407 protein-coding genes, 9 tRNA genes, 1 other RNA gene and 3 pseudogenes (2 of these 420 only partly in view) are annotated in these 456068 nt (G+C 61.6%); 241 read left to right on the forward strand and 179 right to left on the reverse strand.

All coding sequences use genetic code 11. From position 1 onward, the window contains the following. Together KCX70_RS07680 and KCX70_RS07685 are read right to left on the reverse strand one after the other, a co-directional pair. Positions 1–891 carry the 5' portion of an SLC13 family permease gene (locus KCX70_RS07680; RefSeq protein WP_249121715.1) on the reverse strand. Its footprint begins 411 nt before the window's first position, so the window shows 891 of its 1302 coding nt (coding positions 1–891); its start codon is at positions 889–891; its stop codon lies off the left edge, out of view. A 29-nt stretch (positions 892–920) separates the two neighbouring features. Continuing rightward, positions 921–1754 carry an amidohydrolase family protein gene (locus KCX70_RS07685; RefSeq protein WP_212619783.1) on the reverse strand — a complete coding sequence of 278 codons (834 nt, stop codon included), beginning with the start codon at positions 1752–1754 and terminating at the stop codon, positions 921–923. Positions 1755–1965: 211 nt separating this feature from the next. Between KCX70_RS07685 and KCX70_RS07690 the strand changes: the two genes are divergently transcribed. Beyond that, entirely contained in the window at positions 1966–2703 is a 738-nt protein-coding gene (locus KCX70_RS07690; RefSeq protein WP_212619784.1) for a GntR family transcriptional regulator, read from the forward strand. Between the two features lie 105 nt (positions 2704–2808). Here the strand turns inward: KCX70_RS07690 and KCX70_RS07695 are convergent, their stop codons facing one another. The 5 genes from KCX70_RS07695 to KCX70_RS07715 all read right to left on the reverse strand — a co-directional run bounded on the left by KCX70_RS07695 (position 2809) and on the right by KCX70_RS07715 (position 5099). After that, entirely contained in the window at positions 2809–3195 is a 387-nt protein-coding gene (locus KCX70_RS07695; RefSeq protein ID WP_212619785.1) for an ester cyclase, read from the reverse strand. Positions 3196–3220: 25 nt separating this feature from the next. Next, positions 3221–3529: a putative quinol monooxygenase gene (locus KCX70_RS07700; RefSeq protein ID WP_212619786.1), complete on the reverse strand. Its 309-nt coding sequence runs from the start codon at positions 3527–3529 to the stop codon at positions 3221–3223. Between the two features lie 205 nt (positions 3530–3734). Further along, positions 3735–3962, reverse strand: a complete 228-nt coding sequence (locus KCX70_RS07705; protein WP_212619787.1) for a DUF2798 domain-containing protein — start codon at positions 3960–3962, stop codon at positions 3735–3737. Further along, the gene (locus tag KCX70_RS07710; RefSeq protein WP_212619788.1) at positions 3959–4558 is read right to left on the reverse strand and encodes a flavodoxin family protein; all 600 of its coding nucleotides are present in this window, start codon (positions 4556–4558) and stop codon (positions 3959–3961) included. The genes KCX70_RS07705 and KCX70_RS07710 overlap by 4 nt, the downstream gene beginning before the upstream one ends. A gap of 43 nt (positions 4559–4601) precedes the next feature. Then, positions 4602–5099, reverse strand: coding sequence for a DUF2938 domain-containing protein (locus KCX70_RS07715; protein ID WP_212619789.1), 498 nt, complete (start codon positions 5097–5099; stop codon positions 4602–4604). An 82-nt stretch (positions 5100–5181) separates the two neighbouring features. On the opposite strand from KCX70_RS07715, the gene KCX70_RS07720 reads away from it, so the two are divergent. Then, complete coding sequence (locus KCX70_RS07720) at positions 5182–5610, forward strand: helix-turn-helix domain-containing protein (RefSeq protein WP_212619790.1); 429 nt, start codon at positions 5182–5184, stop codon at positions 5608–5610. A 169-nt stretch (positions 5611–5779) separates the two neighbouring features. Beyond that, positions 5780–6799 (forward strand): sterol desaturase family protein, encoded by a 1020-nt coding sequence (locus KCX70_RS07725; RefSeq protein ID WP_212619791.1) that lies wholly within the window; start codon positions 5780–5782, stop codon positions 6797–6799. A gap of 9 nt (positions 6800–6808) precedes the next feature. On the opposite strand, the gene KCX70_RS07730 is transcribed toward KCX70_RS07725, so the two are convergent. Together KCX70_RS07730 and KCX70_RS07735 are read right to left on the reverse strand one after the other, a co-directional pair. Continuing rightward, on the reverse strand, positions 6809–7297 hold the full coding sequence (locus KCX70_RS07730) for an RNA methyltransferase (protein WP_212619792.1): 489 nt from the start codon (positions 7295–7297) through the stop codon (positions 6809–6811). A gap of 77 nt (positions 7298–7374) precedes the next feature. Further along, positions 7375–8433, reverse strand: coding sequence for an SDR family oxidoreductase (locus KCX70_RS07735; protein ID WP_212619793.1), 1059 nt, complete (start codon positions 8431–8433; stop codon positions 7375–7377). Between the two features lie 88 nt (positions 8434–8521). On the opposite strand from KCX70_RS07735, the gene KCX70_RS07740 reads away from it, so the two are divergent. Further along, positions 8522–8905 (forward strand): winged helix-turn-helix transcriptional regulator, encoded by a 384-nt coding sequence (locus tag KCX70_RS07740; RefSeq protein WP_212619794.1) that lies wholly within the window; start codon positions 8522–8524, stop codon positions 8903–8905. 71 nt (positions 8906–8976) lie between these two features. Next, positions 8977–9945, forward strand: coding sequence for an alpha/beta fold hydrolase (locus KCX70_RS07745; RefSeq protein ID WP_212619795.1), 969 nt, complete (start codon positions 8977–8979; stop codon positions 9943–9945). Positions 9946–10055: 110 nt separating this feature from the next. Here KCX70_RS07745 and KCX70_RS07750 read toward each other — a convergent pair whose 3' ends face one another. Continuing rightward, complete coding sequence (locus KCX70_RS07750; RefSeq protein WP_212619796.1) at positions 10056–11159, reverse strand: DUF2855 family protein; 1104 nt, start codon at positions 11157–11159, stop codon at positions 10056–10058. 73 nt (positions 11160–11232) lie between these two features. Here KCX70_RS07750 and KCX70_RS07755 point away from each other — a divergent pair, with 73 nt between their 5' ends. The 4 genes from KCX70_RS07755 (at position 11233) to KCX70_RS07770 (ending at position 15025) form a co-directional block, all read left to right on the forward strand. After that, a complete protein-coding gene (locus tag KCX70_RS07755; RefSeq protein WP_249121716.1) occupies positions 11233–11868 on the forward strand; it encodes a TetR/AcrR family transcriptional regulator in 636 nt (211 codons plus the stop codon). A 374-nt stretch (positions 11869–12242) separates the two neighbouring features. Continuing rightward, a complete protein-coding gene (locus KCX70_RS07760; protein WP_212619797.1) occupies positions 12243–13217 on the forward strand; it encodes a TRAP transporter substrate-binding protein in 975 nt (324 codons plus the stop codon). Further along, positions 13214–13711, forward strand: a complete 498-nt coding sequence (locus KCX70_RS07765; RefSeq protein WP_212619798.1) for a TRAP transporter small permease — start codon at positions 13214–13216, stop codon at positions 13709–13711. Before KCX70_RS07760 ends, KCX70_RS07765 begins: the two co-directional genes overlap by 4 nt. 9 nt (positions 13712–13720) lie before the next feature. Beyond that, positions 13721–15025: a TRAP transporter large permease gene (locus KCX70_RS07770; RefSeq protein WP_249121717.1), complete on the forward strand. Its 1305-nt coding sequence runs from the start codon at positions 13721–13723 to the stop codon at positions 15023–15025. A 293-nt stretch (positions 15026–15318) separates the two neighbouring features. Here the strand turns inward: KCX70_RS07770 and tcyN are convergent, their stop codons facing one another. The 8 genes from tcyN to KCX70_RS07810 all read right to left on the reverse strand — a co-directional run bounded on the left by tcyN (position 15319) and on the right by KCX70_RS07810 (position 22982). After that, positions 15319–16077, reverse strand: a complete 759-nt coding sequence (gene tcyN / locus KCX70_RS07775; RefSeq protein WP_212619799.1) for an L-cystine ABC transporter ATP-binding protein TcyN — start codon at positions 16075–16077, stop codon at positions 15319–15321. Beyond that, on the reverse strand, positions 16077–16745 hold the full coding sequence (gene tcyL, locus KCX70_RS07780) for a cystine ABC transporter permease (RefSeq protein ID WP_021207640.1): 669 nt from the start codon (positions 16743–16745) through the stop codon (positions 16077–16079). The genes tcyN and tcyL overlap by 1 nt, the downstream gene beginning before the upstream one ends. Next, complete coding sequence (gene tcyJ / locus KCX70_RS07785; RefSeq protein WP_212619800.1) at positions 16742–17539, reverse strand: cystine ABC transporter substrate-binding protein; 798 nt, start codon at positions 17537–17539, stop codon at positions 16742–16744. The genes tcyL and tcyJ overlap by 4 nt, the downstream gene beginning before the upstream one ends. A gap of 109 nt (positions 17540–17648) precedes the next feature. Further along, positions 17649–18647, reverse strand: a complete 999-nt coding sequence (locus KCX70_RS07790; protein WP_212619801.1) for a D-cysteine desulfhydrase — start codon at positions 18645–18647, stop codon at positions 17649–17651. 152 nt (positions 18648–18799) lie between these two features. After that, positions 18800–20182: a tripartite tricarboxylate transporter permease gene (locus tag KCX70_RS07795; RefSeq protein ID WP_102846190.1), complete on the reverse strand. Its 1383-nt coding sequence runs from the start codon at positions 20180–20182 to the stop codon at positions 18800–18802. Further along, entirely contained in the window at positions 20179–20661 is a 483-nt protein-coding gene (locus tag KCX70_RS07800) for a hypothetical protein (protein ID WP_212619802.1), read from the reverse strand. The genes KCX70_RS07795 and KCX70_RS07800 overlap by 4 nt, the downstream gene beginning before the upstream one ends. Before the next feature lie 111 nt (positions 20662–20772). Continuing rightward, complete coding sequence (locus tag KCX70_RS07805) at positions 20773–21699, reverse strand: hydroxymethylglutaryl-CoA lyase (RefSeq protein ID WP_212619803.1); 927 nt, start codon at positions 21697–21699, stop codon at positions 20773–20775. After that, positions 21696–22982, reverse strand: coding sequence for a hydroxymethylglutaryl-CoA reductase, degradative (locus KCX70_RS07810; RefSeq protein ID WP_212619804.1), 1287 nt, complete (start codon positions 22980–22982; stop codon positions 21696–21698). The genes KCX70_RS07805 and KCX70_RS07810 overlap by 4 nt, the downstream gene beginning before the upstream one ends. A gap of 120 nt (positions 22983–23102) precedes the next feature. On the opposite strand from KCX70_RS07810, the gene KCX70_RS07815 reads away from it, so the two are divergent. Continuing rightward, the gene (locus tag KCX70_RS07815; protein ID WP_102846186.1) at positions 23103–24473 is read left to right on the forward strand and encodes a PLP-dependent aminotransferase family protein; all 1371 of its coding nucleotides are present in this window, start codon (positions 23103–23105) and stop codon (positions 24471–24473) included. Between the two features lie 18 nt (positions 24474–24491). Here KCX70_RS07815 and KCX70_RS07820 read toward each other — a convergent pair whose 3' ends face one another. From KCX70_RS07820 to KCX70_RS07835, 4 genes are all read right to left on the reverse strand, one after another. Further along, positions 24492–25382, reverse strand: coding sequence for a LysR family transcriptional regulator (locus KCX70_RS07820; RefSeq protein ID WP_212619805.1), 891 nt, complete (start codon positions 25380–25382; stop codon positions 24492–24494). Between the two features lie 260 nt (positions 25383–25642). After that, a complete protein-coding gene (locus KCX70_RS07825) occupies positions 25643–26107 on the reverse strand; it encodes a DUF1348 family protein (protein ID WP_212619806.1) in 465 nt (154 codons plus the stop codon). 189 nt (positions 26108–26296) lie between these two features. Then, positions 26297–28360, reverse strand: a complete 2064-nt coding sequence (locus tag KCX70_RS07830) for a pyridoxamine 5'-phosphate oxidase family protein (RefSeq protein WP_212619807.1) — start codon at positions 28358–28360, stop codon at positions 26297–26299. Between the two features lie 47 nt (positions 28361–28407). Beyond that, a complete protein-coding gene (locus KCX70_RS07835) occupies positions 28408–29025 on the reverse strand; it encodes a glutathione S-transferase family protein (RefSeq protein ID WP_102846182.1) in 618 nt (205 codons plus the stop codon). 291 nt (positions 29026–29316) lie between these two features. Here KCX70_RS07835 and KCX70_RS07840 point away from each other — a divergent pair, with 291 nt between their 5' ends. Continuing rightward, positions 29317–30060, forward strand: coding sequence for a class I SAM-dependent DNA methyltransferase (locus tag KCX70_RS07840; RefSeq protein WP_102846181.1), 744 nt, complete (start codon positions 29317–29319; stop codon positions 30058–30060). A 168-nt stretch (positions 30061–30228) separates the two neighbouring features. On the opposite strand, the gene KCX70_RS07845 is transcribed toward KCX70_RS07840, so the two are convergent. The 4 genes and pseudogenes from KCX70_RS07845 to KCX70_RS07860 form a co-directional block, all read right to left on the reverse strand. Further along, positions 30229–32196 carry a methyl-accepting chemotaxis protein gene (locus tag KCX70_RS07845; RefSeq protein WP_102846180.1) on the reverse strand — a complete coding sequence of 656 codons (1968 nt, stop codon included), beginning with the start codon at positions 32194–32196 and terminating at the stop codon, positions 30229–30231. Between the two features lie 324 nt (positions 32197–32520). Further along, positions 32521–32871 carry a TfoX/Sxy family protein gene (locus tag KCX70_RS07850; protein ID WP_102846179.1) on the reverse strand — a complete coding sequence of 117 codons (351 nt, stop codon included), beginning with the start codon at positions 32869–32871 and terminating at the stop codon, positions 32521–32523. Between the two features lie 255 nt (positions 32872–33126). Further along, positions 33127–33823: pseudogene (locus KCX70_RS07855) on the reverse strand (GNAT family N-acetyltransferase). Between the two features lie 208 nt (positions 33824–34031). Next, positions 34032–34754: an FMN-dependent NADH-azoreductase gene (locus KCX70_RS07860; protein WP_212619808.1), complete on the reverse strand. Its 723-nt coding sequence runs from the start codon at positions 34752–34754 to the stop codon at positions 34032–34034. Positions 34755–34871: 117 nt separating this feature from the next. On the opposite strand from KCX70_RS07860, the gene KCX70_RS07865 reads away from it, so the two are divergent. Beyond that, positions 34872–35771 carry a LysR substrate-binding domain-containing protein gene (locus KCX70_RS07865; RefSeq protein WP_212619809.1) on the forward strand — a complete coding sequence of 300 codons (900 nt, stop codon included), beginning with the start codon at positions 34872–34874 and terminating at the stop codon, positions 35769–35771. Between the two features lie 61 nt (positions 35772–35832). Here the strand turns inward: KCX70_RS07865 and KCX70_RS07870 are convergent, their stop codons facing one another. Together KCX70_RS07870 and KCX70_RS07875 are read right to left on the reverse strand one after the other, a co-directional pair. Then, a complete protein-coding gene (locus KCX70_RS07870; protein ID WP_212619810.1) occupies positions 35833–36690 on the reverse strand; it encodes a DMT family transporter in 858 nt (285 codons plus the stop codon). Between the two features lie 347 nt (positions 36691–37037). Then, positions 37038–37562 (reverse strand): hypothetical protein, encoded by a 525-nt coding sequence (locus KCX70_RS07875; RefSeq protein ID WP_212619811.1) that lies wholly within the window; start codon positions 37560–37562, stop codon positions 37038–37040. Positions 37563–37971: 409 nt separating this feature from the next. Here KCX70_RS07875 and KCX70_RS07880 point away from each other — a divergent pair, with 409 nt between their 5' ends. Together KCX70_RS07880 and KCX70_RS07885 are read left to right on the forward strand one after the other, a co-directional pair. After that, the gene (locus KCX70_RS07880; protein WP_212619812.1) at positions 37972–38544 is read left to right on the forward strand and encodes a TetR/AcrR family transcriptional regulator; all 573 of its coding nucleotides are present in this window, start codon (positions 37972–37974) and stop codon (positions 38542–38544) included. Next, positions 38541–39530, forward strand: a complete 990-nt coding sequence (locus tag KCX70_RS07885) for a DMT family transporter (RefSeq protein WP_212619813.1) — start codon at positions 38541–38543, stop codon at positions 39528–39530. Before KCX70_RS07880 ends, KCX70_RS07885 begins: the two co-directional genes overlap by 4 nt. A 79-nt stretch (positions 39531–39609) precedes the next feature. On the opposite strand, the gene KCX70_RS07890 is transcribed toward KCX70_RS07885, so the two are convergent. From KCX70_RS07890 to KCX70_RS07910, 5 genes are all read right to left on the reverse strand, one after another. Continuing rightward, a complete protein-coding gene (locus KCX70_RS07890) occupies positions 39610–40785 on the reverse strand; it encodes a GGDEF domain-containing protein (RefSeq protein WP_212619814.1) in 1176 nt (391 codons plus the stop codon). Between the two features lie 380 nt (positions 40786–41165). Then, complete coding sequence (locus KCX70_RS07895) at positions 41166–41624, reverse strand: ABZJ_00895 family protein (protein ID WP_212619815.1); 459 nt, start codon at positions 41622–41624, stop codon at positions 41166–41168. Positions 41625–41730: 106 nt separating this feature from the next. Further along, positions 41731–42135, reverse strand: a complete 405-nt coding sequence (locus KCX70_RS07900; protein ID WP_212619816.1) for a hypothetical protein — start codon at positions 42133–42135, stop codon at positions 41731–41733. Continuing rightward, entirely contained in the window at positions 42132–43394 is a 1263-nt protein-coding gene (locus KCX70_RS07905; protein WP_212619817.1) for a hypothetical protein, read from the reverse strand. The genes KCX70_RS07900 and KCX70_RS07905 overlap by 4 nt, the downstream gene beginning before the upstream one ends. A 303-nt stretch (positions 43395–43697) precedes the next feature. After that, the gene (locus KCX70_RS07910) at positions 43698–44315 is read right to left on the reverse strand and encodes a hypothetical protein (protein ID WP_212619818.1); all 618 of its coding nucleotides are present in this window, start codon (positions 44313–44315) and stop codon (positions 43698–43700) included. Positions 44316–44435: 120 nt separating this feature from the next. On the opposite strand from KCX70_RS07910, the gene dndB reads away from it, so the two are divergent. Genes dndB through dndE form a run of 4 tightly spaced genes read left to right on the forward strand, consistent with a single transcriptional unit; the run spans position 44436 to position 49389 of the window. Beyond that, entirely contained in the window at positions 44436–45527 is a 1092-nt protein-coding gene (dndB, locus tag KCX70_RS07915) for a DNA sulfur modification protein DndB (protein WP_212619819.1), read from the forward strand. Positions 45528–45557: 30 nt separating this feature from the next. Beyond that, a complete protein-coding gene (gene dndC, locus KCX70_RS07920; protein WP_212619820.1) occupies positions 45558–47039 on the forward strand; it encodes a DNA phosphorothioation system sulfurtransferase DndC in 1482 nt (493 codons plus the stop codon). A 2-nt stretch (positions 47040–47041) separates the two neighbouring features. Next, the gene (dndD, locus tag KCX70_RS07925) at positions 47042–49030 is read left to right on the forward strand and encodes a DNA sulfur modification protein DndD (protein WP_212619821.1); all 1989 of its coding nucleotides are present in this window, start codon (positions 47042–47044) and stop codon (positions 49028–49030) included. Next, positions 49027–49389 carry a DNA sulfur modification protein DndE gene (dndE, locus tag KCX70_RS07930; protein ID WP_212619822.1) on the forward strand — a complete coding sequence of 121 codons (363 nt, stop codon included), beginning with the start codon at positions 49027–49029 and terminating at the stop codon, positions 49387–49389. The genes dndD and dndE overlap by 4 nt, the downstream gene beginning before the upstream one ends. A 14-nt stretch (positions 49390–49403) precedes the next feature. Here the strand turns inward: dndE and KCX70_RS07935 are convergent, their stop codons facing one another. The 4 genes from KCX70_RS07935 to KCX70_RS07950 form a co-directional block, all read right to left on the reverse strand. Then, on the reverse strand, positions 49404–49877 hold the full coding sequence (locus KCX70_RS07935) for a hypothetical protein (RefSeq protein ID WP_212619823.1): 474 nt from the start codon (positions 49875–49877) through the stop codon (positions 49404–49406). Continuing rightward, positions 49874–51598 carry an ATP-binding protein gene (locus KCX70_RS07940; RefSeq protein ID WP_212619824.1) on the reverse strand — a complete coding sequence of 575 codons (1725 nt, stop codon included), beginning with the start codon at positions 51596–51598 and terminating at the stop codon, positions 49874–49876. The genes KCX70_RS07935 and KCX70_RS07940 overlap by 4 nt, the downstream gene beginning before the upstream one ends. A 77-nt stretch (positions 51599–51675) precedes the next feature. Then, positions 51676–52929: a ribonucleotide-diphosphate reductase subunit beta gene (locus KCX70_RS07945; RefSeq protein WP_212619825.1), complete on the reverse strand. Its 1254-nt coding sequence runs from the start codon at positions 52927–52929 to the stop codon at positions 51676–51678. 530 nt (positions 52930–53459) lie between these two features. Further along, a complete protein-coding gene (locus KCX70_RS07950; RefSeq protein WP_212619826.1) occupies positions 53460–56354 on the reverse strand; it encodes a ribonucleoside-diphosphate reductase subunit alpha in 2895 nt (964 codons plus the stop codon). A 932-nt stretch (positions 56355–57286) separates the two neighbouring features. Here KCX70_RS07950 and KCX70_RS07955 point away from each other — a divergent pair. Both KCX70_RS07955 and KCX70_RS07960 read left to right on the forward strand, forming a co-directional pair. Beyond that, complete coding sequence (locus KCX70_RS07955) at positions 57287–58009, forward strand: winged helix-turn-helix domain-containing protein (RefSeq protein WP_102846165.1); 723 nt, start codon at positions 57287–57289, stop codon at positions 58007–58009. Continuing rightward, on the forward strand, positions 58006–59625 hold the full coding sequence (locus KCX70_RS07960) for an ATP-binding protein (protein ID WP_102846164.1): 1620 nt from the start codon (positions 58006–58008) through the stop codon (positions 59623–59625). Before KCX70_RS07955 ends, KCX70_RS07960 begins: the two co-directional genes overlap by 4 nt. 295 nt (positions 59626–59920) lie before the next feature. Here the strand turns inward: KCX70_RS07960 and KCX70_RS07965 are convergent, their stop codons facing one another. After that, positions 59921–60634, reverse strand: coding sequence for a 4'-phosphopantetheinyl transferase family protein (locus KCX70_RS07965; RefSeq protein WP_102846163.1), 714 nt, complete (start codon positions 60632–60634; stop codon positions 59921–59923). Positions 60635–60988: 354 nt separating this feature from the next. Further along, complete coding sequence (locus KCX70_RS07970) at positions 60989–61891, reverse strand: HTH-type transcriptional regulator ArgP (protein WP_102846162.1); 903 nt, start codon at positions 61889–61891, stop codon at positions 60989–60991. A 123-nt stretch (positions 61892–62014) separates the two neighbouring features. Here KCX70_RS07970 and KCX70_RS07975 point away from each other — a divergent pair, with 123 nt between their 5' ends. After that, positions 62015–62641, forward strand: coding sequence for a trimeric intracellular cation channel family protein (locus KCX70_RS07975; RefSeq protein WP_102846161.1), 627 nt, complete (start codon positions 62015–62017; stop codon positions 62639–62641). 144 nt (positions 62642–62785) lie between these two features. Then, on the forward strand, positions 62786–65539 hold the full coding sequence (locus tag KCX70_RS07980; RefSeq protein WP_212619827.1) for a response regulator: 2754 nt from the start codon (positions 62786–62788) through the stop codon (positions 65537–65539). Between the two features lie 640 nt (positions 65540–66179). On the opposite strand, the gene ggt is transcribed toward KCX70_RS07980, so the two are convergent. Then, positions 66180–67970, reverse strand: a complete 1791-nt coding sequence (gene ggt, locus KCX70_RS07985) for a gamma-glutamyltransferase (protein ID WP_212619828.1) — start codon at positions 67968–67970, stop codon at positions 66180–66182. Between the two features lie 202 nt (positions 67971–68172). On the opposite strand from ggt, the gene cysM reads away from it, so the two are divergent. From cysM to KCX70_RS08015, 6 genes are all read left to right on the forward strand, one after another. Then, positions 68173–69075: a cysteine synthase CysM gene (cysM, locus tag KCX70_RS07990; protein ID WP_021207671.1), complete on the forward strand. Its 903-nt coding sequence runs from the start codon at positions 68173–68175 to the stop codon at positions 69073–69075. Positions 69076–69108: 33 nt separating this feature from the next. Then, complete coding sequence (gene rlmD, locus KCX70_RS07995; RefSeq protein WP_212619829.1) at positions 69109–70464, forward strand: 23S rRNA (uracil(1939)-C(5))-methyltransferase RlmD; 1356 nt, start codon at positions 69109–69111, stop codon at positions 70462–70464. A 99-nt stretch (positions 70465–70563) separates the two neighbouring features. Continuing rightward, positions 70564–72810 (forward strand): GTP diphosphokinase, encoded by a 2247-nt coding sequence (gene relA / locus KCX70_RS08000; RefSeq protein WP_021207673.1) that lies wholly within the window; start codon positions 70564–70566, stop codon positions 72808–72810. 350 nt (positions 72811–73160) lie between these two features. Next, entirely contained in the window at positions 73161–73991 is an 831-nt protein-coding gene (gene mazG / locus KCX70_RS08005) for a nucleoside triphosphate pyrophosphohydrolase (RefSeq protein WP_212619830.1), read from the forward strand. A gap of 104 nt (positions 73992–74095) precedes the next feature. Next, on the forward strand, positions 74096–74635 hold the full coding sequence (locus tag KCX70_RS08010; RefSeq protein WP_021207675.1) for a DUF2058 domain-containing protein: 540 nt from the start codon (positions 74096–74098) through the stop codon (positions 74633–74635). A 184-nt stretch (positions 74636–74819) separates the two neighbouring features. Then, positions 74820–74975 (forward strand): hypothetical protein, encoded by a 156-nt coding sequence (locus KCX70_RS08015; RefSeq protein ID WP_021207676.1) that lies wholly within the window; start codon positions 74820–74822, stop codon positions 74973–74975. A gap of 2 nt (positions 74976–74977) precedes the next feature. On the opposite strand, the gene KCX70_RS08020 is transcribed toward KCX70_RS08015, so the two are convergent. Continuing rightward, positions 74978–75652: a phosphoribosyltransferase gene (locus tag KCX70_RS08020; RefSeq protein WP_212619831.1), complete on the reverse strand. Its 675-nt coding sequence runs from the start codon at positions 75650–75652 to the stop codon at positions 74978–74980. Between the two features lie 3 nt (positions 75653–75655). Beyond that, the gene (locus KCX70_RS08025) at positions 75656–76987 is read right to left on the reverse strand and encodes an erythromycin esterase family protein (protein WP_212619832.1); all 1332 of its coding nucleotides are present in this window, start codon (positions 76985–76987) and stop codon (positions 75656–75658) included. 183 nt (positions 76988–77170) lie between these two features. Between KCX70_RS08025 and KCX70_RS08030 the strand changes: the two genes are divergently transcribed. Next, positions 77171–77404, forward strand: a complete 234-nt coding sequence (locus tag KCX70_RS08030) for a hypothetical protein (RefSeq protein ID WP_021207679.1) — start codon at positions 77171–77173, stop codon at positions 77402–77404. A gap of 7 nt (positions 77405–77411) precedes the next feature. Here KCX70_RS08030 and pdeM read toward each other — a convergent pair whose 3' ends face one another. From pdeM to KCX70_RS08055, 5 genes are all read right to left on the reverse strand, one after another. Then, positions 77412–78068 carry a ligase-associated DNA damage response endonuclease PdeM gene (gene pdeM, locus KCX70_RS08035; protein WP_102846155.1) on the reverse strand — a complete coding sequence of 219 codons (657 nt, stop codon included), beginning with the start codon at positions 78066–78068 and terminating at the stop codon, positions 77412–77414. 226 nt (positions 78069–78294) lie between these two features. Next, the gene (locus tag KCX70_RS08040) at positions 78295–80904 is read right to left on the reverse strand and encodes a ligase-associated DNA damage response DEXH box helicase (protein ID WP_212619833.1); all 2610 of its coding nucleotides are present in this window, start codon (positions 80902–80904) and stop codon (positions 78295–78297) included. 553 nt (positions 80905–81457) lie between these two features. Then, a complete protein-coding gene (locus KCX70_RS08045; RefSeq protein WP_212619834.1) occupies positions 81458–83167 on the reverse strand; it encodes an ATP-dependent DNA ligase in 1710 nt (569 codons plus the stop codon). Between the two features lie 172 nt (positions 83168–83339). Continuing rightward, positions 83340–84353, reverse strand: coding sequence for a ligase-associated DNA damage response exonuclease (locus tag KCX70_RS08050; protein WP_021207683.1), 1014 nt, complete (start codon positions 84351–84353; stop codon positions 83340–83342). A gap of 233 nt (positions 84354–84586) precedes the next feature. Next, positions 84587–85141 carry a hypothetical protein gene (locus tag KCX70_RS08055; RefSeq protein WP_102851099.1) on the reverse strand — a complete coding sequence of 185 codons (555 nt, stop codon included), beginning with the start codon at positions 85139–85141 and terminating at the stop codon, positions 84587–84589. A 226-nt stretch (positions 85142–85367) separates the two neighbouring features. On the opposite strand from KCX70_RS08055, the gene KCX70_RS08060 reads away from it, so the two are divergent. The 4 genes from KCX70_RS08060 (at position 85368) to mdoH (ending at position 92745) form a co-directional block, all read left to right on the forward strand. Beyond that, a complete protein-coding gene (locus KCX70_RS08060) occupies positions 85368–85907 on the forward strand; it encodes a DUF3087 domain-containing protein (RefSeq protein ID WP_212619835.1) in 540 nt (179 codons plus the stop codon). A gap of 229 nt (positions 85908–86136) precedes the next feature. Beyond that, positions 86137–88428, forward strand: coding sequence for a beta-glucosidase BglX (bglX, locus tag KCX70_RS08065; RefSeq protein WP_212619836.1), 2292 nt, complete (start codon positions 86137–86139; stop codon positions 88426–88428). Between the two features lie 254 nt (positions 88429–88682). Further along, positions 88683–90200 (forward strand): glucan biosynthesis protein G, encoded by a 1518-nt coding sequence (locus KCX70_RS08070; RefSeq protein ID WP_212619837.1) that lies wholly within the window; start codon positions 88683–88685, stop codon positions 90198–90200. Then, the gene (mdoH, locus tag KCX70_RS08075) at positions 90193–92745 is read left to right on the forward strand and encodes a glucans biosynthesis glucosyltransferase MdoH (protein WP_212619838.1); all 2553 of its coding nucleotides are present in this window, start codon (positions 90193–90195) and stop codon (positions 92743–92745) included. The genes KCX70_RS08070 and mdoH overlap by 8 nt, the downstream gene beginning before the upstream one ends. Positions 92746–93675: 930 nt before the next feature. On the opposite strand, the gene KCX70_RS08080 is transcribed toward mdoH, so the two are convergent. The 6 genes from KCX70_RS08080 to KCX70_RS08105 all read right to left on the reverse strand — a co-directional run bounded on the left by KCX70_RS08080 (position 93676) and on the right by KCX70_RS08105 (position 98443). After that, entirely contained in the window at positions 93676–94368 is a 693-nt protein-coding gene (locus tag KCX70_RS08080) for a c-type cytochrome (RefSeq protein WP_212619839.1), read from the reverse strand. A gap of 14 nt (positions 94369–94382) precedes the next feature. After that, positions 94383–95267 carry a copper resistance protein B gene (locus KCX70_RS08085; RefSeq protein WP_249121735.1) on the reverse strand — a complete coding sequence of 295 codons (885 nt, stop codon included), beginning with the start codon at positions 95265–95267 and terminating at the stop codon, positions 94383–94385. A 115-nt stretch (positions 95268–95382) separates the two neighbouring features. Next, positions 95383–95697: a hypothetical protein gene (locus KCX70_RS08090; protein WP_212619841.1), complete on the reverse strand. Its 315-nt coding sequence runs from the start codon at positions 95695–95697 to the stop codon at positions 95383–95385. An 11-nt stretch (positions 95698–95708) separates the two neighbouring features. Next, positions 95709–97562: a copper resistance system multicopper oxidase gene (locus KCX70_RS08095; protein ID WP_212619842.1), complete on the reverse strand. Its 1854-nt coding sequence runs from the start codon at positions 97560–97562 to the stop codon at positions 95709–95711. Between the two features lie 150 nt (positions 97563–97712). Next, positions 97713–98156, reverse strand: coding sequence for a DUF411 domain-containing protein (locus KCX70_RS08100; RefSeq protein ID WP_212619843.1), 444 nt, complete (start codon positions 98154–98156; stop codon positions 97713–97715). A gap of 23 nt (positions 98157–98179) precedes the next feature. Continuing rightward, positions 98180–98443, reverse strand: coding sequence for a heavy-metal-associated domain-containing protein (locus KCX70_RS08105; protein ID WP_212619844.1), 264 nt, complete (start codon positions 98441–98443; stop codon positions 98180–98182). A gap of 233 nt (positions 98444–98676) precedes the next feature. Here KCX70_RS08105 and KCX70_RS08110 point away from each other — a divergent pair, with 233 nt between their 5' ends. The 3 genes from KCX70_RS08110 (at position 98677) to KCX70_RS08120 (ending at position 101325) form a co-directional block, all read left to right on the forward strand. Then, positions 98677–99360, forward strand: coding sequence for a heavy metal response regulator transcription factor (locus tag KCX70_RS08110; RefSeq protein WP_212619845.1), 684 nt, complete (start codon positions 98677–98679; stop codon positions 99358–99360). Beyond that, on the forward strand, positions 99357–100721 hold the full coding sequence (locus KCX70_RS08115; protein WP_212619846.1) for a heavy metal sensor histidine kinase: 1365 nt from the start codon (positions 99357–99359) through the stop codon (positions 100719–100721). Before KCX70_RS08110 ends, KCX70_RS08115 begins: the two co-directional genes overlap by 4 nt. Before the next feature lie 148 nt (positions 100722–100869). Beyond that, on the forward strand, positions 100870–101325 hold the full coding sequence (locus tag KCX70_RS08120; protein WP_212619847.1) for a hypothetical protein: 456 nt from the start codon (positions 100870–100872) through the stop codon (positions 101323–101325). Positions 101326–101361: 36 nt separating this feature from the next. On the opposite strand, the gene trhA is transcribed toward KCX70_RS08120, so the two are convergent. Next, positions 101362–101979: a PAQR family membrane homeostasis protein TrhA gene (gene trhA, locus KCX70_RS08125; RefSeq protein ID WP_212619848.1), complete on the reverse strand. Its 618-nt coding sequence runs from the start codon at positions 101977–101979 to the stop codon at positions 101362–101364. A gap of 29 nt (positions 101980–102008) precedes the next feature. Continuing rightward, positions 102009–102695 carry a DUF4197 domain-containing protein gene (locus tag KCX70_RS08130; protein WP_212619849.1) on the reverse strand — a complete coding sequence of 229 codons (687 nt, stop codon included), beginning with the start codon at positions 102693–102695 and terminating at the stop codon, positions 102009–102011. A 329-nt stretch (positions 102696–103024) separates the two neighbouring features. On the opposite strand from KCX70_RS08130, the gene KCX70_RS08135 reads away from it, so the two are divergent. Continuing rightward, a complete protein-coding gene (locus KCX70_RS08135; RefSeq protein ID WP_212619850.1) occupies positions 103025–103462 on the forward strand; it encodes a TerB family tellurite resistance protein in 438 nt (145 codons plus the stop codon). A gap of 121 nt (positions 103463–103583) precedes the next feature. Here KCX70_RS08135 and KCX70_RS08140 read toward each other — a convergent pair whose 3' ends face one another. The 4 genes from KCX70_RS08140 to KCX70_RS08155 form a co-directional block, all read right to left on the reverse strand. Further along, positions 103584–103856 (reverse strand): hypothetical protein, encoded by a 273-nt coding sequence (locus KCX70_RS08140; RefSeq protein ID WP_212619851.1) that lies wholly within the window; start codon positions 103854–103856, stop codon positions 103584–103586. Positions 103857–104048: 192 nt separating this feature from the next. After that, positions 104049–106517: a glycerol-3-phosphate 1-O-acyltransferase PlsB gene (plsB, locus tag KCX70_RS08145; protein ID WP_212619852.1), complete on the reverse strand. Its 2469-nt coding sequence runs from the start codon at positions 106515–106517 to the stop codon at positions 104049–104051. 156 nt (positions 106518–106673) lie between these two features. Then, positions 106674–107243: a cysteine hydrolase family protein gene (locus tag KCX70_RS08150; protein ID WP_212619853.1), complete on the reverse strand. Its 570-nt coding sequence runs from the start codon at positions 107241–107243 to the stop codon at positions 106674–106676. 101 nt (positions 107244–107344) lie between these two features. After that, positions 107345–107659: a hypothetical protein gene (locus KCX70_RS08155; protein ID WP_212619854.1), complete on the reverse strand. Its 315-nt coding sequence runs from the start codon at positions 107657–107659 to the stop codon at positions 107345–107347. Between the two features lie 258 nt (positions 107660–107917). Here KCX70_RS08155 and KCX70_RS08160 point away from each other — a divergent pair, with 258 nt between their 5' ends. The 4 genes from KCX70_RS08160 to KCX70_RS08175 all read left to right on the forward strand — a co-directional run bounded on the left by KCX70_RS08160 (position 107918) and on the right by KCX70_RS08175 (position 111913). Then, on the forward strand, positions 107918–108841 hold the full coding sequence (locus KCX70_RS08160) for an ABC transporter ATP-binding protein (protein WP_212619855.1): 924 nt from the start codon (positions 107918–107920) through the stop codon (positions 108839–108841). Continuing rightward, the gene (locus KCX70_RS08165; protein ID WP_212619856.1) at positions 108838–109569 is read left to right on the forward strand and encodes an ABC transporter permease subunit; all 732 of its coding nucleotides are present in this window, start codon (positions 108838–108840) and stop codon (positions 109567–109569) included. The genes KCX70_RS08160 and KCX70_RS08165 overlap by 4 nt, the downstream gene beginning before the upstream one ends. Before the next feature lie 9 nt (positions 109570–109578). Continuing rightward, positions 109579–111414 (forward strand): GldG family protein, encoded by a 1836-nt coding sequence (locus KCX70_RS08170; RefSeq protein ID WP_212619857.1) that lies wholly within the window; start codon positions 109579–109581, stop codon positions 111412–111414. Between the two features lie 289 nt (positions 111415–111703). Then, a complete protein-coding gene (locus KCX70_RS08175; protein ID WP_014852307.1) occupies positions 111704–111913 on the forward strand; it encodes a cold-shock protein in 210 nt (69 codons plus the stop codon). Between the two features lie 213 nt (positions 111914–112126). Here KCX70_RS08175 and KCX70_RS08180 read toward each other — a convergent pair whose 3' ends face one another. Further along, entirely contained in the window at positions 112127–113782 is a 1656-nt protein-coding gene (locus KCX70_RS08180; protein ID WP_212619858.1) for an electron transfer flavoprotein-ubiquinone oxidoreductase, read from the reverse strand. Positions 113783–114288: 506 nt separating this feature from the next. Between KCX70_RS08180 and KCX70_RS08185 the strand changes: the two genes are divergently transcribed. From KCX70_RS08185 to KCX70_RS08215, 7 genes are all read left to right on the forward strand, one after another. Then, the gene (locus KCX70_RS08185; RefSeq protein WP_021207707.1) at positions 114289–115038 is read left to right on the forward strand and encodes an electron transfer flavoprotein subunit beta/FixA family protein; all 750 of its coding nucleotides are present in this window, start codon (positions 114289–114291) and stop codon (positions 115036–115038) included. Next, positions 115039–115968: an electron transfer flavoprotein subunit alpha/FixB family protein gene (locus tag KCX70_RS08190; RefSeq protein ID WP_212619859.1), complete on the forward strand. Its 930-nt coding sequence runs from the start codon at positions 115039–115041 to the stop codon at positions 115966–115968. It begins immediately after the preceding gene. 126 nt (positions 115969–116094) lie between these two features. Continuing rightward, positions 116095–116919: a substrate-binding periplasmic protein gene (locus KCX70_RS08195; RefSeq protein ID WP_212619860.1), complete on the forward strand. Its 825-nt coding sequence runs from the start codon at positions 116095–116097 to the stop codon at positions 116917–116919. Between the two features lie 31 nt (positions 116920–116950). Continuing rightward, entirely contained in the window at positions 116951–117280 is a 330-nt protein-coding gene (locus KCX70_RS08200; RefSeq protein ID WP_102851069.1) for a DUF4398 domain-containing protein, read from the forward strand. After that, on the forward strand, positions 117277–118083 hold the full coding sequence (locus KCX70_RS08205; RefSeq protein ID WP_212619861.1) for an OmpA family protein: 807 nt from the start codon (positions 117277–117279) through the stop codon (positions 118081–118083). The genes KCX70_RS08200 and KCX70_RS08205 overlap by 4 nt, the downstream gene beginning before the upstream one ends. Positions 118084–118208: 125 nt before the next feature. Further along, positions 118209–119639 (forward strand): PLP-dependent aminotransferase family protein, encoded by a 1431-nt coding sequence (locus tag KCX70_RS08210; protein WP_102851067.1) that lies wholly within the window; start codon positions 118209–118211, stop codon positions 119637–119639. Positions 119640–119661: 22 nt separating this feature from the next. Beyond that, a complete protein-coding gene (locus KCX70_RS08215; RefSeq protein ID WP_212619862.1) occupies positions 119662–120210 on the forward strand; it encodes a hypothetical protein in 549 nt (182 codons plus the stop codon). A gap of 14 nt (positions 120211–120224) precedes the next feature. Here the strand turns inward: KCX70_RS08215 and KCX70_RS08220 are convergent, their stop codons facing one another. Both KCX70_RS08220 and KCX70_RS08225 read right to left on the reverse strand, forming a co-directional pair. Then, positions 120225–122816 carry a bifunctional diguanylate cyclase/phosphodiesterase gene (locus KCX70_RS08220; RefSeq protein ID WP_212619863.1) on the reverse strand — a complete coding sequence of 864 codons (2592 nt, stop codon included), beginning with the start codon at positions 122814–122816 and terminating at the stop codon, positions 120225–120227. A 111-nt stretch (positions 122817–122927) separates the two neighbouring features. Then, complete coding sequence (locus KCX70_RS08225) at positions 122928–123095, reverse strand: DUF2897 family protein (protein WP_021207714.1); 168 nt, start codon at positions 123093–123095, stop codon at positions 122928–122930. Positions 123096–123243: 148 nt separating this feature from the next. On the opposite strand from KCX70_RS08225, the gene pyrF reads away from it, so the two are divergent. Next, positions 123244–123939, forward strand: coding sequence for an orotidine-5'-phosphate decarboxylase (gene pyrF, locus KCX70_RS08230; RefSeq protein ID WP_212619864.1), 696 nt, complete (start codon positions 123244–123246; stop codon positions 123937–123939). 58 nt (positions 123940–123997) lie between these two features. Here the strand turns inward: pyrF and KCX70_RS08235 are convergent, their stop codons facing one another. Next, on the reverse strand, positions 123998–125002 hold the full coding sequence (locus tag KCX70_RS08235; protein WP_021207716.1) for an NADP-dependent oxidoreductase: 1005 nt from the start codon (positions 125000–125002) through the stop codon (positions 123998–124000). Positions 125003–125214: 212 nt separating this feature from the next. Between KCX70_RS08235 and KCX70_RS08240 the strand changes: the two genes are divergently transcribed. Next, positions 125215–125976, forward strand: coding sequence for an SDR family oxidoreductase (locus KCX70_RS08240; protein ID WP_102851063.1), 762 nt, complete (start codon positions 125215–125217; stop codon positions 125974–125976). Between the two features lie 519 nt (positions 125977–126495). On the opposite strand, the gene KCX70_RS08245 is transcribed toward KCX70_RS08240, so the two are convergent. After that, on the reverse strand, positions 126496–127683 hold the full coding sequence (locus KCX70_RS08245; RefSeq protein WP_212619865.1) for a benzoate/H(+) symporter BenE family transporter: 1188 nt from the start codon (positions 127681–127683) through the stop codon (positions 126496–126498). 546 nt (positions 127684–128229) lie between these two features. On the opposite strand from KCX70_RS08245, the gene fliE reads away from it, so the two are divergent. The 18 genes from fliE to flhB all read left to right on the forward strand — a co-directional run bounded on the left by fliE (position 128230) and on the right by flhB (position 143720). Then, complete coding sequence (gene fliE, locus KCX70_RS08250) at positions 128230–128559, forward strand: flagellar hook-basal body complex protein FliE (protein ID WP_021207719.1); 330 nt, start codon at positions 128230–128232, stop codon at positions 128557–128559. 14 nt (positions 128560–128573) lie between these two features. Continuing rightward, on the forward strand, positions 128574–130358 hold the full coding sequence (gene fliF, locus KCX70_RS08255; protein WP_212619866.1) for a flagellar basal-body MS-ring/collar protein FliF: 1785 nt from the start codon (positions 128574–128576) through the stop codon (positions 130356–130358). Beyond that, complete coding sequence (gene fliG / locus KCX70_RS08260) at positions 130351–131370, forward strand: flagellar motor switch protein FliG (protein WP_021207721.1); 1020 nt, start codon at positions 130351–130353, stop codon at positions 131368–131370. The genes fliF and fliG overlap by 8 nt, the downstream gene beginning before the upstream one ends. A 17-nt stretch (positions 131371–131387) precedes the next feature. Next, positions 131388–132164 (forward strand): flagellar assembly protein FliH, encoded by a 777-nt coding sequence (gene fliH, locus KCX70_RS08265; protein WP_212619867.1) that lies wholly within the window; start codon positions 131388–131390, stop codon positions 132162–132164. Further along, the gene (fliI, locus tag KCX70_RS08270; RefSeq protein WP_021207723.1) at positions 132154–133512 is read left to right on the forward strand and encodes a flagellar protein export ATPase FliI; all 1359 of its coding nucleotides are present in this window, start codon (positions 132154–132156) and stop codon (positions 133510–133512) included. Before fliH ends, fliI begins: the two co-directional genes overlap by 11 nt. 3 nt (positions 133513–133515) lie before the next feature. Continuing rightward, complete coding sequence (gene fliJ, locus KCX70_RS08275) at positions 133516–133968, forward strand: flagellar export protein FliJ (RefSeq protein WP_021207724.1); 453 nt, start codon at positions 133516–133518, stop codon at positions 133966–133968. Positions 133969–134136: 168 nt separating this feature from the next. After that, a complete protein-coding gene (locus KCX70_RS08280) occupies positions 134137–134442 on the forward strand; it encodes an STAS domain-containing protein (protein WP_021207725.1) in 306 nt (101 codons plus the stop codon). After that, positions 134442–136148 carry an ATP-binding SpoIIE family protein phosphatase gene (locus tag KCX70_RS08285; RefSeq protein WP_212619868.1) on the forward strand — a complete coding sequence of 569 codons (1707 nt, stop codon included), beginning with the start codon at positions 134442–134444 and terminating at the stop codon, positions 136146–136148. Before KCX70_RS08280 ends, KCX70_RS08285 begins: the two co-directional genes overlap by 1 nt. A gap of 60 nt (positions 136149–136208) precedes the next feature. Further along, positions 136209–136535, forward strand: coding sequence for an Hpt domain-containing protein (locus tag KCX70_RS08290; RefSeq protein ID WP_102851501.1), 327 nt, complete (start codon positions 136209–136211; stop codon positions 136533–136535). Positions 136536–136656: 121 nt separating this feature from the next. After that, on the forward strand, positions 136657–137886 hold the full coding sequence (locus KCX70_RS08295; RefSeq protein WP_212619869.1) for a flagellar hook-length control protein FliK: 1230 nt from the start codon (positions 136657–136659) through the stop codon (positions 137884–137886). Between the two features lie 334 nt (positions 137887–138220). Further along, complete coding sequence (fliL, locus tag KCX70_RS08300) at positions 138221–138751, forward strand: flagellar basal body-associated protein FliL (protein WP_212619870.1); 531 nt, start codon at positions 138221–138223, stop codon at positions 138749–138751. Positions 138752–138763: 12 nt separating this feature from the next. Further along, complete coding sequence (fliM, locus tag KCX70_RS08305) at positions 138764–139735, forward strand: flagellar motor switch protein FliM (protein ID WP_021207730.1); 972 nt, start codon at positions 138764–138766, stop codon at positions 139733–139735. Between the two features lie 39 nt (positions 139736–139774). Beyond that, positions 139775–140245: a flagellar motor switch protein FliN gene (gene fliN / locus KCX70_RS08310; protein WP_021207731.1), complete on the forward strand. Its 471-nt coding sequence runs from the start codon at positions 139775–139777 to the stop codon at positions 140243–140245. Between the two features lies 1 nt (position 140246). Then, complete coding sequence (gene fliO / locus KCX70_RS08315) at positions 140247–140666, forward strand: flagellar biosynthetic protein FliO (RefSeq protein WP_212619871.1); 420 nt, start codon at positions 140247–140249, stop codon at positions 140664–140666. Further along, positions 140666–141442 carry a flagellar type III secretion system pore protein FliP gene (gene fliP, locus KCX70_RS08320; protein WP_021207733.1) on the forward strand — a complete coding sequence of 259 codons (777 nt, stop codon included), beginning with the start codon at positions 140666–140668 and terminating at the stop codon, positions 141440–141442. The genes fliO and fliP overlap by 1 nt, the downstream gene beginning before the upstream one ends. Before the next feature lie 19 nt (positions 141443–141461). Further along, on the forward strand, positions 141462–141731 hold the full coding sequence (fliQ, locus tag KCX70_RS08325) for a flagellar biosynthesis protein FliQ (RefSeq protein ID WP_021207734.1): 270 nt from the start codon (positions 141462–141464) through the stop codon (positions 141729–141731). A 36-nt stretch (positions 141732–141767) separates the two neighbouring features. Then, on the forward strand, positions 141768–142547 hold the full coding sequence (fliR, locus tag KCX70_RS08330; RefSeq protein ID WP_212619872.1) for a flagellar biosynthetic protein FliR: 780 nt from the start codon (positions 141768–141770) through the stop codon (positions 142545–142547). A gap of 36 nt (positions 142548–142583) precedes the next feature. Next, entirely contained in the window at positions 142584–143720 is a 1137-nt protein-coding gene (gene flhB, locus KCX70_RS08335) for a flagellar biosynthesis protein FlhB (protein WP_021207736.1), read from the forward strand. Between the two features lie 488 nt (positions 143721–144208). Here the strand turns inward: flhB and sodC are convergent, their stop codons facing one another. After that, positions 144209–144730 carry a superoxide dismutase family protein gene (gene sodC, locus KCX70_RS08340; protein ID WP_212619873.1) on the reverse strand — a complete coding sequence of 174 codons (522 nt, stop codon included), beginning with the start codon at positions 144728–144730 and terminating at the stop codon, positions 144209–144211. Between the two features lie 235 nt (positions 144731–144965). On the opposite strand from sodC, the gene flhA reads away from it, so the two are divergent. The 15 genes from flhA (at position 144966) to KCX70_RS08415 (ending at position 159784) form a co-directional block, all read left to right on the forward strand. Further along, a complete protein-coding gene (gene flhA, locus KCX70_RS08345; protein ID WP_102846140.1) occupies positions 144966–147086 on the forward strand; it encodes a flagellar biosynthesis protein FlhA in 2121 nt (706 codons plus the stop codon). Positions 147087–147102: 16 nt separating this feature from the next. After that, positions 147103–148383 (forward strand): flagellar biosynthesis protein FlhF, encoded by a 1281-nt coding sequence (flhF, locus tag KCX70_RS08350; RefSeq protein WP_212619874.1) that lies wholly within the window; start codon positions 147103–147105, stop codon positions 148381–148383. A gap of 91 nt (positions 148384–148474) precedes the next feature. Continuing rightward, entirely contained in the window at positions 148475–149305 is an 831-nt protein-coding gene (gene fleN, locus KCX70_RS08355) for a flagellar synthesis regulator FleN (protein WP_102846138.1), read from the forward strand. Positions 149306–149319: 14 nt separating this feature from the next. Continuing rightward, the gene (gene fliA, locus KCX70_RS08360) at positions 149320–150045 is read left to right on the forward strand and encodes an RNA polymerase sigma factor FliA (RefSeq protein ID WP_102851048.1); all 726 of its coding nucleotides are present in this window, start codon (positions 149320–149322) and stop codon (positions 150043–150045) included. 114 nt (positions 150046–150159) lie between these two features. After that, positions 150160–150534: a chemotaxis response regulator CheY gene (locus KCX70_RS08365; protein ID WP_172830728.1), complete on the forward strand. Its 375-nt coding sequence runs from the start codon at positions 150160–150162 to the stop codon at positions 150532–150534. 23 nt (positions 150535–150557) lie between these two features. After that, positions 150558–151352 carry a protein phosphatase CheZ gene (locus KCX70_RS08370; RefSeq protein WP_102851047.1) on the forward strand — a complete coding sequence of 265 codons (795 nt, stop codon included), beginning with the start codon at positions 150558–150560 and terminating at the stop codon, positions 151350–151352. A 12-nt stretch (positions 151353–151364) separates the two neighbouring features. Then, positions 151365–153539 (forward strand): chemotaxis protein CheA, encoded by a 2175-nt coding sequence (locus tag KCX70_RS08375; RefSeq protein WP_212619875.1) that lies wholly within the window; start codon positions 151365–151367, stop codon positions 153537–153539. A 49-nt stretch (positions 153540–153588) separates the two neighbouring features. After that, positions 153589–154695 carry a protein-glutamate methylesterase/protein-glutamine glutaminase gene (locus KCX70_RS08380; protein WP_212619876.1) on the forward strand — a complete coding sequence of 369 codons (1107 nt, stop codon included), beginning with the start codon at positions 153589–153591 and terminating at the stop codon, positions 154693–154695. Further along, a complete protein-coding gene (locus KCX70_RS08385) occupies positions 154695–155435 on the forward strand; it encodes a flagellar motor protein (protein WP_212619877.1) in 741 nt (246 codons plus the stop codon). The genes KCX70_RS08380 and KCX70_RS08385 overlap by 1 nt, the downstream gene beginning before the upstream one ends. Positions 155436–155586: 151 nt before the next feature. Next, complete coding sequence (gene motD / locus KCX70_RS08390) at positions 155587–156414, forward strand: flagellar motor protein MotD (RefSeq protein WP_212619878.1); 828 nt, start codon at positions 155587–155589, stop codon at positions 156412–156414. 88 nt (positions 156415–156502) lie between these two features. Then, positions 156503–157291 (forward strand): ParA family protein, encoded by a 789-nt coding sequence (locus KCX70_RS08395; protein WP_021207748.1) that lies wholly within the window; start codon positions 156503–156505, stop codon positions 157289–157291. A gap of 86 nt (positions 157292–157377) precedes the next feature. Next, positions 157378–158214: a CheW domain-containing protein gene (locus KCX70_RS08400; RefSeq protein ID WP_102851043.1), complete on the forward strand. Its 837-nt coding sequence runs from the start codon at positions 157378–157380 to the stop codon at positions 158212–158214. An 86-nt stretch (positions 158215–158300) separates the two neighbouring features. Beyond that, entirely contained in the window at positions 158301–158780 is a 480-nt protein-coding gene (locus tag KCX70_RS08405) for a chemotaxis protein CheW (RefSeq protein ID WP_212619879.1), read from the forward strand. 3 nt (positions 158781–158783) lie between these two features. Beyond that, positions 158784–159197 carry a DUF2802 domain-containing protein gene (locus KCX70_RS08410; protein WP_102851042.1) on the forward strand — a complete coding sequence of 138 codons (414 nt, stop codon included), beginning with the start codon at positions 158784–158786 and terminating at the stop codon, positions 159195–159197. 146 nt (positions 159198–159343) lie between these two features. Then, entirely contained in the window at positions 159344–159784 is a 441-nt protein-coding gene (locus KCX70_RS08415; protein WP_212619880.1) for a rhodanese-like domain-containing protein, read from the forward strand. On the opposite strand, the gene KCX70_RS08420 is transcribed toward KCX70_RS08415, so the two are convergent. Both KCX70_RS08420 and KCX70_RS08425 read right to left on the reverse strand, forming a co-directional pair. Further along, entirely contained in the window at positions 159765–160088 is a 324-nt protein-coding gene (locus KCX70_RS08420) for an EscU/YscU/HrcU family type III secretion system export apparatus switch protein (RefSeq protein WP_212619881.1), read from the reverse strand. The genes KCX70_RS08415 and KCX70_RS08420 overlap by 20 nt on opposite strands. Beyond that, the gene (locus KCX70_RS08425) at positions 160085–161608 is read right to left on the reverse strand and encodes a flagellar hook-length control protein FliK (protein WP_212619882.1); all 1524 of its coding nucleotides are present in this window, start codon (positions 161606–161608) and stop codon (positions 160085–160087) included. The genes KCX70_RS08420 and KCX70_RS08425 overlap by 4 nt, the downstream gene beginning before the upstream one ends. A 132-nt stretch (positions 161609–161740) precedes the next feature. Here KCX70_RS08425 and ccmA point away from each other — a divergent pair, with 132 nt between their 5' ends. From ccmA to KCX70_RS08500, 15 genes are all read left to right on the forward strand, one after another. Beyond that, positions 161741–162376 carry a cytochrome c biogenesis heme-transporting ATPase CcmA gene (ccmA, locus tag KCX70_RS08430; RefSeq protein WP_212619883.1) on the forward strand — a complete coding sequence of 212 codons (636 nt, stop codon included), beginning with the start codon at positions 161741–161743 and terminating at the stop codon, positions 162374–162376. Beyond that, entirely contained in the window at positions 162373–163044 is a 672-nt protein-coding gene (gene ccmB, locus KCX70_RS08435) for a heme exporter protein CcmB (protein WP_021207756.1), read from the forward strand. Before ccmA ends, ccmB begins: the two co-directional genes overlap by 4 nt. A 151-nt stretch (positions 163045–163195) precedes the next feature. After that, a complete protein-coding gene (locus KCX70_RS08440) occupies positions 163196–163951 on the forward strand; it encodes a heme ABC transporter permease (RefSeq protein ID WP_212619884.1) in 756 nt (251 codons plus the stop codon). Continuing rightward, entirely contained in the window at positions 163948–164124 is a 177-nt protein-coding gene (gene ccmD, locus KCX70_RS08445) for a heme exporter protein CcmD (RefSeq protein WP_021207758.1), read from the forward strand. Before KCX70_RS08440 ends, ccmD begins: the two co-directional genes overlap by 4 nt. Then, the gene (gene ccmE / locus KCX70_RS08450; RefSeq protein WP_021207759.1) at positions 164121–164588 is read left to right on the forward strand and encodes a cytochrome c maturation protein CcmE; all 468 of its coding nucleotides are present in this window, start codon (positions 164121–164123) and stop codon (positions 164586–164588) included. The genes ccmD and ccmE overlap by 4 nt, the downstream gene beginning before the upstream one ends. Then, entirely contained in the window at positions 164585–166558 is a 1974-nt protein-coding gene (locus KCX70_RS08455; protein WP_212619885.1) for a heme lyase CcmF/NrfE family subunit, read from the forward strand. The genes ccmE and KCX70_RS08455 overlap by 4 nt, the downstream gene beginning before the upstream one ends. 1 nt (position 166559) lies before the next feature. Then, positions 166560–167090 carry a DsbE family thiol:disulfide interchange protein gene (locus KCX70_RS08460; protein WP_212619886.1) on the forward strand — a complete coding sequence of 177 codons (531 nt, stop codon included), beginning with the start codon at positions 166560–166562 and terminating at the stop codon, positions 167088–167090. Next, the gene (locus tag KCX70_RS08465; protein WP_212619887.1) at positions 167087–167560 is read left to right on the forward strand and encodes a cytochrome c-type biogenesis protein; all 474 of its coding nucleotides are present in this window, start codon (positions 167087–167089) and stop codon (positions 167558–167560) included. Before KCX70_RS08460 ends, KCX70_RS08465 begins: the two co-directional genes overlap by 4 nt. Continuing rightward, on the forward strand, positions 167557–168774 hold the full coding sequence (gene ccmI / locus KCX70_RS08470; RefSeq protein WP_212619888.1) for a c-type cytochrome biogenesis protein CcmI: 1218 nt from the start codon (positions 167557–167559) through the stop codon (positions 168772–168774). Before KCX70_RS08465 ends, ccmI begins: the two co-directional genes overlap by 4 nt. A gap of 23 nt (positions 168775–168797) precedes the next feature. Continuing rightward, positions 168798–169226 carry a hypothetical protein gene (locus tag KCX70_RS08475; protein WP_080656825.1) on the forward strand — a complete coding sequence of 143 codons (429 nt, stop codon included), beginning with the start codon at positions 168798–168800 and terminating at the stop codon, positions 169224–169226. A gap of 132 nt (positions 169227–169358) precedes the next feature. Further along, on the forward strand, positions 169359–169655 hold the full coding sequence (fliT, locus tag KCX70_RS08480) for a flagellar protein FliT (RefSeq protein ID WP_021207764.1): 297 nt from the start codon (positions 169359–169361) through the stop codon (positions 169653–169655). Between the two features lie 355 nt (positions 169656–170010). After that, complete coding sequence (locus tag KCX70_RS08485) at positions 170011–171480, forward strand: sigma-54 dependent transcriptional regulator (RefSeq protein ID WP_021207765.1); 1470 nt, start codon at positions 170011–170013, stop codon at positions 171478–171480. A 69-nt stretch (positions 171481–171549) separates the two neighbouring features. Then, the gene (locus KCX70_RS08490; RefSeq protein WP_212619889.1) at positions 171550–172782 is read left to right on the forward strand and encodes a sensor histidine kinase; all 1233 of its coding nucleotides are present in this window, start codon (positions 171550–171552) and stop codon (positions 172780–172782) included. 4 nt (positions 172783–172786) lie between these two features. Then, positions 172787–174187 carry a sigma-54-dependent transcriptional regulator gene (locus tag KCX70_RS08495; protein WP_212619890.1) on the forward strand — a complete coding sequence of 467 codons (1401 nt, stop codon included), beginning with the start codon at positions 172787–172789 and terminating at the stop codon, positions 174185–174187. 61 nt (positions 174188–174248) lie between these two features. After that, complete coding sequence (locus tag KCX70_RS08500) at positions 174249–174917, forward strand: thiopurine S-methyltransferase (RefSeq protein WP_212619891.1); 669 nt, start codon at positions 174249–174251, stop codon at positions 174915–174917. Between the two features lie 116 nt (positions 174918–175033). Here KCX70_RS08500 and htpX read toward each other — a convergent pair whose 3' ends face one another. From htpX to KCX70_RS08515, 3 genes are all read right to left on the reverse strand, one after another. Continuing rightward, positions 175034–175906 (reverse strand): protease HtpX, encoded by an 873-nt coding sequence (htpX, locus tag KCX70_RS08505; RefSeq protein WP_212619892.1) that lies wholly within the window; start codon positions 175904–175906, stop codon positions 175034–175036. 115 nt (positions 175907–176021) lie between these two features. Further along, the gene (locus KCX70_RS08510; protein ID WP_212619893.1) at positions 176022–176465 is read right to left on the reverse strand and encodes a hypothetical protein; all 444 of its coding nucleotides are present in this window, start codon (positions 176463–176465) and stop codon (positions 176022–176024) included. 6 nt (positions 176466–176471) lie between these two features. Next, a complete protein-coding gene (locus KCX70_RS08515) occupies positions 176472–177683 on the reverse strand; it encodes a pyridoxal phosphate-dependent aminotransferase (protein WP_212619894.1) in 1212 nt (403 codons plus the stop codon). Between the two features lie 262 nt (positions 177684–177945). Between KCX70_RS08515 and msrB the strand changes: the two genes are divergently transcribed. From msrB to KCX70_RS08530, 3 genes are all read left to right on the forward strand, one after another. Next, the gene (msrB, locus tag KCX70_RS08520) at positions 177946–178344 is read left to right on the forward strand and encodes a peptide-methionine (R)-S-oxide reductase MsrB (RefSeq protein ID WP_212619895.1); all 399 of its coding nucleotides are present in this window, start codon (positions 177946–177948) and stop codon (positions 178342–178344) included. 32 nt (positions 178345–178376) lie between these two features. Next, complete coding sequence (locus KCX70_RS08525; protein WP_212619896.1) at positions 178377–178859, forward strand: glutathione peroxidase; 483 nt, start codon at positions 178377–178379, stop codon at positions 178857–178859. 69 nt (positions 178860–178928) lie between these two features. Further along, positions 178929–179807 (forward strand): ATP-binding protein, encoded by an 879-nt coding sequence (locus tag KCX70_RS08530; RefSeq protein WP_212619897.1) that lies wholly within the window; start codon positions 178929–178931, stop codon positions 179805–179807. Between the two features lie 196 nt (positions 179808–180003). Here KCX70_RS08530 and KCX70_RS08535 read toward each other — a convergent pair whose 3' ends face one another. Next, positions 180004–180687 carry a glutathione S-transferase family protein gene (locus tag KCX70_RS08535; protein ID WP_212619898.1) on the reverse strand — a complete coding sequence of 228 codons (684 nt, stop codon included), beginning with the start codon at positions 180685–180687 and terminating at the stop codon, positions 180004–180006. Between the two features lie 123 nt (positions 180688–180810). Beyond that, positions 180811–181578: a hypothetical protein gene (locus KCX70_RS08540; RefSeq protein WP_212619899.1), complete on the reverse strand. Its 768-nt coding sequence runs from the start codon at positions 181576–181578 to the stop codon at positions 180811–180813. Positions 181579–181792: 214 nt separating this feature from the next. Here KCX70_RS08540 and KCX70_RS08545 point away from each other — a divergent pair. The 6 genes from KCX70_RS08545 (at position 181793) to KCX70_RS08570 (ending at position 183773) form a co-directional block, all read left to right on the forward strand. Further along, positions 181793–181868 (forward strand) — tRNA-Glu (locus KCX70_RS08545). A 17-nt stretch (positions 181869–181885) separates the two neighbouring features. After that, a tRNA-Gly gene (locus tag KCX70_RS08550) sits at positions 181886–181961 on the forward strand. Positions 181962–182373: 412 nt separating this feature from the next. Then, positions 182374–182703 (forward strand): ArsR/SmtB family transcription factor, encoded by a 330-nt coding sequence (locus tag KCX70_RS08555; protein WP_212620303.1) that lies wholly within the window; start codon positions 182374–182376, stop codon positions 182701–182703. Then, the gene (locus KCX70_RS08560) at positions 182700–183134 is read left to right on the forward strand and encodes a YeeE/YedE family protein (RefSeq protein ID WP_212619900.1); all 435 of its coding nucleotides are present in this window, start codon (positions 182700–182702) and stop codon (positions 183132–183134) included. Before KCX70_RS08555 ends, KCX70_RS08560 begins: the two co-directional genes overlap by 4 nt. A 2-nt stretch (positions 183135–183136) precedes the next feature. Then, the gene (locus KCX70_RS08565; protein WP_212619901.1) at positions 183137–183556 is read left to right on the forward strand and encodes a DUF6691 family protein; all 420 of its coding nucleotides are present in this window, start codon (positions 183137–183139) and stop codon (positions 183554–183556) included. A 16-nt stretch (positions 183557–183572) separates the two neighbouring features. Next, complete coding sequence (locus KCX70_RS08570) at positions 183573–183773, forward strand: YgaP family membrane protein (RefSeq protein ID WP_212619902.1); 201 nt, start codon at positions 183573–183575, stop codon at positions 183771–183773. Between the two features lie 90 nt (positions 183774–183863). Here KCX70_RS08570 and KCX70_RS08575 read toward each other — a convergent pair whose 3' ends face one another. Together KCX70_RS08575 and KCX70_RS08580 are read right to left on the reverse strand one after the other, a co-directional pair. Beyond that, positions 183864–185654, reverse strand: coding sequence for a SulP family inorganic anion transporter (locus KCX70_RS08575; protein ID WP_212619903.1), 1791 nt, complete (start codon positions 185652–185654; stop codon positions 183864–183866). 63 nt (positions 185655–185717) lie between these two features. Then, entirely contained in the window at positions 185718–186581 is an 864-nt protein-coding gene (locus KCX70_RS08580; protein ID WP_212619904.1) for an MBL fold metallo-hydrolase, read from the reverse strand. A 365-nt stretch (positions 186582–186946) separates the two neighbouring features. On the opposite strand from KCX70_RS08580, the gene KCX70_RS08585 reads away from it, so the two are divergent. After that, positions 186947–187876, forward strand: a complete 930-nt coding sequence (locus tag KCX70_RS08585; protein WP_212619905.1) for a ZIP family metal transporter — start codon at positions 186947–186949, stop codon at positions 187874–187876. Between the two features lie 95 nt (positions 187877–187971). On the opposite strand, the gene KCX70_RS08590 is transcribed toward KCX70_RS08585, so the two are convergent. Continuing rightward, a complete protein-coding gene (locus tag KCX70_RS08590) occupies positions 187972–188958 on the reverse strand; it encodes an NAD(P)/FAD-dependent oxidoreductase (protein WP_212619906.1) in 987 nt (328 codons plus the stop codon). Positions 188959–189484: 526 nt separating this feature from the next. On the opposite strand from KCX70_RS08590, the gene ffs reads away from it, so the two are divergent. From ffs to efp, 3 genes are all read left to right on the forward strand, one after another. Next, an RNA gene (gene ffs, locus KCX70_RS08595) (signal recognition particle sRNA small type) lies at positions 189485–189581 on the forward strand. 165 nt (positions 189582–189746) lie between these two features. Beyond that, entirely contained in the window at positions 189747–190886 is a 1140-nt protein-coding gene (gene earP, locus KCX70_RS08600) for an elongation factor P maturation arginine rhamnosyltransferase EarP (protein ID WP_212619907.1), read from the forward strand. A 43-nt stretch (positions 190887–190929) separates the two neighbouring features. Further along, positions 190930–191496 (forward strand): elongation factor P, encoded by a 567-nt coding sequence (gene efp, locus KCX70_RS08605; RefSeq protein ID WP_212619908.1) that lies wholly within the window; start codon positions 190930–190932, stop codon positions 191494–191496. A 1005-nt stretch (positions 191497–192501) separates the two neighbouring features. Here efp and KCX70_RS08610 read toward each other — a convergent pair. Continuing rightward, the gene (locus tag KCX70_RS08610) at positions 192502–193950 is read right to left on the reverse strand and encodes an SLC13 family permease (protein ID WP_212619909.1); all 1449 of its coding nucleotides are present in this window, start codon (positions 193948–193950) and stop codon (positions 192502–192504) included. Between the two features lie 248 nt (positions 193951–194198). Further along, the gene (locus tag KCX70_RS08615; protein ID WP_212619910.1) at positions 194199–195548 is read right to left on the reverse strand and encodes a class II 3-deoxy-7-phosphoheptulonate synthase; all 1350 of its coding nucleotides are present in this window, start codon (positions 195546–195548) and stop codon (positions 194199–194201) included. Positions 195549–195665: 117 nt separating this feature from the next. Here KCX70_RS08615 and KCX70_RS08620 point away from each other — a divergent pair, with 117 nt between their 5' ends. Then, a complete protein-coding gene (locus KCX70_RS08620; protein WP_021210186.1) occupies positions 195666–196415 on the forward strand; it encodes a spermidine synthase in 750 nt (249 codons plus the stop codon). Positions 196416–197246: 831 nt separating this feature from the next. Further along, positions 197247–198908, forward strand: coding sequence for a DEAD/DEAH box helicase (locus KCX70_RS08625; protein ID WP_102846123.1), 1662 nt, complete (start codon positions 197247–197249; stop codon positions 198906–198908). Between the two features lie 528 nt (positions 198909–199436). Here the strand turns inward: KCX70_RS08625 and KCX70_RS08630 are convergent. Next, on the reverse strand, positions 199437–199877 hold the full coding sequence (locus KCX70_RS08630) for an REP-associated tyrosine transposase (RefSeq protein WP_212619911.1): 441 nt from the start codon (positions 199875–199877) through the stop codon (positions 199437–199439). 565 nt (positions 199878–200442) lie between these two features. Between KCX70_RS08630 and ihfB the strand changes: the two genes are divergently transcribed. From ihfB to KCX70_RS08720, 18 genes are all read left to right on the forward strand, one after another. After that, positions 200443–200727 carry an integration host factor subunit beta gene (gene ihfB, locus KCX70_RS08635; protein WP_019340642.1) on the forward strand — a complete coding sequence of 95 codons (285 nt, stop codon included), beginning with the start codon at positions 200443–200445 and terminating at the stop codon, positions 200725–200727. 119 nt (positions 200728–200846) lie between these two features. Continuing rightward, on the forward strand, positions 200847–202154 hold the full coding sequence (locus KCX70_RS08640; RefSeq protein ID WP_212619912.1) for a Wzz/FepE/Etk N-terminal domain-containing protein: 1308 nt from the start codon (positions 200847–200849) through the stop codon (positions 202152–202154). A gap of 824 nt (positions 202155–202978) precedes the next feature. Continuing rightward, positions 202979–204259: a Wzz/FepE/Etk N-terminal domain-containing protein gene (locus tag KCX70_RS08645; RefSeq protein ID WP_212619913.1), complete on the forward strand. Its 1281-nt coding sequence runs from the start codon at positions 202979–202981 to the stop codon at positions 204257–204259. Positions 204260–204390: 131 nt separating this feature from the next. Next, on the forward strand, positions 204391–206109 hold the full coding sequence (locus KCX70_RS23260) for an MBL fold metallo-hydrolase RNA specificity domain-containing protein (protein WP_249121720.1): 1719 nt from the start codon (positions 204391–204393) through the stop codon (positions 206107–206109). A gap of 64 nt (positions 206110–206173) precedes the next feature. Next, complete coding sequence (tviB, locus tag KCX70_RS08655; protein ID WP_212619914.1) at positions 206174–207451, forward strand: Vi polysaccharide biosynthesis UDP-N-acetylglucosamine C-6 dehydrogenase TviB; 1278 nt, start codon at positions 206174–206176, stop codon at positions 207449–207451. Positions 207452–207515: 64 nt separating this feature from the next. Next, positions 207516–208538, forward strand: coding sequence for an NAD-dependent epimerase/dehydratase family protein (locus KCX70_RS08660; protein WP_212619915.1), 1023 nt, complete (start codon positions 207516–207518; stop codon positions 208536–208538). 2 nt (positions 208539–208540) lie between these two features. Beyond that, positions 208541–209707 carry a lipopolysaccharide biosynthesis protein gene (locus KCX70_RS08665; protein WP_212619916.1) on the forward strand — a complete coding sequence of 389 codons (1167 nt, stop codon included), beginning with the start codon at positions 208541–208543 and terminating at the stop codon, positions 209705–209707. Further along, entirely contained in the window at positions 209704–210939 is a 1236-nt protein-coding gene (locus KCX70_RS08670; RefSeq protein WP_212619917.1) for a glycosyltransferase, read from the forward strand. The genes KCX70_RS08665 and KCX70_RS08670 overlap by 4 nt, the downstream gene beginning before the upstream one ends. After that, entirely contained in the window at positions 210932–212026 is a 1095-nt protein-coding gene (locus tag KCX70_RS08675) for a hypothetical protein (protein ID WP_212619918.1), read from the forward strand. Before KCX70_RS08670 ends, KCX70_RS08675 begins: the two co-directional genes overlap by 8 nt. After that, on the forward strand, positions 212023–213141 hold the full coding sequence (locus KCX70_RS08680; RefSeq protein ID WP_212619919.1) for a glycosyltransferase family 4 protein: 1119 nt from the start codon (positions 212023–212025) through the stop codon (positions 213139–213141). Before KCX70_RS08675 ends, KCX70_RS08680 begins: the two co-directional genes overlap by 4 nt. Beyond that, positions 213138–214388, forward strand: coding sequence for a glycosyltransferase family 4 protein (locus KCX70_RS08685; RefSeq protein WP_212619920.1), 1251 nt, complete (start codon positions 213138–213140; stop codon positions 214386–214388). The genes KCX70_RS08680 and KCX70_RS08685 overlap by 4 nt, the downstream gene beginning before the upstream one ends. Then, a complete protein-coding gene (locus tag KCX70_RS08690) occupies positions 214385–215242 on the forward strand; it encodes a dTDP-4-dehydrorhamnose reductase family protein (protein ID WP_212619921.1) in 858 nt (285 codons plus the stop codon). The genes KCX70_RS08685 and KCX70_RS08690 overlap by 4 nt, the downstream gene beginning before the upstream one ends. A gap of 20 nt (positions 215243–215262) precedes the next feature. Continuing rightward, the gene (locus tag KCX70_RS08695) at positions 215263–216273 is read left to right on the forward strand and encodes a polysaccharide biosynthesis protein (RefSeq protein ID WP_212619922.1); all 1011 of its coding nucleotides are present in this window, start codon (positions 215263–215265) and stop codon (positions 216271–216273) included. Beyond that, complete coding sequence (wecB, locus tag KCX70_RS08700; protein WP_212619923.1) at positions 216266–217393, forward strand: non-hydrolyzing UDP-N-acetylglucosamine 2-epimerase; 1128 nt, start codon at positions 216266–216268, stop codon at positions 217391–217393. The genes KCX70_RS08695 and wecB overlap by 8 nt, the downstream gene beginning before the upstream one ends. Before the next feature lie 19 nt (positions 217394–217412). After that, positions 217413–218372, forward strand: a complete 960-nt coding sequence (locus KCX70_RS08705) for a UDP-glucose 4-epimerase family protein (protein WP_212619924.1) — start codon at positions 217413–217415, stop codon at positions 218370–218372. Between the two features lie 100 nt (positions 218373–218472). Then, complete coding sequence (locus tag KCX70_RS08710; protein WP_212619925.1) at positions 218473–219492, forward strand: MraY family glycosyltransferase; 1020 nt, start codon at positions 218473–218475, stop codon at positions 219490–219492. After that, positions 219489–220070: an acetyltransferase gene (locus KCX70_RS08715; protein ID WP_212619926.1), complete on the forward strand. Its 582-nt coding sequence runs from the start codon at positions 219489–219491 to the stop codon at positions 220068–220070. Before KCX70_RS08710 ends, KCX70_RS08715 begins: the two co-directional genes overlap by 4 nt. Before the next feature lie 95 nt (positions 220071–220165). Beyond that, positions 220166–222169 carry a polysaccharide biosynthesis protein gene (locus KCX70_RS08720; RefSeq protein ID WP_212620304.1) on the forward strand — a complete coding sequence of 668 codons (2004 nt, stop codon included), beginning with the start codon at positions 220166–220168 and terminating at the stop codon, positions 222167–222169. A 349-nt stretch (positions 222170–222518) separates the two neighbouring features. Here the strand turns inward: KCX70_RS08720 and KCX70_RS08725 are convergent, their stop codons facing one another. Together KCX70_RS08725 and KCX70_RS08730 are read right to left on the reverse strand one after the other, a co-directional pair. After that, the gene (locus tag KCX70_RS08725) at positions 222519–223454 is read right to left on the reverse strand and encodes a hydroxymethylglutaryl-CoA lyase (RefSeq protein ID WP_212619927.1); all 936 of its coding nucleotides are present in this window, start codon (positions 223452–223454) and stop codon (positions 222519–222521) included. Between the two features lie 773 nt (positions 223455–224227). Continuing rightward, positions 224228–225430: a CaiB/BaiF CoA transferase family protein gene (locus tag KCX70_RS08730; protein WP_212619928.1), complete on the reverse strand. Its 1203-nt coding sequence runs from the start codon at positions 225428–225430 to the stop codon at positions 224228–224230. Positions 225431–225605: 175 nt separating this feature from the next. Here KCX70_RS08730 and KCX70_RS08735 point away from each other — a divergent pair, with 175 nt between their 5' ends. Together KCX70_RS08735 and KCX70_RS08740 are read left to right on the forward strand one after the other, a co-directional pair. Continuing rightward, the gene (locus KCX70_RS08735; RefSeq protein WP_212619929.1) at positions 225606–226505 is read left to right on the forward strand and encodes a LysR family transcriptional regulator; all 900 of its coding nucleotides are present in this window, start codon (positions 225606–225608) and stop codon (positions 226503–226505) included. 147 nt (positions 226506–226652) lie between these two features. Further along, positions 226653–227654, forward strand: a complete 1002-nt coding sequence (locus KCX70_RS08740; protein WP_021210156.1) for a TRAP transporter substrate-binding protein — start codon at positions 226653–226655, stop codon at positions 227652–227654. A gap of 924 nt (positions 227655–228578) precedes the next feature. On the opposite strand, the gene KCX70_RS08745 is transcribed toward KCX70_RS08740, so the two are convergent. Further along, positions 228579–229904 carry a DUF2254 domain-containing protein gene (locus tag KCX70_RS08745; RefSeq protein WP_212619930.1) on the reverse strand — a complete coding sequence of 442 codons (1326 nt, stop codon included), beginning with the start codon at positions 229902–229904 and terminating at the stop codon, positions 228579–228581. Positions 229905–230152: 248 nt separating this feature from the next. Here KCX70_RS08745 and acs point away from each other — a divergent pair, with 248 nt between their 5' ends. Then, the gene (gene acs, locus KCX70_RS08750; protein ID WP_212619931.1) at positions 230153–232108 is read left to right on the forward strand and encodes an acetate--CoA ligase; all 1956 of its coding nucleotides are present in this window, start codon (positions 230153–230155) and stop codon (positions 232106–232108) included. A gap of 45 nt (positions 232109–232153) precedes the next feature. On the opposite strand, the gene KCX70_RS08755 is transcribed toward acs, so the two are convergent. The 3 genes from KCX70_RS08755 to KCX70_RS08765 form a co-directional block, all read right to left on the reverse strand. After that, positions 232154–233275 carry a mechanosensitive ion channel family protein gene (locus KCX70_RS08755; RefSeq protein ID WP_212619932.1) on the reverse strand — a complete coding sequence of 374 codons (1122 nt, stop codon included), beginning with the start codon at positions 233273–233275 and terminating at the stop codon, positions 232154–232156. A 150-nt stretch (positions 233276–233425) separates the two neighbouring features. Beyond that, entirely contained in the window at positions 233426–233779 is a 354-nt protein-coding gene (locus KCX70_RS08760) for a rhodanese-like domain-containing protein (RefSeq protein ID WP_102850996.1), read from the reverse strand. Positions 233780–234779: 1000 nt separating this feature from the next. Then, positions 234780–234869 (reverse strand) — tRNA-Ser (locus tag KCX70_RS08765). A gap of 231 nt (positions 234870–235100) precedes the next feature. On the opposite strand from KCX70_RS08765, the gene KCX70_RS08770 reads away from it, so the two are divergent. The 5 genes from KCX70_RS08770 (at position 235101) to KCX70_RS08790 (ending at position 239917) form a co-directional block, all read left to right on the forward strand. Further along, on the forward strand, positions 235101–236405 hold the full coding sequence (locus tag KCX70_RS08770; protein ID WP_212619933.1) for an HD-GYP domain-containing protein: 1305 nt from the start codon (positions 235101–235103) through the stop codon (positions 236403–236405). Positions 236406–236532: 127 nt separating this feature from the next. Next, positions 236533–237228 (forward strand): crotonase/enoyl-CoA hydratase family protein, encoded by a 696-nt coding sequence (locus KCX70_RS08775; RefSeq protein ID WP_212619934.1) that lies wholly within the window; start codon positions 236533–236535, stop codon positions 237226–237228. A 118-nt stretch (positions 237229–237346) separates the two neighbouring features. Continuing rightward, the gene (locus KCX70_RS08780) at positions 237347–238567 is read left to right on the forward strand and encodes an aspartate aminotransferase family protein (RefSeq protein ID WP_212619935.1); all 1221 of its coding nucleotides are present in this window, start codon (positions 237347–237349) and stop codon (positions 238565–238567) included. 65 nt (positions 238568–238632) lie between these two features. Next, positions 238633–238920, forward strand: a complete 288-nt coding sequence (locus KCX70_RS08785; protein ID WP_021210148.1) for a hypothetical protein — start codon at positions 238633–238635, stop codon at positions 238918–238920. Further along, on the forward strand, positions 238892–239917 hold the full coding sequence (locus KCX70_RS08790; protein ID WP_212619936.1) for a succinylglutamate desuccinylase: 1026 nt from the start codon (positions 238892–238894) through the stop codon (positions 239915–239917). The genes KCX70_RS08785 and KCX70_RS08790 overlap by 29 nt, the downstream gene beginning before the upstream one ends. A gap of 757 nt (positions 239918–240674) precedes the next feature. Here KCX70_RS08790 and KCX70_RS08795 read toward each other — a convergent pair. Together KCX70_RS08795 and KCX70_RS08800 are read right to left on the reverse strand one after the other, a co-directional pair. Beyond that, on the reverse strand, positions 240675–241022 hold the full coding sequence (locus KCX70_RS08795; RefSeq protein WP_021210145.1) for a YgaP family membrane protein: 348 nt from the start codon (positions 241020–241022) through the stop codon (positions 240675–240677). 120 nt (positions 241023–241142) lie between these two features. Continuing rightward, positions 241143–243179 carry a S9 family peptidase gene (locus tag KCX70_RS08800; RefSeq protein WP_212619937.1) on the reverse strand — a complete coding sequence of 679 codons (2037 nt, stop codon included), beginning with the start codon at positions 243177–243179 and terminating at the stop codon, positions 241143–241145. A 459-nt stretch (positions 243180–243638) separates the two neighbouring features. Here KCX70_RS08800 and fadB point away from each other — a divergent pair, with 459 nt between their 5' ends. From fadB to KCX70_RS08825, 5 genes are all read left to right on the forward strand, one after another. Next, positions 243639–245786, forward strand: a complete 2148-nt coding sequence (gene fadB / locus KCX70_RS08805; RefSeq protein WP_212619938.1) for a fatty acid oxidation complex subunit alpha FadB — start codon at positions 243639–243641, stop codon at positions 245784–245786. 17 nt (positions 245787–245803) lie between these two features. Next, positions 245804–246979, forward strand: coding sequence for an acetyl-CoA C-acyltransferase FadA (fadA, locus tag KCX70_RS08810; protein ID WP_212619939.1), 1176 nt, complete (start codon positions 245804–245806; stop codon positions 246977–246979). Between the two features lie 77 nt (positions 246980–247056). Next, positions 247057–247284, forward strand: a complete 228-nt coding sequence (locus KCX70_RS08815; RefSeq protein WP_021210141.1) for a DUF1653 domain-containing protein — start codon at positions 247057–247059, stop codon at positions 247282–247284. A 307-nt stretch (positions 247285–247591) separates the two neighbouring features. Then, on the forward strand, positions 247592–250201 hold the full coding sequence (gene topA, locus KCX70_RS08820; protein ID WP_212619940.1) for a type I DNA topoisomerase: 2610 nt from the start codon (positions 247592–247594) through the stop codon (positions 250199–250201). A 146-nt stretch (positions 250202–250347) separates the two neighbouring features. Next, positions 250348–250866 carry a DUF6586 family protein gene (locus KCX70_RS08825; RefSeq protein ID WP_212619941.1) on the forward strand — a complete coding sequence of 173 codons (519 nt, stop codon included), beginning with the start codon at positions 250348–250350 and terminating at the stop codon, positions 250864–250866. Positions 250867–250899: 33 nt separating this feature from the next. Here the strand turns inward: KCX70_RS08825 and KCX70_RS08830 are convergent, their stop codons facing one another. Next, entirely contained in the window at positions 250900–251739 is an 840-nt protein-coding gene (locus KCX70_RS08830; RefSeq protein WP_212619942.1) for a DMT family transporter, read from the reverse strand. A 159-nt stretch (positions 251740–251898) separates the two neighbouring features. On the opposite strand from KCX70_RS08830, the gene KCX70_RS08835 reads away from it, so the two are divergent. Beyond that, positions 251899–252135, forward strand: a complete 237-nt coding sequence (locus tag KCX70_RS08835; RefSeq protein ID WP_021210136.1) for a hypothetical protein — start codon at positions 251899–251901, stop codon at positions 252133–252135. A gap of 71 nt (positions 252136–252206) precedes the next feature. Here KCX70_RS08835 and sulA read toward each other — a convergent pair whose 3' ends face one another. Both sulA and lexA read right to left on the reverse strand, forming a co-directional pair. Further along, the gene (sulA, locus tag KCX70_RS08840) at positions 252207–252689 is read right to left on the reverse strand and encodes an SOS-induced cell division inhibitor SulA (protein WP_212619943.1); all 483 of its coding nucleotides are present in this window, start codon (positions 252687–252689) and stop codon (positions 252207–252209) included. Positions 252690–252782: 93 nt separating this feature from the next. Continuing rightward, the gene (gene lexA / locus KCX70_RS08845; protein ID WP_102846096.1) at positions 252783–253391 is read right to left on the reverse strand and encodes a transcriptional repressor LexA; all 609 of its coding nucleotides are present in this window, start codon (positions 253389–253391) and stop codon (positions 252783–252785) included. A 194-nt stretch (positions 253392–253585) separates the two neighbouring features. On the opposite strand from lexA, the gene KCX70_RS08850 reads away from it, so the two are divergent. The 8 genes from KCX70_RS08850 (at position 253586) to KCX70_RS08885 (ending at position 260552) form a co-directional block, all read left to right on the forward strand. Next, the gene (locus KCX70_RS08850) at positions 253586–254293 is read left to right on the forward strand and encodes a TetR/AcrR family transcriptional regulator (protein ID WP_021210133.1); all 708 of its coding nucleotides are present in this window, start codon (positions 253586–253588) and stop codon (positions 254291–254293) included. 39 nt (positions 254294–254332) lie between these two features. After that, complete coding sequence (locus tag KCX70_RS08855) at positions 254333–254857, forward strand: L,D-transpeptidase (RefSeq protein ID WP_212619944.1); 525 nt, start codon at positions 254333–254335, stop codon at positions 254855–254857. 16 nt (positions 254858–254873) lie between these two features. Beyond that, positions 254874–255872, forward strand: coding sequence for a beta-N-acetylhexosaminidase (gene nagZ, locus KCX70_RS08860; protein WP_212619945.1), 999 nt, complete (start codon positions 254874–254876; stop codon positions 255870–255872). A 14-nt stretch (positions 255873–255886) separates the two neighbouring features. Further along, entirely contained in the window at positions 255887–256624 is a 738-nt protein-coding gene (locus KCX70_RS08865) for an S-methyl-5'-thioinosine phosphorylase (RefSeq protein WP_212619946.1), read from the forward strand. Positions 256625–256776: 152 nt separating this feature from the next. Next, entirely contained in the window at positions 256777–257274 is a 498-nt protein-coding gene (locus tag KCX70_RS08870) for an LEA type 2 family protein (protein WP_392603798.1), read from the forward strand. Positions 257275–257282: 8 nt separating this feature from the next. Then, positions 257283–257474: an SEC-C metal-binding domain-containing protein gene (locus tag KCX70_RS08875; protein ID WP_021210128.1), complete on the forward strand. Its 192-nt coding sequence runs from the start codon at positions 257283–257285 to the stop codon at positions 257472–257474. Between the two features lie 7 nt (positions 257475–257481). Beyond that, on the forward strand, positions 257482–257946 hold the full coding sequence (locus KCX70_RS08880) for a DUF2489 domain-containing protein (RefSeq protein WP_212619948.1): 465 nt from the start codon (positions 257482–257484) through the stop codon (positions 257944–257946). Between the two features lie 68 nt (positions 257947–258014). Next, a complete protein-coding gene (locus KCX70_RS08885) occupies positions 258015–260552 on the forward strand; it encodes a penicillin acylase family protein (RefSeq protein ID WP_212619949.1) in 2538 nt (845 codons plus the stop codon). A gap of 178 nt (positions 260553–260730) precedes the next feature. On the opposite strand, the gene tsaA is transcribed toward KCX70_RS08885, so the two are convergent. Then, entirely contained in the window at positions 260731–261429 is a 699-nt protein-coding gene (tsaA, locus tag KCX70_RS08890; RefSeq protein ID WP_212619950.1) for a tRNA (N6-threonylcarbamoyladenosine(37)-N6)-methyltransferase TrmO, read from the reverse strand. Between the two features lie 372 nt (positions 261430–261801). On the opposite strand from tsaA, the gene betT reads away from it, so the two are divergent. The 5 genes from betT (at position 261802) to KCX70_RS08915 (ending at position 269261) form a co-directional block, all read left to right on the forward strand. Continuing rightward, a complete protein-coding gene (gene betT, locus KCX70_RS08895) occupies positions 261802–263871 on the forward strand; it encodes a choline BCCT transporter BetT (RefSeq protein WP_212619951.1) in 2070 nt (689 codons plus the stop codon). 92 nt (positions 263872–263963) lie between these two features. Beyond that, positions 263964–265436, forward strand: a complete 1473-nt coding sequence (betB, locus tag KCX70_RS08900) for a betaine-aldehyde dehydrogenase (protein ID WP_212619952.1) — start codon at positions 263964–263966, stop codon at positions 265434–265436. A gap of 54 nt (positions 265437–265490) precedes the next feature. Beyond that, on the forward strand, positions 265491–267167 hold the full coding sequence (gene betA, locus KCX70_RS08905) for a choline dehydrogenase (RefSeq protein WP_212619953.1): 1677 nt from the start codon (positions 265491–265493) through the stop codon (positions 267165–267167). Between the two features lie 459 nt (positions 267168–267626). After that, positions 267627–268718, forward strand: a complete 1092-nt coding sequence (locus tag KCX70_RS08910; RefSeq protein ID WP_212620305.1) for a calcium:proton antiporter — start codon at positions 267627–267629, stop codon at positions 268716–268718. A gap of 24 nt (positions 268719–268742) precedes the next feature. Next, on the forward strand, positions 268743–269261 hold the full coding sequence (locus KCX70_RS08915; RefSeq protein ID WP_212619954.1) for a nucleoside 2-deoxyribosyltransferase: 519 nt from the start codon (positions 268743–268745) through the stop codon (positions 269259–269261). Between the two features lie 54 nt (positions 269262–269315). Here the strand turns inward: KCX70_RS08915 and KCX70_RS08920 are convergent, their stop codons facing one another. The 4 genes from KCX70_RS08920 to KCX70_RS08935 all read right to left on the reverse strand — a co-directional run bounded on the left by KCX70_RS08920 (position 269316) and on the right by KCX70_RS08935 (position 273490). Beyond that, a complete protein-coding gene (locus KCX70_RS08920) occupies positions 269316–269981 on the reverse strand; it encodes a TetR/AcrR family transcriptional regulator (protein ID WP_212619955.1) in 666 nt (221 codons plus the stop codon). Positions 269982–270233: 252 nt separating this feature from the next. Next, a complete protein-coding gene (gene rimO / locus KCX70_RS08925; RefSeq protein ID WP_212619956.1) occupies positions 270234–271556 on the reverse strand; it encodes a 30S ribosomal protein S12 methylthiotransferase RimO in 1323 nt (440 codons plus the stop codon). A 170-nt stretch (positions 271557–271726) separates the two neighbouring features. Then, on the reverse strand, positions 271727–271867 hold the full coding sequence (locus tag KCX70_RS08930; RefSeq protein WP_212619957.1) for a helix-turn-helix transcriptional regulator: 141 nt from the start codon (positions 271865–271867) through the stop codon (positions 271727–271729). 33 nt (positions 271868–271900) lie between these two features. Beyond that, positions 271901–273490, reverse strand: coding sequence for a sensor domain-containing diguanylate cyclase (locus KCX70_RS08935; RefSeq protein ID WP_212619958.1), 1590 nt, complete (start codon positions 273488–273490; stop codon positions 271901–271903). A gap of 257 nt (positions 273491–273747) precedes the next feature. On the opposite strand from KCX70_RS08935, the gene KCX70_RS08940 reads away from it, so the two are divergent. Together KCX70_RS08940 and KCX70_RS08945 are read left to right on the forward strand one after the other, a co-directional pair. Further along, complete coding sequence (locus KCX70_RS08940; protein WP_102850960.1) at positions 273748–275226, forward strand: ATPase domain-containing protein; 1479 nt, start codon at positions 273748–273750, stop codon at positions 275224–275226. Continuing rightward, positions 275219–275638, forward strand: coding sequence for a response regulator (locus KCX70_RS08945; RefSeq protein WP_180984011.1), 420 nt, complete (start codon positions 275219–275221; stop codon positions 275636–275638). The genes KCX70_RS08940 and KCX70_RS08945 overlap by 8 nt, the downstream gene beginning before the upstream one ends. Before the next feature lie 22 nt (positions 275639–275660). Here the strand turns inward: KCX70_RS08945 and KCX70_RS08950 are convergent, their stop codons facing one another. The 19 genes from KCX70_RS08950 to KCX70_RS09040 form a co-directional block, all read right to left on the reverse strand. Next, complete coding sequence (locus KCX70_RS08950) at positions 275661–276731, reverse strand: acyltransferase family protein (RefSeq protein WP_212619959.1); 1071 nt, start codon at positions 276729–276731, stop codon at positions 275661–275663. Between the two features lie 47 nt (positions 276732–276778). After that, positions 276779–277777 carry a glycosyltransferase gene (locus tag KCX70_RS08955; RefSeq protein WP_021210097.1) on the reverse strand — a complete coding sequence of 333 codons (999 nt, stop codon included), beginning with the start codon at positions 277775–277777 and terminating at the stop codon, positions 276779–276781. 91 nt (positions 277778–277868) lie between these two features. Then, positions 277869–278093, reverse strand: a complete 225-nt coding sequence (locus tag KCX70_RS08960) for a hypothetical protein (protein ID WP_212619960.1) — start codon at positions 278091–278093, stop codon at positions 277869–277871. Positions 278094–278119: 26 nt separating this feature from the next. After that, positions 278120–278449 carry a hypothetical protein gene (locus KCX70_RS08965; protein ID WP_212619961.1) on the reverse strand — a complete coding sequence of 110 codons (330 nt, stop codon included), beginning with the start codon at positions 278447–278449 and terminating at the stop codon, positions 278120–278122. A gap of 30 nt (positions 278450–278479) precedes the next feature. Further along, on the reverse strand, positions 278480–279697 hold the full coding sequence (locus KCX70_RS08970; protein ID WP_021210094.1) for a glycosyltransferase family 4 protein: 1218 nt from the start codon (positions 279695–279697) through the stop codon (positions 278480–278482). A 126-nt stretch (positions 279698–279823) separates the two neighbouring features. Then, positions 279824–280942, reverse strand: a complete 1119-nt coding sequence (locus tag KCX70_RS08975; RefSeq protein ID WP_102850953.1) for a glycosyltransferase family 4 protein — start codon at positions 280940–280942, stop codon at positions 279824–279826. Between the two features lie 45 nt (positions 280943–280987). Further along, on the reverse strand, positions 280988–282313 hold the full coding sequence (locus KCX70_RS08980; protein WP_212619962.1) for a hypothetical protein: 1326 nt from the start codon (positions 282311–282313) through the stop codon (positions 280988–280990). Further along, positions 282310–283638: a hypothetical protein gene (locus KCX70_RS08985; RefSeq protein ID WP_102850951.1), complete on the reverse strand. Its 1329-nt coding sequence runs from the start codon at positions 283636–283638 to the stop codon at positions 282310–282312. Before KCX70_RS08985 ends, KCX70_RS08980 begins: the two co-directional genes overlap by 4 nt. Next, positions 283583–284842, reverse strand: a complete 1260-nt coding sequence (locus KCX70_RS08990) for a glycosyltransferase family 4 protein (protein ID WP_212619963.1) — start codon at positions 284840–284842, stop codon at positions 283583–283585. Before KCX70_RS08990 ends, KCX70_RS08985 begins: the two co-directional genes overlap by 56 nt. A 21-nt stretch (positions 284843–284863) precedes the next feature. Beyond that, positions 284864–285394 (reverse strand): transcription/translation regulatory transformer protein RfaH, encoded by a 531-nt coding sequence (gene rfaH / locus KCX70_RS08995; RefSeq protein ID WP_212619964.1) that lies wholly within the window; start codon positions 285392–285394, stop codon positions 284864–284866. A 49-nt stretch (positions 285395–285443) separates the two neighbouring features. Next, on the reverse strand, positions 285444–286184 hold the full coding sequence (locus KCX70_RS09000; RefSeq protein ID WP_212619965.1) for a WbqC family protein: 741 nt from the start codon (positions 286182–286184) through the stop codon (positions 285444–285446). Positions 286185–286203: 19 nt separating this feature from the next. Then, a complete protein-coding gene (locus KCX70_RS09005) occupies positions 286204–288414 on the reverse strand; it encodes a polysaccharide biosynthesis tyrosine autokinase (RefSeq protein WP_212619966.1) in 2211 nt (736 codons plus the stop codon). Positions 288415–288457: 43 nt separating this feature from the next. Next, positions 288458–289381, reverse strand: coding sequence for a glycosyltransferase family 2 protein (locus tag KCX70_RS09010; protein ID WP_212619967.1), 924 nt, complete (start codon positions 289379–289381; stop codon positions 288458–288460). A 7-nt stretch (positions 289382–289388) separates the two neighbouring features. Further along, positions 289389–290909 carry a lipopolysaccharide biosynthesis protein gene (locus KCX70_RS09015; RefSeq protein ID WP_212619968.1) on the reverse strand — a complete coding sequence of 507 codons (1521 nt, stop codon included), beginning with the start codon at positions 290907–290909 and terminating at the stop codon, positions 289389–289391. A gap of 23 nt (positions 290910–290932) precedes the next feature. Further along, positions 290933–292114: a DegT/DnrJ/EryC1/StrS family aminotransferase gene (locus tag KCX70_RS09020; protein ID WP_212620306.1), complete on the reverse strand. Its 1182-nt coding sequence runs from the start codon at positions 292112–292114 to the stop codon at positions 290933–290935. 59 nt (positions 292115–292173) lie between these two features. Beyond that, on the reverse strand, positions 292174–292890 hold the full coding sequence (locus tag KCX70_RS09025; protein WP_212620307.1) for a hypothetical protein: 717 nt from the start codon (positions 292888–292890) through the stop codon (positions 292174–292176). 828 nt (positions 292891–293718) lie between these two features. Continuing rightward, positions 293719–293795: transfer RNA gene (locus KCX70_RS09030), tRNA-Met, on the reverse strand. A gap of 175 nt (positions 293796–293970) precedes the next feature. Continuing rightward, positions 293971–294047: transfer RNA gene (locus KCX70_RS09035), tRNA-Met, on the reverse strand. A 45-nt stretch (positions 294048–294092) separates the two neighbouring features. Next, the gene (locus KCX70_RS09040) at positions 294093–294302 is read right to left on the reverse strand and encodes a hypothetical protein (protein WP_212619969.1); all 210 of its coding nucleotides are present in this window, start codon (positions 294300–294302) and stop codon (positions 294093–294095) included. 160 nt (positions 294303–294462) lie between these two features. Here KCX70_RS09040 and KCX70_RS09045 point away from each other — a divergent pair, with 160 nt between their 5' ends. The 3 genes from KCX70_RS09045 to KCX70_RS09055 all read left to right on the forward strand — a co-directional run bounded on the left by KCX70_RS09045 (position 294463) and on the right by KCX70_RS09055 (position 296163). Next, positions 294463–294783, forward strand: coding sequence for a hypothetical protein (locus KCX70_RS09045; protein ID WP_212619970.1), 321 nt, complete (start codon positions 294463–294465; stop codon positions 294781–294783). A 23-nt stretch (positions 294784–294806) separates the two neighbouring features. After that, complete coding sequence (locus KCX70_RS23265; protein ID WP_249121721.1) at positions 294807–295106, forward strand: hypothetical protein; 300 nt, start codon at positions 294807–294809, stop codon at positions 295104–295106. Positions 295107–295188: 82 nt separating this feature from the next. Next, the gene (locus tag KCX70_RS09055; protein ID WP_212619971.1) at positions 295189–296163 is read left to right on the forward strand and encodes a tRNA dihydrouridine synthase; all 975 of its coding nucleotides are present in this window, start codon (positions 295189–295191) and stop codon (positions 296161–296163) included. Here the strand turns inward: KCX70_RS09055 and KCX70_RS09060 are convergent. Then, positions 296160–296906 (reverse strand): SDR family oxidoreductase, encoded by a 747-nt coding sequence (locus KCX70_RS09060; RefSeq protein ID WP_212619972.1) that lies wholly within the window; start codon positions 296904–296906, stop codon positions 296160–296162. The genes KCX70_RS09055 and KCX70_RS09060 overlap by 4 nt on opposite strands. A 115-nt stretch (positions 296907–297021) precedes the next feature. Here KCX70_RS09060 and KCX70_RS09065 point away from each other — a divergent pair, with 115 nt between their 5' ends. Continuing rightward, positions 297022–297468, forward strand: a complete 447-nt coding sequence (locus tag KCX70_RS09065) for an Hsp20 family protein (protein WP_212619973.1) — start codon at positions 297022–297024, stop codon at positions 297466–297468. Between the two features lie 78 nt (positions 297469–297546). Here KCX70_RS09065 and KCX70_RS09070 read toward each other — a convergent pair whose 3' ends face one another. Both KCX70_RS09070 and KCX70_RS09075 read right to left on the reverse strand, forming a co-directional pair. Further along, on the reverse strand, positions 297547–300444 hold the full coding sequence (locus tag KCX70_RS09070; RefSeq protein WP_212619974.1) for an EAL domain-containing protein: 2898 nt from the start codon (positions 300442–300444) through the stop codon (positions 297547–297549). 125 nt (positions 300445–300569) lie between these two features. Then, positions 300570–301436, reverse strand: coding sequence for a LysR family transcriptional regulator (locus KCX70_RS09075; protein WP_212619975.1), 867 nt, complete (start codon positions 301434–301436; stop codon positions 300570–300572). A 169-nt stretch (positions 301437–301605) separates the two neighbouring features. On the opposite strand from KCX70_RS09075, the gene leuC reads away from it, so the two are divergent. The 14 genes from leuC (at position 301606) to KCX70_RS09145 (ending at position 318230) form a co-directional block, all read left to right on the forward strand. After that, complete coding sequence (gene leuC, locus KCX70_RS09080) at positions 301606–303033, forward strand: 3-isopropylmalate dehydratase large subunit (protein WP_212619976.1); 1428 nt, start codon at positions 301606–301608, stop codon at positions 303031–303033. A 10-nt stretch (positions 303034–303043) separates the two neighbouring features. Continuing rightward, a complete protein-coding gene (gene leuD, locus KCX70_RS09085) occupies positions 303044–303691 on the forward strand; it encodes a 3-isopropylmalate dehydratase small subunit (protein WP_021208069.1) in 648 nt (215 codons plus the stop codon). 36 nt (positions 303692–303727) lie between these two features. Beyond that, entirely contained in the window at positions 303728–304492 is a 765-nt protein-coding gene (locus KCX70_RS09090; RefSeq protein ID WP_212619977.1) for a class I SAM-dependent methyltransferase, read from the forward strand. 38 nt (positions 304493–304530) lie between these two features. Next, the gene (leuB, locus tag KCX70_RS09095; RefSeq protein ID WP_021208067.1) at positions 304531–305613 is read left to right on the forward strand and encodes a 3-isopropylmalate dehydrogenase; all 1083 of its coding nucleotides are present in this window, start codon (positions 304531–304533) and stop codon (positions 305611–305613) included. Between the two features lie 183 nt (positions 305614–305796). Beyond that, positions 305797–306909, forward strand: a complete 1113-nt coding sequence (asd, locus tag KCX70_RS09100; protein ID WP_102850936.1) for an aspartate-semialdehyde dehydrogenase — start codon at positions 305797–305799, stop codon at positions 306907–306909. A 486-nt stretch (positions 306910–307395) separates the two neighbouring features. Further along, positions 307396–310101, forward strand: coding sequence for a FimV family protein (locus tag KCX70_RS09105; RefSeq protein ID WP_212619978.1), 2706 nt, complete (start codon positions 307396–307398; stop codon positions 310099–310101). A gap of 2 nt (positions 310102–310103) precedes the next feature. Then, on the forward strand, positions 310104–310967 hold the full coding sequence (gene truA / locus KCX70_RS09110) for a tRNA pseudouridine(38-40) synthase TruA (RefSeq protein WP_021208064.1): 864 nt from the start codon (positions 310104–310106) through the stop codon (positions 310965–310967). Positions 310968–311102: 135 nt separating this feature from the next. Continuing rightward, positions 311103–311726, forward strand: a complete 624-nt coding sequence (locus KCX70_RS09115) for a phosphoribosylanthranilate isomerase (RefSeq protein ID WP_212619979.1) — start codon at positions 311103–311105, stop codon at positions 311724–311726. A gap of 222 nt (positions 311727–311948) precedes the next feature. Then, positions 311949–312842, forward strand: a complete 894-nt coding sequence (gene accD, locus KCX70_RS09120; protein WP_021208062.1) for an acetyl-CoA carboxylase, carboxyltransferase subunit beta — start codon at positions 311949–311951, stop codon at positions 312840–312842. Further along, a complete protein-coding gene (gene folC / locus KCX70_RS09125) occupies positions 312839–314143 on the forward strand; it encodes a bifunctional tetrahydrofolate synthase/dihydrofolate synthase (protein WP_212619980.1) in 1305 nt (434 codons plus the stop codon). The genes accD and folC overlap by 4 nt, the downstream gene beginning before the upstream one ends. Then, positions 314136–314759, forward strand: a complete 624-nt coding sequence (locus KCX70_RS09130) for an SPOR domain-containing protein (RefSeq protein ID WP_249121722.1) — start codon at positions 314136–314138, stop codon at positions 314757–314759. Before folC ends, KCX70_RS09130 begins: the two co-directional genes overlap by 8 nt. Before the next feature lie 110 nt (positions 314760–314869). Further along, positions 314870–315382 (forward strand): CvpA family protein, encoded by a 513-nt coding sequence (locus tag KCX70_RS09135; protein WP_212619981.1) that lies wholly within the window; start codon positions 314870–314872, stop codon positions 315380–315382. A gap of 82 nt (positions 315383–315464) precedes the next feature. Further along, the gene (gene purF, locus KCX70_RS09140; protein WP_102846078.1) at positions 315465–316970 is read left to right on the forward strand and encodes an amidophosphoribosyltransferase; all 1506 of its coding nucleotides are present in this window, start codon (positions 315465–315467) and stop codon (positions 316968–316970) included. Between the two features lie 48 nt (positions 316971–317018). After that, positions 317019–318230 carry an O-succinylhomoserine sulfhydrylase gene (locus KCX70_RS09145; RefSeq protein WP_102846077.1) on the forward strand — a complete coding sequence of 404 codons (1212 nt, stop codon included), beginning with the start codon at positions 317019–317021 and terminating at the stop codon, positions 318228–318230. 185 nt (positions 318231–318415) lie between these two features. Here KCX70_RS09145 and gspD read toward each other — a convergent pair whose 3' ends face one another. Both gspD and KCX70_RS09155 read right to left on the reverse strand, forming a co-directional pair. After that, complete coding sequence (gene gspD / locus KCX70_RS09150) at positions 318416–320686, reverse strand: type II secretion system secretin GspD (protein ID WP_212619982.1); 2271 nt, start codon at positions 320684–320686, stop codon at positions 318416–318418. A 3-nt stretch (positions 320687–320689) separates the two neighbouring features. Continuing rightward, positions 320690–321325 carry a type II secretion system protein N gene (locus KCX70_RS09155; RefSeq protein WP_249121723.1) on the reverse strand — a complete coding sequence of 212 codons (636 nt, stop codon included), beginning with the start codon at positions 321323–321325 and terminating at the stop codon, positions 320690–320692. A 359-nt stretch (positions 321326–321684) separates the two neighbouring features. On the opposite strand from KCX70_RS09155, the gene KCX70_RS09160 reads away from it, so the two are divergent. The 4 genes from KCX70_RS09160 (at position 321685) to KCX70_RS09175 (ending at position 324709) form a co-directional block, all read left to right on the forward strand. Further along, positions 321685–321761 (forward strand) — tRNA-Asp (locus KCX70_RS09160). Between the two features lie 315 nt (positions 321762–322076). Continuing rightward, complete coding sequence (locus KCX70_RS09165) at positions 322077–323516, forward strand: cytochrome ubiquinol oxidase subunit I (protein ID WP_212619983.1); 1440 nt, start codon at positions 322077–322079, stop codon at positions 323514–323516. 2 nt (positions 323517–323518) lie between these two features. Beyond that, on the forward strand, positions 323519–324526 hold the full coding sequence (cydB, locus tag KCX70_RS09170; protein WP_021207503.1) for a cytochrome d ubiquinol oxidase subunit II: 1008 nt from the start codon (positions 323519–323521) through the stop codon (positions 324524–324526). Positions 324527–324550: 24 nt separating this feature from the next. After that, positions 324551–324709: a DUF2474 domain-containing protein gene (locus KCX70_RS09175; protein WP_021207502.1), complete on the forward strand. Its 159-nt coding sequence runs from the start codon at positions 324551–324553 to the stop codon at positions 324707–324709. Positions 324710–325068: 359 nt separating this feature from the next. Here KCX70_RS09175 and KCX70_RS09180 read toward each other — a convergent pair whose 3' ends face one another. Both KCX70_RS09180 and KCX70_RS09185 read right to left on the reverse strand, forming a co-directional pair. Next, a complete protein-coding gene (locus KCX70_RS09180; protein ID WP_102846074.1) occupies positions 325069–326106 on the reverse strand; it encodes an AraC family transcriptional regulator in 1038 nt (345 codons plus the stop codon). Beyond that, positions 326103–327110: a carbon-nitrogen hydrolase gene (locus tag KCX70_RS09185; RefSeq protein ID WP_212619984.1), complete on the reverse strand. Its 1008-nt coding sequence runs from the start codon at positions 327108–327110 to the stop codon at positions 326103–326105. Before KCX70_RS09185 ends, KCX70_RS09180 begins: the two co-directional genes overlap by 4 nt. Before the next feature lie 220 nt (positions 327111–327330). Between KCX70_RS09185 and KCX70_RS09190 the strand changes: the two genes are divergently transcribed. From KCX70_RS09190 to KCX70_RS09210, 5 genes are all read left to right on the forward strand, one after another. Beyond that, the gene (locus KCX70_RS09190) at positions 327331–329361 is read left to right on the forward strand and encodes an NADPH-dependent 2,4-dienoyl-CoA reductase (RefSeq protein WP_212619985.1); all 2031 of its coding nucleotides are present in this window, start codon (positions 327331–327333) and stop codon (positions 329359–329361) included. 195 nt (positions 329362–329556) lie between these two features. Then, positions 329557–329988 (forward strand): nuclear transport factor 2 family protein, encoded by a 432-nt coding sequence (locus KCX70_RS09195; protein ID WP_102846072.1) that lies wholly within the window; start codon positions 329557–329559, stop codon positions 329986–329988. A gap of 173 nt (positions 329989–330161) precedes the next feature. Next, complete coding sequence (locus KCX70_RS09200; RefSeq protein WP_102846071.1) at positions 330162–331523, forward strand: chromosome partitioning protein ParA; 1362 nt, start codon at positions 330162–330164, stop codon at positions 331521–331523. A gap of 5 nt (positions 331524–331528) precedes the next feature. Beyond that, positions 331529–332482 (forward strand): 1-aminocyclopropane-1-carboxylate deaminase/D-cysteine desulfhydrase, encoded by a 954-nt coding sequence (locus KCX70_RS09205; RefSeq protein WP_392603844.1) that lies wholly within the window; start codon positions 331529–331531, stop codon positions 332480–332482. A 22-nt stretch (positions 332483–332504) separates the two neighbouring features. Continuing rightward, positions 332505–333611, forward strand: coding sequence for a cyclic nucleotide-binding domain-containing protein (locus tag KCX70_RS09210; protein WP_212619986.1), 1107 nt, complete (start codon positions 332505–332507; stop codon positions 333609–333611). Between the two features lie 18 nt (positions 333612–333629). On the opposite strand, the gene chrA is transcribed toward KCX70_RS09210, so the two are convergent. Together chrA and KCX70_RS09220 are read right to left on the reverse strand one after the other, a co-directional pair. Beyond that, the gene (chrA, locus tag KCX70_RS09215; protein WP_212619987.1) at positions 333630–334850 is read right to left on the reverse strand and encodes a chromate efflux transporter; all 1221 of its coding nucleotides are present in this window, start codon (positions 334848–334850) and stop codon (positions 333630–333632) included. Positions 334851–334939: 89 nt separating this feature from the next. Beyond that, the gene (locus KCX70_RS09220) at positions 334940–335869 is read right to left on the reverse strand and encodes a DUF1853 family protein (protein ID WP_212619988.1); all 930 of its coding nucleotides are present in this window, start codon (positions 335867–335869) and stop codon (positions 334940–334942) included. 201 nt (positions 335870–336070) lie between these two features. Here KCX70_RS09220 and KCX70_RS09225 point away from each other — a divergent pair, with 201 nt between their 5' ends. The 8 genes from KCX70_RS09225 (at position 336071) to KCX70_RS09260 (ending at position 346681) form a co-directional block, all read left to right on the forward strand. Further along, complete coding sequence (locus tag KCX70_RS09225) at positions 336071–336958, forward strand: NAD(+) kinase (protein WP_021207492.1); 888 nt, start codon at positions 336071–336073, stop codon at positions 336956–336958. Next, entirely contained in the window at positions 336958–337917 is a 960-nt protein-coding gene (locus KCX70_RS09230) for a metallophosphoesterase (RefSeq protein WP_212619989.1), read from the forward strand. The genes KCX70_RS09225 and KCX70_RS09230 overlap by 1 nt, the downstream gene beginning before the upstream one ends. After that, positions 337918–338775, forward strand: coding sequence for a rhomboid family intramembrane serine protease (locus KCX70_RS09235; protein WP_212619990.1), 858 nt, complete (start codon positions 337918–337920; stop codon positions 338773–338775). Between the two features lie 125 nt (positions 338776–338900). Then, complete coding sequence (locus KCX70_RS09240) at positions 338901–339176, forward strand: YeaC family protein (protein WP_021207489.1); 276 nt, start codon at positions 338901–338903, stop codon at positions 339174–339176. Continuing rightward, positions 339176–340009 carry a DUF2797 domain-containing protein gene (locus tag KCX70_RS09245; protein ID WP_021207488.1) on the forward strand — a complete coding sequence of 278 codons (834 nt, stop codon included), beginning with the start codon at positions 339176–339178 and terminating at the stop codon, positions 340007–340009. Before KCX70_RS09240 ends, KCX70_RS09245 begins: the two co-directional genes overlap by 1 nt. Positions 340010–340290: 281 nt before the next feature. Then, the gene (pepN, locus tag KCX70_RS09250) at positions 340291–342948 is read left to right on the forward strand and encodes an aminopeptidase N (RefSeq protein WP_212619991.1); all 2658 of its coding nucleotides are present in this window, start codon (positions 340291–340293) and stop codon (positions 342946–342948) included. A gap of 271 nt (positions 342949–343219) precedes the next feature. After that, positions 343220–344314 (forward strand): YCF48-related protein, encoded by a 1095-nt coding sequence (locus KCX70_RS09255; RefSeq protein WP_037003599.1) that lies wholly within the window; start codon positions 343220–343222, stop codon positions 344312–344314. 12 nt (positions 344315–344326) lie between these two features. Then, positions 344327–346681, forward strand: a complete 2355-nt coding sequence (locus KCX70_RS09260; protein WP_021207485.1) for an efflux RND transporter permease subunit — start codon at positions 344327–344329, stop codon at positions 346679–346681. A 431-nt stretch (positions 346682–347112) separates the two neighbouring features. On the opposite strand, the gene nuoN is transcribed toward KCX70_RS09260, so the two are convergent. The 17 genes from nuoN to nirB form a co-directional block, all read right to left on the reverse strand. Next, positions 347113–348579, reverse strand: coding sequence for an NADH-quinone oxidoreductase subunit NuoN (nuoN, locus tag KCX70_RS09265; protein ID WP_212619992.1), 1467 nt, complete (start codon positions 348577–348579; stop codon positions 347113–347115). Between the two features lie 8 nt (positions 348580–348587). Then, a complete protein-coding gene (gene nuoM, locus KCX70_RS09270; protein ID WP_212619993.1) occupies positions 348588–350117 on the reverse strand; it encodes an NADH-quinone oxidoreductase subunit M in 1530 nt (509 codons plus the stop codon). Between the two features lie 22 nt (positions 350118–350139). Continuing rightward, positions 350140–351984 carry an NADH-quinone oxidoreductase subunit L gene (nuoL, locus tag KCX70_RS09275; protein WP_212619994.1) on the reverse strand — a complete coding sequence of 615 codons (1845 nt, stop codon included), beginning with the start codon at positions 351982–351984 and terminating at the stop codon, positions 350140–350142. Then, positions 351981–352289 (reverse strand): NADH-quinone oxidoreductase subunit NuoK, encoded by a 309-nt coding sequence (gene nuoK, locus KCX70_RS09280; RefSeq protein WP_031310892.1) that lies wholly within the window; start codon positions 352287–352289, stop codon positions 351981–351983. Before nuoK ends, nuoL begins: the two co-directional genes overlap by 4 nt. Positions 352290–352292: 3 nt before the next feature. Beyond that, entirely contained in the window at positions 352293–352793 is a 501-nt protein-coding gene (gene nuoJ / locus KCX70_RS09285; RefSeq protein WP_021207480.1) for an NADH-quinone oxidoreductase subunit J, read from the reverse strand. A 169-nt stretch (positions 352794–352962) separates the two neighbouring features. Further along, entirely contained in the window at positions 352963–353511 is a 549-nt protein-coding gene (gene nuoI / locus KCX70_RS09290; protein WP_102850908.1) for an NADH-quinone oxidoreductase subunit NuoI, read from the reverse strand. A 12-nt stretch (positions 353512–353523) separates the two neighbouring features. After that, the gene (nuoH, locus tag KCX70_RS09295) at positions 353524–354519 is read right to left on the reverse strand and encodes an NADH-quinone oxidoreductase subunit NuoH (protein ID WP_021207478.1); all 996 of its coding nucleotides are present in this window, start codon (positions 354517–354519) and stop codon (positions 353524–353526) included. Continuing rightward, positions 354516–357221: an NADH-quinone oxidoreductase subunit NuoG gene (gene nuoG, locus KCX70_RS09300; protein WP_212619995.1), complete on the reverse strand. Its 2706-nt coding sequence runs from the start codon at positions 357219–357221 to the stop codon at positions 354516–354518. Before nuoG ends, nuoH begins: the two co-directional genes overlap by 4 nt. A 97-nt stretch (positions 357222–357318) precedes the next feature. Further along, positions 357319–358668: an NADH-quinone oxidoreductase subunit NuoF gene (gene nuoF, locus KCX70_RS09305; RefSeq protein WP_212619996.1), complete on the reverse strand. Its 1350-nt coding sequence runs from the start codon at positions 358666–358668 to the stop codon at positions 357319–357321. Next, entirely contained in the window at positions 358665–359159 is a 495-nt protein-coding gene (nuoE, locus tag KCX70_RS09310; protein WP_102846065.1) for an NADH-quinone oxidoreductase subunit NuoE, read from the reverse strand. Before nuoE ends, nuoF begins: the two co-directional genes overlap by 4 nt. 1 nt (position 359160) lies before the next feature. Beyond that, positions 359161–360942, reverse strand: a complete 1782-nt coding sequence (gene nuoC, locus KCX70_RS09315; RefSeq protein WP_212619997.1) for an NADH-quinone oxidoreductase subunit C/D — start codon at positions 360940–360942, stop codon at positions 359161–359163. Between the two features lie 62 nt (positions 360943–361004). Continuing rightward, positions 361005–361679, reverse strand: a complete 675-nt coding sequence (locus KCX70_RS09320) for a NuoB/complex I 20 kDa subunit family protein (protein ID WP_021207473.1) — start codon at positions 361677–361679, stop codon at positions 361005–361007. Between the two features lie 10 nt (positions 361680–361689). Then, on the reverse strand, positions 361690–362097 hold the full coding sequence (locus tag KCX70_RS09325; protein ID WP_102850905.1) for an NADH-quinone oxidoreductase subunit A: 408 nt from the start codon (positions 362095–362097) through the stop codon (positions 361690–361692). Positions 362098–362352: 255 nt separating this feature from the next. Further along, positions 362353–363111 carry a uroporphyrinogen-III C-methyltransferase gene (gene cobA, locus KCX70_RS09330; protein WP_212619998.1) on the reverse strand — a complete coding sequence of 253 codons (759 nt, stop codon included), beginning with the start codon at positions 363109–363111 and terminating at the stop codon, positions 362353–362355. Between the two features lie 71 nt (positions 363112–363182). Further along, positions 363183–365882 (reverse strand): nitrate reductase, encoded by a 2700-nt coding sequence (locus KCX70_RS09335; RefSeq protein WP_212619999.1) that lies wholly within the window; start codon positions 365880–365882, stop codon positions 363183–363185. Between the two features lie 50 nt (positions 365883–365932). Then, positions 365933–366259: a nitrite reductase small subunit NirD gene (nirD, locus tag KCX70_RS09340; protein ID WP_212620000.1), complete on the reverse strand. Its 327-nt coding sequence runs from the start codon at positions 366257–366259 to the stop codon at positions 365933–365935. Between the two features lie 44 nt (positions 366260–366303). Next, the gene (gene nirB, locus KCX70_RS09345) at positions 366304–368754 is read right to left on the reverse strand and encodes a nitrite reductase large subunit NirB (protein WP_212620001.1); all 2451 of its coding nucleotides are present in this window, start codon (positions 368752–368754) and stop codon (positions 366304–366306) included. Between the two features lie 485 nt (positions 368755–369239). Between nirB and KCX70_RS09350 the strand changes: the two genes are divergently transcribed. After that, on the forward strand, positions 369240–369551 hold the full coding sequence (locus KCX70_RS09350; RefSeq protein ID WP_212620002.1) for a class I SAM-dependent methyltransferase: 312 nt from the start codon (positions 369240–369242) through the stop codon (positions 369549–369551). Positions 369552–369575: 24 nt separating this feature from the next. On the opposite strand, the gene KCX70_RS09355 is transcribed toward KCX70_RS09350, so the two are convergent. The 12 genes from KCX70_RS09355 to KCX70_RS09410 form a co-directional block, all read right to left on the reverse strand. Further along, the gene (locus KCX70_RS09355; protein ID WP_212620003.1) at positions 369576–371249 is read right to left on the reverse strand and encodes a bifunctional protein-serine/threonine kinase/phosphatase; all 1674 of its coding nucleotides are present in this window, start codon (positions 371247–371249) and stop codon (positions 369576–369578) included. Between the two features lie 91 nt (positions 371250–371340). Beyond that, positions 371341–372552, reverse strand: a complete 1212-nt coding sequence (locus KCX70_RS09360; RefSeq protein WP_212620004.1) for an MFS transporter — start codon at positions 372550–372552, stop codon at positions 371341–371343. Positions 372553–372912: 360 nt separating this feature from the next. Further along, positions 372913–373356, reverse strand: a complete 444-nt coding sequence (locus KCX70_RS09365) for a thioesterase family protein (protein ID WP_212620005.1) — start codon at positions 373354–373356, stop codon at positions 372913–372915. A 272-nt stretch (positions 373357–373628) separates the two neighbouring features. Beyond that, entirely contained in the window at positions 373629–374207 is a 579-nt protein-coding gene (locus KCX70_RS09370; RefSeq protein ID WP_021207457.1) for an ANTAR domain-containing response regulator, read from the reverse strand. A 14-nt stretch (positions 374208–374221) separates the two neighbouring features. Next, a complete protein-coding gene (locus KCX70_RS09375; RefSeq protein WP_212620006.1) occupies positions 374222–375448 on the reverse strand; it encodes a CmpA/NrtA family ABC transporter substrate-binding protein in 1227 nt (408 codons plus the stop codon). A gap of 680 nt (positions 375449–376128) precedes the next feature. Then, entirely contained in the window at positions 376129–377754 is a 1626-nt protein-coding gene (locus KCX70_RS09380; protein ID WP_212620007.1) for a BatD family protein, read from the reverse strand. Next, the gene (locus tag KCX70_RS09385; protein ID WP_212620008.1) at positions 377751–379478 is read right to left on the reverse strand and encodes a VWA domain-containing protein; all 1728 of its coding nucleotides are present in this window, start codon (positions 379476–379478) and stop codon (positions 377751–377753) included. Before KCX70_RS09385 ends, KCX70_RS09380 begins: the two co-directional genes overlap by 4 nt. Next, positions 379475–380488 (reverse strand): vWA domain-containing protein, encoded by a 1014-nt coding sequence (locus KCX70_RS09390; RefSeq protein WP_212620009.1) that lies wholly within the window; start codon positions 380486–380488, stop codon positions 379475–379477. The genes KCX70_RS09385 and KCX70_RS09390 overlap by 4 nt, the downstream gene beginning before the upstream one ends. Continuing rightward, complete coding sequence (locus KCX70_RS09395) at positions 380481–380975, reverse strand: DUF4381 domain-containing protein (protein WP_212620010.1); 495 nt, start codon at positions 380973–380975, stop codon at positions 380481–380483. Before KCX70_RS09395 ends, KCX70_RS09390 begins: the two co-directional genes overlap by 8 nt. Beyond that, positions 380972–381940, reverse strand: coding sequence for a DUF58 domain-containing protein (locus KCX70_RS09400; protein ID WP_212620011.1), 969 nt, complete (start codon positions 381938–381940; stop codon positions 380972–380974). Before KCX70_RS09400 ends, KCX70_RS09395 begins: the two co-directional genes overlap by 4 nt. Continuing rightward, on the reverse strand, positions 381940–382899 hold the full coding sequence (locus tag KCX70_RS09405; RefSeq protein ID WP_021207450.1) for an AAA family ATPase: 960 nt from the start codon (positions 382897–382899) through the stop codon (positions 381940–381942). The genes KCX70_RS09400 and KCX70_RS09405 overlap by 1 nt, the downstream gene beginning before the upstream one ends. Positions 382900–382952: 53 nt before the next feature. After that, entirely contained in the window at positions 382953–383129 is a 177-nt protein-coding gene (locus KCX70_RS09410; RefSeq protein WP_165788458.1) for a hypothetical protein, read from the reverse strand. 137 nt (positions 383130–383266) lie between these two features. Here KCX70_RS09410 and KCX70_RS09415 point away from each other — a divergent pair, with 137 nt between their 5' ends. Further along, positions 383267–388114, forward strand: a complete 4848-nt coding sequence (locus KCX70_RS09415) for an NAD-glutamate dehydrogenase (RefSeq protein ID WP_212620012.1) — start codon at positions 383267–383269, stop codon at positions 388112–388114. Between the two features lie 146 nt (positions 388115–388260). On the opposite strand, the gene KCX70_RS09420 is transcribed toward KCX70_RS09415, so the two are convergent. Next, positions 388261–389184, reverse strand: a complete 924-nt coding sequence (locus KCX70_RS09420) for a DUF6685 family protein (RefSeq protein WP_212620013.1) — start codon at positions 389182–389184, stop codon at positions 388261–388263. A 158-nt stretch (positions 389185–389342) separates the two neighbouring features. Here KCX70_RS09420 and KCX70_RS09425 point away from each other — a divergent pair, with 158 nt between their 5' ends. Then, complete coding sequence (locus KCX70_RS09425) at positions 389343–389579, forward strand: DUF2835 domain-containing protein (RefSeq protein ID WP_212620014.1); 237 nt, start codon at positions 389343–389345, stop codon at positions 389577–389579. 94 nt (positions 389580–389673) lie between these two features. Beyond that, complete coding sequence (locus KCX70_RS09430) at positions 389674–390705, forward strand: quinone-dependent dihydroorotate dehydrogenase (protein ID WP_212620015.1); 1032 nt, start codon at positions 389674–389676, stop codon at positions 390703–390705. A gap of 104 nt (positions 390706–390809) precedes the next feature. Here the strand turns inward: KCX70_RS09430 and rmf are convergent, their stop codons facing one another. Then, the gene (gene rmf, locus KCX70_RS09435) at positions 390810–391025 is read right to left on the reverse strand and encodes a ribosome modulation factor (RefSeq protein ID WP_021207445.1); all 216 of its coding nucleotides are present in this window, start codon (positions 391023–391025) and stop codon (positions 390810–390812) included. Between the two features lie 351 nt (positions 391026–391376). Between rmf and rlmKL the strand changes: the two genes are divergently transcribed. Next, complete coding sequence (gene rlmKL, locus KCX70_RS09440) at positions 391377–393557, forward strand: bifunctional 23S rRNA (guanine(2069)-N(7))-methyltransferase RlmK/23S rRNA (guanine(2445)-N(2))-methyltransferase RlmL (protein WP_212620016.1); 2181 nt, start codon at positions 391377–391379, stop codon at positions 393555–393557. Positions 393558–393652: 95 nt separating this feature from the next. On the opposite strand, the gene dacB is transcribed toward rlmKL, so the two are convergent. Continuing rightward, a complete protein-coding gene (gene dacB, locus KCX70_RS09445; protein ID WP_212620017.1) occupies positions 393653–395113 on the reverse strand; it encodes a D-alanyl-D-alanine carboxypeptidase/D-alanyl-D-alanine endopeptidase in 1461 nt (486 codons plus the stop codon). 272 nt (positions 395114–395385) lie between these two features. Here dacB and KCX70_RS09450 point away from each other — a divergent pair, with 272 nt between their 5' ends. Continuing rightward, the gene (locus KCX70_RS09450) at positions 395386–395730 is read left to right on the forward strand and encodes a YggL family protein (RefSeq protein WP_021207442.1); all 345 of its coding nucleotides are present in this window, start codon (positions 395386–395388) and stop codon (positions 395728–395730) included. Here KCX70_RS09450 and KCX70_RS09455 read toward each other — a convergent pair. The 6 genes from KCX70_RS09455 to KCX70_RS09480 all read right to left on the reverse strand — a co-directional run bounded on the left by KCX70_RS09455 (position 395720) and on the right by KCX70_RS09480 (position 400913). Further along, positions 395720–396814 carry an FUSC family protein gene (locus KCX70_RS09455; protein ID WP_212620018.1) on the reverse strand — a complete coding sequence of 365 codons (1095 nt, stop codon included), beginning with the start codon at positions 396812–396814 and terminating at the stop codon, positions 395720–395722. The two genes, KCX70_RS09450 and KCX70_RS09455, sit on opposite strands and share 11 nt — an antisense overlap. A gap of 5 nt (positions 396815–396819) precedes the next feature. Then, the gene (locus tag KCX70_RS09460; protein WP_212620019.1) at positions 396820–398151 is read right to left on the reverse strand and encodes a deoxyguanosinetriphosphate triphosphohydrolase; all 1332 of its coding nucleotides are present in this window, start codon (positions 398149–398151) and stop codon (positions 396820–396822) included. Positions 398152–398337: 186 nt separating this feature from the next. Then, complete coding sequence (locus KCX70_RS09465) at positions 398338–398640, reverse strand: hypothetical protein (RefSeq protein ID WP_021207439.1); 303 nt, start codon at positions 398638–398640, stop codon at positions 398338–398340. Further along, entirely contained in the window at positions 398637–399017 is a 381-nt protein-coding gene (locus KCX70_RS09470; protein ID WP_021207438.1) for a phage holin family protein, read from the reverse strand. The genes KCX70_RS09465 and KCX70_RS09470 overlap by 4 nt, the downstream gene beginning before the upstream one ends. 17 nt (positions 399018–399034) lie before the next feature. Then, positions 399035–399436, reverse strand: coding sequence for a DUF883 family protein (locus tag KCX70_RS09475; protein WP_102850878.1), 402 nt, complete (start codon positions 399434–399436; stop codon positions 399035–399037). A gap of 223 nt (positions 399437–399659) precedes the next feature. After that, positions 399660–400913 carry an OprD family porin gene (locus KCX70_RS09480; protein ID WP_021207436.1) on the reverse strand — a complete coding sequence of 418 codons (1254 nt, stop codon included), beginning with the start codon at positions 400911–400913 and terminating at the stop codon, positions 399660–399662. 401 nt (positions 400914–401314) lie between these two features. Between KCX70_RS09480 and KCX70_RS09485 the strand changes: the two genes are divergently transcribed. Further along, the gene (locus KCX70_RS09485; protein WP_102846049.1) at positions 401315–401557 is read left to right on the forward strand and encodes a glutaredoxin family protein; all 243 of its coding nucleotides are present in this window, start codon (positions 401315–401317) and stop codon (positions 401555–401557) included. Between the two features lie 171 nt (positions 401558–401728). Here KCX70_RS09485 and KCX70_RS09490 read toward each other — a convergent pair. From KCX70_RS09490 to mobA, 3 genes are all read right to left on the reverse strand, one after another. Beyond that, positions 401729–401805, reverse strand: a tRNA-Pro gene (locus KCX70_RS09490). Positions 401806–401909: 104 nt separating this feature from the next. Next, the gene (locus KCX70_RS09495) at positions 401910–402131 is read right to left on the reverse strand and encodes a YgdI/YgdR family lipoprotein (protein WP_021207434.1); all 222 of its coding nucleotides are present in this window, start codon (positions 402129–402131) and stop codon (positions 401910–401912) included. Positions 402132–402177: 46 nt separating this feature from the next. Beyond that, positions 402178–402780 carry a molybdenum cofactor guanylyltransferase MobA gene (gene mobA / locus KCX70_RS09500; protein WP_212620020.1) on the reverse strand — a complete coding sequence of 201 codons (603 nt, stop codon included), beginning with the start codon at positions 402778–402780 and terminating at the stop codon, positions 402178–402180. A gap of 66 nt (positions 402781–402846) precedes the next feature. Here mobA and moaB point away from each other — a divergent pair, with 66 nt between their 5' ends. The 3 genes from moaB (at position 402847) to KCX70_RS09515 (ending at position 405813) form a co-directional block, all read left to right on the forward strand. Further along, positions 402847–403386 (forward strand): molybdenum cofactor biosynthesis protein B, encoded by a 540-nt coding sequence (gene moaB / locus KCX70_RS09505; RefSeq protein ID WP_212620021.1) that lies wholly within the window; start codon positions 402847–402849, stop codon positions 403384–403386. Then, the gene (glp, locus tag KCX70_RS09510) at positions 403386–404597 is read left to right on the forward strand and encodes a gephyrin-like molybdotransferase Glp (protein WP_212620022.1); all 1212 of its coding nucleotides are present in this window, start codon (positions 403386–403388) and stop codon (positions 404595–404597) included. Before moaB ends, glp begins: the two co-directional genes overlap by 1 nt. A 184-nt stretch (positions 404598–404781) precedes the next feature. Next, positions 404782–405813, forward strand: a complete 1032-nt coding sequence (locus tag KCX70_RS09515) for an acyltransferase family protein (RefSeq protein WP_212620023.1) — start codon at positions 404782–404784, stop codon at positions 405811–405813. Positions 405814–405905: 92 nt separating this feature from the next. Here the strand turns inward: KCX70_RS09515 and KCX70_RS09520 are convergent, their stop codons facing one another. Further along, complete coding sequence (locus tag KCX70_RS09520; RefSeq protein WP_212620024.1) at positions 405906–406214, reverse strand: I78 family peptidase inhibitor; 309 nt, start codon at positions 406212–406214, stop codon at positions 405906–405908. Positions 406215–406390: 176 nt separating this feature from the next. On the opposite strand from KCX70_RS09520, the gene KCX70_RS09525 reads away from it, so the two are divergent. Both KCX70_RS09525 and KCX70_RS09530 read left to right on the forward strand, forming a co-directional pair. Beyond that, positions 406391–406792 (forward strand): PA2779 family protein, encoded by a 402-nt coding sequence (locus KCX70_RS09525; RefSeq protein ID WP_021207428.1) that lies wholly within the window; start codon positions 406391–406393, stop codon positions 406790–406792. Next, positions 406789–407739, forward strand: a complete 951-nt coding sequence (locus KCX70_RS09530; protein ID WP_212620025.1) for a PA2778 family cysteine peptidase — start codon at positions 406789–406791, stop codon at positions 407737–407739. The genes KCX70_RS09525 and KCX70_RS09530 overlap by 4 nt, the downstream gene beginning before the upstream one ends. Here the strand turns inward: KCX70_RS09530 and KCX70_RS23275 are convergent. Beyond that, positions 407735–408154, reverse strand: a pseudogene (locus tag KCX70_RS23275) (FAD-dependent oxidoreductase); the annotation flags it as partial. The gene KCX70_RS09530 and the pseudogene KCX70_RS23275 overlap by 5 nt on opposite strands. Before the next feature lie 171 nt (positions 408155–408325). Between KCX70_RS23275 and KCX70_RS09535 the strand changes: the two are divergent. The 10 genes from KCX70_RS09535 (at position 408326) to KCX70_RS09580 (ending at position 416144) form a co-directional block, all read left to right on the forward strand. After that, positions 408326–408402, forward strand: a tRNA-Val gene (locus KCX70_RS09535). A 226-nt stretch (positions 408403–408628) separates the two neighbouring features. Continuing rightward, on the forward strand, positions 408629–410551 hold the full coding sequence (gene thrS / locus KCX70_RS09540; RefSeq protein ID WP_212620026.1) for a threonine--tRNA ligase: 1923 nt from the start codon (positions 408629–408631) through the stop codon (positions 410549–410551). Beyond that, entirely contained in the window at positions 410551–411102 is a 552-nt protein-coding gene (gene infC / locus KCX70_RS09545) for a translation initiation factor IF-3 (RefSeq protein ID WP_019339385.1), read from the forward strand. The genes thrS and infC overlap by 1 nt, the downstream gene beginning before the upstream one ends. Positions 411103–411164: 62 nt before the next feature. Then, positions 411165–411359 (forward strand): 50S ribosomal protein L35, encoded by a 195-nt coding sequence (rpmI, locus tag KCX70_RS09550; protein WP_019339386.1) that lies wholly within the window; start codon positions 411165–411167, stop codon positions 411357–411359. A 27-nt stretch (positions 411360–411386) separates the two neighbouring features. After that, on the forward strand, positions 411387–411743 hold the full coding sequence (rplT, locus tag KCX70_RS09555) for a 50S ribosomal protein L20 (RefSeq protein ID WP_019339387.1): 357 nt from the start codon (positions 411387–411389) through the stop codon (positions 411741–411743). 166 nt (positions 411744–411909) lie between these two features. Further along, positions 411910–412926, forward strand: a complete 1017-nt coding sequence (gene pheS / locus KCX70_RS09560) for a phenylalanine--tRNA ligase subunit alpha (protein WP_102850870.1) — start codon at positions 411910–411912, stop codon at positions 412924–412926. 37 nt (positions 412927–412963) lie between these two features. Next, the gene (pheT, locus tag KCX70_RS09565; protein ID WP_212620027.1) at positions 412964–415342 is read left to right on the forward strand and encodes a phenylalanine--tRNA ligase subunit beta; all 2379 of its coding nucleotides are present in this window, start codon (positions 412964–412966) and stop codon (positions 415340–415342) included. A gap of 3 nt (positions 415343–415345) precedes the next feature. After that, positions 415346–415648, forward strand: coding sequence for an integration host factor subunit alpha (gene ihfA / locus KCX70_RS09570; protein WP_003282572.1), 303 nt, complete (start codon positions 415346–415348; stop codon positions 415646–415648). Further along, a complete protein-coding gene (locus KCX70_RS09575) occupies positions 415629–415985 on the forward strand; it encodes a MerR family transcriptional regulator (protein ID WP_021209994.1) in 357 nt (118 codons plus the stop codon). Before ihfA ends, KCX70_RS09575 begins: the two co-directional genes overlap by 20 nt. 82 nt (positions 415986–416067) lie before the next feature. Further along, a tRNA-Pro gene (locus KCX70_RS09580) sits at positions 416068–416144 on the forward strand. Positions 416145–416213: 69 nt separating this feature from the next. Here KCX70_RS09580 and KCX70_RS23280 read toward each other — a convergent pair. The 4 genes and pseudogenes from KCX70_RS23280 to imuA form a co-directional block, all read right to left on the reverse strand. Continuing rightward, positions 416214–416488: pseudogene (locus KCX70_RS23280) on the reverse strand (tyrosine-type recombinase/integrase); the annotation flags it as partial. Positions 416489–416770: 282 nt separating this feature from the next. Next, positions 416771–419848 carry an error-prone DNA polymerase gene (locus KCX70_RS09585; protein WP_102846042.1) on the reverse strand — a complete coding sequence of 1026 codons (3078 nt, stop codon included), beginning with the start codon at positions 419846–419848 and terminating at the stop codon, positions 416771–416773. Further along, positions 419845–421257 carry a Y-family DNA polymerase gene (locus KCX70_RS09590; protein ID WP_212620028.1) on the reverse strand — a complete coding sequence of 471 codons (1413 nt, stop codon included), beginning with the start codon at positions 421255–421257 and terminating at the stop codon, positions 419845–419847. Before KCX70_RS09590 ends, KCX70_RS09585 begins: the two co-directional genes overlap by 4 nt. Positions 421258–421264: 7 nt before the next feature. Continuing rightward, the gene (gene imuA / locus KCX70_RS09595; protein WP_021209892.1) at positions 421265–421882 is read right to left on the reverse strand and encodes a translesion DNA synthesis-associated protein ImuA; all 618 of its coding nucleotides are present in this window, start codon (positions 421880–421882) and stop codon (positions 421265–421267) included. Between the two features lie 339 nt (positions 421883–422221). Here imuA and ccoN point away from each other — a divergent pair, with 339 nt between their 5' ends. The 11 genes from ccoN (at position 422222) to rpsA (ending at position 437692) form a co-directional block, all read left to right on the forward strand. Beyond that, a complete protein-coding gene (gene ccoN, locus KCX70_RS09600; protein WP_021209891.1) occupies positions 422222–423658 on the forward strand; it encodes a cytochrome-c oxidase, cbb3-type subunit I in 1437 nt (478 codons plus the stop codon). A gap of 141 nt (positions 423659–423799) precedes the next feature. Continuing rightward, positions 423800–424369, forward strand: a complete 570-nt coding sequence (locus KCX70_RS09605; RefSeq protein ID WP_102850864.1) for an RBBP9/YdeN family alpha/beta hydrolase — start codon at positions 423800–423802, stop codon at positions 424367–424369. Between the two features lie 65 nt (positions 424370–424434). Continuing rightward, the gene (locus KCX70_RS09610; RefSeq protein WP_021209889.1) at positions 424435–425076 is read left to right on the forward strand and encodes a peroxiredoxin; all 642 of its coding nucleotides are present in this window, start codon (positions 424435–424437) and stop codon (positions 425074–425076) included. Between the two features lie 232 nt (positions 425077–425308). Then, positions 425309–426385: an S-methyl-5-thioribose-1-phosphate isomerase gene (mtnA, locus tag KCX70_RS09615; protein ID WP_102846038.1), complete on the forward strand. Its 1077-nt coding sequence runs from the start codon at positions 425309–425311 to the stop codon at positions 426383–426385. A gap of 203 nt (positions 426386–426588) precedes the next feature. Then, a complete protein-coding gene (gene gyrA, locus KCX70_RS09620; RefSeq protein ID WP_212620029.1) occupies positions 426589–429393 on the forward strand; it encodes a DNA gyrase subunit A in 2805 nt (934 codons plus the stop codon). Positions 429394–429531: 138 nt separating this feature from the next. Continuing rightward, positions 429532–430617, forward strand: coding sequence for a 3-phosphoserine/phosphohydroxythreonine transaminase (serC, locus tag KCX70_RS09625; protein WP_212620030.1), 1086 nt, complete (start codon positions 429532–429534; stop codon positions 430615–430617). Then, positions 430617–431714 (forward strand): prephenate dehydratase, encoded by a 1098-nt coding sequence (gene pheA, locus KCX70_RS09630; RefSeq protein WP_102846035.1) that lies wholly within the window; start codon positions 430617–430619, stop codon positions 431712–431714. Before serC ends, pheA begins: the two co-directional genes overlap by 1 nt. A gap of 83 nt (positions 431715–431797) precedes the next feature. Beyond that, positions 431798–432907: a histidinol-phosphate transaminase gene (gene hisC, locus KCX70_RS09635; RefSeq protein WP_102846034.1), complete on the forward strand. Its 1110-nt coding sequence runs from the start codon at positions 431798–431800 to the stop codon at positions 432905–432907. Between the two features lie 32 nt (positions 432908–432939). Beyond that, a complete protein-coding gene (locus KCX70_RS09640) occupies positions 432940–435150 on the forward strand; it encodes a bifunctional prephenate dehydrogenase/3-phosphoshikimate 1-carboxyvinyltransferase (protein WP_212620312.1) in 2211 nt (736 codons plus the stop codon). Continuing rightward, complete coding sequence (gene cmk / locus KCX70_RS09645) at positions 435147–435833, forward strand: (d)CMP kinase (protein WP_021209882.1); 687 nt, start codon at positions 435147–435149, stop codon at positions 435831–435833. The genes KCX70_RS09640 and cmk overlap by 4 nt, the downstream gene beginning before the upstream one ends. 173 nt (positions 435834–436006) lie before the next feature. Further along, positions 436007–437692: a 30S ribosomal protein S1 gene (gene rpsA / locus KCX70_RS09650; protein WP_019339331.1), complete on the forward strand. Its 1686-nt coding sequence runs from the start codon at positions 436007–436009 to the stop codon at positions 437690–437692. Positions 437693–437869: 177 nt separating this feature from the next. Here the strand turns inward: rpsA and KCX70_RS09655 are convergent, their stop codons facing one another. Continuing rightward, positions 437870–438313, reverse strand: coding sequence for a MarR family winged helix-turn-helix transcriptional regulator (locus KCX70_RS09655; protein WP_021209881.1), 444 nt, complete (start codon positions 438311–438313; stop codon positions 437870–437872). Positions 438314–438393: 80 nt separating this feature from the next. Between KCX70_RS09655 and KCX70_RS09660 the strand changes: the two genes are divergently transcribed. Together KCX70_RS09660 and KCX70_RS09665 are read left to right on the forward strand one after the other, a co-directional pair. Next, positions 438394–439560, forward strand: a complete 1167-nt coding sequence (locus KCX70_RS09660; protein WP_212620031.1) for a PLP-dependent aminotransferase family protein — start codon at positions 438394–438396, stop codon at positions 439558–439560. 39 nt (positions 439561–439599) lie between these two features. Continuing rightward, entirely contained in the window at positions 439600–440202 is a 603-nt protein-coding gene (locus tag KCX70_RS09665; protein ID WP_212620313.1) for a glutathione S-transferase family protein, read from the forward strand. 72 nt (positions 440203–440274) lie between these two features. Here KCX70_RS09665 and folE read toward each other — a convergent pair whose 3' ends face one another. The 4 genes from folE to KCX70_RS09685 all read right to left on the reverse strand — a co-directional run bounded on the left by folE (position 440275) and on the right by KCX70_RS09685 (position 442572). Beyond that, a complete protein-coding gene (gene folE, locus KCX70_RS09670; protein WP_021209878.1) occupies positions 440275–440820 on the reverse strand; it encodes a GTP cyclohydrolase I FolE in 546 nt (181 codons plus the stop codon). A 114-nt stretch (positions 440821–440934) separates the two neighbouring features. Further along, complete coding sequence (locus tag KCX70_RS09675; RefSeq protein ID WP_212620032.1) at positions 440935–441492, reverse strand: Smr/MutS family protein; 558 nt, start codon at positions 441490–441492, stop codon at positions 440935–440937. An 83-nt stretch (positions 441493–441575) separates the two neighbouring features. Next, positions 441576–441893 (reverse strand): hypothetical protein, encoded by a 318-nt coding sequence (locus KCX70_RS09680; RefSeq protein ID WP_212620033.1) that lies wholly within the window; start codon positions 441891–441893, stop codon positions 441576–441578. A gap of 85 nt (positions 441894–441978) precedes the next feature. Continuing rightward, positions 441979–442572 carry a cysteine hydrolase family protein gene (locus KCX70_RS09685; protein WP_102850856.1) on the reverse strand — a complete coding sequence of 198 codons (594 nt, stop codon included), beginning with the start codon at positions 442570–442572 and terminating at the stop codon, positions 441979–441981. Between the two features lie 190 nt (positions 442573–442762). Between KCX70_RS09685 and prmB the strand changes: the two genes are divergently transcribed. Further along, the gene (prmB, locus tag KCX70_RS09690) at positions 442763–443686 is read left to right on the forward strand and encodes a 50S ribosomal protein L3 N(5)-glutamine methyltransferase (RefSeq protein WP_212620034.1); all 924 of its coding nucleotides are present in this window, start codon (positions 442763–442765) and stop codon (positions 443684–443686) included. Positions 443687–443713: 27 nt separating this feature from the next. On the opposite strand, the gene KCX70_RS09695 is transcribed toward prmB, so the two are convergent. Together KCX70_RS09695 and KCX70_RS09700 are read right to left on the reverse strand one after the other, a co-directional pair. Then, positions 443714–444502, reverse strand: a complete 789-nt coding sequence (locus KCX70_RS09695) for a hypothetical protein (RefSeq protein WP_212620035.1) — start codon at positions 444500–444502, stop codon at positions 443714–443716. Between the two features lie 64 nt (positions 444503–444566). Next, positions 444567–445532: an alpha/beta hydrolase family protein gene (locus tag KCX70_RS09700; protein ID WP_212620036.1), complete on the reverse strand. Its 966-nt coding sequence runs from the start codon at positions 445530–445532 to the stop codon at positions 444567–444569. A 154-nt stretch (positions 445533–445686) separates the two neighbouring features. Between KCX70_RS09700 and aroC the strand changes: the two genes are divergently transcribed. From aroC to KCX70_RS09735, 7 genes are all read left to right on the forward strand, one after another. Continuing rightward, a complete protein-coding gene (gene aroC, locus KCX70_RS09705; protein WP_212620037.1) occupies positions 445687–446778 on the forward strand; it encodes a chorismate synthase in 1092 nt (363 codons plus the stop codon). Between the two features lie 75 nt (positions 446779–446853). After that, positions 446854–448005: an MFS transporter gene (locus tag KCX70_RS09710; protein ID WP_212620038.1), complete on the forward strand. Its 1152-nt coding sequence runs from the start codon at positions 446854–446856 to the stop codon at positions 448003–448005. Beyond that, positions 448002–448622 (forward strand): methylthioribulose 1-phosphate dehydratase, encoded by a 621-nt coding sequence (locus KCX70_RS09715; RefSeq protein ID WP_212620039.1) that lies wholly within the window; start codon positions 448002–448004, stop codon positions 448620–448622. The genes KCX70_RS09710 and KCX70_RS09715 overlap by 4 nt, the downstream gene beginning before the upstream one ends. 86 nt (positions 448623–448708) lie before the next feature. After that, positions 448709–449254, forward strand: coding sequence for a 1,2-dihydroxy-3-keto-5-methylthiopentene dioxygenase (locus tag KCX70_RS09720; protein ID WP_021207935.1), 546 nt, complete (start codon positions 448709–448711; stop codon positions 449252–449254). A 2-nt stretch (positions 449255–449256) separates the two neighbouring features. Beyond that, a complete protein-coding gene (gene mtnC, locus KCX70_RS09725) occupies positions 449257–449940 on the forward strand; it encodes an acireductone synthase (RefSeq protein WP_102850849.1) in 684 nt (227 codons plus the stop codon). Positions 449941–450020: 80 nt separating this feature from the next. Then, positions 450021–450230: a PLD nuclease N-terminal domain-containing protein gene (locus tag KCX70_RS09730; protein WP_021207933.1), complete on the forward strand. Its 210-nt coding sequence runs from the start codon at positions 450021–450023 to the stop codon at positions 450228–450230. Between the two features lie 3 nt (positions 450231–450233). Continuing rightward, a complete protein-coding gene (locus KCX70_RS09735; protein ID WP_212620040.1) occupies positions 450234–450425 on the forward strand; it encodes a PLDc N-terminal domain-containing protein in 192 nt (63 codons plus the stop codon). 166 nt (positions 450426–450591) lie between these two features. On the opposite strand, the gene KCX70_RS09740 is transcribed toward KCX70_RS09735, so the two are convergent. After that, on the reverse strand, positions 450592–451560 hold the full coding sequence (locus KCX70_RS09740) for a DNA-3-methyladenine glycosylase family protein (RefSeq protein WP_212620041.1): 969 nt from the start codon (positions 451558–451560) through the stop codon (positions 450592–450594). 167 nt (positions 451561–451727) lie between these two features. Here KCX70_RS09740 and speE point away from each other — a divergent pair, with 167 nt between their 5' ends. Next, entirely contained in the window at positions 451728–452588 is an 861-nt protein-coding gene (gene speE / locus KCX70_RS09745) for a polyamine aminopropyltransferase (protein WP_102850846.1), read from the forward strand. 336 nt (positions 452589–452924) lie between these two features. Continuing rightward, on the forward strand, positions 452925–453266 hold the full coding sequence (locus tag KCX70_RS09750) for a ribonuclease E inhibitor RraB (RefSeq protein ID WP_021207929.1): 342 nt from the start codon (positions 452925–452927) through the stop codon (positions 453264–453266). Here KCX70_RS09750 and KCX70_RS09755 read toward each other — a convergent pair whose 3' ends face one another. Beyond that, positions 453267–454235 (reverse strand): LysR family transcriptional regulator, encoded by a 969-nt coding sequence (locus tag KCX70_RS09755; RefSeq protein ID WP_102846029.1) that lies wholly within the window; start codon positions 454233–454235, stop codon positions 453267–453269. 104 nt (positions 454236–454339) lie between these two features. On the opposite strand from KCX70_RS09755, the gene KCX70_RS09760 reads away from it, so the two are divergent. Next, positions 454340–455095 (forward strand): sulfite exporter TauE/SafE family protein, encoded by a 756-nt coding sequence (locus KCX70_RS09760; RefSeq protein ID WP_021207927.1) that lies wholly within the window; start codon positions 454340–454342, stop codon positions 455093–455095. Between the two features lie 12 nt (positions 455096–455107). Here the strand turns inward: KCX70_RS09760 and KCX70_RS09765 are convergent, their stop codons facing one another. Continuing rightward, a protein-coding gene (locus KCX70_RS09765; protein WP_212620042.1) for an MATE family efflux transporter crosses the window boundary here: on the reverse strand, positions 455108–456068 show its 3' portion. The gene runs 437 nt beyond the window's last position; only the last 961 of its 1398 coding nucleotides appear in the window; its start codon lies off the right edge, out of view; the stop codon is at positions 455108–455110.

A 456068-nucleotide genomic window follows, 5' to 3' on the forward strand; every position in this document is an offset into this window, starting at 1 on the left:
GCCGCAGATCATGATCAGCGTGGCCCAGGGCACCGAGGCCATGGCCTTGCGCTCGTCGCCCAGCTTCAGCAGCAGGGCGATGACCGAAAACAGGCTGGCGATCAGGCCGATGTCCATCTTCGAATTGATGAACGTGACGGTCGAGTTATCGGGCAGGGCAATGTGCGCGATCGGCGCCGCCAGCACGATGGCCATCATCGTCAGCGTCAGCCACAGCGTCGTCTTCTGCTCGCGGTTCAGCGGCGTCGGCTCGGCCGCAACATAGCCCGACGCTTTCATCGCCTTGCCATGCCCGGTCAGGAACACCAGCACGGAAATCACCAGCAGCGGGATCACCAGCGTACTGACGAAGATGCCCGCCGCGTTGATGAAAGCGTCGTTTTCCGGGATGCCGGCGTTGACCATCAAGCCGCGGAAGATGATGCCGCTCTGGCTGGAAACGAAGTTGGCCCCGCTCAAGGCGCCGTAGTTCACCGCCATCCCGCCAGCGATCAGGCTCATGCCCGTACGCTCGCAAAGCAGCAGGGTGATCGGCGCCATGAACGCCAGCACCGTGTAATAACCGGCGCCCATCGCGGAGATCACCGTCGCGGTGAAGAACACCGCGAACGGCAACAGCTGCGGCACCGATCGGCAGTGATAGATCAGATGCTCGGCCAGCTTCTCCAGGGTGCCGTTGACCGTGGCGAAACTGTAGAACAGGCAGACCGAGAAGATGATGAAGAAGATCTTCAATGGCCACATGCTGATGACCTCGGACGGGCTGAGGCCCATACCGAAACAACCGATCAGGTAGGCGAAGGCGATGGCGAACAGACCGATGTTGATCTTGGTCTTGTAGCCAAGGGCGACGGCGACAACGATTGCCGCGACCACGAGCAGGCTCATCATGATGAAAGTCCTATTGTTGTTATGAACGTTTAGCGGGAAACGCCGAAGCCGAACAGCTTCGCCGGGTTATCCATCAGCACCTGGGCGCGCTCGCCCGCGTCCGGCAGCAGTGCCTCGATGAAGGCGACCTGCCGGTCGTAGTCGGTGTGATCTTCGAACTGGGTGTTGGGCCAATCGCTGCCCCAGAGGAATCGCTCGATGCCGCCGCTGGCCTCACGCGCCTGTGCCAGTACTCGCGAGGCTTCGGCCAGCCCTGAATGGCTGCGGTAGGGCGCCGACAACTTGAGCCATACGCGCTCCTCTGCGAGCAACTCGAGAAAGGCCTGGTGGCTGGGCTTCTGGACATCGATGCCACCATTCGGCAGGCCGAAGTGATCGATGACCACCCGGACGCCGCACGCCAGGATCGATGCCGCAACCAACGCCACGTCGTCAATGCCGCGCTGGATTTCGACCTGCCAGCCACGCGACGCCAGCCGCTTGAACAGGGCCTGCCAGACGGGGCCGCTGTAGTCGGTCAATGACTTGCCGATGAGATTCAGGCGAATGCCCACCACACCGGCCTCGGCCAATTCGTCCAGCTGCGCCTCGCTGATCTGTGCATCGACCACCGCGACGCCGCGCAGGCGCTGCGGATAGCGACGGAGCGCATCGAGCATGAACTGGTTGTCGGTGCCGAGAAAACTCGGCTGGATCAGCACGCCGTGCGACAGCCCGTTGCGATCGAGGTGCTCGAGGTACTGCTCCACCTGCGCATCGTAATGCGGGCTGTAACGGCGGTCCGGCGCCATCGGCAGATCCTGGTGGAAAATGTGAGCGTGGGTGTCCACGCCGGTGAGGGCGGGCGGTTGAAGGCCGGTCATAAGCAAAATAACCCTGTCGATTTGTTGTTGTGACGCGCGTCTTCGGGCGCCGAGGTCAGGTCGCGAAACGCAAGCCGAAGCCCGTTGTCATACCTTCGTACTGACAACTAGTCATATATATGAATAGTTGACCATATATGCAGCGGTGGATATCTGTCAATCGACGGGTCAGTGGTAGAGTGATTGTGCTAACAACAGGACCGATACAAAGATGAATGCCTCGACACTCGGATACGACGAGCGCTTGCCGCTCTATCAACGTCTGCGGGAAGAAATGCTGGCCAAGATCGCGGCGGGCGAGTGGACGCCCGGTGCACCCATTCCGACCGAAGCGGAACTGACCAAGCTCTATGGCGTGGCCATTGGCACGGTGCGCAAAGCAGTGGATACGCTGGTCAACGAAGGCTTGCTGTTGCGCAGCCAGGGGCGCGGTACTTTTGTGCGCCGCCCCAACTTCGATGCCTCACTGGCGCGATTTTTCCGGCAGGTCAACGCCAGCGGCGGGCGCGAAATCCCCACCAGCCGAATCTTGTCCAAGACGCTGCAAAAGCCGTCGCAGCGAGTCGCGACGGCACTCGAGTTGGAAGAGGGCGAGCAGGTCGTGCACATGGAGCGCTTGCGCATGATTGAAGGCCGCACCCTGTTTCACGAGGACATCTGGCTGCCTGCCACGCGCTTTGGTGCGCTGTTGGAGATCGATTCCGAACAGTTTGGCGAATTGCTCTATCCGTTTTACGAGCAACAGTGCGGGCAATGCATCGCCTCGGCCAAGGAAACCCTTACCGTCGGCGCTGCCGACCGCGCCATGGCGAAAACCCTGTCGATCGACGAGGGCGCGCCGGTCGTCACCATCGAGCGCACGGCCCTGGGCTACGACCGGTCTGCACTGGAATACCGTATCTCCCGCGCGGCGGCCGAGGGATTTCGCTATCAGATCGATATTTCCTGAGGCGAGCTCAGGCAAGTCGGGCTAACGGTCTATGCGGCTTGCCAGCCCCGCTTCATCGTCTTGGCGATGCAATCGACCCGCAACCCTGATCGCACACCTTGGGTGCTAGACCTGAGCGCCAACCGCCGCCTTATCGATCACTGACCAAACGTGCCGAATCTTTCCATCGTGGAATTCGTAGAACACGTTCTCGCTGAAGGCGACCCTCTTTCCATTGACCGGAAAGCCGAACAGCATGCCTGCCGGCGTGCAGTCGAACAGCAGCCGACACGCCACATGTGGCGGCTCGACTGTCAGCAGGGCGATATCGAAATGCAGATCCGGGATCGTCCGGAAGTCTTCCTCGAGCATCCTGCGATAACCCACCAGCCCGACTCGCTGACCGTTGTACTGCACCTCGTCATCGACGAAACGGTCCAGCTCCGGCCAGTTCTGATCATTCAAGCAGGCGATATAGCCGCGGTAGCGATCGGTGAGCTCGGCGCCGGTCATGGTTGTCCTCCAGGTTGCACGTGAGTCAGCCATACAGGCTAGTGCCAAGCCCATAACCGCCAACGGGCTGGGTCTCGAAGCGCTCGCCGAAACCGCTAATGAGCGGCTTGCCGCGTGAAATGGCTTGCTGAACCGAGGGCAATGACAAGGAAGCCTGATGGCTGTGTTGGTTGTCCCACACCTCGGTCACCCAGATGGCATCAGGATCAGTGGGGTCTTGCGCTACCACATAGCTAAGGCAACCCAGCATGCCGCTGATACCCTCAATGAGAATGGAGGCCAGCGCGTCACGCTGACCTGACACAACGTTAATCTTTGCAATCAGACCGTACATGGTTGTGGTGTCTTCGCTGATGAACGAACGATTGAGCCTAGCAGAGCCGCCGCATCGGTCGGGGCCGTAGGGTGGAAAACGGCGAAGCCTTTTCCACGCGTTATTTCCAGCCCATATCGTTGCTATAGCGTTGGCCACGCGAGCCGACGGTCGCGCTGTACAGACGTGGCGTTGCAGCTCGCCACGTCTGGCTCGGACCTGCCAATCAATCGTTCCTGACCAGTCGCTCGACCGCGCGACGGGCCAATGGCGTGACCACCAGCACCGCAGGAAAGGCGAACAGCCAGGCGGCCAGCCATGCGCTGATCCAGAGCTCGAAAAAGCCGGGCACCGGGCCCGTCGCACGCAGCGTCGAGATGCCGGACACCATCAGCGACATGAACCCGGAAAGCAGCAGGGCGAACAGCAGCGGGGCGTATCGACGGGCGATCATGAGCGTGCCTCCCGCTTCGCGGCGAATGGTGGCTGGCCATGCAGGCGCAGCAGGGTCTCGGCGAAGTGTTGGCCGAACATCCGCGCTGTCTTGATATCGCCCGGCGCGAAGGCATCGGACGCCGACTGCTTGTCAGCCTGTGCCATCAGCCCGGACCAGGAGCCCAGGCGATTGGCAGCCTCCTCATAAGGCACGCCCTGATGCTGCTCAGGGAGGATCGGGTTGCCCACCCAGAGCATCCCGTGCTGCATGCAGAAGGTGAACATCGACAACAATGTCGACTGTTTGTCTCCGGCCGGTAGCGAGGATACGGTGAAGCCGGCGGCCAGCTTGCCGCGTAGTTGTTGCGTGCGCCACAGCGGCCCGGTGGCATCCATGAACGCCTTGACCGGCGCGGATACGCCACCCAGATAAGTCGGCGAGCCGAGGATATAACCGTCGAACGGCAGCACTGTGTTGGGCGCTGAGACAAGCGCCCCGGCCTCGAGCAGCTGCGCTTCGATGCCGGGCACCTGGCCGATACCTTCGATGATCATTCGGGCGATGTGCGCGGTGTGTCCATGGGCGCTGTGGTAGATGACTGCGATCTGTGTCATGGCGTGCTCTCCAACTGCTTTTCGTGGGTAAGAAGTGGCTCGTTCATTTCAGCCAGCCGTCGAGCGCGACGGCGGACAGGTACAGGCCGAGTCCGAACACGCCATGATTGGCCAAACTGCGCAGGCAATTCTTCAGCGGCGTGGGCGTCCGGCGCGCGGCGAAGCCGGAGCCCATGGCGGGCTGGATAAGGAACAGGGGGACAATGACGGTGGCGAGCCCCATCGTCAGTGCCGGCAACAGGGTCGGTTCGACGGCCCATGCGCTGCCTTGAAGGGCGAGCAGCAGCGCGGCGAAGGCGATACCGGTGGCGTAGTGCAACAGCCAGCCGAGAGCCAGTTCGCCTCTGATGGGATGCGATCTGGCGATCGCCGCATGCCTAAGCTGACCGCGCAGCAAATGGCCGCCCCAGCGCCCAATGAAAGCGAAGTTGAGTGTCGTCACACCCAGACGGTTGAGGACCATCAACCACAGGTCCATGACCGCGGTGGCGCCGATACCGAGGCCGCAGGCCAGAATGAGTGAGTGCGTCAGTGATGTCATGAAAGCCTCCCGCTGATTGACCGATTGGTGTTTCGGCGCGACTCTACGAGTTCAAGTGAACTTGAGGTCAAGGGGCTTGCTCATGGATATTTCAGACGTGGCCAGGCGTTCCGGCGTACCAGCGTCGGCGCTGCGCTTCTACGAAGAAAAGGGGTTGATCGCCTCGCTCGGCCGCCCGGGCGAACGGCGCCGTTTCGCGCCGCAGGTGCTCGATCAGCTGGCGTTGATCGCGCTCGGCCAGTCGGCCGGTTTCACGCTCGAGGAAATTCGCGCGATGTTCGCGCCGAACGGCAAACCCAACATCGACCGCTCCATGCTGGCGGCCAAGGCCGATGAACTGGACGCTACCATCAGGCGCCTTCGCGCCATGAGCAAAGGCCTGCGCCACGCCGCCGCCTGCCCTGCACCCAGCCATGCCGAATGCCCCACCTTCCAGTGTTTACTCGGCGCGGCGGTGCCGGGAACCCGCAAGCGCGGGCGCGCCATGCGCGCCCGTCATCCGGAGAAATGATCACATAAGTTCACGGCAGCCAAGCGTTAATCACGGCTTGCCCTGTCGCACGCTCATCTGTACGTCACCGGCGCCGCCCTGCGTGCTCTCATGGTGATAGTTATTCGCATATACGAGCGATTCAGGTTCAACCTATAATCCGCGACGTTTTCTTTGAGGCGGCCTGTTCATGGGCGTTCTTGAATTCCTTCATTACGTCGTGATCGCACCGGTCGTCGACCAGTTCACCAAGATCTTCGATCTCAACGGCCGCATCGGCGTGCTGTTTCTATGCCTTTCATACGCCGTGGCCTACGGCCTGTTTCGCTACCGCAAACAGCACGGGCTGACCGATGCGGGCTCGTTCTGGCAGTTCATTGGCGGCAATGCTGTGCACTGGCATCCCTCGGCACTGCTGGACTATCGCTACTACCTGATGCGTGGCGTTCTCAAAGTGGTGCTGGTGATCCCCATCGTCGGACTGGTAGATCCGCATATCCTGCGTTCAGCGGATTACATGGGCTTCTTCACCAACCTCTGGGGCGCACGGCCGCAGCTCGGGCAGACGCTGTGGCTGTCATTGCTGTACGGGCTGGGCGTTTTCCTGATCAGCGACTTCACCCACTACTGGGTACACCGTGCGTTTCATTGCCGCTGGCTGTGGGCGTTTCACAAGGTCCATCACTCCGCGCCGGTGATGGTGCCGGTGACGGCCAGCCGCGTGCATGTTCTGGAAAAGGTCGTCGGCAAACTGGTCGACGTCATTTTTCTCGGTGCCTATGCTGGGGCGTTCTGGTACGCCTGTGGCGGGGAGATCAGCCGCTACACCCTGTTCGGCGTGACCTACCTGGTATTCATCTTCAACGCACTGGCGTCCAACTTGCGCCACAGCCATGTCTGGCTGTCATTTGGGCCGCGGCTCGAGCACGTGCTCAACAGCCCTGCGCAGCACCAGATCCACCACAGCGATGCGCCGAGGCACTTCCACAAGAACTTCGGCACCAACCTGTCCATCTGGGACTGGATGTTCGGCACGCTCTACGTCACCACGTCCAAGCCGGAAGAGATCCGCTTCGGCACCGCCGAGCAGGATTCGCACCGCTACCTGACGCTCTACAGCCTGATCGTCACGCCGTTCGTGGATATCGCCCGCCAGTCATGGCCGGCCAAGCGACCGCTGACGCCCCGGGGGAGGGCGCCCGAAGCGTGACGGCAGTGCTCATGAGCCCTTCGTTGCGGCTCCGAATTGCGGGCCGGAGCGGGTGTTGTTGCCCTTGGCCAATCGGTCGTAAAGCACAACGTTCACCGTCGCCGCGAGGTTCATGCAGCCGTTGGTGGGGATGTAGACCACGTCTTCGCACCAGTCGCGGATCTCCTTGCTGAGCGAGCCGTCTTCGGCGCCGAAGATGTACAGCGCGCGATCCGGATGCGTGTATTCGGGAAGGGCGCGCGCACCCTCGACCAGCTCCACGGCGACTGGCACGCAACCGAGCGGCAGGATCTTGCGCAGGTCATCGATGTTGATCAGCGGAATGTCCTGATGGACCTTCTTGGTGTCGGTGATGAAATCCTTGGCGCGGTCGTAGCGGGTGCCGGTGTAGAACACCGAGGCGGCGCCATAGCAGCCCGCCGCACGCATGATCGCCCCCACGTTGGAGGGCGATTTCGGGTTGCTCAGGCCGATGCAGGCATATCGTTTGTTGCTCACAAGGGAGGACTCGTGCGGAAAACGCGCGAGTATACGGGACAGCCCAGTCGTGGGTGGTTCGGGAGTACCGGCTCCGATCAGGGGATGAGTTTGCTGGCGCGCAACGCCGAGAACACATTGAAGAACGCCTCGTCACTCGCCTGGTAATCCACGAAGCCTAGCTTTCGGCTCTTCGACATGTCCGTCACGACCTCGATGGGCCGCCCCAGATCGGCATCGGTGTGCCAGGGCGAGATGAGTTTGCCGATGTCCGCTTCGGCCAGGCCGAACTGCTTCGAGATGTCTTTCCAGACATCCGCGTCGCCCGCCATCTGCTGCTCCAGCGGCGCAGGGCCGTCGAACGGAGCCGCCTCGATGCCGAACCACTCGGCAATGCGCGACCACATCCATTGCCAGCGGAACACGTCACCATTAACGATATTGAACGCCTGATTGGCGGCCGCCGGCGTGGTCGAGGCCCAGCGCAAATGCTTGGCGAGCTGGCCTGCATCGGTCATGTCGGTCAGGCTGTTCCACTGAACTTCCGAGCCCGGAAAGCGGAATGGTCTACCGGTGAAGCGGCAGATCGAAGCGTATACAGCCAGCGTGGTCGCCATATTCATTGCGTTGCCGACCGCGACACCGGTGATGGTATGAGGCCGGTGGACGCTCCAGGTGAAGCCGTCACGCTCTGCCGCTGCAAATACCTCATCTTCCTGGGCGTAATAGAAATTTTCGACGTCCAGACGACCCTGCTCCTCACGAAACGGCGTTTGTGGCAGCGAGCCCTTGCCGTAGGCTTCGAACGGGCCGAGGTAATGCTTGAGGCCGGTGACCAGCGCTACATGGCGTACCGAGCCGGCAGGGCGGACCGCTTCGAGCACGTTGCGGACCATCTGCGCGTTGACGCGGATATTCTCCGCCTCGCTGGCCTGGCGCGCCCAGGTAGTCAGGAAGACGTGGGTGGGCGCGACGGTGCTCAGCTGCGATGCCAGCGTCGACGGGTCCAACAGGTCCGCGCTGATCGGCGTCACGCCCGCTTCGGCATTCGGCCGCCGCGCCAGTCCGGCAACCGCCCAGCCTTCTTTGGCCAGCAGGCGCGACACCGCGCTGCCAACGATTCCACTCGCGCCGACCACCAGTGCTTGATTTGTCATGTTCAGACCCCCACAAAACGAAACAGGCTTGCACCTTACCCACTCGAAAATTCCGATCCAAGTCGGCACCAAATGGTAACCATCCCCCATGCAACCGGGCTCTGACGAAGAACAATGGCGCGAAGACTGTGCGCCGCGGCGCGTGCTCGAGATCTTCTCGACCAAGTGGACCAGCATGATTCTGCACACGCTGCATGCGCGGCACGACGGCATCGCCCGCAGTGGCGCGCTGCATCGAAGCCTGCCGGGTATCTCCAAGAAGATGCTGGTGCAGACACTGCGCGAACTGGAGTCGAGCGGGCTGATCGAGCGACATACGCTCGATACGGTACCGCCCGCGGTGAGCTATGCGCTTTCGCCTCTGGGCAAGCTCATGGTCCAGCCCATCGAGATGATCTACGAGTGGGCGAGGCAGAACTCAGCCGCCCTCGATCAGCTGCAGCCGAGGCCGACGTCCCGCAGGCGTGGGTAGCTTCGGTAAAACTGCACCGGCTAGGAACAGCTGAGACCCGATCTTGAGAACGACTACCCGGAGAACCGCTCATGTCACTGCCGTTACTGCTCCGTAGTGCTCTCGCCCTGGCGGCGTCAGCCGTCTATATCGACCATCGCAGCCGCAAGAGCGAGGAAGATCATCCGCCGACAGGCCGCTTCGTGGAAGTGGACGGCGTGCGGCTGCACTACATCGAGAAAGGGCGGGGCCGGCCGCTGGTGATGTTGCACGGCAACAGCTCCATGGCCGCCGATTTCGAGCTCAGCGGGCTGGTGGACATGGCGGCAGCACGGTATCGGGTCATCGTGTTCGATCGCCCTGGCTACGGTTACAGCGAGCGACCAGAAGACCGATGCTGGACGGCGACCGAACAGGCCCGTCTTTTCAGTCAGACCTTTGCGGCAGTCGGGGCTGAGCGGCCGCTAGTGCTTGGGCATTCCTGGGGCGCCATGGTGGCCGTTGCCCTTGGGCTGGATTTCCCAGAGGCCATAGCCGGGTTGGTGCTGGAGTCCGGCTACTACTACCCGAGTGTTCCGCTGGCGTTGCCACCGTCAATTCCCGTCATTGGCAACGTGCTGCGCTACAGCGTTTCGCCGCTGGTAGGCCGAGCCCTGTGGCCGGTTCTCCTCCGGCGAGTATTCGCTCCGGCCCCTGTGCCAGAGCAGTTCCAAAACTTTCCGATCTGGCTGGCGCTGCGCCCCTCGCAGCTTCAGGCGAGCCTGGCGGAACTGGCCCTGACCAACGCAGTGGCCGAGGCACTGGGCAAGCGTTATGGGCAGCTGGCGGTACCGACGCTGATCATCGCCGGACGCGGAGATCGGCTGGTAAACACCGAACCCCATTCGGTGCGCTTGCACGCCGAGGTGCCCCACACCGAGCTACGTATCATCGACGGCCAAGGCCATATGCTGCACCACACGCGGCCGGAGGCGGTCCTCGAGGCGATTGACCGGGTAGCGGAAAAGGTCGATGGGCAGCGCGATGCGTCTTCTGATGAAGGGAAGGGTGTCGCGCCCTGAGCAGGGCCCCCCGCCACTGTGGGGTGGGGACAAGCCATACCAGATCCACCAGCTGAGTGTGCTGGCGTGCTGAGTTCGGCTGGCGTGACGGTTACGGCAGCGAGGCGTCGCTAGTCGAGTATCACGGCGTGGCCTTCAAGCGGATTGATGTTGCCTTTGATCAGCGACTCGGCCAGCGATTGTGCCGCTTCCAGACCGGCATGCTCGTTGACTTGCATCCAGGGCTGCTGCGCATCGCTTACCCGAGCGATAAACGCGAGCTGCGCCTCGTTGAAGCGGCGGGTTACCTCGGCTGCGCCCCAATCGGCGTTGCGTTTCTTGATCTGATAAGGCGCGAAATAGGGCTGTGGCTGAGGACCACTTAGCGCCTGGTCGGGTTCTGCGTAGTCCTGGTTCTGTGCCGATCCGGCATAACAGTCATAGACCAGCGAATCCTTGAAATGCGCGTGGACCTGCTGCCGAAGTGTGGCGCTGCCTGAGAAGTCCACGTAGAGCGTCGGTACGCTCGGGTCAAGCGAGCCGAGCTGATCGTAGCTGAGCGCTTGGCGATAGCAGCCGAGGGTTTGTACGAAGTCGGTATTACCGGAGGAGGTCAGGCCGATCACCTGCACGGCCGGGTTGTCTTGCAGGCAGAACGCCGTGCCGTACGCCGTCTTGCTCGATGCGCTGGACACCACAATCTTCCGCGCACCGAAGAAGGCGTTGTCGTCCAGAAAGTCCGCCAGCATGAACGAGGTGATGAACAACGGACGCAGCAGCATCTGGTAGTTCTCATTCTCGGCTCGATAGGCCGCATCGGTGCCGATGCGTTGGTACTGGTTATAAGCCGATGTTAGCTCCAGTCGATGCTCCGCACCGTCGTAGAAACCGCGTTCGGACACCCGCACCGGCTGCATGACGATGTGGCTGGCGATCGGCCAGAAGCCATAGAAGCGCTCGCTCTTCGCCAGGCCCTCGACGGTGCTTTCAACGACCTCCGCGAATCCCCACGCGGGCATGTGAAACCAGTCAGCATCGCCGCTCGGAAAGAAGTCCCAGTAGCGCAGGTGAGGGGTTTCGCCGAACGCTGCGTAGGTGACGTTGTTCGTCGTCAGGGCCAGTCGGCTGATACGCAGCAGAGCTTCGCCGGCCTTCAGCTCAGGCATCGGCTGGGTCTGAATGCGGGTCTGTTCCATGTCTTTCTTGTTGTTTTGCAACTGGCGGATGACGCTCATCAATGGCACCTTTTGCTTGGTAGTCGAGTACACCGACTCTAGCCTTTCCGTTTTACCGCCGGGTTCGGATTTCATGAGCAAACCATTGCCGAGCGCCAAGCCGCTCAAGCGGCCTACTCAAGCGCGCGCCAAGTTTACCGTGCAGGCGATTTACGACAGTTATGTTCGGATCTGGCAGCGAGATGGCTGGTCTCGCCTGACCACTCGAGCCGTTGCACTGGAAGCTGGCGTGGCCATTGGCACCCTTTATGACTACTTCCCCAGCAAGCAGGCGCTGCATTCGGGATACGTGCGCTATTGCATTGAGCAACTGCTGGAGGCGATCGACGAACACGCAGTAAAGCCGACTGCGATTGCCTGGACCCTGCGCGTCCAGCGCATGGTTCGAACGCTTGCTGGCGTTGATTCCCGTCTGCCCTGGTTTCACCCGGACATGCTCGAACTGGAAACACTGGTTGCCGAGCCCAAGCACCAGCTCCGGGTATACGAGGACCTGTTGGGCGCCTGGCAGCGAGTGATCGACGCGGCGACCGACCTCCCGGTAAAGCCGGACGCCGCAACCCTGGAGGCGCTGCATCTATCGGTCTGGGGTGGGCGCCGCTACGCCATGCTGGTGCAGCTTGAGCCGGCACGTATGGAGGACTGGGCTGGCTGCATGGAGCAGCTATGTCTGCGCACGCTGGAAGGCCCGAGCGGCTCGGCCGGATAGCTGTCAGTAATGACTGAAGGCGGTTAAGAAGTGGCCTGCGGCTCGGCGCGTTATGGACAGCAGGCCTTTTAGGCAGCCGCTCAAGACTACGTCCTCGCACCTGAACCGCATCTCCTCGCTGAGCTAGCCGTTGCGACCATCTTGCCTATACCGCGAAACGCGACGCTCACTGGCAATTGGCCGTCGCTTTTCCGGCTAATGGCGCCATCAGATAGCCCGTAAGCTCAATCGAAGCGCTTTTCGCATCCGGCTCTTTAAAGGCGGGCGGATTTTGGCCGCAGGCTACGTAACGCCCGGATCGCGAAGCGACATTGCCAGCCACCGAGGACGGAAACGTGAATACGACTGCGACGCGTGCTTGTACATGGAAGACGATGGCTCTGGCGGTCTGCCTGGGGCTTGGCTTGAACACCGCAATGGGGGCGCCGAAGCTGGATTTTTCCAGCGAGTACAACGCCGGCTCCATCCACGTCGAAGGGGACAGCTACTTCGTCCAGCAGGTCGAGGAACTGGCTGGCGATGACGTGGACATCACCCTGCACATGGGTGGCAGCCTGGGCTACAAATCGCCCGATCACTTCTACGCCGTGGCGGACAACGCGGTGCAGATCGCCGATACCCTGGCGGCGTTCTTCGGTGGGGTGGACCCGATCCTGCTGCTGTCATCGCTGCCATTCATCGTCGACAACATCGACGAGGCCAAGGCGCTGTACGACATCGCGCGTCCGGAATATGAAAAGGTCTTCGCCAAGAACGATCAGATCCTGCTCTATTCGTCGCCGTGGCCGCCTACCGGGATCTGGGCCAAAAAGCCCATCGTGTCCGCCGAAAGCCTGAAGAACCTGAAAATCCGCACCTTCGACCGCACCGGCACGCAAGTCTTCAAGGAAGCCGGTGCGGCGTCCATCAGCCTGGCCTGGGGCGACGTCGTTCCGCAACTGGCAACGGGCGGCATCGAAGCGGTGTTGACCTCGGCCGACCTCGGCGCGGCTGCCAGCTTCTGGGAGCAGCAGAGCGATTTCAGCGGCGTGCAGTACGCCGTTCCGCTGAACATGGTGCACATGAACAAAGAGGCCTTCGACGAGCTGTCCGAGAAGGCGCAGGCGGCGATCCTCGAGGCGGCCAAACGCACTGAGGCGCGCAATTGGGAGGCGGTGCGCAGCCGCGTCGCGGCCAACTACGAAACGCTCGCCCAGCACAAGGTGGCGATCCACGACCCGATTCCGGCCGACTTCCGCGAATTCCTCGGCAATGCCGCCAAGCCTGCAGTCGCCGAGTGGCTGGAGGACACCGGTGAGCGAGGCCAGCAGGTGATGACCGCGTTCGATGCGTGGAAGGCCAAGCAGTGATCCGGACCCTGGCGCGTCTGTCGAGCGGGCTCAACCGCCTCGGCGCCGGCGTCAGCATGCTGATCATCGTCTATATGCTGGGCCACATCCTCACCGAGGTGGTGCTGCGGCTGTTCAGCCAGTCCACCTACGTGCTCGATGAGTTCATCGGCTACGCCGTGGCCGCGATGATCTTCCTCAGCCTGCCGTATGCGCTGGAGCAGGGCGGATTGATCCGCGTCTCGATCCTGCTCGAGCGTCTGGCGCCGCGTTGGCGCTGGCCGCTGGAGATGGTCGCCACGCTGGGCACGCTGGCGGCATTCGGGCTGGTGGCTGTCATCTGGTTCAAGGGCGTGCAGCGCAGCTATCAGCGCAATCTGATCAGCGACACCATGGCGCAGACGCCGCTGTGGATTCCCGAGTCGGCCGTGCTGGTCGGCCTCTGCATGCTCTGCCTGACTCTGTTGGTGCGCGCACTGGTGATACTGCAACAGCGCGGCGACTATCGCGCCTAAGGAGCAAGCATGGAGATGATCGGAGTCGCGCTGGGCGTCGTCGCGATCCTGCTGACCACCCTGGCGCTCGGCGTATGGGTATTCGCCGCGCTGGCCCTGGCGGCGATTCTTTCACTGTGGGGCTTCGGCGGTTTCGGGTTCGAGCGCATCGGCCTGATGATGTCGAAAATCCTGTTTCGCGCAAGCAACAGCTGGGAGCTTGCAGCGATTCCCTTGTTTATCCTGATGGGCGAGCTGATCTTCCGATCGGACATTTCGGAGCGCTTGTTCCGGGGCCTGGCGCCCCTGACGCGTTACCTGCCGGGTGGGCTGTTGCACACCAATGTGTTCGGCTCGACGCTATTCGCCTCGGTCTGCGGCTCCAGTGCGGCGACCACCGCCACGGTGGGCAAGATCACCACGCGAGAACTGGCGAGCCGCGGCTACAACCGCGACCTGTCGCTCGGCTCGCTGGCCGGCGCAGGCAGTCTCGGGCTGCTGATCCCGCCTTCGATCATCATGATCGTCTATGGCGTACAGGCCGAGGTGTCGATCATCAAGCTGTTCATGGCGGGGCTGCTGCCCGGCCTTATGATGGCGGCGCTGTTTTCGGCGTTCATCATCATCCGGGCCGTCGCGAACGCCAAGGTCGCGCCTCGGGAACCTCGCGGCGACACCAGCCTGCTTGCCGCGCTGGGGCTGCTGACGCCGATCCTGCTGCTCATCGGCCTGGTCATCGGGGCCATCTACAGCGGCATCGCGACCCCGTCGGAGTCGGCCGCCATTGGCGTCACGGCCTCGCTGTTGCTGCTGGCGGCCGAGCGGCAATTGAGCGTCGCGCTGATCCTCGATGCGCTCAAAGGCACGCTGCTGACCTCCGCCATGGTTTGCAGTCTGCTGGTGGCAGCGGCGATGCTGTCGGCGGCCATGGCCTACCTGCATCTGCCCCGCGAGCTGGCGGCCTGGATTGCCGCTCAGCAGCTATCGCCGGTGCTGCTCTTGCTGGCCATCGCGCTGTTCTACGTGCTGCTGGGGATGTTCCTCGACGGCATCTCACTGACCGTCATGAGCTTGCCGATCACCCTGCCGGTGATCGTTGCCGCCGGCTACGATCCGATCTGGTTCGGCGTGTTCCTGGTGATCATGGTCGAGCTCGGGCAGATAACCCCGCCGGTGGGTTTCAATCTGTTCGTCATCCAGTCTCTGTCCGGCGAGCCGATAGGCCGTGTGGCCATGGCGGCGCTGCCGTTCTTCCTGCTGATGTGCCTTGCCGCCGCACTGATTACCGGCTGGCCGCAAATAGCGCTGTGGCTGCCTGAGGTGCTGAGCGGATGATGAGGGGAGGGTACGTGGCCTCTGTCTCGCGGGGCGGCGTTCCCGTGTGAGCCAACTGCGCATTGGTGCGCTCGGTGTTTGATCGAATCGACGTTGAGGGTGCTGCGCTGGCATCGCATGTGCGTGGGTTTCGGTCGTTAAGGGTCGGCATCTACCGCTCCCAAGCGGTGAGCCAAGCTTTACTCGCAAGCGGCTTGGCGTTCCGGGCTCAGCAGCTATGACGATGCGACTATGGCGCAGTTGACTCGACTCAACGTGACGTCAGATTCCCGCGCTAGCAGCCGAACAAAGTTTTAGCCCGCTGGATGGTCGCCGATGAACTTGCTGAGGAACTGCCGTGTGCGTTCGTGCTGCGGTGCGCTTAGCAGCTGCCTGGCGTCGCCCTGTTCGATGATCACCCCGTCGTCGATGAAGATCGCCCGGTCGGCCACATCGCGGGCGAAGCCCATCTCGTGGGTGACGATAACCATGGTGCGCTTTTCCTCAGCCAGGCCGCGGATGGTCGCGAGCACTTCGCCGACCAATTCCGGATCGAGCGCCGAGGTTGGTTCGTCGAACAGGATCACGTCCGGCTGCATGGCCAGCGCGCGGGCAATCGCCACGCGCTGTTGCTGGCCGCCGGAGAGGCGCTTGGGATAGGCGTCTTCCTTGCCACTCAGACCGACCTTGGCCAGCAGTTCGCGGCCGCGCTCAACGGCCTGGCCGCGCGGCTCTTTCTTTACCTGCACCGGACCTTCGATGACGTTCTCGAGGGCGGTGCGATGGGGGAACAGGTTGAAGTTCTGAAACACGAAACCGACGTGCTGGCGCAGCTGGCGGATCAGCCCTTGCTGCGCCTTGAGCGGTTTATCGGCGTCGATGTGGATCTCACCGACGCTGATCTGTCCGCCGCTGGGTTGCTCCAGCAGATTGAGGCAGCGCAGCAGGGTGGTCTTGCCCGAACCGCTGGGGCCGATGATCGCCAGCACTTCGCCGGGGGCTATGTCGAGGTCGATGCCTTTGAGCACCTCCTGGCCCTTGAACGATTTTTTCAGGTTGCGCACGGAAATCATCAGGCGTCCTGCTCGTGGCGGTTGACCCGGTCTTCCAGGCGACCCTGGAAGTACGCCAGCACGCTGGCCAGCAACCAGTAGATCAGCGCGGCGGCCAGGTACATGGTGAAGATCTCGAAGGTGCGGGCGGTGATCAGCTGCGCCTGGCGGAACAGCTCGGGCACCTGGATGGTGGCGGCCAGGGCGGTGTCCTTGACCAGCGAGATGAAGCTGTTGCCCAGTGGTGGCAGGGCAGTGCGTGCGGCCTGCGGCAGGATGGCCCGATACAGCGTCTGCGCGCGGCTCATGCCGATACTGGCGGCCGCTTCCCACTGGCCACGGTCGATGGAGGCGATGGCGGCGCGCAGGATCTCGGCGGTGTAGGCCGCCATGTTCAGCGAGAAGCCGATCAGCGCGGCCGGCAGCGGATCGAGCTGGATGCCCAGTTGCGGCAGGCCGTAATAGATCATGAACAGCTGCACCAGCAGCGGCGTGCCGCGGAAGAACGACACGTAGATCCGCGCCAGCCACTGCAGCGGCCAGTAACCGTAAAGCCGTAGCAGGGCCAGGCCGAAGCCCAGCAGCAGGCCGAAGAACATCCCGCCCAGGCTCAGCACCACGGTCCACCACGCGCCCTTGAGCAGGAAGGGCAGTGAGTGCAGCACCAGCTGCAGGCTGCTGTCGATCATTGCGTGACGTCAGCCCCGAACCATTTCTCGGAAAGCCGTTTCAGGGTGCCGTCGGCGCGTAGCTTCGCAATGGCCTCGTCGATGGCGGCGAGCAGTTGCGGGTTGCCCTTGCGCAGGGCAATTCCGGACTCCTGGCGAGAGAAAGCGTCACCAGCCACGGCCAGCCGATCGCCGGTTTTCTCGACCATCTCGAAGGCGGCCAGACGGTCGACCAGAATCACGTCGATGCGGCCGACGTTGAGGTCCTGGAACTTGGTCGGGTCGTCATCGTAGGTGCGGATATCCGCCTGTGGCACGTTCTCCTTGAGCCACTGCTCGTAGTTGGTGCCGAGACCGACGCCGACCTTCTTGCCGGCCAGGTCAGCCGAACTCTTGATGCTCTCGGCATCGGCCTTGCGGGTGAGTGCCTGGATGCCTGAGACGGTGTAGGGCGCGGAGAAGTCGTACTTCTGCTTGCGTTCCTCGGAGATGGTCACCTGGTTGATCACCACATCCAGACGCTTGGATTCCAAGGCGGCGAGGATGCCGTCCCACTTGGTCGGCTGGAACTCGGCCTTGACCCCCAGCTCCTTGGCCAGGGCGTTGGCGAAATCGACTTCGAAACCGGTCAGCTGACCGCTTTCATCCTGATAGTTGAAGGGCGGGTAGGTGCCTTCCAGGCCGACCTTGAGGGTGCCGTTGGCCTTGACCTCATCCAGCAGATCGGCGGCGAACACCGGCGTGAACAGGCTGGCACCGAGCAACAGACTCAGGGTGCCGAGCAGGAAACGACGACGCGGAGTGATGAATTTCATGGGAGGCCTCTAGGTGGGCAGGGAAGTCGGTCAACTCTAAGGGCTGATCTTTATTCAATAAAATAATTAGAAATTATCTTTACCTTAGTTATGGAAATATCGCGTGCGCTCAGAGTGCCCATGGATGATAAGCGAATAGCGCCGGGGCACCACCGGTATGCAGGAACAGCAGCGGACCCCGGCCGGGGAAGGCTCCGCGGGCGATACCGTCGAGCAAGCCGGCGAAGGCCTTGCCGGTGTACACCGGGTCGAGTAGCACGCCTTCCTGCTCGGCAAGCAGGCGGATTGCGGCCAGCGTGCCGGCATTCGGCTCGCCGTAGCGCGGGGCGAAGTACTGGTCCCACAGTTCGATTTGCAGCCCCGTCGGCACATCGACGCCGAGCAGCTCGGCGGTGCGTTGCAGCAGACCGTCGACCTTGGGCCGCTGAGTCGCATCCGGGCGCGATACGGTGACCCCGATCACTCGGCTGCCCGGCCGCGCAGATTCCAGCGCCAACGCCAGGCCACTGTGGGTTCCGGCGCTGCCGGAGGCGAGCAGCACCGCGGCGAAATCCTCGCCGCTGCGGTGCATTTGCTCGGCCAGCTCCAGGCCGGCGCGCACATAACCCAGGGCGCCGAGCGCATTGGAGCCACCGATGGGCACCACATAAGGTTTGCGCCCGGCGCTGCGCAGGCGCTCGGCGGCGGCCAGTAGCAGCTCGTCGGCGTTATCCAGGTTAGCGACAGCTTCGACTTCGGACCCGAACAGGTCGAGCAGCAGGCGGTTGCCGTTGGCCAGATAACTACCCTCGGCAGTGCCCAGAGGATTTTCCAGCAGTGCCAGGCAGCCCAGACCGAGCCTGGCCGCCAGCGCCGCGGTCTGGCGTACGTGGTTGGACTGGATGGCGCCGGCGGTGACCAGCACATCCGCGCCCTGCGCCAGGGCATTGGCGCCCAGGTATTCGAGCTTGCGCACCTTGTTGCCACCGAGGGCTAGCGGAGTGAGGTCGTCGCGCTTGATCCAGATATCTCGACCCAAGTGACGTGACAGACGCGGTAAGTGTTCCAGCGGCGTGGCACCGGCAATCAGTTCGAGGCGAGGGAAGCGGGCGAGGGCGTCGGTGAGCATGGGAGCAGGCTTCTGCGCAGAGATAATTGATCACTTTAGAAGGCAATCCAGAGTTGCAACAAGCCGATATCCCCCTATCGCCTCGCCTTGAGTGGGCGGCGAGGCGAGCACGGGAACCTTGGCGAAAGCCTGCGTGTATTTCTGCGGAGCCCTCAGCCCAAGGCCAGTAGTGCCGGCACCGTCAACACTGCCGTATAGAAGCCCATGAACTGCACGCCGATGTTGAAGCCCAAAAAGCGTGAAAGAAAACCGCCAAGCAGCCCTACGGTAAGAATCACCATCAGGCCAAGCAGACCACCTTCCCACATACCTATCACCAGGATCAGCCCGACAAAGGTGGCGATGACCGCTTCGTGGCTGACCTTGCGCGACACAAACGATGCCGCACGGTGTGCGAAATTCATCGAGAACGGATAGGCAATCAAGATAGCGATGATCACGGCCAGCATCCCGTAACCGAGAAACTCCCAGCTACTCATCAAGGTATGCAGGTTGTTGATTTCCCCGGTGGCGCTATCGACCGAAAAGCGCGGCGGTGCATTGAACAGCGGGGCAGCTGGGCCTGCGGCGACCGGGCTCAATGGCAAACCAAAAGCAATCAGCGGAATCAGCGCCTCTGCGATGTAGGTCGCCTCGGTAACGCCGTTGCGTGCCGTGATGACGGTCGTCAGGCGATGGTAGGCATGCTTGATCCGTGACCCGACCACTTCGCCCATGATCACGGTCATGGCCACCGGACTGAAGACGAAGGTCGCACTCGACACCGCGGCGGTGGCCAGCGTCATGCGAGTCTGTCGCTTGTCGAGTACCTTCAGCGGGTTCGGGAAATATCCGCCCCAGCTCTTCACATCGGGCGACAAGGAGAATACGCGGACGCTGTCGCGCTTCATGCGCACACGCTCGCCCGGCGACATCAGCGCGAACAGCGACGCGATAAGGGGGCCGATCGCGATGCCGAGAAAATAACTCACGCCCAGCTTCACGCCATGCTGAGCAGTCAGGGTCTGCAACGCGACGATGACGAGGACGAAAGGCACCAGGGTGAATACCGAGGCCCAGCGACCGGCTGAGAAGTAGGCAATCAGAAGGGCGGCGCAGAGGAACACCCAAGGTGAGAACTGTTTGATCACGTCGCCAAACGGCGCCAGCAACACCGCGAAAAGCACCGACAAAGGTACGGCAACGAGCGCTGCGATCGCACCGCCCGAGATCATTTTGCGAAGCGCGATATGAGGCACGCCCAGTTTTCGCAAGTAGTTCGCTTCAGCCATCAATGGCGTGGCCATGGTGTCGCCCGGGATGCCCAGCAAGGCGGTTGGAACCGCGTGGGTCATATGCTTGGCGACGGCGCCCGCGAGAAAGAAGGTGAACACACCTTCCGGCGGCACCCCAAGCAACACCACCAACAGCGTCAACGGCGCCAGGGTAGTGGTTTCGTCGCTACCGGAGATCAGGCCAATGGCGGCAAACACTACGGCACCTATCAGCCCCATACCGAAGGCAACAAGGATTTGGTCGAGTAGGCCTTCCATCATGTACGCCCTCCACTCAGGCTGACTTGCTGCGCTGAAAGTGCATCGACAGAGGCGGTTGTCTTTCCGGTCGCTCGGGCGTCCCTGGTCTCAGCCTCACGGAAGAGGTCGTAGAGAGCCAGCTCACGCAGTTCGGCTACCACTTCGGGAGGCAGCTCATCCAGCCGTCCGAGGGTGCCATGCTCGGCAGTCAGTTCAGCGAGCACCTGCTGACGGAAGGTTGGGTCCGCCAGATCTTCGACGACTTCGCGCTTGGGCTTGAACAGCGTCGCGCTGATTACGCCGCCTGCCAGGCAACCCAGAATGCCGGTAAGCATCGCGTAAGCTCGTGCCATTTGCTCGGACTCGACCACGCCGAGGAGCAGATGCTGCGCAATGTAGAAGGTGCCGAGACTGACCACGGCGCCAATGACGATAGACGCCATCAGGTGACCACTATCGACGGTGTCACCCCATACTTCATAGAGTTCGGGCTTCTTCATGGTTGTGCCTCCAGCATGGGGGCGAAGCACAGCACACGCGAGTCGGTCGGTTGGTATTCCATCGTGTTTCTCCTGCCCTGATGGGCTTTTGTTGTTATCGAGAAAAGCGCGTCAGCTCGGTATACGGTCGCCCGTTCGTCCTCGCCTTACGTTGATTGCCCTTGCTGTACTCGAAGCGGTCATCCGGCCCAACTCTCTGTCGATGAAGGTGCCGGATTCCACCAGTGCGTGCAGGTTCACACCGGTCCGCAGGCCCAGCCCTTCGAGCAGGTAGACGACGTCTTCCGTTGCGACATTGCCAGTGGCGCCTGGCGAATAGGGGCAGCCGCCCAACCCCGAAACGGAGCTGTCGAACACCCGGATCCCGGAATCCAGTGCGGCATACAGGTTGGCGACCGCCATGCCGTAGGTGTCATGAAAGTGCCCGGCCAGCGCAGCGAGCGGCATCTCGGAGGCGCAAGCCTCGATCAAGGCCTCCGTCTTGTAGGGCGTGCCGGTGCCGATGGTGTCGCCGAGGCTGACGTCATGGCAGCCCATCTCGTACAACGCGGTGCTGACTCGCACCACATCGGCCGTCGCGATGTCGCCGGAGAGGGGGCAGCCCAGCACGCAGGAGACGTAGCCGCGCACCGCTACGCCAGCTTCCCTGGCTTTAGCCAGCACCGGCTTGAAGCGGTCAAGGCTCTCGGCAATGGAACAGTTTATGTTCCGCTGTGAGAAAGCTTCCGAGGCGGCTGCGAACACGGCGACTTTCCGACAGCCAGACGCCAGGGCAGCCTCCAGGCCTTTCTCGTTGGGCACCAGCGCGCTGTAAGTCACCCCGGGCAACGGCGCAAGGCAACGCATGACCTCATCGGAACCAGCCATCTGCGGCACCCACCGGGGCGAGACGAACGCACCTACTTCTATGTCGCGCAGGCCTGCCGCGGCAAGCCGCTCGATCAGCCTGATGCGAGTCTCGACGGGCAGTACCTGCGGCTCGTTCTGCAAACCGTCGCGCGGGCCTACCTCGACCAGCCTGACCGCATCGCTGCTCATAGCCCACGCTTCTCGTTGAGCAGCGCTTCGGCACGGTCCGCGCGCACATCCTTGGCCTCAACCATGCGCTTGACCAGCCAATCGACTTCTTCGCCACGCGCACCGGCTGACAGCGCGATGTTGCGCGCATGCAGCGCCATGTGGCCGCGCTGAATGCCCTCGGTCGACAGGGCGCGCAGGGCACCCAGGTTTTGCGCCAGACCGACAGCAACCGCGATTTCCGCCAGGTCCTGAGCCGTTTTCACGCCGAGGATGCGAAGCGATAGCTGTGCCAGCGGATGGGTCTTGGTCGCGCCGCCGACCAGGCCCAGCGGCATGGGCATTTCGATGGTTCCAACCAGATGGCCGCTACCGTCCTTTTCCCAGGTCGTCAGCGAGCCGTAGTGACCGTTGCGACAGGCATAGGCGTGTGCACCCGCTTCCACGGCGCGCCAATCGTTGCCGGTGGCGACCACCAGCGGATCGATGCCATTCATGATGCCCTTGTTGTGAGTCGCAGCCCGGTAGGGGTCGATGGTGGCGAAGGTGTACGCGTCGATGATGCCTTCGATGACATCCGAACCCTTGTACTCCGCAGTATCCAGATGTTCTGGAGCGATCCGTACCTGGGCCCGCGCCAGACGCAGGTCGGCCAAGTTGGACAGGATTCGCAAACGCACTTTGCCGCCGGTGAGCTCTTCGATCAGCGGTGCTACGGCTTCGGCCATGGTGTTCACCGTATTGGCGCCCATGGCGTCGCGCACATCGACAATCAGGTGCGCAACGAGCATCGGCCCTCGCGGACTCTCGATAAAGGTATGCACTTCGATGTCCCGGCAACCGCCGCCCAGCTTGTTCAGCAACTGGTCCTTGCTGTTGGCCAGGGCGACGATCTCATCCTTGTTGCGCAGCAGGCTGAGGCGGGCATTGTAGGGATCGTCAACGCCCACGATCTGGACCTGGGCGCGCATCAGCGGCTCACTGCTGGAGGTCAGGAAGCCGCCGGCCGGGCGTGCCAGCTTAGCCATGAAGGACGCGGCGGCGACGATAGAAGGCTCCTCGACCACCAGTGGGATCAGGACATCACGGCCGTTGATTTGGAAGTTGCTAGCGATCGCATAGGGCAACTCGAACCTGCCCACCACGTTTTCGATCATTCCATCCGCGATTTCGATCGGCAGCGCACCAGCCTCGCGCAGCAGGGCGGAGTCGGCGTCGGACAACGAGAGAAGTTTTTGCAGGTGCTCGAGGCGTTGTGAAGGTGTGAGGTTACGGAACTGCGACAAGCGAGAATCGATGGACATCAAGGTGCTCCTGAGGAGTCGGTTGTTCTTGGATGCGCCAACGTTAGCCTCATCTGTAACCTTGAAAGAAGGTACAGTTTCGCGAGACAGTTCCAGACCTGTACCCCATCGGAACCCAACATGGCTCGTCAGACGCTTTCGCAGAAGGTTGCCGCCTCGATTGCGCAGCAGATCACCGATGGCGCATTCAGAAGCGGGGATAAGTTGCCTTCGCTGCGCGAGTACATGCGCTTGCATCGATACTCGAAGAACACCGTTATCACCGCCTATGAGCACCTCGCGTCTCAAGGGCTGGTCGAAGCTCGCCACGGACGTGGCTTTTTCGTTTGCGACGTGCCGGCAGCCCCTCTGGAAGATGACGAGTCCGAACCCTACACCCGCGCGCTGGACACCATTTGGATGATGCGTCAGCAATTCGTCCGCGAACCCGGCCACTCCCACCTGGGTGAAGGTTTTCCGCCGGTGGAGTGGCTGATGGACATGCGCCTGGACAAGTTTCACCGTCAGGTCGTGCGAGGCGGGGTTACAACGCTGTTTCGCTATGGCACGCGGCTTGGCAACCCAGGTTTGCGCCAGCGGCTGATCCAGAAGCTTGCCGATTACGCCATTACCGTCTCGCCCAGACAGGTCGTCACCACACTGGGTGCCAACCATGGCATGGACCTGATCATCCGCCGCTACGTCAAGCCGCGGGACATCGTGCTGGTAGAGGATCCGGGTTACTACCCCCTGTTCGGCAAGTTGCAGCTTCAAGGCGCACGCATGCTGGGCGTGCCTCGCCAGGCGGACGGCCCCGATCTGGACGCACTGGAGCGTATCCTCAAGCGGCACAAACCCAAGGTGTTCTTTCTGCAATCGGTTGGCCATAACCCAACCGGCTCCGATCTGTCGTCAGCCAAGGCTCTTCGGTTACTACAGATCGCAGAGCGGCACGATCTGCTCATTGTCGAGAACGACGCCATGGCTGACTTCAAACCAAGCTCGTCGGTCAAACTATCGGCGCTGGATCAACTGAACCGCACGCTGTATCTGGGCAGCTTTTCCAAGTCGATCTCGGCGGCTCTACGGGTCGGCTTTATTGCCGGCAGCAAACAGCGCATCGAGGAGCTGGCCGACCTGAAGATGCTCCTGCATAACAGCGGCGCCGAATACAGCGAGCGCACCATCGATGTGATCCTGGGCGAAGGCCACTTCCTCAGGCATTTGGCGCGCCTGCAAGACCGCCTCCGAGACGCCACCAGACGTGGGCTCGAGATCCTCGACGAACTCGGCGCCGAAGTTTTTTGCCGCCCGGAGCAAAGCCTCTACCTCTGGGCGCGCTTTCCGGGTATCGACGATGCCAACAGCCTCACCCGGCACTGCTTGAGTAAAGGTGTGATGCTCGCACCGGGTTCCATCTTTGCCGTCAACCGCAATGTTCCCGTCTCGTGGACCCGACTGAACGTCGCCTATCTGGACGACCCTGCTTTCCGGAAAAGCCTGGAAACATAGAAGAGCCGCTATGAGCCGTCAGTTGAACAGTGGATTCTCCCGCAGCCGCGCAACGGCCAGGTCGACGAACGACCGTACCTTTGCCGGCGCCTGCCGGCCTTCCGGGTACAACACGTGGATGGGCAGCGGGGGTTCTTCGAAGTCGCTGAGTACGATGTGCAGTTCGCCGTCGCGCAACGCGGGGCCGATCTGGTAGAGCAGTACCCTCGTCAGGCCCCAGCCGGCTTTGGCCGTCGCGATCGCCGCTTCGTTGGTATTGCACTGCAGGACAGGGTCGATGACGACGCGCTGGCCGTGCGCAAAACGCCATTCCGGGGAGGCCCAGGCGCTGCTGGACGCGACGATGCGGTGATGCTTGAGATCGGCCGGTTCTGCGGGTACGCCGTGGGTTTGCAGATACTGCGGCGACCCGCAGACGACGCGACGCACGGTGCCGACCTGGATCGCGGTGAAACCCGAGTCGGGTAGATGGCCGATCCGCACGGCGACATCCATGCCCTCATCCACGATGTTCACCGGGCGATCGATAAAGAATGTCCTGGCGTGCATGTTCGGATGCGCATCGAGATATTCCGTCACGATGGGCAACACATGGATTTGCCCGAACATGGCGGACGCCGTGACCGCCAGGGTGCCGGACGGCGCCTTGTAATGGCCGGCCGCGGCGGATTCTGCTTCGGCGATGTCGCTCAGTATGCGGCGACAATCATCGAGGTAGCGGCGTCCCGCTTCGGTGGTCTTGACCGACCGGGTGGTGCGGACGAACAGGCGCGCGCCGATCAGCTCCTCCAGGGCCGCCACGGTTCGGGTAACTGCCGGCGCACTCAGGTGCATCTGGCGCGCCGTTTTTGCAAAGCTTTCCGTTTCCGCGACCTTGACGAACACGCGCATCGCCAACCAACGATCCATTCCTTGCCCTCTTTTCCGTCAGGCAGCCTTCAGGCAGCGCTCGGGTCGTTCTTCGGATGCTGTCGGAGCAGCGCGCCATAATAGGCTGGACGCGGCGACGCAGCGACTTGGGCGCAGGGCAGGCGCCGGAGCCGAGCGGCCGGGCTTGTTGCCATATGAACAATCTTGGCGATACCGATCCGGGCCGCAGGGTTCCGAAAGGCCTGACGAGTACCCCGGCCGGAAGTTGGCGGATCGCTATCGAGCCCCAAGATCGCGCCTCAAAAACCAAGGTCGCTGAGACCGGGATGGTCGTCTGGCCGGCGCCCCAGTGGCCAGCGGAATTTGCGATCCGCTTCGGTAATCGGCAGCTCGTTGATACTGGCGTGGCGCACGCTCATCAGGCCGTCCTCGGCGAACTCCCAGTTCTCGTTGCCATAGGCGCGAAACCAGTGGCCGCTATCGTCGTGATATTCGTAGGCATAGCGGACTGCGATGCGATTGCCCGTAAACGCCCAGAGCTCCTTGATCAGGCGGTAGTCGAGCTCGCGGTTCCATTTGCGCACCAGGAAGGCCTCGGCCTCGGCACGGTTCGTCACGAACTCCACGCGGTTTCGCCAGCGGGTATCGGGCGTATAGGCCAGCGCCACCTTGGCGGGGTCGCGACTGTTCCAGCCGTCTTCGGCAAGGCGCACCTTTTCGATGGCGGTCTGTTCGGTGAACGGCGGTAGCGGCGGGCGGGACATAGCAAAACTCCTCAAGTGAACGGAAGGATGACCACGAACGGCAGCCGGTCCTTTCCTGCATCGGAACAAGCAGGCGGTTGGCTGGGTGCTGCCGATAGTTCTATTCAAGCGGATCCGGATCCTGTTTGCCGAGTACCATGCAGCGCGGGGCGCTTCGGGGCACGTGGCAATCAGGCGGACAGCAGTGCGTCAGAGTGCAAGCTGGATTCGGTTTTCCTCCTCGGTTTCCTGCTCGGCAGGTACTGCGCAACAGATGAGCACCTCGTCGTCGTCAACCTTGGCGGTGGGATGCTTCACGTAGGTCACCGTGCCCTTGAGCAGCTTCGTTCGACAGGTTCCGCAGCTGCCAGCGCGACAGCCGAATTCAGGCGCGAGGCCACGCGCTTCGGCCAGCTCCAGCAGCGTGCCGGTCTCCGGTGTCCAGCGCGCCTCCTTCAGCGAATCTACGAAGACCACCGGCACCGCCTGGGTCGCCGGTGGCAATTGAGCAGGAGTGGCTGCGGCCGCATCGCTCGTGCGGATTAACGACGCCGGCCCAAACGCCTCGGCGTGAATGCGCTCATCGACAATGCGATAGCCGCGCAGGCCGTCGTATAGCGCCTGCGTGAACGGCGGTGGGCCGCACAGGTAGAACTCGTAGTCGCCGAAGGCGAGAAAACGGCTGAGCAGCGGCATGTCGATGCGACCCGAGGCGTCATAGTCGATGCCCGCCCGAGCGTCACGGGTGTCGCTCAACACGCGGACGAGCCTTACAGCGCCCTGTGCGGCGGCGATCAGCTCTGCCAGTTCCTGGTCGAAGGCGCGGTCCTGCTTGGAACGTGCGGCATAGAACAGCGTGGCGGGGCGGATCCGTTGCCTGCGCAGCCCCTCGTAGACCAGGTGGCGGAGCATGGCGAGCATCGGCGTGATCCCCACACCCCCGGCCAACAGGACCGCTGGCCGAGTCCCATGCGCATCTAGCGTGAAGTCGCCCGTCGGCGCGCGTGCCTCCAGCGTGCTTCCCACATGCAGGCGTTCATGCAGATACCGGGACACCGCCCCATCGCGTTTGACGCTGATACGGTAAGCCCCATCGGAAGGGGCGACCGACAGCGTGTAGGTACGGATAAGCGCCTTGTCCTGGCCTGGAAGCCGCACGCGAATGGGCAGGTGCTGACCGGCCAGGTGTGGCAACCCTGCGCCGTCCGCCGGGACCAGATGAAACGACCGGATCGTTGCGCTTTCCTGAACCACCTGCGTCACTTTCAGGGTTCGCCAGTCGTCCAGGAATCGAGCTGCGCGCAGCCGCTCGTGCGCATGCTGCCAGTCGCCGGTCATCAACGAGCTGTCGGACCAACCACCGTCCTGGAAGGCCCACCGCAGCGCAAGGCCGGCGGGCCTGCGCACGATTTTCCGTGCGCGGAACGTCCAAAGCCGCTCGGCGCCTTGAAATGCCGCTATTTCCGGTGACTCGAAGATCACTTCGGCCTCGCCGGTCATCTGGAGCATGTCCCCCGTCTCGAAGTCGACGAACAGCAGCCCAGCCTTGCCGTTGAGCACGATGTTGCCAAGCGTGGCGAAGAACAGATTGCCGTTGAAGTCCGGAATCGTCAGCGCGCCGTCCTCGGACACCCGAACGAAACCGGCCTTGCCGCCCCGATGGGAAACATCGACCTGACGGCTGGCGCCTCGATCAGCATAGGAGGTCACGAAAAACGCATCCGCCTGCTCGATCAGCGCACGGGCCGCCGGGTCAAGCGTCGCGAGTTGTTCGACCTGCCCGGTGAAGGGCTCGTCGGGATCCCTGGCAACGGTGAAGTCGCGCAGTTGGATATAACGGGGGCAATTGCCAAAGCTCTGGTCGACCTCGACCCTGAAGTCAGGATCGGTGATCGAGAGAATGCCGTTCATACGGTTGCGGCGCCGCGTATGCATCTCAATGCCCAACAGGCCGACCGCGGCGCCTTCGACCAAACCACGGCCCGCTGGATCTCCAGGAGCCGGGCGGGCTGCGATGTCGAGCGTCGTTCGCGTCGGCGAGGCCATGAAGCCCTGCCTGCCTTCCAGAAAGGTCGCCCAGGCATCTCCCTGGTCGTCCACGCTGCCCATCACGATGAACGGAAGCTGGGCGTAAAACTCGCGATGCTGGTCGGGCATGAAGTCCCGCGCGACACGCGGACCAACCGCTTCCATTCGTTCCGCCACGCCGAGTTTTTCCTGGATGAGTTTCTCGCCCGCGTGCCAGACGGCTGATTGATGCGATGGCTCGGCCATTTCTGTCTCTCCGGTAGCTGGAAGCGGGTGGGGCGCCCTGGGTCCGCTTATGCCTTGGCGGTCAGCCCGGCAGGGGTTTGGGCGAAGGGAACGAAGCCTGGCAGCGCTTCGATGCGACGGAGCAAGCGATTGACGGCGGGGTAGGCGGACAGGTCGACGTTGCCCTCCGGTGCGCGGGCGATGTAGCTGTAGATCGCGACGTCGGCGATGGTCGGGTGATCGGCAGCCAGCCAATCGCGGTCGGCCAGGTGCTGTTCCAGCTTGCCGAGCAGGGCATGCGCGCGGCCGATGACTTCGTCGGCGTTGAACCCGGCGCCAAACACCGTGATCAACCGGGCCGCTGCCGGTCCATAGGCGAGCTCGCCGGCGGCTACCGACAACCAGCGCTGAACACGTGCCGCACCCAGGGCATCTTCCGGTAACCAATCGCTCCGGCCGGCTTTCTTGGCGAGGTAGACGAGGATGGCGTTCGAATCGGCGATGTCGACGCCGTCATCTTCCAGTGCCGGCACCTGGCCGAATGGGCTGATGGCAAGAAACTCGGGCTTTTTGTGAGCACCGGCTTGAAGGTCGACTTCGACCAGCTCGTGTTCGAGGCCAAGCAGCGATGCGAAAAGCACCACTCGGTGAGCATGACCGGACAAGGGATGGTGATGGATTTTCATGGTTCGGCTCCTGGGCTTATCGGGCCGGGTGTATCCCGATCCGTGCCGAGAGTGTGTGACCGAACTGTTTTTTGAGGAATATCGCTTCTAGGTACTTCTTTGTTTCACCTGCTGGAACAATCCTGTTATTCCAGCTCGAGCCACTGGCGGATTGGGCGCTGGCGCGACGCACCTTCGTAGGCTCAAGCGCACATTTCGTCCGGTGGCAGGGCACATGATTGACGGGCGATTTTCCCGCGGCCCGGATATGATGCGCGCCCCTCAACGCTCCCGCTCGATCAGCAGGCCACCATGCCCGGCAATGCGCTCTATACCGACCTGTCGGGTTACTACGATCTGATGTGCGCCGATATCGATTACCGCGCACAAAGCCACTGCATCCAGCGCTTGCAACAGCTGTTCGGCAACGGTGGCCGGCGCCACCTGGACCTCGCCTGCGGGACCGGGCCGCACGTGCGCCACTTCATCGATGCCGGATTTGCCAGCGGTGGGCTCGACATCAACCAGCCGATGCTCGACCGGGCCGCGATACGTTGCCCGGAAGCGCGCTTCGTTGCGCAGGATATGTGCGGTTTCAGCCTGGATCGGCCGGTCGATCTGATCACCTGTTTCCTGTATTCCATCCACTACAGCGGTGGCGTCGAACGTTTGCAGGCCTGTATCGCCAGCGTGCATGGCGCTCTGGCCGCTGGCGGGCTGTTCTGCTTCAACGCCGTCGACAAGCACAGCATCGACAACCGCTCGTTCGTCTCGCATAGCGCCGGGCACGCCGACGGCCTGTTCACCTTCAGCTCCGCTTGGTACTACGCGGGCGCTGGCGAGCGACAGTCGCTCAGGCTGCGCATCGAGAGAACCGTCGCCGAGCAAAGCCAGGTCTGGCACGACGAGCACGCCATGGTGGCGGTGAGTTTTGTCGAATTGGAAGAGTTGCTGGCGCCGTACTTCGACGTCCATGTGCTCGAGCATGATTACGAAAGGATCGTTCCGCGCGAAAGCGCGTCCGGCAACGCGCTTTTCGTCTGCGTAAAGCGCTGATAGCCAAACGCGGTCCCGCCATTGCGGCGTGGTCGTTTCAGGAGGTCCAGCGCCGCTCCGAGACTGGCGACACGGCACGCGACTCTGGCCACGTGCTGGTTCAGGCCATGCCGAGCGGGGTCAGTCGCCAGGACTGACGCCGCGCTCGGGCAACGACCGCTTCGAGCCTTACTGCGTACGGAACCGCCCGACCAGCTGCCGGAGTGCGCTGCTGAGCTGACGCTGCTCCTGGGAGTAGCTTTCGACTTCCGAGGCTTGGCTGGACACCTGCGCAACCGCATCGCTGATGGCGACCACGTTCCGGTTGATGTCTTCGGTCACCAGGTGCTGTTCCTCGGTGGCGGTGGCGACCTGCGTGGTCATGTCGCGGATCGTCTGCACGGCATTCTCGATGTCCTCGAACGCCCCCATCACATCGCCCGCCAGCTCGATGGCCTTGCTCGACTCCGTCAGGCTGTGATCCATGCTCGCTGTCACCTCACTGATGCGGCTGACCAGCAGGTTGAGGATCTTGTTGATCTCACCGGTGGAATCCTGGGTCCGCTTGGCCAGGTTGCGCACCTCTTCGGCCACCACGGCGAAGCCGCGTCCCTGTTCGCCAGCGCGTGCCGCTTCGATGGCGGCGTTGAGCGCCAGCAGGTTGGTCTGTTCGGCGATCTGCTGGATGGTCGACAGGATGGTGTTGATGCTCACCGTCTCGCGTTCGAGCTCGCGAATCACCTTGCTCGAACCCTGGATGCTGGCGCCAAGATCGTTCACCCCCGCGGTACTGCGGGCGATGACCTCCTTGCCATTGCGCGTCGCATCCAGGCCCTGCGCGGAGACTTCCGCCGTCCTCACGCAGTTGTGTGCTACCTCGTTGGCGGCCGAGGCCATCTCGGTCACGGCGGTGACAATCTGCTCCACCGCGCTGGACTGACGCTGCAAGCTGTCCGACATGGCGGTGGTGCGGTCGTTGGTCTGGCTTGAAACACCATCGATGCTGACGGCGTTTTCCTTGATGACGGTGATCATCGATTGCGTCGACTCGATGAACTGGTTGAACCACTTCGCCAACTCGCCGGTTTCGTCCCGGGCCAGCACGGGGAGCCGATGAGTCAGGTCACCTTCGCCCTGGGCGATGGTGCGCAGCCCGTCCTTGACCAGGTTGATCGGCGTGACGATACGGTTGGCGAACACGACCCCGGCGATACCGAACAGCACCACCAGCACGGCGCAGGCGACCAGTGTCATCCAGGCTAGTTTATGTGCGCCGGCCAGGATCTCGTCGACCTGCATGAAACCGATGAATTTCCAGCCCAGGGTGGGCGAGGTGAAGACGTTGGCGAGGTAGTCGACGCCATCGATATTCACCTCGATCACACCGTTTTCGGTTTGCTTGATGGTCGAGAAGTAGTCACCCGAGAGCTCGCCGAGCTTCTTGAAGTTGTTCTTGGGCTGGTGGCCGTCGACCAGCAGGGTGCCGCTGCTCTCCACCAGCATGAAGAAACCGGTCTCGCCAAAGCGGATTTTTTGGACCATGTCGGTCAGCGACTTTAGCGACACGTCCGTCGCCACGACCCCGGCAAACTGGCCCGCCTTGTCCTTGAAGGCTTTGATCACCGAGACGTAGACCGCGTCGTCCGGTTCCCAGTAATAGCCGTCGAGGCGCGTCAGTTGGAAATTGGCGTCCTTGCCCAGGCCGAACCAGGGGCGCCCCCGCGGATCCCAGCTGCCGTAGTCGCCGGTGCCCGGCCATTCCACGTAGCCGCCCTTGGTGTCGCCCATGTAGACATAGCCGAAGGACGGGTTGTTGTTACCGATGCCGGAGAAGTAATCGAAGATGTCTTTTTCGCGGCCGCCATTGGCCGTGGCGACCGCGCCCGGTTTGCGGGGCGAGCCGGAATAGACGGTCAGCTCGCCACTCTCGGTGTCGCGGACGGCGGCGTAGTCGGCCATCGCCGACACGGTGTGATTAACCGAATCGAACAGGGTCACGAAGGTATTGTCGACCAGCTTGACGTCCAGGCTGCTGGTCTCCTCGAACTGGAGCTTGGCTTCCTCGGTGACGTTGCGGATGGTGAACAGGGCCACGACAAGGACTGGAACAAGCGTCGCGACCAGAAGACTTGCTAGCAACTTGTGTTTGATTTTCATCGTTCAGTGGCCCCTGGCCAGTTCGTCGAGACGTCCGCGCCGACCTGCGCTTCGTTCTTCAGGGAGCCCTTCACGCAATCCGATGCGCTTTGCCGCCGTGCGAGGCGAGCGGTGCCAAGAGGTTATCGGCAACCTGTGATAGCGGCTTGAGGGCAGGTCTCTGCGATTTTTAAGTCCGGCGAGATGCGCAGATGCGGGGGGTACTTCCATCGCGCGCGACACGCTCGTCAGCGCAACATGATCGGCGCGCCGGTTCGCTCCATCGACCGCGCGATTAGCCTTGCGAGAAGCCTTGGGTTGACCGAAATCGCTAACCGGCTGCCGCTAGTCTTTCGCGGCGTCTGGCTTCTTCTTGCGCGGTCGGGGTGGTTTGGGAGCGGGTAGCACCCTGGCGGTTTCGATCACCAGACGGCGCAGTGCGTCGGCGTCATCCAGCAGCTCGTCGGCTACCGGATAGTTCTTGGCGCCGGGGTAGGGCGGGCCTTGGGGCAGCTCCGGCGCGAGGGCGAGCGCCGCCTCGGAGGGTTTGATGAACAGGCTGTTGTCGCAGACGAAGGCGACCACCTTCGCGTCCAGATAAAGCGCGTACTCCCCGAACATTTTCCGATAGGTCAGCCGGTTCCCGAGGCCGATCTGCTCCGCCACGTAGTCCACGAAGTCTTTATCGGTGGCCATCTGTATTCCGTCGCGTGAAGAGTTAGGCAATTTCGGGTGCGTCACGGGCGAGCCCGCTCGGTGGCGCGCGTTAGCCTGCCACCGAATGCCAATCCTGCAACGCCTGCACGGCGTCGATGAGCTAAACCCGAACCAGGTGAAGCTTAGCACCCAGCGGCAAGGAAACAGGCGGTTGGAAACGGCAAGCTTTCCGATCGGCAGGGCGCGGCTGCTCCTATGCTCGGCACGCCGTACACGGGCGGCCGTTTTGCTCCGTCAATGCAGGCGCGTCGCCGAGGCGCAGGTCTGAATCAGGTATTCCGCCTGCTGCGCCAGCTCATCGAGCAGGGCATCGCGCTGCTTCTCGGCATCGCTCATGGCGTCCGCGCCGTGCTGCTTCACCAGGTAGGTGTGAATCTGCCGGACCTCCTCGGACTGGAAAATCGGCTGCAGATCCTGCACCGCCACCACACCGCTGGACGCCTGGTTACGGTTGTTCATCACCACTTGCGGGCCTCGAGCCGTCAACGGCATGAAGCCCCAGCGCTTCGAAGTACGGCACCTTGCCGGCTACGCATGCCACTTCCGCGTGGGGATAGCGCGTTATCATCGCCTCGACCATCGCCCGGCCGATGCCCTGGCGGCGATGGCTCGTCTGCACGGCCAGGTAGAGCAGCACACAGGCCTCGGGGTCGTCCACATAAGGCAAATACAGCGCAAAGCCCAGCAGGCGGGCCGGGTCTTCGGCATCCAGCGCCATAATCAGTTCAGGCTTGCCCGGTTGCGCGCCGTCCATGCTGTCCAGATAGCGGTGCACCTCTAAACCCACCACGTACTGATACAGCTGGTACAGCGGATTGCTCGGCGTGAGCGAAACCGGGCTGATGTCGCTGAGGTAGTCCACCACCATCTGCATCACCTGGCTCTTCATCGATTCCGGCGGCGGGGTGCACAGGTAGGAGAGGGTGAACATGGGCGGGCTCCGACGGGCTTAGGAAAGGCCGCCATTGTAGCGGGCAGGGATGAGGCGCTGAGCCTTCAACAGTTGCCTATCGTGTCCAGGAAGATCCGATTCAAAGCCGGCGACAGCGCCAAACGGCGCTGAAGGCTACCGGGTTGCTGAATTTTTCGGAGCAAGCAGGGGCTGTTTCGCAGAACCGTTGCGCTTCCCGGACCAGGTCCTAGACGGGCTCGGCCTGTCGTGGGTGAGCCAAGCTCGGTGTGGGATCCTCAAGTTCCGTCTGAAGCTCCCGCACCAACGCATCGACCTCACGTAGCGCCTGTTCCACCGAAGCAGCCAGCACCTCACCGCCGGTTTCCTGGCCTTCGATCGCGATCTGATGGAAGCGAGTGATACCGATAAAGCCGAGCGCCGTCACCAGGTTCGGCTCCAGATGGTTCATATGCGCCATTTCCCCGCCGGGCCCGAAGCCGATGCCGCCTCGTGCCGTGAGGATGACCGCGTGCCGTGGTCGGTCAGCCAACAGGGGGACGTAGGGATCCGGTAGCTTGCTTTCGTCGACCTCGATTGTCCGGCCGGGGCGCACGATCTGGTCGATCCATGCCTTGAGTGCCGCGGGCATGCCGAAGTTGTACAGCGGCGTGCCAATGACCAGCACATCGGCGGCAATCAACTCGTCGACCAGCTGGTCGCTCTCGATCAGCGTCTCCTTCATCCAGGGCTCTCGGCGTTCTTCCGGGGTGAAGGATGACGCGATCCAGTCATGGCTGGTGAAAGAAGGCCGGTTCTGGCCGATGTCCCGGTAGGTCACGCTGTCCTGGGCGCGGCGGGCCAGCCACTGGCTGACGAAGCGGTGGCCGAGGTGGCGGCTGTGGGAACCGTGCTCGTCCCTGCCGGCAAGGCCGGGGCGGGCGCTGGCATCGAGGTGCAGAAGGTGTGTCATGGTGAGTCTCCTCTGTGACTGAATTCATCTGTCATTCGCGGTAGACCCAGACTAGGTTTAGGCTCTGTGGGCGACAAACGACCATTTCTTTCGGTTATAGATGAGGAAAACTCAGCCATGGCGCATCGCTGGTTACCTTCGCTTTCCGCCCTGCGAGCCTTCGAAGCGGCCGCCCGCCATGAGAGCGCCAAGCAGGCTGCCGAGGAGTTGAACGTCACCGCCACGGCCATCAGCCACCAGATTCGTTCGCTGGAAGAGTCACTCGGTGTTGCGCTGTTTCTGCGCAAACCCAGGCAGTTGGCACTCACCGTCCAAGGCCGTGAGTTGCAACAGACCCTGGAGACGGCATTCGACAGCATCAGCGCAACGGTCGAGCGCCTCAGCGCGGGGCCCTGCCGCCAGGCGATCACGCTTACCACCACGCCGGCCATCGCCGTGCGCTGGCTGGTGCCCTGGGTCTGCATGCTGCGTGAATCCCATCCCGATATCGATCTGCGCTTCCATACCTCCCACGAGCCGGTGGCGCTGGATGGCGTTACGGCGGATATCGCCATCCGCTACGGCGATGGCCGCTGGCCAGGGCTGGTGGCCGAAAAGCTGATCGACAACACCTTCGTCCCGATCTGCAGCCCATTGCTGGGCCTTCGCGCCGCCGCCGACCTGCCCAACCACCCGCTGATCCACTTCCGCGCCCGGGGCGCCACTTCCGCTCCGATTCACTGGTCGTCGTGGCAGAAGCTGGCCAATGTGCCGGGGCTGGATGTCAGTGCCGGGTTGGCCTTCTCCGACGAGACCCACGCCATCTCAGCCGCCATCGGCGCGCAGGGTGTGGCCTTGATGAGCCGTCAGTTGATCGAGGACGAGGTGAGGGCAGGCCGGCTGATGCAGCCGTTCGGGCCGGAGATGGAAGGCAAGCCGTTTCACCTCGTGTACCCGGAGAGCCGCCGGGACGATCCGACGGTGCTGGCCGTGCGAGACTGGGTCATGGCGGTGCCGGGTGGGGTGTGTGAGCTGTAGCGGCGTGGGCGGATGAGGCGTTCATCCCCGTTCAGCTGTTTTCCGGTTCTACGCGGCTCGCTCAGGCCGGCAGCGCGGCGCGTGGGCGCAAGGTCAGGCTGGCATGTACCACCAGCGTTGCGATAACCAGCGCACCGCCGTATAGCGTCGCGCTAGCGGGCGTCTCCTGCAGGAAATACCAGACCCAGAGTGTGCCCAGCACGCTTTCCAGCAGATAGAACAGGGCCACCTCGGCGGAGGGCAGATAGCGGGTCGCGTTATTGATCAGCAGCGTGGCCAGCGGCATCTGGACCAAACCCATGACCACCAATGCCCAGTAGCTCGTGGCTTCCAGACCGAACGGCTGGGCCTTGGGCCAGGCGATCAGCGCGGCCGCCAATCCACCGAGCGCAATGAGCGGCATCCGCTCGATGGCAGGGTGGCGGCGTAGCAACGTAAGGTTGGCGCCCACGGCTGCCGACGAGAGCAGCGCATAGCCATTACCGGCCAGATCCGTCGGCGTGAAGGCCCCGGCAAATACAATCATGATCCCCAGCCCCGCCACGCCGATCGCGAGCCAAGTGTGCAGCCCCACGTGCTCACGTAAAAAAAACCGCGTGAATAGCGCTGCGAACAGCGGCGCCGTGCTGAGGACCACCACCACGTTGGCGACCGTGGTATGGATGACCGCCAGCACGAAGAAGATCGAAATCAAAGCCAGTAACAAGGCCGAGCCGGCGCTGATCAGCGGTTGCGCCTTGAGGCTGGCCCGGCTTCTGGCGGTCAGCGAAAACACGCCCAGCGCCAAGAACATCAACAGACCGCGCCAAAACACGATGCTCCAGCCATCCGCCTGCGCCAGACGCACCAACAGACCATCGAAACTGAGTACGACGATGCCGCTCGTGACGAGCAACAAACCGCGTGCTTGATCGTTCATCTGTTGTCCTCGGCGTGTCGTTGACGGGTGTTTTGTCATTGCCTGGACGCATGATCGAAGTAGGTCGCGCCAGACGCTTTACCGATGATGGCCTCGGTTGTCTCCTCGAAGTAGCCCAGAAACGCCACGGGCACTGCGGTTCGCGACCTTAGTGCCCGAGATACGTAGCCAGTGGAGTATTAGCTGAAGGTGAGCGAAGCGAGTCAAGTGACTAGCGTGTGAGGCGATACCTTCTGGTCGGGATCAAGGAAAGCGTGTTGGTGCTGAACGATGAGCCAGCGCTCAGCAAAATCCGTAGGGTGGAAAACGGCGGAGCCTTTTCCACGCGTTACTTCCAAGCTACCTCGCTAAGCCGAACGTCCCGCATCTTGGTTTGGTCGTGATGTGAGGCTCTTTGTCTTGGCTGCAAGCACAGCAGCCTGAATCGCGCTCAGCGTGTTCTTGCCCGCCGGGTATTCAAACACTTTGCTCTCAGCCAGGGTGTAAACACGCTCGCCGTTGTTCAGCGTGACCTGCAGAAAAGCCAGGTGATCCGTCCACGAGCGATACCGGCGCACCATGAACAGGCTGTGTTTGGAGGTGACCGAGCGAATGCGGGTCAAGGGTATTTGCCGGTGACCCGCGTCGCGGGTAATCACCAGCTCATCGTTATGGATAAACGCTGGGCCACAGTTCTTGACCTGGACATATTCAACGGCAAAACGGCCCCACAGCATAAAAAGCACCGGCACAACCACCCATATCTCGGCGCGCTTCATGTCGGGCAATGCGAACAAGAACATAACGCCGACTGCCACGAAAATGGCGAGCGTAACGAATCGGTAGAAATAGACGTTTTGGAATTCCATAAGGCTTAGGAAGCGGGTGTCCATACGCGTGTTATTCCTCGAAGTCGCTTTAGCGCGCTGATGGGCTTTGGAGGAATTTGAGCAGAGTAGAACGCTGGCTGCGCTATCCAATCGTGAGAAATGTGGTTTGTCCCTCTGTTTCTCGCAGGTACGCCTCGACTGACGTTCGGCCGCAGCTTTGAGTCGCCAATATCAAGGCATTGCGCCCCACGCCGTGCCAGGCGAAGCACGTGGATGATGCCGGGTAGCGTGTGGCGCAGATGCGGGCGGGCAGGGATAGGAAATAATCTGTCCCTTTTCTCCCATTTCACTAGCGACTGTGGTCGGCGTGCCGCCCAGGTCGTTTTCGTCCGGCATTGAGGTCGCGTTTGGCATTCATCAAATCTTACCGGTCAGTATAGTCGCCTCCATATCCACATCGGAGAGTCGACCAATGGATAAAACCCGCGAGCGCCTCGTTGATGCCGCGCTAACTCTTTTTGTCTCGCAGGGCGTGCACATTACCGGTGTGGTGGCGATCGCAGCGTTGGCAGGCGTGACGAAAATGACCCTGTACAGTCATTTCCCTTCCAAGGACGCGCTGATTGTTGCGTGCCTTGAAGAACGTGACCGTCGCTGGCGTGAGGAGGTAGCGAGCACCTTAGCGAAGCATGCCGAACCGGTTGACGGCATGCTCGCCTTCTTCGATTTGTATGAGCGCTTTCTGCTGCGCGACAGCGGCCGTGGCTGCCTGTTCGTCAACAGCGCAGCTGAATTCCCATCATGCAGTCACCCGGTCCGTTTGGCCGTGAGCCGGCATAAACAAGGGATTCGTGACAACCTCACTGCGTTGGCCGCCAGAGCAGGCGTTAGCGATCCGGCGTCGATTGCCGATGGGCTGTTCATCTTGTTGGAGGGTAGTTTTGTCAGCGGCGCCATGGGCGAGACCGCTCGGCTATTCGAGACCGCAAAACGCGTGGCACTTTGCTGGATCACAGCGCAACGCCCGCATGAGTTGAGCGCATGAAGGTAGGCCTGCTCGCAGCGATTGCTGCCACGTTTTCCTGGTCGCTGCTCTACATCTTTCCAAGCCTGATCGGCGATTACAGTCTGTTCGACCTCGCTGTGGTGAGCTATGGCTTCGCCGGGCTGGGTAGCCTGCTGGTTTTGTACACGTACCGCAGCGAAGTCAAGAAACTCACTTCGACCGACTGGGCCTGGGCCGCGCTCTTGGGCTTTCTTGGCTACATCGGTTATTTCTTTCTGATCACTACCGCCGTCTTGGCAGCCGGGCCTGTTATCCCTCCGGTGATGATGGGTTCTGTTCCTATCGTTCTCGCCATTGCCGGCAACATGCGCAGCGCCAGCGTGCCTTGGCGCACCATTGCCGGACCATTGATGGTGGCGGCGTTGGGGATAGGCCTGTTCAACTTGAGCGTGTTCGATTTCAGCGATGCGGCGCAGATGCGTACTACCAGTTCGATACTGCTTGGGCTATTTGTCTCTCTGCTGGCAATCGCATCCTGGACTGGCTTCGGCTTGTTGAACGAAAGCGCCCTAGCCCGACGTTCAGGCATGTCACCCATGCTTTGGTCCGCCATGCTGATTTTTATGTGCAGTGTAGAGATGCTGGCTTTCATCCCGGTGGGGCTGTATCTGGACCTCTCCAATTTCGCGGACCAACCGAGTGGCTTGGCTGGTACCGATGCGCTTCTCATATGCGGCGCGATTCAAGGGCTTGGCGCTACGCTCGCCGGTGCCTGGGCGTGGTCAGTCGCAACCCGTCGCCTGCCGCTGGCGCTCAGCGCGCAGCTGATTGCCAGTCAAACGCTCTACGCAACCGCACTAGGCCTGTTCGTCCATCACCGCTGGCCTTCTGCTGCCGAAGCAATCGGGACAGGCTTGCTGTTCTTAGGCGTGGTATGGGCCATTCAGGCGTTCTATCGCAGGCAAGCACGTACTGACAGCGTCGGCGGCAGTCCTGAGCGACTCATGGCTAACAAAACGACATGATGCTGCCAGCGCTAGGGCATCGGTTTCGCCATGCGAGCGGGTTCCTTTTGTCAGTCGCGACAAAGTAGCCAACTGCGGGTCAAGCCCCGTCCGCGGATTGGCTCATCAAGCTGCGATCAGTCAGGCGGATGCTGTTCCGCCCGCCGCGCTTGGATTCGTACAACGCCACGTCGCCCTGCTCGATTAGCGCCGCAAGGCTGGCGGGAGACTGATCAAACACACTGACGCCGATACTCAGGGTGACAGGCTTCGGCGTGGCGAAATGCTGATTCGCGTTGTCATGGAAACGCTTTCGCAGCCCGTCGCCCAGCGCCACGATTCGTTCACGGGTAGCGTCGCCCAGCAGAATCACGAACTCATCACCACCCAGTCGCGCCGCCAACGAGCCTCCAGGCAGGACTGCACGAATCATCTCGCCCAGGGCGATCAGCAGCCGGTCGCCCGCCGCATGGCCATGCAGATCGTTAACAAGCTTGAAGTTGTCGATATCGATCAGCAGCAGTGCCCCCGGACGAGCAGGCGAGGCCTCGCGTAGCAAACGTGGCGCCCTTGCCTCAAGAGCGCGGCGGTTATACATGGCGGTCAGCGGGTCCCGCGCGGCCAGCCGCTCGATTTGCCTTTCCCTGCGGTAGCGCACGGTGCCGGTCATCGACAGTGCGATCAGCATGATCGCCATCACCCCTTCGACCAGCGAGATCTGGACGATCGTGCCGCCGAATACCGAGAGATCGATCAGCGTGCCCGGGACCAGCGGCGGAATCATCTTGGCGAAGTAGAACAGGCTGTGCGCCAGCAGCACATACCGCAGCTGCGCCGCACCGGCGCCCAGTGACTTGTCCCGTGAGCGCAGCAGCAGACTCGCCCTGAGCGTCGGCAGCGCGACCAGAAGAGAATTCAACAGCAGGATGACCTTCGACCAGATCTGCTCGCCTGGCAGTAGCAGCAGTGCGGCCCAGGCGACGAATATCAGATACCAGCCGCGCGACAGGCGCACGCTCCTGAACCGCGCGACACCCAGCAGAAACAGCCAATGCGCAGTCACCAGCAGACCATTGGCGAACCAGATCCCAATCAGGAGCAACCCGCTGACACGCAGCAGGGCGAGCGTCGAGCCGACACTGATCAAGGCGAAGCCCGCACTCCAGAACAACAGCGACGGCTCACGAACGGCCCGCCACTCGACGGCCTGATACAACGCAGCCGCCAACGCGAGGGCGACGGAGAGCGTCAACATGGTGATCGGGTCGAGTGCCATGGGTGAAGCCTGTTGATTGCGATGGAAATGACAGTGCTAGCGGAGCCACGGTTTGTCGAAGCGTGGGGCAACGAGAAGTAGTCGGCCACGAGGCCAGGCGCTTGAATCGAATACGACGACTGGCAGACGCGCTGCTCCAGGGCCGGTTACCCGCCAGGACAGTGCTAGTAGGTAGGCACCGTTTAATTCATATGGGTAACTGGCACGAGTCTGTCGCACCCACGAATGAGGAAACGGACGCGACCGGGCGCTGCCCATCAGGTTCAGCGCTGGAGGAACTCTGCCGCTCAAAAGCAGAGCGGGTTGCTTTGAGTCTTGGCACTAGCCCGACTAATGGGTGTTCCCTTTTTTGAAAAATGACCGGGCCAAACAATGTGGCGCTACGCTTTTGCTTGAATTCTCATGGCTAACTTGTTCGCATGCCATCCAAACGAGAGATTTAGCATTAAGTAATAGAACGCAGTCACCGCGCTTATAATGATGAGCCACGTCGGCGTAGAGAGCGTGGGAAGAGCTTTGGTTGTTTCAGTAATCCCTTTTGGGCCTAATACAACGGAAATCAATATGGCTACGCCGGCGATCGATATGGCAACTGATGATAATAGGCAGCCTAATATCAACTTGTTTTTTTCTCTCTTGTCTGGCGCTCTTTTGTTGATTGCTACAAATTGATTAGAGGTAATAATGGATGCGCCCATAAGCATTGCTATGTTTGCTCCGGAGCCGAGGTCAATATCGAAGCCGTATGCAAGTACGTTGAAAAATAGCATTAATGCTGCGTTTAGCAATGCAAACAAGCCTACATATTTAACAACAGGTATCTCGTTTTTAGATGTCATGGAACGTCCTTGTATTTCATCGTTTGATTAGCAGGTGAGCTAGATTCATGTATGTGAGTCAATTGCAAAGCGATCAACGTTAGGGTGTTGATCGCTGGTGTCTCCTTCAATCTGACGTGAGCTTCAGCAGGCCGACTGCGAGAAGCAGCCAAGCCATCCCGGCGAAGCAGAGCCACCAGGCCACTACCATGCGGCGTTTAATGAAGTGGGGGAGATTGCGTAGTTCGCTTTCCAATAGGTCTCCCCGGTTTATGTGACCTTTGGGGAACAATGCGATAGCTGCCAAACTGCTGGTTAACACAAAACGGGAGTAAAGGCCGCTGTCACCCCAAAGCATTTTCTGTCTAATCACGTATCCGCTGTTTGGAAACGTATGGAGTATCGTGTCGAGATTTCGGTAGGCCATTACAAGAATCATGAGCAGGCCTGAGAACCCGATTGCGAAAGGGGCTAAAAGAAAGGTGATTTGAAGGTCTAACGGCCAGGTTTCAAACCATGTGCTGAAGTTCAATGCTTACTCCCCTCATAAATCTTCTCGCCCGCAAGTTCTCCAGCCCATCCGCCACCGGCCCCACCAGCAACCGAAGCTCCGCCAACCACTACCAGACCGCAGGCAACACCGCCCAGTCCGCCTGTCGCAATTCCAAGGGCGACGCAAATCGAACCCGCCGCTGGGCTAGCAAGGGCCACAGCTAGCGCTCCACCACCCAGCGCCCCAGCAAAATTACCCGTCTCGGTAAACCGAATCTTCTGACATGCCTGGGTTTCGCCTGCCTGGCACACCTCTTGGACCTTCAATAATGAGGCCGTCCCGCCAAGAGCGACACCAACGTAGCCGCCATACTTGAGGTACGTCGCCGCCTTGGCAATTTCATTCATGTGGGTCGCGTATCCGGGAATCTGGCCTGGCGCGCCGCCCTTGCTCCAATGATGCACCAAGCTACGGGTGGAAATACCGAGATCCTGGCGCAGGGTTGGGTAGTTGCCCAGTCCCAGTTGCTTGCCAAGAAAGGTCGCCTTCAGCTGATTGTCGAGCTGGCGGTACAGCTGCTGGCGGGACGTGAAGAACTGCTGACTGCGCAGATGGCCATGCGCTGCATACTCGCGCTGATGGAGGTACTCGATATCATGCAGCGTGTTCTCGATCTGCTTCAAGCCGTTCCCGAGCACGTCGGTGCCGAGCCCCAGCGACGCGCTTGCGCCGCCCACCATCAAAGCGATTTCGGCTTGATGGTCAGCCATGAAATTGGCTTCGCTCTCGCTCAATGACTCCAGAGCCGCGCGCACCTCGGCGGCGGCCGCCATCAGGTCAGCTTCTTCACGTGAGCACGCGGTTGGATTGATCAGGTTGCCGAGGACAAACATTTCACCGGCTTTGAAGCCCTTCGCAAAGGTCGGATTCAGCGCCTTGATGCGATTCACCAGATGTTTGTGCGGCGCGTCGGCGAACAGCCTGGCAAGCACCTGCTCACCGGACATGCTGCGCGGTACCCGGTAGAAGCCGGGCGGCAAGGCCTCGGGAACCTTGAGCAAATCGGGCGGCGGCCAATCCGACAGTTCTGGAGCGGCTTCGACCTTTTGCTCCCAGGCGGCAAATGAGGCGCCGCCGTTGCCTGGCTTGATTTTCGGCAACTCGGCCTGTCGGCCCCAGCCATGATCAGGTAGCCAGCTCGAATCGCGGCTGCCGGTGCTGTCAGGCTTCCAGCCGGTGTCCAGATCCCAGCCCTGATCGAATGGGTAGGTCGCGTCTTTGAGGGTGTCCGTCCCCATGAAAATCTTCCCTGTGCTGTTGAACCGGGCCGCAGTCTATCTGTTTGACGGCCTTGGCTAACCCGCCCTTGTTCACGAAACTTGTGCTGGAAACCGCTGGAGGCTGTTCCGTTCGGGTCAAGGGTATGCCACGCAATACTACGCGGCGAAACCTTTTGGCAGCGCTTATGTAGGTCGTCGGGACTCAGCGCGAAATAGAAGGGTGAGCGTATATTTGTTGCCTTGTATTCTCCCATAGGAAACTCGGGCGATCGAATCCAAACAAAAAAATAGATCCTCGCATCACCAGATATGCTTGCGGCTTTAAGCCTTTTTCTTGAGTCGCCTGTTAGCAGCTACTATTTCTAGTAGTATTTCTTCTTGTATGCTGCTGAGAGCTTTTTTTTGCGCTTCGATTTCTATGACAAATTTTTCTATTTCGGTAGTTTGATTAACGACGTGTTGTTCGGCGAAATCAAAAATTTTTTTTCTCAGGTTTGTACTGCTATCTCTGTATAAATCTATTTTCTCAGCTAAGGAAGCTTCGCCTAATGAGCTAAGCATAAAAGAAGCTTTTCTCACGTTGGCTATGTTCTCGTATACAGCTTCTGACGCGGCTATCCATTTGCTTTCGAAGCTGCTACTGGTTGGCTGATTTTTCGCATACTTATCGAGCAGCTTCATATGAAGGAAAAAAAATAAATTGATATTGTCTGAATACTGAAAAAAATAATCTGCGCTTAGGAATAGACGACTTACATCTTGTTCGGCTAGTTTTTCGATGGTTACTCTTCGGGCGTGACTTCGTATTGTTCCGTAGCTGAGCAAAATCGCTGCTAGCGGAACAGCTATTTGCGACGCAGCAAGAATGTAATCTATGTAAGTCTTTTGCGTAGCTTCGTTGACAAGAATGCGCAGCTGGTTGAAGTCAAGGTCAAGCATGCCGGAGGCCTCGGTGGAGCAATCGATGGCATAGGATACCTGATGTGGTAGCTGGTGTTTGGCTCTTGATGCTGGTTGTTTGTTTGTAAATAGACAAACAACTTTGGTAAGCTGCGCGCCATGACCAGCACCTTCTCCTATACCTTCCCGGCCATCCGCGGCGTCCAAGCGGGTCGGGAGTACTACGTCTCGATGTGCCCCTTGCGATTGCTGCCGAGGCTCTTCGTTTTCGACAATGAAGAGCTCGTGCCGGAGCTCAGGGCCCAGCGTTCGATCAACCTGTCCCGGGTCCCCGAAATTGCGCGGTACATCGTCGCAAACCCCGAAAGCTACACGTTCTCTGCCATCACCGCTTCGGTAGACGGGCAGGTTTCGTTTGAGCCGGTGGGGAGCGGGAGCACCAACGCATTCCGCATGGGAACGTTGTCCATTGATATGGATGCACGTTTCGTTGTGAACGATGGGCAGCATCGGCGTGCTGCGATTGAGCAAGCGCTGGCTGCTAAGCCTGAGCTCGGGGACGAGACCATTGCCGTGGTGTTCTTCCATGATCGTGGTCTAGAGCGCTGCCAGCAGATGTTTGCCGACCTCAACCGGCATGCAGTCAAGCCGTCGCCATCGTTGAGCATTCTTTATGACCATCGTAGCGCTGCGGGCAACGTTGCGAAGCACCTGAGCCTTTCCGCAAATGTCTTTCGAAACCTTATAGAAACCGAGCGCTCATCCTTGTCACAGAGGTCGCGCAAGTTGTTCACGTTGAGCGCGCTGAATTTTGCTGTCATGGAGATGTGTACCGAGAAGGACCTTGAAGATTTCCAAACCGCCTCAACCAAGTGCATGGAATTTTGGGAAGCGGTTGGTGAACGGATTCCCGAGTGGGTGCATGTGCGGAACGGGAAAATGACCGCAGGCGAGGTCCGCCAGGATTTCATCCATTCTCACGCCATCGTGCTTCAGGCGTTAGGTCGGGTTGGTAAATGCATCTATCGGGATGGAAAACCTGATTTGACTAAAGCGCTGGCCGGTCTCTCTGGATTTGATTGGTCCCGCAAGAACAGCTCGTGCTGGGAAGGGCGGGCCATGGTTGGCGGCCGGATGTCCAAGAACAGCCAAAACGTGACCCTCACGTGTAACCGGATCAAAACTGCCTTAGGGCGGCCGCTCTCGCCTGAAGAGCAAAACGTCGAAAACGCTTTCCTTGCCGCTCGGTAAGGTGACCCAGATTTAATATCGGATGGCCCAATGACTCCTCCTGAGTCCATCATTCAAGAAATCCAGAACATCTATCTATCCGACTCTATGCCCTGGATTGTCGGCTATAGCGGTGGGAAGGATTCAACCGCATCGCTCCAGCTTATCTGGAATGCCGTGGCTGCGTTGCCAGCTGAGCAGCGCACCAAAGAAATTCACGTCATCAGTACTGACACTCTGGTTGAGAACCCGGTAATTGCTGCTTGGGTCGCCGGCTCGTTGAAGACAATGGAATATGAGGCCGAGCGCCAAGGGTTGCCGTTTGTACCCAGGCGACTAACACCATCCTTGGAAAGCCGCTTTTGGGTGAACCTCATTGGTAAAGGCTATCCAACCCCGCGCAATCGGTTCCGTTGGTGTACTGACCGACTGAAAATCAGTGCTTCCGAGAAGTACATCCAGGACCTGTCTGAGGCGAATAACGAAGCGATCTTGGTGCTGGGACAAAGGCGTGGCGAGAGTGCTGCTCGTGACAAGGTCATGGACGTATATAGCGGCAGCTCTCGCGACCGTTTGAGCCGTAACGGCAATCCAAAACTTTCCCGCGTATGGGTCTATTTGCCCATCGAAACGTGGAGCAGTGACGATGTCTGGATGTACATCCTGACGGAGCCAAACCCGTGGGGTGTCGATAACCAAGATCTGTTCGATATTTACAAAGGCGCCACGCCCGATGCGGAGTGCCCCGTCGTCGTCGATAAATCCACGCCTAGTTGTGGCGACAGCCGCTTCGGTTGCTACGTTTGCACCATGGTGTCTCAGGACAAGTCCATGGGCGCGATGATTCAGAATGACGAGCAGAAATCATGGATGCAGCCGATTCTGAATTTCCGTAATAACTATCTGACCATCCACGACTGGGACAAGCGGGACTTCCAGCGCATGAACGGCCGGATCAAGATCATGAACGAGCGTGATGAGCTGATTCACGGCCCTTATCTTCAAGATTACCGCGCCACATTGCTTGAAGAGCTGCTACGCACCCAGAAAACGGTGCGTGCAGCCAAAGTGCCAGGTCACGATCAGATCGAGCTGATTCCATTGGAGGAAATGGACGCGATTCGTCGAATCTGGGTTGAGGAAAAGGGCGAAATCGAGGACCTGGTGCCGCAGATCTATCAGCGTGTCTTTGATGAGCCTTATCCAGGTAAACCGCTTGAGCAGCACCCGCTTGAGCCAGAAGACCTTGGGATATTGAAAGAGGTAGCTGCGGAGCTCGATCCTGAGGCTGCAGATCGGCTCTACCGACTGACGCGTAACCTTTTAGGTGTGCAGTTCCAGTCGATGCAATCTCAAAAACGCTCTTTGCATCTGGATCGTCTAGACGCCGTTCTTAAGGCGAATGCATTCCGGACGGAAGAGGAGGCGTTGGCCTTTGCTGTTAAGCATAAACACATGAGCGAGAAAGATGAGCCAGTTTCAGATGATGAGGTTGAGTTGATCCCGCACGTCCAAGAAGAAGTTGAAGCATAAGCATGGCCAAGCTGACGATTAACCAGATTTCAATTCAAAACCTTGGCCCTTTTCGCGAGCAGCAAAGCTTTGACTTCAGCGTGAACGCGAGCCGCCCCGTTATCTTGGTCAAGGCACTTAACGGAAGCGGAAAAACGACTTTGCTGACGTCGCTGCAGATCGGCTTGTATGGGTATAAAGCTGTCAACATCGCTCGCCGCTCTGAGTACGATCAGTTGGTGTCTGGGCTGCAGCGTAAAGACGCTACGGGTAACGCTCGAATCGACATCGCGCTAACCATCGAGCGGGGCGCTGACCTCCAAACGCTAACCCTCAGGCGTGAATGGATCCCGCGCGAATCGGGTTTACGTGAGATTTTCAAGGTCTACCAACACGGTTTCGAAGACATTGCCCTAACTGAAGACTGGGATGAATTCATCAATAGCATTCTCCCGGTTGAGCTCGTTCACCTGTTCCTATTCGATGGCGAAAAGATCGAAGCGCTGGCCAACCCAGAGCGGTTGCCACAGCTGCTGCGTCGCGCAACCGAGGTTTTTCTTGGCCTCGGCGGTATTGACGCGTTAGCCAGCGATCTCAAGGCGGTTGCGCGCCGAGCTGGCGGCAAGAAAGCCGTAGCGGGTGAGCTGAGCGAAGCGCAAACGCAGTTGGAGCAATATGGGCAACAGCTGGATCAGATCAACGAACGCATAGCGATGCTCACGCAGCAGCAGGCTCTGGCGCGTACAGAGTTGGATGATGCCCAGCGCAAAGCACAAATCTTTGCAGTAGAGGCGCAGCGGAGTGGTTTGCAAGCGTATCAGCAGGCCGCCGAGCTCAAGGGGCGCCTGGAGCTGTGTAAGGAACGGCACAGCCAGGCGCGGGCCGCACTGGTCTCGGCATTGGAAGACCCTCTTTTACCGTTGGCTTGGCTCGGACCGTTATGGAGCAGCTATAAAACGCAGTGGGAGATGGACAAGCAAGCCCAGAACGCAGTGCTACTGAGTGATGAGTTCATCAAGCGCGATCAACGCATCCTCGCCGTATTAGAAGCCCAGGCTCCGCAGGCACGGCAGGCCGTGGCGGATCTGCTTAAACAGGACCTGCAGGTATTTGAGGCCGCGAAACAGCATAAGCCCGTACTCTTGCCCAGCGGTAATCCAGCAGAGATCGAGCCGCTATTAGAACTGGCCAAAAAACAGCTGAAACAAGCACAGTTAGCGGTCGAGCAGGCTCAGCGAGATGTAGATAAAGCCCAGAAGGCAGTCGATCAGATTCCTGACAAGGAACAGTTATCCGGCGTGTTTGCGGATATGCAGAAGTACACGCAAGCCGTTTCAGACGCAGAGCTGAAATTGCGTGGGCTGGCAAAAGAGTTGGATGAAGCGCGGACCAGCCAAAACCACTTTGAAAACCGGCTTAACACTGCCCGCCAGAAGCTACGTGCAGAATCAAAAGAAAGTGAATTTCAGCTTCATAGCCTCGAGGCCGCAGAGCGTGCTAAGACGGCTCTGCTTGTATTTCGTGAGCGACTATTGGCCTCTAAGGCGCAATGGCTTTCAGAAATGATCACGGCAGAGTTCAAGCAACTGCTGCGCAAGCGCAATCTAATTTCCCGAGTGACAGTGGAACCCCAAACCTATGCGGTATCCATTGAAGACGTGAATGGCCACAGCTTACCTATGGAACGCTTGTCTGCGGGCGAGAGGCAGATTCTCGCTATTGCCGTGCTTAGCGCATTGATCAGCGAGCGAAAGGGGCGCTTCCCTGTTGTGGTAGATACTCCGTTGGCCCGGCTGGATCGCAAACATCGTGAGGCACTGATCCATAACTTCTTTGCCAAGGTATCTCATCAGGTGTTAGTGCTTTCCACTGATGAAGAGGTAGAGGGCAGCGTGCATACCGCTCTGGAACAGCATATGAGCCGTGAATACGCGCTTACCTTTGACGATGAAAGTCGCCGCAGCATTGCCAATGTAAAAGCCCATCAGCTCCAGCTGGAGGCCGCCTTGTGATTGATCGAATTCGCCTAACCGCAGCAGCCAAGATTCAGCTTTCGACACTTAAACGTAAGACAGGTATAGAACACTACAACTCTATTTGTAGGCATGCGTTGTGCTTGTCTCTAGCTAATCCAACTATGCCTCCCGATGAAGATTTTAATTTTAATGGCGGAATAGAAATTGACTGGAGAGTGTTTGCTGGGGGTTATGAAGATCTCTATTTGAATCTTATATTGATGCGCATGAAGAGCGATGATATAAAAAATACCGCTGATAGTTTAAGAAAAGTTTGTGCCTCCCATATGCATCGTGGGTTGTCTTATCTAGCCGGTAAAGGAGATGACCACATCATAGACTCGTTAATGCTTTGAGGTGCCAAGCCGCTCTAAAGAGCGGCTTTTTTCAGATATTTTTGATATTCATCTATTACGGTTCTTATGGCATGCTCGGCGAAAGACTCAACATCAAAACCAAAAGAAATTCTTGGTGATCTTTTAGTTGACCTTGAGAGAAGTTTTTTAGGTTGTCCAAATGAGTTCTCATTGAGGTGGAATAGCCTATGTATTTCGTCCTCAATGGCAAGGCGAGCAAATTTTCGTTTTCGCTCGTCTTCCCTGTCTATAACTTCACAATGAAGCCCGATATAGACGAACTCTCCGTCGTATGGTGAGCAGTTAGTTGCAGAAAACTCTTTTCTGAGCTTTTCAGAGAATGAGCTGTCAGCTTTGCTTAAATGACTCCCCCAGCGAGATGTTGGTAGTATTCCAGTTTCGCCGATATACGCATGGTCTGACGTGAATATAGCGTATAAGTAGGAGCAATTACGGAAACCCCACACTGTCCCGCAGTGGTATATCATTCCCCCTCCTGGTTTTCATAGGTCCAATCCACAAGAAAACTGTCGATGTTTTTATGAAAGCGACGAAAAGCATTCTCTAGTTTTTCAGTGTCTATGTCTGTCTCATGGTTGAATACGTTGTTTTCTGCGACAGCGGCAGAAAAAATTAGAGCTTCAATTGTGAGTCGCTCCTTTGTTCCATCTTCAAACCGGCTGATGAATTCCTCATAAAATGGGTGACTTTTGTTTATGTATGTATAAACACCCTCTACAGAGTCAAAATATGCTTTCCAAAGCTGCCGGGCAGGTATAGTGTCCGAATACCTGATTTTCTTGAAACTAGTGTCAGAGTCTTCGTGTTGTTTGAGCGGGTCTTTAGCTTCTTCTGCATTAAGTTCTTTAAGCGCTTCGCGCTGCTTTTTTTGCTGCCTTTCAAGTGTTAATTTGTTTGGAGCGCCTTTGTCTGCTTCTTGCGGGTCGTCTTCTGAAACGTCACGCAGTGTGAGATTGAAAGTCTCGCCTTCTCCATGTCGGGTTTTTATTTTTTCTTGACACGCTTGACGTATCTCTTTTGCTGTTCTTATTGCTTGTTTAACTATCTTTTCCAGAGTCCCTAATATTTCATCATCAATTTCTAGGCGCTGTTTTGAAACGTCTACATGAAGTATGTCGTCGTGTTCATCAAGTATTTCAAATCGAAAGCGGACGTTAATGTCATCTTTTGTTATAAGTGGTTTTCCGCTCGGTCCTTCAAGACTGTCACCCCATCGAATTAGCCTGCCGTTCCGATATATGAAGAATCCGCTATTCTCTCGTGAGATTTGATATGCTTTTACCTGCTGCTTATCTTCGGAAGATAGCGGTGAAGACTCGCCGGCCATGCTCGCTTGGGGGAAAGCTACAGCTTTTACTCTTATAGGGGGGAGGTCATTCTCGTACTTGTCCTTAAATGAGTCCCAATCTCTGTCCAATACCAAATAGGGGCTTACGAAATCGTATGTTTCTGGATCCCAGCCTGTGTGTTTGGAAGCTTCATCCAAGAAGAGTAAGTCTTTAGGTTGAATATCATCATATTCTTCGTCGGAGTTGTGTGGTGATACCCTTAGTTTTATTTTTAGTGGCTTTGCCTTCTGCAGAAAAGAGTAGTAGACGACACCGAGTCGGTCCCTTAGCTTGGTTACCGTTGAGCCGGGAGAGGACTGATTAATATTTTCGCAGCCAGATATTTCTACGATGGTTCCTGACTTCTTACTGAGTAGTCTTTCACTATTTTTAACCTGTTCGGGTGTTAGTTCTTTTTGTATTATTGAAAGTCGTCCTAATTCTTCTATCTTCTCAAGGTCGAATACGTATTTATTTGAAATTATGCCGTCTTTTTTACTGATGATGCTTATGCGTGTGCCGAGTGATAGGCCTGCTGCCTTAAGGCCCATTCCGTATTTTGAAAGACTGTTTGGTTTGTAGTTTCGATCTGAGCCAAGTTTGAAGGCATTTATGATTTCACCGTGATCCATTCCGCGACCGTTATCGATGATCTGATAATAGCGGACACTGTTTCTTGACTTTAAGGTTCTACCTTCTCTAAGTTTCAGTGTTACGAATACTTCCGTAGCATTCGCTGTAACTGAGTTGTCAATAATGTCCATGACAGCGGTGTGTGGTTCATACCCAATTTTTGATATCGCCTCGCAGACTCTTAGTGCGTCAAATCCGACCTCTACTTCCTTTTCTTTTGTGCTCATCTTTTTTCCTATATATAAAAAACCCCGCGTAGCGGGGTTTGAATTTCTGCCCCATCCATGTAGGCATTTTCTCTAAATCAATCCCAGCTCAACGCTCCACCCGTCTGGTACTCAATCACCCGCGTTTCAAAGAAGTTCTTCTCCTTCTTGAGGTCCATGATCTCGCTCATCCATGGGAAGGGGTTGGTGGTGCCCGGATATTCCTCTTTCAAACCAATCTGCGTCAACCGACGGTTCGCGATGAACTTGAGGTAGTCCTCCATCATCGAGGCGTTCATGCCGAGCACGCCACGGGGCATGGTGTCGCGGGCGTATTCGATTTCGAGCTGCGTACCCTGGAGGATCATCTGGGTCGCTTCGTCCTTCATGGCGGCGTCCCACAGGTGTGGGTTTTCGATCTTGATCTGGTTGATCACGTCGATGCCGAAGTTCAGGTGCATGGACTCGTCGCGCAGGATGTACTGGAACTGCTCGGCGGTGCCGGTCATCTTGTTGCGGCGGCCCATGGAGAGAATCTGGGTGAAGCCGCAGTAGAAGAAGATGCCTTCCAGGACGCAGTAGTAGGCGATGAGGTTGCGCAGGAACTCTTTATCCGTCTCGACGGTGCCGGTCTGGAAGGTCGGGTCGGAGATGGAGCGGGTGTACTTGAGGCCCCAGGAGGCCTTCTTCGCGACGCTCGGGATCTCGTGGTACATGTTGAAGATTTCGCCTTCATCCATGCCCAGCGACTCGATGCAGTACTGGTAGGCGTGGGTGTGGATCGCCTCTTCGAAGGCCTGACGCAGGATGTACTGGCGGCATTCGGGGTTGGTGATCAGGCGGTACACGGCCAGCACCAGGTTGTTGGCGACCAGGCTGTCGGCGGTGGAGAAGAAGCCGAGGTTGCGCTTGACGATGCGGCGCTCGTCCTCGGAGAGGCCGTCCGGGCTCTTCCACAGGGCGATGTCGGCGTTCATGTTCACTTCCTGCGGCATCCAGTGGTTGGCGCAACCATCCAGATACTTCTGCCAAGCCCAGTCGTACTTGAAGGGGACGAGCTGGTTGAGGTCGGCGCGGGCGTTGATCATCTGCTTGTCGCCGACGTGAACGCGGGCGGATTCGCCTTCGAGTTCGTCCAGGCCTTCCTGGATGTCGAGGTCGTCGAGGGCCTTCTTGGCGCGGGCGACGGCAGCGGAGTCGTCAGAGGCTACGGCGCGGGCTTCTTCGACGGAGCCGGCGGCGTCCTGGTCGAGTTTGGCGGGGGCTTCGTTGCTGGTGGCAGCGGCTAGTGGGGCGGCGGGCGCGGCGGCAGTGGTGGTGTCTTCTTCGTCGAATTCGTCCCAGCTCAGCATGGCGGTTTCTCCTGATTGGGGACCGGCGAGGCCGGTCGGGAATGTTCTGGGCTTTTGTGTGTGCACGCAAAAGCGGGGTGTTGTTGTTGGGGAGGGTGGTGGTGCCCTGCGCCCTTTGTGTTCTGTATCAGGTCGGGTTTGGGCCCGGCCTTTGTGTTGTCTGGTGGGGCTTGCCCCTCACCCTAGCCCTCTCCCCGGAGGGGAGAGGGGATTGGATTTGAGGTGGCCCTCGGCTATGCGTTAACTCGGCTGGTGAGTTGGCGGATAGCGGATCGCGAGCGAGGACTAGGCGTCCCCGACTAGGCGTCCCCGACTAGGTGTCCCCCTCGCTCCTACAGGTCCGGGTTGAGCTAAAGCCTCGGAGCAGCGCTTTTTCAGCGGCGGCTCGGTGCAAGCGGTTTCCAGAGCGAGGCAGCGCTAGGCGCCTGGCGGGTCGGAGCCCCTGAGCGTACGCATGTACGTGATGGGGGCCGGCCTGCCCGGCAACAACGCGCGGTCCGCTCTGGGGACCGCGACTTTCAACTACTTACTTATTGGCAGGCTTCACAGTCTGGCTCATCAATGGCACACGCCTTGGGTACCGGAGCCGGGCCGGCTGCCATCTCTGGTGCTGGCGCAGCCTTGGCCGGCGCAGCGCTGGCGCCGCTGTTGCCACCGCTGGACACGGCGTTGAGCTTGCCGGTGTTGACGGTGGACTTCTCGGTGCTGGTCGCGGCCAGGGCACGGAGGTAGTAGGTGGTTTTCAGGCCACGGTACCAGGCCATGCGGTAGGTCACGTCCAGCTTCTTGCCGCTGGCGCCGGCGATGTAGAGGTTCAGCGACTGGGCCTGGTCGATCCACTTCTGGCGGCGGCTGGCGGCATCGACGATCCACTTGGTTTCCACTTCGAAGGCGGTCGCGTAGAGGTCTTTGAGCTCCTGCGGGATGCGCTCGATCTGCTGCACGGAACCGTCGTAGTACTTGAGGTCGTTGATCATGACCGCGTCCCACAGGCCGCGCGCCTTGAGGTCGCGAACCAGGTAGGGGTTGATCACGGTGAATTCGCCCGAGAGGTTCGATTTCACGTACAGGTTCTGGTAGGTCGGCTCGATGGACTGCGACACACCGGTGATGTTGGCGATGGTCGCGGTCGGCGCGATGGCCATGATGTTCGAGTTGCGGATGCCGTTCTTGACGCGGGCGCGGACCGGCGCCCAGTCCAGGGACTCGGTCAGGTCGACGTCGATGTACTTCTGGCCACGCGCTTCGATGAGGATCTGCTGCGAATCCAGCGGCAGGATGCCCTGGCTCCACAGCGAGCCCTGGAAGCTCTGATAGGCGCCACGCTCGTCGGCCAGGTCACAGGAGGCCTGGATGGCGTAGTAGCTGACCGCTTCCATGGACTTGTCGGCGAAGTCGATGGCGGCATCGGAGCCGTAGGGGATGTGCTGCAGGTACAGCGCGTCCTGGAAGCCCATGATGCCCAGGCCCACCGGGCGGTGCTTGAAGTTGGAGTTCTGCGCCTGCGGCACCGAGTAGTAGTTGATGTCGATGACGTTATCGAGCATGCGCACGGCGGTGCGTACGGTGCGGGCGAGCTTCTCGGTGTCGAGCTTGCCGTTGACGATGTGCTTGGGCAGGTTGATCGAGCCCAGGTTGCAGACGGCGATCTCGTCCTTGTTGGTGTTCAGCGTGATCTCGGTGCAGAGGTTGGAGCTGTGCACCACGCCGACGTGCTGCTGCGGGCTGCGCAGGTTGCACGGGTCCTTGAAGGTCAGCCACGGGTGGCCGGTTTCGAACAGCATGGAGAGCATCTTGCGCCACAGGTCTTTGGCCTGCAGGGTCTTGTAGTTCTTGATCTTGCCGTATTCGATCAGGGCTTCGTAGTACTCGTAGCGCTCCTCGAAGGCCTTGCCGGTGAGGTCGTGCAGGTCGGGTACTTCGCTCGGTGAGAACAGGGTCCACTTGCCGTCGTCGAAGACGCGCTTCATGAACAAGTCCGGAATCCAGTTAGCGGTGTTCATGTCGTGGGTGCGGCGACGGTCGTCACCGGTGTTCTTGCGCAGCTCGAGAAATTCCTCGATGTCCAGGTGCCAGGTTTCGAGATACGCGCAGACCGCGCCCTTGCGCTTGCCACCTTGGTTGACCGCGACGGCGGTGTCGTTGACCACTTTCAGGAAGGGCACGACGCCCTGGGATTTGCCGTTGGTGCCCTTGATGTACGCGCCCAGCGCGCGCACCGGGGTCCAGTCGTTACCCAGGCCGCCGGCGAACTTGGAGAGCAGGGCGTTATCGCGGATGGCGTCGTAGATGCCGCCCAGGTCGTCCGGCACGGTGGTCAGGTAGCAGGAAGACAACTGCGGACGCAGGGTGCCGGCGTTGAACAGGGTTGGCGTGGAAGCCATGTAGTCGAACGACGACAGCAGGTTGTAGAACTCGATGGCGCGGGCTTCGCGCTGTTCTTCCTCGATGGCCAGGCCCATGGCGACGCGCATGAAGAAGATCTGCGGCAGCTCGAAGCGGACGTTGTCCTTGTGGATGAAGTAGCGGTCGTAGAGCGTCTGCAGGCCGAGGTAGGTGAACTGCTGGTCCTGCTCGTGGTTGATCGCGGCGCCCAGCTTGGCCAGGTCGAATTCCTTCAGGCGCGGGTCGAGCAGTTCGAACTGAACGCCTTTTTCCACGTAGGCCGGCAGCGCTTTGGCGTAGAGGTCAGCCATTTCGTGATGAGTGGCGGACTCGGCGACTTCGAGGAAGCTCAGGGCCTCGGCGCGCAGGGTGTCCATCAGCAGGCGAGCGGTGACGTAGGAGTAGTTCGGCTCACGCTCGACCAGGGTACGGGCAGTCATCACCAGGGCGGTGTTGACGTCGGTCTGCTCGACGCCGTCGTACAGGTTCTTCAGGGTTTCTTTCTGGATTAGCGCGCCATCGACTTCTTCGAGGCCTTCGCAGGCTTCGGTGATGATGGTGTTCAGGCGGCCCAGATCCAGCGGCGACAGGCTGCCGTCGGCGCGCTTGATGCGGATGCTCGGGTGGGCATCGACCGGTACGTCGACCGCGCCGCGCTTGCGCTCCTGGCTGCGCGATTCACGGTAGATCACGTAGTCGCGGGCGACTTTCTGTTCGCCGGAACGCATCAGGGCCAGTTCGACCTGGTCCTGGATTTCCTCGATATGAATGGTGCCGCCGGAGGGCATGCGGCGCTTGAAGGTAGCGGTGACCTGCTCCGTCAGGCGTGCGACGGTGTCGTGAATGCGCTTTGATGCGGCGGCGCTACCGCCTTCCACTGCGAGAAACGCCTTGGTGATAGCGACGGTGATCTTGTCATCGGTATAGGGGACGACCGTACCGTTGCGCTTGATCACGCGCAGTTGGCCCGGCGCGGTGGCGGCCAGGTCCAGCGTGCTGTCGGCGGCGTGCGGGTTCTCGCGAATGGACTCGTTCTGCATGGGGTCTCCGGATTCTCTCTGTCTCGGTAGCACGTTAGGTGTCAGGCCTGCTTTGTGGGCGGCCTTGATCGGGTCTTGCGTGTCTCGTATTGCATGAACCATGCCCCGGCGAACCGGACCATGGGTAACTCAAACTGGAAACGATCCGGCACCCGGGGAGGTGGCGAATCGAATGTGCCGAAGCATAGTCAGGCGTTGTGAAGTTCACAACCTCAAAACACAACATGTAGTGTGATGCACTTGGCGCGTGCGCTACTGCTGGGCTTGAGCAAAATCAACGTTGGGCTGCGCAGGGTCGCGGTCTGCGGCGGCGATCCATCGCGCCAGGTGCGGGCGCGAGCCGGGTAAAAACCAGAGCGAATTATTTTGCTTGCTTTTTTCGGCGTTTGTGTCTGTTTGGCTTTTGACACCCAACATATGGGGTAAAAGGCCGCTGGAGCGACACGATAGTGTCGGTTCAGGCACAGTGCAAGGCGCTGAAAATGAACAACCTGTGGATAAGATGTGGGCGAGCTGTGCGCGATAGAGGCGCAGCCCGCGCCGTTTCGGGGCTGCACGGGGTTCGGATGAAATGCGCGTCGACTGACGCATTCGGGCGCCTGGCGACGCTCCAGGAAAAACACTATATGTGGTGTTTTGTCAAAGACGGATTTATTGCGTTTTGCAGCCTTTTGGGGTGCCGTCTCGACGGAGTGGGCATGAATGCTGGCCTTTTGCCTGGAGAGCCATTGACGGTAGAGATTCGGCTAGCCGCTGCGACGGCGGCCAACAGGGGCGTCGCGTCTACCTGTGTCCTGGCTGGTCCGTGATGTCGAGGCGTTTCCCATGGCGACGCCGCACTGAATGCGGCGGCTGTCAGCAGCATGTCTACGGCTGCCATCTGGCCGCGCCCTGACGCTACAATGCCGGCCGGTGTATCGGGAGGGCGCGTGGTGGATCAAGAGTCTTGGAACATCCTGATTGTCGAAGATGACCAGCGGTTGGCCGAGCTGACCCGTGAATATCTGGAAAGTAACGGCATGCAGGTCTCGATCGAGGCGAACGGTGCCTTGGCGGCCGAGCGCATCATCGCCGAGCGGCCGGATCTAGTCGTGCTCGATCTGATGCTGCCGGGTGAGGATGGCCTGTCCATCTGCCGCAAGGTGCGCGATCGCTACGACGGCCCGATCCTGATGCTCACAGCCCGCGCCGACGACCTCGATCAGGTGCTGGGGTTGGAAATCGGTGCCGACGACTATGTCTGCAAGCCGGTCCGCCCGCGGTTGCTGCTGGCGCGTATCCGCGCGCTGCTGCGGCGTCGTGAAGGCACCGAAGCCGCGTCGCCCAGCACGACCAAGCGCATCCAGTACGGCCCGCTGGTGGTCGATAACGCGCTGCGTGAGGCCTGGTTGCGCGGCGAGGGTATCGAGCTGACCGGTGCCGAGTTCGACCTGCTCTGGCTGCTGGCGTCCAACCCGGGGCGGACCCTGTCCCGCGAACAGATCTTCGCCGAACTGCGCGGCATCGAATACGACGGCCAGGACCGTTCCATCGATGTGCGCATTTCGCGCATCCGGCCGAAGATCGGCGACGACCCGGACCATCCCCGACTGATCAAGACGGTACGTGGCAAGGGCTACCTGTTCGTTTCCGAAGCGGCCGAAGCGCTGCAGTGAATTCGATCTTCCTGCGCATCTACGGCGGTGTGCTTGCCGTGTTGGTGCTGGTCGGGCTGCTCGGGGCTGGAGGCCTGCACCTGCTCAACGAGGTGCGCGCCGATCATCATCGCGAGGCGCTCGCCGCCGGCACCTTTCGCCTGATGGCGCACAACATGAGCAGCATGACGCCCATCGAGCGGCGGCAGGCGGCGAACCTCTGGGGGCGCCTGCTGGGCATCCCGCTGCGGGTGCGCACGCTGGAAGACGTCAGCCTGGAGAGCCGCCTGGAAACCCGACTCCTGCGCGGGCAGGTGTTGGTCGAACCGCTGCGGCCGGGAAGTGTGACGATCTTTTCCCTGGTCAGCGCCGAGAACCATCTGGTACTGACCGGCGAGGTGGAGCAGCTCAGCGAACAGCTGGCGCGGGCCACCATCTACCTGTTGATCGACGAGCTGATCCGCTACCCCGAGGCCGAACAGCCCCAGCGCCTGGCCGAGCTCAAGGCCGCCCGCGGCTTTGGTTACGAGCTGGAGTTGCTGACCCGCGACAGCGCCAGCCTGGATGACGACCAGCGCCGCCGACTGGACGAGGGCGACACGGTGATGGCGCTGGTGGGCGGTGGCGAAGCCGTTCAGGTTTATGCGGCGGTGTCCGGCACTCGCTGGATCATGTCGCTGGGGCCGCTGTATCAGCTCAATCCCTATCCGCCTCAATTGCTGGTAGTGATCGGCGTGCTCGGCCTGTCCCTGATCGGGCTGACCGTCTACCTGCTGGTACGGCAACTGGAACAGCGCGTACGCGGCGTCGAGCGTGCGGCCACGCGGATTGCCGGCGGGCATCTCGAAGCGCGGGTACCGGATGCCGGAACGGATTCGGTCGGGCGCCTGGCCAAGGCTTTCAACGGGATGGCCGCTCATCTGCAGCGTCTGCTGGCGGTGCAGCGGGAGATGGTCAGCGCGGTCGCGCACGAGCTGCGCACACCGGTGGCGCGTCTGCGCTTCGGCCTGGAAATGGCCGCCGAGGCGCAGACGCCGGAAGCCCGCAGTCGATACTTAGAGGGAATGGATGGCGACATCGACGACCTCGATCGGCTGGTCGACGAGATGCTGGTCTATACGCGACTGGAACGCGGCTCGCCGGAGCTGACCTTTCAGGCGGTGGACCTCGGTGCGTTGGTGGATCAGGTGATCGGTGAGCTGGCGCCGTTGCGCGCCGATGTTCACGTCGAGCGGGGCCCCTGTACGGTTGCGGCCGATGGCGATAGCTCGGTCGAGGCCGAGCCGCATTACTTGCGTCGGGCATTGAGCAATCTGGTCACCAATGCCATGCGTCACGCCGATAGCCGCGTGCAGGTGAGTTTTGCCGTCGATGCCGAACGCGCCAGCCTGAGCGTCGACGACGACGGGCCCGGCGTGCCGGAGGAAGCCTGGGAAAAGGTCTTCACGCCCTTTCTGCGCCTGGACGACAGCCGTACGCGCGCCTCGGGCGGCCATGGGTTGGGGCTGTCCATCGTGCGGCGGATTTCCTACTGGCATGGCGGCCGCTCGCAGATTGGCCACAGCGAACTGGGCGGCGCCCGCTTCAGCCTGGTGTGGCCGCGTAGACAGACAGGGTCGCGACTCCCTGCGCAATGATCGGCCGGGGCGCGGCTCTTGAGGTTGCAGCGATGGGTTGCACCCATCCTACGGACGGAACTCATTGGCCGCGCCACGCACGTAGGATGGGTGAAACCCATCAAGCCACTGTTGCGGCCGCGTAGACAGACGGGGTCGCGGCTTCCTGCGCAGTGATTGGCCTATGCGCGGCCCTGGCGTTTGCAGGCGATGGGTTGCACCCATCCTACGAGGGAATTCATCGACCGCTCCCCACACTTAGGATGGGTGAAACCCATCAAGGCACGACTCAAGGATCCGTCGGGCTCGAAGGCAGTCAGACCGGAACGCCGACAAGGCTCAGCACATAGTCCTCGAACCGGGCGAACTGGCCGTCCAGTTCTGTGCCGGTTTTCCATTCGTCAGAGAGGTCGTTGAGCAGACGCAGGCGCGCGCGGCCGTCGGCGCCCTGGTGAATCAGCTCCGCTTCCTGGAAATAGAAGCGCGTCTTGACCAAGGGATAGAGGGCCTTGAACAGGCTTTCCTTGATCGAGAACGTCAGCGTCACGCGCAATGCCCGCTGCGTTTCGTCGAGCTCGGCCCAGCGTTGCAGTTCCCAAGGGGTGAGAATTTCCTCTGCCAGCCGCTCGGCCCGTGCGGCGGGTAGCAGCCGCTCCACATCGAGCCCGAGCCCGCGCCATTGCTCGCTGCGCGCCGCCACCACCGCGGCCCAGCCAGCGCCGTGGGTGATGGAGCCGACCACCCCGCTGGGCCAGCAGGGCGCGCGGTCTTCACCGACTGCAACAATGGACGGCACGCCGGTGGTTGTGCGCAAGGCTTCATAGGCGCAGATGCGCCCGGCCAGAAACTCCGTCTGGCGTTTGTTGACCGCCTTCATCGGCGGGATGCCCCAGCGGACGAAATCTTCCGGATCGAGCCGGTCAGGATCGAAACGGGTGCTTAGCAGCCGTACGCCGGAAAGGGCGAACGGCAGCGGCCAGTGATCCTGCAGCGGCGTGCAACAGGCGGGATGTCGGGGAGGGCGGTTCATGCCGGTCAGTGTGCCTCAGCGAGGTGGCAACGTGCAGGGGGGGTGAATCTTTGCTTCGACCTGTTCGCGAGCCAGCTCGCCTGTACGGCTATGGCTTCTGTAGGAGCGGGCTCTGCCCGCGATCGGCGGTCCGGTGTGTGCCGAGGCTACGAGTCGCAGGCAGAGCCTGCTCCTACAGTAAACGTCGGGATAACCGAACCACGATAGTTCGGCCGACGATCGACCATGCCTCAATAGCCATATTTTGCGAGCCAGCTCGCCTGTACGGCTATGGCTTCTGTAGGAGCGGGCTCTGCCCGCGATCGGCGGTCCGGTGTGTGCCGAGGCCACGGATAAAACGTGGCGGCAGGCGGATCAGTTGCCTTCCGGCCGGGCGAGGATTCTGGGAGCGGCTTCGATGATCTGCCGCGACAGGTTCTCCATCCGCGGCGACTGGACTTTCCAGGTGTGCCAGTAAAGCGAGATGTCCAGCGGTGCATCGGCAGCCAGGTCGACCACCGCACCCTGGGCCAGCGCGTCATGCAGCAGCGGTTCCGGCACCATGCCATAGCCCAGCCCGTAGCGGATCGCATTGAAGCGCGGCTCGGCGCCGGGCACATAGTGGCAGGGGTAGGCGCCCTCGGGCAGGCCCAGCTCGCGCAGCAGGAAAGACGAGGTCAGGCGATCCTTGCGGGTGTAGGCGACCACGGGCGCCTTGCGCGCGGCATTGCGGTTCATCCCGTAGGGGAAGTATTGCTGGCGAAACGCGGCGGACGCGACCAGACGATAGCGCATGCTGCCCAGCGGGCTCGCCGTACAGCCACGCATTGGCTTGGGTTCGGTGCTGATGCAGCCGATCGCCAGGCCCGTCTCGAGCAGGCTGTAGGTATGGTCCTGGTCCTCGACCGTCAGGTCCAGCAGCACCCGTTCACGAATCAGCACGTCGGCCAGGGCCGGGAAAAACCAGGTGCCGAGGCTGTCGACGTTAAGGGCGGCCACCACCACCAGCGCCGCATCGCTGCGCTCGGCCAGATCCGCCATCAGGTCGGCTTCGAGCAAGGCGGCGCGCTTGAGGTACTGCAACAGCCGCTGACCGGTTTCGGTCGGGCGACAGGGCCGGCTACGCACTACCAATGCATTGCCCAGGGCGCTTTCCAGGGCGCGCACGCGCTGCGAAATTGCCGGCGGCGTCAGGTGCAGGCGCAGCGCCGCTTGCTCGAAGCTGCCGGTTTTGATGACCGCGCGAAAGGCTTCGGTCTGTTTGGGGTCGAGATTCAAGCCCTCGGTCCTCAGGTTAAGTAAATATTTGCATAGCCTAATTTTGCTAAATCACACCGATTAAACCCGAGTGTGCCCCATAATTGCGCGCTTTCCTCTCGCCTGCCCCTTTGGAGTTCCGCTGTGACGCTGCTGCACATCATCTACCTGATCGCCATTACGGCCGAAGCCATGTCCGGCGCCATCATGGGCATGCGCCGGGGCATGGACCTGTTCGGCATCTGCATGCTGGGCACGGTCACTGCGCTGGGCGGCGGCACGGCGCGTGATGTGCTGCTGGGGCACTATCCGATCGGCTGGATTGCTCATCCCGAGTATCTGGGTTTCACGGTCGGCGCGGCCATTGTCACCGCCATGATCGCTCGGCACATGCATCATCTGCGGCAGGTGTTTCTGCTGGTCGACGGCCTGGGCCTGGTGGCTTTCACGGTCATCGGTTGCGGCGTGGCGATGGACATGGGGGCGCATCTGTCGATCGTCGTGCTGGCCGGAGTGATTACCGGCGTGTTCGGCGGGCTGCTGCGCGACATCCTCTGCAACCGGGTACCGATGGTGCTGCGGCGTGAACTGTATGCCACGGTGGCGCTGTTCACCGGCGTGCTCTACGTCAGCTTGCTATGGCTGGGTGTCGGTAACTCCATCGCTTCGCTCGCCACGCTCTGTGCCGGTTTCCTGTTCCGGGTGCTGGCGATGACCTTCCAGTGGAAACTTCCCCATTTCCAGGTGCGCGACATTCGCGGGCTGGACTGACCGCCACGGTCCACCCGGCCCGGCATCGGCCCGGCATCGGCCCGGCATCGGCCAGTTTCCTTCCGACGGTCGCCGGCTCTGGTATGCAGATTCCAGGCTGGCGAGCCGCTACACTAGCGGCCTGGCAACCAGGGGAATGGATCCGTGCTGAAAGACCTAGGAATCAAGAGTCGCGTGCTGGTGCTGATACTGCTGCCCAGCACGGTGCTGGCGGTGGCGCTGGGCGTCTACTTCACGTGGATGCAGTTGTCGGAAATGCGCCACCAGCTCGACGAGCGCGGCAAGCTCATCGCCGAACAGCTGGCTCCCCTGGCGGCGCCGGCGATGGCTCAGGGCTATGGCAAGCGCCTGCAGCGAATCCTCAACCAGGTGCTGGACCAGCCGGACGTACGCGCGGTAACGGTGCTCGACGCCGAGCGCTATCAGCAGGCCCACGCCGGGCCGAACATGATCACCCCCTCGCCGCCGACGGACCCCGAGGCGCTGACCCAGGTCAGCAGCGTCGACACCACGCGCATCCTCCTGCCGGTACTCGGCAAGCATCTGAACCTCGCCACGGACAACCCGAACGACGATCTTCGTCCGATCGGTTGGCTGGAGCTGGAGCTGTCGCACCAGGGCACCTTGCTGCGCGGTTATCGCAGCCTGTTCACCAGCCTGCTGCTGATCGGGGCGGGGTTGATCATCACCGCACTGCTGGCGCTGCGCATGAGTACCGCGATCAGCAAACCCCTGCACAAGGTCAAGGTGGCGGTGGCGCAGCTCAAGGATGGCTACCTGGAAACCCGGCTGCCGCCGCTCGGCAGCCATGAAATGGATGAGGTCGCGGCGGGCATCAACCGCATGGCCGAGGCGTTGCTCAGTGCGCGCGAGGAGTTGCAGCAGAGCATCGACCAGGCCACCGAGGACGTGCAGCAGAACCTCGAAACCATCGAGATCCAGAACATCGAACTGGACCTGGCGCGCAAGGAGGCCCTGGAGGCCAGCCGCATCAAGTCCGAGTTCCTGGCCAACATGAGCCATGAGATCCGCACCCCGCTCAACGGCATCCTCGGCTTCACCCACCTGCTGCAGAAAAGCGACCTGACGCCGCGTCAGCAGGATTACCTATCGACCATCGAAAAGTCCGCCGACAGCCTGCTCGGGATCATCAACGAGATTCTCGACTTCTCGAAGATCGAGGCCGGCAAGCTGGTGCTCGACAGCATCCCGTTCAACCTGCGCGATCTGATCGAGGACACCCTGACCATTCTCGGCCCGGCGGCGCACGCCAAGCATCTGGAGCTGGTCAGCCTGATCTATCGCGATACGCCGCTGTCACTGATCGGTGATCCGCTGCGCATCAAGCAGGTGCTGACCAACCTGGTCAGCAATGCCATCAAGTTCACCAACGAAGGCACGGTGGTCGTCCGGGCCATGGTCGAGGACGAGCGTGCCGATCGTGCGCAGCTGCGCATCAGCGTGCAGGACACCGGCATCGGCCTCACGGATCAGGACCTGCGCGCGCTGTTCCAGGCATTCAGCCAGGCGGACAACTCGCTGTCGCGCCAGCCGGGCGGGACCGGACTCGGGCTGGTGATTTCCAAGCGCCTGATCGAGCAGATGGGCGGCGAAATCGGAGTCGACAGCATTCCGGAGGAGGGCTCCGAGTTTTGGATCAGCCTGAGCCTGCCCAAGGCCCGTGACGATATCGAAGATCTGCCGCGTGCGGCGCTGCTGGGGCGGCGGGTCGGCCTGCTCGAGCAGCATCCGCTGGCCCGCCAGGCGTTGCAGCATCAGCTGGAAAGCTGCGGGCTGGAGGTCTTGCCGTTCGATTCCCTGGACCTGTTGCAGGGTGCGGTGGCCGGAGCGCAAGCGAGCGAGCAACCCATCGAGATCGCTGTGCTCGGCGTTAGCCACCGTGAAATCCCGCCGCAGCAGTTATGCCAGCGGCTATGGGATTTCGAGGCGTTGGGCTGCAAATGCGTGGTGCTCAGCCCGACCAGCGAACAGGCGCAGTACCACGAAGCGCTGCCCGAGTCCCATACCCATGCGCAGCTGCAGAGCAAACCGGCGTGCACCCGCAAGTTGCAACGGGTGCTGCTGGATCTGCTGCGCCCGCCGCAAGCGCTGGGCGAGAGCCTTGCGCTGCCCGAAACACGCCCGCCGCGCGTCCTTTGCGTCGATGACAACCCGGCTAACCTGTTGCTGCTCGAAACCCTGCTCACCGACATGGGCGGAGACGTCGATGCGGTGAGCAGCGGGGCCGACGCACTGGAGGCGGTCAAGCGCAAGTCCTTCGACCTGGTATTCATGGACGTGCAGATGCCGGGGATGGACGGGCGCCAGGCCACCGAGGCGATCCGCCAGTGGGAAGTCGAGAACGGCCAGCCACCGTTGCCGGTGATCGCGCTCACTGCGCATGCGCTATCCAACGAAAAGCGTTCGCTGTTGCAGAGCGGGCTGGACGACTACCTGACCAAGCCCATCAGCGAGCGGCAACTGGCCCAGGTCATCTTGAAATGGACGGGGCTGCCGCTTGCGCGAAGCTTTCTCGCCGCGCCGGCCGAAGTGCTGCTGCCGGAAAATGATCTCAAGGTGCTGGACGCCGAGGAGGGACTGCGCCTGGCCGCCGGCAAGGCCGATCTGGCGGCGGATATGCTGAGCATGCTGCTGGCGTCGCTGGAGGATGACCGGCAGATCATTCGCCAGGCGCGCCAGGCCAATGACCGGCAAGCGATGATCGATCGCGTGCACCGCTTGCATGGCGCCACGCGCTACTGCGGCGTTCCACAGCTACGGGCCGCCTGCGAGCGCAGCGAGACACTGCTCAAGCAGAACCACCCGAGCGCGGCCCAAGCAATGGACGAACTCGACAACGCCATCGAGCGCCTGGAAGTCGAAGCCCGCGTCGTCTAGCGCGGCATCGCCACCCATTCATTCGCCCCGAGGTCGGGCCTCCCACAAAAAAGCGGGCCTGAGCACGGCTTCATGTGGGAGCCCCCCGCGGCGAATGGGCTCGACGCAAGCACGAGGCCCGGCGTGGTCCGGTCAGCGGTGCCAACCCATTCGGCCCGAGGTCGAGCCTCCTACAGGAGACGAGGCCTGAACGCCGCCCTTGTGGGAGTCGCGCCCTCGCGGCGAATGGGCTCGGCGCGCACGTGCGGCGCGGTTGATCTGATCAGATGCTCCCAACATCGTCCGCCCCGAGGTCAGGTCTCCCATAAAAAAGGTGAGCTGAGCACCGCTTTCGTGGGAGGCGCGCCCCGCGGCGAATGTGCTCGGCGCGCACAAGAGGCTCGGGTGACCGATAAGGTGGGCCCAATCCTGTCCGCCCCGAGATCGGCGCCCCAAAAAACAAGCTGGGCCTAAGCACGGCTTCATGTTGGAGCCGCGCCCCCGCGGCGAGGGCTCGATGCAAGCACGAGGCGCGGCGTGATCCACTCAGGCGTGCCTAATCCCATTCGGCCTCGAGATCGGGCCCCACAAAAAAGATGGCCCTGAGCACGGCTTTTGGGAGGCGCGCCTCGCGGCGAACGGGCTCTGCGCCACCCGTGGGCTATTCGCCCATCACCACGCCTTCGCGCCGCGGATCGGCGCCGCCGAACCAACCGCTGCTGGTGCGTTGTATTGCCTGCAATCCGCTGGTCATCTCGGCTTCGTTGACCTGATGCCCACGGGCTTCGAGCGCCTTCACCGTGGCCTCGGGGAAGCGGCCGGCTTCGAGAACGGTCGGGCCATTGAAGCTGCCGAAGTTCGGCAGGTCTATTGCCCGCTGTGCATCCAGGCCCCAGCCATACATGCCCAGCAGGGTCTTGGCGGTGAAGTGAATGATCGCCGCGCCGCCGGGCGAACCGACGCTGGCCAGGAACTGGTCGCCCGCGGCGTTGAATACCAGGGTCGGGCTCATGCTGGAGCGGGGACGCTTGTTCGGCTCGACCCGGTTGGCCACCGGTGTGCCTTGCGCGTCACGCGGCTCGAAGGCGAAGTCGGTCAGTTCGTTGTTCAGCAGGTAGCCGCCGGGCAGGCCGGTACCGCCGTCGTTGAGCAGGCGCGAGCCGAAAGCCTGTTCGATGGTGGTGGTCATCGCCAGGGCATTGCCTTGCTCGTCGACGATGCTGATATGGCTGGTGCCATATTCCGGCTGCTCGCGCTGCGGGGCGAAGGCGAGCGGCATATCGCCCGGGTCGCCGGCTTCGGCGGTGCCCATGCTGCGCGGGCCGATCAGCTCGGCGCGCTGCTTGAGGTACTTGGGCGCCAGCATGCTGTTCCAGGTGCGCCCCGGCACTGGGACGAAATCAGGGTCGGCGATGTACTTGGCCCGGTCCGCGTAGGCCAGGCGCGAGGCCTCGGTGTAGCGGTGCAGAAACTCTGCCGATGGCACGCCCTGATCCAGCGCCGGCAGCGGCGACAACTGCTCGAGTATCCCCAGGATCTGCATCTGTGTGAGGTGCCCGGAGGATGGCGGTGGGAATCCGCAGACCTGATAACGCTGCTGCCAAAGGTTGCACAGCGCATCGCGTTGGCGCGGTTGATAGACCTCCAGATCGCTCAGGGTCATGGCACCGGCGTTGTCCTGTTCATTGACCTGCTGGACCAGCGCCTGGGCGTTGGCTCCGCGGTAGAAAGCGTCGCTGCCGTTGTCGGCGATGTTGCGCAGCAACTGGGCCAACGCTGGGTTGCGCAGGCGATGGCCCGCTGGCCACGGCGTCCCGTCGGGCTGGTAGTAAAAGGCCGCCGAGGGTGGGTTGTTGCGAAGCGCCGGATCGCTGGCGAGCAGGCCATGCAGCCGTGGACTGATTTCGAAGCCGTCTTCGGCCAGGCGAATGGCCGGCTGCAGCAGGTCCCGCCAGGGCAGTTTGCCGAACTGCCGGTGCGCCTGCTCGAGCATCTTGACGGTGCCCGGAACTCCCACCGAGCGACCGCCTACAACGGCCTGCTGAAAGTCCATCGGGGTGCCGTCGGCCTTCATGAACAGGTTTTCGTCCACCGCGGCAGGGGCGGTTTCACGCCCATCCAGCGCCGTTACCTGCGCGCCATCCCAATACAGCAGAAAGGCGCCGCCGCCGAGCCCGCTGGACTGCGGTTCGACCAGACTCAAGACCATCTGCACGGCGACTGCGGCATCCAGCGCGCTGCCGCCGGCCTTGAGAATCTGGTACCCCGCCTCGGTGGCCAGGGGGTTGGCCGCAGCCACGGCGAAGCGCTCCGTTGCCCAGCCGGGTTTGGCGTTGTAGCCACTGGAGGCCTCAGGGGCGGGCGGGATGCGGTTGGCGGAGTCGGGGGCGGAACAGCCGGCCAAGCCGGTGAGCAGAAAGGTGAAGACCAGTGCGAGCGGGCCGAGCGGCATGGGCGGGTTCCTTGTGGACGCGGGATAGACGTGTTGCTTATAGACCTAGACTACTGACCACTATCTGCCAAGCTCGATCGCTACGTTTGTTCCGCACCGCGTTCTTTCGCTTGGGCTTCGACGCAGGCCGAGTGGTCTGCCCGTGCCCGGTCGTTGCCGGTATCATGTGCGCCTTCCAAATGCCGCTCGGTTCATCGACGCCATGACAATTCAGTACCCGACCATTGCCGATTGCGTCGGCAACACGCCCCTGGTTCGCCTGCAGCGACTGCCCGGCGAAACCAGCAACACCATCCTGGTCAAACTCGAGGGCAACAACCCCGCCGGCTCGGTCAAGGATCGCCCGGCGCTGTCGATGATCGCCCGGGCCGAAGCGCGTGGCGACATCAAGCCCGGCGATACCCTGATCGAAGCCACCTCCGGCAATACCGGCATCGCGTTGGCCATGGCCGCGGCCATCAAAGGCTACAAGTTCGTGCTGATCATGCCGGACAACTCCAGCGCCGAGCGCAAGGCGGCGATGACCGCCTACGGCGCCGAGCTGATTCTGGTGAGCAAGGAAGAAGGCATGGAGGGCGCTCGCGACCTGGCGGTCAAGATGGCGGCCGAAGGGCGCGGCAAGGTGCTCGATCAGTTCGCTAATGGCGATAACCCCGAGGCGCATTACAGCAGTACCGGCCCCGAGCTCTGGCAGCAGACCGGCGGTGGCATCACCCATTTCGTCAGCTCCATGGGCACCACCGGCACCATCATGGGCGTGTCGCGCTACCTCAAGGAGCAGAATCCGGCGGTCCAGATCATCGGCCTGCAGCCGATGGAAGGCGCATCGATTCCCGGCATCCGCCGCTGGCCGCAGGAATACCTGCCGAAAATCTACCAGTCCGAGCGTGTCGACCGCATCGTCGACATGTCGCAGGACGAGGCCGAGCGCGTCATGCGCCGCCTGGCCCGCGAAGAGGGCATCTTCTGTGGTGTGTCGTCCGGCGGTGCGGTGGCGGCTGCGCTGCGCCTGTCCGAGGAAGTCGAGAACGCAGTGATTGTCGCGATCATCTGCGACCGGGGCGACCGCTACCTGTCGACGGGCGTGTATGACGAACCCAATTGACCCGTCCACGCCCAGTCAAGGCGGTATTCGCTAATGGCCAAACGTAGCGGCGGTTTGCGCTTCCAGCCCAGTGGTGGCGAGAAGAAGCCGCAGATCCCGACCGGCAAGAAACAGCGGCTGGGTATCGAGCGGCTGGCCAATGATGGTCGTGGCATTGGCTTTATCGAAGGACGTACCTGGTTCGTCGAGGGCGCCTTGCCTGGCGAAACGGTCGAGGCGCGGGTGCTGGGCGCGCGCAGCCAGGTCGTCGAGGCGCGTAGCGAGCGGGTGCTGACCGCCAGCGAGCAGCGCCGCCTGGAACCCTGTCCTCACGCGCGCGTCTGCGGAGGCTGCAACCTGCAGCATCTGCCCGCAGGCGACCAGCTCGCCCTGAAACAGCGCAGTCTCGCCGAACAGCTGTCACGCCTGGCGAACATCGAGCCGACAACCTGGGCGGCGCCGCTCAGCGGCCCGGAGTTCGGCTATCGACGGCGCGCCAGGCTGGCGGTGCGCTGGGATAACAAGGACCGCCGCCTTGACGTCGGTTTCCGGGCCAGTGCCAGCCAGGACATCGTCGCTATCCGTGAATGCCATGTGCTGGTACAGCCCTTGCAGGCGCTGCTGCCGGCATTGCTGACGACGCTGCACGCGATGGACAAGCCTCAGGTGATCGGTCACCTGGAATTGTTCAGCGGCACCGCCGAGGCTGTGCTGGTGCGCCACACGGCTGCGCTGGCGGCGACGGATCTGCAGCGTCTGGAGACCTTCGCCCGGGAACAGGGCGTGCAGCTGTGGCTGCAGGGCGAAGGAGGGCCTCAGCCGTTGGAGCCCGCCTACACGCTGGGCTACCGGTTGCCGGCCTGGGATCTGGAGCTGGCCTGGCGGCCGGGCGACTTCGTCCAGGTCAACGCTCCGGTGAACGGGGCGATGGTGGCGCAGGCACTGGAATGGCTGGCACCGCAAGCGGGCGAACGGGTGCTGGACCTGTTCAGTGGGTTGGGGAATTTCACCTTGCCCTTGGCGCGTATCGGTGCGCAGGTGGTGGCGGTGGAAGGCAGCGAGCAGATGGTCGAGCGCGCCCGCACCAATGCGGAGCATAATGGTCTGGATGGGGCGCACTTTTATCAGGCGGACCTGTCGAAGCCGCTTGTCGAGGCGCAGTGGGCCGAGGGTGGCTTCGCGGCGGTCCTGCTCGACCCGCCACGTGACGGGGCGCTGGAAATAGTCCGGCAGATGACGACTTTAGGCGCAAGGCGCGTGGTCTATGTTTCATGCAACCCTGCGACACTGGCGCGTGATGCGGCCGAGCTCGTTCGTCAGGGGTATCGACTCGAGCGGGCCGGCGTGCTGGACATGTTTCCACAAACCGTCCACGTCGAAGCGATGGCGCTGTTCGAGCGGCCGGCGTAGCGCGGAATTTTCGGCAGGCGATAGGCCTGCGGTTCAATCGACCGGCTCCGAGAAAGCCGGCGTATGACGCATACGATGCGTAGAAGGGAAGGTAGATAGATGGTCCAGGTCAGAGCGCTTCAGCCGATCAACACCGACGGCAGTATCAATCTCGAAGGCTGGCTCGATCATGTGCTGGGGATGGACCCGGCACTCGACCGCGACGCACTCAAGCAGGCCTGCGAGTTCGCCCGAGCGGCCGAACAGCAGGCCAACGCGGCGCAGAATCTGTGGAGCGAAGGTACCTCCAGTTACCAGACGGGGCTGGAGATCGCCGAGATACTGGCCGATCTCAAGCTCGACCAGGACAGCCTGGTGGCCGCGGTGATCTATCGTGGTGTACGCGAAGGCAAGATCCAGCTGGCCGAGGTCCATCAGCTGTTCGGCCCGGTGGTCGCCAAGCTGATCGAAGGGGTGCTGCGCATGGCCGCCATCAGTGCCAGCCTCAACCCGCGCGAGTCGCTGGTGCTGGGCACCCAGACCCAGGTGGAAAACCTGCGCAAGATGCTGGTGGCGATGGTCGACGACGTGCGCGTCGCGCTGATCAAGCTGGCCGAGCGCACCTGCGCCATCCGCGCGGTGAAGAACGCCGATGACGACAAACGCCATCGCGTTGCCCGCGAGGTCTTCGACATCTACGCACCGCTGGCTCATCGCCTGGGCATTGGGCACATCAAGTGGGAGCTGGAGGATTTGTCCTTCCGCTACCTCGAGCCCGAGCAATACAAGCAGATCGCCCAGCTGCTGCACGAGCGACGCCTCGATCGCGAGCAGTACATCCAGAACGTGGTGCAGCAGCTCAAGGACGAATTGACCGCCACCGGCATCCATCCGGAGATCGACGGGCGTGCCAAGCACATCTATTCGATCTGGCGGAAGATGCAGAAGAAAGGTCTGCAGTTCAGCCAGATCTACGACGTTCGCGCCGTGCGAGTACTGGTGCCCGAAGTTCGCGACTGCTACACCGCGCTGGGCATCGTGCACACCCTGTGGCGGCACATTCCCAAGGAATTTGACGACTACATCGCCAACCCCAAGGAAAACGGCTATCGCTCGCTGCACACCGCCGTGCTCGGACCGGAAGGCAAGGTACTGGAAGTGCAGATCCGCACCCAGGCCATGCACGAGGAAGCCGAACTGGGCGTCTGCGCGCACTGGCGTTACAAGGGCACGGACGTCAATTCCAGTTCCAACCACTATGAAGAGAAGATCGCCTGGCTGCGTCAGGTGCTCGAATGGCACGAAGAGCTGGGCGATATCGGCGGGCTGGCCGATCAGCTGCGTGTGGATATCGAGCCCGACCGCGTCTACGTCTTCACCCCGGACGGCCATGCCATCGACCTGCCCAAGGGTGCCACGCCGCTGGACTTCGCCTACCGCGTGCACACCGAGATCGGCCACAACTGCCGCGGCGCCAAGATCAATGGGCGCATCGTGCCGCTCAACTACAGCCTGCAGACCGGCGAGCAGGTCGAAATCATCACCAGCAAGCACGGCTCGCCAAGCCGGGACTGGCTGAACCCGAACCTAGGCTACATCACCACCTCGCGCTCGCGGGCGAAGATCGTCCACTGGTTCAAGCTCCAGGCCCGCGATCAGAATGTCGCGGCCGGCAAGGCGCTGCTCGAGCGCGAGCTGGGTCGTCTCGACCTGCCGCCGGTGGACTTCGACAAGCTGGCGGAAAAGGCCAACCTGAAGACCGCCGAGGATATGTTCGCCGCGCTCGGTGCCGGTGACCTGCGTCTGGCGCAGCTGGTCAACCAAGCGCAGCAGTTAGTGGAGCCGGATAGTCATGCGGCCGATCAGCTCGAACTGATCCCTCGCCGCCCCACCAGCACCAAGCCGGGCAAGCGTGGCGATGTGCAGATCCAGGGCGTCGGCAACCTGCTGACGCAGATGGCCGGCTGCTGCCAGCCACTGCCGGGCGACCCCATCGTCGGCTACATCACCCTGGGCCGCGGGGTCAGTATCCATCGCCAGGATTGCGCCTCGGTGCTGCAACTGGCCGGGCGCGAACCGGAGCGGATCATCCAGGTCAGCTGGGGTCCGATCCCGGAGAAAACCTACCCGGTCGACATCACCATCCGCGCCTACGATCGTTCCGGGTTGCTGCGTGACGTTTCGCAGATCCTGCTCAACGAGCGGATCAACGTGCTGGCCGTCAACACCCGTTCGAACAAGGAAGACAGTACGGCGCAGATGACCCTGACCATCGAGATCCCCGGGCTGGATGCGTTGGGACGGTTGCTGAGCCGGATCTCTCAGTTGCCCAATATCATCGAGGCCAAACGCCAACGCACTGCCTGACCTGCTGCGCTCGGCCATACGGCGTTGCAAGCCTGCTGAAAAATGCTCATTGGCAACAGCCAACTCCGCTTTTTCGGTTGGGCTTCGCCTAGCCAGCTCTTCGCTCGCGACGCTCGGGGCCAGACGCACGAACGAGGTATATCGGAGATGGCAGCCAACTCCGCTTTTTCAGCAGGCTGCGCCTTGTCTGGCCTTCGCTCGCAACGCTCGGGTAGCTGGAAAAGCTCGTAACACCGTAGGGTGGGTGTCACTTTTTTACATCCACCATGACGACGCTGCGGTGGATGGGTGAAGCGTCATCCACCCTACAATGGGCTCAGCTTCGATCTCAGGCTTTTACCGAGGAATCCATGTACCAACTCAACGACCTGCTGCACCTGATGGCCCGGCTACGTGATCCGCAGCATGGCTGCCCGTGGGATTTGCAGCAGGATTACGCCAGCATCGTGCCGCATACCCTTGAAGAAGCCTACGAAGTGGCCGATGCCATCGAAAGCGGCGACTTCGATCACCTGCCAGGCGAGCTGGGCGATCTGCTGTTTCAGGTCGTCTATTACAGCCAGTTGGCAAAGGAAGAAGGGCGCTTCGAGTTCGACGCGGTGGTCGACGGGATTACCTGCAAGCTGTTGCGTCGGCACCCGCATGTCTTTCCTGATGGCGATCTCTACGGCTCGCCCGAGCTGCCCCGCCTCGACGAGGCGCAGATCAAGCAGCGTTGGGAGGAAATCAAGGCAGAGGAACGCGCGGAGAAATCCGCCGCGCCGGAGCAGTTGTCGTTGCTCGACGATGTGCCCAGCGCGCTGCCCGCCCTGAGCCGTGCCGCCAAGTTGCAGAAACGCACCGCCCAGGTCGGCTTCGACTGGCCGGATGCTTTGCCGGTGGTGGACAAGGTGCGCGAAGAACTGGACGAAGTGCTCGAAGCCATGAGCGAGGACGATCCCGAGGCGATCGCCGAGGAAATCGGTGATCTGCTCTTCGTCGTGGTGAATCTGGCGCGGCACCTTAGAGTCGATCCGGAAAACGCCTTGCGCGCGGCCAACCGCAAATTCGAGCGCCGCTTCCGTTTCATCGAGCAAGCCTTGCGAGACAGCGGACGGGCCATCGAGAATTGCGACCTGGAGACACTCGACGCGCTGTGGGGCGAGGCCAAGAAAGGCGAACGTTCGCCTTCCTGCGGCTAGCCGCGAGGGTGGATGTCGCTTTTCACATCCACCACAATGCGCTTCAACGCCGTTACGCATGTTTACCCTGCGCCATTTTGAATTCACCACGAGACGAGCCGAACATGAGTCTTTCCCTTCGCGATCAGCTGCTCAAAGCCGGGCTGGTCAATGAGAAGCAGGCCAAGCAGGCCGGCAAGCAGCAGCAGAAACAACAGCGTCTGGTAAAGAAAGGCCAGATCGAAAAGGACGACTCCCAGCGTGAAGCGGCGCTCAAGGCACAGGCCGAGAAGCTTGCCCGTGATCAGGAGCTGAACCGTCAGCAGCAGGAAAAGGCCGCGCAGAAGGCGCGTACCGCGCAGATCAAGCAGCTGATCGAGACCAGCCGCCTGCCCAAGCTGACCACCGAGGATTACTACAACTTCGTCGACGACAAGAAGGTCAAGCGCCTGTCTGTCAACAAGCTGATGCGCGACAAGCTGTCCAGCGGCTCGCTGGCCATCGTCCGGCACGGTGGCGGTTACGAGGTGATCCCGCGCGAGGCGGCGCTGAAGATTCAGGAACGCGATCCGCGCCGCATCGTTCAGCTCAACACCCAGACAGAAGCTCCGGACGCGGACGATCCCTACGCGGCCTACCAGATCCCCGACGATCTGATGTGGTAAGGCTCGCCGTCAGCTCGCTGGCAGCTGCGCGCTACCGGTCATGAGGTCGCTCGCGCACCGGTAGCGCCGCGTAACCCTTAGGTGCGTGCGTTCCATGCCCGACGGAAGGATGGATTTATGCCGTCTGACCGCGCTCTACTGCTATAGCCCATCCGGGCTTGTGGACCAGCAGGAGGACAGCGACATGGAAACCCATCCTTACGCGGACGAACTCGACACCTTCAGCTTGCAGGCCAACGGTGTACCGGGCGACCCGGAAGAGCCCGGCGTGCCGGACTTGCCCAGCGAACCCGGCGAGCCGACCATTCCGGATCAGCCACCACCCGCGCCGGTCGCCTGATCTTACGGCGAAATCCGAGACGCCCGAGCGAGCAGGTCGACCACCTGCTCGTCCGGTGTCTGTTCGAAATTACCGTAATGGCGACCCACGCCAATGAACGGCTCCGGCATCGCCAGACACAGCAACTCGTCCACTTCCGTCTTCAGCATCTCGATCACGTCCCGCGGGCCCACCGGCACAGCCAGCACCACGCGGCTCGGTTTGGACTGCTTGAGCCCTTTGAGTGCTGCCCGAACCGTGGCGCCGGTGGCGATGCCATCATCGATCACGATGACGCAGCGACCGGTGATCACCGGCGCCGGCCGGTCGCCGCAGTAGCGATGCCGGCGGCGCTCCAGTTCAGTCAGTTGGCGCTGCATTTCCTCCTCGAACCAGTTTGGCGGCGGAGCGACCTGGTTGAGCAGTTCCTGGTTGATGACCCATTTGGGCTCGGCGCCATCGATCACCGCGCCCAGCGCCAACTCCTCGTTTCCCGGCGCGCCGATTTTGCGTACCAGCACCAGGTCCAGTGGCGCGCCGAGACGCTGAGCCACTTCGAAAGCAACCGGCACGCCGCCGCGCGGCAACGCGAGTACCAGGGGATTCTGCTCACACAGGTGATACAGCGCCTCGGCCAGCTCCTGGCCGGCATGGCTGCGGTCGCGAAACAGATAGGATTCAGACGTGAACGCGCGCATGGCTCACTCTCCGAACGGGTAGGTATCCGGAACGATTTCGTCGTCGATCTGCTGAGGGCCGATAGGCGTCACCGCGGTGGTCTGCTCCAGCCAGATCAAGGCGTCGAACTGTTCGGACAGTATGGCCTGGAAATAGTGACTCTGGCGTTCGGTGGCCGGCCGGTAGATGACACCGATCGCGCGTTCCAGGCGTGGTCTGGCCAATGCCTGGCGCAACGACGTTTCGTTTCGCCAGCTGGTCAGTGATGCCGCGATGCCGGTCCGCAGGAACAGGTTTTCCCAGCTGTCCGGACGGGAGGGGCGGACCTGCTTGATCTGCATGGGCTCATCCCAGTTGTCCGCCGCTGCCACCTCGCCGCGGTCGGTGGCCATGCCGATGAGCACGGCGTCGCTGCCGAAGGCGGTCCGGCATAGCTCGCCGATGTTGAATTCGCCGCCCCAGCCCATGGACGTCGATGCCGCGTTGCCGATATGCGAGTTGTGCGCCCATACGATGGCCTTGGCATCGTCGCCGCGATGCTCCAGCAGCGCGCGCAGGGTATCGAACATGTGTCGGTCGCGAAGATTCCACGACTCGGCGGATCCCTGGTACATGGCGCGGTAATACTGCTCGGCGGCCATCACGACGCGGGCGTTGCGCTCGGCGTTGAAGAAGCTGCCACCGTCTCGCTCCAGATAGCGCAGCCGCTGGTCGAGCAGCGCGCGCAACTGCTCGACTACCTGGTCTTCACAGGAGGGCTCGCCGAGCATCACCTTGTGGCCATAAACCGCCGGCTCTTCATGCCAAGGGCTCAGGCAGCCGTAGCGGCGGCGCGCGGCGCTGGCAGCCTGCGGATCGACGCGGTCCAGATAATCCAGCACTTCACGGATCGAAGAGCCGAGGCTGTAGACGTCCAGGCCACGAAACTCTGCGCGCCGCTCGGGCGCCAGCCCCTCGTTGTGACTGCGCAGCCAACTGGCGAAGTCGGCGACTTCCCGGTTGCGCCACATCCAGGTCGGGAAACGCTTGAAGCCTTCTTCGACCCAGGTCGGCGGTTGCTGGTGACGCACGTACCGGTCGATCTTCGCCGCATCCGGCCAATCCGCCTCGGCGGCGATGATGTTGAATCCGTGGCGCTCGACCAGTCGTCGGGTAATTTGCGCGCGAGCGCGATAGAACTCGGAAGTGCCGTGGCTGGCCTCGCCGATCAGCACCACCCGTGCGTCGGCGAACTGGTCGAAGTGCTCGGCGAACAGCGGGTCGTCCAGCGCCGGTAATGGTGTGGCGTGGTGGCGCAGCAGCTCGAGCAGTTGTTCATCGCTGGTTTCGGTAGGGCGTTGGCGTGATCGGATCATGGCCGCGTCTCCTGGTCTGCTCTTACCGATGACCGACGCTGGATGCCCCTGTTCAGACCGTTCGGCAGGTCGTCCGAACAAGCGTAAGCGGCAGAACTGAACCCGACGGGCTAGTCTCTAAGCAAGGCGACGTCGATATCGGCAAACGAATTTTGCCGAAGGCGCTAGAACAAGGGGGTAGTCATGACGACCTGGATCATCGCGTACAGCAAAGACGGCAATACATCCATCATCAGGACCGAGTCCGATCACCAGCCGGATATAGACGAGGCAGTAGCGCTGGTTACGCAAAAGGCGGAACAGGAGTTTGCCGGAGAGGAAGATGCCTACGAGCATGATCCGGATATCGAGGAAACGCCGGCAACCCGTCTGGCCGAGCGCTTCGGCATCACCGTAACCGGAATCTCCCAGGCCTGATTGCCGATCAGGTCACCTGCCACACCTCACCATCTCCAACCACGAACAGACGCCGACCCGGGTTGGCGTCGACCTCCAGCATGCCGGTGAAGCCGCCGAAGGCGGGCAGCAGGCTCAGCCGCTCGCCAATGCAGAAGCAGGGCAGGCGCAACGACTGGCGCCCGCGTCCGTTCAGGCGAAATGCCGGATGCAGATGGCCCGCGAGAACGTGGTGGGTGGGGTGCGGATCGGGTTCGTGCTGCAAGGCGAACGGGCCTAGCAGCAGCGGCTCGGGGACGACGGTCATGCCCAGCGTAACGGGCGGGTCACCGGCTCGGCGGTCGTGATTGCCACGGATAAGTGTGATCGCCAGCGAGGCGTGATCGGCCCGCCATTGATGCAGCCGAGCCAGAACAGCCGGTGTCTGGGATTCGGGCGCGTGCAGGAAGTCGCCAAGGAAAATCAGCTGGCGGCAGCTGTAGCGCGCCAATAACAGGTCCAGACGTAGCAGATTGCTTTGCGTGGTGCCGTGCGGCACCGGTTGGCCGAGCCGGCGGTAAGCGGCCGCTTTGCCGAAATGGATATCGGCCACCAGCAGCGCCTGTTGGTCCGGCCAGTAGATGGCTTTGTCGCCGAGCAGCCATAGCTCGGTCTGTTCCAGTTCGATGGCCAGGTGCGAAGTCATGGCGGCATTTTATCGTGCGCGGGTGATGGTTCCCATGTCAGGTATCGGACCAGTCTCGACAACGGCCTGGCATTGGCTGCCTTCTGATGTTGTGGGAGGCCCGCCCCGGGGCGAAGCTTTTGCTTTGGAGGGGGGTAGAAGATCTGCTTTCGCCGCGAGGGCGCGCCTCCCACGGGCCGTGGTGCGCCGTTGCTCTTCGTGGGAGGTACGCCTCGGGGCGAAGCGGTTAGGGTTTCCGCTTTTTCAAGCGCGGCGTGCCGTCCTTGGTGGCGCGGGGTTTTCGTTTGGGGGCGGTTTCGCGTTCGACCGCAATGTTGGCGTCCGCTTCCGGCTGGTAGCCGCCGGGCCCGGCGGCCTTGTCTAGGTCGGCGACCATGCGGCGGATGCGGTCGGCCAGTTTTTCCGAGGTCATGCTTTCGCGGAAGCGCTCGACCATCAATGGGAAGGCCAGCGGCGTGGTGCGTTTGACGACATGTACGTCTAGCTGACGTTGCTGCAAACGGCTCAGGGTCTGCTCCAGGCGCTCGACCTCCAGCTCCTGGCGCAGCACTTCTTCCTCGGCCTGGGTCAGCAGCAGGTTGGCCGGGTCGTACTGGCGGAATACGTCGAAGAACAGCCCGCTGGAGGCCTGCAGCTGCCGCGCGCTTTTTTGCGCACCGGGGTAGCCGGAAAACACCAGCCCGGCGATGCGCGCGATCTCGCGGAAGCGCCGACGGGCCAGCTCTCCGGCGTTGAGGCTGGCGAGCACGTCGTGCAGCAGGTCGTCCCGGGTGAACAGCGCCGGCGTCAGCCACTGCAGCCAATCCACTTCGGTCGCCGAGAGCAGTTCGAAACCGTAGTCGTTGACCGCGATGGAAAAGGTCAGCGGCTGTCGTTGGCCCATCCGCCACGCCAGCAGGCTGGCCAGGCCCAGGTGCACGTGGCGGCCGGCGAAGGGGTAGAGGAACAGATGCCAGCCCTCGCGCGACTTCATCACCTCGGCCAGCAGCGTGGTTTCGGTGGGCAGCGCCGACCAGTCCAGTTGTACTCGTAGCAGCGGCTCGACCAGTTGCATCTCGGCGCTCTCGAACCGGCCACGCGACGCCGCACCGAGCTGCTCGACCACCGCATCGGCCAGTTCGCTCGATAGCGGCATGCGCCCGCCATTCCAGCGCGGCACGGCGGCCTTCCTGCCGGTGGCGCGGCTGACGTAGGCGGTCATGTTCTCGACCCGCACCAGCTCCAGCAGCCGGCCGCCGAAGAGGAAGTTGTCACCGGGGCGCAATCGGGCAATGAAGCCTTCCTCGATGGTGCCTAGCGAGCGACCGCTGCCGCCCTTGGCCCAGAATTTCACCGTCAGGCTGGCGTCGCTGACGATGGTACCGATGCTCATGCGATGGCGCAGGGCGACGCGGCGGCTGGGGACCGTCCACAGCCCGGTCTCGTCCGGCTCGACGCGCTGGTAGTCCGGATAGGCCGTCAGTGAATGCCCGCCGTGGCGGACAAAGGCCAGTGCCCATTGCCAGTGGTCCTCGGTGAGATCGCGATACGACCAGGCCTGACGCACTTCGGCGAACAGCTCATCGGGCCGAAAGCCGCCGCCCAGCGCCATGCTGACCAGGTGCTGCACCAATACATCGAGCGGACGATGCGGTGCGCTGCGGGCTTCGATACGGCGTTCGGCGATGGCCACCTGGGCGGCGGCGGCTTCCACCACTTCGAAACTGTGCGTCGGCACCAGCGTGACCCGCGAGGTCCGACCGGGCGCATGTCCGGAGCGGCCCGCGCGTTGCATCAGCCGCGCCACACCTTTCGGCGAGCCGATCTGCAGCACCCGCTCGACCGGCAGGAAGTCGACCCCGAGATCGAGGCTCGAAGTGCAGACCACGGCCTTCAGCGCGCCTTGCTTGAGGCCCAGTTCGACCCAGTCGCGTACCTCCCGCGCCAGCGAGCCGTGGTGCAGGGCGATGAGTCCGGCCCAGTCGGGACGCGTTTCGAGAATCGCCTGGTACCAGATTTCCGACTGCGACCGGGTGTTGGTGAAGACCAGCGTGGTGGCGGCCGAGTCGATCTCCTCGACCACCTGCGGCAGCATGCGCAGCCCGAGATGACCGGCCCAGGGGAAGCGCTCGATACTTGGCGGCAACAGCGTGTCGACGCGCAGGTCCTTGTCGACCTTGCCTTGCACCAGCTTGCCGTCGCCGGGGTATAGCAGCACGTCCAATGCGTGAGGCTGATTGCCCAGGGTGGCCGACAGGCCCCAGATAATCAGCTCCGGCATCCACTGGCGTAGCCGCGCCAGCGCCAGTTGCAACTGCACGCCACGCTTGTTGCCCAGCAATTCGTGCCACTCATCCACGACCAGCATGCGCAGGCCGGCGAATGCCTGGCGTGCGTCGGCGCGGGTAAGCAGCAGGGTGAGGCTTTCCGGCGTGGTGACCAGTGCGGACGGCAACCTCCGACCCTGGCGCGCCCGCTCGGCACCACTGGTATCGCCGGTGCGTAGTCCGATGCTCCAGTTGACGCCGAGATCATCCAGCGGGGCCTGCAGGGCGCGGGCCGTGTCGGCCGCCAGGGCGCGCATGGGGGTGATCCAGAGGACGGTGAGTGGTGCCTGTTTGTCTGAAAGTTTGACAGGCGTCTGCGGAGCCTTCGCGGGCAAGCCCGCTCCTACAGAAGCGAAACGATCGAGCGCGCCCAGCCAGACGGCGTAGGTCTTGCCCGAGCCTGTGGTGGCGTGAAGCAGGCCGGATTCGCCTTGGTCGACCGCTTGCCAGACTTCGCGTTGAAAGGGAAAGGGCTGCCAACCCCGACTGGCGAACCAGCGTTCGCTCAGGAGGCCGGGTGCGTCATTCATTGGCCAGCCTCTTGGAGGTGGGCCACGCGCGTATACCCGCTAGCAGCGCGTGTCGCCTGGCACACCGTGCCCGTTCGCGGTCGAGACCGCTCCCACGGTGGGTGTGGATTGCTCGGCCTGTGGGAGCGGTCTTGACCGCGAAAAAGAGGCTGCCCGTGCCTACCGAGTCGGGCTCGGCGCTTATGCCAGCGGCTCTGTCCGCTCGCGTTCTCCGCGTAGCAACAGCTGTCGCTATGCCCCGTGCCCGTTCGCGGTCGAGACCGCTCCCACGGTGGGTGTGGATTGCTCGGCCTGTGGGAGCGGTCTTGACCGCGAAAAAGAGGCTGCCCGTGCCTACAGAGTCCAGATCGCCGCTTATGCCAGCTGCTCTGTTCGGTCCTGTTCTTCGCATAGCAACAGTCATCCCCATGCTCCGTGCTTATTCGCGGTCGAGACCGCTCCCACGGGGTATGTGGACTGCTCGGCCTGTAGGAGCGGTCTTGACCGCTAAAAGAAGGCTGCTCATGTCTACGGAGTTCGGACCAACGCTTATGCCAGGGGAATGCTCTGCCGGTCATCCCAACAATTCCTTTAGCGTTTCCAGCGTGTCGGCTTCATCCACCGGTTTGTCGAGGCGCCAGCGCAGCATGCGCGGGAAGCGCACGGCGATGCCGCTCTTGTGGCGGCTGCTGGCGGCGATGCCTTCGAAGCCGAGTTCGAACACCAGCGTCGGGGTCACGCTGCGGACCGGGCCGAATTTTTCCACGGTGGTCTTGCGCACGATGGCGTCGACCTTGCGCATCTCCTCGTCGGTCAGCCCGGAATAGGCCTTGGCGAAGGGCACCAGCTTGCGCTCGGGATCGCCCGGTTCGCCGTCCCATACCGCAAAGGTGTAGTCGGTGTAGAGGCTGGCGCGGCGGCCGTGGCCGCGCTGGGCGTAGATCAGCACGGCGTCGACGGAGTACGGATCAATCTTCCACTTCCACCAGACGCCGACATCCTTGGTCCGGCCGACTCCGTACTGGGCGGCGCGTGCCTTGATCATCATGCCTTCGACGCCGCGCGCCCGAGACGCCTCGCGCTGTTGCGCCAGATCGGCCCAATCATGACCGGTCACCAGTGGCGAGAGCATCAGTCGCGGGTTGGGGCAGTTGGCGACCACCTTTTCGAGCTGCTGCCGGCGCTCACGGTGTTCACGTTGGCGCCAATCGTCGCCCTGCCACTCCAGCAGGTCATAGGCGAGGACGGCCACGGGCGCGTCCTGAAGGACCTTGGAGGTCAGATTCTTGCGACCGATACGCTGCTGCAGCAGGGCGAAAGGCTGTACGCCAAAGCGTTCGGTGTCTCCCGCAACATCGCCATTCGGCTGCTCGAAAAGTTCTGTCGCGGGCTCGCCGGGTGCGTGCTTCCAGACCAGGATCTCGCCGTCGATCACCGTGCCGTCCGGCAGGCAGCCGGCCAGTTCGCAGAGTTCCGGGAAGCGCTCGCTGACCAGTTCCTCGCCGCGCGACCAGACCCAGATCTGCCCGTCGCGCTTGACCAGCTGGGCGCGAATGCCGTCCCACTTCCATTCGATGAACCAATTGTCCGGCGCGCCGAGCAGCGTATCGAACTCTTCCACCGGCTCCTGCAACGGGTGGGCGAGAAAGAACGGGTAGGGCTGGCCGCCGCGCTGGGCATGCTCGTGTTCGGATTCGTCGGCTATCAGTGCACGGTAGCCCTCGGCGCTCGGACGGTGCGACAGATCGGTGTAGCCCACCAGCCGCTGCGCCACGCGCTTGGGGTCCAGATCGACCAGCGAGGCCAGCGCCCGCGTCACCAGGAGTTTCGATACGCCGACGCGAAAAGCGCCGGTGATCAGCTTGATGCAGACCATCAGGCTCAGCCGATCCAGCTCGGCCCAGAGTGCAGGAAGACGTTCGGCCAGCTCTTCCGGTGGCAGGCCGCGCAGGGGCAGCAGTTTGTCCTGCATCCACACGGCCAGCCCGTCGTCCGAGCTGTGTTCGGCCTCGGGCATCAACAGCGAGATGGTTTCGGCCATGTCGCCGACCGCCTGGTAGCTCTCCTCGAACAGCCACTCCGGCAAGCCCGAGGCCTGCATGGCGGTTTCGCGCAGCACGCGGGTCGGCACCAACTGACGCGGTCGGCCGCCGGCGAGGAAGTACACCGCCCAGGCGGCATCGGCCGGATCGGCGTCGCGAAAATAGTCGCGCATGGCAGCGAGCTTGGCGTTGCTCGAGGTGGTGGCGTCGAGGCGGCTGTAGAGGGTGGCGAAGGCTTTCATATCCAGGCACCTGCAACTACGAAAGCCTTTTCGCAAGCGAGCTTGCTGCTACAGGGGTGGCGTCGTGCTTCGGTGTAGGCGCGATTCGGTAGGCGCCAGCGCGTTGCTGAAGCCGGTGACTGCGGGTCGCGAGCAAAGCCGCTCCCACTGGAGATCGATGCGTAATAAGGCATCATTCGGCCTCCTGAGTGGCATCGTCCTCTTCACCGTATTCGGTCTCGAAGGCCTGGGCATCGAGGCCGCGCATTTCGCGCAGGTAGCGCACCAGCACCGGGACCGAGCCGTGGGTCACCATCACCCGCTCGGCGCCGGTCTGCTCGATGGCCCAGAGCAGGCCGGGCCAGTCGGCGTGGTCGGAGAGCACGAAACCTCGGTCGACGCCACGCCGCCTTCGTGTGCCGCGTAGCATCATCCAGCCGCTGGCGAAGGCGTCGGCATAGTCGCCGAACCTCCGCATCCAGGTGCTGCCGCCCGCCGACGGCGGGGCGAGGATGATGGCCTGCTTCAGGCGCGGGTCGCCTTTTTTCAGGTCGCCGGCATAGACGGTCGGGGGCAGGTAGATGCCGCCTTCGCGGTAGACCTTGTTCAGCGGTTCGACCGCACCATGGACGACGATGGTGCCGATGCTTTCATCGAGCCCGTGCAGGATGCGCTGCGCCTTGCCGAAGGCGTAGCAGAACAGCACGCTGGCGCGCCCGGCCGCGGCGTTGGCGCGCCACCAGTCGTTGATTTCGCGGAACACCTCGGCCTGCGACGGCCATTTGTAGATCGGCAGGCCAAAAGTCGATTCGGTAATGAAGGTGTGGCAGCGCACCGGCTCGAAGGGCGCGCAGGTGCCGTCCGGCTCGACCTTGTAGTCACCCGACGCGACCCAGACCTCACCCTTGTATTCCAGCCGCACCTGCGCCGAGCCGAGCACATGGCCGGCGGGGTGGAAGCTGAGCCTTACGCCGTGATGCTCGATGGATTCACCATAGGCCAGCGTCTGCAGCGGCATGTCGGCGGCGATGCGTGAGCGCAGGATGCCTTCGCTGTCGCGGGAGGCCAGGTAGTGGCCCATGCCCCAGCGCGCATGGTCGCCGTGGGCATGGGTGATGACGGCTCGGTCTACCGGGCGCCAGGGATCGATGTAGAAATCACCGGGCGGGCAGTAGAGGCCTTCGGGGCGGGCAACGACGAGGTCCATGGATACAGGCACTTTACGGGCTTGTAGGGTTGGAGCACGGCGCAGCGCTGCGAGTTCGCTTGGGCGAGTGGTGCGCCTTGGCGAAGCCCGCTCCGGGCGAAGCTTTTGCGTCAGATGGGGCAGTAGACCCTGCATTCGCCGCGAAGGCGCGCCTCCACGGGGCGGGGGCCATTGCTCTGACGGGTGGGGTGGGTGGCGTCCCGCTGCGGTCCGCCAAACACTGGATGCGGCTATCAATCCACCAGTTTCAGATGCGAGGTATCCGGCGGTGGCACGTCGCTGGCGCGGCGGCGCTCGCTCATGTCGCTGCCCACCGGCGCCAGGCTGAACTGCGAGAGATCCACTGCCGGGGGCACGGCTTCGGGACGGGCGTCCTGCAGGTCGGCACCCGCTGGGGCGATGCCGAAATCGGGCGCCTGGACGTCGACGAAGGCCGCCATATATTCGTCGCGTGGGGCGACCTGCAGGGGTTTGCGCGCCGCACCGTCCGGCATGGCTGTCGGTGCTGCTGCGGGCTCCTGCGCAGGCGGCGGGGCGAGTTCGATTTCCTCGACTTCCACCGGCATCGGCCGGACCTCGGCGATGGCGCCGGCGCGCGCCATGGCCTGGCGGTACTTCTCGACGCTGGCATGGTCGAGGTCCTGCTTGATCACGATGCGCCGGCCGGAGAACAGCACCGCGATCCGCTGGGCGTCGGCCTGGAACAGACGAGCCAGATTGGCCTCGACCTGCTCGAGGGTGGCGCCTGGGGCGAGCTCACCGGAAAACGAGATCTCGTAGCGGCTCATGATTCTGGGTCCTTTGTCTGGGCAGCGGCGATTCGGTGATCATAGTGGCTGCGATGGGTGCATGAAAGTCCGCTTCGTTAGCCGCGTCACGCCTTCGGCAAACGGCGCACACGAACGCGGACGACCGAAGCTATCGCTGTCCGGCGTCAGCTCCTCGATGGCTGGCTGGGCGATAATGCGGCCCCGGCGATTGCCTGCTCAACCTGCTAACCCAAGGATCGCGAACATGGTGGTATTCGAAATCAAGCCCCTCAATCCCGAGGCCTATCGGCAACAGACGCGTCGCAGCACGCTGGTGGTAGTGGCGACCTTCGCGGTGCTGGCGATGGGGCTGGCCACGCTGGCCGTCGCGCTGTTCGGCGAGCCGGGCGCGGACAACCTGCGCTGGAACATCGTAGGTGTCGTGCTCGGGTTGCTGCTGACCGCCGCGCTGGTGCGCTTCGTCTATTGGACAAAGCCCTGGATGGCCAGCGCCGCCTACGGTTGGAAACTCAAACGCAGCCTGATGAGCGTGACCAACCTCATGCACCACGTGACGGCGGGGGTAGAGGCGGGCGATCCCGCGGCGATCAAGCTGCTGCGCTTCTATCACCTCGGCCTGACACAGATGCATCAGCTCGATGGCAACAGTGCGTCGCTTGGAGAGGTGCAACGTGACATCGACCGGCACCGCGACCTGATGGAAGCACGTGGGCTGGACCCCGATCAGCGCGCCCTGGATGACGCCTGGCTGGGCTCGGTGAGGCGTTTCGCCGCGCTGAAATAGCGCAGGCGCCCCGCGCGGTCGCTGTTTCGTCGTGCCTCGGCCCGGCGGGCTCGTTCCGCGCCGGGTTCAGGCCCCGCGGTGGCGGCCCGTGCATGCGTCAATACCTGCGCGTTGCGCTCGCATATGACTGGTTGCAAGCCCGCGGAATATCCATACTCAGCAGCTGTTCGAGCCGGCCCACGCCGGCTTCGGTGGTTCGCTCAGCCTCAGGCCAAGGAATATCCAAACGATGAAACCGCTGTATCTGCTTGGCCTGATGGCCGGCCTGTCCCTGCAATCGATTGCCGCCGAGCCTCCATCCCCTTTGCTGGACGACAAACCGGCCTTCATCGCCAGCCTCATCGAGAAGATGACGCTGGATGAGAAGATCGGCCAGCTGCGCCTGATCAGTATCGGTGGCGACATGCCGCGCGAGCGCATTCTCGAGGAGCTGGCTGCCGGCCGCATTGGCGGCACCTTCAATACCGTCACTCGAGGGGACAACCGGCCGATGCAGGAAGCGGCGTTGCGCAGCCGGCTTCACATTCCGATCTTCTTCGCCTACGACGTGGTGCACGGGCACCGGACCATTTTCCCCATCGGCCTGGGCCTGGCGTCGAGCTGGGATCTGGAGGCCATCGCCACCAGCGGTCGCGTGCAAGCCATCGAAGCCAGCGCCGACGGGCTGGACATGACCTTTGCGCCGATGGTCGACATCTCCCGCGATCCTCGCTGGGGGCGGACATCCGAAGGCTTCGGCGAAGACCCTTACCTGGTGTCGCAGATCGCTCGTACCATGGTTCAGGGCTATCAGGGCAAATCACCGGCCGCGGCGGACAGCGTGACCGCGAGCGTCAAGCATTTCGCGCTCTATGGTGCGGTGGAAGGCGGCCGTGACTACAACGTGGTGGACATGAGCCCGATGCGCATGCACCAGGACTTCCTGCCACCGTATCGCGCAGCCATCGATGCGGGGGCGGGCGGCGTGATGGTCGCGCTGAACTCGATCAACGGCGTGCCGGCCAGCGCCAATACCTGGCTGTTGCAGGATCTGCTGCGGCGCGACTGGGGCTTCAAGGGCGTCGCGCTCAGCGACCATGGCGCGATCAGCGAGCTGATTCGCCATGGCGTGGCCAAGGACGGACGCGAGGCGGCGCGGCTGGCGATCAAGGCCGGCATCGACATGAGCATGGCCGACTCGCTGTATCTGCAGGAGCTGCCGGGGCTGGTGAATTCGGGCGAAGTCGGTATCGGCGAGATCGATGCGGCGGTGCGCGAGGTGCTGGGTGTGAAGTACGACATGGGGCTGTTCCATGATCCGTTCCGCCGCATCGGCTCGGCGAAGGATGACCCTGTCGACGTCAACGCCGAGAGCCGCCTGCACCGCAAGGCCGCCAGGGAAGTGGCGCGCCAGTCGCTGGTGCTGCTGGAAAACCACGACCGCACGCTGCCGCTGGCCAAGCGCGGGACCATCGCGCTGGTCGGCCCGCTGGCCGATTCGCCGATCGACATGTTGGGCAGCTGGTCCGCCGCCGGCGTCGCCAAGCAGTCCGTGACGCTGCGTCAGGGCATGCTCGACGCGCTGGGCTCGAACGCCGAGCTGAGCTATGCACGAGGCGCCAACATCACCGATGACAAACACATGGTCGACTACCTGAACTTCCTCAACTGGGACAACCCGGAGGTGGTGCAGGACCCGCGCTCGCCGGCGGACATGATCGCCGAGGCGGTGGCTGTGGCCGAGCGCGCCGATGTCATCGTCGCCGCGGTGGGCGAATCTCGGGGCATGTCCCACGAGGCCTCGAGCCGCACCAGTCTGCAGATTCCCGAGAGCCAGCAGGCGCTGCTGAGGGCGCTGAAAAAGACCGGCAAGCCGCTGGTGCTGGTGCTGATGAACGGCCGCCCGTTGGATCTGAACTGGGCCAAGGCGAACGCCGATGCGATCCTGGAAACCTGGTTCAGCGGCACCGAAGGCGGGCACGCCATTGCCGACGTGCTGTTCGGCGACTACAACCCCTCCGGCAAGCTGCCGATATCCATCCCGCGCTCGGTGGGCCAGATCCCTACCTACTACAACCACCTGCGTGTCGGCCGCCCCTATGTCGAGGGCAAGCCGGGCAACTACACCTCGCAGTATTTCGAAGAGCAAACCGGGCCGTTGTATCCCTTCGGCTATGGCTTGAGCTATAGCCAGTTCGAGTTGTCCAAGCTGCGGCTGTCGAGCCCGACGATGGCGCGCAACGGCGAGCTGGACGTCAGCGTGACGCTCAAGAACGCCGGCCCGCGGGACGGCGCCACTACCGTGCAGTTATACCTTCGTGACGAGGTGGCCTCGGTCATTCGCCCGGTCAAGGAACTCAAGGCATTTCGCAAGGTCGCCCTCAAAGCGGGAGAGGCACGTGAGATCCGCTTCCGGCTCAGTGAGAATGACCTGGCATTCGTCAACGCACAGTTGCAGCGCGTGGCCGAACCAGGCGAGTTCGAGGTGCAGGTCGGGCTGGATTCGGAGCAGGTGGAGCATGCCAGCTTCACCTTGCAGTGAGCCTCTTCGCAGCTTGTCGCCCGGGCCGTGCTGAAGCCTGAAAAAGCCTTCAACGAGTAGCTATCCGGCGCTTGTGCGGCATGGGATGATTTGCCGCTTCGCTTGTTCGCGCAGGGAATCATTTCCCGTTGCGGTAGACCAACGAGGGCAAACCGGGCCGCAAAGCGGCCAGCGGTAATCGTGATAGCTCAGGAGGCGATGTGTCACGTACCTTTCAACTCGAAACAGGCGCTCGCAGTAGTCGAGCGCTCCGAATGACGCTGAGTGTGTGCCTGGGGCTGTTCGCCAGTTCCAGCTGGGCATTCAGCCTCGACGATGTGGCAACCAAGGCTGAAAAGCTCGCAGCGCAAGGCTACGAAGCACCGAAGAGCAACCTGCCGCCAGTCTTTCGCAACATGGCGTTCGGCGACTATCAACAGCTGCGTTTTCGCGGCGACAAAGCCCTGTGGCATGACGCGCCGACACCGTTCGAGCTGCAGTTCTACCATCAGGGCATGCACTTCGACGTCCCGGTGACGATCAACGAGATCACCGCCGACGGCGTCGAGGAAATCCGCTACGAGCCCGAGATGTTCGATTTCGGCAAAGTAGAGGTCGATCATGCTGCGCTGGAGAACCTCGGTTTCTCCGGCTTCAAGGTGCTTTATCCGCTGAACAAGGCGGACAAGGCCGACGAACTCATGACGCTGCTCGGTGCCAGCTATTTCCGCGTGGTCGGCAAGGGCCAGGTGTATGGCCTGTCGGCGCGCGGCCTGGCGATCGACACGGCATTGCCGTCAGGCGAGGAGTTTCCGCGGTTCCGTGAGTTCTGGATCGAGCGGCCAAAGGCCGATCGGCGCAACCTGGTGATCTATGCGCTGCTCGATTCGCCACGTGCCACTGGCGCCTATCGGCTGGTGGTCACACCGGGCAAGGACAGCACTGTGGACGTGAAGGCGCGCGTCTATCTGCGTGAGCCTGTGGAAAAGCTCGGTATCGCGGCGCTGACCAGCATGTACCTGTTCGGCTCCAACCAGCCGAGCGACCTGCTCAACTACCGCCCGCAACTGCACGATTCCGAAGGGCTGGCCATTCACACCGGGGCCGACGAATGGATCTGGCGCCCGCTGAACAATCCCAAGCGCTTGGCCATCAGCAGTTTCAGCGTCGAGAACCCGCGCGGTTTCGGCCTGCTTCAGCGCACCCGTGACTTCGGCCGCTACGAGGATCTGGACGACCGCTACGACCTGCGTCCCAGCGGTTGGGTCGAGCCCAAGGGCGACTGGGGCAAGGGACGGGTCGAACTGATCGAGATTCCTACGCCTGACGAAACCAACGACAACATCGTGGCCTTCTGGGTGCCAGATCAGCGCCCCGAGCCCGGTCAGTCACTGGACCTCGACTATCGCCTGCACTTCACCATGGACGAACCGGCAGTGCACGATCCTGCTTTGGCCTGGGTCCAGCAGACGCGGCTGTCCACCGGCGACGTCAAGCACTCGAACCTGATCCGCGAGCCGGACGGCAGCACTGCGCTGATCGTCGACTTCGTCGGCCCGAATCTGGCGGAGCTGCCGGCGGACGCGCCGGTGAGCACTCGTGTCAGTGTCGACGACAATGCCGAACTGGTGGAAAACAACCTGCGCTACAACCCGGTGACCAAGGGCTGGCGTCTGACCTTGCGTATGAAGATACGCGACCCGAAACGTCCGGTTGAATTGCGCGCAGCGCTGGTGGATGGCGAAAAGACGCTCTCCGAAACCTGGAGCTATCAGATTCCGACCCATGAATAATCCAGTGGAGTCTTCGCTTACGGACGACTATGTCGGCCAGCTGCCGATCGATGCCGAGCAACGTCAGGCGCTGACTCGCGAGGTCGAACAGGCCGGTGGCGAGCTGCCGGCCGTGCATCGGGCCCTGGCTCACAGTGGCCCGACGGACGGAGCCGAATCGGAGGGCGATGAGTTCCTGGCTTCGGTCGCCGCGCGGCTGAAGCTCGGCTGGGGCGATACCCTCGAGCGTGCCAAGGCGCTGGCGAGCGACCATCAGGGACGCACCTGCATCCGCTCGACGCCGCCCATCGTGCGCACCCGGATGGTCCCCGAGCCATGGCACACCAACATATTGCGGCTCAGTTGGTGGCGCTTCTTGCGCAAGAAGAACCGCACCGTCGAGATGCCGCCGCCCCAGCTCGTGGATCGATCGGGCTGGCGCAAGGTGGCAGCCTTCCGGCGCACGACGCTGCTGATCCTGATGCTGGTGCAAACCGTGATCGCCACTTGGCACATGAAATCGGTACTGCCATACCAGGGTTGGGCGCTGGTTAATCTGCAGGAGGTGTTCGACCAGCCGCTGCAGGAGTCGGCGCGGCAGATTCTTCCTTACCTGGTGCAGACCAGCATTCTGTTGCTGTTCGCGCTGCTGTTCTGCTGGGTTTCGGTGGGTTTCTGGACGGCGCTGATGGGCTTCTTCCAGCTGCTCAAGGGCCATGATCGGTACAACATCTCCGCCAGCACCCTCGGTGACGAGCCGATCCCCCGTGAGGCGCGCACCGCGCTGGTGATGCCGATCGCCAACGAAGACGTGCCGCGGGTGTTCGCCGGGCTGCGCGCGACCTATGAGTCGCTCAAGGCGACCGGGCAGATCGAGCATTTCGATATTTTCGTCCTCAGCGACAGTAACGATCCCGATACCTGTGTTGCCGAGCAGAAGGCCTGGCTGGAAGTGTGCCGGGACGTCGACGGCTTCGGCCATATCTTCTATCGCCGCCGTCGCCGTCGAGTGAAGCGCAAAAGCGGCAACATCGACGACTTCTGCCGTCGCTGGGGCAGTAGTTATCGCTACATGGTGGTGCTCGATGCGGACAGCGTGATGAGCGGTGATTGCCTGACCAGCCTGGTGCGGCTGATGGAAGCCAATCCCGGTGCCGGCATCATCCAGACCGCGCCGAAAGCCTCGGGCATGGACACGCTGTATGCGCGCATGCAGCAGTTCGCCACCCGGGTCTATGGGCCGTTGTTCACCGCCGGGCTCAATTTCTGGCAGCTGGGCGAGTCCCATTACTGGGGCCACAATGCGATCATCCGGGTCAAACCCTTCATCGAGCATTGCGCCTTGGCGCCGCTGCCGGGCAAGGGCGCCTTCGCCGGCGACATCCTGTCCCACGACTTCGTCGAAGCGGCGTTGATGCGCCGGGCCGGCTGGGGCGTGTGGATCGCTTATGACCTGCCGGGCAGCTACGAGGAATTGCCGCCCAACCTGCTCGATGAGCTGAAGCGCGACCGCCGCTGGTGCCACGGCAACCTGATGAACTTCCGGCTGTTTCTGGTCAAGGGCATGCACACGGTGCATCGTTTCGTGTTCCTGACGGGTGTGATGTCCTATCTGTCGGCGCCGCTGTGGTTCACCTTCCTGGTGTTGTCCACCTGTTTGCTGGCGATTCACACGCTGATGGTGCCGGAGTATTTCCTGCAACCGAACCAGCTATATCCGCTTTGGCCGCAGTGGCATCCGCGGGAAGCCATTGCCCTGTTCTCGGCGACCCTGACCCTGCTGTTCCTGCCCAAGCTGCTCAGCGTGCTGCTGATCTGGATTCAGGGCGCGCAGGAATATGGCGGACGGATCCGGGTACTGCTGTCGATGCTGCTGGAGAGCCTGTTTTCCATGCTGGCGGCACCGGTGCGCATGCTGTTTCACACGATATTCGTGACGGCTGCGTTTCTCGGTTGGTCGGTGCAGTGGAATTCGCCTCAACGTGCCGACAATGCCACGCCCTGGGGTGAGGCTTTGCGTCGGCATGGCTCGCAGATGGTGCTGGGCGTGCTCTGGACGGTGCTGGTGGGCTGGCTAGATCCGGCTTTTCTGTGGTGGTTGGCGCCGATCGTGGTGTCGTTGATCCTGTCGGCTCCAGTGTCGGTGCTTACCAGCCGCACCGGGCCGGGTCTGGCGGCGTTTCGCCGTAAGCTGTTCGTGATCCCCGAGGAGTTCAATCCGCCACAAGAACTGGCCTCGACCGATCGCTACACACGCCAGAATCAGGACAACGCCCTGCATGACGGCTTCCTCGCGGCGACGGTGGATCCAATCTATAACGCCCTGGTCTGTGCCATGGCACGAGCGCGTCACGCCAAGATCGTCCCGGGCGCCGAGCAGTTGCGCGAGCAGCGCATGCAGCAGATTCTCGATGCCGGCCCCAACGGAGCGGCCGAGGCCGCGCGCTGGCGTTTGCTGAACGATCCGGACGGGATGGCGCACCTGCACCAACGGGTCTGGCAGGACGATCGCTACCAGGCGTGGCGTGAGGCCTACCAAAAGCCCCAGCAACCGGAAACGCCCTGACTGCCAAGCTCGCGGTCGAGACCGCTCCCACAGGTGACCTAGCTGTTGAGTCGTTTGTGGGAGCGGTCTTGACCGCGAAAAAAACTCTTCTGTCGGCGTTATGGCGTTTGGTCAAGGAGGGGCTGGGTGTCATGTCTAGCCCAGCGACTCGCCGAGGCCGTGCGTGCGCTAACGTCTGGAAAGCTCGCGGTCGAGACCGCTCCTACGGGTGACGTAGCCGTTGAGTAGTTTGTGGGAGCGGTCTTGACCGCGAAAAAAACTCCTCCGTCGGCGTTATGGCGTTCGGTCAAGGAGGGGCTGGGTTTCATCTAGCCCAGCGGCTCGCCATGCCGTGCGTGCGCTAACGTCTGGAAAGCTCGCGGTCGAGACCGCTCCTACGGGTGACGTAGCCGTTGAGTAGTTTGTGGGAGCGGTCTTGACCGCGAAAGAAACTCCTCAGTCGGCGCTATGGCGTTCGGTCAAGGAGGGGCTGGGTGCCATGCCTGGCCCAGCGACTCGCCGAGGCCTTGCGTGCGCTGAACACCTGGAAAAGCTCGCGGTCGAGACCGCTCCCACGGTTGGCCTAGCCGTTGAGTAGTTTTCTTGACCGCGAAAGAAACTCCTCAGTCGGCGTTATGGCGTTCGGTCAAGGAGGGGCTGGGTGTCATGGCTGGACTAGCGACTCGCCATGCCGTGCATGGGCTGAACGCTGGAAAAGCTCGCGGTCGAGACCGCTCCTACGTTAGGCCTAGCCGTTGAGTAGTTTGTGGAAGCGGTCTTGACCGCGAAAAAAACTCCTCCGTCGGCGTTGTGGCACTCGGTCCAGGAGATACTGGGCACCATGACTGGCCCAGCGACTCGCCGGGCCGTGCGTGCCGCTAGACGCTTGGAAAAGCTGGCGGTCGAGACCGCTCCTACGGGTGGGCTAATGTGGAAGGCTTCCACGATTGGCTACTCGTGGACGGCCCCGTGGGAGTGTTCGCTGCCGTCGGCATGCTGATGCACGTGGGGGCTGTTTTGCGGTTCGGCCAGTTGATGGACGTCTGACGGTTGTTGGCCACCGTGGCCAGCGTCTTCGCCGGCATGCGGGTGGTCGGCTGGGTGCGGCATCGATTTGCCGCCCCCGTGCTGGTGGCCTTCGCTGGTTGCTATCAGCGTCTGGTATTCCAGCGCAGTCAGCGACGGCAGCTGTTCCAGCAGGGCGACCAGACCCCATATGTATGGATCGGACATGCTTCTGCCCCAGGCGGGCATGCCGCTGGATCTGATGCCATGTTTGATGACCCAGAAGTCGCTGGCCGGGTCGTGGGTGCGGTTGGGGTTGGTGAGGTTCGGCGGCGACGGGTAGAGATTCTGGCTCAGTTCCGTGCCGTCCATACCAGGGGCGAGATGGCAGCCGACACACATGGCGTCGTAGTTACCCGCTCCTGATCGGATCAATTGCGGATCGCCCAGATCGGGCGTTTCGATCCCGCTGGCACGGGTTGCGATGGAGCGCTCTCGAACGGTTTCCAGCAACATATGGACCGATGGGCTATGTGGTCGGTCAGCGGCGACGTCGATCAGGCCGGAATACACCACGCCCGCTCCGATCAGGAAGATAGTGAAGGCGGCCAGCAGCAATGTCGTCAGGGTTTTAAGCATTATTCGGCGTGTTCTCAGAACCAGAATCGGACGCCCGCCACCAGGCGGGCCTCGTTTGTGTCTTCACCTTCGGCACGCCGCAGGTCGGCGCTGTCGCCGTAAGTACGGCTCCAGCTTACTCCCAGGTAAGGTGCGAATTGTCGACTGATTTCGTAGCGCAAGCGCAATCCTGCGCTGGCCTCGCTGAGACCCGAGCCGACACCGCGTGATTCGTCATTGCGGCCATACAAATTGAGTTCGGCATTGGGCTGCAACACCCAGCGCTGTGTCAGCAGAACGTCGTAATCGGCTTCCAGGCGCAGCGCGGTCTGGCCAGCCTCGCCGATGAAAGCCGTGACTTCGGTTTCCAACCCATACAGCGGCATGCCCTGCACGCCGAAGGCTGCCCAGGTTTGCGGTGAGCCGGGTTCGAAGTCCTGGCGAATGCCGGCGACGGTCTCCCACCAAGGGCTGACGGCATGGCTCCAGAGCATCTGCAGTTCGGCCTCTTCGGTGTGGCTGTTGCTGCGTTCGCCTTCGGAGCGGAACGCCAGGCGATCGACGTCACCGCCGAACCAACCGGAGAGATCCCAGGCCAGCGCACTGCCGTCGTCGGCATCCTGCCATTCCAACTGATCGGCGAGGACAAAAAAGTTCGAGCCGCCCTGATGCATCTGGTGCGGCGGCAAGTCGGGGAATGCCGCCGCGCGCTCCGTGTCGCGAATCGTCGGGACCGGCGAGCGAGTTTCCCGGCCTGGCGGAATGCCAGTTGCCGGCGGGTGGGTGGCAGTTCCCTGTGATGCGGAGCCGTGGTGCATGTCGCCATGACCCATGGCCTCATGATCCATGGCCTCGTGGTTCATCTGGCCATGATTCATCTGGCTGTGATCCATCGGCGCAGCATGACCGGCGTGGTCCATGGTTTCCTGCGCCTGGCTCGTCGCAGCGGCCAGACTCAGGGCGATGGCAAGAGGCAGCCGACCGGATCGTGGAACGACCACTTGCCTCGCCTGGACGCTATGTTTGGATCGCCCGTCAGTGATCATGCTGCTGGCCCTGTTCGCCACCCTTGGGCCTGTCGTGGTCCATCTGGCCGTTGCCCATGTTGCCGTGGTTCATGTGGCCATCGCCCATATGTTCCTCGTGCATCTGCATCATCTCGTCGTGATCCATGCCCTGCATCATGCCGCCTTGTTGCGGCTTGGGTTGCGTTGCGTGCGGGGCGGCCTCGGCGCTGGGTGCTTCCTCGGCGTGATGTCCGTCGTGTTCGTTTTGCGCAGGGGCGGCGCTCAGTTGTAGGGCGGCGAACAGGCCAAAGGCGAGTAGGGCGCTTTGCTTGAACGGGGTCATGAGGCTCTCCTTCATTCTTCGACGCGGACTTCACGGAACATTCCGAGATCCATGTGCATCAGCATGTGGCAGTGGTAGGCCCAGCGGCCGAGGGCGTCGGCCGTGACGCGGTAGCTGCGTCTGGCGCCGGGTGGCATGTCGATGGTGTGCTTGCGCACCTTGAAATTGCCCTGCTCGTCTTCCAGGTCGCTCCACATCCCGTGCAGATGGATGGGGTGATGCATCATGGTGTCGTTGACCAGCACGAAGCGCACCCGCTCGCCGTAGGTCAGGCGAACCGGTTCAGCATCGGCGAAGGGGATGCCATCGAACGACCAGGCGAAACGCTCCATGTGGCCGGTCAGGTGCAGTTCGATGGTGCGTGTCGGCTCGCGGCCGTCCGGGTCGGGGAAGGTGCTGCGCAGGTCGGCATAGGTCAAGACACGGCGCCCGTTGTCGCGCAGTCCGATGCCGGGGTCGTCCAGTTTGGCGACCGGCATCATGGTCTGCATGTCCACCAGCGGATTGCCGGTTTCGCTGGCCGGGTGGGTCTGCATCGGGCTGTTGCTCATGGCACCGCCATGGTCCATGGCCGAGTGGTCCATGCCGGTCATTCCCGCATGATTCATTTGTCCATGATCCGTTTGCGAGTGGCCCATCTGCGCGTGGTTCATCTCACCGTGATTCATCGCTTCGTGCCCGGTGGCGCCTGGGGCCATCGGCTGCTGCGCTCCGGCAGCATGCGAGCCGTGATCGCCATGGCCCATGTCGCTCATGCTCAGTTCGGGGCGGGGATCGGGTTGCGGCACCGGCGCGCTCAGCCCTTGGCGCACGGCCAGGGTGCCGCGGGCATAACCGCTGCGGTCCATGGACTGGGCGAACAAGGTATAGGCGTCCTGGCTGCCATCCGGGGCGACGATGACATCGACCGTTTCGGCCACGGCCAGGCGCAGCTCGTCGACCTCTACCGGTTCGACAAGCTGGCCGTCCACCGTGACCACGGTGAGCTTGAGGCCAGGGATGCGGAAGTCGAAGTAGGTCATCGCCGAGCCGTTGATCAGCCGCAGGCGAATGCGCTCGCCGGCTTCGAACAGGCCGGTCCAGTTGCCGTCCGGTACCTGGCCGTTGAGCAGGTAGGTATAGGTTTCACCGCTGACATCGGCGAGATCGGTCGGCGACATGTTCATCTTCGCCCAGGCCCAGCGGTTGCTTAGCGTGTCGCTCCAGCCCTGGTCGGCCACGTCATCGATGAAGTCCCCCAGCGTGCGCCGGCCGCGGTTGTAGTAGTCAGCCTGTTTTTTCAGCTTGGCCAGCACTCGCGCGGGGCTCTCGTCGGTCCAGTCGCTGAGCATCACCACATAGTCGCGATCGTAGGTGAATGGCTCCGGCTCTCTGGGGTCGATGATCAGCGGGCCATAGACGCCGAGTTGCTCCTGGAAGGCTGAATGGCTGTGATACCAGTAGGTACCGCTCTGCTTCACTTCGAAGCGGTATTCGTACAGGCCGCCCGGTGCGATGCCGGCAAAGCTGAAGCCGGGCACGCCGTCCATGTTGGCCGGCAGCAGGATGCCGTGCCAGTGGATCGAGGTGTCCTGCGGCAGGCGATTGCGCACGCGCAGCGTCACGATGTCGCCTTCGCGCCAGCGCAGCAGCGGGCCGGGGATGCTGCCGTTGATGGCCAAGGCGGTGCGCTCGCTGCCGCTGAAGTTGACGCTGAGCGAGTCGATGGTGAGGTCGAATTCGGTGCCGGACAAAATCTCCTGGTCATCCGTCTGACCGGGCCGGTCCAGCGCCCACACGGGCTGGCGCCACGCGCCCAGGCCAGCGACGACGCTGCCTGCTGCAAGGGTCTTGATGAAGGTTCGGCGCGACGCTATGGACTGCATGATGTTCCTGTCGATTTAGCGGGGCGGGTCGCCGTCATGCGCCTAAGGGTTGCCGGTGGGGCAGGGGCGGGCCTGTTCGGCGTCGTTCAAATGGCAGGCGGGCGGCTTCGCCGACCCGCCTGTGTCGCTGAGCGAGCAGAGCGGCGGGACTCAGTCCGCCGGATAATCCGCCATCACCACATCCTTGCCCTCTTTGGTCAGGCCGATCACCTGATAGGCCTGGGCGGGCTGGCCGTAATCCATGCCGGGTGAGCCGGCCGGCATGCCGGGTGCCGCTACGCCGAGCAGGTCCTGGCGACGCTGCAGCTCCTGGATTTGCGCCACCGGCACGTGACCTTCGACGAACTTGCCGTCGATCACACCGGTGTGGCACGACCCCAGCCGCGGCACCACGCCCAGTTTCTGCTTGACCGCGCTCATGTTGGCTTCGACGTGATCGCGCACCTCGAAGCCGTTGGCCTGCAGGTACTTGATCCAGTCTTTACAACAGCCACAGTTGGCGTCGCGATGAACGTCAATGACCTGGGCGGCCTGGACGCTACCGGCCATGAACAGCGCGGCAATGACAGCAAGTTTGGATCGGGTGATGGCCATGAAACACTCCCGTTTTAATGAAATCAGCGACAGCCGCAGCCGCTGCCGCAACCCCTGGCGGGTGCTGCGGCGGGGCTCGCCTGGCTGGCGAGTTGCGCCGGGTAGCCGGCGTCGTTCAATGCGACGAGCAGCGCGGTGCTGTCGGCGCCGCCTTCGACGCGAACAAGGCCGCTCTGGAGGTCGACGTCGATCGCCTCGACACCCGCGATGGCATTCAATGCCTGGGTGGCGTGCCGAACGCAAGCGCCGCACGTCATGCCCTGTACCTGAAGTTTGATGGAGCTCATGGGAAGTCCTCCGCAGTAACCGGACCATCCGGCTTTGGATGGATCTTCAACCTTGCCCTTGTGGCAAGGTCAAGCCGCCTTCGCATGGCGTTCGATATGGCTTCGACGATAGCGCGGCAAGGCTTTCGACAAGCTGAGCGGAACATTACTTTTCTGTCAGCTTGTGGTTCCCGCTGTAGGTTGTCGGCACACTCTGGGTAATGCCTCGAAGCACGTCTTGAAAGGATGAATCGATGAAACTGCTGGTCGCCGAAGACGAACCGAAAACCGGCACCTACCTGCAGCAAGGCCTGAGCGAGGCGGGGTTTTCCGTCGACCGCGTCACCCGTGGCACCGATGCGCTGCAACATGTCCTGAGCACGCCCTACGACCTGCTGATCCTGGATGTGATGATGCCGGGGCTGGACGGCTGGGAAGTGCTGCGCATGGTGCGTGCGGCGGGGCAAGACGTGCCGGTGTTGTTTCTCACCGCGCGTGATCGCGTAGAGGACCGGGTCAAGGGCCTGGAGCTGGGAGCAGACGATTACCTGGTCAAACCCTTCGCTTTTTCCGAGTTGCTGGCGCGGGTGCGCACGCTGCTGCGCCGGGGCAGCGCAGCGGCATTGCAGACGCAACTGAAAATCGCCGATCTCGAAGTGGACTTGCTCAAACGTCGCGCCATACGTGCCGGTCAACGCATCGACCTGACCGCCAAGGAATTCGCTTTATTGGAGCTGCTGCTGCGGCGGCGCGGCGAGGTGCTGCCCAAGTCGCTGATCGCCTCGCAGGTCTGGGACATGAATTTCGACAGCGACACCAACGTCATCGAGGTGGCGATTCGAAGGCTTCGCGCAAAGATCGATGATGACTTCGAACCCAAGCTGATCCACACCGCGCGCGGCATGGGCTACATGCTCGACGAGCCGAATGCGCCATGACGCGGCTGTCCCTCACGGCCCGGCTCAGTCTGATGTTCATGCTGGCGGTGACCGGTGTGCTGGCTGCGGCGGGCTTTTTCTTCAAGCAGTTGAGTCAGCATCACTTCGATCAGCTTGACCGGCATGCGCTGGAAGAGAAGCTACAGGCCAGCCGAAAGCTGCTGGAGGGGCTCGACGACCTGTCCGGTTTCGACGCCATGCGCCCGCAGCTACAAGCCTTGCTGGGCGGCCACAGTGAGCTGACGGCGCAGATCTTCGATGCCGAGGGGCGCCTGTTGTTCGCCGATACGGGCGGGGGGCGGCTGGTTGGCAATCACCCATATTCGACTGTCGATGGTGAGCTGCAGCGCGATGGCCGCGTTTGGCAGCGCAAGACCGGCGAGGTGGAGATTGCCGGGCAACCCCTGAAGATCGTGCTGGCGCTCGACGTTACCGCCCACAAGGTGTTCTTTCAGACCCTTACGGGCTGGCTCTGGGCTGGGTTGGTGCTCTGTGCGCTGATCAGTGGTGTGCTCGGCTGGTTACTGGCCCGCAGTGGGCTGCGCCCGCTGCGCGAAGTCACGCAGGTAGCGGCGTCGGTGTCGGCCAAGTCGCTGACCGAGCGCATCCCGGTCGAGTCGACACCGGCCGAGTTGCAGCAATTGGTGCTGGCCTTCAACGCGATGCTGGCGCGGTTGGAGGATGCCTTCGTGCGGCTGTCGAACTTCTCCGCGGATATCGCCCATGAGCTGCGCACGCCGCTGTCCAATCTGATGACGCACACCGAGGTGGTGCTGACGCGCGCGCGTAGCAGCGAGGACTATCGGGAAAACCTCTATTCCAATCTGGAAGAACTGCGGCGCATGGCGCGCATGATCGACGACATGCTGTTTCTGGCCAAGGCCGACAACGGCCTGCTCATCCCGAACGCGCAACCCATTGCGCTGAACGACCTATGCCGCCAATTGCTGGAGTTCTATCAACTGACGGCTGACGAGCGCGGCATTCGCTTCGAGTTGTCCGGCCATGGCCAGATCGAAGGCGATCCGCTGATGCTGCGCCGGGCATTGTCGAATCTTCTGTCCAATGCGCTGCGCTATACGCCGGACGGCGGGGTCGTTCACCTGGGCATCGTGTCCGATCAGGTTGGGGTAGCGCTCAGCATTGGCAATCCGGGCGCGACCATCGGCGAAGAACATCTGCCGCGGCTGTTCGACCGCTTCTACCGGATCGATCCGGCACGGCGCGAGGGCAATCCGAGCAACGCCGGGCTGGGGCTGGCGATTACGCGTTCGATTGTCGAGGCGCATCAAGGCGAGATCCGTTGCAGCAGCCGCGACGGCTGGACGACGTTCGATATTCTGTTTCGCCGGCGCGCCTGATCGCCGCCCGGCGTCGATTCTTCTTTGCCGACACGCAGCACTGGTCAATCACGACCGCGCATGGTTGCATCGGGGCGCTGCCGTCCTGCTCGACAACATGTCCGGAGATCGTGCCGGGCAACCTTCTACCGCGGCGCAGGGAGGAATCATGAACATCGAACGATGCGAACACCTTATCGACTGGACCAGCCAGACCCATACGCGCCTGTCCAGCTGCATGAGCGAAGCGGCAGAGGAACGCAGCGACTCGTTGGCGAGGATGCTGCTGGTCTACCTGGCGCAGCATGAGCAGGAGCTGACCCGCACCATCGCCCGGATCAAGGAACACGCTGACCCCCGTGCGCTCCATACCCGGCTGCACGATGCGGTTCAGGGCGACACGCTGGCGCTGGATCTCGACAGCGAGGCCTACGCACGGATGAGTGTTGATGAGATCTCACGTGAAATCTTCGCCATCCACAATCAGATCATCGACCTGTACCGTTCGCTCGAGACGCGCCCCGGCCTCGATCGGGCGCGCGAGCTGCTGGGGGAAATGCTGCAGTTGGAAGAGCACGAAACCATGCGTCTGGCGCAGCAGGTCAATCGCATGCATGAGCTCTGAACGATCGGCTGTGGGGCTCGGTCGATCAGGCAGGCATCAGACCACGTAGCGCAGGATCGCCACGAAATGCAGCAGGCTGCCGACCATGACGAACAGGTGCCAGATGCCGTGCCAGTGGCGGAAGCGCTGATCGTAGGCGAAGAAGACGATACCCGCGGTGTACGACACGCCGCCGGCGACCAGCCAGGTGAAGCCGGCGGTGCCGAGCGCGGCGAGCAGCGGCTTGACCGCCACCAGCACGATCCAGCCCATGACCGCGTAGATGACGATGGATAATACCCGCGCTTCCGAGCGCGGTTTGATTTCCTGCAGCATGCCGATCACCGCCAGCGACCAGACGATGCCGAACAGCCACCAGCCCCAGGCGCCACGCAGAGTAACCAGGCAGAAGGGTGTGTAGCTGCCCGCGATCAGCAGGTAGATCGACAGGTGATCGAGCTTCTGCATGACCGCTTTGGCGCGTCCTCGGACGCTGTGATAGACCGTCGAAGTGCTGTAGAGCAGCACCAGGGTGAACCCGTAAATGGCCACGCTGACGATCTTTGCGACATCGCCATCCATGGCGGCCAATACCAACAGCCAGACTGTTCCGATCAGCGCCAGAACGCCGCCGGCCAGGTGCGTCCAGGCGTTGAATTTTTCTCCGTGATACATCGGTGTTCAGCCTCGACCCGCTCCCGCAGTCAATTGCCCATCAGCACGCCGAAGACCTTCTTCGCCACGCTGGTGGCCGCCTGCGCCGGGTTCTGGCGGATACTGGCTTCCTGCTCGGCGATGACGGTGAACAAGCCATCGAGGGCCTGTTCGGCCACGTAGCCCTCGACCGTGCCGTACTTGGCATCGACCGCGCCGAGGCCGGAGGCTTTTCCGGCCAGCGCATTGTATTGCTGGGCGACGCCGACCTTGTCGGTGGCCTGCTTGATGATGGGCAGGAACTTGGCGCGGATCTGCTCGCGGCTGGTCTTGTTCAGGTACTGGGTCGCCGAGTCATTGCCGCCGGCCAGGATTGCCTTGGCATCGGCCACGGTCATCTTCTTTACCGCGTCCAGCAGCAACGCCTGCGCCTGCGGAACCGCAGCTTCGGCTGCCTTGTTCATGCCGTTTTCCAGTTCCTCGACCTGGGCGCCCATGCCCATCATCTTCAGCATGCGCGAGGCCTTGCCGATGTTGCCCGGCAGCTCGATGCGCACGTCCGGGTCGTTACTGAAGCCGCCCGGTCGGCCGAGCTGCTGCACGGCGACTTTCGCTCCCTGGCTCAGCGCGTCTTTCAGCGCCTCGTTGGCATCGCCCTGGCTAAGATCGGACAGCGAAAGCGCCCAGGCGCTGGCGGAGAGCATCAGACCGGTGAGCAAAGCAGTGGTGCGCAGCATGGGGAATCCTCTGGAGTGGTGCAGCAGGCAGGTGCAGAGCTTAAAACGCCAGGCACGGCGTGCCAAACGATGGCGGCAGCTTGTACCGGCCGTTTCGGAGGTGCAAGCCTGCGAAATCGACGGACGAGACGGGCCGCCGACCGTACCAGGCGATGCCGGCGCGTGTTCGATCGCAGCCAGGGTGGCATCATCAGGCTCGCCGTCGGCAATCCGCTCGAGCGTCAGCTCGATCCGAGAGCATCCGCTACGCACTGACCGACGAGATAACGGCGACGAACACTTTCCGAGGCTAGCGGATTCGAACACCAACATGTGCAGAGGGGATGAACATGCTGAAAGCACTCAAGGCGCTGTTCGATAGCAGCGGTGACGATCACCATACGCCACACGGCGTTGAAGTGGCCGCGGCGGCGCTGCTGATCGAGCTCGGCCGTGCGGATTACGAAAGCGACCCGGATGAGCGAAAAGCAATCATCGACGCCATCCGCCAGGGCTCGGGACTGCAAGACGACGAGCTCGACTCCCTGGTTGACGCTGCGCAGGCGTCGGCCGAGCGATCGACCTCGCTGTACGAATTCACGTCGCTGATCAACGCGCAGTATTCGCTGGACGAAAAAGTCGCGCTGATCGCGGCGCTATGGCGCGTCGCCGTCGCCGATGGCGACATCCACAAATACGAAGAGCATCTGATCCGTCGCATCGCCGATCTGCTGTATGTGCCGCATTCGGAGTTCATACGCGCCAAGCTGCAGGTACTCAGCACCTGAGTTGCTGCTCGGGCCAGTCGGTTCGCACCGCAGCCGGCAGCATAAACGCGCTCAGGTTTGATCGTCGGACAACCTCCCAGCGGGTCAGAACTCGAAAGCACCCGGATCGCACTGCCGGTCGTCACGCGGGCTGCCACGCGGTTTCGCAGCTGTCCGCGAAGTAGCCCACCGCGTGTTGACCACTCGGCAACGGCATCATGGCCCAGGGTGTGCCATGGATGACCGTGTTGACGTGCGCGATGCGGTTGCCACGACCATCGACCTGCGCGCGCAGCGGGTAGAGCGGAACCGGCGAACGGGCAACGGAGGAGGGCGTGAGGTTCGTCAGGCTGGGCGTTGCGCAACCGCCCAGACCGACAACCAGCGACAAGGCGATCACACGGGTGCGTGTCATACAGGGCCCTTTCGGTAGAAGTCCGAAGAATTTTTGTCGGGTCGCCTGCTGATTATGGGTGTCGTGCTTGTCGGCGAATGAACGTTTCGGCATTAAGCCTAAGCGCCATTAGCGTGGTTTCCAATGACGGCCTTGCGGTCGGACGCCCATGCTTGAGCGTCCCGTCGCCGTCCCGATCAGTCGGTTAGCTGTTCATTCGTCGTGTCGCTCCAGCGCCACCTGGCGAATCGATAAACGAATCTCGGCGGGCAATACGCGCTTGGCGACACCTTCGGCCAGCTCACCGAGCTTATCGTGGTAGCCGAGCTTGCCAGCATCGTCCTGGCGCAGCACATCCTGATCCTGCAGGCTTTTGATGAAGTGTCGGAACAGGCTCTTGTCGAAGAACTCGGGCGCGTTCAGGCCATGCAGGATCGACAGCCGCTGGGCCATGATCGTGCAGAGCGTTTCCAGTTCTTCGGCGTCGAGCGTGTTCTGACCGCTGTTGAGCAGCAGCGAAATCGCCATGTAGAAGCGTTGCAGGGTCTGCACGATGACCCGCGCCAACAGCGTCAGCAGCACGAACTGGCGCGAGCTGGGAGCTGGCCGCACATAGGTCTCGCCGTCGAGCTTGAGCAGGCCCTGCTCGACGAAGGCGGCGAGCCACCGATCGATCACGGCCTCCAGTTCCTCCGGCTCCCAGCGAATGAACAGCTCGGCGCGCAAGTACGGGTACAGCGCTTCGGTAAAGCGCAGGATCTGTTCACGGCTGATCCGCGAACTGCTCTGGAAGAAGCTCGCCAGCAGCGCCGGTAGCGCGAAGATGTGCATCACGTTGTTGCGGTAGTAGGTCATCAGGACGGCATTTTGCTCGTCCAGGTAGAGGATGTTGCCCAGCGCATCCTTCTGTTCGGCGAGCAGGCCGAGTTCCTTCACGTAGCTGATCAGCGCCTCGCCATTGCCGTCCGGCAGCGTGGTGTGGGGCGAGTAGGGCACGGCGCGCAGCAGGTTCTGGTAGAGGTCGAGGATACGCGCCAGCGAGCGGCGATCCAGCGCCTGGCGGCTGGTGGAAAGCATGGCCAGGGCCACCAGGTTGACCGGGTTGACCGCGGCCGCCTCGTTGAGCCGCTGGGCGATGCGCTCGGACAGCTTGTTGGTGGTCTCGTTGAGCCAGTCGGGGCGGAAGTTCGGTGCCAGGTCCTGCTGGCGCCAGCCGGGCTGGTGTTGCTCCAGAAACTCGTTGAGCTTCAGCGGCTCGCCGAAATTCACCCAGACCTGCCCGAAGCGCTGCTTCAGCGCACCGATGACCTTGAAGATGTCGAAGATCGATTCCTTCTTCTTCGCCGCGCCGCGCAGCTCGCCGAGATAGGTGCGGCCTTCCAGCACCCGCTCGTAACCGATGTACACCGGCACGAAGAGAATCGGCAGGCGCGATGAACGCAGATAGCTGCGCAGGGTGATGGCGAGCATGCCGGTCTTCGGCTGCAACATGCGCCCGGTGCGCGAGCGCCCGCCCTCGACGAAGTACTCCACCGGAAAGCCGCGGCTGAACAGCGTGTGCAGGTACTCGTTGAACACCGAGGTATAGAGCGGGTTGCCCTTGAACGAACGGCGCATGAAGAAGGCACCACCGCGGCGCAGCAGGCTGCCGACCACCGGCATGTTGAGGTTGATACCCGCGGCGATATGCGGTGGGGTCAAGCCGTTACGGAACAGCAGGTAGGACAGCAACAGATAGTCGATATGGCTGCGGTGGCACGGCACATAGATGACTTCGTAGCCATGCACCGCATCCTGCAACGGCTCCAGATGATTGACCCGGATGCCGTCGTAAATCTTGTTCCAGAACCAGGACAGCACTACCTCGAGAAAGCGCACGGCCGTGTAGGCATAGTCGGAGGCAATTTCGTTGCCGTAGCGCAGGGCGCGGGCTTCGGCCTTTTCAAGCGGGATGTTTTCGCGCTCGGCTTCGTCCTTGATCGCCTGCCGTACCTGCGGAGCGTGCACCAGGCCCTTGACCAGGTTGCGGCGGTGCGAAAGATCCGGACCGATGACGGCGGTCTTCTGGTTGCGGAAATGCACGCGCAGCATGCGATGGGCCATGCGCAGGGTGCGCTCGTGGCCCTTGTTCTGGGCCACCAGTTCGTTGAGCTGGATCGGCGTGGAGAACTGCACGCGGGTCTTGCGGCCGAGGATGACGATGCTCATCAGTTTGCGCAGGCGTCCGGTCACGGCCCAGCTGTCGGCGAACAGCAGCTTCCAGGGACTGGTTTCGCGTGCCGGGTTCTGGCCCCAGAACACGCTCACCGGAATGATCTGGGCGTTGTCCACTGCGTTGTGTTCCAGTGCGCCAACCAGGCGAACCAGCGGCTCGGGGGTGACCATCCCTGTGCGCCGGCCGAACCAGCTGGCCGCTGGATTAAGGAAAATGAACGCCGCGGGCTCCACATGATCACCCACCGCCACTGCAGCGACCGGCCGCGGCAGGCCGGCCTTGCTGCACTCGTGGTCGAGTACCGCCAGATCGCTCAGCGAGGCGCGCTGCAAGACATAGAACACTGGCTTGCTGCGATCCAGTTTGAGCGTAAAGGCGGACTGGTTGATGGTCTCGGAACGTACCCAGACGTAGAGCACACGGCGCAGCAGGGAAAAGATCAGACGGCGAACGGGAGAGCGGGTCATACGGCAGATTCGACTGTGAAAGGGTTGATACCCTCGAAGGGCGCAAGTGTGCCGCATGCGGGTTGTAGGCAAAAGGGCAGAGATGTGTGCGTCGGCTTGCGAACGGGGGTGGCCCTATCAGCCGGACGGCAATCCACGTGCTTCTTCGAGCGGCCGCTACGAGGCGCTCTGTTTGACGGCGTCGAGCGGTAGCCATCTCTGCGAACTGACGACCTTTGCATATTCCCCGTCCAGGCTAGCCAGCGACATGTCGTGTACCGCTTCGGCGCTGCGTAACCGGCCACGATAGTCCCGCTTGGCGAAGGTGAAACAGGCATCTTCGACTACGTAGGTCTTAAGGCCCCTGCAACCCGCGGTTCGCGCTGTCGCCTCTACCGAGTTGTTCGTCGCGGCGCCGGTGACGACGATCGAGCCAACGCCCAGTTGCGTCAGGATCGCTTCGAGGTCGGTTCCGGTGAACGCGCAAGGTGTAGCTTTTTCGATGACTGTTTCGTTCTGGTTGGGCTGGAACGTCGGCTTGAATTCGAAGCCGTCCTGAAAAGGCCAGAACACCGACTCGGGCTCGGTTGATCGGTGTCTGACATGGATCACCGGCCTTTGCTGCCCACGCCAATGCGTGAGCAGGGCGAGAATCGCCGCCTCCGCGTGCGGGTTGTTACGCTGGCCCAGCTTGGGATGATCGATACCTTTCTGCTGATCGATCACCAGGAGCGCCGCATCTTCCATTCGTTTTGGGTCCACCTAGATGAAGCTTGCATAGCTCTGCCGTTGATTGTTCGCGGTCGTTATGAGCGGGGCAGGGCGATGCGATGAATGTGTTCGAGCCGCTAGTCATCTGAAAAGATTTGCTGGGCCATATTGTCGACCACCACCGGACTGTCGAAATAGGTGACTGACGGATCGGTGCCGTATTTCTCCTGCACGAAGGCCCTCCAGCTGTCGGTATACATGGCCTGCGCGTCGGCTCGCGAATTCCACAGGTAGATGCCGCCGACGGTGCTCCCGTCTTCGGAAATCACATAGTGCTTGCGGATCAGCCCGGTCACGCCCTGGTAGGTCGGGACGGTGCTGAGGAATATGGCGCGCGCTTCATGCCGCGTGATGGGCTTGGGCAACCGGAATGCGGTGATGGCTATGATCATTCGGATCTCCTGCGCAGGGTTCGAATTCTCGAGGTGTCGCGTCGGCAGTGGCCCTCCGCGCGTAACATCTGGCCAATCGCGGCGCGTCTCGCCGTGCTCGGGCTGCTCAAGAATAGTCGAGGCCGCGCGCTTTGCCTGCGTGATTGCCGCAGGACTGCCCTTGCCGGTTGCAATGCCCGCCGCGCTCTTTTTATAGTCCGGCCCGCATTGGGCCCGTCTTTGCCGAGTTCGGTCGTGGGTCCGTCATGGGTGAGAACGATGATCGAACTGAAGAATCTGACGAAACGATTTGCCCAGCACACCGCGGTGGATGCGTTGTCATTCACTGTCCAGCCCGGCGAAGTGCTCGGTTTTCTGGGTCCCAATGGGGCTGGCAAGTCCACCACCATGAAGATGCTGACCGGCTTCCTGGCGCCGACGTCCGGCACGGCGAGCATCTTTGGCTGCGACATCCGGACCCGAACGCTACAGGCCCAGCGTCAGATCGGCTACCTGCCGGAGGGCGCGCCCTGTTACGGCGACATGACGGTGCGCGGCTTTCTCGAGTTCATCGCCGAGGTGCGCGGCTATCGTGGCGCGGACAAGCGCGTCCGGGTCGATACGGCAGCGGGGCAGGTCGAGTTGGAGACAGTGCTGGGGCAGAGCATCGAGACCCTGTCCAAAGGCTTCAAGCGTCGCGTCGGCCTGGCCCAGGCGATCCTGCATGATCCGCGCGTGTTGATCCTCGATGAGCCCACGGATGGTCTGGACCCGAACCAGAAACATCAGGTGCGCGAGCTGATCAGCGGGCTGGCGCAGGACAAGATCGTCATCATTTCCACCCATATCCTCGAAGAGGTTACCGCGGTCTGCACCCGTGCGGTGGTGATCGCCGGTGGGCGGCTGGTGGCCGATGACACGCCCTTCGAACTGGAGAGCCGTTCGAAGTATCACCAGGCCGTGACCCTGGTCAGCGATGAGCCGTTGGACGACGTTGCGCTGGCGGCGTTGCCGGGCGTGGCCGGTATCGAATTCAACGAGCGTGAGCATAGCCTCACGTTGCTGGCCAAGCCCGGCGAAGTGATCTTCCCGCTGGTCAATGCATTGATAACTCAGCAGGGCTGGGCAGTCAGGGAGCTGGACGTGGAGCGTGGCCGCCTGGATGAAGTGTTCCGAACCTTGACCCGTGGGGAGGCGCTATGAGCCAGTTGCCGGTAGTCTTCAAACGCGAGCTGGGCAGCTATTTCGCGACGCCGCTCGCCTATGTGTTCATCCTGATCTTCCTGGTGCTGTCCGGGGTGTTCACCTTCTACCTGGGCGGTTTCTACGAGCGCGGCCAGGCGGACCTCATTCCGTTCTTCAGTTTCCATACCTGGCTTTACCTGTTCCTGATTCCAGCCATCGCCATGCGCCTGTGGGCCGAGGAGCGCAAGTCGGGCTCCATCGAATTGTTGATGACCTTGCCTATCACCCGTTTCGAGGCCGTCACCGGCAAGTTCCTGGCGGCCTGGGTGTTTGCCGGCATTGCCTTGCTGCTGACCTTTCCGATGATCATTACCGTCAATTACCTCGGCGAACCCGATAACGGCGCGATCGTTACCGGCTACTTCGGTAGCTGGTTGCTGGCGGGCGCCTTCCTGGCGATCGGCTCGTGCATGTCGGCGTTGGCGAAGAACCAGGTGATCGCCTTCATTCTGGCTGTCAGCGTGTGTTTCCTCTTTATCGTCAGCGGCCTGCCGATGGTGCTCGATGCATTCGCCTGGGCGCCGCGGTGGCTGGTCGACGCGGTCGCTTCGCTGAGCTTTCTGATTCGCTTCGACGCCCTCAGCAAGGGCGTCATCGACCTACGCGACCTGCTGTATTTCGTCACGCTGATCATTGCCTGGCTGGCCGCCACTGCCGTGGTGGTCGATCTGAAGAAAGCGGCATAAGGAAGTCCCATGAAACGAGTGATGTATTCGGGTGCCGGGTTGCTGCTGATCGCCTTGGCTTTCCTGCTGTTCAACGCCTTCTCCGGCCTGGTGTTCACCCACGCGCGGCTGGATTTGACCGAGCAGAAGCTCTACACCATTTCCGAAGGCACCAAGACCATCCTCGAGGGGCTCGACAAGCCCATCGAGCTGGATTTCTTCTATTCGGACGAGGCGACCAAGGGCCTGGTCGCGCTGCGCAACTATGCGCGGCGCGTGGAAGAACTGTTGCGTGCCTACGAGCGCGAGTCCGGCGGCAAGTTGAAACTGCATGTCGTCGACCCGGAACCCTTTTCCGAAGAGGAAGATCGCGCTGCCGAACTCGGGCTGCAGGCCGTGCCGCTGAACCAGGGAGGCGACAAGGTCTATTTCGGACTCGCCGCGACCAACGCCGAAGGCCGCACGCAGAGCATCCCCTTCTTCGCGCTGGATCAGGAGGAATTTCTCGAGTACGAACTCAGCCGCCTGGTACAGAGCCTGGCGTCGCCGCAGATGCCCGTCGTCGGTGTGCTTTCGGACTTGCCGATCACCGGTGGATTCGACATGCGTACCCAGCAGGCGACCCCGCCCTGGACGGTATTGGAACAGATTCGCCAGCTGTTCCATATCGAAAGCCTGGAGCGCAACGTCGACATGATTCCGGCCAATGTGTCGGTACTCATGTTGGTGCATCCCAAGGCGCTGCCGGAGCCGACGCTCTACGCGATCGACCAGTTCGTCATGCGGGGCGGCAAACTGCTGGTATTCCTCGATCCGTACAGCGAGGCCGACCCGGGTATGGGGTTCATGCCGGGAGAACCTGGCGATGGCAAGGGCTCCAATCTGAGACCGCTGTTGAAGGCCTGGGGCGTGCACATGGCGCCTGATCAGGTGGTGCTGGATGCGGCCAATGCCATGTCCGTGGGCGTGGGCGAGGAGCGGCGGCCGGTCCGGCATCCGGGCTGGCTGAGCCTGCCGCAGCAAACCATGGATACCGATGATGTCACCACCGCTTCGCTGGAAAGCCTGACCATGGCGACTGCCGGCTTTCTCGAACCGCTGGAAAACGCCACGACCCGTTTCACTCCGCTGATTCAGAGTTCCACGTACGCCATGCCGATCGAGGCGCAGCGTTTTGCCACGCTGGAAAACCCCGAGGTGCTGTTGCGTGATCTCGAGCCTACCGGTGAGCGCTATACGCTTGTGGCGCGCATCCAGGGCCCGGCGCGTTCCGCCTATCCGGATGGCATCGAAGGCCGCAAGGACGGCCTGAAGGATAGCGCCAGCATCAACGTCATCGCCGTGGCGGATACGGATCTGCTGGCCGACCGCATGTGGGTGCAGGTACAGGATTTCTTCGGCCAGCGCATGCCGCAGCCCTGGGCCGACAATGGCACCTTCGTGGTCAACGCACTGGACAACCTGTCCGGCACCGACGCCTTGATCAGCGTCCGCTCACGAGGCCGCTTCGCCCGGCCGTTCGTGGTCGTCGAGGAGCTGCAGCGGCAGGCCGAGAACCGCTTCCGCGAGAAAGAGGAGGCGCTGCAACAGCGTCTGGCCGCGACCGAGGCGCAGCTTGCTGAATTGCAGGGGCCGAACGCTGACGGTGCGATAGAACTCACCGCCGAGCAACAGGCTGCGCTGCAGCGCTACATGCAGGAAAAACTGCGGATTCGCAAAGAGCTGCGCGAGGTACGTTACCAGCTCAACGCCGATATCGATGCGCTGGGGCGTCTGCTCAAGTTCTTCAACATTGCGCTGGTGCCGCTGGTATTGACCTTGGGCGTGTTGCTGACCTGCTTGTGGCGTCGGCGCAGAACGGCATGATTGCCGCGGCTCTCCGCGGCAAGGGGAGCCGTACTGGATGGGCGGTGGTGGCCGGTTCGCGAATCGGCCACGGCCGCGCGGCCAAATACCGGTGACGTGGCGGCGTGAAGGTCTAAAAAAACCCGGAGACGGGAAAAATCCTTGTTCTATACTCGTCCGTCGATTGTTCTGAAACATCCTTGTCACGCCTGCTTGGCTATAGTCACTGCCGTTAGGCGGCCTGCAAGTGCTTCAGGCCGATCGTCCCTCCCCAAGCGGGGAATAATAAGAATCGAGTTGGAGAAGTAGGATGGCTGAGCGCGAAACCGGAACCGTCAAGTGGTTCAACGATGCCAAGGGCTATGGATTCATCCAGCGTGGCAGCGGGGCGGATGTATTTGTTCACTACCAGGCTATTCGTGGCGAAGGCCACCGCTCTCTGGCTGAAGGCCAGCAGGTGGAGTTTTCCGTGACCCAGGGCCAGAAAGGCCTGCAGGCCGAGGATGTGGCCGGGCTCTGATCACCGCAGCGGAGCATGAGTCGGTCGCTGACCGCCTCGAGATGCTGACAAAGCCCCGACCCAGGTCGGGGCTTTTGTTTTTTGCGGCTGTCGGCAGGCCGCCAGGGGGCGATGGCGAGCCGTCATACTCAGCGCATTTTCATCGCGCTAGAAACACGAAACCCCGCCACAGGGCGGGGTCCGTCGTCGCTTCGCAGCGCGTTGTCGCGGTTGTTACATGTTGGGGTAGTTCGGCCCGCCGGTGCCTTCCGGCGCTACCCAGGTGATGTTCTGAGACGGGTCCTTGATGTCGCAGGTCTTGCAGTGCACACAGTTCTGCGCGTTGATCTGGAAGCGCTTGCTGCCATCGTCATTGTCCACGACTTCGTAGACGCCAGCCGGGCAGTAACGCTGGGCAGGCTCGTCGTACAGCGGCAGGTTGCGCTCGATCGGAATGCTAGGGTCGATCAGCTTGAGGTGAACCGGCTGCTCTTCTTCGTGGTTGGTGTTGGAGAGGAATACCGAGCTGAGCTTGTCGAAGCTGAGCTTGCCGTCAGGCTTGGGGTAATCGATCTTCTTCGATTCGGCCGCTGTTTTCAGGCAGGCGTAATCCGGTTTGATGTCGTGCAGCGTGAACGGAATCTTGCCACCGAAAATGTTCTGGTCGATGAAGTTGAAAGCGCCACCCTTGACCGCGCCCCACTTGTGGATCGCCGCGCCGAAGTTGCGGCTGGCATACAGCTCCTGATACAGCCAGCTGGCTTTGAAACCTTCCTCGTAGCCGGTCAGCTCGTCACCGCCTTCACGACCGGCAAACAGGGCGTCCGCCACCGCTTCGGCGGCCAGCATGCCGGACTTCATCGCGGTATGGCTGCCCTTGATCTTGGCGAAGTTCAGCGTACCGGCATCGCAACCGATCAATGCGCCACCGTTGAAAACCATTTTCGGCAGCGAGTTGATGCCGCCTTTGGCAATGGCGCGCGCGCCGTAGGAGACGCGCTTGCCGCCTTCCAGGTACTGCTTGATGACCGGATGATGCTTGTAGCGCTGGAACTCATCGAACGGGGAGAGGAACGGGTTGCTATAGGACAGATCGACGATCAGACCGACCACGACCTGGTTGTTCTCCAGGTGATAGAGGAACGAACCTCCGGTATTCGCATCGTCCAACGGCCAGCCGGCCGTGTGCACGACCAGGCCTTGCTCGTGCTTGGCAGGATCGATATCCCAGAGTTCCTTGATGCCGATCCCGTAATGCTGCGGATCGACATTGGCGTTGAGCTGGAAACGGTTGATCAGTTGCTTGCCGATATGGCCGCGACAGCCTTCGGCGAACAGCGTGTACTTGGCCCGCAGCTCCATGCCTGGGGTGTACATGCCTTCTTTCGGATTACCTTCGCGGTCGACGCCAAGGTCGCCGGTGACGATGCCGCGCACCACGCCCTGTTCGTCGATCAGCGCTTCCTGGGCGGCGAAGCCCGGGTAAATCTCGACACCGAGGTTCTCCGCCTGCTGGGCCAGCCAGCGGCACAGGTTGCCCAGGGAAATGATGTAGTTGCCTTCGTTATGCATGGTTTTCGGGACCAGTGCATTGGGCAGCTTGCGCGCGGCTTCGGCGCTCTTGAGCAGGTAGATGTCGTCTCGCTTGACCGGGGTGTTCAGCGGCGCCTCGAGCTCTTTCCAGTTGGGGAACAGCTCGTTCAGCGCGCGCGGCTCGAACACGGCACCAGATAGGATGTGGGCGCCTACTTCGGAACCCTTCTCAACGACGCAGACGCTGATCTCCTTTCCGGCATCGGCGGCTCGTTGCTTCAGTCGGCAGGCAGCGGACAGGCCCGCGGGGCCGGCGCCGACGATAACTACGTCGAATTCCATGTATTCGCGTTCCATTGGCTATCTCCTACTCAAGGCTTGATTGTTTTATAGATAGTGGAGGGCTGGATCGGGTCCCTGATCAAGCCGAGCTGGCGCATTATATATAGACGCCCGGATGGGTCCAATACAAACGTTTGTTTGAATTTTTCGTCAGCCTGTTAGAATCCGGAAACTGCGGCTCATCAGGCCGGGTGAAAACGTAGCGAGCGACAGTTAGGCAACGCGGAAACAGGCGAGGAAGCGGACTGGGCTCGCACGCGAGTTTACGGGTTGTAATAAGCATTCCGACTGGGCTCGCAAACGAGCGTGTTTTAACGCGGCATAACCGAGCGCGGTAGTTTTCACACGGCCTGTTATGGCGGGTCATTCGCATTGTTGACCCCGGCTTACGGCTGCAGTCAAGATACGGGCAGTTTTGTGCTCGCCGAACAGGTCCAATGGCTGAGTTGACGGCCTGGACCTCGAGCATGGCTCGGTTCGCCTCAGCGAAATTCTATTCACCGGAGAGTAACGAGGAATCCATGAAGATTCTTGTAGCTGTCAAACGAGTGGTCGATTACAACGTCAAGGTCCGCGTCAAGGCGGACAACTCCGGCGTCGACCTCGCCAACGTCAAGATGTCGATGAACCCCTTCTGCGAAATCGCCGTGGAAGAAGCCGTACGCCTGAAAGAGAAGGGCGTGGCTAGTGAAATCGTCGTGGTTTCCATCGGACCGACCGCTGCGCAGGAGCAGCTGCGTACCGCACTGGCACTGGGTGCCGATCGGGCGGTGCTGGTCGAGTCGACCGAAGAGCTCAACTCGCTGGCCGTGGCCAAGCTGCTCAAAGCCGTCGTAGACAAGGAGCAGCCGCAGCTGGTCATCCTCGGCAAGCAGGCCATCGACAGCGACAACAACCAGACCGGCCAGATGCTGGGTGCGCTGACCGGGTTTGCCCAGGGCACCTTCGCCTCGAAAGTCGAAGTGTCGGGTGACAAGGTCAGCGTCGAGCGTGAAATCGACGGCGGCGCGCAGACCGTTTCGCTGAACCTTCCGGCCATCGTCACCACCGACCTGCGCCTGAACGAGCCGCGCTACGCCTCGCTGCCGAACATCATGAAAGCCAAGAAGAAGCCGCTGGAAGTTCTGACTCCGGACGCGCTGGGTGTATCCACCACCTCCACCGTCAAGGTCCTCAAGGTCGAAGCGCCAGCTGCACGCAGCGCCGGTATCAAGGTCAAGTCCGTGGAAGAACTGGTCGAGAAACTGAAGAACGAGGCGAAGGTAATCTAAATGACTATCCTGGTTATCGCTGAACACAACAATGCCGTCCTGGCTGCCGCCACGCTCAACACCGTGGCCGCCGCGAAAGCCATCGGTGGTGACATCCATGTGCTGGTCGCTGGTAGCGACTGCGCAGCCATCGGTGAAGCCGCTGCGAAAATCGAAGGCGTCTCCAAGGTACTGGTTGCCGACAACGCCGCCTACGCTCACCAGTTGCCCGAGAACGTCGCGCCGCTGATCGCCGAGCTGGCCAAGAATTACAGCCACGTGCTGGCCGCGGCTACTACCAATGGCAAGAACTTCCTGCCACGCGTCGCGGCGCTGCTGGATGTCGATCAGATTTCCGAAATCATCGCCGTTGAAAGTGCCGACACCTTCAAGCGTCCGATCTATGCCGGCAATGCCATCGCCACCGTGCAATCCAGCGCACCGATCAAGGTCATCACCGTTCGTTCGACCGGTTTCGATCCGGTGAACGCCGAAGGCGGCTCGGCGTCTGTCGAGCAGGTATCGGGTGCTGGCGACGCTGGTGTTTCCAGCTTTGTCGGTGAAGAGCTGGCCAAGTCCGATCGTCCCGAGCTGACCGCGGCGAAGATCGTCGTGTCCGGCGGCCGTGGCATGCAGAACGGCGACAACTTCAAGCACCTGTACTCGCTGGCCGACAAGCTCGGCGCTGCGGTCGGCGCTTCGCGCGCCGCGGTCGATGCCGGCTTCGTGCCGAACGACATGCAGGTTGGCCAGACCGGCAAGATCGTCGCGCCGCAGCTGTACATCGCCGTCGGCATCTCCGGTGCGATCCAGCACCTGGCCGGCATGAAGGACTCCAAGGTGATCGTTGCGATCAACAAGGACGAAGAGGCGCCTATCTTCCAGGTCGCCGACTACGGCCTGGTGGGCGATCTGTTCGAGATCCTGCCGGAGCTCGAGCGTCTCGTCTGACCGAGCCGCTGCCAAACAAACCCGCTCTCGTAGCGGGTTTTTTGTGGGCGCTCGCGTGCGACTAGCGATGGTAAGATCGCCAGGCGCTCACCGGCGCCAGTCCGAGTCCCAATTCAGAGGTTTTCCATGCGCTGTGCCGTTTCGCTGACATTCGCCTTGACCGCCTTGTTGTTGGCGACGCCTTTCGCGGCGAACGCGGCGGCAGCCAAGTGCGATCGGCTGATCGCAACCGGTGGCGCGAACAATCCACCGTTTCTATGGCGCGATCCGCAGAATCCCAAGCGTCTGGTGGGCGCGAATGCCGACCTGCTGAAGCAGATCACCGACTCGCTGGGGCTGAAACTGGAGCTGCTGTACACCGGGAACGCCGAAAAAGCCTTGGAAGAAGTTCGCAGCGGTCGGGTGGACCTGTTGGCCGATGCGGTGATCGACGTGCAGCAACTGGCGTATCTGGATTTCATCCATCCTCCAATTGCTGAGCTGCAAACATCGGCGTGGGTACGCAACGAGCCTGGCTTTCTCTACTCCAGTCGCGACGAGCTGGCAGGTCACTCAGGCACCTACGTCGCCACGACGCGCTTCGGTAGCGAGTTCCGGACCTACGCCGACAAGCACCTGCGTCTGCGTACCGCTCCAAGCCTGGCCGAGGCTGTGCAGGGGCTTTTGGCGGGCAAGTCCGACTACGTGCTGCATGAACGCTACAACGCCATCGCGCAGGCCGGTCGGCAGGGCTGGCTGGACAATATCCAGCGACTGGAACCGCCGGTGAGCCGGAGTGGGATGCATTTCGCGGTGGCGCACGACTCTGCGTGCAACGGGCCGTGGTTGCGCGGACAGCTGGCGATAAAAATGACAGAATTGCGTGCCGCCGGCGTGCCGCAACAGCTGCTGGTAGACAATCTCGAACGCTGGAAGCAGCAACCGGCATCGACAAGCAACTCGCAACGCTAGGACCTCTCCCTTGAACAAACACCTTTCCTGCATGCTCGGGCTATTGGCGTTGGCCGGTTGTGTCAGCGATCCCGCACCGACTGAACAGTTGCGTCTCACCGAGCAGGCGCTGACGCTGGCGCGCTCGGCAGGCGCCTCGGAGCAGACACCGGAGCTGGTGCTGGCAGAAGACGAGTACGCGGCTGCGATGGCGGCGATGCGGGACGAAGACTTCCGAAAGGCACGGCGGCTTGCCGAAAGGGCGGAGTTGGACGCCCGGCTGGCGGAGGCCAGCGTAATTAACGATAAGCGTGATCAGGAGCTGGCCGAGTTGCAGCGACGCATCGCGCGGCTACGTGAACAGTTGGGAGATCTGCGGTGAGAGCGGTGCTTTCTATTCCCGTGTTGCTGGTAGCGCTGGCTGGGCTCCAGGGTTGTGCTTCGCAGGCGTCCCGCCAGCAACTGGAACAGGCGACCTTGGCGTTCCAGAGTGTCGGTGACGATCCGCAGACGCTTCACGATGCACCGAAAGATGTGATGCGAGCTGCCGAATCGCTGGAGCGGGCCAATCGCTTTGCCGACTACTGGGGCGGCGATGCGGACGTCGAGCATTATGCCTATCTGAGCCAGCGTTACAGCGAGATCGCCCGCCAGCACAGCGAGCAGATTCAGAAGCAGCGGCGTGCCACCCAATTGGCGATGGAGCGGGAGCGCTTGCGTCAGGCGCTGCAGGAGGCGCGCTTGCTCGATGCCCAGCAGCAAGGTCGCTTGCTGGAGGATCAGATGGTCAGTCTGGCTGCGGCGGAAACCGATCGTGGCCTGGTGATGACGTTGGGCGATGTACTGTTCGAGGCTGCCAGCGCCGAGCTCGGCCCTTCGGCCAATCGCACGCTGCTCAAGGTCGTGCGTTTCCTGCAGCTCAATCCCAAGCGCAGGGTGAGGATCGAGGGCTACACCGACAATCGAGGCGACGCGGCCGAGAACCTGGCTCTGTCCGAGGCTCGGGCGCAGGCGGTGAGCGATTTCATGCAAAGCCTGGGGATCGACGGCGCACGCATGGAGGTGGTGGGTTATGGCGAGCAGCACCGCGTCGCCGAGAACGCCTCGGCGCGTGGGCGGGCGCAGAATCGGCGGGTCGAGATTCTGTTTTCCGATGAGCAGGGCCGTCTCAGCAGCCCGCGTTAATTTCCCGTGTATCGTTGCGCTGACCAAAGGTAACGGACTGTGTCGGCGAGTTAGCCGTTAACTGTATTGGTCGAGCATAACAGTGTTGGACTACTGTTATGGTTCAGTTGGCGGGGACGGACGTTATGACCAATCTGTTGCTTTATCAGCGCATCGCACATCAGCTCGCCGAAGACATCCGGCGAGGGGTTTATCGCCCGGGCGAGCGTGTGCCTTCGGTGCGCAAGATGAGCATGCAGCTCAACGTCAGCCATGCGACCGTGCTGCAGGCTTACGCCAATCTCGAAGACCAGGGGATGATCCGGGCGCGTCCGCAGTCCGGCTTCTATGTTCATCACACGCCGGCACTGACCGCGCCGACCCCTGATATCGCTCAGGTCGAGCGGCCGACGCTGGTCACGCGCAGCAGCATCATCAACCAGGTGCTGAGCGAGTCACGCCGCGATGGTCTGATTCCGTTGGGCGCCGCCGTGCCCCATGTGGATTACCTGCCGGCGCGTGCGCTGCATCAGCAACTGGCCAAGGTGACCCGCTTCCAGAGCCAGCGTGCGTTCAGCTACATGTTCAGCCCCGGTTACGAGCCGCTGCGCCGGCAGGTGGCGATCCGCATGCGCGACGCCGGTGTGGTCGTCGGACCGGATGAAGTGGTGATCACTCATGGTTGCGTCGATGCGCTGCAGATGTCTCTTCGGGTTTTGACCAAGCCCGGCGACCTGATCGCGGCGGAATCGCCCAGCTACTACGGCCTGTTGCAACTGGCCGATCTGCTTGGGCTCAAGGTCATCGAAATTCCCTGCGATCCGGATACCGGGCTCAGCCTCGAAGCGCTGCAGCTGGCGGCCAGTCAGTGGCCGATCAAGGCGCTGGTACTGACGGCGCGCCTGAGCAATCCGCTTGGCGGCAGCGTCCCCGACGCGCGGCAGAAGCAGTTGCTGAAGTTGGCGGCGAATTTCGACATCCAGATTGTCGAAGACGATATCTATGGTGAGTTGTTGTTCGATGTGGGTTCCATCAGGGCGCTCAAGTCCAACGATGTGGACGGACGAGTGATCTACTGTTCTAGCTTCTCAAAGACGATTTCGCCTGGGGTACGCATTGGCTGGATCATTCCCGGGCGCTACCGTGACGAAATTCAGCGCTTGCAGACGTTCAGCACGCATTCGGCGTGCAGCGTGACGCAGATGGGTGTTGCGGCGTATCTGGAGAACGGCGGCTATGATCGCCACCTGCGTTACATCCGCCACGAATACCGGAAGAACCTCAGTGCCTTCCAGTTGGCCGTGCAACGTTATTTCCCGGAGGGCACGCAGATGACGCGACCCACCGGTGGCTTCATTCTCTGGGTCAGTCTGCCTGCTCGGGTGAATACCAAGGAGCTGCACGTTCAGGCGCTCAAGCGCGGCATCAGCATTGCGCCGGGCTTGATCTTCAGTAACACCGAGCAGTTCAATCATTGCGTGCGGCTCAATTGCGGGTTGCCTTGGACGGCAGAGGCTGAGCGAGCACTGAAGACACTCGGCGAGCTGGCGGGGGACCTTTGCCGGCAATCGAACTGACAGGATCGAGGAGGCGTTGGCCATGAAATGCTTGAGTTTGCTGCTTGCGCTTCCCTTGTTGGTCGCCTGTGACGGGGACAAGCTGCCACCGCAGCCAGGGCCGCCGGCCAAACCCAAGGTGGAAACCACGGCCACTGACGCCAAGCCACTGAGCACCCTCGAACCTGCGGCTACCGAACACGCCAACCGCGATGCACGCAAGCCCCCGGCCATCGAGATTGAGCTCGATCCGGTCGTCGATGAGGAATCCGAGCGGCTGCCGTCAGAGCAGGTCGCTCCCGCGCCGCCCAAGCCGGTGGCGGCGGCACCGGCGAGCCCGAAGAAGAAGGTCGCGCCCGAACGTGTCGAGTTGCCCGAGGCCGAGCTTGACCTGAGTCTTCCGGAGGACTGGGCCAAGGAACTCGAACCGGGGCACGGGGAAGATACCGCCTCGATGCAGTTGTTGCCGCCGTTGTTCGAATCGCGGGAAGCCAACAACTCGGTGCAGATGAGTGGACGCCTTCTACAAGGCTTGCAGGAGGATGATCCGCTGATCGATGGGGCTGAAATCAATTTCGAACTGAAACGCTGAGTTGGTTCGACGCGCTAGCGCACCGGGTTGCAGCTCGGGATCGCTTCGTTTTCGACGTTCGCCAGCAAAGCCCGCAAGGCGTCCGCCGGAAGCGGGTAGCTCATGTGAAAGCCCTGCATTTCGCTGCAGCCGTCGGCAACCAGGCGCATCAACTGTTCCGAGGTCTCCACGCCCTCGGCCGTGACGCGCATATCCAGGCCGCGACCGAGGTCGATGAGTGCCTTGACGATGGAATGATCTTCGCTCGAATGCGTCATGCCCACGACAAAGCTGCCGTCGATCTTGATCGTGTCGAACGGGTAATGGCGCAGGTTGTTCAGGGAGGAGTAGCCGGTGCCGAAGTCATCCATCGCCAGGCGTACGCCGATGCTCTTCAATTCGTTGAGCACATCCAGGGTGCGGCGGTTCTCCTGCAGCAGCGCCGTTTCGGTGATTTCCAGCTCAAGACGGTGGGCTGGCAGCCCGCTTTCTCGCAGTACGCTCTGAACCAGATCGGGGAGCACATCGTTGCGTAGCTGCAAGGGCGACAGGTTGACCGAGATCATCAAGTCTTCGGCCCAGCCGCTGGCCTCGGCGCATGCCTGACGCAGCACCCATTCGCCGAGCGGAACGATCAAGCCGGTTTCTTCGGCCAGCGGAATGAAGTGCTCAGGTTGCAGCAGGCCGCGGCTCGGGTGGCGCCAGCGCAGCAGCGCTTCGGCACCATTGATGCGCATGCCTTCGCTGAAGTAGCGCGGCTGGTAATAGACCACGAACTGACCATCGACGATGGCCTCGCGCAGTTCGTCCTCCTGGCGGCGCCGCTCGAGCAGGCGCTGGTCCATATCGCTGCCGTAGAACCGCCAGGTACCACGACCATCGGATTTGGCTTGATACAGCGCGATGTCGGCGCAGCGCAACAGTTCGCTGGCCAGGTTGGTGTCAGTCGGCGCCATGGCGATGCCAATACTGGCGCCGATATGAATCTGTTTACCTTCATAGATGAAGGGCTCGCTGATCGCCTCGACGATACGGGCGCAGAGCCTCTGGACATCCTCGTTGTGTTGCAGACGGCTCATGACCAGGACGAATTCGTCGCCGCCCAGCCGTGCCACCAAGTCGTCGCCGCGGGTGCATTGCTTGAGGCGATCGGATACCCCGACCAACACTTCATCGCCCGCACCATGGCCCAGCGTGTCGTTGACCGGCTTGAAGCGGTCCAGGTCGATGTACAGCACGGCCAGTCTGGATCCGCTGGTGAGCGTGGACAGTTTGCTGTCCAGATAGTCGCGCAGGCGGTTGCGATTCGGCAGGCCGGTCAGGGCGTCATGCTGCGACAGATACTGCACCCGCGCCTGGGCTCGGGTCTCCTCGGTGATGTCGCTTGCCGTGCCCCGGTACCCCAGCAGCGTGTCGTCCCGGTAGATGGCCCGTGCGGACAACCGGCAGTTTCGCTCGCAGCCGTTGGCCGCCTGATAGCTGCAGCGCAGCGGTGCGCGGTGTGGCGCGGCCAGCCAGTCGTGCAGCGCGGCCTGATCGCTGATCAGCAGATCGATCAAAGGGTGGCCAATCCAGGCGGAAGGCTGATGCCCGGTGATTTCCTCGAATCGATTGGAGAGATAGGTTAGACGCGCGTTCTGATCGGTCTCCCAGATCCAGTCCGATGCGGCTTCCGCCACGTCGCGGAAACGCTCTTCGCTGGCTGCCAGTGCCTTGCGGCTACGGGATAGTCGCTCGTAGTTGGCGTCCATGAACCTGACGGTCTTGAGCGCTTGACGCAGCAGCAGCCAGGCCAGGATGCCAAGCCCCAGCGTGACCGCAGCCAGCACCGGCAAGGTGATCCAAAGCAGGTAGTGCCCCGGCTGAGACAGATCCCAGGTAAACGCCTGGGGCGTCCCGTCGACCCTCTGCAGGGTGAGCGATGCGTCATGGCCGCGGGTCGTCCGTTCATCGACACGCAGGCCTTCGACCGTATAGTGCTCGCCCAGCTGAATCAGCTGTTCGGCATCCAGCACATCGACGAAAAGCAGGGTCGAGGCGGGACGGTCCATCGGCTCGACATCACTCCCGCCCGGTATCATCACGGCTGCGGCAACCATCGCCGGATGCCCGTCCGCCGTTAGCAGACCGACCACGGACTCATCATCTTCAACGGCTTCGCGGGCTTGCCCGAGCAACGTCTCCAGACCGCCACCGAGCCATTGGCGCGCGTCGACCTCGACCAGCTCGCCGTGGATGACCGAGTAGGTCGTTTCGCCATCGCTCGCGATGACCAGCAGCCCCTCATAGCCGAAGTCGTTATAGAGAGACGGGCCGAGGTTTTCCTCGTCATAGGCCCAGGCGGTATTCACCCGCTTGCTCAGATTGGCATAGGCGTCGCCCCAGAATGCGTTGTCGGTGACTTGGCGGGCCATGTTGCGCTGGCGCGCCTCGAAGGCCTTGCCGACCAGAGCGGTTTGCTGCGTCAGCGCATCGCGGTCGATGGTACGTGCGATATGAATGATCGCCACCGCGGCGGCGATCAGCGCAGCAGCCAGCACACAAGCGATACCGGGCAGGATACGCTTCGAGAATGTCGCTTGGGCTTTGGGGTTGCTGACTTGGATCGACGACGGTTCCGACGGCATTGAGGCTTCCTTGAGGAAGGCAGAATCATCTCTTGTATGAAGGCCAAAAGCCATCTTTGACTGATGGGTCAGCTATTTTCGCGGGTTATGCGGGCCCAGGGCCCGATCGAGCTACCTGTTGCGCGCGTCTTCGGCGTCCGCTTCGGCGTTGCGCTGGGCGATCCGTCGTTTCTGCTCGTCGGTCAGTGGGATTTTCCGGGCATCCGCGCGCAAGGCCATCAGCCCGCCAACGATCATGCCGAGGACCAGGACCAGCAGTAACCAGATATACCAAGGCATGTCTTTTCTCCTGATGATTTTTTGCGCGTGCTTCACCTTACTCCACGCTGTTCAGCCGCGCCATGGCGTGCCCGAACGGCTCAACGAACGGGCGGCCTCGATGAGTATTTTCTGCGACAATGCGCGCCGAAATTGCAGAGGAATGCTCATGTCCTGCCAGACCCCCATCATCGTTGCGCTCGATTTTCCATCCCGTGATGCCGCGCTGGCCTTGGCCGCTCAGCTCGACCCGGCGCTATGCCGCGTCAAGGTCGGCAAGGAACTGTTCACCCGCTGCGGTCCGCAAATTGTCGAAGCGCTGCAACTTAAGGGATTTGAGGTGTTTCTCGACCTGAAATTCCATGACATCCCCAACACCACGGCAATGGCGGTCAGCGCCGCAGCGGAGTTGGGTGTCTGGATGGTCAACGTTCACTGCTCCGGCGGCCGGCGGATGATGGCCGCGTGTCGCGATGCCCTGGACAAGGTAAACGGGCCCAGGCCGTTGCTTATCGGCGTCACGGTATTGACCAGCATGGAGCAGGCGGACCTGGCCGATATCGGCCTCGATCTGGAACCACAGCAGCAGGTGCTGCGTCTGGCAGGACTGGCGGCGGACGCAGGCCTCGACGGTCTGGTCTGCTCGGCGCAGGAGGCGCAAGCCCTGAAGGCGCGTTTCGCGCAGTTGAGTCTGGTCACCCCGGGTATTCGACCGGCCGGTAGCCAGGCGGACGATCAGCGGAGGATTCTCACCCCGGCCGAAGCCATGGCCGCGGGATCGGATTATCTGGTGATTGGCCGCCCGATCGCGCAGGCAGCCGATCCGGCCCGGGCGTTGGCTGTGGTGGTCGGCGAGCTGGCCTAAGCCGTGTCGTACAGACGGTCGTCGCGCCTGCGACAACCGTCTGCGCTGGCGACAAAGGTCAGCTGACCTTCAACACCAGCTTGCCGAAATTGCCGCCGGTGAACAGCTTCATCAGCGTATCCGGGAACGTTTCCAGGCCTTCGACCACGTCTTCCTTGCTCTTCAACTCGCCGCTCTGCATCCAGCCGGCCATGTCTTTCATGGCTTCCGGATAGCGCGAGACGTAATCCATTACCACCATGCCTTGCATGCGCGCACGGTTGACCAACAGCGACAGGTAGTTGGCCGGCCCCTTGACCGCTTCCTTGTTGTTGTACTGGCTGATGGCACCACAGATGACGATGCGCGCGCCTACGCCGATGCGGGTCAGCACCGCATCGAGGATGTCGCCACCAACGTTGTCGAAATAGACATCGACGCCCTTGGGGCATTCACGTTTCAGGCCCGCGGCGACGTCTTCGCTCTTGTAGTCGATGGCGGCATCGAAGCCCAGTTCGTCGACGAGGAAACGGCACTTGTCGGCTCCGCCGGCGATGCCCACGACGCGACAGCCTTTTATCTTCGCGATCTGCCCGGCAACACTGCCCACCGCACCGGCCGCACCGGAGATCACCACGGTTTCGCCCGCCTTGGGTTCACCCACCGACAGCAGGCCGAAATAGGCCGTCATGCCGGTCATGCCCAGCGCGGACAGGAAGCGCGGCAGTGGCGCCTGGTTCGGGTCGACTTTGTAAAACCCTTTCGGCTCGCCGAGAAAATAATCCTGAACACCGAGCGCACCGTTGACGTAGTCGCCTTCGGCGAATCCCGGATGCTGGGACGCGATGACCTTGCCCACGCCCAGCGCACGCATCACCTCACCGATACCGACCGGCGGGATGTAGGACTTGGCGTCGTTCATCCAGCCACGCATGGCGGGGTCGAGCGACAGGTACTCGTTCTTGACGAGAATCTGGTTCGGGCCGAGCTCGCCCAGCGGTTTTTCGACGAACTCGAAGGTGTCGCGGGTCGGAGCGCCGACTGGGCGCTTGGCCAGAAGGAACTGGCGGTTGGTCGTGTCCATGAATACCTCTGAGGTGGGCAAAAGCTTGGTGTAGCCCGTCGAGCTCGGCTCTGCAAGCATGGCAGGAAAGCTGGAATGCACTGGCATCCGCCTGAGTGATATCGCCACATGTCTGTTAAGTCGCATGGGGGATAGCGGTATAAACATGACCGCTGCGTGGCTTGTGGTCACGTTAGGACTCGCAAGCTTTTCAATCGATAAGGGTATTGAGCATGAGCATGTCTTTTTCCGGTCAGGTGGCGTTGGTAACAGGGGCGGCGGCCGGCATTGGTCGCGCGACGGCACTGGCGTTTGCCCGGCAAGGGCTTAAGGTCGTGGTGGCCGACCTTGACGAAACGGGCGGCGCCGCCTGTGCCCAGGCCATTCACGACGCCGGTGGCGAGGCATTGTTTGTTCGTTGCGATGTCACCCGCGACGCGGACGTCCAGGCGATGGTCGAACAAGCCGTGGCACGCTTCGGCCGCATCGACTATGCCTTCAACAACGCCGGGATCGAGATCGAGCAGGGGCGCCTGGCCGAAGGCAGCGAGGCTGAGTTCGACGCCATCATGGGCGTCAACGTGAAAGGCGTCTGGCTGTGCATGAAGCATCAGTTGCCGGTGATGCTGGCTCAGGGCGGCGGTGCGATCGTCAATACCGCATCGGTTGCCGGCCTGGGCGCGGCGCCGAAGATGAGCATCTACGCGGCATCCAAGCACGCGGTGATCGGGCTGACCAAATCCGCAGCGATCGAATACGCCAAAAAGAAGATTCGGGTCAACGCGGTCTGTCCGGCTGTGATCGATACCGACATGTTCCGCCGTGCCTACGAAGCCGATCCGCGCAAGGCCGACTTCGCCGCGGCCATGCACCCGGTCGGGCGCATCGGCACGGTGGAAGAGATCGCCGCCGCGGTGCTCTATCTCTGTAGCGACGGCGCCGCGTTCACCACAGGGCATGCGCTGGCGGTCGACGGCGGCGCAACGGCTATCTAACGCCGCCGGACCCAAAAGCGCTTCTACAAGGGCTGGGCCGAACCCGTGGGAGCGGTCTCGACCGCGAATGGGGGCGGCACCGTAGCGAAAAGATCGCGGTCAAGACCGCTCCCACCAGCGCGGCGCTGAACCCTGTAGGAGCGGTCTCGACCGCGAACGGGGGCGGCATCGTAGTAAAAGATCGCGGTCAAGACCGCTCAGACAAGCGCGGCGCTGAACCCTGTAGGAGCGGTCTCGACCGCGAAAGGGGCGGCATCGTAGTAAAAGATCGCGGTCAAGACCGCTCCTACAAGCGCGGCGCTGAACCTGTGGGAGCGGTCTCGACCGCGAAAGGGGCGGCATCGTAGTGAAAAGATCGCGGTCAAGACCGCTCCTACAAGCGCGGCGCTGAACCCTGTGGGAGCGGTCTCGACCGCGAAAGGGGCGGCATCGTAGTGAAAAGATCACTATCAAGACCGCGCCCAAACACCGGCTACTCAGAGTCTTGTTGGCCGGTTTGTCGAATCCAACCTCAGCGCCTCAGGCCCGCTTGTTAAGAATCAACAAGGTAAGCCCGCCGGCAATCAGCCCCCACAGCGCTGCCCCGATGCCGAACAGCGTCAGCCCAGACGCCGTCACCATAAAGGTGATCAGGGCGGCGTCGCGCTCATTGGGCTGCTGCATGGCCTGGGTCAGGCCCGAACTGATCGAGCCGAGCAAGGCCAGGGCGGCGATGGACAACACCAGCGCCGCTGGAAACGAGGCGAACAACGCAGCGAGCGTGGCGCCGAATATGCCGGCGATACCGTAGAAAACCCCGCACCAGACGGCGGCGGTGTAACGTCGGGTCGGGTCCGGGTGCGCCTCCGGTCCGCTGCAGATGGCCATGGTGATCGCCGCCAGATGAATACCGTGGGAGCCGAACGGAGCCAGCAGCACCGAGGCGATTCCGGTAACCGAAATCAATGGCGAGGCCGGAACCTGATAGCCCTCGGCGCGAAGTACGGCCAGGCCGGGCATGTTCTGTGACGCCATGGCGATTACGAATAGCGGAATGCCGATGCTGAAGATCGCAGCGATCGACAGCGACGGCGTGGTCCAGACCGGCACCGCTATCTGCAGGCTCAGCTGGCGGAAGTCCAGCAGACCCAAGGCCGCCGACAACGCGCAGCCGACCAGTAGCGCCGACAGCACCGCATAACGGGGGGCGAGCCGTTTGGCCAGCAGATAGCTGAAGAACATCGCCAGTACCAGTAGCGGCTGAACCTTGACGGCACGAAAGATCTCGCTGCCGATGTTGAACAGCACGCCCGCCAGCAACGCCGCGGCCAGCGAGGCGGGCACCTTTCGCATCAGCCGCTCGAAGCTGCCGGTCAGGCCGCAGAGCGCGATCAACAGCGAGGCGAAGATAAAGGCGCCGATCGCTTCAGCGTAGGGAACGCCGGGCAGGCTGCTGATCAGCAGCGCCGCACCGGGGGTCGACCAGGCGATGACCACCGGCGTGCGGTAGCGCATCGACAACCCGATGCTGCAAATCGCCATGCCGATGGACAGCGCCCAGATCCAGGAAGAAATCTGCGCGCTGCTGAGCCCGGCCGCTTGCCCAGCCTGAAACATCAGCACTAGCGAACTGGTGTAGCCGGTGAGCATGGCTATAAAGCCCGCCACGATGGTGGATACCGAACTGTCGGCGAATGGGCGGGCTAACGAACGGGGGGCGGCCGGCATGGAGTGTCCTGTGGGTTGTTCGACGGCCTAGCCTAGGGGGCTCGGCCGGGCGCGTCACGGTACAGTGGGCGGGAAGATGAGTGTTACAGCGGGAGTCGGTAAGTCGCGATCGTTCACACCGCCCCTTTCGCGGTCGAGACCGCTCCCATGGGTTCGGCGTGGCCCTTGTAGGAGCGGTCTTGACCGCGATCTTTTACTGCGGTGTCGCTCCCTTTCGCGGTCGAGACCGCTCCCACGAATTCGGCGTGGCCCTTGTAGGAGCGGTCTGACCGCGATCGTTCACTCCGGTGCCGCCCCCTTCGCGGTCGAGACCGCTCCCACGGGTTCGGCGTGGCCCTTGTAGGAGCGGTCTTGACCGGTCTTTTTACTCCGTGGCGTCATCACCATCCAAGCTGTCCAGCCTCCAGCCTCCAGCCTCCAGCCTCCAGCCTCCAGCCTCCAGCCTCCAGCCCGATTCCAACCTCGCCTTCGAAGCTGGCACCGATGTTGCTATTACTCCTGTGCGCGCTGCGAGGCGTCAAGAAAACCGCAGCTGTTGGAGGAATGATGAGTCAGGGTATCGAATTCAATCGCTTGATGCTGGAAATGCGGGCCATGCAGACCGATGCAATGGCGCGCTCCAAGCCGGTGACCGCAGCCCCGGAGGTTGGCGCGCCGAGCTTTTCCGACATGCTCGGCCAGGCGGTCAACAAAGTGAACGAAACCCAGCAGGCTTCCAATCAAATCGCCACCGCTTTCGAGATGGGCCAGGGTGGCGTCGATCTGACCGAAGTGATGATCGCCTCGCAGAAGGCCAGTATTTCTTTCCAGGCCATGACCCAGGTGCGTAACAAGCTGGTCCAGGCGTATCAAGACATCATGCAGATGCCGGTTTAAGGCAGGGTTGAATAATGGCTGAAGCGCTTAGCAAAGTACCCGTGCCGGTCGATTCGGATGCGCCGAAGAAGCCGCTCCTGGGCCTGTCGTTCCTGGAAAACCTCTCCGAAATGTCGATGCTGCGGCAGATCGGTCTGCTGGTCGGGCTGGCTGCGAGCGTGGCCATTGGCTTTGCCGTGGTGCTCTGGTCGCAGCAGCCGGACTATCGTCCGCTGCTTGGCAGCCTCGCTGGGATGGACGCCAACCAGGTGATGGAGACCCTCGCCGCCGCGGACATTTCCTATACCGTCGAGCCCAATTCCGGCGCCTTGCTGGTCAAGGCCGACGATCTTGCCCGTGCGCGGCTGAAACTGGCCAGCGCCGGTATTGCGCCGACCGACAGCAACATCGGCTTCGAGATTCTCGACAAGGATCAGGGCCTCGGCACCAGCCAGTTCATGGAAGCGACCCGCTATCGCCGCGGTCTCGAAGGTGAGCTGGGGCGCACCATTTCCAGCCTGAACAACGTCAAGGGCGCTCGCGTGCATCTGGCGATTCCAAAAAGCTCGGTGTTCGTGCGGGACGAGCGCAAGCCCAGCGCGTCGGTACTGGTAGAGCTGTATCCGGGCCGCAGCCTCGAGCCGAGCCAGGTGATGGCGATCATCAACCTGGTCGCCACCAGCGTGCCCGAGCTGACCAAGTCGCAGATCACCGTGGTCGACCAGAAAGGCAACCTGCTGTCCGATCAGCAGGAACTGACCGAGCTGAGCATGGCCGGCAAGCAGTTCGACTACAGCCGGCGTATGGAAAGCCTCTACACCCAACGCGTGCACAATATTTTGCAGCCGGTGCTGGGCAGCGGTCGCTACAAGGCGGAGGTATCGGCCGACGTCGATTTCAGCGCCGTGGAGTCCACCTCGGAAACCTTCAATCCTGATCAACCGGCGCTACGCAGCGAGCAGAGTGTCAGCGAACAGCGCCAGAGCAGCCTCGGGCCGCAGGGCGTTCCGGGTGCGCTGAGCAACCAGCCTCCGGGCCCGGCAACCGCGCCGGAAAATGCAAAAGCCGGGCAAGCCGCTGCTGCTGGTGCCGTGGCGCCGGGGCAACCGCTGCTGGACGCCAACGGTCAGCAAATCATGGATCCGGCGACTGGCCAGCCGATGCTGGCGCCTTTCCCGGCGGACAAGCGTGAGCAGGCGACTCGCAACTACGAACTGGATCGTTCGATCAGCCACACCAAACAACAGCTGGGTCGCCTGCGCCGCCTGTCGGTGGCCGTGGTGCTCGACGATCAGGTGACGGTTTCGGCGGATGGCCAGACCACGCGAGTACCGCGTAGCGCCGAAGAATTGGCGCGCTTCACTCGCCTGGTGCAGGACGCTGTCGGTTTCGACGCCAGCCGTGGCGACAGCGTCAGCGTGATCAACGCGCCGTTCGCTACCGATTCGCTGGACGATGCGTTCGTCGATATCCCGTTCTACTCGCAACCCTGGTTCTGGGATATCGTCAAACAGGTACTCGGGGTGCTGTTCATTCTGGTGCTGGTGTTCGGTGTGCTGCGGCCTGTACTGAACAACCTGACCAATGCCGGCAAGGGCAAGGAGCTGCAACCGGTCGGTGATGCCGAGCTGGGCGACATGGACGGCGTGGATGGTGGGCTGGCCAGTGATCGGGTCAGCCTGAGCGGGCCGCAGAGCATTCTGCTGCCGAGCCCGACCGAGGGATACGATGCGCAATTGAATGCCATCAAGAATCTGGTAGCAGAAGATCCGGGCCGGGTGGCTCAGGTCGTCAAAGATTGGATCAACGCAGATGAGTGATGCTCGAGTTCCCGCCAACAAGCTGAACAAGGTCGACAAGGCCGCGATTCTCTTGCTTTCGCTGGGTGAAGCCGATGCCGCGCAGGTCCTGCGTCATTTGGGACCCAAGGAGGTCCAGAAGGTCGGGACGGCGATGGCGCAGATGCGCAACGTGCAGAAGACCCAGATCGAGCAGGTGATGAGCGAGTTCGTCGAGACGGTTGGCGACCAGACAGGCCTTGGCGTGGGCTCCGATGGCTATATTCGCAAGATGCTCACCCAGGCACTGGGCGAAGACAAGGCGGGCGGGCTGATCGACCGCATCCTGCTGGGCGGCAACACCAGCGGGCTGGATAGCCTCAAGTGGATGGAACCGCGCGCCGTGGCCGACGTGATCCGTTATGAGCACCCGCAGATCCAGGCGATCGTGGTCGCCTATCTCGATCCCGACCAGGCGGGCGAAGTGCTGTCGCATTTCGACCACAAGGTGCGGCTCGATATCGTCTTGCGCGTATCGTCGCTCAATACCGTGCAACCGGCGGCGCTCAAGGAGCTGAACCTGATCTTAGAGAAGCAGTTCTCTGGCAATGCCAACACCACGCGCGCGACGCTGGGTGGCGTCAAGCGTGCGGCGGACATCATGAACTTCCTCGACAGCTCGGTCGAAGGTCAGCTGATGGACGCCATCCGCGATGTGGACGAGGACCTGTCCTCGCAGATCGAGGACCTGATGTTCGTCTTCGACAACCTGGCCGATGTCGACGATCGGGGCATCCAGGTGCTGCTGCGTGAAGTATCCTCCGACGTCCTGGTGCTGGCGCTCAAGGGCGCCGATGAAGCTATCAAGGAAAAGATCTTCAAGAACATGTCCAAGCGTGCCGGCGAGTTGCTGCGCGACGACCTCGAAGCCAAGGGGCCGGTGCGGGTCAGCGAAGTCGAAGGCGCCCAGAAAGAAATCCTTACCATCGCCCGCCGCATGGCCGAAGCCGGAGAAATCGTGCTCGGTGGCAAGGGCGGCGAAGAAATGGTCTAGCAAGGCACTGAGAGCGAATGTCCAAGGAAAACCCAAGCGATGTGATCCGCGCGAAGGACGTCAACGTTTTCGACCGCTGGGCCTTGCCGAGTTTCGATCCGCATGGTGTCGAGCTACCGGAACCAGAGGCTGCGCACGAGCCTGCCGCCGAGCAGGAACTGTCGCGCAGCGAGGATGTTCCGGTTGAAGAAGTCAAACCGCTGACGCTCGACGAACTCGAAGCGATTCGCCAGGAAGCCTATAACGAAGGTTTCAGCACCGGTGAGAAGGACGGCTTTCATGCCGGCCAGCTCAAGGCCCGTCAGGAAGCCGATGCGACGTTGGCGCCCAAGCTTGCCAGCCTCGAAAAGCTGATGACGCAGTTGCTCGAACCCATCGCCGATCAGGATCGCAACATCGAGCACGCCATGGTCACCTTGGTCGGCCAGCTGGCGCGGGAGGTGATCCAGCGTGACCTGTTGATCGACTCCAGCCAGATTCGCCAGGTGCTGCGCGACGCGCTCAAGTTGCTTCCCATGGGCGCCAGCAACGTGCGTATTCATATCAATCCGCAGGATTTCGAGATGGTCAAGGCGCTGCGTGAGCGGCACGAAGAAACCTGGAAAATCATCGAGGACAGTGACCTGATGCCAGGGGGCTGTCGGATCGAGACCGAGCAAAGTCGGATTGACGCGAGCGTCGAGACACGTCTGGGCCAGGCCATCAGCCAGCTGTTCGAGCAGCAGCGGGAGAACGCCACCAGCCCACCCGAAGCTGATCTGCATCTAGATCTGGACACCCCCGATGCGCCTTGATCGAACCAGTTTCGCCAAACGCTTCGAAACCTATGGCGAGGCGATCAAGCTACCCAGCCAACCGATCCTCGAGGGTCGGTTGTTGCGTATGGTCGGACTGACACTGGAAGCCGAAGGGCTGCGCGCCGCAGTCGGCAGCCGTTGCCTGGTAATCAACGAAGACAGTTACCACCCGACCCAGGTCGAAGCCGAGGTCATGGGCTTCGCCAGCGGCAAGCTCTACCTGATGCCGGTCGGCAGCCTGGCCGGTATCGCCCCGGGGGCGCGTGTCGTGCCGCTGGCCAATACCGGACGCCTGCCGATGGGTACCTCGATGCTTGGACGGGTGCTCGACGGTGCCGGTCGCGCGCTGGATGGCAAGGGCGGGATGAAGGCCGAGGACTGGGTGCCGATGGACGGCCCGCTGATCAACCCGCTCAAGCGGCACCCGATCAGCGAGCCGCTCGACGTCGGCATCCGCAGCATCAACGGGCTGCTTACCGTCGGCCGCGGCCAGCGCCTCGGCCTGTTCGCCGGTACCGGTGTCGGTAAGTCGGTGTTGCTCGGCATGATGACGCGTTTCACCGAGGCCGACATCATCGTGGTCGGGCTAATCGGTGAGCGGGGCCGCGAGGTCAAGGAATTCATCGAGAACATCCTTACCGAAGAAAGCATCAAGCGCTCGGTCGTGGTTGCCTCGCCAGCCGACGATGCGCCGCTGATGCGCTTGCGTGCGGCGATGTATTGCACCCGCATCGCCGAGTATTTCCGCGACAAGGGCAAGAACGTCCTGCTCTTGATGGATTCGCTGACCCGCTTCGCCCAAGCCCAGCGTGAGATTGCCCTGGCCATCGGCGAGCCGCCAGCGACCAAGGGCTATCCGCCTTCGGTGTTCGCCAAGCTGCCAAGCTTGGTGGAGCGCGCCGGCAACGCGGAGGCGGGTGGCGGATCGATCACCGCGTTCTATACGGTGTTGTCCGAGGGGGACGATCAACAGGATCCGATCGCCGATGCTGCGCGTGGTGTGCTTGATGGGCACTTCGTGCTGTCTCGCCGCCTGGCTGAGGAGGGGCACTATCCAGCCATCGACATCGAGGCTTCCATCAGCCGGGTCATGCCACAGGTGGTCAGTGCCGAACATATGCGCAATGCCCAGCGCTTCAAACAGCTCTGGTCGCGCTTTCAACAGAGTCGCGACCTGATCAGCGTCGGTGCCTATGTACCCGGTGGCGATCCGGAGACCGACCTGGCCATCGCCCGTCAGGCGGAGATGGTGCGCTACCTGCGTCAGAGCCTGGACGAGGCCGAGCACCTGCCACAGAGCGAGGCCTTGCTGGCCGGTGTGTTCAACCCCAGGGCGGCGAGCTAACCCTTGCCGAGCAGTCGCGCTGCACGTCTGGCGCCGGTGATCGACCTGGCCGAGCGTGCCGAACGTGAATCCGCCAAGCTCTTCGGCCAGGGTCAAGCGCAGCTGTCCCAGGCCGAGGGCAAGCTCGGTGAGCTGCGCCAGTATTTCGCCGACTACCAGCAGCAATGGCTGAGCCAGGGCAGCCAGGGGGTGTCTGGTCAATGGCTGATGAACTACCAGCGTTTCCTTTCCCAGCTCGAGTCGGCGATCGCCCAGCAGCAACGCAGCGTCGATTGGCACCGCAACAATCTCGACAAGCTGCGCGAGCAATGGCAACAGCGGCGTGCGCGGCTCGATGGTTTGCGCAAACTGGTCGAACGCTATCTCCAGGAGGCACGAACGGCTGCCGACAAGCGCGAGCAAAAGATCCTCGATGAATTTTCCCAACGCCTGGCCGGTCGACCCAAACAGGATTGAAGCTTGCTGAGCCGTGCTTTGGGTGCTAAATCTTCATTAGCTCGCTTGCTATGGTGCGGCTGATCACTCAAAGCGCAGAAGCCGCGAGCTAGGCGCCTCACGCGATTCGGCAAAGTCCCTTCAGCCAGTACGGCAACCACGTCATTCGGTTTGGATCAGGAGTGCTACATGACCATCAGTTCACAGCTATCGGCAGATGGACAAGAGCTGACGATTACCATCCAGGGGCGCTTCGATTTCAACACCCATCAGGCCTTTCGCGATGCGTACCAAGGCGCAGGCAGCTCGCCTCGGCGGTATGTGGTCGACCTCAGCGGGGCGACCTACCTGGACAGCTCCGCCCTGGGCATGTTGCTGTTGCTGCGTGATCACGGAGGCAGTGACAAGGCCGACATACGCCTGATCAATTGCAGTCCCGACGTACGAAAGGTGCTTTCGATCTCGAATTTCGAACAATTGTTCGCGATCGCCTGATGCCTGGTCGGCTCTCCATACTCATCGCCGAGGATGGTGCGGCCGACCGCATGCTGTTGGCCGCCATCGTCGGGCGGCAGGGGCATCGGGTGACCACTGCGGCCAACGGTGCCGAAGCGGTACGGCAATTCGAGCTCGAGCGGCCCCAGTTGGTGTTGATGGATGCCCTGATGCCGGTCATGGACGGCTTCGAGGCCGCGCGGCGAATCAAGGGACTGGCTGGCAACGAGCTGGTGCCGATCATCTTTCTCACTTCGCTGACTGAGAACGAGGCGCTGGTACGCTGCCTTGAAGCCGGCGGCGACGACTTCATCGCCAAACCATACAACCCGATCATTCTCGAAGCGAAGATTCAAGCCATGCACCGCTTGCGCCGGTTGCAGGCCACGGTTCTGGAACAGCGCGATCTGATCGCACGACGCAATCTGCAATTGCTCGACGAGCAGCGCGCGGCCAAGAGTATTTTCGACAAGGTGGCACATGCGGGCTGCCTGGATGCACCCAACATCCGCTACCGCCAGTCGCCCCGGGCGCTATTCAACGGTGATCTGCTGCTCGCCGCCGAGGCGCCTGCCGGTCGCATGTTCGTGCTGCTGGGCGATTTCACCGGCCATGGGCTTCCCGCGGCGATCGGCGCGATGCCGCTGGCCGAGACCTTCTATGGAATGACCGCCAAGGGCTATACGAGCAACGAGATCCTGCGTGAGATCAATGCCAAGCTGAAGTTCATCCTGCCGGTCGAGATGTTCTGCTGCGCGGCCTTGCTGGATATCAATCTCAGGCAGGGCGTGTTGCGGGTATGGAACGGAGGGTTGCCGGACGGCTATCTGCTCAAGGGCGCGGCCGGTCGCCGAGTGGCGTTGCCTTCCAGGCATTTGCCGCTCGGGATACTCGAGGCGTCCGCATTCGACGATGGCTTCGAAACCTTTCCACTGGCCATTGGCGATCGGCTGCTGCTCCTGTCGGACGGGATTCTCGAAAGCTCCAACGCCGATGACGAGCTGTTCGGCGAGCAACGGTTGCTGGCGCTGCTGGATGCCAACGACGACCCGTCGATGCTGTTCGACGAAGTGCAGCAGGCGCTACTCGCGTTCAACGGTCAAATGCTTGACGATTCGAGCCTTGTCGAAGTGTCCATGGTCGGGGACACGGCGTCGGGCTGGCATTCACAGCCGGACGCCCGCTCGCCAGGCACGGGTTCGCAGCGGCCGAGGGACTGGTCGGTCGGTTTCGATCTGCGTCCGAGCAGTCTGCGTACCGCCAATCCCTTGCCGATGACCATGCAGCTGCTGCTGCAGATCGCTCCTCTGCGTCACCGGGCCGGGACCATTTACGCCGTATTGACCGAGCTTTACGCCAATGCCCTCGAGCACGGCGTGCTGTTGCTCGATTCAGCCTGGAAATGCGATGCCGAAGGCTTCTCCCTGTATTACCAGGAACGTCAGCGGCGGCTCGATGCGCTCGACGAAGGCTTCGTTTCCATCGATCTGAGCGTCAAGTCGGAAGGGGAGGCGGGGCATCTGCGCATCGGTGTGCGCGACAGCGGCCCCGGGTTTGACGTGCAGCGGACGCTGGACAAGCAGTATTGCGCCGAATGCCTGGGCGGGCGGGGCCTGCGCATGATTCGGCAGATGAGCGATCGCTTTTACTGGCAGCCGGACGGCAAGCTTCTGAACGTGGAGTTCCATTGGGCCGGTCGTGCATAATCGGCCCACTTTCCAGCCAGGAGCCGACCCGTGGTCGACCACCTCGACAACCGCGTGCTGATGACCCTTCAGGACGTCATGGAGGGCGAATACCCGGTACTGCTGGATACCTTTCTCACGGATTCGGAGGAACGGCTACGCCTGTTGCAGAACGGCTGTATGCGCGGTGACGCGGAGGATCTGCGCCAGGCTGCGCACAGCTTCAAAGGCAGTTGCAGCAACATGGGCGCTGCGTTGCTGGCGGAACTTTGTCGCCAGTTGGAGGACATCGCCCGGTTGGGGAGGCTCGCTGACGCCCCCGAACTGATCGAGCGTATCGAGCGTGAGTTCGCCATCGTCCGGATTCTCTGCCGGGCGGAACGCCAGCGCTACGGCGGGCCGGGCTGATTTTCTGACTCTACTGCATGTCACGACAGGCCAGCCGGATGGCGTGCCCGCTCGGATCCTAGCCAGATGGCCCGTTGTTTGCTTAAGCAAGCACACGTCATAACCCTGAGCGGAAAGATCCATGGCCGTTTCCCCCGATCTATTGCTTAACATCAAGGCGCCCGCCGCTGCCTCCAAGGCCGCCAACGCATCCAGCAAGTCCGCCTCTCAGCCCAGCAGGGACGAGGCTTCCAGCTTCGCCAACGTTTACGCCAAGGAGCGTCAGGCCAAACCCGCTGAGCGTCAGGATGGCGCGGCAAAGCCCGCCGCTGGCAAGAAGACTGGCGAACAACCGAGTCAGGAAACCGCCAAGGCCGACGGCAATGAACAGCCACCGGTGGCGGAGACCGGCAACGCGCTGCCAACCGAAGCCGAGCCGACCGACGACGAAGTGCTCGGCGACGAGATCGAACTCGACCCGCTGCTGCTGTTCGGCATGGGCGGGCAGGCGCCGAACGACGCGCCCTTGCCGGAAACGCCGATGCCTACAGGCAGCGATTTCGTCGTAGGCCTGGTCCAGCTACCGACAAGCGTTTCGGACGGTGAAGCAGAACCGGCGTCGGCCGGGCAGGGCTCGGCCGATATACGGCCCGCGACTCAGAACAACCCGTTGTCCGCCCTTGCCGGGGTGGAAGAGACCGCCACGGACACCCAGGAAGCGCTACCAGCGGCCTTGCTCGCCGGCGAGGTGTCGACCGACGAATCCGAGGAGCCATCCCTGGAGGAAGCGTTCGGTGAGTTGCTCGACAAGCTGGATGCGCCGAAAGAGAGCCGCAGCGGTGGCCCCGACCTGCCGGTCAACCGGCTGAATCCGTTGGCTGAGGCGATCACCCAGCAGCAACAGACCCAGCAGGTGCAGCGACCGGTCATGGTGCCCGGGCAACCGGTGCAGATGCAGCAATCCGGTTGGAGCGAGGCGGTGGTCGACCGGGTGATGTGGCTGTCCAGCCAGAACCTCAAATCTGCCGAGATCCAGCTCGATCCGGCTGAACTGGGCCGCATGGAAGTCCGCATCGATATGCACAAGGACCAGACCCAGGTGACCTTCGTCAGCCCTCATGCCGGGGTGCGTGACGCGCTGGAAGGGCAGATGCAGCGTCTGCGTGACATGTTCAGCCAGCAGGGAATGAGCATGGACGTGAACGTCTCCGACCAGTCTCGTGGCTGGCAAGGCGAGGGCGGGAGCGAGTCGCGTGGCAGGGGCACGGCTGGCGCCCTGGGCGACGGCGATGAAGAGGTCGTACAGGGGACGATGGAGATCGCCAGCAGTCGCGCCGGGGGCGATAGGGGCATGGTGGATTACTACGCCTGACGCTGGCAGCTGGCGATGGTTGGACTGGCGAAGAACCTGCGAGCATCTTCGGCCTGGCATTCAACCTGATGTCCGTTTTAGCTTTTCAGCCGGCAGGCTGGCTGGGTTCAGCGCGTGAGGCCGAGCGTAGCGCGGCGGTTATCCATCACCGCTGCTTACGCCCGGCTTTTTTATGCCCGCCCCGAGCCGAAAGGGGCGCACAATTGGCCCGCAAATCGACTCGCGGCGCATGGCGGCCGTTTACGGCGCTACTCGCCTGGCTGATACTTTGGCATAGCAGTTGCTCGTAACACATTGAAAACGGGTGAACCACCCGTAATGACGGAAATTTGGCATGGCTAAGAAACAAGGACCTCCAGACGTAGCGAGTCCCGCAGCTCCGAGCGAAGGAAAGGGCAAGCTCAAGCTGATCATTCTGATCGTGCTCGGCTTGCTGTTGGCGGTCGGGCTGTCGGTCGGTGGCACCTTTTATTTCATGTCGCGAGGCGAATCCAAGCCACCGGCCGATGAAGCGGGCGAAGACCATTCGACGCCACAGCGACAGGTGGCGGTCTACGAGGTGCTGGCACCGGCGTTCATCGTCAACTTCGCCAATGCGGGCGGGCGTCAACGTTATATGCAGGTGAGCGTGGCCCTTATGTCGCGTGATCAGGCGGCGCTCGATGCGCTCAAGGAACACATGCCGCTGCTACGCAATCAATTGGTTATGCTGTTTTCCAGCCAGGAGTTCGCCACGCTGATGACGCCGGTCGGGCAAGAGATGCTTCGGCAAAAAGCGACCGCCAGCGTCCAGGAACTGGCGCAGAAGGAAATCGGCAAGCCTGCGATCGAGCAGGTGCTGTTCACCAACTTCGTATTGCAATAGGGGGCGTGTTAGATGGCTGTTCAAGACCTGCTCTCGCAAGACGAGATCGATGCGCTCCTGCACGGGGTTGACGACGGTCTGGTCGATACCGAAAGCGATGCCGAGCCGGGCAGCATCAAAAGCTACGACCTGACCAGCCAGGACCGCATCGTCCGTGGGCGCATGCCCACGCTGGAAATGGTCAATGAACGTTTTGCCCGCTACACCCGCATCAGCATGTTCAACCTGCTGCGCCGCTCGGCCGATGTGTCCGTGGGCGGAGTACAGGTGATGAAGTTCGGCGAATACGTTCATTCGCTGTACGTCCCGACCAGCCTCAATCTGGTGAAGATCAAGCCGCTGCGCGGCACCTCGTTGTTCATTCTCGACGCCAAACTGGTATTCAAGCTGGTCGACAACTTCTTCGGTGGCGACGGCCGTCATGCCAAGATCGAGGGGCGCGAGTTCACGCCGACCGAGCTGCGTGTCGTACGGATGGTGCTGGACCAGGCCTTCGTCGATCTGAAGGAAGCCTGGCACGCGGTGCTCGACGTCAATTTCGAGTACGTGCATTCGGAGGTCAATCCGGCGCTGGCCAATATCGTCAGTCCCAGTGAAGTGGTGGTGGTGTCGACCTTCCACATCGAGCTGGAAAGCGGTGGCGGCGACTTCCACGTCACCATGCCGTACTCGATGATCGAACCGATCCGCGAAATGCTCGACGCCGGCTTCCAGTCCGATGTCAGCGATCAGGACGAGCGCTGGATCAATGCGCTTCGTGAGGACGTGCTCGACGTCAAGGTGCCGCTCAGTTCGACGGTGGTGCGCCGCCAGCTCAAGCTGCGCGACATCCTGAACATGCAGCCAGGCGACGTCATTCCGGTGGAAATGCCGGAAGACATGATCATGCGTGCCAATGGCATGCCGACCTTCAAGGTCAAGCTGGGCGCGCACAAAGGCAACCTGGCCCTGCAGGTGCTTGAATCGGTCATGCGACCTCGTTGATTCAGCTCTAACCCATTTTCAGCCGGTCGAGGATTAGCGATGGCAGACGAACACGAACATACCTCCGCAGAAGAACAGGCGCTCGCCGACGAGTGGGCATCTGCGCTTGCCGAAGCGGGCGACGCCAACCAGGACGATATCGATGCCCTGCTGAACCAGGGGCCGGCAGCGAAACCAGCGCCGCCGCGTGCGCCGCTGGAGGAATTCGGTAGCGCGCCGAAATCGGCGGGCGTACCGGCTGGGCTCGAGGGTCCGAATCTTGACGTGATTCTCGACATCCCGGTGTCGATCTCGATGGAGGTCGGCAGCACAGAGATCAGCATCCGCAACCTGCTGCAGCTCAACCAGGGCTCGGTGGTCGAGCTCGACCGCCTGGCTGGCGAGCCCCTCGATGTGCTGGTCAACGGCACACTGATCGCTCACGGCGAGGTGGTGGTGGTAAACGAGAAATTCGGCATTCGCCTGACTGATGTGATCAGTCCGAGCGAACGCATCAAGAAGTTGCGCTGAGATGCGAGCTCTGGTCTTTCTCGGCCTGTTGCTGGCCCTGCCGGCGATGGCAGCGGAGCCCGCCGCGAGCATGAGCAGCGCTGGTATGGGCGCGCAGATGAGCAAGCTGTTGCTCGGCCTGTTGCTTGTGATCGGCCTGATATTCCTGCTGGCCTGGCTATTGCGTCGCGTGCAGCAACTCAATCCGCGTGGCAATCAGGCGATCAAGCTGATTTCCAGCCATGCGCTCGGCCCGCGTGAGCGCCTGGTGCTGGTACAGGTGGGTAGCGAGCAGGTGCTGCTTGGCCTGAGCGCCGGTCGCATCGCGCCGCTGCACGTGCTGAAGGAGCCGGTGCACCTGCCGGATGCCGAGCCGGCCAGCCCGGAATTTGCCCAGCGCCTGATGGAGTTGCTTGGCAAGGACCAGAAGGACAAGCCCTGATGCTTCGATTGTTGCTGGCGGTAGTGCTGGTGTTGGCCGCTCCGTTTGCCGTGGGTCAGGACGCCGGCTCGCTGATCGCCCAGGGCGATAACCCGTTGTCGATCCCGGCCATCACGCTGAGCACCGACGCGCAGGGACAGCAGGAATACTCGGTCAGCCTGCAGATCCTGCTGATTATGACGGCGCTGAGCTTCATTCCGGCGTTCGTCATGCTGATGACGAGCTTCACGCGGATCATCATCGTTTTTTCCATCCTGCGTCAGGCGTTGGGCCTGCAGCAGACGCCCTCGAACCAGATCCTGGTCGGGCTGACGATATTCCTCACGCTGTTCATCATGGCCCCGGTGTTCGAGCGGATTAACAACGAGGCCTTGCAGCCCTACCTGAACGAGCAACTGTCGGCGCCCGATGCGATCGCCCGGGCCGAGGTGCCGCTCAAAGGCTTCATGCTGGCGCAGACGCGCGAGAGCGACCTGGAGCTGTTCGTGCGGCTGTCGCGGCGCACCGATATCCAGACGCCGGACGCGGCGCCGCTGACGATCCTGGTGCCGGCCTTCGTCACCTCCGAACTGAAGACGGCCTTCCAGATCGGTTTCATGATCTTCATCCCGTTCCTGATCATCGACATGGTGGTCGCCAGTGTGCTGATGGCCATGGGCATGATGATGCTTTCGCCGCTGATCATTTCGCTGCCGTTCAAGATCATGCTGTTCGTGCTGGTTGACGGCTGGGGGTTGATCATCGGTACGCTCGCCAGCAGTTTCGGCACGCTGTAGTCCTGAGGGGAGAACGCGCATGACGCCCGAGGTTGCCGTTGATCTGTTCCGCGAGGCGCTGTGGATGACCGCGATGATCGTCGGCGTGCTGGTAGTACCTAGCCTGCTGGTCGGCCTGGTAGTCGCCATGTTCCAGGCGGCCACCCAAATCAACGAACAAACCCTGAGTTTTCTGCCGCGTCTGCTGATCATGTTGATGACGCTGATCTGGGCCGGGCCTTGGCTGGTGCGTGAGCTGATGGAGTACACCCAGAACCTGATCCAGAACATCCCGTTGATCATCGGCTGAACATGACGATCGCGGCCTGCTGTCGGGCGACACCCAGTGCTTGAGTTCAGCGATGCGCAGATCGGCGCATGGGTTGGGCAGTTCCTGCTGCCGCTGTTCCGCATCGCGGCGCTGTTGATGAGCATGCCGCTGATCGGTACCCAGCTGGTACCGATGCGCGTGCGGCTGTATCTGGCCGTCGCGATTGCCGTGGTGGTCGTGCCGGGCCTGCCTCCGGTCCCGGTGGTCGAGGCGTTGAGTGCCCAGGCGCTGGTGCTGATCGCCGAACAGATCCTGATCGGGGTGATGCTGGGCTTCGTGCTACAACTGTTCTTTCACGTGTTCATCGTCTCCGGCCAGATGCTGGCAATGCAAATGGGCCTGGGCTTCGCCTCGATGGTCGACCCGGCCAACGGCGTCTCGGTACCGGTGATCGGCCAGTTCTTCAATATGCTGGTGATCCTCCTGTTCCTGGCCATGAACGGGCATCTGGTGGTGCTGGAAATCCTCACGGAGAGCTTCACCACCTTGCCCATCGGGGGCTGGCTGGTCGGCACCAATCATTTCTGGGAAGTGGCCGGCAAGCTGGGCTGGGTGCTGGGCGCCGGTCTGCTGCTAGTGCTGCCGGCAATCACCGCGTTGCTGGTGGTGAACCTGGCCTTTGGCCTGATGACGCGGGCGGCGCCACAACTGAATATCTTCTCCATCGGCTTTCCGTTGACCCTGGTGCTCGGCCTGATCATCGTCTGGATCGGCATGGCCGACATCCTGGCCCAGTACCAGACCTTCGTCAGCGAGGCGCTGGCAATGCTGCGCGAATTGATCGGGCTGCGCTGATGCAGTCGCTCTCCATACGGCGTTCGGAGGCCATGCATGGCTGAAAGCGAAAGCGGTGCCGACAAAAGCGAGGAACCCACGGAGAAACGTCTCCGAGAATCTCGCGAGAAAGGTCAGTTGGCCCGCTCCCGTGAACTGAACACGGTGGCGGTGACATTGGGCGGTATCGGCGGGTTGCTGGCTTCCGGCGGTAGCCTGGCCGGCAGCCTGATGGCCATCATGCAGGGTAGCTTCGACCTGAGCCGCGAGACGCTGCTGGATGAAGGGGCGATGGTCCGGCTCCTGATGAGCAGCGGCATGATCGCACTGGAAGCCATCATGCCGCTGCTGATCGTGTTGCTACTCGTCTCCATCATAGGGCCGATCTCGCTGGGTGGCTGGCTGTTCTCGGCCAAGGCGATGGCGCCCAAGTTCAGCCGGATGAATCCGGGGCCCGGTCTCAAGCGAATGTTCTCGACCAAGGCGCTGGTTGAGTTGCTCAAGGCGCTAGGCAAGTTCCTCGTCGTGCTGCTGGTGGCCCTGGCGGTGCTCGGCGCTTACGAAGACGACCTGCTTTCGATCGCCAAGCAGCCTCTGGATCTGGCCATCATGCACAGCGTCAACGTGGTGGGTTGGTGTGCGCTGTGGATGGCCTGCGGGCTGATCCTGATCGCGGCGGTGGACGTGCCGTTCCAGCTCTGGGACAACAAGCAGAAACTGATGATGACCAAGCAGGAAGTCCGCGACGAATACAAGGACAGCGAGGGCAAGCCGGAGGTTAAATCGCGGATTCGTCAGTTGCAGCGCGATGCCGCCCAGCGCCGGATGATGCAGGCGGTACCGGAGGCCGACGTGGTCATCACCAACCCGACCCACTTCGCCGTCGCGTTGAAATATGACGGAAGCAAGGGCGGCGCGCCGATGCTGGTGGCCAAGGGAGGCGACTTCGTTGCGCTGAAGATTCGCGAGATCGCCAACGAACACAAGGTGACCGTGCTCGAATCCCCGGCGCTGGCGCGGGCGGTGTATTACTCCACCGAACTGGATCAGGAAATCCCGGCCGGGTTGTACCTCGCCGTGGCGCAGGTACTGGCCTATGTCTATCAATTGCGCCAATACCGATCCGGCAAAGGCAAACGTCCTGATCCGCTGGGCAATCTACCGATTCCGCCGGATCTACGGCGGGATGAATAGCTGAGAAACCGAAAAAAGCGCTGGAGGCTGGAGGTTAAGCCTGTTGGAGACGCGCCCCGCGGCGAACTCGGGCTTGCGGCCCGCTGAAAAGCCAAAAGCTTCGCCCCGGGCCGGGCCTCCCACAAAGACGCGATGGGTGGGGCTTTACTAGAATGGGCGTTGCCTGAGCCTGTCACAGGCGCGCCCCGCGGCGAATGCGGGCTTGCGGCCCGCTGAAAATCCAAAAGCTTCGCCCCGGGTCGGGCCTCCCACAAAGACGCGATACGTGAGGCTTTACTCCGAGATGGGTCGAAGCCTGAGCCTGTTGGAGGCGCGCCCCGCGGCGGACTCGGGCTTGCTAGCCGCTGAAGAGCCAAAAGCTTCGCCCCGGGTCGGGCCTCCTACAAAAAAAGCAGTGCGTCAGGCTTTGCTCCTTGGTCGAAGCTGTTTCCAGCCTCCAGCCTCCAGCCTCCAGCCTCCAGCCTCCAGCCTCCAGCCTCCAGCTGCTCTTATTCGATCACCCCGCAGGCTACCCGCGCGCCGCCGCCGCCCAGGGGCTGTGGATGGTCGGAGTGGTTGTCACCGCCCTTGTGGACCATCAAGGCAAGCCCCTTGATATCACCGAGGCTCTTCAGGCGGGGCGCCAAAACCGGCTGGTTGGCTTTGCCGTCGCTGTCGACCATCAGCGCCGGGAGGTCGCCCATGTGACCCTCGCCCCAGGGCTCGCCATGTTTGCCGGTGTTCTTCGGATCCCAGTGGCCGCCCGCGGCGCCGGCGGCGATGGTTTCGCCATCCTTTTGCGCCGGTTCGCAGCTGCCCTTGGCGTGGATATGGAAACCATGCGCGCCGGACTCCAGGCCGGACAGGTCGGGGCGGAACACCAGTCCGTACTGGCTGCTCTCGATCTTGACCGTGCCGACGGACTCGCCGATGCCTTCGGCCGTTACCGCCTTGACCGGCACGCTGAGGGTTTCGGCTTGCAGGCCTATGGCCGTGCAACCGGCGAGGGCTGCGATGATCCACTGTTTCATGGCAAGACTCCTGTAAGGTAAAAATTCAATGCCGCAAGGGCATCGCTTCGATGTGTCGCCTTCCAAGCGATGCCACTTGGGTGAGACTGCGCGGTTCCCGGTCGGTTCGTGCAGCCGCTCTGCCTCCGGCGTTCGGCTGCGAGGCGGCCAGTCGCGAAGTTGGACCCCTTCTTGCTATAGCCCCGGCAGGGCGCGTTTTTGCGTCAATTCTTTGTTCTGTTCTGTCGGGGTCTTCGTGGATCGCACGCAACTCATCAATATTCGCAATGGCCTGACGGGCGCAGGTCGCGGCAACCTGGGCGTGCCGCTGCTGCTGCTGGTGATGATGGGCATGATGATGCTGTCGGTGCCGCCGTTCCTGCTGGACCTGCTGTTCACCTTCAACATTGCCTTGTCGATCGTCGTGCTGCTGGTCAGCGTCTATGCGCTGCGGCCGCTGGATTTCGCCGTATTCCCGACGATCCTGCTGGTGGCGACGCTGATGCGGCTGGCCCTGAACGTCGCTTCGACGCGCGTGGTGCTGATTCACGGGCACGACGGCGGATCGGCCGCGGGCCACGTGATCGAGGCATTCGGCAACGTGGTGATCGGCGGTAACTACGTCGTCGGTATCGTCGTGTTCGCGATCCTGATGATCATCAACTTCGTCGTGGTCACCAAGGGTGCCGGGCGAATCTCCGAAGTCAGCGCGCGCTTCACCCTGGATGCCATGCCCGGCAAGCAGATGGCCATCGACGCCGACCTCAACGCCGGCCTTATCGATCAGGCCGAAGCCAAGGTGCGGCGGGTCGAAGTGGCTTCCGAGGCGGATTTCTACGGCTCGATGGACGGTGCCAGCAAGTTCGTGCGTGGTGACGCGATCGCCGGCCTGCTGATCCTGTTCATCAACCTCATTGGCGGTGTCGCCATCGGCATGGCCCAGCACGGCATGAGCTTCAGCGAGGCCGGCCAGGTCTATGCGCTGCTGACCATCGGTGACGGCCTGGTGGCGCAGATACCGTCGCTGCTGCTTTCGACCTCCGCAGCCATCATGGTGACCCGTGTCACCAGCTCCGAGGACATGGGCCAGCAGGTCAACCGGCAGATGTTCGCCTCGCCCAAGGCGCTGGCCGTGTCCGCCGCCATCATGATCGCCATGGGCCTGGTGCCTGGCATGCCGCACATGTCCTTCCTTGGGCTCGGCGGCATTGCCGCTGGCGGCGCTTACTGGATCTGGCACCGGCAAAAGCAGGTCAAGCAGCAGGCCGAGCAGGAAGTGCAGAAACAGCAGGAGACGCTGCCCGCCACCCGCGCCGCGGAAACCAAGGAGCTGGGCTGGGATGACGTGACGCCGGTGGATATGGTCGGCCTGGAAGTCGGTTATCGCCTGATTCCGCTGGTCGATCGTAACCAGGGTGGACAGCTGCTGGCGCGGATCAAGGGTGTACGCAAGAAGCTGTCGCAGGACCTTGGCTTCCTGATGCCGTCGGTGCATATCCGCGACAACCTCGATCTGCTGCCCAACGCCTATCGCCTGACGCTGATGGGCGTGAGCCTCGCCGAGGCCGAGGTGTATCCGGACCGTGAGCTGGCGATCAATCCCGGTCAGGTATTCGGCCCGCTCAACGGCATCGCCGCCAAGGATCCGGCGTTCGGTCTGGAGGCGGTCTGGATCGAAGCCAGTCAGCGCGATCAGGCGCAGTCTCTCGGCTATACCGTGGTCGATGCCAGCACGGTGGTCGCCACTCACCTCAACCAGGTACTGCACAAGCACGCTCACGAGTTGCTCGGCCACGAAGAGGTCCAGCAGCTGATGCAATTGCTGGCCAAGAGTTCGCCCAAGCTTGCCGAGGAACTGGTGCCGGGGATGATCTCGCTGTCGACGTTGCTCAAGGTGCTGCAGGCGCTGCTGCAGGAGCAGGTGCCGGTGCGTGACATTCGCACCATCGCCGAGGCGATCGCGAACGTGGCGACCAAGAGTCAAGATCCCGCCGCGATGGTCGCCGCTGTCCGCGTTGCGCTGTCCCGCGCAATCGTGCAAAACGTTGTGGGGCTTGAGCCGCAGCTGCCTGTCATCACGCTGGAGCCAAGGTTGGAACAGATATTGCTCAACAGTTTGCAGAAGGCAGGACAAGGCTCGGAAGATGGCATTCTCCTCGAGCCGGGAATGGCCGAAAAGTTGCAACGTTCTCTGGTAGAAGCGGCACAGCGTCAAGAAATGATGGGTAAGCCGGCGATATTGCTGGTGGCAGGTCCGGTCCGCGCGATGCTTTCGCGTTTCGCCCGACTCGCCGTACCGAACATTCATGTCCTGGCCTATCAGGAAATACCAGACAACAAGCAGGTCACCATCGTCTCTACGGTGGGTCAGAATTAACCGAGGGTTATAGGCCATGCAGGTCAAACGTTTCTTCGCAGCCGACATGCGTATCGCCATGAAGATGATTCGTGACGAGTTGGGCGCTGATGCCGTGATCACGGGCAACCGCCGCGTTGCCGGCGGCGTTGAACTGACCGCTGTGCTCGATTACCCGATGGAGCCGGTGGCGCCCAAGCAGCCGAATGCGGCGCTGGAAGCGGAGCTGCGCAAGACTCAGGCGCGTATCGCCGACGCCCATGCCGAATTGAGCGCACCGTCGCGGGCTCAGCCGAGCAAGGATCGCCAACTGCTTGACGAGAAGCCTGCCGCCATCGCCCAGCCCAAGCCGGCTGCCGCTCCGGTCGCTGCCGACTCGCGAGCGATGGAAGCCATGCAGTCCGAACTGCAGGGGCTGCGTGAGCTGATCGAAATGCAGCTCGGCTCGATCGCCTGGGGACACGAGCAGAACCGTCGTCCGCAGCAGGCCAATCTCTGGCGCCGCTTGCAGCGCATCGGCCTGCCGGCCGAGTTGTCGCGCACCCTGCTGGAAAAGGTCGCTGCCGTGTCCGAGCCGCGCCAGGCCTGGCGCATGCTGTTGGCGCACCTGGCACAAGCGATCAAGGTCACCAAAGAGGAACCGTTGGAAGAGGGCGGTATCATTGCGCTGGTCGGCCCGGCCGGTGCCGGCAAGACCACGACCCTGGCCAAGCTTGCTGCACGCTACGTACTCAAGCACGGCGCGCAGAGCATCGCATTGGCGAGCATGGACAACTATCGTATCGGCGCTCAGGAGCAACTGAACACCTTGGGACGTATCCTTAACGTGCCGGTCATCCAGATCGATCCCAGCCAGCCGTTGAGCAAGACGCTCGCACCGATGGCCCGCAAGCGCCTGATCCTCATCGATACGGCGGGCTTGCCGGCAGGTGATCCGATGATGCGCGCGCAGCTCAAGGCACTGGCCGATCGCGGTATCCGGTCGAAGAACTACCTGGTATTGCCAGCGACCAGCCAGAGCCAGGTGCTCAAGGCGACCTGGCACAACTACCGGCCTTGCGGACTGGCGGGCTGCATTCTGACTAAACTGGACGAGGCCGGAAGCCTGGGAGACGTGCTGGGCCTGAGCATCAGCCAGCATTTGCCGATCGCCTACCTCGCCGACGGGCCGCGTATTCCGGAGGATCTGCATCTGCCGCGCAGCCATCAGTTGGTCAGCCGCGCGGTAAGCCTGCAATCGGAGGACAATCCCAGCGAGGAAACCATGGCTGACATGTTCTCCGGTCTGTACAACGGTGCTTCACGGCGGGTTGGATGAACGCTTTGCTCCGTGCAATACACAAAGATGACGCGTTCGGGCTGAACGCATCGATGGCCCAAGGGCTCCAGCAAGAAATAGGTTTGTGAAAATGGGTATGCATCCCGTACAGGTTATTGCAGTGACCGGCGGCAAAGGCGGCGTTGGCAAGACCAACGTGTCGGTCAATCTATCGCTGGCCCTGGCCGAACTCGGTCGCCGGGTCGTGTTGCTCGATGCCGACCTTGGCTTGGCCAACGTCGATGTACTGCTGGGGTTGACGGCCAAGCGTACGCTGGCCGACGTCGTGGCGGGCGAGTGCGACCTGCGCGATGTGATGATTCAGGGGCCAGGCGGCATTCGCGTGGTACCCGCGGCGTCGGGCACCCAGAGCATGGTGCAGTTGTCTACCCTTCAACATTCGGGGCTGATTCAGGCGTTCAGCGATATCGGCAACGATATCGACGTGCTGATCATCGACACCGCAGCCGGCATCGGCGACGGCGTGGTCAGCTTCGTCCGCGCCGCGCAGGAGGTACTTCTGGTCGTGACCGACGAGCCTACTTCTATCACCGATGCCTATGCATTGATCAAGCTGCTCAATCGCGACTATGGCATCAGCCGCTTCCGGGTGCTGGCCAACATGGCGCATGCGCCGCAGGAAGGTCGCAACCTGTTCGCCAAGTTGTCCAAGGTGACCGAGCGCTTCCTTGACGTGGCGTTGCAGTACGTCGGCGCCATCCCCTACGACGAGGCGGTGCGCAAGGCGGTACAGAAACAGCGCGCCGTCTATGAGGCCTATCCGCGAGCCAAGTGCTCGCTGGCGTTCAAGGCCATTGCTCAGAAAGTCGATACCTGGCCGCTGCCGGCTACGCCGCGCGGCCATCTAGAGTTCTTTGTGGAGCGCCTGGTCAGGCCCGCCGCAGATTCCAACGAACGATAGCGGCTGGACTCGGTATGTATAATAGCAAAGCTCAGGCAAAAGACTCGCAATACCAGCTCATCGATCAGTATGCGCCGCTGGTCAAGCGTATCGCTTATCACCTGCTGGCACGCTTGCCCGCGAGCGTGCAGGTCGACGACCTCATGCAGGCCGGCATGATCGGTCTGCTCGAAGCGTCAAAAAAATACGATGCCGGCAAGGGCGCCAGCTTCGAGACCTACGCAGGCATCCGCATTCGCGGCGCCATGCTCGACGAGGTCCGCAAGGGCGATTGGGCGCCGCGTTCCGTGCACCGTAACTCGCGCATGGTCAGCGAGGCGATTCGGGCCATCGAGGCCAGAACCGGACGCGACGCTAAAGATCAGGAAGTTGCGGCCGAACTTAAATTGAGTCTCGATGATTACTACGGCATTCTGGGCGACACCCTGGGCAGCCGTCTGTTCAGCTTCGATGATCTGCTGACCGAAGGCGAGCACGGGGAGTTCGAGGAGGATGCCGCCAGTGCCCACCCGGAGCCGTCCCGCGATCTTGAAGACGAGCGTTTTCAACAAGCGTTGGCCGAGGCGATCAGCAGCCTGCCCGAGCGTGAGAAGCTGGTGCTTTCGCTGTATTACGACGAAGAGTTGAACTTGAAGGAAATCGGCCAAGTGCTGGGGGTCAGCGAATCGCGGGTGAGCCAGCTGCACAGTCAGTGCGCGGCGCGTCTGCGGGCTCGTCTCGGCGAGTGGCGTGCCCGTTAGCGGGCGGTTCGCAAGCAATTTCATTTTAGAGGCCGCTTACGAGCTTCATTCATGAGGCCCGCAACAGACCGTGAGCAGGTTCTGGGATTTACGGAGGTGTACTTGGACAAGAACATGAAAATCCTCATCGTCGATGACTTTTCGACCATGAGACGGATCATCAAGAACCTCTTGCGCGATCTGGGCTTCACTAACACCGCCGAAGCGGATGACGGCACCACGGCGTTGCCGATGCTGAAAAGCGGTAGTTTCGATTTCCTGGTTACCGACTGGAACATGCCGGGCATGAGCGGTATCGATCTGTTGCGCGCCGTGCGCGCCGATGAGCGCCTCAAGCATCTTCCGGTATTGATGGTGACCGCCGAAGCCAAGCGCGACCAGATCATCGAGGCCGCGCAGGCCGGCGTTAACGGATACGTGGTCAAGCCATTCACGGCTCAAGTGCTCAAAGAGAAGATCGAAAAGATCTTCGAGCGCGTCAACGGCTGATGCAGTAACGCCGCGAGGGCACTATGACGCAAGCAGACCAAAGCCTGGCGGAGTTCGAAGCGACTCTGCGGGCTCATGCACCCCAATTGATCGAAAGTCTGCAACAGGGCCGCTTCGAAGAAGCCACGCAACTGTTCAACGAGCTCAATCAGGCGCGCAACCATGGCCTCTATCAGGAGGTCGGCAAACTAACCCGTGAACTGCACAACGCCATCGTTAAGCTGGAGATGGACACCTGCGCCACGGGCGGCGATCCGTCACCGATCACCGACGCCACCGATCGTCTCTCTTACGTCGTGGAAATGACCGAGAAAGCGGCCAATCGCACCATGGACCTGGTCGAAGAATCGGCGCCGCTGGTGAACTACGTCAGCTATGAAGCCCAGAGCCTGACTGCCGACTGGCAGCGCTTCATGCGCCGCGACATGAATGCCGAACAGTTCCGCGATCTGGTCAAGCGTATCGATCAGTTTCTCCAGCGCAGCATGAACGATGGCAGCCAGCTGTCGCAGAACCTCAGCGAGATCATGCTCGCCCAGGATTTCCAGGACCTTACCGGCCAGGTGATCAAAAGAGTGACCCGGCTCATTACAGAGCTCGAAAGTAACCTGCTTAATCTGGTGCTGATGGCAGGGCAGGTCGACCGGGTCGCGGGGATTCAGCACGACCGCGATGCGATGCGCGCCGAGCAGGAAAAGAAAAAACAGGAAAAAGCGCCTTCCAACGGTGAAGGTCCGCAGATGCATGCCGATATACGTGAGGATGTCGTATCCGGGCAAGACGATGTCGATGATCTGCTTTCGAGCCTGGGCTTTTAGGGGAAGGTGAATATGAGCTTCGACGCCGATGAAGAAATCCTCCAGGACTTCCTGGTTGAGGCCGGCGAGATTCTCGAACTATTGTCCGAGCAACTGGTGGAGCTGGAAAGCAGCCCCGACGATACAGCCTTGCTCAATGCGATTTTTCGCGGTTTCCATACGGTAAAAGGTGGCGCAGGCTTCCTCCAGCTGCACGAGTTGGTGGAGTGCTGCCACATCGCCGAAAATGTCTTCGACATCCTGCGCAAGGGTGAGCGTCGCGTCGACTCGGAATTGATGGATGTCGTGCTCCAGGCACTGGACGCCGTCAATGAAATGTTCGCCCAGGTGCGTGAACGGACCGAAGTTACGCCTGCCACGCCCGAGCTGCTCGCGGCGTTGGCGCGCCTGGCCGAGCCGGGCGGAGCGCCGGAGGCGGTAGTCGAAGCTGCACCGGAGCCGGAGCCCGAGCCGGTCGCTGAGACAGCCGATAGCGAGTTCGAGCAGTTCCTCGGCGCGTTGGATGAAACCGAGAACGCCGCAGCCGCTGGCGCAACGGACGAAATCACCGACGAGGAATTTGAGTCGCTGCTCGATCAGCTGCATGGCAAGGGCCAGTTCGTGGCGGAGCCCGGCGCCAATCCCGCGCCGCCAGCGGTCACGGCAACCGAAGCCCCGGCCGGCGATGAAATTACTGACGACGAATTCGAGGCGTTGCTCGACCAGTTGCATGGCAAGGGGCAATTTGCAGCGCCCGCTGCCGCTGCGCCAGCGGCGTCCGCGGAGCCCACGGCGCCGACCCCCGCGGCGGGTGGTGACGAGATCACCGATGACGAGTTCGAGGCGCTGTTGGATCAACTGCACGGCAAAGGCAAGTTCGAGCCCGAGGCGACGGTAGCCGCTGTCGAAAAGCCGGCGCCGGCGGCAAACAAGCCCGCCCCGGCGAAACCCGCTGCGCCACCATCGCCCAGCAAGGCGGCGCCGGCCAAGGCCGAGCCGGCGACCAAGGCCGCTCCCGCCGCGGAAAAGCCGGCGAGCGAAGCCGAAACGACCGTGCGGGTCGATACCGCGCGACTCGATGAAATCATGAACATGGTCGGCGAGCTGGTGCTGGTGCGTAACCGCTTGGTTCGGCTGGGTTCCAACAGCAGCGATGAAGCCATGGCCAAGGCCGTGTCCAATCTGGATGTGGTGACGGCCGATCTGCAGAGCGCAGTGATGAAGACGCGCATGCAGCCGATCAAGAAGGTGTTCGGCCGTTTCCCGCGACTGGTTCGGGATCTGGCTCGCAGCCTGAAAAAAGAGATCAACCTGGAGTTGGTCGGGGAAGAAACCGATCTGGACAAGAACCTCGTCGAGGCCCTGGCCGATCCGTTGGTGCATCTGGTGCGCAACGCCGTCGACCACGGCATCGAAACGCCCGAAGAGCGCGAGGCGGCTGGCAAGCCGCGGATCGGCAAGGTGGTGCTCTCCGCCGAACAGGAAGGCGACCACATCCTGCTGATGATCACTGATGACGGCAAGGGCATGGACGCTGAGATCCTGCGGGCCAAGGCGGTGGAGAAGGGGCTGCTCGATCGCGATGCAGCGGAGCGCCTGAGCGATCTGGAGTCCTACAACCTGATCTTCGCTCCGGGCTTTTCGACCAAGTCGGAAATCTCCGACGTGTCCGGTCGTGGCGTTGGCATGGACGTGGTCAAGACCAAGATTTCCCAGCTCAACGGTACGGTCAACGTGTTCTCCAACAAGGGCCAGGGCTCGCGCGTTGTCATCAAGGTACCGCTGACGCTGGCGATCATGCCGACGTTGATGGTGATGCTGGGTGATCAGGCGTTTGCCTTCCCGCTGGTCAACGTCAACGAGATCTTCCATCTGGACCTGTCCCGCACCAACGTGGTCGATGGCCAGGAAGTGGTGATCGTGCGCGACAAGGCGCTGCCCTTGTTCTACCTCAAGCGCTGGTTGGTGCAAGGCGCCGAGCGCGAGGAGCAGCGTGAGGGACACGTGGTCATTCTGAGCGTCGGCAATCAGAGCATCGGCTTTGTCGTCGACCAGCTGGTCGGCCAGGAGGAGGTAGTGATCAAGCCGCTGGGCAAGATGCTGCAGGGCACACCGGGCATGTCCGGTGCGACCATCACTGGCGACGGCCGTATCGCCTTGATCCTGGATGTCCCGAGCATGCTCAAGCGTTACGCGCGCCGGATCTGATCACGAGGCAGCGGCTTTCGCCGACCGCTGCCGCCGCTAGGAGTGTTTTATGGCAGTCAAGGTCCTGGTGGTGGACGATTCAGGCTTCTTCCGCCGCCGTGTATCGGAGATCCTCTCTTCGGACCCCAATATTCAGGTAATCGGCACCGCGACCAACGGCCGCGAAGCGATCGATCAGGCGCTGGCGTTGAAACCCGACGTCATCACCATGGATTACGAGATGCCAATGATGGACGGCATCACGGCCGTGCGGCAGATAATGCAGCGCTGCCCGACGCCGGTGTTGATGTTTTCGTCGCTTACCCACGAAGGTGCCCGTGTCACGCTCGATGCGCTGGATGCCGGCGCCGTGGACTTTTTGCCGAAGAACTTCGAAGACATCTCGCGCAGTCCGGACAAGGTCAAGCAGCTGCTCTGCGAGAAAATCCACACCATCTCGCGCAGCAACCGTCGTTTCAGCAGCACCACCAGCGCGCCAGCCGCTAGCGCGTCGCTAACGCGTCCCGCCGGTTCCGGCGGCGCTACGCCGGCAGCGCCGCGCCCCGCCGCGCCCGTACACGCCCCGACTTCCACATCGGCAGCGCCGCGGCGCAAGGCGTATCGGCTGGTGGCTATCGGCACCTCCACCGGTGGTCCGGTGGCCCTTCAGCGCGTGCTGACCCAGCTGCCCGCCAGTTTTCCGGCGCCTATCGTGCTGATACAGCATATGCCGGCTGCGTTCACCAAGGCGTTCGCCGAGCGCCTGGACAAGCTTTGCAAGATCCGCGTGAAAGAAGCCGAAGACGGTGACCTGCTGCGTCCGGGGCTCGCACTGCTGGCCCCGGGCGGCAAGCAAATGATGGTCGACGGGCGCGGTGCGGTGCGCATCTTGCCGGGTGACGAGCGGCTTCATTACCGGCCGTGCGTGGACGTCACCTTTGGCTCAGCTGCCAAGGCGTTTCACGACAAGGTGCTGGCGGTCGTGCTGACCGGCATGGGCGCCGACGGCCGAGAGGGCGCGCGTATGCTCAAGCAGAGCGGTAGCCAGGTATGGGCGCAGGACGAGGCCAGCTGTGTCATCTATGGCATGCCGATGGCGGTGGTTAAAGCCAACCTCAGCGATGCGGTGTATGGACTCGACGATATCGGCCGTCACCTGAGCGAGGCCTGCCTCTGATGGACGTGCTCAGCCTGATCGGGCTGGTCCTCGCGTTCGTTGCCATCGTCGGCGGCAACTTTCTCGAGGGCGGTCACGTTTCGGCATTACTCAACGGTCCGGCGGCCCTGATCGTGCTGGGCGGCACCCTGGGCGCCGTCCTGTTGCAGACGCCGATGACCGTGTTCATGCGCGCCATGGCCATTCTCGGCTGGATCTTTTTTCCGCCACGTATCGACATGGCCGGCGGTATCAGCCTGGTCACTGGCTGGAGCGCCACTGCGCGCAAGGAAGGGTTGCTGGGGCTCGAGCCGATCGCTGAAACCGAAGCCGACCCCTATGCGCGCAAGGGCCTGCAGTTGCTGGTCGACGGTGCCGAGCCGGAGGTGATCCGCAGCATTCTGGAGGTCGACCTGTACACCCAGGAGACCCGCGATCTTCGCGCGGCGAAAGTATTTGAAAGCATGGGTGGCTACTCGCCAACGGTGGGTATCATCGGCGCGGTGATGGGATTGATCCACGTGATGGGCAACCTGGCCGATCCCAGCCAGCTGGGCAATGGCATCGCGGTTGCATTCGTCGCCACTATCTACGGCGTCGCCTTCGCCAACCTGTTGGTGCTGCCGGTGGGTAACAAGCTCAAGAGTGTCGTGCAGAAGCACACCGCCTACCGCGAGATGCTGCTCGAAGGCGTCCTGTCGATTGCCGAGGGGGAAAACCCGCGGTCGATCGAAATGAAGCTGCAAGGCTTCATGGATTGAATGATGCGAGGCTGACGGCGCGTATTCCTGCCGCTGGGCATATGGGAACCAACATGGCAAACGCTCGAAACAACGCCGCAATCGGTCGCCGCTCCGACACAAGATCCGCGCTCGCGCCCGCTTGCCTGTCTGTTGCGGGAGTCGCCTGATCATGGCGCGGCGCAGGCTGCACGAGGAGCCGGAGAATCATGAGCGCTGGCTGGTTTCCTACGCCGATTTCATCACGTTGCTGTTTGCCTTCTTCGTGGTGATGTACTCGATTTCCTCGCTCAACGAAGGCAAATACAAGATTCTGTCCGACTCGCTGGTCGGCGTTTTCAACCAGCCGGATCGTGCCGTCAAGCCGATCCCGATCGGTGAAGAGCAGCCGCGGACCAGCCATCAGGACCTCAGCGCCAGCGACACGGCGCAAGCCGGTGACGCTCCGGTCGATCCTCTGGATAGCATCGTACGCAGCATGCGCGCGGCGTTTGCCGACCTTATCGGGTCGCATCAGCTCACGGTGCGAGGCAACGAGCAGTGGGTCGAGATCGAACTCAACTCCAGCTTGCTGTTCCCCAGTGGCGATGCGCTGCCAAACGATATGGCGTTCGGCATACTCGACAAGGTTGCCAATATTCTGGCGCCTTTCGATAACCCTATCCACGTGGAAGGCTTTACCGACAACCTGCCCATCAGCACCGACAAATATCCAACCAACTGGGAGCTTTCGGCGGCGCGAGCCGGCAGCGTGGTTCGGATGTTGGCGGCCGGCGGTGTGCAGGCCTCGCGCCTGGCGGCGGTCGGCTATGGTGAATTCCAGCCCATCGCCGATAACTCGACGGCGGAGGGGAGGGCGCGCAATCGCCGAGTCATCCTGGTTATTTCGCGAAATCTCGATGTGCGCCGCAGCGTGACCGGCGTCGGCAGTGCCAATGCTCGGGTTGCCGGAGCTGCCGGACAATCTGGCACACAACCTGCACCAGCTTCGGCTCAATAGGGGCCGCGTGCGGCGTCGTCAAATCCCCGTCGCCGGCTAGCTCGGCGCGGCAGTTCCCGGTCTGGTTCGATCCGGATGGAAGAGAGTTATGAGAGTCTGGGCAGTAGCCAATCAGAAAGGTGGAGTGGGCAAAACCACCACGTCCATCGCGCTCGCCGGTTTGCTGGCCGATTCGGGCAAGCGTGTCGTGGCACTCGATCTGGATCCCCACGGTTCGATGACCAGCTATTTCGGTCATGATCCGGATAACCTCGAGCACAGCGTTTTCGACCTGTTCCAGCATCAAGGCGCCGTTCCGGAAGGCCTGCCCTGGCAGCTGCTGCTGCCGACGAGCCATGAACGTATCTCCTTGCTGCCCTCGAGCACGGTGCTGGCGACGCTGGAGCGTCAGTCGCCCGGGCAGAACGGCCTCGGCCTGGTCATTGCCAAAAGCCTGTCGCAGCTCTGGGAGGATTTCGATTACGCCATCATCGATAGCCCGCCGCTGCTCGGCGTGCTGATGGTCAATGCGCTGGCGGCCAGCCAGCAGCTGGTGATTCCGGTTCAAACCGAATTCCTCGCCATGAAGGGCCTGGAACGGATGGTCAGCACACTCGCCATGATCAACCGCTCACGCAAGCAAGCCTTGCCGTACACCATCGTGCCGACCATGTTCGACCGGCGCACCCAGGCATCGATGAACACCCTGAAGGTATTGCGCAACAACTACGAGGCCAATCTCTGGCAGGCTTTCATTCCAATCGATACCCGCCTGCGCGACGCCAGCCGTGCCGGGGTCACACCGTCGCAGCATGACCCCAACAGCCGCGCGGTGCTGGCGTACCGCGCGCTGCTCAAGACCTTGCTGGCCGCACAAGCTTCACCGCAGGTGGCCTGAATGACGACGTACGGGCCCCATCTCGGTTCAAGTTCATCGTGGCTGTGGCCGATAGCCTATCCAGTTGGTTCGCACGAGTTGGTTTCATGAGCCGTACCCTTCTTAAAGAAAGCCGTTCGCAACAGACGCTGCAGTCCTATCTCGACGCGCTCCTGCAGGACGCGGTGATGGAGCTGACCGAGTCGGTCAGTCACGACGAGTTTCAGGCTGCCGTGCTCGAAGAGCAGCAACGCGACGTCCAGCGGGTGCTCGCACTGCGATCGACGGCGCCACGCACGCCGGAGCCGAAGCCGGTGGTAGAGCCCGTGGCGTTGCAGAGCGAGCCTGAGGCGCTGCTGGTGTTGCAACCCGAAACAGAGCCAGAGCAACCACTGGCACCGATCGAGCCGATCGCCAGTTTCGAGCCGCAGGCCCAACAGCCTGGCGGACCGCCGGCGCACCAGAGCGGCCAACCGGAGTGGGGCGAGGAACCCTTCGAATGCCTGCTTTTCGATGTGGCCGGCCTGACCCTGGCAGTCCCGCTGGTGAGCCTCGGTTCGATCTATCCGCTGGAAGGCCACGACCTGACGCCGCTGTTTGGACAGCCCGCCTGGTTTCTGGGAATTCTGCCGAGCCAGGCTGGCAACCTGAAGGTGCTGGATACGGCTCGCTGGGTGATGGCTGAGCGATATCGCGACGACTTCCGCGAGGGGTTGCAGTATGTGATTTCCGTGCAGGGCTACGACTGGGGGCTGGCAGTCCATCAGGTGAGTCGCTCGATTCGCCTCGATCCGAAGGAAGTCAAATGGCGCACGCAGCGCAGTCAGCGGCCCTGGCTGGCCGGGACGGTGATCGAGCATATGTGCGCGCTGATGGACGTGACGGCCCTTGCAGAGCTGATCGCCAGTGGTGCGACGCGCCATCTCAAGGGCGTCCCGTCGTAAACGAACCGAACAATCAATGGGGCGCGCAGGCACTCCGAGTAACCGATAGAATCGACCGCCATTGCGGTACATGAAGAGGTGGGGCTATGAAGATGACTTCCGCGCAGGGTTCCGATGATCCGGTTCTGCAATGGGTGACCTTTCGTCTGGACAACGAGACCTACGGCATCAACGTGATGCAGGTCCAGGAAGTGTTGCGCTATACCGAAATTGCGCCGGTGCCAGGCGCGCCTAGCTATGTGCTGGGCATCATCAACCTGCGCGGCAATGTGGTCACCGTGATCGATACCCGCCAGCGCTTCGGACTCGAGACGGCAGCGGTGTCTGACAATACCCGCATCGTCATCATCGAGGCGGACCGTCAGGTGGTTGGCATTCTGGTCGACAGCGTTGCCGAGGTGGTTTACCTGCGCCAGTCCGAGATCGAAACCGCGCCCAACGTCGGTAACGACGAGTCGGCGAAGTTCATCCAGGGCGTATGCAACAAGAACAACGAGCTGCTGATTCTGGTCGAGCTGGACAAGATGATGAGCGAAGAAGAATGGGCGGAACTTGAGAGCATCTGATAGATGATCGCATCGCTGGTGGCGGCAGTTGTCGCGCTTGCCCTTTGCTGCCTGGCTCTGCTGGGCGGCTGCATCTGGTTGTTTCGCCGCCAGCGGGACATGGCGCGAGCCCAGGCGCTCGAGAATGCGGCGCGTGACCAGCGTATCAAGGAGCTTGGCGCGCGGCTCGACAATTATCAGCAAAGCAGCATCAACATGGGCAAGACACTGCGCGAGCTGTCGCGCACCGTTGCTCCGTTGCCGGAGAAGCTCAGTCAGCTCGAGCAGCGCGATCCGAATAACTACACCTTCTCCCAGGCCGCCAAACTGGTCGGCATGGGCGCTAGCGCTGACGATCTCGCGCAGTTCTGTGGTTTGTCCCAGTCGGAAGCGGAACTGATGCGCAAGCTGCATCAGACACGGCGTAACACGGACTGACCCGCCTCCTGGCCATCGTTCCGCTGGCCGACGGACTCCCGCCGGTCATGCCGGAACACTGAACGATATGGGTATTGCTTCCTCCAATCTGGACAAGGCTTCGCCGTGTCCGGCGCAGGCCCATGCCCGGATGGGAGGAGGATGTGATGCTACGCATTCTGATGGCGTGCCTGCTGGTGAGCCCGGTCTGGGTCAATGCGGCCGAAGCGCCACTCGAGATCGACGGCGCAATGACCATCAACGTGTACCAGGCCAGACAACTCCACGAGCTCGGCGCGGTGTTCATTGACGTGCGGCCGGGCCGCGAATGGAGCTGGGGGCACGTCGATGGCGCGGTACACATGGACCTGGCGCGTGGGTTCTTCGGGTTATCGCAGGCCGACTGGCCGAGAAGCGTGCCGCTGGTGGTCTACTGCGACAGCGAGGTCTGTCCTGCCAGTGCCGAGGCGGTTCGTCTCGCCGTCGCGTGGGGTTACGAGCAGGTGTTCTACTTCCGTCAGGGGTACTTCGCCTGGGTATTGGCAGATTTTCCCCAGCAGAAAGGCCACTCCAGCGGCATCACCACGCTCAACGCACAGGCCCATTGAGCCGCGGGATGAGCGGTGTGTCCGCTTGCCCGGTGAAGCCTGCGGGGCATTTGCCTTTGAGGTACCAGGCGAAGGCGATGATCTCCGCGATTGTGCGATACAGCGCCTCGGGGATGGCGTCGCCCAATTCCAGGCGCGCCAGCAACTTCACCAGTTCGGCATTCTCGTAGATCGGCACCTCGTGCTCGCGGGCGATCGCCAGTATCGCTTCGGCGAATTCATCGTCGCCCTTGGCCGATAGCGTCGGTGCATTGGCGCCGTCGTAGGACAGCGCGATGGCCTGGCGCGGTGTGTCGAATGTCATGCGGTTTCATCCACGAAGCGTTGGTCGAGGGTGGTGCGCGGTCCCTGTGGCGGCATGCCCTGCCTGCAGGCCAGTTCGCCGACGTTCAATCCCGCAGTGAGCAGCCGCTGGCGCAGGTGCTCGAGCTCCGCTGAAATCAGCTCGGCCGTCGCGCTGCGTTCGGCCCATATCTGGCTCGACAGACTGCCCTGGAACAGTTGTGCTTGGACCTGCAAGGGTCCCAGGGGCGTGACATCGAAGGCCAGTTCGACTCTCCAGAGCGTGTCTGGCTTGTCTTTCGGCGACTGCGGCGGCGGTTCTTCGCGCTGAAACTTGACCTGCAGCGGGACGATGTCTCGCTGGTCACGCATCGGGATCTCGATCTGCCACGTCGTGACCTGGACGCCCTCGGGATTGGTCTGGGTCTGAGCCAGGCTGGACAATTGATGGGTCTGGAGCCGAGATATCGCCGCGGCAGCGAGCTTCAGGATCAGTTCCAGGTCGGCTTCTTCCTCGGCGTTCGGCAACGATCGACTCGGCAACGGGAAGCTTTGCGCCAGGTAGCGTGCGTTCGACTGGCCAAGGGCCCCCAGCGCGTTGCGTGCAAACGCAGGCAGTGCCTGCCCCAGTGCGGCGCCGGCCTGTGCCGCGGTGAGTGGTCCGCTCGTCGGCAGCCCTGGTAGCTGAGCGATCAGGCGGAGCAGGGAGGCTTTCATATCGGCCGGCAACGCATCGGCCTGGCCGCTTAGCAAACCGGCTTCGAGAAACACCCCGCTGCGTGCCAACGCCTGGGCCAGCGTCTCGGTATCGGTGAGCGCCTGCATGCTCGGCACCAGACCGAGCAGACGCTCGGCCGCGCCGCGTAGCGAGTCGGGCAATGCCGCACCGGTTCCGAGCGCGTTGAGCAATCCCTCGATCGAACCTTGCCGGCCGTGCTGCTCGGTCAGTTGCTGGCCCAGCACCAATTGATCGAGGCGGCCGCTCAGGGGCATGAAGGACAACGCCTGGTCGCCCTGGACACGTGCGGTAATCAGGCTGCCTGGTGCAAGGGGCAGGGCGGACTCGACGTTCAGCTTCTGCCCTGCAAGGGGCGAATTGAGCAGGCTGATGACGACCTTGAACAGGGGCTTTCCGTCCTGCTGCGTTTGCTGGCTGGCCGTCACTTTTCCTTGTATCACGGTGCCTATCGGAAGCTGGGCGAGATCAATGCTGCTTTGCGGCTGGCGACTGCCGGGTTGCAACGCGGCGATCAGGCGCATGTCGGAAACGGCGGTAACCAGCATGGCGGTGCCTGGGGCGGTCGCTTTAGGGCTGCTGGTCTCGACGGTTGCCTGACGCCCATTGTTCATGGTCAGGCGCAGCGTCAGCTGGAATGTTTGCAGCGCTTCCTTGATGCTGACCACCTCGGCGTCGGCACTTTCCCCGGCCGCGAGCAAGCCTTGCATCGGCTGCAGCAGTTTCAACACCATCTCGGTCGAGGTCGTCGCGGGACGGGGCGGGCCCGAGGGGGCGATTGCCTGAGTGCTCTTGATCTCGGTCATTATTACTTAAATGCTCTTACAACCTTTCGCCGTTGTGGCCTTTGGTGCGCGGGCTCGGCATGTATAATTCCGGCCGCCCGGCCTGCCATCGGTATAGCGGCTGGGCTCTCTCCATCTTGAGGTAGCCCTAGCGTGTCCAGTCCCTTTCTAGAAGCTGTGGCGCTGTCCTGCGAGCGGGACTGGCGTCTCCTGTTCGAGAGGTTAGACCTGCGGATAGCCGAAGGGGAAATGTTGCAGATCGCCGGCCCCAACGGCAGCGGCAAGACCAGCCTGCTGCGGCTGCTGTCCGGTCTGATGCAGCCGACCGCCGGCGAGGTGCTGCTCAAGGGCCGGGCGCTGGAAAGCCAGCGCGGCGAACTGGCGCGCAACCTGTTGTGGATCGGCCATGCGGCGGGCATCAAGGGGTTGCTCACTGCCGAGGAAAATCTCACCTGGCTGTGCGCCTTGCACCAGCCTGCGACGCGTGACGAGATCTGGCAAGCGTTGGCTGCGGTCGGGTTGCGCGGCTTCGAGGACGTGCCCTGTCATACGTTATCGGCCGGCCAGCAGCGACGTGTCGGGCTGGCCCGTCTGTATCTATCGCCGCCGCCGCTGTGGATTCTCGACGAGCCGTTCACCGCGCTGGACAAGAGCGGTGTGGCGCAGTTGGAGCGGCACCTGGCCGCGCACTGCGAAAGCGGAGGAATGGTCGTGCTGACGACCCACCATTCGCTGGCCGAGAAACCGGCCGGCTTCCGCGAGATCGATTTGGGGCAGCGAGCCGCATGAGTAATGTTTTCACGCTGTTGCTCGCGCGCGAGTCCCGTCTATTGTTCCGCCGTCCGGCCGAGCTGGCCAACCCTCTGGTGTTCTTCGCCATCGTCATCGCGCTGTTTCCGCTGGCGGTCGGTCCCGAATCGCAATTGTTGCAGAGCATCTCGCCCGGCTTGATCTGGGTTGCCGCATTGTTGGCCGTGCTGCTCTCGCTGGATGGGCTGTTTCGGAGCGATTTCGAGGATGGCTCGCTTGAGCAGTGGGTCGTTTCGCCGCACCCTCTGGCGCTTCTGGTGCTCGCCAAGGTGCTGGCACACTGGCTGTTTTCCGGTCTGGCGCTGGTGCTGCTGGCGCCGCTGCTGGGCCTGATGCTGGGCATGCCGGCCAGCGCGCTGCCGGTACTGCTGATGTCGCTGTTGCTCGGCACACCGATCCTGAGCCTGCTGGGCGCGGTCGGTGCGGCACTGACCGTCGGGCTCAAGCGAGGTGGGCTGCTGTTGGCGTTGCTGATCCTCCCACTCTATATACCGGTGCTGATACTCGGCAGCGGGGCGTTGCAGGCGGCACTGCAGGGGTTACCTGCTCTGGGCTACCTGTTGTGGCTGGCCAGCCTGACGGTGCTGGCGGTTACCCTGACACCCTTTGCCATAGCCGCCGGGCTGAAAATAAGCGTCGGCGAGTGACCGACTGCACGATGTATCTTTCCGGGAGCGTAACCGATGCGCCGATTCGATGGGCGGCCAGTACAACGATGAATTTATTGATCGCGAATAAGAGGCGACTGTCCGGTTTCGGAGCAGTATCGGCCGGCGTGTTGGATGTGAGGCAGGCGCTATGAACTGGACATGGTTCCACAAACTGGGTTCGCCCAAATGGTTCTACGAGATCAGCAGCCGCTGGCTGCCGTGGCTGGCCTGGGCGGCGTTGCTGCTGATCGTCGCGGGGACGGTCTGGGGGCTGGCTTTCGCACCGCAGGACTACCAGCAGGGCAACAGCTTCCGGATCATCTATATCCACGTGCCCGCGGCGTTTCTGGCGCAATCGATCTACGTCATGCTGGCCGTGGCCGGCGTGGTCGGGCTGGTCTGGAAGATGAAGCTGGCCGACGTCGCACTGCAGCAGGCCGCCCCCATTGGTGCCTGGATGACTTTCATCGCGCTGGTCACCGGTGCCGTATGGGGCAAGCCGACCTGGGGCGCCTGGTGGGTCTGGGATGCGCGCCTGACCTCGATGCTGATCCTGCTGTTTCTCTATTTCGGCGTGATCGCGCTGGGCCAGGCCATCAGCAACCGCGACAGCGCGGCAAAGGCCTGCGCCGTGCTGTCGATTGTCGGCGTGATCAACATCCCGATCATCAAGTACTCGGTCGAATGGTGGAATACCCTGCACCAGCCGGCCACCTTCAGCGTCACGGAAAAGCCGGCGATGCCGGTAGAAATGTGGCTACCGCTGTTGGTCATGGTGATCGGGTTCTATTGCTTCTTCGCCGCTGTCCTGTTGATGCGCATGCGCCTGGAAGTGCTGCGCCGTGAATCTCGAAGCAGCTGGGTCAAGGCTGAAATCAAGGCGCTGGTGGGTCGGGCATCATGAATTTTTCGTCGTTTTCCGAGTTTGTCGCCATGGGTCACCATGGCCTCTACGTCTGGACGTCTTACGGCATCAGCCTGGCGGTCCTGATTCTCAACGTGGCGTTGCCGGTCCTGGCGCGTCGTCGTTACCTGCAAGACGAGGCGCGCCGTTTGCGCCGGGAGGAATTGAAGTGAATCCTGTGCGCAAGAAGCGTCTGTACATCATCCTGGCCATCCTGGCGGGTGTCGGGATCGCCGTGGCGCTGGCCTTGTCCGCCCTGCAAGAAAACATCAACCTGTTCTACACGCCAACCCAGATCGCCACCGGTGAGGCGCCACAGGGCACCCGGATCCGTGCCGGTGGCATGGTCGAGGAGGGGTCGGTGCAGCGCAGCAGCGATTCGTTGACCGTGACCTTCCGCGTCACCGACTACGCGCAGACGGTCACCATCCGTTATCAGGGCATCCTCCCCGACCTGTTCCGCGAGGGGCAGGGCATCGTCGCGCTCGGCCGCTTGAACGAAGAGGGCGTACTGGTGGCCGACGAAGTGCTGGCCAAGCATGACGAAAACTACATGCCGCCCGAGGTCAGCTCGGCGCTGGAAAAAAGCGGCAAGAGCAAACCCTACGGTGCTGGCATGCAGGAGGGTGCGAAATGATTCCTGAACTTGGTCATCTGGCAATGATTCTGGCGCTGTGCCTGGCGGTGGTGCAGGGCACCCTGCCGTTGATCGGCGCCTGGCGCGGCGACCGGCAGTGGATGGGGTTGGCGCAGCCGGCGGCGTGGGGCCAGTTCTCCTTCCTGGCGTTTTCCTTCGCCTGCCTCACTTACGCATTCATGGTGGATGATTTCTCGGTCGCCTACGTCGCGCAGAATTCCAACAGCGCATTGCCCTGGTATTACAAGTTCAGCGCGGTGTGGGGCGCCCATGAGGGCTCGCTGCTGCTGTGGGCATTCATCCTCTCGGGCTGGACCTTCGCGGTGTCAATCTTCTCGCGGCAACTGCCCGAGGACATGCTCGCCCGGGTGTTGGGCGTGATGGGGCTGATCAGCATCGGTTTCCTGTTGTTCCTGATCGTCACTTCCAACCCCTTCGATCGCCTCCTGCCGCAAGCGCCGATGGACGGCCGCGATCTCAATCCTCTGCTGCAGGACTTCGGGCTGGTGGTGCATCCACCGATGCTGTACATGGGCTATGTCGGATTCTCGGTGGCCTTCGCCTTCGCTATCGCCGCATTGCTCGGCGGTCGCCTGGATGCGGCCTGGGCTCGCTGGTCGCGCCCCTGGACACTGATTGCCTGGGCCTTCCTCGGCACGGGTATCGCGTTGGGCTCCTGGTGGGCCTACTACGAGCTCGGTTGGGGCGGCTGGTGGTTCTGGGATCCGGTCGAAAACGCCTCGTTCATGCCCTGGTTGGTGGGAACCGCGTTGATCCACTCGCTGGCGGTCACGGAAAAGCGTGGGGCGTTCAAGAGCTGGACGGTCCTGCTGGCGATTGCCGCGTTCTCGCTCAGCCTGCTGGGGACCTTCCTGGTTCGCTCCGGTGTGCTGACATCGGTCCATGCCTTTGCCACCGATCCGGCGCGCGGGGTCTTCATCCTGGCCTTCCTGCTGGTGGTGATCGGCGGCTCGCTGACGCTCTTTGCGTTGCGTGCGCCGGTGGTCAAGAGCCAGATCGGCTTCGGGCTGTGGTCACGCGAGACGCTGCTGCTGGTCAACAACCTGCTGCTGGTCGTCGCCACCTCGATGATTCTCCTGGGCACCTTGTATCCGCTGCTGCTCGATGCGCTGTCCAACAGCAAGCTCTCGGTGGGGCCTCCCTACTTCAACGCCATGTTCCTGCCGCTTGTCGGTGCGCTGCTGCTCGCCCTGGGCGTAGGCGTCCTGGCGCGCTGGAAGGATACGCCGGTGAAATGGCTGGTCGGCATGCTTACGCCGGTGCTGATTACCAGCGCCGTGCTCGGCGGACTGGGCTCGATGCTGTTCGCCGACTTCCACTGGGCCGTGCTGGCGGTGTGTCTGCTGGCGGCCTGGGTGGTCAGTGCGGGTGTTCGTGACCTGCTGGACAAGACACGCCACAAAGGCCTGCTCAAGGGCATGCGCAGCTTGGCCCCGAGCTATTGGGGCATGCAGCTGGCGCACTTCGGCCTGGTCGTCTGCGCATTGGGCGTAGTACTCACCAGCCAGCAGAGCGACGAGCGTGACCTGCGGTTGGCACCTGGTGAGTCGACGCAGCTAGGCGGTTACAGTTTTGTCTTCGATGGCGCCAAGCATTTCGAAGGTCCGAATTTCACCTCGGACAAGGGCACCATTCGTGTCTTCGATGGCGATCGCCAGGTCGCCACGCTGCATCCGGAGAAGCGCCTCTATACCGTGCAGCAGATGCCGATGACCGAAGCGGGGATCGACGCCGGACTGTTTCGCGACCTCTACGTTGCCCTCGGCGAGCCGCTGGAAAATGGCGCCTGGGCGGTCAGGGTCCACGTCAAACCCTTCGTGCGCTGGATCTGGCTGGGTGCTTTGCTGATGTCGCTCGGCGGAGTCTGTTGCGTGAGCGACAAGCGTTATCGGGTGAAGGTCCGGACTCGAGTCCGTGATGCGCTCGGTATAGCCGAGCAAGGAGCCTGATATGAAACGACTGTTAATGTTGCTGCCGCTGGCGATCTTTCTGATAGTCGCCGTATTTCTCTACCGGGGGCTGTTCCTGGATCCGACCGAGCTGCCGTCGGCGCTGATCGGCAAGCCGCTGCCGTCCTTCTCGTTGCCCTCGGTGGAAGACTCACAACGGCTGATAACCGTCGAAGACATCAAGGGCAAGCCCGCGCTGGTCAACGTCTGGGCAACCTGGTGCGTGGCCTGCAAGGTCGAGCACCCGGTGCTCAACCAGCTGGCCAAGCAGGGCGTGACCATCTACGGCGTCAACTACAAGGATGACAACGCGGCGGCGCAGAAGTGGCTGCGCGAGTTCCACGACCCCTATCAACTGAACATCAGTGATGCGCAGGGCAGCCTGGGCCTGGATCTGGGTGTGTATGGCGCGCCCGAAACCTTCATCGTCGACAAGCAGGGCATCATCCGCCACAAGTACGTGGGAGTCATCGACGAACGCGTCTGGCGTGAGCAGCTTGCCGCCCTGTATCAGGAGCTGATGGAAGAATGAAGCAGCTGATTCGCGGGATACTGCTGACGCTGTGCCTGGTGGGCAGCGTGCAGGCGGCGATCGACGCCTATGAATTCAATACCGACGCCGAGCGCGAGCGCTACCGCACGCTGGTGGAAGAACTGCGCTGCCCGAAATGCCAGAACCAGAACATCGCCGACTCCAACGCTCCCATCGCGACGGACCTGCGTCGCGAAATCTACCGCATGGTCGAAGCAGGGCAGAGCAACGAGCAGATCGTTGACTACCTCGTGGCTCGTTACGGTGACTTCGTGCGCTACAAGCCCCCGGTCAATGCCAAGACGATCGTGCTCTGGTATGGCCCCTACGCGCTGCTGGTGCTCGGCTTGTGCGTGCTCGCGTTCATCCTGGCGCGGCGCCGGAGAAGCGCCAGCGATTCATCGTCGAAGACCCTTTCAGAGGCCGAGCGCAAGCGCCTCGCCACGTTGCTGGATAGAAAACAACCATGATCGATTTCTGGATAGGCGCGGGCCTGCTGTTGCTGGTCGCCCTGGCGTTCCTGCTGTTGCCGTTGATGCGAGGCCGTCATTCACAAGCCGAAGAGGATCGCACCGCACTCAACGTCGCACTCTACCAAGAGCGGCTCGCCGAGCTGGCTGGCCAGCACGCGGCCGGCACGCTCAGCGCGGAACAGTTCGAGGCGGGGCGGGCGGATGCTGCGCGCGAACTGTTGGACGATACCGAGGGTAGCGATACCCATCGTCGCAACAACCTGGGCCGAGCCATTCCGCTGATCGCTGCGATCGTCATGCCGTTATTGGGCTACGGACTGTACCTGCACTGGGGGGCGAGCGATAAGTTGCAGCTGGCGCGGGAGTTCGCCGACCAACCTCAGTCCATGGAAGAGATGGTCGGGCGCCTGGAGCGGGCGGTGAAGGCTCAACCCGAATCCGCCGAGGCCTGGTATTTCCTGGCGCGCGCCTATATGCGCGAGGACCGTCCGGCCGACGCTGCGGCCGCCTACGAGCGGTTGATCAGCATCGCGGACCGTCAGCCGGACCTCCTTGGGCAATGGGCGCAGGCCCTGTATTTCGCCGAGAATCGCCAGTGGTCGCCGAAGATGCAGGCGTTGACCGACGAGGCCTTGCAGGGTGATCCGCATGAGGTCACCAGTCTCGGCTTGCTGGGTATTGCCGCCTTTGAAGAACAGCGCTTCGAGGAAGCGATAGGCTACTGGGAGCGGCTGGTGGCAACCCTGCCCGTCGAAGACCCGTCGCGGGCCGCCATTCAGGGTGGTATCGCCAGGGCGCGTGAACAGCTTGGCGAGCCTGCGACGGCGAGCGTGGAGAAGCCGGCTGGCGAAGCGGCGGCGCCTGCGGATGCGGGATTGACCGTCGAAGTCCGACTGGATGCCGCGTTGGCCGACAAGGTGAGCCCCACCGACACGGTGTTCGTCTTTGCCCGTGCGCTGTCCGGCCCGCCGATGCCGCTTGCAGTCAAGCGGCTGACGGTGGCCGATCTGCCCGCGACCGTCAATTTGAGCGATGCCGATGCAATGACACCACAGCTTCGCTTGTCCAACTTCGAACAGGTCAAGCTGGTCGCCCGCATCTCGCGCGATGGCAACGCCACTCACGGCCAATGGCAGGGCAGCAGTGGCCCGCTGGCGCCGAGCGCGGAAGGCGTGGCCAAGCTGACCATCGATCAATCGGAGGCGCCCTGATCGCAGGGCCCAGAGGCAGAACAATGGCGAGCGATTCGTTTCCGTCAGCGGCTTTTCGGTTGTCCCGGCTAGCGAGCGTAACGGCGCTCGCCTTGCTGTTGGGAGCCTGCGCCGGCAATCCTTACCAGACGTCCGAGCCCACTAATCGGCCGATCCCGCCGGCCCCGGTACCGCGTGAGCCGGCCGTCACACCGCCACCGGTGCGTACGCCGCCGGCGCCACGTCCACCGGCGACTCAGAAGAGCCATCCACGCTATGCGCCACCTCCTCATGCGGCTGCGCACTGGGACAATCGCTTGGGCGTCTATGTTGTTGAGGGGCGGGACCTGTTCTACCGGGAGCGCCTGTATTACCGCTGGGATGGCGATTGGTACTGCGCCGGGCGCCCGGACGGCCCCTGGGAGCCGGTCGCGCCGCCCAGCGTTCCGACCGGATTGCGCGGGCTGCACTGATTCCGCCGAGCTGGCGACTACCGACCTTCGGCATTAAAGGCGCGTCGGTGGCTGCCGATAAGGGTTTCAGGTACAGCGAGCTAGCCAGCCGCGCAGGCGTAACCATCGTCATTCTTCACCCGGAGCGAGTCCATGAGTGCAGCAGTCAAACGTCTTGAGGAAACCGGCAATGCGCTGCGTGATGCCTTGGCCCATCAAGACTGGACTGCCATCAGCGTTCTGGATCTGCAATGCCGACAGGTTGTCGAAGCCGCGGTGGCTGCATCTGCCGAGGACGCGCCGGCTATTCGCGAGGGCTTGCAGGAGCTGGTAGGGCTCTATCGTGAACTGGTCACAACCTGCCAGACCGAGCAGCAGCGGATTGCCGACGAGCTGCGACAGCTCAATCAATCCCGGCAAGGCGCACAGGTATACAAGCTGTTCGGCTGAGCGCTGGCTAGCCTTCCGATGCTGGCGCTATAAACAACAGCCTATCGCCAACCGCGGTGCAACTCTCGCAGCCGGAACTTTCGCCTCGGAACTCGAATTGCCCGTAACGTGGCTAATGGATTCGAAGACGTCCATGATCCGGGTGATCGACTCCGGCAGACCGAGCGCGCTTGCAGTGCATTTTCCTGTTCTGCATCAATACTCAGCGACCTTCTCTATACTTTTGTCGTTGAATCACGTCATAAATTTGACTCGAGTCGTTTTTTTTAATTAACTACCGACTATCTGCCGACGATGTGGCCGTCTCTACGAGACGAGCGCAGGCTTCCTTTCAGCCTCTAGAGCTATAAACAAGATGTGGCGTGAAACCAAGATTTTGTTGATAGATGACGACCATGACCGTCGCCGTGACTTGGCGGTCATTCTCAATTTTCTGAGCGAGGATCATCTGGCCTGCGCTAGCAACGAGTGGCAGGACGTAGTCGGTGCGCTGGAGTCGAGCCGCAGCGTGCTAGGCGTGATGCTTGGCGATGTGTCGGCCAAGGGCGGGGCGGTGGAGCTGCTCAAGCAGATCAGCAAGTGGGACGAGAACTTGCCGCTCATGCTGATCGGCGAACCCGTGCCGGCGGATTGGCCCGACGAGATCCGTCGCCGTGTGTTGACCAGCCTGGAGATGCCGCCGAGCTATAACAAGCTGCTCGATTCGCTCCACCGGGCCCAGGTCTACCGGGAAATGAACGACCAGGCCAAGGCGCGCGGGCGGCAACGCGAGCCCAATCTGTTTCGCAGCCTGGTAGGCACCAGCCGCGCTGTACAACATGTCCGGCAGATGATGCAGCAGGTCGCCGACACCGAGGCGAGTGTACTGATCCTCGGTGAGTCGGGTACTGGCAAGGAAGTCGTCGCGCGCAATCTCCACTATCACTCCAAGCGCCGTGGCGGGCCGTTCGTTCCGGTCAACTGTGGAGCGATTCCTGCCGAGCTGTTGGAAAGCGAACTGTTCGGTCATGAGAAGGGGGCGTTCACCGGCGCTATCACCTCCCGGGCCGGTCGTTTCGAGCTAGCCGAAGGGGGCACGCTGTTCCTCGACGAAATTGGCGACATGCCGCTACCGATGCAGGTCAAGTTGCTGCGGGTGCTGCAGGAGCGCACATTCGAGCGCGTGGGCAGCAACCGAACGCAGAATGCCGATGTGCGCATCATCGCTGCGACCCACAAGGACCTGGAAAAGATGATCGTCGACGGGAGTTTCCGCGAGGATCTGTATTACCGCCTCAATGTCTTTCCGATCGAAATGGCGCCTCTGCGCGAGCGCATTGAAGACATTCCCTTGCTGATGAACGAGCTCATATCGCGCATGGAACATGAAAAGCGCGGCTCGATTCGCTTCAACTCCGCGGCGATCATGTCGCTGTGCCGTCACGATTGGCCAGGTAATGTCCGTGAGCTGGCCAACCTGGTCGAGCGCATGGCGATCATGCACCCCTACGGGGTCATCGGCGTGATGGAGCTGCCGAAGAAATTCCGCCATGTCGACGACGACGACGAGCAGTACGCCATTGGCATGCACGACGAGATGGAAGAGCGCGCGGCAATCACTGCACCCATCGTTAGCGCGGATGCGCATGCGATGCTGCCCGCCGAGGGGCTCGATCTGAAAGATTATCTGGGCAATCTGGAACAAGGGCTTATCCAGCAGGCCCTTGACGATGCCAACGGCGTCGTTGCGCGCGCCGCCGAGCGCCTGCGCATCCGACGCACCACGCTGGTGGAGAAGATGCGAAAGTACGGCATGAACCGTCGCGACGACGATCTCGACGAGTAAGTACCCACCACGCAGCCGATCGGCTGCGTGGCTCCCTCGTGGAAAACCGCCAGGCATGATCCTTGCTGGATGAGCTGCACCGACCATCTTTTGACGGATAGTGCAGTGACTTCAGCGTCCGCTTCATCAGCGTTGCCTCCGCCCCCTGGCGAATCGCCTGCCGAGCTTGAACAATCGATCGAGCTGATTGCGCGCGTATCCGGGCGCCTGGGTGAATCTCAACAGCTGTTACAGGCACGTGTCGCCGAGCTGAAAGGGCAGTTGGCCGAAACCAGCGCCAAGGAGCTGCAGGCGTTCGACGAAAAAGAGCGCCTGGCCAGACGCTTACAGAGCCTGTTGGATCTGCTGCCCGGTGGCGTCGTCGTCATCGACGGTCAGGGCGTGGTTCGTGAAGCTAACCCGGTAGCCTTGGAGCTCCTTGGCGCGCCGCTCGAAGGTACGCTTTGGCGCGAGGTGATCGCTCGCAGCTTCGCCCCACGCAGAGACGATGGTCACGAAATTTCGCTGAAGGACGGGCGACGCCTGTCCATCGCCACGCGCTCGCTCAATGGCGAGCCAGGCCAGCTGGTACTGCTGACGGATCTGACCGAGACCCGCCGGCTGCAGGAGCAGCTGGCACGTCATGAGCGCTTGTCCGCGCTCGGTCGGATGGTGGCTTCGCTGGCCCACCAGATCCGCACACCGCTTTCCACTGCGCTGCTTTATGCCAGCCATCTGGAGCAGGGCGGGTTATCGGCTGAACACCAGCAACGCTTCGCCGGGCGGTTGAAGGACCGTCTGAACGAACTGGAGCATCAGGTCCGCGACATGCTCGTGTTTGCGCGCGGCGACCTGCCACTGGAGGATCGCCTGGCCCCTGCCGACTTGATGAACGCCCTGCATGCCGCGGCTGCCGTTCGGCTGGACGGCGTTGCGGTCCGTTGGCAGTGCGATGCCTGCGACGGTTCGCTGCTGTGCAACCGCGACACCTTGGTCGGGGCGTTGCTCAATCTGATCGAGAACGCCCTCCAGGCTGCGACCGACGCGCCTCGGCTGAAGGTACATCTGTATGCGCGGGCGTCATGGCTGTACGTCAGCGTCAGTGACAGCGGGGCTGGAATGGATGCCGCGACCCTGACGCGACTCGGTGAGCCGTTCTTCACGACCCGTGCGACCGGCACAGGGCTGGGCCTGGCTGTCGTCAAATCGGTGGCGCGTGCTCATTCGGGCGCGCTCAGCCTGCGCTCCAAGCCCGGCCGGGGCACCCGTGCCTTGTTGCAGCTGCCGCTGCTGCCGGCGGCTGTGCCGTCCATTTCGGAGTAGATCCATGACCGCAACGATTCTGTTGGTCGAAGACGACCGCGCTTTGCGAGAGGCTCTGGGCGACACGCTTGAGCTCGGCGGCTATCGCTACCTGGCGGTGGACAGCGCAGAAGCTGCACTGCTGGCGCTGAACAAACAAGACTTCGGCCTCGTCGTCAGCGACGTCAACATGCCGGGTATGGACGGCCATGCGCTGCAGGTACTGGTCCGCCAGCGTTATCCGCAGGTGCCTGTCTTGCTGATGACCGCATACGGCGCGGTGGAGCGGGCAGTAGAGGCAATGCGCCAGGGGGCGGTGGATTATCTGGTCAAGCCGTTCGAACCGAAGGTCCTGCTCGAGTTGGTCGCCCGGCATGCTTGCGGGCAGCTTGGTGCAGCGGATGCCGAGGGGCCGGTGGCGGTCGAGCCGGCGAGCCGCCAGTTGCTCGCGCTGGCGGCGCGGGTCGCGCAGAGTGACTCGACCGTGCTGGTTTCCGGTGAATCAGGCACCGGTAAAGAGGTGCTGGCCCGCTACATCCACCAGCAATCCAGCCGCGCCAACAAACCATTCATCGCTATCAATTGCGCAGCGATCCCGGACAACATGCTCGAGGCGACGCTGTTCGGCCACGAGAAAGGCGCCTTCACCGGCGCCATCGCGATGCAGCCGGGTAAGTTCGAGCTGGCCGAAGGCGGGACGCTGCTGCTCGATGAAATATCCGAGATGCCATTGGCGCTGCAAGCCAAACTGCTGCGCGTGCTACAGGAGCGCGAGGTCGAGCGCGTCGGGGGACGCAAGCCGATAGCGCTGGATATTCGCATCCTTGCCACCACCAATCGAGATCTGGCTGAGGAGGTGCGCAGCGGGCGCTTTCGAGAGGACCTCTTCTACCGCCTTTCGGTCTTTCCGCTTGCCTGGCCGCCGCTGCGTGAGCGACGGGCGGATATCGTGCCGCTTGCCGAGCGGCTGTTGCGCAATCATGCGGGCAAGATGCGCCAAACCGGCGTGCGCCTCAGTGACGAGGCGTGCCAGTGCCTCATCGAACATGCTTGGCCGGGCAACGTACGCGAGTTGGATAACGCCATTCAACGGGCGCTGATCCTGCAGCAAGGCGGCGCGATCATGCCAGCCGATCTTTGCCTGACCGCTGCGGTCGGCGCCACGCTCGGTAGCGTATCGAGCCCTGCGGTGCCGGTAGTCCGCTTGCCCATGTCGCCTCCTGCGCAGACCGAGGCGGCCGGCGCCCTTGGCGACGACCTTCGTCGCCGAGAGTTCGAACTGATCCTCGATACGCTGCGCAGCGAGCGCGGGCGGCGCAAGGAGACTGCCGATCGACTGGGCATCAGCGCGCGCACCCTGCGTTACAAGCTGGCGCAGATGCGTGACGCTGGCGTAGACACCGAGTCGGCTCTGCGCCGGGCCTGAATCGAGCGCTGCAACGCGGCTCTGATAAGCTACCGTCATCAGCGCTGACGAGGGTGTAGGTGTGGACGAAGGCTTCTGGCAACGACGTTGGGCACGCAACGAAATCGGTTTCCATCTGATCGAGGTCAACCCTTATCTACGCCGTCACTGGCCGGATCTGCGGCTGGCCGATGGCGTTCGGGTGCTGGTGCCGCTATGCGGCAAGAGTCTCGATATGGCGTGGCTGGCCCAACAAGGCCATGCGGTGCTTGGGGTGGAATTGAGCGAGGGCGCCGTGGAGGATTTCTTCCGTGAGCACGACCTCGGCGCCGAAGTCAGCGTGGAGGGCGACTTTCGGGTCTATCGTGCCGGGACGCTGGAGATCCGTTGTGGTGATTTCTTCGCGCTCAGCGCAGACGACGTTTCCGACTGCCAGGCGGTCTACGACCGCGCTGCGCTGATTGCGCTCCCGGAGACCATGCGTAGGCGCTATGTCGAGCACCTTGGGAACATCCTGCCGTCGAACTGCCGAGGCCTTCTGGTTACGTTGGATTACCCGCAGGAGCAGATGTCGGGTCCGCCCTTCGCCGTGAGCGATGCGGAGGTCCAGCAAGCGTTGGGTAGGCGTTGGCGAGTCGAGTTGCTGGAACGGGCGAACGTGCTCGACGAACGCAACTGGAAGTTTCTACAGCGTGGGCTGACGCGTTTGGAAGAGAGCTGCTATCGGCTTGAAGCGCATCTAGCGCGCTAATGACGCCAGTGGGAAGCGTTGAGCGTTGACGGGCGCGGAGCAACGGCGCCCAGGACATCCCAAGTAAGACCTCAATAAAAAGGGCGGCTGATGCCGCCCTTGTCTCGATCCGTTGATCAGCCGCGCTGACGCAGGGCTTCGATACGGTCTTCCAGCGACGGGTGGGTCATCAGCAACCCGGCCAGGCCGTTGCGCAGGGCGCCGTTGATGCTGAATGCCTTGAGGCTGTCGGGCATATCGACCGGAACGCCCTGTTCCGCCTGCAGGCGCTGAAGCGCCCCGATCATGGCACGGGTACCCGCCAGCTGCGCACCGGCCTCGTCGGCGCGGAATTCGCGTTTACGCGAGAACCACATGACGATGATGCTGGCGAGGATGCCCAGCACCAGCTCGGCAAAGATGGTTGCGATGAAATAGCCAATGCCGTGGCCGTCCTCGTTCTTCAGGATGGCGCGGTCCACGAAGCTGCCGAAGATCCGCGCGAAGAACATGACAAAGGTATTCACCACGCCTTGGATCAGGGCAAGCGTTACCATGTCGCCGTTGGACACGTGGCCGATTTCATGAGCGAGGACCGCCTTGACTTCATCTGGCGAAAAACGCTCGAGCAAGCCCTGGCTGACCGCTACCAGTGCGTCGTTCTTGTTCCAGCCGGTCGCGAACGCGTTGGCTTCGTAGGCGGGGAAGATACCAACTTCGGGCATCTTGATCCCGGCTTCGCGGGACAGCTGCTCGACCGTTTGCAGCAGCCACTGCTCATGGCGCGTGCGGGGCTGGCTGATAATCTCGGTCCGCGTGCTCATCTTCGCCATCCACTTGGAGATGAACAGCGAGACCAGCGCGCCGGCGAAGCCAAAGACGGCACAGAACGCCAGCAGGCTGCCGTAGTTCTGACCGGTGTAACGATCCACTCCGAGCAGCTTCAGGGTGATGCTGGCAACGACCAATACAGCCAGGTTAGTGGCCAGGAACAAGAAAATGCGCATCATATTTGCGGCAAACTCCAAGAGGAACAGTAAAGAACGATAGGCTATATAAGGTGCGGGTCGGCGCTATTCAACCGGGCGACTATTTCAAGCTATGTCGCCTGCCGTGTCGGCGCGCTCAGACGCGGCGGGGCGATGGCTGGCTCAAGAGGTGGCGTGTCAGCTGCGCGAGGCGCTCGCCATGCCCTTCGCGCAATGCCTGGCGTAGCTGATAGGCCAGGCTCGACCGTACGCGGCGCACGCTGGCGGGCAGGCTGTCGTGGTCGTTGGCGGGCTCGGAGAGGCTGCTGGTCAAGCGCAGAAAGGCCTTCTCGGTCAGCGTCGCCTGGTCGATGGCGAGAAACTGGATGGTGCTTTCGAAGCGCAGATAGCCCTCATCGGCCAGCCATATCAGCGCGCCCAGGCAGCTCTGGTGGCGTGTGCTGGGCAGGCCGAACTCGTCTGGCTCTTCATGGCCAATCAGATCGTCGACGTAAAGCGTGATCTTGCGCGGGAACGCCTGATAGAGCATCAGCAGGCCGGCGGCGGCGTCGTGGTAGAAGTCGTCGACCTGCAGATCCATCGATGCTTACTGGCTATAGGTCTTCAGGAAGCCGCCGATGCGGCCGATCGCCTGCTCGAGGTCGTCGACGCGGGGCAGGGTGACGACCCGGAAGTGGTCCGGCCAGGGCCAGTTGAAGGCGGTGCCCTGGACGATCAGCAGCTTTTCCGACAGCAGCAGATCGAGCACGAACTTTTCGTCGTTGTGGATCGGGCAGACCTTGGGGTCGATCCGCGGGAAGGCATAGAGCGCACCCATCGGCTTGACGCAGCTGACCCCCGGGATGTCGTTGAGCAGTTCCCAGGTGCGGTTGCGTTGTTCGAGCAGCCGGCCCGGCGGCAGTACCAGGTCGTTGATACTCTGATAGCCGCCCAACGCGGTCTGGATCGCATGTTGTGACGGCACGTTGGCGCACAGCCGCATGTTGGCCAGGATGTCGATGCCTTCGATATAGCTTTGCGCCTTATGCTTCGGACCGGTGATCACCACCCAGCCGGAGCGGAAGCCGGCGACGCGGTATGACTTCGACAAACCATTGAAGGTCAGGCAGAGCACGTCTGGTGCCAGCGAGGCGGTGCAGACATGGACGGCGTCATCGTAGAGGATCTTGTCGTAGATCTCGTCGGAGAACAGCACCAGCTTGTGCTGGCGCGCCAGCTCGACCATGCCCTCGAGCACTTCGCGCGGGTACACGGCACCGGTCGGGTTGTTCGGGTTGATCAGCACCAGTGCCTTGGTGTTCGGCGTGATCTTGGCCTTGATGTCGGCCAGGTCCGGCCACCAGTTGGCTTGCTCGTCGCACAGGTAATGCACCGGCTTGCCGCCAGCAAGGCTCACTGCGGCTGTCCACAACGGATAATCCGGGGCGGGAATCAGCACTTCGTCGCCGTTGTTGAGCAGCGCCTGCATCGACATCACGATCAGCTCGGAGACGCCGTTGCCGAGGTAGATGTCCTCGATGGTTACGCCGTCCACCTGCTTTTGCTGGTAGTACTGCATGATCGCCTTACGCGCGCTGAACAGGCCTTTCGAATCGCTGTAGCCCTGCGCGGTCGGCAGATTGCGGATCACGTCCTGCAAGATTTCTTCAGGGGCTTCGAAACCGAACGGCGCCGGATTGCCGATGTTCAGCTTGAGGATGCGATGGCCTTCCTCTTCCAGGCGTTTGGCGTGCTTGAGCACTGGCCCACGGATGTCGTAGCAGACATTGGCGAGCTTGTTCGATTTGCTGACCTGCATGATCCTGAATGTCCCGAAGTGAAGACGCGCCCGGCTCTTGATGGCTGGCGTCGTTTGGCATGAACCCGGGCGCCTTGGCAGCCGGAAACCCCGCTGCCAGACTAGGCGTCTAAGAGCAACGCATCATACGTGCGGCCCGATCCTCGGAAAAGGTACAGATCCGCCTTATTTAAGAGCGCCTCTGTTTCCGCTTTCGCTCGCGGCCACGCCGGCCCGGCCCTCGGGTTGCGGCGAAACGGGACAGACCCTTAGGAGGTTACCGATGGACAAGCTTGAAAAACCGCTCGAGGCCTGGCGTGAAGAACTTTCCGACGAGCAATTCCAGATCTGTCGACTCGGCGCGACCGAACGTCCGTTCACTGGTAAATACAACGAGACCAAGGCCCCGGGTATCTATCACTGCGCCTGCTGTGACGCGCCATTGTTCGATTCGGACGCCAAGTTCGATTCCGGCTGCGGCTGGCCGAGCTACTTTCAGCCGGTCAGCGACACCGCCATCCGCAGCCTCGATGACTTCAGCCACGGCATGCACCGTATCGAGGTCAAATGTGCTCGCTGCGATGCCCATCTGGGGCATGTCTTTCCGGACGGCCCGGCGCCCACCGGCCTGCGCTACTGCATCAACTCGGTATCGCTCAATCACAAGCCGCGCGAGGCCTGAACGGCCATCGCAACGCATCATCAGGTGCCGCCATGCGCGATCCACTGCTTGAAATTCCCTGCACCACCATCGATGGGCAGCAGACGACGCTGGCCGATTTCAATGCCAAGGCGATGCTCGTGGTCAATACGGCCAGCAAGTGCGGTTTCACTCCTCAGTACAAGGGGCTTGAAGCGCTTTGGACGCGCTACCGTAAGCAAGGGCTCGTGGTGCTGGGCTTTCCCTGCGACCAGTTCGGCCACCAGGAGCCGGGCGACGAGGAGCAGATCGCTGCCTTTTGCGAGCGCAACTTCGGCGTCAGCTTTCCGCTGTTCGCCAAGGTGCTGATCAATGGCGGCGACGCCCATCCCTTGTTCGCAGCCCTGAAAAAGCGTGCGCCGGGCTTGCTCGGCAGCAAGGCCATCAAGTGGAACTTCACCAAGTTTCTGATTGCCGATGAAGGCCGGACAGTGGAGCGCTTCTCCTCGCGTACGCCGCCGGAAGCGTTGGCGTCGCGCATCGAGGCGTGGCTGTGATTGCCCCGCTGTGCCGTGCCTGAGTGGCGCGGCAGCTTTTACTGCATTTTTTTGTCTGGAGTCGCTTCAATGGATGTCGAGCTGAAAGCTTTTTTGCAGCGTGCTGAGGCGCTGATGACGCGTCTGGAGCCGTTGCTGCCGGCGCCGAGAGCGCCGATCGACTGGGCCGCCAGTCTCGCCGCACGCTGGCACCGCGAAGGGCAGGGTGGTTATCTGCAGCCACTGAGCGTCTCGCTCGACCTGAAGCTGGCCGATCTGATCGGCATCGACCGCCAGCGGGAGCTGCTGTCCAGCAATACCCGCCAGTTCGTTTCAGGATTGCCCGCCAATCACGTCCTGCTCTGGGGCGCGCGTGGCACGGGCAAATCCTCGCTGATCCGCGCGCTCCTGGCCGAGCATGCTTCAGCGGGGCTGCGTCTGATCGAAATCGAGCGCGATCATCTGGCGGACCTGCCGAAGGTCGTCGATCAGCTTTCCGGGCAGCCGCAGTATTTCGTCGTGTTCTGCGACGACCTTTCGTTCGAGGCCGGCGAAGGCGATTACCGCGTGCTGAAAAGTGTTTTGGACGGTTCTCTGGAGCGCGCGCCAGAGAACGTGCTGCTGTACGCCACCTCTAATCGACGACATCTGGTGCCCGAGCGGCAGAGCGATAACGAAAACTGGCAGATGATCGATGGCGAACTGCACCCCAACGAGGCGGTGGAAGACAAGATTGCGCTGTCGGATCGCTTTGGCCTGTGGCTGTCGTTCTACCCCTTCAGTCAGGAGCATTACCTGAACGTGGTGCGGCATTGGGTCGGCTCGCTGGCCGAGCAGGCCGGGCTGAGCTGGAAGTGGGATGACGCGCTGGAGAAGGATGCGATTCGCTGGGCGACGGCTCGCGGCAATCGCAACGGCCGCTGCGCCTATCAATTTGCCCGGCAGTGGGTGGGCATTCATCTGCTCTGAGGTGCGGCAGGTCAATTCCCTGGCGAAACTTGCGCTGCCGCCTTATTCGACCGCTATCGCACGTTTGCCGCGCTTCCGACAACAGAGGCGTGGCGTGGCTTTGAACGCTATGTAGGAGGCCTGACCTCGGGCCGAAGCTTTTGATCGTTTTGGCTTCAGGGCCAGGCTTCAAGCTCCTACCTGCCACGGCGAGCCCTCAGCTGGACTGGCTCGCTTGTTTACCCATTTCGATGAGTTTGGCAGTGGTCCGCTGTTCGCTGGGCAGCACACTTTGTACCGATGGCCGCTCTTTCATTCTCGCGAAGTGCGCAGCCAGTGCCGGCCAACGATCCGCGTCGAGCCGTTCGCCGCCGTGCTCCATGTTGATCAGTTGGCAGGTAAAGGTGATGTCGGCCATCGACAACCGTTCGCCCACGAAGAACGGCTTCTCGCCGAGCTGGCGTTCCAGATAGTCGAAGTGAGGCGGAAGCTTCTGGGTCAGCGCACTCTGCACGCTCTCTTCGTTGCACGGATGGCCAGAACTCGGTTTCAGCACCCGGTTGCGGAAAATGCCGAACGTCGTCAGCGGGGCGAGTTCGTAGTCGGCGTATTTTTCCAGCCAGCGGATTTGCGCACGTTCCACTGGGTTGCTTCCATACAGCGGAGCACTCTGCGCGTAGGTCTCTTCAAGGTATTGGCAGATCACGCTCGAGTCGGCCAGGCAGAGCTCACCATCTTTCATGGCCGGAATGCGCCCCAGCGGATTGAGCTGCAGATACCACTCGGGAGGCGTGAAAGGCATGACGATCTCGAGTTGATAGTCCAAGCCTTTTTCCAGCAGGCACAGGCGCACCTTGCGAACGAAGGGCGAGAGCGGGGCGCCGAATACAGTCAGTGACATCGAGTTTCTCCACGCGGACACGGTGACGGCGAAAAAAGACGGGGAGGCCAGCATCGATCACCCGCGCCATCGAGCGGCGGCCGTGCATGGTTCGATTACTGGTTCCGCAACGCCCGTCTCAGCCTAATAGATGTTGTTTTTCTTCCAGTCGTCTTCGCTTTCCATGCTTTTCAAACCTTCGGCCAGCTCGCTGGGCTCGTCAAGCTTGGGTTGCTGTTGCGTTTGCTCGAGCTTGTTGGCATGGGCGTAGTGCGCTTCGAGCGGCTTCAATAGGGCCTGGTAGTCGGCCGGGTTTGGCTGTTTGCGAATATGCTGAATGCCGCGTTCGAAGGCGAGGCGCGCCTTGTGCGCACTGCCTTGTTGTAACGCCTGTTGACCTACGTTGGTGAAGTATTCGACATGCAGCATGACCATCATGCGCTGAATCTGCTGCAACCAACGCTTGGCCGCCGGGGTGTCGAGCTGCTGTTGCTTGTTGGCCCAGACGATCTGCGCGTGCAGATCCTCGAGCAACAAACGAACCTCCTTGGCCTGCGCCTCGGTGGTCACCTTGACCGGCGCATTCGGAACAGGGATGTCGTCGCCCTTCGCTACGGCGCTGCGCAGTGCATCGATTCGGGTACTGAGCGTCGCGTTCTTCTTGTCCAGCGGCAGCAGCTGTTCAGCCAGGTGCAATTCCAGGCGCGTCAGCAGCGACTTGAGCGGCGGCGTCATCATCTGCCCTGGCATTTGGTCGGACAGATTGGCGCAACGGCGCATACGGTCGCTCAGTTCGGCGCGTAAGCGTGCCTTCTCCAGGTTGTTCTTCTCTACGATCTGGTTGATCACGCCAATCGCTATCAATACGAACAGGCCAGCAATGACCAATCCTGTTATCAGAACCGGGGACACGGGGCGCACCTCTCTAACCGACGGTTTTGTGCCGAGTGTAGAGCGTTGGATGGCAAGCTGATAGCTCGACACTACCCACCGGATCGGCGCCGGAAAAAATTTTCACATGACGCTTGACGGCCCTGGGTAGGCTCCATAGAATGCGCGCCACTTGCAGCGAGAAGCACATCGCAGACGCTGGAAGCCGGAATGAAAGCTGAAGTTTCCGGGCAGCGTCCCCTTCGTCTAGTGGCCTAGGACACCGCCCTTTCACGGCGGTAACAGGGGTTCGAGTCCCCTAGGGGACGCCATTATTGCGTCAAGTCAAGCGGGAATAGCTCAGTTGGTAGAGCACGACCTTGCCAAGGTCGGGGTCGCGAGTTCGAGTCTCGTTTCCCGCTCCAAATTTGCTTCAAGCCTCATCGAAGGTGACGAAGCGCAGAAAAGCGACCCAAGGGTCGCTTTTTTTGTTTCTGCGTTCTGGCCCCCCTGGCATTCGCCCTCTCTACTCATCCTGTGCTGGTGCGCGCCGCATGTTGCGAAGCGCAGGGCTGCTGGGCGCCCGCTTCGAATTCTCCCCGCCGTATCGCTGACTGCCGCTACGCGTGGCGCGCGCTGATGCGCAGCACGCGCCTGGTGTTTTTTAACTTGTCATCCTGCGTCCCGACATGAAGCGCGGACGTGAGGTCATGACTCGCGGCATGCCGAAAGACCGAAACAAGCAGCGTCTCCATCAGCCGCCAGGCCTTTTACGTGCCGCTTGATAGTAAATATATAGAATCATATATTGTAATTATCTTAACTGTAGGGCCGGTCATGACTCCTGATCTTGATATTGATATTGATATTGACCAGCTAAAAACGAAGGCGGCGTCCGCCTCGGCGCTGTTGAAGGCTCTCGCCAATCCTGACCGCCTGCTGCTGCTGTGCCAGCTGTCCCAAAGCGAACGCAGCGTCAGCGAGCTCGAGCAGCTGCTGGGCATCCAGCAACCCACGCTGTCGCAACAGCTGGCTGTGTTGCGGCGCGAAGGGCTGGTGGCAACGCGCCGTGAAGGCAAGGTGATCCACTATCGGATCAGCAGCCCGGAGGCGTTGGCAGTGATCGAAACCTTGTACCGGCTGTTCTGCGAGGGGGACCAGCAATGACGATCGATTGGGTCCACTTCACGCCCTGGGCTGCGCTGGGTGGAGGGGTGTTGATTGGCGCCGCCGCCGGTTTGTTCGTGCTGCTCAATGGCCGTATAGCGGGCATCAGCGGCCTGCTTGCCAGCGTGCTGGACCCTGCAGCCGAAGGCCGAGGAGAGAAGCTGTTGTTTCTTTTCGGTTTGTTGATCGCGCCGCTCTTGTGGGGGCTTTTTGGCGCGCTGCCAGTAATGGCGTTCCAGTCTGGCTGGGTTGGGTTGCTGGTGGCCGGCCTGCTGGTCGGCATAGGCACGCGTTACGGGGCGGGTTGCACGAGCGGCCATGGCGTCTGCGGCATCGCGCGACTGTCGAGGCGCTCCGTCGTGGCGACCCTGGTGTTCATGGCCGCCGGTTTCGCCACTGTTTTTGTCCTCCGTCATCTGCTGGGAGGCTGACTATGCGCAAGCTGACTTCATTCATGGCCGGCCTCTTGTTCGGCCTTGGTCTGCTGCTTTCCGGGATGGCTAACCCGGCGAAGGTGATCGGCTTTCTGGATATTGCGGGCGGCTGGGATCCGTCGCTGGCGCTGGTGATGCTCGGGGCGATTGGAGCGGCGCTGCTGCCCTTCGGCTGGGCTAAACGGCATGAGCGCTCGCTGCTCGATGCTCCGATGCAGTTGCCCAGCCGGCGCGAGCTCGACGGGCGATTGATCGGCGGCAGCCTGCTGTTTGGCATCGGCTGGGGCATTGCAGGCATTTGTCCGGGGCCGGCGATCGCGGTTTTGCTCAGCGGGCATTGGCAGATCGCCTTGTTCGTACTGGCCATGCTGGCCGGCATGTTGCTGTTTTCTGCGCTGGAACGCCGGCGCGCTTGCTGACCGGGAGGTCATTGCTATGAAAGCCAACGTCGGAACCATTGATCGGACGCTGCGGATCGTTATCGGGCTCGCGCTTATCGGGTTGGCGCTTGCGGGAGTAATTGGCATGTGGGGTTGGGTCGGCGTGCTGCTAGTGGTCACGGGTGCCTTTCGCTTTTGTCCGGCCTACCGGCTGCTCGGAGTCGGGACCTGCAGGCGTTGCGATATCAAGTCCTGACCGGAGCCACTGACAGCGTGCCCGTTCGGGCAACAGAAGGCCGGCCAAAATGCAGGCCTTTTTTTTTACGGACGGGCTTGTTCGACGAACTCATGTGCGTGCTTCTTTTGCGTTCTCCTTCACGCGGCAAAGGTGATCGCGCTGCTGCTCGAGCGCGCTTCGGGTGGTCTGCGGATCCAGCGCGCGCAAGGCTTCGTACTGGCTGATGAAAACCTGTCCACCGAAGTGCTGCAGAAAGTCCGTGCGCCGCAGGCGGTCCATCACCGGTCCCTTGACCTCCGACAGGTGCAGTTGTACCCCGGCGATATGCAGGCGAGCGGTGATCGCTTGCAGGCTGTCCAGTGCACTGGCATCGATCAGGTTTACGCCCGGGCACATCAGTACCAGATGTTCGGCTTGGGGGTGGCGGCCGATCAGTTCGGCAATGCGATCTTCCAGAAAGCGGGCGTTGGGGAAGTAAAGGCTCTCATCAACTCGCACCGACAGTACCTTTGGGCTTTGCACCACGGAGAAGCGTTCGATGTTGCGGAAATGCTCGCTGCCCGGCAGTTGCCCGACCACCGCGACGTGAGGCTGGCTGGTGCGCCAGAGGAACAACAGCAATGATAGGCCGACTCCCATCAGGATGCCGCTTTCCACACCGACCGTGAGGACGCCGAGCATCGTCGCGGCCATGGCGACGGCGTCCTGCGGCGAATAGCGCCAGGTGCGCCGCAGCGCTGCCAGATCCACCAGGCTGAGTACCGCCACGATGATGGTCGCGGCCAATACGGCGTGCGGAAGATTGTGGAACAGCGGGGTGAAGAACAGAACCGTGATTCCGATGCCGGCTGCGGTGAAAGCACCGGCCAAGGGCGTCTGAGCGCCGGCATCGAAATTGACCACGGAGCGAGCGAAGCCACCGGTTACCGGGAGCCCGCCGCTCATGGCTGCCGCAATATTGGCGCCGCCCAGGGCGACCAGCTCCTGATTCGGTTCGATGCGTTGACGGCGCTTGGCTGCGAGGGTCTGCGCCACCGACACGGATTCGACGAAGCCCACCAGGCTGATGAGCACCGCCGCTGGCAGCAGTTCGATCACGAGCGCCAGATTCCACGAAGGCAGGCTTAGCGACGGCAAGCCCCGTGGCACCTCACCAACGACTCGTACCCCGGCATCGGCGAGACGAAAGACGCTGACGGCCCCTATCGCCAGTAGCAAGGCGGCGGCAGGCCCGATTCTGCTTAAGGTGCCGGCAAGCCCCGGTCGCACACCCAGGCGCAGCAGCCACTTGGCCAGCCAGGTGCGCACCAGATAGAGGAAAAGCAAGCTCGCGGTGCCCACTAACAGCGTCGGCAGGTGCGCGTGCGGTAGGGCGTCGATCAATCCCGGGACGAGTGCGAGGGCATTCCCGCCGCCAACGGAGACGCCGAGGATGTGCTTGAGCTGGCCAAGGGCAATCAGAATGCCCGAGGCACTGATGAACCCGGAAATCACCGGGTGGCTGAGAAAATTGGCGAGAAAGCCCAGGCGCAGCACCGCCATCGTCAACAGGATCGCGCCGGAGAGCATGGCCAGGAGCATCGCGGCGCCGGCATATTCGGCACTGCCTGACGCGAACAAGGGGCTCAGCGCCGCTGCCGTCATCAGCGATACCACGGCGACCGGGCCGACTGCCAGGGTGCGGCTGGTGCCGAACAGGGTATAGGCGAGCAGCGGCAGGATACTGGCGTAAAGCCCCGTCACCGGCGATAGGCCTGCAAGCATGGCGTAGGCGAGGCTTTGCGGAATCAGCATCAGGGTAACGATCGCTGCGGCCAGGCTGTCCTTGGCCGCAGCGCTGCGATCGTACTCTTTCGCCCAAGTCAGGCAGGGCAGATAGCGCGCCAGTCGTGGCTTCATGGCTGTGCTCCCCAGAGGCATCGCTCGGATGCGGCTCAACGCCTGAGTGTGTTACGGCGGCTGTTACAGCACGTCGAGAGGGATCTTCAGGTAGCGTACGCCGTTGCTTTCGGGCGCCGGCAGCTCACCGCCACGTATGTTGATTTGCACCGATGGCAGGATCAGCGCGGGCATCGCCAGGGTGGCATCGCGGGCAGTGCGCATTGCCACGAACTCGTCCTCGGTCACGCCTTCATGTATGTGCACGTTATGCTCGCGCTCCGTGGCGACGGTCGTTTCATAGCGAAAGTCCTCGCGGCCAGGGGCCCTGTAGTCATGGCACATGAACATCCGCGTCTCGCCAGGCAACTGGAACAACTTTTGAACCGACCGGTAGAGCGTCCGCGCGTCGCCGCCGGGGAAGTCGCAGCGGGCGGTGCCGTAATCCGGCATGAACAGCGTATCTCCAACGAACGCAGCGTCGCCGATCACGTAGGTCATGCAGGCGGGCGTGTGTCCCGGCGTATGCAATGCGCGCGCTTGGATAGCGCCGACCTGGAAGGCCTCGCCGTCTTGGAACAGGTGATCGAACTGGCGTCCGTCGGTGGCGAACCCGGCCCCTACATTGAACAGCTTGCCGAACGTCTCTTGCACCACCGTGATCCGGTCGCCGATCGCCAGGTGTCCGCCCAGGCGTTCTTTCAGGTATGGCGCGGCGCTCAGGTGATCCGCATGCACGTGGGTTTCGAGGAGCCACTGCACGTTCAGGCCGTGCTCATGCACGAATGCGATCAGCCGGTCGGCGGAGGCATGTGAGGTGCGTCCAGTGGCTGGATCGTAATCGAGCACCGAATCGACCAAAGCGCACTGGCGTGTATCTGGATCACTGACGACGTAGCTAAACGTGAAAGTTGCCGGATCGAAAAACGCGTCAACCTGGGCGTTCATCTCTGAGTTCCTCTCGGTTGATCGGAGGGATAGTTGCGGTAGATGATATTCCTGATTTTGGTTATATGGTTAGACGTTGTAGTTATAAGTCGGGTCAGCCATGAGCCGAGAGACCAGCCCAGCGCTGTCGCCTTCTAGCCCGGGCGAGGCGTCCATGAGTGCATCCAGCACGGTTTTGCCGGCGTTGAACTCCACGCTCCTGCATCAGCCGAGCGCTCAGTCAAACTCGGCGAGTGGCTTATGGTCATATCCTAAGACGCTCGAAGTGCCTTGACGGACTGATGTCCGCAAGTCGCCCGCAGCTCGATCGCTTGTACGCCTCCATAGGTTGCGGCGGGCGATAACCATCATTCGGGGCATCACTCATGGCAAGCACTCAAAGCGCCGCAGCGACGCTACGCGCGGCATGGATCGCGCACGCTCGGGCAAATCCCATCGTCACGCTTGGCCTGATAGGTACAGTGCTGGTGGTCGTATCGTTGTCGGTCGCGAGTGGCTATAACGCATTTCAGAACGGCAACGAGAGCAATGTCCGCTACGCCTTGCTCGGTGGTAGTGCGGGTTTCGTCGCCACGGCGTTGGGCGCGCTGATGGCGGTCGTGCTGAACAACATTTCCACGCGGACCCAGGACAGCATGCTGGGCTTTGCGGCCGGCATGATGCTCGCGGCCAGTTCGTTCTCGCTGATTCTCCCGGGGCTGGCCGCGGCCCGTGAGTTGTTCGACAGCGGCGTGCTGGCGGCATTGACCGTCGTGGCTGGGCTCGGAATCGGTGTGCTGCTGATGCTCGGGCTGGACTATTTCACGCCGCACGCGCACGAGAGTGCCGGCGCCTTTGGGCCGAACCACCAGCGCATGAGCCGGGTCTGGCTATTCGTGTTCGCCATCGTTCTGCACAACGTTCCGGAGGGCATGGCCATCGGCGTGAGTTTCGCCAACGGCGATCTGAACGTCGGTCTGCCGCTCACGACGGCAATTGCCATACAGGATATTCCCGAAGGGCTGGCCATCGCGTTGGCCTTGCGAACCACCGGGCTCTCCGCCTGGCGATCGATTGTGGTCGCTGCTGCGTCCGGCTTGATGGAGCCGCTCGGTGCTCTGGTCGGGCTGGGCATATCCAGCGGACTGGCCGTTGCCTACCCGATCAGTCTCGGATTGGCCGCCGGCGCGATGATCTTCGTGGTTTCGCACGAGGTGATTCCCGAAACCCATCGCAACGGCCACCAGACCCCCGCGACGGTCGGGTTGATGGGCGGTTTCGCGGTCATGATGTTTCTCGATACCGCGTTGGGTTAGGCGCCTTGCATCGGCTTGATGGTCGCGTGAATGAGTTGTTGCTCGCTCGCCAGGCCGTCACGCGTGGTGGCGACCTGGGTGAGAGCGATGGGTTGCTATAGCTGCTCGAGCAGCCGCCGTGCGGCTTCCTGGCCGCTGAGCCACGCGCCTTCGACGCGCCCTGAGAGGCACCAGTCTCCGCACGCATACAGACCGAGATGGGCATCGGCGAGCGCACCCCATTCATGGGACTGGGTCGGGCGCGCGTAGAGCCAACGATGTGCGAGGGTGAATTCCGGCGCGGGCACCACGCAGTCGATCAGCTCGGCAAAGGCACCGAGCAGTTGCTCGACCACCAGTTCGCGGGACAGGTCCAGATGCTGCCGGCTCCATGCGCTGCTGGCATGCAGGACCCAGGTGTCCAGCGAGCCTTCGCGCCCCGGCTTGCTGCGGTGGCGCGCCAGCCAATCCAGCGCATCGTCCTGAACGAAACAGGCCTCGAGCTGGGTGTCCAGCGGTGTCGGAAAACCCAAGGCCACGGACCAGGTGGGCTCCATGGCCACGCTGGCGGCAACGGCGGCCAGCTTTGGTGCCGAGGCCAGCAGGGCGCTGGCTTGGGGCGCCGGGATTGCAATGATCACCTGACTGTAAGGGCCGTGGTTGTTGCCTTCGGCATCGACCAGCGTCCAGTACTCCTCCCCCCGAAACGCCTCGGTGACGCGGCACGACAGCTTGGCTGGCAGCTCGCCGAGCAGCCCGGCGGCGATCGCACTCATACGTGGCGCGCCGACCCAGCGTACTTGCTCGTCCGCCGAAGGCGACAATTGGCCGCCGTGGGACTGGTAGAGATTGGGTGACCATTCGCCAACCCAGCCGGCGCTTTGCCATTGCCGCACGGCCTCGGTAAAGCGCCGGTCACGTGCAGTGAAATACTGGGTGCCAAGGTCAAGGTGGCCGGCGTCGCTGCGCTTGCTGGACATACGTCCACCAAGGCCGCGGCTCTTGTCGAACAGCTGGACGGACTGTCCGGCCGCATGCAGAGCCTGCGCCGCGGAGAGTCCTGCAATGCCGGTGCCGACGATGGCGATGGGAGCTTTGCTCATGCTTACCTCTTTCGATAGCGCCGCCAGACTCCGCTGCACGACAACTGCGCTGGTTCGTTCGGTCCTGGTGCCGCGTTCCGGAGGAAAACGGCCATGCTTTTAGCACTCCTTATCCTCAAACAGACCGTAGGTTTTGCATAGGGGTTCGGGTCGATAGAAGCTGCAAGGTGACATAATTTTCAGCCAGGCTGACGGGCGGTGGGGGTGCACCGTGTGACCCCCTCTCGATCGGAGAGAGGCGTGCGCTGGCCGCCATCGCTGGCGTCCGGATGTGGTATGGGTAGTTGGCCGCGCATCGACGGCACATGAAATCGAAACAAGCGGCACTCATTGTGTTCGGTTCGGCCGGGCCTATCGCGTTCGGCTTCGGCGTTGCCCGTGGGCGTCACCCGTCCGGCAAGCTATCCCGGTCGCACTAATCCCCGACGGCTCAATGCGTTAGCGCATCAAGGATTGGTTGTAAGTTAGGAATAAGCCGGTACAATGGCGCCGCTCGCCGCCAGGCGGGTTTTGTTATGGTGGGCCCTTCCGGTCCCCCCGCAACGATCAGCCGTGAACCCGGTCAGGCCCGGAAGGGAGCAGCCGCAGCGGTGACATTGTGTGCCGGGGTGTGGCTGGTAGGGTTCACCTCCATAACGTCTTACTATCCCCCTTTTGTTTGTCGCCCTGGTGCCCTAGGCTCCGGCGAATAGTCGTGCCTGCCGTTCGCACGGCCATCACGCTTGTATTCCGTTGTCGCTGCGCGGCGAGAGCAGGGGGCGGGCGAAATCTTTCAGAGGAGCATTGGTTTGTCGGTCAGAGCGAGCTGGGACATCTTCTGCGTCGTTGTCGATAACTACGGCGACATCGGTGTGACCTGGCGCCTGGCGCGGCAGCTGGTGGCCGAGCATAACCAGCGGGTGCGGCTGTGGGTGGACGATCTAGACACCTTCGCCCGGCTTTGCCCGGGTACCAGCGCCACGGCTGCTCAACAGTGGCATGAGGGCGTCGACGTGCGCCACTGGGCTCCGGACTGGCCGGGCGCTGAGCCGGCAGATGTGGTGATCGAAGCCTTCGCCTGCCAACTGCCTGCTGCCTATATCGAGGCGATGGCCCGTAGCGAACGCCGTATCCTCTGGCTCAACCTGGAATACCTCAGCGCCGAGGATTGGGTGGTGGGCTGCCATGCGTTGCCTTCGATGCAGCCCGATGGCTTGCAGAAGTACTTTTTCTTTCCTGGCTTCGAGCAGGGCACAGGTGGCTTGATTCGCGAAGGCGATCTGCTGGCGCGGCGCGAGGCCTTCCAGCGTGATCCGGCGATGCGCGAAGCCTTTTTGCAGGGCTTCGATCTAAGCGTGCCGCCGGGAGTGCGCACGCTCTCGCTGTTCGCTTACGAAAATCGCGCGGTCGCCGGCTGGCTCGACGCACTGGCCGCCGACTCGCAGCCGTCACTCCTGTTGGTGCCCGAAGGGCGTGTGCTCGGTGACGTGGCGAGCTGGCTGGGCCTGGATGCGCTCAGCGCAGGCGACCGCCATGCCCGTGGTGCGCTGCAGGTCGCGGTGCTGCCGTTCATGACGCAGAATCAGTACGACATGCTGCTATGGTGTTGTGACTTCAACGCGGTGCGCGGCGAGGAGTCGTTCATCCGTGCGCAATGGGCGGGTCGGCCACTGGTCTGGCACATTTATCCGCAGGAGCAGGACGCTCACTGGGACAAGCTCAACGCCTTCCTCGAGCTTTACCTGCACGACCTGGACCCCGCTCCAGCCGCTGCGTTGCGAGGGTTCTGGCACGCCTGGAACGCAGGGGAGGGGAGCGCCGCGGCCTGGTCCGCGTTGCTCGCGCACGAGGCTGAGCTGCGCGCGCATGCCGAGCGCTGGACCCACAAGCAGGTCGCCAATGGCGATCTGGCTGGAAAGCTGGTGTTTTTTTACACAGATTGGCTATGATACGCGGCCTGTTTTTTGTCTCTAATTCCATTCGGATGTTCGTATGAAAACCGCACAAGAGTTCCGTGCCGGCCAAGTGGCCGTTATCAACGGCGCACCCTGGGTCATCCAGAAAGCCGAGTTCAACAAGTCCGGTCGTAACAGTGCCGTCGTCAAGATGAAGCTGAAGAACCTGCTCAACGGTTCCGCTACCGAGACCGTGTACAAGGCCGATGACAAGCTGGAGCCGGTAATTCTCGAGCGCAAGGAAGTGACCTATTCCTACTTCGCCGACCCGCTCTACGTCTTCATGGACGAAGAGTTCAACCAGTACGAAATCGAAAAAGAAGACCTCGAAGGCGTGATGACCTTCATCGAAGACGGCATGACCGATGTCTGCGAAGCCGTTTTCTACAACGACAAGGTGATTTCGGTTGAACTGCCGACCACCATCGTTCGTGAAATCGTCTACACCGAGCCGTCCGTACGCGGCGACACCTCCGGCAAGGTCATGAAGACCGCCCGCCTGAAGAACGGTGCCGAGCTGCAGGTTTCCGCCTTCTGCGAAATCGGTGACTCGATCGAAATCGACACCCGTACCGGCGAGTACAAGTCCCGTATCAAGGCCTGATCCAGGCTATCGCGGACACCCCGGCCCGATGCCGGGCGACTCGATGACAAACCCCGCCCTGTGCGGGGTTTTGTTTTCTGGACCTCAGTAAATTGCCGCGGGTCGCGGCTCCCACAATCGGTGGCTCGGTACGCGCTGTGGCTTTCTTGTAGGAGCCCCGACCGCGGAGCGAAGCTTTTGCTCCTGAGCGGGCCGCAAGCCCGCATTCGCCGCGGGTCGCGGCTCCCACACAAGGCGGCTCGGTGCGCGCTGTGGCCTTCTTGTAGGAGCCCCGCCCTCGGGGCGAAGCGTTTGCTTTTGAGCGGGCCGCAAGCCCGCATTCGCCGCGGGGTCGCGCCTCCTACAAAAGCGGCTCGGTACGCGGTGGCTTTCTTCGTAGGAACCCCGCCCGCGGGCGAAGGTTTGCATTTGAGCGGGCCGCAAGCCCGCATTCGTCGCGGGTCGCGGCTCCCACAAAGGCGGCTCGGTGCGCGTTGTGGCGTTGTTTGTAGGAGCCCCGCCCTCGGGGCGAAGCTTTGCATTTGATCGGGCCGCAAGCCCGCATTCGCCGCGGGTCGCGGCTCCCACAAAAGGTGGCTCGGTGCGCGTTGTGGTGTTGTTTGTAGGAGCCCCGCCCTCGGGGCGAAGTGTTTGCTTTTGAGCGAGCCGCAAGCCCGCATTCGCCGCGGGTCGCGGCTCCCACAAAAGGTGGCTCGGTACGCGCTGTGGCGTTCTTGTAGGAGCCCCGCCCTCGGGGCGAAGCTTTTGCTTTTGCGCGGGACGCAAGCCTGCATTCGCCGCGGGTCGCGGCTCCCACAATCGGTGGCTCGGTACGCGCTGTGGCTTTCTTGTAGGAGCCCCGCCCTCGGGGCGAAGCTTTTGCTTTTGCGCGGGACGCAAGCCTGCATTCGCCGCGGGTCGCGGCTCCCACAAAAAGCGGCTCGGTACGCGCTGTGGCGTTGTTTGTAGGAGCCCCGCCCTCGGGGCGAAGCGTTTGCTGTTAAGCGGTGAGCTCACGTTCGCTCCTCAGCCGCCCCAGATCCAGCCCACCAGCAGGTAGCAGAGCAGGGTGACCAGTACGACGCCAAACAGGTTCAGGGCAAAGCCGGCTTTGATCATGGCCTGGATCGGCAGTTGGCCGGTGCCGAACACGATGGCGTTCGGTGGCGTGGCCACTGGCATCATAAAGGCACAGCTGGCGGCGACGGCGGCCGGTATCGCGAGCATTTCGGGCGACATGCCCTGCGCGACAGCCAGTGCACCCAGCAAGGGTAGGAAGGCGGCTGCCGTTGCGGTGTTGGAGGTGATCTCCGTGAGAAAAATGATCACCAGCGCAACCAGCCCTATCATCAATACCAGCGGCAGGGCCTCGAATACACCCAAGCCTTCAGCGATCCATTCGGCCAGGCCCGATGCACCAATGACGCCTGCCAGCGACAGCCCGCCACCGAACAGCAGTAACACGCCCCAGGGTGCCTTATTCGCCTGCTCCCAATCCATCAGGAAGACCCGTTCACGCAGATCCACCGGGATCAGGAACAATGCCAGGGCAGCGGCGATGGCAATACTGGTGTCATTGACGCCTTCCACGTAGTCGGCGAGCAGCGGCTGTAGAATCCACGCGGCAGCGGCCAGCATGAACACCGCCGCGACCAGCTTTTCCGCTCGGGACATGGGGCCCAGCGCGGCCATTTCGCTTTCCAGCAGGTTGCGGCTGTCACCGCCGGCGAGCTTGAAGCCGCCACGCGTCAACCACCACCAGATGAAGACCAGCATGCCGACACTCAGCGGAAGCCCCAGCAACATCCACTGGCCGAAACCGATCTGTACGTCATAGTTGTCCCGCATGAACGCAGCCAGCAGCGCGTTCGGCGGTGTGCCGATCAGCGTGGCGATGCCGCCGACACTGGCGGCATAGGCGATTCCCAGGAGCAGGGCGATGGCGAAGCGCCCGCCTTCCTTTTCGTCGCTGCCGGCCACCAGCAGACCGATTACCGACAGGCCGATGGGCAGCATCATGATGCTGGTTGCCGTATTGCTGACCCACATGCTGATGAACGCCGTGGCGATCATGAAGCCGGCAATCTGCCGGCTGGGCTGGTTGCCCACGGCCAGTAGCGTCGCGAGGGCGATCCGCCGGTGCAGGTTCCAACGCTGCATGGCCAAGCCGAGCACGAAACCGCCGAAGAACAGGAAGATGGTCGGGTTGGCATAAGGCGCCGTGGCCTTGGCCAGGCTATCGATACCCAGCAGCGGAATCAGCAGGATCGGCAATAGCGAAGTTGCAGGGATGGGGATCGCCTCGGTGGACCACCAGATCGCCATCAATCCGGCCAGTCCCACCGTCAGCCAGGCTTCGTTCGACAGGCCGCCCGGCGGGGAGGTCAGCAGGCAGGCAAGCAACAACAAGGGGCCGAGCGCCAGTCCAATCCAGGCGGCCAGAACAGCGCCTTTGCTTTTAGACGATTCAGTCATGGCAGGCAAAATTCCTTTACGACAGCTAGCAAGGTGCCCAGGCCCGCGCCAGCGACGTGCCCGGCTTCTAATACGCCGACCCGAGGCGGTGCTGTTCGTTCGATATGGCTATTCAGCGGACGTTGGAATAGCAGCGCCGTAGTGCGGCTAGCGGTCGAAGTGCCCTGGCAATTCACACAACCGTAAAGGTGAGCTTTTGCGCCCAAGGGCTCGTCTGCCGAGCCTTTGGGCGAGCGGGCGGACAAGCGTCAGCTTGGGCGCACCTGCTTCAGCGTCTCGGCAATCAAAAATGCCAGTTCCAGCGACTGATCGGCATTGAGGCGCGGATCGCAATGGGTGTGGTAGCGGTCGGAGAGACCGTCCTCGGTGATCGGGCGCGAACCGCCGATGCACTCGGTGACGTTCTGCCCGGTCATCTCGATGTGAATGCCGCCCGGATAGCTGCCCTCGGCGCGGTGCACCTCGAAAAACTGCCGTACCTCGGCCAACACTCGTGCAAAGTCTCGCGTCTTGTAGCCGCTGGAGGCTTTCATGGTGTTGCCGTGCATCGGATCGGAACTCCACAGCACGTGCCGGCCTTCGCGCTGCACAGTCTGGATCAGGCGTGGCAGGCCGTCTTGAACCTTGTCGGCGCCCATCCGCACGATGAGGTTGAGGCGACCCGGATCGTTGTCCGGATTGAGGATATCGATCAGGCGGATAAGCTCTTCACTGTCCATGCTCGGGCCGACCTTCACGCCGATCGGGTTACCCACGCCACGCAGGAACTCCACGTGGGCGCCGTCCAGCTGTCGCGTCCGGTCCCCGATCCACAGCATGTGCGCCGAGCAGTCGTACCAACCACCGCTGAGGCTGTCCTGACGAACGAAGGCCTGCTCGTAGTTCAACAGCAGCGCCTCGTGGGCGGTGAAGAAATTTGTCTCGCGCAGCTGCGGCGCGTTGCCCATGCCGCAGGCTCGCATGAATCTCAGCGCCTGATCGATCCTCGCGCCCAGTTGGTGGTACTTCTCGGCCATCTGCGAGTTGGCGATGAAGTCGAGGTTCCATTGATGCACCTGGTGCAGGTCGGCAAAACCGCCCTGGGCGAATGCACGTAGCAGGTTCAGGCTGGCCGTGGACTGGTGATAGGCCTGCAGCAGACGCTCCGGGTCCGGCACGCGGCTTTTCTCATCGAAGCCGATGCCGTTGACGATATCGCCGCGGTAAGCGGGCAGGGTGACGCCATCGATGGTCTCGTTGCCGGACGAGCGCGGCTTGGCAAACTGCCCCGCCATGCGACCGACCTTGATTACCGGACAGCCCGCAGCAAAGGTCATCACCACCGCCATCTGCAACAGCACCTTGAAGGTGTCGCGGATCTTCGGTGCGGAGAACTCGGCGAAGCTTTCAGCGCAATCGCCGCCCTGCAGCAGAAAGGCACGGCCCTGGGTGACCTCGGCAAACTGTCGGCGCAGCTCCCGTGCTTCACCGGCGAAGACCAGTGGCGGCAAGCTCGCCAGGGTGTTTTCTACACGCTGCAGATGCGCCGCATCCGGGTATTCGGGCTGTTGCTGGATGGGTTTGGCTCTCCAGCTGGTGGGGCTCCAGGCGTGGCTCATGGCAGTCGTGTCCGTCCGAAAAAAGTGCGCCGATTTTACCTGATGCGCTCCCTCGGCGCTGATAGCCGTTGCCAATCGGGCTGGGTAAGATGCACCGACCGGTTTGGAGTGAGCGCAATGGATAAGCAGGAAGTGTTGCTGGCCGAAGTAAAGGATGCGTTTGGCCTCATCCGGGTGCTGGAGGTCGGCGACTATCGTTTTCTCGAGTTCGGTGCGGCGGTCGAGCAAAGCTGTGTCTTCACGCGGGATCCCAGCTGGCTGGAGTATGACTACACGCGCGCCATGCTGATGGGCGGCCTGATGCATGGCGCGCCGGAGACCGCGCTTTTTCTTGGCCTGGGTGCCGGCACCCTGACCCAGGCGTGTCTGGAGTTCCTGCCGCTGGAGGACGTCGAGGCCATCGAACTGCGCCCGGACGTGCCGGACCTGGCGATGCGTTACCTGGGTTTGCAGAACGATTCGCGGCTTTATATTCGTATTGGCGATGCGGTGGAGTTGCTCGATTCGGCCGAGACCGCCGACCTGATTTTCGTCGATCTCTATACCGATGTGGGCCCGGCGGCGGCACACCTGGCGTGGCGCTTTCTCGAACGCTGCCAGCAGAAGCTGAATCCGGACGGCTGGCTGATTATCAACCAGTGGGGCACCGATGAAGACAAACCGCTCGGCGCGGCGCTGCTGCGCGGGCTGTTTCATCGTCACTACTGGGAGTGCCCGGTGAAGGAGGGCAATGTCGTGCTGTTCGTGCCCGCGGATCTCGACCAAAGCCTCGATGTCGCCGCCTTGCGTGAACGCGCCGCAGCCCTGGCGCCACGCCTGGGTTATTCGCTGGATTCGCTGATCGATGCACTACGCCCTGCGAGCTAAGCGACATAATCCCGCTCGGACCCGCTTTTGTGGGAGCCGCGCCCCGCGGCGAAAACAAACTCCCTGCCGGCGCAGAGCAAAAGATTCGCCCCGAGGTCGGGCCTCCCCAAAAAAGCAAAAGCTCACACCCATAGCCTGCACGGACCCGCTTTTGTGGGAGCCGCGCCCCCGCGGCGAAAGCAAACTCCCTGCCAGCGCAGAGCCAAAAGCTTCACTCCGAGGTCGGGCCTTCCATAAAGAAAACAAAAGCTCACAGCCATAGCCTGTACGGACCCGCCTCTTGTGGGAGCCGCGCCCCCGCGGCGAAAACAAAACTTCCTGCCAGCGCAGAGCCAAAAGCTACGCCCCGAGGTTGGGCCTCCCACAAAAACAAAAGCTCACAGCCATGGCCTGCACGGACCCGCTTCTCCCCCGCACGGACCCGCTTCTTGTGGGAGCCGCGCCCCCGCGGCGAAAGCAAACTCCCTGCCGGCGCAGAGCGAAAAGCTTCGCCCCGAGGTCGGGCCTCCCACAAAACAAAAGCTCACACCCATAGCCTGCACGGACACACTCCCGCCGGCCCCGAACTTAACCTCCAAGACAAAATGCACGCACAGCTTCACAGAATTCCGGTATAGTACGCGCCGGCTGAAACCCAGCCTGCGTTCAGGTACTGCAACACACGAAGCGCTGCTTCGGCTGCTGTCCGCTTCTCGCGGCTGTCCTTGACGATTCATCATTCATTACGTTTTCGCAAACCCCGCCGACCAGGCTGCCAGGGTGACCTTCGGGTTTTGCATGGCATGCGCAGCTTCGGAACATGGGTCTTTGCGGAGCATCAGGAAAAGACCCATGACCCAGGAAATCGGCGGCTTTGCCGCACTCGGTATTCATCCCTCCGTACTCGCTGCAGTCATCGCAGTCGGCTACGAAGAGCCTTCGGCGATCCAGAGCCAGGCTATTCCGGTAATTCTCGGCGGCCACGACATGATCGGCCAGGCCCAGACCGGTACCGGCAAGACCGCAGCCTTCGCGCTGCCCATCCTTTCCAAAATCGACCCGGCCAAGCGCGAGCCGCAGGCGCTGATCCTCGCACCCACTCGCGAGCTGGCCCTGCAGGTCGCCACCGCATTCGAAACCTATTCCAAGCAGATGCCTGGCGTCGGTGTCGTCGCCGTCTACGGCGGTGCTCCGATGGGCCCGCAGCTCAAGGCCATCCGCCAGGGCGCGCAGATTATCGTTGCCACCCCTGGCCGTCTGGTCGATCACCTGAGCCGCAACAGCGCGCTGCTGTCGACCATCCAGTTCCTGGTGCTCGACGAAGCCGACGAAATGCTCAAGCTGGGCTTCATGGACGACCTCGAAGTGATCTTCGAAGCCATGCCGGAAAGCCGCCAGAGCGTACTGTTCTCCGCAACCCTGCCGCACTCCATTCGCGCCATCGCCGAGAAGCACCTGCGCGAGCCGCAGCACATCAAGGTAGCCACCAAAACGCAGACCGTTGCTCGTATCGAGCAGGCGCACCTGATGGTCCACGCCGATCAGAAGATCCCCGCCGTGCTGCGTTTGCTCGAAGTCGAAGACTTCGATGCCCTGATCGCCTTCGTACGCACCAAGCAGGCCACCCTAGATCTGGCCGCCGCGTTGGAAGCCAAGGGCTACAAGGCCGCCGCACTGAACGGTGACATCGCACAGAACCAGCGCGAGCGCGTCATCGAATCGCTCAAGGATGGTCGCCTGGACATCGTCGTCGCCACCGACGTCGCCGCTCGCGGCCTCGACGTGGCGCGCATCACCCACGTATTCAACGTGGACATGCCCTACGATCCCGAGTCCTACGTGCACCGTATCGGCCGTACCGGTCGTGCCGGCCGGGAAGGCCGCGCGCTGCTGTTGGTTACCCCGCGTGAGCGCCGCATGCTGCAAGTCATCGAGCGCGTGACCAACCAGAAGGTCGCCGAGGCGCGTCTGCCGAACGCCCAGCAGGTTCTGGATGCACGCATCAAGAAGCTCACCAACAGCCTGTCGCCGCTGGTGGCTGATGCCGAAGCCAGCCACGGAGAGCTGCTCGACAAACTGGTTGCGGACATTGGCTGCACGCCGCGTGCCCTGGCTGCCGCTCTGTTGCGTAAAGCCACCAACGGTCAGGCGCTGACTCTCGCGGAAGTCGAGAAAGAGCAGCCGCTGGTCCCGACCAGTGGTCCACGCGAGCGCTCCGATCGCCCCGAGCGTAGTGGTGATCGCGAGCGTCGTGCGCCGATCCCTCTGGCCGAAGGCCGCGCACGCTGCCGTACCCCGCTGGGTGCACGTGATGGCATCGCTGCACGCAATCTGCTCGGCGCCATCCTCAACGAAGGCGGCCTGGCCCGCGAAGCGATCGGCCGCATCCAGGTGCGTGACAGCTTCAGCCTGGTCGAACTGCCGGAAGAGGGCCTTGAGCGCCTACTCGGCAAACTCAAGGACACCCGCGTCGGCGGCAAGCAGCTCAAGCTGCGTCGCTATCGCGAGGATTGATCGTCCATAGGTGATCCGAAAGGGTGGGCTTGATAGCCCACCCTTTTTTATTTCCCCAAGTGCCATTCGCCCCGAGGTCGGGGCTCCCACAAACCAAATCCCGTCCAGGCCATGTAGGAGCCGCGCCCCCGCGGCGAATGCAGCTCGCAGGGCTGCCAAGCAAACCGAGCCCCACCTTCGCAAGCCCGACCCAACGGTTCCCGTGGGAGCCGCGCCCCCGCGGCGAATGCAGACCGCAGGGCTGCCAAGCAACCCCAGCCCCATCTTCGCAAGCCCCGACCCATCGGTTTCTGTGGGGGCCGCGCCCCCGCGGCGAATGCAGCCCACAGAGCTGCCAAGCAACCCCAGCCCCATCTTCGCAAGCCCCGACCCATCGGTTTCTGTGGGAGCCGCGCCCCCGCGGCGAATGCAGCCCGCAGGGTTGCCAAGCAAACCGAGCCCCACCTTCGCAAGCCCCGACCCATCGGTTCCCGTGGGAGCCGCGCCCCCGCGGCGAATGCAGCCCGCAGGGCTGCCAACAACCTCAACCTACAACCAAGCCGCATCCCAGTGCGGATAGTCGCCAATCCGTTCCACCAGCCCGGCCCTCAGCGGGTTCGCGACGATGTATCGCGCTACCGACTTCAGGTCCTCCTCACGCCGTAGCGCTCGGTCATGAAATCCGGCCTGCCAGATTGAACGCCCGATATGCCTCGCCGAGATCGATTTGACTCGCCCAACGAGCTGGGGCAGCGTGCCTTGCTCCAGCTGGACCAGCCAGTGAAGATGGTCAGGCATTACAACGAAAGCCCATGTCTTACTCGTGCCCCTTGCTTCGTCGGATTGCATGGTGCGAATCAGCGCTCGTGCCGCGGCCATGTCACGAAAAGCAGGCCGTCGATCCTGAGCGACAGTCGTGACCAGATAGACCTGACCCAGGACGGAGCAGCGGCCCTTACGAAGCCGGCTCGATGCGAAATAAGCGTCCATGCTCTTTCTCCTTGTTCGTTTACCCCGCAGCTTAACGTTGATGCGTGTCGACGTTAGCGATCCGTTGCCCACCATCCGGCATCGGTCAATCGTGAAAACGCTTCGCCCCGAGGTCGGGGCTCCCACAAACCAAACTCCGCCCCGTCCGCCTTGTGGGAGCCGCGACCCCGCGGCGAATGCAGCCCGCAGGGTTGCCCTGGTGGTTTCAGATCCACCTCCGCAAGCCCCGACCCACCGGTCTTTGTGGGAGCCGCGACCCTGCGGCGAATGCAGCTCGGCTGCCCTGTTGGTAGCAGACCCCGCCTTGGCAAGGCCCCAACCCGACCGGTATTTGAAGGAACCGCGCCCTCGCGGCGGATGCAGGCCACAGGCCTGCCGCTTCAAAAAGCTTCGGCCCGAGGTCGGGCCTCCCACAAAACAGCCCTGCCGCACGAAACCTGGCAACCTCATGCTTCGCCGCTTCGAAAATCCTGACCCAAACGTCCAGGCTGTTCAAACCTTGAACAACATGCTACAAACGATCGCAACCCAAATGATCTAGCCGCTTGAAAACGAAGGGAAAACCATGACCAAGTCGGAGTTGATCGAGCGTATCGTCACCCAACAAGGGCTGCTTTCGTCCAAGGATGTGGAGCTGGCAATCAAGACCATGCTCGAGCAAATGGCCCAAGCACTGGCGACCGGAGACCGCATCGAAATCCGCGGTTTCGGCAGTTTCTCTCTCCATTACCGCGCCCCGCGCGTCGGCCGTAACCCCAAGACTGGCCAATCCGTTCCGCTCGACGGTAAGTTCGTCCCGCATTTCAAGCCGGGCAAAGAGCTGCGGGATCGGGTAAACGAAGACGAGTAATCCGTTATCTAGGGTCATCCTCATACTGGCGGTGCGACGGATCAAAAGCTGTTAAAAATCATCAGCTCGCCTGAACTTGTGGTCTGCGATATGGACTAATCCCGGTTCGCTTATTTGCAATGAAGCGCGTCCATAACAAGGAATTGGGGAAAACCGTGCAGCACCAAACCTCTACATCCGAAGAAATAGATCTGGTTGAGCTGTTTCGTGCGCTTTGGCGGCAGAAACTGCTCATCGTCGGTGTGACGCTCATCGTCACGCTTATCGCTGCAGCCTATGCTTTCCTCGCAACGCCCTATTACGAAACCAAGACCTACCTACGGCCCGTCCCGCACAGCAGCCTCGATCAGCTCAACGAAACCGGCATCTATAAGCTCACCCCCGAGGAAGCGATCAATCGGGTGGCAAGCGGACTTTCGTCCTACGACAACCGGCTGGAGTTCTTCCTGAATCATCAGGAGCTTTTCCAGAACATTCCCCAGCAAGGGGATTCGCCTGAACAGACCTTCGCTGAATTCAACGAAAAAGCATTCGAAATGCTATTCCCGGACCCGAAGCGTACCGATAACCGCAGCGCGTTCGTCGGCCTCAAGTTGACCTACCCGCAAGGAATGGAAGGCGCATCGGTCGTGAATGATTTCGTTACCTATGTGCTGGAGCTCGAGCGTCGCGAAATCGCCGATGACCTCGAAAGCCTGATCGGCAACCGCCTGGCCAGCCTGGAAATGAATATGGAGGCGCAGCGCGCGAGCTATAACGCCTCCAAGGAGGCGAAGATCGCGACACTGCTAGAAGAAAGCGCACTTAAGCGCGCCCAGCTCAAAGATGAGCTTAAAGCTTTACGTGAAGAGCTGAAAACGCGCCGAACCAACCGTATCCAGGAGCTGAGCGAGGCCATTTCGATCGCCGAGTCCTTGGGGATTCGCACACCCACGACGCCGTCGGCCATGGCCGAGACAACTCGCGGGGGCGCGCAGGTCATTCGGACTGAAGTCACCAACCAGGAAATGCCGTTGTATTTCATGGGGACCGAGGCGTTGATGGCGGAGCGGGATGCACTGGCCAATCGCAAATCTGATGACTTTATCGAGCCTCGTATCGCTGACATCCAGTCCGAGCTGGCGATGCTGGAAAACAATCGTGAAGTCGAAATTCTCAAAGAGCGGGAAAGCGAAGATCTCTACCTCACCAACTTGGCCGAGCTGCGAGAAGAGGCCGCTCGTTTGAAAGGGATCAAGCTCGATACCGAGCGGCTGCGACTGGTTCGGCTCGACCAGCCGGCGTTGCAGTCAACCAACCCTGTAAAGCCAAAGAAGGCGATGATCCTCGCTTTAGGCCTTGTACTGGGCGGAATGCTCGGCGTATTTATCGCGCTGATTCGCAGCCTGGTAAACCGCAGCTCCGATCCTCAGCCGATTTACCGATAGTCAATTCCAATCCCTGGGGCGCTCTTCTGTCGGGAGTGCGCCCCTGCGGCGAATGCAGGCCGCAGGCCTGCCGCTCCAAAAACTCGCCCCAACGCGGACCTCCTAAACATTCCAGCAGCCCGCACGAACCCGCCTTTATTGTAGGAGCCGCGCCCCCGCGGCGAACGCAGCCCGCAGGCCTGCCGCTCCTGAAACTCGCCCCAACGCGGGCCTCCCGCCCATGCCAACAGCCACACGACCCCGTTTTTTTGTAGGAGCCGCGCCCCCGCGGCGAACGCAGCCCGCAGGCCTGCCGCTCCAAAAACTCGCCCCAACGCGGGCCTCCCGCACATACCACAGCGCGCACGGCCCCGCCTTTTTTGTAGGAGCCGCGCCCCCGCGGCGAATGCAGGCCGCAGGCCTGCCGCTCCTAAAACTTCGCCCCTATGCGGGCTTCCCGCACATACCAACAGCCCGCACGAACCCGCTTTCTGTAGGAGGCGCGCCCCCGCGGCGAATGCAGGCCGCAGGCCTGCCGCTCCTAAAACTTCGCTCCAATGCGGGCCTCCCGCACATACCAATAGCCCGCACGAACCCGCTTTCTGTAGGAGGCGCGCCCCACGCCGAACGCAGCTTTCAAGAACAGCCAAATCTAGCAAGGGAGAACCGCCGGTCGGGTGTGGCATCTGGCAGCAGCTCTATAACGGTCGCTCCGCTTGTTTTTTGTGAGCTAGGTGGCAAAATAGCGGCCCGCAAAACGTAAGGGAACTTACCTGCTTTTTCGCGGTCGCTGCCTCCCTGCGCTGCACCCTGCCGCGCTGCACACCGAAGAAACGGAATTCAACGTGAACGCTGTCACTACGCCACAAGCTCTAACCCCGGTTGCCTCTGAAGAAATCGATCTGGTCCAGCTGGTCAGTGCGTTATGGAAGCAAAAGACGCTGATCATCGCCGTTACCGTCCTGGCTGGCGTGATAGGGCTCGCCTACGCCTTGTTCGCAACACGCTATTACACCGTGCAAAGCGTGCTGCGTCCGGCAGCGATCAAAGATCTCGATGAACTCAATCACCTGGGCGTCTATAAACTGTCACCCAAGCAAGCGTTGGCGCAGGTGGGAACAGAGCTGGATTCCTACGAAAATCGCTTGAGCTACTTTCGTGACAATCAACAACTCTTCGCCGAGCTGGCCCAGCCCGGTCGCAGCCTCGAGCAAACCTTTGAAGCGTTCAATGACGAAGCCTTCAAACTGGTGCAGCCCGACCCCAAAAAGAATGAGGGCACCACACCCTTCGTCGGCATCCAGCTGACCTATCCGGAAGGCGTCAACGGCGTACAAGTGGTCAATGGTTTCGTTCAGTACTCGCTCGATAGCGTACGTACGCAGGTCGCCGCCGACCTCGATACCCTCATCGGCAACCGCCTAAGCCAGCTGGAAAAGAGCATGGCCGCCGCCCGGGCCAATTATGAGGCGAGCAAAGAAATCAAGATCGCTAAGCTCAGCGAGGCTGACGCGCTCAAGCGCGCCCAGTTGAACGATGAGCTCTCAGCCCTGCGGCAGCAATTGAAAACTCGCCGCGACAACCGCATCAATCAGCTTAACGAAGCAATCCGCATCGCCAGTTCGCTGGGTATCACCAAACCCACCACCCCGTCGTCGCTTGGCGCAGCCGAAATCACCAGTCAAGGCAGCGTCATTCGTACCGAGGTCAACAACCAGCAGATCCCGCTCTACTTCATGGGCAGCGATGCGCTGGAGGCGGAGCGTAAGGCACTGCTTGCCCGGCGCTCCGACGACTTCACCGAGCCGCGCATTGCCCAGATTGCGCGCGAACTCAAACTGCTGGAGCACAACCGCCAGATCGAAGTGCTCAACAGCCGCGAAAACGAAGACCTGTTCCTCAAAGACCTCGCCGCCTGGCGCGAGGAGGCCGCTCGTTTGCGTGCCCTGCAATTCGATACCGAATCGCTCAAGCTGGTCTCCATCGACCAAGCTGCGGTTGAGCCGAGCCGACCAATCAAACCCAAGAAAGCCCTCATCGTAGCGCTCGCGCTAGTGCTTGGCGGCATGCTCGGTTTGTTCATCGCACTGGTGCGAAACCTGCGTCGTCCGGTCGTCCGGATCTGACCATCCATCCGTCGGAACGCTGCTGGCGACTCAGCAGCTCCGAAACTCGTTAGAATCCCCGCTTTATTTTTTGCAGCGGGCGCGCGACTAGTTTGTCGCGCGCATTGGGTGACATTGTTAAAGGACTAACCATGAGCTATCCACAAATAGAACATCACGGCGCTAAGGACGGCGTTACCGGCTCCTGTCACCAATTGCGCATGAATGCGACCACCAGCCTGCTGATCGACTGCGGGCTGTTCCAGGGCAACGACGCATCGATCCCTGGCAAACCGGGCTCGGATCGGCTAGCCATCGAATTCCCGCTGGATACCATCAAAGCGCTGGTCGTTACCCACGTGCACATCGATCACGTTGGGCGCATTCCCTACCTGCTCGCAGCGGGCTTCGAAGGTCCCATTCTCTGCAGTGAACCCTCAGCGAAACTGCTGCCGATCGTGCTTGAGGATGCGTTTAAGCTCAGCTTTAGCCGTGATCACGCGCAGATCGAAAAATATATCCGCCTCGTCGAGCAACGGATCATCGCTTTGCCGTACCAGCACTGGTTCACCCTGGACGATAGCAACGGTCTGCTGGCCCGCATACGGCTACAGCGCGCCGGGCACATACTCGGCTCGGCCTATGTCGAAATCGACCTCAACTACCCGCAAACAGGGGAGGGCAAGCGCGTCGTCTTTTCCGGCGACCTCGGCGCACCGCATGCCCCCTTCCTGATGCCGCCCGAATCCCCAGAGCGCGCCGACATCCTGGTGCTCGAAAGCACCTACGGCGACCGCCTCCACGAAGACCGCAGCACCCGCCGTCAGCGACTCGAAGCCGTTATCGAACAGGCCCTGGAAGACCAGGGCACCGTGCTGATCCCCGCGTTCAGCATCGGCCGCACCCAGGAACTGCTCTACGAGCTCGAAGACATCATTCAGAGCAAGCAAGGACCGGCCGCGGACCTGTTCCCTCTCCCCCCCGAGGAGAGGGCTAGGGTGAGGGGAGATGCCTGCGACGAAGCCCCGGCCACCTCCGATATGCCCCTTCTCCCCGCTGGGGAGAGGGCTGGGGTGAGGGGAGCGGCTAGCCCCGAAGCTCCGTCTGACTCCGACCAACCCCCTCTCCCCTCAGGGGAGAGGGTTGGGGTTAGGGGAAAGGCCCGCGACGTAGCCCTGGCCAGCTCCGATATGCCCCCTCTCCCCTCAGGGGAGAGGGCTGGGGTGAGGGGAACAGAGCCCAGCGCTAAGGCCAAGCCTCACACGGAACCCAACTGGCCCGAGCTCCCGATCATCCTCGATTCGCCGCTCGCGAGCCGCTTCACCGAGGCCTATCGAAACCTCAAGCCGTATTGGAACCAAGAGGCCCGCGAACGCATCCAATCCGGGCGCCGCCCGTTGGCCTTCGAACAACTGGTCACCATCGACAGCCACAGCGACCACCAAAGCGTCGTCAACCACCTTGCTCAGACTGCACGCCCAGCCATCGTCATTGCCGGTGGCGGCATGTGCAGCGGCGGTCGCATCGTCAATTACCTCAAAGCCATGCTCGGGGATAGACGGCATAACGTTTTGTTTGTCGGCTACCAGGCCAAGGGCACGCCCGGGTATGAGATCCAAACCTACGGACCCAAGGGCGGCTATGTGTATCTGGACGGCGAACGCATTGACGTGCGCGCAGGGATTGCCAGCATAGGTGGCTACTCGGCGCATGCGGATCAGAAGGGGTTGGTAGAATTTGTGACCGGGATGCAGGACTGGCCGGGGGAGATTCGGGTGGTGCATGGGGAGCAAACGTCCAAGCAGGCGTTAGGTGCTCAGTTGCGCAAGCAATACGACCGATTGAATCGTCCGCTAGAAATGGTGGGGTGAGTAATCCTTAGGCTTAGCGTTACCAGCTCTTACTTCAGAAATTGTATTTAGATGGATGTTGCATATGCTCACCTTGCAAGAAGTAAAACTCGCCATTATCGGGCTCGGCTATGTAGGCCTTCCGCTTGCCGTTGAGTTCGGTAAGTGTCGCTCTGTGGTGGGCTTCGATATTAATCACTCGCGTATCGATGCATTGAAGGCTGGCCATGACGCCACCCTGGAGGTCAGCGATGACGAGCTGAAAGAGGCGGCTCAGCTTGTCTACAGTGCCAGCCTCGACGATCTGAAAAGCTGCAACGTATTCATCGTTACCGTCCCTACGCCCATCGATGAACACAAACAGCCCGATCTCACACCGTTGATCAAGGCTTCCAAAACCATCGGTTCGGTTTTGAAAATAGGCGATATCGTCATATATGAGTCCACCGTCTACCCAGGCGCCACCGAGGAAGATTGCGTTCCCGTGCTCGAAATGGTTTCTGGCTTGAATTTCAATGCGGACTTTTTTGCAGGCTATAGCCCTGAGCGCATCAACCCAGGAGACAAGGAACACCGTGTCACCACGATCAAGAAGGTCACCTCGGGCTCGACTCCGGCAGTGGCTGAACTGGTCGACGCCTTGTACCGGGAAATCATTATCGCCGGCACTCATAAAGCTAGCTGTATCAAAGTTGCCGAAGCGGCAAAGGTAATCGAGAACACCCAGCGTGACCTTAATATCGCCTTGATCAACGAGCTGGCAATCATCTTCAACCGGATGGGTATCGATACCGAAGCCGTGTTGCAGGCGGCTGGAACAAAATGGAATTTTCTACCTTTCCGGCCAGGGCTCGTCGGGGGCCATTGTATAGGCGTTGATCCCTACTACCTGACACATAAAGCGCAAAGCATCGGTTATCACCCTGAGATCATCCTTGCAGGCCGCCGGCTTAATGACGGTATGGGCGCCTACGTGGTTTCCCAGCTGGTCAAGGCCATGCTAAAGCGCCGCATCCATGTAGATGGTGCCCGCGTGCTGGTGATGGGGCTGGCTTTTAAGGAGAACTGCCCCGACCTGCGTAATACGCGAGTGGTGGACATTATTAGTGAACTGGCGGAATACAACATTCAGGTCGATGTCTATGACCCATGGGTGTCAGCTATGGAAGCCCAGCACGAGTATGGAATTACGCCAATTACCGAGCCGGCCGTCAATGCCTATGACGGTATTGTCCTGGCCGTGGCTCACAACGAATTCCGTATGCTTGGCGTTGAAGCTATCCGAAAGTACGGAAAGGCCGCGCATATTATTTACGATTTAAAGTATCTTTTGCGTGCTGAGGAAGCAGATCTGCGCCTTTAGTTGAGTGCGGACCCTGTGCCGGAGCTTTCGGGGCTATCCCTTTCAATAGATTTATGAGCACGTTATGACTCGTTACGAAACCTTGTTGCAGGAACTTCCGAATAACCCTAGAACCTGGCTTATCACCGGGGTTGCGGGGTTTATTGGCTCAAATTTGTTAGAAAAATTGCTTAAGCTCAATCAGCGCGTGGTTGGCTTGGATAACTTCTCAACTGGGCATCAACGGAATCTAGCTGAGGTTAGTGGTCTTGTGTCCCCAGGGCAGTGGGCCAATTTTAAGTTTATAGAAGGCGATATCCGTGTCTTGGATGACTGCCGTCAGGGCTGCGAGGGGATTGATTACGTTCTTCATCAAGCTGCGCTCGGGTCGGTGCCGCGTTCCATAAGCGATCCGATAACCACCAACGGTACCAACATTGATGGTTTCCTGAATATGTTGGTAGCGGCACGTGACGCCGGCGTAAAAAGCTTCACATACGCCGCAAGCAGCTCTACATATGGTGATCATCCGGGGTTGCCTAAAGTTGAAGGTGTGATTGGAAAGCCATTGTCGCCCTACGCAGTAACGAAATATGTAAATGAACTTTACGCCACGGTGTTTGCAAGTACTTATGCGTTTAACACCGTTGGCTTGCGTTACTTCAACGTATTTGGAAAGCGTCAGGATCCCAGCGGCGCATATGCTGCGGTAATTCCAAAATGGACCGCTGCAATAATTCAAGGAAAATCCATAACGATAAATGGAGATGGCGAAACCAGTCGTGACTTTTGCTACGTAGACAATGCCGTGCAAGCTAACATATTGGCGGCGACGGGCAGCTCTCGCTCGAAGAATGAAGTTTATAATGTCGCAGTAGGGGATCGTACTTCGCTGAACCAGCTTATATGTTACTTAAATGATATTTTGGGCCGGAAAGGTTTTTCTCAAAAAGCTCAAGTGATGCACGGCGATTTTCGCACTGGAGATGTTCGCCACTCATTAGCTGATATTACTAAAGCGCAGCGTTTGCTAGGTTATGAGCCAAGCTGGAATGTCCGTGAAGGGCTAGAGGTGGCTTTGGATTGGTACATCGAGCAGTACCGATAAATATGTATCGACGTATAGCTGCGGTTTTTTTAGGCGACAGCTTTGCAAAAATAATTAATATAGGGATTTCCCTATATCTAATAAGCTGGTTGTCGCTATCAGAATATGCATATTATACTATTGTTTTTACTTCCATTATGATGGGGTATCAAGCTGCCTGCGGAATAATTGAGCGGCTATACATTACAGATTATGATAATTATAGAAATCATGAGATTTCAAGTGGTTTTATAATCTCTTTACCAATTGGATTTTTATTGCTTGTTTATGTTTTTGTGGTGTCAGATTTCGCTGCAGCGATTTTGTTTTTGGCTGGCTATGCAGGATACGTATGTTATCAAATACTAAGAATATCGGTTCAAAAGAAAGAGTTTTTTAAAAAATTCATTTTATTTGAGTTCTCGAGAACATTAATCTGGGCGTTGAGCACTGCGCTTTTAGTGGCAATTGGCGTGCGGACGGCAGATTACTATCTGCTGGCGTTGATTGTCGCCGCATGGATCATGGTAGTTGGCAGCCGTGTTGCCAGCTCGTTTAGATATGCTCCGGCAAAACAGATATCTACAATGCGCCAAGGCTTGACATATATTAGATCAAGCTCAGATGTCGTAATCTACTCACTGTTGACGGCGACTATGCCTTACTCTGCCGTTATCTTCGCGAGCTTGTTTAGTAGTAATGAAGCAGTCGCAACGTACGGTGCGGCAATGCGTTATCAGGCGATATTCTCAATGATTGTTTATTCTATAAATGTAGTGCTATTGCCTAGAATGGCTAGCGATAGTCAACACGCTCTGAGAGTGCTCGTGAGCGATGTTTATGGAAAACTTCCTTACTTGCTGGTCGCGGTTTTGATCGCGGTGGGTGGGATATGGGTGGCAATGCCCGCTGTTGGAGCACAGAAGTATCCTGGCGCTCAAATTGTTTTTTTGATATTTGTTGTGTGCTCAGTCTGTTCACTGCTATCTGCGCCGGCTGCAACATATTTATTAGCATTAAAAAAATACCGAGAAATGCGAAATTGTATTTTTCTTGGAAGTTTAGGGGTGCTCGTTAGTCTGCCAATTTTTCTATCTATTAGTAAGTTTTATGGCTCGGCATTGGCAAGTTGTTTTGGCTACATATGCTGCTGTATTGCCCTTCTTCATCATATGAAAAAAGCAAAGTGAAAATATTACTTATTACTTATTACTATGAGCCATATGTCGGCGCGCATGCTTATAGGTGGACCCAGATTGCGAAAGTTTGGGCTGCTGCTGGGCATGACGTGGACGTAATCGCAGGTCGGACAGAAGATTGCACACGTGAGGTAAGAGAAGGCGTCAATATTGAACGTGTTGGAATAATCCGTCGGCAAAGTAATGAAAAACCAATTGTTAGCGAAAATCCTTTAAGGAAACAACGGATAGGCTTTGCAAAATTAATAGGGGAACTAAAAAAAATCTATAGGTTTTTCTTCTGGCCTGATGGGTTATGGCATTGGTTGCCTTTTCTGCTGGTATCCCTATATAGACGGAGGAAGAATAACTATGATCTGGTTATAAGTTATTCACCGACTTTTTCTGCGCACATAGGAGGCCTTTTTTTTAAAAAAAATTCTAAAACTAGTGTTGCATGGATCGCGGACTACGGAGATCCTTTTTCTACATCCGAAACAATGCAGCCGAATAACTTTAAGCTTTACCGTAGGCTAAATAATTGGATAGAGTATTTGGTGATTTTTTCGGCTTCATATGTGACGGTAACAAATCAGAGTACTAGAAGTGAATATTTAAAACGCTTTGCAGTCGGTTTAAATAAAATTAAATGTGTTCCGCATGCCGTAGATATTAGTGATTTCTATTGCGAATCGCGAAATGTAAGTGGGCTAAAGAAATTTGTTTATGTAGGAGCTTTTCATAAAGGTATTCGAGAGCCTTACGAAATGCTCAGGTTTTTTGATGAGGTTTACAGGAAAAGTCGCGCGGATTTTGAGCTTCATATATATGGCCCGCTAAACTCTTGTACTATTGACTTCTCTCGCTATAGTAACATTTTTTACCACGGGGTCGTTGCGCGAGATAAAGCAATAGCTGTCATGAAAGAAGCTGATGTGCTCGTAAATGTTGAGAATGAAAATTGCTCTATGACTCCGAGTAAACTTGTAGAATATATTGCGACCGGTAAGCCTATAGTAAATTTTGCCGGAGCTGATGGATGCTCTGAATTGCTGCATAAGTATTATCGATCAGGCTATTTATTTGTTCTAAATGGTGCGGAAGATGTTGTGAAATTTTTTGAGTTTATAGAGTATGTTCATAGTAGTAATAGCCTGCATGATGTTCGAGAATTTTTATTGGATTACGACATAAACGTCATTTCCTCGGTGTTTTTATCGATGTGCAGTTCTCACAATGACTAAAGGCGCTAACGAAATATTTGCGTTGAGGGTTATGTGCTTTGCATTGTCAGTCATAATTTTTCAAGCTGTTTTTTTAATTGATTTGAATTATTATTATAGTCTAGGTAGTTCATATATTAACATCCCGGACCATGAGTATTACGTTGGAGTGGTGGCCGGTGGTGAGTTGTTAAAAAGCCTTTCGTCTCTAAATAACTATTCAATCAGCGTGTTTTATTATTATGCGCATAAAGTTTTTGGTGTGGATCTTGTATTGATCTCCCTGGTAGTTAATTTTGTGGTCCTGATTGTTGCGTATGCAAAGATAGAAAGGATGTATTTTTCCATCTTGGGCAGATTCTTGCCGTTGATATATTGCTTCGCCCTGACTGCCGTGCTTCAGTTTTCGGTGTTGATAAATAAGGACAGCTTCAGTGTGCTCTTCTATGTGGTCTTGCTTTCTTTCCTTTTGACTCGAGCTAAATTTGATATCTTTTTAATATTAATACTTGCGCCTATGCGTATTCAGTATGTAGTGATACTAGTGCTTCTGTGTTTTCTTTCTGGAGTATCTAAAGAAAGTCGGCTTAAGGTTTTATTGAGAGTCATTTTATTGTATTTTATTTGTTCGACGGTTTCTCTTTTTTTAGAGCGTCATGGTATTTTGTTGTCTCATGATAACTATGCTGATGGTGGAGTTTCTCGTTGGATATCTATACTAAATGCTAATTATTTCATTGGGTCTTACGTGTTGAATTGGATTAAGCCAGTGCAATATATCTATGACTTATATAGAGGGGCGCATTTTGATTGGTCAGTTATTGGTGCTTGGGTTTATCTATCAAGGCTTACTTTGTTCTTTTCAATAATTTTATTTGGATACTCGTTTTTTAAATTGGTATATATGCCATGGACCTATCGGCGGGACAGGGTGTCTTATTCTTTGTCAATTTTGATTTCAGCTTTTTTCTTGGTTTATATGATATCCCCCGTAGTGCACTACAGGTATTTTTTGGGCATAGCGCCTGTTGTTTTGTTTTCTTTATTTTATTTAACAGAACAGCAAAAAAACTCGCCTAAGTTTGCTTTTTTTCAGGGGGTTTCGTGAAAATTGTTGTGAATGCTTTCTCTGCTAAGATTGGTGGTGGTAAAACATATCTACACAATCTTCTACAGAACTTGCCCCAAGAAGATCTGCAAGTCTATATATTTGGCTATGACGATTTAGAATCGCTTCAGGCTGAAAATGTTCGACGAGTGCGCACGAGGTTCCCTGTTTACAACCCGCTTCTAAGGTTGTTGTGGGAGTATTTTATATTGCCGCGGTGGCTTTCAAAATTGGACGCAGATATTTTGTTTTGCCCGGGCGGTCTGGTAAATACAAAAGCACCTAAAAATTGCCGGGTAGTTACCATGTTTCGAAACATGCTACCGTTTGATGATCAGGCACTGGCTATAGCTACGTCACCTTGGTTAAGGCTCAAAAACTATCTGCTAAAAAAACGAATGCTTTCCAGTATGGCGTCAGCTGATCTGGTGATCTTTATTTCAGAGTACGCTCGTTGCGTGATTGAGAAGAAAATAAAGGTTAAGAATGCTGTTACCATCGCTCATGGAATTGGCGACCCTTTTTTTGTGGCGGATAAGTTTTTAGCGCGTCCGCCGCTTCCATTCGAGCAGAAGTATATTCTATATGTTTCGAGATTTGAATTCTATAAACGGCATCTTGAATTGGTTCAAGCATACGCACGTTTAAGTCAGGATTTGCGTGATGAGTATAAACTACTGATGGTCGGCGGCGGCGATGGGTTAGTGGCCAAGAAGGTTGATGATTTCATAGTCGATAATAAATTGAGCAGGGATGTGTATGTTCTTGGAGAGTACAAGTACTCCGAGCTACCTGCTCTGTATAAAAATGCGAGCTTGTTCACTTTTGTGTCGGCTTGTGAGAACTGCCCGAATATTCTTCTGGAGGCCATGGGGGCTGGATTGCCGATTATTTCATCCAGTTACGATCCTATGCCGGAGTTTGGCGGAGACGCAGTTATGTATGCGTCTCCAGAGGATCCGGATCAATTGGCTTTAAGTATTGCAAGTGCTCTGTCTGATCCTCAAATGCTAGCCACACATTCAGATAAAGTCGCTATCAGGGCAAAATCTTTCAAGTGGTCTAAGACAGCTGAACTAACTTGGGCTTCGCTTTTCAAGGTTGGAAGGCCGTGAAAATATTGTTGGTGTCTCAATACTTCTGGCCTGAAACGTTCATAATCAATAGCCTTGCTAAAGTATTGGCTGATCAGGGACATCAGGTACACGTTTTTACCGGAAAGCCAAACTATCCTGAGGGAATAATATTTCCAGGATACAATTCGTCTGGCCTAGTAGAAGAGCTCTATGCGGGTCAGATACCAGTTTTTCGGATACCATTAAGACCTCGCGGGCGCGGCGCTAAAGGCCTGATTTTAAATTACTTCTCTTTTGTCGCTAATGGTCTCTGGTATTTTCCTAAGTTCTTACGTCAAAAAGATTCTAGCTACGACGCAATTCTCGTTTATGCGCCTTCGCCAATTCTTTCTGTGCTGCCTGCAATCTTATTAAGATGGAAAACTAAGGCTCATCTTGCCGTATGGGTCCAGGATCTTTGGCCTGAGACACTTAGCGCGACAGGCTTTGTGACTAATCGTGTTTTGTTATGGCTGGTTGGACGTGTCGTTAAGCTTATATATATGTTTAGCGATACGATTTTGATTCAGTCAAGAGCTTTCAAGTCTTTCGTTGCTCGATACGCTGATTCAGATAAGATCATATACTACCCTAACTGTTACTCGCTGGGGTCGGAGGCTGCGAGCTGCCCCGAGGAAACAGTATCCGACGAATTCCTTGAATTTATGGATCATAACTTTTGCGTTGTTTTCGCGGGTAATCTGGGTTCCGCTCAGTCATTAGATACTCTCGTCGCCGCAGCTGTGAAGTTGAAGGCCATTCCTGAGTGCAAGATTGTTGTCGTTGGTTCCGGTAGCAAATCTGCGTGGTTAGAGAAACAAAAAATAGATTTGACTCTGGATAATATGCTTTTGGTCGGCCGATTTCCTTCATCTGAGATGCACAAGTTTTTTGCTCGCTCATCGGCACTGCTTGTCACATTAAGTAAGAGAGAGGTATTTAGTTTAACTGTACCCAGCAAAATACAAGCATATCTCGCTGCAGGCCGCCCTATAGTCGCAGCTCTCGACGGTGAAGGCGCAAGAATTGTGGAAGAAGCAGGGGCGGGATTATGTTGTCCGTCTGAAGACGCCTCGGGCTTGGCTTGTTCCATTGAAAAGCTCTTTAATATGTCAGCCGAGAAACGAGATGAGATGGGACGGGCTGGGCTACGTTATTTTATTCAGAATTTTGAAATAAATAACCAAGCTAAAAGACTGGTCGAAATCATTACAGTGCGAATTGCGAGCAAAGAGGGGAGCCAATGAGGGTATTAATTTTGGGTGTTACGGGCATGTTGGGTAGTGCCCTGTTCAAGCATTTTTCAGCAGCGGCCGAGTTAGAGGTTTGGGGAACCCTTCGTAACGCTCGGGGAGTGCGGCATTTTCATGAATCGATGCACCAGCGTCTGCTATGTGGTGTAGATGTCCTTGATCAGGACTCGCTGGTGTCGGTCCTCTCACGTGTACGTCCTGCGGTCGTTATAAACTGCGTTGGCCTCATCAAGCAGCTCGCTGACGCTCAAGATCCGCTTTCTGCATTGCCCATAAACTCGATGCTACCTCATCGCTTGGCGTCCTTATGCGGCCTGCTCGAAGCCCGGCTTATCCACATCAGTACAGACTGCGTTTTTTCCGGCCGAAAGGGTATGTATGTGGAAAAGGATATATCCGACGCAGAGGATCTGTATGGAAAGTCTAAATATATAGGTGAGGTTGGCGGTCTTAGAAATTCAATTACGTTGCGCACCTCTATTATTGGGCACGAACTTGACTCTCAGCTTTCGCTGATTGATTGGTTTTTGTCACAAACTGGCTCTGTAAAAGGCTACGCCAGAGCCGTCTTTTCCGGATTGCCGACCGTCGAGATAGCTCGGGTGATAAAAAGCTTTGTATTGCCGTGTCCAGAGCTCTATGGGGTCTACAATGTGTCCGCGGCGCCTATTGACAAGTTTTCGTTGTTGAAGCTTGTTGCTGATGTTTACGGTCACTCAATTAATATTGTGGAAGATCGTTTGGTCTGTATAGATCGTTCATTGGATTCGACTCGCTTTAAGAATGCGACGGGCTATGTCCCTCCGTCATGGCCTGAACTTATTAGGCTAATGCGCGATTGCCGGTAATTTGATAATAGAGGTTTATTATGTTTGATAACAAAGTTTTAATGATTACCGGAGGTACCGGCTCGTTTGGTAATACGGTGCTAAAGCGTTTCCTCGATACTAATGTCAGAGAGATCCGGGTATTCAGCCGGGACGAGAAGAAGCAAGAAGATATGCGAATTGCCTTGGCCAATGACAAGGTCAAGTTTTATATAGGGGACGTGCGCGATTACGATAGTATTTCCCAAGCCCTGGTTGGTGTTGACTATATTTTTCATGCGGCGGCTTTGAAGCAGGTACCTTCCTGCGAGTTCTACCCTATGGAAGCGGTCCGCACCAATGTCATCGGTACGGAAAATGTGCTGAATGCGGCGAATGCTACTGGCGTCAAGCGCGTAGTTGTGCTCAGTACGGATAAAGCGGTTTATCCTATTAACGCCATGGGCATCTCTAAAGCCATGGCGGAAAAGCTAATGGTTGCTAAATCTCGGATGATTCCTGAGTCGGGCCCCGTTATTTGTGCTACTCGCTACGGTAACGTGATGGCTTCGCGTGGTTCAGTTATTCCCCTATTCATCAGTCAGCTCAAAAGTGGCGAGCCGCTGACCGTTACTGATCCGAACATGACTCGTTTTTTGATGTCGCTGGAAGACTCTGTCGATTTGGTTCTGCATGCGTTTGAGCATGCAGAGCAGGGTGACATTTTCGTGCAAAAGGCCCCCGCCTCTACAGTGGCGGACCTTGCGCAGGCGCTTAAGGATCTGTTTTACCGTGACAACCCGGTTAACGTTATTGGCACTCGGCATGGCGAAAAGCTGTATGAGTCGTTGATTTCCCGTGAGGAAATGGCAAAAGCCGAAGATATGGGTCGCTATTATAGAATCCCTGCAGACAATCGTGACCTAAACTACAAGAAGTTTTTTGTCGAAGGTGAGCAGCATATTTCTGAGCTGGACGACTATACCTCGCACAATACCGATCGCCTTAGTATTCAGGGTATTAAAGACGTACTGCTTAAGCTGGATTACATTCAGGAGCAGCTCAATGCTTAAGGTGATGACGCTGGTCGGCACTCGTCCAGAGCTAATCAAAATGAGCCGCGTGATCGCAGAGTTGGATAAGCAGGTCCAGCATGTGCTTGTGCATTCGGGGCAGAACTATGATTTCGAACTGAATCAGGTCTTTTTCGACGATCTCGAGATTCGTAAGCCAGATCATTTCTTAGGGGCAGCTGGAGATACTGCGGCTAAGACTATTGCCGAAGTCATAGCCAAGGCAGACGAGTTGTTCGAGCTGGAAAAGCCGGATGCGCTCTTGCTCTATGGGGACACCAATACCTGCTTGGCAGTTATTGCAGCGAAGCGGCGGAAGATCCCTGTGTTCCACATGGAGGCGGGGAACCGGTGTTTCGATCAACGTGTACCGGAGGAGTTGAACCGCAAGGTCCTCGACCATCTGAGTGATATCAATATGGTACTGACGGAGCATGCGCGCCGGTATCTGCTCGCGGAGGGCATTCGTCCAGAGACCATCATCAAGACTGGCTCGCACATGGAGGAGGTGTTGGATTACTACATGCCGCGCATCCAGGCCTCCGATGTGCTGCAGCGAGAGGGTTTGAAGGAAGATGCTTTCTTTGTGGTCAGTACGCACCGCGAGGAAAATGTCGATACGCCCGAGAATCTGTGCGATCTGCTAGGAACCCTTCGTGCGCTGGCCGATAAGTATCAGTATCCGATCATCGTTTCAACTCACCCTCGTACTCGTAAACGCCTGGAGGTGTTGGGCGAGTCGCTGGACCACCCTTTGATTCGCTTCGTCAAACCATTCGGTTTGCTGGATTACATCAAGCTGCAGATGTCTGCGTTCTGTGTATTGTCGGACAGCGGCACCATCACCGAAGAGGCTTCATTGTTGAACCTGCCGGCCATCACCATCCGGAATGCGCATGAGCGACCTGAGGGCATGGATGAGGGAACCCTTGTTATGAGCGGCCTGAAAACAGATCGCGTGCTGGAGGCAGTACAAGTGGTGACGAGCCAGCATGAGCGGGGGACGCGTGTGATCCCCGTGGTTAAAGACTACCAAGCGGGGCCGGTGTCGAAGCAGGTCGTCAGGGTGGTACTTAGCTACACCGATTACATTAACCGTACGGTCTGGTCAAAAGCCTGAGCAGTGTCGAGGTAGGGAAATGCGCATTTTGTTGACTGGTGCTACCGGCTTTGTCGGCCGTGAGCTACTGGAAAGGATGGTCTCCCACATCGATCTGCAGCCAGTCGCAGTGGTGCGCAATTCCGCAGCAGCGCTCACCAAGGATGTGGCGACCTTCCGAGTCGCAGGGATCGAGGGAGATACAGACTGGCAGCCCGCGCTGGAGGGAGTCGATGCGGTTATCCACTGTGCAGCTCGGGTTCATGTCATGCACGATAGCTCTTCCGATCCGCTTGCTGAGTTTCGTAAGGTCAATGTGGACGGAACGCTGAATCTCGCTCGGCAAGCAGCGCGTGCAGGGGTGCGACGTTTTATCTTCATCAGTTCAATTAAGGTGAACGGTGAGGGTACAGAGCTAGGTAAGCCATATTTTGCAGATTCTCATCCAGCCCCGCTTGATCCCTATGGCGTCTCCAAAATGGAAGCTGAGTATGGGTTACGTGATTTAGCCTCTGAAACAGGGATGGAACTCGTCATTATCCGCCCTGTCCTGGTTTACGGCCCAGGTGTCAAAGCGAACTTCCGCAGCATGATGAACTGGCTTCGCATGGGGGTGCCGTTACCGCTGGGGGCAATACATAACAAGCGGAGCCTGGTTTCGTTGGACAACCTTGTGGATTTGATCGTGACGTGTATCGATCACCCGGCTGCCGCTAGCCAGACCTTTCTTGTCAGTGACGGAGAGGATTTGTCCACGACTGAATTGCTACGGCGCATGAGCCTAGCTCTGGGTAAGCCGGCACGGCTGTTGCCGGTGCCAGCGGCATTGCTTGAAAGTGCTGCCGCAATGCTAGGGAAGAAAAACGTTGCACAAAGGCTTTGTGGCTCGTTGCAAGTGGATATTTCCAAGACGCGTGAGCTGTTGGGGTGGGCTCCGCCTGTCAGCGTAGACCAAGCGCTGCGCATGACCGCAGATCATTATTTGGCGCATAAAGGCTGAATTCTCGTTACCGAAGTACCATTTGACGTAGCGTGGATAGGCTCGCTTCTAGCTTGAGTCTCTAGAGGCATCTCCGGAAAGAAATTTTGAGGGATCGAAGTTGCTGATTTGGTTGCTGCCGATACTTATCGGTGTTTCATTTTGCCTAACGTGGGCACTGCGCCGTTACGCTCTTGCTAGCAGTATCATCGATGTCCCTAATGCTAGAAGCTCGCATTCCGTACCCACTCCCCGCGGTGGAGGCGTAGCCATTGTTTTAACGTTTTTGCTCGCGCTGCTGCTGCTCGAGACCGGCGATTTCATTGAATCACGATCGACGTGGGCGTTGCTCGGGGCTGGCGCCGGGATTGCCATCTTGGGTTTTTTGGATGATCACGGGCATATTGCAGCACGCTGGCGTTTGCTGGGGCACTTTGTTGCGGCTATCTGGGCACTGTTTTGGCTGGGCGGCCTGCCTGCGTTGCCGATCTTTGGCATCACGATTGAACTGGGTTGGTTCGGCCACGCGTTGGCCGCTGTTTATTTGGTGTGGCTGCTTAACCTCTACAATTTTATGGATGGCATCGATGGCATTGCTAGTGTCGAAGCGATCTGTGTTTGCCTGGGAGGTGCTTTGCTGTACGGCCTCACCAGTGGCGTGAACTCGGAAACCGGCGTGCCTTTGTTGTTGGCGGCTGCCGTAGCCGGGTTTCTGTTCTGGAATTTCCCACCAGCGCGTATCTTCATGGGCGATGCGGGTAGTGGATTTCTTGGCATTGTGCTCGGGATCCTCTCCTTACAGGCGGCCTGGGTAGCGCCAGAGCTTTTCTGGGCATGGTTGGTATTGCTCGGTGTATTCACCATGGATGCAACCTTTACCTTGTTGCGCCGTCTGCTACGCCGCGAGAGGGTCTACGAGGCGCACCGCAGTCATGCTTACCAATATGCTGCACGCCACTTCGGCAGCCATTTGTCGGTGACGTTGGGCGTTCTCGCGATCAACGTACTTTGGTTGCTGCCTGTTGCTATCTGGGTCGCGATCGGCGACATGGATGGAATGTCCGGACTGCTCATCGCTTATGCGCCATTGGCACTGCTTTCGTGGAAATATCATGCGGGCGAGCCGGAGGGGGCAGTATGAGTGAGCGAACACTGTTGGTAGTCGGCGCCGGGGGCCATGGCAAGGCCGTTGCAGAGGCCGCATTGCTGAGCGGCAGTTGGCAACGAATCGTTTTTGCTGATGATCGATGGCCTGAGTTGAAAGAGTGGGCTGGCTGGCCCGTAGTTGCTAAGGGCGCGGACATTGTTCATCTTCGGGCATCGGTTCAGGGGGCCATTGCGGCCATAGGCAACAACGGGCTGCGTAGCCGATTTGTTCAAGCTATTGATGCTGCTGGGCTTCCATTGGTATCAATCATTCACCCTCGGGCGTATGTCAGCGACAGCGCTTTGCTAGGCGCGGGGGTTGCCATTATGGCTTGTGCGATGGTTGGTACTGATGCGCGCCTTGGCAAAGCGGCTATCGTCAACGCTAGCGCAACGGTGGATCACGATGCTGCTCTTGGTGATTTCGCTCACCTAGGCGTGGGCGTTCAGTTGGCAGGCGGAGTGCACATTGGCGCGCGTGCCTGGCTGCAGGCCGGGTGCTGCGCTGGCTATGGCGTCAAGGTTGCCGATGATGCTGTGCTGGCTCCCGGTGCCGTTTTACAGGCCATCTAAAGGTACTTGAGTTAACCGTTCTACTTCTCGAAATCGCTGAGGCTCCTCGATATTCGAGATAGCCCACTCAGGAATGAGGAATTGGTGTGTTGAGGTTGGCTGAGAAATTAAGGGCTCGGTTGGTGTGCTTGCCTAGGCAGCAAAAGCGTCTGATTCAGGTTTCCGCGGATGTATTGTTGGTATGGCTAGCACTGTGGCTGGCTTTCCTCATTCGTCTAGGTAACGCGAGTTTTGTAGACCCTCTGGGCGGTCATGCTTGGCTATTCGTCATTACACCACTGCTGTCGATACCGTTCTTTATCCGGTTCGGCATGTACCGTGCAGTGATGCGTTACTTCGGTAATGATGCATTGATGGCAATCGCCAAGGCCGTGACGCTTTCGGCGTTGCTGCTTTCGCTGGCGGTGTATTGGCGCAGTGACGCACCCAAGGTCATTCCACGCTCCATGGTGTTCAACTATTGGTGGCTTAGCCTGGTGTTGATCGGCGGGTTGCGCCTGGTGATGCGCCAGTACTTTATGGGTGACTGGTTTTCTCCGGATTCGCTCACCAAGTTCAAAGGGCGTGACGCGGGGTTGCCTAAGGTCGCCGTCTACGGGGCCGGTGCTGCCGGTAACCAGTTGGTCGCGGCGTTGCGTTTGGGGCGGGGCATGAGGCCGGTCGCGTTTATTGATGACGACCCTAATCTCTATAACCGGAGCATTGCTGGGCTGCGGGTATATTCACCCAAGCATATCCAGCAGATGATCGACGAGACGGGGTGTAACGAGATTCTGCTGGCGATTCCTTCGGCCTCGCGGGCGCGCCGTCGCGAGGTATTGGAAACGCTGGAACCCTATCCGCTGCACGTACGCAGCGTTCCGGGTTTCATGGATCTGGCCAGTGGGCGGGTAAAGGTCGAGGACATCCAGGAAGTGGACATCGCCGACCTGCTCGGGCGCGATGCCGTGCCGCCGCAGCAGGCGCTGTTCGAGCAATGCATTCGCGGCAAGGTGGTCATGGTGACCGGCGCGGGCGGCTCGATCGGTTCGGAGCTGTGCCGGCAGATCATTTCCAACAAGCCCAAGGCGCTGCTCCTGTTCGAGCACAGCGAGTTCAATCTCTACAGCATTCACATCGAGCTGGAGCGGGCGATAGAGCGCGCTTCGTTGCCGATCAAGCTCGTGCCGATTCTGGGGTCCATTCGCAATCCGGATCGTCTGTTGGATGTGATGCGTACCTGGCAGGTGGAGACGATCTACCACGCGGCGGCCTATAAGCATGTGCCGATGGTGGAGCACAACGTCGCCGAAGGCGTTTTGAACAACGTGCTGGGCACGATGAACACGGCCCAGGCCGCTGTGCAGGCAGGTGTGGCCAACTTCGTGCTGATCTCCACCGACAAGGCGGTGCGGCCCACCAACGTGATGGGTAGTACCAAGCGCGTCGCGGAGATGATCCTACAGGCGCTGAGCCGCGAGACGGCGCCGGTGCTGTTCAATGCGGACGGGGCGGTGCATCACGTCAATAAGACGCGCTTCACCATGGTCCGTTTCGGCAATGTGCTGGGCTCTTCGGGGTCGGTGATTCCCCGGTTCTATCAGCAGATCCGCAGCGGTGGTCCGGTGACGGTGACCCACCCGAAGATCACACGCTATTTCATGACCATTCCCGAGGCGGCGCAGTTGGTGATCCAGGCCGGCTCTATGGGGCAGGGTGGCGATGTGTTCGTGCTGGACATGGGCAAACCGGTGAAGATCGCTGAACTGGCGGAGAAGCTGATTCACCTGTCTGGCTTGAGCGTGCGCTCGGAGAAGTGCCCGCACGGGGATATCGCGGTGGAATTCACCGGCTTGCGGCCCGGCGAGAAACTGTATGAAGAGCTACTGATCGGCGACAACGTCAGCCCCACCGAGCACCCGATGATCATGCGCGCCGACGAGGAGTACTTCACTTGGGACGTGCTGCGCGGTGTACTGGCAAAGCTGCTCAAGGCGGTGGAGCAGGATGATTACCCGCAGGTTCGAGTACTGCTGCGTGAGGTGGTGAGCGGTTATGTGCCTGAGGGTGAGATTGTTGATCTGATTTACCAGCAGCGGCGGGTCGGGCCGACTGAGTAGTGGTTTTGGTTGGCGGGCTGCCGCCCGCATTCGCCGCGGGGGCGCGGCTCCCACAAACAAAAGCAGGTCACTGCGGGCGGCGGGCGCTTTGGTTTGCTTTTGGGCTTTTAATTCTGTGGGAGGCCCGGCCTCGGGGCGAAGCGTTTGGCTCTTGGCTGGGTAGAAGCCCACATTCGCCGCGAGGGCGCGGCTCCCACAAACAAAAGCAGGTCACTGCGCGCGGTAGGCGCTTTTGTTTGCTTCTGGGCTTTTGATTCTGTGGGAGGCCCGACCTCGGGGTGAAGCGTTTGGCTCTTGGCTGGGTAGGAACCCCGCATTCGCCGCGAGGGCGCGGCTCCTACAAAACGTGCTATCTGTCTGGCCCGTCCATCCACTTCGGTTTCGGATAGCGGCGGTCGGCTTTGCCGGCCTTGAGCACGGCGCCGGGGACGTCATGGCCGACCAGCGCCGGCAGGCTGGCGGCGCATTGCACAAGCTTGTCCAGGTCAACACCCGTGTTCAGGCCCATGCGCTGGAACATGTGCACCAGGTCCTCGGTACAGATGTTGCCGCTGGCGCCGGGTGCGTAGGGGCAGCCGCCCAAGCCGCCGAGCGAGGCGTCGAAGCGGTCGATGCCGGCATTCATGGCAGCCAGCGCGTTGGCCAATCCCATGCCACGGGTGTTGTGAAAGTGCGCGGTGAATACGGCGTCGGGCCATTGGGTCGTTGCATGGCGGCAGAGGCGCTCGACCTGTGCCGGGTCGGCCATGCCGGTGGTGTCGCACAGGGTGATGCCCTGCACGCCGATGTCCAGCAGGCGCTGAATGAGTTCGACCACTCGTGATTCGGACACCTCGCCTTCGAAGGGGCAGCCGAACGTCGTCGACAGCGAGGCGTTGATGAATACGCCGCTGCCGCGCGTCACCTCGATGATCTCGCGGAACTGAAGCAGTGATTGCTCCGGCGTCATGCGCAGATTGGCCATGCCGTGTGTGTCGCTGGCGGACATCACCAGATTGATCTCGTCTACGTCGCAGGCAATGGCGCGCTCGCAGCCCCTGACATTGGGTACCAGCACGGTGTATTCGACACCCGGAGCCCGCCGTATGCCGCGCATCACGTCTTCTGCGTCGCGCAGGTTGGGTATGGCCTTGGGCGAGGTGAAGGACGTGACCTCGATCTTGGCCAGCCCGGTTTCGGAGAGGCGATCGATCAGCGCGATCTTGTCTTCGGTGGGAATGAAGTTGGGCTCGATCTGGAAACCATCGCGGGTGGCGACGTCCTGGATGTAGAGGCGTTTTGTCATGGTCATCTCCGTTGGGTGCCAGGCGCGGCGTTGTGGTTCATGGCGTTGGTGGTGGAACGTTTGGCGCTGGTAAAAACAGTGTTCTGCCTGTTTAAAAGCAAAAGCTTCGCCCCGGGGCGGGCCTCCCACAGAAGATCAAAAGCCTTGCTCTGGGGTGTTATCTCCTACAGTGGGCGGCATCCGTGCCGCTTTTGTTTTTGTGGGAGGCCCGCCCCCGTGGCGAAGGCGAGCTTTCTGCCCGCTCAAGAGCAAAGCTTCGCCCCGGGGGCGGGGCTCCCACAGAAGGTCAAAAGCCTTGCTCTGGGTGGATCTTCTACAGCGGGCGACATCCGTGCCGCTTTTGTTTTGTGGGAGGCGCGACCTCGCGGCGAAGGCGAGCTTTCTGCCCGCTCAAGAGCAAAAGCATCGCCCCGAGGTCGGGCCTCTCACAGAGGGTCAAAAGCCTTGCTCTGGGGTGTTACCTCCTACAGAGGGCGGCATCCGTGCCGCTTTTGTTTTGTGGGAGGCGCGCCCCGCGGCGAAGGTGAGCTTTCTGCCCGCTCAAGAGCAAAAGCATCGCCCCAAGGTCGGGCCTCCCACAGAAGGTCAAAAGCCTTGCTTGGGTGATGCTGGAAGGTTTGGGCTCCATAGAGGAGCCAAAGCACTCGTCGCACTGCTTTTGTGGGAGGCGCGCCCCCGCGGCGAAGGCGAGCTTTCTGCCCGCTCGAGAGCAAAAGCTTCGCCCCGGGGGCGGGGCTCCCACAAAAAGCAGAAGCTCTGTGCACCGCGGGCGTTCAGATGACTCCTCTTTCGCGCAGCCCTTGGCGTTGCTCGTCGGTGAGGCCGAGGCCCGCCAGGATGTCTTCGGTGTGCTCGCCCAGTTGCGGGCCGCCGGTGCCGATACGCCCGGGCGTGCGGCTGAGCTTGGGTAGCACGCCTGGGACCTTGAGCGGACCGGCGAAGGTCTGCACCTGCTCGATCATCTGTCGTGCCAGGTAATGCGGATCCTTGACGATATCGGCGGCGGTATAGGGGTAGCCGGCCGGGACGCGCGCCGCTTTGAGCGCTTCGATGACGTCGTCGCGGCTGTGCTGAATGGTCCATTCGCCGATGGCGGCATCGATCAGTTCGGCGTGCTGGGCGCGACCGTCGTTGTGCGCAAAGCGCGGGTCTTCGGCCAGGTCCTGGCGACCCATCAGGGTCATCAGGCGCTTGTAGATGCTGTCGCCATTGCCGGCGATCAACACGTAGGCGCCGTCGTTGCACAGGTAGGAATTGGACGGCGTGATGCCTGGCAAGGCACTGCCGGCCGGTTCGCGCACGTAGCCGAAGGCATCGTATTCGGGCACCAGGCTTTCCATCATGGCGAATACCGATTCATACAGGGCGACATCGATTTCCTGGCCCTTGCCGCTGCGGTTGCGCTCTTGCAGGGCGAGCAGCACGCCGATGACGCCATACAACGACGACAGCGAGTCTCCGATGCTGATGCCCACGCGTACGGGTGGCTGGCCCGGATAGCCGGACAGGTGGCGCAAGCCGCCCATGGCTTCGCCGATTACGCCGAAGCCGGGCAGGTCGCGGTAGGGGCCGGTCTGACCGTAGCCGGAAATGCGCAGCATGATCAGGCGCGGGTTGAGCTTGGACAGTTCGTCCCAGCCCAGCCCCCAGCCTTCGAGGGTGCCGGGTCGGAAATTTTCCACCAGTACATCGGCCTCGGCGACCAGCCGACGGACGATCTGCTGGCCCTCGGCGGCCTTCAGGTCGAGCGTGACGGACTGTTTGTTGCGCGACTGCACGTGCCACCAGAGTGAGGTGCCATCCTTGAGCTTGCGCCATTTGCGTAGCGGATCGCCCACACCAGGCGGTTCGATCTTGACCACTTCGGCGCCGAATTCGCCGAGCATCTTGCTGGCGAAGGGGCCGGCGATCAGCTGGCCCATCTCGACGACCTTGAGGCCTTGCAGCGGCAGGCCGTTTCCATTCTGTTCGTTCATCGCAACACCTGTACCGGGTCGAATCATATGCGCAGGATGACCGAGCGCCGCGCCGCGGACAATTACCGAATAGCCAAGGCTGGTTTCGTGAAGCACGAAGGCTATCAGCTGATGCCTTTCCGCTTCTGGCGGTTTATGGTGGCCGCTTCGTAACCTGCGAATGCGAGAGCCAGCCATGCGGCGTGTCGATTTCGTTACCCTGCGCCTGTTCGTTGCCGTAGCCGACGAGCGCAGCCTTACCCGTGCCGCCGAGCGCGAGCATCTGGCGCTCGCGGCGGTGAGCAAGCGCATCAGTGATCTCGAGGGCCAGCTCGGTGTGAGTCTGCTCTACCGCCAACCCAAAGGCGTGGAATTGACGCCCGCCGGCCATGCCCTGCTGCATCACGCGCGCAACCTGCTCGACGGATTGCAGCAAATGGATGCCGATCTCAGCGAATTCAGCCAGGGCGTGAAGGGGCATGTGCGTATCCATGCCAACACCTCGGCGGTGATCGAGTTCCTGCCGGAGGATCTGAGCGCCTTTGCGCGGTTGCATCCTGAGGTGAAGATCGACCTGGAAGAGCGCGTCAGCAGCGACACCCTGCGTGCGTTGCGCGAAGGCTTGACCGACATCGGAATCTTCGCCGGGCACATGCCGGCCGAGGATCTACAGGTGTTCGGCTATCGCGAGGACAGTCTGGTGCTGGTCACGCCACGTGAGCACCCGCTGGCCACTCGGCAACACATCGCCCTGCGCGACGCCGCTGGCTTCGACTTCATCGGCCTGCAACAGGACGCCTCGCTGCATGCTTTGCTGCAGCAGGCCGCGCAGCAAGTGGGCACGCCGTTGCGGCTGCGCATCCAGGTACGCAGCTTCGAGGCCATCTGCCGGATGATCCATACCGGGATGGGCATCGGCGTGTTGCCCGAGCAGGTGGTGCGCAACTACCTGCCAGCGCTGGATGTGGAGGTCGTCCCGCTGACCGACGCCTGGGCGCGGCGAGCACTAAAGATCGGCGTGCGCAATCTGGAAAGCCTGTCGGTTACCGCGCGGCAGATGCTCGAGCACCTCACCGCTCGCGAAGGCAACCGCTGAAAAGTGGCGAAAAGCGGCGCAGATTTTCGGCGGCCTTCGCCAGTAACGAAGCCCCGCTTGGCCAAATATGAATGTCGCCAGCAAAGGACAGCGGGGTAGAGTCGTGCCAGCTATCCGGCTCACACAACTACAAAACGGAGCTTTTCCATGGCACGACTCACCCGTGGTATCACTCATCTGCTCGCCGCCTCGGCCCTGTTCAGCGTTTTTGCCGTGCAGGCAGCCGATCCGATCCTGATCAAGTTCTCCCATATCACCGCCGACAGCACGCCCAAGGGGCAGGGCGCACTGCTGTTCAAGAAGCTGGTGGAGGAGCGGCTGCCGGATCAGGTCAAGGTGGAGGTGTATCCCAACTCATCGCTGTATGGCGATGGCAAGGAGATGGAAGCCTTGCTGCTCAACGAGGTGCAGATGCTCGCACCGGCGCCGTCGAAGCTGGAGCAGTACACCAAGCAGCTGCAGCTGTTCGACTTGATGTTCCTCTTCGATGACGTCGCCGCGGCTCAGCGCTTCCAGCAGTCGGACAAGGGCAAGGCCATGCTCAAGTCGATGGAAGACAAGGGCATCACCGGGCTGGCTTACTGGCTCAACGGCATGCGCCAGTTCACGGCGAACAAGCCGCTGCGTGAGCCTGGCGATGCGCGCGGGCTGAAGTTCCGTGTGCAGCCTTCGGACCTGCAGGCGGCACAGTATTCCGCGTTGCGCGCGGTTCCGCGCAAGATGGCCTTCGCCGAGATCTATCAGGGCCTGCAGACCGGCGTGGTCAACGCCCAGGACAACCCCTGGTCGAACATCTACAGCCAGAAGTACTACGAAGTGCAGAAGTACATGACCGAGTCCAACCATGGCATCGGTAACTACCTGCTAATCACCAACACCCAATTCTGGAACGGCTTGCCGGCGCCGGTGCGCACCGAGCTCGAACAGATCATCGAGGAGGTGACCGTCGAGGTGAACAAGCAGGCCGAAGCACTGAACGAAAAGGCCAAGCAGAACATCATCGACACCGGCAAGAGCGAAATCCTGATGCTCACCGAAGAGCAGCGCAACGCCTGGCGCGACGCGGTACGCCCGGCCTGGAAAAAGTTCGAGGCGGAAATCGGCACCGACCTGATCGAGGCAGCCGAGGCGGCGAATCAGGCGCAATAAAATCCAGCGCTATGCGTCTCCTAGCTTTGGTGGGAGGCGCGCCCCGCGGCGAATGCGGAGGTTCTGCCTGCTCAAAAGGCAAAAGCTTCGCCCCGAGGGCGGGCTTCCTACAGAAGAGCCGAAGCGCCACCCGCGTCGTTTTTTGTGGGAGGCGCGCCCCGCGGCGAATGCGGAGGTTCTGCCTGCTCAAAAGGAAAAAGCTTCGCCCCGAGGGCGGGGCTCCTACAGAAGAGTCAAAGTGCCGCCCGCGCTGCTTCTGTGGGAGCCGCGACCCCGCGGCGAAAGCGATGGTTCTGTCAGCTCAAAAAGCCAAAGCTTCGCCCCGAGGGCGGGCCTCCTACAGAAGAGCCAAAGCGCCGCCCGCGCTGCTTCTGTGGGAGCCGCGACCCCGCGGCGAAAGCGATGGTTCTGTCAGCTCAAAAAGCCAAAGCCTCGCCCCGAGGTCGGGCCTCCTACAGAAGAGCCAAAGCGCCGCCCGCGTCGCTTTGTGGGAGGCGCGCCCCGCGGCGAATGCGGAGGTTCTGCCTGCTTAGAAGCCAAAGCTTCGCCCCGAGTCGGGGCTCCTACAGAAGAGCCAAAGCGCCGCCCGCACCGCTTCTGTGGAAGGCGACCCCGCGGCGAATGCTGAGGTTCTGTCAGCTCAAAAGCCAAAGCTTCGCCCCGAGGTCGGGGCTCCTACAGAAGAGCCAAAGCGCAGCCCGCGTCGCTTTTTGTGGGAGGCGCGCCCCGCGGCGAATGCGGAGGTTCTGCCTGCTTAGAAGCCAAAGCTTCGCCCCGAGGTCGGGCCTCCTACAGAAGAGCCAAAGCGCCGCTTCTGTGGGAGCCGCGACCCCGCGGCGAATGCGAAGGTTCTGCCTGCTCTAAAGCCAAAAGCTTCGCCCCGAGGTCGGGGCTCCTACATCCCCACGGCGAGTGCCGGCGTTGTCATATCAACGGCAACAGCTCAGCTCGCGGACGTGCCTCCCATTGCATGCCCTGAATCTGCGCCAGCCGCTCTAGCTCTTCGTTGATGGCGCGGCGGTCGCGCTGGTTTTCGACTTTTGCGTCGGCCTCGTCGCGCAGGGCGTGAATTTCCTCGTAAAGGGCGTCGAGCTGCCTATCGCTCGGTTCGCCATGCAGGGCATTCTTCATACAGCGCAGGAGCGTGATCAGCACTTGCGGATCATGGCCGGCGTAGATGCGGATCGGCGCGATTACGGTCTGTAGCAGGCGCCGCATATCCGGTTGCGGGTAGAACAGACGAGCTTGGCCGTCGATGCAGCCGATATCGAAAGACGGCACGCCCCCGAGCCGTTTCAGCAGAACGCCGATAAGGTTGATCGCCCGTATCGCCGTGCCAGGATCGTTGATCGCCGGGCTGATGGCCTTGACCGCAATTTCGGACATCTGCCGCATGCCGTAAGAGACGTTGGCACCGGCGAATTCCTTGTCATGGAAGTCGAAGCAATCGAGCACATCCGCCGCATCGTCTTCGCTCAGCGGCTCGCTGAACTTGATCAGGGGGTGGCCCTCGATCAGGAAGAACCCCGGCTCGACCTGTATCATGGCCAGCAGGCCACGCTTGCGCAGGATCTTGCCCAGGCGGCGTTCGTTCACTTCGCGTAGGTATCCGGGCCGGGCCGCGGGTACGCACCACCATTCGCCAGCCTCTGGCAGCCCGGCGATCCCGGCAATACGTCGGCGGCGATTTTCGAGCTTGGTCGATGCGCCGTTGTAGAGCTGGCTGAGGATCCAGTCGACCTGGATCGATTGCGACACCGAGCGAATGAAGACGACGAACAGCGCCATGCATGACATGCCGAACAGCAGCGCCAGCAGCAGGCCGAGCGCGGGGACGCTGGCCGGGTCGTTCTTGTTCAGCGTGCCGATCAGCAACAGGAAATAGACGATGCTGCCCAGGTAGATGCCAAGGGTCACCTGGTTTCGCGTGTCGCTGACCAGCCCCGGCAGCACCCGTGGTGACAGTCGGGCGGCAGCGCCGTTAAGCACGACCATCACCATGGAAAAGCTGAACACGGTGAGCGAAATGATGCCGGTGATGAGCGTGCCGAGAATTTCGCGGCTGTTGTCGGCATCGGTCAGGCCTGAGGGGAGCTTGTCGCGTAGCGCCGCCGCGGTGGCGGTCGATTCGAATGCCAGCACCAGCGCAGCCAGAGCCGCATAGGCGGCAGGAATCAGCACCGGATAAAGGGCGATGCTGCCCTTGACGCGTTTAACGACACGAAAGAATACGTTGGCTGGATCTGACATCCGCACACTCCGGCACGACGGGCGCACGCCCTGATCATCCTAGGACCACGAACGGCGCCGAAGTACGCCTCGGCCGAAGCGTCTATGCTCTAGAGGAAAGTTAGTTCTTGACGGCTTGCCAGCCAGCGGAACGCTTCGCCCCCGCGTTGCTCGAACTTGGAGTCGCCAGGCGCTCGGTGTGATACGCATGGACGCCTGTGGACAGGGTTATTCAAAAGATAAGAAGACCGACGATTGAGGTATTGCCAATGAGTGCTGCGTCCCTGTACCCCGTGAAACCGGAAGTTGCGGCTCGGTCGCTGACCGACGAGGCCGCCTACAAAGCCATGTATCAACAGTCGGTGGTCAATCCTGACGGCTTTTGGCGCGAGCAGGCGGAGCGTATCGACTGGATAAAACCATTTTCGCGGGTCAAGCAGACCTCCTTCGACGATCACCACGTCGATATCCGCTGGTTTGCCGATGGCACGCTGAACGTCTCGGCCAATTGCCTGGACCGTCACCTCGAAACACGGGGCGACGAGGTCGCGATCATCTGGGAAGGAGACGACCCCTCCGAACACCGCCACATCACCTATCGCGAGCTGCACCACGAAGTCAGCAAATTCGCCAATGCGTTGCGCGGGCAGGATGTGCATCGGGGCGATGTGGTCACCATCTATATGCCGATGATTCCCGAAGTGGCGGTCGCCATGCTGGCCTGTGCGCGTATCGGCGCCATCCATTCGGTGGTATTCGGCGGGTTTTCTCCCGAGGCGCTGGCCGGGCGGATCATCGACGGCAGCTCCAAGGTGGTGATCACCGCCGACGAAGGGTTGCGCGGTGGCAAGCGGATTCCATTGAAAGCCAACGTCGATGAGGCGCTGACCAACCCGCAAACCAGCTGCGTGCAGAAGATCATCGTGGTGCGTCGCACCGGCGGCGACATCCGTTGGCATCAGCATCGCGACATCTGGTACGACGACCTGATGCGAGTGGCCGGCGATGTCTGCGCGCCGAAGGAAATGGGGGCCGAGGAGCCTCTGTTCATCCTCTACACCTCCGGCTCCACCGGCAAACCGAAGGGCGTGATGCATACCACGGGCGGCTATCTGCTCTATGCCGCACTAACTCATGAGCGGGTCTTCGACTATCGGCCCGGAGAGATCTACTGGTGTACCGCTGACGTCGGCTGGATCACCGGTCACAGCTACATCATCTACGGCCCGCTGGCCAACGGCGCGACCACGCTGATGTTCGAGGGCGTACCGAACTATCCGGACGTCAAGCGAGTTGGCCAGATCGTCGACAAGCACAAGGTCAATATCCTTTACACCGCGCCCACCGCGATCCGCTCGATGATGGCCGAGGGGAGTGCGGCCATGGACGGTGCCGACGGTTCGAGCCTGCGCCTGCTCGGTTCGGTGGGCGAGCCGATCAACCCTGAAGCCTGGCACTGGTATTACGAGACGGTGGGCAAGTCACGTTGCCCGATCGTGGATACCTGGTGGCAGACCGAGACCGGCGGCATCCTCATCAGCCCGTTGCCGGGCGCGACAGCTTTGAAGCCCGGCTCCGCGACGCGGCCGTTCTTCGGCGTAGTGCCCGGCCTGGTGGACAACCTGGGCAACTTGCTGGAAGGCGCCACCGAGGGCAATCTGGTCATCCTCGATTCCTGGCCGGGGCAGATGCGCAGCATCTATCGCGACCACGACCGTTTCGTCGATACCTACTTCAAGACCTTCCGCGGCATGTACTTCACCGGCGACGGCGCACGCCGCGACGAGGACGGCTATTACTGGATCACCGGTCGGGTGGATGACGTGTTGAACGTGTCCGGCCACCGCATGGGCACCGCTGAAATCGAAAGCGCCATGGTGGCGCACCGCAAGGTGGCTGAAGCGGCGGTCGTGGGTGTGCCGCATCCGCTTAAGGGGCAGGGGATTTATGTATACGTGACGCTGCTGGCGGGTGAGGAGCCGTCCGAGCAGTTGCGTCAGGAGCTACAGCAGTGGGTGCGCAAGGAGATCGGGCCGATCGCCGTGCCGGATGTGATCCAGTGGGCGCCGGGCTTGCCGAAGACGCGTTCGGGCAAGATCATGCGCCGCATCCTGCGCAAGATCGCCACCGATGAATACGACGCTCTTGGCGATATCTCGACGCTGGCGGACCCGGGCGTGGTGCCGCAACTGATCGAAACCCACAAGCAGATGCGCTTGCGCTGAGCTGAGCGTTGGCAGCGCCGCCACGCCCGGCGGCGCTGCAATTAGTCAACCGTTCGGCAACGCGCTTTGCGCTTGCTGATTGGCGGCGGGCTTTTCCTTCGGCACACCTGCGACGCTCAGCTCTGGAAAGCTGCCGCCAATGAACTCGACACTACGGGTCGGGAGGGCGAACTGGACGCCCATCTCGCGAATGCCATCGAGCAGCTGCAGATTGATTTCCTGCTGGGTATCCATGTACGCGTTGTAGTCCGACACCTGCATGATGTAGACGACCTCGAAGGTGAGCTGGCTGTCGTCGAAGGCGAGAAAGTGGGCACGGTCGAACTTGGCGTTGTCCAGGCCCTCGATGATTCGCTTCACCAGCGCCGAGACCTCACGCACCTTGTCCGACGGGGTGTTGTAGGTGATACCGAACTTGAACACGATGCGTCGCGTGTTCATGCGCTTGTAGTTGTGCAGAATCTGCTTGAGCAGGTCAGCGTTGGAGCAGACGATCTGCTCGCCGCTCAGGGCCCGGATGCGTGTGGTCTTCAACCCGATGTGCTCGATGTTGCCGGCGACGTCACCGAACACGACGAAGTCGCCGATCTCGAACGGCTTGTCCACGCCGATGGACAGGGACGCGAAGACGTCGCTGAGCAATGTCTGCACCGCCAGTGCGATGGCGATACCGCCGACGCCGAGGCTGGCGACCATGGCGGTGATGTCCACGCCCAGGTTGGCGAGGATCGACAGCAGCATCATCGTCCAGATGACGATGCGGATCATGATGCCGATGATCGTCGTGGTGACCGGATTTCGCGCCTTGCCGTCGCGGTTCAGGCTTTCCATCCACAGGCGAACGGCGGTATCCATCCACAACGCGATCTGGAAGGCGAGGGCGATGAACCAGCCATGGGCCATCGCCGATTCCCAGCGATCCGGCAGTTCGACGACCTTCAGTGCGATCAGCAGCGACAGCGCAATGAGTAACAGGTGGCTGGTGCGGCTGAGCATCTCCGCCGCGATGCCCACGAATCCGCTCCTCGAGCCCTTGGCCATCTTTCGCAGGCGATTAGTGATGATCCGTAAGACGGCCTGCAGGATCAGATAGCTGACGACCGTGACGCCAGCGATTATGGCGATGTTGATCCAAAGCCGTTCATTCAACATCACGTCCCAATTCATCAACTGGATTCCTCCGGAGTACGCGCGACCAAGCGCTTGAGCAGTGGCTCCCTTTTCGGTAGCCGCTGTTGCGCATTAGTTCCCGTGATAGCGAAGGGCTGTTGAGATGGATGAAGTGTTTGCGCAGATGGAGACGTGGGCGTTGCGGAGTCAGCGAGACGGGACGACGTCTTTCAGATCTTCATAGCCACCGGCATTGATGACCTGGCGATAGCCCAGCTCCCGCAGCAAGTCCTGCGCGGCGGACGAGCGCCGACCGCTGCGGCAATAGACCACCACTGGCGCGTTCTTGTCGGGCGCGACGCTGGCGATACGTGCGGCGAGGTCCTTGGTTTCGATGCGCGTAGCGCCGGGCAGGGCGCCTTCGGCGTATTCCTGAGCGGTGCGCACATCGAGCAGAACGACATCATCGCGCTGCAGCGCCGACAACGCGGCGGGCTGGTCGACCTGACCGCCCAATACCGGGCCGGCCAACGTCATCAGCAACCAAAACACTCGACGCATAGGGTGTCTCCGTGGCTCGACGCCGACAGATCAGCTGATCAAGCGAGTCAGGTTCGGCAGGATCAAAATGACCGCAGTAGCCAGCAAAATGAATGTCGCCTGCCTGATTTTCTTTTGTTTGAACATGGTAGCGGCCTTTTCTTGTTCTGACGCCGAGCCCTCCGTTTGACTGGATGAGTCATCGCGCCTTGCCGATTAGGGGGTGCGCCTCGACAGATGATGCGCAGTGAAGTGCCCTGGCGAGTAGCAGAGGTCTGGTCCGCTTTCCAGACATGCTCGGCCCGCGAGCCGATTTCTGAACAGAGCGTTGGCTTAGCTCAAGCAATATATGGGCCAGAGATTCGGTGAGAACGCTTACGTCCCTTCAGGACGAAGCTTTTAGCCTTTCTGTGGGAGCCCCGCCTTCGGGGGCGAAGCTTTTGCTTTTGAGCGGGCAGAATGCGCTCATTCACCGCGGGCCGCGGCTCCCACAACAAAAGCGGTGCGGGTGGCGCTTCGGCTCTTTCTTTGTAGGAGCCCCGACCCCGGGGCGAAGCTTTTGCTTTTGAGCGGGCAGAACGGCGCATTCGCCGCGGGGTCGCGGCTCCCACAGGAAAAGCGGTGCGGGTGGCGCTTCGGCGCTTTGGCACTTCTGTGGGAGCCCCGCCCTCGGAGCGAAGCTCTGCTTTTCGATAGACAGGCGCGCTATTCGCCGTGGCACGAATCTGTCTACGCGAGCGCTCGGCTCGGTCCCGACCGCTCGTCAGACCACCGCTATTGCGGGATTTATGGGCGGACAATCAGTTCCCGCGTAGTGGCGCTCGCTCAAAGGATGGAGCGAATGGAAACGTCGCCCGACCAGGCTGCGTCAGCGGCGGGTGAAATCGGAACATTTCGAGTAACGGGACGAACGTGTTGTGCTCAGAACCAGGGCGGGCGCCGAGGCAGGCGTAAGCCCGTACCGCCAAAGCCAATAGCCAGAAACAACAAAGCCCCGATAAACGGGGCTTCGTGTGGGATCTGGCGGTGAGGGAGGGATTCGAACCCTCGATACGATTTCTCGTATACACACTTTCCAGGCGTGCTCCTTCAACCGCTCGGACACCTCACCGGATCTCGCCGGAGGTTTGAAGTCCGTCGAGGCGCGCTAATGTAGCCGAAGAGCCTGCCTATGGCAAAAAGTTTTTTTAGTTTTTTCATGCGGTTAAGGCACCGTTAGAAAACTGGCTGAGTGGCGCTGGCAATGAACCTATCGTTGCTCTAGCGTTCGAACGCCTATGGCATTGGTGCCCGAGCCAGCGCAGTTACCTTTTGTGAATATGTAAAGCCGGGAAATGGCTTGATGAAGTTATTCAAAAGCAAGCGTAAGCGGCCGGACGTGGTGGAGGTCGCCACGAAACGGCGTCTGCACGTCAGTCATCTGGAACTCGGCATGTATATCTGCGAGCTGGACCGGCCATGGCGTCAGACCGACTTTTTGTTTCAGGGCTTCCCGCTGCTCAAGCTCGAGCACATCCAGGCGGTGCGCGAGCGCTGCGATTATGTCTTCGTCGATGATACCCGCCGCGTGCTGCTCGACCAGGGGCAGGTCATCGTGCCCACGGCGACGCCGCTGCGCGTGACGCGCACGATGACACGCATCCCGCTTGCACTCGAAGTCCAGGAAGCGCAGGAAGCCTATCGCAGCAGCGCGCTGGTGCTTGACCAGGTGCTGTCGGACGTCCAGCTCGGGCGGCCGATCGATACCAAGGCCTGCCAGGCGTTGGTCAAGCGGAACCTGGAAAGCATGTTGCGCAACGAGAGCGCCATGCTCTGGCTGGCGCGCTTGAAGTCACAGGATCTGTACACCAGCCTGCATTGCCTGTCCGTTTCCATCCTGGCGATGGGCTTCGGTACGCATCTCGGCCTGCCCGACGAGAAGATCGAACTGCTCGGGCTTGCCGGGTTATTGCACGACGTCGGCAAGATGAAGATCGACCCCGCCATCCTCAATAAGCCGGGCAAGCTGACTCAGGAAGAGTTCGAGCACATCAAGCTACACCCGCGTTTTGGCTACGAGGCGCTGTGCAGCCAGGACGACATCCCCCCCGCTGCGGTGCAGGCGGCACATGGACATCATGAGCGGCTGGACGGCAGGGGTTACCCTCAAGGGCTCGATGGCTATCAGATACCCTTCATCACCCGGGTGGTCACCATCGTCGATGCCTTCGATGCGATCACCAGCCACCGTGCCTATGACGATGCGCGGCCGATACAGACGGCGTACGACGTGCTGCGTAGCGGTGCGGACAAGCAGTTCGACGGGGCGCTGGTACATGAATTCATCCGCTGGCTCGGTGTCTTTCCGGTGGGCACGCTGGTGGAGCTGCATACCGGCGAAGTCGCCCTGGTGCTGGAGAAGCATCCCCAGCTGCATCTGCGACCGAAAGTGGTGGTGCTACGCGACGCGAACAAGGCGCCCTGCGAGCCGCGCTACCTGGACCTCTCTCAGCTGACCGTCGACGTCGAGGGCACGCCCTATCGAATCAGCCTCGGTATCTCCGACGGTTCCTACGGCCTGTATATCGCCGATCCCCAGTTGCAGTCGATCCTGCATCCCGAGCTGTTGGCGGTGCTCGAGCTCGAGCCGGAACAACCTGAAGCCTGAAGGCAACTTGCGCCCTGGCCTGGCGCATCATTCGCCTGTAACTCATGACTCGCCAGTCAGTCACGACGCTTTACCTGGAGAGGCGTGCTGGGTAACGTCTGCGCACTTCTAACAAGGAATATTCGTCATGAGTGATCTGGTTTGCTACGAACTCGAAGACGGCATCGCCACCCTGACCCTGAACAATGGCAAGGTCAACGCGCTGTCTCCCGCTATGTTCGATGCGCTCAACGCCGCCTTCGATCGTGCCGAGCAGGATCGCGCCGTCGTGATTCTCACCGGCCAGCCGGGGATTCTCTCCGGTGGCTACGACCTCAAGGTGATGACCTCGAGTCCGGAGAACGCCATAGCGCTGGTAACGGTTGGCTCGACGTTCACTCGACGGATGCTCGCCCATCCCTTCCCGATCATCGTCGCGTGCCCGGGGCATGCCATCGCCAAGGGCGCCTTCCTGCTGCTCTCAGCCGACTACCGCATCGGTGTGGAGGGGGCGTTCAACATCGGCCTCAACGAGGTCCAGATCGGCATGACCATGCACCATTCCGGTATCGAAGTGGCGCGGGATCGCCTGACCAAGCCCGCTTTCCATCGCTCGGTAATCAATGGCGAGATCTTCAATCCGCAGGCGGCGCTGGAAGCGGGCTTCCTGGACAAGATCGTCCCGGCCGGCGAGTTGATGGACGTGGCCAAGGCAACGGCGGCCCAGTTGAAGAAGATCAACATGACGGCTCACAAGAATACCAAGCTCAAGGCGCGTAAAACCTTGCTCGAGACGCTGGACCGGGCCATCGAGCTGGACCAGCAGCATTCCATCGTGCCTTGAAGAGAATTTTCGCCGGACCGCCCATTCCCGGCGGGCCTGCGTTTAAACTGAGCCTGCAACGCCCCGCCACGGTGGGGCGTTTTTCATTCCATGAGTGCCGTATCGCAGGAGAGTCCTGATGTCCGCCCCGCACACCCCGGTAGAACGCGCCGATTTCGACCAGGTTATCGTTCCCACTTTCGCTCCCGCCGCTTTCATACCTGTGCGCGGCGAGGGCTCGCGAGTCTGGGATCAGAGCGGGCGAGAGCTCATCGACTTTACCGGCGGCATTGCCGTCAACGTGCTTGGGCACGCCCATCCGGCGCTGGTGGCGTCACTTACCGAGCAGGCCGGCAAGCTCTGGCACATTTCTAATATCTTCACCAACGAGCCCGCGCTGCGCCTGGCGAAGAAGCTCACCGCGGCGACCTTTGCCGATCGCGCATTTTTCTGCAATTCGGGTGCTGAAGCCAACGAGGCGGCTTTCAAGCTCGCCCGTCGCTACGCCCATGACAAGCATGGCGCGCAGAAGCACGAAATCATTTCCGCGGTGAACAGCTTCCATGGACGGACCCTGTTCACCGTGACGGTGGGTGGCCAGCCGAAGTATTCCGACGGCTTCGGACCGAAGATAGAGGGCATCAGCCACGTTCCCTACAACGACCTCGATGCGCTCGCCGCAACCATTTCGGACAAAACCTGTGCCGTGGTGCTGGAGCCGATCCAGGGCGAGAGCGGCGTGCTGCCCGCCGATCAGGCTTATTTGGAGGGCGCGCGCAAACTCTGCGATCAGCACGGCGCGCTGCTGATCCTGGACGAGGTGCAAACCGGAATGGGGCGCACCGGTGAGCTTTACGCCTACATGAACTATGGCGTCACGCCGGACATCCTGACCAACGCCAAGAGCCTGGGCGGTGGGTTCCCGATCGGCTTGATGCTGACCACCAACGAAATCGCCGCGCATTTCAGCGTCGGGACCCATGGCACGACCTACGGCGGGAATCCGCTGGCCTGTGCGGTGGCCGAGGCGGTGGTCGATATCGTCAATACGCCGGAAGTGCTCGCTGGGGTCAAGGCGCGCCATGAGCGCTTCAAACAAGGCCTACTTGAGATTGGCCAGCGTCACGGACTGTTCAGCCAGGTGCGCGGCATGGGCTTGCTGATTGGTTGCGTGCTGAATGACGCCTGGAAAGGCCGTGCGCGGGAAATCTTCGATGCCGCCGAGCGCGAGGCGCTGATGATCCTGCAGGCCGGTCCCGACGTGATCCGCCTGGCGCCGAGCCTGATCATCGAAGAGGCGGACATCGTCGAAGGTCTCGCCCGTTTCGAGCGCGCTGCAGCAAAACTGACTCAGGCCTGAGCCCGGCCTTACCTACGGCGGGACGCCATCCGTCCCGTCTTTGTCCCTTTATCGAGAGTGTGACCATGAGCGATAGCCTGCAACTGATCCTTGAAGATGTAGACGGCACCCAGCTGGAGACCTCCTGCACCCGCTTTGCCGTGATGTGGCAGGGGCGGGAAGTCTGGATTCAGCAGGTCGGCAACAACCAGCTGATGATTGGCGTGGATGTCGAAGACGGCGATACCGAGTACGCCAACCTGCTGCTGCGTCCGCTGGCGACCAATCTGGTCAGCTTGGAATTGGAGATGGAACCGGTCGAACCCGCCGAAGACGACCATGTACATGGCCCCGACTGTAATCACGACCATTGATGACACCGCCACGCTGGCTCTCGGCCGGCTGCTGGAACTGACGCTGGCCGGGCGGGAGCCCGAGCAGAAAGAGCAGCTCACGGCTGAGGGCGTCAGGCTGCAATGGCTGGGTGAGGGCGCGCTCGAAGTCACGCCGGCGCCTGGCCGGGATGCAGGGCTGGACCTGGTGTTGTCGGCTGGCGTGCACGGTTGTGAGCTTGTCCCGATCAGGCTGCTCGACGACTTGATACGAGCGATCGGGCGCAGCGAGATCCGCCCCCGTGCGCGGCTGTTATTGCTGTTCTGCAACCCACCGGCCATGCGCCAGGGCGTGCGGCGGATCGGCCAGGACCTGAATCGGCTGTTTTGCGGCAAGCATGCGGGGGTTGTTAGCGACGAGGCTCGCCGTGCCGCTCGACTCGAAGCCTGGATCGCGGAATTCTTTCGCGATTCAGGTCGTCGCCGTTGGCACTACGACCTGCATTCGGCCATGCGCGCATCGAAGTTGCAGCAGTTCGCCGTCTGCCCCTGGATGCCGGATCGGGAAGCGTCTTCCGAAAGCCTGATGCGGTTGCGGCACGCGGCGGTGGACGCGGTGCTATTGCAGGAAAAGCCTTCCGCGACCTTCAGCGCCCATACCGCAACTCGCCACGGCGCAGAGGCGTTCACGCTGGAAATGGCCGAAGCGCCTGACGGGACATGGCCGAAGTGTCTCGACGATTTTCTCCAGGCGGCCCGTCAGTGGATCGAAGTGGACTCGCCTGCGCAAATGAAGCCGGTGCGACCGCTGAGAACGTTCCGGTTGGCGCGGGAAATCATCAAACGTAGCGAAGCGTTCGTCCTGCGCCTGCCTGCCGACATCGAAAATTTCACCGCATTGCCACCTGGAACGCTGCTGGCGGAAGACGAGGGCGGGGTTCGCTGGATCGCCGAGGAGCCAGACGCGCATATCCTGTTTCCGCTCGCCGACGTCGCGATTGGCGAGCGCGCCGGACTGATCGTGGTGCCGCGCGACTGAGTGACTCGGACGCCTGTATTCGCCGCGAGGCGCGCCTCCCACAAATGAGCGCGGTGCACTGTTTTCGTGGGAGGCCCGACCTCGGGGCGAAGCTTTTGCTTATGAGCTGGCAGAACATCCGCATTCGCCGCGGGTCGCGCCTCCCACAAAAAAGCGGTGCGAGTGGCGCTTTTGGCTCTTCTGTAGGAGGCCCGACCTCGGGGCGAAGCTTTTGCTTTTTGAGCGGGCGGGAAGTCCCTGTCCGCCGCAGGTCGCGGCTCCCACAAAAAAAAGCGGTGCGGATGGCGCTTTGGCGCTTCTGTGGGAGGCCCGACATCGGGGCGAAGCTCTTGCTTTTGAGCTGGCAGCACATCCGCATTCGCCGCGGGGCGCGCCTCCCACAAAAAAGCGGTGCGGCTGAGGCTTTGGCTCTCTTGTAGGAGGCCCGACCTCGGGGCGAAGCTTTGCTTATGAGCGGGCAGAACCCCCGCATTCGCCGCGGGTCGCGGCTCCCACAAAAAAAGCGGTGCGGCTGACGCTTTGGCTCTTCCTGTAGGAGGCCCGACCCGGGACGAAGCTTTGCTTTTGAGTGGCAGCACATCCCGCATTCGCCGCGGGTCGCGGCTCCCACAAAAAAAGCGGTGCGAGTGGCGCTTTGGCGCTTCTGTAGGAGGCCCGACCGGGGGCGAAGCTTTTGCTTTTGAGCTGGCAGGACATCCGCATTCGCCGGGCGCGCCTCCTACAAAAAGCGAAGCTGCGCCAGTGTTGCTATGGCCGATCAGACGCCAGCCGGCGGGTTCTCGAGCGAGTCGTTACCTGTCACCGCAGCCGTGCCAGTGGCGGCCTGGGCGTTGGCTTTCATTCGCGCCTCGTCAGCCTCATTGCGTTCGAGCGGCATACTGCGGGAGTTGCCTTCGGCCATCCTGGCATGCTCGCTCACTTCGCAAAGCACGCGCTTGGCTTCGCAGTGGCCGGTGAACCCGCGCGCCAGGGCCATTCCGCCCATTGCCAGTTGAACCAGCCCGCCTAAACCGCCCCGTCCTAGCCCTTTGCCAACGAAGTAAAGCCCGCCAATTACCGATGCGGCGCGCTCCCAGCCATGCACATTCTGCGGTGTCCTGTTCATGCCATATCACTCCAAACAGTGGTATGAGAAGTGACCGCGGCATGCAGGTGCCGTTCCGACCGCAAGTCGGCAGATGGCCCCGCGCCTGCCGGTACGTTGGCTGTGGACACCGCGGCCGGCTTATCGGTCAGCCAGGCCGAACACCTTGAGCACGAAGGCGTATTCCAGAGCAACGTCCTTGAGTGCCTGATAGCGACCGCTCATACCGCCATGCCCGGCGCCAAACTCGGTCTTGAGCAGCAGCAGGTTGTCGTCCGTCTTGCTGGCCCGCAGCTTGGCAACCCACTTTGCCGCCTCCCAATACTGCACGCGGCTATCATTATAGCCGGCCACGGCAAGGATGGGCGGGTAGGCCTGGGTCTGCACGTTTTCGTATGGCGCATAGGCCTTGATGCGTTCGTGCACCTCGGGTTGGTTCGGGTCACCCCACTCGTCGTACTCGGTCACGGTGAGCGGCAGGTCGGCGTTGAGCATGGTGTTCAACACATCGACGAAAGGCACTTCGGCGATCGCCGCACCAGACAGTTCCGGGCGCAGGTTGAGCACAGCACCGATCAGCAGGCCGCCTGCGCTGCCACCGCTGATGGCGAGTCGAGCCGGTTCGGTATAGCCATCGGCGATCAGCTGCTCGGCACAGGCGATGAAATCGCCGAAGGTGTTCGCCTTGTGCTGCAGCTTGCCGGCGCGGTACCAGGCCTCGCCAAGGTCACCGCCGCCGCGCACATGGGCGATCGCGAAGGTGAAACCGCGGTCGAGCAGCGATAGCCGCGCATGGGAAAACCATGGGTCGAGGCTGTGTCCGTACGCGCCATAACCGTACAGGTAGAGTGGCGCGGGCTTGCCGAACTGCTCGCGCCGGCCAACCAGGCTGATCGGCACCTGCGTGCCGTCCGCAGCGGTGGCCCAGATTCGGCGGCTCTCGTAGGCATCGGCATCGAAAGGCCCCTCGACCGGGGTCTCCTTGAGCACCTGTTGCTTGCCATTGGCGAGGTTCAGCTGACGAATCTGCGCCGGGCGGTTCAGGGCTTCATAGCGCAGCCGAATCACCGGACTGTCGAATTCGAGGGTGTTGTGCACGTGCAGACTGTAGGCCGCGTCGGGTAGCTGTAGCCGGTAGGGCTCGCCTGCCGAGGGCCTTACCTCGATGATCGGCAAGCCGGCCTCGCGCAGGCTCAGCGTAACTGCGCTGGCGTTCAGGCTGACGTCTTCGAGCATCACCTCATCTCGATGGCCGATCAGCTCCTGCCAGTGCTCGCGCTGTGGCGTGCGCTCCGGCGCCTGGTACAGGGCGAAGTTGATACCGGCCTGGTTGCTGCGGATCAGCCAGCTCCACTGGCCGTCGAGCAGGCCGTGGTCTGGGAAGTATTCATGATCGTCCTCACGTGGTGCGAGGCAGGTCCAGGCCCCTTCGGGCTGATCCGCTGACAGCACCCAGGCTTCGCTGGTGGTTTTGCTGTTGGACAGGATCACCAGCTGGCGCTCGGAACTGGCGCGGTAGCAGTGTACGAAGAAACGCCCGTCCGGGTCGTGATAGACCTCAGTGCGACCGCTTTCGCCGAGCCGGTGGCGGTAGATTTTGTGCGGGCGGTGGGTGTCGTCGAGTTCGCCGAAGAACAGCGTTTGATGATCGTTGGCCCAGGTCATGCTGCCGTCGCAATCGTCGAAGGGTAGGGCGACGACCTCGCCTGTATTCAGATCCTTGACGAACAATCGGTAGATTTCGTCGCCCTGGGTGTCGAGGCTGTAGGCCAGCTTGCTGTGGTCCTGGCTGACGCTGAACGCGCCCAGCGACAGGAAGCCGCCGGCCGCCAGCTCGTTGGGGTCGAGCAGCAGTTGCTCGGCCTGTTCATCGACCTTGAGCGAACCGTCGGCCGGTCGCGGGCAGCGGTAGTGGCGTGGATATTCATCGCCCGCCGTGGTGCGCTGGTAGTACAGCCATGGGCCCCAGGGCGAGGGCAGCGACAAGTCCGTTTCGCGGATGCGTCCCTTGATTTCCTGGAACAACGCTTCGCGTAGCCCGGCCTGCTCCGCCAGTTGACTGTTCAGGTAGGCGTTTTCCGCCTTCAAGTAGTCGAGCACCTCGGGCGCGTCGCGGTTCTCGAGCCACTTGTACGGATCCTGGCCTTGATCGGCGCGGGCAATGGGGGCAGCAGACATGCATGACTCCTGAAAAAGGCCGCGAGCTGGCGCAGCTGTACGGTTGTAGGCGGGCACGAGTGTACTAGTGCCTCACCCGTTTGTGACGGTGACACGCGGCCGGGGTTCATCGGCCGGTTTGCGCCGATCAGCCATGTGAATGGCTGACAATGCGGGGAAAACAGGCTTGGGCGGCTGCGACATGCCGGGTCTCGACTAGGCTTATCGATCGGATCGCAAACGAAGGTCGCCGCCTGGATTGGCCAGCCGATTGACATTGCAGCGCTTTTCCATGAAGGTGTGCTCACCCAAATCAAACGGGCGTATGAATCGAGCGTTTGCCACGCAAATGCCGTCAGCCCGGTTTATCGTGTCGGTGGGTGTCGTTTCACCGGGTGTCGCTACGCCAGTCGGTGACGGTCTCAGGATCGATGACGTGCGACACGTAACGTTCAGCTTCCATACCGTGGAGATCAGTTGATGATTTACGAAGGTAAAGCCATCACGGTTAAGGCTCTTGAGAGCGGCATCGTCGAATTGAATTTCGACCTCAAGGGTGAGTCCGTCAACAAGTTCAACCGCCTCACCCTCAACGATCTGCGCCAGGCCGTCGACGCCATCAAGGCCGATAGCTCGGTGAAGGGCGTTATCGTCACCAGCGGCAAGGACGTATTCATCGTCGGCGCCGACATCACCGAGTTCGTCGACAATTTCAAGCTGCCGGACGAAGAGCTGGTCGCCGGTAACCTCGAAGCGAACAAGATTTTCAGCGATTTCGAAGACCTGGGCGTACCCACGGTCGCCGTGATCAACGGCATCGCACTGGGCGGTGGTTTCGAAATGTGCATGGCGGCTGACTATCGCGTCATGTCGACCAATGCCAAGGTCGGTCTGCCGGAAGTCAAACTGGGTATCTACCCGGGCTTCGGCGGCACCGTTCGCCTGCCGCGTCTGATCGGCGTGGACAACGCTGTCGAGTGGATCGCCTCGGGCAAGGAAAACCGCGCAGAAGACGCCCTCAAGGTGCGTGCGGTCGATGCTGTGGTGGCCCCTGAGAAGCTGCAGGCCGCTGCGCTGGATCTGATCAAGCGCGCCATTTCCGGTGAGCTGGACTACAAGGCCAAGCGTCAGCCGAAGCTGGACAAGCTCAAGCTCAACGCCATCGAGCAGATGATGGCCTTCGAAACCTCCAAGGGTTTCGTGGCCGGTCAGGCCGGCCCGAACTATCCGGCTCCGGTCGAGGCGATCAAGACCATTCAGAAAGCCGCCAACTTCGGCCGCGACAAGGCCATCGAAGTCGAGGCCGCCGGCTTCGTCAAGCTGGCCAAGACCTCTGTGGCGCAGAGCCTGGTCGGTCTGTTCCTGAGCGATCAGGAGCTGAAGAAAAAAGCCAAGGCCTACGACAAGCAGGCCCGTGACGTGAAGCTGGCTGCCGTACTGGGCGCTGGCATCATGGGTGGCGGCATCGCCTATCAGTCGGCTGTCAAAGGCACGCCGATCCTGATGAAGGATATCCGCGAGGAAGGCATTCAGATGGGCCTGGACGAGGCCTCCAAGCTGCTCGGCAAGCGTGTCGAGAAAGGTCGCCTGACTCCGGCCAAGATGGCCGAAGCGCTCAACGCGATCCGTCCGACCATGTCCTACGGCGATTTCGGTCACGTCGACATCGTCGTCGAAGCCGTAGTCGAGAACCCGAAGGTCAAGCACGCCGTGCTGGCCGAGGTGGAAGGGCACGTTCGCGAAGACGCGATCATCGCTTCCAACACCTCCACCATCTCCATCAGCTACCTGGCTCAGGCACTCAAGCGTCCGGAAAACTTCTGCGGCATGCACTTCTTCAACCCGGTGCACATGATGCCGCTGGTGGAAGTCATCCGTGGCGAGAAAACCAGCGAAACCGCGATCGCCACCACCGTCGCCTACGCCAAGAAAATGGGCAAGAGCCCGGTCGTGGTCAACGATTGCCCGGGCTTCCTGGTCAACCGCGTGCTGTTCCCGTACTTCGGCGGCTTTGCCCGCGCCATCGCCCACGGTGTCGACTTCGTTCGCGCCGACAAGGTCATGGAGAAGTTCGGCTGGCCGATGGGCCCGGCCTACCTGATGGACGTCGTCGGCATGGACACCGGCCACCATGGCCGTGACGTGATGGCCGAAGGCTTCCCGGACCGCATGAAGGACGACAGCAAGACCGCCGTCGACGTCATGTACGAGGCCAACCGCCTCGGTCAGAAGAACGGCAAGGGCTTCTACGCCTACGAGATGGACAAGAAGGGCAAGCCGAAGAAGGTGGTCGATCCCCAGGCTTACGAGCTGCTCAAGCCGATCGTCAGCGAAACCCGCGAGCTGTCCGACGAGGACATCATCAACTACATGATGATCCCGCTGTGCCTGGAAACCGTTCGCTGCCTGGAAGACAACATCGTCGAGACCGCTGCCGAGGCCGACATGGGCCTGATCTACGGCATCGGCTTCCCACCCTTCCGTGGTGGTGCACTGCGCTACATCGATTCGATCGGTGTTGCCGAGTTCGTGGCGCTGGCCGACAAGTATGCCGACCTGGGTCCGCTGTACCACCCGACTGCGAAGCTGCGTGAAATGGCTGCAAGCGGCCAGTGCTTCTACGGTTAATCGAGGAATAACGAGATATGAGCCTTAATCCGAGAGACGTCGTCATTGTCGACTTCGGCCGTACCCCGATGGGTCGTTCCAAGGGCGGCATGCACCGCAACACCCGCGCCGAGACCATGTCCGCGCACCTGATCGATGGCTTGTTGGCACGTAACCCCAAGGTCGATCCGGCCGAAGTGGAGGATGTGATCTGGGGCTGCGTCAACCAGACCCTGGAACAGGGTTGGAACGTTGCCCGCATGGCTTCGCTGCTGACGCGCATCCCGCACACCAGCGCCGCACAGACCGTCAGCCGCCTGTGCGGCTCGTCGATGAGCGCGCTGCATACGGCCGCCCAGGCGATCATGACCGGTAATGGTGATGTCTTCGTCGTCGGTGGTGTCGAGCACATGGGCCACGTGGGCATGATGCACGGTGTCGACCCGAACCCGCAGCTGTCGCTCTACGCCGCCAAGGCGTCCGGCATGATGGGCCTGACCGCCGAGATGCTGGGCAAGATGCACGGCATCACGCGCGAGCAGCAGGATGCCTTCGGTGAGCGCTCGCATCGCCTGGCGCATCAGGCGACCGTCGATGGCCTGTTCAAGGATGAAATCATCCCGATGGAAGGCTACGACGAGAACGGTTTCCTCAAGGTCTTCGACTACGATGAAACCATTCGTCCGGAAACCACGCTCGAGAGCCTGGCCGCGCTCAAGCCTGCTTTCAACCCGAAGGGCGGCACCGTAACAGCGGGCACTTCCTCGCAGATCACCGACGGCGCCTCGTGCATGATCGTCATGTCCGCGCAGCGCGCGCAGGACCTGGGCATCCAGCCGATGGCCGTGATCCGCTCCATGGCGCTGGCCGGTGTCGATCCGGCGATCATGGGCTACGGTCCGGTGCCGGCTACGCAGAAGGCGCTCAAGCGCGCCGGTCTGACTATGGACGACATCGACTACGTCGAGCTCAACGAAGCCTTCGCGGCCCAGGCACTGCCTGTGCTCAAGGACCTGAAGCTGCTCGACAAGATGGAGCAGAAGGTCAACCTGCATGGCGGTGCTATCGCGTTGGGTCATCCGTTCGGTTGCTCCGGAGCCCGTATTTCCGGCACCCTGCTGAACGTGATGAAGCAGAAGGGCGGTACCCTCGGCGTGGCCACCATGTGTATCGGCCTGGGCCAAGGTATCACCACGGTGTTCGAACGCGTCTAAGCTGTGCGGTAACACGAAAACCGGGGCCTCGTGCCCCGGTTTTCATTTAGTGGATGCTTTTTGCAGAGGCAGTCGAGATGCAGGTCACGCCAGGCCGTTATCGTCATTACAAGGGTCCCGAGTATCGGGTATATGCAGTCGCTCGGCACTCCGAGACGGAGGAGCCGGTGGTCTTCTATCAGGCGCTGTATGGGGATTTCGGTCTTTGGGTGCGTCCGCTTTCGATGTTTACCGAAACGGTGGAAGTCGACGGTGAAACGCTTCCCCGTTTTGCCCTGATCGAGGCCGAGCCCAGTCGTTTCTGACGCTCGAACGGACTCGCTGGCTTAACCCTCACGCTTGACCTCGGCTCTGTCACCACTATATATAGCGGTGCTTTCGGACCGAGCCGACGTAAATTCGCTTGGTTCCAAGCGGTAAAGACCGCTGCCGGGCAAGCAGATTGCCGAGCGAATGGCAGTGGATACGAAAGATTTCGGAGCAATTGAATGCTCTTGCAGTCCGTGAAAAGACTGCTTCGCTTCTTTCTGGCAGGCTGGGCGCTTTTCAGCACTTGGCTCATGCCGGTTCAATATTTTCAGTTCACCTCTCGATTCAGGAACTCTCCTCTCCATGGGTAAATCGCTGGTCATCGTGGAATCACCGGCCAAGGCCAAGACAATCAACAAGTATTTGGGCAACCAGTACGTGGTGAAGTCGAGTATCGGCCATATCCGCGACCTTCCCACCAGCGGCTCTGCCAACAAGGAGCCCGTCAAGCGCGGCAAGGCGGCCGCCGCCGAGGCGCCGGCGTTGTCGCCGAAGGAAAAGGCCAAGCGCCAGCTGTTCGCGCGCATGGGCATCGACCCCGAACATGGCTGGAAGGCCAAGTACGAGATCCTGCCCGGTAAGGAGAAGGTGATCGAGGAGCTTCGCCGCCTGGCCAAAGAAGCCGACACCATCTATCTCGCGACCGACTTGGATAGAGAAGGGGAGGCCATCGCCTGGCACCTGCGCGAGTCCATCGGTGGCGATGACAGCCGCTACAAGCGCGTGGTGTTCAACGAGATCACGAAGAAGGCGATTCAGGAAGCGTTCTCCAAGCCGGGCGATCTGGACATTAACCGGGTCAACGCGCAGCAGGCGCGGCGTTTTCTCGATCGTGTAGTCGGTTACATGGTCTCGCCGTTGCTATGGTCGAAGATCGCCCGCGGTCTGTCCGCCGGTCGCGTCCAGTCGGTTGCGGTAAAGCTGGTCGTCGAGCGTGAGCGAGAAATCCGCGCCTTCGTGCCAGAGGAGTATTGGGAGGTCCATGCCGATCTCGCCACGGGCGACAACGCCAAGGTCCGGTTCGAGGTCGCTCGCGAAAATGGCGAGGCGTTCAAGCCATTGAACGAAAGCCATGCCATGGCTGCGCTGGAGCATCTGAAGGGTGCGAACTACAGCGTCGCCAAGCGCGAAGACAAGCCGACCAGCAGCAAGCCTTCGGCGCCGTTCATCACCTCGACCCTGCAACAGGCGGCGAGCAACCGACTCGGTTTCGGCGTGAAGAAAACCATGATGATGGCGCAGCGGCTCTACGAAGCCGGCTACATCACCTATATGCGTACCGATTCGACCAATCTCTCGGCCGACGCGCTGAACATGGTGCGCGACTTCATCGAGGACGAGTTCGGCAACAAGTACCTGCCGGAGAAGCCGAACTTCTATTCCAGCAAGGAAGGCGCGCAGGAGGCCCACGAAGCGATTCGCCCCTCCGACGTCAACCTGCGTCCCGCTCAGCTATCGGGCATGGAGCGCGATGCCGAGCGCCTTTACGACCTGATCTGGCGCCAGTTCGTGGCGTGCCAGATGCCTCCAGCCCAGTACCTGTCAACCAGCGTTACCGTCACCGCCGGCAACTTCGAGCTGCGTGCCAAGGGGCGGATCCTGAAATTCGACGGTTACACCAAAGTCATGCCGCAGCAGAGCAAGAGCGGTGAAGACGATGTGCTGCCGGAGATGAACAAGGGCGAGGCGATGAAGCTGATCAAGCTCGATCCGAGCCAGCATTTCACCAAGCCGCCGGCGCGCTACTCCGAAGCGAGCCTGGTCAAGGAAATGGAAAAGCGCGGGATTGGTCGTCCATCGACCTACGCGGCGATCATTTCGACCATTCAGGATCGCGGCTACGTGTCGCTGCACAACCGCCGGTTCTATTCCGAGAAAATGGGCGACATCGTGACCGAGCGCCTTTCGGAGAGCTTCAACAACCTGATGGATTACGGATTCACCGCCGGCATGGAGGAGAATCTCGACGATGTCGCCCAAGGCGAGCGTGAGTGGAAGCATCTGCTCGACGAGTTCTACGGTGACTTCCGCAAGAAGCTCGAGGTGGCCGAAGCCAGCGAGAATGGCATGCGCGCCAACCAGCCCACGCTGACCGACATTCCCTGCAAGGTCTGCGGCCGGCCGATGATGATTCGCACCGCGTCCACCGGTGTGTTCCTCGGTTGCTCCGGCTACAGCCTGCCGCCGAAAGAGCGCTGCAAATCCACCGTCAACCTGATTCCGGGCGACGAGATTGCCGCCGACGACGAGGGTGAGTCCGAGTCTCGCGTGCTGCTTGGCAAACACCGCTGCCCGATCTGCAGCACGGCCATGGACGCCTATCTGCTCGACGAGACCCACAAGCTGCATATCTGTGGCAACAATCCCGATTGCAGTGGCTACGAGATCGAAGAAGGCCAATACCGTATCAAGGGTTATGAAGGGCCGAGCCTTGAGTGCGACAAGTGTGGCAGCGAGATGCAGCTGAAGACTGGTCGTTTCGGCAAGTTTTTCGGCTGTACCAACGCCGACTGCAAGAACACTCGCAAGCTGCTGCGCAACGGCGAGGCGGCGCCGCCGAAGATGGATGCGGTGAAGATGCCCGAGCTCAAGTGCGAAAAGGTCGACGATACGTACGTGTTGCGTGACGGTGCATCCGGGCTGTTCCTGGCTGCCAGCCAGTTCCCGAAAAACCGCGAAACCCGCGCACCGCTGGTGCAGGAGCTGATCCCGCACAAGGATGAAATCGATCCGAAGTATCATTTCTTGCTGAGCGCGCCGCAGAAGGACCCGGAGGGCCGCCCAGCCGTGATCCGCTTCAGCCGCAAGACCAAGGAGCAATATGTGCAAACCGAGGTCAACGGCAAGCCGACCGGCTGGAAAGCCTTCTTCGACGGCGGAAAATGGAAGGTGGAAGACAAGAGCACCAAGTAGGCTAAAAGCCGATAAGGGCGCTTTGGGCTGAAGGCCGGACGTGTGTCGACTTCAGCTCCACCTCCCGGATTCAGGTGTTCGAATTGCGATTTCTGCGTCTGTCGCCATACTTTCCAGCTTCAGCTCATCTACGAGGTCCACCCGCCATGGCTCATGAGCTCTACACCCGTACCAATCAGAAGATCTATTTCGCCGGGCTTGCGCTCGAGAATTGGCGGCGGGCCGAAGAAAAGGGGGCGATGAACGCACCCGGCCTGATCCAGGCCGAGCGGGAAGCCAGCCTGTTCCATCTCTACGGCGCGCTGCTGGGTTTATGCCACGAGATTGCTGGCTACTACCGGTTGCCCGGCGCTACCGCGCCCCGGGTGGAGATGCTGCTGGTGCGTTCGCCGAACAGCGTATCGCCGAGCCCGGAGTTGGCCGAGCTGACCGAGTTGGCCGAACACGGCGAGACCTGGCTCGCCCAGTTGCTGAAGGCCCATGCCGCTTTGTTCGAGCCGCCACGTGCGCCAGCCAAAACCAAGACCGACCCGACCATGCCGCTGATCGAGGCGGTTAGCGTGGAGGAGGACGTACCGCCACTGGGGCGCGACGAGGTGGAAACCTGGCGAGGCAATCTGAAGGAACTGGCCTTGCGCTTTCGCGAGTCGCTTACCGAGTGGTAGGTAACGACGCGAATCAAGAGACTCGGTTTCGCGTCACGTCCGATGCTTGTATCGCAGCACCAAGGCGATGCCGCCGAGGATCGCAACCCCGGCCAGCATCAGTCTGCCCGTCAGACTTTCACCCAGTAGCACGCTTCCTGCCAGCGCCGTGAGGAGCGGAACGCTCAGCTGCACGCTGGCCGCTTGTATCGCGGCCAGCCCAGGCATCGCCGCATACCAGATGGCGTAGCCGATACCGGAGGTAAGCCCTCCAGATAACAGCGCATACACCACGCCGGCGCTGTCCCATTCGAGCGAGCCCAGTGCCACCAGGCACAGCACTGCGACGATGGGCAGAGTGCGGATGAAATTGCCGGCCGTGGCGGCGAGCGGGTCGGGCGTACCTTTTCCCAGTAGCGAATACGCGCCCCACGCCATGCCCGCCAGCACCATCAGACATGATGCCGATAACGACGGGGTGCTCGTGCCGGGGAGAAGCAGGGCGACCAGTCCGGCCGCCGCCAGCACCAATCCGACTACCTGCAAGCGATGCAAGCGCTCCCCCCTGAGCAGCCCCCAGGTGATCATGCTCAATTGCACGGCGCCGAACAGCAATAGCGCACCGGCGCCCGCATCAAGGTGCAGGTAGGCGTAAGAGAACGCTGCGGCATAGATAAACAGCGAAAAGGCGCCGGCCCAGTTGCCCGGCACCGTGGCGGCACGCTTGCGTGTGTGCAGCAGCAGCCACAACACCAGAGCACCGGCGAATAGGCGCAGCGCGGTGAAGCTGGCCGGGTCGATCTGGCTGTCTCGCAGCGCCGCGCGGCATAGCAGTGAATTGCCCGCGAAGGCGAGCATGGCCAACGCCGTTAACAGCAGGGTTCTAGCGGTCATTGTGGCGCCCGATCGGGGATAGAGCTTGCATCGTACTGTGGCATCACTGCCGGCTGCCACTGTCCGCAGGAGAGTGACGCAGCTCCTGGCCCGCAGACACCAAAGCTGCCTCTGGCGCGGTCGGCTGGTACAATGCGCCGTTTAACGGGGAGCAGACTCATGCCAACGTCTTTTTTGGAAATCGTCGAGCTACCCGACGGCAGTATCGTTTTGCGTCGTGCTGAGGATGAGGGTGTACTGGTGACGTTGGATTTCTCCGACGATGCCAAGGTGTTTTTGCAAGGTCAGCATGTCGAAATTGCCAAGGCGATGTTCAACGTCGGTGTGCAGATGGCGGGGCGGGTGTCGGAAGGGGAGTTCGAGCGGGAAGAAGAAGGTCCGCGCGTACTGCATTGAGGAGTGGCGGTGCGAAGGGCGAATGGCCTTGGGCGGGTTTCGGCACGTCCATATGCCGAGAACTGAATGGGTTAGCCCAGGCGAATGTTCAGGCTTTGTGCGTTGCCTTGAGCCGCTGCCACGCAGAGCTTCAGTCGACTGGCCTTGTCGAGGCGTGGAAACCAGGTGATGACCGTGTGGCTGCAGCCGGACATCAACGCCTTGCATGCCAGCTCGAGCGTGGCCTGCGTCTCGCGGGCCTGCAATAACAGGATGCGGTCACGATTTAGCCCGGCTTCCCGTAGCCAGCTTTGCGAAAGGGCGGCGGGCGGCGCGATCAGGGTCAGCCACCGCGTATCGGTCGCCTCGCTGAACTCGCGCAGGATGGGCGCCAGCAATAGGCGGCAGTGATCACCGCTGCCGCTCAGCGTCATTTCGCTCAGGCGATCGTCCGCAGGTTGCGGGATGGCCGTGCTGGTAACGCTCGCGAACGGTGCCAGGCTGCGTGCGATCAGCCCTTCGAACAACGAGAGCTGGGGTGGCTGGCCTGCGATGGGTTGGGGTTGGTACTGCATAAACCTCTCCTTGGCAGGCGTTGAAACGACCTGCATTGCCAATACTTGTTGAAACAGCCTCGTCTTGCCTACGCCCACGCTCTCTGCTGGTCGCTAGCGGCGTATCACGCCGACACTCAAGCCTTCGATTACCAGTTCCTGTTGTTCGAGATCGATCTCGATCGGGGCGAACTCGGCATTCTCGGCAAGTAGCCAGACCTTGCTGCCTTCGCGCTTGAAGCGTTTTACCGTGACTTCATCATCGATGCGTGCCACCACCACCTGTCCGTTACGCGCCTCACGCGTGGTATGCACGGCTAGCAAGTCGCCGTCGAATATGCCGATGTCCTTCATGCTCATGCCTCGTACCCGCAGTAGGTAATCGGCTTTCGGTTGAAAGAATGAAGGGTTGATCTGGCAGGATTCTTCAACGTGTTGCTGCGCGAGGATCGGCGCACCGGCCGCGACCCGGCCAATGACTGGCAGTCCGCTCTCTTCAGTCGACGCTTCGAAGCCCGGAATACGTATCCCGCGCGACGCGCCGGGCGTCATCTCGATAGCGCCCTTGCGAGCGAGCGCCTTAAGGTGTTCCTCAGCGGCATTGGGTGACTTGAAACCCAGCTCCTGAGCGATCTCCGCCCGCGTCGGCGGATAGCCGTTGTCCTCCAGGCAGCGCTTGATGAAGGCGAGAATTTCCGACTGGCGAGGGGTCAGCTTGATCATGGCGGTCTCTGTTCTTTTATACAGTGACTGGGATTATATACAGTGCTTGATGCTTGGCAATCTTTGTTTGGTTGAGGCCCGGAGCGGCTTGGTGCAAGCTTTGCCACGCCGAACGGGCCTTCTAACGATTTCGTGGTTGACTTGGTATAGGTTGAAACGTAAGTTTCAAACGAGTGTTTGTCAGGGGAGGGGGCATGGCGCAGTCTGAAACAGTGGAGCGTATTCTGGATGCGGCGGAACAGTTGTTCGCCGAGAAGGGCTTCGCCGAGACTTCGTTGCGCCTGATCACCAGCAAGGCCGGGGTGAACCTGGCCGCTGTGAACTATCACTTCGGCTCGAAGAAAGCGCTTATCCAGGCGGTGTTTTCACGCTTTCTCGGTCCGTTCTGCGCCAGTCTGGAGCGGGAACTGGACCGGCGCGAAGCGCAGTCCGACCGAAAGGAAAATCTTGAGGAGCTACTGGAGATTCTGGTCGAGCAGGCGCTCGCGGTGACGCCGCGCAGCGGTGACGACCTGTCGATCTTCATGCGCCTGCTGGGTCTTTCCTTCAGCCAGAGCCAGGGCCACCTGCGTCGCTATCTCGAAGACATGTACGGCAAGGTGTTTCGCCGCTACATGATGCGTGTGCATGAGGCCGCTCCGTCCATTCCGCCCATCGAGCTGTTCTGGCGCGTGCACTTCATGCTGGGTGCGGCGGCGTTCAGCATGTCGGGTATCAAGGCATTGCGCGCTATTGCCGAGAATGATTTCGGCGCCAAGACGTCCATCGAGCAGGTCATGCGAATGATGGTGCCGTTCCTCGCCGCCGGGATGCGCGCCGACTCCGGCGTGGTCGACGAGCGTCTGGCGCAGGCGCATCCGGTCGCCCGTCGCAATGCCCTGGCAATGCCCGCAAAGGGGTAAGGTGCAAGGGCAGGCGCGTATCGGCTAAGCTTGCCGCCCATGCCTGATCTCGATTTTCTTCATGTTTCGATTGCCGACCAGATGCTGTACGGATTCTCCGACGGCCATCTGCGCGTCCGCTTGCCGGTGTCTACCGCGCGTAACGGCGTCGGCGAACACAATGGTTCCGGTTGTACCCCGCGTGGCCGCCATCAGGTGCGTGCGCGCATAGGTGATGGGTTGCCCCTCGGTGCCGTTCTGCGTGGCCGCCGGTGGACCGGTGAGGTCTGGAATCCGGATCTGCATGAGCAGTTCCCTGGGCGCGATTGGATCCTGACCCGGATCCTCTGGCTCAGCGGTTGTGAGCCAGGGTTCAATCGCCTGGGCCCGGTCGATACGTTCCGCCGTTACATCTATCTGCATGGCACGCCTGATTCGGAGCCCATGGGCGTGCCGCTTTCCCATGGTTGCATCAGGCTGCGCAATGCCGATCTGCTCGACCTTTTCTCTCGCGTACCGGTTGGCTGTGCCGTGCAGATAGAGGAAGCAGCCTGCCCTGACTGGTCGAGCGCAACGCTGAATTAAGGATTTGCCCAATATCATGCAAGGCTCACTGATGCTGGACATCGCCGGCACCTGGCTGACCGCCGAGGACCGCCAAATACTGCGCCAGCCGGAAGTAGGCGGACTGATTCTGTTCGCCCGTAATATCGAACATCTGAGTCAGGTGCAGGATCTGTGTCGCGCGATCCGTGCCGTACGGCCCGATATCCTGTTGGCTGTCGATCAGGAGGGCGGCCGTGTGCAGCGACTGCGACGCGATTTTGTTCGCCTGCCGGCAATGCGTGACTTCGCCACGCACCGCGATGCTGAGCAGTTGGCCGAAATCTGTGGCTGGGTGATGGCCACCGAGGTGCTGGCCGTTGGCCTGGATTTCAGCTTCGCGCCGGTACTCGATCTCGATCATCAACGCAGCGCCGTGGTGGGTAGCCGGGCGTTCGAGGGTGATCCACAACGAGCCACCGCATTGGCCGGGGCGTTCATCAAGGGTATGCACAGCGCTGGGATGGCGGCTACGGGCAAGCACTTCCCGGGGCATGGTTGGGCCGAAGCCGATTCACACGTCGCGATTCCAGTCGATGAGCGCGGTCTGGATGAGCTACGCCGCGCTGACCTGATTCCGTTCCAGCGCCTGTCCAACGCGCTGGACGCGGTGATGCCGGCGCATGTGATCTATCCGCAGGTGGACGACAAGCCGGCCGGTTTTTCGCGTCGCTGGTTACAGAACGTGCTGCGTAATGAGTTGGGTTTTCGCGGCGTGATCTTCAGCGACGATCTGTCGATGGCCGGTGCGCACGTCGTCGGCGACGCGGCGAGCCGCATCGAGGCAGCATTGACTGCAGGCTGCGACATGGGGCTGGTATGCAATGACCGAGGCGCTGCCGAGCTGGCACTGTCGGCGCTGCAGCGGTTTGGCGTCCAACCGTCTCCGGCGCTGGCGAACATGCGCCGGCGCGCGTCCGTTTCGCTGGAATACAAACAGGATCCGCGCTGGCGCGCATCCGTGGCGGCATTGCAAGCCGCTGAACTGATCGTTTGACTCAAGGAACCCAGATGACTGTCTATGCCATTATCGGCGGCACCGGCCTGACCGAGCTGCCCGGCCTTGTCCTGGACCAGGCGGTGCCGATGGAAACGCCTTATGGTGCGCCGTCGGCAGATGTTCTGCGTGGTACCTACGCCGGTCGGGACGTGCTGTTCCTGGCTCGTCACGGCCATCCGCACCGTATCCCCCCGCATCAGGTTAATTACCGCGCCAACCTCTGGGCGCTGCGGCAGGCCGGCGCACAGGCAATCATCGCGGTCAACGCCGTCGGTGGCATTCACTCGGCCATGGGGGCAGGGCATCTCTGCGTGCCGCATCAATTGATCGATTACACCTATGGCCGCGCGCATACCTTTTTCGAAGGGGATATCGAGCACGTCACCCACGTCGACTTCAGCTACCCCTACGATGAGCCGTTGCGCCAGCGTCTGATTGCCGGCCTGGCCGCCGAGGGTTTTCTGTTCAGCAGTCATGGCGTCTATGGTTGTACTCAAGGCCCGCGGCTGGAGACGGTGGCCGAAATCGCCAGGATGGAGCGTGACGGTTGCGACATCGTCGGTATGACGGGCATGCCCGAGACGGTCCTGGCTCGCGAGCTCGAATTGCCATACGCCTGTCTGGCGCTGGTGGTCAATCCTGCGGCCGGCAAGACCCAGGGAATCATTACCATGGCGGAGATCGAGGCCGCTCTGGCGGAGGGCATCGTCAAGACACGCGCCGTGCTGGCGCGTGCGCTTGCTGGCTGATCCGTCCAGCCGACGGCAGGCGGTTCGGACCGGTTTGCGACGGCCATTGGCGACGACGGCAAGGGCATGAAAAGTCGCTGCTATTTTTCGCCGAACACCCATTGCAGGCAGTTTGCCGCTTGCTACACTTGGCCGTCCTCTGGAGTATCGGAATGCCTTGCCACGCAACTATAAGAAGAATGACGAAAGCGGTGGTTTTGCTGGGTTTGCTGTCCGCAATCGCTGGGTGTTCGACCTGGTTCAGCAGCGATTTCCAGGATCCCCGCGTCCAGCTCACCGATGTCGAAATCATCAAGGCCAGGCTTCTCGAACAGCAGTTCATGCTGCGGTTTCGAATCGATAATCCCAATGAGCAGAGTTTGCCGGTTCGCGGGCTCGTCTACAGGGTCCATCTCAACGACATCGAACTGGCGAGCGGTGAGTCCAGTGGCTGGGCCACGGTGCCCGCACATGGCTCCGAGTACTATGAGGTGCCGGTTCAGACCAACCTCTGGCGGCACATGAAATACATCGTACGGCTGTTGGAGAAGCCGGACCGGCCCATCTCCTATCGTCTGGAAGGTGAGTTGAAAACGGGTCTACTGGCTGGACGGCGCGTGCACATCGCCACCAATGGCGAGATAATTCCCGGCAACTTTATTCCGGAGTAGCGACATCGATGAATCACGACACCCACGTACACGGTCCCGATTGCAATCACGATCACGACCATGCGCATCATGACCACGTCCACGGTCCGCATTGCAACCACAGCCATGATCCGGTGCGCAATCCGCTGAAGGATGTCGGCCGTAACGATCCTTGCCCCTGTGGCAGCCAGAAGAAATTCAAGAAGTGCCACGGAGCCTGATCCGCTCATGACACCGCTCGCCGTCGCGCTGCTCGTCGCCGGTTTGCTGCTGATCGCGGCGCTGGCCGCCTATGCGCTGCATTTGTGGCGCAAGGTCTGGCATAGGGAGCAGGCATTGGCCGAGCAGCAGGCGCAGCAACATGCCGCCCTCGCGGCCGATTTGCGGGTGCTTGCCAGCAGTCTTCTCGACGAACAGGTACCGCTGATCGAGGGCGCGATACGGATCAAGGTCCTGTTGGACAATTACGATTCCAACCTGGGCCAGGATCCGCGCTGCCAGGTCTTTCAGGTCCTGTTCGAGGCCACCGAACAGGTGCCCACGCATTCCGCCTGGAAGGCGCTGGATAAAACCGAACGACGCCGTCACGAAGCCAGTTTCAGTGCGCTGGAGTTGCAGCACAAGGCCGAGGCCCGTCGTTCGGCCCGCTGGCTTCTCGACGAAGCCTTGCCGAAGAATCGCGAAGCCGCCTGAGTGGCGGCGCCGTCTACCAATCTCTGTCCTTTTCTGTCCGATAGTGCCCCGTCTGCAAGGAGCCGTTGATGTCGTTGCGTCTGCCGTTCGTTCTGCCTCGTCTGACCCTCGGCGCTGCGTTAGTCGCTGGCGCGCTTGCGGGTTGTCAGCCCTATCTGGACAGTCGCTACGCTGACAGCCTGCCGCCAGCGCAGGGTGTCCAGGCGATTACCGGTCTGGACAAGAGCGTGAGTATCCGGCGCAACGCGCTGGGCGTGCCGCTGATCGAGACCGCGACGTTCCACGATGCCTTGTTTGGTCTCGGCTATGTGCACGCGACCGATCGTCTGAGCCAGATGGTCAGCCTGCGCCTCATGGCCGAAGGCCGGCTGGCGGAAATGGCCGGCCCGGGTGTGCTGGAGATCGACCGCTTCATGCGTGCGGCGAACCTGCGTCAAAGCGCTGCGTTGCTGTATCGGGAGAGCTCGCCGCGCATGAAGCGCTTCTTCGAGGTCTACGCGCGGGGCGTCAACGCCTACCTGTTCCGTCATCGCGACAAGTTGCCGATGGATCTGGCGGCGGCCGGTTACACGCCCGAGTACTGGAAACCCGAAGATTCGGTACTGGTGTTCTGCCTGTTGAATTTTGGCCTGGCGGTCAATCTTCAGGAGGAAATCGCGTCGCTGGTCATGGCGCAGAAGGTGGGCAGCGACAGCCTTGCCTGGTTGCTGCCCACCTATCCCGATGAGCCGCTTCAATTCGCCGAGGCGGACAAGCTGAAGGGCCTGAAGCTGGGCGGAGAGATACCCGGGCTTGCCGCGCTCGACAGCGCGGCTGCGCAGGTGGCTTCGCTGAACATGCTGGGTGTGGCCGCTTCCAACAACTGGGCGGTATCCGGCAGCAACACCCGCAGCGGCAAGCCGCTGATGGCCAACGATACGCACCTGCCACTGTCGATGCCCTCGTATTGGAATTTCGTGCAGATACGCTCCCCGAAGTTCCAGGCGGCAGGGGTGACCATCGCAGGCGTGCCCGCCGTGGTTGCCGGCTTCAATGGCAAGCTGGGTTGGGGCATGACCATGGTGATGGGCGATACCCAGGATCTGTTCCTCGAGCAGGTGCGCCGCGAAGGCGGGCGTCTGATGTATCTGGCCGACGGCAAGTGGGTGCCGGCACGTGAGCGCCATGAGACCTTTTTCATCAAGGGTGAGCGGCCGATCCGCGAAACGGTCTACGAGACCCGTAACGGCCCCTTGCTCAACAGCGTGCTGGGCGAACGCAAGCATCCCATGCAGCCGCTGCAGCTGAGCAGCGGTTACGGGCTGGCGTTGAAGACGATCCAGTTCGAAGCCGACCAGTCGCTCGATGCGTTCTTCGACCTGAGCCGCGCCCAATCGGTGGATGAGGCATTCGAGGCGAGCCGTGAGATCCGCGCGGCGGCGCTGAATATCGTCTTTGCCGACCAGCAGGGCATCGGCTGGCAAGTGACCGGGCGCTACCCGAACCGCCGTGAAGGCCTGGGATTGGTGCCCTCGCCGGGCTGGAACGGTCAATACGACTGGGATGGCTTCGCCGATCCCATGCTGCACCCCTATGACCAGGACCCGGCGCAAGGCTGGCTGGCAACGGCCAATCAGCGCACGGTACCCAAGGGCTATGGCATGCAGCTGTCCAATTCCTGGTTCTACCCGGAGCGGGCCGAACGTATCGGTCAGTTGCTGGCTCATGGCAAGCAGGACAGCCGCAGTGCCATGGCCATGCAGTACGACCAGACGACGATCTTTTCCACCAAGCTGAAAGCGATGTTCGAGGCGCCAGGCATGGCCGAGCCGCTGCGCGCGGCCATCGATGCCCTTGCCGAGCCTCAGCGAGGGCGAGCGCGCGAGGGGCTGTCACGGCTGCTGAGCTTCGATGGCAAGCTCAGTGCGGACTCCGCCGACGCGGCGCTGTATGAAGCCTTCCTCATGGAGTCCGCGCGCCAGACGTTCCTGGACGAGCTGGGACCCGAAGACGGCGCGGCGTGGAAGGCGCTCGTCGAGACGGCGAACACCTCCTATTCCGCGCAGGCCGATCACCTGCTGGCCCGCGACGACAGCCCGTTCTGGGATGACCTGAGCACTCCGCAGCGAGAAGACAAACCGGCCATACTGGCGCGCTCCCTCGCCGCGGCGATCAGCCGTATGGAGGCTTCGCAGGGCACCGATCGCAACGCCTGGCGCTGGGGCAAATTGCACACCTACACCTGGCAGACCGGCAGCACCCAGCTGGCGCCTCATCTGCCCGCCAGCCAGCGCGCCGGCATCAATGCCATCAGCGGCTATCTGGATCGCGGACCCTACGCGGCAGGTGGTGACCACAGCACCCTCAACGTGTCGGCCTACCGCTGGGGTGACAATTTCGATACCTGGCTGATCCCAGCGATGCGCATCGTCGTCGACTTCGGGCGCGACGAGCCGATGATCGGGCTCAATAGCTCCGGCCAATCCGGCAACCCGGCCAGCCCGCATTATGCCGACGGCATCGAGGCCTGGTTGAAGGGCGATTACATGAGCTTTCCGTTCCAGCCCCAGAACCTGGACAAGGTCTACGGTACCCAGCGCTTGCTGCTTACTCCGGCGCGCCCGTAATGGTATGGCCGGTGGCGACGCGGGCCTCACGCACGCATCGGGTTGGCTCCCGTCGTCGGCCCGCCGAGGCTTGGTTGCTCACGTTCAAGCAAGTGGCGCCGGAGGCCGTGAACAGATTCGCCTTGCCGAAGCAGCCGAGCTGAGCGCGTAGTGCGTCGCTGAAAGCCCGCCGAGCGGACTAGCGCTGTGCCCGCGACACTTCCACTACAGTGATCGAAGCAGGATCCGGGTAGTGCCAGCGCACGTCCACATCCCAGAGGCGGGTGCCGTAGCGACGGTCTGGAGCGGGCGTCTGGTAGGCCGGTCGTGGGTCCTGCGCCAGACACTGTTCGATCAGCGCCTGCAAGGGTTCCTCAAGGCGAATCGCCTCGCGACGGACCTGCTCCAGGCTCGTCTCGGTCCAGTGGACGGCGATGGGTTCGGGTGCGGCGGCTGCCAGGTCATTGCGTGCCTCGGCGACGCTGTCGGCGTAGGGGACATAAGGCTTGATGTCCAGCACCGGCGTGCCATCCAGCAGGTCGATCCCCGACAGATGTAGACGGCCGGGCTCGATCCGCTCGAGCCTGACAACCGACTGGCCGATGCCGTTGGGGCGGTGGGTCGCGCGGGTCGCAAACACACCGACCATGCGGTTGCCGCCCAGACGCGGCGGGCGGACGCGCAGGCGGGGCTCGGCCTCGAGTGCCTGGTGGAACATGAACAGCAGCCAGACATGACTCACCTGCTCGAGCCCCTCCAACGCGTGCGCCTGATCGAAAGGAGGATGCAACTCCAGAACGCCCCGTGCTGCCGGCGCCAGCTGCGGCTGGCGCGGGATGGCGAACTTTTCCTTGAAACAGGAGCGGACGATGCCGATAGGGGTGACGGAGTAAGACATATCGTGGCCGCGGTGGGAAACGTGGGCGGCCATCTTACCTGTACTCGCGGCGGGTTCGATGATCGAGGCCGCGTTCGCATTGCTGTGCAGGAGGCGGTCCGAATAGTCCTGCGGGTCGGTGCGCTTCGGCAGGCGCCGCAGGCATCTGTACAATAGCCGCCCTTTTTTCGGATATAGGCTATTTTCTGAGGTATCGCTGTTCCGTTTCACATTCATGCGCCGTGCCTCGTGGCCGGCAGACTCTGACGTGCCTGAGGCACTGCCACTTTCAGGTGGGCGTGGCGTGGTCCCATGAAACCATGCAGACAACCTGACGCCATTCATCGCTTCGCAATGTCATAAAAGCCAGAACAAGTTCAGGAGATAGAACTGATGAACGAGGCTGAGCTCTCATCCGGTACCACCGCCGCACCGCACGATCGCATCAATCCCGTGGTTTTCTATAGTTCGGCGATTGCCATCGTGCTCTTCGCCATCTGGGCAATGTTCTTCCAGACATCGTCCCTCGCCGTCATAAACGCCGTTCTAGGCTGGATATCCAACACCTTCGGCTGGTTCTATTTTCTCGCCGTGCTGGTCTACCTGATCTTCGTAGTGATCATCGCCACCAGCCGTTACGGCAAGATCCGGCTGGGCCCTGATCATTCCAAGCCCGAGTTCAATGTGATCACCTGGGCGGCGATGCTGTTCTCGGCTGGCATCGGTATCGACCTGCTGTTCTTCTGCATCGCCGAACCCATCACCCAGTACCTCGAGCCCCCGGTGGGTGAGGGCGGTACCGTGCAGGCGGCGCGCCATGCGCTGGAGCTGACCTTTCTTCACTGGGGTTTATCCGGTTGGGGGGTCTATACCCTGGTGGGCATGTCATTGGCCTATTTTAGCTTTCGTCAGGGCTTGCCGCTGTCGATCCGCTCCTCGCTCTACCCGATCTTCGGTAAAGGCATCTACGGCCCCATTGGCCACACCGTGGATACGGCCGCGGTGCTGGGAACCGTATTCGGGATCGCCACCAGTCTGGGTATCGGCATCATTCAGCTCAATTTCGGCCTGAACTACATCTTCGGTGTACCCGAGGGTACGTTCACCCAGGCCGTGCTAGTGGTGCTGATCGTGGTGTTTTCGGCAATCTCGGCCGCCACGGGCGTCGAACGCGGCATCCGCCGACTGTCCGAATTCAACATGCTGTTAGCGGTCCTGCTGCTGCTGTTCGTGCTGTTCGCGGGCAAGACCACCTTCCTGCTCAACGCTCTGGTGATGAACGTTGGCGATTACTTCTCCAATTTCATCAGCCTGTCTTTCGATACCTACGCCTATGACCAGCCCACCGACTGGCTGAATGCCTGGACGGTCTTCTTCTGGGCCTGGTGGATTGCGTGGGGGCCTTTCGTAGGTCTTTTTCTGGCGCGCATCTCGCGCGGTCGGACCATTCGGGAATTCGTCGTCGGCACGTTGTTGCTGCCGCTGGCCTTCATGATGGCCTGGATGTCGATCATGGGTAACAGCGCCATAGACATGGTCATGAACGGTGCGGCTGAACTCGGCGTGCAGGCCGTCAGCAACCCGGGTTCGTCGATCTATCTGTTCCTCCAGAGCCTGCCCTGGGCCGGCCTGACAACCGCGGTTGCGACCGTTCTGGCGATTGTCTTCTTCGTCACCTCCGGCGACTCTGGGTCGCTGGTGTTGTCCAACTTCACCTCGATCCTCAAGGATGTGAACAGCGATGCGCCGGTCTGGATGCGCGTCCTGTGGGCCGCGATCATCGGTGTGCTGACCCTGGCGCTGCTGATCGCTGGTGGGCTTACGGCGTTGCAGGGGACCGTGGTGATCATGGGACTGCCGTTTTCCATCGTCCTGTTGTTCATGATGGTCGGGTTGTTCAAGGCCCTGCATGTTGAAGGCGTGATGGCCGACAGTTACCAGAAGAGCCTTTCCGGCCATTTGTCAGGCCGGGCGACGCTCGAGCATGCGCACATGAACTGGAGCCAGCGACTGTCCCGCGCGATGAGCTTCCCCAGCCGCTCGCAGATTCGCCGCTACCTGCATGAGGTGTGCAAGCCGGCCATGGAGGAAATCCGCCAAGCCCTGGGCGAAAAGGGCGTGCCGGTGGAAATCATCGAAGGTGAGGCGGGCAACGAACACCTGGCGCTCAACGTCAACCTAGGCAGCGAGCAGGATTTCACCTACCAGATCTGGCCCGTGCGCAGCGCCATGCCGTCATTCGCGGTGCGTACCCAAAGCAGCCGGGCGCACTACTACCGCCTCGAAGTGCACCTGCGCCAGGGGAGTCTCGGCTATGACCTGATGGGCTACTCCAAACGGCAGCTGATCGAAGACGTCCTCGATCACTATGAGCATCACATGGAGTTCCTGCATCTGCAGCGCGAGAAAGGCAGCCTGGCCGACAGCGCATCAGAACCGGGCACCGCGCCAGGCGCCAGCTGAGCACGGTACGGCGAACCGGCAGGTTCGCCGCCCTTCGCCAATCCGGGTAGCGGCGTGGCCGGCTGCCCCAAACCGTTTCGAGAGAGGTGAATATGCCCCGTTTTCCAAGGCAACGACTCTACATCGCAGGAGACTACGTCGAGGCCAGCGGAGGGGAGGTGTTCGAAAGCATCAACCCAGCCAATGGCGAGGTGCTCGCCGAAGTTGCCCAGGCGACCCGTAGCGATCTCGAACATGCGGTGACCAGTGCCGAGTCCGGGCAGAAGGTCTGGGCCGCGCTGACCGGCATGGAGCGTTCGCGAGTCTTGCGCAAGGCAGTCGATCTACTACGTGAACGCAACGATGAGCTGGCCCTGCTGGAAACCCTGGACACTGGCAAGCCCCTGATGGAGACGCGCAGCGTCGATATCGTCACCGGTGCCGACGTGCTCGAATATTACGCCGGGCTCGCGCCAGCGATCGAAGGCGAGCAGATACCGCTACGTGATTCCAGCTTCGTCTATACCCGGCGTGAACCCCTCGGCGTGGTGGCCGGGATCGGCGCCTGGAACTACCCGATCCAGATCGCCTTGTGGAAGGCCGCACCGGCACTGGCAGCGGGTAACGCGATGATCTTCAAGCCGAGCGAAGTGACGTCGTTGAGTGCGCTCAAACTGGCGGAGATTTTCACCGAGGCTGGCCTGCCGGCGGGTGTGTTCAATGTGCTGACGGGGACCGGTGGCGAAATCGGCGCCATGCTCACCGAGCACCCACGCATCGCCAAGGTGTCGTTCACCGGCGGCGTGAGCACCGGCAAGAAGGTCATGGCCAGCGCTGCCAGCTCTTCGCTCAAGGAGGTGACCATGGAGCTGGGCGGCAAGTCACCGCTGATCGTATGCGAAGACGCCGACTTGGATCGGGCAGCGGACATCGCCATGATGGCCAACTTCTTCAGCGCCGGGCAAGTCTGCACCAATGGCACACGGGTGTTCGTGCCACGCGGGCTGCTCGGCCAGTTCGAGGGAATGCTGCTGGAGCGGATCAAGCGCGTGCGCATGGGCGATCCACAGGACGAGGCGACCACTTTCGGTCCCATGGTCAGCTTCGCTCACATGCAGAAAGTGCTCGATTACATCGCCAAGGGCAAGGCGCAGGGCGCACGGCTGCTATGTGGCGGTGCGCGCGTTACCCACGGCGAATTCGGCCGGGGCGCTTACATCGAGCCGAGCATCTTCAGCGACTGCACCGACGACATGATTATCGCGCGGGAGGAGATTTTCGGCCCGGTGCTCAGCCTGCTGGCCTACGACGACGAAGAGGAGGCGGTGCGTCGTGCCAATGCCACCGACTACGGGCTGGCCGCCGGCGTGGTGACACGCGATCTGGCGCGCGCCCACCGCATCATCCACCAGATGGAAGCCGGCATCTGCTGGATCAACACCTGGGGTGAGTCGGCCGCACAGATGCCGGTCGGCGGCTACAAGCAATCCGGCATCGGCCGCGAAAACGGCATCTCATCGCTGGCGCACTACACGCGGTTGAAATCCGTGCAGGTGGAACTGGGCGACTTCGCCTCGGTTTTCTAGCACCCGCGCAGGCCGTGCCCGGGCCCTGGGCCAGGCATGGCGAGGAGGAGGATCATGGAATACGACTACATCATCGTCGGCGCGGGCTCCGCCGGTAACACCCTGGCGGCGCGCCTGACCGAGGACGCTGAGGTCAGCGTCCTGCTGCTGGAGGCCGGAGGCCCCGATTACCGTTTCGACTTCCGCACGCAAATGCCGGCGGCGCTGGCCTACCCGCTGCAGGGCACGCGCTACAACTGGGCCTACAAGACCGATCCCGAACCGCACATGAACAATCGCCGCATGGACTGCGGCCGCGGCAAGGGGCTGGGCGGCTCATCGCTGATCAACGGCATGTGCTACATCCGCGGCAACGCGCTGGACTATGACAACTGGGCCAAGACGCCGGGACTTGAGGATTGGACCTACCTCGACTGCCTGCCGTACTTCTGCAAGGCCGAGTCCCGCGACATCGGCCCCAACGACTACCACGGCGGCGATGGCCCGGTCAGCGTGACCACCCCCAAAGCCGGCAACAACGAGCTGTTCCACGCCATGGTCGAGGCCGGTGTGCAGGCCGGCTATCCGCGGACCGAGGACCTCAACGGCTTTCAGCAGGAAGGCTTCGGGCCGATGGATCGCACCGTCACACCGAACGGCCGCCGTGCCAGCACGGCGCGGGGCTACCTCGACCAGGCGAAGGAGCGCCCGAACCTGACCATCGTGACCCACGCGGTGACCGATCGCATCCTCTTCGAAGGCAAGCGTGCCGTCGGCGTCAATTACCTGCGCGGCAGCGCGCAGCCAACCATCGCTCGGGCGCGTCGCGAAGTGCTGCTCTGCGGCGGTGCCATCGCCTCGCCGCAGGTGCTGCAGCGTTCGGGTGTCGGGCCGGCGCCACTGCTCAAGGATCTCGGCATTCCGGTGGTCGAGGACTTGCCTGGCGTCGGACAGAACCTGCAGGATCACCTGGAGATGTACCTGCAGTACGAGTGCACGAAGCCGGTGTCGCTGTACCCGGCATTGAAATGGTGGAACCAGCCGGCGATCGGCGCCGAGTGGCTGTTCCTGGGCTCTGGGATCGGCGCCAGCAACCAGTTCGAGGCCGGTGGCTTCATTCGCAGCCGCGAAGCGTTCGAGTGGCCGAATATCCAGTTCCACTTCCTGCCGGTGGCGGTCAACTACAACGGCAGCAACGCCTATGACGGGCACAGCTTCCAGGCACACGTCGGCTCGATGCGCTCGCCCAGCCGCGGCCGCATCGAAATCCGCTCGACCGACCCGAGAGTCGATCCGAGCATCCTCTTCAACTACATGTCCCACGAGCAGGACTGGCAGGAGTTTCGCGATGGCATCCGCCTGACCCGCGAGATCATTGGCCAGCCGGCGCTGGATCCTTATCGCGGCAAGGAGCTGAGCCCAGGCGCCCAGGCGCAGAGCGATGCGGACCTGGACGCCTTCGTGCGCGAGCACGCCGAGACGGCGTATCACCCGTCTTGCTCCTGCAAGATGGGAATGGACGAGATGGCAGTAGTCGACGGGCAGGGGCGTGTGCATGGCGTGGAAGGCTTGCGTGTGGTGGACGCATCGATCATGCCGCAGATCATTACTGGGAACCTCAACGCCACCACCATCATGATCGCCGAGAAAATCGCCGATCGGATTCGCGGTCGACAGCCGCTACCACGCAGCACAGCCGCCTACTACGTGGCCCATGGCGCGCCTGTGCGCCGGCCGCCGCTGCGTAGCTGAGGCGAAAACCGGACGCCGGACCTTGGCTTGGATGTCCTGGTGGTCAGTCGCTTGCCGCGTCTGCAGTTCAGCCGCTGTGGCATGGCCGAAGACGCGAGCGGCTGGTATCGGGGCAAGCCAGGTGCCAGCGGTTGCTTCGCAGGCTCAGCCCCGCTTGGAGCCTCGCCTATCCAAGGGGCCTGGCCGCGGATGGCCGACACGCCGTCCTTCGGATGGCGGTTTCAAGGCCTGGCTGCGTTACAAGCCGGCGTGCACTGCTGATGGAATGCAGGTGGCAAGGCGCAAGCGCATATTGGCGTTGCAGCGCGCTGCCGGGTAGCGAGTGGGTGCGGGCTCCGGCAACCCGGCAGGCCACTGATGACCGATCTGGCTCGCCATCGATCCGAGAAAGCGCGGATCAATGGATATTTGCCACGGCTCGGTGCGTCCGATGACGACATGCCCTCAAGAGATGTCCTTATGTTTCAGACCCTGAAAGACGAAGCCTTCCTCGTCGCCGCGCTCGTGATGGCGGGACTTGCCTATAGCCTCGAGGGCTATCTCGTTCACGGCGGCCGGGTGGCGGCGTTGGCGGCTACGGCTGTTCTGGTGCTGACCATCGTGCTGGCGTCGGTGCGGGTGGCGCACCATGCCGAGATCCTTGCCGAAAAGGTCGGCGATCCCTACGGCACCATGATCCTCACCCTGTCGGCGGTGCTGGTGGAGGTGGTGATACTCGGCATCATGATGTCCCACGAGCCATCGCCAACGCTGGTGCGCGACACCATCTACGCGGCGGTGATGCTCGATCTCAACGGTATTCTCGGCCTCGCGGCGCTGTTGGGCGGGTTGCGCCACGGCGAACAGCCCTACAACGACGATTCGGCCCGCACCTACAGCGTGATGATCCTGACGGCCATGGGCGTATCGATGGTGGTGCCGGAATTCATCCCGCGCGAGGACTGGCGCATGTATTCGGCGTTCACCATCGGCGCCATGCTATTGCTTTACGGTGTTTTCCTGCGCATGCAGGTCGGCGCGCACAGTTACTTTTTCAGCTACAGCTATCCGGAGAAGCGCAAACGCAAGAAGCAGCCGGACGCCGAGCACCCGCCGACCAGTCGCAGCCGTTCGATCATATTGCTCTGCGTCGGCGTGGTGCTGATCGGTGCCCTGGCCGAGGTGATGTCGCAGACCTTGAGCGTCGGCCTGAAGGGCAGCGGGGCACCGCCGATGCTCGCGGCGCTGGTGGTTGCAGCGATTTCGGCCAGCCCGGAAATTCTCACGGCCCTGCGCGCGGCCCTGGCCAACCGCATGCAATCGGTGGTGAACATCGCCCTCGGCGCCTCGTTGTCGACAGTCATCCTCACCGTGCCGGTCATGGAAGCGCTGGCGCTGTATAGTGGCCAACCGTTTCAGATGGCGATGACGCCGGTGCAGACGGTGATGGTTTTCATCACCCTGATCGTCGCGGCCATCAACCTCAACGACGGCGAGACCAACGCGATCGAGGGCATGACCCACTTCGTGCTCTTCGCCACTTTCATCATGCTTTCGCTGATCGGGCTCTGAAGCCCGTCAGCGTGACGGATTTTCATGGACGTACGCATCTACCTCGCCGGCCCTGGCGTGTTCCGCGCCGATGCGCTAGAGCATGGCGAGCGACTCAAGGCGCTCTGCGCCGAGTTCGGCTTCATCGGGCTGTATCCCTTGGACAAGCAGGTGCCGCGCCATATCGTCGGCGCTCGCGAGCAAGCGGCCTGGATCTACCAGGCCAATCTCGACTTGTTGGAGCAGGCCGATGCGGTGATCGCCGACCTGAACTTCTTCCGCGGCGGCGAACCGGACAGCGGTACCAGCTTCGAAGTCGGCTATGCCGTGGCGCGTAGCAAGCCGGTCGTGGGCTATCTGGAGGGGACCGGCAGCTATGCCGAGCGCCTTCAGCAGCGCTTTGCGCACCTGTGCGGAGAACCCGGCTTCGACTGCGACGGGTTGCTGCTGGAAGCCTTCGATCTGCCGCTGAACCTGATGCTGGCAGTGCCGTCGCAACTGGTCGTCGGTGGCCCTCGGGAGGCGATGCGCTGCCTGGCTGAGAGGCTCAGGGAGCATCGCTAGGCCCGCCGGGCAGATGAAGCTGCTGAATCGGTTTGGGTGGTGGCGCTTCGGGCATCACGTCGGCGGGGTCAGGCCGCAACCTTTGAGGATGACCCGGATCAGCGTCTCGGTGCCGCGTGCGAAGTCGTCCTTGGTTACCCGGCGCTGGCCCGTGATGCGTCGGATCTGGTCGGAGAAATCGGCGTAGTGCTGGGTGCTGCTCCAGATCAGGAAGATCAGATGCATGGGATCGATCGGGTCCATCTTGCCCGCATCGCTCCAGGCTTGCAGCACCGCCGCGCGACCGCGAAACCATTCGCGATAGTCCTCGTTGAAATGCTCCGAGAGGCATTCGCAGCCACTGATGACTTCCATGGCGAAGATTTTCGAGGCCTGCGGCTGCTTGCGGGAGAACTCCATCTTGGTGCGGATGTAGGCGGCCAGTGCGGTAGCCGGGTCGTCCTCGACGGTGAGGTTGTCGAAGGCGTTGTCCCAGAGCTCGAGGATGTGCCGCATCACGTCGACGTAAAGCCCCAGCTTGCTTGTGAAGTAGTAGTGCAGATTGGCCTTGGGCAGTGCAGCACGCAGGGCGATCGCGTTCATGCTCGTGCCCTTGTAGCCATAGCGGGCGAACTCTTCCGCGGCCGCCGAGAGGATCAGCTCCTCGTTCTTCTGGCGAATCTTGCCGGTGCGTTTGCCGACGGTGGGCGTGTGGGTGAGCGTGGCGTCGAAGGTATTCATGGTCCGTTCCCTGTGCTGGCGACATCTCGGGTCCGATGCGCTTCCTAATGCTAGCGTAGGCGGCTGCGGCCGATTTTCCTCACGACAGGAACCAACCGCCACTCGGGTTACGGCGCGATGCGGGCCGCATGCCCGCCATGGCCGGTATTGAACGGCGTCCGTTTTCTGCCTGCCAACCGGCCGCGAGCGCGGACTGGACATCTTCACAGCCTATGGCAGAGCCTTGGACGGCTCTGCCTGACGGGCTGCCCCTCAGATGGTCTCGGCCCAGAGATCGTACTCGTCGGCGTTGGTTACCCGGACCCAGACCTTGTCGCCGGGCTGCAACGGCTGTTCGCTGTCGACATAGACCATGCCGTCGATCTCCGGGGCGTCGGCGTAGGAGCGGCCGATCGCGCCGTCTTCATCGACTTCGTCGATCAGTACTTCGATTTCCTGACCGATCTTGCGCTCCAGGCGAGCGGCGCTGATCGCCTGCTGGTGGGCCATGAAACGATCCCAGCGCTGCTGCTTGACCTCGTCCGGTACCGGCTCCAGGTCCAGCGTCTCGGCTGGCGCGCCCTCGACCGGGGAGTACTGGAAGCAACCGACGCGGTCCAGTTGCGCCTCGGTGAGCCAGTCGAGCAGGTACTGGAAGTCCTCCTCGGTCTCGCCGGGGAAGCCAACGATGAAGGTCGAACGGATGGTCAGTTGCGGGCAGATCTCGCGCCACTTCTTGATGCGCGCCAGGGTCTTGTCCTCGAAGGCCGGACGCTTCATAGCCTTGAGCACTTTCGGGCTGGCGTGCTGGAAGGGAATGTCCAGGTAGGGCAGCAGCTTGCCCTCGGCCATCAGCGGAATCACGTCGTCGACGTTCGGGTACGGGTAGACGTAGTGCAGACGCACCCAAACGCCCATGCTCGACAGCGCCTGGCAGAGCTCCAGCATGCGCGTCTTGACCGGTTGGCCGTTCCAGAAGTCGGTCTTGTACTTCATGTCGACACCGTAGGCGCTGGTGTCCTGGGAAATCACCAGGATCTCCTTGACCCCGGCCTTGACCAGGCGCTCGGCCTCACTGAGCACATCGCCCACCGGGCGGCTGACCAGCTTGCCGCGCATGGAGGGGATGATGCAGAAGCTGCAGGTGTGGTTGCAGCCTTCGGAAATTTTCAGATAGGCGTAGTGGCGCGGGGTCAGCTTGATGCCCTGCGGCGGCACCAGGTCGACGAAGGGATCGTGATCGATATTCGGCGGCACCACTTCATGTACGGCGTTGACCACCTGCTCGTACTGCTGCGGGCCGGTGACGGCCAGCACGCTGGGGTGCACGTTGCGGATGCTGTCTTCGGCCACGCCCATGCAGCCGGTGACGATCACCTTGCCGTTCTCGGCAATGGCTTCGCCGATGGCATCCAGCGATTCGGCCTTGGCGCTGTCGATGAAACCGCAGGTGTTGACCACCACCACGTCGGCGTCCTGATAGGTGGGCACGATCTGGTAACCCTCCATGCGCAGCTGAGTCAGGATGCGTTCGGAGTCGACGGTTGCCTTGGGACAACCCAAGCTGACGAACCCGACTGTTGGCGTTTTGCTCATCGACAATGACCTCGAAACAGCGCATGAAAAAGGCGCGCGAGTATACAGAGCTGGATATTTTTTAGCCATGTCGGCCGTCGTATGTGCGAGCGGGTCGGGAGCGTCCCGTTATAAGCGATTCGGGCATGTGGGTGTTGTCGACGCGGCCGGGGACGCCCAAGCGCGCCGTGCTACAGGCTCAGTTCGAGTAGCGCTGGCTGGTCTTCCGGGCCGGTGCCATGGCGATATTCGCTCGGGGTGCAGCCCACGAATTGCTTGAACGCCCTGGCGAAATAGGTGCGGCAACCGCGCAAGATCCACCAGATCGCCAACGGCTCCTAGCGCTGCTGACCGGCGTTGTCGGCTCAGCCCTCGCCTGGTTCCGCAGTGTTGAGATCGGCGATCTCGGAACGATTACGGCCGTGCTGCTTGGCCCGGTAGAGGGCGCCGTCGGCCAGTTTGAGGACGCGTTGCACGTCAGCGTGGTGGCTGGGCCAGACGGCGATGCCCAGGGAAATTGTGATATGGCCGACAGGGGCGACCTCGTCCTGCTCGACGCAAAGGCGCAAACGCTCGGCGACCCGCAAGGCCGATTCGATGTTGGTGTTCGGCAACAGCATCAGGAACTCCTCGCCACCGCTTCGGCAGAGCACGTCAGCGTCTCGCGAGCAGGCAGCCATCAGCTGGGCGAGATGCCGAATGACCTGGTCACCGACATCGTGCCCATGGTTGTCGTTGATGCGTTTGAAGTGGTCGATATCCAGGGCGACCACCGCGAACGAATGGTCGGCGGCGCCGAGCGCCTCCAGCGCGAGCGACAGGCCGCGGCGGTTGTACAGGCCGGTCAGCGGGTCCGTCTGTGCGTCGAGGTGGAGTTTGCCGATGCGTTGGTGCAGCAGGTTGATGCCCAGTTTCAGGGCGCGCTTGAGTTGTGCGGCTTCGAAATACCAGGAGCGGATCCGCTGGATGCGCTCTGCGCTGGTGGGTGCGTCCATCTCGCCCGCGCTCTTGGCCAATTGCCAGAGCGGACGCGAGATCAGCCCGGACAGCAGCCAGACGCCGAGGAAGGTCAGCAGGGCCAGCGGGGTGGTCTGGCGCAGCACTTGGAGCATCAGGCCATCGAGCGGGTGCAGAGTCGCGGCGGTGGGGCGTTGCGCGACGATGCCCCAGCGGGCGGTCGGCACCGCCGCGAAGCCGGCCAGCATGTCCTGGCCCTGGCTGTTTATGACACGCTGGCTGCCTGATTCGCCGCTGATCACGCGGTCGATGACGGTGTTTTCGCCCACCAGGGTACCGACGCGCTGGGGATCGGGGTGGTAGAGCAACCGGCGGCGCTGGTCGACCGCGTAGAGATAGGAGCCGTCCTTATAGAAATGTTCGCCGAGCATGCTGCTGAGAATATTCGGCTCCTTGAGGCTGATGATGCCGCCGACGTAGCCGAGATAGGTGCCTTGCTTGTCGACGATCGGCTGCGAAACCGAGATCACCAGCGTGCCGATGGCCGAGACGTACGGATTGCTGATCAAGGGCCTGCGTTCGCGCAACGCTTCACGTGCACCGGGCGAGTCCAGGGTGTGGCCGACCAGCGCCAGACCGGTCGGCGAAACGGCGCGAATGATGCCGTTTGCATCGGTGACCACGACGCTGTTGAAGCTGTTTGTTTGCAGGCGCAGCCGTTCGGTCTCGCTGCCGAGCGTATCGGCGTCGAAGCGTTCGGCGAGGATCCTGGCGCTGTACCCGAGCTGCTGTTGCAGCGTGGCGAAGAAGCCTTCGGTGCCGACCGCGAGCTTGACGGCATAGGCCCTGTTGGCTTCGAGGGTGCTTTGGATGAGCGATTCGCGCTGGACCTGATAGCTGGAGTAGAAACTGATGCTCAGCATGATCAGGCCGCTGAAGATTGCCAGCACCACGATCAGCCGCCGCAGGTCTACGCGAAACAATGAAGCAAAAGACATGGGCTTTTATTGCCGGTCGTAGTAAGGGTCGACGTGCATGGTAGGGCGTTTGCAAGGACGGCTCCACACCAGCGGCGAGTTAATCGACAACCGAACAGGCTCGATGACTGCCGCGAGGCCGCAGTTACGTTGGCTGCGGACCCGCTCGGGTATGTGCCGAACACCGGGGCGTGAACGCTGCCAAACTGAAGGCCCGGCAACGATAATCGCGCCCACCTTTGTTAGGATGGCCGCATTGATTTGAACGGATAGCTGCTGTGATCGATAGCCAAACTTCATCGCCAACGAGCTCTGCCCATGTTCCGACTGGCGTTCCGGGACTCGACGCGGTGCTCAAGGGCGGGTTGTTGCCGCGAGCGGTCTACATCGTCCAGGGCGGGCCGGGCGAGGGAAAGACCATTCTGGCCAACCAGATCTGCTACAGCTGGGCGGCCCGCGGCGAGCGCTCGCTGTACGTCACCTTGCTGGCTGAGACCCACCATCGCCTGCTGCGCCACCTGCAGAACATGTCGTTCATGGACAACCGCTATGCAGGCACCTCGGTGATCTACGAAAGCGCGTTCGACATCCTGCGCACGGATGGGCTGGAAGGCATCCTTCGCTACCTGACGCGCAACGGCAAGCGCCAGAATCCCTCGCTGATCGTGATCGACGGGCTCTTCGCGCTGGAAGAAAACGCGGCCTCCGAGCGGGTGTTTCGCGAGTTCATCAATGACCTGTCGGTCTACGCGGACGTGGTCGGCTGCACCGTCCTGCTGCTGACAAACAGCAAGCGTGACGCCGGTAGCCCGGAGTTCACCATGGTCGATGGCTGGCTGACCCTGGGCAGCGACGAGGATCATTTCCGCACCTATCGCTACCTGCAGGTGCGCAAGTTCCGCGGCAGCGATTTCGTCTCCGGCCGGCACATGACGTCCATCACCGAGGATGGGTTCCGGGTGTTCCCGCGACTCGAGGCCGTCACCGCAGACCAGGCTTCGGCACCGATGCGCGAACAACGGCTGAGCACGGGCGCCGATGGGCTGGACCAGATCATCCGTGGCGGCATTCCGTACTCCTCGACGACATTGCTGGTCGGGCCGACGGGGGTCGGCAAGACGACCCTGGGCCTGAGCTTCATCTGCCAGAGCAATGCGCAGGAACCTGGCCTCGTCTTCGGCTTTTACGAGGATGCGCATCGCCTGCGTCGTCGCGCCAGCGCCTTGGGCCTGGACCTCGACGGGTTGATCGACAAAGGGCTGGTCGAAGTGATTCATCGATCACCGACCGAACTGCTGCAGGACCAGTTGGCCGAGGACATTCTCGAAGCGGTTCGCAGGCGCTCGGTCAAACGCTTGTTCATCGATGGCGTCGATGCGTTCAAGCAGGCGGCAATCAACACCAATCGGCTCGGTCGCTTCTTCAGCACCTTGACCGCCATTCTTCGCAGTGAGGGTGTGACCACGGTGTTCACCGCCGAGCTGGCGGAAATCGTCGGTGGTGACAGCGGCCTGCAGTTCCCGGCGGTATCGGCCATCGCCGAAAACATCCTGCTGCTGCGTTATGCCGAACTCGAATCGCGACTCTACCGAACACTGGCCATATTGAAGATGCGGGAAAGCGACTTCGAGCCCTATGTGTTCGAGTTCACCTTGGGGGAGGGTGGTTTCAGGCTGGGGCGGCGCATGGAGCATACCGAAGGCGTCGCGATCGGCCGACCGCATCGCCAGGCTCCGCCAGGGGGCGAGGATGTCTAGGGAAGGGCAGGATGCGCTGGCGCCACTTGTGCTGCTGGTCGAGGACGAGCTCGGCCTGAGCAAACTGATGGTGATGATTCTCGAGGACGAGGGCTATCGTGTCGCTACCGCGAGCAACGGGGCGCAAGGCTTGCGCATGCTCGAGCAGGAAAGGCCCGCCTTGATCATCACCGACTACATGATGCCGGAGCTCGACGGTGCCGAAATGGTTCGTGCCATTCGCCGTAACCCTGCCTATGACGGCGTTCCGATCCTGATGATGAGCGCTGCGCTGACTCAACAGATTCCGGGGCGCGACCTGGTCGATGAATTCCTGCCGAAAGGCACCGGGCTCGCCCCGCTGATCGATGCTGTGCGACGCCTGACCGGCGAAGGTGCTGGCAGCGCCGAGTCAGACACGCCGGACCCTTGAACCGCGACCATCCGACGCTGGCTCAGGCAGGGGTGATGAAGTCCGTTTCACTCCGACGCCTATCTCCGCCCGGCAGATAGCGTTTCAACTGCAGCGCCGGCAACTCGACGAAATGCCAAGACAGCGCGGCCACGGCAATGCTCGCCGCGAGGCTGATCGCCATGAAGGTACCCAGCGAGAGTTGCGCATCGAACGCATGCATCAGCCACTGCTGGATTGGAAAGCTGAAGATGTAGATGCCGTACGAGAAATCACCGTATCGGCCGAATCTCGACAGCCGCGGTATCGGCAGGTGGGCGAGATAAATGGTCAGGTAAGGCAGCGTCAGCACGTGAATGTATGGCCATAGCTCGGTTCTTGCGCTGAGCAGCGACACCACCAGCATGCCCAGCGCCACCTTCCAGTTCCACGGCAGGATTCGGCGATACAGATACAAGGCCGAGCCAAGGAAGAAGAATATGCCCAGCCGCGTCGTCTTGCGCAGCAGGTCGCTCTCGAGGCCAAGCCCCGGTATCAGGTAGAAGTGAATGAACATGAGGGCCAAGGGCACCGCCAGCACCGCGACTCGGCCAATGAGTCCGATCAGCCCCAGCAGCATCAGCGAGGTGTACATCAGGACTTCGTAGGGCAAGGTCCAGACCGACCCATTGACCGTATCCGGAAACGGATTTTCGGTGAACACTCCGGGCAGATGAAACTGAGTGACCAATGCCATATTGCCGAGGAAGCGCAGTGTCTGGCTGTGCAGCACGTAGTCCTTCAGCGGCATGCCGGTTACCAGCGGCCCGACGACCAGAACGGTGAGCAGCACCGACATGCACAGCGCCGGGAATATGCGCAGTGCGCGCTTGGCCGCGAAGTCCAGCACGCTGCGGCTGTTCAACCATGAGGCAGCGATGAGAAACCCGCTCATCACGAAGAACAGGTTCACCGCGATGTCGGCCGTATCCACCGACCCGGTGAACCGCCGCATCGGTTCGGTGGCACCGGCACCGGAAAGCCAGTAGCAGTGGCCAAGGACGACGGCGCAAGCTGCGGCGAATCGCAGAAAGTCGAAATTGTTCGCGTCACGTTGCAGGGAAGTGACATCCATAGGCAATGCCTTCGATAAAACGGGTAGGGCGTAAGCCGCCAAGGCGGTCAACGCAACGGAAAGGTCTTGCTCATGCCCAACGCACCGCTTTCGCCGTCATGGATGGCTTGTTCGATCAACGCCAAGCGTTGCGGCGCGTTACGCAGCCGAGCGACCAGGCGCAGCAGGATGAGAAACAGGCAACGGTTCAGACGATGCAGCCGAGGGGAAGCGGCCCAGACGTTCTTGTCGAACCAGGCTTGATTGCGCGCGGCGTAGTAGGCGCGAAAATCCGAATCGCCGAGCAGGAAGGTCTCGTAGATGTTGCGGGTCCGCGCCTTGATGTTCCAGGACTGCTCGAGCTCCTCGATCACAGCGTCGGTGAACAGGAACAGGCGGCCGCCACCGGCGGTGATGCGTCGGGTGTATTCGGTGTCGTCGACATACAGCACCAGCTCTTTCAGCGGGACGCCAATGCGCTCGTACAAGCTGCGGTGGGCGAGCATGCCGCCGTACGGAGCGAACGGCAGGCTGATGCTCGCCGGCCGCTTGTTGGGGCGACGCGCCCAGGGCAGGCGTCGCCATAGCTTGTATGGCAGCTGCGCGACGTGAAAGCCGAAGTAGCTGGAGCGGGGTTGCAGCAGGTAGCGCAGCGGCACGCCTTGGGCGATATCCGCCTGTTGCGTCGCGCGGTAGCCCAATACGGCAACCCGGTCCACGCCCAGCAGCCCGCCAAGACGGGCCAGTTCACGGTGAAGAATGGACACCGCCGCCGCAGTGGGTGCGTTGTCGTCGTCCATCATCCAGATGTAATCCGCTCCGCCAGCCAGCGCCGCTTGCAGTGCGACGGCGTAGCCGTTCGCCGATCCGGTATTGTGCTGCAGCCGAATCAGGCGGACCTTGTCTGGCCAGCGTGCTGATAATTGGTCCAGCGGCGCTGACGAAGCGTTGCTCACGATGATCACCTCGGCGATCTCGTCGAACGCCAGCGCGCGCTCGACCAGTTGCTCGAGGTAAGCCAGCCGATCACCGTAGGTGACGGTCACCACGGAAGTTTTCAGGGTCATGAGGTGTCTCGGCATGAAGCGAAAAAGCGACGGCCGCGTCAGGCGCAGAAAGCGCTGACGAGGCGTTGAGCGTCGTTGGTGGATGCCTGGTTCAGAACTCGCCAACGGTTTCCGTTGGTTGTGCCTCGGCGGGAGCCGCGGCGGGATTCGCGTCGACGGCGTCTTCCTCATCGTCTGCTGCGAAAAACGCATGGAAGACACTGATCAGCCGGGTCGCGCCGGGCATCCCCGGCAGCTCTGGCGCCTGGAATATTTCGGTATAGGAATAACCATCAGCGTAAACCAGCGATTGGCTGTTTTGGTCTGCACTGTTCATGACGCCTCCAGAGGGGGTCGCAGGATTTAGAACGAGTAACGGGTACTGTCACTGGAACGGCGGTACGGATCGCCCGAAAGCGGCTCGGCCAGGCGCACTGTGGGCAGCGCGATCGCGGTGGATCCGCTGCCCTGGCAGGGCGCTGGGTTGGCACCCTGATCGAAAATGATCACCCGGGGCCCTCGGCTTACGACGCAGTTGGAGCTGTCCTCGGAAAAACTCGCCTGTCGTTGCCGGGACAATCCGTCGGTGCCGTGCTCGGCCAGGTGGACGGCGCCAGTCGTCCCGCTGATCAGCAAGGCGAAGCTTAATACGCAGGAGGTCTGGATTCGTTGAGTGGTGGTTGCTGTGTTCATCCGTGAAACCTCGCAGTAAGAGGGGGCTGTTCAGGCGTGCTTCATGGGCACCGCCGCAGGGTAGACCGGGGTGACGCTGGCCGGCGTTACGGTTGGGCGGTGCGGGAGCACATCCGGTCCTTGATGCACAATGACTTCGCGGGTTCTAGTATCGACGAAAGACTTAATCTCCTGCCTGAACCGTTCGGTTGAAAAACGCTCCGCGCTGGCCCGACAAACGTCGGGAAGAATGTGATGCGCTTCCGCTTCGAACTCCTGAACGGCCGCCATCAGCGATTCCGGCGTCTGCTCGGGGTAGAACACGCCGGTTGGTTCCGGGTGGTCGATTCCACGTACCGTTTCCAGCACGCCACCTCTGCCATAGGCGATTACCGGCGTCCCACACGCCTGAGCCTCGATGGGTGCGATGCCGAAATCCTCCTCGGCGGCGAACACGAAGGCGCGCGCGCGTTGCATGTGATGCAACAACACCGCGAAGCTCTGGTAGCCCATGAGCGTCACGTTGGGTGTGGCCAGCTCCCTGGCCTTCTCCATCTCCGGCCCGGTGCCGATCACCACCAGCTTCTTGTCGGGCATCCTGGAAAAGGCTTCGACGATCATCGGGATGCGCTTGTAGGGCACCATGCGCGAGGCCGTGAGGTAATAGTCTTCCTTGTCGGCATAGAGGGTGAACTGGCGAGTGTCGACAGGGGGGTAGATCACGGTCGACTCGCGCCGGTAGCTCTTGTTGATGCGCCGGCCGATGAAGTGCGAGTTGGCGATGAACTCGTCCACGCCGCTTGCGGTGCGCTGGTCCCACATGCGCATGTAGTGCAGCAGCATGCGTGCCAGCTTGGCCTTGAACCCATGGTCCAGGCTGGCTTCGTGCAGGTACTGATGCTGCAGGTCCCAGGCATAGCGGATCGGCGAATGTACATAGCTGATATGCAGCTGGTTCGGCCCGGTGAGCACGCCCTTGGCGACGGCGTGGCTACTGGAAATGACCAGGTCGTACGCCGACATGTCGAGTTGCTCGATGGCCAATGGCATCAGCGGAAGATACTTCTGGTAATGCGTTTTGGCCTTGGGCAGTTGCTGGATGAAGGTCGTCGTAGCGCGTTTGCCACCGAGACAGGCTCGATCTTCATCGGAAAGAAAGTCGATCACGGCGAACAGGTCGGCTTCCGGCCAGGTCTCGAGCAACCCGGCGAGCACGCGTTCGGCGCCCGCATAGGTCACCAGCCAATCATGAACAATGGCGATTTTCATACGATAGCCTTTCGATAGAGAGGGCAGCGGGGCGGTTGCCGAGGCATCGGCGACCGGGAAATTTCAGGCCGCGGCGCGGCAGATGCCGGCGCAGCGGTGGGCAGGGTCCGTGCGGCTAGGCAGGGCTCAGTGCTTGGGCTGACCGAGCGGTAGTTGCCGCAAGCCGCTTTTGCCGCCGTTACGCACACCGGTGAAGGCCTGGTCGATCAGGCGAGAAACCTGCTGTGCCGATGAGTTCCAGCAGTACCGCGCCACATTCGCCTTGCCGCGGCGGCGCAAGTCCTGCCGCAGCGCCTCGTCGCGCAGGACGCGTTGCATGCAATCGGCAATGTCCTTGACTTTCAGCGGGTCGAAATACAGCGCACTGTCGCCCAGCACCTCCGGTATGGACGCCGCCCGGGCAGCGATGACCGGGCAGCCGCAAGCCTGCGCCTCGAGGGGCGGGATGCCGAAGCCTTCATACAGCGAGGGGAAAACGAACGCCGTGGCGCCCTGATACGCCTCTACCAGCTCCTGATCGGTCAGCCTGCCCAGCATGCGAATGCGCCGGCTGCCGGCCATGTCGTGCAGGCTGCCGGAAAACACCCGGTTCGAATCGCCGATGATGCGCAACTCGACCTCGTCGAAGCCTTCGAGCTTGAGGAACGCCGCCACCATGCGGGCGAAGTTCTTGTGCGCGCTGTGCGATGAAACCGCGAGCAGGTAGGGCGCCGAGCCACGAGGACATTGCTCTGCGCAGAAGGGTTGAAAGCGCGCGTCCACGGCATTGGGCACCACCCAGATGTGGCGTGCCGGGTAACCATAGAAGCGGGCTATTTCCTGCCGGGAAAATTCGCTCACGGTGATCAGCGCCTTGATTCGTTTGAGTAATAGTGGGGTCAGGTTGCGATAGGTGGCCCTGAATGCTCGCGAGTAGCTTTCCGGGTGCCGGACGTAGGTGATGTCGTGGTGAGCCGCGATCTGGTTGCCGTAGGCCAGCGGGGCGGTGTTGCACAGTGAGACCAGTGGCGGGCTGCCGTTGCGCAGGAGCCAAAGCGGAAGGTCCAGTTGCTCCCAGAGCTGTCCTCGGTGGCGGCCGATACGGCGCACTTGGAGTTGCTCGGCGCTTTCATGCAGGTGGATGTCGTGCGGCGCGACGAATACCAGATCGTCGCGCAGCCCCTTCAGTTGCAGGCAAATCTGCTCCGCGAAGCGCTGCACGCCTCGCATTTCCTGGGTCAGAAAGCGCGCATTGATGACAATCATTTTGAAATTCCTCTTTTCAAAAAAGCCATTCGTGAATCGTTGGCATCAGTTGGCGCTGGAGCCGGACACGGGTGCCTTGCCGAGGCTGATGATCTTTGGAAAGCCGCTGAGATCGACTTCCGCGGTGCAATTGCTTGCGCGTTCCGGGCAGCTCCATGCCGCTTCGCTGTGGATCCGGCCGTCATCCGGATGAGCGGTGTCGATCAACTCCAGGCGGCCGCTGGCCTTGCCCGCCGATTCGATCGTCAGCGTGCGGGCCTGCTCCGGGCTCCAGGCCACCAGCAGCTGCTCTGCAGCGTTGCCGAAGCGCAACAGCACGGTGCCTTTTTCCGATTCGTCGGCGTGACCGAGGAAGCGGTAGTCACGGATGATCGGGCTGATCGCCTTGAGTGCCCGATAGGCCGGCTTGAGGGCGTAGTCCTGTCGGAGCAGGCCGAAGTTGTGCTCGCGCTCGCGTACGTTGGTACCGTCGTTGCGCCAGTCGTACCACCAGTAACCCCGCACGTTGGGGAGGGTTTTGGCGAGGAAGAAACTGCGCACCAGATAGGCGGCCTGCAGGTTCTCGTCGATGCCGCAGGAACCCTGATACGCCGGCCAGCTCATCTCCGTCAGATAAAGCGGCACCGGCTGACCGGCAGCGCTGGACAGTTCCAGATCGACGTCGGCGAGCCATTCGATCCAGGCCTCCGGTGTGTTTTGCCCGCGCCCGCGGCAATGGACGTAGGGGTGCAGCGAGAGGCCGTCAATCGATTGCATCACGCCGGCTTCGATCAGCCGGGTGGCGAAACCTGATTCGATGCCCTCGGTGGTCACCGCGCCGGCCAGCACCTTGGCGCTCGGATCGTGCTGGCGAATGATGCCCGCGGCATCGGCGATCAACCGTGCATAGTCCTGGGTGAATTGCGGGTCGGTCGGATTCTCGACGTCCCATTCGTTCCACACTTCGTAATGCTTGATCCGGCCTTTGAACTGCTCGGCGACGAACGCGACGTAGCGATTGAAGGCGCTGCGCACCGGTTCGCTGCGCGGCTTTTCCCCAGCGCCATGAAAAGAGTTGCCATAGCCGAGGATGAACAGGCTATCGATCCCCTGGGCTTCGTTGCTCGCCAGATAGTCTTGCCAGTGCGGTTCCACCTGGAGTCGATCGCGCTTTCGCTCCAGAAAGGCCCAGTGGGCATCGGTCCTGACCGACGCGATACCCGCGTCGTGCAGCAGCCGGAATCCCTGGCTCTGGGTATTTCGCAGATGCAGGTCATGCGAGCAGACCCCGAGGATGAAAGGGTCTTCTGCTTGTTGTGCTGGTGCCTGGATGGCCAAGGCAGACAGCGCTGCCACCAGTGCCAGGCGGCGAGTCAGGAGACGTGGGCTCATGGCTGCTCACCCCTCGGTCCCCAGACCCGCGGTTCGTGGCCGGTATGTGGGCTCGCCGTGACTATGCGTCGGTACGGGGCGGGCACCGTCTGCGGCGTCAGCACATGGGCGATGGCCATGCCGAGAAACAAAGTAGCGGTGGTGATCTCCAGCACATCCGTCGCCCAACCGATCAGGCAGGTGCAGAAGACGATGCCCAGTAGCGCATCGCGGATGCGCGGGCCACGGTCATGCAAGCGCAAGAGCAGCGGGAACAACAGCAAGTACAGCAGCACGCCGAACACACCGAGCATTCCCCACAGATATAGCGCGGTGTTGTCGGCGATGCTCAGCAGTTCCAGCCAGGCCAGCGGAAACGCCGCCGCGCTGCTACCGACCGCACCGAACCCGGCCCCCCACCAGCCCCAGCCTTCGTTGACGATGACGTCGATGAAGTTCGGCCAGCTGTTGATCAAGCGGTCATTGAACGATGCCAGCATGCTGGCGCTGTAAGCCTCGCTCTGCGGAATGTTCAGCAACAGGCTGGCGATCGGCAACGCCATGCCGGTCACCACAGCGACGAAAAAAGCCGTGGCGCTGGGGGCGCGATAACCGGCGAGAAACAGCATCACCAGGGTCAACAGATAAGCCGCCGCCGTGGATTTGTTGGTGGTCAGGAAAATCGCACCGAATGCCACCGGGTAAAGCATCAGGCGCAACAGGCGGGACCGCAGGAACGCCGCCAGGAACAGGCTGTACAGCGCGATCATCACGGCCAGGTTGGTCGACATCCGGGCAAAGCCGGCGAGTCGGTCGGTGCTGCCGAAGGCCCAGGACTTGTTCGCGGTCAACTCGACGTCGCCCATCATGTAGCTGTATCCCTTCCACGGTACGTTGGTGAACATGTCCAGGGCGATGCCGATCAGCGACGCCACCAGGCAGAATCCGATCACCCAGCCGAGCAGGCCGGCCCTGCGTTCCAGATAGCGGCCGCAGAACAGTCCGAACAGCAGCGGCAGATAGATGAACAGGCTGAACCCGACATTCCCCGGCGTGGCGCCATGCAGCAGCGCCAGCAGACTCGAAACCGCCACGGCAAACAGCACCAGCCACACTGCGGGAGCGCTCCGTGCGCGGGGTAGTTCCAGCGCCACCGCGGCCAGGCAGGCCAGCTTCGGCAGGTAGAGCAGGGCGGAGACGCCGGCGATGTCGAGGTAGTAGCGCAGCGCCCCGGCGAAGGTTTCGCTGATCAGCAACGAGGCGGCGATCAACGCCAGCAGCGTGGGCTTGTCAATCGCCAGCGGGCTCGGCCTGGGTGGCGAAAGGGTCAGTGGCGTCGGGGTCATCGTGAGCTCTCCGGCCGTGTAGCGCGCCATGCAGGATCGACTGGTACCGATCGAGCATGCGCTCCATGTTCAAAAAGGGTGCGACGCTGTCACGTGCCTGCCGCGACAAACGCTGACGCAGTCCGCTATCGAGGTAGAGCCTGAGCATCGCTCTGCCGAGCGAGTCAGGGTCGTCCGGTGAACAGAGCAGGCCGTTGAGCTCGTCGCTGATGATCTCCGGCAGGCCTCCGCTGTTCGTCGCGATGACCGGCAGATGCTGGGCGCAGGCCTCTACGGCAACCAGCCCGAACGGCTCGGCCCAGATCGAGGGCACCACCAGCACGTCGATATTGCGCATGAAGGTTTCGGCATGCTGATAGCCGACGAAGCGGACCTTGGCCGGATCGGCCATGGCCTTGAGTTGCGCCTCGTCATCCAGCTTGCCGCGCCCGGCAATCTCCAGCGTCGCGTTGATCGATAACGCCTGAAACTGCTCGATCAACCATCCCACACCCTTATTGGCCGACAGCGTGCCGATGTAACCGAAACGCAGCAGGCCGCTGTGCGGGTGACGCGGCGCTGGTACTGCTCCGTCGCCGAGTGAGGTGCTGTTGTGCACCACGTGGCGGCTGGCCTGGCTGAAATAGCCGTACGCCGATACCCGATCGAGAATGAAGCGGCTGACGCCGATCACGGCGGCGACCTGAGTCGAAGTTGCCGCGTGGCCTCGACGGAACGCCGAGCACAGCCCGCACTGGCGTTCGCAGCTATGGCCCTTGTTGAACATGGTGTCCTTCGGGCACAGCAGATAAAGGTCATGCAGCACCTGAACGATCGGAATGCCGGCGGCGCTGATCTCGTCCCACGCCGAGACCGACCAGCCGGTCAGGTTGTGGCAGACCACTACGTCCGGCTGTTCGCGCGCGATCACTTCGCGCACGTAGCTGCGCATCCCACGGTTGTAACGATCGCGGTAGTGCCAGCCGAGGCGCAGCAGTGGGTTCGGCCGGGTCTGGGTGAAATGCCAGTAGAGGTTGCGCAGCCCGGCGCGATAGATCCGCACGCCGCCCAGCTGCTCCTCGTGCAAGCCGTGCTCGGGGCCGGTGGCCAGCACGGCGAGGTCCCAGCCGCGGGCGTGCAGGCCCTCGGCCAGCTGACGCACCACTACTTCCGCACCACCGGCTACATGCGGGGCGTACAGGCTATGCAGAAACAGAATCTTCATGAGCGAACCCTCCCTGATGCGTCAGTCCGCCTGGCAGCGGAGGGCCGGACCGGTTTGCGCAACGCAGCCGCTGAGGTAACGGGTGGGCACGCGTACCTTCTGCTCGCGCTGCAACAGCGTGAGCAGGATCACCGATCGTTCTTCGCCATCTGCGCTGACAAAGATCGCTTCGAGTTCGTTGAAAGTGCCGCCACGCAGTTGCACGCGCTCGCCAGGGCGAAACCTCGGCGGCTCGACCGGGGCCGCCAGCCGCTGGCGCAGCTCTTCGATCAGTGCGTCGCGAACCGGTGTAGGTTCGCCGCCGAAGGCCACCACCCGGGCGACACCACGCGTCGAGCGAATCGGGTACCAATTGTCCAGCCGGCGATCGAGGCGGATGAACAGGTAACCGGGAAACAGCGGCTCACCCGGCTTCTCGTCGCCTGGCAGAGGAGGCTTATGCGGCCGGTAGCATTCGAAGTGCTGGCGTCGAAGGTTTTCTTCGGCGCGGGCTTCCTGTCGGGGTTTGGTCTGGATCAGATACCAGTGCGGATCGCTGTCGAGCGCTGCCATGTGAACTGCCTTCCTTAGGGTGTGATTGCGGAGTTCCGTTTTCGATTGTTCAAGCCGGTTGCGCGGCGCGCTGTTCGATGCCTTCGATGAGGGTGAAGCGCTCGAGCAACGCCCGGGCATCGTCCTGGTTGTTGAACATCAGCACGTCGATCACCGACAGGGCGGGCACGAACGGCTGCTTGAATTGCGGGTAGCTCAGGTCGTCCATGCGCAGAAATCGAAGCGACAGGCCGTGCGACCTGAACAGCGCGGGGCAGTACAGCGACAGCCCGCCGATGGGGTTGATGTAGCGCTCCGCCTGCATCTGTTTGGCGATGGTGATGACGCGCTCCTGCTTGTCCATTTGCGCTGGCAGGCCCAGTTCCGAGCCGATACGGATCGGCGTTGCTATACCCAGGTATGCGCACAGGCTGCGGATCGAGTGCGCGGTGAAGCGGGCCAGGTTGCGTTCCGGTTGCTGCAGGATGTCCGCGATCAGGGCAAGCACTCGTTCCTGCTGCGGCGCGCGGGCATAGGCGAGCTTGAGCATTTTCAGCATCCGTTGCGCTTCCATGGGGAAGTCATCGCACAGCCAGCGCTGGTTGATGGCATCGACTCGTCCACCCTTGCGCAGCGGAAAGGTCAGCAGTTTCGGCTCGCCGTTGACCAGTACGCGGTTACGGTTGATCCAGGATGCCTTGGTGTATTGCAGGTCATCGCCGAGCACGAAGACGTCGCTGTGGGCGATCAGCTGGAAATAACCCAGGTATGGGAACAGATAGGGCTGCATCATCGATACGGTTCTGAGCACGGCGTTTCCCTCGCATGTGTCAGGTTTTTTGAGAATAGCTGTAGTAGCCGTAGGCGCCGGTTTCATAGGCGGTGCTCGAGGCCCGGCGCTTGACGCCGTTGAGAATCGCGCCCTTGAGCAGGACGCCGTTCTGGGCCAGGCGCCGTTTGGAGGCTTCGATCTGGCTGGCGGTGCTTAGTCCGTAGCGCGTCACCAGCAGACAGGTGCCCGCCAGTTGAGCGACCAGAACGGCATCGGTTACGGCCAGCACCGGCGGTGTGTCGATGATGACGAAGTCGTATTCGCGCTCCGCCTCTCTCAGCAGCTTGGCGAAGTTCTCGTGCATGAGCAGCTCGGACGGGTTGGGCGCGGAGCAGCCGCTGGCAATGAAATGCAGGTTGGCCTGGTCGGTCTTGTTGACCACCGCGGCAAGGCGCAGGCCGCTAGCCAGCGCATCCGACAGACCGCTGCGCGGCGCCATGCCGAACATTCCGGCGAGATAGCCGCGACGCATGTCGGCGTCGATGAGCAGCACCCGTTGGCCCGTCTGCGCGATGACCGACGCCAGGTTGCTGGAGACGAAGGATTTGCCCACCGAGGGCGTCGGGCTGGTGATCACCAGCAGCTGGTTGCGCGCCTCGAGCATGGCGAACTTGAGGCTGGTGCGCAGACTGCGCAGCGACTCGATCGCCAGATCGGCCGGGTCGGCGGCGCCCAACAGCTTGCTGCGCCCATCGCGAACTTTTCTCAGTCGGTAGAGCTGCTCCTGTTTTGCTGAAAAAGGTAGCGCGGCATACACCGGAACCCCGAGGTGTTCGATGGTTTCGGGACTCTCGATGCCCCGATAGAACACTTGCCTCAGCAGGATCACCACGGCCGAGGCCAGCAGGCCGACGAAAATGGCGACCAATACCACCAGGGGTTTGATTGGCTTGGCCGGCTTTTCCACGACTGCATAGGCACTGTCGATGATCCGCACGTTGCCGATGGTGCCGGCACGCAGGATGTCCTGTTCCTGAGCTTTGTCGAGCAGCAGGGTATAGGTGCGCGTGGTGACCTGCATGTCGCGGTTCAGGCGCAACAATTCCTGCTGGGTCATCGGCAGGGTGTCGATCTTGCTCATCAGCGCGGCCTTCTGCGCTTCCAATTGGCCGATCTTCTTCATCAGCGTCCGGTAGGTCGGGTGCTCGGGGGTGTAGAGCTGGTTGTATTCGGTGCGCTTGAGGTTGTGCTCGGATATCTGCGCCTCCAGCGCGACGATCTGGTCGAGCACGCCCTTGGTTTCGATGCTGATGTCCACCGACTGGGCGCTGGTCTGGTAATCGTTGAGCGCCGCTTCGGCCTTCTCCAGTTGCTTGCGCACCAGCGGCACCTGCGAGCGCAGGAATTCGAGGCGCTGCGCCGCCTCGGCAGAGCTGCGTTCGATGTTCTGACGTACATACAGGCGACTGATCTGATCGAGCACCCGATTGGCCTTGTCCGCGTCAGGGTCTTCCAGCGTGAGGTAGATGATTCCGGAATCCTTGCCGGCTTCGCCCACCTTCAGGCGCTTCTGGTAATCCAGCGCGGTGGTCTGCGGACGACTGCGCACCACTGTGAATTCGGTGCCCGGACGCGCCTTGAGCTCGGCGATCTGGATGCTGAACCCTTGTTGCTGCACGGCCTGATGGCTGCTGCCGCTGAGCAGCAGGTGCTCGTCCTCGTCATACAGGCTGAACGTATCGGCGACACCGGCGCGCAGCGTCAGCTTTTCGCCCAGATAGGCGTCAGGCACGTCCAGCTGGAAGACGTCCAGCTTCTCGCCGCCCCAGGCGTAGCTGGTCAGGCCCAGCAGTGGCGCTGCGAGCTCACCGTCCTTGACCGGATCATGCAGGCGCGCGATGTAGCCGCCCAGAAGCGGGACGTACTTGGGGCGAACCGTGATATAGAGCTTCAACGCCTCGACCGTGCGCCCCAGTACCGAGCGCGACTTGATCAATTCGATCTCGGTGACCGCCTGGGACACCGAGTTCGGCCTGGGAATGGCCTCCGGTACGCCGGTGATACCCGCTTTTTTCGGTTCGATCTGGATCATCGCGCTGGCCTGGTAGACCGGTGTGGCGACGATGGCGTAACCCACGCCGAGCAGCGCGAAAAAGCAGGTGATGCTGAAGATCAGCGCCTTGTGATCGAACGCCACGCGCAGAATGCGCGCCAGGTCGATACGGTTGTCCCCGTCGTATTCCAGGGAAGAGCGGGCCATGGCGGTCATTGTGGATCCTTCCTTGATTGTTGCGGCATCGGTGTAGCGGTTGTCAGGCACCAGGCATCAGCCTGCGCAGCAGGTTGACGCTGATGTTCTGGAACGCCTGGCTCAGCGCCTGGAGCTTGCTGAGCGGAGAGATCAAGGCCAGCGCCTGGGTGAACACCTGGATCATGAAATATTCGAACAGCGACTGATTGCCGATCCGCTGGTAGTAGCGGGCCAGGCTGTAATAGGCGTGCATGGTCATCTGGATGCGCTGCTTGCTGCTGCGCATGGAAAAGATGCCACCTTCATGCACACGGTAGGCGGCCGGCTTTATCTCCTTGAGGAACTTGCCCTTGCCGTGGGTGCCGAGCAGCGACCACCAGCAGATGTCCAGCACCTCGACGCCGTGCAGTTCCGGTGGCAGCTCATGCACCAGGTTGCGAAAGCAGGCGGTGAGGGTGGACACCGGTCGTCCCTGCATCAGCTGCCGGGCGGTGGCGTCTCGGCGGTAGCGGCCCTGCATGTGCGGGCTACGTACGACGCCCTGGCTGTTGAACATGACGGCGTCGTGATAGGTCATCACGTAGTCGCGGTGCTTCTCGAGAAAGTCGACCTGAATCTGCAGTTTGTGCGGGTCTGTCCAGTAATCGTCGCCTTCGCAATAGGCGATGTACTTGCCGTGGGCCTGAGCGAACAGCCGGGTGCTGAACGGGACGCCCTTGCGGTACTGGTTTTCGGTCTGGTAGATCGGCTTGATCACTTGCGGATAGCGCGCGGCATATTCGTGGATGATCGTCGCGGTGGCATCGGTCGAGGCGTCGTCATGGACGATGATCTCGAATGGAAAGGTCGTCTCCTGCCGGAGGAAGCCATCCAGTGTTTCGCTGATGAAGGCTGCATGGTTGTAGGCCAGGCAGACGATGCTCAGCAGCGGCACGCGCCGGTCACCCCAGCCGGCCATCAAGGCCTGTTCGTTTTTCGGTTGCATGTCCATGTCAGACGCTCGACCGGGTCATCAAAAGGTAAAGTCGCAGAACGACGGGTTTGGAGGTAAAGGCGACCAGCGTCAGGCAGATCAAGCCGCTGACGGCCAAGCCCAGCAGAATGTCGAAGCGGTTGTCGCTGGCGATGGCGGTGAACAGGGGTTCGCCAATCAGCAGGCCGAGGCCGGTCATGGCGGTGATGCGCAGAAGATCCTGCAGCCATGGGCGATGCAGACCGGCGGCGAAGCGTTTGTGGACCATTGGCGGCCAGATCAGGAAGGTCAGCATGCGTAACCCGAACCAGACCAGTGCTGCGCCATATACGCCGTGCTCCAGTGCCGCATAGATCACCAGCGGGATGCTCAATGCCGCGCTGATCAGGCTGAACCACACGTGCAGGCGCAGCTGGCCATAGGCGTATTGCAGGTAGAACTGGAAGGCGGTGACGGCCATGATCGCGCTGCCCAGCACGTACCAGGGCAATACGAGGCGGCTCCATTGCGCCGCCTCGGGGTCTCCGGTCCAGGCGAAAATCAGGTCGGCGGAATGGAAGGCAATCACCCCCGCCAGCGGAAACAGCAGACTGCAGACGAACCGTGTGGCATTGAGGTAGAGCGCCTGCATGTCGCCGATCCGCTCTTGCGCGACAAGCATCGTCATGCGCGGCAATAAGGTCTGCACCAGCGGGTTGGTGAGCGTCATGATCCCGGTCGAGATCAGTGCGACCAGCGAGAAGTAACCGTATTCCTTGAGCAGCAGCACGTTGGACAGCAACACCTTGTCCAGCTGCGTCAGGATAATCCACAGCACCGACGTCAGAGACATGCCGGCGGCGAACGGCAGCACCGGCTTGACCGCCGCCCAGTCGAAACCGGTCAGCAGCGTCGGGGTGGGCATCAGCGCATAGGCCTTGGCGCCGAAGATCAGCGTCTCGATCAAGGCGACCGCGGTCTGGAAGACGAAGAAGTCGAGCGGGTTCTGGCTGATGTTGGCCACCAGGAACAGGCCACCGAAATAGCGCAGGGTAGCGATCAGGATGTTGGCGCCGTTCAGCCACGCGTGCAGCTCGAGCCCCTGCAGACCACTTTTATAGAGCGTGGCGTATAGCTTGAGGCCGACCATCAGCCCCATCAGGCTGATGCAGTGAACGATGGTCAGGGTGTCGAGATCCTGCGCTTGCAGCCAGCGCTGGGCGACCCAGCCGCTCGAGCCGTGGATAGCGAAAATCGTCAGCGACGCTACGGGCAGGAAGATGATCTCGAACGAGCGCAGCAAGCGTCCGGGTTCGTGGCGCCGGACCTCGGGACGTCCGCGAAAATGCGCGATCTGGCGGACCAGTGACGGCGAGAGCCCAGCGTCCAGCAGTTGCAGCCATGCCTGTAGCACAGCGAAAAACCCGATCAGGCCGTAGGCCTCCGCCCCCAGGTGCCCGAGATAGAAGGGCAGGATGAGGATGCCGACGAGCAAGGCATACGCCTGCCCGATATAGCTCAGGCCGGTGTTGCGGATCATCGATAGTTTTCGATCAGCCATGTAATCGGACCGCCGGAAGTGATTCAGAAGAGACGCTTGCATTCGGGGGCGGACAAGCCGAAGCGGTGTTCCATCAGCCCGATCGTGTTGGCCTGCGGCCAGAAGCGCTCCACCTGTGGCGGGGTGCGTCGGGTCGCTTCGTCCAGCAGGGTCTGGATCACGGTGTTCTGGATCGCTCGAGGCAGGCCCGGATAGATCGGCAGGCACAGCACCCGGCGGCTCAACGAACGTGACTGGATCTGCGGCGGTTGGGGTTGCAGGTAGCCGAGCGTATCCAGCGAGGGGTAGAAGTAGCGCCTGGGGTTGATGCCTTTGCCGTTCAGCGCGGTGCGGCAGCGCAGGAGCTGGTCCTCGTTGGCCAGGCCGATCGGAAAGTAGCTGTGGTTGCGTTGGGAATGCGGTTGCTGTTGCTGCAGGTCGAAGTGGTCGCCGAGCTGTTGCTCGTAGCGACTGGCGATTTCTTGCCGTTCTTCCAGAATCAGCGCCATGTCGTCGAGAATGCACAACCCCATCGCGGCAGCGAATTCGTTCAGCTTCGCGTTGATGCCGATGCCATCGATGATGTCGGTATCGACGATGCCGAAGTTGCACAGCAGGCGAATCCTGGCGGCCAGCGCATCGTCGTTGGTGACGATGGCGCCTCCTTCGATGGTATGGAACAGTTTGGTCGCGTGAAAACTGAGGGTGCTGATGTCCCCCCAGCTGAACACCGATCGCTCCTTGTAACGCACGCTGAAGGCGTGCGCGCCGTCATAGATCACCTTCAGGCGATGGCGCTCGGCTACGCGCGCAATGCCTTCCACGTCACACGCGTTGCCGAAGACGTGGGTGGCGACGATGGCGCGCGTGTCGCTGTCGATGCGCGCTTCGATCGCCTGCGGGTCCAGATTCCAGCTGGCCTTGTCGATGTCGGCGAAAATCGGACGGATACCTTCCCACTGCAGCGAGCTGGTGGTGGCCACGAAGCTGAACGGGGTCGTAATGGCGCTGCCCGACAGACCCAGCGCACGATAGGCGATCTGCAGCGCCAGGGTGCCGTTGTTAGTGAGGATGATGTTGCGAACACCCAGGTATTCACGCAGGCGTTCCTCCAGCTCGGTAACCAGCGGGCCGTGATTGGTCAGCCAACCGGACGCATAGATGCTGTCGACATAGCTGAGAAACTTGGCTTTGTTGCCCAGGTACGATTGGGTGACATTGATCATCATGGATGTCCTTATCGTCGTCACATCGAGATCGGCAGGCGTTGTTCAGGTCTGTTCGGTCATACGGCCCGCTGAGTACCGAGGACGGTCGCGCGGCGGGCACGGCGCTGGTTCAGCTTGAGAATCAGGCGTGTCGCAAGGCTGCCGGCGTGCGGGTCGCCGAAGTGAAAGATGGCGGTTGCGCGGCGGCTGGCGGGATCGCAGGGCTCGTTTGCATGCAACGTGCGGTAGCCCCAGAACAGATACAGATTGCCCGGAACCAACTGGAGTTTTTTGGGCTTCAACAGGCGTCGACGAATGGCTGCAGTTATCAACTTACGGCTCAGCGCGTTCTGCAGCAGTGCCTTTTCCAATACGTTGAACAGTACGTTCGAGCGTACCGGGCGCAGATTAGGGAACATGATCAGATCGCCCCGATCGGTTCCGTTCTGGGGTATCTCGATCGGTAACAAAACGGTCACAAGACTGGCGTCGTAATGAAAGCAGTTGGATTCACGGCGGCCTGAATTCCCTTGCACGCAGCGCAACACCTTCAGAACTTCGTCGTTGAAGGCGGATTTTCCGGCTCCTGCTTGATAGAGACTCGCTAGCAGCTGCCGAAACTCCGGCGCAGCGCCTAGGACGCCCAATAGAGAACTTTCGATCTCGCTGCCGCCATGGTGAGCGAAATACTGGCCGTTATGTTTTGCGGCGTCGGTCCGGACCTGTTCCTTTAATTCGGACAGTTGCTGAGGGGTAAGGAAGTTGGCAACGCAGCAACTGCCCTTGGTTGTCATTTCATTTGAGATCAAGGTATGTGAATTGATATCGATGCGAAATGAAGTATTCACGAGGAGCTCCGGAATATTGTTTTCGGATAAACAGCGCAGCGAGCTAATAAAACATGATGCAACGAAATATATCGCGCGCTTTTTAAAATGCTCAACTAATGGCGGCTGATGAAAGGGCGTTTTTTAAAAGCGTTAGCTGAGGCTGTTCTATGTGCGCACAACTTTCCATTGTGCAAAGCTACCGCCAATGGCGGTTGTGGCCGCTCGTTTTTTTGTTGCTCCGAGAGATGTAGTGCCCTGCGAATGCCAGCGTTGGCAAGGCTTTAAGCCATGGCTACCGCACTCGGCTAAATCTCGAGAGGAGCAAAAAAGTAAAGTTCTAGTGCAGTACAGCGCTGAGCTGTAAGGGGGAAGCCATCCCTGTGCACTGACGGCTGCAATAACGGGTAAACCAGCTTGCGGCTCGGGAAACATCCTGTCTCATGGTTGTGACGTAGTTATCATTCAGAACCCGTTTTCAGTCAAGACGAGTCGAGAAATTTTTATATAGGCGGCGGGCTTTTTTTTGTAATCCCTTGATGGGCAAGGAATAAAAAAATCGTTCTGTTTTCAGACTTTTAAAGCGCGTTCTGGACTATCCATCCTTGGGATTAAACCGATCGGTTGAGTGGGGCGCGTTAGCTGATTACTAAACTAGCCTGTTATGGGCACAAAAAAGGCGAACAAAGCTGAGGAGGGCGCAAGCGAAAGCAGCTGCGTGGGCGAGTAAGGAAGGGGCTACGCAAATGGCACAACGAAAAAAGGCCACTCGAGAGAGTGGCCTTTTTTCGTATTTGGTTGCGGGAGCCGGATTTGAACCGACGACCTTCGGGTTATGAGCCCGACGAGCTACCAGACTGCTCCATCCCGCGTCTGTGGGGCGGCATTCTACAGGCTGGAGGTGTGATGTCAACCGTAGGCTGAAAAGAAAGCTTTTTTATTCAAGCGGTTAGCCGTTTCGCTCAAGCGTCCGCGCTAATCGGGCACCGGCCAGTGGCTGCGCCTGAACGAAAAAAGGCCACTTAAGAGAGTGACCTTTTTCGTATTTGGTTGCGGGAGCCGGATTTGAACCGACGACCTTCGGGTTATGAGCCCGACGAGCTACCAGACTGCTCCATCCCGCGTCTGTGGGGCGGCATTCTACAGCTTTCGGTGGCGCTGTCACGGCTTTATTGGGTGACGGCGCGATTTATTCCGTTGCGCAACGAAACCTTGGCGCCGGTTTGCTCTGCCACGTTGCCGATACGCTGGCTCCGCGGCGCTTCCGTTCCGGCTTTGTGGTGATAGCGAGTGACTCGTAGCATTCCCCAGAGCATGGCCAACGCGGCAGCGCTCCAGCCCACGATCATCAAGAGGATTACCACAGCGGGTGCAATCATTGTTGGATTCCTTTCTAACCTGACAACTGCTCTCTGATGAATCGGACCCGGGTTCGGAACGACGGTTCCGCTCGCCGTTGGTCGGTCGTGCTGTACGGCAGCGCACGGTGCCCCCGTCCAATTGCCTAAAGAGTGACCGCAATGCCGAAAGGAGGCCCTTATGCGTAAATCTCTGCTGATAGTGCTTGGCTCGCTGGCCGGGTTCGTCGCGACGATCGACGCCGCCGGCGCATCGCCTGGCGTGGCGCCTGATCCTCAACGGTTGGCGCAGAACACCGGTGCGGCTGATCGCTCGCTGGGCAATGGCTCCATGGGCCTTGGTGAAGGAATCGAGCGGTTACCCGAGCGTCGTGAAGTGGAGCGCGAGAGCCATGACGATCCACATGCGCCCAACGCCTATGACGAAGCGGACCACGGCGACACCCACCCTGACATGGAGCACCGCCCCCGCCGAACGCTGGGGGAGCGGGGCGACGACTGACCCATCACCAGAGGATCCACGACATGATGAGCAAGATACTGCTGATGAGCGCCGGCCTGATGTGCATATCCGGCCTCGCATTAGCTGATACCGACCACGACCTGTCCGCTCCATCGACCACCGGTACCGAAGCCATGGAGCAGCCTTCATCGCAGATCGATGATGCAGGCCCGGACTGGCGGGACGGCGACGAGGCTGTAGATGACGACGACTCGGCCGGGCTAGGGACCATGGGCGCTGGGGTGAGGGGAACCACGGGCGGAATGGGCGCGACCACCGGCACCGACACGCTCGAAGATCGCGACGCCGAAACGGAGCAGTAGCCGCCGAGTGACGCGACGGGGCCGTTCCTTCGGCTCATCCAGCTCCGTACAATGCGCTCCTTTTGCGAGTGGGCCGTTTTCGATGCAGATTGCCTTGGCGCCGATGGAAGGGCTGGTCGATGAGATTCTTCGTGATGTGCTGACCGGCGTAGGCGGCATCGACTGGTGCGTGACCGAATTCATTCGCGTGTCGGATCGTCTGCTGCCGCCGTCCAGCTTCCGCAAGCTGGCGCCCGAGCTCGACAGCGCCGCCAGGACCCGGGCCGGCACGCCGTTGCGCGTGCAGCTGTTGGGCTCCGATCCGCTTTGCCTGGCCGATAACGCCGCCTTTTCCTGTACCCTCGGGGCGCCTGCCATCGACCTCAACTTCGGCTGTCCAGCCAAGACTGTGAGCAAGTCTCGAGGCGGTGCGGTGCTGCTCAAGGAGCCCGAGCTGCTGCACAGCATCCTGCGCGAAGTGCGCAAGGCCGTGCCCGCGCATATCCCGGTCACCGCCAAGATGCGACTGGGTTTCGATAGCCCCGATGGCGCACTGGACTGCGCGCGGGCACTGGTCGAGGGTGGCGCCGAGCAATTGGTGGTGCATGCCCGGACCAAGGTGGATGGTTACAAGCCGCCAGCGCACTGGGAATGGGTCGCCAAGGTTCAGGACGTGGTTGCCGTACCGGTGTTCGCGAACGGCGATATCTGGTCGCTCGACGATTGGCGCCGTTGCCGCGAAGTCAGCGGGGTCGAGGACATCATGCTGGGCCGTGGCCTGGTGTGTCGGCCTGATCTGGCACGTCAGATTTGTGCGGCGAAGCAAGGCGTGACAATCGAGCCGATGTCCTGGGAAGACCTGCAACCGCTGCTGGCGGACTTCTGGATACAGGCACGTCGCAAGATCTCTCCTCGATATGCACCTGGCCGCCTCAAACAGTGGCTTTCCTTGCTCACCCGCAGCTATCCGCAAGCCGTTTCGCTGTTCGCGCAGCTGCGTCGGGAAAACGATTGCGCGCGGCTGGACGCCTTGCTGGGCGTCGACAGCGAGACGATAGCGTTCGAGGCGGCCATCTAGCGGCCGCCACTCACGTCCAGCAATGCGCCACTGGTATAGCTGGCTTTGGCGCTGGCGAGCCAGAGAATGGCCTGGGCGACTTCTTCCGCTTCGCCACCGCGGCCCATGGGTACGCTGGCCTTGACGCGCTCGACGCGTCCTGGCTCGCCACCACTGGCGTGGATTTCGGTGCGAATCACGCCCGGCCGCACGGCGTTGACGCGGATACCCTCGGCTGCCACTTCCTTGGCGAGCCCCAGGGTCATGCTGTCTATGGCGCCTTTGGCCGCCGCATAGTCGATGTACTCGTTCGGCGCACCGAGTTTGGCTGCTATCGACGAGACGTTGACGATGGCGCCGCCGTTTCCACCGTGAAGGGTCGACATGCGCCTCACCGCCTCGCGGGCGCAGAGAAAGCTTCCGGTGACATTGACGGCGAACACGCGTGCCAGCCGCGCCGCGTCCATGTCTTCCAGGCGCATCTGGCGTTCCAGCATACCTGCATTGTTGACCAGCACATCGAGCCGTCCGAATTCGGCGTCGATTGCCGCGAAGAGCGCCGCAACCTGCGCTTCGTCCGCCACGTCGGCGGCGACCGCGATGGCCCGTGCTCCGCTGCGCTGAAGCTCATCGAGCAACTGCTGCGCGGCGTCCTGCCGATGATGGTAGTTCAGGCAGAGGGCGTAGCCTTCGGCCGCCGCGAGCCTCGCAGTGGCGGCGCCGATGCCGCGACTGGCACCGGTGATCAACATAACTCTGGACATGAAAAACCTCCGACGAACGGTCTTGAAATGGATCGGCCAATACCTATCTAGGGCGATACAGGATGCCGAATTCGGGTCCTGTGTAACCACTCGCTGAATCTCAGGAGATAGCAAAATGACCAGTTTTTCGATGGCTCCACTGTTTCGCCAATCCATTGGCTTCGATCGTTTCAACGATCTGTTCGAGTCGGCCTTGCGCAATGACGCGGGCAGCTCGTTTCCGCCCTACAACGTGGAAAAGCATGGCGATGATCAGTACCGCATCATCGTAGCAGCTGCCGGTTTCCAGGAGTCCGACCTGGACCTGCAAGTCGAGCGTGGCGTGCTGACCATCAGCGGCGGCAAGCGCGAGAGCGCGGGCGATAACGTCACCTACTTGCATCAGGGTATCGCCCAGCGAGCATTCAAGCTCTCGTTCCGCCTTGCCGACCATATAGAGGTCAAAGGCGCTGCGCTCAACAACGGCCTGCTGGCGATCGAGCTCGAGCGCGTCGTGCCCGAGGAAGCCAAGCCCAAGCGCATCCCGATCAACGGCGAGCGTCTGGCGCTGGAAGAGGCCTGATCCACGGGCGCCTGAGGCGCTCCGTTGACTGATGACGAACCCCGCCGCCCGGCGGGGTTTCGTTTTCTCAGATGCCGATCAGCGGCGTGACGAGTGAGCTTCCAGCAACTGGCAGAAGACCGTCAGGCGTAGCGGCTGGCTGAACAGATAACCCTGATACAGATGGCATCCCTGAAGTTGCAGCAGATCGAGCTGAGCCTGTTGCTCGACGCCTTCGGCAATGACTTCCAGGCCTAGGCTTCGCGCCATCGCGATGATGGCGCGGATGATCTCCGCGTCGTTCGAGTCCTCCAGGGCATCGCGCACGAACGATTGGTCGATCTTCAACAGGTTCACCGGCAGACGCTTCAGGTAGGTCAGTGAGGAGTAGCCCGTGCCGAAGTCATCCATGGCGAAGCTCACGCCGTGCCGGCAGAGGCGGCGCATTTTGGCGATGGTGTCGTCGAGGTTCTGGATCACGATGCCTTCGGTGATTTCCAGCTTGATCATCTCGTGTGGCAGATTGGTGGTCTTGAGCGTCGCGAGGATGCGCTCGACGAACTCACTCTGGCGAAACTGGCGCGGACTGATATTGACGCACAGGCTGAAGCTGTCGGCGTTCACCAGGCGGTTGGCCAGCAACGCAGCGCCGATCCGGCAGGCCTCTTTTATGACCCAGTCGCCGACCTCGACGATCAGGCCGCTTTCCTCCAGCACATCGATGAACTGAGCCGGCGACCGGGTGCCATGCTCCGGGTGGTGCCAGCGCAGCAGAACTTCGGCGCCGATCACCGCACCGGAGCGCGCATTGACCTGCGGTTGCAGCTGTAGCTCGAATTCGTTGCGCTGCAGCGCCAGACGCAGCTCGCTTTCCAGCTTCAGACGCGCACTGGCGGCCTCCTGCATGGTGGTACGGAACAGCTGGATGGCGTTGCGCCCGGCATCCTTGGCCCGGTAAAGGGCTATATCGGCGCGCTTCAGCAGGTCGGCCGGCGTTTCACCGTGATCCGGCATCAATGCAATGCCGATGCTCGGCGTGACCTGCAGTCGGTTCCCCTCGAAGACCATCGGTTCGGCGAGCAGGGTTCGCAGCTTTTCGGCGAACTGGCGAACATGCCGGGTGACCTCCGAGCGCCTGCCGGTCAGGCCGGTCAGCAGCACTACGAATTCGTCGCCGCCAAGGCGGGCGACGGTGTCTTCCTGGCGAATACTGGCTTCCAGGCGCGCGGTGATCATCTTCAGGACAGCATCGCCGACCGGGTGCCCTAGCGAATCGTTAATGTGCTTGAAGTGATCGAGATCGAGAAAGAGCAGGGCGCCGCGCATGTTGTGCCGCTTGTGCAGCGACGCTTGCTGGTTCAGGCGTTCCATCAGCAGCGTGCGGTTGGGCAGGTTGGTCAGCGGATCATGGTAGGCAAGGTGCTGGATCTGCGCGCGAGCGGCTTTCAGGCGGCTGATGTCGCGAGCGGACAGCAACAGGCAGTCGGTGCCGTTGAGCTCGATCGGCTCGACCGATACTTCGATATGCCTGGGCTTGCCGTGGCGGTCCTGGCCGACCATTTCCCAGTTGGTCACGCGGCCGTCGCGCTCCAGCCTCTCGAGTAGTTCCTGGCGTTGTGCCCCTGGCCAGAGTTTCAGCTCCGCAGAGGTCCGACCGATGGCCTCCTCCGAGCGGTAGCCGGTCAGGCGGTAGAAACCCTCGTTGGCTTCGATGAAGCGGCCGGTGCGGCGTTCGCTGATGATGATGGCGTCAGGGCTGGAGTGGAACGCAGTGGCGAATTTGGTCTCGCTCACCTTCAGCGCAGCTTCGGCCTGCTGGCGCTTGGTTATGTCTCGGAAGGTGGTGACGATGCACAGCCGTCGATCGATCCGGATGAAGCGGCTGGAGACCACGCATGTGACGTGCTGGCCGCTCTTGGTGCGAAATTGCGCCTCGGCGTTTTCCAGGTGCTGATCGCGCGACATCTGTTGGTAAAGCGACTGGCGCTGCGCCTCGTCGCGCCAGATGCCGATTTCCGGAGCCGAGCGCCCGATGATCTCGTGGCTCTGCCAACCGAATACGGCGCTGAAGCTGGGGTTGATATCGATGAACACGCCGTCGCGGATGCGCGAAAGCGAGATAGGGTCGGGGCTGCCCTGGAACAACGCGGAGAATTTGGCTTCGGAGGCGGCGAGGTGTTGTTCGCGCAGCACCCTTTCGGTGGCATCGATGATGATCCCCGCCATCCGCAGCGGCTCGCCGTGAGCATCCCGATACAGCTTGGCGGTGCTTTCCAGATGCCGCGCCGTGCCGTTTGGATGTTGCGCCTGGTAGGTCGTCTGGTAGGTCTGGTGCCGTCCGGCAAGCAGGTCGCTGTACGCTTCACGCATGGTCTGGCGGTTATTCGGCGCGACGCTGCGGAAGAACTCACGAAACGATCCGTCGAACGGACCTTCGACAATTCCATGCAGTTCCGATGCGCGGGCCGATGCATAAAGCCGGTCACTGGGGATATGCCACTCCCAGTAGCCCAGCTCCGCCGAGGCGAGCGCCAGCTCGAGACGTTCCTGGCTGTCTTCCAGTGCCTGGGCCTGGATATGCTGCTCGGTGATGTCGCGCACGGTACCGACCAGGACCGCCGGCTCCGTTTCGGCGGCCTGGGGCAGGCCCTCTATTTCCAGCCAGCGTACGCTGGCGTCCGGTAGGCGCACCCGGTGGCGGATACGCAGGCGCGTGTCGTTGCCTGCACGCACCGAGCGGGCAATGGCCTCGACATCGGCGCGATCGTCCTCGACGACCAGCGCCAGGTAGTGCTCCAGGGATATTTCAGCGAGAGACTCATCGAGCCCCAACAGGCGGCCGGTGCCGGCAGAGCCGTGCATGACGCCCCGCTGAAGATCCCAGGACCAGATGCCGAATCCCGCATCGCTGAGCATCGACAGCAGTCGCGTGGCGTCTCGCCAGGGTTTGGCCGCTTCGCTTGCGCCAATATCGTTCGCGGACTCAGGTGGCAGCATGAACGGCCTCGATCGGGTGGAGCCAGACGTCGCGCTTCGGTCGGCAGGCGATGCTCATGGGATTCCCAGAACCTTATAGTTGTGCGGCGAACTTATCCGTAGCTAATGGCAAAGTGCAAGTGCGGTTAGTCGGCTTCCAGCAGTGCCATGAACGCCTTCGCCGCATTGGACAGGGTGCGCTCGGTGTGGGTGATGTAACCGAGCTGCCGCGACAGCTGAACACCCGGCACGGGCAGACGCACCACCTGGTCATCGAGCATCGTGCGTGGCAGCACGCTCCAGGCGATGCCGATGGACACCATCATCTTGATCGTCTCCATGTAGTTGGTGCTCATCGCGATGTTCGGCACCAGACCCTCGCGCTCGAACAGCCGCTGGGCGATATGGTGGGTAAAGGTATTGCCGCCCGGAAACACCGCGGGATAGTGGGCAATGTCTGCCAGGCTGGCTTCGGGCATTCTTGCCAGCGGATGTTCGGGCGCCACCACGAAGTCGAGCGGATCATCCCAGACCTTGCGGGCTCGAACCGGCGCGGCCGTTTGCGGCGCGAGCGTGATCACGGCCAGCTCCGCGCGCCCGTGCAGCACTTCGTCGTACGCAATTTCCGAATCGAGAAAGCGAATGTCCAGGTTGACCTGGGGATAGGCGCGGGTGAACGCACGCAACAAAGGTGGCAGACGGTGCAGGCCGATGTGGTGGCTGGTCGCCAGAGATAGTCGACCGCTGATGTCGCCGTTGAGATTGGTCAATGCGCGGCGGGTATCGTCCAGTACATTGAGAATCTGGTAGGCGCGCGGAAGCAGCGCTCTGCCGGCCTCGGTCAGGCCGATATCGCGTCCCAGTCGATCGAACAACCGGACGTTCAGTTGCGACTCCAGCGCGGCCAGGCGTTTGCTGACCGCCGGCTGGGTCAGGTGCAGGCGTTCTGCTGCCAGCGAGAAGCTTCCCGTCTCGGCAATAGCTATGAAGGCGTTGAGGGCGGCAAGGTCCATCGGGCTGCTCCGGCGTGACTTGAGGAAAGCTCGTTGCGTACAGCTTATGTTATTCCTGCCCGGAATGGTTTGAATGAAAAATATGAATTTGAGTAATTCGACCGCGCGCCATAGCATTCACCCCATAAGCAAAAGGGCTATAGCCCGACGTACTGATGAGGAAAGTCCGATGGCCGGCAAAACGCTCTACGACAAGCTCTGGGAAATGCACGAGGTCAAACGTCGCGATGATGGCTCGTCGCTGATCTACATCGATCGCCACATTCTTCACGAAGTGACCTCGCCGCAGGCGTTCGAGGGGTTGCGTCTGGCTGGACGCAAGCCTTGGCGTATCGACGCCAACATCGCCACGCCGGATCACAACGTGCCGACCACCAAGGGCGAACGCCAGGGCGGTCTGGAAGCCATCGCCGACGAGGTATCGCGCATCCAGGTGCAGACCCTCGACGAGAACTGCGATGACTTCGGCATTCTCGAATTCAAGATGAATGACATCCGTCAGGGCATCGTGCACGTGATCGGCCCGGAGCAGGGCGCAACCCTGCCTGGCATGACGGTGGTCTGCGGTGACTCGCACACCTCGACACACGGCGCTTTCGGCGCGCTGGCTCATGGCATCGGCACCTCGGAGGTCGAGCATGTGCTGGCCACCCAATGCCTGGTGGCGAAGAAGATGAAGAACATGCAGGTGCGGGTCGAGGGCAAGCTGCCCTTCGGCGTGACCGCCAAGGACATCGTCCTCGCCGTGATCGGCAAGATCGGCACAGCGGGCGGCAACGGACATGCACTGGAATTCGCCGGCAGCGCCATCTGCGATCTGTCTATGGAAGGCCGCATGACCATCTGCAACATGTCCATCGAGGCCGGTGCGCGCGTGGGTATGGTCGCGGTCGACGAGAAGACCATCGCTTATGTCGAAGGGCGGCCGTACGCGCCGAAGGGCGCCGACTGGGAGCGCGCCGTCGCCGCCTGGAAAGACCTGGTCTCCGATGCCGATGCGGTGTTCGATACCGTGGTTGAGCTGAAGGCCGAAGACATCAAGCCGCAGGTCAGCTGGGGCACTTCGCCGGAGATGGTACTGGCCGTCGACCAGAACGTGCCGGACCCGGCTGCCGAAGCCGATCCGGTCAAGCGCGACTCGATCACCCGGGCGCTCAAATACATGGGCCTGCGGGCCAACCAGCCGATCACTGAGATTCAGCTCGACCGGGTTTTCATTGGTTCGTGCACCAACTCGCGCATCGAAGACCTGCGCGCGGCGGCCGAGGTGGCGAAAGGCCGCAAGGTGGCGGCTACCGTCAAGCAGGCGATGGTCGTGCCGGGCTCGGGCCTGGTGAAGCAGCAGGCCGAAGCGGAAGGGCTGGACAAAGTGTTCCTCGAAGCCGGTTTCGAATGGCGCGAGCCGGGCTGCTCCATGTGCCTGGCCATGAACCCCGACAAGCTGGGCAGTGGCGAACATTGTGCGTCCACATCCAATCGCAACTTCGAAGGCCGGCAGGGTGCCGGCGGCCGGACGCATCTGGTCAGCCCGGCCATGGCCGCGGCGGCCGCCGTGACCGGCCGTTTCGTCGATGTGCGTGAATTGATCCAGGCCTGAGGAGACCGACATGAAGCCATTTACCCAGCACACCGGTCTCGTAGCGCCGCTCGATCGGGCGAACGTGGACACCGACCAGATCATTCCCAAGCAATTCCTGAAATCGATCAAGCGCACCGGATTCGGTCCCAACCTCTTCGATGAGTGGCGCTATCTCGATGTGGGCCAGCCCAACCAGGATTGCTCGACCCGGCCGCTGAACAAGGAGTTCGTGCTCAACTTCCCGCGTTACCAAGGCGCGAGCGTGCTGCTGGCGCGCGAAAACTTCGGTTGCGGCTCGTCCCGTGAGCATGCGCCTTGGGCACTCGAGGAATACGGTTTCCGGGCCATCATCGCGCCGAGCTTCGCCGATATCTTCTACAACAACAGCTTCAAGAACGGCTTGCTGCCGATCGTGCTGAAGGAAGAGGAAGTGGATGCGCTGTTCGAGCAGGCAGAGGCCACCGAGGGCTATCAGCTCACCGTGGATCTGGCGGCGCAGACGGTAACGCGCCCGGATGGCGTGCAGTACGGCTTCGAGGTCGACGCGTTTCGCAAGCACTGCCTGCTCAACGGGCTGGACGATATTGGCCTGACCCTGCAGGACGCGGAGGCGATCAAGGCCTTCGAAAACGGTCATCAGCAGCGTCAGCCATGGCTGTTCGGCGCTATCCGTTAACCGGTTGCTGATCGCTCGCCAACCAAGGAGTCTCGCGTGAACGATAACGCTCATAGCCAGGTAGTACAAAAGCAGTTCGGGGAGCAGGCCAACGCCTACCTGAGCAGTGCGGTGCATGCGCAAGGTCCCGAGTTCGGCGAGCTGCTGGCTGCGGTGGAGGGCCGCGGCGACGCGCAGCTGCTCGACCTGGGGTGCGGTGCCGGGCATGTGTCCTTCCACCTGGCCCCGACAGTAGGCAAGGTGATCGCGTACGACCTGTCCCAGCAGATGCTCAATGTGGTTACGCATGCAGCGCAGGCGCGAGGGCTGGATAACATCGAGACGGTGCATGGTGCGGCCGAGCAACTGCCGTTCGAGGATGGCCGTTTCGATTTCGTCGTCAGTCGTTACTCGGCCCACCACTGGAGCGATCTTGGCCAGGCGTTGCGTGAGGTGCGGCGTGTGCTCAAACCGGGCGGCGTGGCAGCCTTCGTCGATGTCGTCGCGCCCGGCTTGCCGCTGCACGACACCCATTTGCAGGCCGTCGAGCTGCTGCGCGACAACAGTCATGTTCGTGACTACTCGCCGGCCGAGTGGGCTCGTCAGCTGGGTGAAGCGGGGCTGCAGGTCACCTCCGGCAAGCTACAGCGCTTGCGGCTCGAGTACCGGTCCTGGGTCGAGAGGATGCGGACGCCCGAGGTGTTCCGCGCCGCTATTCGCCAGTTGCAGCGCGAGGCCAGCCAAGAGGTCCGCGCCTATTTTGAAATTGCCGACGACGGCTCGTTCAGCACCGACGTGTTGCTGATCTGGGCCGGGCGTTGATCCCAACCTGGCGTTCATGCGCCTAACGAGAGAGCACGATGAGCAAACAGATTCTGATTCTTCCCGGTGATGGCATCGGTCCGGAAATCATGGCCGAAGCGGTCAAGGTGCTGCAGCTCGCCAATGACAAGTTTCAGCTCGACTTGCAACTGAGCTACGACGAGTTGGGCGGGGCGGCGATCGACAAGTACGGTGTGCCCCTGGCCGACGAGACGCTGGAGCGTGCTCGCGCAGCCGATGCCATCCTGCTCGGCGCCGTCGGTGGCCCGAAGTGGGACACCATCGACCCTGCCATCCGTCCGGAGCGGGGGCTGTTGAAAATCCGTTCGCAGCTCGGCCTGTTCGGCAATCTGCGCCCGGCGCTGCTGTACCCGCAGCTGGCCGAAGCCTCCAGCCTGAAGCCTGAAATCGTTGCCGGGCTGGATATTCTTATCGTCCGTGAACTGACCGGCGGTATCTATTTTGGTCAGCCGCGCGAGAGCAAGGTGCTGGAGAACGGCGAGCGCATGGCCTTCGATACCCTGCCTTACAGCGAGAGCGAAATCCGCCGGATCGCCAGGGTCGGTTTCGACATGGCCCGCGTTCGTGGCAAGAAGCTCTGCTCGGTGGACAAGGCCAACGTCCTGGCGTCCAGCCAGCTGTGGCGCGCCGTGGTGGAAGAGGTTGCGAAGGACTACCCCGATGTCGAACTCAGCCATATGTACGTCGACAACGCGGCGATGCAACTGGTGCGCGCACCGAAGCAATTCGACGTGATCGTGACCGACAACATGTTCGGCGACATCCTGTCGGACGAAGCTTCCATGCTGACCGGCTCCATCGGCATGCTGCCGTCTGCTTCACTCGATTCGAACAACAAGGGCATGTACGAGCCCTGCCATGGCTCGGCACCGGATATCGCAGGCCAGGGTATCGCCAATCCGTTGGCAACCATTCTTTCGGTTTCGATGATGCTGCGTTACAGCTTCAATCAGGTCGCCGCCGCGGACGCCATCGAGCAGGCCGTCAGCAATGTGCTCGACGAGGGGCTGCGTACAGGCGATATCTGGTCCGACGGCTGCAAGAAGGCCAATACTCAAGCAATGGGTGACGCAGTAGTCGCGGCGCTCGCGAAGTTGTAATCTCTCGGGTCCCATTGCACCGGCCGTTGACAGAGCTTGCGGGCGACGGCTAGGCGGAAGACGCCGAGTGATGGCGAGGCGTTGCGGTGCCACGGTACGGCGCGCCCTCGCTTTCGAACCCGAAAGCGTATTTTGTTATCGACGGCCTGCCAGGCAGGCCATACATATATATAGGTAGTTGCGATGAAACGTGTAGGTCTGATCGGTTGGCGCGGCATGGTCGGTTCCGTGCTCATGCAGCGAATGCTGGAAGAGCGGGATTTCGACCTCATCGAGCCAGTGTTCTTCACCACCTCCAACGTAGGCGGTCAGGGCCCCTCGATCGGCAAGGACATTGCCCCGCTCAAGGATGCCTATAGCATCGATGAGCTGAAGTCGCTCGACGTGATCCTCACCTGCCAGGGCGGTGACTACACCAGCGAAGTTTTCCCGAAGCTGCGCGAGGCCGGCTGGAAGGGCTACTGGATCGATGCCGCGTCGACGCTGCGCATGCATGACGACGCCGTCATCGTGCTCGATCCGGTCAACCGCAAGGTGATCGACCATCAGCTGGACGCCGGCACGCTCAACTATATCGGCGGTAACTGCACGGTCAGCCTGATGCTGATGGGGCTTGGCGGCCTGTTCGAGCACGGCCTGGTCGACTGGATGAGCGCCATGACCTATCAGGCGGCCTCCGGCGCTGGCGCGCAGAACATGCGCGAACTCATCAAGCAGATGGGCAGCATCAACGCATCGGTCGCCGATGAGCTCGCCGACCCGGCCAGCGCTATCCTCGAAATCGATCGCAAGGTCGCCGAGTGCCAGCGCTCCGAGGCCTTCCCGGTCGATAATTTCGGCGTACCGCTGGCCGGCAGCCTGATCCCCTACATCGACAAGGAGCTGCCGAACGGCCAGAGCCGCGAAGAGTGGAAGGCGCAGGCGGAAACCAACAAGATCCTGGGCCGCTTCAAGAGCCCGATTCCGGTGGACGGCATCTGTGTACGTGTCGGCGCGATGCGCTGCCATAGCCAGGCTCTGACCATCAAGCTGAACAAGGATGTGCCCATTTCGGACATCGAAGGCATGATCAGCCAGCACAACCCATGGGTTAAGCTCGTGCCGAACCATCGTGACGCGAGCATGCAGGAGCTGAGTCCTACCTCGGTGACCGGTACCTTGAGCGTTCCGGTGGGGCGTCTGCGCAAGTTGAACATGGGTTCGCATTATCTCGGCGCATTTACCGTCGGCGACCAGCTACTCTGGGGCGCTGCCGAGCCGCTGCGCCGCATGCTGCGCATTCTGCTAGAACGATGAACGTGTAGAAGGCAGACAAAAGCGCCTCGGCATCGCCGCGGCGCTTTTTTTTTGCATGAACCTCATGTGAGTCGCTGTGAGCGAAAGACTGCGTTGCTGGTACACGCGTTTCATCGGGCTAAGGCTTAATTGCTCGGTGCCAAAAGGGGTTTCGGCTAGAGTGCGCCTCTCGGTCGAGGCGTTCGGGTGGTGGGGCGAATCCCGCTTGCAGGGACCTCGTGCTGTCAGTCGAGCAGTGCCGACCTAATTTGTGGATTGTGTCTGATAACTTGACAAAAGGCGTGAACGGCTATGGCGTGCGGTCTGGTGAGTTGTTGATAAAACACTATCTGTAAAAGATACTTACTGGGAAATTAGAAGAACTATTCTAGCTACGATGCTGTTTAGGCTTAATCGCTGACGGGGGACCGCCATACGGCGGGCGCAGGCAGTGACTATAAGACCCTCTCGAAGATCCGAGAAAAGTTAAAACAAGGGATTTACATAATGGTTCGGGTTCGCAATCTGGTGCTGGCAATCGCGGCTGCTACCGCGCTGACGTCCGAAATGGCTTATGCGCTGGGGCTGGGAGAGGTCACGTTAAAGTCTGCGTTGAATCAACCGCTGGTAGCTGAAATCGAACTTCTGGATGCTAAATCACTGGCCCCAGGCGAAGTCGTGCCGGTGCTGGCATCCGCAGAGGATTTCAATCGGGCAGGTGTCGATCGCCAATACTTTCTGACGGACCTTACCTTTACCCCCGTTTTGCGCCCGGACGGCAAAAGCGTCATACGGGTGTCGTCGACCAAGCCGGTTCGCGAGCCCTACCTGAACTTCCTCATCGAGGTGATCTGGCCGAGCGGCCGGCTCCTGCGCGAATACACCCTGCTGCTCGATCCGCCGCTCTATTCTCCTGAAATTGCAGCCGCGGTCGCACCGCAGTTACCGATTGCGGCACCCGTATCTCGTCCGGCTGCCCCGCGAGCGACGCCGCCAGCCGTGCAGTTGCCTTCCGGCGGTTCCAGTCAGCAGGGCGAGCAATACAAGGTCACGCCGAACGATACGCTCTGGGAGATCGCCGAGCGCGCACGGCAGGGCGGCACCGTGCATCAGACCATGCTGGCCATTCAGGATCTGAACCCGAACGCCTTCATTGGCGGCAACATCAATCGAATGAAGAATGGCCAGGTGTTGCGCCTGCCAAATGCCGAGCAAATTGGCCGTCGCTCCCAGGCCGAGGCCATCCAGCAGGTGGCGCAGCAAAATGCCAGCTGGCGACAGGCAGCGGCTGCGCCGGCTGGTGCTCGCCAACTCGACGCTACGCAGCGTGGCTCGGCCGGCGCTGCGCCAACCCGTAGTGAGCAGGGCGATAGTCTACGCCTGGTTGCGCCGGAAACCGGCAAGTCCACCGCCGGTAGCGAGGCAGGTGCCGCAGACGAGTCTCGAGCGCTGCGTGACAAGCTCGCGCTCACCGAGGAGAGCCTCGACTCCAGTCGCCGTGAGAATCTGGACCTCAAGGATCGCCTCAACGATTTGCAAAGCCAGCTGGACAAGCTGCAGCGCCTGATGCAGCTCAAGGATGATCAGCTTGCCAAGTTGCAGGCTCAGTTGGCGACTGGCGCGGAGTCGGATGCAGGCGCAGCGGCGCCGTCCGGTTCGGTCGAAGGCAGTGTTGATGAAGCGGCCGCGACGCCGAGCACGAACGAGGCGGCATCCGAGCCAGTGAAGCCTGAAGCTGCAGCCGACGCCCCTGCAGCGCAGAAACCCGCGGAACCGGCAGAGAAGCCCGTTGCGAAGGCGCCAGCAGCTCCGGCGCCGGCAGTTACCGAGGCGCCTGCTCAGTCGGAACCCGATAGTTACATCGATGAGCTGTTAGGCAATCCTATTCTGCTCGGTGTGCTGGGTGGCAGTGCTTTGCTGCTTCTGCTGGTCGGATTGATGGCACTGTCTCGCCGCAACGCGATGAAGGAGGCCGAGCTGCAGGAGAGCCTGCTCGCCGATGAGTCTCCAGATACCTTCTACGTGGAACAGCAAGACTCCTCCCAAGTCGAGCCGCTCGATCAGGGGGCTGTGCCGGTTGCGGAGCAGACTGCTGATCCGCTTGCCGGCGTGAGCAGCGATCCATTGGCGGAAGCCGACATCTACATCGCCTACGGACGCTTCAACCAGGCTGCGGATCTGCTGCAGAACGCCCTGAATGACGAGCCGCAGCGCAGCGATCTGCGGTTGAAGCTCATGGAGGTCTATGCCGAACTCGGCGATCGTGACGGCTTCGCTCGTCAGGAAGCCGAGCTTCGGGAGATCGGCGGATCCGCGACGGCGATCGAGCAGATCAAGGCTCGCTACCCTGCAATCGCAGCTGCGGCAGGTGCCGGTTTCGTGGCCGCCGCGTCGGCGGGCAATGATGACTTCGATAGTCTCAACCTGGACGACCTGGAGCTTGACGAGCCTGCCGCTGCCAACGCGGAAGCTGCTGAGAATTCTTTCGACCTGAACCTGGACGACCTGGAACTGGACGATGGGCTGACAGACAATGCGCTCGCGCCGACCGACGACAGCACCTCGGGGCTGGAGTCGTTCAATTTCGATGAGCTCAATCTGGAAGCCGCTTCTCAGGAGCAGACCGAGAATGACTTCTCGTTCGATCTGGACGAGCCCAAGTCGGATCCGACGTCGTTGGAAGACGAGCTGGCCGGCTTCTCGCTCGACCTGGATGATGAGCCTACCGTTGCACTCGATGAGCAACCCGCCGCAAGCCTGAACCAGCCGCCTGTTTCGGAAACCTCCGAGCAGACCGACGATTTCGATTTCGGCTTGTCCGAGCCCGCGCAACCGGCAGACATGCCGGACGAGTTCGATCTGTCGCTGGATGACGAAGTTGGCGAGCCTGCTCGTCCGGACGCCTTCTCGTCCGAGCTGGAGGAGGTCGAGGCCGAGCTTGACGATCTGTCCCGCGATTTGGCCGAGCCGCTGGATCAGCCGACGGCTGCCGACGCTGGGGAGGAGCCCGTAGCACCAGTATCCGACGCGCTCGACGAGGACTTCGATTTCTTCGCCGATACGGATGAGACCACCACGAAGTTGGACCTCGCCCGTGCCTACATCGACATGGGGGACGCGGAAGGCGCCCGCGATATTCTTGATGAGGTGATGAGCGAGGGGAGCGACAGCCAGCAGCAGGAGGCGCGCGACATGCTCGCTAAGCTCGCCTGACCATGACCGAAGCAGTACCTGAAGCGGCAGCCTCCTCGGCTGCCGTTGACGTTTTCAGAATTGCACTCGGGGTCGAGTACAAGGGCTCTCGTTATCGTGGATTCCAGCGCCAGCGCGACGGCGTGCCGTCCATACAGCTCTCGTTGGAAAATGCACTGAGCAAAGTTGCGGGCGGGCACCCGGTAGTCCTGAGCTGTGCTGGGCGCACCGATGCACTTGTTCATGCCTGTGCGCAGGTTGTGCATTTCGATACGCCAGTCACGCGCTCCATGCATGCCTGGGTCATGGGTGCCAACATGAACTTGCCGGGTGACATCAGCGTGACCTGGGCGAAGGAAATGCCCAGGACCTTCGATGCACGTTTCAGCGCCATGGCGCGCCGTTATCGTTACGTGATCTACAACGACCAGATCCGCCCAGCCCACCTCGCCGAAGAGGTGACCTGGAATCACCGTCCGCTGGATATCTCGCGTATGCGCGAGGCGGCCAAGGCGTTCGTTGGAACCCATGATTTCAGCGCCTTCAGGGCACGTCAGTGCCAGGCGAAATCACCGATCAAGACCATCCATCATTTCGAGCTGCTCGAGCACGGCCGGCTTATCGTGATCGACGTTCGCGCCAACGCCTTTCTGCATCATATGGTGCGTAATTTCGCTGGCGTGCTGATGACCATAGGCGCGGGCGAACGGCCCGTTGAGTGGGCGCGAGAGGTATTGGAGTCGCGCGTGAGGCGAACCGGTGGCGTGACGGCGCACCCCTATGGGCTGTATCTCGTTCAAGTCGATTATCCCGAGCAGTTCCAGTTGCCCGAACGTTATCTCGGACCCCATTTCCTGTCCGGTCTGCCGGACGTCAGGTGTTCCTGAGCCAGGGCTGCGGGTTCGGCGACGGTAGCGGCGCAGTGCCGCAGCGGTCGGCTTTGCCGGCATACCACGTGATGCAGGTTGCAGCTGTCGGCGCTTTTGTTACCATCCGGGGTCTTCTGTCGCAGGTGCCTGCCGTTGCCTATCGTTCGTAGCAAGATTTGTGGAGTCACTCGGGTCGAGGACGCGCTTGTTGCGGCCGAAGCCGGGGCAGACGCGATCGGCCTGGTGTTCTACGGCAAAAGTCCGCGGGCGGTGAGCGTTCAGCAAGCCCGCGCCATCGTCGCTGCCTTGCCGCCATTCGTCACGACGGTTGGTCTGTTCGTCAACGCGTCGCGCTGCGAACTCAACGAAATACTCGATGCCGTACCGCTGGATGCGCTTCAGTTTCATGGCGATGAGCAACCCGCGGACTGCGAGGGGTTCCATCGTCGCTGGTACAAGGCCTTGCGAGTCAAGGCGGGGGACGATATTCGCGCCCAGGCCGCTCGCTATGTCGGGGCGAGTGCCATTCTGCTCGACACCTTCGTCGCTGGCGTTCCCGGAGGGACGGGTGAAATATTCGACTGGTCGTTGATTCCCGCAGATTTGCCCAAACCGCTCATTCTCGCGGGAGGCTTGACGCCAGGGAACGTTCGCCAGGCAATCGCCGAGGTTCGGCCTTTCGCCGTGGATGTAAGTGGGGGGGTCGAGCTGAGCAAGGGCATCAAGGACGCCGCGAGCGTGCACGAATTCGTTCGGCAGGTAAGAGCAGCGATGTGACGAACCGAGGGTCATTGCCGTCCAGTTACCATTCGCTGGATTGGCGTACCCGCCATTGATGCCCGTCCGTTACCTGACGGTTGGGCAAGTTTCAGCGACAGCCCCAATGGGCCAGCGCCTACGCGATGCAGTGAGCTCCGACTGGAGACCGGTCGCAACGATGAATTTGCCGGTGCGTGCAGTCGCTACGCGCAGGACTGACAAGCTGTGGAGAATAAAAGCATGAGCAACTGGCTGGTAGACAAGCTGATCCCCTCGATCATGCGCTCGGAAACGCAGAAGAGCTCCGTGCCAGAAGGCCTGTGGCACAAATGTCCGTCCTGCGAGGCGGTCCTGTATCGCCCGGAACTGGAAAAGACGCTGGATGTGTGCCCGAAGTGCCAGCATCACATGCGTATCGATGCGCGTACGCGTCTGGATATCTTCCTCGACAAAGACGGACGCGAAGAGATTGGAGCTGACCTCGAGCCTGTCGACCGACTGAAATTCCGTGACAGCAAGAAATACAAGGATCGTCTCTCAGCAGCGCAGAAGCAGACCGGTGAGAAGGATGCACTGATCGCCATGCGCGGGACCCTGATGCAATCGCCGGTGGTGGCCTGTGCGTTCGAGTTTTCCTTCATGGGTGGCTCGATGGGTGCGATCGTAGGCGAGCGTTTCGTCCGTGCGGCCAATGTCGCGCTTGAGCAGCGCTGCCCGCTGGTCTGCTTCGCGGCATCGGGTGGAGCGCGCATGCAGGAGGCGCTGATCTCGCTGATGCAGATGGCCAAGACCTCCGCCGTGCTGGCCCGTATGCGCGAAGAGGGCTTGCCCTTCATTTCGGTGCTGACTGATCCGGTCTACGGGGGCGTATCGGCGAGTCTGGCCATGCTGGGTGACGTCATCGTGGCTGAGCCAAAGGCGCTGATTGGCTTCGCAGGCCCACGCGTGATCGAGCAGACGGTGCGCGAAAAGCTCCCGGAAGGGTTCCAGCGCAGCGAATTTCTGCTCGATCACGGCGCCATTGATCTGATCGTCCCGCGTTCCGAGCTGCGTGCCCGGCTGGCGCGGCTTCTCGCTCAACTGCAACACCGACCGACCCCGGCCGAGCCGGCACGGGTAACGGCTAGCGCATGACCGCGCGGAGCCTGCAGGATTGGCTCGAATACCTCGAGCAACTGCACCCGACCGCTATCGACATGGGGCTCGATCGCTGCCGTGAGGTGGCGGCGAGGCTCGGGCTTACGCGCCCGGCGCCTCAGGTCGTAACGGTTACCGGGACCAACGGCAAGGGATCGACTTGCGCGTTTGTCGCCGAGCTGTTGATCGGGCAGGGCAAGACGGTGGGCGTGTACAGCTCACCGCATCTGTTGCGCTACAACGAGCGCGTACGTATCAACGGAGTCGACGCTAGTGATGACGCGTTGTGCGAAGCCTTCGAGGCGGTAGAGCGTGCCCGTGGCTCGATCACCCTGACGTATTTCGAAATGGGAACCTTGGCTGCCTTCTGGCTCTTCGAGCGAGAAGGGCTGGACGCCGTGGTGCTGGAGGTCGGCCTGGGAGGGCGCCTCGATGCGGTGAACCTGATCGATGCCGACGTGGCGGTGGTCACCAATATCGGTCTCGACCATGCGGAGTGGCTCGGCACCACGCGTGAGAGCGTGGCATTCGAGAAGGCTGGCATCTTTCGCTCTGCAACACCTGCCGTATGCGGCGATCCCGAGCCGCCCGAGTCAATGCTGGCCAGTGCTGCTCAGAGCGCTGTGCCGTTGCTTGTGCGGGGCCGCGATTTCGATCTGGAGCGCAGCACGGACAGTTGGCACTGGCGAGGCAAGGACCGTTCCGGTCGGCCGCTGGAACTGCGCGATCTGCCGATGCTCACCTTGCCATTGGAGAATGCGGCGGTGGCGTTGCAGGCGTTCGCATTAATCGAACCGTTCGGGGAACCGGAGCGCCTGATTGAGGCGCTCAGGCGCACCCGTGTCACTGGGCGGCTGGATAGCCGAACGATTCGCTGGCAAGGTCGCGAGCTGCTGATATTGCTCGATGTCGGGCACAACCCGCATGCGGCGGCCTACCTTGCTCAACATTTACAAAGGACGCCTGGTCCCGGGCGCCGCCTCGCTGTTTTCGGCCTGTTGGCTGACAAGGACTTGCCTGGTGTGATCGACGAGCTAGTGCCTGTCCTCGATTCCTGGGCGGTTGCGCCGCTACGCAGTCCACGTTCGCGCGGTGCCGACGATTTGAGTTCGGCATTGAAGGAACGCGACGCGGAGGTCACTATCTACCCGGACATCGCGCAGGCGCTCGAGGGGCAGTGCAATCAGGCGACCAAGGGCGACCAGATTGTACTGTTTGGATCTTTTTATTGCGTAGCCGAAGCGCTGGCCTGGCTGGACCGGTACGCATCGAGTGGAGGGCAGGTTCTTGGTGGATAAGGGATTGCTGCAGCGTATCGTCGGTGCGCTAGTGCTCGTTGCGCTGGCGGTGATTTTTGTTCCTATGCTGTTCAACCGTGAGGATGCCGGTCGGCAGGTCACCGTGGATGCGCCGCCGATGCCGGAGACCCCGGCTGCGCCGGTGATCGAGACGCAGCCTGTCGAAGTGCCCGAGCCAGACGCGGAGCCGTTCCCTGAAGAGTATGAAATCGTCGAGGAGGGACGGGTAGCCGAGCCCAGTGCACCTGCCGAGCCCAGCCCGGCCAAGCCCGAGTCGGCTCCGGCAGCGTCCGAGCCGGCGCCTGCTGAGGCGGTGCAGCCAGCGCCACCAGCGGCGACGGCTGCGCCTGAGGAGAAGCATCTGGACGCGGCAAACCTGCCGGTCAGTTGGTCGGTGCAGCTCGCCAGCCTGTCTAGCCGCGAGAACGCCGACAAGCTCCAGACGACGTTGCGCTCTCAGGGCTATAACGCCTACATACGCACCGCGGACGGGATGAATCGCGTCTTCGTCGGTCCGTTGGTCGAGCGGGCCGAGGCCGACCGTCTACGTGATCAATTGCAGCGGCAGCAGAAGTTGAACGGCTTCGTTGTACGCTTCAAGCCGGAGCAGGGCTGAGCACAGGCGCCCAGACAGAGCGCCAGCGTTTTTCCCGTGTCTGCCGAGAGCTTACTCCGGGGCGGGGGCTCTGCTAAAATACGCCGCCTTTCTCCTTAGCAGGAAACCACGTGACGCTCACTTGGGTCGATTGGGCGTTTATCGCCGTTGTGGTCATTTCCAGTCTGATCAGTCTGAGGCGCGGCTTCGTCAAGGAAGCGCTCTCGCTGCTCACCTGGATCGTTGCCGGCGTTATCGCCTGGATGTTCGGCGGTGCGTTATCTCATTATCTTGCTGACTACATCAGCACCCCTTCCTTCCAGGTGATCGCGGCGTGCGCCATCCTCTTCGTTTTGACTCTGCTGGTTGGCGCGCTGATCAACTTTCTCATCGGTGAGCTGGTTCGCGTCACCGGTTTGTCCGGGACGGATCGCTTCCTTGGCATGGTGTTCGGGGCAGCTCGCGGCGGATTGCTGGTGGTGGTGTTGGTCGGGCTACTCAGCCTTGCACCGGTCCAGCAGGACCCTTGGTGGCGTGAATCGACGCTGTTACCGCATTTTCTTCTGGTTGCCGATTGGTCGAAGAACCTGATTCTCGGGTTTGGCAGCCAGTGGGTCGCCGGCTCGCTCGATGCGTCGGGCTGACCTGAGTCTTATTCAACGGCCGTGTCGGGGTCTGTAAGCCAGCCACGTCCGGACAGTCTGTACCAACTGAGAGGTTCCTTGCATGTGTGGCATCGTCGGCATTGTCGGTAAGTCGAACGTCAACCAGGCGTTGTATGACGCGCTTACCGTATTGCAACACCGTGGGCAGGATGCAGCCGGAATCGTGACCAGCGACGGCGGCAAGCTGTTTCTACGCAAGGACAATGGGTTGGTCCGGGACGTCTTTCAGCAACGTCACATGCAGCGTCTGGTCGGTAACATGGGGATCGGTCATGTGCGTTACCCCACCGCGGGCAGCTCCAGTTCGGCGGAGGCTCAGCCATTCTACGTGAACTCACCCTACGGCATCACCTTGGCGCATAACGGCAATCTGACCAATGTCGATCAGTTGACCAAGGAAATCTACGAATCCGATCTGCGCCACGTGAACACCAACTCCGATTCCGAGGTGCTGCTCAACGTGTTCGCCCACGAGCTGGCCGTGCGCGGCAAGCTGCAGCCCACCGAAGAGGACGTGTTCGCCGCGGTGGCCAAGGTGCACGAGCGTTGCGTCGGCGGCTACGCGGTGGTGGCCATGGTGACCGGCTACGGCATCGTCGGCTTCCGTGATCCGCACGCTATTCGTCCGATCGTCTTTGGTCAGCGCCACACCGATCAGGGCGTCGAATACATGATCGCGTCGGAAAGCGTTGCGCTGGACGTGCTGGGCTTCTCGCTGATCCGCGACCTGGCGCCGGGTGAAGCGGTCTACATCACGGCCGACGGCAAACTGCATACCCGCCAGTGCGCACCGAACCCGCACTATGCGCCCTGCATTTTCGAGCATGTCTATCTGGCGCGCTCCGATTCCCTGATGGATGGCGTTTCGGTGTACAAGGCGCGCTTGCGCATGGGTGAGAAGCTGGCGGACAAGATTCTGCGTGAGCGCCCGGATCACGACATCGATGTCGTGATTCCGATTCCGGACACCAGCCGCACGGCGGCGCTGGAGCTGGCTAACCGCCTGGGTGTCAAGTTCCGCGAAGGTTTCGTCAAGAATCGCTACATCGGCCGGACGTTCATCATGCCGGGCCAGGCGGCACGCAAGAAGTCCGTGCGCCAGAAGCTCAATGCCATCGATCTGGAGTTCCGCGGCAAGAACGTCATGCTGGTGGACGACTCCATCGTTCGCGGTACGACCTGCAAGCAGATCATCCAGATGGCCCGCGAAGCGGGGGCGAAGAACGTTTATTTCTGTTCCGCCGCGCCTGCTGTCCGGTATCCGAACGTCTATGGCATCGACATGCCCAGTGCGCACGAGCTCATCGCGCACAACCGTAGCACTGAAGAGGTCGCGGAACTGATCGGGGCCGACTGGCTGATCTATCAGGACCTGCCTGATCTGATCGACGCCGTTGGCGGCGGTAAGGTCAAGATCGAGAACTTCGACTGCGCGGTGTTCGACGGCAAATACGTAACGGGCGATATCGACGATGCCTATCTGCACAAGATCGAGCAGGCCCGAAACGATGTGAGCAAGCACAAGAGCGTTGCCGGCAGTGCCATCATCGACCTGTATAACAACTAATCGCCAAAATCCGGTGGCATTGCCGCCTCGAATCAGGTGGAAACGACTATGACAACCGATTGGGATGCGGGGCGACTCGACAGTGACTTGTCCGGCGCAGGCATGGACACATTGGCGGTTCGTGCCGGCCAGCACCGCTCGCCGGAGGGCGAGCACGGCGAGCCGCTGTTCTTCACCTCCAGCTATGTGTTCCGCAGTGCCGCCGACGCCGCGGCGCGTTTCGCCGGCGAAGTGCCGGGCAACGTCTATTCGCGCTACACCAACCCTACGGTGCGCGCCTTCGAAGAGCGCATCGCTGCCATGGAAGGTGCCGAGCAGGCGGTGGCGACCGCCTCAGGCATGGCTGCCATCCTGGCGACTGTGATGAGCCTGTGCTCGGCCGGCGATCACGTGCTGGTGTCGCGTAGCGTCTTCGGTGCAACGGTGTCGTTGTTCGAGAAGTACCTCAAACGCTTCGGGCTCGAAGTCGACTACGTGCCGCTGACGAACGTGGACGACTGGGTGCCCGCGTTCAAGCCAAATACCCGGCTCGTATTCGTCGAGTCGCCCTCCAACCCCTTGGCCGAGCTGGTCGATATCGAGGCCCTGGCCTCGCTCTGCCATGCCAAGGGCGCGATGCTGGCAGTGGACAATTGCTTCTGTACGCCGGTACTGCAACAGCCGCTGGCGCTCGGTGCGGACGTGGTCATCCACTCAGCGACCAAGTACATCGACGGTCAGGGCCGCTGCCTCGGCGGAGTCGTGGCCGGCAGAGCCGAGCAGATGAAAGAGGTGGTGGGCTTCCTGCGTACCGCAGGTCCGACGTTGAGCCCGTTCAACGCCTGGGTATTTCTAAAAGGACTGGAAACCTTACGGCTACGCATGCAGGCCCATTGCGCCAGTGCTCAGGTACTGGCCGAGTGGCTCGAGCAGCAGCCGGGCGTCGAGAAGGTCTACTATGCGGGCTTGCCCAGTCATCCGCAGCACGAACTGGCCAGACGTCAACAGCGCGGCTTCGGCGCCGTACTGAGCTTCGAGGTGGCTGGCGGAAAGGACGCCGCGTGGCGTTTCATCGATGCAACCCGCCTGATATCGATTACCGCCAACCTGGGCGACAGCAAAACCACCATTACCCATCCGGGGTCGACCACCCATGGCAGGCTTTCGCCGGAGGACCGGGCGACTGCCGGCATCCGCGACAGCTTGATCCGCGTTGCGGTGGGGCTGGAAGACGTGGCGGATCTCAAGGCGGATCTGGCCCGGGGGCTGGCTGCGCTCTAAGCCTTATCTAGCGATTGTTTCCCTCGTCAACGAACCCCGCGCATCGCGGGGTTTCGTTTTTCAGGACGGAACGCTTGCAGGAAGGACGTTCGACGCACTAATCGGCGACCTGTGTCCTGTCTCGTATGAGCGGGTCAATCGTTGCCGGCGACTGGCGGTGAGCCCGGTCGCCGGCAACGGCCCCGTTAGTCGCGTCCGGTTTCGAACTTGACGACGAACCCGTCCAGGCGCTGTTCATCGGAGAGTTGGTCGCGAAGCTGGCTGGCCTCCTGGCGCTCGCGCACCGGCCCGACGAACACACGGTGGGTTCGGCCCGTGGTTCTCAGGTAGGCATCGAAGCCCTCAGCCTGCAATTTCTTTTGCAGTGCGGTGGCGCTTTCACGGTTCTGAAAGCTGCCTAGCTGCACGGCCCACCCGGAAAGCAGCGAGGTCTGTGCTCGAGGCTGCGCCAGTGGTGTGGGCGCCTGTGGCGCGCGTTGAGTGGCGGGTGCTTTGGGCATCGCCTGCCGCTGGGCCGGCTCGTTGGAGCGAAGGTCGATCGCCGGTGCCGGCTGGCCCTGCCCATCGAACAGCCGTTCGGGGGTAGCCGGAAGGAGACTCGGGCTATCCGACCCGGTTTCGATGACCCGGATATCGCTGTATTTCTTCCCCGAAAGGGCTGCCAGCCCAGCGCGGTCGCGGATGACGGTCGGTCGCAGGAAGACCATCAGGTTACGTTTGACGTGGCTTTCCTGAGTGGAGCGAAACAGCGCCCCTAGCAGCGGGATGTCCCCCAGCAATGGAACCTTGGAGTTGGTCTGGGTCACGTCATCCTGAATCAGACCGCCCAGCACGATGACCTGGCCATCCTCGGCAAGAATGGTGCTCTTGATGGAGCGTTTGTTGGTCACTAGGTCGACTGCCTGTGCCGACAGGCTGGCCGACGGGGCGATCGAGGATATCTCTTGCTCGATTTCCAGGCGTAGCGTGGCGCCGTCATTGATGTGCGGCACGACCTTGAGCGTCACCCCGATATCCTGTCGCTCGATGGTGGTGAAGGGGTTGTTGGCACCGGACGAGTCGGTGGTATAGCTGCCGGTCTGAAACGGGACGTTCTGGCCTACCAGTATCTCCGCTTCCTGGTTGTCCAGCGTCAACAGGCTGGGCGTCGATAGCAGATTGCTCTTGCTGTTGGCGGAAAGGGCCGTGATCAAGGCGCCGAAGCTGCGCGTACCGACGCCGATGATGGCGCCATCGGGGAGGTCGCTGGGAATCTCGTCGTCACGGATCGCATTAAGCACGCTGCCCACCGAAATACCGGTGTTGCCGAAGCTGACGCCGCCGGCACCACCTGTGCCGCCCCGCGCGTCGACCGCCCACTGGACGCCCAGCGCGTCGGTGATATCGCCCGAGACCTCGACGATGGCAGCCTCGACCATGACCTGAGCGCGCGGAACGTCCAGCTGGCGCACGATCGACTCGAGGGTGCCGATCAGTTCGGGCTCGGCCAGCATGACTAGCGCATTGAGGCTCTCGTCGGCACGAATCAGGATGTTCTGTTGCCTGCCGCCCTGGACCTCGCCGTCCGCCGGGGCTGCAAGCTGCTCGGAAATGTCGCCCAGGGTTTCGGCCAGGGCCTTGGCATCGTTATGGCGCAGGCGAATGACCCGTGTGTTGGCCGAGCGAGTGCTCGGCGTATCGAGCGTGTTGGCGAGGCTGGCGAGTTTCTGCCGAGCTTGTTCGGGTCCGGTGAAAATCAGTCGATTGGTGCGCGAGTCGGCGATGATCTGGGCACCGGCGGTGTCCTTGGCTTCGCCACGCGAAAGGGTGTTCCGTAGCACTTCGGCGATGTCCACAGCCCAGCCGTACTGCAGGTTCACCACGCTGTAGTCGTCGTTCTGGGCGCGATCCAGCTGGCGCACCAGATCCTCGATACGGGCGATGTTAGCGCTGCGATCGCTGATGATCAGTGCATTGGCGGAGCCGACGGCGGCGAGATGGCCGTATTGCGGGATCAGCGGCCTGATCAGCGGAATCAGCTCGGTCGCGGAGGTGTGCTGGACCTGGATGACACGGGTTTCCAGCAGGTCGCCACCGGTCGGGCCTCCACCGGCCTCCGATTTCGCTTCGGCGTTGGGCACGATGCGCGCCACGTCACCTTGCGTAAGTACGCTATAGCCATGAGTGGCCATGACGGACAGGAACAGTTGATAGACCTCGGAGAGCGACAGTGTTGTCGAGGACACCACGCTCACTTGCCCCTTGACCCGTGGGTCGACGATAAAGGTTTGGCCAGTCAACTGGCTGATCTGGTCGATGAACGCTCGGATGTCTGCATCCTTGAGGTTGATCGTCCAGCCATCCTGCTGGGTTTCACTCGGCTCGATACCTGGGTCGGCCGCAAACGAGGGCAGCGGAGTGGCGAGCAGGCCAGCGGCGAGCAAGGCTATGAGCGGGCGGGAAGGAAAAAGCGGCATCGGTCAATTGTCTTCCGTGGGTTGTTCATCGGAGGGCAGGGCTTCGGGCGAATCATTGACTCCTTCCATCTGCTGGCGGAGCGCTTCCATCTGCTGCTGAAGCATCTCGGCCTGCGGATCCGGCTGGTCCGTAGCCGCCGGTTCACTGTAGTCCGGTAGCGTATCGGGCATGGCCGTGGCGGTGCGAGTGCTTGGGAAATACAGGCTCTCGATACGCCCACCCCGTGATATTTCAACGCGATCGGGATGGACGCTGTACAGGCGCACGCCTTGTTCCAGCTCCTGTTCGACGCCGTACAGTTTGGGCGGCTGGCCATTTATCTGGATGATAGCGGTGGACCGCGTCGGGTCGGCATGCACGAAGCTGCCGAGCAAAGTCAGGTCGCTGCTCGAAGTACCGGGAGCATAGACCGGGTCGCTGGTCGTGGATGTGCCGAACAGGCGCTCCATACGCTGCAGGTCCGGCGCCACGCCGGCGGGCTGATCAGCTTCCACGGTATCTGTCGCGGGCGCCTGGGTAAGTTGGAGCCACTCTCTGATCTGGCCCGCAAGGTATAGGCCGAACAACAGGACGATGAGTGCGCTGACGATCAGAGGCGCGCGCTGATGAATGTTCTGCAGTGCTGCGGGGGAAGCCAAGCTAGGCACTCCGTGAAGCCAGATGATGACGGGCATTGTCGCAAGGCCGCGATAATGCTGTTGCCGAATGACTGCGAGCGGCAGGGCGCACTGGCAGCTTAGACCGGAACCATGCAAAGAAGCACCTGAGTATGCAAGTGCAACTGACTGTTTTACCGGCCAAAGGTGCCCGATGGCAGGTTATTCTCATCCGTGATTGCAAGTGGCCGTCATTTTTGAAGAAATAACGCAGCGCACTGTTGACTTGGTTTCAGTGGGTGCGTAAATTGCGCGCCTCGCAAGGCGATCAGCCGGTTGGTTCTTCGGTCGATACTGTTTCAATTCAGGCCTTGCGAGTCGGGCGAAAGCCCGGCCGATGCGCAGCGGTAGTTCAGTCGGTTAGAATACCGGCCTGTCACGCCGGGGGTCGCGGGTTCGAGTCCCGTCCGCTGCGCCATATTCGCTCCAGTTCACTGAACGACTGGAGCCTCGCTAAAAGCGGCCTTAGGGCCGCTTTTTTCGTTTCAGCGGTCCTTCCAAGGCGTTTGTCCAGACGTCGGTGTGGACGGCTCGCTCATCGCACCTTTGGTCCCGTTGAGCCCCAAACCAAGCGGCATTCAGCCGCTGTCATTGACCGTTATCAACCTTGCGCCTTGTTCGACTGTGACGACTGGTCACGCCTATCGGAGCGCACCCTTGCGCGTTACTGCTGTCATTATGCGTGATGACATCAATGGCCAGGGGCAAGCGGCCGACTGACGAGGGGTTTTTAATGTTCGGTTTGGAAGCGCTCGAGCTTGCGCGGATTCAGTTCGCGTTCACCATCTCCTTCCATATCATCTTTCCGGCGATAACGATCGGCTTGGCCAGTTTCCTGGCTGTGCTGGAAGGGCTGTGGCTGAAGACCAAGCGCCAGGTCTACCGCGACCTCTATCATTTCTGGTTGAAGATCTTCGCCGTCAACTTCGGTATGGGTGTGGTCTCTGGCATCGTCATGGCCTACCAGTTCGGCACCAACTGGAGCGCCTACGCCGAGTTCGCCGGTGGCGTGACGGGCCCCTTGTTGGCATACGAGGTGCTGACCGCGTTCTTCCTCGAGGCCGGATTCCTCGGCGTAATGCTGTTCGGCTGGAACCGTGTCGGTGCCGGGCTGCACTTTTTCTCAACGCTGATGGTTGCGGTCGGTACGCTGATTTCGACGTTCTGGATCCTCGCCTCGAACAGCTGGATGCACACCCCCCAGGGGCACGAAATCATCGATGGCATCGTGGTTCCGGTCGATTGGCTGGCGATCATCTTCAACCCGTCCTTTCCCTATCGCCTGACGCACATGGCAATTGCCGCGTTCCTCGCGACGGCATTCATGGTCGGGGCTTCGGCAGCCTGGCATCTGCTGCGCGGCAATGACAATCCGGCGATACGCAAGATGTTTTCCATGGCGATGTGGATGGCGCTGATCGTGGCACCGATCCAGGCGGTGGTCGGTGACTTCCACGGCCTGAACACGCTTGAACACCAACCGGCCAAGATCGCCGCGATGGAAGGGCACTGGGACAATTCGTCGGGTGAACCGACGCCACTGCTGATCTTTGGCTGGCCCGACATGGAGCGTGAAGAAACGCGCTACAAGATCGAGATCCCCTATCTGGGCAGCCTGATCCTCAAGCACAGCCTCTCCGAACAGATACCGGCGCTCAAGGATTTCCCTCGGGAAGATCGGCCCAATTCGACCATCGTATTCTGGACGTTCCGGGTCATGGTCGCGCTGGGTATGCTGATGATCCTCACTGGCGTCTGGAGTCTCTGGCTGCGGCGTGGTGGCAGACTGTTCCATACCAGGCCTTTTCTGCGACTGGCGTTGTGCATGGGGCCGTCGGGCGTGATCGCGATCCTGGCGGGGTGGATCACCACTGAAGTCGGCCGCCAGCCCTGGGTGGTCTACGGCGTCATGCGTACGGCCGATGCGGTGTCGAATCACGGTGCCGACCAGTTGGGCCTGACCCTTGCGATGTTCGTCCTGATCTATTTCGCCGTGTTCGGCATCGGCTTGCTCTACGTCCTGCGGCTGATCGCCAAGGGTCCGATCATCAACGAGGGCGATGAAAAGGGCGCTGGCGGGCCGGGCGAAAAACGTACACCGATGCGGCCGCTGTCCGCTGCCGACGAGGCGATCCCGCACGAACATGGCGACCAACTGGGCGAGAGGAATTGAATATGGGTGTCGATCTTTCGCTGATCTGGGCGATCATCATCATCTTCGGCATCATGATGTACGTAGTGATGGACGGCTTCGATCTGGGTATCGGAATTCTGTTTCCGTTCCTGAACGACAGCTCCGAGCGCGACGTGGCCATGAACACCGTTGCGCCCATCTGGGATGGCAACGAAACCTGGCTGGTACTCGGCGGGGCCGGGCTGTTCGCCGCGTTCCCGCTGGCTTACTCGGTGGTTCTCTCGGCGCTTTATCTGCCGATCATCTTCATGTTGATGGGGCTGATCTTTCGCGGTGTTGCGTTCGAGTTCCGCTTCAAGGCCAGTCCCGCGCGCCAGCACATCTGGGACAAGGCGTTCATTGGCGGCTCGTTGGCGGCGACCTTCTTCCAGGGTGTCGCCCTGGGCGCCTTCATCCATGGTTTCCCGGTGGAAGGTCGCGCCTATGCCGGCGGCGCGCTGGACTGGCTCAGCCCCTTTTCGATTTTTTGCGGGCTGGCCCTGATCGTTGCCTATGCCTTGCTGGGCTGCACCTGGCTGATCATGAAAACTGCCGGCGAGTTGCAGCAGCGCATGCATGATATCGGTATTCCCCTGGTGTGGGCGGTATTGGCGGTAACGGGCGTTGTGAGCATCTGGACACCCCTGACGCATCCGGACATCGCCGAGCGCTGGTTCAGCATGCCGAATCTGATCCTGTTCATGCCGGTGCCTATCCTCGTGCTGCTTTGTACCTTCGGTCTGCTGCGATCGATTGCCCGCTACGCACATTATTCGCCCTTCCTGTTCACCCTGGCGCTGATATTCCTTGGGTACAGCGGGCTGGGCATCAGCCTCTGGCCGAACATCATTCCGCCCTCGGTCAGCATCTGGGAAGCCGCCGCGCCGCCACAGAGCCAGGGCTTTACTCTGGTCGGCGCGCTGCTGATCATCCCGCTGATCCTCATGTACACCGCCTGGAGCTACTACGTATTCCGCGGCAAGGTCAGCGCTGACGACGGTTATCACTGATTCGGCCTCGCCAGGGAGCCCTTTATGCAGCAAAAGCACGAAGATGGTGCATCGGAGCCCAAGCCACTCTGGAAGCGTATGACCTGGCTCGTGGTGATCTGGTCGGCTAGCGTCCTCGCGCTCGGCGTAGTCGCCTGGGCGCTACGGCAGTTCATGACGGCGGCGGGCCTGGTGACGCCCTGACCCGCGCCCGTTCGCGTGCGGCGATTGGGCGCGTTGTAGCTGTCAGGCGCTTGGGTTATTCAGTCTGCAATGGCCGGTGTGAGTGGGTTCATGTCGCTGACATCTTCCCGCGTTAAATTGCCTGGCATGAACATTGTTAGCACTGATGCAAGGTCTTACGAGCCGATCGGCGCGGTTCTGCCGATACCTTCGTTTGGATCACTGCATACCCAGCAAGAGGATCGCTTCTATGGATGACTATCAAGACGAAATTCTCGAATGGCATGCGGCGGAGCAGGACGGTCCAGAGCCGGCCGAGGACGCCTTTGAACTCTAGGCCCTCGCCACGGATGCGTTGAGCCTGGCCTGGGTTCGGTCGCTCATTCTGTGCGACGTTGTGCTCGCCGGTAATCGCCTGGCGTCTGTCCGCTCCAGCGTTTGAACGCGCGCTGAAATGCCTCCGGCGACGAAAATCCAAGCAGCCAGGCGATTTCGCCGAATGCCGCCTCGGTGTCCCTTATATAGGCCATCGCCAAATCGCGTCGGGTGTCGTTGAGAATACCCCGGTAACTTGTGCCTTCTTCTTCCAGCTTGCGGCGTAGCGTCCAGGGAGGCAGCTGCAGCCGACCGGCGATTTGCTGCAGGCTTGGCTCCTGGCCTTTGAGCATCGGCCCCAGCAATTGCGTGACCCGCTCGCGCAGGCTGCGGGTTCGAGTGCGCTGTTCCAGTTCCGTCTCGCAGAGTTCCAGCAGCTGGCGCCAGGTGCCCGGGCAGTGTTCGGGGTTGCGTAGCGCAAGGCTGGCCTTGTCCAACCGCAGCTGGTTATGCGCAGCGGCGAATTCCACGGGTCTACCGAACAGGGCTTCGTACCGTTCGACGTAGATGGGTTGGTCGAACTCGACCTGCACCGCCACGGGTGCCAGCGGGCATGCTGCAACCGTGCTCAGCTGTGTGATCCAGCTGGCTAACACGGTATCCACCACGAACAGGTTGTAGCCGTTGTACGGGCTGATCGAATAGAAGCGCAGCCAGGCGCCTTCGGCGTCTTCGTGGAAACCGGAAGCACCGCGGTAATTGGAGGCATACAGGGGTTCGTAGCGGATCAGCGCCCGTGCCGCCTCGCGCACGGTCGGCGCTTGCGTCGCCGTGATGCCGACCAGGCCGAGATGGCCGGGTTTGCGCAGTCGCCCCATCTCCAGACCCAGCCCAGGGTTGCCGGTCAGCTGAATCGCGGCATGGCCAAGCCGCATGTAACGCGGGATCGACAAGCGCGCACGTGGCTCGCTGAGCCGCGCCGGGTCCAGCCCATATGCCTCGAGCAAGGGCTGCGGGTCGATCTGTTGTTCCAGCAGGGCGCTGCTCAGACTGTGTACGAAGCCAACCGAGAGGTCGCCCAAGCGCACCCGTTGTCGATTCATGGCCGCTCCGGTAACCAGAGGTTGGTCAATTGCATCGGTTGGCTGCGATGTTGTTGCGCTGGGCGGTGCGGCGAGCCGACCAGGCTCCAGGGCAGGCCGAAGGTGTGCACCTCTATGCGCGGCAGGGTTGGCTCCGGCGTCACCTCGTGGGCGCAGATGGCGGCCGGGTCATCCCGTGCGCCTGTCAGTGCGAGCAGTTCGGCGTCGGCCGGAGGAGTCTGGGTATGGGCATCGCAACCAATCAGTACGGCCAGCCGGCCGGCGGCAGTCGCCAGCGTGGCCGGCGGCGTATCACCTGGCTTGCTGTACCGGCGTTCGTAACGGCTCAGCGAGACCTTGTATTGCAAGGGGCCGATGGGTTCGCCGTCGGCAGCGAAGCTCAGACTGACTTGGCGCAGCGGGCCATTGCCGATCCGCAGCTGGCCGTCCTCGAGGCGCGGCTCGGGCAGCACGATGGACCCGGCGACGAGGGTGACGCCATAGCGTTTCGCCAGCCCGCCGAAAATGTGCTGATAGTCGTCGGCCATCTGCCGCCCTTTGATCTTGAGTACGGCCTCGGTGCGGCGGTCTCGGCCTTCGTGGCCCATCAGCGCACGTAAATAATCCCAGGGATTGCTCAGCGCCATCCACTGCATGGCGTCACGAAGCGTGCGTGCCTGTTGAACTTCAGGCTTTTCGCCAAGGGCGAACAGTCCGGTGCCGACGTGCTCGGGGAGCACAACTATCGTGCGCGGGCCAAGTAGGCCGGCGGCCTGTGCCTGGTCCAGATAGGTAGAAAATTTCAGCTGCAGACGCTCTCTGCTCTGATAATCGGCGGGCATCAGCCGGGTCTCCACTGCGAGCAGGTTGCCGGCGGTCCCGGGGCGGCCCTGGCTGTCGATGGGCAGCGTGCGTAGATCGGACAGCAACGGCCCGCTGCGCCGGTCTCCCGTCCAGTCCAGGTAGATGATGAACACGGCCAGGGCGAGCGCCGCCAGGCCGATCAGTTTGAGGTAGGTGCGCATGAACGTCAGAGCTCAAGAGCGGTGCTGGAAGACTAGGCATACGATCGACGAATGCCAAGCGCTTTTGCGCGTCGCGATCAGGTACTTGTAAGTTTCGATCATTGAGCCTGTCGCGGCGGCTGTTTATCTTCGCTGCACAACGACCACGGCCCCAAGCGGCGTGGCGATTCTACCGTTGGCTACCGGTCAACCACCCGTGCCGCCTGATCGAGGAATGAACATGACTGCTTTTCCGCACCTTCTGGCTCCGTTGGACCTGGGCTTCACCACGTTGCGCAATCGCACCTTGATGGGCTCGATGCACACAGGCCTCGAGGAGATGCCCAACGGCTTCGAGCGAATGGCCGCGTTTTTCGCCGAACGTGCCCGGGGCGGTGTCGGCCTGATCGTCACCGGTGGGGTTGGACCGAACGAGGAAGGTTGCGTGCGCGCGGGAGCGGCCAAGCTGTCGACCCCAGAGGAAGCTGAAGAGCATAAGGTGGTCACCCAGGCTGTCCACGAGGCGGGCGGCAAGATCTGTATGCAGATCCTGCACGCAGGGCGTTATGCCTACAGCCCTCAGCTGATCGCTCCGAGCGCCATCCAGGCGCCGATCAACCCGTTCACCCCGCGCGAGCTGGACGAAGATGGCATCGAAAAGCAGATCCGTGACTTCGCCACCTGCGCGAGCCTGGCGCAGCAGGCCGGCTACGACGGCGTCGAAATCATGGGTTCGGAAGGTTATTTCATCAACCAGTTCCTGGTCGCTCACACCAACCACCGTACGGACCGTTGGGGTGGCAGCTACGAGAATCGTATGCGTCTGCCCGTCGAGATCGTGCGCCGCGTGCGCGAAGCGGTCGGTCCGAACTTCATCATCATCTATCGCTTGTCGATGCTCGATCTGATCGAGGGCGGCAGTACCTGGGACGAAGTGGTGATGCTGGCCAAGGCCATCGAGCAGGCCGGAGCCACCTTGATCAATACCGGCATAGGCTGGCACGAGGCGCGCATCCCGACTATCGCCACCAAGGTGCCGCGCGCGGCCTTCACCAAGGTCACCGCCAAGCTGCGCGGTCAGGTTGGCATTCCGCTGGTGACCACCAACCGAATCAATACCCCCGAGATAGCCGAGCAGGTACTGGCGGAAGGCGACGCCGATATGGTCTCGATGGCGCGACCGTTCCTTGCCGATCCGGATTTCGTCAACAAGGCGGCAGCTGACCGCAGCGATACCATCAACACCTGCATCGGATGCAATCAGGCCTGCCTGGACCATACGTTCAGCGGCAAGCTGACCACCTGCCTGGTCAATCCGCGCGCTTGCTACGAAACCGAGCTCAACTACATCCCGACCGCAGCGGTGAAGAAGATCGCCGTCGTGGGTGCCGGTCCGGCTGGGCTGTCCGCGGCTACGGTTGCAGCTGAACGGGGCCATCAGGTCACCTTGTTCGACTCGGCCAGCGAGATCGGTGGCCAGTTCAATGTCGCCAAGCGAGTGCCCGGCAAGGAAGAGTTCTACGAAACCTTGCGCTATTTCGGCAGCAAACTGGAGAGCACCGGCGTAGACGTACGGCTGAACACCCGTGTCGATGCCAAGGATCTGCTGGCCGGCGGCTACGACGAAATCATCCTGGCGACCGGCATCGCACCGCGGACGCCGGAGATCCCCGGTATCGAGCATCCGATGGTGATCGGTTATCTCGATGCGATCCTGCAACGCAAGCCGGTCGGGCAACGCGTCGCGGTGATCGGCGCTGGCGGCATCGGCTTCGACGTATCGGAGTTCATCACGCATCAGGGCGAGTCGACCAGCCTCGACCGCGAAGCTTTCTGGAAGGAATGGGGTATCGATCTCGGACTCGAGGCGCGCGGCGGCATCGCCGGCATCCAGCCGGCGCCGCACGCACCGGCGCGTCAGGTTTATCTGTTACAGCGCAAGAAGTCCAAGGTCGGCAACGGTTTGGGCAAGACCACCGGCTGGATTCACCGCACCGGGCTGAAGAACAAGCAGGTGCAGATGATCAGTGCGGTGGACTATCTGAAGGTGGATGACCAGGGCCTGCATATCCGCGTTGCCGAGGGCGAGCCGCAAGTATTGCCGGTCGACACGGTGATCGTCTGTGCCGGTCAGGATCCGCTGCGTGAATTGCAGGCCGAACTCGAGGCGGCGGGCGCCAGTGTGCACCTGATCGGCGGGGCTGATGTTGCTGCCGAACTGGATGCCAAGCGCGCCATCAACCAGGGCTCTCGCCTCGCCGCCGCTCTGTGAGTGACAGGCCGCAGCGGAAAACCTGACGACTCCGCTGCGGCCTTCGAGTCGTCGCCGCTGACATCGCTTCGATGTGTTCTAAAAACTGCGAAGCGGGTCAGGTACCCGCGGTGCGGTGAAGGCCGCGTTGCTATCCGCTTACCCAGTCGTTCGCTGTTTACCTAGCCTGTTCGGAATTCTCTTGAGGAGTTGCGCATGAACCTTGATCGCTCGTTACAGCAGCCTGCCGCAGCCACCCTGCAACGCTGGCATCGGATGATCCAGGCCAGAGACCTTGGCCAATTGGCCGAGCTGCTGCACCCGCACGCCGTCTTTCGCTCGCCGATGGCCTTCAAGCCCTATGAGGGGGCAACGGCGGTCAACCTCATCCTCAACACCGTGCTGACCGTCTTCGAAGACTTCGTCTATCACCGCGAACTGGCCAGTGCCGATGGATCGAACGTGGTGTTGGAGTTCAGCGCACGGGTCGGGGATCGACAGCTCAAGGGGATCGACATGATCCGCTTCGATGACGCCGGCTTGATCGTCGACTTCGAAGTCATGGTGCGGCCAATGAGCGGGCTGCAGGCGCTGGGTGAGGAGATGGGCAGGCGGCTGGCGCCTCAGCTTGCCGCGTTGAAGTCCTGACCGGCCTGGCGTCGCTGCCTGAACTCGCGAGCGAGGCGCCGATTCGCTGCCAACCCAGTCACAACGCCGGCTGCGATTTTTCCCCTAAACTGTGCCCGCAACAACTAGCAGCGCCGGAGCGGGCGTTGTCTCGGAACTAGTCGCTGGTCGTTCAGGCCGCTGAGGGTGCACGCATGCAGATCAAACCGCAGACGGTCGAGGCCGTACTGTTCTTCAATGACGGCGGTGTCTGCAAAGAAATGCTCTACCCCGAGTTCGAGGCAGTGCTTGACGGCATGGTGAGCATGCCCGAATTCGCTGACCAACAGATGCGCGTCGTGTACGTCCTGATCAACACCCGCTTGCAGATTCGCGCGGCGGTGTTCTTCTTTCTCGATTTCAATGAAGACGGTTCAGCGGACAGCGGCTGGAATATCCCGCTGCGCAATCTGGCCGAGCGCACCGGGCGTGGTCCCGACCTGGGCGCGGGGCCCATTCGTCTGGCGTGCCGCAGCCAGTGCCCGGTGTCCTGGTATCAAATGCACCTCTGGGACCCGGAGCTCACGCAAGGCCAGAACCATCTCGTCATGCTGCGTGACCGCATCAAGCGCAACCAGTTGGGCCTGCTGGTCGAGGAAGATACGCCGCAGGCGGTGCCGGCCGAGCGTTTGCAGATGGTCGCCGAGGATGCCTGGTATGCGGCCGACTCAGCCACGCAGACCAGCATTCGGCGGGCCGAAACGCTCGAGCAGGAACAGCGGCTCAAGGCGGCCCAACTGATCAAGCAGCAACGATTGCGTATCGCCAGCCTCGAACAACAGCGCGAAGCGGACATAAGCCGGCTGCGCGAGCTGGCTGCGCAGCAACAGGCCAAGCTACTGGATGAGATAGCCCAGCTGCGTCAGGAGCTACTCGAGAAGGAGGGGCTCGTCGAACGACTGCAGGTCCAGTTGCACGAGCAGGCGGAAGGTTTCCAGAAGAATCGTGAAGAGATGAGCCGCCAGCTGCGGGCGCTAGAGCAGAACGGTCGCGCTGAAGCGGATGCCGCACGCGCGCAGTTCGATGAGGAATTGCGGCGACAAATCGCAGCGGCGGTAGCCGAGTACAAGGAGCAGGTGTCGATCCGGGATGTCGAGTTGGCCTACCGCAACGAACTGGACAGCCAGCTGCAGGATGAGATTGAACAGCTGCGAGCGCGATGCGAAACCCTGGCCGAGCAGAGTGGCGACCGGGTACTGGAGCGCCTTTGCGCGCTGGGCGTGGCGTTCATGGCCTACCACCCCGGTGCCGGACACCTGACTATCCCATTGGCGGACATCACCCGCTACCGGCACAATCCGCTGGCCTATGCGGCGGCCAAGTGCGCCGTGTCAGAGGAGCAGTACAAGCAGTGGGTCGAGCACTATCAGCAGCCGGTCTGCATCGCCACGCTATCGAGCGGCGAGCGCTGCAACATGCCGTTGGACAAGGTGGAGACGCCTGCTCGCTTCGTCCTCGGTGAATCCAATTGCTGCGCCAGGCATCGGTCGCAGGAGCGGCTGCGTACGGGGAGCTGAAGCGCTTGCCCGAGATTGCAGAGCTGATTTCGGCGTTGCGACCGGCGCCGCTGCAGCCGATTGAACTGCCCTGGCTACAGCAAGCGGGCGTGCAGCTTGCCGTGCTGCGTCTGGATCTGGTCGATCCTGAACTATCCGGCAACAAGTGGTTCAAGCTCTGCTGGCACCTGCGTGAAGCACAGGCGCGAGGCGCGCCAGGGCTGATCAGCCTCGGTGGTCCGCATTCGAATCATCTTCACGCATTGGCGGCGGCTGCCCGGCGCGTCGGGCTCGCCAGCGTCGGCCTGCTGCGTGGACATCCGCAGCGCACCGAGACGGTGGATGACCTGCAGGCGTCCGGGATGCAACTGCACTGGCTCGGCTACGGTGGCTACCGCGAACGATACCAGCCGGATTTCTTCGATCATTGGCGCGACTGTTATCCCGGCTATTACTGCATACCCGAAGGAGGCGGCGGCCTGGCGGGCGCCATGGGCTGCGCGCCACTGGTCTCGCATGTACGCGACCAGCTCGGCGCGCTTGGCTGGGACGATCACGACGGCTGGTGGCTGGCGACGGGAACCGGTACCACGTTGGCCGGCTTGGTGATCGGTGAGGCGGAGCAGGGCGGGAGAAGGGTGCATGGGGCGCTGGCCGGGCCTCCCTCCCATGGCGTTGCCGAGCACGTCGACCGGTTGCTAAACGAAGCTGGGGTCGGCAGTGGCAATTACCAGCTGATCGATGCGAGCCGGGATGGCTTCGGCCGGTTCGACAGGTTGCTCGCTCGTTTCATGCTCGATACCGAGTGCGCAACCGGCATGCCCCTAGAACCCGTCTATACCGCGAAAGCTATGATGGCATTGCGCCTTCATGTCGAGGGCGGTTATGTTGCCGCTGGCACGCGGCTCATCTTCGTGCACACCGGTGGCTTGCAAGGTCGGCGGGCTGCTCGGAGGCAGCTGGACGAGCTGCTGCGCTGACCACCGTACTGGAAAAGACCGGATGACCAAGCCGTTGCTTCCCGATCAGTTGCGTAGCCTGATCCCTCTCAATTCGCTTTCGCCTCGCCAACTGCGTTCCCTTCGTGAGCAACTGGTTCCGAGGCCGCTCTTGGCCGGTGATCTGTTGTTCGACAGTGAAGCGGCCACCGGATCCAGCTATTTTCTGCTCGCCGGGACGCTGCAGATGTGCAGCACCGAGGGTGAGCTGCGTCGGTTGGCCGCCGGCTCACCGGAGAGTTGCCATGCGTTCGCAGCCGGTGGCCGCCTGTCCCAGGTTCGGGCTTTGGAAGACTCCAGCGTGCTGATGGTCGACAGCGCCCAGCTGAATCGCCTGTTGGCGTGGCATCAGGCCCATGCCGATCTGCTGCTGACATTGTCCAGCGACGGCGAGCTGAGCGACTGGCTGGAAGAGCTGCTGGAGAACCCGCTGTTCGCCAAGGTGCCGTCGGAAAATGTGCGGAACATGTTGGCAAAGCTCGAGCCGATCGAGCTGGCTGCCGGCCATGTATTGCTCCGCGAGGGGGAGGCCGGTGACTGCTGTTACTTCATCCAGAGAGGCGGCGTGCAAATCATGGTCGGCCTGGGCAGCGAACGGCAGATGGTGGCCGAGTTGGGCGTCGGTGCCTGCTTCGGCGAAGAGGCATTGCTGACCGACCATCCACGCAACGCCACGGTTACCTTGCTCGAGGATTCCTGTGTGCTGCGTCTGGCAAGGCAAGATTTCCTCGACCTGCTGAAGGCGCCAGTGGTCGCCGAATTGGACCTGGCGCAAGCGAACGCGTTGATCGCCCAAGGCGCCCAGTGGCTGGATGTTCGGCTACTGGACGAGTATCAGCGCGGGCATGCGCTGGAAGCCCTGAACATGCCGTTGCACCTGCTGCGTCTGAAATCGCGCTTGCTGGATCGGAACCGCCTTTACCTGTGCTACTGCGACAGCGGCAAGCGCAGCGCCAATGCGGTGTTCATCCTGACGCAGCTGGGGTTCACCGCCTGTTCGCTGCGCCATGGCGTCGATGCGCTTTCGGCGGAGCATTATGCCGCCTTGCTCTGCGGGCAGGGCCGTGGCTACCTGGCCCGCTCCGGTGGGCGCACCGAGCGCAGCGGCTGAGGTCGCGAGCCGCGAGACTCACAGCGGCGCCGCGAACACCCAGCCCGCCGCGCCGCCAACCAGTACGACCAGCCAGGGTGGGCATTTCCATATGGTCAGTGCGGCCAGGGCGATCAGCGCCAAAGCGAAATCGGCCGGGCCAAATATGGCACTGGTCCAGACCGGGTCATACAACGCCGCCAGCAGCAGACCGACCACTGCCGCGTTCACACCCGCCAGTGCTGCCTGCATACGGACGTTCGTTCGTAACCGGTCCCAGAACGGCATGACGCCGAACACCAGCAGAAAGGACGGGATGAATGCCGAGACGAGGCAGACGGCTGCGCCTAGCAGGCGGGCTCCCCCGTCGTACATCGACCCACCGAGAAACGCGGAAAAGGTGAACAGCGGCCCTGGTACGGCCTGCGCGGCGCCGTAGCCGGCAAGAAAGGTATCGTTGCTGACCCAGCCATTCGGTACGACCTCTGCCTGGAGCAGCGGCAGCACCACATGGCCGCCACCGAACACCAGCGCCCCGGTGCGGTAGAAGGTATCGACCAGCGCCAACCAGTTGCTGGTCGAGGCAGCGGCCAGTATCGGTAGCAGGATCAGCAGGCTGACGAACAGGATCAGGAACAACGTGGCGATCGAACGGCCACGGGTCGGTTGGGGCGGCTCTGACGCCTCCTTCATCGGGGGATTGAAAACCAGCAGTCCGATCGAGCCAGCCAGCGCGATGATCCCGAGCTGCATCCACGGACCGGACACGAGCAGCATCGTGCACGCGGCAAGCAGGGCGATGGACTTGCGTGTGGGGTCGGTGCAAAGGTTCTGTGCCATGCCCCAAACCGCCTGCGCCACCACCGCGACCGCGACGATCTTCAAGCCGTGCAGGAAACCATCTGGTACAGCCTCGCCCCAGCGGGAAATACCCAAGGCGAACAGCGTCAACGCGACGGCCGAGGGTAGTGTGAAACCCGCCCAGGCGCATACCGAGCCACGATAGCCGCCGCGCAGCAGGCCAACGGCGATTCCGACCTGGCTGCTGGCCGGGCCGGGCAGGAACTGACAGAGCGCGACCAGATCTGCATAACGGGCTTCGTCCAGCCAGCGACGACGGTGGACGAACTCTTCACGGAAGTAACCGAGGTGAGCTACCGGCCCGCCGAAGGAGGTCAACCCCAGGCGCAAGAACACCAGGAAGATGGCCCATGCACTGACGGGTTGCTGATGATCCGAATCGAATGGTGCTGATGGCATCGTTGGGTCGCTTGGGTTGTCCGGCTTGGCGCTGCTGGCGCGACAGTATGCCGTGTGCATGACAATCTGACGCGCAAGCCTTAACAGTGTCACGAAGGCCAAGAGTCGGGCACGACGAACAAGCGTTCGCATTCGACCCAGCGCCGGTCGCGACCGCGCTCGAGGCGGGCCAGGAGTCTGGCCTGTCCGGTACCGGCTTGGGCTAACCAGCGCGCCACGTCCTCGTCCGGCCAGCGCTGGCTGTCGTCCAGTTGCGCGGGCGCCAGCCAGGCCTGTCGGGGAAGGGGATGCCAGTGCGCTGCGGCAAGGGCCGCCGCCGAGTGCAGCCATTCGCCATGACGCAGCCAGCGACCGCCGAGATGCAACGGGTTTGCGCCTGCGGGAAGCTCGCAGCCGGTCGACCACGGTTGAAACAGATAACCGCCAAGCCACAGGGCACTATCGATTTCCAGGCACGTCAGCTCGCAGAGTACCGCCTTAGCGGGCTCACTCGCCGGCAGATGCAGCTGGTGTTCGCAGAGACGCTTGAGCTTGATGTCCAGCCGGTCCTGGCTGCCGGGGCCGAGCCAATGGTCATGCTTGCGGCACTCGCCGGTTTCCAGGCCCAAGTAGAATTTCACCGCCAGCTCGATGTGATGCACGCCTTCGGCGTCGTGCAGGATCAGATCCAGCTCCCCGAGTGTGCAGCCCTCCCGGCGGATCGCCAGGTTGGCGACCACCAGCTCGACGTCCGGTGCCTGACCCAGTGCGAATTGCCAGAGCCGCTCGTAATACAACCCCAGCCGGCGATTGCTGTACTGCGCCAGCCAGGCCTGGAGAACGCTGGGCTGGCTATCGTGCCAGAGTAGCCAGTCGGCCAGCTCGCCGGGGCGAGATAGCCAGCGGCTGGCCGCCAAGGGGTGCCGTTGCGGCGCTGGCGCATCGCTCAGTAGGGGCGGAGACAGCAACGCCCAGGCGAGATCGCGCACCTGCGGGTGCTGCAGTCGTGGCATCAGTTCGGCAAGACAAGGCAGGTTCATGCAACAAGCATAGCCGGGATGGTTTGCTGCCACTTCCGGCTTTCCTCCATAATCCCGCCGCATCGCAACGGGGCTCCGCTTGGAGCCGGTGTTGAACTCAAACGCGCCCGCGCGACACCAATCTAGTGCCTGTTACGCTCCGGCCGGCCCATGAATCGCCTGCACGCCGCTCGTTTCCAGTCACGCTATCAGGGAGCTTCAATGGATCAGTTCCGCAATATCGGCATCATTGGTCGCCTGGGTAGTTCTCAGGTGCTCGATACCATTCGCCGACTGAAGCGATTCCTCGTAGAGCGCCATCTGCACGTGATCCTCGAAGAAAACATAGCCGAGGTACTGCCCGGCCATGGCATGCAGACTTCGTCGCGGCAGCGGCTGGGTGATTCATGCGATCTGGTGATCGTGGTCGGCGGCGATGGCAGCATGCTTGGCGCGGCAAGGGCTCTGGCCAAGCATCGGGTTCCGGTGCTGGGCATCAACCGCGGGAGCCTGGGCTTCCTCACCGATATCCGTCCCGACGAGCTGGAGGAGAAAGTAGCCGAGGTGCTCAGCGGGCAGTACACGCTTGAGAACCGCTTCCTGCTCGAGGCACAGGTACGGCGTTTCGAGGAGTCCATCGGTGCCGGCGACGCGCTCAATGACGTGGTACTGCACCCCGGCAAGTCCACGCGAATGATCGAATTCGAGCTGTATATCGATGGGCAGTTCGTCTGCAGCCAGAAGGCCGACGGCCTGATTATCGCCACGCCCACCGGTTCCACCGCCTATTCGCTCTCGGCGGGCGGGCCGATCATGCATCCGCGCCTGGACGCCATCGTGGTCGTGCCGATGTATCCGCACACCCTGTCCAGCCGGCCCATCGTGGTGGATGGCAATAGTGAGCTGAAAATCGTGGTTTCGCCGAACATGCAGATCTATCCGCAGGTTTCCTGTGACGGCCAGAACCATTTCACCTGTGCGCCGGGCGACACCGTCACGGTGCGCAAGAAGCCGCAGAAGCTGCACCTGATTCACCCGCTTGACCACAATTATTACGAGGTCTGTCGTACCAAGCTTGGCTGGGGCAGTCGCCTCGGTGGAGGCGAATAGTGATCGTCGACCCGGAGCGCAGCTACGACCTCATCGGGGACGTGCACGGTTGTGCCCATACGCTGACGCACCTGCTGGACCAGCTCGGCTATCGCCGCCATGCGGGTGTCTGGACGCATGCCAGGCGGCAGGTGATCTTTCTCGGCGACATCATCGACCGCGGACCACGCATTCGCGAAGCGTTGCACCTGGTGCACGACATGGTCGAGGCGGGGCAGGCCCATTGCATCATGGGCAATCATGAATTCAATGCGCTGGGTTGGTTTACGCCGGCGCCGCCCGAAAGCGGCAAGGCCTTTGTTCGTGATCACACGCCGCGCTACGAAATGCTGCTGCGGCAGACCTTCGAGCAGTTCGAGCGGTATGCGGATGAATGGCAGGCGTTCCTCGCCTGGTTCATGGAGCTGCCGCTGTTTCTGGAAAACGAACGCTTCCGCGTCGTACATGCGTGCTGGGACAACAGCGTCATCGATCGGCTGCGCCAGCGCCTGAGTGAAGGCCGGCTGGATGCGGATTTTCTGCGTGAAGCCGCCTTCGCCGATGCATTCGCCGCCAAGGCACTGGATCGGTTGTTGCGCGGCACCGACATGCCGCTGCCCGCCGGGCTGACGCTGACCAGTGCCGAGGGGTTCACCCGTAATTTCTTCCGGACCAAATTCTGGGAAGAAAACCCCAGAACCTATGGTGACGTGGTGTTCCAGCCCGACGGGCTACCCGAGCAGGCGGCACGTCTACCGCTCAGTGAAAGCCAGAAGAGCCGGCTGTTCCTGTACGGTCCCGATGATCCGCTGCTGTTTGTCGGGCATTACTGGCGCAGCGGGGTGCCGACGCCGATTCGCCACAACCTGGCATGCCTGGACTACAGCGCGGTGAAATACGGCAAGCTGGTAGCGTACCGGCTCGACCGGGAAACCAGACTCGACCCGGCGAAATTCGTCTGGGTGAACGTGGAGCGTTGAATGGCCGTAGTCGAGGCGTTTCGCCTGCCGTTGTCAGAGGATCTGAGTGGTTTCATCGCCTTGCTGCGGCGATTGCGCGTGCCCTGCAGGGTTTCCGAGGAGGCGGGCGAGCAAGTGCTGCGGGTGCCGGCGGAAACCGTCGAGCAGGTCCGAGAGCTTTATCAGCGCTATCCGCAAGGCGACGGGATGGTCGTGGCCGAGCAACCGGCGCGGCGCGGCGGTGGCTTCTTCGCAAGCCTGCGGCGCAGCCCGCTTACCGCTGCGGTGTTGTTGCTGACATTCATCGTCGCTGCCATCACGCTGCTTGGCGGAAACTTCGAAACCATTCGCTGGTTCAGCTTTACCGATTTCCGTATCGACGGCGACTACGCCTATTTCGCGACACTCGAGCAGACCCTGAGCGAAGGCCAGTGGTGGCGGATGATCACGCCGATTTTCGTGCATTTCGGCTTGCTTCACCTGGCGATGAATTCCATGTGGTACTGGGAGCTCGGCCGGCGTATCGAGCAACGCCAGGGTGCGTCGATGCTGCTCGGCCTGACGCTGCTCTTCGGCGTGATTTCGAATCTTTCACAGTATGCTTTTGGCGGCCCGGGCATCTTCGGCGGCCTGTCTGGCGTGCTCTTTGGTCTGCTGGGCCACTGCTGGTTGTTCCAGAAGGTCTCGCCGAACGAGGCATACCGTCTGCCGCCAGGTGTTGTGGTGCTGATGCTGGTCTGGCTGGTCATCTGCCTGACGGGCGTCGTCGACGTGGTGAGCTTCGGCACGCTGGCCATCGCCAACGCGGCGCATGTCGGCGGGCTGGTGGCAGGATGCATTACGGGTGTTGTTGGCGGAATGCTGGCGCGTCGGGCATAGCTGTCTGGCTACAGGCTACAGGCTACAGGCTACAGGCAAGAGCAATGCTTAGCCCGCAGCCTGAAGCTTGCGGCCTTCAACCGCTTCTTCCGTTAGAATGTGCGCTTGTTCTCCGGGAGCCGGCCATGTCGTCCTTTATCGAAGCCATCGAAAACATCACCCCCGAAATTTACGAAAACCTGAAAACCGCCGTCGAGCTGGGCAAGTGGAACGACGGTCGCAAGCTGACGCCCGAACAGAAGGAAACCTGCCTCGGTGCGATGATCGCCTGGGAAATGAAGAACCTTCCCGAGGAGCAGCGCACCGGCTACATGGGCGGTCAGGAATGCGCCTCCAAGAGCAAGAGCCAGGCGCCGATCGATACCAGCCTGTTCTCCCCGGCTTCAGGAACCCGGCACTGATGCTCGAACTCGGACGCGGCGCCCTCAGCAAAATGTCGATCCAGCTGGGCGCACCGGCGCAGTACTCCTTCCGTTTGAACGACGAGCTGGTAGCGGTCAACCCGCTGATCGGCAAGACCCTGCGGCTGGAGTACCTCGGTGCCATCCACTGCACCCACTGCGGGCGCAAGACCAACAAGAGTTTCAGCCAGGGCTATTGCTATCCCTGCTTCAAGAAGCTGCCGCAGTGCGACGTCTGCATCATGAGCCCGGAAAAATGCCACCACGATTTCGGTACCTGCCGCGATCCACAGTGGGGTATGGACTTCTGCATGACCGACCATGTCGTCTACCTGGCCAACTCATCGGGCATCAAGGTCGGCATTACCCGCGCCACACAGCTGCCCACCCGTTGGCTCGATCAGGGCGCCAGCCAGGCGCTGCCTATCATGCGTGTTGCCACGCGCCAGCAGTCCGGCATGGTCGAAGATCTGCTGCGCAGCCAGGTGGCCGACCGCACCAACTGGCGCGCGCTGCTCAAGGGCGATGCCGAGCCCATCGATCTCATCGCTACGCGCGAGCAGATTTTCGACGCCTGCGCCGAAGGCCTGCGGGAATTGCAGCAGCGCTACGGGTTACAGGCGATCCAGCCGGTGGCCGATGCCGAGGTGCTCGAGATCCGTTACCCGGTCGAGGCCTATCCGACCAAGATCGTCAGCCTGGACATGGAGAAGACCCCCATCGTCGAAGGCACCCTGCGCGGCATCAAGGGTCAATACCTGATACTCGATACCGGGGTGATCAATATCCGCAAGTTCACCGCTTATCAGGTTGCCGCCAGCGCCGCGGCGTAGGGTGGCCAACCGCGCAGCCTTGTCCGCGCGTGGGTTCAGTCCGGCACGTTGCAGAGCCGTCGTCGTGGTCGTGGATGAGCTTCGGCCTCTCCACCCTACGGATCCAGGCTCAGGAGAGAACGGCCAGGAACGTTCGCGTGGACAAGGCTTCGCCGTTTTCCGCCCTACACGACGCCCGCCACAGGCGCTAAGCTCGGGTTATTGCGGCCCAGCCCGAGGCCTGCCATCGCCACTTTCCCTGCTTGAAGCTTGCCGCTTGAAGCTCAGCCGACGAGGTTTCCATGCGCACCGAACAACCGAAAGTCATTCATCTCAAGGATTACCAGGTTCCGGATTACCTGATCGATGAAACGCACCTGACGTTCGAACTGTACGAAGATCGCACCCTGGTGCATGCGCAGCTGGTCATGCGGCGCAACCCTGAGGCCGGGACCGGGCTACCGCGCCTGCAGCTTCACGGCCAAGACCTGGAGCTGATCTCGCTGGCGTTGAATGACCGCCAGCTCGGCCTGGGTGACTACGAGGTCGCCGAAGAAAGCCTGACGCTTCAGCCGGATGCGGCGAGCTTCACCCTCGACAGCACGGTGGTGATTCACCCCGAAAGCAACACCGCGCTGGAAGGCCTGTACAAGTCCGGCAGCATGTTCTGCACCCAGTGCGAGGCGGAGGGCTTCCGCAAGATCACCTATTACCTCGACCGCCCCGACGTGATGAGCAAGTTCACCACCACGGTCAGTGCCGAGAAGCAGGCCTATCCGATCCTGCTGTCCAACGGCAACCCCATCGCCAGTGGCGAGGAAGACGACGGCCGTCACTGGGCGACCTGGGAAGATCCGTTCAAGAAGCCGGCCTACCTGTTCGCCCTGGTGGCGGGCGACCTCTGGTGCGTCGAGGACAGCTTCACCACCATGAGCGGTCGCGACGTGGCGCTGCGCATCTACGTCGAGCCGGAGAACATCGACAAGTGCCAGCACGCCATGGACAGCCTGAAGAAGTCCATGAAGTGGGACGAGGACACCTACGGCCGCGAGTACGACCTGGACATCTTCATGATCGTCGCAGTCAACGATTTCAACATGGGTGCCATGGAAAACAAGGGCCTTAACATCTTCAACTCCAGCGCCGTGCTCGCACGGGCCGAAACCGCTACCGATGCCGCGCACCAGCGGGTCGAAGCCATCGTTGCGCACGAGTATTTCCACAACTGGTCGGGTAACCGCGTGACCTGCCGTGACTGGTTCCAGCTGTCGCTGAAGGAGGGCTTCACTGTTTTCCGCGACTCGCAGTTCAGCGCCGACATGAACTCACCGACGGTCAAGCGCGTCGAGGACGTGTCCTACCTGCGGACCCACCAGTTTGCCGAAGATGCCGGCCCCATGGCCCATTCGGTGCGCCCCGAGTCCTTTATCGAGATCTCCAACTTCTACACCCTGACCGTCTACGAGAAGGGCGCCGAAGTGGTGCGCATGATCCAGACGCTGTTGGGCGAGGAGGGCTTTCGCAAGGGCAGCGACCTCTACTTCGAGCGGCATGATGGCCAGGCGGTAACCGTCGACGACTTCGTCAAGGCGATGGAAGACGCCAACGGCGCCGACCTGACACAGTTCAAGCGCTGGTACAGCCAGGCCGGCACGCCGCGGCTCGCTATCAGCGAGCAGTACGATGCCGCCGCAAATACCTACAGCCTGACATTCCGCCAGAGCTGCCCGCCCACGCCGGGGCAGAGCGAAAAGCTGGCGGTCGTCATTCCGGTCTCGCTGGGACTGCTGGACGGGCAGGGCAAGGAAATCGCGCTGCGCCTGCAAGGTGAACAGGCGGCGGTCGGTACTACCCGAGTGCTGGCGGTGAACCAGCCCGAGCAGACCCTTACCTTTGTCGAGGTGCCCGAGCAGCCGTTGCCGTCGCTGCTGCGCGGATTCTCCGCGCCGGTGAAGCTGGACTTCCCCTACAGCCGCGACCAGCTGATGTTCCTGATGCAGCACGATTCCGACGGATTCAACCGGTGGGAGGCGGGCCAGCAATTGTCGGTGCAGGTGCTGCAGGAAATGATCGGCCAGCATCAGCGTGGTGAAGCGCTGCAGCTCGATCAACGTCTGGTCGCGGCGCTGCGCAGCCTGTTGGAGGACGAAAGCCTCGATCAGGCGATGGTCGCCGAGATGCTGTCACTGCCGAGCGAGGCGTACCTCACCGAGATCAGCGACGTGGCGGACGTCGATGCCATCCATGCCGCACGTGACTTCGCTCGCCAGGACATCGCCACCGCGCTGTACGACCTGTTCTGGAAGCGTTACCAGGCCAACCGCGAGGTGTCGCGGCAGACGCCTTATGTTGCCGAAGCCAGCCATTTCGCCCGGCGCGCATTGCAGAATATCGCGCTGTCCTACCTGATGTTGAGCGGCAAGCCCGAAGTCGTGGCCGCCTGCGTCGATCAGTTCGAGCAGGCTGACAACATGACCGAGCGCCTGACGGCGTTGGCGGTATTGGTCAACTCGGGCTTCGAAGCCGAGCGCGACAAGGCGCTCGAAGCCTTTGCCGAACACTTCAAGGACAACCCGCTGGTCATGGATCAGTGGTTCAGCGTCCAGGCCGGCAACACCCAGCCGGGCGGCCTGGAGCGGGTGCAGCACCTGATGCAGCATCCCGCGTTCACGCTGAAGAACCCGAACAAGGTGCGTGCCCTGATTGGCGCCTTCGCCAACCAGAACCTGGTCAACTTCCATCGGGCCGATGGCGCGGGCTACCGCTTCCTCGCTGACCAGGTCATCGTGCTGAACAAGCTCAACCCGCAGATCGCGTCACGCTTGCTGGCGCCGCTGACCCGCTGGCGCAAGTACGATGCCGGCCGCCAAGGGCTGATGAAGACCGAGCTGGAGCGGATCCTGGCCTCCGGTGAGCTCTCCAGCGACGTCTACGAGGTGGTCAGCAAGAGCCTCGCCTGATAGGCCGATCGCTGAGTGCGATTGACGCAACCTTGAAATCCCGCGCGCTGCCGCGGGATTTCTCTTTTAGGCCATAGACGCACGTCGTAACGTCACGTCAGAGGGGCCTCGAGGCCCTGTGCCATAAGGCTTGCCTATTAGGCAATATCAATCAGCCATGCTTAACAAAACATAACGTCCAGGCAATTGCCGGCGGTTTCGAAAGCCCTATAGCATGGCTTCGCCTGTCTCCATACGCAGGCCCTACCTAATAAGAATAAAGGGGGTATGTATGAGTGAGCCCGTCACGTGGCGCACACCGGTTGGTCGCGCGGAAAACACGACCCGCACGCCGTTGTTCAGCAGTAGATCGCCGCTGGCAAGAACGCTCTCGCTCTGCAGTGTTCTCTCCATTCTGTTCGTCGTAAACACTCCGGTGCAGGCGCAAAACGCTGCCGAGCCAGGGGTTCGTTATGCAATCGAGTCGCAGAAGGCGGCTTCGACGTTACTGCTCGATATCGCGTACGCCGGCAAGCGGCTGGTTGCCGTAGGTGACCGCGGCCACATCATTTATTCAGACGACGGCGGCGCCTCCTGGACTCAAGCCAAGGTGCCGACGCGTCAGTTGCTCACGGCGGTTGCTTTCGCCGATGCGCAGCACGGTTGGGCCGTCGGCCATGATGCGCTGATCCTCGCAACCAGCGACGGCGGCCAGACCTGGACCCAGCAGTACGAAAACCGCGAAGGCGAAGTGCCGCTGCTCGACGTCTGGTTCGAAAATGCCCAGCACGGCTTCGCGACCGGCGCCTATGGCGTGCTGCTGGAAACGACCGACGGTGGGCAGCACTGGGAAGACGTGGCCGATCGGCTCGACAACGAAGACGGCACCCACCTCAATGCCATCGCGGAAATTCCCGGCTCAGGCGTGTTCATCGTCGGGGAAATGGGCGGCATGTTCCGTTCCAAGGACATGGGCGAGACCTGGGAGCGCGTCGAATCGCCTTATCAGGGCTCGTTCTTCGGTGTCGTGGGCGGCGGCGCGCCAGGCGTCGTAGTGGCTTTCGGTCTGCGCGGTCACCTGTTCCGCTCGGCCGACTTCGGGGACAGCTGGCAAGCCATCGAACTGCTCGATGACGGCCACCCGATCGAATCAGGGCTGGCCGACGGCAACCTGCTTCCTGATGGCCGCATCGTCGTGGTCGGCCACGGCGGCACGGTGCTCAGCAGCGATGACCAGGGACGGACGTTCAAGCTATTCAGCAGACCCGATCGGCGCTCCTTGTCGGGCGTGGTCGCCAACCCGGACGGCAATCTGGTCCTCGTCGGCCAGAGCGGCGCCAGGGTCGTTTCACCGACCGGCGCCAACCTGCCTGCACAACAACAATAAGCCGGAGCCAACATGACCAAGCATCAGCAGAAGCCGGCGTCTTTTCTAGAGCGCCTGATCTTCAACAATCGTCCGGCGGTGATTCTGATCTGCCTGTTGATCAGCATATTCCTCTTCTACCAGGCGGCGCAGGTTCGTCCTTCGACCAGCTTCGAGAAGATGATCCCGCTGGGCCATCCCTACATTCAGAACATGCTCCAGCACCGGGATGATCTGGCCAACCTGGGCAACACGGTGCGCATATCCGTGGCGGCGAAGGATGGCGACATCTTCTCCAAGGAGTACATGGAGACACTGCGTCAGATCCATGACGAGGTGTTCTACATCCAGGGCGTCGATCGTTCCAACATGAAGTCGCTGTGGAGCCCCAGTGTCCGCTGGACCGAGGTTACCGAGCAGGGCTTCGCCGGTGGCGAGGTCATCCCGCAGACCTACGACGGTTCGCCGGAAAGTCTCGACGACCTGCGCAGCAACATCCTCAAGTCCGGACAGATCGGCCGGCTGGTGGCCAACGACTTCAAGTCCAGCATTATCGACGTGCCGCTGATGGAGTCCTATTCGGACCCGGATGACCGCAGCAAGCAGATCAAGCTCGATTACCAGAAGTTCTCCCATGAGCTGGAAGAAAAGATCCGTGACAAGTACCAGGCGCAGAACCCGAATGTGGAAATCCACATCATCGGCTTCGCCAAGAAGGTCGGCGACCTGATCGATGGTCTGGTTGGCGTCGCGCTGTTCTTCTTCGTCGCCATCGGCATCACCCTGGCGTTGCTGCTGTGGTTCACCCGCTGCATCAAGAGCACCATCGCGGTGGTGGTGACCACCCTGATCGCTGTTGCCTGGCAGCTCGGCTTGCTGCACACGCTGGGTTTCGGTCTCGATCCCTATTCGATGCTGGTGCCGTTCCTGGTCTTCGCTATCGGTATTTCCCACGGTGTACAGAAGATCAACGGCATCGCCATGGCTTCAGGGGAAACCAATGACCCGCTGTCAGCGGCGCGCCTGGCGTTCCGCCAGCTGTTCATTCCCGGCATGGTGGCGTTGGCCTCGGACGCTGTGGGTTTCGTGACCCTGTTGCTGATCGACATCGGCGTAATCCGTGAGCTGGCCATCGGTGCGTCCCTGGGCGTGGCGGTGATCATCCTGACCAACCTGATCCTGTTGCCGGTGGCGATTTCCTACCTGGGTATCAGCCAGCGTGCGGTCAAGCAGGCGCGGGAAGAGGCTGCGCGCAACCATCCGTTCTGGCGTGCCCTGGCGAACTTCGCCAGCCCGACGGTTGCGCCGATCTCTATCGTCATTGCGCTGTTGGCGGTCGGCGGTGGGCTCTGGTATGGCCAGAACCTGAAGATAGGCGACCTCGACCAGGGCGCTCCGGAATTGCACCCGGATTCTCGCTACAACCTCGATAACGATTTCGTGATCCGCAACTACTCGACCAGTTCCGACGTGCTGGTGGTGATGGTCAAGACGGCGCCCGAAGGCTGTGCCCATTACGACACGCTGGCGGCAATGGACGAGCTGATGTGGCGGATGGAAAACACCGAGGGCGTGCAATCGGCGGTCTCGATGGTGACCGTCGCGCGGCAAAGCATCAAAGGCATGAACGAGGGCAGCCTGAAATGGGAAACGCTGTCGCGTAACCAGTTCGTGCTCAACAGCTCCATCGCCCGTGCCGAAGGCATGTACAACAGTGATTGCTCGCTGGCGCCGGTGCTGGTGTTCCTCAACGACCATAAGGCGGAGACGCTGGATCACGTGGTGTCCGTTGCTCGCGATTTTGCCGAGCAAAACAACCGTGAAGGGCTGGAGTTCGTCCTTGCTGCCGGTAACGCCGGGATCGAGGCGGCCACCAACGAGGTCATCGCCGCGTCCGAGACGACCATGCTGATCGCGGTCTACGCCGCTGTGAGCTTCATGTGCCTGCTGACGTTCCGCTCCGTGGCGGCGACGCTCTGCGTGATCCTGCCGCTGGTGCTGACCTCGATTCTGGGCAATGCGCTGATGGCCTTCATGGGGATCGGTGTGAAGGTCGCGACGCTGCCGGTGATCGCCTTGGGCGTGGGTATCGGCGTGGACTACGGCATCTACATCTACAGCCGCCTGGAATCCTACCTGCGCCAGGGCCTGACGCTGCAGGAAGCCTATTACCAGACCCTGAAAACCACCGGCAAGGCGGTGATCTTCACCGGCATCTGCCTGGCGATCGGGGTGTTCACCTGGGTCTTCTCGGCGATCAAGTTCCAGGCCGACATGGGCTTGATGCTGACCTTCATGTTCCTCTGGAACATGGTCGGCGCGATCTGGCTGCTGCCGGCACTGGCACGCTTCCTGATCAAACCGGAGAAGCTGCGGCAGAAGGCGTGATGCTCTCGTAGCGAAAAAAACCGCGGCCCCAGGGTCGCGGTTTTTTTTGCTGGCAGCCTTGAGCGCGGGCTATTCGGCACGGCTTTGCACGCTGCTTGGCACTTGGTGTGACTAGAGGCGCCTCAGGGTCTGGCGCCTCCTTTGGCATTGGGCCACCTGCGCAATGCATCGCGCATCCAGCCGACGAGGACAGGAGGCTTCCAGCGCGAAGTCTATGCCCATTCCTATCGAGACGAGCTTCGCGCCCAATCAAGTAACAGCGAAGCGCCGTTTCGAGGGTGATGGTCTGGCTGGTCAGTGTGCAGTGGTAAGGTCCCGTGGCTTGTCATCGCGCGGCTCGTGTCAGGGATGAGCGCCTATCGTTGCATCACGACCTCTCCGGTTGCGCAAATGCCGCCTAGCGCAACCCATCCATCACCTCTGGCCACCAGCTATACAGCGGCAAGCCCTGCATGCTGGACCAGTTCCAGCAACGGCTGCGGGTAGACGCCGAGGAAGAAGGCCAGCACGGCAATCGCCAATAGCATGATGCCGCCGGCACGCTGACCCCAGTTCGACGGGGCATCGTGACGGCGGATGCCCGGCTCGACCAGATACAGCGTCACCACCACCCGCAGATAGTAAAACAGGCCCACGGCGCTGCCGATGATCAAGGCGCCCAGCAACCACCACAGCTGCGACTCGACCCCGGATGCGATGACGTAGAACTTGCCCACGAAGCCCGCCGTCAGTGGAATCCCGGCAAGCGACAGCATCATCACGGTAAGCACCGCGGTGAGGTAGGGCCGACGCCAGAACAGGCCGCGGTACTCGTACAGCGCGTCCGCATCGCGCCCTTTGTAGGGGCTCGACATCAGGCTGACCACGCCGAACGCACCGAGGGTGGTGAGCAGATAGGTCACCAGATAAACGCCAATGGCCTCGACCGCCAAGCCCTTGCTGGCGATGAACGCGACCAGCAGGTAGCCGAAGTGGGCGATGGACGAATAACCCAGCAGGCGCTTGAGATTGCTCTGGTTCAGCGCCAGCAGGTTACCCATCAGGATCGACGCGATGGCGATCAGGCTCAGCGCTTCGTTCAGCCAGCCACCGCTGGTTGCGGGCGACAGTTGATACAGGCGCAGCAGCACCGCGAACACCGCCACCTTGCTGGCAGTCGCCAGAAAGGCCGCGACCGGTGCCGGCGCGCCTTCGTAGACGTCGGGTGTCCACAGATGAAAGGGCGCGAGCGAAAGCTTGAAGCCCAGACCGACCAGCATCATGCCGATGCCGGCCTGCACCAGGATGGACGAGCCTTGCGCCGCCAGGCTGGCGCCGATGCCGGTGAAATCGAGACTGCCCGATTCGGCATAGAGCAGTGCCATGCCGAACAGCATGAAGGCGCTGCCGGCGCCGGACAGCACCATGTATTTGATTCCGGCTTCCAGCGAGCGCTTGTTGAAGAAGGCATAGGCAACCAACCCGTAGACCGGCACCGAGAGCAACTCCAGTCCAATGAAGAGCCCCGCCAAGTGTTGCGTGCTGACCAGCACCAATCCTCCCGCGGCCGCCAGCGACATCAGCAGGAAGAGCTCCTCGCGATTGCCCGGAAATCCTTCCGAATCGGCTTCGCCGAGATAGGCATGCGCCAGCGTCACGCAGGCCAGGGTCGCGACCAGCACGAGAGCCGAATAGAAGTAGGCGAATGCATCCAGCCGCAGCATGGGCGTGACGTTCAGCGAGCCCACTTGCAGCGCTGGCACGATCGAAAGCAGCGCAAGCGTCAGGCCAGCGGAGGTGACGACGAAGGTGAGGCCGTAGTGGCGTCGCCAGGCGATCGTCAACATGACCGCGATGGCGGTGGCGCCGGTGATCAGCAGCGGTAGCAGGGCGATGATGTATTGATGATTCAATTGCATAGCGGTTACTACCGGGCCGAAACGGTTGGGGAGAAAGCGGCATCTAGCCATTGCTGCACACCGCTGATGGTGGCGTGCGAGGTGTCGAACACCCTCTGTGGGAACACGCCCAGCAGGACCAGCAGCAGCGCCAGGACCAGCACCATGGACACCTCGCGCCCATCCAGGCCCTGTAGCATCCCCTCTGCACGGGACGGGCCGAAGTAGGCACGGTGGATCATCGCCAGCGAGTAGACCGACGAGAGCACCAGGCCGAAGGTCGCGATCACCACCACCAAGGGCGAATCGGCAAAGGCGCCGAACAGCACTACGAACTCACCGATGAAGTTGCCGGTGCCCGGCAGGCCCAGCGAGGCGGCGGCGAAGAACAGGCTCAGTGGAGGAAGCCACGGCAGGCGCGACCAGAGGCCGCCCATTTCGCGCATGTCCCGGGTATGCAGGCGTTCATAGAGCTGACCGCTGAGGATGAACAGCGCCGCCGCCGAAAGGCCGTGGGCGATCATCAGCACCACGGCGCCTTGCAATGCGAGTTGGCTGCCCGAGTAGATCCCGATCAGCACGAAGCCCATGTGCGAGACGCTGGAATAGGCGATCAATCGCTTGATGTCGGTCTGTGCGAACGAGAGCAGGGCGCCATAGAAAATGCCGAGCAGCCCCAGCCCCATGGCGATCGGTGCGAAGTCCATCGAGGCCTCGGGGAACAGCGGGAGGGCGAAGCGGATCATGCCGTAGGCGGCCGTCTTCAGCAGGATGCCGGCCAGGTCGACCGAGCCCGCTGTCGGCGCCTGGGCATGGGCGTCTGGCAACCAGGAATGGAACGGCACGATGGGAAACTTCACCGCAAAGGCGATGAAGAAGCCCAGCATCAGCAGGTACTCGATGCCCGGCGCCAGCTCGGCCTTGAGCAGCAGTTCGTAGTCGAAGGTCAGGGTGCCGGTGTTGTGGTAATTGACCAGGACCAGCCCGAGGATCGCCACCAGCATGATCAAACCGCTGGCCTGGGTGTAGATGAAGAATTTGGTTGCCGCATTGATCCGCGAACGCTTGCCTTCGGCGCTATGACCCCAGAGTGCGATGAGGAAATACATCGGCACCAGCATCATTTCCCAGAAAAAGAAGAACAGGAACAGGTCGAGCGCGAGGAACACCCCGACCACGCCGCCAAGGATCCACATCAGGTTCAGGTGGAAGAAGCCGACGTGGCGCTGGATCTCTTTCCAGGAACAGAGCACCGAGAGCACGCCGAGCAGTCCGGTCAGTATGACCATCAGCAGCGACAGGCCATCGAGCGCCAGGTGCAGGTTGATGCCGAAGCGCTCGATCCAGACGTGCTTGAACTGCAGCGCCCAGTTGGCCTCGGCGCCAGGAGCGGGGGCCAGCTGATAATTGCCGGTTGCCCACAGCCAGAGGCCGATCGCGAGCAGCAGCGCCATGGTGAGCAGGGCGATCCAGCGTGGCAGGCTTTTGTCGAATTGCTCGACGAGCCAGCAGAGCAGGCCGCCGATGAAGGGAATCAGGATTAACCAGGGCAGAATCACGGGTTCGAGTCCTTGCGCAGATTCAGAGCAGAACGACGCCGAGCAACAGCACGGCTCCGCCAACGATGGACAGGGCGTACCAGCGCAACTGGCCGGTTTCGCTGCGGCTCAACAGGGCATGGCCACCACGTGCCGTACGCGGAATCAGGCCGATGGTGGCATCGACAGGATCGCGGGCGAGCAGCCGGGTCAGCCACAGATAGGGCTGGACGAAGAGCTTGTCGTAGAGCCAGTCGAAGCCCCAGGCGGCGTACCACCAGGCCGTCAGGAAGCGCCCGGGCGCGCTCTGCGCCAATGCAGTCACCAGGCCACGCTTGCCGAGGAACAGCATGGCGGCGAGCAGGATGCCGGCCAGGGCGATGGCCCCTGAAGCGATTTCCAGACTGTGCTTGGCTTCACCGCCGGCATGCCCGACGCTTTCCGGCAGGACTCCGGCCAGCGGCGGCGCGATCAAGGCGCCGACGAACGTCGACAGCAGGATCAGCACCACCAGCGGCACGCTGTGTGCCATACCGTGGCCGGCGTGGGCCTCGACCTTCGCTTCGCCGTGGAAGGCGATGAAGATCAGTCGGAAGGTGTACAGCGAGGTCAGGAAAGCGCCCGCCAAGCCGGCGTAGAGTAAACCGCTGTGACCGCTGGCGAAGGCTTCCCAGAGAATCTCGTCCTTGGAATAGAAACCGGCGGTGACCAGTGGCAACGCCGCCAGCGCCGAGCCGCCGACGATGAAGCTCGCGTAGGCCAGCGGCAGTTTCCGCCACAGCCCGCCCATCCTGAAAATGTTCTGCTCGTGATGGCAGGCGTGGATCACCGCGCCGGAGGCGAGGAACAGCAGGGCCTTGAAGAACGCGTGGGTCATCAGGTGGAAAATCGCCGCGTCCCAGGCACCGACGCCGAGCGCCAGGAACATGTAGCCGATCTGGCTCATGGTCGAGTAGGCGAGGATGCGCTTGATGTCGGTCTGCACCAGCGCGGCGAAGCCCGCCAGTACCAGCGTCACACCGCCGACGATGCCGACCAGCTCGTGCACGTCCGGTGCGAGCAGGAACAGTCCGTGGGTGCGGGCGATCAGGTAGACGCCGGCGGTGACCATGGTTGCCGCATGGATCAGCGCGGAAACCGGGGTCGGACCGGCCATGGCATCGGCCAGCCAGGTCTGCAGCGGCAGCTGCGCCGACTTGCCGACCGCGCCGCCGAGCAGTGCCAGGGTCGCCAACGTGATCCAGAGATCGCCGCTGGCGAACTTCTGCGGCGCCAGCACCAGCAGCTGCTGGATATCCAGCGTGCCGAGCTGGACGAAGAGGATGAACAGACCGAAGGCCATCAGCACGTCGCCGATGCGAGTCACGATGAAGGCCTTGAGCGCGGCATTACCGTTCTTGCGCTCCTTGAAGTAGAAGCCGATCAGCAGATACGAGCACAGTCCGACGCCTTCCCAGCCGAAGTACAGCAGCAGCAGGTTGTCGCCCAGTACCAGCAGCAACATGCTGAAAATGAACAGGTTGGTGTAGGCGAAAAAGCGCGAGTAGCCCTCTTCACCGCGCATGTACCAGCTGGCGAACAGGTGGATGAGAAAGCCCACCCCGGTCACCACGCCGAGCATCGTAAGTGACAAACCGTCCAGGTGCAGGCCGAAGGCGACGCTGAAACCCGCCACGTCCAGCCACTGCCAGAGGTGCTGGGTAAACACGCCATCGACGGGCGGCGTGGTATTGAACTGCCAGATGCACAGCGCCGCGATCAGCGCCGACAGGCCGACCGAGCCGACGCCGATCGTGGCGGCGAGGTTTTCGGATATCCGTCCGCGCGAGAAGGCCAGCAGGAAGTAGCCGAGCAGCGGAAAAACGAAGGTCAGGAATAATAGGTTCATCCGCGCATCTCGCTTGCAGCATCGACATCGAGGGTGTTGAAGCGGCGGTACAGCTGCAGCAGGATCGCCAGGCCAATGGCGGCCTCGGCGGCAGCCAGCGTGATTACCAGGATGAACATGATCTGCCCATCGGGTTGCCCCCAGCGACTGCCGGCCACGACGAAGGCGAGGCCCGTGGCGTTCATCATCACTTCCAGGCTCATCAGCATGAACAGGATATTGCGCCGCACCATCAGGCCGACCAGCCCCAGGCAGAACAGCAAGGCGGCAACGGCCAGACCGTGCTCCATCGGTATTGAGTGCATGGGTTACTCCTTCGCCTCGTGGCGGCCAAGGTGGAAGGCGGCGACCAGCGCTGCCAGCAGCAGCATCGAGGCCAGTTCGACGGCCAACAAATAAGGTCCGAAGAGCGCGACGCCGACTTCTTTCGGCCCCACAGTGGTCAGCCCTGCAGGCGCGTATTCGGAGACTGAAAACAGCGCCCAGAGCAATTGAGCCAGCAGAATCGCCGCCAACAGCGACGGGCCGAACCACACGCGAGGCGCCATCCAGCCGCGCTCCTGGCTGACGGTGTTGCGACCCAGGTTGAGCATCATCACCACGAACACGAACAGCACCATGATGGCGCCGGCATAGACGATGACCTCGAGCGCGCCGGCAAAGGGCGCGCCGAGGCTGAAAAAGCACATCGACACGGCCAGCAGCGAGGTGATCAGGTAGAGCAGGGCATGCACCGGATTGCTACCGGTTATGACCCTCAGCGTGGCGACCACCGCCACGCCAGCGGAAAAGTAGAAAGCGAACTCCATTACAAGCTCCTGGAACGCTGGAAGGCTGAAAGCTGCAGGCTGAACGAAAAAGCCGTGCCCTGACCCTGTGGGAGCGGTCTCGACCGCGAGCTTTCAGGACCCGATTCGCGGTCAAGACCGCTCCCACGGATACCTGATGGCCACGGCCAGCGCTTTTCATCGACAGCCGTCATGGCAACAACCCCTTGACGTTGATCGGCTCCGCCTCGTTCTGCGCGGCGCCCTTGGGCTTACCGGCGATGGCCAGGCCGGAGACGCGGTAGAAGTTGTAGTCGGGGTATTTGCCGGGGCCGGAAATCAGCAGGTCTTCCTTCTCGTACACCAGGTCCTGACGCTTGTACTCGCCCATCTCGAAATCCGGGGTGAGCTGGATCGCGTTGGTCGGGCAGGCTTCTTCGCAGAGCCCGCAGAAAATGCAGCGCGAGAAGTTGATGCGGAAGAATTCCGGGTACCAGCGGCCCTCGTCGGTCTCGGCCTTCTGCAGCGAAATGCAGGCCACCGGGCAGGCCACCGCGCAGAGGTTGCAGGCCACGCAGCGCTCCTCGCCGTCGGGGTCGCGGGTCAGCACGATGCGGCCGCGATAGCGGGGCGGCAGATAGACCGCTTCTTCCGGATATTGCAGGGTGTCGCGCTTGCGAAAGCCGTGGCTGAAAACCATTACCAGGCTGCGTAGTTGGGTGTAGGTGCCGTGCAGCACCGCGCCAATGTATTTGAACATCGTGTTTGCTCCTTACTGGGCCGCGGCCAGCACGAATGCGCCGGTCACCAGCAGGTTGATCAGGGTCAGCGGCAGGCAGAATTTCCAGCCGAAGGCCATCACCTGGTCGTAGCGCGGGCGCGGCAGCGAGGCGCGCAGCAGCACGAACAGCATGATGAAAAACCCGGTTTTGATGGCGAACCAGAAGAATGACAGCCAGGGCAGGGCGTCGAGGAACGGGCCGTGCCAGCCGCCGAAGAACAGCGTGGTCAGCAGCGCCGAAATGGTCACGATGCCGATGTACTCGCCGACGAAGAACATGCCCCACTTCATTCCCGCATACTCGACGTGGTAACCGTCGGCCAGTTCCTGCTCGGCTTCCGGCTGGTCGAACGGGTGGCGGTGGGTGACCGCGACGCCGGCGATGAAGAACGTACAGAAGCCGAGGAACTGCGGAATGATGAACCATAGGTGCTGTTGCTGGTATTCGACGATGTCACGCATGTTGAACGAGCCGACCTGGGCGACGATGCCCATCAGCGACAGGCCCAGGAACACCTCGTATGACACGGTCTGCGCCGACGCGCGCAGGGCGCCGAGCAGGGCGAACTTGTTGTTGCTCGACCAGCCGGCGAAGAGCACCGCGTAGACGGTGAGACCTGCCATGGCGAAGAAGAACAGCAGTCCAATGTTCAGGTCCGCCACGCCCCAGGTCGGTGTTATCGGCACGATGGCGAAGGCGATCAGCAGCGAACTCATCGCCACCACCGGTGCCAGGGTGAAGATCAGGCGATCGGAGAACGGCGGGTTCCAGTCTTCCTTGAAGAACATCTTCAACATGTCGGCGGCGAGCTGGAACATGCCGAATGGCCCGACCCGGTTGGGACCGTAGCGGTCCTGCCACCAACCCAGCAGGCGCCGTTCGACGAAGCTGAGCAGCGCACCGCAGACCACCACCGCGAGCATGATCACCAGCGCCTTGACGACGGCGACGATCACGTCGATTACTTCGGGAGTCAGCCAGCTCATCGGGCGCCCTCCAGCTCAGTGGCCAGATCGCCGGCGTTGAACACGGGGACGCCGGCCAGACCGACCGGCAGGCCTACGAGACCGAGGGCCAGGGATGCATCGATGCGGACCGGCAGCCGCAGCGGCCGATCGGCGACACGCAGACTCAGCAGCTCGCCTTCGGCCACGCCAGCGCGGCTGGCTTCGGCTTCGGCCAGGGCGACGTAAGGTTGCGGGATGCGGCTCTGGATCGGGGCAGCGAGAGCCGAGGTTTCGTCGCTGCCGAACAGGTGATGCAGTGGCACTACCTGCCAGGTGCCGAGCGCGGGCGTGAAAGCACGCGGCGCGGTTTTCCAGCCCAGGTCCTGACGTACACCGTCCAGCAAACGAACGCCCGGATCGCCGGCGCGCAGGTGACCCCCCACTTCATCCTGGAACTTGTTCCAGGCCTGCGGCGAGTTCCAGCCCGGCGACCAGGCGAACGGGATTTGCTGACGGTCTTCGGCGCTGCCCGAATAGCCTTCCATGGAAAAGGCGAACGGCGAATCCGGGTCCTGCGGCTGACGCGGTTCGTGCACGCTGATGTTGGCGCGCATGGCGGTGCGTCCGCTGTAGCGCAGTGGTTCGCGCGCCATTTTCAGGCCCTTGATGCGGAACGAGGCGAGCGGCGCCGCATGGAGGATGCCCGCCAGCTGCGGGTTGGTTGCCGCGCAGTCCGCGGTGACCTGATCCAGCGTGGTCCAGTCCACCGCCTTGCCCTGCAGCGTGCAGTGCAGCGCGTGCATCCAGCGCCAGCCTTCACGCACCAGCACCTTGCTGTCGTAGTAGCTGGGTTCGAAAACCTGGAAGAAGCGCTGCGCGCGGCCCTCCTGGCTAACCAGCGTGCCGTCGGCCTCGGCAAAGCTGGCGGCCGACAGCACGAGGTGAGCCTTGGCCGTGGTCGCCGTCTGCTGATGATCGGCGACGATGACGGCGCTGGCGGCGGCGAGGGCCGCATCGACCTTGGCCTGGCTGGCACGGCGATACAGATCGTTCTCGAGCACGATCACCGCGTCGGCACTGCCTGCAATCAGGGCGTCCAGCGCAGCTTCCACGGACTCGCCACCGAGCAGCGCGACGCCGAGGCTGTTGGCTTCCGGCACGACAAGGCTGATCGAGGCGTTCTTCTCACGGTTCTTCAGCGCCTGGGCGATGTTGCCTGCCGCTTCGATCAGGCTCTTCTCGCCCAGCGAGGCGCCGCTGATCAGCAACGGGCGCTTGGCGGCGAGCAGGGCGTCGGCGATCCGTTGTGCCAGTTCTTGGCCCTCGGCTTCCAGACCCTCGACAGCCGGTGCGCTCGGATCGATGGCATGCGCTACGGCGAAACCGAGGCGGGCAAGATCCGCCGGCGCGGCGTGCACGCTCTGCTCGGCGATGTCATCGAGGCGGGTCTCGGCGACGCTGGCGATGAACACGGGATGCAGGGCGCCTTGTGCGACGTTCTGCACCGCGGCGATGTGCCAATCCTGAATCTTCATCGAGGCGGCGATCTCGGTGGCCTTGCCCTTGGCGGCCTGGCGCACGGCCAGCGCTATGCGCGCGGCTGTCTGGGTGAGGTCTTCACCGAGAATGAACACCGCGTCGTGGCTTTCGATATCGCGCATCGATGGCACCGGTAGCGGGCCGTGTTGCATCAGCTGGCGGATCAGCCGGATATTTTCAAGTTCCGTGGCGGCGACGCCGCTGTAGAAGTCCTGCGCACCGACCAGCTCACGCAGCGCATGGTTGCTTTCCAGGCTGGCGCGTGGCGAGCCGATGCCGATCACCCGCTTGCCGTCCAGCAGGCCGGCAGCCGCGTCGAGGGCGGCGTCGACACCGAGTTTATCCGTGCCGAGGAGCGGCTGGCGGGGCCGGTCCGCGCGGTTGACGTAGCCGTAGCCGAAACGACCGCGGTCGCATAGGAAGTAGTGGTTCACCTCGCCATTGAAGCGGTTCTCGATGCGGCGCAGCTCGCCGTAGCGTTCGCCGGGGCTGATGTTGCAGCCGGACGAACAGCCATGGCAGATGCTCGGCGCGAACTGCATGTCCCACTTGCGGTTGTAGCGTTCGGAGTGGGTCTTGTCGGTGAACACGCCGGTGGGGCAGACCTCGGTGAGATTGCCGGAGAACTCGCTTTCCAGCACGCCGTCTTCGACGCGACCGAAATAGAGGTTGTCGTGGGCGCCGTAGACACCGAGGTCGGTGCCGCCAGCGTAGTCCTTGTAATAGCGGGTGCAGCGGTAGCAGGCGATGCAGCGGTTCATCTCGTGGGCGATGAACGGGCCGAGCTCCTGGTTCTGGTGGGTGCGCTTGGAGAAGCGATAACGGCGCTGGTTGTGGCCGGTCATCACCGTCATGTCCTGAAGGTGGCAGTGACCGCCTTCTTCGCACACCGGGCAGTCGTGCGGGTGGTTGATCATCAACCATTCGACGACGCTGGCGCGGAACGCCTTGGCTTCCTCGTCTTCGATGGAGATCCAGCTGTTGTCGGTCGCTGGCGTCATGCAGGACATGACCAGGCGACCGCGGGTGTCGTTTTCATCGGAGTACTGCTTGACCGCGCACTGGCGGCAGGCACCGACGCTGCCCAGCGCCGGGTGCCAGCAGAAATAGGGGACATCGAGGCCGAGCGACAGACAGGCCTGCAACAGGTTGTCCGCCCCATCGACTTCGTAGTCTTTGCCGTCTACGTGGATAGTGGCCATTTCTAGGTCTTCTCATCCGCTTGCGCGGGTCTGGCTAATAGGAAATCTTTTCGCTTCAGGCTTCAGGCTTCAGGCTTCAGGCTTCAGGCTTCAGGCTTCAGGCTTCAGGCTGCTGTGGCGGTGTGGCGCTCACCTGGGCAACGCCCGCCTCGAACTCCGAGCGGAAATATTTGATTGCGGCGCCCAGGGGCTCCACCGCGCCGGGTGCATGGGCGCAGAACGTCTTGCCGGGGCCGAGGAAGTCCACCAGCCGCAACAGGATGTCTAGGTCCTGGGCCGTGCCCTGGCCGCGCTCCAGCGCACGCAGGGTCTTGACGCTCCAGGGCAGGCCGTCGCGGCACGGAGTACACCAGCCGCAGGATTCTCGGGCGAAGAACTCTTCCATGTTGCGCAGCAGCGAAACCATGCTGACGGTGTGGTCCACGGCCAGTGCCAGACCGGTGCCCATGCGCGTGCCGAATTTGGCGACGCCGCCTGCGTACATCTGTGCTTCCAGATGCTCGGGCAGCAGAAAGCCGGTGCCGGCCCCGCCGGGCTGCCAGCACTTGAGCTGGTAACCGTCCTTCATGCCGCCGGCGTAGTCTTCGAACAACTCGCGGGCGGTAATGCCGAAGGGCAGTTCCCAGATGCCCGGGTTCTTCACCTTGCCGGAGAAGCCCATCAGCTTGCTGCCCATGTCTTCACTGCCGGGACGGGCCAGCGACTTGTACCAGTCCACGCCATTGCCGATGATTGCCGGCACGTTGCATAGGGTTTCGACATTGTTGACGCAGGTCGGCTTGCCCCAGACGCCGACGGCGGCGGGGAAGGGCGGCTTGGCGCGCGGGTTGGCGCGGCGGCCTTCCAGCGAGTTGATCAGCGCGGTTTCCTCGCCGCAGATGTAGCGACCGGCGCCGGTGTGCACGAACAGCTCGAAATCGAAACCACTGCCGAGGATGTTCTTGCCCAGCAGGCCGGCGGCTTTCGCTTCGTCGATGGCGCGATTGAGGTTGCGTGCCGCGTCGACGTATTCGCCACGCAGGAAGATGTAGCCGCGATAGGCCTTGAGCGCGCGCGCGCTTATGATCATGCCTTCGATCAGCAGGTGCGGCAGCTGCTCCATGAGCAGCCGGTCCTTCCAGGTGTTGGGCTCCATCTCGTCCGCATTACACAGCAGGTAGCGGATGTTCAGCGATTCGTCGGCGGGCATCAGGCCCCACTTCACGCCGGTGGGAAAGCCCGCGCCGCCGCGGCCCTTGAGGCCGGAATCCTTCACGGTCTGCACGATGTCGGCGCCGGCCATCTCGGCCAGTGCCTTGCTCAGCGCCGCGTAACCGTTCTTCTGCCGGTAGTCGTCGAGCCAGACCGGCTGCCCGTCGTCGCGCAGGCGCCAGGTCAGCGGATGGGTTTCTTCGCGACGCTCGATGCGGTTGGCCGGGCCGAACGATGCCAGTTGCTTGACGTTCATTGATAGGCCTCCAGCAGGGCTGCGACACCGCCGGGCTGCACGTCGCCGAAGGTGTCGTCGTCGATCATCAGTGCCGGCGCCTTGTCGCAGTTGCCCAAGCAGCAGACCGGGATCAACGTGAAGCGGTTGTCCGCGGTGGTCTGGCCCGGCGCGATGCCGATTTCATTCCTGATGCTGTCCAGCACGCTCTCGTGACCGCCGATGTAGCAGGTCATGCTGTCGCACACCCGGATGATGTGGCGGCCCACCGGTACGCGGAAGATCTGGCTATAGAAGGTAGCGACGCCCTCGACGTCGCTGGCCGGAATCCCGAGGATCGCGCCGATGGCATCGCAGGCGCCGTCCGGTACCCAGCCACGGGCCTTCTGGACGATCTTCAGCGCCTCGATGGAGGCTGCGCGAGGGTCTTCGTAATGATGCATTTCGTGCTCGATGGCCGAGCGCTCGGCTTCGCTCAAGGCGAAACGATCAGTCTTGATTACTGTGCTCATATCAGCGGTCCACGTCGGCCATAACGAAATCGATGCTGCCCAGATAGGCGATCAGGTCCGGGATCATGCTGCCGTTGATCACCGACGGGATCTGCTGCAGATGCGGGAAGCTGGGCGTGCGGATGCGCGTCCGGTAGCTCATGGTTCCGCCATCGCTGGTCAGGTAGTAACTGTTGATGCCCTTGGTCGCCTCGATCATCTGCAGGCTTTCGTTGGCGGGCATCACCGGCCCCCAGGACACCTGCAGGAAGTGGGTGATCAGGGTCTCGATGTGCTCCAGCGTGCGCTCTTTGGGCGGCGGCGTGGTCAGCGGGTGATCGGCCTTGTAGGGACCTGCCGGCATGTGCTTGAGGCACTGTTCGATGATTTTCAGGCTCTCGCGCATTTCACCCATCTTGACCATGCACCGGTCGTAGGCGTCACCGTTGGCGGCCAGCGGCACCTCGAAGTCGAAGTGCTGGTAGCCGGAGTAGGGCCGTGCCTTGCGCAAGTCGAAATCGAGACCGGTGGCGCGCAGGCCGGCACCGGTCACGCCCCAGTCCAGCGCCTGTTTGGTGTTGTAAGCCGCCACGCCCTTGGTACGGCCTATCAGGATGCTGTTCTTCAGCGCGGCTTTTTCATATTCCTTCAGGCGCTTGGGCATCCAGTCGAGGAACTCTCGAACCAGCTTGTCCCAGCCGCGCGGCAGGTCGTGGGCGACGCCGCCGATGCGATACCAGGCCGGATGCATACGGAAACCGGTGATGGCTTCGATCACCTTGTAGGCGCGCTGGCGGTCGGTGAAGGTGAAGAACACCGGCGTCATTGCGCCGACGTCCTGGATATAGGTACCCAGGTAGAGCAGGTGATTCTGGATGCGGAAGAACTCGGCCATCATCACCCGGATGAAATCGACGCGGTCCGGCACCTTGATACCGGCCAGCTTTTCCACCGCGAGCACGTAGGGCAGGTTGTTCATCACGCCGCCGAGGTAGTCGACGCGATCGGTATAGGGAATATAGCTGTGCCAGCTCTGGCGCTCGCCCATCTTCTCGGCGCCGCGATGGTGATAGCCGATCTCCGGTACGCAATCGAGAATCTCCTCGCCGTCGAGCTGGAGGATGATCCGAAACGCCCCGTGCGCGGAGGGATGGTTGGGGCCGAGGTTGAGGAACATATAGTCCTCGTGCTCGCTGCCGCGCTTCATGCCCCAGTCTTCCGGCTTGAAGCGCAGGGCTTCCTGCTCGAGCTCCTGCTTGGCGGCGTTGAGCATATAGGGGTCGAATTCGGTGGCCCGCGCGGGGTAATCCTTGCGCAGCGGGTGGCCTTCCCAGTTCGGTGGCATCAGCATGCGCTTGAGCAGCGGATGCCCCTCGAAGTCGATGCCGAACATGTCCCAGATTTCACGCTCGTACCAGTTGGCATTGGGCCAGATGGTCGAGGCGGTGGGCAGTCGGAGGTCGCTTTCACTGAGCGCCACCTTGATCATCACGTCGCTGTTCCGCTCCAGCGACATCAGCTGGTAGAACACGCTGAAATCGGCAGCCGGCAGGCCGCGGCGGTGGGTACGCAGGCGCTCGTCGGTGGCGCTCAGGTCGTAGAGCATCACGTAGGGCTTGCTGACCTGGCGCAGGAACCCCAGCACCTCGATGAGCTTTTCACGCGGCACCCAGAGCACCGGCATGCCGGTCAGGCTGGGCTGCACGGTGAAGGTCTCGGCGCCGAAGTGCGCGTTCAGTTCGACGACGATATCCCCGTCGTCAGCCTTGTAGGGCGGGATGTACAGAGCATTGCCTGCAGTCATGATCTCGGTCGCTTTCGGTCAACGGTTGGGTGTGCGGGGGCCTTCCTGGCGGAAAGCCAGGCTCACACGTCGTCGGGGCTGCGCAGGTTGGTGACCTGGATACGCTGTTCGCGTCGCTGTTCCTTCTGCGACGGCATCTCGGCGCGATAGACGCCTTGATCGCCGACGACCCAGGAAAGCGGGCGACGCTCCTTGCCGATGGATTCCTGCAACAGTTGCAAACCTTGCAGGAACGCCTCGGGGCGGGGCGGGCAGCCGGGTATGTAGACGTCGACAGGGAGGAACTTGTCGACCCCCTGAACGACCGAGTAGATGTCGTACATACCACCGGAGTTGGCGCACGAACCCATGGAGATGACCCACTTGGGTTCGAGCATTTGTTCGTAGAGACGCTGGATGACGGGTGCCATCTTGATGAAGCAGGTACCGGCAATGACCATGAAGTCGGCCTGGCGCGGCGAGGCGCGGATGACTTCGGCACCGAAGCGGGCGATGTCATGAGGCGCGGTGAAGGCCGTGGTCATCTCCACATAGCAGCACGACAGGCCGAAGTTGTACGGCCAGAGGGAGTTCTTGCGCCCCCAGTTGACCGCGCCACTCAGCACGTCTTCCAGCTTGCCCATGTAGATGTTGCGATGAACCTGGTCTTCTAATGGATCGGCAACAGTCTCCTGTTGGCCGACCGGATAGCGATCAACGACCGCATCCGGATCGATCCGGGTAAGTTTGTATTGCATGCCAAGAGCCTCATTGTTTTAGCTTCGCCTGTCGCTCGCGACGGCTGGATGGCGCCCAATCGAGCGCACCCACCCGCCACAGATAAACAAGACCCGCCAACAGAATTGCTATGAATACGGTAGCTTCAATGAGGCCCGCCCAGCCGCTTTCGCGCACCGAGACAGCCCAGGCAAAGAGATATAGGGCTTCAACGTCGAAGATCACGAAGAGCATCGCGACCAGATAGAATTTTGCGGAAAAACGCAGTCGCGCACTGCCCGTGGGCAATATGCCGGACTCGAAAGGTTCGTTCTTGGCGCGACCCCAGGCCTTGCTGCCGAGCAGGCTGGAAGCGCCGAGCATGAACGCGCACAGCGCGATGACGCCGAGAAGAAATACAGCGAAGCCCCAGTTGTGGGACAGAGTGACATCAGGCATGCCGGACTCCCTGGAGAAACGGCTTTATTGCAGCTGCGGCCAAGCGTCGCAACCTTGTGATGGGTGCACATACTATGCCCATATAAAGTGCACGTACATGTTTCTGACGAAACTTATTGAAATATTTTTGTTGGTTCGTCCCTTTCGGCCTGAAGCGTGGGTGCGGCCTGATAAGGCTCTAGATCGGCAGATCAAGCATGAACACGAGCCTGCAGTCGGCTGAATCGGTTGCTCTGCCGTATCCCTCGGCCGGCATCAGGCCGCGCTGCCATTGGCTTGTTTCACTCGACCGTCGCCATAAGTCCCCTGTGTCGCTGCCACTTCACCGATGACCAGGATCGCCGGGCTCTTGAGTTGGAAGCGTGCCGCGTCGACGCACAGGGCGGCGAGGGTGGAGCGGCGTTCGCGCTGCTGTGGCAGGGACGCGTTTTCGATCATGGCCACCGGCGTGCTCGCCGGCAAGCCGCCTTCGATCAGGCCGTTCTGCACCTGCTGCAAACTGCTCACACCCATATACACGACCAGTGTCGTGCCGCTCTTCGCCAGCGCATGCCACTCGGGGCTGCTGCCGTCGAGCGTATGCGCGGTGACCAGCGTCACGCCGCGGGCAATACCGCGCTGGGTCAGGGATATCCCGCACTGGGTGGCGCCCGCCAGCCCTGCGGTGATGCCGTTGACCATTTCCACTTCGATGCCGCGCTCGGCCAGCCATTCGGCTTCTTCGCCGCCGCGGCCGAAGATGCATGGATCGCCGCCTTTCAGGCGTACGACGCACTTCCCCTGACGGGCGTAGCGCAGCATCAGTCGGTGAATGAAGGCCTGCGGGGTCGAGCGGCAGCCGCCGCGCTTGCCCACCGGGATCACCCGCGCGGTCGGGCAATGTTCGAGCACGGCGGGATTGACCAGATCGTCGATCAGCACCACCTGCGCCTCGTCCATGGCGCGCACGGCCTTGAGCGTCAGCAGTTCCGGGTCGCCAGGACCTGCGCCAACCAGCCAGACTTTTGCGCTCATGTTTCCACCTCTCGTGCTGCTGTAATCGTGTAGGCGATGCGTGCTGCACCGCCTGTTCAAGTGTTGTTGCGTCAAGCCACTGCGGGCGTCTTCACCAGCAGTCGCTTGATTTCCGGTACGCAGGAGCCGCAGCTGGTGCCGCAGCCCAGTTCTTTCTTCAAGCCATTCAGATCCAGCCCTTGGTCGATGCCGGCGCAGATCGCCTCCTGACTGACGTTCATGCAGTTGCACAGCGTCTTGGCGGTCTTGAATTCGCTGCCACCTGGAGGGGTGCTCAGCGGCGCGAGCATCCAGCGGCGCAGGGCTGCGTCGGCCTTGCCGTCGTGCCAGAGGGTTTTCAGCCAGTGACGCGCGGCCGTCTCGCCGGAAAGGCTCAGGGCAACGATGCGGCCTTCATCGATCCGGACCCGCTTGCCGACTGCGCGCCGCGGATCGTCGTAGGCCACTACGGGACCTTCGTCGAGCCCCAGCAACTGATCGAATCGCGCCAGCTGCGCGGCGCTGGGTGCCTCGGTGCAAGCCGCTCTAATGACCAGCGCCGGGCGCTCACGCCCGGCCAGGCTGAAGCTTGCGTAGGCGAAGCCTTCGAACAGCGGGCGCAGGGCTTCGAAGCGCTGCTGCACCGCGCCTTCGACCAGGGCAAAGAACTGCCAGGGCAGCTCGACCGCTTCCACTTCGATTCCGGCGTGCTTGAGCTCGGGTTGTTTCGACAGAGGATCGGAGGCGGGCAGGCTGAGGACATTCACGCCCAGCCCCCTGAGAAAACGATCGCCCCAATGCATGGGCACGAACGCCTGGCCGACCCGCAGGCTGTCGTCCTTCTGCACCGGCAGCACCAGATGGCCGCGACGGCTTCTGATTCTGACTAACTGACCGTCGAGCAGACGACGGCGGCGCATGTCGTCGGCGTTCATGCCGAGGACCGCTTCTTCCACATGACCGAATAACCGCGCGGCGGTGCCGGTGCGGCTCATGCCGTGCCAGTGGTCGCGCAGACGACCCGTGTTGAGGATCAGCGGAAAGCGCGCCTCGCGCTTTTCCTGCGGCGCCTGGTAATGCTCGGCGAGAAAGCGTGCCCGGCCATTTTCGGTTGGAAACACTCCATCGCCGTAGAGCCGCGGCGTGCCTCGCTCGCTGCCGTCAGGGAACGGCCACTGCTGCGGGCCGAGCTGGTCGATCAGCGCGTGGCTGAGCCCGGACAGATCCAGATCGCGGCCCTGGGTGAGCAGCTTGTATTCCTCGAACAGCGCGGCGGCGCTATCGAACGCGAACAGGCTGGCCTGGCCGGGGCGCATCAGCTTTTCCAGACGGCGAGCGAAGTCGCAGGTGATCGACCAGTCGGCGCGGGCCTCGCCAGGGGCCGGGACGGCGGCGCGCACGTGGCTGACGCGACGCTCGGAGTTGGTCACAGTGCCTTCCTTCTCGCCCCAACTGGCGGCGGGCAGCAGCAGGTCCGCGTAGCGACAGGTCTCGGTGGTGAAGAAGGCTTCCTGAACCACGACGAAGGGGCAAGCGGCCAAGGCTTCGTGAATCTTCCGCTGATCCGGCATGGATTGAGCGGGGTTGGTGCAGGCGATCCACAGCGCCTTGATCCGCCCGCTGTGCACGGCGTCGAACAGTTCGATGGCGGAAAGTCCGGTGGTTTCGGGCAGCCTGTCGACACCCCAATACGCCGCGACTTCGGCACGATGCGCGGGGTTGCCGGCTTCGCGATGACCGGGCAGCAGGTTGGACAGGCTGCCGGTTTCGCGGCCGCCCATGGCGTTGGGTTGGCCGGTCAGCGAGAAGGGCCCGGCGCCGGTGCGGCCAATCTGTCCGGTGGCCAGATGCAGGTTGATCAGCGCGCTGTTCTTGGTGCTGCCCGAACTCGACTGGTTCACGCCCATGCACCAGAGCGACAGAAAGCTCGGCGCGTTGCCGATCATCCGTGCACAGCTTTGCAGTTCGTTCACGCTGATGCCGCACAGGTCGGCGACCATCGACGGGTTGTAGTCGCGCGCGAGGTGCTTCAAGTCATCGAAGCCGTCGGCGTGGGCATCGATGAAGTCCCGGTCGATCCAGCCTTCCCACAGCAGCAGATGCAGAATGCCGTGGAACAAGGCGACATCCGTTCCCGGCAGGATGCCGAGGTGCAGGTCGGCCAGTTCGCAGGTGTCGGTGCGGCGCGGATCGACGACGATGACCTTCATCTCCGGCCGCTTCGCTTTGGCGTCTTCCAGGCGGCGAAACAATACCGGGTGGGCATAGGCCATGTTGCTGCCGACGATCAGCACGCAGTCGCTCTGCTCGATGTCCTCGTAGCTGCAGGGTGGCGCGTCGGCGCCGAGGCTGCGCTTGTAGCCGACCACCGCAGAAGACATGCACAGGCGGGAATTCGAGTCGATGTTGTGGGTGCCGACCAGCGCGCGGGCGAGCTTGTTGAAGGCGTAATAGTCCTCGGTCAGCAGCTGGCCGGAGATATAGAACGCGACGCTGTCGGGGCCGTGTTCGGCAATGGTTTCGGCAAACACCTTGGCGGCGTGATCCAGGGCGCTGTCCCAGTCGGTGCGGGCACGGGCCAGGCCCTTGCCCAGGCGCAGTTCGGGGTAGAGCGCACGGGCGTCGAGGTCGCCGGTCAGGTGCAGGGTCGAGCCCTTGCTGCACAGCTTGCCGAAGTTGGCCGGGTGGTTCGGGTCGCCGGCGACATCGAGGATGCGCTCGCCGTCGTGCTCGATCAGTACACCGCAGCCCACGCCGCAGTAGCAGCAGGTCGAGGCGGTTGTCTGGCGCATGGCGTCGTCTCCTGGCAATTCGTTCATGGATGGGCTCGCTGGCGCCGCAGTCAGGCGCACTCGGTTGCGCTATTCAGCGAGAGCAGCACGCGGCCGTTCTCGACGCGGGCTTCGTGGCGATGCGCACAGCCCACGTCGGGCGCCACGGCTTCGCCGCTGTCCAGGTTGATTTGCCAGTTATGCAGCGGGCAGGCGACCTGCTTGCCGAAGACGATGCCTTGCGACAGCGGACCGCCCTTGTGCGGGCAGCGGTCGTCCAATGCGAAGACTTGATCATCCGCGGTGCGGAACACCGCGATGTCGCCCTTGGGGCCGGCGACGATGCGTGCGCCGAGCGGGTTGATCTCGTCCAGGGAGCAGATGTCGAACAAGGTCATGGTGATTTCCTCGAATGGCGGGCGGTGTCGGTCGAGCCTGGATTTCAGGCGGGCTCGATCGATTTGAGCTGGATCGTTTCGTATTCCTTTTTCAGCGACTGTTCCGCGATGGCCTTCTTCCAGCCGTCGCCCTCGAAGCTCAGCGAATACATCAGGCGCTGACTCAGGGCCTTGCGCCGGGCTTCATCTTCCAGAACGGACTTCTTGATGTAGTCCAGCCCCACGCGCTGCATGTAATGCACGGTGCGCTCCAGGTAGAAGGCCTCTTCGCGGTACAGCTGGAGGAAGGCGAAGCTGTACTCGGCGACTTCCCCGGCCGTCCTGACCTTGACGAAGAACTCGCCGGCCTCGGTCTTGATGCCGCCGTTGCCGCCGATGTACAGCTCCCAGCCGGAATCCACGCCGATGATGCCGACGTCCTTGATGCCGGATTCGGCGCAGTTGCGCGGGCAGGCGGAGACGGCGAGCTTGACCTTGTGCGGCGAGTACATGCCGAACAGGGCCTTTTCCAGCTCGATGCCCAGTTGCGTCGAATTCTGCGTGCCGAAGCGGCAGAACTCCTGCCCGACGCAGGTCTTCACGGTGCGGATGGATTTGCCATAGGCGTGGCCGTCGGGCATGTCCAGATCCTTCCAGACGTTCGGCAGATCGTCTTTCCTGATCCCCAGCAGGTCGATGCGCTGGCCGCCGGTGACCTTGACCATCGGCACCTGGTATTTGTCGGCGACATCGGCGATGCGGCGCAGCTCGGCGGCATTGGTCACGCCGCCGAACATGCGCGGCACCACCGAGTAGGTGCCGTCCTTCTGGATGTTGGCGTGGGCGCGCTCGTTGATGAAGCGCGACTGCGGGTCGTCCTTGGCTTCGCCGGGCCAGGTGGAAATCAGGTAATAGTTCAGCGCGGGCCGGCAGGTCGCGCAGCCGTTGGGCGTGTGCCAGTCCATGAAGGCCATGGCGTCCGGAACGGTCAGCAGGTGATGGTCACGAATGGCCTTGCGCACCTGGCCGTGGTTGAGTTCGCTGCAGCCGCAAATGGCCTTCTCGCTTTTCGGCTTGACGTCCGCCGCACCACCGACGGTGTTCATCAGGATCTGCTCGACCAAGCCTGCGCAGGACCCGCAGGAGCTGGCGGCCTTGGTGTGCTTCTTCACGTCGTCGACGGAAAACAGGCCGTGTTCCTGGATCGCCTTGACGATGGTGCCCTTGCATACGCCGTTGCAGCCGCAGACTTCCATGCTATCGGGCATGGCCATGGCCTTGTTCTGACCCTGGTGGCCGGTGTCGCCGATGGCGCCTTCGCCAAACATCAGGTGGTCGCGGATCTGCGCCACGTTGTGGTTTTCACGAACCTGACGGAAATACCAGCCGCCATCGGCCGTGTCGCCGTAGAGGCAGGCACCGACGAGGATGTCGTCCTTGATCACCAGCTTCTTGTAGACGCCGCCGATGGGGTCGGAAAGGGTGATCGTTTCCGTGCCTTCGCCGCCAATGAAGTCTCCGGCGGAAAACAGGTCGATGCCGGTGACCTTGAGCTTGGTCGAGGTGACCGAGCCGAGATAGCGAGAAAAGCCGAGCATCGCCAAGTGGTTGGCGCAAACTTTCGCCTGTTCGAACAGCGGGGCGACCAAGCCGTAGGCGGTGCCACGATGGTTGGCGCACTCGCCAACGGCATACACGCGCGGATCGTAGGTTTGCAGGGTGTCGTTGACCAGGATTCCGCGGTTGCAGGGAATGCCGGCTTTCTCGGCCAGCGCGCTGTTCGGGCGGATGCCGGCGGCCATTACCACCAGATCGGCATCGATCACCTCGCCATCGGCGAAGCGCACGGCGCGGATACGGCCCTGCGCGTTGCCGATCAGCTCGGCGGTCTGCTTTTGCATCTTGAAGCACAGGCCACGGCTTTCGAGCGCCTGCTGCAGCAAGGTTCCTGCGGTCTTGTCGAGCTGGCGCTCCATCGGCCATTCGCCGATGTGCACCACGGTGACCTCCATGCCGCGTAGCTTCAAGCCGTTGGCCGCTTCCAGACCCAGCAACCCGCCGCCGATGACCACGGCGTGCTTGTGGGTCTTGGCTGCGTCCATCATCGCCTGGGTATCGGCGATATCGCGGTAGCCGATTACTCCGTCGAGCTGGTTGCCGGGAATCGGCAGGATGAAGGGGTTGGAGCCGGTCGCGATGAGCAGGCGGTCGTATTCGGCTTCGCTGCCGTCCTCGGCGATGACGCGGCGCTTGGCGCGATCGATCTCTACCACCTTGCGGTTGAGCATCAGCCGGATGTTGTGCTCGGCGTACCAGTCGAGGTCGTTGAGTACGATCTCCTCGAAGGTCTGCTCACCCGCGAGGACCGGCGAAAGCAGGATGCGGTTGTAGTTGGGATGGGGCTCGGCACCGAACACGGTGATGTCGTAGAGGTCGGGGGCGAGCTTGAGCAGTTCTTCCAGGGTGCGAACCCCGGCCATGCCGTTGCCGATCATCACCAGTTTGAGTTTTTTCATGCCGTTCTCCGCGCCGGGCCGACGGCTGATTGCTGCCTGGCCATGCCGTTGAAAATCCAACAACGAAAAAAGGCGTCCCACTGGTTACCCAGTGAGGACGCCTTTGTCCTTGTCTTCCGTATTCGGAGCCCGGCCCTCTACGTTGAAGGCCCGGCTTGATGTTGAACCTGGCAATGCAGAGGCTGTGCCAATTCTGCATACCCTTGGTTTTCAGGTAGTTAGGCGGGGGTGCCAGCGACCGATCTGGCCGGTTCCTGCACCCATATGATGCGCACCGCGCAGCGCTGGTGCAGTCGTGCGCCGCCGGCAGCGGTAATTGGCCGTTGACAGCGGCCGTGTCGCTTTTTATTGTTTCGCCCATGCGCCGATTTAGTCAGCTACTTGCGGGGCGCCTGGAGCCGAAGGCTTCGAAATACCGCTAAAGCGCTGGTTCGGTGTCGCCTCCCACCGCTGCCCAGCGGAATCCTCGAGGCGGGAAATCCCCGATGAATGCACTGCAACGCGCTCCTCTACGTCTGGCCCCGATCACCAGTGGGCTGGTCCGCAGCAATCCGAAAATCCTCCTTGGCGGCAGCCACCAACCCTCGCTGCTGCGTTATCTCGACGGCTGGCCCAAGCGCTGGGGCAAGCCTCGTGCGTTTCTCGTGCAGTTCACCGGTGCCGATGAGTCGCTGGCGCATTTCGCCGCGGACAGTTTCGATCTGGCGGTGATCCAGGCACCCAGCCGTGAGCGCCTCGATGAATGCGTGCGCGAGCTGACGCGGGTTGCGCGCCAAGGCTTGATCGTTCGACGCTGATCGGCCAGCCAAACGGCCTGCCTGCTAACTGCCTTTGCCCAGCCAGACCAGCAAAATCACGTTGAGCAGCAGCGAGAGCAGGGCGAGGCCGCGCCAGACCTTCAAGGGCTCTCGTTCGAGCAACGGCAGCGCAGGCGCGTTGCCGGTCAGGCGCTCGCCCTGTTCCAGGGTCAGCAGCCATTCTTCCGCCGTTTCGAAGCGCTGCGCGGGCTCCACTGCAACGGCGCGCTTGAGCATGTCATCCAGCCACGGGGACAGGTCGGGGCGGTAGCGGCTGGCCGGCACCGGAGTGCCGAAGCGGGGGCGCTGGAAGGCTTCGATTTCGCCGTACGGGTAATGGCCGGTCAGTAGGTAGGAGAGCGTGACGCCAGCCGCGTAGAGGTCCTGTTCCCGGCTCGGAGACGCTCCGGCGAAAGCCTCCGGAGCGATATAGCTCGGCGTACCGGGCAGGTTGTGCGGCAGGTCCTGGGACAGGCCTGGGCAATAGGCCAGGCCGAAGTCCAGCAGGCGCAGCTCGCCATCGTCGTCCAGATGAAGGTTTTCCGGCTTGATGTCGCGATGCAGGATGTTGCGCCTGTGCAGCATGCCCAGCGCGTGGATTAGGCGCGACGCCAGCTGCAACCAGTCGGCCAGCGCCATCGGGCCCTGTTGGCCGAACTGCTGGGCGAGGGTCTGGCCGCTGTATTCGCGCTGCACGTAATACAGATGCTGACGCTGGGGCAGGCCGTGGGTTTCTGGAAAGTGTCGACCGGCAACGCGGCGCAGAAACCATTCTTCCTGCAGCAGCGCAGGGCCGGCGTCCGGTTCGTCATCGCGGCTGGGCGGCAGCGTCTTCAATATCCAGGGTTGACCGTGCTGATCGCTGACCCGGTAAACGAGCGATTGCCGCGACTCGACCAGCAACGTCTCGACCGTCCAGCCTTCGAATACCTGAGCCGGCCGCAGCCTGGGCGGCAACGGCCAGTCCGCCAGTTGCGCGAGCGAGTCGGCCAGCGCTGCTTCTGGCAGCTCATCGACCCGTAGCAGCAATGCGCTGGCATTGTCCTGGCTGCCGCTCTGATGAGCGAGGTTGACCAGTGCTTTGGCTGCGTTGGACAGGTCGGGCTCGGCACCAAGGATGTTCTGTATATCGCCCTCGGTAATGCTGGCCCAGATGCCGTCGGTGAGCAGCATGAAGGTTTCGCCGAGACGCAGTTCGCCGTCGAGGTAATCCACTACCAGGTGCTGGTCCAGACCCATGGCACGCTTGAGCACGTGCTGCATGTTCGGATGTTCCCAGACGTGGTCTTCGCTTAGCCGTTGCAGCTCACCGTCGAGCCAGCGGTAGGCGCGGCAATCGCCGACATGGGCGAGGGTGAAGCGCCGACCGCGCAGCACCAGCGCCGTCAATGTGGTCAGCAGCGGCTGCCCTCCACCGTTGGCTTGCAGCCAACGATTGTGCGCCACCAGCAGCCGATCCAGTGATTGCGCGACGGTCCAGGTTTCCGGCGTGGCGTAGTAATCGGTCGCCAGCGCCTGCAAGGTGGCCCGTGCCGCCAGGCCGCCATCGGCACATTGACTGACACCATCGGCGATGGCGAACAGCGCCCCCTTACTCGCGGCGAGACCCGGTGTCGGCGTGACGATGCGCAGCGCGTCCTGGTTCTCTTCGCGAGGGCCGGTGGCAGTGGCTTCGCCGAACGAAAACTGCAAGGGCATGAAGGCATCACTCCGGAGGACGCGCGAGAGGGTTGAACGAAGGATAAAGGCAGGCTCCGTCGCCTGCCTTCTGGTGGTTGCGACGTTGTAATCAAACGCGCGCGGCAGTCATCGCCGCGGAACCCCAGGTGGTCCTCCAACGGCGCTTGACCCCATAGAGGCCAAACCAGGCCAGCGCACCCAGACTGGCGAACAGCCAGAGGCCCATCTGATAGTCGCCGGTGGCCTGCTTGACGGCGCCAAGCCCCGCGGTGAGCAGGAAGCCGCCGATACCGCCCGCCATGCCGACCAGCCCGGTCATCACGCCGATTTCCTTGTTGAAGCGCTGCGGCACCAGCTGAAACACCGCACCGTTACCGGCGCCGAGGCTGAGCATCGCGACCACGAACAGGGCCAGCGCAGCCGTCGAGCTGGGCAAGTTGAAGCCCACCACGAACAGACAGGCAGCCGCAACCGTATACATCACCAGCAGCGAGCGGATGCCGCCGATGCGGTCGGCCAGTGCACCGCCCAGCGGACGCAGCATGCTGCCGGCGAACACGCAGGCGGCGGTGTAATAGCCGGCCTTGACCGGATCGAAAGCGTACTGGTCGTGGAAATAGCCGGGCAGGGTGCTGGCCAGGCCAAGGAAGCCGCCGAAGGTCACGCTGTAGAAGAACATGAACCACCAGCTGTCTCGGTCCCCGAGGGCTTTCATATAGTCGGCGAAGGATTTCGGTGCCGGACGGTTCGGTGCGTTCTTGGCCTGAGTGGCGAAGATGATCAGCACCAGCACCAGCGGAATCAGCGCCAGACCGAACACGTTGCTCCAGCCAAACATGGTCGCCAGCATCGGAGCGAACAGTGCCGCGAACACGGTACCGGAGTTGCCTGCACCGGCGATACCCATGGCCTTGCCCTGATGCTGCGGCGGATACCACTGCGAGGCCAGCGGCAACGCGACGGCAAAGGAGGCGCCTGCCATGCCCAGGAACAGCCCCAGCAGCAACGCCTGCTCATAGCTGTGCACGCCGTACAGCCAGGCGATGAACAACGCGACGATCACCACCACTTGCCCGAACAGTCCGGCCGTCTTCGGCGAGGTGCGGTCGGCCAGCATGCCCAGCACGAGGCGCAAAACGGCGCCTGAGAGGATTGGCGTGGCGACCATGAAGGCACGTTGTTGGGTGGTCAGACCGAGATCGGCAGCGATCTGCACGCCCAGCGGACCGAGCACATACCAGACCATGAAACTCAGATCGAAGTAGAGAAAGGCGGAGAACAATGTCGGTGTATGGCCGGATTTCCAGAAACTCGTATTCATCGAACACCTCACTAGACAAGGGCAACCGACGCGCCGGAGCGGGCGACGGAGAATGCGATGGCCGCCACCCGATTCGCTGTGGCGCCGCGTGAAGCTGTTGTGAGCGGCTGATCGTTGCCGCTCGCGCCCCGGTCCTTAGGGCAAAAAAAAGCGCCGCGAAACCGCCGTCAGTCTCAACGGGGCAACGCGACGCCTTTGTCATGTCTGTGAGTAACCGCCTTTGGCTACCTGTCTCGGGATAAGCAGGAGCTGTGCCAAGAGACGAAGCTGCCGGTTTCAGCCGTATGCAGAGCCGTCAGTGGGCTTTGGATCGGAGAGAAGCGCGCGCCCATGGTGCGTCGTGCTTCGAAGTGGGGCGCATCAGGCGATGCGATTGACCTTTGGAAATTTCGCCTCGAACTCGGCTGGCATGGGCACCACCTGCGTGTCCAGATAGTTGTAAAAAACGAAGCCCGACTTGGCCATGGCGATCAGCGTGTCGTCGGCGGGGCGGGTAATGCGGAAGGTGATGTCGCCGCCGTACGGGTTGAAATCCATCACGCCGACTTCGAACAACAAGGCGTCCCGTGCATGGGCCTCGGCTTTGTAGGTGGTGGCCAGGTCGGTGACGATGATGCCGCTGCCGTCCTTGCTGGTCTCGGCGATGCCGTAGGCGAACAGGAAGCGAGCGCGGGCTTCGGAAATCATCGAGATCATCGAGTCGTTGGCCAGGTGGTTGCCGGCGTTGATGTCGGTGATGCGGACGGTCAATTGGGTGGAAAAGCAGAACTGGTCTTCGGGGAACTGCAGGGTCAGGCGGGCCATGGTGCTCTCGTAGTGCTGAAGGCGTGGTGCGAGGCGTTGACCATGGGCCGGCGCGACGCGGGCGCCGATTCTACGCGTCCGCCCAGCTGGCCCAAGCATGATTCAACGGATTGATGTCCCTGGCCGCACCCTCGGCGTTCACGTGAAGCTGTGGCAGGACGAGCGACGGGATCAACGCGCGTGGCCTTCGGCACGCTGCGACCAGCGACTGGCGCGAAACGCAGAGTCATGACGCCGATCGCCGTCGGGGATGGCGCTGGCTGGACGCGATGTCATTGCCCCAGCAGATCGTTCATCGCGATGATCTGCTCGGCGACCTGGATCAGCTTCTGCTGGCGGCTCATGGCCTGGCGGCGCATCAGCGTGTAGGCCTCTTCTTCGTTGCAGCTGCGCATCTTCATCAGCATGCCCTTGGCCAGTTCTATGCGCTTGCGTTCGACTAGTTGCTGGTCGCGCGCATGCAGTTGCGCACGGATCGCCTGGTCGCTTTCGAAGCGGGCCATGGCGACGTCGAGGATGGGTTTCAGGCGCTGGGCCTGAATGCCCTCGACGATATAGGCGCTGACACCGGCGCGGATCGCCTGGCGCATGGCGTCGGGATTGCTGTCATCGGTGAACATGACGATGGGCCGCGGCTGGTCGCGGGTGACCATCACCACCTGTTCCATCACATCTCGGCCGGGGGAGTCGGTGTCGATCAGCACCACGTCGGGGCGTATGGCCTCGACCCGCTCGGGCAGATCGATGGTCAGGCCGGATTCCTCGATCACCTCGAAGCCGGCTTCTATCAGGGCGGTGCGCAGGCGGCCGACCTTGCGTGGAGTGTCGTCGATCAGGAGGACGCGAAGCATGGCTGTCTCCCTCTTCAAGGCTTGCTGATGAGCGGCGGCGCCGTGTCCGCTATCGCATGCAGGGCGAAGCTGCGTGCATAGCCGGCGGGGTCGCTGCCATTCCAGTGGCTGCCGTCCATCAGCGTGGCGCTGCGCATCGGCGAGTCGGGTACCGCAATCTGCAGCGCTGTCGCCGCATCGCGGTAGAGGCCGGTCTGCTGGATACGCTGCGCCACGGCCAGGTAGTCAGGGTCTTCACGCAAAAGGCCCCAGCGCCGCAGTTGGGTCATGAACCAGAGACCGTCGGAATGGTAGGGCATGCTCACGTCGCCGTTGCCGAAGAAACGCAGCGGGTGCTCGTCCATCCAGGCGTGCCCGAGCCCGTCTTGATACTGGCCAAGAAAGCGCGGCTCGATGGCGGCCACGGGCGCATCGAGATAGTCGCTGCCGGCGATCAGTCGTGCCGTGCTGCGCCGGTTTTCCGGACTCGCGTCGATGAAGCGACTGGCTTCCAGAACGGCCATGACCAACGCGCGAGCCGTGTTGGGGTACTGGTCGACGAACTCGCGGGTACAGGCAAGGACCTTCTCCGGATGGTCGGCCCAGATCGATTGGCTGGTCGCGACGGTGTAGCCCAGGTTTTCGTCGACGGCCAATGCGCCCCAGGGCTCGCCGGCACAGAACCCGTCGATGCGGCGCGCGCGCAGATGGGCGACCATCCGCGACGGCGGCACCACCAGGGTGCGCACGTCATCGAGTGGATGAATGCCGTGAGCGGCGAGCCAGTAGTAGAGCCAGAGGGCATGAGTTCCGGTCGGGAAGGTCTGTGCCAGGGTGAGCTTCGCACCACTGTGGCGCACGCTGCGGCGCAGGGCGTCAGGGTCGATCACGCCAGCGGCTTTCAGCTCGCTGGACAGGCTGATGCTTTGGCCGTTCTGCGCCAGCCCCATGAGCACGGCCATGTCCCTGCGCGGGCCGCCACTGATACCCAGGTGTACGGCATAGATCAGACCGTAAAGGCCGTGGGCGGCATCCAGCTCGCCACCCACCAATTTGTCGCGCACGCTGGACCACGAACACTGCCGCCGGAGGTTGAGCGTAAGCCCATACGGCTGGGCGAAGCCCTGGGTGGCCGCGACGATCAGCGAGGCCGCATCGGTCAGCGCCATGAAGCCAAGCTCGACGACGCGCTTTTCCGGCGCGTCGCTGCCGGCAACCCAGGCCAGCGGATCAGGCATTACGGGTGTGTTGGAAAGAGGCATACGGGCAGGACCTTCGACAGGCACACATCGCGGGGAAGCGACTCGGTGCGAATAAATCATGAGTCTTGCGAAGCAAGCGACATGCCAATGCCCTGGCTCCCAATGTGGGGCGGCGTGCACTGCTTTTTGTGGGAGGCCCGACCTCGGGCCGAAGCTCTTCCCGCACCGAGCTGGCGCCATTCGCCGCGGGTCGCGCCTCCCACAATTGGGGAGGCGTGCACCGCTGTTTTTTTTTGTGGGAGGTCCGACCTCGGGCCGAAGCTTTTTCAGGCACCGAGCTGGCGCCGTTCGCCGCGGGTCGCGGCTCCCACAATGGGAGCGGCGTGCACTGCTTTTTTGTGGGAGGCCCGACCTCGGGCCGAAGCTTTTTCGGGCACCCGAGCTGGCGCCATTCGCCGCGGGTCGCGGCTCCCACAAATGAGGGTGGCATGCACTGCTTTTTGTGGGAGGCCCGACCTCGGGGCGAAGCTTTTTCGGGCACCGAGCTGGCGTCGTTCGCCGCGGGTCGCGGCTCCTACAAATGAGGGCGGCGTGCACTGCTTTTTTGTGGGACGCCCGACCCGGGGCGAAGCTTTTCGGGCACAGAGCTGGCGCCATTCGTCGCGAGGGCGCGCCTCGCACAACACACAATAGGGCGAGGCGTCCATCGATCGGTCCAGCTTCGCGCGGTGCGCTGTTCCTCAGCGCGGATACAGGGGCGGCAATGCCCCGTTTTCCGGCTCGTTGGCCGTCGGCCGTACGGTCGGCAGGTTCTGAATCGCCTGCCATAACGCCTCACCTTGCCAACGTTGGCCGGTCTCGCTGTAGAGCGCGCCGTTCAGGCCATCCAGGGCGTCGGATAGCGGAACGAAGCGTGCAGCCATTTCCGCCAAGGTTTCGGGTTGCTGGCGTGCCCAGGCGTCCAGCGCGTGACGAGTCGCCTGGGTGTCATTGGCCAGACAGGCGCGTTTGAGGTCATCGAGCAGGCTGCGTGGCGTCGGGCCGCTCTGCACCGTGCGGATCACCGCCGGTTGACTGCGCGCACGCAGCCACAGGCCGAAGCCGAGCAAGGTGGTCAGTCCCAATACCGCGCTGCTCAACTGCCACGGCCACAACCGCTGCGGCTGTGACATAGGGTGAGCGGCAGCAGCCGCGTCCTCGAGGGCGGGTTGCTGGAGTTCGGGGTTCTCGGCGACCTGCAGGGTGCGCTCGGGCAGCGTGCTGCGCTCGAGCCGATCTTCGACGGTATTCCACCAGACCACCTCGGTGGCCGGCAGCCGATAGTCGCCGGCCTCGCTCGCGACCAATGCCTCGCGCTGCTCACGGCTACCGGTGAGGCCGTTCTCGGTCACCGTATCGTTCAGGGTTGGCTGGTCGGGGTAGCGCCGCAGGCCTGCGACGGGTGGTGATTCGATCGGCGGCAACTGGGCACTGGACAGGCCCTCTGCCTTGATCAGCAAACTGCGGGTCAAGGCTTCGCCCAGCTGCGCCTCCTGCGGTTGCGGGCTCCAGGCTTCGACCAGGGTCAGGTTGGCGGCGGGCAGCCAGGGTGCATCCTTGGGGTATTCGGCGGGCTTGGGCTTGACCAGCAGGGGTATTTCCGGCGATTTGACCTGGGTGGTCTTGCCGAAGCGGGACCCGTAGTAGTCGCCACTGGGCGCGACCGTGGTGGCGCTGAACAACTGCGCGGGAATGGTCAGCGTGCCGCTCTTTTGCGGATACAGCGCGTAGCGGATCTCGATCACACCGTGGCGAACGCCGTTGATGTCTTTCTCGTAAGTACGCGGCTCGCCGAGCCGCTCGACCAGCGCATCGCCGAACTGCAGGGGCGACAGCGTGCTGTCATCGTAGAGTGAGACGGAATGGTAGATGCGCAGGGTGAGCACCACTTGCGCCTGCACGTAGACGCTGTCCTGGTCGAGGCTGGAGTCGATGAAGATCGGTGCGAGCCTGCCGCCGCCCTCGGTGCTGGATTCGCTGACGTTGAGCATGATCGGCTCGCTGTGCCATTCGCCCAGCTGCAAAGGCGGAATGACGACGTACCCGGTCCGCTGGGGCTGTAACGTAATCAGCCACTGGGTAACGGCTTGTGCTTCACCGTAGGCGCTGGAGAGCTGGTTCGCCTGACGAGTTCCCAGCACGCGGAAGAGCCCTTCGAGCGGTTGGAGGTCGGGTTTGCCAAATACCGTGGTGTCACTGGTTTCCAAGGTCAGTTCCACGGTTTCGTCCAGACTCAGCTGAGTGCGATCGACTCGTGCGACCAGCGTCGCCGCGCTCGCCTGGCATGCGAGCAGAAGCGTTAACAGCAATGTGGTCAGCCGCGTCATCGGTTCAGCTCCTGGCGCTTGCGTTGTTCGAGGAGAAATTTGCGACGTAGCAGTTCGCCTGGGTTGTCGGGAATCCTGCGCAGCCATTGAGCTGTCGCCTGGTCCTGCTCGGGATCGGCCATGCCTTCGCGCGGTTGCTCTGGCGCGTCCTGCGGTTCGCCCTGTTCGGGAGCCTCGGGCGGCTGGGCCGCTAGCGCCTCTGCCGCTTCGTTAGCATTACCCGGCTCTTGCTGATCGGATGCTTCGCTGGCGTCGCGCTGGCCTGCGGCTGGGCTGCTGGGCGCGGGCGGTGGTTCTGTCTGTTCTGGGGGCTTCTCCTGTGCTGGTTGGCCCTCGGAGGGCTGCCCCTGCTGCGCCTGCTCTTCGCGCTGGCGCAAGAGGGCCTCGACGATGGCCTTGTTGCGACGGGCCGACGCCAGGTCCGGGTCGAGTTCCAGCGCCTGATCATACGCCTCGATGGCCGCCTGCAACTCATCGTTGCGAGCCAGGGCGTTGCCGCGGTTGAAGTGGGCCGAAGGGGTATCGCTCATGGCGAATTGCTCGGCGGCGCCGGCGAAATCTCCGGCCAGGTAGCGGGCATAGCCTTGCCATTGCGGGTCGTCGAATCGCTGCGCGGCGTCGGCGGGACGCTGCGCTTGCAGCAGGCGCATGCCTTGCTGGTCCGGACGCAACCAAAGGTTCTGCAAGGTCAGGGCGCTGGCTGGTGGCGGCATGACCATCAACAACGGCAGGCAGAACAGCCAGCCGCGCCGTCCCGCGCACGCCGCGAGCAGCAGCAGGGGAAGCAGCAGCCAGTAGCCCTGATCCAGCCAGGTATCGAGCTGGGTGGTGTCGGCCTGGTTCAGCAGCTCGCCGTTGCGTTCCAGCAGGCCGAGGCTGCGCAGATCGGTGTCATCGATGCGGGCGCCCTGATAGCGCCCCCCGAGCTCGGCGGCGAAACGGCGCAGGGTGCGCTCGTTCAGCCTCGGGATCAGGATGGCGCCCTCGTCGTCCTTCAGGAAGCTGCCGTCTTCCTGGGCGATAGGCGCGCCTTGCTCGGTACCGATGCCCAGTATCAGCAGTCGCTGTCCGTTCTCACCGAGCGACATGCCGATGGCGTCGCGCTCCTGTTGGTTCAGGCTGCTGCCGATCAGCAACAGCCGTCCGCGCCCGTTCGCGCCCTGTTCGAGCAGCTCGAGGCCGCGCTGCACGGCCAGGTCCGCGCGATGGCCGGCCTCCGGCATGAGGGCGGGCTGCAGCGCATCCAGCAGGTTCTGCGTCGTGGCGATGTCGTTGGACAGCGGTACCAGGACATGCGCGCTACCGGCGAACGCGATGACCGCGGTCTGGGCATCCTGGCGAGCCTGCAACAGGTCGAGAATCTTGCGTTTGGCCTGTTCCAGCCGGTTGGGCTGGACATCCGCCGCGAGCATGGCCGGGGTTGTATCCAGCAGCACCACCAGCGGGTCGGCACGTGACAGTCGAGGCTGTTCGGCTTGCTGCCAGCTCGGACCGAGCAGCGCCAGGCAAGCGAGCAGCCAGGCTGCGCCGAGTACCAGCCAAGGGCGCCTGCTGTTGCGCAGCCTGCCACGCGTGAGCAATGCTGCGTGGAACGCCTCGGGCAACAGGCGCTGCCAGCGACCGATCTGCCGCTGGCGGTGCCAGAGCCGCCACAGCAACCATATCGGCAACGGCAGGATCAACAGCCAGAACGGCCGGAGCAGGTGTGGCACGAGTTCGGTCATGGCTGTTCTCTGCGCCAGAGAAGGTGCCGTAGTGATGGCCGCCAGAGACGATCGGCGACCAACAGCAGGCTGATCAACAGCGCAGCCGAGAGTGGCCAGACATAGAGTGCTTCGGCTATACGCGCTTGCGTCGGTTGCTGCGCGGTCGGCTCGAGTTCGTCGAGAGTCGCACCGATGGCTTGCAGCTCGTCGCTCGATCTGGCCCGGAAATATCGCCCGCCGGTTTGCTCGGCAATGGCCTTCAGGGTCGGTTCGTCGAGCTCGGCGCCGGCCAGGCCGAAATGCTGGAGCACCCGCCCAGCCTGCGTGTCAGCGCCAATGCCGATGGTATGCACCTTGATCCCGTCGACCGCCGCCAGCCGGGCGGCCTGCAAGGGATCGATCTCTCCGCCATTGTTGGCGCCATCGGTGATGAGCACCAGAACCCGGCTCTGTGCCGGGCGGTCGCGCAGGCGCTTGATCGCCAGCCCGATGGCATCACCGATGGCCGTATTGTTGCCAGCGATACCGACGAGCGCCTCGTCGAGCCAGGTCCGTACGGTCTGGCGATCGAACGTCAGTGGCGCTTGCAGATAGGCCTTGCTGCCGAAGAGGATCAAGCCGACACGGTCGCCGCGGCGCTCGGTGATGAAGTCGCCGAGCAGATGCTTGACCAGTTCCAGGCGACTGATTTCTTCGTCTTGCCAGTGCATGTCCGGGTAGTCCATCGACCCCGACACATCCACCGCCAACAATAGATCACGGCCGCTGGTGGGCAACGGCAGGGGTTCGCCGAGCCATTGCGGGCGGGCGGCTGCCAACAACAGCAGCAACCAGACCACCAGATAAGGAAACTGCTGACGCCAGGCGGGGAGGGTGACGGTTGCACGGCGACCGGCCAGCGACTCGAGTTCGCCGAGGAAGCTGACCTTCAAGGCGGCGTCACCGCTGTCGGCGGCTGGCAGCAACCAGCGCATCACCCAGGGCAAGGGCAGCAGCACGAATATCCACGGCCACGCCAGCTCAAACATGCTTGCGAATCCATATCTGCACGGATTGCTCGAGGCTCTGGATGGCTTTGTCATCCAGCCGGCAGTCAGCGCGGTAGACGCCCTCGACCAGCACCATCCAGCGCGTCAGACCAGCGGCTGGGCAACGGCTGTCGAGAAACGCCAACCAGGCACGTCCGCTGAGCGTGTGGGGATTATCGTTCGGGTAACGGGTGCGGCAGAGCCGTTTGAGCAGAGCGTTGAGCTGTTGCAGCCACTGGTTGGCCGGGGCGCCGCCGTAGGGTTTATTCAACTGCGCGAGTTCGTTCAGCGCGATCTGGCGCTGAGGATCGATGGTCGCTTCGGTATCGGCCGCCCGCTCGGGCCGCCGGCGTTGCCAGGGTCGCAAACGGAGCAACAGTATGACGCTGAGCAACAACGCCGCCAGGAACCACCAGCCGGGCGCCGGTGGCCAGGCGCTGACGGCCGGCGGCGCAATCAACGGCTCGAGCTGGTCGAGCGGACTCATCGCTGTGCTCCGGGGTGCTGCACGCTGAGGTGTTCGCGCAGTTGATCGATCAGATCATGCTGGGTGTCCAGCGCCATCAGCGGCAAACGCAGGCGATCGGCGAGGCGCCGCCACCGCGCGCTACGGGCTTCACCCTGGCTGCGGTAGGCCTGGCGTATGAGCGGATCGTGGCTGTCCAGGTCCAGACGCGCACCGAACTGGGCAAAGCGCAGCAGACCGGCAGCCGGCAAGGCACGGTCGAGCGGATCGAAAACCGGAACCAGCAGCAGGTCGACGTGGCGGGCGAGCAAGGTCAACTGCTGCTCGGCGGCGTCGCCGAGGGCGCGTTCGTCACAGATGATCACGGCCAGACTGCCGGGACGCAGGACTTCGCGAGCGCGTCTCAGGGCCAGCCCGAAAGCGTCCGGGTCGCTGCTCTGATCGGCGCTCAATGCGGTGTTGGCGCGGGCCAACCGGTCGAGCAACTGCAGCAGGCTTTGCTTGCTGCGCCGAGGTTTGATTTCGTGGTGTTCGGCCTGCCCGAATACCAGTCCGCCGACACGGTCGTTGTGGCTCAGCGCGGCCCATCCGACCAGGCTGGCCGCCTGCGCCGCCAGGACCGACTTGAACGCCAGCCCGCTACCGAAGAACAGTCGAGGACTCTGCTCCACCAGAATGTAGATCGGACGTTCGCGCTCTTCATGGAACAGCTTGGTGTGGGGCTCCTGAGTCCGCGCCGTTACCCGCCAGTCGATGGTGCGGACGTCGTCCCCCGCCTGGTAGATGCGCACCTGGTCGAAATCCACACCGCGCCCGCGAAGCTTCGAATGATGCAGACCGACCAGTGGGCTTCGGCGATGCGGGGTCGAGAACAGCGGGACTTCCCGGACCCGATGTCGCATGTCGATCAGCTCGGCGAGGCTTATGCGCACACCCGCCCCGGCAGATACGGCCTGCTGGCGGTCGACCGGAGGCGAGGGGGGCATCAGGCCACCGCCACCACGTCGAGGATGCGCTGCAGCACGCGGTCCTGATCGATACCGGCGGCCTCCGCTTCGAACGAGAGGATGAGCCGATGGCGCAGCACATCGAACAGCATGGCTTGAATGTCTTCGGGACTTACGAAATCGCGGCCCGCGAGCCAGGCGTGGGCACGGGCGCAGCGATCCAGCGAGATCGAACCGCGAGGACTGGCGCCGTAGGCAATCCAACCCGCGAGCTCGGCATCGAACTTGGCGGGTGTGCGGGTCGCCATGACCAGCTGGACCAGGTATTCCTCGACCGCATCGGCCATGTACAGGCCGAGGATTTCCTTGCGAGCGGCAAAGATGGCTTGCTGCGAGACCCGGTGCTCGGGCGGGGTTTCGCCGTTGATGGCTTCGCCACGCGCCTGTTGCAGGATGCGTCGCTCCACCGAGGCGTCCGGAAAGCCGAGCTTCACGTGCAGCAGGAAGCGGTCGAGCTGCGCCTCGGGGAGCGGATAGGTGCCCTCCTGCTCGATCGGGTTCTGCGTGGCCATCACCAGAAACAGCGGTGATAGGTCATAGGTGCTGCGGCCCACACTGACCTGACGCTCGGCCATCGCCTCGAGCAGTGCCGACTGGACCTTGGCCGGGGCGCGGTTGATTTCGTCCGCCAGTACCAGGTTGTGGAAGATCGGCCCCTGTTGGAAGACGAAGCTGCCGGTTTCGGGTCGATAGATCTCGGTGCCGGTGATGTCAGCAGGCAGCAGGTCGGGCGTGAATTGAATGCGATGGAATTCAGCTTCCAGGCCGCCGGCCAGCTCCTTGATCGCCCGTGTCTTCGCCAGCCCGGGGGCGCCTTCCACGAGCAGGTGGCCATCGGCTAGCAGCGCGACGAGCAGCCGCTCCACCAGCCGTTCCTGGCCAAGAATCTGGGTTGAAAGAAACTGTCGCAGCGCGACTATGGCTTCACGGTGATCCATCGTTGAACTCTTCTACGGAGGCGTGTCGGGGCGATTGCCCGACGGCGACGACTTTAATTCATTTGCCAGATCGCAGCCATGCGCGGCTCGGCAACTTGGCTGGCGTATGGCGTTTTTTCTTGCCACAGGTAGCGGCGGCAGCCGGCGAGCTGGCGGCCGTTCGGGCAGATTGAAAGACGGCGCGCATCAATTGGCGGCCATGCCTGAAAGAAATGTGACTGCTGCGTCATTGGCGGCGCCAGAGAAGGGTAGGGCCGCGTTCATGCAATCACTGTTTTGCTGGACTAACGTGGAACTTACACGTTGCGTTGCCAGTCAGGTGCCGCGACTGCCTTAGTCGAATTCCAAGCCAGAATGGAGCGAAAAAATGGCGTTCTTTACAGCTGCCAGCAAAGCCGACTTTCAGCAACAACTGCAAGTGGCGTTGGCGCAGCATGTCGACGAGAAACTCCTGCCACAAGTGGGACTCTTCGCCGAGCAATTCTTCGGTATCGTCGCTCTCCCCGAGCTGACAGAGCGACGCATGACTGACCTGGTCGGCTCAACGCTGGCCAGTTGGCGCCTTCTGGAGCATTTCGACCCGGGCAGCCCGGACGTGCACGTGTTCAATCCGGACTACGAAAAACACGGCTGGCAATCGACCCATAGCGTGGTCGAGGTGCTGCACCCCGACATGCCGTTTCTGGTCGACTCGGTACGCATGGAGCTGACCCGCCGCGGCTATGCCATCCATACGTTGCAGAACAGCGTGCTCCAGGTGCGCCGGGACGCCGACGGCAGCCTGATCGAGCTGTTGCCAAAAGGCAGCGCCAGCGAAGGGAGTCAGGCCGAATCGCTGATATTCGTGGAGATCGATCGTTGCGCCAGCGCGGCAGCCCTGCGCGAGCTGGAGCAGTCGCTGCACGGTGTCCTGGCCGAGGTGCGTCTGGCCGTCAGCGATTTCCCGGCAATGAAGGCGAAAGCCGAAGACCACTACACCCGTCTGGGTACGCTGCAGCTGGCCGACGCGGCCGAATTGTCCGAAAGTCGGGATTTCATGCGCTGGCTGGCTGACGATCATTTCACCTTCCTCGGCTACGAGGAGTTCACCGTGATCGACCAGGGCGACGGGGGGCGCATCGTTTACGACGAATCCTCGCTACTGGGCCTGTCGCGCATCCTGCGGACCGGGCTCGAGGAAGACGATCAGCTGATCATGCCGCCGGCCTTGGCCTATCTTCGCGAACCGCTGCTGCTGTCGTTCGCCAAGGCGGCGACCCCCAGCCGGGTGCATCGCCCGGCATATCCGGACTTCGTCTCGATTCGTGAATTCGACGAGCAGGGCCGCGTGGTCCGTGAGTGCCGCTTCCTCGGGCTGTTCACCTCATCGGTCTACACCCAGAGCGTACGGCGGATTCCCTACATCCGCAGCAAAGTGGCGGAAGTGGTGAGGCGCTCGCAGTTCGACGATTCGGCGCACCTGGCCAAAGAGCTGATCCAGGTGCTTGAAGTGCTGCCGCGCGACGAACTGTTCCAGATGACGCTCGATCAGCTGTTCAACACCGCGATTGCCATCGTACAGATCCAGGAACGCAACAAACTGCGTCTGTTCATGCGGATCGACCCCTACGGCCGGTTCTGCTACTGCCTGGCCTACGTACCGCGCGACAGCTACTCGACCGAGACCCGTCTGCGCATTCAGCAGGTCCTGATGGATCGCCTGGAAGCCAGTGGTTGCGAATTCTCGACCTACTTCTCCGAATCGGTGCTGATCCGCGTGCAGTTCCTGCTGCGCCTGGACCCGAACAAGCAGGTGCAGTTCGATCCGGTACAGCTGGAGAACGAGGTGGTGCAAGCCTGCCGCACCTGGCAGGACGACTACACCAGCGTCGTTATCGAACAATTCGGCGAGGCTCAGGGCACCGGCATTCTCGCCGAATTTCCGAAGGGCTTTCCGGCTGGCTACCGCGAGCGGTTCGCCCCGCATTCGGCCGCCGTCGACATGCAGCACGTGCTCAGCCTGAGCGAAGAGCGTCCGCTGGTGATGAGCTTCTATCAGCCGATCACCGCTATGGAGCATCGCCTGCATTGCAAGCTCTACCACATGAACACGCCGCTGCCGTTATCGGACATGTTGCCGATCCTGGAGAATCTAGGGCTGCGTGTGCTGGGCGAGTTTCCGTTTCACCTGCGCCGCAAGGACGGCCGCGAATACTGGATTCACGATTTCGCCTTTACCTATGCCGAAGGGCTCGAAATCGATCTGATGGAGATCAACGAGCCGCTGCAAGATGCCTTCATCGCCATTCACAATGGGCAGGCGGAGAACGACGCCTTCAACCGACTGGTCCTGACGGCTGGGCTGACCTGGCGGGAGGTGGCGCTGCTGAGGGCCTACGGTCGCTATCTCAAGCAGATTCGCATGGGTTTCGACCTGGGCTATATCGCCAGCGCGCTGCTCAACCATACCGATATCGCCCGCGAGCTGGTGCGGCTGTTCAAGATGCGTTTCTACCTCGCGCGCAAGCTCGGCGAGGAAGACCTGGCCGACAAGCAGGCGCGGCTGGAGCAGGCGATCATCACCGCCCTGGACGACGTCGCGGTGCTCAACGAGGACCGTATCCTGCGCCGCTACCTGGCGCTGATCAAAGCGACGCTGCGCACCAACTTCTACCAGAGCGATGCCAGCGGCAAGCCGAAGAGCTACTTCAGCTTCAAGCTCGATCCGCGTTCAATTCCGGAGATGCCGCGTCCGGCCCCGAAGTTCGAGATATTCGTCTACTCGCCGCGCGTCGAAGGCGTGCACCTGCGTGGCGGCAAGGTGGCGCGAGGCGGCTTGCGCTGGTCGGATCGCGAGGAAGATTACCGCACCGAGGTGCTGGGGCTGGTCAAGGCGCAGCAGGTCAAGAACGCCATCATCGTGCCTGGCGGCGCCAAAGGTGGTTTCGTTCCGCGCCGGCTGCCCACCGGTGGCTCGCGTGATGAGGTTCTCGCCGAGGGGATCGCCTGCTACCGCATCTTCATCAGCGGCTTGCTGGACATCACCGACAACCTCAAGGATGGCAAGGTGGTGCCGCCGGCCAACGTGGTGCGTTATGACGAAGACGATCCCTACCTCGTCGTGGCGGCGGATAAAGGCACCGCGACCTTCTCCGATATCGCCAACGGCATCGCCGCCGAGTATGACTTCTGGTTGGGCGACGCATTCGCCTCGGGCGGTTCGGCAGGCTATGACCACAAGAAGATGGGCATCACGGCCAAGGGTGCCTGGGTGTCGGTACAGCGGCACTTCCGCGAGCGAGGTATCGATGTCCAGCGCGATCCGGTCAGTGTGATCGGCATCGGCGACATGGCCGGTGACGTGTTCGGCAATGGCTTGCTGATGTCCGAAACCCTGCAGTTGGTGGCGGCCTTCAACCACCTGCATATCTTCATCGATCCGGACCCCGATGCGGCGCGCAGCTTCATCGAGCGCAAGCGCCTGTTCGACCTGCCGCGGTCATCCTGGACCGACTACGACCCGTCGCTGATTTCGGCAGGAGGCGGGGTGTTCCCGCGCTCGGCCAAGCGCATCGCGATTACCCCGCAGATGAAGGCACGCTTCGAGATCGAGGCCGATCAACTGACGCCTGCGGAGCTGATTCATGCGTTGCTCAAGGCTCCGGTGGATCTGCTTTGGAATGGCGGCATCGGCACCTACGTGAAGAGCACCACCGAGACGCACGCGGACGTAGGCGACAAGGCCAATGACATTCTTCGGGTCAATGGTAACGAGTTACGCGCCAAGGTCATCGGCGAGGGCGGCAACCTCGGTATTACCCAGCTAGGACGGGTCGAGTACTGCCTCCACGGCGGCGCGGCCAACACGGACTTCATCGACAACGCCGGTGGTGTGAACTGCTCGGACCATGAGGTCAATATCAAGATCCTGCTGAACGAGATCGTCAGTGCCGGCGACATGACCAGCAAGCAGCGGGACAAGTTGCTGTTCGACATGACCGACTCGGTGTCCGAACTGGTGCTGCACGACAATTACAAGCAGACCCAGGCGCTATCCCAGGCCGAACGTCGGGCACGTGAAGGCGGCGGCGAATACAAGCGACTGATCAGCGCGCTCGAAGCTGACGGCTTGTTGGATCGAGCGCTGGAATTCCTACCCAGCGACGAGGCGCTTGCCGACCGCGCCACGCTCGGCAAGGGGCTGACCCGCGCGGAACTGTCGGTGCTGATTTCTTACAGCAAGATCCATCTGAAGGAAGCCCTGTTGCAGTCCCGGGTACCGGATGACGATTACCTGGCGCGCGAAATGGAAAGTGCTTTCCCGCAGCTGCTGGCCGAGCAATACCGCGGTGCGATGTTGCACCACCGGTTGAAGCGGGAGATCGTCAGCACCCAGATTGCCAACGACCTGATCAACAACATGGGTATCACCTTCGTGCAGCGGCTGCATGAAGCGACGGGCTTGAGTGCCGCCAACGTCGCCGGTGCCTATGTCATCGTGCGGGACATTTTCCATCTGCCACACTGGTTCCGTCAGATCGAAGCGCTGGACTACAAGATTCCGGCCGAGCTGCAGTTGAATCTGATGGAAGAGCTGATGCGCCTGGGGCGCCGGGCCACCCGTTGGTTCCTGCGCAATCGACGCAGCGAGCTCGATGCTGCTCGCGACGTCGCTCACTTCGGCCCACGCGTAGCGGCGCTCGGACTGAAGCTCGATGCCTTGCTACAAGGGGCTACACGCGATCTGTGGCAGGCTCGCTACGAGCGCTACACCGAGGCGGGCGTACCCGAGCTGCTGGCGCGAATGGTGGCCGGGACCAATCACCTCTATACCTTGCTGCCGATCCTGGAAGCGGCCGACGAAACCGGCCAGCCGCCGGCTGATGTGGCCGCGGCGTACTTCGCGGTCGGGGGCGCGCTGGAGTTGCCTTGGTATCTGCAGCAGGTCACCAGCCTGCCGGTGGATAACAATTGGCAGGCGCTGGCACGCGAGAGCTTCCGCGATGACCTGGACGGTCAGCAACGCGCCATCACGGTCTCGGTGCTGCAAATGAGCGACGCGCCCGATGGCTTGGATGAGCGGGTACAGCTGTGGTTGGAGCAGCGGGCGTACCAGGTGGGGCGCTGGCGGCGGATGCTGGTCGAACTGCGTGGCGCCAGCAGCGTTGACTATGCGATGTATGCCGTTGCCGGGCGTGAGCTGCAGGATCTGGCCCAAGACAGCGCACGACGCTAGTGCGCTAAGGCCCCCGGTGCTGCCGGGGGCTGTCGATAGCTAGAGAAACGCCGGCGCATTTGCACCGGCGTTTGGTTTTGGCGATCGGCGGCGTCAACGCTTGCCGATCGGTACGGATTCTATTGGCGGCGATCGGCCAGCGCAGATCAGTCGGTCTGCGCTGCCCGGTTGCCGAGACGGAAGCGCGTGATCTGTGGCAGGTCACGCAGATAGCGAATCATGTCCGGCGCGCCGGCAAGCTTGAGGCCTTCGCCGAGGGCGTTGGCGGTGGCATGGCGCTTGTCGAGCAGGAGCAGCTCGGAGTTGTCCGGGTTGCGCAGCAAGGTCAGACGGGCGTAGGGGATCTTCGCATCGAGCAACAACCCCATGAACTCGCGGTCATTCCAGGCTTGCGCCGGCATGGTCACCGCGTGGTATTCGCTATCCAGCGCATGCAGGCCCGGCGCATCGAGCCGGTAATCAACCAGTTCGCAGGGCAGGTTCACTTCGAGTCCGCGTAGCCGCGCATAGGCGACGGCGCAGGCGAAGGCTTCGGCGTGATGCTCGCCCGACCAGTAGATGCGCTCGCCGAGCCAGCTGGCCTGACGAAGCTCTATGGGGGCCTGGGTCTCGAAGCCGGGCAGGGCGGTCGAGAGGGTGCGGACGAAATCCTTGTAGCTGATCACACGCAGCTTCCGGCATGCCGGGGTGGCGGCGAAGGCTTCGAAGGTCGGGTATGTCCCGCCGCTGGTGTTCTGCCCGCTGAGCCCGTCTATCTGGCGCAGATCCAGCGCCGCGTGCGTGGTCTCTTCACGTCGTACGAGCCGCGTCAAGGCGGCACGTGCCTTGGCTTTGTCTTCCTGAACCGGGCCGGAAAGGGCGCTTCTCGGTAGATCGACGAAGCGCTGCAGGCAAGGTCCGTCGTGCCAGAAGATGCTCGGCGCCGGTTCCAGGAGCGGCGCGAAGGGCAGTCGCAGCTGGCTGGCCAACTCGAGCAACTGACGCGGCGATTTGCCGGCCAGGCCAAGGCGTTGGGCAAATTTGACGATTCGGGAGGTCACGGGCGGCACCGGCTCGGGCAGGTTCATCATTGCGGACGACCGTTTGGAACGACGAGGGAAGTGTGGCAGAGCCGCCGACGCTGTGCACAGTGTTTACCGAGCCTTTGCTCGCGCATGAGCGGCGTCAGGGCACAACGGGGAAGGTATCCGTATGGCAAAATCGCTGTGCTGATCAATGAGGAGCCTCCATGCCAAGCCTCGTGCTGGATATTGCGCTACCGGCGGGAAAACTGCTGGCAGTTTATCAAGGGCGCGCCAATCGTATCCTGATCAAGAGCCGGGAGGGGACGAATGTCAGCCTGCCGGCACACCATCTGCGACCCTTTCTGACAAGTGCTGGCGTGTTTGGTTCATTCGAATTGGAATTTTCTCCGGAGGGCAAACTGCTCCGCTTGCGGCGGCTGGTACACGCACGCTCCCAGTAGCGGTTTGGCCCGTTGGTCATCACGTTCACCCGCTGGAACTGGCGCCGCCTGCTATACTCCCGCGCCACACTCTACCCAGGATCTTAGGCTGCGTATGTATAACCTGGCCCGCCAGCTGTTGTTCAAATTCACCCCCGAAACGTCTCATGAGCTATCGCTCGATCTCATCGGTGCGGGCGGCCGCCTAGGGCTCAATGCGCTGTTGAACAAGGCGCCGGCCATGCTGCCGGTACGGGTGATGGGGTTGGATTTCCCCAACCCGGTGGGGCTGGCGGCCGGCCTGGACAAGAATGGTGAGGCGATCTGCGGCCTGTCCCAGCTGGGGTTCGGCTTCGTCGAAGTGGGCACCGTGACGCCACGGCCACAGCCGGGCAATCCTAAACCTCGTATTTTCCGCTTGCCCGAAGCCGAAGCCATCATCAACCGCATGGGCTTCAACAACCACGGCGTGGACGCTTTGCTGGAGCGGGTCGACGCGGCGCGCTTCAAGGGCATCCTGGGCATCAACATCGGCAAGAATTTCGATACGCCAGTCGAGCGTGCGCAGGACGATTACCTCCTGTGCCTGGACAAGGTCTATCACCAGGCCAGTTACGTCACCGTGAACGTCAGCTCGCCGAATACCCCGGGGCTGCGCAGCCTGCAGTTCGGCAACTCGCTCAAGCAGTTGCTCGACGCGCTCGCGCAGCGCCGGGAGGATCTCGAAGTGCTGCATGGCAAGCGTGTACCGCTGGCCATCAAGATCGCACCGGACATGACTGACGAGGAGATCGCGCTGGTTGCCGAAGCGGTCTTTCAGGCGGGAATGGACGCCATCATCGCGACCAACACGACGCTCGGTCGCGAGGGTGTGGCGGGGCTGGCTCATGCGGACGAGGCGGGAGGGCTTTCAGGCGCGCCGGTGCGCGACAAGAGCACCCACACCGTCCGCGTATTGGCGCAGACGCTGGCGGGGCGCTTGCCCATCATCGCGGTAGGCGGGATCACCGAGGGGCGGCATGCGGCGGAGAAGATCGAGGCGGGGGCAAGTCTGGTGCAGTTGTACACCGGCTTCATCTACAAGGGGCCGGCGCTGATTCGCGAGGCGGTGGATGCCGTGGCGTCTCTGCAGTCGAGAAGGAAGTGACGCGAAGGAAATGATTGGCTGCCTGGTGGGGCTCCCTGAGGGAGCCCCGGGCTTAAAGCCCGCCGCCCGGGTGGGGCGTGCCAGATGAAGTCGGTGTGATCGTGTCAGCCGACTGCGTGGAGTTCGTTCAATCGATGAAGGCCGGCCGCGCCGGTCAGACCGTCCCAGTTGTCGCCGCGACCCTCCCGCCAGCCGTTAATCCAGGCTTGGCGCACCTCCGGATGGGAAAAAGGACATAGATCGCGAGATTTACCGTGTATGCCATGCTGATAACCGCGTAGAAATGCTCGTTCCATCGGATCACGCTTGAGTCTTCTCATTGGGTATTGCCCTCAGTGGTTGACTGGTGTTCCTGTTGACCTCATGGCGAGATCGGCAGATAGACTGCCAGCGAAGCCCCGTTGCCGGCGTGACGGGGTTCTACCGGGCATCGTTGCGATGCCGGTCTGTGTCGAGTTCTAACCCAAATGCTTCGGGCGCGGGAATGATCGTTTTGTAATAAGCAAGTAACCAAACCGTGGTGCTGCCCATAAGGCGCGTGAGACGTGCTCTCGCTGCCGCCTCGGCACGCTACGTTGCATTAGCTTCTCGACGAAAACGGTCGAAGCCGTACCCCTATCGAAATCGGATCCGCACGCGCTGCCGCGTGGATCGAATACTCTGGAAATGCCATGACTGATCGCCACGAACTCATCCTCACCTGTCCCAAGGGGCTGGAAGGCCTGCTGCTCGACGAGGCCGTTGGCCTGGGACTCGAGGAGGCGCGCGAGCAGACCGCGGCGGTACGCGGCTTCGCCGCCATGGAGGTCGCGTATCGGTTGTGTCTCTGGTCGCGGCTGGCCAACCGGGTATTGCTGGTGATCAGTCGTTTCGCCACGGTAAATGCCGAAACCCTGTACGAAGGTGTCCACCAGTTGGACTGGTCCGAGCATCTCGAGGCCACCGGCAGTCTGGCCGTCGAATTCAGCGGCCATGGTTCAGGCATCGACAACACCCACTTTGGCGCCCTGAAGGTCAAGGATGCGATCGTCGACCGTCTTCGTACGGCCAGTGGGGATCGCCCCAGCGTCGATAAGCTCGATCCTGACCTGCGTGTGCACCTGCGCCTGGATCGTGGCCAGGCCGTGCTGTCGCTGGACCTGTCCGGGCACAGCCTGCATCAGCGCGGCTATCGCCTGCAGCAGGGCGCTGCGCCATTGAAAGAGAATCTCGCCGCGGCGGTGTTGATTCGGGCCGGCTGGCCTCGTATCGCCGCTGCTGGCGGCGCCCTCACGGACCCGATGTGTGGCGTGGGTACATTCCTCATCGAGGGTGCCATGATGGCGGCGGACATCGCTCCCAACCTGCGCCGCGAACGTTGGGGCTTCAGCGCCTGGCTGGGTCACGTCCCGGCCTTGTGGAATCGCCTGCACGCCGAAGCGCAGCAGCGCGCCGAAGCGGGACTGGCCAAACCGCCATTGTGGATTCGCGGCTACGAAGCCGACCCCCGGCTGATCCAGCCGGCCAGGAACAATATCGAGCGCGCCGGCTTGGCGAACTGGATTCGCGTCTACCAGGGCGACGTTGCCACCTTCGAGCCTCGCCCTGATCAGAACCAAAAGGGCTTGGTGATCTGCAACCCGCCTTACGGTGAACGACTGGGCGACGAAGCGAGCCTGGTCTATCTCTATCAGAATCTCGGCGAGCGCCTGCGCCAGGCTTGCCTCGGCTGGGAGGCGGCGGTGCTGACCTCGGCGCCGGACCTGGGCAAACGCATGGGCATCCGCAGCCACAAGCAATACGCCTTCTGGAATGGCGCGTTGCCGTGCAAGCTGCTGCTGATCAAGGTCGAGCTCGATCAGTTCGTTACCGGCCAGCGAACGAACTCCACGGAGCGCAAGGACGAGCAGGAGCCCGTGCAGGAACTGGCGCGCCTCAGTGAAGGGGGGCAGATGTTCGCCAATCGGTTGCAGAAGAATCTCAAGTCGCTTGGGAAATGGGCCCGCAAAGCCGGCATCCAGTGCTATCGACTGTATGACGCGGACATGCCGGAGTACGCGCTGGCCGTCGATCTATACGGCGACTGGGTGCACGTGCAGGAATATGCTCCGCCGCGTTCGATCGATCCGGAAAAGGCCCAGGCGCGGCTGTACGATGCGTTAGGTGCGATTCCTCAGGCGCTGGGCGTTTCGCGCGATCGAGTAGTGGTCAAGCGGCGCGAGCGCCAGAGCGGGACACGTCAGTACGAGCGCCAGGCCAGTCAGGGGCAGTTTCTCGAAGTCAGCGAAGGTAACGTCAAGTTGTTGGTGAATCTCACCGACTACCTGGACACCGGCCTGTTTCTCGATCACCGCCCGATGCGCCTGCGTATCGCCCGGGAGGCTGCCGGCAAGCGCTTTCTGAACCTGTATTGCTACACGGCCACCGCAACCGTGCATGCCGCCAAGGGCGGTGCGCGTAGCACCACCAGTGTCGACCTGTCGAAAACCTATCTGGATTGGGCGCGACGCAATCTGGCGCTCAATGGCTTGTCCGATCGGCAGCGTCTGGAGCAGGCTGATGTGATGAGCTGGCTGGAAGAGGATCGCGGCGAGTACGACCTTATCTTCATCGACCCGCCAACCTTCTCCAACTCCAAGCGCATGGAAGGCGTCTTCGATGTCCAGCGCGACCATGTTGCCTTGCTCGACTTGGCGATGGCGCGACTGGCAACCGGCGGTACATTGTATTTCTCCAACAACTTCCGCAAGTTTGTGCTGGATGCGGGCATCGGCGAGCGCTATGCCGCCGAAGAGATCACCGGTGCCACGCTGGACGAGGATTTTCGTCGTAACAGCAAGATCCATCGCGCCTGGAAGCTTCAGGCGCGATGATCGGCGGTCACGCCGCAGCTGGCCTCGCGCCTTGCTGGTGAGCCAAGGCGCAGACGTGAACGGCGGGGCTCGTGGAAGAACTCAGCGAAGGTGTTCTATCGCTGTGCCGTGCTGGTGTTGTCCGGCCGGTTATAGAGGCTGACCAACACCTGATCCAGCACCGAGGATGCGCCCCATGGCCGGGGATGGTTGAGGATCGCGACGACCGCCCAGGTATTGCCCGCGCCGTCACGGCTATAGCCAGCGATGGCTCGTACCGTGTTCAGGGTTCCGGTCTTGATGTGCGCCTTGCCGGCCACTCCGGTGTTGCGCAGGCGCTTGCGCATGGTGCCGTCGACGGCCGCGAGCGGCATCGATGAAATGAACTCCGCGGCATAGGGGCTTTGCCAGGCTGCCTTGAGCAAGGCGGCCATCTCGCGCGCACTCACGCGCTCGGCACGAGACAGGCCGGATCCGTTCTCGATCACCAGGTGCGGTGAGATCAGGCCCTTTTTCGCCAGCCACTGCCGAATGACCCGCTGCGCGGCTTTCGAATCGTCGGCGTCCGTTTCGTTGCGAAACGCTGCGCCTAGGCTCAAAAACAGCTGCCGTGCCATGGTGTTGTTGCTGTACTTGTTGATATCGCGAATGATCTCGACCAGATCGGGCGAATAGGCGCGGGCAACCATTCGCGCATCCTTCGGCACCTGGGCGACCCGATCGCCGCCCAGGATATTGCCGCCCAGTTCCTTCCAGATCGCTCGGACGGCACCGGCTGCGTAATGTTGATGGTCGAGTAGCGATAGATAGGTTTGGCCGCTACAGCCGGCGGCGAGTTTGCCGGTCGCCACCACGGTAACGCCGTCGGCATCCTCGATGGGGTTGTAGCGAATGTCCGGCCAGCCGGGACACTTGGCCTTGGGCAGCGCCTGAATGCGGTTATCGATACGGACTGCGGCGATTGGAGGCTCGACCGCGACGTCTACCTGCCCATTGTCGTTGCGCGCAATGAAGCGAAGTGCCTTGAGGTTGACCAGCAGCGAGTCGGGGCCAACCAGGAAGGGCTTGTTCTTGTCGTTGCCATCGTCATCGAAAACGGGCAGTGACGGCTGGACGAAATGGCTACGGTCGAGCACCAGGTCGCCGGTCACGGTTTGCACGCCATTGGCGCGCAAGTCACGCAGCAGCAGCCATAGCTTTTCCATGTTGAGCTTGGGATCACCGCCGCCCTTGAGATAGAGGTTGCCCTTCAGTGTCCCGTTTTCGATCGGGCCGTCGGCGTAGAACTCGGTCTTCCATTGATGGTTGGGACCCAACAGTTCCAGCGCGGCGTAGGTCGTGACCAGCTTCATCGTCGAGGCGGGATTGACCGATACATCGGCGTTTATATAGGTCGGCGATGCATTGCTATTGAGTGGCAGCATCACGACGGACAGGGCGCTGCTCTCGATCTTGTTCGCTTTGAGCGCCTGAGCGACCCGCGGCGGCAGCGTTTGGTTGATCGCGTCGGCGAAGACCGGGAAAGCCAGCGGCAGGGTCAGCGAGGCGATGGCGACACGACCGAAAAACGTGCTCATGACACCGCGCCGAAAGGCAGCGGCACGCAAATTGGAAATCAACGACATGAAAGTTCCCTACAGCGTTCAGGGAAAAATGACGGGCCATTATGCCCACGTCCGAGAAGTGACGTACTTCTCATCCGACAAGCGTAGCCGGGGAGTGTGGGTTTCAGCAAAAAAACAAAACCATACGGTATCGAGGCCTGATCCGACCGACGCCTGTAATCGCACAAGTGAGGCGTTGCTGTTAGAGTGCGCGCCGTCATCTCGTTAGAAAAAGGACCGATTCAATGGCTACCAATCGCTCGCGTCGCTTGCGCAAGAAACTCTGTGTCGACGAATTCCAGGAGCTGGGGTTCGAGGTCAATCTGACCTACCGCGACGGCATCGAAGCCAAGGCTGTGGACGACTTCCTGGAAGCGTTCCTGAACGAAGCCATCGAGGCCAACGGCCTGGGTTATATCGGCGGCGAGGATTACGGCTTCGTGTGTCTGGCCAGCCGCGGCTCGGTCAACGAAGAACAGCGTGGTCAGGTCGAGGCGTGGCTCAAAGGGCGCAACGAACTGTCCGAGTTCAACGTGAGCCCATTGATGGACGTCTGGTATCCAGAGAACGAGATCAACGCTAAGGCGTGATCGAGTCATTGTTTCCCTGATCGGTTGCAGTGTTTCGCCCGAATCTACGCAACGTAATTCGGGCGATCAACCGGCGTAGCAGGTACATCAACAGGGTCACGCCCAGCGCCACGCTCACCCCGATGGCGGCATTGATGAGGCGCAGCTGCGGAAGATCCCAGTCTTGCGCGAGCGTTTCCGCCAGCAATACGAAACTCAACGTCGTCTGTAGGACGAAAAGCCCGTAGTGATGTGCCTGGAAGGCCCGGCTGAGCATCACCAGTGGCAGCATGATCATCACCATCATTGGCGGATCGGCCAAACTATGGCCCATGTAGATCAGTACCGCCGCTGCGCAGAAGATCCCGAGGCTGGCTTGTAGGGCCCGTGTCAGGCTGCGTTGCAAATCCATTTGCAAGGTCGTGAAGACGGCCAGAGTCAGCCAGTAGCCCCTGGGAAGCTCGCCAAGCGTCACGATCAGGCCGCCTGTGGCAGCGGCGAGTATGTAGGCCAGGGCATGCAGTCGCCATTGGCGAATCGGTGTACGCCGCGCGCGGCGCCGCAGTACTTTCATCAAGCTCAGCAGCCGTGGCATGTACGGCCACATACGTAAGCCGTGCATGCCACGCAGGCCGAAGGCGAGCAGGGTGACCCAAAGCCCGCCTAGCGCGAAAAGCACGGCGATAGCCTGAGGATTGTTGAAGTCACCGATGCCGTGCTGGCCTTGGCCGAGGCACAGGCAGATGGCCAGACCGATTCCGAGCTTGCCAGCCTCGCTGCCATAGCGCTGCAGCCACGCCAACAGCAGACCGTAGAAGGCGAACAGGCCGAGGCTGATCAGCGGATGCGTCGCCGACCAGAAGCCGAGCCCGGCGCTGCCTGCGCCTAGACCGATCAGCAGCAACATCCGTAGCATGCCGAGCCGGTGCAGCGGGTTCGCCTTGGCGGCCTGGAAAGCGCCGACCGTGGCCCAAAGAAAGCCGGCATGACCGCTGAACAAGCCGAGCAGGAGCGGCAATGCACAACCCAACCCTGCAACAGCGGCGGCACCCCAGGCGGGGCGGCCGGGCTGCCAGCCGACAACTTTCCAGAATGGCTTCTTCATCAATTTCACGTCGGGCTCGAGCGTCCGGTCATTTCGCCGGCCATTTCGGTCGCGTAGCTGTCGGTCATGCCGGCAATGAAGTCGATGACCCGCACGAAGGACTGATACAGAGGCCAGTCGGCTTTCGGGGCGTTACCGCCAAGCAGGTCCAATATACGGCGGTTCTTGAACGACAGCTCGCGTCCGCCGTGCTGCTCCAGTGCCGCACCGCAGAAGGCGTTGAGCAAAATTTCGAGGGTGGTGTAAGCGCCGATTTCATGCAGCGTCTTGCGCTTGTCCTGGAAGATCTTTTCCCGCGCCATGGCTTTGGCTTGCAACACACACTTCTTCGCAGGGCCATGCATGTGCTCGACCAGATCGCCGGTCAGTGTGCCGGCCAGAAGGGCTTGCTGTTGATCCACGAACGCCCGTGCCGCGGCGTTGGTCAGGTGCTCGATCGCCTTGCCTCTGAGAATCGCCAGCTTGCGTCGGCGTGAGTCTCCGGGCCCGAGTTGGCGATAGGTTTCCGGCAGATCGTCACCGACCAGGTTCAGCAGCAGAGCCTCGACCTCGCTGTAGTCGAGCAGGTCCATCTCCAGCCCATCTTCGAGGTCGATCAGGCCGTAACAGATGTCATCGGCTGCTTCCATCAGATAAACCAGAGGGTGGCGTGCCCAGCGCTGTTCGTCCAGCTTCGGCAAGCCAAGCTTCGCGGCGATCTGCTCGAGCAGGGCGAGCTCACTCTGGTAACAACCGAACTTGTGTTTCTTGTATCCAAGCGCCTCGGCATGGCGCGATGTCCACGGGTATTTGAGGTAGGTGCCAAGCGTCGCATAGGTCAGGCGGGTGCCGCCGTCGAACTGGTGGTATTCGAGCTGGGTCAGGACCCTGAACCCCTGCGCATTGCCTTCGAAATTAAGAAAGTCGGCCCGCTCGGCATCGCTCATGTCATCCAGCCAGCCCCTCCGTGCAGCTTGCTGGAACCAGTGGCGGATGGCGTCCTCGCCGGAGTGCCCGAACGGAGGGTTGCCAATGTCGTGAGCCAGGCAGGCCGATTGGATAATCATTCCAAGGTCGGCCGGGGTGCACCATTCGGGCATTTCATCGCGTAGCACTTCGCCAACGCGCATGCCGAGTGAGCGGCCAACGCAGCTGACTTCGAGTGAGTGCGTCAGGCGTGTGTGAATGTGATCGTTGCTGGAAACCGGATGCACCTGAGTCTTGCGCCCAAGCCGGCGAAAGGCTCCGGAAAAGATGATCCTGTCGTGATCCTTGTGAAACGGGCTTCGACCGAGCTCTTCATTGCTGTGAACGGATTTACCGAGACGTTCACGGTTCAGCAGGGTGTGCCAGTCCAAAGAGCAACCTCCTTAATGTCGCCAGCAGGCAAGTGCGCCAAACGCGGCATCATGAGCAGCAACAACTGCAACGGCGTGTCATGACACATGCGCAAGCCAGCCTACAGCAGTTGGTGACTGCCGTGCCATACACCTATTGCGCAGGCGGGCTCCGCGTCGTTGCAGCGCTGTCGCTTCACCACTCCGCTAGTGCCGCAATCTGTTCACGATCGGATAAAGCATGACCCCGAGTCGGGCCAATTTACCGAACTTGCCCAGACGTCGTCCGAAGAGCATCAGCGCCAGGCTGGTTGCAATCAGCAACGGCCCTTTGCGCGTATGGTCGTCGGATTCGGCGTTTCGGTGGGCAATCATCCCTTTCATTCGCTGAAAGGGATGAGCCAACGGCTGCGAGTGATAGAGCAGTTGCTGGCGATTCATCTCCATGCGAAGACGGACGAGATCCTTGCGCATGGCCAGATCGCTGGAGGTGCTGAGAGGAAGGCTCATGGTAGTAAACGCTCCCGGTTGCGTGCCAATTCTTCGACCGTGGCCTGGAACGGCGAAGCGCTTTCCTTGGCGAGGTGGGTCGCTCGGCTGATGCAGATCACCAGCGCGATGGCATATAGCGCGCAGAGGATGAGAATCGCGGCAATCGGATTGCTATCCCAGAAGGCAATCACAATCGCAGCGGAGAGCCCTACCAGAATCAACAAGCCGAGTATCAGGCTGATGCTGGCGAGCAGAAACAGCTTGAACACCCGTGTGCGTTCTTCCTGGATCTCGATCCCGATCAGCTCCAGGTGCCCTTGGACAAGCCCTGCGAGGGCGCCGCCCATCTTCTTGATGGAAGGGGCCGGAGCCTCATCGTTGTGCTTGGTTTCCATTGGTTCCGTTCCCCACATCAGCGGCGGGTGATCAGGCCGAAGAGAAATCCGACGCCTGCAGCGATTCCGATCGACTGCCATGGATGGGTATGAACGTACTCTTCGGTGCATTGAATGGCCGCTTGGCTCTGCTCACGCAGCGTCCCTTCCTGTTCCTTGAGCATCTGGCGGGCGCGGCTCAGGTTGGCGTTGATCTTGCCTCGCAGCTCCTCGGTCTGAGTGCCGGCGGTGTCCTGCGTGTGCTTCAGCAGGCGCTCGGTGTCGCCGATCAAGGTATGGAACTCTTCGATGAGTGCGTTCTGGGCAGCTTGTAGGTTACGACGGTGCGCGGACTTATCGAACAAAGGCGCGGAGGTACCGGTGGACCCATCGGGGATGGGCGTTTCGTCACTGGTGCCGAAAGTGGACTCGATAGACATCTGCAGCTCCTTTTCAGTCTCGCTGGGACAAAGGGTCCCAGTGCCTCAAGTTTCGAGCACGCTGACGACGCAAGGTTCCCGCTTCGTTTGCCCCCGTTTTTCTCCGGCTGGCAAAGTTGCTGGCGACGTCATACGGTCACGGCTTTGGCTGAGTGGCTGCTGAAAAAAAGAAAACCCGCCGAAGCGGGTTTCCTTGATCTACTGCAAATGCAAGTAGCCGCTATTACATCAGCGGGATGGTGTAGCTAACGATCAGGCGGTTCTGATCGATGTCCTTATCGTTGTTATTGCTGCTGCGATATGTACCGTTGCGCCATTTTACGCCGAGGTTCTTCAGGGTGCCTTCCTGGAAAACGTAGCCGATGTCGGTGTTACGTTCCCATTCTTTGCTATCCCCGCCTGCACCAAAGTTATCGCCGGTAACGTAGCGAGTCATGAAGGTCAGTCCAGGAATGCCCATTGCAGCGAAGTTATAATCGTAACGCGCTTGCCAGGATTTTTCGTCTGGGTTGGCGAAATCCGCAGAAAGCATTACATAGTTGACCAGGTAGGGATCGGTACTGGCACCGGTATAGGCGAAACCAGTATCTCCGCTCATCTTCTGATACCCCAGCCCGAAGCTATGACCGGTTATGGAGTATGTGACCATCGCTCCGATGGCTTTGTTGTCAACGGAGGACGAGCCATCGTCTGTCGAACGGGCATAGCGCAAGTCGGTTTTCAGAGATTGGTCTTCGCCGAGCGGCAGGACATGGATCAGGTTGAACGAATGCTGTTTGTAGACTTCTTCAAGATTGCTGTAGTAGTACGCGCCCTTCAGGTCCTTCGTGAAGGAATAGGTAGCGCCAGCGAAAAGGAAGTCGTCAGGCTTGTCGCCAGTAGCCCCGCCCTTACCGCTAAACTTCAGATCTTCGTAATTAGTGGAGTCGCGGTCGTTTTCTTCGGTCAGGTAACCGGCGTCCAAGGTGAGGCCATCGATCTCGTTGGAGATAATTTGACCGCCTTTGAAGGTTTGCGGCAGCAGGCGCGAGTCGCTGCGCGAGATCGCCATGTTCTTCGGTTCGATCGTGCCGACTTTCAGTACGGTCTTCGAGATCTTCGCTTTGGCAGTCACACCCAGCGACGAGAAGTCGTCAGGGGCCTCATTTCCAAAGGAGCTAGGCATCAGGCCCGTGCCAGCGGTGTCTTCGCTGGAATACAGCTTGAGACCCATAAGACCCAGCGCATCAACACCAAAACCTACAGTACCTTCGGTAAAACCTGATTCGGCTCGAAGAATGAAGCCCTGGCCCCACTCTTCTGACTTGGATTGCTTGGTGGACGGGACGGAGCGGTTGTCGCTGTTGTAATAGAAGTTACGCAGTTCCAAGTTGACTTTACTGTCGTCAACGAATGCAGCCTGGGCCATGGTAGGGATGGCCAGTGTTGCTCCCAGAGTGGCTAGGGCCACGCCCCGGGCGATTGGGGTCTTGAGCATTTCTTATTTCTCCTCGTTGGATGATGCTCTGAAGTCGCTCTTACGGCGCCATGCAATAAAGCACTACATAGGTATTCAAGCCTTTAGACCTTAGTCGTTGGCTCAAGTAAGGTATGCCGTGGTATCGCTCGGTAACGTGGCTGCTTCACTCGATACATCAAGCAATTGCCGCCAAGCGCACATACACACCCGGCCCTGCAGCTCTTCGGCCGCTTGGGTTGCCGCATCCTAGCGGTTTGAAGGCGTTACGTCGATTCCCTAAATCAAACCATCGTTTGAGTGCGTTCAAGGTCACATTTTTCGCAACGGCCAGGCCGGAAGTAGTAGGCCGGTGCGCGACAGCCTCATCAAGACAAGCCTGCTAGAATTGCTGAGCCAGTTTCGACGAGCCCTACTTATATATGCATCTTCCTGAATGCCAACTGTTTGGAACCCTGGGTTGCCACCTTTGCGAGCAGGCCGAGGCAGTGGTCATGCCTCTGGTGGAACATGGGCTATTGGTAGAACTGCTGGATGTTGCGGACAGGTCCGAATGGGTCGACGACTATGGGTTACGCATACCCGTGCTGAAAAGAACCGACACCGGCGCGGAACTGGACTGGCCATTCGAACTGGAACAGGTCGTCTGGTTCTTGCAGCAATAGGGGGGCAAATCTGGCGCCGACGGACGATTGGCTCAGGGATGGCAGCCCTTACGTGGTGAGGCGGGCGGCTAGTCGCTGTTCAAGCGGTATAAGAGGTGGGCTTAAAGCGAAAAAACCGGCCAGTGGCCGGTTTTTTTTTGATATCAGGCTTATCGCGCTGATCTCGGGATATGGTCGGAGCGACTGGATTCGAACCAGCGACCTTCTCGTCCCGAACGAGACGCGCTACCAAGCTGCGCTACGCTCCGAAGATGGCGCGCATTTTACAGAAAAACTTTTGCTTCACAAGAGCTTAGTAAACGCTTTTTGCGTAGTGCCAGGCGGAGCGCTTGGCACCGCGCAATCCGGCTCGTTACAGTTCCTTGACGGTGCGTACCTGGTCCTTGTTGACTCGTCCCGGCTTGCCGTCGAGGCCTTCGAACTCATAGAAGCCGGCCTCCTCATCGTAATCAGGGCGATCCAGCGTTTGGATTTCTCGCCCATCGTTGAGCGTGATGACGCTCGGGCTCGAGCAGCCAGCCAAGAGTGTCAGTCCGATCATTAACGCCAGGGCGGGTGCGGTTGCTGCGCGCATGAGCATTCTCCTTTGAGTGATGCGTCTGTGACGGCGGTCGTCGGCGCTAAGTTCCCGGCGGAGGGGCGTGCTCGGTAAGCAGGTTGGGTGAGTTCAAATTGGCCAGTCGAGTATCGTGCTGGTCGATCTCAAGGGCGCGGGCATGCAGCGCCAGCAGAACGTTGCGGTTGCTTCGCTCGCCGGTCTGCCAGGCTTGCTCGATCGCCGAAGCAAGGCTGACCGGGATGATGCAGAACAGCGGCTCCCATTGTGCGCCTCGCCGGAGCATCACTGGCTTGTCCGGCTCCGCTACAGCCATCCCGTACAGTTGCGTGAGTAGCGCCTCGTCGATCAGCGGTGCATCGCAGGGCACCACCATGAGCCACGAGTGGCGAGCCGCAGAGAGGCCTGCTCGTATGCCCGCCAGGGGCCCGGGAAAGTCCGGTTCGTTGTCGCAGACCAGCTGATCGGCGAAGGCTGAGTAACGCTGCTGGTTGCGGTTGCAGGAGATGAGCAGATCATCGGTCAGCGGACGTGCAACCCTATAAGGCCAGGCCACGAGCGGCTGGCCGTGCCACTCCACCATGCCCTTGTCTCGTCCGCCCATTCGCTGTCCGCGGCCGCCGGCCAGCAGCAGAATCGAGCAATCCGCTAGCCTTTGTCGTTGCATCAAGTGCTCCTTTCAAAGCCTGTGATATAACACCTCGGAACTGAATTAACCAATCGGGAAGCCTGTATGAGTCACCTCGCTGATCAATCCTTCGTTCCGTTGAATATCGCCGTCCTGACGGTCAGCGACACTCGCTCGCTGGAGACCGATACCTCCGGGCAACTGCTCGTTGATCGTCTGCTGGCTGCCGGGCACAGGCTCGCGTCGCGGGTGCTGCTCAAGGATGATCTGTATCGGATTCGGGCGCAGGTCGCGAACTGGATCGCCGAGGATGAAGTGCAGGTGGTGTTGATCACTGGCGGAACTGGATTCACTGCGCGGGATAGCACGCCGGAGGCGGTGGCTTGCCTGCTGGACAAGCAGGTGGATGGCTTTGGCGAGCTGTTTCGCCAGATATCTGTAAGCGATATCGGAAGCTCCACGGTCCAGTCGCGCGCGTTGGCCGGCCTGGCGAATGCCACCTTGGTTTGTTGCCTGCCCGGCTCGACCAATGCCTGTCGGACCGCCTGGGATGGCATCCTCGCCGAGCAGCTCGACGCGCGTCATCGCCCTTGCAACTTCGTGCCTCACCTCAAGCAGACCGCGCACTGCGAGAGTCGCTCCTGATGGTGGGCGAGGCGCAGGCGCTGATGCCTGTGGAGCAGGCGCTGGACGCGCTGCTCAAGCAGGCAGAGGCGGCTCCGATCACGGATGTCGAGCGCGTGTCGATCAACGACGCGCAGGGGAGGGTGCTGGCTGAATCGCTGATCGCCACGCTGGATCTGCCGCCGTGGCCGAACAGTGCGATGGATGGCTACGCGGTTCGTTCAGCAGATCTTGACGGGCAGCCGTTACGGGTTTCCCAGAAGATCTTTGCCGGTGCTAAGCCCAAACCGCTGGAGCCGGGTTGCTGCGCTCGGATTTTTACCGGTGCGCCCATGCCGGAAGGCGCCGACAGCGTAGAGATGCAAGAGAATGTCGAGGTGCTCGATGACGGTCGGGTGCGTTTTGGCGAACTGATACGGCCGGCACAGCACGTTCGTCCTCAAGGCGGCGAGGCTCGAGCGGGAGATGAAATGCTGGCGGCCGGAGTGCGCTTGGGGCCGATCGAACTGGGGCTTGCCGCGTCGTTGGGCGCGGCGCAGCTGAGCGTGACCCGGAAGATCAGGGTTGCGCTGCTTTCCACGGGCGATGAGCTGGTCGATCCGGGGGAGTCGCTTCGGCCGGGACAGATCTACAACAGCAATCGCGTGCTGTTGCGTAATTGGCTGCACCGACTGGGTTGCGAGGTCATCGATGCCGGAGTTGTGCGCGACGATCTTGTACACGTCCGTCAGTGTCTGGCCGGCCTGGCCGATGTGGATCTGATTCTCTCCACCGGAGGCGTGTCGGTTGGCGAGGCCGATTTCCTCGGACAGGTGCTGCGCGAGGAAGGTGAACTGACGCTCTGGAAGTTGGCGATCAAGCCAGGAAAACCGCTGACCTGCGGCAGCTACCGTGGCGTTGCGGTGATCGGCCTGCCAGGAAATCCCGCCTCGACATTGGTGACCTTTGGTTTGCTGGCCCGGCCTTATCTGCTGCGCAGAATGGGCGCCACCGAGATCGCACCGCTGAGCTTCCAGGTGCCCGCTGGTTTCAGTTGGGGCAAGCCCGGCAAGCGTAGGGAATACCTTCGCGCACGCCTCGAGTCGGGCAGGGCGGTGCTTTACCCGAACCAGAGCTCGTCGATCCTGCGCAGTGCCGCCTGGGCGGACGGCCTGGTTGAGGTGCGTGAGCACAGCCAACTGAACGAGGGTGACCTGGTCTCTTTCATCTCCTTTGCCGAGTTGCTGGGCTGAAGGCCCGGCGTTATACGCTGCACGGGCGCCGGCGCTGGCCGGCTCGCCCATCCGTTGCTGCATTACGTCGGGTCAGATGGATGGCTCGGGGCGGCAATAAACTGATCTCGTTTTTCATTGTCTACCTTTCCCATCTGTGCCGGGTCCGGCCGCGATGCGTCTGGTCATAACAAGGAGAAACGTGATGCAGGAGAGAAACGCCTGGGTCGATTACGCCAAAGCCATTGGAATCATCCTGGTTGTCTATGGACATGTCGCGCGCGGAGTGTTCAATGCCGGCTTGCCGATCGAGGAGAGCAGCTACCTTCTTGTCGATAGCATCATCTATAGCTTTCACATGCCGCTGTTTTTCTTCTTGTCGGGCCTGTTCTTCTACGATTCTCTGATGAAGCGTGGGACGACCGGACTGATCGTCAACAAAGTGGACACCGTCGTCTATCCCTTCATCCTGTGGTCGTTGTTGCAGGGATCGATCGAGGTGGTGCTATCCAACTACACCAACGGTGACGTCACCTTAGGGCAGGTGTTCTCGCTGCTCTGGTCGCCGCGGGCGCAGTTCTGGTTCCTCTACGCGTTGTTCTTGGTATTCGTGGTCTGCTCGTTCGTGTATGCCAAGGCGGACCGCCGCTTCTTTCTTCCCATACTGCTGGCGTTCGGCGCGCTTTACGTGTTCAAGCAGGATCTGGCGACGAACAATATCGGCAGATTCATTTTCGGCAATGCGGTGTTTTTCGCGCTGGGTGTGTGGTTCAACGAGATCAGGGCCTATTTTCTCGCCCGTTACGTTCCGCTCACCTGGTTGTTCGGGGTGCTATTCGTGGTCGGGCAGTACCTGTTCCACATCACCTTCGGTTTGAACTGGGAGGTCGGTGGCTTGCCGGTTCTTGCGCTGGCGAGTATCTCGATCTTTTTCGTGATATCGCTCTCTATGTGGTTGGGGCGGATTCGCATCGAGTGGTTGTTGTTCATCGGCGCCTCCTCGATGACTATCTATCTCATGCACATCCTTGCCGGCAGTGGGGTTCGGGTGATTCTCAGCAGCTTCATGGGCATCGATTCGATCCCTGTGCATCTGGTGCTTGGGACGCTGATCGGCGTTGCGGCGCCATTGCTTGCGCAAGTCATCATCAAGCGTTACGACCTGTCCTTTCTACTGGCGCCGCCTAGGTCCGTCTCTGCAACGAACCTGCGATCTCGCCGGGCGCTGGCGCACTGAACCGCTAACGGCGGGTTCACGAGCGGACGCTTCTGCCGACCCGCGGAATGTTCGCTTGGACGCCCGGCCGGCGCCGGGCGCGATGTGGAAGATTACCCGCAGTGGACCTGCTGGATCTCCAGCGTGTCGTCGGTCGTCAGGTTTAGCCGGCCGGCGTTGTACTCCAGAGTCACCACGTCCCCCGGCCTGAGGATGCGTGCGGTGGAGGCTCCGCTCTCCCGGCGTGCCTGATCGAGCAGTGCCGGGGTCGCCTTCTCGCCGACGAGCTTTTCTACAGCGGACGCCGTGCATCGGTCGGCTGCCGCGTCCCCGGGGGCTTGTGCTTGTTCGGGCGCCGATGATTGGCAGCCGAGCAGAATGGAACTGCACCACATCGCTGCAATCAGGGGAATGGCTCGCATATTGGTCTCCTTGAAGGGGAAGTCGTCGTCAGCTATATGCAGACTGTTGAGGTTAAAACCGCTCGAGGGCGAAACCTTAGCGCGTAGGGAACTGGCGGAACAGCGGCGTCGTCTTACTTCTGACGGCCCGTCGCTAACTGCGCTGGCTACCGAACAAAAAGATAAGGAGTTCCGCCATGTTCAACTCTTCCGTGATGAAGCGTGTGGCCACCCTGGTGGCAGCGATGCATTTCATGCTGTTCGCGCAGATTCCGATGGCCCAGGCGGCGATGATCGGTACGCCCGAAATCATTGCCGAACATCAGCAGCAAGTGGATCGACAGCAGCTGCTGACGATGCTTGAAGATCAGGATGTGCAAAAGAAGCTGGTTGCCATGGGTGTCGAGCGTGACCAGGTCGAGCAGCGGATCAATAGCCTGACCCCGGCGGAACTCGCGCAGTTCAACCAGCAGTTGGATCAGGCGCCTGCAGGCGCTGGTGCGGTGGGAATTATCGTGCTGTTTCTGGTGATCTTCATCATTACCGACCTGCTGTGCGCGACTAACATCTTCAACTTCGTTCACTGCATCAACCGTTGATTCGGCGACTGACATTACTGGTCGCGATAGTCCTTCTCGGGGCGTGCGCGCGAACTCCGATCGTTCCGGTCGGTACCGCGGGCCTCCCCGAGCGGGTGGAACTGAGTCGTGTGCCGTTTTACTCGCAGGAAGACTATCAATGCGGGCCGGCGGCGTTGGCTACGATGCTGACCTATCGCGGCATCGATACCGACCCTGAACGGCTGGTCAATCGGGTCTATATTCCGCAGCGCAAGGGCAGTCTTCAGGTCGAAATGGTCGCGGCGGCGCGTGCGCATGACCTGTTGGTGTATCCGCTGGAGGGGCGGTTGGAAGCGATACTCTCCGAGGTGGCGGCAGGGAACCCGGTCTTGGTGTTGCAAAATCTGGCATTTGACCGCTGGCCCCAGTGGCACTTCGCGGTGGTGGTGGGGTACGACCTGGCTGATCAGACGCTGATACTGCGATCCGGTACGACTCGTCGCTGGACCGGAAGCTTTCGTCAATTCGAGCGAAGCTGGACTAAAGGAAACCGTTGGGCTGTGGTAACCGTCGCGCCCGATCAACTGCCGCGCACCGTGAAAGAGACGGTTTGGCTACGAGCGGCGAGCGATCTCGAACAAACCGGTCGCCAGACATCGGCCTTGCGTGCATACGAAACCGCGGCGCAGCACTGGTCCAGCGGTTTATCCTGGTTCGCACTAGCGAATGCGCACTATGCGCAAGGGAACAAGCGTGCGGCAGAGCGAGCCTTGCGAACCAGCGTGCAGCGTGACGGCGCGTTTGCGGCGAGCTGGTTCAATTTGTCACAAGTGCTCGCGGAGCGCGGTTGCCAGGCCCAGTCTTTGGCGGCGCAATCGTGTGCGCGGCAACTCGCCCCAGAGGACAAACGATTCCAGGCGCACCTGCCTTCGGCAAGTGTGAAGGCTGACGCGTGCGAAGCGCCCCCATCGTGTCCGGCGCTTTAAGGCTCAGAAGGGCGGCGCAGCTGCTTTGCATGAATGCAGCGAATACGCCGCCGTTTTTCAGATCGCAGTCGATGCCGTAACGCGCAACACGCTAGCGGATGATGTGTACGCCTTCGAAAGCCATTGCGCCGATCAAGGTGGCGTCGTGTTCCCCGTACTGCGCTCGACGGTATCAATGTCACTGCTGTAGCAGTTGACGATTGTCCTCCGTAGTGCCCAGAGGCGCCGAGCCCGACCTTGGCCGCTTCAGTGCGACGACACGAAAACCTTGTTCGAGAACGGACAGGGCGGTCGATGGCTCGATGTAGCCTGTCACGATCACGCAGACGTCCGTCTCGACGCAACTGCGAAGCGCACGCGCTCTGATGGGATTCGCCGATGCAACGTAATAAGAAGAGGATAAGTGGCGTGCGATATTCTAGTTTTCGCTGTTCTCGATATTTGACGCTGATGCTGTCTCGACTGGATTGGAGGTGCCATAGCACCGCAATAATGGTGCTTTCGCTCAAAAATTACGAATATCAGTGGCTTAGCGAAAAAAGCGCTTGACTCTATCAGGCGAATCTCTAGAATGCGCGTCCATCGGAGGCACATAGCTCAGTTGGTTAGAGCACCACCTTGACATGGTGGGGGTCGTTGGTTCGAATCCAATTGTGCCTACCAATTCCGAGAAAAGGGTCGCGCTAGCGGCCCTTTTTTTATGCGTCGCTTGTCAGTGCGGATGCTTTCTGAAAGCATCCGCACTTTAATTTTCCAGAGACTTCGGTTTGCCTGAATCTGCCTTCGGGCTCCCGCCACTGTGCGGCGGGATTATTCGGCGGGCCGCTTTCCTGGCTCATCCCAACCCACGTGGCCTTTGGTAGGGGTCACCACTAGGAGAGGAGGCGCCATGCCCACCATTACTCTTCCCGACGGCAGTCAGCGTTCGTTCGATCACCCGGTTTCGGTCGCCGAGGTCGCGCAATCCATTGGTGCGGGGCTTGCAAAGGCTACGCTCGCGGGCAAGGTCAACGGTCGTCTGGTCGACGCCTGCGATCTGATCGACAGCGACTCGACCCTGCAGATCATTACGCCGAAAGACGAAGAGGGGCTGGAGATCATTCGTCACTCCTGTGCTCACCTCGTAGGGCATGCGGTCAAGCAACTCTATCCGTCCGCCAAGATGGTCATCGGGCCGGTGATTGCGGAAGGGTTCTATTACGACATCGCCTTCGAGCGGCCTTTCACGCCGGAAGACATGGCGGCAATCGAGCAGCGCATGAGGGAATTGATCGATACCGAGTACGATGTGATCAAGAAGGTCACCCCGCGTGCCGAGGTCATCGATGTGTTCCGGGCGCGTGGCGAGGACTACAAGCTGCGTCTGGTCGAAGACATGCCTGACGAAAAGGCCATGGGGCTGTACTACCACGAAGAATACGTCGACATGTGCCGCGGCCCGCATGTGCCCAACACCCGCTTCCTCAAGTCGTTCAAGCTGACCAAGCTGTCCGGCGCCTACTGGCGCGGCGATGCGAAGAACGAGCAGCTGCAGCGCGTCTACGGTACCGCCTGGGCGGACAAGAAGCAGCTGGCCGCGTACATCCAGCGGATCGAAGAGGCGGAAAAGCGCGACCATCGCAAAATCGGCAAGCGCCTGGATCTGTTCCATACCCAGGAAGAGGCGCCTGGGATGGTGTTCTGGCATCCCAACGGCTGGACCATCTACCAGGTCCTCGAGCAATACATGCGGGGTGTGCAGCGAGCCAACGGCTATCTGGAAATCAAGACACCGCAAGTTGTCGATCGCAGCCTGTGGGAGAAGTCCGGGCACTGGGGCAACTACGCCGAAAATATGTTCACGACCGAGTCGGAAAGTCGCGACTACGCAATCAAGCCGATGAACTGCCCCTGCCATGTCCAGGTTTTCAATCAGGGGCTGAAAAGCTATCGCGAATTGCCGATGCGCCTGGCCGAATTTGGTTCCTGCCATCGCAACGAGCCGTCCGGTGCGTTGCACGGAATCATGCGGGTACGTGGTTTCACCCAGGATGATGCACATATTTTCTGTACTGAAGAGCAGGTCAGTGCCGAGGCCGCCGATTTCATCAAGCTGACGATGCAGGTCTATGCTGACTTCGGCTTCAGCGATATCAAGCTGAAGCTGTCCACTCGCCCGGAAAAGCGTGTCGGCGACGACGCGTTCTGGGATCGTGCCGAGGCCGCGCTTGCGGGGGCGCTGAACGAAGCGGGCCTGCCTTGGGAATATCTGCCGGGCGAGGGTGCGTTTTACGGTCCCAAGATCGAATTCACACTACTCGACTGCCTCGGGCGTTCCTGGCAATGCGGAACGCTGCAATACGATCCGAATATGCCGCAGCGCCTGGATGCGAGCTACGTGGCGGAAGATAACAGCCGCAAGACGCCGGTCATGCTCCACCGGGCGATCCTGGGGTCGTTCGAACGCTTCATCGGCATTCTGATCGAGCACTACGAAGGCGCGTTCCCGGCCTGGTTGGCGCCCACTCAAGCTGTGGTGATGAATATCACCGACAAGCAGGCTGATTTCGCACTGGAAGTGGAGAAAACGCTTAACCAAAGCGGCTTCCGTGCCAAGTCCGACTTGAGAAACGAAAAGATCGGCTTTAAAATCCGCGAGCATACCTTGCTCAAGATTCCCTATCTTCTGGTTATCGGAGATAGGGAAGTAGAGACACGAGCCGTTGCTGTGCGCACCCGTGAAGGCGTCGATCTGGGCTCCATGCCCCTGGATGACTTCGCGCAGCTGCTGACACAAGCGGTTTCCCGGCGTGGTCGCCAAGAATTGGAGTAATGACTATTAAGCGTGAAATGAGACAGGATAAACGAGCTGCACCCAAGGCCCCGATCAACGAGAATATCTCGGCTCGTGAGGTCCGTTTGATTGGTGCTGATGGCGAGCAGGTTGGCATCGTCTCGATTGATGAAGCGCTTCGTATAGCTGAAGAAGCCAAGTTGGATCTGGTGGAAATTTCCGCCGATGCGGTTCCTCCCGTTTGCCGGATCATGGATTACGGCAAGCACCTGTTCGAGAAGAAGAAGCAGGTCGCTGCGGCGAAGAAGAACCAGAAGCAGATCCAGGTTAAAGAAGTAAAGTTTCGTCCAGGGACGGAAGAGGGCGACTACCAGGTCAAGCTACGCAACCTGGTACGTTTCCTGAGTGACGGGGACAGGGCCAAGGTTTCGTTGAGATTCCGCGGTCGTGAGATGGCCCATCAGGAGCTGGGGATGGAACTGTTGAAGCGGGTCGAAGGTGACCTGGCTGAATACGGTTCGGTCGAACAGCATCCAAAGATGGAAGGACGCCAGCTGATCATGGTCATCGCTCCCAAGAAGAAAAAGTAACCACCAGGGCACTGGCAGGCCTTGCGGTTATTTGAAATCACCCACACTGTGGAGTACCGAACATGCCAAAGATGAAGACTAAAAGTGGCGCTGCGAAGCGCTTCAAGAAGACGGCGAATGGCTACAAGCACAAGCACGCTTTCAAGAGCCACATCCTGACCAAAATGTCTACCAAGCGTAAGCGTCAGCTGCGTGGTACATCTCTGATGCACCCGTCTGACAACGCAAAAGTAGAGCGCATGCTGCGCGTTCGTTAATTTGGTCAAGACTCAGAGGAATAACTCATGGCTCGTGTTAAGCGTGGCGTCGTCGCTCGTCGCCGTCACAAGAAAATCCTGAAACTCGCCAAAGGCTACTACGGCGCTCGTTCGCGTGTGTTCCGTGTTGCCAAGCAGGCGGTAATCAAGGCTGGCCAATATGCCTACCGTGACCGCCGTCAGCGCAAGCGTCAGTTCCGCGCTCTGTGGATCGCTCGTATCAACGCTGGTGCTCGTGTAAACGGTCTGTCCTACAGCCGTTTCATCGCTGGCCTGAAAAAAGCGGCCATCGAAATCGATCGCAAGGTTCTGGCCGAGTTGGCAGTGAACGAAAAAGCAGCATTCGCTGCGATTGTCGAAAAAGCCAAAGCTTCTCTGGCCTAAGCCCATCGACAATCGAATCTTCGGATTCGTAGCGTCACCGATAGGGGAAGAGCCTGCGCTCTTCCCCTATTTCGTATCTGAAGGGGCATTTGCAAAAGTGCACCTCGCGCAAAGCCTGAATGCTGATCGCCTGGTGCGGTTCTGCAAGAACCTCTGGAGGTTGTACATGGAAAACCTGGATGCACTGGTCTCGCAAGCGCTCGAGGCGGTGCAACATAGCCAAGACATCAATGCCCTGGAGCAGATCCGGGTCCAGTATCTAGGCAAGAAAGGCGAGCTGACCCAGGTCATGCAAACCCTGGGCAAACTGTCGGCAGAGGAACGCCCCAAAGCCGGTGCGCTCATCAACGCAGCGAAGAGCCGTGTTCAGGATGAACTGAACGCCAGAAAGGCAGACCTCGAACAAGCTGCGCTGAGTGCCAAGCTCGCGGCCGAGCGGATCGACGTGACATTGCCTGGGCGGGGTGAAGTCTCTGGTGGGCTGCATCCGGTAACACGTACGCTAGAGCGGATCGAGCAGTTCTTCAGCCATATCGGTTACAGCGTTGCCGAGGGGCCTGAGGTCGAAGATGACTACCACAACTTCGAGGCGCTCAATATTCCTGGTCATCACCCGGCACGGGCGATGCACGATACCTTCTATTTCAACGCCAACATGCTTTTGCGGACCCATACCTCGCCAGTGCAGGTGCGCACCATGGAGTCGCAGCAGCCACCTATCCGTATCGTCTGTCCTGGGCGTGTCTACCGGTGTGACTCGGATATCACCCATTCGCCGATGTTCCATCAGGTCGAGGGTTTGCTGGTCGACGAGGGCATCAGCTTTGCGGATCTGAAGGGCACGATCGAGCAGTTCTTGCGGGTGTTCTTCGAAAAGCCGCTGGGTGTCCGTTTCCGGCCCTCGTTCTTCCCGTTCACCGAGCCGTCTGCTGAAGTGGACATGCAGTGTGTCATGTGCAGCGGGAAGGGTTGTCGCGTCTGCAAGCAGACCGGCTGGCTCGAGGTGATGGGCTGCGGCATGGTGCATCCGAATGTGCTGCGCATGTCCGGTATCGATCCGGAAAAGTACCAGGGCTTTGCTTTCGGTATGGGCGCCGAGCGGCTTGCCATGTTGCGTTATGGCGTCAACGACTTACGCCTGTTCTTCGATAACGACCTGAGGTTCCTGGCGCAATTTCGCTAGTTCCAGAGTCCAGTCAAAGAATATTTAGGAGAGCAGGATGAAATTCAGCGAGCAGTGGTTGCGTACGTGGGTCAATCCGCAGGTTTCCCGCGAAGATCTGGTGGCGCGGCTATCAATGGTGGGCCTCGAAGTCGACGCGGTGGTCCCGGTTGCCGGCGCGTTCAGCGGCGTGGTCGTCGGTGAGGTGGTGAGCACTGAACAGCACCCCGATGCTGACAAGTTGCGGGTGTGCCAGGTCAGCAATGGCAGCGAGACGTTTCAGGTCGTTTGCGGTGCGCCCAATGTGCGGCCCGGTCTGAAAATTCCGTTCGCGATGATTGGCGCCCAACTGCCAGGCGACTTCAAAATCAAGAAAGCAAAGCTTCGCGGCGTCGAGTCCAACGGCATGCTCTGCTCGGAAACCGAGTTGCAAATCGGCCCCGACGATAGCGGGCTGATGGAGCTGACCGGTGACGCCCCGGTTGGTAGCGATCTGCGGGCCTACCTCGGTCTGGACGATGCGAGCATTGAGATAGGACTGACGCCGAACCGTGGCGACTGCCTGTCCATCGCAGGTCTTGCTCGCGAAGTCGGTGCGATGTATGACGCAGCGGTAACTGCCGTCGAAATCGCTGCCGTGGCTCCGAGTCACGATGAGGTGCGCCCCGTAGAGGTGCTCGCGCCGAAAGCCTGCCCGCGTTACCTCGGACGTGTGATTCGCAACGTCGATCTGTCGCGATCCACTCCGCTGTGGATGGTCGAGCGGTTGCGTCGTTCCGATATCCGCAGCATTGATGCGGTGGTGGACGTTACCAACTACGTGATGCTCGAACTCGGCCAGCCGCTGCATGCGTTCGATCTTGCCGAAATCAATGGCGGCATCCGGGTCCGGATGGCCGAAGAGCAGGAAAAGCTCGTCTTGCTCGACGGCCAGGAAGTGACCCTGCGTGGCGATACGCTGGTCATCGCCGACCATCAGCGCGCCCTCGCGATTGCGGGCGTGATGGGTGGTGAGCACAGTGGCGTCAGCGCCTCGACTCAAGATCTGTTCCTTGAAAGCGCCTTCTTCGACACCATCGCGCTCGCCGGCAAGGCGCGTTCTTATGGTTTGCACACCGATGCGTCGCATCGCTACGAGCGCGGAGTGGATTCTCAGTTGCCCCGTCGAGCCATGGAGCGGGCGACTGCGTTGCTGTTGGAAATTGTCGGAGGCAGCGCCGGTCCGGTAATCGAAGCTGTCAGCGAAGCCGATCTTCCCAGCGTTGCGCCGATTCTGCTGCGCAAGGATCGCATCGAGCAGATGCTGGGGTTGGACATGGCGCGCGATCAGGTCGTCGCGCTGTTGTCCGCCTTGGGTCTGGGTGTGGTTGAGCTGAACGAGGAATCGTGGGAAGTCAACGTACCTAGCCATCGATTCGACATCGCGCTCGAAATCGATCTGATCGAAGAGCTGGGTCGCCTGTACGGCTATGACCGCCTTCCAGTGCGTTATCCGCAGGCGCGGTTGGCACCCGAAGCCAATCCCGAGGCCCGTGCAGAGTTACCGGCACTGCGTCGGTTGCTGGTCGCTCGTGGTTATCAGGAAGCGATCACGTACAGCTTCATCGATCCCAAATTGTTCGAGCTGTTCAGTCCTGGCGTCGAGCCGTTACAGCTGGCCAATCCGATTTCCTCGGACATGGCGGCAATGCGCGTAACGCTCTGGCCCGGGCTGATCAAGGCGCTGCAGTACAACCTGAATCGTCAACAAACGCGGGTGCGCCTGTTCGAAAGCGGCCTGCGTTTCGTCGGTCAGCTTGGCGACCTGAAGCAGGAGCCGATGCTGGCAGGCGTTATCACTGGCAGCCGTCTGCCAGAAGGCTGGGGCAACGATAGAGCCGCAGCGGACTTTTATGACGTGAAAGCCGACGTCGAAGCCTTGCTGGGGCATGCCGGCAATGCCGCTGCCTATGGCTTCGCTGCCGCCGAACATCCGGCACTACATCCCGGGCAGACCGCTCGAATCGAGCGGGAAGGGCGGCTAGTCGGCTACATCGGAAGTCTTCACCCAGAGCTTGCGGCAACGCTGGGTATCGATCAGCCGGTCTATCTATTCGAGTTACTGGTCTCCGAAATCAGCGAGGGTCGGCTGCCGCGTTTCAGTGAGCTGTCTCGTTTCCCTGAAGTGCGCCGCGACCTGGCTATTCTGGTGGCGCGTGAGGTTCCGGCAGACGATGTGTTGCTGTGCATTCGTGAGGCCGCTGGCGACAACCTGACGGACCTCAAGCTATTTGATGTTTATCAGGGTAAAGGTATTGATCCGCTTAGCAAAAGTGTGGCAGTCGGCTTGACCTGGCAACACCCTTCGCGCACTCTAAACGACGACGAGGTGAGTGGTGCGATGCAGCAAATCCTCTCCTCCCTGGAAGAAAGGTTTAATGCCACGTTAAGGAAATAGCGTATGGGGGCTCTGACGAAAGCTGAAATGGCGGAACGTCTATATGAAGAGCTAGGCTTGAATAAGCGCGAGGCCAAGGAGCTGGTCGAGCTGTTTTTCGAGGAAATTCGTCAGGCGCTGGAGCATAACGAACAGGTGAAATTATCCGGTTTCGGTAATTTCGACCTGCGAGACAAGCGCCAGCGCCCCGGACGGAATCCGAAAACCGGTGAGGAAATTCCGATCACGGCACGCCGTGTGGTGACGTTCCGGCCAGGGCAAAAACTTAAAGCCAGAGTCGAAGCCTATGCTGGAACCAAGTCATAACGACGAATTGCCGACGATACCGGGTAAGCGCTATTTCACCATCGGTGAGGTGAGTGAGCTATGTGCGGTCAAACCGCACGTACTGCGCTACTGGGAGCAGGAATTTCCACAGCTGAACCCCGTAAAGCGCCGTGGCAATCGTCGCTATTATCAGCGGCAGGATGTGCTGATGATCAGGCAGATCCGGTCGCTGCTCTATGAACAAGGCTTCACCATTGGCGGTGCTCGACAGCGCATGTCAGGTGATGAGGCCCGTGACGACACCACCCAGTACAAGCAGTTGATCAGGCAGATGATTACCGAGCTCGAAGATGTGCTTCAGGTACTCAAGAACTAAGCGGCCTCGAATAAAAAACTTTCAACTATTCAGGTGCTTAGTGTATAGTTCGATCCGCTTTCAGCAGAGCTGAAAGCACCGTCGGGGCGTAGCGCAGCCTGGTAGCGCACTTGCATGGGGTGCAAGGGGTCGAGTGTTCGAATCACTCCGTCCCGACCAAATAACTCCACGATTTAGGCCAGTTCAGAGATGAGCTGGCCTTTTTCGTTTCAGGGACTTCTGCGGGACTCATCCTGCCTTCCTCACCACTATCGTCAGCGTCGGCCCCGCGAGTCCGTCGCCGATATCTTGTTGGCCTCATCAATTAATTTTCCCAGCTCCGCTGCCGAGTAGTGGATGGTGATGCTGCCGTTCATGTGGCCCAGCAGGGCCCGCCGGTCTTCTTCGGTGTCACCTGACACCCGCTGCCCGACGTCTTATCCAAAGGCGTGTTTCAGGTCGTGGATGCGGATCGAGGCGAATTCCTTCGGTGCCGGTCGCAGGAAACGTTCCTGGTGCTTCTTTCCGCCGTGGTCGCTTTTGCTGTCGCTGGCGTTGCTGCTGTGCCGTTCCAGGCACCGGCTGGGCGGTAGGCATGGTCATGGAAGGTTCCTGATTGAAGCGACGGAACGCGGCGTTCGGTTCGTTAACCGAAGCCGACCAGTGCTTTACCTGAGTGGGCGTGGCTTTCAGCAAGTGTCAGCCGGGCGTCCAGCCGGCGTCGGCCTGGGCGGGTGATGCATCGACGGGCAGTGGCGGCGCCTCGGCTGCTGCTCAGCCAAACACGGCAGATCTTCATCCTTGGTTCATTGGAAATCCCGGCTGCGTACATCAAGCCCGGTCAGTAACTGCGAAAGATCACTCAAGCGTCCGGCGATGACATGGCGCACCCCGCTTGCCGATTCCAGATGGCCGTCGATACGCAGCAGTTGCGACTGGAGCAGCACTCGCCGCTGTCGCTCGGCCAGATCGCGCCAGACCACGACGTTGACCATGCCGAATTCGTCTTCCAGGGTAACGAAGATCACGCCGCTGGCTGTCTGTGGGCGCTGACGACCAATGACCAGGCCGGCAACGCTAACCATCCGGCCATGCTCCATATCGGCCAGCTCACGCGAGCTGCGGCAGCGCCGGCTCCTGAGTTGAACACGTAGCAAGCTCAGCGGGTGAGGGCCCAGCGTGGTACCCAGGGTGGCGTAGTCGGTCAGCAGGTCTTCTCCGACGCTGGGCTGTGGCAGGGGTACAGGCGCTTCCGGCGATGCGCTGTGGTTGGCGAACAGCGGCAACTGCGGCTCGACGCCGGCTACGGCCCAGCGTGCCTGGTAACGGTGGCCGGCAAGGCGCTGCAGGGCTCCAGCGTCGGCCAGCCGTTCGCGGGCGCGGGCATCCAGCCTGGCGCGAAGGCACAGGTCATCGATCGCCACGAAGGGTTGCAGCTGGCGCGCAGCTTCGATGCGCCGTGCATCTTCTTCGCGAAAGCCGCGCACCAGGCGTAGGCCCAGGCGGATCGCCGGTTGCTCGCCGGCGCTCGGTTCGAGGCTGCAATCCCAGTCACTGTGCTGCACATCCACGGGACGAATTTCCAGGCCGTGGCGGCGAGCGTCCTGCAGTATCTGATCGGGATTGTAGAAACCCATCGGCCAGCTGTTGATCAAGGCGCAGGCATAGGCGGCCGGCTCATGGCATTTCAACCAGCAGCTGGCATAGGTGAGCAGTGCGAAGCTTGCTGCGTGCGATTCCGGGAAGCCGTAGCTGCCGAACCCTTTGATCTGTTCGAAGATGCGTGCGATGAATTCCGCCTCGTAGCCCTTGGCGAGCATGCGTTCGGTCAGGCGCTGGCGATGGTGTTCCAGGCCGCCGTGACGCTTCCAAGCGGCCATGGAGCGACGCAGTTCGTCGGCTTCGCCGGGCGTGTAAGCCGCGGCGACGATCGCCAGTTCCATTACCTGCTCTTGGAACAGAGGCACACCGAGCGTGCGCTCGAAGACCGGTTTCAACTCATCGGATGGGTATTTAACCTCTTCTTCATCATTACGCCGGCGCAGATAAGGATGGACCATGTCACCCTGGATCGGTCCTGGACGCACGATGGCGACCTGAATCACCAGATCGTAAAAGGTCTTTGGGCGCAACCTCGGCAGCATGGCCATCTGTGCCCGCGACTCGATCTGGAACACGCCAACGGTATCTGCGCGGCTGATCATGGCGTAGGTCGCCCGGTCTTCCTGCGGCAGGGTGGCGATGGTCCAGTGGGTACCGCGGTAGTGTTCGATCAGGTTGAAACAGCGGCGCAGTGCGCTGAGCATGCCAAGTGCAAGCACATCGACCTTGAGCAGACCGACCAGGTCGAGATCGTCCTTGTCCCACTGGATCACGGTGCGCTCGGCCATGCTGGCGTTTTCCACCGGCACCAGGGTTTGCAGCGAGTGCTCGGAAATGACGAAGCCGCCCGGATGCTGTGAAAGGTGGCGGGGAAAACCGATCAACTCGCCCGTCAGCACCAACACCCGGTGCAGCACCGGACTGCTCGGATCGAAGCCAGCCTCGCGCAATCGCTCGTCATCAGGAATCCGGTCGCTCCAACGTCCGCAGCAATCGGCCAAGGCGTTGATCTGGTCCGGCGGCAGGCTGAGCGCCTTGGCGACGTCGCGCAAGGCGCCGGTGGCATGGTAGGTACTGACAACGGCCGTGAGCGCGGCCCGTTCGCGGCCATAGCGGCGGAATACGTACTGAATGACTTCTTCGCGGCGCTCGTGCTCGAAATCGACGTCAATGTCCGGTGGCTCCTTGCGCTCGCGAGAGAGGAAGCGCTCGAACAATAATTTGCTGCGTGACGGATCGAGTTCAGTGATGCCGAGCGCGAAGCACACGGTGGAGTTGGCCGCCGAGCCGCGCCCCTGGCAAAGAATATGCTGGTCACGAGCGAAGCGGACAAGATCGTGCACGGTGAGAAAGTAACTCTCGTATTCGAGCTCGGCGATCAGCTGCAGCTCATGCTCGATCTGAGCGCGCGCCTTCGCCGCAATGCCGTCCGGCCAGCGCCAGCGCGCACCTTCTTCAACCAGCTTGCGCAGCCAGGAGGTGGCGTTATGGCCCGCAGGCACCAGCTCGTGCGGGTATCGGTAGCGCAACTGGCCGAGGTCGAACTGGCAGCGTTCGGCGATGCGCAAGGTTTCGGCGAGCAATTCGGGAGGGTACAGCTGGCTCAGCTCCTCGGGTCGGCGCAGATGGCGTTCGCCGTTAGGGAACAGATAGTGACCGGCTTGCGCCACCGGCAGGTGGTGGTGGATTGCAGTCATGCAGTCCTGCAAGGCACGGCGACCACGGGCGTGCATATGCACATCGCCGCAGGATACTGCAGGCAGGTTCAGACGGCTGGCCAGTGCCTGCCATTGGCGCAGGCGCTGGGCGTCATCGGGCCCACGGTGCAGTTCGATGCCCAGCCAGAGGCGTTGCGCAAAGCGTTCACGCAGCCAGTGGCCTTCGAGATCAGCGTCGGGTTGGCGGGCAATCCAGAGGGCCAATAATCCCTCCAGTGGTTCGTTCAGGTCTTCAGCCAGCAACTGATAGCGACCTTTCTCGGCGCGACGGCGAGCGCGGGTGATCAAACGGCACAAGGTCTGATAGCCGGTCAGATTCTCCACCAGCAGGACCAGCTTCGGCCCGCCTTCGATCTGCACCTCGCTGCCGATGATCAATGGCAGGCCGACATCCTTCGAGGCCTGCCAGGCCCGTACGATACCGGCCAGGGTGCATTCATCGGTGATGGCCAGTGCCCGATAGCCAAGGCGTGCGGCGCGCTCGAAAAGTTCGCGGGCACTGGAGGCGCCGCGCTGGAAGCTGAAGTTGGACAGGCAATGCAGTTCGGCGTAACCGGCCATCATGCGAACCAGCCGTGCAACAGCAACGGCCCTCCATCGGTCGAGCGGAAAGCCCAGCCACGCTGGCCGGTGCGGGTCTCCACCAGGTAATAGTCGCGCCGCACATCGCCGCCATCCCACCAGCCGGACTCGATGCGCTCGGGGCCGGCAAGGACGCGCAGAGAGGCTTCGTGCAGGGGCTTCGGTTCAGCCAGTAGCCAGCCGGGGCGGGGTGTGATGTCCGATGGCAAGGCATTGCGAATGGCAGGCTGCGATTGCCAGGCGCACTCGGGGCGATGGTCGGCATGTGCGGCGAGCCCCTGCACGGCGTCGTCACCCAGCCGGGCGCGCAACCGCTCGCGCAGCTGCTCCCAGGGCAACGACTGCTGTGGGCGTTCGTCGAACAGTTCACGGTGCTCGGGGACGAAGGTTGGCAGTTCGCGCGCGATCAGACGCACCGCCAGCACGGGCGCTGGCAGTTGCAGATGTTCCAGGCGGCCGCGGGTCAGTTCGAAAAGCATGGCTGGGTCACGCTCGGCGCTGAGCAGACCGACCGGCACCTGGCTGTCGGCCAGTTGGCGGTGCTCCAGATGCAGGGTGAAGCGTTGTACGCCACTGTCGCGACCAGCCAGATAGGCGGCAAGATCGGCGGTCAGACGGCGCAGCGGGAACAGTAATGCCTGATGCGACTCGACCTCGAAGTTCAGTTCGATTCGAGCATCGAAGAGGTCTGGGGGGCGGTGGAACTCAAGCGCCAAGGGACGATGCCCAATCAGGGTATCGAGATGCCTGAGGGTTTCTGCGCAAAAGCGCCGGGCCAGGCCATCACGGGGCAGGGCGAGGATCTGCTTCAGCGTTCGCAGGCCCATTCGGGCAAAAGCGGACGCCACGTCTCGTGGCAGGCCGAGGCGCTCTACCGGTAGTGATTCAAGTACGTGATACAGCGAATCGGTATCCGTTACGGCCAAGCCGTCATGCACGTTGGCCAGCACCCGCGCGGCGGCCGGGTTGGGCGCCAAGGTAATGCGATGACCAAAGCCCAGTGTGCGCAGCTCTTCACGCAAACGCGCTTCCAGACGCGGCCAGGGGCCGAACAGGGCAAGGCTGGAGTGCACTTCCAGCAGCAGGCAGCGCGGGTAATGCAGGCTGACCTGCGAACTGAAACCGTAAGCCCAGGCGGCGAGGAATTGCTGCCAGCGCTCGATCAAGGCCAGATCATATTCAGCCGTCGTGAAGGCACGGGACATTGCCTGGGCGGCAATCAGCGATTGCCCGGGTTTCAGTCCGAGCGCCCGCGCCGCCGGATTGACCACCTGCAGGATCCGGCGCTGCGGCGTCCCGCTCAACAGGGCCAGCGGTGCGTCGGCGTCGGTGCGGTTGCGCAATACACCGTCCAGGGCCAGTTGTGGGAGTAGAACGCAGACCCAGAGCATGACCATCTCAATGCCACGCCGCGGCAGGGATCGGCCGCGCCGGAGCCAAGCCGCCACGACACTTGAGCACGCGCAATTGTGCCGGTTGAGCTTCAACTGCCAGGCGCAGAGCCGCTGGTGAGGAATTGACTGCTTCACGTAGGGGGCGATAGGCGAAGGCCAGCGTCTGACCCGTCTCTGCAGCGACTTGCAGGCGCCGCAGGGCACGGTCATCGGCCTGTTGCGGCCAACACACCACCGCGCCGCAGCTTCCCGAACGCAGACATTGCTCGGCAGCCCACAAGGCCTCGCGCCCTTCTGCATGGATGATCGATAACTGATGCAAGGCCACACCGGCTGCCAGCCAGGCATGGGGGTAGGGCACATGTGGGGGCGCTACCAATGCCACGCGTTCACCGGCTGCGGTCAATCGCGCCAGGGTTGGCCAGAGCAGGCGCAGTTCGCCGATACCGGTCGTGGCGATCAGCAGCTCGCTCAGTGCCGATTCAGGCCAGCCGCCGCCGGGCAGCGCGGCATCCAGGGCGGTATGCCCGGTCGGCTGGTTGCTGGTCGAGACGAGGCTGGACTGGCCGCGCCACAAACGACGCGCATCGAGCAGTTGACTGAGTGCGACCACGGAGGCCATGACGGTAGGTCTTTCCAAATACTGTATATGGATACAGTATTTGGGTTCTGGAAATATCGGTCAAGTCGCTGCGATGAAAAGCGCAGTGCAATGCCGACGTTCGAATTTTTGGCTCTTCGCAAAAGACTGCCAAGCGACAAAAAACAGCAGCAGGGGTATAGCAGGCGAGGCCCGAACCAAAATGCGTTATCTTCATTAATATGAAAATTAATGGATTAAACGACGATCCGTATTCGTTAGAAGTATTTAAATCCATGCGCGAGACTGTTCGACGTTCGCTCTTTTAGCGCTCGCAAGCGCTGAATGGCGGGCATCACTCATCTGTCTCCAGGAAATGTCATGGCTGATGCTGCAGTTCTCGATACACCCGACTACAACTACGACGTCGTCCGTCGCTTCACCTTGATGACCCTGTTCTGGGGTGTGCTCGGCATGGGCATGGGCGCGGTCATCGCCGCCCAGTTGGTCTGGCCAGAGCTGAATCTGGGATTACCCTGGACCACCTTCGGGCGACTGCGCCCGGTTCACACCAACCTGGTGATCTTCGCGTTCGGCGGCGGTGCGCTGTTCGCAACCTCGTTTTACGTCGTGCAACGCACCTGCAAGGTGCGGCTGATCTCCGACGGGCTGGCCAACTTCGTGTTCTGGGGTTGGCAGGCGGCGATCGTGGCGATGCTGGTCAGTTATCCGCTGGGTATTACCTCGTCTAAGGAGTACGCCGAAATGGAATGGCCGATCGCGCTCTGGGTGACGCTGGTCTGGGTGGCCTATGCCTATCTGTTCATCGGCACCATCGCGCGTCGGCAGACCCAGCACATCTACGTCGCCAACTGGTTCTATGGCGCCTTCATCGTCGTGACGGCGATGGTCCATGTGATCAACCATATCGCTATCCCGGTGACCTTGTTCAAATCCTACTCGGCCTATTCCGGCGCCACGGATGCCATGATCCAGTGGTGGTACGGGCATAGCGTGGTGGGCTTCATTCTCTCGGTGGGCTTTCTCGGCATGATGTATTACTTCGTACCGAAGCAGGCCGAACGCCCGGTGTACTCCTATCGCCTGTCCATCGTGCATTTCTGGGCCATCATCAGCCTGTACATCTGGGCTGGCCCTCACCACCTGCACTACACCGCATTGCCAGACTGGGCGCAGAGTCTCGGCATGGCCATGTCCGTGGTGCTGCTGGCGCCCAGCTGGGGTGGCATGATCAACGGCATGATGACCCTCTCGGGCGCCTGGCATAAGCTGCGCACCGACCCGATCCTGCGCTTCCTGGTGGTGTCCCTGGCGTTCTACGGCATGTCGACCTTCGAAGGTCCGATGATGGCCATCAAGACCGTCAACGCGCTGTCCCACTACACAGACTGGACCATCGGCCACGTGCATGCCGGCGCTCTCGGCTGGGTCGCGATGATTTCCATCGGCACGCTCTACCACATGATTCCCAAGCTCTGGGGGCGCGAGCGGATGCACAGCGTCGGGCTGATCAATGCACACTTCTGGCTCGCCACCATCGGCACCGTGCTCTACATCGCCTCGATGTGGGTCAACGGCATCACCCAAGGTCTGATGTGGCGCGCGATCAACGAAGACGGCACGCTGACCTATTCCTTCGTCGAAGCACTGGAAGCCAGCCATCCCGGCTATGTTGTGCGGCTGATCGGCGGCGGTACCTTCGTTCTGGGCATGTTGCTGATGGCCTATAACGCCTGGCGCACCGTGCGTGCGGCTGATCGGCGGCCGATCGGGGCGGCTGTCATACGGGTCGCCTGAGGGAACCTGCTGCTCGGGAACGGCCTGTTAGAACTCATCTCATTGATCTGGAAGATTTGTTCTAAGCAAAGAATTTCTTATTCTTTTTATGGTTACAGCGCAATGACTAGACTGGCTTCCATCCTTTCGGAGGCCGCCCCGATGATCCGTTATCTGATAGTGCCAGGCTGGAAGGGCTCACCTGCAGCCCACTGGCAAAGCCATTGGCAGCACAACCTTTCCGGTAGCGCGAGGGTAGAGCAGGCCGATTGGCTGAACCCTCGCCGCGATCGCTGGATTGCCGAGCTGGATCGCACTATTGCGATGAGCGCCCAGCCGACCATCCTCATTGCGCACAGTCTGGGCTGCATCACCATTGCCCACTGGGCCGCACAAGCATCGATGGACACATTGCAGCGGGTTCGTGGCGCACTGCTGGTCGCTCCAGCGGATGTGCAGCGTGATGGCTGCCCCGATGCGCTACGCGATTTCGCGCCGATTCCACGCCAGGCCCTGCCATTTCCTAGCCTGTTGATCGGATCCGACAACGATGCCGCTGCAACAGCCGAACGGGCCATTGAACTGGGGCAGGAGTGGGGAAGCGAAACCGTCATACTGAAGGGCGTTGGTCACATCAACACGCAATCGGGCCATACCCGGTGGACGTCAGGCTTCGCCTATCTGTATCGCCTGCAGCATCGAGTCGCTCAAGAGGCCCGGAAATCGGCCTGAGCCACGTAACAGGACTGGTCGCATACTGCGGCCGAGATCAGCAACACCCATAGAGGAAAGAAGCCATGAGCATCCGTCTCGGTGACATCGCCCCCGATTTCGAACAGGACTCCAGCGAAGGCCGCATTCGTTTTCATGAATGGCTCGGCGACAGCTGGGGCGTGTTGTTCTCGCATCCGGCGGATTTCACGCCGGTCTGCACCACCGAGCTCGGCTTGACCGCCAAGCTCAAAGACGAGTTCGCCAAGCGCAACGTCAAGGCCATCGCGCTGTCAGTCGACCCGGTAGATTCGCATGTGAAGTGGATCGATGACATCAACGAAACCCAGAGCACGCGGGTCAATTTTCCGATCCTGGCTGACGCCGATCGCAAGGTCTCCGAGCTGTACGACCTGATTCACCCCAATGCCAACGACACCCTGACGGTGCGTTCGCTGTTCGTCATCGATCCGAACAAGAAGGTGCGGCTGATCATTACCTACCCGGCCAGCACCGGGCGCAACTTCAATGAGATTCTGCGTGTGATCGATTCGTTGCAGCTGACTGACAACCATAAGGTCGCGACACCCGCCAACTGGCAGGACGGCGAGGAGGTGGTGATCGTGCCGTCGCTGCAGGACGAGGAGGAACTCAAGCGCCGCTTCCCGAAAGGCTATCGCGCGATCAAACCCTATCTGCGCCTCACGCCGCAGCCCAATCGCGATTAAGGAGTGGCCCAGCTGCCAAAGCCGCCGAAGGCCTTTGCTTGTGCTGGAAAAATCAGTCGATTAGGATTCGCGCCCGGGTATGGACGCGTGAGTGCCGAGCACCGCGCATGACCCTATCGAATGTTGCAGCCCGGTTCGGAGACGGCCGGGCTTTTTCATGCCCCGGTTCGTGCCCGCTGAACGACCGGCCCCGCTCCTGATGATCAGGGGCGCCAGTGAAGAGAGGAATGTCATGCGCGAACGCTTGTTGGCCGCGGAAAAAGTGAAGGCTATCGAGTGGCAGGACGGGCTGTTGCGTTTGCTCGACCAACGCAGACTGCCACTGGAAACGATATGGCATACCTATGATTCCGCGGAGGCGGTGGCTACGGCCATTCGTGAAATGGTCGTGCGCGGCGCTCCGGCGATCGGTATCAGCGCGGCGTACGGGCTGGTCATGGGGCTCCGGGTACGGCTTGCCGAAGGCGGCGACTGGCGCGCGGCGCTGGAAGCGGACTTCGCGGTGCTTGCCGACTCGCGTCCGACCGCCGTCAATCTGTTCTGGGCACTGAATCAGATGCGTGAGCGCCTCGATCGCTTGAAGCCGGGCGAGGATCCGCTGACAGCGGCCGAAGCCCAGGCCGCTTCCATTCATGCCAGCGATCGGGAAGCGAACCTGACCATGGCGCAGTTCGGGGTCGACTTGATTCGCAAGCATCAGGGCAGCCCGCAGAACCTGCTCACCCATTGCAATACCGGCGCATTGGCCACCGGCGGCTTCGGCACCGCTCTTGGGGTGATTCGTGCCGCGCATCTGGAGGGCCTGGTCGAGTGCGTTTACGCCGATGAGACCCGTCCCTGGTTGCAGGGCTCGAGGCTGACGGCGTGGGAGCTGGCAGGCGAGGGCGTGCCGGTCATGCTCAACGCCGACTCGGCAGCGGCGCATCTGATGAAAACCCGTGGCATCACCTGGGTCATCGTGGGGGCCGACCGGATCACCGCCAATGGTGACGTCGCCAACAAGATCGGCACCTACCAGCTCGCCGTCCTGGCCATGCACCATGGCGTACGGTTCATGGTGGTCGCGCCGAGCTCGACCATCGACATGGACCTGGAAACCGGTGAGGACATCCCCATCGAAGAACGTGCCGGCAGCGAGTTGCTGGAGGTCAATGGTCAGCGGTTTGCGGCGCAGGTCGATGCGTTCAATCCGGTATTCGATGTGACCCCCGCGGACCTCATCGACGCCATCGTGACCGAGAAGGGCGTCGTGGAACGGCCGAATACCGCCAAACTGGCTGCCCTGATGAGCCGCAAGCGGCTTCATTGAGCGCAGAAAGGGCGCATGCAAGCTGTTGGAGGCTGAGCGGGGAAGAACCGCAGCCATGCCCTGCGTCCTTCTGTGAGCCAGCGAGCGGCTCGGGCTCGAAACGCGTTGTTCGTTAAGCCCGCAGCCTCCAGCGGCCTCCCTCCTTGTGATACCATTCCGCGCTTAATCGCAGGACCCTGCTGACTATAAGGAACCAGGCTTCCATGGGCGAACTGGCCAAAGAAATCCTCCCGGTCAATATCGAAGACGAACTCAAGCAGTCCTACCTCGACTACGCCATGAGCGTAATCGTCGGACGAGCGCTGCCGGATGCGCGCGACGGATTGAAGCCTGTGCATCGCCGTGTGCTGTATGCCATGAGCGAACTGGGTAACGACTGGAACAAGCCGTACAAGAAATCCGCCCGTGTGGTCGGTGACGTGATCGGTAAATATCACCCTCATGGTGACTCGGCGGTATACGACACCATCGTGCGGATGGCGCAGCCTTTCTCGTTGCGCTACATGCTGGTCGATGGTCAGGGCAACTTCGGTTCGGTCGATGGCGACAACGCCGCGGCCATGCGATACACCGAAGTACGAATGGCCAAGCTGGCGCACGAGCTGCTGGCCGACCTGGACAAGGAAACCGTCGACTGGGTGCCCAACTACGATGGCACCGAGCAGATTCCGGCAGTCATGCCGACCAAGATCCCGAACCTGCTGGTCAACGGTTCCAGCGGTATCGCCGTGGGCATGGCGACCAACATTCCGCCGCACAACCTGGGCGAAGTGATCGATGGCTGCCTGGCACTGATCGAAAACCCAGACATCAGCATCGATGAGCTCATGCAGTTCATCCCCGGCCCCGACTTTCCCACGGCGGGCATCATCAATGGTCGCGCGGGCATCGTCGAAGCCTACCGTACGGGCCGCGGACGCATTTATATGCGCGCGCGCTCGACCATCGAAGACATCGACAAGGTCGGTGGCCGTCAACAGATCGTCATCACCGAGCTGCCTTACCAGTTGAACAAGGCGCGACTGATCGAAAAGATCGCCGAGCTGGTGAAAGAGAAGAAGCTCGAGGGCATCACCGAGCTGCGCGACGAGTCGGACAAGGACGGCATGCGCGTGGTCATCGAGCTGCGTCGTGGCGAGGTACCCGAGGTCATCCTCAATAACCTCTATGCCCAGACCCAGCTGCAAAGCGTATTCGGCATCAACGTGGTCGCGCTCATCGACGGCCAGCCACGTACGCTCAACCTGAAAGAACTGCTCGAAGCCTTCGTCCGCCATCGCCGCGAAGTCGTAACCCGCCGGACGGTCTATGAACTGCGCAAAGCGCGCGAACGTGGGCATATCCTCGAAGGCCAGGCCGTCGCACTGTCCAACATCGATCCGGTCATCGCTCTGATCAAGGCGTCGCCAACCCCGGCTGAAGCCAAGGAAGCGCTGATTGCCGAGGCCTGGGAGTCCAGCGCCGTCGAGTCGATGGTCGAGCGTGCCGGTGCCGATTCCTGCCGTCCTGAAGGCCTGGATCCGCAATATGGTCTGCGCGACGGCAAGTATTACCTGTCGCCGGAACAGGCCCAGGCCATTCTTGACCTGCGTTTGCATCGCCTGACGGGCCTCGAGCACGAGAAGCTGCTCAGCGAGTATCAAGAGATCCTGACCCAGATCGGTGAGCTGATCCGTATCCTCACCGATCCGGTGCGCCTGATGGAGGTCATCCGCGAGGAGCTCGAAGGCGTCAAGCGCGACTTCGGCGATGCGCGTCGCACCGAGATTCTCGAGGCGCGTCTGGATCTGACCTTGGCCGACCTGATCACCGAAGAAGAGCGCGTCGTCACCATTTCCCATGGCGGCTATGCCAAGTCGCAGCCGCTGGCGGCCTACCAGGCGCAGCGGCGTGGTGGCCGTGGCAAGGCGGCCACTGGCGTCAAGGAAGAGGATTACGTCGAGCACCTGCTGGTCGCCAACAGCCACACCACGCTGCTGTTGTTCTCCAGCAAGGGCAAGGTGTACTGGCTCAAGACCTACGAGATTCCCGAGGCTTCGCGCACATCGCGCGGCCGTCCGCTGGTCAACCTGCTGCCGCTGTCCGAAGGCGAGCACATCACCGCCATGCTGCAGGTCGACATCGAGGCTGCGCGTCAACAGCAGCACAACGGCGAAGACGATGTTGAAGATGCCGAAATCATCAACGAAGTCGAAGAGGCGGAAGAGCCGCTCGACGGCGATGAGTCCGATGAGTCGGCAGACGAGCCGACCGGCACCTACATCTTCATGGCGACCGCCAAGGGCACCGTGAAGAAAACCCCGCTTTCCCAGTTCAGCCGCCCACGCAGCGTCGGCCTGATCGCGCTCGGCCTGGAGGAGGGCGATACCCTGATCGCCGCAGCGGTGACCGACGGTGCGCGTGAAGTCATGCTGTTCTCCGACGGTGGCAAGGTGATCCGCTTCAAGGAGAAGCACGTTCGCACCATGGGCCGTACCGCCCGAGGCGTTCGCGGCATGCGCCTGCCGGAAGGTCAGCGCCTGATCTCAATGCTGATTCCCGAGCCCAACGCGCAGATACTCACCGCCAGCCTCAATGGTTATGGCAAGCGCACTGTGATCGATGAGTTTCCGCGTCGCGGTCGCGGTGGCCAGGGCGTGATCGCCATGGTGACCAACGAGCGCAACGGCCCGCTGGTCGGTGCCGTCCAGGTGCAGCAGGGCGAGGAAATCATGCTGATTTCCGATCAGGGCACGCTGGTTCGCACCCGTGTCGATGAAGTGTCCTCGCTGGGCCGTAACACCCAGGGCGTGACGCTGATCAAGCTGGGCAAGAACGAGCACCTGGTTGGCCTCGAGAGAGTCCAGGAGCCCTCCGAGGAGGACGTGCTGGAAGACATCGAGGCGGTTCTCGATGACGAAGCACTGGACAAGGAAATGCCCGTTGTCAGCACCGAGCCCAGCGAGGATGAGCTGCTCGGTGGTGGCGGTGATGTGCCGCCGGACGTAGTGCCCACCGACGACGATTGATCATGAAGTGCGATACCTGCGGGTATCGCACCTCGGCTCGATCGGAACCCGCTGTGGTAAGGATTGCAAGCGCTGGACCTGAGCGCCTTGGCGACGGGCGGAGCGAGCATGGTATCGACCGTTTTTGAGAGTACGAAGATGAGCAAACGCGCCTTTAACTTCTGCGCAGGTCCCGCCGCGCTCCCTGAGGCCGTGCTGCAGCGCGCCCAGGCCGAACTCCTCGACTGGCAAGGCCGGGGCCTGTCGGTCATGGAAATGAGCCATCGCAGCGACGAGTACACGGCGATCGCCGAGAAGGCCGAGCAGGATTTACGCGACCTGCTGAGCATTCCGTCGAACTACAAGGTGCTGTTCCTCCAGGGCGGCGCTAGCCAGCAATTCGCCGAAATCCCGCTGAATCTGCTACCCGAGGACGGCGTCGCCGATTACATCGACACCGGCATCTGGTCACGCAAGAGCATCGAGGAGGCCAAGCGCTTCGGGCATATCAACGTCGCAGCCAGCGCCAAATCCTACGATTACTTCGCCATCCCCGGGCAGAACGAGTGGAACCTGCGCGCCGATGCGGCCTATCTGCACTACGCCAGCAACGAAACCATCGGCGGACTGCAGTTCGATTGGATTCCCGAGCTGGGCGACACGCCGCTGGTGGTCGACATGTCTTCGGACATTCTTTCCCGCCCGCTGGATGTGTCGCGGTTCGGTCTGATCTACGCCGGCGCTCAGAAGAACATCGGCCCGTCGGGCCTGGTCGTCGTGATCGTTCGTGAAGACTTGCTGGGGCGGGCCCGCTCGAGCTGCCCGACCATGCTCGATTACAAGATCGCTGCCGACAACGGCTCCATGTACAACACGCCTGCTACGTTCTCCTGGTATCTCTCCGGTCTGGTCTTCGAGTGGCTGAAGGAGCAGGGCGGCGTCGAGGCGATGGAGCGTACCAACCGCGCCAAGAAAGACCTGCTCTACGGCGTGATCGACTCCGGCGACTTCTACTCCAACCCGATCGCCAGCAATGCGCGCTCCTGGATGAACGTGCCGTTCAGGCTCGCTGACGAGCAACTGGACAAGGCCTTCCTGGCCGGAGCCGATGCACGCGGGCTGCTCAACCTGAAGGGCCATCGCTCGGTGGGCGGCATGCGCGCCTCCATCTATAACGCGGTCGGCCTGGATGCGGTCGAGGCCCTGGTAGCCTACATGCGCGAATTCGAGAAGGAGCACGGCTGATGAGCGATGTCGACCGGCTGAAGGCGCTGCGTCTGCGCATTGACAGTCTCGACGAGAAGATTCTCGAGCTGATCAGTGAGCGCGCCCGTTGCGCTCAGGATGTGGCACGGGTAAAGACGGCATCTCTGGCCGAGGGCGAAGAGGCTGTTTTCTATCGCCCCGAGCGTGAAGCCTGGGTGCTCAAGCACATCATGGAACTGAACAAAGGCCCGCTGGACAACGAGGAGATGGCCCGCCTGTTCCGGGAAATCATGTCGTCCTGCCTGGCCTTGGAGCAGCCGCTGCGCGTGGCCTACCTCGGCCCGGAAGGCACCTTTTCCCAGGCCGCAGCCCTCAAGCACTTCGGGCACTCGGTGATCAGCAAACCTATGGCGGCGATCGATGAGGTCTTCCGTGAAGTGGTGGCTGGTGCGGTCAACTTCGGCGTGGTGCCGGTGGAGAATTCCACCGAAGGCGCGGTCAACCACACCCTCGACAGCTTTCTCGAGCACGACATCGTCATCTGTGGTGAGGTCGAGCTGCGCATCCACCATCATCTGCTGGTGGGCGAGACGACCAAGACCGATCGCATCACTCGTATCTATTCCCATGCGCAATCGCTGGCGCAGTGCCGCAAGTGGCTGGATGCCCACTACCCGAACGTCGAGCGCGTCGCGGTTTCCAGCAACGCCGATGCGGCGAAGCGCGTCAAGAGCGAGTGGAATTCCGCGGCGATCGCCGGCGACATGGCGGCTCAGCTCTACGGCCTGAGCAAGATCGCCGAGAAGATCGAGGACCGTCCGGACAACTCCACGCGCTTCCTGATCATCGGCAGCCAGGAGGTACCGCCCACCGGCGACGACAAGACCTCGATCATCGTTTCCATGCGCAACAAGCCGGGCGCGCTGCACGAGTTGCTGATGCCGTTCCACTCCAACGGAATCGACCTCACGCGTATCGAGACCCGTCCCTCACGCAGCGGCAAGTGGACCTACGTGTTCTTCATCGACTGCATCGGTCATCACCAGGAGCCGCTGATCAAGGACGTGCTGGAGAAGATCGGCCGCGAAGCGGTCGCGCTGAAGGTGCTGGGGTCCTATCCGAAAGCGGTACTTTAACTGCGGCTTCCAGGCTGCAGGTTGCAGGCGACAGGCGAGCGGCTTGTGCCTGCGGCTTGAAGCCTGCAGCCTGAGGCCTTTTTATGAGTTGTGATTTCCTCGCCCTGGCTCAGCCAGGAGTGCAAAAACTGTCGCCCTACGTGCCGGGCAAGCCGGTAGACGAACTGGCGCGTGAGCTCGACCTCGATCCGGCAACGATCGTCAAACTGGCGAGCAATGAAAACCCCCTGGGTCCCAGCCCTAAAGCCATCGAGGCGATCAGGGCGCAACTCGACGAGCTGACGCGCTATCCCGACGGCAATGGTTTCGTACTCAAGCAGAAGCTGGCCGAACGATATGGTGTCGGTATCGACCAGGTGACGCTCGGCAACGGCTCCAACGACATCCTCGAACTGGTCGCGCGGGCCTATCTCGCACCCGGTCTGAACGCCGTTTTCAGTGAGCATGCCTTTGCGGTCTACCCGATCGCGACCCAGGCCGTGGGCGCACAGGCCAAGGCTGTTCCAGCCCGGCAATGGGGCCACGATCTAAACGCCATGCTGGCGGCGATCGACGCCAATACCCGCGTCGTGTTCCTTGCTAACCCTAACAACCCCACCGGCACCTGGTTCGGTGCCGATGCGCTGAGCAGCTTTCTGAGCAGCGTTCCCGGGCATGTGCTGGTTGTGCTCGACGAGGCTTACATCGAGTATGCCGAGGGTGGCGACCTGCCCGATGGCATGGCGTTCCTGGCGGCGCATCCCAACCTGCTGGTATCGAGAACCTTTTCCAAGGCGTATGGGTTGGCGGCGTTGCGTGTTGGCTATGCGGTCTGTTCGGCACAGATCGCCGATGTACTCAATCGCGTGCGCCAGCCGTTCAACGTCAACTCGCTCGCGCAGGCAGCCGCCTGCGCAGCGCTCGACGACCATCGCTTTCTGTCTCAGAGCAGGGCCTGCAACGCGGCCGGCATGCTTCAGCTGGAGGCAGGCTTCAGTGAATTGGGACTGGAGTGGATCCCGTCGAAAGGCAACTTCATCGCGGTCGATATGGGCCGTGACGCCGCGCCGGTCAATCAGGCATTGCTACGCGATGGCGTCATCGTGCGACCGGTCGCTGGCTACGGCATGCCGACCTTTTTGCGGGTCTCCATCGGGACCGAAGCGGAAAACACCCGCTTTCTGGACGCCCTGCGCAAGGCGCTCGGACGTTGAGCCGAAACGTCGAACAGCACTCCGATTCGCCAATGGTGCGCCGTTTGGCTGTTATCGGTCTGGGGCTGATCGGAGGCTCGTTCGCCAAGGGGCTGCGTGAAGGCGGCCACTGTGCCGAAGTCGTTGGCTTCGATCTCGATCCGCGCTCCAGGGAGCTGGCTGTCGAGCTCGGAGTGGTGGATCGCTGTGCTGACAGCCTCGAGGAGGCCTGCCGGGGCGCGGACGTCATTCAACTGGCTGTTCCGATCCTTGCGATGGAGCGGTTGCTGGCTGAGCTTGCGCCACTCGACCTTGGCGAAGCCGTGCTGACCGATGTCGGCAGCGCGAAGGGCAACGTGGTGCGCCGCAGTCGTGAATTGTTCGGCGCGATGCCGCCGCGCTTCGTGCCGGGCCATCCGATAGCCGGCTCGGAACAGAGTGGCGTGACGGCTGCCCAAAGCACGCTTTTTCGACGGCACAAGGTCATTCTGACGCCGCTGGAGGATACCGACCCGGCTGCGCTGGCGCTGGTGGATCGGTTGTGGCGAGCGTTAGGAGCCGATGTCGAGCACATGGATGTCCAGCATCATGACGAGGTGCTCGCCGCCACCAGCCACCTGCCGCACCTGCTGGCATTCGGTCTGGTGGACTCGCTGGCCAAACGCAACGAGAATCTCGAGATTTTCCGCTATGCGGCGGGCGGGTTTCGCGATTTCACCCGAATAGCGGGTAGTGATCCGGTGATGTGGCATGACATCTTTCTCGCTAATCGCGAGGCGGTGCTGCAGACCCTGGATGATTTTCGTGCCGACCTCGACGCGCTTCGCGCCGCGGTCGATGAAGGAGACGGGCATACCCTGTTGGGCGTGTTCACGCGCGCCAAGGCTGCCCGCGAACATTTCAGCAAAATACTGGCTCGCAGAGCCTATGTGGACGTTATGCATTCCAAAGACCTTATCTTCCTCGCCAACCCGGGCGGCAGCCTCAGCGGCCAACTTCGTGTACCCGGCGACAAATCCATTTCCCACCGTTCAATCATGCTCGGCTCGCTCGCCGAAGGCACTACCGAAGTGGAGGGGTTTCTCGAAGGTGAGGATGCCCTGGCAACCATCCAGGCTTTCCGCGACATGGGCGTGGTCATCGAAGGACCGAATCAGGGGCGCGTCACTGTCCACGGCGTCGGCCTGCACGGTCTCAAACCACCGCCAGGACCCATCTATCTCGGCAACTCGGGTACCTCGATGCGGCTGTTGGCAGGCCTGTTGGCTGCGCAGCCATTCGATACCACGCTGACCGGCGATGCCTCGCTGTCCAAGCGGCCCATGAACCGTGTCGCCAAGCCCCTGCGCGTGATGGGCGCCGTGATCGAGACGGCAGCCGAAGGCCGTCCGCCGTTGACCATTCGTGGCGGTCAGAAGCTGTCGGGCATGCATTACGAAATGCCGATGGCCAGCGCCCAGGTCAAGTCTTGCCTGTTGTTGGCAGGTTTGTACGCGGCCGAGAAGACATCGGTCACCGAGCCGGCACCGACGCGCGACCATACCGAGCGGATGCTGCAGGGTTTCGGTTATCCGGTGCAGGTCGAAGGCAACACGGCGACTGTCGAGTCGGGCCACAGGCTGCGTTCCACGCAGATCGAAGTGCCTGCTGACATTTCGTCCTCGGCGTTCTTCATGGTGGCCGCCAGCATCGCGCCGGGTTCGGACATCACGCTTGAGCATGTCGGCGTAAATCCGACGCGCACCGGTGTCATCGATATCCTGAAATTGATGGGGGCCAACATCGAGCTGAGCAATCAGCGCGAGGTCGGTGGCGAGCCGGTTGCCGATATTCGCGTACGCGCAGCGTCGCTTCGGGGGATCGATATTCCGGAAGACCTGGTGCCGTTGGCGATCGACGAATTCCCTGTGCTGTTCGTGGCCGCCGCCTGTGCCGAGGGGCGCACCACCTTGCGAGGTGCCGAGGAGTTGCGGGTCAAGGAGTCCGATCGCATCCAGGTGATGGCCGATGGTCTGCAGGCCCTGGGCGTGAAGGCCACGCCGACGCCGGATGGGATTATCATCGAGGGCGGCAACGCCATCGGTGGTGGCGAGGTCTGGGCGCATGGAGATCATCGGATCGCGATGTCTTTCAGTGTTGCTGCGCTTCGTGCCAGTGCGCCGATCCGCATTCATGATTGCGCCAACGTAGCGACCTCGTTCCCGAACTTCCTTGCGCTGGCCGAGCGCGCCGGAATGCGTGTGGGTGTGGAGGGTAACTCATGAACAGAGATGTCCCGGTCATCACCATCGATGGCCCGAGCGGCTCCGGCAAGGGCACGGTTGCGGCGCTGCTGGCGGCGAAATTGGGGTGGAATTTTCTCGATTCCGGCGCGCTGTACCGCCTGCTGGCCTTCGCGGCCCGCAACCACGGTGTGGATCTGACCAATGAAGAAGCGCTGAAGCTGCTGGCCGCGCATCTCGATGTGCAGTTCGGCGCCGCCAAGGATGGCCATGGCATGCAGATCATTCTCGAAGGAGAAGAAGTCACCAGCGCCATTCGCAACGAGCAGGTGGGTGCTGGCGCTTCCCAGGTCGCCGCGCTGCCGGCCGTGCGCGATGCGCTGCTGCAGCGGCAAAAGGCGTTTCGCGAACCGCCCGGCCTTGTGGCCGATGGTCGTGATATGGGAACGGTGGTATTTCCCGATGCACCGCTGAAGATATTTCTGACTGCCAGCGCCGAGGAAAGGGCGCGGCGTCGTTACCTGCAGTTGAAGGGCAAGGGCGATGATGTTAATCTCGCGAGTCTTCTCGATGAGATACGGGCGCGCGATGAGCGTGATACCCAGCGTGAAGTGGCTCCGCTGAAGCCGGCAGACGATGCGGTTCAGCTCGATTCCACCGATCTCTCGATCGAGCAGGTGCTAGGACAGATTCTGAGCGAGGTCGCCAAGCGCGATTTTGCCTGAAGAGCGACCGCCGAGAGGCGGGCTGACGGTTCCTCGATATCGAGGGCTGTTAACAAGGAGGCATGTGGGAGACCAGATCTAGTCCCACAGGCCTTTTTTTATATGAATGAACCCACTTCTATCTGGGATGTGGAGATTGGGCGGATCCTCGCCCGAAAACAGCAGGAATAAACATGAGCGAAAGCTTTGCAGAACTTTTTGAAGAAAGCCTGAAAACCCTCGACATGCAGCCGGGTGCGATCATCACCGGCATCGTGGTCGACATCGACGGTGACTGGGTCACTGTTCATGCCGGTCTGAAGTCCGAGGGCGTCATCCCGGTCGAGCAGTTCTACAACGAGCAGGGCGAGCTGACCATCAGCGTGGGTGACGAAGTTCACGTTGCGCTGGACGCGGTTGAAGATGGCTTCGGTGAAACCAAGCTGTCCCGCGAAAAAGCCAAGCGTGCAGAGTGCTGGATTGTTCTGGAAGCGGCTTTCGCAGCTGAGGAAGTGGTCAAGGGCGTTATCAACGGTAAGGTTAAGGGCGGCTTCACCGTCGACGTTAACGGCATCCGTGCGTTCCTGCCAGGTTCCCTGGTTGATGTCCGTCCAGTGCGTGATACCACTCACCTGGAAGGCAAGGAACTCGAGTTCAAGGTCATCAAGCTCGACCAGAAGCGCAACAACGTTGTCGTTTCCCGTCGTAGCGTCCTGGAAGCCGAGAACAGCGCCGAGCGCGAAGCGCTGCTGGAATCGCTGCAGGAAGGCCAGCAGGTCAAGGGTATCGTCAAGAACCTCACCGACTACGGCGCCTTTGTCGACCTGGGCGGCGTGGACGGCCTGCTGCACATCACCGACATGGCCTGGAAGCGCATCAAGCATCCGTCGGAAATCGTCAATGTTGGCGACGAGATCGACGTCAAGGTGCTGAAGTTCGATCGCGAGCGTAACCGCGTATCCCTGGGTCTGAAGCAGCTGGGTGAAGACCCATGGGTTGCCATCAAGGCTCGTTACCCGGAAAACACCCGCGTCATGGCCCGCGTTACCAACCTCACCGACTACGGCTGCTTCGCCGAGCTGGAAGAGGGCGTCGAAGGTCTGGTGCACGTTTCCGAAATGGACTGGACCAACAAGAACATCCATCCGTCGAAGGTCGTACAGGTCGGCGACGAAGTGGAAGTCATGGTTCTGGACATCGACGAAGAGCGTCGTCGTATCTCCCTGGGCATCAAGCAGTGCAAGTCCAACCCATGGGAAGACTTCTCTGGCCAGTTCAACAAGGGCGACCGTATCTCCGGCACCATCAAGTCGATCACCGATTTCGGTATCTTCATTGGTCTGGACGGCGGCATCGACGGTCTGGTTCACCTGTCGGACATCTCCTGGAACGAAGCTGGCGAAGAAGCCGTGCGTCGCTTCAAGAAGGGCGACGAGCTGGACACCGTCATCCTGTCGGTCGATCCGGAGCGTGAGCGCATCTCCCTGGGCATCAAGCAGCTGGAAGACGATCCGTTCTCCAACTACGCCGCCGTCAATGACAAGGGCAGCATCGTTCGCGGTACCGTGAAAGAAGTTGACGCCAAGGGCGCCATCATCGATCTGGGCAACGATATCGAAGCTACGCTGAAAGCCTCCGAAATCAGCCGTGACCGCGTTGAAGACGCGCGTAACGTCCTGAAGGAAGGCGAAGAAGTCGAAGCCAAGATCATCAGTATCGACCGTAAGAGCCGCGTCATCAGCCTGTCCATCAAGTCGAAAGACGTCGAGGACGAGAAGGACGCGATGAAGGAACTGCGTACCAAGCAGGACGTAGAGCCGGCTGCCGGTCCGACCACCATCGGTGATCTGATCCGCGCGCAAATGGAAAACCAGAACTAAGTTCTGCAATCCAGAAAAAGGGCGACTTCGGTCGCCCTTTTTTGTGCCTGTGTTTCGGGTGGCTCAGCTGCTAGCTCCTCGCATGCGAGGAGCTAGGTCGCTATCTGGCTGATGCAGGTCGGCTTTCTGTCTCGTGCAAATTAGGCCGCTAATCGCTCCTTCCTTTCGTTCGTCCGCTCAGTTGCGTGCGGCGTTGGTTGCAAGCGTCTGATTCACGGCCAGCCAGCCAGCAACGGCATCATCCCCTGCCTGTATGAAGGCCCGCTCGAGCAACCGTACTTGCTCGCGTCGCAGCGCCTGCTCCAGCTTTGCGCCTTCGGGGGTGAAGCGCAGCATGCGCTTGCGCTTGTCGTCCTTGGCCGTCCGGCTTTCCACCAGATGCATCTCGATAAGCTGCCGCAGCGGCGTGTTCAGTGCCTGCTTGCTGACGCCGAGATGGGCGAGCAGCTCCTTGACGCTCAGGTCCGGGTAGCTGGCGATGAAGAACAGGATGCGGTGATGCACGCGAGACAGGCCCCGGCGGGCCAGCATCTCGTCCGGCTTGGCGGTGAACGCCTGATAGCCGTGGAAGAAGTTCTCCATGATCTGTCGCTGCACTGTGCTTTTTTTTAGGTCATGCATATTGACGTATTCACTGGCGAGGGCGTAATTTCGGTCAAAGAGTTTGACCCATTTTTTTCCTTATTGCACCCGGTGCCCCAATGGCCTTCTCCGAACGCGTCGACCGACTCAAAAGCTCACTGATCCGAGAAATACTCGCCGCTGCACAGAAGCCCGAGGTGATGTCGTTTGCCGGCGGGTTGCCGGCCGAGTCGATGTTGCCGAAGGTCGAGTGGGCTGAAATGCCTGCCAGCATGGGGCAGTACGGCATGAGCGAAGGGGAGCCGGCGTTGCGCGAAGCCATCGCGGCCGAAGCGCGTGCGCTCGGGGTCGATTGTTCGGCCAGCCAGGTAATGATTGTCAGCGGGTCCCAGCAAACCCTCGATCTGGCGTCCAAGTTGTTTATCGATCGCGGGACCGAGGTGCTGCTCGAAGCGCCGACCTATCTGGCAGCGCTGCAGGCGTTTCAGCTATTCGGAGCCGACTGCCTTGCCGTGCCCCAGGAAGCGGATGGTCCATCGCTAGCAGCTTTGCGTCTGCGGCTGGAGCAGCACAAACCGGCTTTTGCGTACCTTATTCCGACCTTTCAGAATCCGTCTGGCACCCGTTATAGCGAAGAGAAGCGCGATGCCGTTGCCATGCTGCTCGATGAGTTCGACGTGACCTTGATCGAGGACGAGCCCTATCGTGACCTGGTTTTCGATGAGAGCAGCGCCCAGCCAATCGTCGGCCGGATGCGCAAAGCCAGCTGGATCTATACCGGTACAGTCTCCAAGACACTATTGCCGGGGCTGCGGGTCGGTTATCTGATCGCGACTCCCGATCTGTTCCCTTATCTGCTGCGACTGAAGCAATCGGCCGACCTGCACACCAACCGCGTCGGCCAGTGGCAGGCGCTGCAGTGGCTGGGCAGTGAGCAGTACCATTCGCACCTGAGCGAGCTGCGCCGATTCTATCGTCTGCGTCGAGATGCGATGCAGGCGGCCTTGCTGGAGCATTTCGGCGATCTGGCCGATTGGCAGCTCCCGCAGGGAGGGCTGTTCTTCTGGTTGCGGCTGAAGCAACCAGTGGATACGCGGACGCTGCTCCAGCCAGCGCTGGCGCAGGATGTCGCCTTCATGCCGGGCGAGCCGTTCTTCGTCGATCCGGAGCGAAACCCTGGATACCTGCGGCTAAATTTCAGCCACGTTGCACCGGATCGTTTGGATGAAGGTGTGCGACGGCTGGCTAACGTGGTCCGTGATGCCGTTGTAGTCGAGGCGGCTTAGACGGCGGCTGGCGCTTGCGTGCCCAGGAGGGAGGTGATGGTGTACAAGGTCTATGGCGATTACCGTTCCGGCAATTGCTACAAGGTTAAGCTGATGCTGCATCTGCTCGGTCGGGAATATGAGTGGATACCGGTGGATATCCTTCGTGGTGAGAGCCGCGAGGAAGCCTTTCTGAAGAAGAATCCCAACGGCAAGATTCCCGTCCTCGAGCTGGAAGATGGCACTTGTCTGTGGGAATCGAACGCGATCCTCAATTTTCTCGCAGAGGGGTCTCCGTTCCTGCCAGCGGAGCCGCGGCTACGCACTCAGGTGCTGCAGTGGCAGTTCTTCGAGCAGTACAGCCATGAGCCATTCATAGCTGTGGCGCGGTTCATCAAGGTTTACCTTGGCTTGCCGGATGATCGTCTGGACGAATACGCGGCCAAGCAGCTCGACGGCTATCACGCTCTGGATGTGATGGAGCAGCAGCTGCTGCGCACACCCTATCTGGTCGGCGATCGGTATTCGATTGCGGATGTGGCGCTATATGCCTATACGCATGTCGCCGAAGAGGGCGGTTTTAGGCTGAACGAATACCCGGCAATCTGCGCCTGGCTGCTGCGTGTCGCCAGCCACCCTGGGCATGTAGGAATGTTCGGTTAGGCGCATGTAGCGGGAGGGGCGGCGACGAAAGACCGGAGAGCAACCGCTGTGCTGTCTCTCCGGCCGTTCGAGTTACTTGACCAAGCCGAGAAACTCGCTGCGGGTGGCGGCGTTTTCGCGGAACTGGCCCAGCATGACCGAGGTGACCATCGAGGAGTTCTGCTTCTCCACGCCACGCATCATCATGCACATGTGCTGGGCTTCGATGACGACCGCTACACCCCAGGCGCCCGTGACGGTTTGAATCGCCTCGGCGATTTCACGTGTGAGGTTCTCCTGAATCTGCAGGCGACGGGCGTACATCTCGACGATCCGCGCGACCTTCGATAGCCCCAATACCTTGCCGTTGGGTAGATAAGCGACGTGAGCCTTGCCGATGAAAGGGAGCATGTGATGCTCACACAGCGAATACAGCTCGATATTCTTCACCAGCACCATTTCGCTGTTGTCGGAGCTGAACAGCGCGCCGTTGGTGACTTCCTCGAGCGTCTGCTGATAGCCCTTGCACAGGTACTGCATGGCTTTGGCCGCGCGCTTGGGCGTGTCGAGCAGGCCCTCGCGGTTGACGTCCTCGCCCAACTGGCCAAGGATCGCGGTGTAATGAGTTTCCAGGGACATGTGACTACCTGTCAGGCTTGCGAAATAGCGCGAATGCGAAGGTTAGGGGCTCGGCCGCTGGGCTGCAAGCGGCATGCGCCAGAATCCAGCGGAACGGCGCGACCGGTGTGCCGGTTACTCGTCCCGGCCTTCGAGCATGGTTCGTTTGAGCATCACATAGACGGCGCCGGTACCGCCATGTTTCGGAAGGCACGAGGTGAAACCGAGCACTTGGGGGTGTTGCCGTAGCCAGGTGTTGACGTGGCTTTTGATGAGTGGCCGCTTGCCATCGATTCGTGCCGCCTTGCCGTGGGTTACGCGCACGCAGCGAATCTCGAACTTGCAGGCCTCGGCAAGGAAATCCCAGAGCAGCTCGCGGGCCTTCTCGACGCTCAGCCCATGAAGATCCAGGCTGCCTTCGAAGGAGATCTGGCCGCCTTTCAGCTTCCGCATCTGGCTATCCTGGACGCCGTCGCGTACCCAATACAGTTCATCTTCCGCTGCAACGTCGATGACGAACTGATCGGAAAGCCCATCGATGCGGGTTTCGCCGTCACGGATCACGGCATTGGCTCGCCGTGTCGCTATCTGTGCCTTGTTGCTGCGGGGTTTACCGGTATCGGCGCGATCGTGCTCGATCGGCTTGACGCCGCGTACGGCGGATTTGAACAGTGAAAAGTCATCGTCTTGCATGAGGCCTCCCGCATTTGACGGCGATTTTATCCCAAAGCATTTAGCGGGAGTTTGTCCGCGCGCCGAGAGCAACGATGCTGCGCTCAACGTTTCCCTTTCAGGCGAGGCGACATGCTCAAGCCTGCAGGTCCACGCAGGCGGCGCTTCACTCGACGTCTGATGAGCATACCCAGCGCCAGCAAAACCAGGCCCAGCACCAATAGCGTGATTGCCGCTTCGCGATCGAGCGCCACATCGACCACCCACTCATGGTGGCTGAGCAATGCGGCAGCACCAGAGCCGGCCAGCAGGATGCCGGCCAGGATCAACAGCAGGCCGAATGCCGAGGCCAGCCGTGATCCCCAGCTGCGCGGCTGACGAGGGCGAAGGCGGCGTGCATCGAATCCATCGGTTCGTTTCATGGCGGTTACCTCGTCAGAACAGGCTGAGGCCGGGCTTCCGGCCAGGTTCATTCAGTGTCAGGTAACGCTGTACTGCTATGAGCGCTTATGCCAGCGCTGCGGCATCGGCCACGCAAACGGCGAAGTTGTCCGCAAGGATGGTCATCTCCATGCGATGCACCTGTGCCGCCTCGATTGCACCGTCCCCCATCGGTAGGTCGCGAGTGGCGCAAGCCTTGTCCACCAGGGTGCAGCGATATCCATAGTCCTTTGCCGCACGCACTGTGGTGCTCACGCTGGAATGGGTCATGAAGCCGCAGACGATCAGATCGAGGCGGCCATGCTGCTGCAGCAGTTCATGCAGCTCTGTACCGGCGAATGCGTTGGGAAGGGTCTTGCCGATCACCGTTTCGCCGGCGAGCGGCGCCGCTTCCGGCATGATCTGCCCACGCAGCCCCTGTGGATCGAACAACCCTCCTGGAATCCCCAAATGATGCACGTGGACGACAGGCGCGCCGGCCGCGCGTGCAGCGGTCAATACCTTGCTGATTTCCTCCAGCGCGGAGTTCAGGTTCGGCAGTGCAAGGGTGCCCGTCCGATATTCTTCCTGAACGTCAATGACCACAAGGGTCGCGTTAGCCAAAGTCGCCGGTGCATAACTGCGGCCACTGAGCTGAAGCATGGTCTGTGGCTTGGACATGACTGACTCCTTGTTTTGAGGGGGGCATGATTGTGGCGCCAGATGACTGATATGTGAACTGCCCAGGGTGATGAATTAGCGATCTGAATTGCAGGTATCAGGCCATAAGCCATCACAGACGAAGCGTATTCGCCAGGAAAGTCAGGACGCCATCGGCTAAACTTCCGCGCTTTTGACAGGAGATGCCGCCGTGACCGCTTCGCCTTCCCGCCTGCGTACCTTGCGTGACTATATTCGGTGGGCCGTCAGCCGCTTCCAAGCCGAGCAACTGTTCTTCGGCCACGGTACGGACAATGCCTGGGACGAGGCGCGCCAGCTGGTGCTCGGCGCTCTGCACCTGCCTTGGGAAATGGCTGACGCCTACCTGGATTGCCGGCTGGAAGACGATGAATGCGAGCACCTGCAGCAGTTGCTGCGCCGACGCATCGAGCAGCGAGTGCCCACGGCCTATTTGCTTGGGCAGGCGTGGTTCTGCGGGCTGCCGTTCATCGTCGATGAGCGCGTTCTGATACCGCGTTCGCCGATCGGCCAGCTGATCGAGCGCCGTTTCCAGCCCTGGCTGGCACAGCCTCCTGCGCGAATTCTCGATCTGTGCACCGGATCCGGCTGTATAGGGATTGCCTGCGCCTACGAGTTTCTCGAGGCCGAGGTGGTGCTGGCCGATCTGTCCTTCGACGCGCTCGAGGTGGCCAATCGCAACATTGAACACCATGGCCTGGAGGAGCGGGTCTACACGGTGCAGAGCGATGGGTTCGACGGGCTGCCGAAGCAACGCTTCGACCTCATCGTATCCAACCCGCCGTACGTGGACGCCGAAGATTTCGCTGACATGCCGGACGAATACCACCATGAGCCGGCCATGGGGCTGGCCTGTGGCGATGACGGCCTGGACCTGGTACGGCGTATGCTGGCCGAGGCGGCTGATCATCTTAGCGAAAGTGGTGCCCTGATCGTCGAGGTCGGTAACAGCCAGGTGCATGTGGAGGCGCTCTATCCCGAGGTGGACTTCACCTGGCTGGAGTTCTCCGAGGGCGGCCACGGGGTGTTTCTGCTCGCCGCCAGCCAGTGTCGTGAGCACCAGGCATTGTTCCGTGAGCGGCTGAAACGGGCCTGAGCGAAGGCCCGGACGGCACCGTGCTGATCAGCGGGTCGCTATCCAGATGAGCAGGCCCGCCTGAAACAGGGCAAAGGCGACCAGGCAGGCGATCGTGAATCTGAGGGTGCCGTCTTCGCGTCGAAGCCGACTCAACCGGTCCTGGATGTCGCGGATACTGTTTTCCTGCTCGAGCAGATTACGATCTGCCTGTTCAAGCATCGCTGCCGCGTCCTTGAGTTCGATGATCTGTACTTTCTCGGGATTCCAGTCGGGCCGCAGGGTGCTGACGCGGGGCGCGCCATAGGTCGCCTTGAGCTGTTGCGGCTCGGGGTAGAGCACATCGAAGCCTTGGCTCAGCAGGCAATGATCACGCCGCAAGCGCATCTCTTCGCCGGTTATGTCCTTTGCCGGCAGTGCGCCGCCTTCTACCAGGTAGTGTGCCCAGCGCTTCTGCGCCCAGAGGGAGCCCTGCGCCAGCAGGAAACGCCCAAGGCCTCGGTTGGCAGGCTCGATATGCAAGCCGGTGTCCGGGCCAAAACGCAGCTCTTTGGCGCGATGATCAGCCCATATTTCCAGCACGTTGTGCTTCTTGGACAACACCTGGCCCGGGAGCCGAACGAACAATTTCAGCAGGCTCCGTTGGGGTGTATGTCGTTCGACTTGCGCCAGTTCGACGAACCGCAGCGGCCGCGGGCCGGTATCCCGATCGGTCGGCAGCGGCGCCAGGCGCAGTAGGCGGAAACGATCCGGAGCGAGGGTCGCCCAAGGGTCTGCCTGCGCAGTCGCGGGGGCTTGAGGCTCATTGTCGTTGGTTGATGCTGGGCTATCGGTCATGCTGGCGTCCAAGGCCTGCCGGTTGGATCAGTGGTAGGCAAGGAGTGTATCGGCCGACGGACGGCTAGCTGGAGGGTGGCAATATGCCGTATCGGCGCAAGAACTGGCTGATCCGTTCCGTCAGGGCATGGGCGATCGGGAGCTCGGGTTGGTTGTAGGAGGCGGTCTGGCGGTCGTGAGTCATCGCAACGATGCGCAGCACGTGATTCATCCCCGGTATCAGCGCCAGCTCGGCATCCGCTCGGGCGCGCTGTAGCGCCTCGGCATCCTCGGGGTCGACCTGTATATCGTGGGTGCCTTGAATGATCAGGGCCGGTGCGCGGGTCTTGGCAAAGGCGCTCGCCGGATCCTGCTCGAACAACGAGATCAGATAGGGTTGTACGCTCGGGCGGAACAACACCTTCAACGGCTCCGGTACCCGCTCATGAGTCCTGCCCGCCTTGAGTTCATCGATCAGGTAATAGGCGGTCGCCAGCAAGGGTGGGGGCAGGCGGCCTTGGAGTTGCTCACGCAGCAACAGGTCGATGGGGCGGCCGCTGCCGGCGATGCTGATCAGGGCGGCCGGTGCCACGCTCGGCGCGGCGAGGCTGGCAACCAGTGCGCCCTCGCTGTGGCCAATCAGGACCACGTTGGAAAAGCGCGGGTCCGCTTGCAGCAGTCGCGCCCAGGCGACGGCATCGGCGACATAGCCTTCCACGCTCAACTGGCGTTCGTCCGGCGCTGCGGCACGGCTTTGCCCGACCCCGCGCTTGTCATACCGCAGGCTGGCGACTCCGTGCTTGGCAAGCGCCTGCGCCAGCCGCTTGAGGCTATCGTTACGCCCCATGGGATTATTGCCGTCGCGGTCGGTGGGGCCCGAGCCGGGAATCAGCAGGGCGATCGGCAGTGCCCGGTCAGCCTTCGGAAGCAGCAGGCTGCCGTACAGGCGGCCGTCGGGAACCTGGACGGTCATCGTCTGGTTTAGCAGCGTCGTGGCTTGTACGTGGGGTGCGAGCATGGCGAGCAGGGTGACCAGCAAAAGGAAACGCATTGGCAGGGTTCGATCACTGACGAAGCGGGTTTGATACGAGGCGGGCCGTTTGGTTCGGCTGCTCGAGTATGCGCCGTCACCGAAGACAGTGAAACCTGCGGCCGCTCGGGTATACTTCCGGCCCCTTGTTTAGGTCGATCGCGGAGCGCCCTGCATGTCCGGCAACACATACGGCAAGCTGTTCACCGTCACCACCGCTGGTGAAAGCCATGGTCCGGCGCTGGTCGCCATCGTCGATGGCTGCCCGCCGGGGCTGGAACTGACCGCTGCTGACCTGCAACGGGACCTCGATCGGCGCAAGCCGGGCACCAGCCGGCATACCACCCAGCGCCAGGAGCCAGACGAGGTGGAGATTCTTTCCGGCGTGTTCGAGGGGCGTACCACCGGCTGCCCGATCGGCCTGCTGATACGCAACACCGACCAGAAATCCAAGGACTATTCGGCGATCAAGGACCTGTTTCGTCCTGCTCACGCCGACTACAGCTATCACCATAAATATGGCCTGCGCGATTACCGCGGCGGCGGCCGTAGCTCGGCCCGTGAGACCGCCATGCGCGTTGCCGCGGGTGCCATCGCCAAGAAGTACCTGGCGACCCTGGGCATACAGGTGCGTGGCTACATGAGTCAGCTAGGGCCGATCGAGATTCCGTTCAAGACCTGGGACAGCGTTGAGCAGAACGCCTTTTTCAGCCCCGATCCAGACAAAGTGCCGGAACTGGAAGCCTACATGGACCAACTGCGCCGCGATCAAGACTCGGTTGGGGCGAAGATCACCGTAATCGCCGACGGCGTGCCGCCTGGCCTTGGCGAGCCGATCTTCGACCGTCTGGACGCCGAGCTGGCGCATGCGCTGATGAGCATCAACGCGGTCAAGGGTGTGGAAATAGGCGCCGGTTTCGCCTGCGTCGCTCAGCGCGGCACCGAGCACCGGGACGAGATGATCCCGACGGGCTTCGTTTCGAACAACGCCGGCGGTGTGCTTGGCGGTATTTCTTCCGGTCAGCCGATCATCGCGCATCTGGCGCTCAAGCCGACATCCAGCATTACCACGCCGGGCCGCTCGATCGATGTCGACGGCAATCCGGTCGAGGTGATCACCAAAGGCCGTCACGACCCCTGCGTCGGCATCCGTGCCACACCAATCGCCGAAGCGATGATGGCGATCGTTCTGCTGGATCATCTACTGCGTCATCGAGGGCAGAATGCCGACGTGCTGGTGGCAACACCGGTGTTGGGGCAGATCTGAGCCTGAGGCTGGAGGACGAGCAACGCGCCCGCGCCGTATCGCATGGCTTTGCTTCCAGCTCATGACGTCTAGCCTATGACTGCTTCGCTTCCATACTGGCGCCTGTCCGGCTTCTATTTTTTCTATTTCGCGCTGCTAGGCTCCGCTGCGCCCTTTCTTGGCCTGTACTTCGATCACCTCGGCTTCTCCGCGGCACGCATCGGTGAGCTGGTCGCCATTCCCATGCTGATGCGCTGTGTGGCGCCTAACCTCTGGGGCTGGCTTGGCGATGCCACCGGGCAGCGCCTGCTGATCGTGCGTCTCGGCGCGGTCTGTACCTTGCTTTCCTTCGGCTTGATCTTCTACGGCAAGAGCTATGCCTGGCTGGCGCTGGTGATGGCGTTACACGCCTTCTTCTGGCACGCGGTGCTGCCCCAGTTCGAAGTGATCACCCTGGCGCACCTGCGCGAGCAGGCGTCACGCTACAGCCAGATCCGGCTGTGGGGCAGCATCGGTTTCATCGTGGCGGTGGTGGGGCTCGGTGCGCTGTTCGAACGTCTGGGGCTGAATGTCTATCCGGTGGCGGTGATGGCGGTCATGGTTGGAATCGTGATCAGCAGTATCTGGGTGCCTGACGCAGTGCCGGAGCAGCGGCCGGAGCTGGACGGGCAGGGCGGTTTTCTTCGCCAGCTGTGCCGTCCTGGCGTGCTGGCGTTCTTCGTCAGCGTCGGCCTGATGCAAGTCAGTCATGGTCCGTACTACACATTTTTCTCGATCCACCTCGAAGCGCTCGGCTATGGCCGCAGCACGATCGGAATGCTCTGGGCGCTGGGTGTGGTCGCCGAAATCCTGCTGTTTCTGGTGATGGCTGCACTGTTGGCGCGTTTCTCCCTGCGCCAGGTATTGCTAGCGAGCTTCGCACTGGCGGCGATTCGCTGGCTGTTGCTGGGTACGTTGGCCGATCACCTGGGCGTGCTGCTCGTCGCGCAATTGATGCATGCAGCCACCTTCGGCAGTTTTCATGCGGCAGCCATTCATTTCGTCCAGCGCAGTTTCGGTCACCGACAGCAGGGCCAGGGGCAGGCGTTGTATGCGACCCTTGCCGGTATCGGCGGCGCCCTGGGGGCGCTTTATTCCGGTTACAGCTGGGCCAGCCTCGGGCCGTTGTGGACCTTCGCCATCGCCAGCCTGGCCGCGCTGGCCGCAGCCGTTATCATTGCCATCCCCCAGCAGGAGAACCGGGCATGACAGCCACTCGTGAACACTTGTCGCAGGCCATCATCGATGCCGGGCGTTTTCTCTACGACCGCGGCTGGTCACCGGCCACCAGCAGCAATTACTCGGCCCGCCTGAGCAGTACCGAGGCGCTGCTGACGGTGTCGGGCAAGCATAAGGGGCAACTGACCCCGGATGATCTGCTGGCCGTCGACATGGACGGGCGCAGCCTGGAGGATGGCAAGAAGCCGTCGGCCGAAACACTGCTGCACACCCAGCTGTATCGCTGGCGGCCGGAGATCGGTGCGGTGTTGCACACCCATTCGGTCAATGCCACCGTGCTTTCTCGCCTGTGTCTGAGCGACTCGCTGGAGTTCGCCGACTACGAGCTGCAGAAGGCCTTCAGCGGTGTCGCGACTCACGAATCGCAGGTCACCGTGCCGATCTTCGACAACGATCAGGACATTGAGCGACTGGCCTCACGTGTTCAGCCCTGGCTGGACCGGCATCCCGATTGCGTCGGCTATCTGATCCGTGGGCACGGGCTCTACACCTGGGGTGCGCAGATGCGCGATGCGCTACGCCAGATCGAGGCGTTCGAATTTCTCTTCGAATGCGAGCTGAAGATGCGCATGCTGCAGCGGTCATGACCGAGCATCGCTTCCAAAGCATGTCACGCATGTTGCCGAACCATTGACGAGAAGCCGGGCCGAGCGTCCCGGCTGGAGACCACACTATGAGCATCCTCAGCGTTTATCAGGACAGCGTCCCCGAGCAGCCACTCAAGGTGCTGACGCACATCGACGACATCGCTGCCACACTGGCCGAGGTCGGCGTGCATCTCGAGCGCTGGGAAGCCAGCGCGCCGATTGGCGCGGGTGCCAGTTCGGAGGAGGTGATTGCAGCCTATCGACCGCAGATCGATCGGCTGATGAGCGAGCGCGGTTATGTCACCGTCGATGTGATCAGCCTGACCAGCGATCATCCGCAGAAGGCCGAATTGCGGGCCAAATTCCTCGAAGAGCATCGCCATGCCGAGGACGAGGTTCGCTTCTTCGTCGCCGGCCGCGGCCTGTTCACGCTGCATATCGAGGACAAGGTGTATGCGGTGCTCTGCGAGAAGAATGACCTGATTTCGGTGCCGGCAGGTACCAGGCACTGGTTCGACATGGGTGAGCATCCCCACTTCGTCGCCATTCGCCTGTTCAACAACCCGGAGGGCTGGGTTGCGCAGTTCACCGGCGAGGATATCGCCGGACGCTTTCCACGCCTGGAGGATTGAGGATGCCGATCAAAGCCATTCTGACCGACATCGAAGGCACCACCAGCGCGGTGAGCTTCGTCTTCGACGTGCTGTTTCCATATGCCCGCGAGCACCTTCCTGCGTATGTGCGCAATCATGCGGAGCAGCCGTCGGTCGCGGCTCAGATCGAGGCGGTACGTCGGGAAAGCGGCGAGTTGGATGCCAGCACCGAGCGCGTCGCGGCGATCTTGTTGGAGTGGATCGCGGCCGATCGCAAAGCCACGCCGTTAAAAGCGCTGCAAGGCATGGTGTGGGCAGAAGGCTACCGCGCGGGTGAGCTCAAGGGGCATGTCTATCCCGATGCGGTTCGCGCGCTGCGCCGTTGGCACGAGCAAGGCTACGCGTTGTATGTCTATTCATCGGGATCCGTGCAGGCCCAGAAACTGATCTTCGGCTGCGCCGAGGTGGGCGATCTGACGCCGCTGTTCTCCGGGTATTTCGATACCGGTAGCGGCCACAAACGCGAGGTGGATTCGTATGTGCGCATCGCCGCCGCGATCGGCTTGCCGCCCGATGCGATCCTGTTTCTCTCCGATGTGGTGGACGAGCTGGACGCCGCGCGCCTGGCCGGGATGCATACCTGCGGCCTGGCTCGCGAGGGCGGCACGCTGCCAGGTCACCAGGTGGTGGGCGGCTTCGATATGATCGATCCGGCCCGATTCTGACGCCCCGGCCGGGCTGGCAGTGAACCCTCATACCGCCCAGGCATCCTAATTACGAACCCACCGTAATTTGGAGTTTTGCCATGACCGATGCCTTTGGCGGTATTTTCGGCCTGCTTATCCTGGCACTGGATATCTGGGCCATCGTCAGCGTGCTCCGTAGCGACAGCACAACGGGCAAAAAAGCCCTCTGGGTGCTGCTGATCGTCATCCTGCCGGTTCTCGGACTGATCATCTGGGGGATCATGGGGCCGCGCGGTAACCGTCCTGACGACCGCAACCTGAGGCCTTGACGCGTGGCGACCTGGAGTACGCTGCTGGCCCTGATCGTGCTGGTGGTCGATGTGATTGCCATCGTTCAGGTCTGGCGCACGCGTATCGAGATCGGCCGCAAAATCATCTGGAGCCTCGTCATCGTGCTGTTGCCGGTGGTAGGTTTGATGATGTGGTTCATTGCGGCCGGGCACCTCGGCAAGGTCCGTTTGTGAATCGCGCGCGGCACGCAAGGCGCTCAGGCTGTGCGCGGTCGCGCCTTGATTGAGAGGCGCATACCGCGATTTTTCAGATCTGGTTAAGGGTTTTGCTTCGGTCCGTAGCTCCCGTCCTGTCTGGTTCGGACAGCCATTCAACAGTTCAGAAGAGCTCGACTTTGCGTCACTCCGCCGAAGGCTGCGTCCGGCTCGTCACGATGGGGCTGGCGCCCGTTCGCATCGTCTTGATTGCCTTCTGCTTCGTTAACGCCAATGCGTTTTCATAGTCCGCCCAAATGTGCACGGCAGCATAAGCTCGCCGAGGTCGCCAGGCCTCTGCGCGCACCAGCAACTGTCTGGCAGTGATGCCCTGGCTTCCCCAGAGTGGTGCTTTCAGCAGGCCAAGATCGGCGGCGGGAAACGCATCTGCATCGCCGAACCCACGCAGGACGATGTACTCGGCGGTCCAGGGACCGATTCCGGGCAGTTCGCAGAGCCGACCAATGAGCGCGTCGACGCCATCGTCGATCTGCAAGGTCAGGGTGCCATCCGCCACCGCAGCCGCGAGGCGTTGCAGCGTCGCGACGCGCTTGCCCGGCATGCCGATGCTGTCCAGCCGGGCTTCGGCAATGGCCTGCGGGCTGGGAAACAGTTTGAGCAGGCCGCTCGCGCGGTCGGACAAATCCTGTGGTAGTTCCGTGCCAAGGCGTTCCACCAGCCGCCGGGTTATGGTGACCGCAGCCTTGACCGTAACCTGCTGACCGACGATTGCCCGCACGGCTTGCTCGAACGGGTCGAAGGCGCTGGGCAAGCGTAAGCCGGGGTTCGCGCGGACTAACGGGCCGAGCAGTAGGTCGTCGGCGAAATGCCGTGTCGTGGCGGCGGGATCCGCATCCAGATCGAACATCCTGCGAACCCGCGCGGCCAATGCAGCAGCGTGACTCTGTAGCGAATCGCTGAGGGTCAGCGTGAGAGCCGTCTGGTCCGCTAGCGGCTGGGCACTGAACCAGCCGACATCGGCGCCCATCCGTACCGTGCGGCTATAGCGCATGGGCTCGAGCGCCTCGATGCCAGGAAGCAGGCGCAGTGCAAAATGCTCGTGAAACTGCGACCAGTTCCACGGTGCCAGGTAGGGGAGATGAATGGGCGTCATGACGTGACGATAGCTGCCATTGATAGGCGCGTCTTCACCGGATGCGCTTTCAAAGCAGATGGTTCCAACCTGTCATGGGACCAAAGTAGAATGCGACTCTTTGCCAAACGGGCGTGCACTGACCGTGCGCCGCGTGTCTGTTACGCCATCCATCAGGGAGACACCCCATGAGCGATTATCAGGAAACTCTCTACGAGGGATACGGCCAGCGCTTCAGTATCGACAAAATGCTGCATGAGGTGCGCACCGAGCATCAGCATCTGGTCATCTTCGAAAATGCCCGCATGGGCCGCGTTATGGCACTCGACGGGGTGATTCAAACCACCGAGGCGGACGAATTCATCTATCACGAAATGCTTACCCACGTTCCGATCCTCGCCCACGGCCTGGCGCGGCGCGTGCTGATCATCGGTGGCGGCGACGGTGGCATGTTGCGCGAGGTCGCCAAACATCGTGACGTCGAAAGCATCACCATGGTCGAGATCGACGGCACCGTGGTGGAGATGTGCAAAGAGTTCCTGCCCGAGCATTCGAAGGGCGCCTTCGATGACCCGCGACTGAATCTGGTGATCGACGATGGCATGCGCTTCGTGGCGACCACCGAAGAAAAATTCGACGTGATCATTTCCGACTCGACCGATCCCATCGGGCCGGGCGAAGTGCTTTTCTCCGAGAATTTCTATCAGGCGTGCCGCCGTTGCCTCAACGATGGCGGGATTCTGGTCACCCAGAACGGCACCCCGTTCATGCAGTTGAGCGAAGTGCAGACCACGGCCAAGCGCATGGCCGGCCTGTTTCCTGACTGGCATTTCTACCAGGCGGCGGTGCCTACCTATATCGGCGGCGCCATGACGTTCGCCTGGGGCGCATGTGATTCCGACAGCCGCAAGCTGTCCCTCGAAACCCTGCACCAGCGGTTCATCGGAAGTGGCATCGTCACCCGCTACTACAATCCGCACATCCATCTCGGCGCATTTGCGCTGCCGCAGTACGTTTTGCAGGCCATCAACAAGCCCAGCAACGGCTAAGCTGGTTGGTGCGCGGCCATGGATTGGCTGCGCCCGAGTCCGGCGGCCAGTGCAGCTCGATGCGCCATTGCAGTGGCGACTCATACGCCGTATGTTCGGAACGTGACTGTGCCGTCCGAGGCGAAGGAGGCAACCATGGCGATGGACTTCAATCCAGGATTCATCGAACTCCGTGGTCGAGCAGTGGCCTATTAAGAGACCGTAAGGTTTTTCCGCTTCGTAATTCCGGTTAATGGCAAACCAAGGTTGGCGCTGTCCAATCAACCCCCGCAACGAGGTAGAACAAGGCTTTCCATTCCTGAAAATCGTCATCCATGGGTGAGAGGAGGTTGTTTTATGAGTACCACCTTCCATGAGGATGTAAGCAGCAATGTGCTTCTAAGGATGAAAGAGGGCGGTTTCGATTTCGCCCGGGTGCACCCGATCGAGTTCTACGCAGTATTTCCAGACCGTGAGCGCGCCTGCGCTGCTGCCAGCAATTTTCGTGGCGAGTCGGTCAACACCCAGATAGCGCCGCGCGACGACGGCGCCTGGGATCTGCAGGTCAGCAAGGTGATGTATGCCACGTTCGATGGCATAGGCGATTTCGAGCAGGACCTGGAGAACCTGGTCGAGCCGTTGGGTGGTGTAGTGGATGGCTGGGGCGTGACGCAGGAGCTGTCGGGCTGCGCCGTCTGATCACTGTTCCATTGAGTTGAAACGAAGTCCGCTTTGCAGTGCCTGGTCCCATGGCGGGACCGGGCCGAAGCGGCGTTTCAAAAATTCCAGCAACAGCCGGCTCCTGGAGTCGGCTTCACGCGTCAGGCGCAAGGCGTAGATGCCGCTTGGTTCTGGTGCGGGCAAACCCTGTTCGCAGAATAGCGGCAACAGCTCCCCACGTAGCAGATGCTCGCTGACCAACCAGGTCGGCAGATGCGCTATGCCCAGGCCAGCTAGCGCACCGCACAACAGCGCCTCGGCATTGTTCGCCACCATGCGCAAGCGCTTGGGTCGCAGCACCTGTCGTTTGCCGCCATGCTCGAAACGCCAGGCATGTTGCGGTGCCAGCGCGTCCCAATCCAGCCCGTCGTGAGCGGGCAGATCCGCTACCGTCCGGGGCATGCCTCGTTGCTGCAGGTATCCCGGGCTGGCGCAGACAATACGCGTCATCGGCGCCAATGGCGTGGCGACCAGGCGTGTGTCGGCCAGCGGACCGATACGTAGAACCAGATCGACCTCGCCCAGATGTTCACCTTCCAGATCGACGAAGCTATCGATCAGCCGTAGCTGAATGTCCACTCCCGGATAGGCCTGCAGGAATTCGGACAGCGCGGGCGCCAGGTGCCTGCGCCCGAACGGCGCCGGCGCATCGATGCGGATGCGACCTTCCGGTGCGCTTTGCAAAGAGGTGATCTCCACCCGCGCCAGCTGCAGCTCCTGAACGATGCGCCTGGCGCGCTCGGCGAATACCTGGCCGGCGGTGGTCGGTTTGACCGAATGAGTGTTGCGGCTGACCAGCTGGCAACCGAGCGAACGTTCCAGTGAATCGATACGCCGCGCGACGGCGGAGGGGGTCAGGGCGTGCAGGCGAGCCGCCCCGGAAAAGCTTCCGCTATCGAGCACGTCGAGAAACAGCCTGAACTGACTGGTCAGGGCGTTGGCGTCCATGGTTGTCTTCTGCTTTGCTAAAAAGGCAAAGCCATTGTGCGCGCTTGTGCATATGCCTGCTAGAAGGCGCTGAGTAGCATGGCGTTTTTTCTTGGAACACGATCATGGGACTCGTCGAATTCGGGCTGAACGTCGTATTGGGCTTGGCGCTGGGAACCCTTGGCGGGCTGTTCGGAATCGGCGGTGGGCTGATCGCGATTCCGGTCCTGGGCGTACTGTTCGATCTGGATCAACAAGTGGCGCAAGGCACGGCGTTGGTCATGGTGGTGCCCAATGTCATGCTGGCCATCTGGCGTTATCACCAGCGTAACCGGATCGATCCACGCCACGCCGCAGCCTTGGGTGTCGCCAGTTTCTGCTTCGCCATCGCCGGTGCTGCTGTGGCGGTCTCTCTGGATGCCGGACGCATGCGTGTCGGTTTCATCGGTTTTCTGGTCGCCCTGGCCATCTACACGCTGTCACGCGTGTTCATACGGCCACAGCCCGGCGGGACCGAGCTGCGCCACCCTTGGCCGTGGCTGGGCGTGCTGGGTGCCGGGGCGGGTGCATTGGGAGGCTTGTTCGGTGTCGGCGGCGCGGTGCTGGCCACGCCGGTGCTGACCGCTGTGTTCGGCACGTCCCAGGTTGTGGCGCAGGGATTGTCCCTGTCTCTGGCTGCACCCAGCACGGCTGTCACGCTGGTCACCTATGCGACCCACGGGCAGGTCGATTGGGCGTTGGGGGTACCGCTGGCCATCGGCGGGCTGCTGAGCATCAGTCTTGGGGTGAAGCTTGCGCACGCGCTACCGGAGCGTCTGCTGCGTCTTTTATTCAGCGGCTTCCTGCTGCTGAGTGCGGCCATGCTGGCGCTCGAGATCTGAGCGCCAGCTCCATCATGGCTGGCTCATGGGGGCCTGACCCGGCTGCCGGCGAATTTCACGGCGGGCGCTACGTGCCAGGCGGATGGTCAACAGGACAGCGGCGCAACTCAGGCCGGCGATCAGGCCCTGCCAGAGCCCGGCCGGGCCGCTCGGTTCGCCAAACATATCGGTGAGGCCCAAGGCATAGCCGACCGGCAGGCCGATCCCCCAATAGGCGAAGAGGGTGAAAATCATCGTCATGCGGGTGTCCTGGTAGCCACGCAGAGCACCTGCCGCGGTCACCTGGACCACGTCGGAGAACTGGAACAGCGCGGCGTAGAAGAAGAGGCTGGCAGCGACGGCGATCACCGCCGGGTCGGGGGTGTAGATGCGGGCGATCTGCTCGCTGAACAGCAGCATCGAGCCTGCCGAGAAGCAGGCGTAGACCAGGCTGGACACGATTCCGACCCCGGCGGCGAAGCGCGCATCGCGAGGCGCGCCACGTCCTAGCGCCTGGCCGATCCGGATGGTGATTGCCATGCCCAGCGACAGGGGAATCATGAAAATCAGCGAAGTGAAATTGAGCGCGATCTGGTGGCCGGCCACCACCGTGGCCCCCAGCGCGCCGATCAACAGTGCGATGACGGAGAAAATGCTGGCCTCGGCAAACACGGCGATACCGATCGGCACGCCAACCGAGAGCAGGTGACTCAGGACCGACCATTGCGGCCAGTCGAAGCGAGCAAAGAGCTGGCTGGGTTGGTAATACTCGGCTCGCCGTACCCAGAACAGCATCGCCAGCAGCATGAATCCCATGACCAGCGCGGTAGACCAGCCGCAGCCGACACCGCCCATCGCAGGCAGGCCCAGCTTGCCGTAGATGAAGATGTAGTTCAGCGGAATGTTCAATGTCAGCGCGAGAATGCCCACCACCATGCTCGGTCGGGTATGGCCGAGCCCGTCGCTGAAACAGCGCAACACTTGATATAGGGCC

Source organism: Stutzerimonas stutzeri, assembly GCF_018138085.1.
GTDB classification, from domain to species: Bacteria; Pseudomonadota; Gammaproteobacteria; order Pseudomonadales; family Pseudomonadaceae; genus Stutzerimonas; species Stutzerimonas stutzeri_AI.

What these genes read in the sequence shown, in the direction of transcription:
- KCX70_RS07685 (WP_212619783.1), bottom strand. Translation starts at nt 1,754, where the DNA reads ATGACCGGCCTTCAACCGCCCGCCCTCACCGGCGTGGACACCCACGCT.
- KCX70_RS07690 (WP_212619784.1), top strand. Translation starts at nt 1,966, where the DNA reads ATGAATGCCTCGACACTCGGATACGACGAGCGCTTGCCGCTCTATCAA.
- KCX70_RS07695 (WP_212619785.1), bottom strand. Translation starts at nt 3,195, where the DNA reads ATGACCGGCGCCGAGCTCACCGATCGCTACCGCGGCTATATCGCCTGC.
- KCX70_RS07700 (WP_212619786.1), bottom strand. Translation starts at nt 3,529, where the DNA reads ATGTACGGTCTGATTGCAAAGATTAACGTTGTGTCAGGTCAGCGTGAC.
- KCX70_RS07705 (WP_212619787.1), bottom strand. Translation starts at nt 3,962, where the DNA reads ATGATCGCCCGTCGATACGCCCCGCTGCTGTTCGCCCTGCTGCTTTCC.
- KCX70_RS07710 (WP_212619788.1), bottom strand. Translation starts at nt 4,558, where the DNA reads ATGACACAGATCGCAGTCATCTACCACAGCGCCCATGGACACACCGCG.
- KCX70_RS07715 (WP_212619789.1), bottom strand. Translation starts at nt 5,099, where the DNA reads ATGACATCACTGACGCACTCACTCATTCTGGCCTGCGGCCTCGGTATC.
- KCX70_RS07720 (WP_212619790.1), top strand. Translation starts at nt 5,182, where the DNA reads ATGGATATTTCAGACGTGGCCAGGCGTTCCGGCGTACCAGCGTCGGCG.
- KCX70_RS07725 (WP_212619791.1), top strand. Translation starts at nt 5,780, where the DNA reads ATGGGCGTTCTTGAATTCCTTCATTACGTCGTGATCGCACCGGTCGTC.
- KCX70_RS07735 (WP_212619793.1), bottom strand. Translation starts at nt 8,433, where the DNA reads ATGACAAATCAAGCACTGGTGGTCGGCGCGAGTGGAATCGTTGGCAGC.
- KCX70_RS07740 (WP_212619794.1), top strand. Translation starts at nt 8,522, where the DNA reads ATGCAACCGGGCTCTGACGAAGAACAATGGCGCGAAGACTGTGCGCCG.
- KCX70_RS07745 (WP_212619795.1), top strand. Translation starts at nt 8,977, where the DNA reads ATGTCACTGCCGTTACTGCTCCGTAGTGCTCTCGCCCTGGCGGCGTCA.
- KCX70_RS07750 (WP_212619796.1), bottom strand. Translation starts at nt 11,159, where the DNA reads ATGAGCGTCATCCGCCAGTTGCAAAACAACAAGAAAGACATGGAACAG.
- KCX70_RS07755 (WP_249121716.1), top strand. Translation starts at nt 11,233, where the DNA reads ATGAGCAAACCATTGCCGAGCGCCAAGCCGCTCAAGCGGCCTACTCAA.
- KCX70_RS07760 (WP_212619797.1), top strand. Translation starts at nt 12,243, where the DNA reads ATGGCTCTGGCGGTCTGCCTGGGGCTTGGCTTGAACACCGCAATGGGG.
- KCX70_RS07770 (WP_249121717.1), top strand. Translation starts at nt 13,721, where the DNA reads ATGGAGATGATCGGAGTCGCGCTGGGCGTCGTCGCGATCCTGCTGACC.
- tcyN (WP_212619799.1), bottom strand. Translation starts at nt 16,077, where the DNA reads ATGATTTCCGTGCGCAACCTGAAAAAATCGTTCAAGGGCCAGGAGGTG.
- tcyL (WP_021207640.1), bottom strand. Translation starts at nt 16,745, where the DNA reads ATGATCGACAGCAGCCTGCAGCTGGTGCTGCACTCACTGCCCTTCCTG.
- tcyJ (WP_212619800.1), bottom strand. Translation starts at nt 17,539, where the DNA reads ATGAAATTCATCACTCCGCGTCGTCGTTTCCTGCTCGGCACCCTGAGT.
- KCX70_RS07790 (WP_212619801.1), bottom strand. Translation starts at nt 18,647, where the DNA reads ATGCTCACCGACGCCCTCGCCCGCTTCCCTCGCCTCGAACTGATTGCC.
- KCX70_RS07795 (WP_102846190.1), bottom strand. Translation starts at nt 20,182, where the DNA reads ATGATGGAAGGCCTACTCGACCAAATCCTTGTTGCCTTCGGTATGGGG.
- KCX70_RS07800 (WP_212619802.1), bottom strand. Translation starts at nt 20,661, where the DNA reads ATGAAGAAGCCCGAACTCTATGAAGTATGGGGTGACACCGTCGATAGT.
- KCX70_RS07805 (WP_212619803.1), bottom strand. Translation starts at nt 21,699, where the DNA reads ATGAGCAGCGATGCGGTCAGGCTGGTCGAGGTAGGCCCGCGCGACGGT.
- KCX70_RS07810 (WP_212619804.1), bottom strand. Translation starts at nt 22,982, where the DNA reads ATGTCCATCGATTCTCGCTTGTCGCAGTTCCGTAACCTCACACCTTCA.
- KCX70_RS07815 (WP_102846186.1), top strand. Translation starts at nt 23,103, where the DNA reads ATGGCTCGTCAGACGCTTTCGCAGAAGGTTGCCGCCTCGATTGCGCAG.
- KCX70_RS07820 (WP_212619805.1), bottom strand. Translation starts at nt 25,382, where the DNA reads ATGGATCGTTGGTTGGCGATGCGCGTGTTCGTCAAGGTCGCGGAAACG.
- KCX70_RS07825 (WP_212619806.1), bottom strand. Translation starts at nt 26,107, where the DNA reads ATGTCCCGCCCGCCGCTACCGCCGTTCACCGAACAGACCGCCATCGAA.
- KCX70_RS07830 (WP_212619807.1), bottom strand. Translation starts at nt 28,360, where the DNA reads ATGGCCGAGCCATCGCATCAATCAGCCGTCTGGCACGCGGGCGAGAAA.
- KCX70_RS07835 (WP_102846182.1), bottom strand. Translation starts at nt 29,025, where the DNA reads ATGAAAATCCATCACCATCCCTTGTCCGGTCATGCTCACCGAGTGGTG.
- KCX70_RS07840 (WP_102846181.1), top strand. Translation starts at nt 29,317, where the DNA reads ATGCCCGGCAATGCGCTCTATACCGACCTGTCGGGTTACTACGATCTG.
- KCX70_RS07845 (WP_102846180.1), bottom strand. Translation starts at nt 32,196, where the DNA reads ATGAAAATCAAACACAAGTTGCTAGCAAGTCTTCTGGTCGCGACGCTT.
- KCX70_RS07850 (WP_102846179.1), bottom strand. Translation starts at nt 32,871, where the DNA reads ATGGCCACCGATAAAGACTTCGTGGACTACGTGGCGGAGCAGATCGGC.
- KCX70_RS07860 (WP_212619808.1), bottom strand. Translation starts at nt 34,754, where the DNA reads ATGACACACCTTCTGCACCTCGATGCCAGCGCCCGCCCCGGCCTTGCC.
- KCX70_RS07865 (WP_212619809.1), top strand. Translation starts at nt 34,872, where the DNA reads ATGGCGCATCGCTGGTTACCTTCGCTTTCCGCCCTGCGAGCCTTCGAA.
- KCX70_RS07870 (WP_212619810.1), bottom strand. Translation starts at nt 36,690, where the DNA reads ATGAACGATCAAGCACGCGGTTTGTTGCTCGTCACGAGCGGCATCGTC.
- KCX70_RS07875 (WP_212619811.1), bottom strand. Translation starts at nt 37,562, where the DNA reads ATGGACACCCGCTTCCTAAGCCTTATGGAATTCCAAAACGTCTATTTC.
- KCX70_RS07880 (WP_212619812.1), top strand. Translation starts at nt 37,972, where the DNA reads ATGGATAAAACCCGCGAGCGCCTCGTTGATGCCGCGCTAACTCTTTTT.
- KCX70_RS07885 (WP_212619813.1), top strand. Translation starts at nt 38,541, where the DNA reads ATGAAGGTAGGCCTGCTCGCAGCGATTGCTGCCACGTTTTCCTGGTCG.
- KCX70_RS07890 (WP_212619814.1), bottom strand. Translation starts at nt 40,785, where the DNA reads ATGGCACTCGACCCGATCACCATGTTGACGCTCTCCGTCGCCCTCGCG.
- KCX70_RS07895 (WP_212619815.1), bottom strand. Translation starts at nt 41,624, where the DNA reads ATGACATCTAAAAACGAGATACCTGTTGTTAAATATGTAGGCTTGTTT.
- KCX70_RS07905 (WP_212619817.1), bottom strand. Translation starts at nt 43,394, where the DNA reads ATGGGGACGGACACCCTCAAAGACGCGACCTACCCATTCGATCAGGGC.
- KCX70_RS07910 (WP_212619818.1), bottom strand. Translation starts at nt 44,315, where the DNA reads ATGCTTGACCTTGACTTCAACCAGCTGCGCATTCTTGTCAACGAAGCT.
- dndB (WP_212619819.1), top strand. Translation starts at nt 44,436, where the DNA reads ATGACCAGCACCTTCTCCTATACCTTCCCGGCCATCCGCGGCGTCCAA.
- dndC (WP_212619820.1), top strand. Translation starts at nt 45,558, where the DNA reads ATGACTCCTCCTGAGTCCATCATTCAAGAAATCCAGAACATCTATCTA.
- dndD (WP_212619821.1), top strand. Translation starts at nt 47,042, where the DNA reads ATGGCCAAGCTGACGATTAACCAGATTTCAATTCAAAACCTTGGCCCT.
- KCX70_RS07935 (WP_212619823.1), bottom strand. Translation starts at nt 49,877, where the DNA reads ATGATATACCACTGCGGGACAGTGTGGGGTTTCCGTAATTGCTCCTAC.
- KCX70_RS07940 (WP_212619824.1), bottom strand. Translation starts at nt 51,598, where the DNA reads ATGAGCACAAAAGAAAAGGAAGTAGAGGTCGGATTTGACGCACTAAGA.
- KCX70_RS07945 (WP_212619825.1), bottom strand. Translation starts at nt 52,929, where the DNA reads ATGCTGAGCTGGGACGAATTCGACGAAGAAGACACCACCACTGCCGCC.
- KCX70_RS07950 (WP_212619826.1), bottom strand. Translation starts at nt 56,354, where the DNA reads ATGCAGAACGAGTCCATTCGCGAGAACCCGCACGCCGCCGACAGCACG.
- KCX70_RS07965 (WP_102846163.1), bottom strand. Translation starts at nt 60,634, where the DNA reads ATGAACCGCCCTCCCCGACATCCCGCCTGTTGCACGCCGCTGCAGGAT.
- ggt (WP_212619828.1), bottom strand. Translation starts at nt 67,970, where the DNA reads ATGCCGCTCGGCCCGCTCGCACTGGTCTTCACCTTTCTGCTCACCGGC.
- cysM (WP_021207671.1), top strand. Translation starts at nt 68,173, where the DNA reads ATGACAATTCAGTACCCGACCATTGCCGATTGCGTCGGCAACACGCCC.
- rlmD (WP_212619829.1), top strand. Translation starts at nt 69,109, where the DNA reads ATGGCCAAACGTAGCGGCGGTTTGCGCTTCCAGCCCAGTGGTGGCGAG.
- relA (WP_021207673.1), top strand. Translation starts at nt 70,564, where the DNA reads ATGGTCCAGGTCAGAGCGCTTCAGCCGATCAACACCGACGGCAGTATC.
- mazG (WP_212619830.1), top strand. Translation starts at nt 73,161, where the DNA reads ATGTACCAACTCAACGACCTGCTGCACCTGATGGCCCGGCTACGTGAT.
- KCX70_RS08010 (WP_021207675.1), top strand. Translation starts at nt 74,096, where the DNA reads ATGAGTCTTTCCCTTCGCGATCAGCTGCTCAAAGCCGGGCTGGTCAAT.
- KCX70_RS08015 (WP_021207676.1), top strand. Translation starts at nt 74,820, where the DNA reads ATGGAAACCCATCCTTACGCGGACGAACTCGACACCTTCAGCTTGCAG.
- KCX70_RS08020 (WP_212619831.1), bottom strand. Translation starts at nt 75,652, where the DNA reads ATGCGCGCGTTCACGTCTGAATCCTATCTGTTTCGCGACCGCAGCCAT.
- KCX70_RS08025 (WP_212619832.1), bottom strand. Translation starts at nt 76,987, where the DNA reads ATGATCCGATCACGCCAACGCCCTACCGAAACCAGCGATGAACAACTG.
- KCX70_RS08030 (WP_021207679.1), top strand. Translation starts at nt 77,171, where the DNA reads ATGACGACCTGGATCATCGCGTACAGCAAAGACGGCAATACATCCATC.
- pdeM (WP_102846155.1), bottom strand. Translation starts at nt 78,068, where the DNA reads ATGACTTCGCACCTGGCCATCGAACTGGAACAGACCGAGCTATGGCTG.
- KCX70_RS08040 (WP_212619833.1), bottom strand. Translation starts at nt 80,904, where the DNA reads ATGAATGACGCACCCGGCCTCCTGAGCGAACGCTGGTTCGCCAGTCGG.
- KCX70_RS08045 (WP_212619834.1), bottom strand. Translation starts at nt 83,167, where the DNA reads ATGAAAGCCTTCGCCACCCTCTACAGCCGCCTCGACGCCACCACCTCG.
- KCX70_RS08050 (WP_021207683.1), bottom strand. Translation starts at nt 84,353, where the DNA reads ATGGACCTCGTCGTTGCCCGCCCCGAAGGCCTCTACTGCCCGCCCGGT.
- KCX70_RS08055 (WP_102851099.1), bottom strand. Translation starts at nt 85,141, where the DNA reads ATGAGCCGCTACGAGATCTCGTTTTCCGGTGAGCTCGCCCCAGGCGCC.
- KCX70_RS08060 (WP_212619835.1), top strand. Translation starts at nt 85,368, where the DNA reads ATGGTGGTATTCGAAATCAAGCCCCTCAATCCCGAGGCCTATCGGCAA.
- bglX (WP_212619836.1), top strand. Translation starts at nt 86,137, where the DNA reads ATGAAACCGCTGTATCTGCTTGGCCTGATGGCCGGCCTGTCCCTGCAA.
- KCX70_RS08070 (WP_212619837.1), top strand. Translation starts at nt 88,683, where the DNA reads ATGACGCTGAGTGTGTGCCTGGGGCTGTTCGCCAGTTCCAGCTGGGCA.
- mdoH (WP_212619838.1), top strand. Translation starts at nt 90,193, where the DNA reads ATGAATAATCCAGTGGAGTCTTCGCTTACGGACGACTATGTCGGCCAG.
- KCX70_RS08080 (WP_212619839.1), bottom strand. Translation starts at nt 94,368, where the DNA reads ATGCTTAAAACCCTGACGACATTGCTGCTGGCCGCCTTCACTATCTTC.
- KCX70_RS08085 (WP_249121735.1), bottom strand. Translation starts at nt 95,267, where the DNA reads ATGGACCACGCCGGTCATGCTGCGCCGATGGATCACAGCCAGATGAAT.
- KCX70_RS08090 (WP_212619841.1), bottom strand. Translation starts at nt 95,697, where the DNA reads ATGACCCCGTTCAAGCAAAGCGCCCTACTCGCCTTTGGCCTGTTCGCC.
- KCX70_RS08095 (WP_212619842.1), bottom strand. Translation starts at nt 97,562, where the DNA reads ATGCAGTCCATAGCGTCGCGCCGAACCTTCATCAAGACCCTTGCAGCA.
- KCX70_RS08100 (WP_212619843.1), bottom strand. Translation starts at nt 98,156, where the DNA reads ATGGCCATCACCCGATCCAAACTTGCTGTCATTGCCGCGCTGTTCATG.
- KCX70_RS08105 (WP_212619844.1), bottom strand. Translation starts at nt 98,443, where the DNA reads ATGAGCTCCATCAAACTTCAGGTACAGGGCATGACGTGCGGCGCTTGC.
- KCX70_RS08110 (WP_212619845.1), top strand. Translation starts at nt 98,677, where the DNA reads ATGAAACTGCTGGTCGCCGAAGACGAACCGAAAACCGGCACCTACCTG.
- KCX70_RS08115 (WP_212619846.1), top strand. Translation starts at nt 99,357, where the DNA reads ATGACGCGGCTGTCCCTCACGGCCCGGCTCAGTCTGATGTTCATGCTG.
- KCX70_RS08120 (WP_212619847.1), top strand. Translation starts at nt 100,870, where the DNA reads ATGAACATCGAACGATGCGAACACCTTATCGACTGGACCAGCCAGACC.
- trhA (WP_212619848.1), bottom strand. Translation starts at nt 101,979, where the DNA reads ATGTATCACGGAGAAAAATTCAACGCCTGGACGCACCTGGCCGGCGGC.
- KCX70_RS08130 (WP_212619849.1), bottom strand. Translation starts at nt 102,695, where the DNA reads ATGCTGCGCACCACTGCTTTGCTCACCGGTCTGATGCTCTCCGCCAGC.
- KCX70_RS08135 (WP_212619850.1), top strand. Translation starts at nt 103,025, where the DNA reads ATGCTGAAAGCACTCAAGGCGCTGTTCGATAGCAGCGGTGACGATCAC.
- KCX70_RS08140 (WP_212619851.1), bottom strand. Translation starts at nt 103,856, where the DNA reads ATGACACGCACCCGTGTGATCGCCTTGTCGCTGGTTGTCGGTCTGGGC.
- plsB (WP_212619852.1), bottom strand. Translation starts at nt 106,517, where the DNA reads ATGACCCGCTCTCCCGTTCGCCGTCTGATCTTTTCCCTGCTGCGCCGT.
- KCX70_RS08150 (WP_212619853.1), bottom strand. Translation starts at nt 107,243, where the DNA reads ATGGAAGATGCGGCGCTCCTGGTGATCGATCAGCAGAAAGGTATCGAT.
- KCX70_RS08155 (WP_212619854.1), bottom strand. Translation starts at nt 107,659, where the DNA reads ATGATCATAGCCATCACCGCATTCCGGTTGCCCAAGCCCATCACGCGG.
- KCX70_RS08160 (WP_212619855.1), top strand. Translation starts at nt 107,918, where the DNA reads ATGATCGAACTGAAGAATCTGACGAAACGATTTGCCCAGCACACCGCG.
- KCX70_RS08165 (WP_212619856.1), top strand. Translation starts at nt 108,838, where the DNA reads ATGAGCCAGTTGCCGGTAGTCTTCAAACGCGAGCTGGGCAGCTATTTC.
- KCX70_RS08170 (WP_212619857.1), top strand. Translation starts at nt 109,579, where the DNA reads ATGAAACGAGTGATGTATTCGGGTGCCGGGTTGCTGCTGATCGCCTTG.
- KCX70_RS08175 (WP_014852307.1), top strand. Translation starts at nt 111,704, where the DNA reads ATGGCTGAGCGCGAAACCGGAACCGTCAAGTGGTTCAACGATGCCAAG.
- KCX70_RS08180 (WP_212619858.1), bottom strand. Translation starts at nt 113,782, where the DNA reads ATGGAACGCGAATACATGGAATTCGACGTAGTTATCGTCGGCGCCGGC.
- KCX70_RS08185 (WP_021207707.1), top strand. Translation starts at nt 114,289, where the DNA reads ATGAAGATTCTTGTAGCTGTCAAACGAGTGGTCGATTACAACGTCAAG.
- KCX70_RS08190 (WP_212619859.1), top strand. Translation starts at nt 115,039, where the DNA reads ATGACTATCCTGGTTATCGCTGAACACAACAATGCCGTCCTGGCTGCC.
- KCX70_RS08195 (WP_212619860.1), top strand. Translation starts at nt 116,095, where the DNA reads ATGCGCTGTGCCGTTTCGCTGACATTCGCCTTGACCGCCTTGTTGTTG.
- KCX70_RS08200 (WP_102851069.1), top strand. Translation starts at nt 116,951, where the DNA reads ATGCTCGGGCTATTGGCGTTGGCCGGTTGTGTCAGCGATCCCGCACCG.
- KCX70_RS08210 (WP_102851067.1), top strand. Translation starts at nt 118,209, where the DNA reads ATGACCAATCTGTTGCTTTATCAGCGCATCGCACATCAGCTCGCCGAA.
- KCX70_RS08215 (WP_212619862.1), top strand. Translation starts at nt 119,662, where the DNA reads ATGAAATGCTTGAGTTTGCTGCTTGCGCTTCCCTTGTTGGTCGCCTGT.
- KCX70_RS08220 (WP_212619863.1), bottom strand. Translation starts at nt 122,816, where the DNA reads ATGCCGTCGGAACCGTCGTCGATCCAAGTCAGCAACCCCAAAGCCCAA.
- KCX70_RS08225 (WP_021207714.1), bottom strand. Translation starts at nt 123,095, where the DNA reads ATGCCTTGGTATATCTGGTTACTGCTGGTCCTGGTCCTCGGCATGATC.
- pyrF (WP_212619864.1), top strand. Translation starts at nt 123,244, where the DNA reads ATGTCCTGCCAGACCCCCATCATCGTTGCGCTCGATTTTCCATCCCGT.
- KCX70_RS08235 (WP_021207716.1), bottom strand. Translation starts at nt 125,002, where the DNA reads ATGGACACGACCAACCGCCAGTTCCTTCTGGCCAAGCGCCCAGTCGGC.
- KCX70_RS08240 (WP_102851063.1), top strand. Translation starts at nt 125,215, where the DNA reads ATGAGCATGTCTTTTTCCGGTCAGGTGGCGTTGGTAACAGGGGCGGCG.
- KCX70_RS08245 (WP_212619865.1), bottom strand. Translation starts at nt 127,683, where the DNA reads ATGCCGGCCGCCCCCCGTTCGTTAGCCCGCCCATTCGCCGACAGTTCG.
- fliE (WP_021207719.1), top strand. Translation starts at nt 128,230, where the DNA reads ATGAGTCAGGGTATCGAATTCAATCGCTTGATGCTGGAAATGCGGGCC.
- fliF (WP_212619866.1), top strand. Translation starts at nt 128,574, where the DNA reads ATGGCTGAAGCGCTTAGCAAAGTACCCGTGCCGGTCGATTCGGATGCG.
- fliG (WP_021207721.1), top strand. Translation starts at nt 130,351, where the DNA reads ATGAGTGATGCTCGAGTTCCCGCCAACAAGCTGAACAAGGTCGACAAG.
- fliH (WP_212619867.1), top strand. Translation starts at nt 131,388, where the DNA reads ATGTCCAAGGAAAACCCAAGCGATGTGATCCGCGCGAAGGACGTCAAC.
- fliI (WP_021207723.1), top strand. Translation starts at nt 132,154, where the DNA reads ATGCGCCTTGATCGAACCAGTTTCGCCAAACGCTTCGAAACCTATGGC.
- KCX70_RS08280 (WP_021207725.1), top strand. Translation starts at nt 134,137, where the DNA reads ATGACCATCAGTTCACAGCTATCGGCAGATGGACAAGAGCTGACGATT.
- KCX70_RS08285 (WP_212619868.1), top strand. Translation starts at nt 134,442, where the DNA reads ATGCCTGGTCGGCTCTCCATACTCATCGCCGAGGATGGTGCGGCCGAC.
- KCX70_RS08290 (WP_102851501.1), top strand. Translation starts at nt 136,209, where the DNA reads ATGACCCTTCAGGACGTCATGGAGGGCGAATACCCGGTACTGCTGGAT.
- KCX70_RS08295 (WP_212619869.1), top strand. Translation starts at nt 136,657, where the DNA reads ATGGCCGTTTCCCCCGATCTATTGCTTAACATCAAGGCGCCCGCCGCT.
- fliL (WP_212619870.1), top strand. Translation starts at nt 138,221, where the DNA reads ATGGCTAAGAAACAAGGACCTCCAGACGTAGCGAGTCCCGCAGCTCCG.
- fliM (WP_021207730.1), top strand. Translation starts at nt 138,764, where the DNA reads ATGGCTGTTCAAGACCTGCTCTCGCAAGACGAGATCGATGCGCTCCTG.
- fliN (WP_021207731.1), top strand. Translation starts at nt 139,775, where the DNA reads ATGGCAGACGAACACGAACATACCTCCGCAGAAGAACAGGCGCTCGCC.
- fliO (WP_212619871.1), top strand. Translation starts at nt 140,247, where the DNA reads ATGCGAGCTCTGGTCTTTCTCGGCCTGTTGCTGGCCCTGCCGGCGATG.
- fliP (WP_021207733.1), top strand. Translation starts at nt 140,666, where the DNA reads ATGCTTCGATTGTTGCTGGCGGTAGTGCTGGTGTTGGCCGCTCCGTTT.
- fliQ (WP_021207734.1), top strand. Translation starts at nt 141,462, where the DNA reads ATGACGCCCGAGGTTGCCGTTGATCTGTTCCGCGAGGCGCTGTGGATG.
- flhB (WP_021207736.1), top strand. Translation starts at nt 142,584, where the DNA reads ATGGCTGAAAGCGAAAGCGGTGCCGACAAAAGCGAGGAACCCACGGAG.
- sodC (WP_212619873.1), bottom strand. Translation starts at nt 144,730, where the DNA reads ATGAAACAGTGGATCATCGCAGCCCTCGCCGGTTGCACGGCCATAGGC.
- flhF (WP_212619874.1), top strand. Translation starts at nt 147,103, where the DNA reads ATGCAGGTCAAACGTTTCTTCGCAGCCGACATGCGTATCGCCATGAAG.
- fleN (WP_102846138.1), top strand. Translation starts at nt 148,475, where the DNA reads ATGGGTATGCATCCCGTACAGGTTATTGCAGTGACCGGCGGCAAAGGC.
- fliA (WP_102851048.1), top strand. Translation starts at nt 149,320, where the DNA reads ATGTATAATAGCAAAGCTCAGGCAAAAGACTCGCAATACCAGCTCATC.
- KCX70_RS08365 (WP_172830728.1), top strand. Translation starts at nt 150,160, where the DNA reads ATGAAAATCCTCATCGTCGATGACTTTTCGACCATGAGACGGATCATC.
- KCX70_RS08370 (WP_102851047.1), top strand. Translation starts at nt 150,558, where the DNA reads ATGACGCAAGCAGACCAAAGCCTGGCGGAGTTCGAAGCGACTCTGCGG.
- KCX70_RS08375 (WP_212619875.1), top strand. Translation starts at nt 151,365, where the DNA reads ATGAGCTTCGACGCCGATGAAGAAATCCTCCAGGACTTCCTGGTTGAG.
- KCX70_RS08380 (WP_212619876.1), top strand. Translation starts at nt 153,589, where the DNA reads ATGGCAGTCAAGGTCCTGGTGGTGGACGATTCAGGCTTCTTCCGCCGC.
- KCX70_RS08385 (WP_212619877.1), top strand. Translation starts at nt 154,695, where the DNA reads ATGGACGTGCTCAGCCTGATCGGGCTGGTCCTCGCGTTCGTTGCCATC.
- motD (WP_212619878.1), top strand. Translation starts at nt 155,587, where the DNA reads ATGGCGCGGCGCAGGCTGCACGAGGAGCCGGAGAATCATGAGCGCTGG.
- KCX70_RS08395 (WP_021207748.1), top strand. Translation starts at nt 156,503, where the DNA reads ATGAGAGTCTGGGCAGTAGCCAATCAGAAAGGTGGAGTGGGCAAAACC.
- KCX70_RS08400 (WP_102851043.1), top strand. Translation starts at nt 157,378, where the DNA reads ATGAGCCGTACCCTTCTTAAAGAAAGCCGTTCGCAACAGACGCTGCAG.
- KCX70_RS08405 (WP_212619879.1), top strand. Translation starts at nt 158,301, where the DNA reads ATGAAGATGACTTCCGCGCAGGGTTCCGATGATCCGGTTCTGCAATGG.
- KCX70_RS08410 (WP_102851042.1), top strand. Translation starts at nt 158,784, where the DNA reads ATGATCGCATCGCTGGTGGCGGCAGTTGTCGCGCTTGCCCTTTGCTGC.
- KCX70_RS08415 (WP_212619880.1), top strand. Translation starts at nt 159,344, where the DNA reads ATGCTACGCATTCTGATGGCGTGCCTGCTGGTGAGCCCGGTCTGGGTC.
- KCX70_RS08420 (WP_212619881.1), bottom strand. Translation starts at nt 160,088, where the DNA reads ATGACATTCGACACACCGCGCCAGGCCATCGCGCTGTCCTACGACGGC.
- KCX70_RS08425 (WP_212619882.1), bottom strand. Translation starts at nt 161,608, where the DNA reads ATGACCGAGATCAAGAGCACTCAGGCAATCGCCCCCTCGGGCCCGCCC.
- ccmB (WP_021207756.1), top strand. Translation starts at nt 162,373, where the DNA reads ATGAGTAATGTTTTCACGCTGTTGCTCGCGCGCGAGTCCCGTCTATTG.
- KCX70_RS08440 (WP_212619884.1), top strand. Translation starts at nt 163,196, where the DNA reads ATGAACTGGACATGGTTCCACAAACTGGGTTCGCCCAAATGGTTCTAC.
- ccmD (WP_021207758.1), top strand. Translation starts at nt 163,948, where the DNA reads ATGAATTTTTCGTCGTTTTCCGAGTTTGTCGCCATGGGTCACCATGGC.
- KCX70_RS08455 (WP_212619885.1), top strand. Translation starts at nt 164,585, where the DNA reads ATGATTCCTGAACTTGGTCATCTGGCAATGATTCTGGCGCTGTGCCTG.
- KCX70_RS08460 (WP_212619886.1), top strand. Translation starts at nt 166,560, where the DNA reads ATGAAACGACTGTTAATGTTGCTGCCGCTGGCGATCTTTCTGATAGTC.
- KCX70_RS08465 (WP_212619887.1), top strand. Translation starts at nt 167,087, where the DNA reads ATGAAGCAGCTGATTCGCGGGATACTGCTGACGCTGTGCCTGGTGGGC.
- ccmI (WP_212619888.1), top strand. Translation starts at nt 167,557, where the DNA reads ATGATCGATTTCTGGATAGGCGCGGGCCTGCTGTTGCTGGTCGCCCTG.
- KCX70_RS08475 (WP_080656825.1), top strand. Translation starts at nt 168,798, where the DNA reads ATGGCGAGCGATTCGTTTCCGTCAGCGGCTTTTCGGTTGTCCCGGCTA.
- fliT (WP_021207764.1), top strand. Translation starts at nt 169,359, where the DNA reads ATGAGTGCAGCAGTCAAACGTCTTGAGGAAACCGGCAATGCGCTGCGT.
- KCX70_RS08485 (WP_021207765.1), top strand. Translation starts at nt 170,011, where the DNA reads ATGTGGCGTGAAACCAAGATTTTGTTGATAGATGACGACCATGACCGT.
- KCX70_RS08490 (WP_212619889.1), top strand. Translation starts at nt 171,550, where the DNA reads ATGAGCTGCACCGACCATCTTTTGACGGATAGTGCAGTGACTTCAGCG.
- KCX70_RS08495 (WP_212619890.1), top strand. Translation starts at nt 172,787, where the DNA reads ATGACCGCAACGATTCTGTTGGTCGAAGACGACCGCGCTTTGCGAGAG.
- htpX (WP_212619892.1), bottom strand. Translation starts at nt 175,906, where the DNA reads ATGATGCGCATTTTCTTGTTCCTGGCCACTAACCTGGCTGTATTGGTC.
- KCX70_RS08510 (WP_212619893.1), bottom strand. Translation starts at nt 176,465, where the DNA reads ATGGATCTGCAGGTCGACGACTTCTACCACGACGCCGCCGCCGGCCTG.
- KCX70_RS08515 (WP_212619894.1), bottom strand. Translation starts at nt 177,683, where the DNA reads ATGCAGGTCAGCAAATCGAACAAGCTCGCCAATGTCTGCTACGACATC.
- msrB (WP_212619895.1), top strand. Translation starts at nt 177,946, where the DNA reads ATGGACAAGCTTGAAAAACCGCTCGAGGCCTGGCGTGAAGAACTTTCC.
- KCX70_RS08525 (WP_212619896.1), top strand. Translation starts at nt 178,377, where the DNA reads ATGCGCGATCCACTGCTTGAAATTCCCTGCACCACCATCGATGGGCAG.
- KCX70_RS08530 (WP_212619897.1), top strand. Translation starts at nt 178,929, where the DNA reads ATGGATGTCGAGCTGAAAGCTTTTTTGCAGCGTGCTGAGGCGCTGATG.
- KCX70_RS08535 (WP_212619898.1), bottom strand. Translation starts at nt 180,687, where the DNA reads ATGTCACTGACTGTATTCGGCGCCCCGCTCTCGCCCTTCGTTCGCAAG.
- KCX70_RS08555 (WP_212620303.1), top strand. Translation starts at nt 182,374, where the DNA reads ATGACTCCTGATCTTGATATTGATATTGATATTGACCAGCTAAAAACG.
- KCX70_RS08560 (WP_212619900.1), top strand. Translation starts at nt 182,700, where the DNA reads ATGACGATCGATTGGGTCCACTTCACGCCCTGGGCTGCGCTGGGTGGA.
- KCX70_RS08565 (WP_212619901.1), top strand. Translation starts at nt 183,137, where the DNA reads ATGCGCAAGCTGACTTCATTCATGGCCGGCCTCTTGTTCGGCCTTGGT.
- KCX70_RS08570 (WP_212619902.1), top strand. Translation starts at nt 183,573, where the DNA reads ATGAAAGCCAACGTCGGAACCATTGATCGGACGCTGCGGATCGTTATC.
- KCX70_RS08575 (WP_212619903.1), bottom strand. Translation starts at nt 185,654, where the DNA reads ATGAAGCCACGACTGGCGCGCTATCTGCCCTGCCTGACTTGGGCGAAA.
- KCX70_RS08580 (WP_212619904.1), bottom strand. Translation starts at nt 186,581, where the DNA reads ATGAACGCCCAGGTTGACGCGTTTTTCGATCCGGCAACTTTCACGTTT.
- KCX70_RS08585 (WP_212619905.1), top strand. Translation starts at nt 186,947, where the DNA reads ATGGCAAGCACTCAAAGCGCCGCAGCGACGCTACGCGCGGCATGGATC.
- KCX70_RS08590 (WP_212619906.1), bottom strand. Translation starts at nt 188,958, where the DNA reads ATGAGCAAAGCTCCCATCGCCATCGTCGGCACCGGCATTGCAGGACTC.
- efp (WP_212619908.1), top strand. Translation starts at nt 190,930, where the DNA reads ATGAAAACCGCACAAGAGTTCCGTGCCGGCCAAGTGGCCGTTATCAAC.
- KCX70_RS08610 (WP_212619909.1), bottom strand. Translation starts at nt 193,950, where the DNA reads ATGACTGAATCGTCTAAAAGCAAAGGCGCTGTTCTGGCCGCCTGGATT.
- KCX70_RS08615 (WP_212619910.1), bottom strand. Translation starts at nt 195,548, where the DNA reads ATGAGCCACGCCTGGAGCCCCACCAGCTGGAGAGCCAAACCCATCCAG.
- KCX70_RS08620 (WP_021210186.1), top strand. Translation starts at nt 195,666, where the DNA reads ATGGATAAGCAGGAAGTGTTGCTGGCCGAAGTAAAGGATGCGTTTGGC.
- KCX70_RS08625 (WP_102846123.1), top strand. Translation starts at nt 197,247, where the DNA reads ATGACCCAGGAAATCGGCGGCTTTGCCGCACTCGGTATTCATCCCTCC.
- KCX70_RS08630 (WP_212619911.1), bottom strand. Translation starts at nt 199,877, where the DNA reads ATGGACGCTTATTTCGCATCGAGCCGGCTTCGTAAGGGCCGCTGCTCC.
- ihfB (WP_019340642.1), top strand. Translation starts at nt 200,443, where the DNA reads ATGACCAAGTCGGAGTTGATCGAGCGTATCGTCACCCAACAAGGGCTG.
- KCX70_RS08640 (WP_212619912.1), top strand. Translation starts at nt 200,847, where the DNA reads ATGAAGCGCGTCCATAACAAGGAATTGGGGAAAACCGTGCAGCACCAA.
- KCX70_RS23260 (WP_249121720.1), top strand. Translation starts at nt 204,391, where the DNA reads ATGAGCTATCCACAAATAGAACATCACGGCGCTAAGGACGGCGTTACC.
- tviB (WP_212619914.1), top strand. Translation starts at nt 206,174, where the DNA reads ATGCTCACCTTGCAAGAAGTAAAACTCGCCATTATCGGGCTCGGCTAT.
- KCX70_RS08660 (WP_212619915.1), top strand. Translation starts at nt 207,516, where the DNA reads ATGACTCGTTACGAAACCTTGTTGCAGGAACTTCCGAATAACCCTAGA.
- KCX70_RS08665 (WP_212619916.1), top strand. Translation starts at nt 208,541, where the DNA reads ATGTATCGACGTATAGCTGCGGTTTTTTTAGGCGACAGCTTTGCAAAA.
- KCX70_RS08675 (WP_212619918.1), top strand. Translation starts at nt 210,932, where the DNA reads ATGACTAAAGGCGCTAACGAAATATTTGCGTTGAGGGTTATGTGCTTT.
- KCX70_RS08690 (WP_212619921.1), top strand. Translation starts at nt 214,385, where the DNA reads ATGAGGGTATTAATTTTGGGTGTTACGGGCATGTTGGGTAGTGCCCTG.
- KCX70_RS08695 (WP_212619922.1), top strand. Translation starts at nt 215,263, where the DNA reads ATGTTTGATAACAAAGTTTTAATGATTACCGGAGGTACCGGCTCGTTT.
- wecB (WP_212619923.1), top strand. Translation starts at nt 216,266, where the DNA reads ATGCTTAAGGTGATGACGCTGGTCGGCACTCGTCCAGAGCTAATCAAA.
- KCX70_RS08705 (WP_212619924.1), top strand. Translation starts at nt 217,413, where the DNA reads ATGCGCATTTTGTTGACTGGTGCTACCGGCTTTGTCGGCCGTGAGCTA.
- KCX70_RS08715 (WP_212619926.1), top strand. Translation starts at nt 219,489, where the DNA reads ATGAGTGAGCGAACACTGTTGGTAGTCGGCGCCGGGGGCCATGGCAAG.
- KCX70_RS08725 (WP_212619927.1), bottom strand. Translation starts at nt 223,454, where the DNA reads ATGACAAAACGCCTCTACATCCAGGACGTCGCCACCCGCGATGGTTTC.
- KCX70_RS08730 (WP_212619928.1), bottom strand. Translation starts at nt 225,430, where the DNA reads ATGAACGAACAGAATGGAAACGGCCTGCCGCTGCAAGGCCTCAAGGTC.
- KCX70_RS08735 (WP_212619929.1), top strand. Translation starts at nt 225,606, where the DNA reads ATGCGGCGTGTCGATTTCGTTACCCTGCGCCTGTTCGTTGCCGTAGCC.
- KCX70_RS08740 (WP_021210156.1), top strand. Translation starts at nt 226,653, where the DNA reads ATGGCACGACTCACCCGTGGTATCACTCATCTGCTCGCCGCCTCGGCC.
- KCX70_RS08745 (WP_212619930.1), bottom strand. Translation starts at nt 229,904, where the DNA reads ATGTCAGATCCAGCCAACGTATTCTTTCGTGTCGTTAAACGCGTCAAG.
- acs (WP_212619931.1), top strand. Translation starts at nt 230,153, where the DNA reads ATGAGTGCTGCGTCCCTGTACCCCGTGAAACCGGAAGTTGCGGCTCGG.
- KCX70_RS08755 (WP_212619932.1), bottom strand. Translation starts at nt 233,275, where the DNA reads ATGAATTGGGACGTGATGTTGAATGAACGGCTTTGGATCAACATCGCC.
- KCX70_RS08760 (WP_102850996.1), bottom strand. Translation starts at nt 233,779, where the DNA reads ATGCGTCGAGTGTTTTGGTTGCTGATGACGTTGGCCGGCCCGGTATTG.
- KCX70_RS08770 (WP_212619933.1), top strand. Translation starts at nt 235,101, where the DNA reads ATGAAGTTATTCAAAAGCAAGCGTAAGCGGCCGGACGTGGTGGAGGTC.
- KCX70_RS08775 (WP_212619934.1), top strand. Translation starts at nt 236,533, where the DNA reads ATGAGTGATCTGGTTTGCTACGAACTCGAAGACGGCATCGCCACCCTG.
- KCX70_RS08780 (WP_212619935.1), top strand. Translation starts at nt 237,347, where the DNA reads ATGTCCGCCCCGCACACCCCGGTAGAACGCGCCGATTTCGACCAGGTT.
- KCX70_RS08785 (WP_021210148.1), top strand. Translation starts at nt 238,633, where the DNA reads ATGAGCGATAGCCTGCAACTGATCCTTGAAGATGTAGACGGCACCCAG.
- KCX70_RS08790 (WP_212619936.1), top strand. Translation starts at nt 238,892, where the DNA reads ATGGCCCCGACTGTAATCACGACCATTGATGACACCGCCACGCTGGCT.
- KCX70_RS08795 (WP_021210145.1), bottom strand. Translation starts at nt 241,022, where the DNA reads ATGAACAGGACACCGCAGAATGTGCATGGCTGGGAGCGCGCCGCATCG.
- KCX70_RS08800 (WP_212619937.1), bottom strand. Translation starts at nt 243,179, where the DNA reads ATGTCTGCTGCCCCCATTGCCCGCGCCGATCAAGGCCAGGATCCGTAC.
- fadB (WP_212619938.1), top strand. Translation starts at nt 243,639, where the DNA reads ATGATTTACGAAGGTAAAGCCATCACGGTTAAGGCTCTTGAGAGCGGC.
- fadA (WP_212619939.1), top strand. Translation starts at nt 245,804, where the DNA reads ATGAGCCTTAATCCGAGAGACGTCGTCATTGTCGACTTCGGCCGTACC.
- KCX70_RS08815 (WP_021210141.1), top strand. Translation starts at nt 247,057, where the DNA reads ATGCAGGTCACGCCAGGCCGTTATCGTCATTACAAGGGTCCCGAGTAT.
- topA (WP_212619940.1), top strand. Translation starts at nt 247,592, where the DNA reads ATGGGTAAATCGCTGGTCATCGTGGAATCACCGGCCAAGGCCAAGACA.
- KCX70_RS08825 (WP_212619941.1), top strand. Translation starts at nt 250,348, where the DNA reads ATGGCTCATGAGCTCTACACCCGTACCAATCAGAAGATCTATTTCGCC.
- KCX70_RS08830 (WP_212619942.1), bottom strand. Translation starts at nt 251,739, where the DNA reads ATGACCGCTAGAACCCTGCTGTTAACGGCGTTGGCCATGCTCGCCTTC.
- KCX70_RS08835 (WP_021210136.1), top strand. Translation starts at nt 251,899, where the DNA reads ATGCCAACGTCTTTTTTGGAAATCGTCGAGCTACCCGACGGCAGTATC.
- sulA (WP_212619943.1), bottom strand. Translation starts at nt 252,689, where the DNA reads ATGCAGTACCAACCCCAACCCATCGCAGGCCAGCCACCCCAGCTCTCG.
- lexA (WP_102846096.1), bottom strand. Translation starts at nt 253,391, where the DNA reads ATGATCAAGCTGACCCCTCGCCAGTCGGAAATTCTCGCCTTCATCAAG.
- KCX70_RS08850 (WP_021210133.1), top strand. Translation starts at nt 253,586, where the DNA reads ATGGCGCAGTCTGAAACAGTGGAGCGTATTCTGGATGCGGCGGAACAG.
- KCX70_RS08855 (WP_212619944.1), top strand. Translation starts at nt 254,333, where the DNA reads ATGCCTGATCTCGATTTTCTTCATGTTTCGATTGCCGACCAGATGCTG.
- nagZ (WP_212619945.1), top strand. Translation starts at nt 254,874, where the DNA reads ATGCAAGGCTCACTGATGCTGGACATCGCCGGCACCTGGCTGACCGCC.
- KCX70_RS08865 (WP_212619946.1), top strand. Translation starts at nt 255,887, where the DNA reads ATGACTGTCTATGCCATTATCGGCGGCACCGGCCTGACCGAGCTGCCC.
- KCX70_RS08870 (WP_392603798.1), top strand. Translation starts at nt 256,777, where the DNA reads ATGCCTTGCCACGCAACTATAAGAAGAATGACGAAAGCGGTGGTTTTG.
- KCX70_RS08875 (WP_021210128.1), top strand. Translation starts at nt 257,283, where the DNA reads ATGAATCACGACACCCACGTACACGGTCCCGATTGCAATCACGATCAC.
- KCX70_RS08880 (WP_212619948.1), top strand. Translation starts at nt 257,482, where the DNA reads ATGACACCGCTCGCCGTCGCGCTGCTCGTCGCCGGTTTGCTGCTGATC.
- KCX70_RS08885 (WP_212619949.1), top strand. Translation starts at nt 258,015, where the DNA reads ATGTCGTTGCGTCTGCCGTTCGTTCTGCCTCGTCTGACCCTCGGCGCT.
- tsaA (WP_212619950.1), bottom strand. Translation starts at nt 261,429, where the DNA reads ATGTCTTACTCCGTCACCCCTATCGGCATCGTCCGCTCCTGTTTCAAG.
- betT (WP_212619951.1), top strand. Translation starts at nt 261,802, where the DNA reads ATGAACGAGGCTGAGCTCTCATCCGGTACCACCGCCGCACCGCACGAT.
- betB (WP_212619952.1), top strand. Translation starts at nt 263,964, where the DNA reads ATGCCCCGTTTTCCAAGGCAACGACTCTACATCGCAGGAGACTACGTC.
- betA (WP_212619953.1), top strand. Translation starts at nt 265,491, where the DNA reads ATGGAATACGACTACATCATCGTCGGCGCGGGCTCCGCCGGTAACACC.
- KCX70_RS08910 (WP_212620305.1), top strand. Translation starts at nt 267,627, where the DNA reads ATGTTTCAGACCCTGAAAGACGAAGCCTTCCTCGTCGCCGCGCTCGTG.
- KCX70_RS08915 (WP_212619954.1), top strand. Translation starts at nt 268,743, where the DNA reads ATGGACGTACGCATCTACCTCGCCGGCCCTGGCGTGTTCCGCGCCGAT.
- KCX70_RS08920 (WP_212619955.1), bottom strand. Translation starts at nt 269,981, where the DNA reads ATGAATACCTTCGACGCCACGCTCACCCACACGCCCACCGTCGGCAAA.
- rimO (WP_212619956.1), bottom strand. Translation starts at nt 271,556, where the DNA reads ATGAGCAAAACGCCAACAGTCGGGTTCGTCAGCTTGGGTTGTCCCAAG.
- KCX70_RS08935 (WP_212619958.1), bottom strand. Translation starts at nt 273,490, where the DNA reads ATGTCTTTTGCTTCATTGTTTCGCGTAGACCTGCGGCGGCTGATCGTG.
- KCX70_RS08945 (WP_180984011.1), top strand. Translation starts at nt 275,219, where the DNA reads ATGTCTAGGGAAGGGCAGGATGCGCTGGCGCCACTTGTGCTGCTGGTC.
- KCX70_RS08950 (WP_212619959.1), bottom strand. Translation starts at nt 276,731, where the DNA reads ATGGATGTCACTTCCCTGCAACGTGACGCGAACAATTTCGACTTTCTG.
- KCX70_RS08955 (WP_021210097.1), bottom strand. Translation starts at nt 277,777, where the DNA reads ATGACCCTGAAAACTTCCGTGGTGACCGTCACCTACGGTGATCGGCTG.
- KCX70_RS08960 (WP_212619960.1), bottom strand. Translation starts at nt 278,093, where the DNA reads ATGAACAGTGCAGACCAAAACAGCCAATCGCTGGTTTACGCTGATGGT.
- KCX70_RS08965 (WP_212619961.1), bottom strand. Translation starts at nt 278,449, where the DNA reads ATGAACACAGCAACCACCACTCAACGAATCCAGACCTCCTGCGTATTA.
- KCX70_RS08970 (WP_021210094.1), bottom strand. Translation starts at nt 279,697, where the DNA reads ATGAAAATCGCCATTGTTCATGATTGGCTGGTGACCTATGCGGGCGCC.
- KCX70_RS08975 (WP_102850953.1), bottom strand. Translation starts at nt 280,942, where the DNA reads ATGATTGTCATCAATGCGCGCTTTCTGACCCAGGAAATGCGAGGCGTG.
- KCX70_RS08980 (WP_212619962.1), bottom strand. Translation starts at nt 282,313, where the DNA reads ATGAGCCCACGTCTCCTGACTCGCCGCCTGGCACTGGTGGCAGCGCTG.
- KCX70_RS08985 (WP_102850951.1), bottom strand. Translation starts at nt 283,638, where the DNA reads ATGACCCCGACGCCACTGACCCTTTCGCCACCCAGGCCGAGCCCGCTG.
- KCX70_RS08990 (WP_212619963.1), bottom strand. Translation starts at nt 284,842, where the DNA reads ATGAAGATTCTGTTTCTGCATAGCCTGTACGCCCCGCATGTAGCCGGT.
- rfaH (WP_212619964.1), bottom strand. Translation starts at nt 285,394, where the DNA reads ATGGCAGCGCTCGACAGCGATCCGCACTGGTATCTGATCCAGACCAAA.
- KCX70_RS09005 (WP_212619966.1), bottom strand. Translation starts at nt 288,414, where the DNA reads ATGACCGCCATGGCCCGCTCTTCCCTGGAATACGACGGGGACAACCGT.
- KCX70_RS09010 (WP_212619967.1), bottom strand. Translation starts at nt 289,381, where the DNA reads ATGCAACCGAAAAACGAACAGGCCTTGATGGCCGGCTGGGGTGACCGG.
- KCX70_RS09015 (WP_212619968.1), bottom strand. Translation starts at nt 290,909, where the DNA reads ATGGCTGATCGAAAACTATCGATGATCCGCAACACCGGCCTGAGCTAT.
- KCX70_RS09020 (WP_212620306.1), bottom strand. Translation starts at nt 292,114, where the DNA reads ATGATCAATGTCACCCAATCGTACCTGGGCAACAAAGCCAAGTTTCTC.
- KCX70_RS09025 (WP_212620307.1), bottom strand. Translation starts at nt 292,890, where the DNA reads ATGACAACCAAGGGCAGTTGCTGCGTTGCCAACTTCCTTACCCCTCAG.
- KCX70_RS09040 (WP_212619969.1), bottom strand. Translation starts at nt 294,302, where the DNA reads ATGATTGCACCCGCTGTGGTAATCCTCTTGATGATCGTGGGCTGGAGC.
- KCX70_RS09045 (WP_212619970.1), top strand. Translation starts at nt 294,463, where the DNA reads ATGCGTAAATCTCTGCTGATAGTGCTTGGCTCGCTGGCCGGGTTCGTC.
- KCX70_RS23265 (WP_249121721.1), top strand. Translation starts at nt 294,807, where the DNA reads ATGATGAGCAAGATACTGCTGATGAGCGCCGGCCTGATGTGCATATCC.
- KCX70_RS09055 (WP_212619971.1), top strand. Translation starts at nt 295,189, where the DNA reads ATGCAGATTGCCTTGGCGCCGATGGAAGGGCTGGTCGATGAGATTCTT.
- KCX70_RS09060 (WP_212619972.1), bottom strand. Translation starts at nt 296,906, where the DNA reads ATGTCCAGAGTTATGTTGATCACCGGTGCCAGTCGCGGCATCGGCGCC.
- KCX70_RS09065 (WP_212619973.1), top strand. Translation starts at nt 297,022, where the DNA reads ATGACCAGTTTTTCGATGGCTCCACTGTTTCGCCAATCCATTGGCTTC.
- KCX70_RS09070 (WP_212619974.1), bottom strand. Translation starts at nt 300,444, where the DNA reads ATGCTGCCACCTGAGTCCGCGAACGATATTGGCGCAAGCGAAGCGGCC.
- KCX70_RS09075 (WP_212619975.1), bottom strand. Translation starts at nt 301,436, where the DNA reads ATGGACCTTGCCGCCCTCAACGCCTTCATAGCTATTGCCGAGACGGGA.
- leuC (WP_212619976.1), top strand. Translation starts at nt 301,606, where the DNA reads ATGGCCGGCAAAACGCTCTACGACAAGCTCTGGGAAATGCACGAGGTC.
- leuD (WP_021208069.1), top strand. Translation starts at nt 303,044, where the DNA reads ATGAAGCCATTTACCCAGCACACCGGTCTCGTAGCGCCGCTCGATCGG.
- leuB (WP_021208067.1), top strand. Translation starts at nt 304,531, where the DNA reads ATGAGCAAACAGATTCTGATTCTTCCCGGTGATGGCATCGGTCCGGAA.
- asd (WP_102850936.1), top strand. Translation starts at nt 305,797, where the DNA reads ATGAAACGTGTAGGTCTGATCGGTTGGCGCGGCATGGTCGGTTCCGTG.
- KCX70_RS09105 (WP_212619978.1), top strand. Translation starts at nt 307,396, where the DNA reads ATGGTTCGGGTTCGCAATCTGGTGCTGGCAATCGCGGCTGCTACCGCG.
- truA (WP_021208064.1), top strand. Translation starts at nt 310,104, where the DNA reads ATGACCGAAGCAGTACCTGAAGCGGCAGCCTCCTCGGCTGCCGTTGAC.
- accD (WP_021208062.1), top strand. Translation starts at nt 311,949, where the DNA reads ATGAGCAACTGGCTGGTAGACAAGCTGATCCCCTCGATCATGCGCTCG.
- folC (WP_212619980.1), top strand. Translation starts at nt 312,839, where the DNA reads ATGACCGCGCGGAGCCTGCAGGATTGGCTCGAATACCTCGAGCAACTG.
- purF (WP_102846078.1), top strand. Translation starts at nt 315,465, where the DNA reads ATGTGTGGCATCGTCGGCATTGTCGGTAAGTCGAACGTCAACCAGGCG.
- KCX70_RS09145 (WP_102846077.1), top strand. Translation starts at nt 317,019, where the DNA reads ATGACAACCGATTGGGATGCGGGGCGACTCGACAGTGACTTGTCCGGC.
- gspD (WP_212619982.1), bottom strand. Translation starts at nt 320,686, where the DNA reads ATGCCGCTTTTTCCTTCCCGCCCGCTCATAGCCTTGCTCGCCGCTGGC.
- KCX70_RS09165 (WP_212619983.1), top strand. Translation starts at nt 322,077, where the DNA reads ATGTTCGGTTTGGAAGCGCTCGAGCTTGCGCGGATTCAGTTCGCGTTC.
- cydB (WP_021207503.1), top strand. Translation starts at nt 323,519, where the DNA reads ATGGGTGTCGATCTTTCGCTGATCTGGGCGATCATCATCATCTTCGGC.
- KCX70_RS09175 (WP_021207502.1), top strand. Translation starts at nt 324,551, where the DNA reads ATGCAGCAAAAGCACGAAGATGGTGCATCGGAGCCCAAGCCACTCTGG.
- KCX70_RS09180 (WP_102846074.1), bottom strand. Translation starts at nt 326,106, where the DNA reads ATGAATCGACAACGGGTGCGCTTGGGCGACCTCTCGGTTGGCTTCGTA.
- KCX70_RS09185 (WP_212619984.1), bottom strand. Translation starts at nt 327,110, where the DNA reads ATGCGCACCTACCTCAAACTGATCGGCCTGGCGGCGCTCGCCCTGGCC.
- KCX70_RS09190 (WP_212619985.1), top strand. Translation starts at nt 327,331, where the DNA reads ATGACTGCTTTTCCGCACCTTCTGGCTCCGTTGGACCTGGGCTTCACC.
- KCX70_RS09195 (WP_102846072.1), top strand. Translation starts at nt 329,557, where the DNA reads ATGAACCTTGATCGCTCGTTACAGCAGCCTGCCGCAGCCACCCTGCAA.
- KCX70_RS09200 (WP_102846071.1), top strand. Translation starts at nt 330,162, where the DNA reads ATGCAGATCAAACCGCAGACGGTCGAGGCCGTACTGTTCTTCAATGAC.
- KCX70_RS09210 (WP_212619986.1), top strand. Translation starts at nt 332,505, where the DNA reads ATGACCAAGCCGTTGCTTCCCGATCAGTTGCGTAGCCTGATCCCTCTC.
- chrA (WP_212619987.1), bottom strand. Translation starts at nt 334,850, where the DNA reads ATGCCATCAGCACCATTCGATTCGGATCATCAGCAACCCGTCAGTGCA.
- KCX70_RS09220 (WP_212619988.1), bottom strand. Translation starts at nt 335,869, where the DNA reads ATGAACCTGCCTTGTCTTGCCGAACTGATGCCACGACTGCAGCACCCG.
- KCX70_RS09225 (WP_021207492.1), top strand. Translation starts at nt 336,071, where the DNA reads ATGGATCAGTTCCGCAATATCGGCATCATTGGTCGCCTGGGTAGTTCT.
- KCX70_RS09235 (WP_212619990.1), top strand. Translation starts at nt 337,918, where the DNA reads ATGGCCGTAGTCGAGGCGTTTCGCCTGCCGTTGTCAGAGGATCTGAGT.
- KCX70_RS09240 (WP_021207489.1), top strand. Translation starts at nt 338,901, where the DNA reads ATGTCGTCCTTTATCGAAGCCATCGAAAACATCACCCCCGAAATTTAC.
- KCX70_RS09245 (WP_021207488.1), top strand. Translation starts at nt 339,176, where the DNA reads ATGCTCGAACTCGGACGCGGCGCCCTCAGCAAAATGTCGATCCAGCTG.
- pepN (WP_212619991.1), top strand. Translation starts at nt 340,291, where the DNA reads ATGCGCACCGAACAACCGAAAGTCATTCATCTCAAGGATTACCAGGTT.
- KCX70_RS09255 (WP_037003599.1), top strand. Translation starts at nt 343,220, where the DNA reads ATGAGTGAGCCCGTCACGTGGCGCACACCGGTTGGTCGCGCGGAAAAC.
- KCX70_RS09260 (WP_021207485.1), top strand. Translation starts at nt 344,327, where the DNA reads ATGACCAAGCATCAGCAGAAGCCGGCGTCTTTTCTAGAGCGCCTGATC.
- nuoN (WP_212619992.1), bottom strand. Translation starts at nt 348,579, where the DNA reads ATGCAATTGAATCATCAATACATCATCGCCCTGCTACCGCTGCTGATC.
- nuoL (WP_212619994.1), bottom strand. Translation starts at nt 351,984, where the DNA reads ATGAACCTATTATTCCTGACCTTCGTTTTTCCGCTGCTCGGCTACTTC.
- nuoK (WP_031310892.1), bottom strand. Translation starts at nt 352,289, where the DNA reads ATGCACTCAATACCGATGGAGCACGGTCTGGCCGTTGCCGCCTTGCTG.
- nuoJ (WP_021207480.1), bottom strand. Translation starts at nt 352,793, where the DNA reads ATGGAGTTCGCTTTCTACTTTTCCGCTGGCGTGGCGGTGGTCGCCACG.
- nuoI (WP_102850908.1), bottom strand. Translation starts at nt 353,511, where the DNA reads ATGTTCAAATACATTGGCGCGGTGCTGCACGGCACCTACACCCAACTA.
- nuoH (WP_021207478.1), bottom strand. Translation starts at nt 354,519, where the DNA reads ATGAGCTGGCTGACTCCCGAAGTAATCGACGTGATCGTCGCCGTCGTC.
- nuoG (WP_212619995.1), bottom strand. Translation starts at nt 357,221, where the DNA reads ATGGCCACTATCCACGTAGACGGCAAAGACTACGAAGTCGATGGGGCG.
- nuoF (WP_212619996.1), bottom strand. Translation starts at nt 358,668, where the DNA reads ATGAACGTCAAGCAACTGGCATCGTTCGGCCCGGCCAACCGCATCGAG.
- nuoE (WP_102846065.1), bottom strand. Translation starts at nt 359,159, where the DNA reads ATGAGCACAGTAATCAAGACTGATCGTTTCGCCTTGAGCGAAGCCGAG.
- nuoC (WP_212619997.1), bottom strand. Translation starts at nt 360,942, where the DNA reads ATGACTGCAGGCAATGCTCTGTACATCCCGCCCTACAAGGCTGACGAC.
- KCX70_RS09320 (WP_021207473.1), bottom strand. Translation starts at nt 361,679, where the DNA reads ATGCAATACAAACTTACCCGGATCGATCCGGATGCGGTCGTTGATCGC.
- KCX70_RS09325 (WP_102850905.1), bottom strand. Translation starts at nt 362,097, where the DNA reads ATGCCTGATGTCACTCTGTCCCACAACTGGGGCTTCGCTGTATTTCTT.
- cobA (WP_212619998.1), bottom strand. Translation starts at nt 363,111, where the DNA reads ATGAGCGCAAAAGTCTGGCTGGTTGGCGCAGGTCCTGGCGACCCGGAA.
- KCX70_RS09335 (WP_212619999.1), bottom strand. Translation starts at nt 365,882, where the DNA reads ATGCGCCAGACAACCGCCTCGACCTGCTGCTACTGCGGCGTGGGCTGC.
- nirD (WP_212620000.1), bottom strand. Translation starts at nt 366,259, where the DNA reads ATGACCTTGTTCGACATCTGCTCCCTGGACGAGATCAACCCGCTCGGC.
- nirB (WP_212620001.1), bottom strand. Translation starts at nt 368,754, where the DNA reads ATGAAAAAACTCAAACTGGTGATGATCGGCAACGGCATGGCCGGGGTT.
- KCX70_RS09350 (WP_212620002.1), top strand. Translation starts at nt 369,240, where the DNA reads ATGAATGCACTGCAACGCGCTCCTCTACGTCTGGCCCCGATCACCAGT.
- KCX70_RS09355 (WP_212620003.1), bottom strand. Translation starts at nt 371,249, where the DNA reads ATGCCCTTGCAGTTTTCGTTCGGCGAAGCCACTGCCACCGGCCCTCGC.
- KCX70_RS09360 (WP_212620004.1), bottom strand. Translation starts at nt 372,552, where the DNA reads ATGAATACGAGTTTCTGGAAATCCGGCCATACACCGACATTGTTCTCC.
- KCX70_RS09365 (WP_212620005.1), bottom strand. Translation starts at nt 373,356, where the DNA reads ATGGCCCGCCTGACCCTGCAGTTCCCCGAAGACCAGTTCTGCTTTTCC.
- KCX70_RS09370 (WP_021207457.1), bottom strand. Translation starts at nt 374,207, where the DNA reads ATGCTTCGCGTCCTCCTGATCGACGACACTCCACGCAAGGTCGGCCGC.
- KCX70_RS09375 (WP_212620006.1), bottom strand. Translation starts at nt 375,448, where the DNA reads ATGCCTCTTTCCAACACACCCGTAATGCCTGATCCGCTGGCCTGGGTT.
- KCX70_RS09380 (WP_212620007.1), bottom strand. Translation starts at nt 377,754, where the DNA reads ATGACGCGGCTGACCACATTGCTGTTAACGCTTCTGCTCGCATGCCAG.
- KCX70_RS09385 (WP_212620008.1), bottom strand. Translation starts at nt 379,478, where the DNA reads ATGACCGAACTCGTGCCACACCTGCTCCGGCCGTTCTGGCTGTTGATC.
- KCX70_RS09390 (WP_212620009.1), bottom strand. Translation starts at nt 380,488, where the DNA reads ATGTTTGAGCTGGCGTGGCCGTGGATATTCGTGCTGCTGCCCTTGCCC.
- KCX70_RS09395 (WP_212620010.1), bottom strand. Translation starts at nt 380,975, where the DNA reads ATGAGTCCGCTCGACCAGCTCGAGCCGTTGATTGCGCCGCCGGCCGTC.
- KCX70_RS09400 (WP_212620011.1), bottom strand. Translation starts at nt 381,940, where the DNA reads ATGCCCCCCTCGCCTCCGGTCGACCGCCAGCAGGCCGTATCTGCCGGG.
- KCX70_RS09405 (WP_021207450.1), bottom strand. Translation starts at nt 382,899, where the DNA reads ATGGATCACCGTGAAGCCATAGTCGCGCTGCGACAGTTTCTTTCAACC.
- KCX70_RS09410 (WP_165788458.1), bottom strand. Translation starts at nt 383,129, where the DNA reads ATGACGCAGCAGTCACATTTCTTTCAGGCATGGCCGCCAATTGATGCG.
- KCX70_RS09415 (WP_212620012.1), top strand. Translation starts at nt 383,267, where the DNA reads ATGGCGTTCTTTACAGCTGCCAGCAAAGCCGACTTTCAGCAACAACTG.
- KCX70_RS09420 (WP_212620013.1), bottom strand. Translation starts at nt 389,184, where the DNA reads ATGATGAACCTGCCCGAGCCGGTGCCGCCCGTGACCTCCCGAATCGTC.
- KCX70_RS09425 (WP_212620014.1), top strand. Translation starts at nt 389,343, where the DNA reads ATGCCAAGCCTCGTGCTGGATATTGCGCTACCGGCGGGAAAACTGCTG.
- KCX70_RS09430 (WP_212620015.1), top strand. Translation starts at nt 389,674, where the DNA reads ATGTATAACCTGGCCCGCCAGCTGTTGTTCAAATTCACCCCCGAAACG.
- rmf (WP_021207445.1), bottom strand. Translation starts at nt 391,025, where the DNA reads ATGAGAAGACTCAAGCGTGATCCGATGGAACGAGCATTTCTACGCGGT.
- rlmKL (WP_212620016.1), top strand. Translation starts at nt 391,377, where the DNA reads ATGACTGATCGCCACGAACTCATCCTCACCTGTCCCAAGGGGCTGGAA.
- dacB (WP_212620017.1), bottom strand. Translation starts at nt 395,113, where the DNA reads ATGAGCACGTTTTTCGGTCGTGTCGCCATCGCCTCGCTGACCCTGCCG.
- KCX70_RS09450 (WP_021207442.1), top strand. Translation starts at nt 395,386, where the DNA reads ATGGCTACCAATCGCTCGCGTCGCTTGCGCAAGAAACTCTGTGTCGAC.
- KCX70_RS09455 (WP_212620018.1), bottom strand. Translation starts at nt 396,814, where the DNA reads ATGAAGAAGCCATTCTGGAAAGTTGTCGGCTGGCAGCCCGGCCGCCCC.
- KCX70_RS09465 (WP_021207439.1), bottom strand. Translation starts at nt 398,640, where the DNA reads ATGAGCCTTCCTCTCAGCACCTCCAGCGATCTGGCCATGCGCAAGGAT.
- KCX70_RS09470 (WP_021207438.1), bottom strand. Translation starts at nt 399,017, where the DNA reads ATGGAAACCAAGCACAACGATGAGGCTCCGGCCCCTTCCATCAAGAAG.
- KCX70_RS09475 (WP_102850878.1), bottom strand. Translation starts at nt 399,436, where the DNA reads ATGTCTATCGAGTCCACTTTCGGCACCAGTGACGAAACGCCCATCCCC.
- KCX70_RS09480 (WP_021207436.1), bottom strand. Translation starts at nt 400,913, where the DNA reads ATGCTCAAGACCCCAATCGCCCGGGGCGTGGCCCTAGCCACTCTGGGA.
- KCX70_RS09485 (WP_102846049.1), top strand. Translation starts at nt 401,315, where the DNA reads ATGCATCTTCCTGAATGCCAACTGTTTGGAACCCTGGGTTGCCACCTT.
- KCX70_RS09495 (WP_021207434.1), bottom strand. Translation starts at nt 402,131, where the DNA reads ATGCGCGCAGCAACCGCACCCGCCCTGGCGTTAATGATCGGACTGACA.
- mobA (WP_212620020.1), bottom strand. Translation starts at nt 402,780, where the DNA reads ATGCAACGACAAAGGCTAGCGGATTGCTCGATTCTGCTGCTGGCCGGC.
- moaB (WP_212620021.1), top strand. Translation starts at nt 402,847, where the DNA reads ATGAGTCACCTCGCTGATCAATCCTTCGTTCCGTTGAATATCGCCGTC.
- glp (WP_212620022.1), top strand. Translation starts at nt 403,386, where the DNA reads ATGGTGGGCGAGGCGCAGGCGCTGATGCCTGTGGAGCAGGCGCTGGAC.
- KCX70_RS09515 (WP_212620023.1), top strand. Translation starts at nt 404,782, where the DNA reads ATGCAGGAGAGAAACGCCTGGGTCGATTACGCCAAAGCCATTGGAATC.
- KCX70_RS09520 (WP_212620024.1), bottom strand. Translation starts at nt 406,214, where the DNA reads ATGCGAGCCATTCCCCTGATTGCAGCGATGTGGTGCAGTTCCATTCTG.
- KCX70_RS09525 (WP_021207428.1), top strand. Translation starts at nt 406,391, where the DNA reads ATGTTCAACTCTTCCGTGATGAAGCGTGTGGCCACCCTGGTGGCAGCG.
- thrS (WP_212620026.1), top strand. Translation starts at nt 408,629, where the DNA reads ATGCCCACCATTACTCTTCCCGACGGCAGTCAGCGTTCGTTCGATCAC.
- infC (WP_019339385.1), top strand. Translation starts at nt 410,551, where the DNA reads ATGACTATTAAGCGTGAAATGAGACAGGATAAACGAGCTGCACCCAAG.
- rpmI (WP_019339386.1), top strand. Translation starts at nt 411,165, where the DNA reads ATGCCAAAGATGAAGACTAAAAGTGGCGCTGCGAAGCGCTTCAAGAAG.
- rplT (WP_019339387.1), top strand. Translation starts at nt 411,387, where the DNA reads ATGGCTCGTGTTAAGCGTGGCGTCGTCGCTCGTCGCCGTCACAAGAAA.
- pheS (WP_102850870.1), top strand. Translation starts at nt 411,910, where the DNA reads ATGGAAAACCTGGATGCACTGGTCTCGCAAGCGCTCGAGGCGGTGCAA.
- pheT (WP_212620027.1), top strand. Translation starts at nt 412,964, where the DNA reads ATGAAATTCAGCGAGCAGTGGTTGCGTACGTGGGTCAATCCGCAGGTT.
- ihfA (WP_003282572.1), top strand. Translation starts at nt 415,346, where the DNA reads ATGGGGGCTCTGACGAAAGCTGAAATGGCGGAACGTCTATATGAAGAG.
- KCX70_RS09575 (WP_021209994.1), top strand. Translation starts at nt 415,629, where the DNA reads ATGCTGGAACCAAGTCATAACGACGAATTGCCGACGATACCGGGTAAG.
- KCX70_RS09585 (WP_102846042.1), bottom strand. Translation starts at nt 419,848, where the DNA reads ATGATGGCCGGTTACGCCGAACTGCATTGCCTGTCCAACTTCAGCTTC.
- KCX70_RS09590 (WP_212620028.1), bottom strand. Translation starts at nt 421,257, where the DNA reads ATGCTCTGGGTCTGCGTTCTACTCCCACAACTGGCCCTGGACGGTGTA.
- imuA (WP_021209892.1), bottom strand. Translation starts at nt 421,882, where the DNA reads ATGGCCTCCGTGGTCGCACTCAGTCAACTGCTCGATGCGCGTCGTTTG.
- ccoN (WP_021209891.1), top strand. Translation starts at nt 422,222, where the DNA reads ATGGCTGATGCTGCAGTTCTCGATACACCCGACTACAACTACGACGTC.
- KCX70_RS09605 (WP_102850864.1), top strand. Translation starts at nt 423,800, where the DNA reads ATGATCCGTTATCTGATAGTGCCAGGCTGGAAGGGCTCACCTGCAGCC.
- KCX70_RS09610 (WP_021209889.1), top strand. Translation starts at nt 424,435, where the DNA reads ATGAGCATCCGTCTCGGTGACATCGCCCCCGATTTCGAACAGGACTCC.
- mtnA (WP_102846038.1), top strand. Translation starts at nt 425,309, where the DNA reads ATGCGCGAACGCTTGTTGGCCGCGGAAAAAGTGAAGGCTATCGAGTGG.
- gyrA (WP_212620029.1), top strand. Translation starts at nt 426,589, where the DNA reads ATGGGCGAACTGGCCAAAGAAATCCTCCCGGTCAATATCGAAGACGAA.
- serC (WP_212620030.1), top strand. Translation starts at nt 429,532, where the DNA reads ATGAGCAAACGCGCCTTTAACTTCTGCGCAGGTCCCGCCGCGCTCCCT.
- pheA (WP_102846035.1), top strand. Translation starts at nt 430,617, where the DNA reads ATGAGCGATGTCGACCGGCTGAAGGCGCTGCGTCTGCGCATTGACAGT.
- hisC (WP_102846034.1), top strand. Translation starts at nt 431,798, where the DNA reads ATGAGTTGTGATTTCCTCGCCCTGGCTCAGCCAGGAGTGCAAAAACTG.
- KCX70_RS09640 (WP_212620312.1), top strand. Translation starts at nt 432,940, where the DNA reads ATGGTGCGCCGTTTGGCTGTTATCGGTCTGGGGCTGATCGGAGGCTCG.
- cmk (WP_021209882.1), top strand. Translation starts at nt 435,147, where the DNA reads ATGAACAGAGATGTCCCGGTCATCACCATCGATGGCCCGAGCGGCTCC.
- rpsA (WP_019339331.1), top strand. Translation starts at nt 436,007, where the DNA reads ATGAGCGAAAGCTTTGCAGAACTTTTTGAAGAAAGCCTGAAAACCCTC.
- KCX70_RS09655 (WP_021209881.1), bottom strand. Translation starts at nt 438,313, where the DNA reads ATGCATGACCTAAAAAAAAGCACAGTGCAGCGACAGATCATGGAGAAC.
- KCX70_RS09660 (WP_212620031.1), top strand. Translation starts at nt 438,394, where the DNA reads ATGGCCTTCTCCGAACGCGTCGACCGACTCAAAAGCTCACTGATCCGA.
- folE (WP_021209878.1), bottom strand. Translation starts at nt 440,820, where the DNA reads ATGTCCCTGGAAACTCATTACACCGCGATCCTTGGCCAGTTGGGCGAG.
- KCX70_RS09675 (WP_212620032.1), bottom strand. Translation starts at nt 441,492, where the DNA reads ATGCAAGACGATGACTTTTCACTGTTCAAATCCGCCGTACGCGGCGTC.
- KCX70_RS09680 (WP_212620033.1), bottom strand. Translation starts at nt 441,893, where the DNA reads ATGAAACGAACCGATGGATTCGATGCACGCCGCCTTCGCCCTCGTCAG.
- KCX70_RS09685 (WP_102850856.1), bottom strand. Translation starts at nt 442,572, where the DNA reads ATGTCCAAGCCACAGACCATGCTTCAGCTCAGTGGCCGCAGTTATGCA.
- KCX70_RS09695 (WP_212620035.1), bottom strand. Translation starts at nt 444,502, where the DNA reads ATGACCGATAGCCCAGCATCAACCAACGACAATGAGCCTCAAGCCCCC.
- KCX70_RS09700 (WP_212620036.1), bottom strand. Translation starts at nt 445,532, where the DNA reads ATGCGTTTCCTTTTGCTGGTCACCCTGCTCGCCATGCTCGCACCCCAC.
- aroC (WP_212620037.1), top strand. Translation starts at nt 445,687, where the DNA reads ATGTCCGGCAACACATACGGCAAGCTGTTCACCGTCACCACCGCTGGT.
- KCX70_RS09710 (WP_212620038.1), top strand. Translation starts at nt 446,854, where the DNA reads ATGACTGCTTCGCTTCCATACTGGCGCCTGTCCGGCTTCTATTTTTTC.
- KCX70_RS09715 (WP_212620039.1), top strand. Translation starts at nt 448,002, where the DNA reads ATGACAGCCACTCGTGAACACTTGTCGCAGGCCATCATCGATGCCGGG.
- KCX70_RS09720 (WP_021207935.1), top strand. Translation starts at nt 448,709, where the DNA reads ATGAGCATCCTCAGCGTTTATCAGGACAGCGTCCCCGAGCAGCCACTC.
- mtnC (WP_102850849.1), top strand. Translation starts at nt 449,257, where the DNA reads ATGCCGATCAAAGCCATTCTGACCGACATCGAAGGCACCACCAGCGCG.
- KCX70_RS09730 (WP_021207933.1), top strand. Translation starts at nt 450,021, where the DNA reads ATGACCGATGCCTTTGGCGGTATTTTCGGCCTGCTTATCCTGGCACTG.
- KCX70_RS09740 (WP_212620041.1), bottom strand. Translation starts at nt 451,560, where the DNA reads ATGACGCCCATTCATCTCCCCTACCTGGCACCGTGGAACTGGTCGCAG.
- speE (WP_102850846.1), top strand. Translation starts at nt 451,728, where the DNA reads ATGAGCGATTATCAGGAAACTCTCTACGAGGGATACGGCCAGCGCTTC.
- KCX70_RS09750 (WP_021207929.1), top strand. Translation starts at nt 452,925, where the DNA reads ATGAGTACCACCTTCCATGAGGATGTAAGCAGCAATGTGCTTCTAAGG.
- KCX70_RS09755 (WP_102846029.1), bottom strand. Translation starts at nt 454,235, where the DNA reads ATGGACGCCAACGCCCTGACCAGTCAGTTCAGGCTGTTTCTCGACGTG.
- KCX70_RS09760 (WP_021207927.1), top strand. Translation starts at nt 454,340, where the DNA reads ATGGGACTCGTCGAATTCGGGCTGAACGTCGTATTGGGCTTGGCGCTG.